Here is a 451,985-nt window from a genome sequence, read left to right on the forward strand (position 1 = left end):
GACCATCGGGAGGGAGAGTCGGCGGCGGCCGGCTCGGCGGGCCGTGGGACCGGCGCCGCTGGTGCCGCCGAGGTCCTTGGCGGCCTTTTCGCTCGTGGGGCTCGGGGCGCTCACGCCGCCACCTCCTGGATCTTGGGCTGGGTGGCCTGGGCGGCGAGTTCGGCGCCGACCCTGCTCTGCTGGCGGCGCAGCCCGTAGCGGCGCACCAGTTCATAGGCGACGACCACGGCCAGGACGATGACGCCCTGGATGACGCCGGCGATCTCCTTGTCGAAGCCCTCGAACTCCAGGTGGCCGGTGACGCGCTCGATGTACGCCCAGAGCAGGGCGCCGATGGCCACACCGATCGGGTGGTTGCGGCCGAGCAGGGCGACCGAGATGCCGGTGAAGCCGATACCGGCCGGGAAGCCCAGGCTGTACTGGTACGAGTCGCTGAGCAGCTGCGGCATGCCGACCAGGCCGGCCACGGCGCCGGAGATCAGCATGGCGGTGACGACCATCCGCTTGACGTTGACGCCGCTGGCCACGGCCGCGCTGTCGGAGCCGCCCGCCGTGCGCAGGTCGAAGCCGAAGCGGGTCCGGGAGAGGCCCCACCAGAAGGCGATGCCGGCGATGACAGCCACGATGACGAAGCCGTAGAGGGCGCCGCCCTTGGTGTCGATGGTGAAGAAGTGGCCGGACTCCGGGATCAGCTTGGTGGAGACATTGCCGGAGGCGTCCAGGTTGGCCAGCCTGCTGGGGTTGAGCAGGTAGGAGATCACATAGGTGGCGATGGCGTTGAGCATGATGGTCGCGATGACCTCGCTCACGCCTCGGGTGGTCTTCAGCAGTCCGGCGATGCCCGCCCACATGGCGCCGACCAGCATGGCGACCAGGATGATCACCAGGATGTGCAGCACCGAGGGCAGCTGGAGCTGGGCGCCGACCACGGCGGCGAAGAAGGCGGCCATACGGTACTGGCCGTCCACGCCGATGTTGAAGAGGTTCATCCGGAAGCCGATGGCGACCGCGAGACCGGCGAGGTAGTAGGTGGTCGCCTTGTTGAGGATGGCGACCTGGCTGTCGGCCTTGGAGCCGTAGTCCAGCATCGAGCTGAACGCGGTGAAGGGGTCCTTGCCGGAGGCGAGCAGCACCAGGGAGGTGATGATCAGGGCTGCCACCACGGCGAGCACGGGGGCCGCCAGGCCGAGGAGCAGCCGCTCCCCGTCGATCTTCTTCAGGAGTTTGTTCATCGGGTCACTCCCCCGCCTGCTCGGCGGCGCGCGGCTCGTCCGAGGTGCTCGCGCTGTCGGTGGTGCTCGCGCTATCGGTGGTACCGCTGCCTGCGTCTGCCGGGCTCGCCAGGCTGCCACTGGCCGCGCCGGTCATGGCGGAGCCAAGCTCCTCCGGGGTGACGGTGGCCGGGTCGACGTCGGCGACCAGCCGGCCCCGGTACATCACCCGCAGGGTGTCGGAGAGGCCGATCAGCTCGTCCAGGTCGGCGGAGATCAGCAGCACCGCCAGGCCCTCGCGGCGGGCCTGCCGGATGTGGTCCCAGATCTGGGCCTGGGCGCCGACGTCCACGCCCCGGGTGGGGTGCGCGGCGATCAGCAGCTTGGGGTGGTGGCTCATCTCGCGGCCGACGATCAGCTTCTGCTGGTTGCCGCCGGAGAGCGAGGAGGCGGTGACGTCGATGCCGGGGGTGCGCACGTCGTACTCGGCGACGATCCGCTCGGTGTCCTTGCGGGCGGCGGCCGGGTTGAGGATGCCGCGCCGGCTGTTGGGCTCCTCGGTGACATGGCCGAGGATGCGGTTCTCCCAGAGCGGGGCCTCCAGCAGCAGCGCGTGGCGGTGCCGGTCCTCGGGGATGTAGCCGATGCCGGCCTCGCGGCGGGCGCGGGTGAGCAGGCCGGTGATGTCGCTGCCGTCCAGGGTGACGACCCCGGCGTCGGGCTTGCGCATCCCCATGATGGCCTCGACCAGTTCGGCCTGGCCGTTGCCCTCCACCCCGGCTATGCCGAGGATCTCGCCCTTGTGGATGGTGAAGCCGATGCCGTCCAGCACCGTGCGCTCGACGCCGTCCGGGTCGGTCTCGCAGAGCCGCAGGCCGTCGACGGTGAGCAGCGGCACCTCGGTGACGGTGGACTCGCGGGTCTCCGGGGAGGGCAGTTCGCTGCCGACCATCAGCTCGGCCAGCCGGCGGGCGTTGACCTCGTGCGGGTCGACGCTGGCGACGGTGGTGCCGCGCCGGATGACGGTGATCGCGTCGGCGACGGAGAGCACCTCGTCCAGCTTGTGCGAGATGAAGATGACGGTGAGGCCCTCGGACTTGAGCTCGCGCAGGTTGCCGAAGAGCGCGTCGACCTCCTGCGGCACCAGGACGGCGGTGGGCTCGTCCAGGATGAGGATGCGGGCGCCTCGGTAGAGGACCTTGAGGATCTCGATGCGCTGGCGGTCGGCGACGCCGAGGTGCTCGACCAGGGCGTCGGGGCGGACGTCCAGGCCGTAAGCGTCGGAGATTTCCTTGATCCGGGCGCGCGCCCGGCCGCCGATGCCGTGCAGCTTCTCGGCGCCGAGGACGACGTTCTCCAGCACGGTGAGGTTGTCGGCCAGCATGAAGTGCTGGTGCACCATGCCGATGCCGCGTGCGATGGCGTCGGCCGGGGTGTGCAGCTCGGCGCGCTCGCCGTCGACGGTGATGGTGCCCTCGTCGGGACGCTGCATCCCGTAGAGGATCTTCATCAGGGTGGACTTGCCGGCGCCGTTCTCACCCACCAGGGCGTGCACGGTGCCACGGCGGACGGTGATGTCGATGTCGTGGTTGGCCACGACGCCGGGGAACCTCTTGGTGATGCCGCGCAGTTCGACGGCGGCCGGCTCGGTCCCTGCGCCGGTCGGTGGTTCGCCCGCGTGGGCGCTCGGAGCAGTGATGGCGCACTCCTGATGGGGCTCTGGCATCCGCCCCGAGCGGGTACGAGGCAGGGCTCGGACGGTGCGGGTGGGGGTCATTGCCTGGACGGAAAAGGGCCCGCCGCGCTGAGCGCGTTCGGCGGGCCCCTCTTCCGTCGGGTCGGATCCTGCCCGCGGGGGGCAGGGGCCGGGGTACTACTTGACGGTCGTCGGCGGCGTGACCTTGCCGTCGATGATCGCCTTCTTGGCCTCCTCGACCTTGGCGACCAGCGCCGCGTCGCCGCTGAACGCCGGGTTGGACGTGGAGTAGCCCACACCGTTGTTCTTGAGGTCGAAGGTCACGGTGCCCGTCTTCAGCGAGCCGTCCTTGAACGACTTGATGTAGTCGAGGACCGAGACGTCCACGTTCTTGAGCGCGGAGGTGAGGATCGCGTCCTTGTTCTTCGCCAGCGCGTCCTGCTTGTACTGGTCGGAGTCGACGCCGATGGCCCACGCCTTCTTGGCGGCGGCCGCCTCGATCGCGCCGTTGCCGGAGCTGCCGGCCGCGGCGTAGATCACGTCGATGCCCTTGTCCAGCATGCCCTGTGCGGCGGCCTTGCCCAGGTCGGGCGAGGTGAAGCCCTTGGAGTCCGGCGGCTGGGACAGGTACTGGGCGGTCACCTTGGCGCTGGGGTCGGTCGCCTTGACGCCCGCGGTGAAGCCCGCCTCGAACTTGTTGATCAGAGGCACATTGACGCCGCCGATGAAGCCGACCTTGTGGGTCTTGGACTTCACCGCCGCAGCCACGCCCGCCAGGTAGGAGCTCTGCTCCTCGGTGAAGACGAGGTTGGTGACGTTCGGAGCGTCCACGGTGGAGTCGACGATCGCGAACTTGGTGTTCGGGTACTGCTTGGCGACCTTGTCCAGCGGACCGGCGTAGATGTAGCCGATGGCGATGATCGGGTTGTAGCCCGCCTCCGCCAGGTCCTTCAGCCGCTGGGTCTTGTCGGCGTCGGTCTCGTTGGCGCCGGCGGACAGCTCCTTGACCTGGGCGCCGAGCTCCTGCTTGGCCTGGTCCAGGCCACGCGCAGCGGAGTCGTTGAACGACTGGTCGCCGCGGCCGCCGATGTCGTAGGCCATGCCGACCTTGAGGCCGCTGCTGCCCGAACCAGCGGAGGCAGAGCTGCTGGCGCCGCTCTTGGTACCGCTGTCCGAGGTGCTGCCGCAGGCGGCGAGCGAGGCAATGCCCAGCGAACCGCTGAGCACGACCGCGGCGAGTTTGGTTACTCGGCGCAAGGGAGTTTCTCCTTCCGACACGCACCTGTCTGGCGTGATCGAACGCCACCGTAACGCGCGTAGAACACGGTTGTGTTACGGCTCCGCCAGTGGGAGCGGTTGTTACCAAACCGTGGCGAGTGCAAGAGGACAAACGGGGGCCGAACGGACTTCAGACCGCCCGTTCGGCCCCATATGTCACGGAACATTCCTACTACAGTACGCGCGCATGCTCCAGTGCCAGGGAGCAGAACAGTTCCACCCCGACGCCGATCGCGCGCTCGTCCACATCGAAGGTGCCCTGGTGGAGGTCGCGTGTCCCGGACTCCTCCGGACCGCGCACCCCCAGCCGGGCCAGCGCGCCGGGGATCTTCTCCAGATACCAGGCGAAGTCCTCGCCGCCGAGGCTCTGCTCGGTGTCCTCGACCACGGTGCGACGCGGATGGCCGAAGCGGGCATGCATCGCCGCGTCCAACTGCGCGATCGACTCCGCCTCGTTGACCACCGGCGGCACCCCTCGGTGGTAGGTCAGCTCCCACTTGGCACGGTGGGTCTCCGCGATCCGCGCGATCAGCTCGTGCAGCAGCTCCGGAGCCTCCCGCCAACCGGCCAGCTCCAGGCAGCGGACGGTGCCCTCCAACTCGGCGTGCTGCGGGATGACATTGGCCGCCGAGCCGGAGGCGATCCGGCCCCAGACCAGGCTCACCCCCCAGCGCGGGTCCACCCGACGGCCGAAAGCACCCGGAAGGTCGGCGGCCATCCGGGCGACCGCGGTGACCAGATCGGTGGTCAGATGCGGGCGGGCGGTGTGCCCGCCGGGCCCGTCAAGCGCGAGTACCAGCCGGTCGCAGGCGGAGGTGATCGCCCCCACCCGCAGGCCGATCCGGCCCACCTCGACCTTGGGGTCGCAGTGCACCGCGAACATCCGGCCGACGTTCTCCAGACCGCCCGCCTTGATCACATCCAGTGCGCCGCCCGGCATGACCTCCTCGGCGGGCTGGAAGACCAGCCGCACCGGCTGCCGCAGCCGCCCGGCGTCCGCAGCCTCGGCCAGCACCAGGCCGGTGCCCAGCGCCACGGCGGTGTGCACATCGTGGCCGCAGGCGTGGGCCCGGCCGGGGATGGTGGAGCGGTACGGGACATCGGTCTTGGCGTCGTCGATCGGCAGTGCGTCGATGTCCGCCCGGAAGGCCAGCAGCGGTTCGCCGGCGGGGGCCCCGGCGGGCACGATGTCGCAGATCAGACCGGTACCGGCGGGAAGGACGCGGGGGGCGAGGCCCGCCCGCTCCAGCCGCTCCTTGAGCAGCGCGGTGGTACGGAACTCCTCGCGGCCGAGCTCGGGGTGCATATGCACATCGCGGCGGAAGGCGACCAGCTCAGCCGTGTGCGCGCGGACCCGGGCCCGGAGGAGGTCGGCGCCGGGAAGATCGGCGCCAGGTACAGGATCCGCGGCGGGGTCGTCCGGGTCCTGATCGAGGGGGGAGGCGACACTCCCGGGCGTTGGGTGGTTCACCTCAACTAGGTTACGACCGATCGGCCTGTTCAGCCGGTGATCGCGAGAAGTTCCAGCCACCGGAGCGGAGAAACTCCCCCTCCCGGCGCATGTTGAGCTGGGATGTGGGTATGCCATGTGGTTTGTGCCACCTCGGGCCGGTCGGTCATGGCACGGCAAAGCTTCCCCCTCATCCCTTGAGACTCGCTTGGCGTTGCATATACACATCAATGCGCACCGCCAGTCGCACTCCTGCCCTTTGTGCGACCGCCAGTCCCATCGACCGAACTGGGGGAACCCTCGTGCCACAAGCTGCCCGCAGGCGGCTCTCCCGCATATCCGTGGCGGTATCCGCCTCGGCCCTGCTCGCGGGATCGCTCGCCCTCGCGGTCCCCGCGAGCGCCACCACCCCGGCCGCCGACCCGACCGGCGCGGCCAGGACACTCACCGGCACCCACCCGGCCTGGGCCACCGCCTCGGCCGACCGGGGCGCCGCTCCCGACAGCGCCACCGCCACCACCCGCGTCTACCTGGCCGGCCAGGACGCCGAGGGGCTGGCCGCATACGCCCGCTCCGTCTCGGACCCGGCGTCGTCGCAGTACGGCCGGTACCTCACGCCCGCCCAGGCGCAGGCCCGCTTCGGCTCCTCCGCCGCCCAGGCGTCGGCGGTGCGGAACTGGCTGGCCGGCAGCGGCCTGAGGGTCGGCCGCACCACCGACCACTACATCGAGGCCACCGGCACCACCGCCGCCCTGGAGCGGGCCTTCGGCACCAGCATCCACACCTACCGCACCAGCCAGGGCACCCACCGCGCCCCGGCCGCCGACGCGGTCGTCCCGGCCTCGGTCGCCGACGCGGTGCTCGGCGTCACCGGCCTCAGCGACGTGGTGCGCAAGGCCAGCTCGCGCGCGGTCCCGGTGGACCGCGGCAGGAGGCCGGCCTCCGCCTTCGCCGCCGCCACCGCGCCGGACAAGGCCCCGCCGACCCTGCCGACCGAGCCCATCTGCTCGGAGAGCTACGGCCAGATCACCGCGTACGGCGCACCCAAGGGGTACGAGAAGGACGAGCCGTTCGCGCCCTGCTCGTACGCGCCCAAGCAGCTGCGCGAGGCGTACGGCGTCACCAGCAGCGGGCTGACCGGCAAGGGCGCCCGGGTCGCGGTGATCGACGCCTATGGGCTGTCGACCATGGAGAGGGACGCCAACCGGTTCGCCGTCGCGCACGGCGACAAGGCGTTCCGCAAGGGCCAGTACACCGAGTATGTGACGCCCGGTCAGTGGCGGTACGAGGACGAGTGCGGCGGCGCCGACGGCTGGGCCGGCGAGGAGGCGCTGGACGTGGAGATGGTCCACGGCCTGGCGCCGGACGCCCAGGTGGTCTACGTCGGCGGCAACTCCTGCTCCGACGACGACCTGTACGACGCCATGGCGAAGGTCGTCGACGAGCACCTGGCCGATGTGGTCAGCAACTCGTGGGGCGAGATCATGCACTCCACCGAGGGCGACATCGACCCGGCCGTGGTCAGGGCCGACGAGCACATCCTGATGCTGGGCGCCGTGGAGGGCATCGGCTTCAACTTCTCCAGCGGTGACTGCGGCAACGACGCGCCGGCCGCGGCCGCCACCGGGGCCAACTGCGACCCGACCACCTCCCGGGCGCAGACCGAGTGGCCGGCCTCCTCGGTCTGGGCCACCGCCGTCGGCGGCACCGCGCTGGGCATCTCCTCCAAGAGCGGCCGGTACGGCTTCGAGACCAACATGGGCGACCTGCGCTCGGTCCTCTCCGACGACCAGAAGAGCTGGAACCCCTACCCGGGCCGGTTCTACTTCGGCGGCGGCGGCGGGACCAGCGAGGACTTCGCCCAGCCGTGGTACCAGCGGGGCGTGGTGCCCACGTCGGTCTCCACGACCCTGATGAACGGGTCCAGGGCCGCCAGGCCGATGCGCACCATCCCGGACATCGCGATGAACGGCGACCTGGTGACCTCGGTGCTGGTCGGCTTCACCGACGGAGGGGAGTACAGCGAGGGCGGCTACGGCGGCACCTCGGTCTCCGCGCCGGAGTACGCGGGCCTGCTGGCCGACGCCATCCAGGCGCGGCACGGCCGGGCCATCGGCTTCGCCAACCCGGGCATCTACGACCGGGCCGGGACCTCGGCGTACAACGACGTCAACGACGCCAAGGTGAACGTCAAGCTCGGCAATGTGCTGGACCTCGGCGTGGTCGACGGCTCGCTGCGGGTGCGGCTCTACAAGATCGGCCAGGACTACGGCCTCAAGGCCACCCGGGGCTATGACACCGCCACCGGTGTCGGCTCCCCGGCGCGGGACTACCTGCGGTCCTACCAGAACGGCCGCTGAAGCCGACGCCGACGCGGTACCGAGGGCCCGGGGTCGCCGCGACCCCGGGCCCTCGGGCTGCCCCGGCCGCCGGGCAGGGTCAGAAGCTGTCGGCGGGGACATAGCTGCCCCAGACCTCGCGCAGTGCGTCGCAGACCTCACCGACGGTGGCGCGGGCGGCCAGCGCCTCCTTCATCGGGTGCAGGACATTGCCGCTGCCCTCGGCAGTGCGGCGCAGCGCGCCGAGGGCGCGGTCCACGGCGGCGGAGTCGCGGTCGGCGCGGAGCTTGGCCAGCCGGTCGGCCTGCCGGGCCTCGATGGCCGGGTCCACCCGCAGCGGCTCATAGGGCTCCTCCTCGTCCAGCTGGAAGCGGTTGACGCCCACGACGGTGCGCGTCCCGGCGTCGGTCTCCTGCTGGATCCGGTAGGCGCTGCGCTCGATCTCGGACTTCTGGAAGCCGCGCTCGATGGCGGCGACCGCGCCGCCCATCTCCTCGACCCGGTCCATCAGCTCCACCGCCGCCGCCTCGACCTGGTCGGTCAGGGACTCCACGGCGTAGGAGCCGGCGAAGGGGTCGACGGTGGCGGTGACATCGGTCTCATAGGCGAGGACCTGCTGGGTGCGCAGCGCCAGACGGGCGGACTTCTCGGTGGGGAGCGCCAGGGCCTCGTCGAAGGAGTTGGTGTGCAGCGACTGGGTGCCGCCGAGGATCGCGGCCAGGGCCTGCACGGAGACCCGGACCAGGTTGACCTCGGGCTGCTGGGCGGTGAGCTGCACCCCGGCGGTCTGGGTGTGGAAGCGCAGCATCAGCGACTTCGGGTTCCTGGCGCCGAACTCCTCGCGCATCACCCGCGCCCAGATCCGGCGGGCGGCGCGGAACTTGGCGACCTCCTCCAGCAGCGTGGTGCGGGAGACGAAGAAGAAGGAGAGCCGGGGGCCGAAGTCGTCCACGTCCATCCCGGCGGCGACGGCAGTGCGGACGTACTCGATGCCGTCGGCGAGGGTGAAGGCGATCTCCTGCGCGGGGGTCGCACCGGCCTCGGCCATGTGGTAGCCGGAGATGGAGATGGTGTTCCACCGGGGGATCTCGGCCTTGCAGTACTGGAAGACATCGGCGATCAGGCGCAGCGACGGCTTGGGCGGGAAGATGTACGTCCCGCGCGCGATGTACTCCTTGAGCACGTCGTTCTGGACGGTGCCGGTGAGCCGGTCCGACGGGACGCCCTGGGCCTGGCCGACCAGCTGGTAGAGGAGCAGCAGCAGCGCGGCGGGGGCGTTGATGGTCATGGAGGTGGAGACCTCGCCCAGCGGGATGGAGTCGAAGAGCACGGCCATGTCCTCGACCGAGTCGACGGCGACGCCGACCTTGCCGACCTCGCCGTGGGCGATCGGCGCGTCGGAGTCGTAGCCCATCTGGGTGGGCAGGTCGAAGGCGACCGAGAGGCCCGTGGTGCCGTGGGCGATCAGCTGCCGGTAGCGGGCGTTGGACTCGGCGGCGGTGCCGAACCCGGCGTACTGCCGCATGGTCCACGGCCGGCCGGTGTACATGGAGGGGTAGACGCCCCGGGTGAAGGGGTACTGGCCGGGGCGGCCCAGCCTGGTCTCGGGGTTCCAGCCCTCCAGCGCCTCCGGGCCGTACAGCGGCTCGATGGGCAGTCCGGACTCCGAGAGTGCCATGGGGTTCCTCCGCTCCGCTTCGCGGCGCCGCGCACTCTGCCATGGTGCCCCGCCCGGGTCGCATTCGCAGCAGGGGCTGTCCGCCGGGCTGCGATGATCGTCGGCGGGGTGCACCAGTCGGGGTGCACAAGTGAAGAGGCACAAGTAAAGAGGAAGAGAAAGGGGAGCGGCAGATGACCGAGCAGAAGGTGGCGGTGGTCACCGGCGCCAGCAGCGGGATCGGCGCGGCCACCGCGCGCGGGCTGGCGGCGGCGGGTTTCCGGGTGGTGCTGGCGGCGCGGCGCGGGGACCGGATCGAGGCGCTGGCCAAGGAGGTCGGCGGTGTCGCCCGGGTGCTGGATGTCACCGACCGGGCGGCGGTGGACGCCTTCGCGGCGTCGCTGGACCGGGTGGATGTGCTGGTGAACAACGCCGGCGGCGCCCTCGGCGCGGAGTCGGTGGAGGAATCCGACCCGGCCGACTGGCTGGCGATGTACCAGGTGAACGTCCTGGGCGTGCTGCATGTCACCCAGGCGCTGCTGCCGGCGCTGCGGGCGAGCGGCGACGGCACCATCCTGGTGCTCTCCTCCACGGCGGGCTTCATCGCGTACGAGGGCGGCGGCGGCTATGTGGCGGCCAAGCACGGGACGCATGCGCTGGCGGCGACGCTGCGGCTGGAACTGTGCGGTGAGCCGATCCGGGTGATCGAGATCGCGCCGGGCATGGTGCGCACCGAGGGGTTCGCGGTCACCCGCTTCCGGGGGGACGAGCAGAAGGCGGCGGCGGTGTACGCGGGGGTGGCCGAACCGCTCACCGCCGAGGATGTGGCGGACACCGTGGTCTGGGCGGTGACCCGGCCGTCGCATGTCAATGTCGACCTGCTGGTGGTGCGGCCCCGGGCGCAGGCCGCCCAGCACAAGGTGCACCGCGAGAGCACCCCGAATGAGTGAATACGTCTCGACTTGATACCCGGATCGGGTGAATTCCCGGATCCATGGCGCGGGCGTCCGAGCCGGGCACTACCTTGGTGCCGGGACCTCCCCGCGCTGATGCGGGGGCCGTTTTCCGTCCTCCGTTTGCCGTGCCCTCACAGCTAGCCTCAGCGCAGCCCTCCCCTGCCGTACCGCTCGGGAGGGGCCCTTCCCCCTCCGAGGAGGACCCGCTGCCCAGCGACATTCCGGCGCAACGGCTGTCGGCCCAGGTCCCGGTGGGTCTCCGCCGGTTCAACGAAGCCGACCACGGCGCCGCCGAGGAGGCACTGCTCGCCTGCTGCGGAAGCCGCCGCTGGGCCCTGCGCCTGGCCGCCCACCGCCCGTACCCCGATGTGGAGTCGCTGCTGGCCGCCGCCAGCGAGGCATCGTACGACCTGCGCCCCGCCGATCTGGCGGAGGCGCTGGCCGACGAGAGCTGGATGCCGCAGCCGCTGCTCGGCATGCGCGCCCCGGGCAGCCAGGCGGCGCACACCGCGCTGCGCGCCGCCCATGCCGCGTACGAGGCGCGCTTCGGCCATGTCTTCGTGGTCTGCCTGGAGTCGTGCCCGCCGGAGGAGATGCTGGACACCGTGCTGACCTCCATCCGGGCCCGGCTCGCCCACGACCCGGACGAGGAGCGGCTGATCGCCTCGGAGGAGCTGCGGCGGATCGCGATCAGCCGCCTGGTCCACCTGGTCGCCACCCACTCCGGCGCGGGGGCGCGCGCCTGACCGCCGAGCACCCGATTAGCCCGGCAGTGGCTGATTGATCACACTGCGGGACCCCGACGGGTTCCAGCCATCGCCGCGTCGCTACGATGGCACCGGCCGGTGGACCGTACCCGGCCGGGCTGACCGACACCGAAGCCGGCCGAGCCCCGATCCCGCTTCCGGAGGGTTTTCCGTGCCGGCTGGAACGCTGTACCGCGGCCGGGAAGGCATGTGGTCGTGGGTGGCTCATCGAGTCACCGGCGTACTCATCTTCTTCTTCCTGTTCGCCCACGTTCTCGATACAGCGCTCGTCCGCGTCTCTCCCGAGGCGTACGACCGCGTCATCTCGACCTACAAGACCTGGCCCGTGAACCTGATGGAGTACGGCCTGGTCGCCGCCATCCTGTTCCACGCCCTGAACGGCCTTCGGGTCATCGCCGTGGACTTCTGGTCCAAGGGCACCCGCTACCAGCGGCAGATGCTGTGGAGCGTCGTCGGTATCTGGGTCGTGCTGATGGCCGGGGCCTTCTACCCGGTGCTCCAGCACACCCTGACCACCTGGTTCGGGAAGTGATGCGCGATGTCGACTGCTGAGACCTCCCCGGTGGAGCTCGTCTCCTCCTCCCAGCCGCACACCGGCTCGGGCCTGGGCGCCGAGAACGGCTATGTCATCGAGCCGCCGCGCACCCGCACCGCCAGGACCCCGCGCGCCACCCGTGGCAACTTCGAGATGTGGGCATGGCTCTTCATGCGCCTCTCGGGTGTCGTGCTGGTCGTGCTGGTCCTCGGCCACCTGGTGATCCAGCTGGTCGTGGACGGCGGCGTGTCCAAGATCGGCTTCGCCTTTGTGGCCGGCCGCTGGGCCTCGCCGTTCTGGCAGGTCTGGGACCTGCTGATGCTCTGGCTGGCCATGCTGCACGGCGCCAACGGCCTGCGTACCGTGGTCAATGACTACGCGGAGCGGGACACCACCCGTTTCTGGCTGAAGACGCTGCTGCTGGTGGCGACCGTCTTCACCGTGCTGCTCGGCACGCTGGTGATCTTCACCTTCGACCCGAACATCTAAAGCGGCAGCAGACGAGGCGAACGAGAACCCCCATGCAGATCCACAAGTACGACACCGTCATCGTCGGCGCGGGCGGCGCCGGCATGCGCGCCGCCATCGAGTCGACGCAGCGCAGCCGCACCGCCGTGCTGACCAAGCTCTACCCCACCCGGTCCCACACCGGCGCGGCCCAGGGCGGCATGTGCGCCGCCCTCGCCAACGTCGAGGAGGACAACTGGGAGTGGCACACCTTCGACACGGTCAAGGGCGGTGACTACCTGGTCGACCAGGACGCCGCCGAGATCATGTGCAAGGAGGCCATCGACGCCGTCCTCGACCTGGAGAAGATGGGCCTGCCCTTCTCCCGCACCCCCGAGGGCCGCATCGACCAGCGCCGCTTCGGCGGCCACACCCGAAACCACGGCGAGGCGGCCGTCCGCCGCTCCTGCTACGCCGCGGACCGCACCGGCCACATGATCCTGCAGACGCTGTTCCAGAACTGCGTCAAGCACGGCGTGGAGTTCTTCAACGAGTTCTACGTGCTGGACCTGCTGCTCAACGAGGGCCGCACCGCCGGTGTGGTCGCCTATGAGCTGGCCACCGGCGAGATCCACGTCTTCCAGGCCAAGAGCGTCGTCTTCGCCTCCGGCGGCAACGGCAAGTTCTTCAAGGTCACCTCCAACGCCCACACCCTGACCGGTGACGGCCAGGCCGCCGTCTACCGGCGCGGGCTGCCGCTGGAGGACATGGAGTTCTTCCAGTTCCACCCGACCGGCATCTGGCGGATGGGCATCCTGCTCACCGAGGGCGCCCGCGGTGAGGGCGGCATCCTGCGCAACAAGGACGGCGAGCGCTTCATGGAGCGCTACGCGCCGACCATCAAGGACCTCGCCCCGCGTGACATGGTCTCCCGCGCGATCTACACCGAGATCCGCGAGGGCCGTGGCTGCGGCCCCGACGGCGACCATGTCTACCTGGACCTCACCCACCTGCCGCCGGAGCAGCTGGACGCCAAGCTGCCGGACATCACCGAGTTCGCGCGGACCTACCTCGGCATCGAGCCCTACACGGACCCGATCCCGATCCAGCCCACCGCGCACTACGAGATGGGCGGCATCCCGACCAACGTCGAGGGCGAGGTGCTGCGCAACAACACCGACATCGTCCCCGGCCTCTACGCGGCCGGCGAGGTCGCCTGCGTCTCGGTGCACGGCGCCAACCGGCTCGGTACCAACTCGCTGCTGGACATCAACGTCTTCGGCCGCCGGGCCGGCATCGCCGCCGCCGAGTACGCCCACGCCAACGACTGGACCGAGCTGCCGGAGAACCCGGCCGCCCTGGTCGAGGAGCTGCTGGAGAACCTGCGTACCAGCGACGGGACCGAGTCGATCGCGCAGATCCGCAAGGAGATGCAGGAGACCATGGACGCCAACGCCATGGTCTACCGCACCGAGACCACCCTGAAGCAGGCGGTCGCCGACCTCGCCGCCCTCAAGGAGCGTTACAAGAACGTCTCCGTGCAGGACAAGGGCAAGCGGTACAACACCGACCTGCTGGAGGCCGTGGAGCTGGGCAACCTGCTCGACCTGGCCGAGGTGCTGGCCATCTCCGCGCTGGCCCGCAACGAGTCGCGCGGCGGTCACTACCGCGAGGACTACCCCACCCGCGACGACGTCAACTTCATGCGCCACACCATGGCGTACCGCGAGGTCGACGCGGACGGGAAGGCATCGATCCGCCTGGACTACAAGCCGGTCGTGCAGACCCGCTACCAGCCGATGGAGCGTAAGTACTGATGAGCACCCCCACCGTTCAGGACGCCGCCCCCCACTCGGCCGCCCTCGACGCCGCCGAGACCGGGGCGTCCGCCCTGATCCAGATCACCCTGCGCATCCGCCGGTTCAACCCGGAGGAGCACCCGGAGCCGGTGTGGGTGGACTACGAGCTGATGGCCGACCCCAAGGAGCGCGTCCTGGACGCCCTCCACAAGGTCAAGTGGGAGCAGGACGGCACGCTCACCTTCCGCCGCTCCTGCGCGCACGGCATCTGCGGCTCCGACGCCATGCGCATCAACGGCCGCAACCGGCTGGCCTGCAAGACGCTCATCAAGGACGTCAACCCGGAGAAGCCCATCACGGTCGAGGCCATCAAGGGCCTCACGGTCCTCAAGGACCTGATCGTGGACATGGACCCCTTCTTCCAGGCGTACAAGGACGTCATGCCGTTCCTCATCACCAAGGGGAACGACCCGACCCGTGAGCGCCTCCAGTCCCAGGCGGACCGGGAGCGGTTCGACGACACCACCAAGTGCATCCTCTGCGCCGCGTGCACGTCGTCCTGCCCGGTCTTCTGGAACGACGGCCAGTACTTCGGCCCGGCGGCGATCGTCAACGCCCACCGCTTCATCTTCGACTCGCGCGACGAGGGCGGCGAGCAGCGGCTGGAGGTCCTCAACGACCGCGAGGGCGTGTGGCGCTGCCGCACCACCTTCAACTGCACCGAGGCGTGCCCCCGTGGCATCGAGGTGACCAAGGCGATCCAGGAGGTCAAGCGGGCGCTGGTGACGCGGCGCTTCTGACCCCCCCGCAGCGGTGAAGGGGCGGACCCGGGCTTCCCGGGTCCGCCCCTTCCGCATCCCTGGGATACCCGGGATACCCGGGATACCCGGGCCCGGGCCGGTGTCAGCGGCGGACCCAGAGCTGCACCCGGAAGCCTCGGACGGCGGTCCGCCCGGCCTCCCGGTAGCGGGTGTGCAGCACCCGCAGCACCTCCTGCTCCGGCGCCTGGACGGCGGTGTGCCTGCCCAGGCCGTCGAGCAGCCAGACCCGGGCGTAGCCGAGCAGCAGCCCCTGGATCCGCCGCACCGGGACCTGGCGGCCGGAGAGGGTGCCGGAGGCTGCGGGGGTCTCGGACCGCAGCACATCCACCGTGCCCCGGAAGGCATCCGGGTAGACGTCCTCGACGGGGCGCCGGGCGGCCGGGACGAAGACCACCCCGTCACCGGGGCGGGCGCCCAGGCGCAGCGCGTCCGCAGCGGCGCGGAAGTCGTCGACGCGGGCGCGCGAGGTCCGCTCGATCCGCTGCCGGTGCGCCTCCAGGGTGAGCACCCCGCCGGCCAGCCCCACCCCGAGCAGCGCGACGGCCGCGGTGGCGGCGGCCGGGCCCGGCACCCGTACGGACCGGGAGAGGCCGACCGCCAGGCGGCCGGCGGCGCGGGCGGCCGTGTCCAGCCCGGCGGCGGCGAGCAGCACCAGCCCGGGGAGGCTGTAGAGGACGTACCGGTCGTAGTAGAGCGGGGTGGCCAGCGACGCGGTCATCAGCAGCGCGGGCGGCACCACCAGCCAGGGCAGGGCGAGGGCGCGCAGCGCCACCGGGCCGCCCGGCCGCCGCACCGGCAGCGCCAGGCCGAGGGCGGCGAGCACCAGGACCACGGCGGTCACGGTCCCGGTGGGTCCGGCGAAGTCGGTCAGCAGGGCCAGGGGGGTCTTCCCGGTGACCGGCGGCAGCCAGTCCACCTGCGCGGACTGGGTGGCGGAGAAGAGGGCCAGCGGCGCGGCGCAGAGTGCGGCCGAGGCCGCCGAGGCGACCCAGCCGCGCCGGACCCGCCGGGCGGCGGGCCCGCGCGCGGTCAGCACGGCCGCGCCATGCGCGGCCAGCACCAGCAGGGCGAAGAGGTGCAGCAGTCCGACCAGCAGCACGGCCGCCGCATAGCCGGCCCAGCGCCGGGGGGTAGGGCGCTCCCAGGCCCGCAGCAGCAGCGCCGTCGCGATCACCACCCCGGCGGTGACCAGCGCATAGGACCGTCCCTCCTGGGCGTACTTGGAGGCGAACGGGGTGACCGCGAGCAGCAGTCCGGCGGTGAGTCCCACGGCGGGGCCGGCCAGTCGGCGGCCGATCACCGCCACTCCCCGGCGGCCACCGCCATGGCCGCCACCGACGGCAGCCGGAGCACGGCGAGGCTTGCCCCGAAGAGCAGGAAGACGCCGTGCATCAGCAGGTAGTAGAGGCCGTGCACGGCGTCGACATGGTGCAGCAGCTGCCCGATCCGGCCCCAGCCGCGCAGGGCCACCTGGTAGGTGGCCACCTCGTCCCGCCAGGGGCCCCGGGCGTCCAGCCGCCAGAGGCCGAGGGCCGTCATCGCGGCGGCGGGTAACAGCGGGACGGCGAGGCCGAGCCGGTGGGCCGCCCACCGGGGGCGGGCCGGGCCGTCCCCGGCGGCCGGAGTGCGGGCGGCCGGCGGGGGGCCGGGGGTGCGGGTGCCAGCTGTGGTCACGGGGTCCTCGGTGCACGGCGAGTGGGCGGCAGGTGGGTCTCCACCTCGGCGACATACCCGGCCCGCCGATCGGCTGCCCCCGGAGGGCCACCGCTGACGGCTACCCCTCCGGTGGCGTCGGCCGCTGACCGGTCAACGCGGCAGGCCCGGCAGCTTCTGCCGGCGGGAGCCCCGCAGGCCGCGCAGTCCTACCAGTCCTACCAACGTGCCGAGCACAAAGGAGGTGACGGCCAGTGCGAGGTGGATCCAGAAGAAGGCGGTGGGCTGCCCGTGGTCGCCGCCGGTGAACGCCTGACCTCCGGAGTCCTTCCAGAGGTTCTTCACAAAGGTCGTCCAGATGATCCAGCTCCAGACGCCGAAGGCGGCCAGGAACCAGGAGGTGCGGCGGCTGAGCTTCATCGGTCACGTCCTCGGCGTGCGGCAGATGGCACTGTCCAGTATGGGCGGTTGTGCCCTGCGCCCGACACGCAGGTCCGCTGCGGCGAACGGGGGACGCTCGGGCTCTGGTTGACGACCTCGGTGCGACGGCGGGTACGGTCACCGGGTGACCAGCGCCGACCACCTCGCGGGCTCTCAGGGCCCCCACGGCATATGCACGGGCCCTGCGCCCGCACCCCGCAGCCGGGCCCTCGCCGCCTGCCTGGCCGCTGCCGCCGCCTCCGCCGCCGTGCTCTCCAGTACGGCCCCGGCCGTCGCGCGGCCCGCAGCTCCCGCCGCTCCCGCCGCCAAGCCGAGCGGCAAGCCCAGCGGCAAGGCGAGCAAGCACCCCGCACCGCCGGACCGGATGTCCACGGTGGGCGGCGAACTGCTCGGCCTGCCCGGCGTCCAGGTACGGTCCGGCGGCGACGCGCCCCGGCTGCCCGAGGAGATCACCGGGCAGTCCTGGATGGTCAGCGACGCCACCACGGGCGAGGTGCTGGCCGCCAGGAACGCGCACTGGGAGCTGCCCCCCGCCTCCACCCTGAAGATGCTCTTCGCCGACACCGTGCTGCCGAAGTTCCCCAAGGGCGCGGTGCACCGGGTCTCCCCGGAGGAGCTGGCCGACATCGGCGACGGCAGCAGCATGGTCGGGATCAAGGAGCACCTCGACTACCGGGTCGAGGACCTGTGGCGCGGTGTCTTCCTGCGGTCCGGCAATGACGCGGTCCATGTGCTCTCCCATATGAACGGCGGCATAGCCGCGACCGTCCGGGAGATGCAGGCCAAGGCGGACGACCTCCAGGCCGACGACACCCATGTGGTGAGCCCGGACGGCTACGACCAGCCGGGGCAGGTCTCCTCGGCGTACGACCTGACGCTCTTCGCGCGGGAGGGGCTGCGCAACGCGGACTTCCGGTCGTACTGCGCCACCAAGACCGCGAAGTTCCCGGGGGATGTGGACGCGAAGACCCGCAAGCGGGACGCCTTCGAGATCCAGAACACCGACCGGCTGCTCACCGGAGCCTGGGGGATGACCCCGTATCCCGGGCTGATCGGCGTGAAGAACGGTTTCACCAGCAATGCGGGCAACACCTTCACCGGCGCCGCCGAGAAGAACGGCCACACCCTGATCGTCACCGTGATGCACCCCGAGCCGGTGCACCCCAACCAGGTCTACCTGGAGACCGGGAGGCTGCTGGACTGGGGCTTCGCCGCACTGGGGAAGGTCACCCCGGTGGGCAGCCTGGTCGCCCCGCGCTCCGGCGAGGGCACGGACGCCTCCCCCACGCCGTCGCAGACCGGGCAGCAGGCCCGGCCGGGGACGGGCAAGGACGACGGTCAGGGCAACGGCACGGACGACGGCACGGAGGCCGTACAGGCAGGCAGCACCGACGGCGTCTCCTCGGGCTGGGTCGCGGCCGGGATCGGCGCGGTGCTGGTGGTCGGCGGCTGGGGTCTGGCCCGGGGCCGGGCCCGTTCCCGGCGGCGCTCGGCCTGGGCTGCTGCGGCGGCGTCCGCGGGCACGGTCGGCACGACCGGTTCGACGGCGCTGGGCGCCTCCCGTACCTCCCGCACCACGGGTGGACCGGGCGTCTCGGGTGCACCGGGCGTCTCGGGCGGCGAGCGGGGCGGCTCCACCGCCGTCGGCGGGCGCCGCAGGCGGCGGCTGCCGATCGGCCGCCGGCGCTGACCGGGCGCCGCCGCTGACCGAGTGTCCGGGTCGGCGTCCGTACGGGCCTCCGGGGCGGTCAGCCCGTACGGCGCCGGGCGGCGCCCCGGACCGCCTGCACCAACCCGGTCACCAGCGCACCGGCGGCAAAGGAGGCGGCCAGCGGGAAGGGGGCGGCCGAAGGCGCCCGGGGGGCGGGCGGCAGCTTGGTGAGCGAGACAGCGGAAGCCGGCGCGGGCGCGTACCCCGGCGCGAACTCCTCGCCGCCCGCCTTGCGATAGGCGCTCAGCGCCCGCTTGCGGGCCCGGTCGCGCGCTGCGTCCTCATCGGCGAGCGCCGTCCAGGAGGCGCAGAACATCAGCAGCCTGCTGACGAAGTTGATCCAGAGCAGCAGCGCCACCGGCACCCCGAACGCCCCGTACATCGACTTGGCCGCCACCCCGCTGAGGTACGAGGAGAGCAGCACCTTCAGCGCCTCGAAGCCGACCGCGCCGATCAGTGCGCCCTGCACCACCGGGCGGCGCCGCTGACCGGCGATCCGGGGGAAGGCGGTCAGCAGATAGGCAAAGAGGATCATGTCGGCGCCGACCGCGATGACAAAGGTGGCCAGGCCCAGCAGCCAGGCCCCCGCACCGCTGCGCTCCAGCCCCAGCGCCTCGGCGATCTGCCCGGTGAGCGCGGTGAAGGCGGCGGAGGCACCCAGCGAGACGGCGGTGACCACGCCGAGGCCGACCAGCACCCCGACGTCCAGCAGCTTGCGCAGGATCACATTGCCCGGCTCCTCCTCCACCTGCCAGATGGTGCGGATGGAGGCCCGCATGGTGTCCACCCACCCCAGGCCGGAGATCAGCAGCACCACACCGCTGACCAGTCCGACCGTGCCCGCGTTGCGCACCAGGACGTTCAGGTCGAGAGCGTTGGCGACCCCGGGCACCTGCCGGGAGATCCAGTGCCGGACGTCCCGGACCCGCTCGTCGGAGAGGGTCGAGGCGGCCACCGAGAGGGCCAGCGTGAGCAGCGGGAAGAGCGCCAGAAAGCCGAAGAAGGTCACCGACCCGGCGAGCCGGTTGCCGCCCACCGCGCTCATATGGTCATAGACGCGGTACGCCCGGGAGCGCATCACCCAGGCGATCAGGGGACCTAGCAGCGGCAGCCGGGTCAGGAAGTCCATGATCGCAACCTACCCGCCCGGCTGCCGGGCACACGCCGCCCGCTCCGGCCCCGGCCCCGGCCTTCGCCCCCGCCGCCCGCCCTTCGCCCCGCCGCCCGCCCTTTGCTGCGCCGCCCGCTCAGCTGGGGCTGAACGCCCGCAGCCGGTCGAGGCCGTCCCGGTCGGCACCCTGCGCCGGTGCGGGCACCGTGCCGCGCTGGGTCAGCGCCGTCACCGGGTCCGGCGCCGGCCTGCGCTCGGCCCAGGGGAGGTGCGGCAGCGGCGCGGTCTCGCCGAGGAAGACCCGCCGCACCACCCGCTCGGCGGCCCGGCCGTCGTCGAACTCGCAGAACCGCTCCCGGAAGGCCGCACGCAGCCCCGCCGCCGACTCGTCCCGCCAGGCGCCGGAGGTCAGCACCGAGATCAGCTCCTGCTCGTCCCGGGCCACCGCCCCCGGGGTCTCGCCGGGACGGCCGGAGAGCACATCCAGGTAGACGCCGCGCGCCTCCCGGTAGACCTCCCAGTCGTCGGCGTAGACGACGATCGGCCGGTCCAGGTTGGCATAGTCGAACATCAGTGAGGAGTAGTCGGTGATCAGCCCGTCCGAGGCCAGACAGAGCCGCTCCACCGAGGGGTGGCCGGAGACGTCGATCACCGCCCCGTCGGGGATCTGCGACGGCGTCTGGTCCTGCCGGTCGTGGAAGTAGTGCATGCGGGTGAGCAGCACATGGCCAGGACCTAGGGCCTGCATCAGCCGGGCGAGGTCCAGCCGGGGCCGGTACGAGGAGCGGTAGTCGCGGTGGGTGGGGGCATAGAGCAGCGCCACCGCGCCCTCCGGGATGCCCAGTTCGGCGCGGGCCTCCAGCACATCCTGGGCGGTGGCCGTGTAGAAGACGTCATTGCGCGGATAGCCGTACTCCAGCGTGGTGTAGCCCGCCGGGTACGCGCCCTCCCAGGCCAGGGTGGAGAAGCGGTTGCTGCTGAGGCTGTAGTCCCAGCGGTCCACCCGCTCCAGCAGCCGTTCGAAGTCCATCCGGGCCGCCGGGTGCTCCTGGAGGTCCAGCCCCATGTACTTCACGGGGGTGCCGTGGTGGGTCTGGAGATGCACCGTACCGGGCCGCTTCACCGTGGAGTCCGGGAAGTTGACGTTGTTGACGAAGTACCGCGCCCTGGCCATCGCCGCCCGGTGGCGGCGCGACCCGGGGTGGACGAAGGGGATGCCCGGCGGCACCTCGTCCCGGCGGCGCCGGTCCACCACCCAGACCGTCTCGATGTGCGGGGCCAGCTCACGCAGCTTGGCGTGGATGGCGGCCGGGTTGCAGGACGGCCCACGGTTCCAGTACGCGGCGAAGACCGCCAGGTCGCGGCGGACCGGCAGCCGCTGTGCGATCCGCTGGTACGCGCCGAGCAGCGGGCGCCCGACGGCGTGCCGCATCCGGCGCACCGCCCCGGGTGCCTCACGGCGCAGCCACTCCAGGGCCCGCAGCACCGCGTAGCTGCGCCGCCTGCCCCGGGCCAGCAGCCTCAGCCGGGCCGACTCGGGCCCGACCGCCGGCCGGTACCCGGCGGGGCGGTGGCGGCGGCAGTGCCGGGCGGCCCGCCGGAAGTACTCCCGCCGGGCGTCGGCGGGCACCCGGTCGGGGCGGCTGACCACGGTGTGCAGATGGTGCAGCATCCGGCCGTACACCACCGGCCGCCAGTGACCCAGGTCGGGCCGGGAGTCCAGGAAGGCGAAGACCCGGTCGTACTGGTCGAAGACGTCGAAGTGCTTGCGGCTGCTGGTGGAGAGGATGTTGCCCTGCCGCCGCTGCCGGTAGTGCACGCAGACCCGGTCGAGCAGCGCGATCCGCTCGGCGGCGAGCATCGACGGGTAGGTCCAGGGGGTGTCCTCGTAGTAGCCGGGCGGGAAGCGCAGGCCCTGCTGCTCCACGAAGTCCCGGCGGTACGCCTTGTTCCACACCACCATCAGCAGGCCGAGCAGCTCCGGGCGCTCGCCCACCGAGAAGACCTCCGGCCCGGGGCGGGAGAACAGCTCGGCGTCCCGGCTGCGCCGCACCTTGTGGTTCCAGTAGGAGCGCGCGTAGTCGTAGACCAGGATCTCCGGCTCGGCGCACTCCTCCAGCCGGTCGGCCACGGCGCGCAGGGCGCCCGGGGTGAGGGTGTCGTCGCTGTCCAGGAAGAGCAGGTAGTCGCCGGTGGCGACCTCCAGCCCGGCGTTGCGGGCGCGGCCCAGCCCCACGTTCTCCGGCAGGTGGAGCACTCTGACCCGGTCGTCGCGCGCGGCGGCCTCGTCGAAGATCTGCCCGCAGCCGTCCGGAGAGCGGTCGTCGACACCGATCAGCTCGAAGTCCTCGTACGACTGCGAGAGGACCGAGTCGATGCACTGGCCCAGGTACGCCTGGACCTTGTACGCGGGGACGATGATGCTGAACCGGGGCATGGGCATCCACATCGGGTCGACGGGCACGGTTACGCAGGTGCCCGAGCCGCGGGAGCCTTCCTCCGCCGGCGGGCAGGCGGACCGGCCGACAGCCGGTCCGTCACCTGCCTCAACGACCGAACGGCGCAACGGATACGCCCATCGGAGGGTGAAACGTGACCTTCTGTGCCCCCGGCGGACACCGTACGGACACCCGGTGTGCCCGTACGGCGCGAACCGCCCGCGCCCCTCCGGCGCTGCCCCGCCTAGCCGCTGAACGCGTAGCCGTGCAGGGGGCGCCAGACCTCGTCGGTGCCGAAGCGGTAGAGGCTGAAGCCGGGCACCTCGAAGGCCGCCCGGAAGCCCTTCATCTCCTCGTACGCCCGGTCCAGCACCGGGTCGGCGAGGTTGTGCGCCACCGTGACATGGGGGTGGAACGGGAAGCCCAGCTCACGCGCGAGCGGTCCGGACCGGACCGACGCCTCCACCTCCCGGCACTCCTGCATGCCCTCCTCGATGCGGACGAAGACCACCGGGGAGACCGGCCGGAAGGTCCCGCTCCCCAGCAGCAGCATCCGGAAGGGCCGGTGGACCGCCGCGGCGCGGCGGAGGTGGTCCTGCACGGCGGGCAGGTCGGCGACCGGGACCTCGGTCGGCGGCAGCAGCGTCACATGGGTGGGTATGGAGCGGGCCAGCGGGTCGCCGTAGCCGTCCCGGGCGTCCTGGATCTCCTTGCCGAAGGGGTCCGGGACGGCTATGGACACGCCGATGACCACGCTCGGCGGTGCCGCGTCGTCACCCTCAGCCGGTTCGGGTCCGGTGTCCATGCGGGGTCAGTGCTTCGCCGGGAGGAAGCCGACACGCTCGTAGACGGCGGCCAGCGTCCGGGACGCGGTCGCGCGGGCCTTCTCGGCGCCCTGGGCCAGCACCCGGTCCAGCTCCGCCGGGTCGTCCAGATAGGCCCGGGTCCGCTCCTGGAAGGGGGTCACCCACTCGGTGAAGGCGTCGGCCAGCTCCGTCTTCAGGGCGCCGTACATCTTGCCCTCGAAGTGCTGCTCCAGCTCGTGCACGGAGCGGCCGGTGATCGCCGAGTAGATGGAGAGCAGATTGGAGACGCCGGGCTTCTTCTCCTGGTCGTACCGGATCACCGTGTCGGTGTCGGTCACCGCGCTCTTCAGCTTCTTGGCGCTGGTCCTGGCGTCGTCCAGGAGGTTGATGATGCCCTTCGGCGAGGACGCCGACTTGGACATCTTGACCGACGGCTCCTGGAGGTCGTAGATCTTCGCCGTCTCCTTGACGATGTACGGCTCCGGCACCGTGAAGGTCTGCCCGAAGCGGGTGTTGAACCGCTCCGCCAGGTCCCGGGTGATCTCCAGGTGCTGCCGCTGGTCCTCGCCCACCGGAACCGCGTCCGCCTGGTACAGCAGGATGTCCGCCACCATCAGCACCGGATAGGTGAAGAGACCCACCGTAGTCCGGTCGGCGCCCTGCTTGGCCGACTTGTCCTTGAACTGGGTCATCCGGGACGCCTCACCGAAGCCGGTGAAGCAGTTCATCACCCAGGCCAGCTGCGCGTGCTCGGGCACGTGCGACTGGACGAACAGGGTGCAGCGGTCCGGGTCCAGACCGGCGCCGAGCAACTGCGCGGCCGACACCCGGGTGTTCTCCCGGAGGGCCACCGGGTCCTGCTCCACGGTGATGGCATGCAGGTCGACCACGGCGTAGAAGGCGTCATGGGTCTCCTGAAGCGCCACCCACTGCCGTACCGCACCCAGATAGTTCCCCAGGTGGAACGAGCCGGAGGTGGGCTGGATGCCGGAGAGCACGCGTGGGCGATCAGTGACCATGCCGCCCATTCTCTCAGCAAAGCGGGGCCGCTCTGCGCCAGGTTCCGACTCGTCGTATTTGCGCAGATGGACGCCTGCCTCCGTCAGCGGGCCCGGCGGGTGGTGTACGCCAGCAGGGCCAGGGCCGAGCCGGACAGCTTCAGCTGCCCGTCCCAGAGGGCCGCGAGTGCGTCCTCCGGGGGCCACCACTCCAGGGTCATGCCCTGGGCGATCTCGGTCAGGGGGGCGGTGGGGGCTCGGTCCGGTACTGCATCCTCAGCATGCCGCCCGTGGGTCAGAGGTTCGGTGGGGTGGGGAAGGGGGCGGGCCGGACCTCGATCTCGGCCATCCGCGCGACGTACTCGCGGTAGCGCCGGAGGGCTTCGCCGTGCCGCCCGGCCGCCGAGAGGGCGGCGACCAGCCCGAGGTGCGCCGACTCGTCATAGCCGTCCTGGCCGGTCAGCCGCAGGTACCAGCCTGCGGCGGCGTCCGGGCGGCCCAGCCGCAGGCAGCGCCTGGCGAGGGTGCGGACGAGGTCACGGTGCAGTTCGGCCAGGGCCGCGCGGGGCTGCTCGCTCCACTCCCCGGTGAGCTCGCCGTCGTCGCAGAAGTCGCCGGTGTACATGGCGGCGGCCACCTCCAGCCGGCCCACCGGATCGGCGTCGGCCGCCGCGTCCCGGCTCCGCTGCGCCGCTGCGTCGGCGGCCAGGGCCGCGCGTGCCGCCGCGTGGAACCGTACGGTGTCGAGCGCGACATGGTCGGTGTCGATCCGTACGGTGGCGGGGTCGGTGACCAGGAAGCGGTCGGCCGGATGCCGCCGGGCCGGGTCGAGTACCGCACGCACCGTCGAGATCAGCACCGACAGGCGGCGATGGGCCACCTCCGACGGCACCTGCGGCCAGAGCAGCGCGGCGAGCGCGGTACGGGTGACAGGTCTGCCCAGTCGGCCCGCCAGTACCTTGACCAGCTCACGCGCCTTCCGGGACTGCCAGTCGGCCGGGGGCAGCGGCGTCCCGGCCAGCCGTACCGCGAAGTGCCCCAGCGTCTCCACCGCGACCTCGGGGACCGGCGGCGGGCCGATCGCGGCCAGCGGACCGGCGATATGCCATACGTCGTCCCGTACCCCGAGCCGGTGCAGCCGCTGCCAGGCGACGTCCTCGGCCAGCCGGTCCCCCGCACAGCGCGCCCGCAGCAGCGCATTGGTGGCCAGCGCCACCTCATTGCCGATGTCGCCCCAGATCGCCGCCGCCTCCACCAGCCCGGGGGCCCGGCGGGCGGCGGGCCCTCTCGCCGCCGCCCCTGTCGGAGGGGCCAGGTGCACGGCGAGCGCCGCCAGCTCCATCGCCTCGGCCAGCCCCGCCGGGTCACGGCGGCGCCCGGCCTCCGACCGGACGCGCGCCGCGTACCGCGCGGCTGCGGCGGCGTCGCCGGAGCAGAGCGCGACCCAGCCGGCCGCCAGCTCCCCGGTGACCGGTCCGGCGGCGCTGGGGAGGGCCAGCGCCCGGTCGGCGCAGTGCACCGCCTCGGCCGGGTCGTCGGCGTGGCAGGCCCGCGCCAGCCCCGCCCATGCCTGGGCCACCACCTGGGCGTTGCCGTCCGGTTCGGCCATCGCCAGCGCCTCGCGATAGGCCGACGCCGCCTGCCAGGGGGAGCCACGGGTGAGGTGCACCCGGGCGATCATCAGCAGCCCGAAGGCGGCCAGCGGAGAGCCCTCCTGCTGCCACAGGGTGAGCGCCCGGTCGGCGTCGCCGCGCGCGGCGTCCAACTCGCTCAGCCCCAGCCATGCCTCGGCGCGGTTGTGCAGGGCCAGCGCCAGCAGCGTCCGCTGCGCGGCCGGCTCGCCGAGGCCGATCGCCTCGGTGAGTTCGTCCACGGCCTCACGGCAGCGCCCCTCCTCGACCAGGCGGGACCCGGTGTTGGAGCGGATGCGCAGTTGCAGCTCGATGTCTCCCGCCCGCTCGGCCGCCGCGAACGCCCGGGCGTAGGCGTAGGCATTGGCGGCCCGGTCGCCCTCGCTGAACGCGGCCAGCGCCTGGGCGAGGTAGGCCGCCGCGAGCGCCGCGTCGTCACGGCTGCGCTCTGCGGCCTGTACGGCCTCGTCGGCGAGTCGCCGTGCCTGCGGCCCGTCGCCCCGCGCCCAGCGCGACGCCGACCAGCCGGCCAGCACCTGGGCCCGGTCACCCCAGCACGGCTCGGCGTCTCCGGTGTCTCCGGTGTCTCCGGCGTCTCCGGTGGGCAGGGCCGCGCGCCTGTAGAGCGACTCGGCGGCGTCGAACTCGCCTCGCTGGTGCAGCAGTCGGCCGAGCCGCCAGGCCGATGCTGCGGGGAGCGGCGCATCCGCTGGCAGTGCCGCAAGGTGCCGCCCCTCGCGCAGAGCCGACTCCACCGACAGTTCGTCATCGTCCCACCGGCAGGTCGGGCACGGTGGCGCGGCGGTACCGGGATCAGGCTCCCGGGCGGCGTCCGCAGACCCTCCAGCGCCGGTGGTCACCGCGCCAGAATACTCGCGGCGGCCAAGGCCGGGCCGGGCACCCTTCACTTTCCGGAGCTACGGGGTCGGCCTGCTGCCCGCCGCGATCAGATCCGGTCGGCCACCTTCCGGGCCAGCTCCTCCATGGGTGCGCGGTTCTCCGCCGGATCGTTGAGGCGCACCAGGTGGATCGCGACCCACCGGTCCGACCTGCGCAGGAAGACCGCGTCCTCCTCGGCGTACGCCTCGTCGGCGACACCGGGCAGTGGTCTGAAGGCGTGTTCGAGTGAGCGGTCGATGTCGAGGTACTTCTTTGCTCCGTCCCCGACATAGATCTCCAGCTGGGCGGTCGGCCCGTCGACGGGAGCGGTGTAGGTGCAGGTGTCCGCGACCCGGGTCGCGGGGTTCAGCGGCGTACCGGCCAGCTTCCGGGCCTCCTGCGGGGAGACCAGCGTGCAGGGGTCCACCTCCGCCGGAGCCGCCGACTCGGGGGCCGTTGTCTCCGGGGCTGCCGTCTCGGGGGTCACCGACTCCGGGGCCGCCGTCTTCGGGGCCACCGACTCCGGGGCCGTCGCAGCGGGCTTGCCCCCGGTGGACGGCACCTGGATGGTGCACCCGGCCAGCGCGGCCAGCACCAGTACGGCCAGCGGCAGCAGCGGCGACGGCGGGCGGATGCGGGTACGGCTCATCGGCACGGTCGTCTCCTGTCAGCCTTGCACCGGGCCCCGCACAGCGGGGTACGAGGTGACGTGAGCATCGCGGAGGACGTCGGTCCCCCTGCCCGACCGCCCTCCGCGACACCGTCATGGACCATCATCGGCACGGGTGTTGGCGCCCTGTTCGGGAATCCTTCAGGTGGCCCGCCGCCAGGACCGCCGCAGGTCCTACGGGGGCTACGGATGCGCTCCGCCGGCCGGTCCCGGGCGGCCCGGGTTCGCCGTGGTGTCGGCGGCGGTGGTGACCCGGACGCGGTCCACCCGGCGGCCGTCGAGAGCGGCCACGGAGAGCCGGAAGCCGTCCTCGGTGACCACCTGGTCGCCCACCACCGGGAGTCGGCCCAGGGCGGCGACCAGGTACCCGGCGACGGTCTCGTACGGGCCGTCCGGAAGCTCCACCCCGGTCTCCTCGGCGAAGTCGGCGAGGTTGAGCAGCCCGTCCACCTCCATGCCGCCGCCCACCAGGCGCAGCGTGACGGTGGCGGCCTGGTCGTACTCGTCGCGGATCTCGCCAACGACCTCCTCCACCAGGTCCTCCAGGGTGACGATGCCCGCCGTGCCGCCGTACTCGTCCACCACCATCGCCAGGTGGTGCCCCTCGCGGCGCATCTCCGACATGGACGGCAGCACCCGCTTGGTCGCGGGCAGCAGCTTCACCGGCCGGGCCAGGTCGCGCACCGTACGGGCCCGCTCCCCGTCCCCGTCGTCCGGCCGGTACAGGTCGCGGACATGGACGAACCCCACCACCGCGTCATACGAGCCCTCCACCACCGGGTAGCGGGAGTGCGGATAGCGGCCCACCTCGGCGCGGACCTCGTCCAGCGGCCGGTCAGCGTCCAGGAACGTCACCTCGGTACGCGGCACCATCACCTCGCGCAGCTGCCGCTCCCCCGCCGCGAACACCTCGGCGATCAGCTCCCGCTCGTCCACGCCCAGCTCCGTGCTGGACGCCACCAGGCCGCGCAGCTCCTCCGAGCTGATGGCGTCCCGGCCCGCCTTGGGGTCGCCGCCGAGCACCCGCACCATCAGGTTGGTGGACCGGGAGAGCAGCCAGATCGCCGGGCGGAGCACCACCGAGATGACGTCCACGGCGGGCGCGGCGAGCAGGGCGATCGGCTCGGCCCGCTGGAGGCCGATCCGCTTGGGGGTGAGTTCGCCGAGGACCAGCGAGACATAGGAGATCACCAGGGTGAGCACCACCAGGGCGACGGTGTTGGCGATCCCCGGCGAGAGTCCCGCGTCCTGGAAGAGCGGGGCCACCTTGTGGGACAGCGTCTCCGCCCCGAACGCCGCCGACAGGAACCCCATGCAGGTCACCCCGACCTGCACGGACGCCAGGAACCGGTTGGGGTCCCCGGCCAGGTGCGCGGCCCTCCCGGCCCGCTTGGTGCCCCGCTCCGCGAGCGCCCGGATCTGGCCCTCCCGCAGCGAGATGAGGGCGATCTCGGCCACGTTGAAGAGGCCGCCGATCAGGATGAAGACCAGGACGAGCGCGGCGTCCCCGAGGGTGTCGTTCACGCCATGAGTCTAGAAACCCCCGGGCCCGGCCCGGACACGCTGCGGCTTGCCCGGCTTGCCCGGCTTGCCCGGCTTGCCCGGCCGGCCCGGCCGGCCGGTCAGTGCAGCACGGTGCCGAACGGGTCGTCCGGCAGGTCGGGGGCGCCGGGGCTCGGGACGGGCGGGGCGGCGGGCTGGTCAGGGGCCGGTTGCGGTCCCTCGGGGAAGCGGATCGAGCGGACGACCTGGACCAGGAGCGGGGCGAAAACGTCCTGCCAGTGGTCGAGGTCCGGGGTGCTCAGCTCCACGATCAGGACGCCCTCGTTCCCGGGCGGCATCGGCAGATAGGCCTTGGCGGAGAGGATCGGGACGGTCTCGTCGGCGGAGAGCCGCCAGCCGGGAAGCTGCCCGACCGTGATCACCACCGGCCCGGCGGGTGCGTCGAAGCGGCGGATCACCCCGGTGGGCCGTCCGTCCTCCGCCGGGGCGGGCGCCAGGACCTCCAGCAGACCGGCCGCCGCGGTCTCCTGCGGGGCAGGTCCGGTCTCCAGCTCGGTGACCGTGAGGGTCGCCATCGAGCGCCGGTCGCCGAGGGTGCCCACCCAGCTGCCCGACCAGACCGCGCCTGCCTCGGTCAGCGCTGCGGACGCCTGGGCGTACAGCTCGACCAGGTCGCGCCGCCGGTCGGCCGGGAGCCCGGCTGCGGCGGCCCCTATCCGCTCCAGGACGGCTTCATGGGCGTGCTCCAGGTCGTCGGCGATCTGGAACGGGACGAAGTTCGGCGGTACCTCGAACTCCACGGTGCCGCTGCTCACGGCGGTTCCTCCCGGTCGGGATGGGCGGGTGCGGTCGCGCGCGTCTCTCTCGCCGGCGCGGGCGGCGTCAGCAGGGCATCAGCAGGGCATCAGCCGGACGTCAGCCGGGCTTCCGGCCCACCCGGCGCGCACGGGCGGAGAGCCACGCGCCGGTCAGGCAGGCGGCGACCAGCAGCAGGACGACCAGGTCGGCCGGGGAGAGGCCGCCGCCGGGAGTCGCGCCCTTGCCCACCCCGAGGTGGGCCAGGACCCGGAAGACCACCAGACCGGCCGCGATCACCAGCAGCCCGCGCGGCGGCACCCGTTCGTACCACCTGGACACCGGGAGCTGCGGCATCTGCTCCACCGGTGGGGGCGTCGGCCCCCAGCCGGGCGGCCACCCCGGCGGCGTCCACAGCAGCGGCCACTGCCCCGGCTGGGCCTGCTGCCACGGCACCGGGGCGGGCACCCCCGGTCGCAGGTCGGGGCGGCGCATCCAGGCAGCCCGCGCCTGCGCCTCCGGGGACGGGTCGAGACGCAGGCGGATCCACGAGCCGGAGCGGGAGAAGATGTCATCCGTCCCATAGCTCTCCAGCCGGTAGCCGTAGAGGTACGCGACCCACAGTTCGTACGGCATGTCCCGGCGGAAGGTCAGGCAGGGGTAGGTGTACTCGGGGCGTCCATCGAGGTGGGCCGCCAGCCGCGAGGCATCCATATCCGGTTCAGTTGCCCTTCCCCGCCGCGGCCTTGTCCTTCTCCGAGCCGTCCTGCCAGGCGTTCTCCAGGCCGACCAGCAGCGGCCCGCCGGGCAGCATGACCTCGCCCCACTGGCGGTTGTCGCGCGGGACGAACTGCTTGACGCCGGAGGCGTCGCCGAGCCAGCCGATGACCGAGTAGCCGGTGCCCCACTTCCCGGCGTCGTCGCCGAACTTGGTGGCCTTGGCGACCTTGGCCGCATCCGTGCCGAGCTTGCCCGCCTTGCCGAGCGCCCCGAGCACCGGCAGCGTGCCCATCACATCCACGGCGAAGCTGGACAACGGGACGTCGGCACCGGCGAGCGCCGCGACGCTGTGCACGCCCAGCGCCGCCCCGGAGAGCCCGATGGAGACCCCGTCCAGCACCGCCGCCGCCGGTTCCAACCCGACGGCCGCGCACCCGAGGGCCACCAACCCGACCAGCGTGCTGGCGTTGCTGAGCAGGTCGCCCACGGCGGCAATCGCATTGGCGTGGGCCTTCGCCCAGGCCATGGCGTCCTTGGCCAGCTGGATATGGGCGGCGGCTATCTTCTTGACGCTGTCCAGCAGATTGGCGAACCAGCCCGGCCCGTCCGGAGCCTGGTCCCCCGCCTTGGCGACCGCCTGGGCGGCCTGCTGGGCCAGTTGGTCATGGTCGGCCCGCAGCGCCTCCGCCCGCGCGATGATCGCCTGGAGGTCGGCATCGGCCACATGCAGATCGGCCTGCGCCTTGCGGAACCGGGCCTCGGCATCGGGCAACTGGTCGTCCGGCAGCCAGACCCCGGCCAGCTTCAGGTCGGGGTTGTCGGCGGCCTGGTCGCGACGCGCCTTCGCCGCCTTGGCCTGGGCCTCCTGGTCCGCCGCCTGCTGCTGCATGGTCGCCAACCGGTCGTGCCAGTCGGCCATGGTCCTGCGCGCGGACTCGAACGAGGCGTGGGCGACGTCGAGTTGCCCGGGCAGCTTGGCGATCCGGGCGGAGAACGCGTCCGCCGCCTCGCCCTGCCACGCCTGCCCGTTGTTCGACGCCCGCCGTACGCTGTCGCAGGCGTCCTGCAACTCCTTGGCGGCCTGCTGGAGGTCGCCCACCAGCGCCTGGATACCGGGCAGACTGCCCGGGGAGGGGTCGAACCCGATCGCGTCGAAGCCCTCCCGGTCCAGCGGCGCGGCCCAGTCACCGAAGCCGATGGACATCACGCCACCTGCCCGGTCATCGTCCGGCGGATCGCCTCGTCGCTCTCCCGGTACGCCTTGACGGTGACGTCCAGGCCCTCGTTGATCGCATGCAGCGTCTCATTGAGCTGCTTCAGCCCGTACTTCCAGTTGTCCGCGAAGCCGGCACAGGCCATGTCCAGCATCCGATGCCCCGTCACCTGCGGCGACGTACTGTCCAGCGCATGCATCGCGCCGCCCATGCTGCCGGTCGCCTCGCGCAACTCCTTGGACACCTGCGCCAACTCGTCGGCCTCGACCCGGAATCCGTCTGCCATCGACTCCCCCATCGGTGAACGGTCCGGCCAGCCTAGCCAGCCCCCGGGCCCGCCGCACAGCCGGGGAGATCAAACCGGTCGGAGGTGGTGAACCCCCACTGGAACGGCTGCGCCGTGGTGTCGCAGCGGTCTGCGAAGAGCATCAGACCGCATCCCGCCGTACCGGGTCCGGCAGATCCCCGACTGTCGGGTGATCAGCCCGGAGGGGCAGGCGTGCCCGCTGTACGAGGGGCACCCGGGCCGTTGCCCGTTCGAGAGCGCCAACCCGCACGCGACCCCCGGCACCACTCATTGACTCCGGTCCGGGTCGCGGCTGCCCTGACACGTCGCCACCCGGACCGGCTACACCCCCGAAGGGAAGGGGAGTCCCTTGGAACCGTCCGACAGAGCCCGACTCAACACCTACTGGTCGCGCATCGCTGCCGACTTCGCCCCCGAGCCGGCTGCCCGCCCGTCCTCGCTGCTCATCACGCACCTGTTGCCCGAGCGGCCCGCATTCGTCCGCGCCGTGGGGGCCGTCTCCGACCTGCGCGCCGTACTGCCCAAGCCGAAGTCGATCAACGACAACGCGCGGCGCGAAGTGGAACAGGCGTTCAACGTAGACGAGTTGACGCGTGAGCTGTTCACAGATCCGGATGTGGCGTTGGCCTACATGGAGAGCCGGGCACCCGGCGAACGGATCGTGCTGCTCGACGTGGGCGGGTACTTCGCGCCCGTGCTGGAGGACCTGTGCGTGCGGTACTCCGGCACGATCCTGGGCGTGGTCGAAGACACGGAGAACGGCCACAAGCGCTACGCCGAGCGGGACAAGCTGCCGTGCCCCGTGGTCTCGGTCGCTCGTTCTCCGCTCAAAGACCCGGAAGACTTCCTGGTCGGTCAGAGCGTGGTGTTCTCCGCCGAGGCGCTGTTGCGTGAGCGCGGGGACATCCTGCACGGCCGTTCCGCGCTCGTGATCGGCTTCGGCAAGCTCGGGTCCAGCATCGCCCGTCTGATGCACGCGAAGGGGGTTCACGTCACGGTGTACGACATCGACCCCGTACGGCGTGCACAGGCGCTCTCGCAGGGCTTCGGGGTCGCCCGGGACCGGGATGCGGCCATACACGCCGCCGGGCTCGTCCTGTGCGCCACGGGGGCTCTGTCCCTGCGGGGTGAGGACTTCCCCACGCTGCGAAACGGCGCGTACGTCGCCACGGTCACCAGCTCGGAAGATGAGTTGGAACTGGCCGGCCTCCCGGAGGGGTACCGGCGTTCCAGCTTCGGCGACCACGTGACCCGGTACGAGACGAGCGGTCACTACTTCTACTTGCTCAACGGCGGGGAAGCGGTCAACTTCCTGCACGGGGCAAGCGTCGGACCGTTCATCTTCCTTGTACAGGGCGAGATCATCGCGGCGACGCGAGCGATAGCCCGGGGCGAACTGTCGCCCGGGATGCACGAAGTCCCCGCCGCCGACCGAAGTGCCATCGCGGCGCAGTGGCTCAACTACTGGAACAGGTAAGGCACATGGCAATGTCACCCGAACACATCCGGACCGTCCTGACGGGCTACGCGGACGAGCACCCCGAGGACAAGGACAGCCTTGCCCCGGTGTTCGCCGCGCTGGACCGGGACGACGACCCGACCAGCCGCAGCACGTCCCCGCTGCACGTCACCGCCGGGGCCGTGCTCGTCAACGACGCCGGGAACGTGCTGCTCATCCACCACAACGCAACCGGCAAGTGGCTTACCCCCGGCGGGCACCTGGAGCTTGAAGACGCCGAACTCATGCGCGCCGCGCTGCGGGAACTCGCCGAAGAAACCGGCGTGGACGGCGGGTTCCTCCCCATCCTGGAGATGCCCGTTCACGTGGACGTGCACGACATCCCCGAGAACCCCGCGAAGGGGGAGCCCGCCCACCAGCACGCGGACTTCCGGTTCGTCTTCCGCACGGTCCGTGAGGTGAACCCCCGGATTCAGGAAGAGGAGGTTTCCGCCGCCGAGTGGCGACCGCTGGACGATCTCCCGAAGACGCTGCACAAGCGCGTTGCCGCGCTGGTGTAGCACCCCGAAGCCCCACGCGTCCGGACGGAACTTGCTCCGTTCCGCCCGGGCGGGTGGTCGCCGGACCCGGTTGTGACAGACGGGGACGGCAACCCGGCTCTCGTCTTCCGGGGTGCGGTCCCCCTCCGCACCTTCGTGACCCGCGAGAGCCCCGCTAGGCGGTCCCTCCCCCGAGGCTGCCGCGCGGGGCTCTCATGCGTCCGGGGCGTCGTCCTGGCGCTCGTCCTCGCCCGCCGGCTCGGCGACGTAGGTACCGCGTTGAGGCACCGTGAAGACCAACCCCGCCGCGACCAGCTCGGCCAACGACGAAGTCCAGGACGCAGGGCAACGAGGAAACGTGCTTGCCGCCGTCGCACCAGCCCGAGGTTTTCCAGGGCCGGGGCGACGGCCACGTCAGCAGGTCGCGGTGATCTCCCCCGCCTTCACGGCGGAGACGAACGACTCCCAGGCGGCGGCCGGGAAGATGAGGGCCGGACCGAGCGGGTCCTTACTGTCCCGGACGGGGACGACGCCGGTGAATCCGGGGGCCACCTCGATGCACTCGCCGCCGTTGGTCCCGCTGTGGCTGCTCTTGCGCCACACTGCCACTCGGAGCTCCTGCTGCGTCATGGTCGTAACCTTCCCTTGCGCTGGTGATGAAAGCGACCGTTTCGCGAGGCGAGAGTGCCCCCGCCCGGAGCAGGTCGTAGGTTCGTGCATAGTCGGCGATGACTTCCGGGTTATCGACGAAATGGCCCCTGTCGAGGCTCTCCGAGTAGACCCAGTCATGCCCGTCGGGGAGGGTGAGCAGTGTCATAGAGGCATCTGGGCGCCTCAGATCGTACCGATCGAACGGCGCGACCTGGAGTACGACATTAGGGCGTTGCGCAAGAGTCAGCAGGTGGTCAAGCTGGCCGCGCATCACCTCCGGATTACCGACGTGGCAGCGGATTGCGCTCTCATCGAGCACGACGATCAGAAGCGGTGCCCCGCCAGTGAGGAAGCGCCGCTGTCGACTCATGCGGGCAGCCACCAGCTCATCGATGCGCGCCTCGTCCCACTCCGAGAGTCCTCCGCAGAACATCGCCCGCGCGTAGTCCTCGGTCTGCAACAGCCCCGATATGCGGGCAAGTTGGAACTGCCGGACCGCAACGGCCTGCGCCTCCATGTCCGCGTACCGCTGGAACCAGTCCGGGTGCTCGATCTCGGCGTACCAGTCCACCTGGGACCAGATCCGCTTGATCCGGCCGCTGGTGTTCAGCGCCCTGTCGCAGCCCTCCACGAAGTGCCTCTGCGGGACGCGTTCGCCCGCCTCGATGCGGCAGACCAGCGAACGGTCCACGTGGAGCAGATTGGCCAGATCTCCCTGCGAGTAGGACATGGCCTCGCGGGCATGGCGCAGTTCCGCTCCGAAGAGTATGGCCGGGCTATTGGTCGATCCGGGCGCGCTCCGCTGTTTGGCCATGGCGTATCCCCCCTGGTGACACTGCGTGGTGGCAATGACTGATTGCTCGTCACTCTACTGAGGATCCCCGATGCTTGGTGGCAGAACGAAGCAACTTCATTGCTCAGCGTAGCCAGGGGGTCCGCTCCATGTCCGAGCCGCAAGTCACAATCACGCCGAAGGGCGAGGCCGAGTGGTGGTTCACCCGGCATCCGGCGTCGGTGCGGTCGGCGCGGCGGATGCTGCGGTACTTCCTGGCGGTCTGGGATGCCCCCGAGTACCTGGACTCGGGGCAGCTGGTGCTGAGCGAACTGGTCACCAATGCGGTGCAGCATGCCCGGGTGTCGCCGGGCCGGGAGATCTGCACGCGGTTCGAGATCCGGCCGGAGTTCCTGCGGATCGAGGTGTCGGACGCCGACCTCCACCACCTGCCCCGGCGGCGCGAGGCCGGGGAGGCGGAGGAGTCGGGCCGGGGGCTGGCGGTGCTGGACGCGCTGGCGGACGAGTGGGGCTGTGAGCCGCGCGACTGCGGAGTCGGCAAGACCGTGTGGGCGGTGCTCGGCCGACCCGGTCCCGCAGGGTGACGTGACGTGCCCCCGCCGGGACGGCGGTCTCCGGCGGGGGCACCTGACGGCGGGGCTCAGCCGAGGGGCAGGCCCGGGGCCGGGTAGGCGTCCATGAGGGCCTTCACCTCGGCGCGGACCTTGGTGACGGTCTCCTCGTCGCCGGTACGGGCAGCGGTGACGACGCGGTCGATCCATTCGGCGACGGCGGCCATCTCCGACTCGGGGATGCCCCGGGAGGTGAGGGACGGGGTGCCGATGCGGATGCCGGAGGGGTCGAAGGGCTTGCGGGGGTCGTAGGGCACGGTGTTGTAGTTGACGACGATGCCCGCCCGGTCCAGGGCCTTGGCGGCGACCTTGCCGGGCACGTCGCGGCCGGTGAGGTCGATCAGCAGCAGGTGGTTGTCGGTACCGCCGGACACCAGGTCGAAGCCTCGGGCGGCCAACTGCTCGCCGAGGGCGCGGGCGTTGGCGACGACCTGGTGGGCGTACCCGCCGAACTCCGGGGTGGCGGCCTCACGGAGGGCGACCGCGATGGCGGCGGTGGTCTGGTTGTGGGGACCGCCCTGGAGGCCGGGGAAGACGGCCCGGTCGATGGCCCGGGCGTGCTCCTCGCGGCACATCAGCATGGCGCCGCGCGGGCCGCGCAGGGTCTTGTGGGTGGTGGTGGAGACCACGTCCGCGTGCGGCACCGGGGAGGGGTGGGCGCCGCCCGCGACCAGGCCGGCGATGTGGGCGATGTCGGCCACCAGAACGGCGCCGACCTCGCGGGCGATCTCGGCGAACCCGGCGAAGTCGATCACCCGGGGCACGGCGGTGCCGCCGCAGAAGATCAGCTTGGGCCGCTCGGCCAGGGCCAGGTCGCGGACCTCGTCCAGGTCGACCCGGCCGGTGTCGCGGCGCACGCCGTACCCCACGCCCCGGAACCAGGTGCCGGTGGCGGAGACGCCCCACCCGTGGGTGAGGTGGCCGCCCATGGGCAGCGACATGCCGAGCACGGTGTCGCCGGGCTTGAGGAACGCCAGGTAGACGGCGAGGTTGGCGGGCGAGCCGGAGTAGGGCTGGACATTGGCGTGGTCCACGCCGAAGAGGGCCCTGGCGCGGTCGGCGGCGATGGCCTCGACCTGGTCGATGTTCTGCTGGCCCTCGTAGTAGCGCTTGCCGGGGTAGCCCTCGGAGTACTTGTTCTGGAGGACGGTTCCGGAGGCCTCAAGCACGGCCTGCGAGACGTAGTTCTCGCTGGGGATCAGGCGCAGGGTGTCGGCCTGGAGCTGCTCCTCGGCGGCGACCAGCGAGGCGATCTCGGGGTCGGCGGCGGCAAGGGCGGGGTGGCGGTCGGTACGGTCGGGTGCGCTCATCGCGGTCCTCCCGGGTCGGTCGTTCAAACGACATGTGACCCGGGTGCCCAGGCGGACGGCACTCCGGCGGTGGTGCGTCCCCGGGCATGCCCGGGGTGGTGCCGCTTCCTCGTGGTCGCTTCCACGCAGCTCGCCAGTCGCGGCACGGCTCACTCTACCGTCCGGGGTGGGGAAGCACCGGTCAATAAGGGGCGGGGGGATGCGGCGCGGCGGGGGGGTGGAGTCGGACAAGAGAGGCCGGGGCGCGGGGCGGGATGCGACGGACGGAACGGGGGCCGAAGGGCTGGGATGCGACCGGGGGGCCGGGGGCGAGGGCTGGGATGCGACCGGTGGGGCGGGCTGGGCCGGGTGGGGACGGGAGAACCGGCCTTCGCCGGGGAAGGACGAGGGCAGGCAGACCGGTCAATGGCGACCCCCCGGAGATGAACCCTCATGAGCCAGCAGCGCCCCCTCACCGACACCCTCATCGCGACCGCCGACTCCCACAGCGCCCACAACTACCACCCCCTGCCGGTGGTGATAGCCGAGGCCGAGGGCGCCTGGATGACGGATGTGGAGGGCCGCCGCTATCTGGACCTGCTGGCGGGCTACTCGGCGCTCAACTTCGGCCATCGGCACCCCCGGCTGGTCGCCGCCGCCAAGGCCCAGCTGGACCGGGTCACCCTGACCTCCCGGGCGTTCCACCACGACCGGTTCGCCGCCTTCTGCACAGAGCTGGCCGAGCTGTGCGGGATGGAGGCGGTGCTGCCGATGAACACCGGCGCGGAGGCGGTGGAGACGGCGGTGAAGACGGCCCGGCTGTGGGGCTACCGGGTGAAGGGGGTGCCGGCGGACGAGGCGCGGATCGTGGTGGCGGCGGGCAACTTCCACGGCCGTACGACGACGATCGTGAGCTTCTCGACCGACCCGGAGGCCAGGGAGGGGTTCGGCCCGTACACGCCGGGGTTCGACATCGTGCCGTACGGGGACCGGGCGGCCCTGGAGGCTGCCGTGGACGACCGTACGGTGGCGGTGCTGCTGGAGCCGATCCAGGGCGAGGCCGGGGTGCTGGTGCCGCCGCCCGGCTATCTGGCCGCCGCCCGGGAGATCACCGCGCGGCGCGGGGCGCTGCTGATCGCGGACGAGGTCCAGTCGGGGTTGGGGCGCACCGGCCGGACCTTCGCCTGCGAGCACGAGGGCGTGGTGCCGGACATGTATGTGCTGGGCAAGGCGCTGGGCGGCGGCATCCTGCCGGTGTCGGCGGTGGTCTCCTCGCGGGCGGTGCTGGAGGTCTTCACGCCGGGCAGCCATGGGTCCACGTTCGGCGGCAACCCGCTGGCCTGCGCGGTCGCGCTGGAGGTGGTGGCGATGCTGCGGACCGGCGAGTACCAGCAGCGGTCCGCCGAGCTGGGCGCGTATCTGCACGGCGAGCTGGCGGAGCTGGCCGCGACCGGCGCCGTACGGGAGGTGCGGGGGCGCGGGCTCTGGGCGGGGGTGGATGTGGACCCGGCATTCGGCTCGGGGCGGCGGCTGTCGGCGCTGCTGATGGAGCGGGGGGTGCTGGTGAAGGACACCCATGGGTCGACGATCCGGATCGCCCCGCCGCTGGTGATCGCCAAGGAGGACCTGGCGTGGGCGCTTCAGCAGCTGCGGGAGGTGCTGGCCGCCGGTTAGCGGATGACGTGGGGCAGGAAGCGGGCGTACTCGTCGGTGATGAGGCCGGCCGACTCGCGGATGCCGAGTCCGGCCGCCTCGTCGCCGACCACCCAGGCGCCGAGGACGACGCGGTTGCCGTCGAAGTCGGGCAGCGGGGCGAGCTGCTGCCAGCAGTAGCGTTCCTGCGGATCGGTCTCCGGGGCCGGGCCGGTGCCGTCGTGGACCACGATGCCGGCCCCCTCGCGGCCCAGCAGCGGCTTGGCGACCCACCGGGTGAGGTCGCGGGGGCCGTCGAGGTGGGCGGGGAGCAGGTTGGGGTGGCCGGGGTGGAGCTCCCAGAGGATCGCCAGCAGCGCCTTGTTGGAGAGCAGCATCTTCCACAGCGGCTCGATCCACAGGGTGGAGCCGCTGCCGCCGCCGAGGTCGGCGGTGCGTACGGCCTGCGGGCCGAAGCCGTCGGCGACCAGCCACTCCCAGGGGTAGAGCTTGAAGACGGTGCGCAGGAAGCCGTACCGGTCGTCCACGAAGCGGCCGGAGAGCGGGTCCCAGCCGATGTCCTCCATGGCGATGGAGCGGGTGGCCAGACCGGCCTGCCGGGCGGTCTCCATGAGGTAGACGACGGTCATCTGGTCCTCGCCCAGCTCGTCGTCGTGGGAGTGGGCGAAGTGGACCGGGTGGCCGGGCGGAAGCAGGTCGGCCTGCCGCTGCCAGGCGGCGACCAGGCGGTCGTGCAGGGAGTTCCACTGGTCGGCGCCGGGGAACCGCTCCTCCATCCAGAACCACTGCGGGGAGGCCGCCTCGACCAGGGAGGTGGGGGTGTCGGCGTTGTACTCCAGCAGCTTGGCCGGGCCGGTGCCGTCGTACCGCAGGTCGAAGCGGGCGTAGAGGCTGGGCTGCTCGGCGCGGCGGCGCCAGGACTCGGCGACGGCGGCGGCCACCACCGGGTCGGTGATGCCCAGCTCGGCGAAGCGGTCCTCGGCCACGATGTGGGCCGCCGCCTTCAGGCAGAGGGCGTGCAGCTCCTCGACGGTCTCCTCCAGCGCCTCGACCTCGGGGAGGGTGAAGGAGTAGTACGCCGACTCGTCCCAGTAGGGGCGCAGCGTGTCGTCGGGGTAGCGGGTCAGCGGGTAGATCAGGCCCTGCTCCTCGACGGTCTGCTGCCAGCCGGGGCGCGGTGCGATGCGGTGGCGCTGCATCAGCGGGTCACCCGCCGCTGCTCTTCCCATGGCCGCCGAAGCCGCCCCGGTGGACGCTGTCGCCGGACCCGCCGGACCCCTTGGAGAGGCGCGGGCCGGTGTAACGGTGGCCGTAGTAGCCGGTGCCGGCGGTGGTGCTGTGGCGGGTCTTGTCGTTCTCGTACCACTGGTAGCGGTCGGTGGTGGCGTAGCCGTTGCCGGGCTGGCTGTCGCAGAGCGAGGCGGAGACCGTCTTGAAGTTCTGGCTGTCGACGCACCGCAGGTCGGGCTTGTCGTTGCTGCTGCACGAGGTGAGGGCGAGGGCGACCGCGCTCACGATGCCGAGCGAGACCGTCTGGGATCGCATCCGTCTGGTGTGCGGTACCGCCATGGCTTGTCCACTCCCCCGTTCCACCGGCCCTTGCCGTGTGGCCGTACACATTATCGGGACGGTGGGGACGGGGGTAGGCCGTGGACTCGGATCAGCTGCGGTCGGATCAGCTGTGGTCGGGGTCCGGAGCAGGGGACAACCGGGCGGTGACGCCGAGGCGGTTCCAGGCGTTGATGGTCACGGTCATGGCGATCAGCCGGGCCAGCTCGTCCTCCGGGAACTGCCGGGCGGCCTCGTCGTACACCTCGTCGGGCACCCCGTGGTCGCCGAGCCGGGTCACGGCCTCGGTGAGGGCCAGGGCGGCCCGCTCGCGCGCGGTGAAGAAGGAGGTCTCGCGCCAGACGGGGATGCCGTACATCTTCCGCTCGGTCAGGCCGAGGGCGCGGGCGTCGTGGGAGTGCTGGTCGACGCAGTAGGCGCAGCCGTTGAGCTGGGAGGCGCGCACCTTCACCAGTTCGGCGATCACCGGGTCCAGGCCCTGGGCCGCCGCCTTGGTCAGCGCGTACATCGCCGTGTAGACGTCGGGCGCCGCCTTCCTGAGCTGGATGCGCTGCGCGGGGGCGGGGACCGGTGCGTCGGTGGTGGCGGGGTCTGCTGTCGTGGTCATGGTTCCACGCTAGGCACCGGGCGGCCCGGCCCTGTGGTCCACTTGGGGCATGGGTTCCTGGGCCACTGCCGGAAGCGACCTGCACCTGGATCTCACCCCGGGGCCGGGGGTGCGGGCGGCGCTGGAGCGGGCGCTGCGGGAGGCGGTGCGCAGCGGGCGGCTGGCGCCGGGCAGCCGGCTGCCGTCGTCGCGGGCGCTCTCCCGCGATCTGGGGCTGGCCCGCAACACGGTCGCGGACGCCTACGGTCAGCTGGTCGCCGAGGGGTGGCTGACGGCCCGGCAGGGTTCGGGGACCCGGGTCGCCGAACGGGCCGACCTCGCGTACGGGACGGCCGCCCGGCGGCGGAGCCCCGATCCGGCCGACCCGTTCGAGACGCTGCCGGGCCACCCCGCCCCGCCGTACGACCTGCGGCCGGGCAGCCCTGACCTGTCGCTCTTCCCGCGCGCCGCCTGGCTGGCCGCCGCCCGCCGGGCGCTCAACCGGGCCTCCAACCATCTGCTGGGCTACACCGATCCGCAGGGGCTGCCCGAGCTGCGGCAGGCGCTGGCCGCCTATCTGGCCCGCACCCGGGGCGTGCGGACCGACCCCGGTCTGCTGGTGGTCTGCACCGGCTATGTCCAGGCCGTGGGGGTGCTCGGCCGGGCGCTGCGGGCGCTGGGCGGGCGCCGGATCGCGGTGGAGGCGCTGGGCTTCCCGGACACCCGCCGGGGGCTGCGGGCGACCGGGCTGGCGGTGGACCGGCTGCCGCTGGACGGTCGCGGGGCGCGCACCGAGTTGCTGGGGCCGGGTACGGACGCGGTGCTGCTGACGCCCGCGCACCAGTTCCCGGCGGGGGTGCCGCTGCACCCGGACCGGCGGACCGCCGCCGTCGCCTGGGCGCGGGCCTGCGGCGGGGTGGTGGTGGAGGACGACTACGACGGCGAATTCCGATACGACCGGCAGCCGGTCGGCGCCCTTCAAGGACTCGACCCGGACCACGCGGTGTACGCGGGCACGGCCAGCAAGAGCCTGGCGCCGGGGCTGCGGCTGGCCTGGCTGGCGGTGCCGCCCCGGCTGCTGGACGCGGTGGTGGCCCAGAAGCGCCTGGCCGACCACCACTCCCCCGTACTGGACCAGCTGACGCTGGCCGAGCTGATCGACTCCGGCGGGTACGACCGGCAGGTGCGCCGGGCCCGGCTGCACTACCGGCGCCGCCGCGACCGGCTCACCGCCGTACTGGCCGAGCGCGCCCCGGACGTGGCCGTGACCGGGATCGCCGCCGGACTGCACGCCGTCCTGGAGCTGCCGCCCCGGCTCGCCGACGAAGCCGCACTCGCCGCGCGGGCCGCACAGTCCGGGCTTGTGCTCAACACCCTCGGGCACTTCCGCGACCCGGCAGACCCCGGCCCCTATCCCCCGGCCCTGGTCGTCGGCTACGGCACCCCGCCGGACCACGCCTTCACCGGCGCCCTGGACCGGCTCTGCGGACTGCTGGCCCCGCCCGGGTGAACGACACCGGCGGCCCGCCGCCCCCGGGGTGGGGGTGGCGGGCCGCCGGTGGTGGTGCGGGGCGCTCGGGTTGCTCAGATGAGGCCGAGCGAGCGGACCGCGTCGCGCTCGTCGATCAGCTCCTGGACGGAGGCGTCGATGCGGGTACGGGAGAAGTCGCTGATCTCCAGGCCCTGGACGATCTCGAACCTGCCGTCCTTGGTGGTGACCGGGAAGGACGAGATGATGCCCTCGGGCACGCCGTAGGAGCCGTCGGAGACGACGCCCATGGAGGTCCAGTCGCCCTCCGGGGTGCCGTTGACCCAGGTGTGCACATGGTCGATGGCGGCGTTGGCGGCGGAGGCCGCGGAGGAGGCGCCACGGGCCTCGATGATGGCCGCACCGCGCTTGGCGACGGTCGGGATGAACTCCTCGGCCAGCCACTTCTCGTCGTTGACGGCCTCGGCGGCGTTCTTGCCGGCCACCTCGGCGTGGAAGATGTCCGGGTACTGGGTCGCCGAGTGGTTGCCCCAGATGGTCAGCTTCTTGATGTCGTCGACGGAGGCGCCGAGCTTCTTGGCGAGCTGGGCGACGGCGCGGTTGTGGTCCAGGCGGGTCATCGCGGTGAAGCGCTCGGCCGGGACGTCGGGGGCGTGCTGCTGGGCGATCAGGGCGTTGGTGTTGGCGGGGTTGCCGACGACCAGGACCTTGATGTCGTCCGCGGCGTGGTCGTTGATGGCCTTGCCCTGCGGGCCGAAGATGCCGCCGTTGGCGGAGAGCAGGTCGCCGCGCTCCATGCCGGCGGTGCGGGGGCGGGCGCCGACCAGCAGGGCCACGTTGGCACCGTCGAATGCCTTGTTCGCGTCGTCGGTGATCTCGATGCCCCGCAGCAGCGGGAAGGCGCAGTCGTCCAGCTCCATGGCGGTGCCCTCGGCGGCCTTGAGGCCCTGCGGGATCTCCAGGAGGTTCAGCTTCACCGGGGTGTCGGCACCGAGCAGCTGCCCGGACGCGATGCGGAACAGCAGCGCGTAGCCGATCTGACCGGCCGCACCGGTGACGGTGACGTTGACGGGAGTGCGGGTCATGGTGTGCCTTCTCCAGCTGATGCCTGAGGGGGGTCAGGTGCACCGGCAGAGGGGGGCACCTCCCGCCCGAAGGGTGGGAGCGGCACACCCGCCATGCCGGACCCTGATCGATCTCTCGACTTCGAGAGATCCATGGCCAGGCTATCCCAGGACCCTTGGGGGCGGAGGGGTGGGCCGGGGGTTGCGCGGGCGGTGAGTCGGCGCTGCGGGCAGCACCCGGGCGGGGGTTGGCGGTGACGGGGCGCGGGGGGCGGGGGTGGGAAGGGCGCGGCCTGCGGGGATGGGGGTGGGCCGGGGGTTGCGCGGGCGGTGAGTCGGCGCTGCGGGCGGCACCGGTGCGGGGGGCGGGGAGGGGTCAGCCGGGGGTGGTGGGCCAGAGGAGGGGGAGGGTGGTGGGGTGGTGGGTCGCCAGGATGGGGATGGCCCAGGTGGTGGGGGGTGGGGGTGGCCAGTGGCGGGACACCGGGTCGGAGGAGTGGCCCGGGTGGGGGGCGCCTGTGCAGGTCTGGGGGATCGGGCCGCAGGGGCGGCCGGGTGTCCCCGGGGTGGCCCGGCCGGTGAGCCGTGAGGGTTCGGCGGTCGGCAGCAGCAGCGGGGCGGCGGTGCCGGGGTCGCCCGTACACGCCTGGACCTGGCCGACGGCGGCGCAGGCGCGGGTGCGGTGGGGCGCGACGGTGGCCAGCATGGGGCTGCGGCGCCGACCGGCCCGCGAGGCCACCAGGACGCCGCCGCGATCGGCGACGGCCAGCGTGGCCGTCTCCCCGGACGGGAGGGGTCGGACGGGGAGGGTGATGTCGGCCCAGGCGGCACGGCAGCGGTCGCTGTACCGCAGCCGGAGTTCGACCCCGGCCAGCGGGGCCGAGCTGACGGTGCGGGCGTGCCGGGTGCAGCCTTCGGTGTCGGGGTCGCGGCCCTGGCAGGCGGCGGCGCGGCAGGCGGTGCGGGCGGCGGTCCGGGCGTGCGCGGTCGGGGGCCGGACGGGGGTGCCGGGGGTACCGGGGACGGCGGTGCGGGCCGGGGAGCCCAGCAGTGAGCGGACGGTGTCCCGCACGATGCGGGCGCCATGGGCTCCCGGCCCCAAGGCGTACAGCAGGGCGGCGAGCAGGGCGGCCAGGGCGAGCGCCGGGGCGGCGGGGATCAGGCGGCCACCGGGCGGACGGCGGCGGCGCAGCAGGCCGCGCAGCGGGGTCTCGACGGGCGGGGCGACGGCGACGGCGACTGCGGCGGGGGTGGCGGCAGCGGGGGCGGGGAGGGCGGCGGCGGGGACGGGCACCGGAGGCGGCGGCTCGGGGGCCGGGCTGTGTTCGCAGGGGGCGGGTGGGCCGCCGGTCACCTCGTAGCGGCGGGCGGCGTCCAGTCTGCTGCGTTCGGCCAGGCCCCAGAGCGCCAGTAGTCGCGGGGCGTCCGCTCCGGCCACCATGCCCAGCGCCTCCACGGCCTGGCGCGGCGGGAACTTGGCGCCGTTGAGATAGCGGTGCCAGGCGGACTTGCTGTACGGCGTGCGCTCGGCCAGGGCGACCAGGCTCAGGCCGCTGCGGTCCTTGAGCCGGCGCAGCTGCTCGATCAGGCGGTGCAGATCCGGATCGAGCGTGCCGGGCAGCGGTCGCCAGCGGGCCATATCCCATCCCCGTCCCAGGTTCTCCGTCAGCGGTGGGCGTCCCCGCAGGCCCACGGTCTGGGATTTCCGGTTCGTCCCAGAATCCCCCTCCTGAATACCCGTTCCGTGTTCGCCGGGCAACTCTGGGTCACGGATGCACCGCCACAGGGGTCGTTTCGGCCCCGCCGAACCGGTCGCGTCCCGGGAGGGTGACCTTCCGCAATCAGGAAAGGAACGGTGTACTTCATGTCCACTCGCTCTGCTGGCAAGCGCATCGCGGTCGCCGCCGCCCTGGCTGCCGCGGGCTGGGGCCTCGTCCTCGGTTCCGCAGGCACGGCGGCGGCAGCCGTGACACCCGCGAAGCCCGCGGTGTCGTCGGCCGTCGTCCACTCCGAGCAAGCGCAGCGCTCGGGGCATGGTGAGCGCCTTCGCCACCACGGTCGTCATCACCACCGCCACTTCCGCCACTTCCGCCACTACCGCCACTTCCGTCACTTCGAGGGCCGTTTCGACCGCCGCGACGAGCGTTTCGGCCGCTTCGGGCGTTTCGGGCGTGACGAGGGTCGCTTCGGCCGCTTCGGCCGCGACGAGGGCCGCTTCGGCCGGGACGGCGGCCGCTTCGACCGCCGCGACGACCGGCGTGGCGACGGCGGCTTCGGGTTCGGCGGCGGCGGCGACGGCGGTTTCGCACGCGGGCGGCGCTGACCCTACGGTCCTGCCCGACGGCACGGCGCCCCGTCCCTCCACCAAGGAGGGGCGGGGCGCCGCAGCCGTGCGTACGGGCGGGCCGACGGGCGACCGGGCCCGGTCGGCCGACCAGCTAGGTGTGCCGTCCCAGCAGACCGGTCATCCGGTCCAGGAACGGAAAGTGCAGCCACGGGTGCGGCTGCGCGATCAGGGCCAGCAGCACGATCGCGCCGCCCAGCACGCAGAGCACCGAGACATCGGTGAACCGGCTGCGCACCGCGAGCATCCCCACCTCCGGGAAGAGCATCCGCAGCAGCGCTGCCAGCAGCAGGGCCGCGCCGACGATGACCGCGCCCGCCCTGAACCGGTCCGCAGCCGTGATCAGCAGACCGCCCGCGACCACGGCCGTCACCAGGGTGATCGGCCACTGCCGCACCGGCAGCGGACGAGCCCGGCCGGCGGGTGCGGCCGAACCCTCCGGGGGCAGCGTGCCCGTGGTCTCCCGCGGCGGTCGCCGCCGCGACCGGTTCCGTACGACACCCATCGGCGTCCCTCAGTTCTGCGTGATACCGGCGGCCCGCTCGGCCGCCTCGACGATGTTGGCGAGCAGCATGGCCCGGGTCATCGGGCCGACGCCGCCGGGGTTGGGCGACAGCCAGCCCGCGACCTCGGCAACGCCCGGGTCGACATCGCCGACCAGACCGTGCTCGGTGCGGCTGACGCCGACGTCCAGCACGGCCGCGCCGGGGCGGACGTCGCCGGGCTTGACCAGGTGCGGAACTCCGGCGGCGGCCACGATGATGTCGGCCCGCTGAAGCTCCGCCGTCAGGTCGCGGGTGCCGGTGTGGGTGAGCGTGACGGTGGCGTTCTCGCTGCGGCGGGTGAGCAGCAGGCCGATGGAGCGGCCGACGGTGACACCACGGCCGACGACCACCACATGCGCGCCCCGGGTCTGCACGCCGTGGCGGCGCAGCAGTTCGAGGATGCCGTTGGGGGTGCACGGCAGCGGCGCGGGGATGCCCAGCACCAGACGGCCCAGGTTGACCGGGTGCAGGCCGTCGGCGTCCTTGGCCGGGTCCATCAGCTCCAGCACCGCGTGCGGGTCCAGGCCCTTGGGGAGCGGCAGCTGCACGATGTAGCCGGTGCAGGCCGGGTCGTCGTTGAGCTCGCGGACCACGGCCTCGACATCGGCCTGGGTGGCGTCGGCCGGCAGGTCGTGCCGGATGCTGGCGATGCCCACCTGGGCGCAGTCGCGGTGCTTGCCGCGTACATAGGATTGGCTGCCCGGGTCGTCGCCGACGAGCACGGTGCCGAGACCGGGGGTGATGCCCCGCTCCTTGAGCACTGCGACGCGGGTGGCGAGTTCGGACTTGATCGCTGCTGCGGTGGCCTTGCCATCGAGAATCTGGGCGGTCATGGTTCCATCCTCGCGGATCGGGGCCGCTGTGCGCGCATCCGGCCGCCGCTCCGGCACGGACAGCCTGCGACACCAAACGGAACGTAGTGGTCCGATTGCGATTGCGCCACGGTTGTGTCCGCACCGTGCGCATCGGCTGGACACGCCTCCACCGCCCCGATAACGATGGGCGCGGACATCGTCCGCCGCTTCCCTGGGCATCGCATACCGCCGGGAGGCGCGGCGAGGGGAATTCGGGGGAGAACCGTGAGCAATCCGTACCAGATGCCGCCGCCTGATGCCTATGGCGGCGGGGCCGGGCAGCCCTATGGCGGCGCCCCGGGGTACGGGCAGCAGCAGCCGATGTACGGTCAGCCGCCGCCTGGGTACGGCTACCCGGCCCCGCAGCAGATGTCCCCGCAGATGTCTCCGCAGCTGTCCCCGCAGATCCCGCAGCAGATGTCGCAGCCGGTCCCGTACGGAATGGCCCCCGGCCCCACCGGCGAGCCCAACAGCCTGGCCACCGCCTCGGCCGCACTCGGCTTCGTCAGCGTGATCGTCTGCTTCTACGGCGCTCTGCTCGCCCCGATCAGCCTCGGCTTCGGCATCGCCGGAGTGAACCGCGCCAGGACCACCGGGACCGGGCGCTCCGCCGCCGTCGGCGGCATCGTCCTCTCGGTCCTGGCGATCCTCATCGCCATCGCCGGGCTGGTCCTGGTGGTGCTCCGGGACAAGAAGACCCCGGTATGACCGCCTCGCTCCCGGGACCCGCCGCCGCACCGGCCCGCTGGTGGTCGCGGGCTGCCTCGTCCAGGTACGGCGGACCGCTCCAGGTGCTGATGCGCGCCGCCGGAGCCGCGGCGGCCGCGCTTGCGGTGGCCGGGCTGCACCAGGCCCACGACCCCGGTCCGCTCTGCCCGCTGCGGCGGTTCACCGGCATCCCGTGCCCCGCGTGCGGCTCCACCACGGTCTTCATCGAGGCCGGGCAGGGCCACTGGGCCGCCGCCCTGACGGCCAATCCGTTCACCGTGGCCGCCGGCCTGTTGCTGCTGCTCGCCCCGCTGGGGCCGGGCCGCCTGTGGCGGTCGGCACCGGCCCGGCGGAGGAACGGGGTCCTCGGCGCCGTCGCGGCCGTCGCGTGGTGCTGGCAGCTGCACCGCTACGGACTGCTGTTGTCATGACCGTCCGATAACTTCCGGACAGTCGGCTGTCCCGCCGTCTGCCCGGTCCCATCTGTCCGCCTGTCCCCATCTTCCTGCCAGGAGACGACCGTGAGCTACCCGCCCGACCCGAACAACCCCTACGGCCAGCAGCCGCAGCCCGACCCCAACAACCCGTACGGCCAGCAGCAGCCGGGCTACGGCTACCCGCAGGGCCAGCAGCCCGCCGGCTACGAGGCGTACCCGCAGCAGGGCTTCCCGCCCCAGGGCGTGTACCCCAACGCGCAGCCGGTCCTCGCCCACTGGGGGCTGCGGGTGGCGTCGTACATCATCGACTCGCTCATCATCCTCATCCCCTACTACGTGCTGGTCTTCCTCGGCCGGGCCTCGGGCGCCGGGGCGCTGCTGACCCTGCTCGGGTTCGTGCTGCTGATCGGCGGTGCCCTGTACATCTGCTACCTGGAGGGCACCACCGGGCAGTCCCCCGGCAAGAAGGTCGTCGGCACCCGGGTGCTGCGGGAGCAGGACGGCCAGGTCATCGGCTTCGGGGCCGCCTTCGGCCGCCGTCTGCTGCACATCGTCGACGGACTGCCGTGCTACATCGGCTACCTGTGGCCGATCTGGGACGACAAGAAGCAGACCTTCGCCGACAAGATCATGAAGACGGTGGTCATCAAGTCGCAGTGACGGTCCTCGACCGCCATGCGCAGTCCTCTTCCGCCTGCCCGGAGGAAATGTGAGCTATCCGCCCGGTCCTGACAACCCCTACGGCCAGCAGCCGCCGCAACAGCCCGGCTACGGCTACCCGCAGCAACCGCCCGGGCAGCCGGGCAAGCCCGGCTACGGTGTCCCTCCGCAGCCGTCCTACGACGGGGCCGCATACGGCTACCCGCAGCAGCAGTACCCGCCGTCCGGCTACGGGTACGGGCAGGCGTACGGCTACGACAACCGGCCGCCCTATGCGGGTTGGGGGGCCCGTGTCGGGTCGTTCCTGATCAACGGTCTGATATCCGGCGTGCCGATGATGATCTGCTACTTCATCGGCGGCGCCATGCTGATCACCGATGTCAGCAGGCACTGCACCACCGACAGCAACGGGTCGGTGGACTGCTCGGCCGCCGGGGACAGCTTCAGCGGGGTCGGCCTCGCCGTCGTGATCCTCGGCGGCGTGGTCTCGCTCGCGATCAGCCTCTGGCTGATCTACCAGGACGGCACCACCGGGCAGTCGGTGGGCCGGAAGGTGTGCAACGTCCGGCTGGTGCGGGAGTCCGACGGGCAGCCGGTCGGCTTCGGCATGGCCTTCGCCCGCTACCTCTGCCACTTCGTGGACGGTGTGCCGTGCTACATCGGCTACCTGTGGCCGATCTGGGACGACAAGAAGCAGACCTTCGCCGACAAGATCACGAACACGGTCGTCGTCCGGACCAGGTGACCACCGCCCGCTGACGGTGAAGCGGCCCGTACCCCCTCGCGTGAGGGGGTACGGGCCGCTTCGCTTTCCCGGATACCGGGGGAATCTCAGTGGAAGAAGTGCCGGGTACCGGTGAAGTACATGGTCACGCCGGCCTCGCGGGCGGCGGCGACGACCTCCTCGTCACGCACCGAGCCGCCCGGCTGGACGACCGCCTTCACACCGCCGTCCGCCAGCACCTGGAAACCGTCCGCGAAGGGGAAGAACGCGTCCGAGGCGGCGAAGGAGCCGGCGGCCCGCTCACCGGCCCGCTGCACCGCGAGACGGGCCGAGTCGACCCGGTTCACCTGGCCCATGCCGACACCGACGGTGGCGCCGTCCCGGGCGAGCAGGATGGCATTGGACTTGACGGCCCGGCAGCAGCGCCAGGCGAAGGCCAGGTCGGCCAGGTCGGCATCGGAGAGCGCCTCGCCGCTGGCCAGCGTCCAGGACGCCGGGTCGTCGCCGGGGGCGTCGATCCGGTCGGTCTGCTGGAGCAGCACACCGCCGGAGACGGGCTTCGCCTCCAGCGCGGCGGTGGGGGCCCCGGGGGCGCGCAGCACGCGGATGTTCTTCTTGCGGGCCAGGACCTCCACCGCGCCCTCCTCGAAGTCGGGGGCGACGACGACCTCGGTGAAGATCTCCGCGACCTGCTCGGCCATGGCGACGGACACCGGGCGGTTGACCGCGATCACGCCGCCGTAGGCGGAGAGCGGGTCGCAGGCGTGCGCCTTGCGGTGGGCCTCGGCGACGTCGGCGCCGGTCGCGATGCCGCACGGGTTGGCGTGCTTGATGATCGCCACGGCCGGCTCGGCGTGGTCGTACGCGGCGCGGCGGGCGGCGTCGGTGTCCACGTAGTTGTTGTAGGACATCTCCTTGCCGTGCAGCTGCTCGGCGCCGGCCAGGCCGCCGCTGCCGTCGGTGTAGAGCGCCGCCGCCTGGTGCGGGTTCTCGCCGTAGCGGAGCACGCTGCGCCGCTCCCAGGTGGCGCCGAGGAAGGCCGGGAACGCCTCTTCGTCGGCGGGCGCATAGCCGTCGGCGAACCAGGAGGCCACCGCCACGTCATAGGCGGCGGTGTGCGCGAACGCCTCACCGGCCAGACGCTTGCGGGTGGCCAGGTCGAAGCCGCCGGCGGCGACCGCGCCGAGCACGTCCCCGTAGCGGGCGGGGTCGACCACCACGGCGACCGACGGGTGGTTCTTGGCGGCGGCGCGGACCATGGAGGGGCCGCCGATGTCGATCTGCTCGACGCACTCGTCCGGGGTGGCGCCGGAGGCCACGGTCTGCCGGAACGGGTAGAGGTTGACGACCACCAGGTCGAAGGGGTCCACGCCGAGTTCGACGAGCTGCTCGCGGTGCGAGGCGAGGCGCAGGTCGGCGAGGATGCCCGCGTGCACCCTCGGGTGCAGGGTCTTGACCCGGCCGTCCAGGCACTCCGGGAAGCCGGTCAGCTCGGCGACCTCGGTCACCGGCACACCGGCGGCGGCGATCCGGGCGGCGGTGGACCCGGTGGAGACCAGCTCCACCCCGGCCGCGTGCAGGCCCCGGGCCAGCTCCTCCAAGCCGGTCTTGTCATAGACGCTGACCAGCGCCCGGCGGATGGGGCGTACGTCTTCGGAGGTGGGCGGCGTGGTGCTACCGGCGGCGGTCATGCAGGGATCCGTACCTTTCGTCCCTCGATGCGGTGGCCTTCGCGGGCCAGCCGGCCCACGACGTCGACGAGCAGGTGGCGCTCGACAGTCTTGATGCGCTCATGCAGCGCTTCCCCGCCGTCGGCGTGGTCGTCCTCGGAGACCTCGACGGCGGCCTGCGCGACGATCGGGCCGGTGTCCACGCCGGTGTCGACCAGGTGGACGGTGCAGCCGGTGACCTTCACGCCGTACGCCAGCGCGTCGTGGACGCCGTGCGCCCCCGGGAACGACGGCAGCAGGGCGGGGTGGGTGTTGACGATGCGGCCCTCGAAGCGGGCCATGAACTCCTTGCCGAGGATCTTCATGAAACCGGCCGTCACCACCAGATCGGGCGCGTACGCCTCGGTGGCGGAGGTGAGGGCGGCGTCCCAGGCGGCGCGGTCGGCGAAGTCGCGGACGCGGAGCACAAAGGTGGGGATGGCGGCGCGCTCGGCCCGCTCCAGTCCGGCGATGGAGTCCCGGTCGGCGCCGACGGCGGCGATCACGGCGCCGTAGGCGGGGTCGGCGCAGGCGTCGATCAGCGCCTGGAGATTGGTGCCCGAACCGGAGACCAGGACGACCAGGCGGGCCGGTCCGGGGGACGGCGGCGGGAAGGTCAGGACGGGGGGCATGTCGGCGGCCACTGCTCGGTTCTCCGGAATCCGTTGCTCGGTGCTCGGCGCTCGGTGCGTCCCGGGCGGTGCCGGGCCACGGCCGGGGGCCTGCGGACGGCGGCCCCGGGCGGTCGGGCCCGGGCGGGTCCCGTCCCGGCGGGTCATGCCCGGGTGAGGGGCGGGCTGGCTGGCAGAACAGGACATATGCGGCATCAGGGGAGGTACGGCGAGGTCACCCCGCCGCGCTGCGGGGCCTCGGGGAACCCGTGGGCCGCCCCAGCCGTCACCACGATAACGGCACGTCGGAGGGGGTCCACACCTGGAGACCGGTGCAACGCGCGTAGAGAGGTACGGATCTCGCTCTCCTGGGCAGGTACCCGGGAACAGCACGGGCCCCTCCGGGGCTTAGCGTGTGGGTACGGGCCTGCGGGCAGGCCCGCCTCCGGACCCGGGGGCGGAAGGGCGCACTCCGGCCCGCCGCTGAAGGATCATGGAGGGGTGCCGACCGGGCGCCGACCGGGTGCCGACCCGACCGGGTCGGCTCCAGGCGGTACCCGGCGACGCACACCGAACACCGAACACCGAACACCGGGGAAAGACGGACGGACGACTGATGAGCAGCGGCAACAGCACAGGCGAGCGCGACCCCTTCGCGCCGCCGCCGGCGGATGCCCCCGACCGGCCCTGGCAGCCGCGTGCGCCCCAGCCGCCCGCCGGCGGGCCCCAGGGCACCCAGTCCCCCGGTGACGGCGGCCGACCGGACGACGGCTCCCCGCAGGGCCGCCCGCCGGTACCCCCGCCGCACCCCTGGAGCCCCGGCTGGCAGGGCCGCCCGCCCGGCAGCCCCTACCCTCCGGGCGGGCCCCAGCAGCGCTACGACCCCACCGACCCCGTCCAGCGCCGCGCGCGCTATGCGCTGCTGGCCGGCATGTGGGGCCTCTTCTTCATGATCTTCAGCCTGCCGTATGTGGGGCTGCTGCTGGGCGCGCTCGCCTTGTACTGGGGCATCAGCGCCCTGCGCGGCACCGCCAAGGACCCGGCGGCCGCCGCCGGCCAGTCCGAGCCGCAGCAACAGCAGCAACAACGGATCGGCCAGACCGCGCCTCCGCCCCCCGCCGGACAGCGGCCGGTACCCCTGCCGCCGCCCGGCTGGGCCCACTCCCGCCCGCCCCGCCCACAGGTCCCGGCGGCCCTGGGCGGGCTGGTCACCGGCGGCGTGGCCCTCGCCATGGTCGCGGCGTCGTGGGCGGTGCAGCTGACGCACAAGGACTACTACGACTGCGTGTCCGATGCGCTCACCCAGAAGGCGGAACACAGCTGTAGCACGCTGATCCCCGACTGGCTCCAGAAGTACAACGGCGTGGGCAGCTGACGTCTCCCCCGGGCGCCGCCGGGGTGGGGCGCACCGGGGACACCGTCACCCCTTCAGCCGACCGGCGACCACGCGGCGGCGCCGCCCCGGAACCGCGCCGGCAGGGCGAGGCGACAGGCGGGCGCGGCACCGGGCCTCCGGGGTGAGGCATGGGGCGGTAGGCGGGCGCCGTCATTCCTCCAAGGGGTCGGCGACCGGGTGACGGCGCCAACGGCCCGCCGAGAGATCCCGGAGCCGCGCGAGCAGGCCGAGGCGCGGGGTGACTGTCGGGGCAGAGCGGGAACGGAGCAGGAACCGGACGACCAATGTGCCGGGTACGCCGGTCGCAGCACTCCAGGCCGCTGCCGCCAGGCCCGACTGCCACGGCCGGGGTCCCAGTGAGGCCAGCCGGTCGGTGCCCAGCGCTCCGCCGGAGGCGGCGGCGCAGGCGGCCAGCGCGAAGCCGGTGGCCAGCGCTGCGGCGACCGCCGCGACGGCGGTGGCCGTCGGGTGCCAGCGGTCGCGGGCCGCCGCCCGGCCCAGGACGGCGGCCAGGGCCGCTCCGGCCAGCGGCGGCAGCGCCAGCGCCACGAGGCCGAGCGGGATGGCGCCGCCGGGGGCGTCGGGGTCGGGCAGAGCCGCGAGCAGGGGAAGGACCGGGGTGTCACCGAGTACCGTGCCGTGCGGCGCGACGGTGGAGCCGGTGCCCAGGGTGAAGCCCGGGCCGAGGGCGTACGCGCTGGCCCACACCACGGCGTCCGGGTAGAGGGCGAGGCAGAGCAGCAGCAGGCCGATCTGGCCGGGGACGTCGGGGGCGAGGGCCAGCACGGTGCGTCCGGCGGCGTTGCCGTGCATCAGCAGGGCGATGCCGAACACCACCGCCCCCACCCCCAGCAGGGCAGCCCAGGCGGCTGCCGCCGCGCGCAGCACCGGGGAGAGCGCGTCCGGGGGGAAGGCCCAGGCGGGCAGCCGCCGGGCGGTCCGCTGCCCGGACGGTTCCCCGTACGGGTTCAGCAGGGCCCGTAGGCGCAGCAGCGGCGACGGGTGCGGCGGCCCAGGGCGGGCAGCCGAGCGGAGCCCGGCGGCGGCGCCGATGACCGCCACGACGGTGGCAGCCCCCAGCGCCGGCAGCGGGCGGGCGCGCAGCACACCGTTGCCGGAGGCCAGGGCCACCGCGACAGCCGCCGCCGTGGTGTAGCCGACGCTCACGGCGAGCAGGGCGGCGGCGAGTCCCCGGACCGGGAGCGGCCCGCCGGAGGGGTCGCCTTGGGCGGTACGGAGCGCCCGGCCGGTGTACTTCCCGGCGCGGTGCAGCAGGACGAGTACGGCGGCGGTGAGCAGCAGGGGGGCGATGCCCACGGGGGCGGTCGCGGCGGCGGGACCGGAACCGGTGACGCGGACGAGGTCGGCCCCATGGGCGAGCAGCCAGAGGCAGGCCGCCAGGTGGAGGGAGCCGACGGCGCCGTTCTGGATGTACGGGGAGACGATCCACAGCAGCAGAAGGGGCACGGCGGTCAGCGCCAGGCCGGCCAGTGCGGCGGCGACTCCGGCGGCGAGGCCGATGGTGACGACCGGGGCGACCGGGGCCTCGGGCGGGTCGGCGGCCTCGGACGCCTGATGGAGGGCCGGTGCCCGGGAGCCGATCAGGTGGGTCATGTCCGACCATGCTGGCAGGATCAGGTGTTTTGCGTGGCGAAGCGTGGAATGGTCGACGTGTCGCAGATCATATGCCTATGCGTACTTCTCCGACCCCTCCGCCGACATGGGAGGAACCGCCCGAAGGCACCCCGCCCGGCGGGTGGTCGATGACCGCGTTGCGCGAGGCGGTGCGGAATCACCGGACCGACGAGGACCGGGACGACTTCGACGAGCTGTACGGCACCGCCGCCGAACCACTGGCCCAGCAGGCGTTTCTGCTCACCGGGGATCCCGATCGCGCGGTGGCGTGCGTGCAGCGTGCGTTCGCGGCGGCCTGGGGCAACTGGCCCGAGGTGGCGGCCGACCCGGAACCGGGACGGTGGGTACGGACGGCGGTGTACGCGGACGCCCTCTCCCCCTGGCGTGGACGCCTGCCGCGCCGCCGCCCGCGCGGCGGTGGTGGTGGACCGGCGGAGAGTGGCCGGGCAGGAGCCGAAGCGGCAGGGGGTGGCCGGGCAGGGGACGGCCCGGCCGAGGGTGAGCTGGTAGAGGGCAGCCAGGAGGAAGGCGAGCGGGCGGAGAACGGCCAGGCAGAGGGCGAACCGGCGGAGAGCGGCCAGGCAGAGGGCGCGGCAGCAGACAGCCAGGCGGGGGTTGGCCTGGCGGAGGGTGAGCTGGCACAGGGTGAGCTGACGGAGGGCGAGCCGACCGGGGGCGGCCAGGCGGGGGGTGAGCCGGCCGGTGAGGTCGGTGGGGTGGAGGTCGGCCGGGTGGAGGCGGGGCGGGCGGTGGTGGCGGCGGTGCGGCGGCTGCCGCGTGCGCAGCGGGCCGCGCTGGTGCTGCATGTGGTGGCCGAGCTGGACGCGGCGGCGATTGCCGTGGAGGCGGAGGCCAGCACCCCGGCCACCCAGGGCCGGATCGCGGCGGCGCGGACCGCGCTGGCCCATGCGCTGGGCGAGGGGGACCCGGACGCGGAGGGGTTCGACATCCGGCTGGGCGCGCTGCTGCGCGGCGCCGCGCTGGACGGCTGCCGGTCGGTGTCGTACGCCCCGGCCGAGGAGGTGCGGCGGCAGGGCGCCGTCCGTACCTGGGCCGTCACCGGCACGGCCGGGCTGCTGGTGGTGATGATCGCGGGTGCGGCGGCGGCGACGGCGCTGGGCATCGGGCCGTCCCGCATCCTGGGGGACCACGGCCGCAGGGCCGACCCGTCGCCGACCTGCACCTCCGTGACCGGGGAACCCTGCGGCCAGGGCGCGGGCACCGACGCGGACGCGGACGCGCCGAGGGCGCCCCACCCGGGACCCTGAGGTCCGGGCGGGGCGCCCTCGGTCGGACGTGCTGCCGCCTGCTCAGCCCTGGATGAGCTGGCGGGCGAGGCGGGCGGTCTCGGACGGGGTCTTGCCGACCTTCACGCCCGCGGCCTCCAGCGCCTCCTTCTTGGCCTGCGCGGTGCCGGAGGAGCCGGAGACGATGGCGCCGGCGTGGCCCATGGTCTTGCCCTCGGGCGCGGTGAAGCCCGCCACGTAGCCGACGACCGGCTTGGTGATGTGCTCCTTGATGTACGCCGCCGCGCGCTCCTCCGCGTCGCCGCCGATCTCGCCGATCATCACGATCAGGTCGGTGTCGGGGTCGTCCTGGAACGCCTGGAGGGCGTCGATGTGGGTGGTGCCGATGATCGGGTCGCCGCCGATGCCCACCGCCGAGGAGAAGCCGATGTCGCTCAGCTCGTACATCATCTGGTAGGTCAGGGTGCCCGACTTGGACACCAGACCGATGCGGCCGGCCGAGGTGATGTCGGCCGGGATGATGCCGGCGTTGGACTGTCCGGGGCTGATCAGGCCGGGGCAGTTGGGGCCGATGACGCGGGTCTTGTTGCCCTTGGCGCCGGCGTGGGCCCAGAAGACGGCGGTGTCGTGCACCGGCACGCCCTCGGTGATCACCACGGCGAGCGGGATCTCGGCGTCGATCGCCTCGATGACCGCGTCCTTGGTGAACTTCGCCGGGACGAAGATGACCGTGACGTCCGCGTCGGTGGCCTCCATGGCCTCCTTGACGGTGCCGAAGACCGGTACGTCGGTGCCGTCCACGTCCACGGTGGTACCGGCCTTGCGCGGGTTCACACCGCCGACGACGTTGGTGCCGGAGGCGAGCATGCGGCGGGTGTGCTTCATGCCCTCGGAGCCGGTCATCCCCTGGACGATGACCTTGCTGTCCTTGGTGAGGAAGATAGCCATGAGTCGACCGTGTCCCTTACTTCGCAGCCGCGAGCTCGGCGGCCTTGTCGGCCGCTCCGTCCATGGTGTCCACCTGCTGCACCAGCGGGTGGTTCGCGTCGGTCAGGATCTGCCGACCGAGCTCCGCGTTGTTGCCGTCCAGGCGGACGACCAGCGGCTTGGTGACGTCCTCACCCTTGGACTTCAGCAGCTCCAGGGCCTGCACGATGCCGTTGGCCACGGCGTCGCAGGCGGTGATGCCACCGAAGACGTTGACGAACACGGAGCGGACGTCCGGGTCGCCGAGGATGATCTCCAGGCCATTGGCCATGACCTCGGCAGAGGCGCCGCCGCCGATGTCGAGGAAGTTGGCGGGCTTGACCCCACCGTGCGCCTCACCGGCGTAGGCGACCACGTCCAGGGTGGACATGACCAGACCGGCGCCGTTGCCGATGATGCCGACCTCGCCGTCGAGCTTGACGTAGTTGAGGCCCTTGGCCTTGGCGGCGGCCTCCAGCGGGTTGGCCGCGGCCTTGTCCTCCAGCGCCTCGTGCTCGGGCTGGCGGAAGTCGGCGTTGGCGTCCAGGGACACCTTGCCGTCCAGGGCGATGATCTTGCCGTCGCCGGACTTGATCAGCGGGTTGACCTCGACCAGCAGGGCGTCCTCGGCGATGAAGACCTTCCACAGCTGCTGGAGGACATCGGCGACCTGGTCGGCGATCTCGGCCGGGAACTTGGCGGCGGCCACGATCTCGGCGGCCTTCTCCGGGGTGCAGCCCTCGGTGGCGTCGACCGGGACCTTGGCGAGCGCGGACGGGTTGTTGACCGCGACCTCCTCGATCTCCACGCCGCCTTCGACCGAGGCCATCGCCAGGAAGGTGCGGTTGCTCCGGTCCAGCAGGAAGGAGACGTAGTACTCGTCGGCGATGTCGGCGGTGGCCGCCAGCATCACCTTGTGGACCGTGTGGCCCTTGATGTCCATACCGAGGATCTGGCCGGCCTTGGCCACCGCGTCCTCGGGGTCGGAGGCCAGCTTCACGCCGCCGGCCTTGCCACGGCCGCCGGTCTTGACCTGCGCCTTGACGACGGCGCGGCCGCCGAAGCGCTCGGCAACGGCGCGCGCGGCCTCCGGGGTGTCGATGACTTCACCGTCCAGCACCGGTACACCGTGCTTGGCGAAGAGGTCCCTCGCCTGGTACTCGAACAGGTCCACGCGCGTCCGTCCTTGTTCGTGATCGCGGTTGTGTGTCTGTGAGCGTGCCGCCGCGAGGTCGTCGCTGTGGTCCTGGTGACGGGAGGGGTACGCAGGGAAAGCCTTGCGTCCACCCCGCCTCTCCTGCGCACACGTCGGCCGAGCACGCGGCATGTCCGTCTTGCAGGCTATCCCCGTGCGACAGGGACGTCTCAACCGGAGGGGCCTCTACCTTGGTGAGAACCATCACAACGGCGCGCACGGCAGGTCATGCGCCCTGGGGCGCACCCGGAAACCCCCACAGGGCCGACAAGTCCTTCATGCAGCTTGCTTTTGGCAGCCTGCTCCGGAACTGTGGATCGGGTAATCAATTCGTTACTCAGCGTAGTGGACGCCCGATGCACAGCGCACGCCACCGCGCCCGGAGCCGGGCTGCGGTCAAGGACCCCGACCCCGACCCCGACCGTGATCCCGACGCCGTGCCCCCGGGCAGGCGGGACCGGGTCGCCGCGCTGCGTGCGGCGCGCTCGGTCTGGCCGATGGACCGCCAGGCGGCGGCCACCCTGCCCGGCGGACCGGAGTCCGTCTCCACCGCCCGGCGCTTCCTCCGGATCACCGCGGCCATGTGGCGGTTGGGCGGCGAACTGGTCGACGACGCCGAGCTGTGCATCTCGGAACTGGTCGGCAACGCCGTCACCCACACCGACAGCCGCCGGGTGCACTGCCGCATCTGGAGCGCCCGGCAGATGCTCTTCCTGGAGGTGGACGACGAGGGCCGGGGGCGGCTGCCCGACGTCGCGCCCGCCAAGGAGGAGGACGAGCACGGCCGGGGGATGATGCTGGTCGAGAGCTTCGCCGAGGCATGGGGCACCGCGCCCCGCCCCGGGCTCTCCGGGAAGACGGTCTGGGCCGCGCTCCCGATGCCTGCGGCGCTGGGCATCTCCTGATCACCCCGGGTCGGGTACGGGCAGCGGCCGTCGCTCCAGGGCCGCCGCCATGATCTCGGGGAAGAGGTCGGGGGTGCAGGCGAACGCGGGCGCACCCAGGGCGGCCAGCGCTGCGGCATGGTCGCGGTCATAGGCGGGGGCACCCTCGTCGGAGAGCGCCAGCAGTGCCACGAACTGCACCCCCGCCGACTTCATGGCGGCGACCCGGCGCAGCATCCCGTCCCGGACGCCGCCCTCGTAGAGGTCGCTGATCAGGACGACCACGGTGTCGGCGGGGCGGGTGATCCGCGACTGGCAGTAGCCGAGCGCCCGGTTGATGTCGGTGCCGCCGCCCAGCCGGGTGGCGAACAGCACGTCCACCGGATCGGTGAGCTGCTCGGTGAGGTCCACCACCGAGGTGTCGAAGACCACCAGCCGGGTGCTGAGCGACGGCATCGAGGACAGGACCGCGCCGAAGACGGCGGAGTGGACCACCGAGGGGGCCATCGAGCCGGACTGGTCGATGCAGAGGATCACGTCCTTTCTCACAGCGCGCCGGGCGCGGGCGTAGCCGATCAGCCGCTCGGGGACGACGGTGCCGCCGCCGGGCCGGTCGTCGGAGGGCGGCAGGTAGTGCTTGAGGTTGGCGCGGACGGTGCGGTCCCAGTCGATGTCGCGGTGGCGCGGGCGGGCGGTACGGACGCTGCGGTCGAGTGCACCGCCGACGGCGGCCCGGGTGCGGTCGGCGAGACGGCGCTCCAGGTCCGCCACGACCTTGCCGACCACGGCCCGAGCGGTCTCCCGGGTGGTCTCGGGGAGGGCATGGCGCAGCGACAGCAGGGTGCCCACCAGGTGCACGTCCGGCTCGACGGCGGCCAGCATCTCGGGCTCCAGCAGCAGCCGGGAGAGGCCGAGCCGCTCGATGGCGTCCTGCTGCATCAGCTGCACCACGGAGGTGGGGAAGTACTCCCGGATGTCGCCCAGCCAGCGGGCCACCTGCGGGGCGGAGCCACCGAGACCGGCGCTGCGGGCGCCCCCCCGATCGGCGGCGGGGGCCTGGCCGTCGCCGCCGCTGCGGTAGAGGGCGGCCAGCGCCCGGTCCATGGCGGCGTCCCGGCCGCCGAGTCGGCAGCCGGTGCCGTCCTGCTCACCGCCGAGGACCAGTCGCCAGCGCCGCAGGCGGTCGTCCTCGGAGGCGGTCGGGGGTGCGGTGGGCGAGGTCATCGGAAAGGTGTCCTCTCGGCAGTAGGGACGGTGGAGGCCGGGATACCGCTGCTCATCGGGCGAGGCGAAGGAAACGGGTGGTGGGTCGGTGGGCGCGGGCGGCGGCGAGACTCGGCCGGGGCGGGCGGGGACGGGCCGAAGGCCGGTGAGGGACGCGGGAGGACGTGGGGGACGGGCCGGACGCCGGTGGAGGCGGGCGGCGGCGAGTCACAGGGTGGGGCAGGCGGGGACGGAGGCGGCCGGTCGCGTCACGGGGGTGGGTCGGTGGGCGCGGGCGGCGAGACTCGGCCGGGGCGGGCGGGGACGGGCCGGAGGCCGGTGGGGGACGTGGGAGGACGTGGGGGACGGGCCGGACGCCGGTGGAGGCGGACGACGGCGAGTCACAGGGTGGGGCAGGCAGGGACGGGGGCGGCCGGTCGCATCACGGGGGTGGGTCGGTGGAGGCGGGCGGCGGCGAGACTCGGCCGGGGCGAGCTGAGGGTGGGGTGGCCAGGTCGCGGTGCCGCTGGTCGAGACACGGGGCCGATGGGCGCGGGCGGCGGCGAGTTCATCGGGTGGGGGGTGGGGCGGGGAGGCCGAGGAGGAGGGTGAGGGTGGGGAGGGTGGCGTCGGCGCGGGTGAGGTCGGGGTGGGTGGCGAAGCCGGGCGTGGTGGGTGCGGCGGAGGGTATCGGGGTGCCGCCGGGGCGGGCCGCTGCACGGACCCGTTCCCCGACCGTGCGGCGCACCCCCGCCTCGAAGCCGGAGAAGGTGCGGCGGAGCAGCGGCAGCACCTCGGTGAAGGCATCGGCGGGTACGGCGGTGAGCCAGCCGTCCAGAAGGTCGAGCAGCCGGTCGTCGTGGACCAGCAGCATCCCGCCGCCGGACAGGAACCCCTCGGCCCAGCCGGCGGCGTCGGCGGGCCCGGCCGTGGTGGAGAGGGCGAGCCGCATCCGCCGGGCGGCCTCCTCGGTGGAGAGCCGGCCGTCGTCCAGCAGCAGCCGCACCGCGCGACCGCGCAGCAGGCCGGGGACGCCAGTGGCGAGGCTGCCGGCGGGCTCCCGCCGGGCCAGTGCGTGCAGGGTGGCCGCCCAGCGGTCGCGGACGGTGTCCGGGCCGGTCTCGGCGGCGCCCCCGAGCAGGGCGACCGCTCCGTGTACGGCATCGAGGTGGACGCGCATGGCGGCGGCCCCCTCGGCGTCCAGCCCGGTGCAGGCCGGTGGCAGCCCGACGCAGACCCGGACCGCCAGCCCCTCGGCGACGCCGCGCAGCGCCCCGGCGTCGGTGCCCCGGACGTCGCCGTAGCGCAGCGACCGCACCAGCGCGGGCAGGGCCTCCGCCAGGTGGGATACGTCGGTGTCCAGGGCGGCCCGGTCGGCGAGCACCCGCATCACGGTGGGCAGGGCGTCCGGCAGGTCGGCGAGCAGGCAGGTCTCGGCGAGCGCGGTGAGGTCGGCGAGGGCGGTCGCATGTACGGCGCCGTCCCGGGCCCGGGCGGTGGCGGCGGCCTCCACGGTGGTGCCCCAGGCGGCGGCCTCGACGATGCGTACGGCCAGTTCGGGGTCCCACCGCAGGCGCCAGGTCTCGCGGAAGGTGCCGGTCCCGGCGGTGGTGGACCGGGCCGGGGCGCCCCAGGGGATGCCGAGCAGCCGCAGCCGGTGCAGCAGGCGGCTGCGGGCCGCGTCGGTCTCCTTCCGCAGGTCCAGGTCGAGGTCGCGCTCGGCGGGGTCGGGTCGGAGGCGGAGGGAGCGCTGCCACCGGGCGAGGTCGCGTTGCAGCGGTACGGCGGGGGCGGTGTCGGGCACCTCGCCGAGGGCGTCGCCGACCACCAGGCGGTCGTGGACCAGCGCCAGGGCCGTCTCCGAGCCGTCGCCAAGCACGGCGCGGACGGCGTCGAGCGTCTCGGTGAGGCCGGCCAGCGGTCGGCCGCGCATCGCGGCCAGCGCCTCGGCGAGCCGCACGGCCTCGATGACATGGGCGGAGGAGACCGGGTGGTCCGCCTCGCGGAGCAGGCCGGCGGCGCGGGTCAGCCAGCGGGCGACGGGCCGGTCGGGGGCGGTGAAGAGGTGGTGGTACCAGCCGGGTGAGTCGACACCGGCGCCGTAGCCGGTCTGCTGGGCGAGGCGGCGGTGCGTCCAGGGCACCCAGGTGATCTCGGTCCTGGGCTTGCGAGGGAGGGTTTTGAGCAGTTCGCGGTCCTGGGCGGCGGACGGCATCCGTTCCAGGGCGGGGACGTGCCAGGCGCCGCAGACGACGGCGATCCGGGTGTGGCCGGACCGGTGGGCCGCCCGGATCTGCTGCCGCATATACGCCTCACGCAGTGCGTCGTCGCGGAGGCCATCGGGGCCGGGGGCGCCGTCCGCCGGGGCCCGGTCGCGTAGGGCGGCCATGGCGTCGGCGACGGCCCGGAAGGGGGCCAGCGGGTCGCCCTCCGCGCCGCGCTCCCGGGGTAGGCGGTGTTCCACGACGTCCTCCCACCACCGCTCGGGGTCGTCGTGCCCGGCCGCATGGGCCAGCGCGGCGATGGGGTCGAGGACCGCGGGGTCGCCCGGGTCCGCGGGGTCGGCGGAGGAACCGGGCGGGGTGCTCCCCTGTGACCCCCCGGCCGGTTCCTCCGCCGCCTCCCGCTCCCCCTGCTCCCGTGCGGCGGCCAGGGCGAAGCCCTGGGCCGCCGGGAGGTCGATGAAGCGGACCGGCGTGGCCCGCTCCACCGCGTACCGGATGGCCACCCACTCCGGGGAGAACGACGCGAACGGCCAGAAGGCGGCCCGCGCCGGGTCGTCCACCACATGGGCCAGCAGCGCGACCGGCGGCACCATCTCCTTCTCCCCGGCCAGCGCCACGATCGCGTCGGCCTCCGGCGGCCCCTCGATCAGCACCGCATCGGGCTCCAGCCAGGCCAGTGTGGCGGCCACGGCGCGGGCCGAGCCCGGCCCGTGGTGCCGTACGCCGAGCACGGTGGCCCGGGGGGTGGTGGCGGGCATTCAGCTCACCTCCCGGCAGGCGCGGTAGAAGTCCTTCCAGCCGTCGCGCTCGCGCACCACGCTCTCCAGGTACTCCTGCCACACCACCCGGTCGCCTGCCGGGTCGCGGACCACCGCGCCGAGGATGCCGGCGGCAACGTCCCCGGAGCGCAGTACGCCGTCGCCGAAGTGGGCGGCGAGTGCGATACCGCTGGTCACCACGGAGATCGCCTCGGCCGTGGAGAGGGTGCCGGTGGGCGACTTGACCTTGGTGCGGCCGTCGGCGGTGACGCCGTCCCGCAGCTCCCGGAAGACGGTGACCACCCGTCGGATCTCCTCGGCGCCGTCCGGCAGGTCGGGCAGGTCGAGGGAGCGGCCGAGCTGGCGGACCCGCCGGGTGACGATGTCCACCTCGTCCTCCATCGAGGCGGGCAACGGCAGTACCACCGTGTTGAACCGGCGGCGAAGTGCGCTGGAGAGCTCGTTGACCCCCCGGTCGCGGTCGTTGGCGGTGGCTATCAGGTTGAAGCCGCGCACCGCCTGGGTCTCCCCGCCCAACTCCGGGACCGGCAGGGTCTTCTCGGAGAGGATGGTGATCAGGCTGTCCTGCACATCCGCCGGGATGCGGGTGAGCTCCTCGACCCGCGCGACCTTGCCGTCCGCCATGGCGCGCATCACCGGGGACGGCACCAGGGCGTCCCGGCTGGGGCCGTGGGCCAGCAGCTGGGCGTAGTTCCACCCGTAGCGGACGGCCTCCTCCGGGGTGCCCGCCGTGCCCTGCACCAGCAGGGTGGAGTCGCCACTGACGGCGGCGGCCAGATGCTCCGACACCCAGGTTTTGGCGGTGCCGGGCACTCCGAGCAGCAGCAGCGCCCGGTCGGTGGCCAGGGTGGTCACCGCGACCTCGACGATGCGGCGCGGGCCGACGTACTTGGGGCTGATCACGGTGCCGTCCGGCAGCGCGCCGCCCAGCAGATAGGTGGCCACGGCCCACGGCGACAGCCGCCAGCGCTCGGGGCGCGGCCGGTCGTCCTGTGCGGCCAGAGCGGCCAACTCGCCGGCGAAGGCGTCCTCGGCATGGGGGCGCAGCACCTCGGCGGTACCGGCGGCGGTCGTCGGCCCGGCGTGCGTGGTCGAGGTCAACGGGGCTCCTTCCAGCGGGCCGCCGGGCACACCTGTGGCAGGGCACCCGCAGCGGCGGTTGAGTCGGGGAGCATCGGCAGAGCAGATGGGAGGCAGAAGGCAGACAGAGGGCAGGCAGAAGGCAGGCAGAGGGCAGTCCACGGTCAGGCCCGGCAGCTCCGGCCTGCGAGATCCACCATGCACCACACCACTGACAACGCCCCCGGACAGGCGTCGGCCGGGGGCGTTGTCAGTGGTGGCCCCTACGGTCGAGGGCATGTCGGTGACTTCGAACGACGTGCGGTGGACGGCGGACCAGGTGCTGGCACTGGCCCCTGACGCCGCATCGCGCAAGGCTGCGGCCAAGCTGGCCTCCCCCGCGCCCTGGAGCGGGGCGGGCACCGGGGACGGCGCGGTGTGGGGGGAGTGCAGGGGCAGCGGGAGCGCCGTGTACCGGACGGCGGTGGAGCTCGCGGCGCCCGCGTACTCCTGCACCTGCCCCAGCCGGAAGTTCCCCTGCAAGCACGCCCTGGGCCTGCTGCTGCGGTGGGCGGCCGGCCCAGAGTCGGTGCCCGCCGCGGCCGAGCCCGCAGGCTGGGCCGCGTCCTGGCTGACCGCCCGCCGGGAGCGCGCCGAGCAGCGCGACGCCACCCGCGCCGCAGCCCCGGCCGCCGACCCCGAGGCGGCGCGGCGCCGCGCCGAGCGGCGGGCGGCCCGGGTCGCCGAGGGGGCGGCGGAGCTGCGCCTGCGGCTCGCCGACCGGCTGCGCGGCGGCCTGGCCGGGGAGGAGCGGGCGGGCTACGGCGCCTGGGACGACGTGGCCGCCCGGATGGTCGACGCGCAGGCGCCCGGGCTGGCCTCGCTGGCCCGGGAGCTCGCCACGGTGCCCGGCTCCGGCCCCGGCTGGCCGGCCCGGCTGCTGGAGCAGTACGCCCTGCTGGACCTGCTCGCCGCCGCCTATGGACGGGTGGACCGGCTGCCGGAGCCGCTCGCGGCGACCGTCCGCGCCCGGGTCGGCTTCACCATGGAGGGCTCGGAGGTGCTGCGCGCCGGTCCGGCGGTCCGCGACCGCTGGCTGGTACTGGGCGTCCGCGACACGGCCGACGACCGGCTGACCACCCGTCGGCTCTGGCTGCGCGGCGCCGGTACGGGCCGCACGGCCCTGCTGCTCTCCTTCGGGCGGCCCGGTCGGGCGCCCGACCTCGCCCTGCCGACCGGCCTGGCGGTGGAGGCCGACCTGGCGTACCACCCCGGCGTACGGCCGCTGCGCGCGGTGCTCGGCCCGGACCGGCTGCCCGCTGCTCCCGCACCGCCCGAGGAGGCCGTGCCGCCGGGCGTCACCGTGGACCGGGCGCTGGCCGAGTACGGTGCCGCGCTGGCCGAGGAACCATGGCTGGACTCCTGGCCCGTGGTGCTCGCCGGGGTGGTGCCGGTCCCCGCCCCGGACGGCTGGCGGCTGGTGGACGGCGACGGCGGCGAGCAGGTGCCGGTGCACCGGCAGGGCTCGGCGGCGGGGGCCGGGCTGTGGCGGCTGGCCGCCGTCTCCGGCGGGCGGCCGGTGACGGTCTTCGGCGAGTGCGGACACCGGGGCTTCAGCCCGGTCACGGTCTGGGACGCCGACGGGACCGCGATCGGGCTCTGCCCATGACCACCGCACCTGCCCACCCGCCCAACCGCCCGCCCGTCGAAGGGAGACCCCGCCGATGACCCCGCCGATGACCCCGCCGATGACCGCACCGCAGACCCAGCAGACTGGGCAGACCCAGCAGGCCGACGCATGGGAGGCGCTGGTGGCCACCGCGCTGCTGGGGACGGACCGGCGGCCGGTGCCCGGCCTCACCGGCACCCCCGCCCTGGCCGGGGCCGCCGCAGCCGTCGACCGCTCCGACCCGGCCGCCGCGCTGCTCGCGGTGGCCGCGCTCAGCACGGTGCACCGCCGGGCGGGACTGCGGCCCGCCACCGCGCCCGCGCCCGCGTCCGCGCCGCCGAATCCGACACCCGAGCCGGCCTCGGACGACCCCCGTCCGCCGCTGCCCGAGCCGGCCCGGCGGCGGCTCGGGATGCTGCTCGCCGACCGCAGCGCCTCGGCGGCTGCGGCGGCCACAGCAGGCACGGCGGCCAACCTCGCCGAGCTGCTGCCGCAGTGGCTCGGCGCGGCCCGCGCCCGGGGCTTCCGAGCGCCCGCGCCACTGCTGCCCGCACTGCTGGACGCCGCCCGGGCCCGCAGCGAGCTGCGGCCGGACGCGGTGGCGCTGGCCGGTCCGCTGGGCCGCTGGCTGGCGGAGCGGAACCCCGACTGGCGGTTTGTGCTCCGGACGGTTCCGGAGGCCACGGCAGCGGACGGCGGGCAGCCGCCGGACGGCGACGCCATCTGGCACGAGGGGCTGTTCGCCGAGCGGGTCACCCATCTCACCCGGCTGCGCCGCCGCGATCCGGCGGCCGCCCTGGATCTGCTGCGCTCCACCTGGTCCACCGAGCGAGCCGAGGACCGGCTGCTCTTCCTGGACGCCCTCCAGGAGCGGCTGACCGCAGCCGACGAGCCGTTTCTGGAGGCGGCACTCGGCGACCGCAGCAAGAACGTCCGGCTGACCGCCGCCGAGCTGCTGTCCACGCTGCCCGGTTCGGCGCTGGCCGCCCGCATGGCCGACCGGGCCAGGGCCGCCGTCCGACTGCGGCGCGGCCCCACCGGGGAGGTCTTCGCGGTCGAGCCGCCCGCCGTCTGCGACGAGGCGATGCAGCGGGACGGCATCGCCCTCACCTCACCCACCGGGCGGGGTGAGCGGGCCTGGTGGCTGGGCGAGATCCTGGCCGCCGCACCGCTCTCCCTCTGGACCCGCGAGACCGGCCGCAGCCCGGAGCTGCTGCTGACGCTGCCGGTCGCCGACGGCTGGGGCGACGACCTGCGGGAGGCATGGGCCCGGGCTGCGGTGCGGCAGCACGACGCGGGCTGGGCGCGGGCGCTGCTGGGGCCGCCGCCCCGGCCGGGCGGCCGGGGCGGGGGTCGTGCCTCGGGTGCTCCGGCGAAGCTGCTGGCGGTGCTGGAGCCGGAGGAGCGGGCCGCCTGGACGGCGGCGTTCGTGGAGGTCCACGGGTTGGGCGAGGCGTTCCAGATGCTGGGTGCCTGCGCGGTGCCATGGTCGCCCCGGCTGGGCGCGGCAGTGGTCGGCGCGCTGGAGCGGGCGGCCGGTTCCGGGGCCTATCCGTGGAGCCACAGCGGGGTGCTGGGCATGGCCGAGCGCGCCCTGGCCCCGGAGGACGCGGACCGGGTGGCGGCGCTGGCCTCGGCGGCGGAGGGCGGCGCGGCATGGACCGAGACCTTCACCCGGCTGGCCGGGACCCTGCGCTTCCGCGCGGCGATGCTCGCCGAACTCGGCTGACCGGCGCCCGCCGGGCACCGGCAGCCGATCCGACAGCTGGTCCGACAGCTGGTCCGGCAGGCGGTCCGTCAGGCGGCGGAGGAGGTACGCAGATTGGCCTCGACCCAGGCGACGACATCCCGGGTGGGGGTGCCGGGGGTGAAGATGTCGGCGACCCCCATGGCCTTCAGCTCGGGGACGTCGCCGTCGGGGATGATGCCGCCGACGAAGACCTTGATGTCGGCGGCGTCCTGCTCCTTGAGCAGCGCCATCACCTTGGCGCAGAGCGTCATATGGGCACCGGAGAGGATCGACAGGCCGATGCCGTCGGCGTCCTCCTGGATGGCGGTGTCCACGATCTGCTCCGGAGTCTGGTGCAGACCGGTGTAGATGACCTCCATACCGGCGTCCCGCAGCGCACGCGCAATGACCTTGGCCCCGCGGTCGTGGCCGTCGAGACCCGGCTTGGCGACGACCACGCGGATCGGTCCGGACACTCCCATTCCTGCCTCCAGATCTGTACGGGACTTGCGTTAACACTCAATAACATCCCTGGAGGGAGGGTAGCGCCACCCGTGCCGGAGCGCCGTTTCGCGGACCGGGGGGAGGGCAAAGTCACAACCGAACGCATGCACTGCGTGTTCACGCCTCCGCAAGCCGATCCGGCCGACCCGGTTCGCCCGGTTGCCCCGCAGCCCTCCCACCCGACTCCCGCCGGACACCCGGTCTGGCTGGAAAGATTGTCGCCGGTCCGTCTTCGGGGATACAGTCGCCGCTGTTCTCCTGCTGTCGAGGCGAAAGTTGAGCCGGTGGCGTACGAAGGCCAGGGTGCCGGGGCTGTCTTTCCGCCTCCTGCCGCACCTGACCAGTCGTACGCCGAGTACACCGACTACGCCGAGCCCACCGAGTACGCCCGGCCCACCGAGTACACCGGGTACACCGGCACCACCTACGACACCACCGGCGCCTGGTACGGCTACGGCGGGGTGACCGCCGAGCAGACCGGCACCTGGACCACCGCCGCCACCACCACGGCCGAGGGCTGGCAGCAGGACCCGTATGCGACCGCCTACGGCTATGGCACCGCCGAGACGTCCTGGTCCGCCGACCCCTCGGCGGACGTCTCCTGGGGCACCGCCACCCTCACCTCCCCGGACGCCACCGGCGCGTACACCACACCGGACCTGTACGGCGCCGTGGGCTACGACGGCTACCCGCAGGACACCGCCGTGCAGGGATACGGGACATACACCGAGTACGGCACCACCCAGGACTCCGCCGCCCAGGACTTCGCAGGGCAGGACTCCGCTGCCCAGGACTTCGCAGGCCAGGACGGGCAGGACGGTTTCGCCTACGACGAGTACCCGTACGAGGACGAGTACGACGAGGCGCCCCACGACGGGACCGCCGCCCCCGAGCCCGCAGCGGCAGCGGCAGCGGTACAGGCCACGCAGACGACACAGACCACACAGGCCATGCAGGCCGCAGCGCCGCCGGTGGGCGGCCGGGCCGCCGCCCGGGCGGCCCGCAGCAAGCCCCGCACCGCCCGGCGCTCGGCCCTGCTGACCATCGCCGTCCCGTCGGTCGCCGTGATGGGCGTGGCCGCAGCCGCCGCCGTCACGGTGAGCATCCCCGACCAGGGCTCCTCGCATGACTCCGCCGCCGGCACCCCGGAGGCCACCCCCTCGCCCAAGGCCGCGGTGGCGCTCTCCTCCAAGCTGGACACCCAGCTGGCCGGGCTGCGCAAGAACGCCGACGACTTCGCCGGCCGGGTGAGCCGCAACCAGGCCCGCATCGACCTGAAGAAGCGGCAGGAGGACGAGAAGAAGCGCAAGGAGGCCCTGCGCCCCAAGTTTGTGCTGCCGGTCGCCGAGCACGGCCTCTCCGCCACCTTCGGCATGGCCGGCACCCACTGGGCGGCGCTGCACACCGGCATCGACTTCCCGGTGAGCTGGGGCACCGACGTCCGCGCCGCCACCGACGGCACCGTGCGCACCCAGTGGAACTCGGCGTACGGCTATATGGCGATCGTCACCGCGTCCGACGGCACCGAGACCTGGTACTGCCACCTCAGCTCGTACCGGATCCGCTCGGGCAAGGTGAAGGCCGGCGACACCATCGCCTACTCCGGCAGCAGCGGCAACAGCACCGGCCCGCATATGCACTTCGAGGTGCACCCCGGTGACGGCGCCCCCGCCGTGGACCCGATCCCCTGGCTGCTCAGCCACGGGCTCAACCCGCGCTGAGCAGCCACCCGCCCTCCGCAGCGGGCCCCCCGGCCCCCGGCCCCCGCTACAGCTTCTCCACCGGTGCGTAGCGCAGCAGCAGCCGCTTCTTCCCGGACCCGCCGAAGTCGATCGTCGCCTGCGCCTTGTCACCGGCCCCGGTGGCCTCGACCACGGTGCCCAGCCCGAAGGTGTCATGGCTGACCCGGTCGCCCACGGCCAGCGCCACCACCTCCCGCTCCTGCACCTTGCGGGCGGACTTGCCCCATCCCGCCCTCGGCGAGGCCGACGCCGAGGAGGAGCCCCTGGCCCCGGTCACCCCGCCCAGCACCCCGGTGGACGGCGGCGCCGCCGCAGCGCCGGACCGCTTCCAGTCGATCAGCGCCTCCGGGATCTCCTCCAGGAACCGCGACGCGGGGTTGTACGAGGGCTGGCCCCAGGCGCTGCGCATCACCGACCGGGTGAGGTACAGCCGCTCCCGGGCCCGGGTCACCCCGACATAGGCGAGGCGCCGCTCCTCCTCCAGCTCCTTGGCCTGGCCGAGGGCGCGCATATGCGGGAAGACGCCGTCCTCCATGCCGGTGAGGAAGACCACCGGGAACTCCAGGCCCTTGGCGGTGTGCAGGGTCATCAGGGTGATGACGCCCTGTGCCTCGCCCTCCTCGTCCTGGTCCGGGATCTGGTCGGAGTCGGCGACCAGGGCGACCTGCTCCAGGAAGTCCGACAGGGTGCCTTCGGTGTTCTCCTGCTCGAACTCCAGGGCGACGGCGGCCAGTTCCTGGAGGTTCTCGATCCGGGTCTCGTCCTGCGGGTCGGTGGACGCCTGGAGTTCCGCGAGGTAGCCGGTCTCCTCCAGCACCGCCTCCAGCACGGTGGCCGGACCGGCGCCGCCCTCGGCGATGGAGCGCAGCTTCTCCATCAGGTCGTTGAACTTCTTCACCGCGTTGGCGGACCGCGCGGCCATGCCGTACGCCTCGTCCACCCGGCGCAGCGCCTGGGCGAAGGAGATCCGCTCGCGCAGCGCCAGCGCGTCGATCATCGCCTCGGCGCGGTCGCCGATGCCGCGCTTGGGCACATTGAGGATGCGGCGCAGCGGGACGGTGTCCTCGGGGTTGGCGAGCAGCCTCAGATAGGCGAGGACGTCCCGGACCTCCCTGCGCTCGTAGAAGCGCACCCCGCCGACCACCTTGTACGGCAGGCCGACCCGGATGAACACCTCCTCGAAGACGCGGGACTGCGCATTGGTGCGGTAGAAGACGGCGACGTCGCCGGGCCGGGCATCGCCGGCGTCGGTCAGCCGGTCGATCTCCTCGGCGGCGAACTGGGCCTCGCTGTGCTCGTCGTCGGCGACATAGCCGACGATCTTCGCCCCGTCCGCCCCGGCCGTCCAGAGGTTCTTGGCACGCCGGTTGGTGTTCCGCTCGATCACCGCGTTGGCGGCGGTGAGGATGGTCTGGGTGGAGCGGTAGTTCTGCTCCAGCAGGATGGTGGTGGCGTCCGGGTAGTCCTCCTCGAACTGGAGGATGTTGCGGATGGTCGCACCCCGGAAGGCGTAGATCGACTGGTCTGCGTCGCCCACCACGCACAGCTCGGCGGGCGGCAGCTCGGCCAGGCCCTCCTCCTCCGGCCGGACCAGATCGCCGTCCACGGTCCGCTTCGGTGCCTGGCCGACGGCACCGCCGGTCAGCTCACGCACCAGCATGTACTGGGCGTGGTTGGTGTCCTGGTACTCGTCGACCAGGATGTGCCGGAACCGCCGCCGGTAGTGCTCCGCCACCTCGGGGAATGCCTGGAGCAGGTGGACGGTGGTCATGATGATGTCGTCGAAGTCCAGGGCGTTGGCCTCGCGGAGCCGTCGCTGGTAGAGGGCGTACGCCTCGGCCAGCTTCCGCTCCATCGGGTTGGCCGCCCGGTCGGCGTAGGTCTCCTCGTCGACCAGCTCGTTCTTGAGGTTGGAGACCTTGGCGGTGAAGGACTTCGGCGGGTACTGCTTGGGGTCCAGGTCCAGGTCGCGGCAGACCAGCGACATCAGCCGCTGCGCGTCGGCGGCGTCGTAGATGGAGAAGCTGGAGGTGAAGCCCAGCCGCTTGCTCTCCCGCCGCAGGATGCGCACACAGGCGCTGTGAAAGGTGGAGACCCACATCGCCTTGGCCCGCGGGCCCACCAGGTGCTCGACGCGCTCCCGCATCTCGCCGGCGGCCTTGTTGGTGAAGGTGATGGCCAGGATCTCGCCGGGCCGGGCCCCGCGCGCCGCCAGCAGATAGGCGATGCGGTGGGTGAGCACCCGGGTCTTGCCGGAGCCCGCTCCGGCCACGATGAGCAGCGGCGAGCCGGAGTGCACCACGGCCTCGCGCTGCGGCGGGTTCATCCCGTCCAGCAGCTGCGCCGGGTCCACCACCGTGCGCGGCGCCCCGTTGGCGTGGTACGCGTCCCGGTCCACCGGGCCGGTGAAGTCGCCCTGGAAGAGGTCGGCGGGGATGGCCTCCTCATAAGGGGCCTCATAGGGGGCCTCGTCCTCGGAGGCCTCCCCGTAGGGGCCCGGCTCATCCGGCCCGGCCCCGTAGGGCGCGAAGCCGTCCTCCTCCGGGTGCGGCGGCGGCTCCTCGGCCGTGAAGGCGGCGGGCCGCGCGGGGACGCCCCCGGGCCCGGTGGCGAGGCCGTCGAGGCCGGGGAGGGGGATGTCGTCAAAGAGGCTACTCATCGCCCCCCGAGTCTATGACCTGCCTCCGACACCGGTCCGCCGCTCCTCCGATCCCAGCCGCGCCCGCACCACCAGCTCATGCAGCTCCCGGTGGCCGCCCTGCCGATCGGGCAGGCCGCTCTCCCGCTCGGCCTCGTCCAGCTCCGCCTGAAGCGCCTCCACGGCGGCCCGCAGCCGCTCCCGGTCGGGCGCCCCCGGCAGCTCGGTGCGGAGCGCGTTCTCGGCGGACGCCTTGGCCGCGACCAGGTCCCGCAGATACGGGGGCGCCGACGGGATCTCGCCGGCCAGGGTCGACAGATGGGCCTGCACCTCGCCGCTGCGCATCAGGTGGATGCCGGTGAGCAGCGCCCGGAAGGTGTACAGCAGCGGCTTCAGCTCGTCGGTGCGCTCGAAGATCCGCCACTGGGTGCGGGCGAAGCCCCGGTAGTGGTGGGCGTGGTGCCGGGTGAGCACGGTGGGGGCGAGCGCGGCCAGCTCCCGGTGGACCGGTGTGGTGCGGACGACCAGCGGGGAGAGCAGCTGCTCCAGCACATAGCCGTTGCGCCGCAGCATCAGCCGGGCGAACTTGGCCAGGTCATGGGTGACCAGGTCCAGTTCGACGCCCTGCCGCAGCCACATCCGGCTCTGGGTGTCCCGGGGCGTCTCCAGCCCCACCAGCTCCTCGACCGGCAGCAGATGGGCGCCGCGCAGATCCACATCGGAGTCGGCGGACGGGAAGCCGTACAGATGGGCGCCGGAGACCGTGGCGAAGACCAGCGGCTGCTCCACCTCCTCCGCCAGCACCTCACCCAGCTCCGGCACCCCCGCCGCCGTGAGTACGTCCTTTGCCACTGTCGTCCCGCTGGTCATCATGGGCTCACCCTCTCGGCGTCCAGTGTCCGGCGCCGCACCGAGACCAGCCACTCCTCGACCCGCGCGGTGTCGGGCTCGGCGGGCAGCGGGCTGTCCGCCAGGGCGGCGTCGGCCCGGCGGGTGAGCCGGTCGCGGCGGACGCCGATCTCGTCCCAGTCGATCTCTCCCCTGCCCACGGCGAGCAGCGCCGCACGCTCCTCGCCGACGTCCAGCCGCAGCCGCCCGGTCTCCAGCAGCCCGGCGCAGCAGGCCAGCAGCCGCAGCAGATGCAGCAGGTGCTTGCCCTTGGGCTGCTCGCCCCTGGCCCGCCGGGCCTCGGCCCTGGCGAACTGGCTGTCGGCGTGGCGGACGAAGGTGCGGTGGATGCGCCGGGAGAGGAAGGCTGGAGCGAGGGCGCGCAGCTCGTCCCCCACCGGGGTGGTGTGCTCGACCAGCGGGGAGTGCAGCACTTCGAGCGCGCTGGGGTTACCGGCCAGCGCCAGTTCGCAGATCCGCTCGACCTCCCAGCTGAACTGCTCGGGGAGCGGTCCGGCCAGGTGGCGCGGGGGCTTCTCCAGCCGCCAGAACGCGCTGGTGGGCGTCACGAAGATGCCGCGCCGGTCGGTGTCGGACGCCTCGGTGGCCAGGCCGAACGCACGCGAGCCGACGATCACCGAGAGGACGGTGTGCTCGGTGACCAGGTGCTCCCAGCTCTCCATGCGCGCCATCCTGGCGTGGGCCGTCCGGCCACCGCGAACGGTTTTCGGGGTGGCCGCCGGCGGGCGGCTCAGGACAGCGGGCGGCTCAGGTCAGCGGGCGGCTCAGGTCCAGAGAGTGGCGATGAAGATATTGAGGGCGGTCAGCCCGCCGATGGCGCCGACCACGCCGCCGGATGCCTTCTCCTCGTCCCGGTTGACCCAGACCAGCAGCAGCACCGCCACCAGCACGGCGAGCTTGACACCGATCTTGATCATATTGGGGTGGTGGTGGTTCGCCTCGTTGAGCCCCACCAGCACCATGCCGGTCACCAGCATGGTCAGCGCGCCGTGCACCATGGCAGGCACCACCCGGCCCTGTCCGGCCTTCAGGCTCTTCAGCTGGGTGAGGAACCCGCCGAGCAGAGCGGCTATGCCGATGATGTGCAGGGCGACAAAGAACTTGATGAGCACGTCCACCCGGCCGATGGTACTCAGCCGCCCCAGACGGCCCGCCCGCGCCCCCAGGGGTCAGGCCGCGCCGCCCGGGGCAGCCCGCTCGGCCTGCTCGGCGCGCTCGGCCCGTTCGAAGGAGTCGGCACGCCGCAGGGCGTGGAAGGAGGAGTCCAGCCAGCGCCGCAGCAGCCGGGCGGCGGGCCGCTCCACCCAGCGGTGGACCAGCCAGGCGAGGGCGAGCAGCGCGGCGGTCAGTCCGGCCAGCAGCAGATACGGGTTGACCAGGCCGTGCAGCTTCATCAGCACGATCCAGCCGATCTCCTGGTGCAGCAGGTAGAGCGGATAGGTGAGCGCCCCGGCGGTCGTCAGCCACGGGTACCGAAGCCGGCGGAAGGCGCCGAGGGCCGTGCCGAGCACCGCCAGGAAGGCCACGGTGACCACCGTCAGCACGACCGGGAAGGAGAGCGGATGCCCGGAGCCGCTGATGTACGGCCTGACCAGGGTGTGCATCTCATGCTGCGCGACCAGCCAGGAGAAGCCGACGATGCCCCAGAGCAGGGGGTTGGGCCCCACCCGGTACATCAGGTACATCGCCACCCCGGCGATGAAGAACGGCGCGTACTGCGGCATCACCACCAGGTCCAGCAGCGGCAGCCCGGAGCGCGGGGTGAGCAGCACGGCGAACATCCAGATGCCGCAGAAGAGCACCACCCGCCGGTAGGTCACCCCCAACGCGGCCACGATCGCAAAGAGCACATAGAAGCGGAGCTCGACCCAGAGCGTCCAGTACACCGGGTCGATGTCATCGACGGCCAGGCCAGCCTGACCCATCGTCAGATTGGAGAGCACCCGGCTGAACGTCAGCTCCCGCTGGTCCACCCACGGCGGCCGGACCAGGAAGAGCACCACCGAGGTGGTCAGCACGGCCACCCAGTAGGCGGGCAGCAGCCGCACCACCCGGGACCGGAAGAGGTCCCTGGCGGGCCGCCCCCAGCAGGACATGCAGATCACAAAGCCGCTGATCAGAAAGAAGAGCTCGACCCCGAGCCAGCCGTACTGGCCGACCGCGTGCGCCGCCGGGACCACGTCCCTGGTCCGGCCGCCCCAGATGGCCAGGGCCTGCTGGATGCCCGTGTAGTGCCAGGAGAGCACCCCCAGGGCGGCCAGCAGCCGCAGCCCGTCCAGCACCTGGAGGCGGGGTCGGCCGGACTGTCCGCGCCGCGCCCCCGCAGGCTGCCGGTCAGGGTCGGCTCCGGGGCCCGGGTCGCGGCGAGAGGGGCGCTCCAGCGTGACAGTGGGTGGCATAGGGCCGGTCCCTCCGGAGTCGGGGGCTTCCGCCTGCCGCCGCTCTCGGCAGCGACCCGACCGACCCTACCCAGCGGAGCACCGGCCGCCGGGTGCGCACCGCCGGTACCGGTCAGACCAGTCGGCGGGCGGTCGCCCACCGGGTCAGCTCATGCCGGTTGGACAGCTGGAGCTTGCGCAGGACCGCCGACACATGGCTCTCCACGGTCTTCACCGAGATGAACAGCTGCTTGGCGATCTCCTTGTACGCGTATCCCCGGGCGATCAGCCGGAGCACCTCGCGCTCCCGCTGGGTGAGCCGGTCCAGGTCCTCGTCGACCGGCGGGGTGTCGGTGGCCGCGAAGGCGTCCAGCACGAACCCGGCCAGCCGGGGCGAGAAGACCGCGTCGCCGTCGGAGACCCGGAAGACCGCCGCCACCAGGTCGGCACCGGTGATGGTCTTGGTCACATAGCCGCGCGCACCGCCCCGGATCACCCCGATGACGTCCTCCGCCGCGTCCGACACCGAGAGCGCCAGAAAGCGCACCGCGCCCGCGCCGTCCGCCCCCTCGGTCATCAGCGGCGCACAGCGGCGCAGCACCTCCACCCCGCCGCCGCCCGGCAGGTGCACATCGAGCAGCACCACGTCCGGCCGGGTGGCGGTGACCACCTGGACCGCCTGCTCCACGTCGTCCGCCTCGCCGACCACGTCGATCCCGGTACGCGCGGTCTCGCCGATCTCGGCGCGCACCCCGGTACGGAACATCCGGTGGTCGTCGACGAGCACCACCCGGGCCGTCCGGCCCTGCCCCGCCCCGACCGCTTCCTCGGTCCCGGTCATGTGTCCGCCCTCTCCATCTCCAACTCGACCTCGGTGCCGCCGGCCGGCGCGGGCCGCACCCGCGCATGGCCGCCGTTGCGGCGCATCCGGCCGATGATCGACTCCCGTACGCCCATCCGGTCCTCGGGCACCGCGTCGAGGTCGAAGCCGGGGCCTCGGTCACGCACGAACACCCACACCGTCCTCCCCTCGACCTCGGTGTAGACCTGGACCGGTCCCCCGCCACCGTACTTGGCCGCGTTCACGGTGGCCTCACGCGCTGCCTGAACCTGCGCCGACAGCCGCTCGTCCATCGGGCAGTCGCCGACGCAGACCACCTCCACCGGCACCCCGTGCAGGTCCTCCACCTCGGCCGCCACCTTGCGCACCCGCTCGGCCAGGGTGTCCGGGGTCTCCGCCGCCGCCTCCGGCCGGTAGAGCCACACCCGCAGCTCGCGCTCCTGCGCGCGGGCGAGCCGGGCGACCTCCTTGGCGTCCTCGGCGTGCCGCTGGATCAGGGTGAGGGTGTGCAGTACCGAGTCATGGACATGCGCCGCGATCTCGGCCCGCTCCTGCGCCCGGATCCGCTCCCGGCGCTCGGCGCCCAGGTCCTGCCACATCCGCAGCGCGTACGGGCCCACCAGCACCAGCACTCCGGCCAGCACCGCCAGCGACGCCTCCAGCACCGCGCCGAGCTGCGTCTCCGAGCCCTGGATCACCAGCAGGCCGATGATGCCTGCGGCGACCAGCACCACCCCGGCCACGATCCGGATCACGGCGGTGCGGCGCTTGCTGCCGTCCAGGCCGAACCAGCGCTGCCAGCGGGAGTCGTCGGCCTGCCGCCACACCAGGGCGACACCCACCCCGATGGTCAGCAGCGGCCAGACATACGGCTTGGCCGCCTGGATGTGCAGCGCGTTGAGCAGCGCCAGGATGCCCACCACCACGGCGAGCAGCGCCACCAGCTGGCCGAGGTTCTCCCGGGTGGCGCGGCGCGGCGGGGCGGCGGCAGCCGCGTCCGGCGGCAGGCCGAAGGACTCGCCCTGGAAGGTGCGCTGCAATGCCTCGCGCAGCCTGCCGATCCGGCCCCGGCCGCCCTTGTGCAGCGGCTCGCCGCGCGCGCCCGGTACAAAGGCGCCGCCCACATACGCCCACTCGCCGGGCCCGGCGCCCCGGGCCGGTTCGCCGATGCCGAGCGGCACCACGAACCAGAAGGCGGCGTAGAGCAGCACCCCTATGCCGTCGGCGAAGAAGAGCAGCACAAAGGCGATCCGCACCCAGGCCACCGGCAGGCCGAGGTGGACCGCGAGGCCGCCCGCCACCCCGCCGACCACCCGCTGCTGCGGGCTGCGGTAGAGCTTGCGATACGGGGGCCGCTCCTCCCCGGCCGCCGGCGCGGACACACCGGAGGGCCCGGTGGCGCCCAGCGGCGCGGCGGGCTCGGCGGCGGCGGAAGGCGCGGAAGGCGCGGCGGGGGCCGAGGGGGCTGAGGGGGCGGTGCTGGCTGAGGGGGGTGCGGAGAAGGGTTCGGCGGAGGGGCCGGTGCTGGCGGAGGGGTCGGTGCCGGGTGCTGCCACGCCACCGATCGTCACACGGGCGCGGGGGCGCGCGCATCAGGGTCACGCCCCTCAACTCTCTCAGGGAGAGATCAGGGTCGGAGCAGGGGTGCAACCGGTTGGTCCCGGCCGCCCGCACCCGCAGGATGGAACCATGACGGACGACCGCACGCCACCCTCGCCGGCCGAAGGGCCCGCCGCCCCCGGCGAAGCCGCAGCGAGTCGCAGTGGACGCGAGCAGCGACAGGCGACCGGGGACCGAGGGGGCGACGGCACCGGGTCGGGCGCGTCCGGCGGCGCCACCGCCGCCGAGGACGGCCCCGACGCACCCCGCCCACCGCTGGTACGCAGCGACCGCCACCGGGTGGTGGCCGGGGTCTGCGGCGGTCTCGGCCGCCATCTCGACATCGACCCGGTGGTCTTCCGGGTGGTGGTCGCGGTGCTCTGCCTCTCCGGCGGCCTCGGGCTGTTCCTGTACGGCCTGGCCTGGCTGATCGTCCCCGCCGAGGGGTCCCGCAAGACCGAGATCCAGCGGGTGCTCACCGGCCAGGTGGACGCCCAGTCGATCGGCGCGGTCCTGCTCACCGTGATCGGCACCGGTGTCTTCTTCTCCTGGATGGACCGTGGCGACCACCTCTTCCCGCTGCTGCTGCTCGGCGTGCTGATCTTCTTCGCGGTGCGGTACGACCCCGAGCGGCGCGGCCACCGCGAGGGCGATCGCCAGTCGCGCCGCTCGCAGGGCCCGTACGACCGGCACCTCGACCGCGAGGAGATGCGCGCCTGGCGGCAGGAGTGGCACGCGCAGTGGCGGCAGCAGCGTCAGCAGTTCCGCGACGAGTGGGCGGTACGGCGGGAGGAGGTGCGGCGGGCCGCCCAGTCGCCGACCGGCTACCGCTGGGACCCGAGGCACCCCGAGCGCAACCCGTACGCCCCCCATGACGCGCCGCCGCCGACCGCCGCCGCGCCCGCCTGGTGGCAGCGCGAGGACCTGCCAGCCGGCGACCCGCTGCGCAAGCCCGGCGCCGGGCCGTCCACCGCACCGCCAGCCGGGCCATCCGCCGGGCCGGAGCCGGATGCGCCCTGCCTGATGCGCCCGTCCCGGCACCACCCCTGGCAGCACCCGCCGTACCAGCGTGAACGGAGCTTCCTCGGCCCGGTCGCCCTGCTGCTGTCGCTGGGGGCGGGCGCGGCGGTGTGGGCCGCCTCGGGCGGGCAGAACGGCGAGGTCCGGCTGACCACGGTGCTGGCTGCGGTCCTGCTGGTGCAGGGCCTTGCGCTGCTGATCGCCACCCGGTGGGGACGGGTGCGGGGGCTGGTGCTGCCCGCCCTGCTCACCACCCTGGCGCTGGCCGCCGCAGGCACCGTCGACCTGCCGATCAGGGCGTCCGTGGGCGAGCGCATCTGGGTACCGGCCGATGTCTCCCAGGTGGAGCGGACCTACAGCCTGGGGGCGGGCAACGCCCGCCTGGACCTCAGCCGGATCGACCCGGCCGGCGCCACCGTCGCCACCAGCGTGCGGCTCGGCGCCGGCGACCTCACCGTCACCGTGCCGAACAACGTCACGCTGCGGGTGGTCGTGCACAGCGCGGCGGGCGAGGTCCAGCTGCCGGGGGGCGACCGCATCGGAGGGGTGGGCACTGAGCACCGGGCCAACCTGCCGCCGCTCGGCGGCGCAGAATCGAAGGGCACCATCACCCTCGACCTCAAGGTCGGGCTGGGAGACGTAAGGGTGGTCCGCCAGTGAAGCGCCACGAGGTCGACATCTTCTCGCTCATCGCCGGTCTCACCTTCACCGCCATCGCGGTGGTGTACCTGATCGCATCGCTCAACGACCGGTCGGTGAACGGGCACATCGTGATCCCGGTCGCCCTGATCGCGCTGGGCACCGCCGGGCTGGCCGGGGCGGTGGCCCGGATGGCGCGGCGGAACCGCCAGGCGGCCGCAGCGGAGGCGGCAGCGGAGGCCGAGTTCGGGGAGGTCCCGCCGCCGCAGTTCATGGCGTCCGGCGACGACGACCGCTGAACGGTCTCACCCGTCCGGCCCAACCGCCGGGCACCGACTGCGGCTGCGGCTGCGGCCGGGCCCGGTCAGCTCTGGCGCTTGCCCAGTTGCAGCCGGTCGCCGCTGCGGGTGATGCCATAGGTCGCCAGTCCGGTGGCGGCCGGGCCCTCCAGCCGCGCCCCGGTGGCCGCGTCGAAGACCGAGTTGTGGCAGGGGCAGACCAGCTTGCCGTCCTTGGGCGCGTTCACCACGCACTGGGCGTGCGGGCAGACCGCCGAGAGCGCCGTGTAGCGGCCCTGCTGCGGCTGGAGCACATAGACGGCGTCACCGGTCGCCGGATCGGTGGTCCGGACCGCACCGCCGACCTTGACCTCGGCCGCCGCCACCGAGGGCGCGGCACCACCGGCGGGCGGCTCGGGCGCGGTGGCGCCGGCGCCCCCGCCCGCATCGGCGCCCCCGCCCGCACCCGAGGCCGTGCCCGCGCCCGCACCCGAGCCGGTACCGGGCGACACCGCGCCGTCGGCCACCGCCGGGCCGCTGCCGCGACCGAGCCGGGCCGCCAGCGACCCCGCGACCAGCCCGGTGCCCGCCACCGCGACGGCGGCCACCCCGCCGTCGATCAGCGCCCGCCGCCGGATCGTGCCCGCCCCGGTACCGGCCGCCCGCTCCCGGGCGGAGCGCCTCGCCAGCAGCGCGTCCACGGACAGATTGGGCGCTCCGGCCAGCACCAGCGGCACCCAGGCCATCAGAAACGGCAGGTCATTGCCCAGGTAGTAGGGGTGCACCTGCCAGCTGACGGTCAGCCAGAGCGAGAGGTTGATCAGTACGCCGCCGACCGCCGCCAGCCGGGTCCAGAAGCCCAGCAGCGCCCCCAGCCCCACCGCCAGCTCTCCGAACGCCATGGCCATCGCAAACGGCGTGGGCGACCGCAGCGCCAGGTCCAGCAGCGGCCCGATCGGACTGGCCCCCTTGACCGCCTCCGTCTGCGCCACAAACGACGCCGTATCGGCCGCCCCACCCAGATAGTGCGGGTCGGCCAGCTTGTCCAGACCGGCGTAGAGAAAGGTCACACCCAGGAAGAGCCGCAGCGGCAGCATCGCGTACCGGGCGCCCCGCCCCCGCCACCCGCCGTCCTCGGGGGACTGCGCCGACCGGCCCCTGCGCCGCCGCGCGCCGTGGGCCGCCACCGTGTCCACGCCCGATATGTCCGCCATACCCGCACCTCTCCCGCCGTCCGCTGCCGATCCTGCCCGGACGCGCACACTTTTGGCCACAGATAGCACGCAGCGGAGTGGTCAGAGGTTCAGTGCAGCGGGTGGCGGATCGAGCGGGCGCCCGGAAAAACGGCCGCGCCGCCACCCGAGGAAGCTCGGGGGCGGCGCGGCCGTCGGCAGGGGGAGGGGATCACTCCCACTCGATGGTGCCCGGGGGCTTGCTGGTGACGTCCAGCACCACCCGGTTGACGTCGGCGACCTCATTGGTGATGCGGGTGGAGATCTTCGCCAGCACGTCGTACGGCACCCGCGACCAGTCGGCCGTCATGGCGTCCTCGGACGAGACCGGGCGGAGCACCACCGGGTGGCCGTAGGTCCGGCCGTCGCCCTGGACGCCGACCGAGCGGACATCGGCGAGCAGCACCACCGGGCACTGCCAGATGTCGCGGTCCAGACCGGCCGCGCTCAGCTCGGCGCGGGCGATGGCGTCGGCCTCGCGGAGCAGCTCCAGCCGCTCCCGGGTGACCTCGCCGACGATCCGGATGCCCAGGCCGGGGCCCGGGAAGGGCTGGCGCCAGACGATCTCCGGCGGCAGGCCCAGCTCCAGGCCGACCATCCGGACCTCGTCCTTGAAGAGCCGGCGCAGCGGCTCCACCAGCTGGAACTGCATGTCCTCGGGGAGGCCGCCGACATTGTGGTGGGACTTGATGTTGGCGGTGCCGGTTCCGCCGCCGGACTCCACCACATCGGGGTAGAGGGTGCCCTGGACCAGGAACTCCACCGGCTCGCCGGTGGCACCCGCCTCCTCGACCACCTCGCGGGACGCCTGCTCGAAGACCCGGATGAACTCCCGGCCGATGATCTTGCGCTTCTGCTCGGGGTCGGCGACCCCGGCCAGCGCGGTCAGGAAGCGCTCCTGCGCGTCCACCACCTTCAGCTGCACGCCGGTGGCGGCCACGAAGTCCTTCTCGACCTGCTCGGCCTCGCCCTTGCGGAGCAGGCCATGGTCGACGAAGACGCAGGTCAGCTGGGAGCCGACGGCCTTCTGGACCAGGGCGGCGGCAACCGCGGAGTCCACGCCGCCGGAGAGGGCGCAGATGACCTTCTTGGAGCCGACCCGGGCGCGGACCGCCTCGACCGACTCCTCCACCACATTGCTGGTGGTCCAGGACGGGGCCAGGCCCGCGCCACGGTAGAGGAAGTGCTCCAGCACCTGCTGGCCGTGCTCGGAGTGCAGCACCTCGGGGTGGTACTGGACGCCGTACAGCCTGCGCTCGTCGCACTCGAAGGCGGCGACCGGGGCGCCGTCGGTGTCGGCGGTGACCGTGAACCCCTCGGGGGCCTCGGAGACCGAGTCGCCGTGCGACATCCAGACCGAGGGGCCGCCGGGGACGCCCTCGAAGAGGGTGGAGCCGGGCTGCGAGACCCGCATCGGGGTGCGGCCGTACTCGCGGAGCCCGGTGTGGGCGACGGTGCCGCCCATGGCCAGGGCCATCGCCTGGAAGCCGTAGCAGATGCCGAAGACCGGCACCCCGGCCTCGAACAGCTCCCGCTCCACCGCGGGGGCGCCGTCCGCGTAGACGGACGAGGGGCCGCCGGAGAGGATGATCGCCTTGGGGTTCTTGGCCAGCATCTCCGCCACCGGCATGCTGTGCGGGACGATCTCGCTGTAGACACGGGCCTCGCGGACCCGCCGAGCGATGAGCTGGGCGTACTGTGCGCCGAAGTCCACGACCAGGACGGTGTCGGTCGGCGGCTCGGTCTGTACGGGGGTCGCTGATGCCACGTGCGGCCTTCCGGCGGGTCTGCGGGGTTGGACCTCCAGTCTACCGGCCGGGCGCCCGCAGCCTGCCGGGGCAGGCTGCGGGTGGCATCCGCCCTGGTCAGACGCGGCCTCGGCAGAGTTCCAGCAGCAGCTTGGCGACCTCGGTGCCGGGTCGGCCCAGCTCCGCGCGGAAGCGTTCCAGGATCTCCATCTCGCGGGCCAGTGCCAGCCGGGGGCCGCCGGTGGCGGTCCGGGCCGCCTGCACCTCGGCGGAGGCGGCCATGCGCTGCTTGACCAGTTCGATGATCCGGGCGTCGAGGTCGTCGATCCGGGCCCGGGCGCTCGCGATGGCGGCGGCTGCCTCGGCGGGGTCCATGGCAGGGGCATGGGCGGGTGCGGGGGCAGGGACGGAAGCGGGGGCGGTGGTGGTGGAGCTCATGGTGTCGTCCTCATTCCTCGGGGCGGGGTGCCCCTCGGCCGACCTCGGCCCCGACGGACGACAGGCGCCCCGGGCCTTGTCGGCCCGGGGCGCCTGTGCGGAGTCTGCGTCAGTCGTTCACGCGGCAGCGCCATGGCATCCGGACCCGCCGGTGCCATAGGTAAACGAGAAGTGCTGCGCTGCGCTGGACATGTGCACCAGTATGGCGCGGCCCCGGCCACCGGGCCACCGCTTCCCGGATGGTGAGACCCGGTCGGCGGCGCCCTCGCGGGCCCTTTCACCCGTTCGGCACGGGCGGTGGGCGTGACCGGCCCCCGCCCGGACTCGTTGACCCCTGCGACCGTACGAGCGCTTCCGCACCAGCCAGGGCGGACCGCCGGCCCCTCGCACGGGGCCGTCCAGTACGGCACGTAGGACCACGCGTGGAACTTCCAGTCCACCGGCGCGTTGAGGCGCGTGGCCCGCTCCCGCAACCGGCTCGCGCCGGTCGGGCCCGGGCCGTGCGCCGTGGGACACCGCGCAGGTGCTGTGACCGGAAAGCAGGGGACAGCGGCCCGGTCACGACTGAAAAGGAAGGGCGGCCGGTCCCGGGGACGCCCGGGCCGGCCGCCCCGCCGACAGTGCCGCTCCGACCGTATGCGGGGCGCACAACCGCTCCCGACCAGCGCACACTTCCATTTTGCGCGCCCCCCTTGTGCGCCCTTTGCGGAGCGTGACAATCGCCAGGCCGCGCCACCCCGTGGGTCCGCGCTCACCCGCAGCGGTGAAACGGCCGCAGCGGAGTCTGCCGAACCGGTTGCACAGACCCCTCCTGGTCCCTCACGATGCTGGTGAGGGGTTCACCGCAACCGCGTCGGCGGGGGCGGTGACCGCCGGGTCCGACGAGGCTGGGCCCGTGCGATGACAACGGTTATCACCTCACGCTCCGTGATCGTCACGCCCAGAACCAACCCCCCAGAACCAACCCCCGGAACCAACCCCCCCCCAGGGCGGCGCTCCTCCCCCGGCGCCGCCCCCCAGCACCGGCGCTGCCCTGACGCCGAGTGCTGAACGACAAAGGGCCCCGCTACCGGCGGGGCCCTTTGCCTGTGTCCTGCCTGCTGTCCCGCCTGTGTCGTCCCTCGAAGTGCAGCGGCTACGTGCAGCGGCTACTTGAGGCGGAGGGCCTTGAGGGCCCTGAGGCTCCGGGTGAAGAAGGCGGCGAACCGCTCGTCGTCCATGCCCAGCGAGGGGGCGATGGGCAGCAGCCGCTGGGTGGCGATGGTCTGGGCCTCGGTGAACCTGAGGATGCCCTCGGCGCCATGGCGGCGGCCGAGACCGGAGTCGCCCATGCCGCCCATGGGGGAGGCGCTGGAGCCATAGGCGGCGGCGTATGCCTCATTGACGTTGACGGTGCCGGTGCGCAGCCGGGCGGCGATGGCGCGGCCACGGCGGGTGTCGCGGGTCCAGACACTGGAGTTGAGGCCGTAGCGGGTGGCGTTGGCGCGCTCGACGGCCTCCTCCTCGGTGTCGCAGCGGTAGACCGAGACGACCGGGCCGAAGGTCTCCTCGGTGCAGACGGCCATGGTGTCGTCCACGCCGTCGAGCACGGTGGGCTCGTAGAAGAGCGGACCGAGGTCGGGCCGGGCGCGTCCGCCGGTGAGCACGGTGGCGCCGTTCCGCACGGCCTCGTCCACATGCCGGGTGACGGTCTCCAGCTGGCGCCGGGAGACCAGCGACCCCATGTCGGCGCCATAGGCGAGGCGGGTGCCCAGGCGCATCGCGCCGACCCGGGCGGTGAAGCGGTCCAGGAAGGCGTCGGCGACGGCGCGGTGCACATAGAGGCGCTCGATGGAGATGCAGAGCTGCCCGGCAGAGGAGAAGCAGGCCCGTACGGCGCCCTCGGCGGCCCGGTCGAGGTCGGCGTCGGCCAGCACCAGCAGGGCGTTCTTGCCGCCGAGTTCCAGGGAGGCGCCGACCAGGCGGGCGGCGGCGCGCTGGGCGACCTCGCGGCCGGTGCGGGTGGAGCCGGTGAAGGAGACATAGTCGGCGCCGTCGACCACGGCGGGCCCGACCACCGGTCCGTCGCCGATCACGATCTGCCACACCTCGGGGGGCAGCCCGGCCTCGACCAGGAGTTCGCGGACCCGGAGGGCGGTGAGCGCGGTCTGCGTGTCGGGCTTGTTGACCACGGCGTTGCCGGCCGCGAAGGCGGGCAGCGCATCACCGGCGCAGAGCTCCAGCGGGTAGTTCCAGGGGGATATCTGGCCTATGACGCCCTTGGGGCGGCGGGCCTCCACGGTGTGGGTGAGGACCGGTACGGCGCCGCCGCGCCGGCGGTCGCGGAGGTAGCCGTCGGCGGCGCGGCCGTAGTGGCGGGCGGCGCCGGCCACCGCCAGTACCTCCTCGAAGGCGTGCACCCGGGCCTTGCCGGTCTCGGCCTGGATGACGTCCAGGACCTCGTCCTGACGACGGAGCAGCAGGTCGTGGAAGCGGAGCAGTACGGCGGCGCGGCGGCGGACCGGCAGGGCGGCCCAGTCGCGCTGGGCGGCGCGGGCCCGTCGGTATGCCTCGGCGACATCGGCGGGGGTGGACTGCGGCAGCTCGGCCAGCACCTCGCCGGTGAAGGGCGCCCGGGTGGCGGCGCGGGCGGCTCCGGGTCCGGCGGTGACGGCGCGGGTGAGGCGTGCGACCAGGTCGGGGGTGACCGCGTCGGCGACCGTCCGGCCGCCGGCGGGCGCGGTGGGGTTGCCGCCCCGGGGTGCCTTCGGCGTCTCGGTTCCGCTCTGGCTGCCCTGTTCGATTCCGGTCATACCGCGAAGCGTAGGCGCTGCCGAGCGGCTTGGATACCCGCCGGTAACCGGCGCGGTCGCCGGATCAGGTCAGCTCGCGCAGTGCGTCGCCGATCGCCCGGTGGAAGGTGGGGTAGGCCCAGATCGTCTGCGCCAGCTCCGCGACCGGCAGCCGGGCCCGCACCGCGACCGAGAGCACCCCCAGCACCTCGCCGCCGTACGGCCCCGCGACCGTGCCGCCCACCAGCACCCCGGCGTCCGCGTCGGCGACCAGCTTGACGAAGCCGTCACCGCCCGGCCCGTGGATGAAGCCACGGGCGGTCGCCGCCAGGTCGGCCCGGCCGATCCGCACCGCGATCCCGCGCTGCCGCGCCTCAGCCTCGGTCAGCCCGACCGCGCCGATCTCCGGGTCGGTGAAGGTGACCCGGGGCACCGCGTGGTACTCGGCCTGCGGGCCGCCCCGGCCGAGGATCGCCCGTACCGCCACATCGGCCTGGTACATCGCCATATGGGTGAACGCCCCATGGCCCGTCACATCGCCGACCGCCCAGACCCCCGGGCCGCCCGGGTCCTGACCGGGCACCCGCATCCGGGCGTCGACCGGCAGCGCGGGCGCGGTGTCGTCCACCTCCAGCACCCCAGCGCCCAACCGCGTCAGGTCCACCCGCCGCCCGGCGGCCACCAGCAGCCGCTCCGCCGTCAGCCGCTCCCCGCGTGCGCACTCCACGGTGAACCGCCCGCCGTCGTAGGACACCGACGCCGGCTCGGCACCGGTGTACACCTCCACGCCGTCGCTGGTCAGGGCGCGCATCAGCACCTCGTCGACCTCCGGCTCCTCATGTCCGAGCAGCCGGGGCGCCACCTCCAGCACCGTCACCGCCGTGCCGAACCGCTGCACGACCTGCCCGAACTCCAGCCCCACCGCGCCGCCGCCCAGCACCAGCAGCGACTCTGGCAGCTCCGCCGCCTCGACCATCTCCCGATTGGTCCAGTACGGGGTGCAGGCCAGCCCCGGCACCGGTGGCACGGAAGGCTCCGAACCGACCGCGAGCACCACGGCCCGGCGTGGCCGCAGCACGGTCTCCCCGCCGTCCATGCCCCCCACGGTGACCTCTCCGGGCGCGGTCAGCCTGCCCCGGCCGCGCAGGAACCGGCCGCCCCGGGAGGTGAAGCGGTCGACGGCAGCCTTGTCGTTCCAGTCGTCGGTGGCCTCCCGCACCCGGCGGGCGACCGGCCGCCAGTCCGGGTGCACCATGGCGGTTCCGGCCGTGCCCGGGATGCGGTGGGCCTCGGCTACCAGCCCGGCCGCCCGCACCATGATCTTGGAGGGGATGCAGCCCCAGTACGGGCACTCGCCGCCCAGCAGCCGCTCATCCACGCCGACCACGTCCAGCCCGGCGTCGGCCAGCCGCCCGGCGACCTCCTCACCGCCCGGCCCCATCCCGACGACCACGGCGTCCACCTGCTGGGGCTGCTGCGGCAGCCGGTCCGTGACGGCCATGACGGCCTCCTCCCGGAGCACGTGGGCGGCGCGGCACCGGAGCGGGCGGGCCGCATCCGGCCTCACTTCCACCGTACGCGCGTGGCGGCGATCGGTCCCGGGGTCCGCCGGACGGGCGGCGACCACCGCGCGGCGGGGGCCGGTCACGCGGTGGCGGGGGCCGGTCGCGCGGTGGCGGGGTCAGTCGCCGGTCGGGGCGAAGCTGTTGCGCACGGTGTAGAAGCGCTGCTCGCCGGTCCGCCAGTCGGGCTCCGGGTAGTCGAGGTAGATGGCGTACTCGGTGCCGTCGGCCCGGTACAGCTGCTCGATCACATGGCGGGGACCGGTGCTGGCGTCATAGGTGAACTCCCAGACGGCGCCCGGGTGGCCCTTGTACTTGTTGGAGACCATCTGCAACCGCGCATAGCTCGGCGACTGCTCGACGGCCTGCTCCATGGCCTGCGCATGCGCCAGCGGGGTGCTGGTCTGGCCGGTGATCACCGAGAAGCGCAGATAGTGCTTCTTGCCGTCCGGGCTGTAGTCGATCTGGCCCTGGTCGGTGGTGCGTACCCAGGTGTCACCACCGCTGGGCAGCAGAAAGCGGAAGCCGCCCGGGTCGTCCGTCCAGCTGTAGCCGTCGGGGGCGGTACCGTCCTGGCCGCCCGGCGAGTCGCCGGGGCTCCGCGACGGCGCGGACGGGGACAGGGACGGCGAGGAGGACCGGTGGCCCTGGCCGCTCGCGCCCTCGGCGGCGTCGGCCTTCCCGTGGTTCAGGGCCACATATGCGGCGCCGCCGCCGAGCAGCGCGGCCACCAGAGCGGCCGCGACCAGCAGCGGGACCCTCGGACGCCCGGCCCGGCGGACCGTAACGGCGGAGTGGGCACCGGCGGAGTGCGTCCCGGCGGAGTGCGTCCCGGCGGTCGGCGGCACTGCTTCGAGGGCGGTGGGCTGGGGCGGCGGGACGGCGCCCGGCGCGGAGACGGCGCTGTCGATGCGGTCCACCACCGGCACCACCTGCGTCGGGGTGCGCTGCGCCGACGGTGGCGCCGCCGTGATGTCCATGGTGTGGCCGGCCGCGACGCCCTCCAGCATCCGCATCGCCTCGTCGGCGCTCGGCCGGGCGTGCGGGTCCTTCTCCAGCAGCGCCCGCAGCACCGGCGTGAGCGCCCCGGCGCAGCGCGGCTCGGGCAGCGGATCGCCCACCACAGCGGCCAGCGTGGAGAGCGGCGAACCCCGGCGGAACGGCGAGTCGCCCTCCACCGCCGTGTACAGGGTGGCGCCGAGCGCCCACAGGTCGGACTCCGGGCCGGGCCGGTGGCCCTGCGCCCGCTCGGGGGCGAGGTAGTCGGGCGAGCCGACCAGGTCGCCGGGGCGGGTGAGCGCCGAGGAGCCCTCGAAGGTGGCGATGCCGAAGTCGGTGAGGACCACCCGGCCGGTGCCGCGCTCCAGCAGCACATTGGCGGGCTTGACGTCGCGGTGCAGCACGCCGACCTGGTGTCCCCGGTGCAGCGCTGCCAGCACCTGGGCGCCGACCCTGGCCGCGTCGCGGGGCAGCAGGGTGCCCTCCTGGGAGATCACATCGGCCAGCGAGCGGCCGTCGATCAGCTCCATGACGATCCAGGGGCGGCCGTCCTGCTCCAGGACGTCATGGATGGTGATCACACCGGAGTGCTTGATCCGGGCGGCGGCGCGGGCCTCCTGCTTCATCCGCGACTGGAGGATCGCCAGATCCTCCTCGGGGAGGTGGCGGACGCTGAGTTCCTTGACCGCGACCTCGCGGTCCAGCATCCGGTCCTCGGCCCGCCACACCGTGCCCATGCCGCCACGGCCCAGCCGCTCGCCGAGCAGATACCGCCCGGCCAGCAGCCGACCGTCGCGCGGGCCCTGGGGCGGCGCCCCGCCGCCGGTGCCCCCTTCGGCGGCTCTCCCGCCACGTCCCTCGCCGGGCCCCTCGCGGTGTCCCTCGTTCTGTCCGCCGGTGCCGCCCGCAGTCGCGGCAGCGCCCGGTACGGAACCGTCCTGCGCGCCCATATCCGTGCTCCCCCTCGTCTGCGTCCCGCCGCACCGGCAGCTGGTGCGGCGCCGCACAACGACCCCCGTCGCCCAACGCCCGGGTCCGGTCCCGGCGCGCGCCACTGCTCACCACTCGAACATGCAGCACTCGACCACGCACTGGTGGAACATGCACTGGTCGAACATGTACTGGAGACAGGTTAGGCGCCCATCCGGGCCCCGCACATCCCGCCCCCGCCCGTGTGACCCGGTCGTGACTCGGCAGGAAAACCCCCGAATTCCCATCCGGACGGAACGTCACCCCGCCAGCAGGACCGTCATCAGCAGCACCAGCAGCACCACCAGCATCAGACCGCCCACCAACAGCGGCCCCAACAGCCCAGGACGCAGCAGCCCAGGACGCAGCAGCCCGGGACGCAGCAGCCCCGGGCGCGCATGCCGGGGCGGCCCATGCGGATGGTCGGGGTGCGGGACCGGAGCGCCACCCCGGCGGCGCCGCTCCACCGCCCCGGCCGGACGGACGGCGGGCAGCAGCGCGGCGACACCCGACGCATCCGGGTCGTACGGCTCCGGCGCGCGGGCCAGCAGCTCCGCCAGCCGCCGCCGCACCAGTGCGGGGTCGGGCCGGGCCGCCGGGTCCGGGTGCAGCAGCTCCTCCACCAGCGGGCGCAGCGGACCGCATGCCTTGGCGGACGCCTGCCGCCTGGCCCGTACGGCGTCGAAGAGGACCCCGACATCCTCCTCCGGAAAGGGCGCCCGGCCGGTGAGCATCCGGAAGAGCAGTACCCCGACCGCCCAGCAGTCGGCAGCCGGGCCGACCGGCTCCCCCGGCAGCGGCTGCCGGGGAAGCGGCACCCGGTCACCGCCCGCCGGGCCGACCTGCTCCGGCGCCCACCGCTCGGCGCACGGCCCGGCCAGCGCGGCCCGGACGTCCCGGGCCCGCAGCCGGGCCAGGGTCCAGCCGGGGCCCGGCGGCCCGCCGTCCGGGCCGTCGCAGAGCGCCTGCTGCGCGGCACCCGTACCCAGCCCGCCCAGCATGGCGGTGCCGTCCTCGCAGATCAGCACGGTCTCGGGGGTGATGTTGCCGTGTACCAGCCCGGCGGAGTGCACCGCGCGCAGCGCGCCCAGCAGATCCCCGGCGATCTCGGCGGCCCGGTAGAGCGGCAGCGGGCCGCGCTCCAGCAGCCGGGCGAGCGGCACCCCGGGCAGCCGCTCCCCGGCCACCCACAGCCGGCCGTCCTGCTCGAACGCCTCGTAGTCCTGGACCAGCCGGGGGTGCGCCGGCGCCGCCTCGGCCGCCCGGGTCGCCCGCCGCACCGCATGGGCGGCGGCTGCGGACTCGGGCTGCTCCGCGCCCTCCTCGGGCGGCAGTCCGTAGACCGTGTCCAGGCCGTCGTCCAGCAGCTCGGCGCCGACCACCTCGGGCAGCGGGGTCGCCTCCAGCAGCACCGGCAGCCCGGTGACCGAGTCGACCGCCTCGCCGCGCCACGACACGCCGGACTCCGCCGGGCGGCCGGTCAGCCGGTAGCGCCCGGCCAACAGCCGTCCCGACACCGGTGGCAATGGCCCTCCTCCGGGGCCCAGCGTACGTCCCGGCCGTGACGTCACCGGCCTCACCCGCCCCGGCGGCGCGGCGCCGGGGCAGCGGGTGACGCCGGGTCAGTCCTGGGCCTGGAAGGTGGCGAAGGCCACGTCACGTGCCTGCTTGGCCTCGGCGCTGTTCCACTGGTCCTCGGGGGTGGTCCACCGGATGGAGTACGCGTGCTTCTTGTCCACCACGAAGGCCCTGCTGAGGCTGTGCTTGAGCGCCGGGTCCCGGTTGTAGGTCCACTCCCAGTCGGCGGCCTGCCAGCCCCGGAAGTCCGCCCTGTGGATGTCGCCGATCCGGTGGTAGAACGGCCAGCCGGAGTGCGCCTGCTGCTCCATCGTCCGCCAGTCGGCGACCACGTCGTCGGAGGCGTCGTCGCGCTGATGCACGATCAGCACCCAGTCCTTGTACTCCAGTTGCACGCCGCCGTCCTTGCCCTGCCCCGTGTACCTCATGCCCTTGGGCACCTGGATGGAGAAGCCCTCGGCGCTGCTGGTGTAGGTGGTGAAGCCGTCGGGGACGCCGCCGGTGCCCGTGCCCTTGCCGCTGCCGTCGGGGACGCCGCCGTGGTCGTCGCCCTGGTCGTCGCCCTGGTCGTCGGAGCCGCCGTGGTGGTCGGGGTCCTCGCCGGTCCCCGACGTGGGCGAGGTGACGGGGCCGGGGCCGACCGGGGCGGCGGGCGGGGCGGATGCCTGGCCGGAGGAGCCGGTCGGTGCCGAGGGGGTCGGAGCCGAGTCGGACGGGGTGGTCGTGGTGGAGGACTCGGACGACTTCGGGGCGAGGTTGCCGGGACGGCCGCCCGAGGCCCGGGTGTCCGACCCGTCGGAGCCCGACATGGCCCGTACGCCGAGCACCACGGCTGCCACCAGCACCACCAGGGCGGCGGCGTAGACCAGCAGGGCGCGCGGGGAGGGGTTGCGCTCGGCGGGCGGCTGGGAGCGCCACTCCTGTAGGCGCCGGCCCGGACCGCCCCCGTACACGGTGCCGCCGCCGGGCCAGGCCGGAGCGGCCCCGGGCGCGCTCGCAGGGGCGGCGGCGGGGGCGGCGGTCTCGGCGGCCGGGAGCACGGCGGTGGCCGGTGCATCGGCGCTCTCGGACGGCGAGGTCGCGGCGGCGGCGGTCTTGGCTGCCTTGGGCGTCTTGGCCGTCTTGGCTGTCTTGGCTGTCTTGGGCGTTGCCGGTTTCGGCGCCGGGGATGGCTTGGTCTCGGGTGCCTCGGCCTTGGACTCCACCGGCTCGGTCCCGGCCGACGTACGGGCCGCAGGCACCGCGCCCTGCGCTCCGTCCGCGTCGGCCTCGGCCGCCTCCGCCGACTCCGCCGACTCCGGCTGCGCCGTACGGCTGCCGACCCGGACCGTGCCCAGCAGGCCGCCCAGCACCCCGGCACCGCGCCGCGCGGAGCCTGCCGAACCCTCCGCCGGGGACTCCGCCTCAGCGTCCGCCGACAGCTCGGCCTTCTCGGCCTTCTCCGGCGTCTCGGCCTTCTCCGGCTTCTGCCGCTTGCCCGGCGCCGCCCCCTGCGGTGGCACGGAGCCAGCCTTGTCCTCGGCAGGCTTGGGGTCGTCGGCCCCGGTCACCGGGAGCACCTTGGTCTCCCCGACCTCGGCGACCTGCCGGGTGGTGGCCTCGGCCCGCTTCCCCGCCTCGGCGACGATCCGGCGCAGCATCGTCCGGGTGGTGGACTCGTCCAGCCGCTCGTCGGGGTCCTTGAGCAGCAGCCCCTCGATCACCGGGGCCAGCGGCCCGGCGTTGTGCGGGGTCTTCAGGTCCTCGGTCATCACGGCGGTCAGGGTGGAGATGGCCGAGCCCCGGTCGTACGGCGGTCGGCCCTCGACCATGGCGTAGAGCGTCGCGCCGAAGGACCACAGGTCGGCGGGCGGGCCGGGCTTCTGGCCGCGCGCCCGCTCGGGCGAGATGTAGGAGGGGGCTCCGACCAGCATGCCGGTGGAGGTGACCGACGGGTCGCCCTCCACGCTGGCGATGCCGAAGTCGGTGAGCACCACCCGGCCGTCGTCGCCGATCAGCACATTGGACGGCTTGACGTCGCGGTGCAGGATGCCGTGGCTGTGCGCGGCGCGCAGCACTCCCAGCAGGTCGAGGCCGATCTCGGCGGCGCGCTCGGGCTTCAGCGGGCCGTCCTGCTTGATGACGTCCGACAGGGAGCGCGACTCGACCAGCTCCATCACGATCCACGGCCGGTCGTCCTCGTCGACCACGTCGAAGACGGTGACGGCGGCTGCGTGGCGGATCCGGGCGGTGGCCTTGGCCTCGCGCAGGGTGCGGGTGATCAGGCGGCGCTTCTCCTCCTCGTCCACGCCGCCGTGGAAGCGCAGCTCCTTGACCGCGACGACGCGTCCGAGCATCTCGTCCTCGGCACGCCACACGGTGCCCATGCCGCCGCGCCCGAGCACCGAGTCCAACCGGTAGCGGCCGGCGAGGAGTCGGCCGGTGGAGCCCTGCGCCTGGGTCATGGATGCGATCCCCTAGTGGTGCCAGTCGACATGATGGTGCGTCGGCCCAGGCCGCACGGACCGCGCGGCTCAGGACCGGAGGCCGGGTGGACCGGTGTCCGCGTGTTCCCCCGCGCCCCCGGCCGCCCGAGCGTCCATCATCCCCTGAACACCCGTCGGTCCCACAGTCGGCCCCTCGCTCCGTTCGGAGGCAGGCGGACAGACGTGCCCCGTGCGCGCACACGTGCAAGGACGTGCGCCTCGGCTCATTGGTTCCCGCCGTCCGACTGCCGTCGGCGGCCCAACCGTTCGGTACCGGGCGATTCCCGGCAGGGAGCGCCACGTCGTTGCCAGTCCGTCACCGAAACACGGTGTCGCACCCGGGTCCGGCGCTGCTAGCGTTCCGGCCCGTTCCCACAGGGCACTCCCGCCTTCCGGCCGGTCCGGAGGCGGCTCCGCCGTGCTCTTCGTTCCACTCTCACCTCGGGGGATCTCCATGGCCACGCCCACGCCCGACGCCGTCGGCGAGCCCGACACCGCGGCAGCCGCACCCGCCGCACCCACCACGCCCACGGCCGACCTCGCCGACGTGCCGGGGCCGCCGCCCGGCACGGTCGGCGCCCCGCTGCCTCCGCCGTCGCCGTACCTCCAGGCGCCCGCACCGACGTCGCCCACCGCGTCCCGGGCCGGTCTGGGCATCCTGGCCGCTCTCGCCGCCGCCCTGGTCGGCGCCGCCGTCTACGGCGGGATCATCCGCTTCACCGAGCGTGAGATCGGCTATGCCGCGCTCGCGGTGGGCGCGCTGGTCGGCGCCGCGCTCGGCAAGGTCGGCGGGCGCAGCCAGACGCTGCCGATCCTCGGGGTGCCGATCGCCCTGCTCGGCGTCTTCCTCGGGCAGCTCTTCGGCCTTGCGCTGCTGGTCGAGCATGAGCTCGGGGTGTCGCTGTCGACCATCGTGCTGGACCACCCGGGTGCGCTGTACGACACCTGGAAGGACGAGCTCAGCTTGATGGACCTCTTGTTCTTCGGCATCGCCGGGCTTGAGGGCTATATCTTCGCCAGGCGGCTCGGCGAGCGCGGCTGACACCGCCGCAGACGGCCGGCGGACAGCCGAAGGGGCCCGGGACCTGCCGCTGCGGCGGGTCCCGGGCCCCTCGGTCGGGCCGTGGGTCAGCGGCGGCCGGTCTGCGGGGAGACGGTGACCTCCACCCGCTGGAACTCCTTGAGCTCCGAGTAGCCGGTGGTGGCCATCGCCCGGCGCAGCGCGCCGAAGAGGTTCATGGTGCCGTCGGGGGTGTGGGAGGGGCCGAGCAGGATCTCCTCGGTGGTGCCCACGGTGCCCAGGTGGACCCGCTTGCCGCGCGGCAGCTCCTCGTGGACGGCCTCCATGCCCCAGTGGTTGCCCCGGCCGGGTGCGTCGGTGGCGCGGGCCAGTGCGGCGCCGATCATCACCGCGTCCGCGCCGCAGGCCACGGCCTTGGCCAGGTCGCCGCTGTAGCCGACGCCGCCATCCGCGATGACGTGGACATAACGGCCACCGGACTCGTCCATGTAGTCGCGGCGGGCCGCGGCGACATCGGCGACGGCGGTGGCCATCGGGACCTGGATGCCCAGCACATTGCGGGTGGTGTGGGCGGCGCCGCCGCCGAAGCCGACCAGCACACCGGCGGCGCCGGTGCGCATCAGGTGCAGGGCGGCGGTGTAGGTGGCGCAGCCGCCGACGATCACCGGTACGTCGAGTTCATAGATGAACTGCTTGAGGTTGAGCGGCTCGGCCGCGCCGGAGACATGCTCGGCGGAGACCGTGGTGCCCCGGATCACAAAGACGTCGACGCCCGCGTCCACGACCGCCTTGGAGAACTCGGCGGTGCGCTGCGGGGAGAGCGCGGCGGCGGTGACCACTCCGGAGTCGCGCACCTCCTTGATCCGCCGGCCGATCAGCTCCGGCTTGATCGGCTCGGTGTAGATCTCCTGGAGGCGCCGGGTGGCGGCCCGCTCGTCGGTCAGCTCGGCGACCTCGGCCAGCAGCGGCTCGGGGTCCTCGTACCGGGTCCAGAGGCCTTCGAGGTTGAGCACCCCCAGGCCGCCGAGGCGGCCGATGGCGATGGCCTGCGCGGGCGAGACCACGCTGTCCATCGGGGCGGCGAGGAAGGGCAGCTCAAAGCGGTAGGCGTCGATCTGCCAGGCGATCGAGACCTCCTTGGGGTCCCGGGTGCGCCGGCTCGGTACGACGGCGATGTCGTCGAAGGCGTACGCCCGCCGCCCCCGCTTGCCCCGCCCGATCTCGATCTCGGTCACGTCCAGCCCTTCCGCCGCCTGGTGATCATCGTGGCCTCGGGCGTACCGCAGCGCGGCAGCGACCTCGGCCTAGTCCAGTATCCCGGAGAACCCGGGACCGGCAGCACCCGGCTGCCGCCGAGGTCAGCACGGCTGCCGCCAGGCGCCCAGTTCAAGGCGTTTGGCCATGGCGCTGATGCCCAGCCGCCGGCTGTCCGCGCAGAAGCGCTCCGGCGGCACGTTGTACTCGGCGTTGAAGACCGCCTTGCCCGCGCTGACGAAGGGGACCAGCCGGTCGCACTCGTCGTACTCGGCGCACTGCTCGTTCACCGCGAAGTCGAAGACGCCGACCAGCTGCGGGATCTGGTCGAGGTCGTTCTTCAGGCCGACGGCCAGGCCCCGCTGGTGGGCCAGCGCGGCAATCGCCCGGTTGTAGGCGAGCTGCTGGGCGGCGGTGAGCGGGAAGCCGCTCTTCTCGTGGTGGTTCTCCACCAGGTCCGGCTCCACGGCGTCGAAGCCCTTCGCCCGGCACATGTCGAAGCGCTTGGCCATGATCGGCAGCAGCACGTCGGTGCGGCGGATGTCCAGGGTCCGCTCGCCCTCCCAGCCGTTGCCGTTGCCCCGGACGGACGCGGGGAAGGCGTCCGCGTCCGGCCGGTAGTCCTCCCAGGCTCCGACGTTGATGTAGCAGATCACCTTGCGGCCCCGGGCGTGCAGCGCCGCGACGGTGGCGGCGTCGTTCTCGAAGCCGTCGATGTCGTAGACCTGCGCGTCCACGTCGAGGTCGATCCGGCCGCCCAGCTGCCACTGCCAGGAGGTGCCCGGACGCGGCTGCCAGCGTCCGGCCGGGCGGGACGGCCCGGCGGCGCCGGCGGCGGTACCGGCGGTGGCAGCGGTGCCGGACGGGACGGGCGCCGGGGCGCGGGTCCGGCCGGGACCGGCCGAGGGGTGCCCCGGCGTGGCCGGGCCATGGCTGGGGCTATCGGCGGTGGGGGCGGCGCTGGTGGCCTCGTCGCTGGGGCCGCCGCTCGGGCGGGCGGCCGCGCCGCCGGTGGGCCCGCCGGACGGGGCCCGCCCCGCGTCCGTGGCCCGTCCCCCGTCGGCGCTGCCGCAGCCCGCCACGGCGACCAGGGCCAGCACGGCGGCGGCGGCCAGCACGCGGCTCACCGGAGTCTCCCCAGGGCCGCGCCGACCGGTTCCCGCAGCGCCTCCGGCAGCTCCTGCCAGGGGTTGGACCCGCTGCCCGGCACGGCGCAGTGGACGCCCGCCCCCCGCAGCCGGGCGGTACGGGCGGCCAGCCCGCCCCGGCCGGTCGGCACCCCGTGCACCAGATGGCAGAAGAGGTCCGCCGGATGGTCGGCGGTCCACCGCTCCACCCCGGTCTCCAGATATGTCTCCCAGCTCCCCTCGAAGGTGACCAGCAGCTCGGCCAGGTCCGGATCGGCATAGCCGGGGTCCGGATGGGTGCCATGCCCGAGCACGGTGGTACCGCACCCCAGCGCCCGGGCCGCCACGGTGAGCCGCCGCTGGTACGGCAGCAGCTCGGGCTCGGCGCCCACCTGGTCGAAGTAGACCCCGGCGGTCCCGTACCAGTCCCGGTACCGGAGCAGATCCTCCACCACGGCGGCATGCGGGCGGAGCCCATAGCCGGTGTCCACATAGCCGAGCAGCCGCACCCCGGCCTCCCGCAGCTCCCCGGCGACCTCGGCGAAGGCCGGGTCGGGGGCCGTGCCGGGGCCGTCCGCGACATTGAGCACCACCCCGTACAGCCGGTCGGCGGACCTGGCCAGCACGCGCCAGCCCTCGCGGTCCACCGCCGGATGGACATACATCGGCACCAGCAGGCCCGCCGTCCGCTCCGTCACGCCGCCGACTCCGCGACGGGACGGCCGGACCAGAGGTCGGCCAGCGAGTCGGCCAGCGGGATGCCCGGCCGCCAGCCCAGCGCCCGTGCGGCGGCGCCGATGTCGGCCTGCTGCCAGGAGACGGCGGCCGAGCGCTCGGAACCGGCCCCGCCCTCGTCGATCCGGCCGCGGAAGCCGGCCACCGCCGCCAGCCCGGTGGCGACCTCCCGGACCGGCCGCGCGGCGCCGCCGGCGATGTTCAGCACCCGGGGCAGCGCGGTGGGGTGCACGGCGGCGAGCGCCACCGCGCGGGCGATGTCGCGGACGTCCACGAAGTCCCGGTGCGCGGAGAGGTCCCCCACCCGGACCACGCCATGGGACCCGACGCGGCGCAGCTCGTCCACCAGCCGCCCGGGCAGCGAGTCGGCGGGGGCACCCGGGCCGACCGGGTTGAAGACCCGCAGCACCACGGCGTCCAGCGGGGAGTCGGCGACGGCCAGGGTGCCGGCCAGCTTGGTGGCGCCGTAGAGGCCGACCGGCCGGACGGCGGCGGACTCGTCCAGCGAGGTGCCGCGCGGGCAGGCGCCGTACTCGGCCGCCGAGCCCAGGTGCACCAGCCGGGCGTGCGGCGCCGCCTCCCGCAGGGCGGCGCAGAGCACGGCGGGGCCACGGGCGTTGAGCCCGGTCAGCCGTACGGCGCCGCCGCCCACCGCCCCGGCGCAGTTGACCACGGTGTCGGGGCGCAGCCGCCGCAGGGCGGCGCCGAGGTCGGCGGGGTCGGCCGTCGCCAGGTCGATCCGCAGCCCGGCCCCGGCCGCGCGACCGCCGGTGACCAGCTGCGCGCCGGGCAGGGCGCGCAGCCGGCGGGCGGTGTGGGCGCCCAGGTAGCCGGTGGCCCCCAGCAGCAGGATGCGCATCCGGTCACGCCCCCCGGAGCAGCAGATCGCGGTTGCCGGAGAACTCGGCGTTGGCCCGGTCGTAGTCGTCCGGGCGGCCGATGTCCAGCCAGTAGCCGTCGAACTCGTAGGCGGAGGGCGGGTTTCCGGCGTCCAGCAGGTCCAGCACCAGGTTGTCGAAGCCCAGCGGCAGGCCGGGGGTGTAGCGGGCGAGGGTCTCCCGGGAGAGGCCGTAGACGCCCATCGAGACCCGGTAGTCCATGCTGGGCTTCTCGGCGAAGCCGGTGACCCGGCCCTCGGTGGTGGTGAGCACGCCGAAGTCGATGGCGACCTTGCGGGCGTAGGTGGCGATGGTCAGCGGGGCGCCGGACTCGCTGTGGTGGCGCAGCACCGCGCCGTAGTCCAGGTCGGTGAGGATGTCGCCGTTCATCACCAGGAAGTGCTCGGGCAGCCGGTCCAGCATGGTGAGCAGCGGTCCCATGGTGCCCAGCGGGCTGTCCTCGACGGAGTAGCCGACCCGCAGCCCCCACTGCGAGCCATTGCCGACGTAGGCGCGGATGATGTGCCCCAGATGGCCGATGGCCAGGGTGCAGGTGGTGAATCCGGCTGCGGCGAGCTGCCGCATCACGATCTCCAGGATCGCGTGCTGGTCGCCGATCGGGACCAGCGGCTTGGGCAGCGCGGTGGTGTACGGGCGCAGCCGCACTCCCTTGCCCCCGGCGAGAATCACTGCGTGCATCTGGAGTCCCCCTCCTGATCGTTCGTCAGACGTTGTACAGGTCGGTCTTGTAGCGGGCCAGGTTCGCCGGGTCGCGGAAGAACGCGATGGTCCGCAGCAGCCCCTCCTCCAGGGAGTGGGCGGGTGCCCAGCCGGTGGCGGCGCGCAGCCGGGAGGCGTCGCAGACCAGGCGCATCACCTCGGAGGCGGCCGGGCGGATGCGGTCGGTGTCCTCGCGGACCTCCACCTCGGTCTCCATCAGCTTGCCGACCAGCGCGACCAGGTCGCCCACCGAGATCTCGCCGCCGGTACCGGCGTTGAAGGTGCGGCCGACGACCTGCTCGGCGGGCGCGGTACCGACGGTGGCGAAGGCTTCGGCGGTGTCCTTGACGAACATGAAGTCGCGGGTGGGCCGCAGGTCCCCGAGGGTGATGGTGCGCTGCCCGGCGGCCAGTTGGCCGATCACGGTGGGGATCACCGCCCGCATCGACTGCCGGGGCCCGAAGGTGTTGAACGGGCGGAGCGTGACCACCGGGGTCCGGAAGCTGGCGTGGTAGCTGTCCGCCAGCCGGTCGCCGCCCGCCTTGGAGGCGGCGTACGGGGACTGGGTGCAGATCGGGTGGTCCTCGGTGATCGGCACGGTTTGCGCGGTCCCGTAGGTCTCACTGGTGGAGGTGTGCACCAGCCGGGGGATCTCCAGGTGCCGCACCGCCTCCAGGACGTTCAGGGTGCCGGTGACATTGGTCTCCACATAGGAGTGCGGCGCCTGGTAGGAGTACGGGATCGCGATCAGCGCGGCGAGGTGGTAGACCGCCTCGGTGCCCTTGACCAGGCCGGTCACCGAGCCCGGGTCGCGGACGTCGCCGAGCACGATCTCGACGCTCTCCAGCACGTCGGCGGGCAGGGTCTCCAGCCAGCCGAAGGAGGAGAAGGAGTTGTACTGGACCATGGCGCGCACCCGGTGCCCGCGGGCGACCAGCGCCTCCACGAGGTGCGAGCCGATGAAACCCTCCGCGCCGGTGACGGCGACGGTCTGCGGGGTTCCGGTGGTGGCGGTCGTCATGAACGGCCTTTCTCGGCAGGTCGGCAAGTCAGCAGGTCGGTGGGTCGGCAAGTCAGCAGGTCGGCAAGTCAGCAGGTCGGCAGGTCGGCGGGTCAGCGGTGTGCGGTGACCCGGCTCAGCTGGGCCTGGGCGGTCGCCACCAGGAGCAGCGCGGCGCCGCCGCAGACGGCGAGTTGCAGCACGGCGGGGTCGGCCAGGTGCCCGACCATGGCCGCCGTCTCGGCGACGGCGGCGGCGGCGCAGACGGCGGCGGGGGGCCAGGCGGCGCCGAACGCCTGGAGCAGCAGGGCGGTCCAGAGCACCGCTCCCAGCAGCAGCAGGGCGGGCAGCCGCAGCCCGTCGAGCAGCGGCGCGTTCGGCCAGAGCAGCGCGGCGGCATAGCCCACCAGGGCCAGCGCGGCCAGGTAGCCGCCCAGGGTGACGATCAGCGTTCGGCCGGTGCGGGCCAGGAACTCCGAGGTGGTGCGGCTGACCCGGAGGCCCGCCAGGGAGCGGCTGCGGAAACGGTACAGCAGCCACTCGGCCGCGCCCATGCTGAGCGTCAGTGCCACCGCCGACGGGCCGTTGACGGCGCCTCCGGCACCGAAGTGCCACACATCGCCCAGCGAGGCGAGCAGCACCAGCACGCCGACGGCCAGCCCGAACAGCCCATGCGGCAGCGAGGCCGACCGGGCGGCCGGTACGGCGGCCGGCGAGCGCCCGGTACGGCGGCTGCGGAGCACCCGGCCGGCGGCCAGCGCCACCGCCACCGCCAGTGAGCAGGCCAGGGTCCAGCCGCGCTGCGCCGGGGAGAGGTCGACCAGCAGCGTCACGCCCGCCCCGGCGGCGGTGGGCGCGATGGCGACCAGCAGATACCGCTGCCGCCCGAGCACCATCAGCACCGTCGCGGCGGACAGGTACGCCGACTGGCCGGCGGCGAAGGCGACCACCGCGCCCGGCGCCCCCCAGGGCGCGGCGGCGGCGGCGCCCAGCAGGGCGCCGAGCAGCGCGCCGACCCCCAGGCAGCCGGCCGCCTCGGCCCGCGCGCCGAGGCCCAGCCAGCTGTAGGCGCGGTGCGACAGGGCCTGGTTCCAGGACCAGCCGACCAGGACCGAGGAGGCCAGCGCCAGGGTGCCGGGGTCGGCGCCGCCCGAGTAGGAGCGGGAGCCCAGCAGCGGCGCGGCGAGCAGATAGGCCAGCCCCGGCAGCGCGAAGACCAGCCCGCGCAGCAGGCAGTGCCAGAGGCTGCCCCGCCAGGGGTCGACGGCCGGCGCCTTGGGCTCGGGGTAGCTGCGCTGCACCCGCTGGAAGAGGTCCTCGGCGAGCGCGAAGGAGTCCGGGCGCCCATAGCGCAGGGCGGCCTGCTCATCGGTCAGCCCGGCGGCCTCCAGCACCGCCGCGATCTCATACGGGTGCACGGCGGCGGCGCACACCTCGGCCAGCCGCTCGGCCAGCTCGTCCAGCGGGTCCTCGGGGGCCCACTGGGGACGGCCGGGCGCCCGGATGACGCGCAGCGCCAGCGTCTCCTCATGGCGCGGGTGCGCACGGACCACACGCAGCGCCAGGGTGTCCTCGTGCCGGGGGTGCTGGTGTCCGGGCCGGCCCGGCCCGCCGGGCTGCTGGTCACCTGGCTGCTGGTCAGCGGGCTGGGCGGGGATCCCCGGCGGCGGCGCCTCGCGGTGCCGGAGCAGGTTCCTCGGTATCCGCAGCGCCAGCGTCTCGTCGGGCGACGGCTCCGGGTCGTCCGGTACCAGCCGCAGTGAGCCGCTCACCGGTCACCGCCCGCCGCCAGCGCCCCCGGGTCGGGCCGCCCCCACCAGCCGGACGCAGCCGCCGCGCCGTCCTCGGCCACCGGCTGCCGGTCCCGGGGGGACAGCAGCTCGTGGTAGATCTCGCGGAAGCCGTCGATGGTCTGACGGAGGGTGAACTGCTCGATGATCCGCAGCCGCGCCCGCTCCCCCAGCCAGGCGCGGCGGGCCGGGTCGCGCAGCAGCTCCAGCGCCGCGCGTCCCATCGCCTCCGGCTCCCGGGGCGGCACCACCAGTCCGGCGTCGCCGACCGCCTCCCGTACCCCGCCGACATCGGTGGAGACGGTGGCCCGGCCGCAGGACATGGCCTCGATCAGGGTGAACGGGAACCCCTCGCTGATGCTGGAGAGCATGACCACGTTCCCGGCGGCGTAGGCGTCCCGGATGTCCTCCACCCGGCCCTCGAAGACCACGCCGTCCGCGACCCCCAGCCGCGCCGCCAGCGCCTCGCAGCTCTCCCGGTACGCCTCGCCGCCGCGCGGCACTCCGCCGAAGATCCGCAGCCTGGCCTCGGGGATCTCGGTGCGGACCACGGCGAAGGCGCGGATCAGCGTCTCCAGGTCCTTGATCGGGTCCACCCGGCCGGCCCAGCTGAGGGTCGGCACCTCGGGCTCCGGCCCGGCGGGCGGGAAGGCCATCGGGTCGACGCCGTTGTAGACGGTGCGGATGCGGTCCGCCGGGGTGCCGCCGCGCTCCTCCCAGCGCCGGTTGTACCGGTTGCCCGGGGTGACCAGCGCGGCCCGCCGGTAGCTCTCCGCCGCCAGCATCCGGTAGAAGCCGAGCAGCAGCGCCTTGACCGGCCAGCGGCTGTCGCCGCCGCCATAGCCCAGATAGCGTTCCCGCAGGTAGATGCCGTGCTCGGTGAGCAGGAAGGGCGTGCCGTGCAGCTGGTTGGCGACCAGTCCGGGCAGCGCCGCCAGGCCGCCGCTGACGGCATGGGTGACCCCTTCCGCCGGGGGTTCGGCCACCAGCGGGCGCAGCGCGTGCTCCAGCAGGTCGGTGGCGGTCAGCGCGTCGTGCAGGGTCGGCCGGGAGGCGGCGGTCGCGGTGCCGGGCCGGATCCAGGTGGCGGTCAGGGTGCGCAGCGCGTCCTCGGAGCGCAGCGCGGGGCCGAGCACGCCCGCGCGGGCGTGGGCCGCCAGTTCGTACAGCTCGGTGCCGAAGTGCGACTCATGGGCCGGGTCGAGCAGGGAGAGCAGGAACCGCTCATAGCTGGAGAGCAGGCGGCGCAGCAGCCTCCCCCGGGGAGCCCGGTCGGCCGGGGGCGGTCCCCAGAGCGGGACGGCGGTCACCCGGGTGACGTTGTCCGGGAGGTCCCAGGCGAGCGCCTCCCGGCCGGTGCCGGTCACCGCGATCACCCGGAAGTCGATCTCGGGCATGCCCTGGACGAGTTGGTCGCACCAGACGCTGACGCCGCCGTGGCTGTGCGGATAGGTGCCCTCGCTGAGCATGGTGACGGGTCCGGTCCCGGCGACGACTGCCGGAGGCGTGGCGCTGCCGAGGCCATGCAGAGGTCTGTTCATGGCGTTCTGTGACTCCCCCGTGGGGTGGTGCGGGCCGTGGGTGCAGCGGGGCCGTGGGGTCGCGCTTGCGGTGCCGTGAGGAGGTGTGTGCACGTGGCAGGGCGGGCCGGGGGCCGGGGCGGACGGGCAGTGCACCCGTCCGTCCCGGCTCCGGCCGCCCCTCGGCCTGCGGAGAGGCCGGGTACGGAGCTGCGGCTGCTACCGCTTGGCCGCGTGGTGCGCGGCGGCGTGCGGCGCGGCGGTGCCGACCCGGGCGGCGCCGCGCTTGGCGAGCCTGGCCTTGCCGGCCCGGTCGTGGTCGCCCGGGCCCGCCGGGACCGGGGTGCGGACGCCGCTGGGCACCGGCTGGCTGCGCGGCGCCGGGGTCGACGTGGTGGCGGCCACGGCGCTGCTCTGCTGCGCCGCCGGGGTGCCTGCCGTGTCGAGCACCAGGGTCACGCTGGTCTGCAGGGAGCCCGGCAGGGTCCAGCCGGACCGCAGCCCGGCGTAGCCGCTGCCGAAGGCGGTGGTACCGACCACCAGCCGCTGCACGGTGCCGGTCGGCACGGTGGCGGGCACATAGACGCCGGAGGGGGCGCTGATGGTGACGGTGTTGCCGACCCGGTACGCGGTGACCCGGCCGGAGGTGACCGCCGAGGACCAGGCGGCACGCCGCTGGAGCTCGACCCCGGCCTCCTTCTGACTGGGGTTCACCACCGGTGCGCCGGTGGTGAACAGGTTGTTGTAGTCACCGAGGACCCGCTCCAGCAGCGGGTAGGCGATCCGGTCCTCGGCCAGGTTGGACTGGTGGATGAAGTGCGGCCGGGGGTCGTTGGCCAGCACATGCCCGAGGTCGATCCGGGCCTCCAGCGGCACGATGTAGTCCTGGTAGCCGGTGGTGGTGTCGAGCGGCGCCGGCAGGCAGGTGGAGACGGCGGAACCCTCGCAGGACCCGCTGCCGCCCTGGGCCTGGCTGGTGTAGATCCAGTTGTACTCGTCCACCTCCTCCTCGACCCGGCCGGCGTTGTAGAAGATGTTGATCGGGTGGCGCGGCACGGTCCGGGTCGAACCCAGGGTGCGCTGCTGCGGCTCGCGGGAGGCGTCGCTGGCCGTCCAGGCGACCCCGGTGGCCGCCAGCGCGGGCGCCAGGTAGGGGTTGTCGGTCGGCTGCTGGGGGTTGCTCACCAGGCCGGAGTGCTCGCCGGTGACCAGCACCGACCTGTCCACGGTCAGCCCGTTGGTGGCCGCCCAGGTCAGGTTGTCGTTGATCTGCGAGGTGATGTCCGCCTGGCTGGTCCAGACGGTCTTGTTGGCGGAGTCCTTGGAGCATCGCCACGGCACCACCGTGACGTCCTGGACGCAGCCCAGGAACTGGTGGGTGTAGGTGTGGTTGAGCCAGCGGAAGGACGCCTGGTCGGTGATGAACTGGTGGGCCAGCGGGTCGCTGCCGCCGTTCTCCGCCTTGAAGTCCTCGCTGCCGCCGCCGTTGTAGGCGAAGTCCAGCGTGAAGCCGTGCTGGCCGGACCACTGCTTGGCGTACTGCTCGTCGGCGGTGGTCATCCGGATCGGGTCGGTCGCCGGGTTGCTGCCGGGCGGGCAGGTGACATCGCCGGGCGTGCACTTGAGCGTGGTGCTCCAGCGGTCGTCCGCCAGGAAGAGGTCGTCGATGTGCACGGCGAAGTAGTTGCGGTCCGCCCCCAGGTGGATGCCCTGGGTCGCCCACTCCACGATGCCCCGCGCCAGCAGCCGGAACTGCTGCTGGTAGCTGTTGTAGACAAAGCTGACGACCAGTTCGCGGCGCCCGTCGTGGGCGTACTCGCCCACCAGCGAGCCACGCGCCGAGGTGCCGGGGATGGGCGCGTCCACATAGGTGGTGAAGGTCGCGCCGGACGGCTGCGGGGCCAGCGGGGTCGCCAGGTAGCCGTAACTCTCGCTCACCGTCGGGTCGTTGTCCTCGAACGGCACGGCGCCCTTGAGGTATCCGAACGGACCGCTCGTCCCGGCGGCGGTGACCTGCGCGGCCACCCCGTCCAGGGAGCCGATGTACCCCGGGTCCTGCGCCCAGTTGAGGCCGACGTCGGGCCGCGAGTAGGTGTAGGCGTCGACCTGCCGGATGCCGAAGGTGCTCTCGAAGGCGGCCAGCGCGGCCATCTCCGCCGAGCCGGCGCCGAACGGGTTGTCATTGGGCAGCACCACGGCCTGGTACTTGGCCCTGGGCTGTCCGCTGACCGTGTCGCTGAGGAAGGCCGCGTTGATCGTCGGCCGGTTCCCGGCGTTCAGGTCCACCCGGGTGTAGGGCGTACCCGCACTGTCCAACTCGTCGGCGATGGCGGCGGTGGCCGGTCCGCCGTCGTCGACCACCAGCAGCCGCAGATCGATTCTCTGCTGTACCGCGCCGGCCTGAGCGACCGCCGCCGGTGCCAGCGCGACCACCAGGCCGACTGCTGCACAGGCTGCGGCAAAACGGGTCGTTCGACCCATGGATGCCCCCCTAGGCATATACGCGTACGCCGGCGCACACCGTGCCTACGCGTCTGGAATGCGGAACGCCCCCATGACAGCGCCCGCGATGAATCCCCCGTACTCCAACTCCCCCGTACGCAGAGCCGCCTCCCCTATCCATGGCGGATCCCTGCGTCGCCGCCGACGGCCGGTCGGCCGTGGCGACTGCGGTCGGATCATACAACAACACCATCAGGCGAACGCATTTCCCCCATATCGTGGTCACCACCCGCACCGGCAGGCGATTCCGGTGGCCTAGGTGAAGATCCATGCGCCCGCAGGCACCTTAGCGCGCCGATCATGCGGACCGATGGCGAATGACGCAAAAGGGCGGGGCACCGACCGGAATCCGGTCGGTGCCCCGCGCCACGTTTCGCCGCGCCCCCGCCGCGCTCAGCGACCCTGGTAGTTGGGCGCCTCGACGGTCATCTGGATGTCGTGCGGGTGGCTCTCCTTGAGGCCCGCCGCAGTGATCCGGACGAACCGGCCCTTCTCCTTGAGCCCCGCGATGTCCGCAGCGCCGGCATAGCCCATGGAGGAGCGCAGCCCGCCGATCAGCTGGTGGACCACGGAGGCCAGCGGGCCGCGGTAGGGGACCTGGCCCTCGATGCCCTCGGGGACCAGCTTGTCCTCGGAGAGCACATTGTCCTGGAAGTAGCGGTCCTTGGAGTAGGACCTGCCCTGGCCGCGCCCCTGCATCGCGCCCAGCGAGCCCATCCCCCGGTACGACTTGAACTGCTTGCCGTTGATGAAGAGCAGCTCGCCGGGCGACTCCTCGCAGCCCGCCAGCAGGCTCCCCAGCATCACCGTGTCGGCACCGGCCGCGATGGCCTTGGCGATGTCCCCGGAGTACTGGAGGCCGCCGTCGCCGATCACCGGGACACCGGCCGCGCCCGCCGCCTGCGCGGCCTCGTAGATCGCGGTGACCTGCGGCACGCCGACACCGGCGACCACCCGGGTGGTGCAGATGGAGCCCGGGCCCACGCCGACCTTGATGCCGTCCGCGCCCGCGTCGATCAGCGCCTGGGCGCCGTCGCGGGTGGCGACGTTGCCGGCCACCACATCGACCCGGATGTTGGCCTTGACCTTGGCGACCATGTCGAGGATGCCCCGGCTGTGGCCGTGCGCGCTGTCGATGACCAGGAAGTCCACCCCGGCGTCGACCAGCGCCAGCGCCCGCTCGTAGGCGGCGTCGCCGACGCCCACCGCGGCACCGACGATCAGACGGCCCTCGGCGTCCTTGGCGGCGTTGGGGTACTGCTCGGCCTTGACGAAGTCCTTGACGGTGATCAGGCCCTTGAGCCGGCCGTCGTCGTCCACCAGCGGCAGCTTCTCGATCTTGTGGCGGCGCAGCAGCCCGATGGCGTCCTCACCGGAGATGCCCACCTTTCCGGTGATCAGCGGCATCGGGGTCATGACCTCGCGGACCTGGCGGCTGCGGTCCGACTCAAAGGCCATGTCACGGTTGGTGACGATGCCCAGCAGCTTCCCCGCCGTGTCGGTCACCGGCACACCGCTGATCCGGAACTTGGCGCAGAGCGCGTCGGCGTCGGCCAGGGTGGCGTCCGGCAGCACGGTGATCGGGTCGGTCACCATGCCCGACTCGGAGCGCTTCACCAGGTCGACCTGGTTGACCTGGTCCTCGACCGAGAGATTGCGGTGCAGCACGCCGACGCCGCCCTGGCGGGCCATGGCGATGGCCATCCGGGACTCGGTGACCTTGTCCATGGCGGCGGAGAGCAGCGGGACGTTGACGTGGACGTTCCGGCTGATCCGGGACGAGGTGTCGACCTGGTTCGGCAGCACCTCGGAGGCGCCCGGGAGCAGCAGGACGTCGTCGTAGGTGAGCCCGAGCATGGCGAACTTCTCGGGTACGCCGGCGGCGTTGGAGGACATGAATACCTTCCCGTGGTGGGCCGGACCGATCCGATGTGCGGAGGTGGACGCGATCTCTTCGGATGTGGCGGAAGGAAGGGAGGTCATCCGGCTCCTGCCCGCCCGCCCGCTCGCACCGGCACCTGCACGGGGCTGCTCGGGGGCGCAAGAGACACCGAACCACTGCGGGACGCCGAGGGCTCCGCCCGGGCACCGATACTCCATGCTACTGGGACGCGGAATGTTTCCCCGCGCCCCCTTGACAGCGGAGCACCCCGACAGGGACAGGACGCAACGCGGAGTGGACACCACGAGGCGGGGCGCAAGGGGGGCCGGACGCGACGGGAGCCGGGGGCCGGCCGGCGGCGGCCGGGGCTCAGGCGGTGAGGCCGGTGGCGCCCTCGGTCTCCTCGGCCAGCGCCCGCAGCCGGTTGAGCGCCCGGTGCTGGGCGACCCGTACGGCGCCCGGGGACATCCCCAGCACCTCGCCGGTCTCCTCGGCGGTCAGTCCGGCGGCCACCCGCAGCAGCACCAGTTCGCGCTGGCGCGGCGGCAGGCAGGCGAGCAGTTCGCGGGCCCAGGCGGCATCGCTGGAGAGCAGCGCCCGCTCCTCCGGGCCGAGCGACTGGTCGGCCGTCTCCGGCAGCACGTCGGCCGGCACGGCGTTGGAGGCGGGGCCGCGCATGGCGGCCCGCTGCAAGTCCGCGATCTTGTGCGCGGCGATGCCGTACACAAACGCCTCGAAGGGGCGGCCCTCGTCCCGGTAGCGCGGCAGCGCACAGAGCACCGCCAGGCAGACGTCCTGCGCCACGTCGTCCACATGGTGGCGGGCCCCGCCGGGCAGCCGGGCCAGCCGGGCCCGGCAGTAGCGCAGCACCAGCGGGTGGACATGGGCCAGCAGCGCATCGGTGGCACGGCCGTCACCCTGGACGGCGCGGCCGACCAGCTCGCCCACCGCCGTCGAGGGCGCCGCCGAAGGCGGTGCCGTCGAGGACGGGACGGGCTGCCGGGCCGGCTCGGGCACTCTCTCCGCCACCCTCCGCACCGCGAAGCCCCCCTGACGACGACCGGCACCACTGGCTGAACGCGACTGGGCGGTACCCGCGCTCTCAAGCACGGCTCCGCCGAAGTCTGCCTCGCCGTGAACGGCCACCTCGTCGTCACGCATCGGTCCATGGTGCCTGGTCGAACCGGAAAACGCGGCACCGGCTCCGGACTTGTGCACCGGAACGTTATGTGCTGCCCCGCCCTCCACGGTCGCGGCCTGCGGTACCGTGTCCGGCTGCTGGTCCCCGAGGTGCTCCATACCTCTATGGTGCGTCCTCGGCCTGCCGCTGACACCATACGGCTGCACACGGCACACCGGCGGGGGCCGATCGGCGACCCCCGCCCTGCGGTTACTCAGCGGACCAGGCCCCAGCGGAAGCCCAGGGCGACCGCATGCGCCCGGTCGGAGGCGCCGAGCTTCTTGAAGAGCCGACGGGCGTGGGTCTTCACGGTGTCCTCGGAGAGGAAGAGCTCCCGGCCGATCTCCGCGTTGCTGCGGCCGTGGCTCATGCCCTCCAGCACCTGGATCTCACGGGCGGTGAGGGTGGGGGCGGCGCCCATGTCCGGGGAGCGCAGCCGGCGCGGGGCGAGCCGCCAGGTGGGGTCGGCCAGCGCCTGGGTGACGGTGGCCCGCAGTTCGGCGCGGGAGGCGTCCTTGTGCAGATAGCCCCGGGCGCCGGCGGCCACCGCGAGGGCCACCCCGTCGAGGTCCTCGGCCACCGTCAGCATGATGATGCGGGCGCCCGGATCGGCGGACAGCAGCCGCCGCACCGTCTCGACCCCGCCGAGTCCGGGCATCCGGACGTCCATCAGGACGAGGTCGGAGCGGTCCGCCACCCAGCGGCGCAGGACCTCCTCGCCATTGGTGGCAGTGGTCACCCGGTCGACACCGGGCACGGTCGCCACCGCGCGGCGGAGCGCCTCCCGGGCAAGCGGGGAATCGTCGCATACGAGAACGGATGTCATGACCGTCCTCCGCAGCTGATCCGCGTCACGTTGAGCCTCCTGGCTGGTACGAATCGTCACCGACACGGCCAATGACGACAGGCTCCGATCCGATCGCCTCGTCTCCGACGTGATCGCTCCGATGCCCGGCGCCCGCTAACCGCCTCCGCACTCCCAACGACCGTCACTCGAATGAGTTACGGGGTAGGCGGCCACCTCCACCACTCTACGTGGTCGACCCGTCACCGATCGCCGCCCGCCGACGGCCCGCGCGCCGCGCCCGGCGGCACCGGAGGGCCCGGCGTAGTCCCAACGAGTGCACCGGGCTCCAGGACACGCCGCCGCCTGCCGCATCACATTGGTCCGTTTTCATGTCATTTGTCAGGGGGAAGTCTGTTGTGCGGCTCTGTGGGCATCTTGTCCTATAGATCTCTCTCGTTCATATTTCCAGGTGTTCGCACTGACGCCCCGGAGCCTCGCCACGACGGCCGACGACGCACCGGCACCGGAGCCCCAAAATCCTTGAGGGGATGAGCCATGGCCGACTTCTCTCGCCTTCCCGGCCCCAACGCCGACCTGTGGGACTGGCAGCTCTCGGCCGCCTGCCGCGGTGTGGACAGCTCTCTGTTCTTCCACCCCGAGGGCGAGCGGGGCGCCGCCCGCTCCTCCCGGGAGCAGGCGGCGAAGGAGGTGTGCATGCGCTGTCCGGTCCGGGCGCAGTGCGCCGCACACGCGCTGACGGTCCGCGAACCGTACGGGGTGTGGGGCGGCCTCACCGAGGACGAACGCGAGGAGCTCCAGGGGCGGGCCCGGCACCGTCTGGTGGAGGTCCCGCTGATCGCTCCGTCGGCGGGCACGCACTGAGCGGCGGCGCGACAGCCGCGACAGCCGGTGCAGGATCGTTTCTGCACCGGTTCGTCCGGGTCGGCCGGATCGGCTGGATCGGCCGGGGTCACCCGGCCGCGTGGGCCGTACGCTCGGCGGCCACCCGGCCCAGTCGGTCCAGCATCAGCTCCACCGCCGGCACCGCCGCCAGGTCCGGCAGGGTCAGCGCCACCACCTGCCGGGCGGCCCTCGGGGCCAGCCGGACCATGGTGACCCCGGAGTGCCGTACCGACTCCAGCGCCAGACCCGGCAGCACCGCCACCCCCAGCCCCGCCGCGACCAGGCCCACCACGGCCGGGTAGTCGTCGGTGGCGAAGTCGATCCGGGGCTCGAACCCGGCCCGGCCGCACAGCTCGACAAGATGGCCCCGGCACTGCGGACACCCGGCGATCCACTGCTCCCGGGCCAGCTCCGGCAGGTCCACCGGGTGGTCGGCGCCGCGCGCCGCCAGCGGATGGCCGGTCGGTACCAGGCCCACCAGCGGGTCGTCCAGCAGCGGTCGCACCACCAGGTCGGACCAGTCCCCGGCGGCGGCCGAGGCGGCGGCCTCCAGCGCGGCCTCGGCCCGCGCCTCACGCCGGGTGCCGTGCGCGGCGACGGCCGGCGGCGGTGGCCCGGCCGGTGCGCCGGCCGATGTGCCGACCGGTGCGGGCGTGCCCGGGTAGCGGAAGGCGAGCGCCACCTCGCACTCGCCGCCGCGCAGCATCGCCAGCGACTCCGGCGGCTCCGCCTCGACCAGCGAGACCCGCACCCCGGGGTGGCCGGCGCGGACCTCCGCGACCGCCCTCGGCACCAGGGTGGAGCTGGCGGTGGGGAAGGAGACCAGCCGCACCCGCCCGGCGCGCAGCCCGGCGATGGCGGCGACCTCCTCCTCGGCGGCGGTGAGCCCGGCGAGGATGCCATTGGCGTGCCTGAGCAGCGCCTGCCCGGCGTCGGTGAGCTGCATCCCCCGGCCGCAGCGCACCACCAGCGGCGTCTCCACGGACTTCTCCAGCGCCCTCATCTGCTGGCTGATCGCGGGCTGGGTGCAGCCCAGCTCACGGGCGGCGGCGGAGAAGGAACCGGTCCGGGAGACGGCCCGCAGGACTCGGAGATGACGCGCCTCGATCACCGTTCCATCATAAGCAGCGCTTTGAGGGCCCTCCCCGGACCGTGCCCAAGGGCGCGGTATGACGGACGGGTATGACGACCGGGTACGGCGGCCCGGCTGTGGTGGACGCGGTGCGTCAGTGGGAGTGGCCGTGGCCGCCGTGCGAGTGGCCCGCGGCGGGCTCCTCCTCCTTCTTCTCCACCACCAGGGTCTCGGTGGTGAGCAGCAGGGAGGCGATGGAGGCGGCGTTCTCCAGGGCGGAGCGGGTGACCTTCACCGGGTCGATGACGCCGGCCTTGACCAGGTCGCCGTACTCGCCGGTGGCGGCGTTGTAGCCCTGCCCGGCGTCGAGCTCGGCCACCTTGGAGGTGATCACATAGCCCTCAAGCCCGGCGTTCTGGGCGATCCAGCGCAGCGGCTCGACCAGGGCGCGGCGGACGACCGCCACACCGGTGGCCTCGTCGCCGGTCAGGCCCAGGTTGCCGTCGAGCACCTTGGCGGAGTGGACCAGGGAGGCGCCGCCGCCGGCGACGATGCCCTCCTCGACCGCCGCGCGGGTCGCCGAGATGGCGTCCTCCAGGCGGTGCTTCTTCTCCTTGAGCTCCACCTCGGTGGCGGCGCCGACCCGGATGACGCAGACGCCGCCGGCCAGCTTGGCCAGCCGCTCCTGGAGCTTCTCGCGGTCCCAGTCGGAGTCGGTGGTGGCGATCTCGGCCTTGATCTGCGCGACCCGGCCGGCGACCTCCTCCGAGGAGCCCGCACCGTCGACCACGGTGGTGTCGTCCTTGGTGACCGTGACGCGGCGGGCGCTGCCCAGCACGTCCAGGCCCGCCTGGTCGAGCTTGAGGCCGACCTCCTCGGCGATCACGGTGGCGCCGGTGAGGGTGGCCAGGTCGCCCAGCATGGCCTTGCGGCGGTCGCCGAAGCCGGGGGCCTTCACCGCGACGGCGTTGAAGGTGCCACGGATCTTGTTGACCACCAGGGTGGAGAGGGCCTCGCCCTCGACATCCTCGGCGATGATCAGCAGCGGCTTGCTGGCGCCACCCTGGAGGATCTTCTCCAGCAGCGGCAGCAGGTCCTGGATGGAGGAGATCTTGCCCTGGTGGATCAGGATGTACGGGTCGTCGAGGACGGCCTCCATACGCTCCTGGTCGGTCACCATGTACGGGGACAGGTAGCCCTTGTCGAACTGCATGCCCTCGGTGAAGTCCAGCTCCAGGCCGAAGGTGTTCGACTCCTCGACGGTGATCACACCGTCCTTGCCGACCTTGTCCATCGCCTCGGCGATCAGCTCGCCGACCTGCGGGTCCTGGGCGGACAGCGCGGCCACGGCGGCGATGTCGTCCTTGCCCTCGATCTCGCGGGCGATGGTGAGCAGGTGCTCGGAGACGGCCGCGACGGCGGCGTCGATGCCCTTCTTCAGACCGGCCGGGCCGGCGCCCGCCACGACGTTCCGCAGGCCCTCGTTGACCAGGGCCTGGGCCAGCACGGTGGCGGTGGTGGTGCCGTCGCCCGCGACGTCGTTGGTCTTGGTGGCGACCTCCTTGACGAGCTGCGCGCCAAGGTTCTCGTACGGGTCGTCCAGCTCCACCTCACGGGCGATGGTCACGCCGTCGTTGGTGATGGTGGGGGCGCCGAACTTCTTGTCGATGACGACATTGCGGCCCTTGGGGCCGATCGTCACCTTCACGGTGTCGGCAAGCTTGTTGACGCCGCGCTCCAGCGAGCGGCGCGCGTCCTCGTCGAACTGCAGGATCTTCGCCATCGTTGCGTCTTTCCCTCTCAACAACCGCGCCCCGGGCCCCGGTCACTGGTGGACAGGGATCCCGGGGCGGGTCACGACTCTGCGGTCAGCGTCGGAATTACTTCTCGATGATCGCGAGGACGTCGCGAGCCGAGAGGACGAGGTACTCCTCGCCGTTGTACTTGACCTCGGTGCCGCCGTACTTGCTGTACAGCACGACATCACCGACGGCGACGTCCAGCGGGAGACGCTGGCCGTCCTCAAAGCGGCCCGGGCCCACAGCCAGGACGACGCCCTCCTGGGGCTTCTCCTTGGCGGTGTCCGGGATGACCAGGCCGGAGGCCGTGGTGGTCTCGGCGTCGAGCGGCTGGACCACAATGCGGTCCTCAAGCGGCTTGATGGCAACCTTGGTGCTGGCGGTCGTCACGTCCGACCTCCCCCTTCGGAGATCTCACGGGGTTGTCTAAAGGTTTGGTGGCGACTGGCGGGCCCGTCGTCGCGGGTGCCGGACCTGCCGTGTCGCGTTAGCACCCTCCTGGGGAGAGTGCCAAGGACGACCTTAGGGCGCGGCTAGCACTCAGTCAACCAGAGTGCTAACCAGTGGCTGCTGTAGGTGGGTGGCTGAGGGGTGTGGCGGAGGTGGGTGGGGGGTGCTCTCGCCTCTCTGGGCGGGGGGTTGAGGACGCGCGGCGGGGCCTCCGGACTTGGTGACGGCCGGCGAAAAGAGTGCTGGGTCCGGGCGTGTCGCGGGGGGCGGGAGAATGGGCGGGTGGAGATCGAATCGTTTCGGGGGCTGCTGACCGACGAGGGGCAGGGGCTGCTGGCCCGGCTGCGGGAGTACAACCCCGGGGAGGAGCTGGCGCTGGCCACCCGGCTGCGCCGGGACCATCCGGCGGAGCTGGTGTCGGCCGCCCTCGGCCAGGCCCGGCTGCGGCAGCGGGCGCGGGCCAAGTTCGGCGGTGAGGCGGACCGGATGTACTTCACCCCGGACGGGGTGGAGCAGGCCACCCGGACGGCGGTCGCCGAGTGGCGGGCCCGCCGCTTCGCGGAGCTGGGCGTGGCCCGGCTGGCCGACCTCTGCTGCGGGGTCGGCGGCGACGCGGTGGCGCTGGCCCGCGCCGGGATCTCGGTGCTGGCGGTGGACCGGTCGCCGCTGGCCTGCGCCGTGGCCGAGGCCAATGCGCGGGCGCTGGGGCTGGCCGAACTGATCGAGGTCCGCTGCGCGGATGTGGCCGAGGTCGACCTGGCGGGCTTCGACGCGGTCTTCACCGACCCGGCACGCCGGGGGGCGCGTGGGCGGATCTTCGACCCGGAGGCGTACTCACCGCCGCTCTCCTGGGCCGTCGCCGCAGGTCGGCGCAGCCGCTACGCCGCGTTGAAGATCGCGCCAGGGGTGCCGCACGAGGCGGTGCCGGAGGACGCCGAGGCCGAGTGGGTCTCCGACGGCGGGGACGTCAAGGAGGCGGTGCTCTGGTTCGGTACGGAGGCCGCTCAGCCGCACCGGGCCACCCTGCTGCCCGGCGGGCACACCCTCACCGGGGGCCGACTGGCCGATCCCCCCGCCGGGCCGGTCCGCCGCCACCTCTATGAGCCGGACGGCGCGGTGATCCGGGCCCATCTGGTGGCCGAGGTCGCCGAACTGGTCGGCGGCACCCTGATCGACCCGACCATCGCCTATCTGACCTCCGACGCCCTGGTCCGCACCCCGTATGCCACCGCCTACGAGATCACGGACACGCTGCCGTTCAACGTCAAGCGGCTGCGGGCGCTGCTGCGCCAGCGCGGGGTCGGGACCGTGGTGGTCAAGAAGCGCGGCTCCGCCGTGGAGCCGGAGGAACTGCGCCGCAAGCTCAAGCCCGAGGGCCCCCACTCCTGCACCGTCTTCCTCACCCGGGTGGCGGGGGCACCGACGATGCTGCTGGGGCACCCGGTCTGAGCACGGCGGCGGCCCGGCACGACGGAACCACCGCCGTGCCGGGCCGCCGCCGTACCGGGCCGCAGTGTCAGCCCACGGTCAGCCGCTGCGCCTTGGAGAGGTCCGGTGCCACCGGGCCCCGGGCCGGGGCGGGGGACGGGGCGGGGGCGCTCCCGGTGCCCGCGGTGGCCGAGCGGGCGACCGCGCCGGTGGTGGCGCTCTTGGGGATGGCGCCGCCGGCGTAGTTCACCGTGCGGAACCAGTTGGCGTCGGCGCTGATGGCGGTGCCGATGGCGGTCACCACGTCCTTGGGCACCTTGCTGTACGGGCTGATCACCGCCACGCTGTTGATCCCTGCGGCATGGTTGATCAGGTAGTTCCGGGTCATGCCGGGCAGCGTCTTGGTACCGCTCCACAGCAGCGGACCGAAGCGGGACATCGCCGAACCGGCGTTCAGCCCGGACTGCCAGTCGTTGCCGGGGGCCAGCCCCACGGTGCTGGTGTACGACCACCAGAAGTTGGCCAGGTTGACGGCGACCGCCTCATGGCTGCTGCCGCCGACGTACCAGTAGTCCCAGCTGTTCGGCCAGCGCGGGAGCTTGCCGTGGTCGTAAGCGCCGAGCAGCGCCTTCCGCGCGTCGGCGCCGACCGGGAGCATCCGGGTGCTCTTGGGGCTCAGCTTGTTGAGGTAGGCCGTCACCGACCCGCTGAGGCTGCGCCCGTCGGTGAGCACCACCACGGCCCGGCTGCCCGAGGAGGAACCGGCCGCAGCGGCGGCGGCCAGCGCGTCGTGGTAGTCCTTGCCGGTGGCCAGGAAGACCCACTGCGGCTTGCTGGTGGACGCCTTGGCCACGGCCACCGAGGCGGCGTAGCGGTCGCCGCCGGACAGCCGGACCGGCTTGTAGCCGAGCTTCTTCACCTGGTCGGACAGCTTGCTGCTCAGCACCTTGGTGTTGCCGACCAGGTAGACCGTCGCGCCCTTGCGGAGCACCCGCTTCAGCTCGCCGGAGGCGGCGCTGCTCAGCGAGCCGGCGCCGGTGGTGAGCACCGGGCCCTGCTTGGTACCGGCCAGCGCGGAGGCGGTCAGGGCGTAGGAGGGCGAGCCGCCGTTGACCAGGACGGCCGACTTGGCGGCGAGCAGGCCGGGGACGTGCTTGCGGCCGTAGCTGTCCCAGGTCCAGCGGGAGGCGGCGACATTGGTGCTGACGCTGCCGGAGCCGTACACCCGGGCGACGTAGTTGTAGCGCAGCGGCTGCCAGGCGACGTCGGTCCACCCGTCGCTGTTCGGGACGGCGGTGGCGGCGCCGGTGGCGACGTCGAGCAGCTCCAGGTGCCGCTGGTCGGTGCCGGTGGCGACATAGGCGATCCGGTCGCCCTTGGGCGACCAGGACGGGCGCTGGTGCTGGGTGGTGTCCGTGGTCAGCTGCTTGAGCCCGGTGCCGTCGACCCGGACCGAGAACAGCTGGCGGACACCGTCGACGGTCCGCACGAAGACGACCCGGGTGGCGTCGGCGGAGAGCGCCGGCTGGGTCGCGTCGGCGGCCAGCTTGCGGAAGGAGCCGTTGGCGTCGTTGTACAGCCAGACCGCCGCCGCTCCGGTGTGGCTGCAGTCCGGGCCGGTGCGGACGAAGACCAGCAGCGGGCCGTCGCTGCCGCTGGGCTGCGAGTCGCAGCCGGCCTTCTTGGCGGCGAAGAGCGGCTGCGGCCAGGTGGAGCCGTCGGAGGCGGCGGTGCGCAGCCGGCCGCCGGTCCGGAAGACGACGCTGTCGCCGCCGTACCAGAAGGTCGGGTCGGAGACCGCGCCGCCGCCGTTCTTCTGGGTGATGCGCTGCTCGAACGCGCCGTCCTGACGGATCGTCACCAGTTCGTTGCTCTGGTACGGGTCGACGAGGGCCGCGCGGCTGCCGTCCGGCGACCATGCCGGGGCGGTGCCCTGGCGCAGGTAGCGGGAGCCGGAGCCGTCGGGTGAGATGCGGTAGAGGTTGCTGCCGTCGGTACCGAGCAGCCGGCCGTCCGAGGCGGCCCATGAGCCGGCCGCTGCCGCCTCACCGGCGGTGAGGGAGAGCGTGCCCGCGGAGACCGCGAGCACGGAGGCGAGCGCCACGGAGGCGCGACGCAGACGGTGATTCACGTAGGAGCCCCCCAGGCGAAAGCGCGTGCGCCGGCACGCGGAAGATGCCACCGGTACGCCCGCATCCCCGCGGGCCCGCTCGGAGTCCGCTCCGGGGCGGTGGCGACAGGAGCCTAGCGGGACACCCTCCCGCAGGGGAACTGACATTCGAGAAGTGTGATCATCCGCAAGAGATGTGACGGCTGATCAGTGCGGAGGCCCCAGATAGTCGTCCAGCCGGCCGACGCTGAAGCCCTGCTGCTGGATGCGGTGGAGCAGACTGCCGAACATCTCGGTCATGGTGTGGTTCTTGAGCTCGGCCGGGCCTCGGAAGTGGGCCAGCACGATGTCGCCGGGGCGCAGCTTCCGGTCGGCGGTCTGGTACTGCATGTCGGTGATCTGCATGGACTCCTTCCAGAGCACCACCGCCCGGATCCCGCACGACTTGGCGGCCTCCAGCGTCGCCGCGTTGTAGTTCCCGTACGGCGGCCGGAAGAGCGTCGGCGCCGTGCCGTACTCCTTGGCGAGCTTCTGCTGCTGACCGCAGATCTCGGCCCGCTGCGCCTCGGCGCCGAGGGTGGGCAGGTCGGGGTGGGTGAGGGTGTGGTTCTGGATGGTGTTGCCGAGCCGCTGGAGCGGGGTGAAGTAGCCGTAGTCGGGGCGGATGGCGGCGTCGGTGAGGAACATGGTGACCGGCACCTTCAGCTCGCGCATCATGCGGACGAACCGGGGGTCCTTCTCGGCGCCGTCGTCGATGGTGAGGAAGACCACCCGGTCCCGGGTGGGTATTCGGCTGACGACCGGGATCGGGCCGGGGCCGCCCAGCTTCACCGGGGGCACGGCGGGCGGCTTCGGGGCGGGCTTCAGCGGGGTGAGGTGCCAGGCCCGCCAGTACGCCGCCTGCCGTTGGGCGTCCGCGTCGGGCCGGGCGGGCGTACCCGCCGTGGTGGGCGAGGCCGAGGGTGCCGGGCCGCCGCCGGTGGGCGCTGCGCGGCCCGGGGCTCCGGTGGCGCAGGCGGTCAGCGCCGCCGCCAGCACTGCGGCGCCCGCCATCCGCCCGGTGGCCGTTCTGCTGCTGCCGTGCATGATCACCGCCCTGGTTCGTCCGATCGCCCCTGTGAGGACGCCACAGGAGGGCGAACGGTTGTCCAGAGATACGGATCAAGGGTAGGTGTCGACCCGTTGGAACCGCCAGCGGTGCGCGTCCCTGCGGAGTAGTCCGGCCGGGGGGTCCGGCAGCTCCGGCAGGGTCCGGCTCTCGGGCTCCTGCGCCGCCCCGGGGGCGACCGACCACCAGGTGATCACCAGCACCCGGTCCTGGTCGGCGGTGAACACCTCGGCCCGCTCCAGACCGGCCGCCGAGGCGGTGAGCTCGGGCAGGGCGTACCGCAGCACCCAGTCCAGCAGCACCCCGCCACGGCCCTCGGCCGCCCGCGCCTCCCACATCAGGGTGGTGGTCATGCCCGGCCCCCCAGGGCGCGGTGGGCGTGGGCGTGGACGGCGCCATGGGCGTCGGGCGACAAGCCGCCCGGGAGCGATGTGTCGGGTACCGAGACATCGGTGACCGGGAGGGAGGAGTCGGCGGAGAGGTCGATGGCCGACGCCGGGCGCCCCCGCCACACCATCTCGGCGCCGAGCGCGGCCACCATGGCCCCGTTGTCGGTGCAGAGCCCCGGCCGGGGCACCCGCAGCCGGATACCGGCCCGCTCGCAGCGCTCCTCCGCCATCGCCCGCAGCCGCGAGTTGGCCGCCACCCCGCCGCCGATCATCAGATGGTCGACGCCATTGGCCCGGCACGCCTTGACTGCCTTGCGGGTCAGCACATCGGTGACGGCCTCCTGGAAGGACGCGGCGACATCCGCCACCGGCACCTGCTCGCCCGCCCGCCGCTTCTGCTCCACCCAGCGGGCCACGGCCGTCTTCAGGCCGGAGAAGGAGAAGTCGTACTCCGCGTCCCGGGGGCCGGTGAGGCCGCGCGGGAAGCGGATCGCCTCCGGATCGCCCTCCCGCGCCATCCGGTCCACCACCGGGCCGCCGGGGAAGCCCAGACCGAGCACCCGGGCCACCTTGTCGAACGCCTCGCCCGCCGCATCGTCGATGGTGGCGCCCAGCGGCCGGACGTCGCTGGTGATGTCCTCGGTGAGCAGCAGCGAGGAGTGCCCGCCGGAGACCAGCAGCGCCATGGTGGGCTCGGGCAGTCTGCCGTGCTCCAGCTGGTCGACGCAGATGTGCGAGGCCAGGTGGTTGACGCCGTACAGCGGCTTGCCGAGCGCATAGGCGTACGCCTTGGCCGCCGACACCCCGACCAGCAGCGCTCCGGCCAGGCCCGGCCCGGCGGTCACCGCGATGCCGTCCAGGTCGCTCGCCTTCAGCCCCGCCTGGTCCAGCGCCCGCTGCACGGTGGGGACCATGGCCTCCAGATGCGCCCGGCTGGCGACCTCGGGGACGACGCCGCCGAACCGGGCGTGCTCGTCGACGCTGGAGGCCACCGCGTCGGCCAGCAGGGTGGTGCCACGGACGATGCCGACGCCGGTCTCGTCGCAGGAGGTCTCGATGCCCAGCACCAGGGGCTCGTCACCCCTGCCGGTGCCGCTCGCCGGGCGCCCTTCTCCGCTGCCGGTACCGCTCACTGCTGCGCTCCCTCGGTCCTCGTTCGCATGTCGTCGGTCGCTTCCGGCAGCGGGGCGCGGGCCGGGTCCGCCAGGCGCATCACCAGGGCGTCCACGCCGGCGGGCTGGTAGTAGTTGCGGCGCACCCCGACCGGCTCGAAGCCGAACCGCTCGTACAGCCGCTGGGCGCGCGGATTGTCGACCCGCACCTCCAGCAGCAGGTCGGCGCAGCCCCGCCTCCCCGCCTCCCGGACCAGCTCGGTGAGCAGCCGGGAGCCGAGCCCCGTACCCCAGTGCTCGCGGGCCACCGCGATGGTCTGCACATCGCCCTCGCCGCCGACCGCCATCAGCCCGGCGTAGCCGGCGATGCGGCCGGTGCCGTCCTCGGCCACCGTGTAGTGGCGGGTGGCGCCCGGGTGGCGGGTCTCGGCGAGTTCGGACCAGAACATGCCCGCCGACCAGGCGTCCTCGGGGAAGAGCACCCGCTCCAGCTCCAGCACCGGCTCGATGTCCCACCAGCGCATGGGCCGCAGTACGGCGCCGTCCGCACCGCTCACGCCGGGAGCACCGCCTTGTAGCCGGCGGGCACCTGGGCGTCCGGGCGGCGCAGGTAGAGCGGGACGGGCGGCAGCAGCTCGGCACCGGCCGCCAGCCGCTCGGCGGCCACGGCCGCCAGATGTCCGGCGGAGACGTGCTCGGGGCCCTGGGCGAGGGGGAAGGCATCCGGGTAGAGCAGCGCCCCGGCGCCCACGGCGGGCAGCCCGGCCACCTGCTCGGCGAGGTCGGCGGGCCGGTCGACGTCCGGGCCGGAGATCCGCGCCCCGTCCCCGTCGTAGCGGGCCCAGTAGACCTCCTTGCGGCGGGCGTCGGTGGCGGCGGTGAACGGCCCGGCCAGGCCGTCCGCGCGGGCGGCGTGCGCCAGCCCGTCCAGGGTGCAGACGCCGTGTACGGGGAGGTCCAGGGCGTGGCCGAGGGCCGCTGCGGTGACCAGGCCGACCCGCAGCCCGGTGTACGGGCCGGGGCCGACGCCCACCACGACGGCGGTCAGGTCGCCCTTGGCCGCACCGGCTTCCCGCAGCACCTGGTCGATCACCGGCAGCAGCAGCTCACCGTGGCGCCGGGCGTCGATCCGGGTGGACTCGGCGACCACGGCCGTCCCGTCGTGCACGGCGGCGGTGACGGCGGGGGTCGCGGTGTCGAAGGCGAGGAGGAGCACGGGAACCTACAACCGTGGTGGGGTCTGCTGTCTCGTGCACCATGCTACGTTCCGCGCGCCCGCCCTAGGGCCCGGCAGCCGCCCCGGCCCGCGCGGCCACCGGGCCGGCCCGGTGGCCACCCGTTCCGCCCACCACCCGGACCGGGGGAAGGCGGAACCAGTGGCTGCTGGCACGATGGGAGGCGACAGAGAGCGGAAGGCAGGAGTGCTCGTGGCGAAGATCGGTTCGGGGATGGTCGTCACCGGCCTCACCCTGGGGGCGCTGGCGGTGGTCGCCGCGCTCGCCGTGCAGGCGAACGGCACCGAGCGCAAGGCCGCCCCGGCCTCACCCCCGCCACCGACGGCGACGACCACCGCGTCGCCCGGGGCCTCGGCGGTGAAGCGGCCGGGGACGCCCGCACTGCCCGCCGACTCGGGCAGCGGGCAGCGGGTGGTCTACTCGCTGGACGCCGACCGGGTGTGGCTGGTGGACCCGGCGCACAAGCCGCAGGTGGTGCGCACCTTCACGGTCCAGCCCAGCACGCTCGACCCGGAGCCGGGCAGCTACCAGGTCTTCGCCCGCGACACCGCGCTCACCGGCTCCGACGGGCGGCCGATCGAGCATGTGGTGCTCTTCGCCCGGGTCTCCGGCACGGTGGTCGGGTTCAGCGCTGCGGTGGACGGGACGACACCCAAGCCGGACCCCAAGCAGCGGACCGGCGGGATCCGGGAGACCCGCGCGGACGCCAAGGCGCTCTGGGACTTCGCCGGGCTCCAGAGCACGGTCGTGGTGGTGCGCTGACCGCCTAGGCGGCCCGGTGCAGGCGCGGCCGGCCGGTCGGCGCGGCGGGCGCGGCCGGTTCCTCGGCTGCGGCCGGTGCTGCGCTCGGTTCGCCGGCCGGGGGCGGGGTGGAGACTGCGGCGGCGGCCGCGCAGGCGGCCAGGACGGCCCGGAAACCGACGGCCGGTGGCTGGGACGGGTCGGCCGGGGACCGGCCCTGCTGAGTGCTGCTCGGCATGGCGCCTCCTGGAGTTAGGTACACCTCACCGCAGACTCCATGTGACCATGCCCGGTCCCGGCAGCGCAACAACATGCCGACAACGTGTCGGCAACGCGTCGGCGGCAACGCGTCGGCAGCAGCCGCTACCGGTCCAGCATCGACAGGTCGGCACCGTCCCAGCGCCGCCCCACGCCGCAGAGCACCACCCGGCGCGGGTCGGAGTCGTCGTCGGCGGCCGGGGCGTCGCCGCCCAGGGTGCGCTCGATGCGGACCTCCAGCCGGTCCTCGGACAGCTCCTCCACCTTGCCCTCGCCCCACTCCACGACCACCACCGACTCGGGCAGCGAGACATCCAGGTCGAGGTCGTCCATCTCCTCCAGGCCGCCGCCCAGCCGGTAGGCGTCCACATGCACCAGCGGCGGGCCGCCGACCTGCGAGGGGTGCACCCGGGCGATCACAAAGGTGGGCGAGGTGACCGCGCCGCGCACCCCCAGCCCCTCCCCCAGCCCCCGGGTGAGCGTGGTCTTCCCGGCGCCCAGCTCCCCGGAGAGCAGCACCAGGTCGCCGGGGCGCAGCAGCGCGGCCAGGTCGCGGCCCAGCCGCCGCATCAGCTCGGGGGTGGGCACGGTGAGGGTGGCGTACGAGCCCATGGGTCTGTCTCGGTCCTTCCGGGGTGGGCGTGGCGGAGTGCGGGTCGTGGCGGAGTGCGGGTGTCCGGCTCTCAGGGTCGCATGCCGAGGTCGCCGGCGGACCCCTCCTCGCCGCAGTCGGGCAGGTCGGAGGGCAGGGCTCCGCAGCGGCGGGCGGCGCGCTCCAGCAGCGCCGCCAGGTGGTCGCCGACCAGTTCCGGGTGCTCCAGCATCACCAGGTGGCCCGCGTCGGGGACGAGTACCAGCTCGGCGCCGGGCAGCGCCTCGGCTATCGCCTCGCTGTGGCCGGGCGGGGTGAGCAGGTCCCGGGTACCGGCCAGCACCAGGGTGGGGATGCCGTCCATGGCGGCCAGCGCGGATGTCTTGTCGTGCAGGCCGAAGGCCGGGTAGAACTCGGCGACCACATCGATGGGGGTGGCCTCCAGCATCTGCTCGGCGAAGCGGGCGACCGCCGGATCGACCTCCCCGCTGCCGAAGGAGAACTTGCGGTACAGCACCGCCGTCAGCTCGCTGCCCGCCCGCCGGGTGGCCTCCACCAGCTCCACCTGGCGGCCCAGCACCCTGAGCACCCCCGGCGCGAACCGGTGCAGCACCTTGGCGCCGTAGGCGGGCAGCCCGAGGGTGACCTCACGCCAGTTGCCGGCGGTGGTGCCGATCAGGGCCACCCCCGCGACCCGGTCGCTGAAGTAGTCCGGGTCCTGGTCGGCCAGCGCCATGATCGTCATACCGCCCATGGAGTGGCCCACCAGCACCAGGGGCCCTTCGGGGGCCACGGCGTCCAGGACGGCCCGTAGGTCGCCGCCGAGCTGGTCGATGGTGGCGGCCTCGCCGGACTGGTACGAGTGGCCGCGCTCGGAGCGGCCGTGGCTGCGCTGGTCCCAGAAGACCAGGCGGGTGTCGTCCCGGAGCCGGGCGCGCTGGAAGTGCCAGCTGTCCTGGTTGAGGCAGTAGCCGTGGCAGAAGACCACGGTGAGCGGTGCGGTCCCGCCCAGGGCGGCGCCGGGCGTGCCGTCGGCGCCGGTGGGGGCGGTGGCCGGACAGGCCGGCATCCGCTGCTGCGGGCGGCGGCGGCCGAACCAGCCGCGCCGTATCAGGGCGTCGTCCGGGTCCTCGCCGGGCGGCTCGGCGAAGGCGGCGGCTGAGGCGGGGTCTGAGGCGGAGGCGACGGGGTTTGAAGCGGGGTCGCAGTCCGGTGCCGGGTCCATCGCTGCGGTATCCCGGCCGGGCCGGGCGAGGCCGTCGAGTTCCACATAGAGCCGGGTGCCGTCCTCGGCGGCGATCTGGCGGGAGACCCCGCGCAGCGAGCCGAACGGCGCGGCGGCGTCCAGTTCGGCGCGGGCGCGCAGCCGCATCGTCCGGCCGACGGTGAGCCGTTCCAGGGCGACCCCGGCGGCGGCGCCCGCCGCGACCACGCCCACCGAGAGGCCGAAGACGCCCGCCCGGCGACCGGCCCTGAGCAGCCGGCCGTCCACGGTCGCCCCGGCGACCTCGCCGACCGCCTGGACCGCCCGGGCCGCGGACTCGGCCGCCCCGGCCGCCGCGCGGCCCGCCTCGCCGCTCATCCCTGGGCCTCGGTTGCCTCGGTAGTCATAGCAGAGGGTGACCTCCTACCCGCGGGCCTCGGCACCGGCCCACCCGTGCAGATGCCTACGCGGAACTCTTACCCCGATCCTGGTGACGATCTCGTAGGAGATCGTCCCGCAGGCCCGCGCCCAGTCCTCGGCGGTGGGCTCACCACGGTCCCCGGGGCCGAAGAGCACTGCCTCGTCACCGACCTCGGCGCGGTCTCCGCCCAGGTCCACCACGAACTGGTCCATCGCGACCCGTCCGGCCACCGTACGCCACTTTCCGGCCACCTGGACCGGGCCGCCGTTGCTCGCATGGCGCGGGATGCCGTCGGCGTAGCCGAGCGGCACCAGGGCCAGGGTGGTCTCGCCGGGGGTGGTGTAGTGGTGCCCGTAGCTGACGCCATGGCCGCCGGGCACCCGCTTGACCGAGGCCAGCCGCGCTTCCAGGGTCATCACCGGGCGGAGCCCGAAGTCGGCCGGGGAGCCCACCTCGGGGACCGGCGACAGCCCGTACATCGCCAGCCCCGGCCGGACCAGGTCGTAGTGCGACTCGGGCAGCAGCAGGGTGGCGGGCGAGTTCGCCAGATGGCGCACCTCGGGGGCGGCGCCCTGGGACTCGGCGTGGGCCAGGGCGTCCCGGAAGGCGGTCAACTGGGCCTGGATCGAGGGGTGGCCGGGCTCGTCGGCGGCGGCGAAGTGGGACCAGATCCCGGCGATCCGCAGCTGCCCGGCGGCCTCGGCGCGGCGGGCGGCGGCGACCAGGTCGGGCCAGTCGTGCGGCTGGCAGCCGTTGCGTCCCAGGCCGGTGTCGGCCTTGAGGTGGACCCGCGCCGGTACGCCGGTCGCGTCGACGGCGGCCAGCAGCTCCTCCAGCGCCCAGCGGGCGCTGAGGGAGATGTCCACGTCGGCGTGGAGCGCCTCGGCCCAGGGGCCGCCGGGCGTCCACAGCCAGCAGAGCACCCGGGCCTGGTCGGGGCCGATCCCGGCGGCCCGCAGCGCCAACGCCTCCTCGGGGGTGGCGGTGCCGAGCCAGGTCGCGCCCGCCAGCAGGGCCTCGCGGGCGCAGGGCACCATGCCGTGGCCGTAGGCGTCCGCCTTGACCACGGCCATCACCGCGGATCGGCCCGTGCGGGCCCGCAGGGATTCGACATTGGCCCGCAGCGCCGCCAGGTCCACGGTCGCTTCGGCACGCATCGCTGTTCTCATCGCCTGCAAGTCTCCCAGAACCCTCGGATACGGCCTGCCCGGAGTGGGTGCGGCAACGCAGAGCGCCCGCCCTGGATCCGGCCCGGGCGGGCGCTGCGCGGCCTCTCCGCGACGGCCTGGTGCGGCCTGCGGCCTGGCGGCGGTCAGGTGCCGGGGCGCTTGCCCCAGACGTAGACGTAGTCGTGCAGCTTGAGGACGCCCCACAGGCGCTTGGCGTCGCTGTTGGTCATATTGACGCAGCCGTGCGAGCCGGGCGGCGTGGAGATCGGGATGGAGACCCCGTGGAAAGCCTGCCCGCCGTCGAAGAACTGGCTGTACGGCATGGCGACGTTGTACAGCGTCGACCAGTGGTCCTTGTTCCGCCAGTAGACCCGCTTGAGGCCGGGGCGGGTCTCATAGCCGTCGCGCCCGGAGCGGATCTTCACCGGGCTGTAGACCACCTTCTTGCCGTTCTGCACCCAGAGCAGTTGGCGCTTGAGGTCCACGCAGGCGATCCGGCCCCTGTTGGTGGGGCATGTGCCGGCCGCGTTGGGGTTCGCACTGGCCTTCAGCTGCTGGATCTTGCTCCAGGTGACCGGGCCCGCGTAGCCGATGTGCGGGGTGATCCCATATCTGACCTGGAACTTCTGGATCGCCCGGCAGTCCTTCGCGGACTGCCTGCCGTCCGCCTTGAGCTTGAGGTAGGACTCCACCTGGCGCTGGTACGGACCGGTCTTGCCGGTACAGGACGAGGCCGCCTGGGCCTCACCCCCGACCACGAAGAGCGACACCGGGGCCACCAGGCCCACGGTGGCGAGCGCCACCCCGGTCCGCCGCCCGAGGGCCGCCGCGCGTGGACGCCACCCTGGTATCCGCTGGTGCTGCATGCTCCGCCTCCCCTGCGCGCCCGTCGACGACGCGACGCGCCTCACCCCCTGAGGGCCTGCGGGTACCCACCCGCACATCAGGTACGACCATCGGATCGGCCGCTGCGGTTGCATGTGTTACGGAGACGTGATCCAGCCGATGGGCCGGAACCAGCCACCACGGGAGACTGCCTGCGGGTCAGCCCGGGGGTCAGCCGGCGGCGCGCACGCTCCGCCAGGCGGCCCGGACCGCCGCCGCGACCTCCAGGGCGGTGACCGGCGCACCCTGCGGCTCCGCACCGGCCACCGGGACGGTGCCGGAGCGGCCGGCGGCGGCCGTACGGGCGGCCAGGCCGTGCAGATAGGCGGCGGCGGAGGCGGCGTCCACCGGGGCCAGCCCGGCGGCGAGCAGCGACCCGGTGATACCCGAGAGCACATCGCCGCTCCCGGCCGTGGCCAGCCAGGGAGTCCCGGTCGGATTCACCCGCACGGGGGTACCGCCGGCCACCGGGAAGGACGGCCACTCCCGGTACCGGGCGGAGTGCACCCGCGCCGACTCGGCCGGGGCGGGCACCACCACCGTGGTCGACCCCTTGAGCAGCACCACCGCCCCGTACGCCTCGGCGAGCCGCACGGCGTGCCGCAGCCGGGCATGCGCCACCTCCTCGGCGGGCTCACCCCGGTGCACGGCGGCCAGCAGCCGCGTCGCCTCGCCCGCGTGCGGGGTCAGCAGCACGGGCGCCCGGCGGCCCTCCAGGGCGACCGGGCCGCGCTGCGCCAGCAGGGTCAGCCCGTCCGCGTCCACCAGCACCGGGACGTCGTCGGCCAGCGCCTCGTCCAGCGCCCGGTGCGCCTCCGGCCCGTCCCCCAGCCCCGGGCCCACCACCCAGGCCTGCACCCGCCCGGTCTGCGCCGGGCCGCCGGAGGTCACCAGCGTCTCCGGGAAGCGCCGCACCACCTCCTCGGCCGCACTGCCCGCGTACCGCACCGCGCCCGCGCCGCCGTGCAGCGCCCCCGCCACCGCCAGCACGGCCGCCCCCGGATAGCGCGCGGAACCCGCCGCCACCCCCAGCACGCCCCGCCGGTACTTGTCGCTCTCCGCCGTGGGCACCGGCAGCAGCGCCGCCAGATCGGCATGCTGCAACGCCTCGACGGCCGCCCGGCCCCCCGGCCGCCCCTCGCCCAGCTCGGGCCCCAGCCCGATGTCCACCAGCCGCACCACGCCCGCGTACTCCGCGCCCGGGTCCACCAGCAGCCCCGGCTTGTGGGTGCCGAAGGTGACCGTCACATCGGCCCGTACGGCGGCCCCGTGCACCTCCCCCGTGTCCGCGTCGACCCCGCTCGGCAGGTCGACGGCCACCACCAGCGCCCCGCCCCGCTCCCGCGCCCGCTGCGCCGCCGCCGCGAACGGCACCGCCTCCGGACGCAGCCCGCCCTGGCCGCCGATGCCGACGATCCCGTCCAGCACCAGATCGGCCCGCTCGATCCGCTGCTCCCCCTCCCCCCTGCCGTGCACCACCGTGCCACCGGCCGCCCGCAGCGCCGCCAGCCCGCCCCGGTGCGCCTTCTCCGGCGTCAGCAGCACCGCCGCCACCCCGGCGCCGCGCCGGGCCAGCCGGGCGCCGGCATACAGCGCGTCACCCCCGTTGTCCCCGCTGCCGGCCAGCACCACCACCCTGCTGCCGTACACACTGCCCCGCAGGTCCGACAACGCCCTCGCACAGGTCGCCGCCAGCCCCGCCGCCGCCCGCTGCATCAGCGCGCCCTGCGGCAGCCGCGCCATCAGCGCCGCCTCCGCCGCCCGCACCCGCTCGACCGTGTGCGCGTACCGCATCCGAGCCTCCCTCAGCGACTCTCCGCCGGACGCCGAGCAGAGTCACCCCTCGGCGATCACCACCGCCGACGCTACGCCCGCGTCATGGCTGAGCGACACATGCCAGGCCGTCACCCCGAGCTCCGCAGCGCGGGCGGCCACCGTGCCCGCCACCTTGAGCACCGGTCGCCCGGACGGCTCGCTGTGCACCTCGGCGTCCAGCCAGTTGAGTCCGGACGGCGCCCCCAGCGCCTTGGCCAGCGCCTCCTTGGCGGCGAACCGCACCGCCAGCGAGGCCGTGGAGCGCCGCTCCCCCGACGGCAGCCAGAGCTCGGCCCCGGTGAAGAGCCGCTCGGCCATCCTCGGGGTGCGCTCCAGCGACTCTCCGAAGCGGTCGATCGCCGCGACGTCGATGCCCACGCCTATGATCATCCGCCCGCTCCTTCCCGCGGCGGCATCCGCCGTCCGCGCCCTTCTGGACCACAGCATTCCGCACCGGGCGACCGTGCGCGCGCACCGAAGGGGTCCGAACCGGAGGCGCGCACGCCGAAAGGCCGGGCCGCCCAGCGGGGCGGCCCGGCCTACGCCGTGCCATCGAACGGGTGAACGAAGCGGGTGGCTACTCCACCGTGACCGACTTGGCGAGGTTGCGCGGCTGGTCCACCTCATGGCCCTTGGCGGTCGCCAGCTCGCAGGCGAAGACCTGGAGCGGCACCGTGGAGACCAGCGGCTGGAGCAGCGTCGGGGCGACCGGGATGCGGATCAGGTGGTCGGCGTACGGGGCCACCGCCTCGTCGCCCTCCTCCGCGATCACGATGGTGCGGGCGCCACGGGCGCGGATCTCCTGGATATTGGAGACGATCTTGTCGTGCAGCACCGAGCGGCCGCGCGGCGAGGGCACCACCACGACCACCGGCAGGCCCGGCTCGATCAGCGCGATCGGGCCGTGCTTCAGCTCGCCGGCCGCGAACCCCTCGGCGTGCATGTACGCCAGCTCCTTGAGCTTGAGTGCGCCCTCCAGCGCCACCGGGTAGCCCACGTGGCGGCCGAGGAAGAGCACCGAGGAGGCGCCCGCCAGCGAGCGGGCCAGCTCCCGCACCGGCTCCATGGTGCCCAGCACCTGCTGCACCTGCCGGGGGGCGTCGGCCAGCTGCCGGATCACCTCGTTGATCTCGTCGCCCCACTTGGTGCCGCGCACCTGGCCCAGGTAGAGGGCGACCAGGTAGCAGGCGACCAGCTGGGTCAGGAACGCCTTGGTGGAGGCCACCGCGACCTCGGGCCCGGCGTGCGTGTAGAGCACCGCGTCGGACTCACGGGGGATGGTCGACCCGTTGGTGTTGCAGATGGCCAGCACCTTGGCGCCCTGCTCGCGGGCGTGCCGCAGCGCCATCAGGGTGTCCATGGTCTCGCCGGACTGCGAGATGGCGATGACCAGGGTCTGCTGGTCCAGGATCGGGTCGCGGTAGCGGAACTCGCTGGCCAGCTCCACCTCGCAGGGCACCCGGGTCCAGTGCTCGATGGCGTACTTGGCGATCATGCCCGCGTGGAAGGCGGTGCCGCAGGCCACGATCACGACCTTGTCGACCGCGCGCAGCACCCGGTCCTCGATGCGCACCTCGTCCAGGGTGAGGCGCCCGTCGGTGCCGATCCGGCCGAGCAGGGTGTCGGCGACCGCCTTGGGCTGCTCGGCGATCTCCTTGAGCATGAAGTAGTCGTAGCCGCCCTTCTCGGCGGCGGAGGCGTCCCAGTCCACGTGGTACTCGCGGATCTCGGCCGGGGCGCCGTCGAAGTCGGTCACGGTGACCGAGTCGGCGCGCAGCTCCACGACCTGGTCCTGGCCGAGCTCGACCGCCTCCCGGGTGTGGGCGATGAAGGCGGCGACATCGGAGGCGAGGAAGTTCTCGCCCTCGCCGCGGCCGACCACCAGCGGGGAGTTGCGGCGGGCGCCGACCACCACGCCGGGCGCGTCCGCGTGCACGGCCACCAGCGTGAAGGCGCCGTCCAGACGGCGGCAGACCCGGCGCATCGCCTCGGCCAGGTCGCCCTCGTACTCCTCGGCGAGCAGGTGCGCCACGACCTCGGTGTCGGTCTCCGAGCGCAACTGGTGGCCGCGCTCGGCGATTTCGGCGCGCAGCGCGGCGAAGTTCTCGATGATGCCGTTGTGGACCACCGCGACCCGGCCCGCATCGTCCAGGTGGGGGTGGGCGTTGGCGTCCGTGGGACCGCCATGGGTGGCCCAGCGGGTGTGGCCGATGCCGGTGGCGCCGCCGGGCAGCGGGCTGTCCGCGAGGGACTTCTCCAGGTTGGCGAGCTTGCCCGCCCGCTTGTCGACGGCCAGTGAGCCGTCGCTCTCGGTCTGCACGGCGACACCCGCCGAGTCGTACCCGCGATACTCCAGTCTCTTCAGACCCGCGATCACTACGTCAAGCGCGGGCTGCCCGCCCACGTAACCAACAATTCCGCACATGAGCGCCAGCATAAGGTGCGCCCGGCATACCGGTACGACTGATCACACCGGACTGTCGGCCACCCGGGCGCCCCCAGAGTGACGGAACCCACACGGACCGCAGGCAACCGCACGGCCCACAATGGACCACGTGCTGATGACCGATGCCCGCGTGCAGAGCGCGCCGGCGCCCTCCCCGACCCCGTACGTGGACCTCGACCGCGCGCAGTGGAGCGCGCTGCGGGACCGCACCCCGCTGCCGCTCACCGCGGCGGAGGTGGAACGGCTGCGCGGCCTCGGCGACGCCATGGACCTCGACGAGGTGGTCGACGTCTACCTGCCGCTCTCCCGGCTGCTCAACCTCTACATCCACGCCACCCGGGAGCTGCGCGGCGCCGTCGGCACCTTCCTGGACACGCCCAAGTTCATGGGCGGGCCGGACACCGAGGCCGCCCGCACCCCGTTTGTGATCGGCGTGGCGGGCTCGGTCGCGGTCGGCAAGTCCACCACGGCGCGGCTGCTCCAGGCGCTGCTGGCGCGCTGGCCCGAGCACCCCAGCGTGGAACTGGTCACCACCGACGGCTTTCTGCTGCCCAACGCGGAGCTGCGGCGGCGCGGTCTGATGGCCCGCAAGGGCTTCCCCGAGTCCTACGACCGCCGGGCGCTCACCCGCTTCGTCGCCGACGTCAAGGCGGGCAAGGACGAGGTGACGGCACCGGTCTACTCGCACCTGGTGTACGACATCGTGCCGGGCGAGCGGCTGACGGTGCGCCGCCCCGACATCCTGATCGTGGAAGGGCTGAATGTGCTCCAGCCCGCCCTGCCCGGCAAGGACGGCCGCACCCGGCTCGCGGTCTCCGACTACTTCGACTTCTCCATCTATGTGGACGCCCGCACCGACGACATCGAGAACTGGTACCTCTCCCGCTTCCGCAAGCTGCGGCAGACGGCATTCCAGGACCCATCGTCCTACTTCCGGCGTTTCACCGATGTGCCGGAGGAGGAGGCCCTGGAGTACGGGCGCACGGTCTGGCGCACCATCAACCGGCCCAACCTGCTGGAGAACGTGCTGCCCACCCGGGGCCGGGCCACCCTGGTCCTCCAGAAGGGCCCGGACCACAAGGTGCGCCGGGCCCGGCTGCGCAAGCTCTGAGCCACCTTCGGCCGCCTATTTCCCCGGATATCCGGGAGTGCAGGCGCCGACAACCGCTCCGGGGTCGGAGGGGCCGTGCGGATGACCTCACTGCGGGTCGCCCCGGCGCTGCCGGCGCCGGCCCTCCGGGCCGCCCGTACCGCACCGCTGCTGGCCGGCGGCTTGGCGCCGCTGCCCGACCGCTGGTCGCCGTTCCCGGCTTCGGGCGCCGCCGACTGGCCGCCGGTCCACCGGTGGTGGGCGAGGGCCGGTCTGGCGGCGGGGGCGGTGTGCCTGGCGGCGCTCGGCGAGTCGACGGGCCGTCTGCGGCGGCCTCGCGCCAGGCTTCGCGGGCGCTGACCCGGCTGAACCGGGCGTACCGCGTGGGAGGGCCGGTCGCGCGGGCCCTCCCACGACGGCGTCCGGTCGGGGTCAGCCCAGGTGGGTGCGGACCGCGTCGGCCAGCCGCTCGGCGACGGCCTGCGCCTGTCCGGCCTCGGCGGCCTCGACCATGACCCGCACCAGCGGCTCGGTGCCCGACGGGCGCAGCAGCACCCGCCCGGTGGAGCCCAGCTCGGCCTCGGCGGCGGCGACGGCGGCGGCCAGCTCCTCGCTGGAGCGCACCCGGCTGCGGTCCACGCCCTTGACGTTGATCAGCACCTGCGGCAGCCGGGTCATCACCGAGGCCAGGTCGGCGAGCGGCTGCTTGGTGGCGGCGACCCGGGCGGCCAGCATCAAGCCGGTGAGGGTGCCGTCGCCGGTGGTGGCGTGGTCCAGCAGGATGACATGGCCGGACTGCTCGCCGCCGAGCGAGTAGCCGTTCTCCTTCATCGACTCCAGCACATAGCGGTCGCCGACGGCGGTCTGCACGAGGTCGATGGACTCGCGCTCCATCGCCAGCTTGAAGCCCAGGTTGGACATCACGGTGCCGACCACGGTGTTCTTCCGCAGCGTGCCGGCCTCGCGCATGCCGATGGCCAGGATGGCGAGGATCTGGTCACCGTCGACCTCATTGCCCCCCGCGTCCACCGCCAGGCAGCGGTCGGCGTCGCCGTCGTGGGCCAGGCCCAGGTCGGCGCGGTGGTCCAGCACGGCGGTGCGCAGCTTCTCGATGTGGGTGGAGCCGACGCCGTCGTTGATGTTGAGGCCGTCGGGCTCGGCGCCCAGGGTGTGGACGACCTCGGCACCGGCCCGCGCGAACGCCTCGGGCGAGATCCTGGCGGCGGCGCCGTGGGCGCCGTCGATGACGACCCTCAGCCCGTCCAGCCGGTTGGGGAGCACGGCCACCAGGTGGGCGATGTACTGGTCGAAGCCCTCGTCGTAGGAGCGGACCCGGCCGACCGCCGCGCCGGTGGGCCGCTGCCAGGAGCCGTCGGCGGCGTGGCTCCGGTACTGCTCCTCGATGGCGTCCTCGATCTCGTCGGCGAGCTTGTGCCCGCCACGGGCGAGGAACTTGATGCCGTTGTCCGGCATCGGGTTGTGGCTGGCGGACAGCATCACGCCGAGGTCCGCACCGAGGGCGCCGGTGAGGTACGCCACCGCAGGGGTCGGCAGCACGCCGACTCGCAGCACGTCCACCCCGGAGCTGGCCAGGCCCGCGATGACGGCCGCCTCCAGGAACTCGCCCGAGGCCCGGGGGTCGCGGCCGACCACCGCGACCGGCCGGTGGCCCTCGAAGGCCCCGGCGTCACCGAGCACATGCGCGGCGGCCACCGACAGTCCCAGGGCCAGTTCGGCCGTGAGGTCCGCATTGGCGACGCCACGTACGCCGTCCGTGCCGAAGAGTCGTCCCACTGATCCATCCTCCGTGGCTTGTCGCCGTGCGGAAGCGCCCTCCGGACCGGCGGCGCACGCTGCTGGTCAGCGTGCCCGCACCCGGGTTCCGCATACCGTACGACTACTCCATTGGGCGTCGTGCCGCGCCCGACGCTGCTGCTCAGGTGCTCAGGATGCACGACGCCCCGGGGGCGGGAGCCCCCGGGGCATCGGCGCCGAAGCGGAAGCCGAAGCTTCTGCTCAGAGCTTTCTGTACTGCTGTTACCGCTTGCTGTACTGGGGCGCCTTGCGGGCCTTCTTCAGACCGGCCTTCTTACGCTCGACGGCGCGGTCGTCGCGGGTCAGGAAGCCGGCCTTCTTCAGCGGGCCGCGGTTGTTGTCCACGTCCGCCTCGTTCAGCGCGCGGGCCACGCCGAGGCGCAGCGCGCCGGCCTGGCCGGAGACGCCGCCGCCGCTGATGCGGGCGACCACGTCGTAGCGGCCGTCGATCTCAAGAACCTTGAAGGGCTCGTTGACGATCTGCTGGTGCACCTTGTTGGGGAAGTACTCCTCAAGGGTGCGACCGTTGATCTTCCACACACCGGTGCCGGGGACGATGCGCACGCGGGCGATCGCCTCCTTGCGGCGGCCGAGGCCGACGCCCGGAAGGGCCTCGCCGAAGCGGGAGGCCAGCGACTCGGTGGTGTAGTTCTCCTCGACGGTCTCGTCGACCTCAAGGGGGGTCTCGATGGCAGTCTCGGCCACGGTGATCCTCAGCTCCTGCTACTCAGTTGGGGGTTGGTGGCCGGAATTACTGCGCGACCTGGGTGATCTCGAACGGCACCGGCTGCTGGGCAGCGTGCGGGTGCTGGTCGCCCGAGTACACCTTGAGCTTGGAGAGCATCTGACGGCCGAGGGAGTTCTTCGGCAGCATGCCCTTGATGGCCTTCTCGACGGCCTTCTCCGGAGTCTTGTCCAGGAGGTCGCCATAGCGCACCGAGCGGAGACCGCCCGGGTAGCCGGAGTGGCGGTAGGCCAGCTTCTGCTCCCGCTTGTTGCCGGAGAGGTGCACCTTGTCGGCGTTGATGATGATGACGAAGTCACCAGTGTCAACGTGCGGCGCGTACACCGGCTTGTGCTTACCCCGGAGGAGAGTTGCAGCCTGGGTTGCCAGGCGGCCCAGCACGACGTCGGTCGCGTCGATGACGTGCCACTGACGCTGGACGTCGCCGGGCTTAGGGCTGTACGTACGCACGGTCGTAGCCTTCGCTTTTCAGTGAGTGTGTCCTGACAGGGCCACCCGGACGATCACGATCAGCCTGGACGCACCACCCTGGACGCAACAGGGTGGGCCCGCTGGTCATCGGCCCGGTGAACCGGCGTACCGACCTCTCACCGTGAGATAGAGCGAGCCAATACGCACAACAAGGACGCAGAATACCGGTCGGGACCCGGACGGGTCAAAACGACCCGTCCGGTGGAGGGTCAGCGTTCCCGGGAGACCCGTTGCTCGTCCCAGACCGGCTCCGGCACCTCCCGTACCCGCCCGTCCTGCCCGAAGACCAGGAACCGGTCGAAGGAGCGGGCGAACCAGCGGTCATGGGTGACGCAGAGCACCGTCCCGTCGAACGCCTCCAGCCCCTCCTGCAACGCCTCCGCGCTCTCCAGGTCCAGGTTGTCGGTGGGCTCGTCCAGCAGCAGCGCGGTCACCCCGGACAGCTCCAGCCGCAGGATCATCAGCCGGGCCTGCTGCCCGCCCGACAGCGACTCGAACCGCTGGTCGGCCTGGCCGTGCAGCTCATAGCGGCGCAGCGCGGACATCGCCCGGCCCCGGTCCCTGGCGTGCTCGGTCTCCAGGATCTCGCACGGGGTGCGGCCCAGCAGCTCCGGATGGGCGTGCGTCTGCCGGAAGTGCCCGGGGACCACCCGGGCGCCCAGCTTCCACTCACCGCCGTGCCGGACCGTGCCGTCACCGGCCAGCAGCCGCAGGAAGTGCGACTTGCCGGAGCCGTTGGAGCCCAGCACCGCGACCCGCTCGCCGTAGAAGACCTCCAGGTCGAAGGGTTTCATCAGCCCGGTCAGCTCCAGCCCCGCGCAGGTGACCGCGCGGACCCCGGTACGGCCGCCCTTCAGCCGCATGGAGATCTGCTGCTCGCGCGGCGGCACCTCCGGCGGACCGGCCTCCTCGAACTTCCGCAGCCGGGTCTGCGCCGCCTGGTAGCGGGAGGCCAGGCCGTCGTTGAAGGCCGCCTTGGTCTTGAGCGTGTTCACCAGCTGCTTGAGCTTGGCGTGCTCCTCGTCCCAGCGGCGCCGCAGCTCCTCCAGCCGGGCGAAGCGCTCCTTGCGGGCCTGGTGGTAGGAGGCGAAGCCCTCGCCGTGCACCCAGACCCGGCTGCCCGCCGGGCCCGGCTCGACGCTGATGATCTTGCTTGCGGTACGGGCCAGCAGCTCCCGGTCGTGCGAGACATAGAGGACCGTCTTGCCGGTGGCCCGCAGCTGCTCCTCCAGCCACCGCTTGCCGGGGACGTCCAGATAGTTGTCCGGCTCGTCCAGCAGCAGCACCTCGTCCGGGCCGCGCAGCAGGGCCTCCAGCACCAGCCGCTTCTGCTCGCCGCCGGAGAGGGTGCCCAGCCCCCGCCACTGGGCCCGCTCGAAGGGGACGCCCAGGGCGGCGGTGGTGCAGACGTCCCAGTCGGTCTCGTACTCATAGCCCCCGGCGTCCGCCCAGTCGGCCAGCGCCTGGGCGTAGCCGAGCTGGGCCGGCTCGTCGTCCTGCGCCATCATCGCCAGCTCGGCCGCGTCCACCGCCCGGGCGGCGGTCCTGATCCTCGGCGGGGCGACGGAGACCAGCAGGTCCCGTACGGAGGCGTCGGCGGGCAGCGCATGCCCGTCGGTGCCCCGGCCGGTGGTGCCCACGAACTGCCGCATCACCCCCAGGCCGCCGCCGACCGTGACGGTGCCGCCGTGCGGCTGCGCATCGCCCGCCAGCAGCCGCAGCAGGGTGGTCTTGCCCGCTCCGTTGGCGCCGACCAGCGCCACCGCGGCACCCTCCCCCACCCGGAAGGAGACATCGTTGAACAGCACCCGCCCATCCGGCAGGTAGTACTCCAGGTGCGAGATCTCGACGTGTCCCATGGCATCGGATTGTCCGCTGCCGACGCCGCTCCGCCCAACCGCTTTTCCGCCGGTCGTCGGCCGTTTGTCGAGGACCTGCCCATGGGAGGGCCAAAGCGCATGCCCTAGGATTCAGGCCCATGAGCGATGGGTGGGGAGCTGCCCCGGGACCGGGCGGGCAGCAGCCGCAGGACGGGCAGCCGGCGGGTCAGCAGGGACAGCCGCAGGGCGGCGGGCGGCGGCGCAAGCCGCAGCAGGGCGGCGGCCCGCAGGCGTCCACCCCTGCCGGGACGACCCCTCAGGGCCTGCCGCAGCGCGCGGTCCCCGGCCAGCAGCCGTACGGTCAGGCCCAGCCGCCGTTCCCACCCCAGTCCGCCGGCCAGCCCGGCGGCTACGGCTATCCGCAGCAGCAGGGCTATCCCCAGCAGCCCAACCCGTACGCCGCGTCCCCGCAGTACAACGCGCCCGGTTCGCTGCCCCGCAACCCCCAGGAGCCCGACTGGGCCGCGCTGGCCGAGCGGAACGACGCCGCCGCCCGCCGGAAGAAGCGGCTGCTGATGGTCGGCGGCGGCGTGCTGGCCGCCGTCGTGGCCGGCGGGGTCACGGCGACCGCGCTGGGCGTCTTCGGCTCCCAGGACAAGGACGGGGTGGCGGCCCCCTCCCCCGTCCCGTCCGCCGTCTCCACCTCCGCCGCGCCGAGCCCCTCCCCCACGCCGCCGCCCCCGCCGCCGGTGGACCCGCTGGAGATCATCGGCAGCAAGGAGAAGGACACCGCCCCGCTCAACGTCAACACCCTCTTCCCCGACGCCAGGCTCTCCATCGACGGCCACACCTACGACCGGGACGGCCGCCCGCACGCCACCGCCAACTGCGCCAAGGCCGGATCGGGCGGCCTGGGCGAGGTACTGGCCCGCAACAAGTGCCGGGCCGTCTACCGCGCCACCTATGTCTCCCAGGGCATCGCGGTGACCGTCGGCATCGTGGAGTTCGACACCCCCGAGCAGTCGCAGGCCACGGTCAAGCAGGCCACCGGCAACATCTACTCGCTGTACCGGACCATCAGGCCGTTCTGCCGAGGCGTCTACTGCCGCTCGACCGCCAACTCGGCCGGCCGCTACGCGTACTTCACCATCGGCGGCTTCACCGACGGCAAGCCGGTGGCCAAGAACGACAAGGCCGTGAAGCAGGCCACCCGGGACATCGACAGGCTGGCCCGCAACACCCTGCTCCAGCGCGGCCGGGTGACAGCCGCCCAGCCTGTGGTCACCGTCCCGGCGGACTGACCGGCACCCCCGGGAGGGTGCGCATCCGGCGGGCGGTGCGGTTCCGCTCCAGCAGCAGCTCATCGGCCGGGTAGCCGACCTCCTCCAGGGTCAGGCCGTGCGGGCGCACCACATTCACCGCGGAGTTGCGCACCCGTCCGGCCAGCACCTCCCCGGGGAAGCCCACCGGCCTCCGCCCGTCGCCCACCAGCAGCATCGCCCCGACCAGGGCGCGCACCATGTTGTGGCAGAAGGCATCGGCCCGCACCGTCGCCACCACCAGCCCGGTGCCGTCCCCATGGGCCATGGCGTCGGCGGTGGTGCGCTCCCACTCCAGCTCCAGCAGGGTGCGTACGGTGGTGGCGCCCTCCCGCTTCTTGCAGTACGCGGCGAAGTCGTGCTCGCCCAGCAGCAGCCTGGCCGCCTCGTTCATGGCGGCGACGTCCAGCGGCCGGTCGTGCCAGAGCACATGCCCGCGCCGCAGCGGGTCCACCCCGCCCGGGTGGTCGCTGACCCGGTAGGCGTACCGGCGCCAGATCGCCGCGAAGCGCGCGTCGAAGCCGTGCGGCGCCTCGCCCAGCGACCAGACCCGGACATCCGCCGGCAGCCGCCCGGCCAGTCGGCGGCCCAGCTTCTCCCGGTGCGCGGCCCACAGCTCGGCGGGCAGGTCCACATGGGCGACCTGACCGCGTGCGTGCACCCCGGCGTCGGTGCGGCCGGCCACCGTCAGCTCCACCGGCAGGCCGGTGCGGAGCACGGTGCGCAGGGCCTCCTCCAGCTCACCCTGCACGGTCCGCCGGCCGGGCTGCCGCGCCCAGCCGGAGAACTCCGCCCCGTCGTACGCCAGGTCCAGCCGGACCCGTACCGACCCCTCGGCGGGACCGTCCAGCACCGGCCTCTCGGCGCACTCGTCAACCACAGCTCGAACCTCCCCTGACACGGCCCTGATACGGCCCTGATACGGCCCTGATACGGCGGAGAGGCCCGCTCCCCCCTGACGGGGAGAACGGGCCTCGGGAACCCTGGAAGCGGGCTCAGGCGTCCTTGGACTCCTCGGCCGGGGCCTCGGCGGCCTCGGTCTCGGCAGCGTCGGCCGCGGGGGCCTCGGTGGCCTTGGCCTCGTCGGCCTCCTTGACGGCCCGCTTGGTGGCGGCCTCGGCCTCGCCGACGGCGTTCTGCGCGACGGTGAGGGCCTCCACCAGCTCGATCACGGCCATCGGGGCGTTGTCGCCGCGACGGGGACCGATCTTGGTGATGCGGGTGTAACCGCCGGGGCGGTTCTCGTAGCGCGGCGCGATCTCGGTGAAGAGGGTGTGCAGCACCGACACGTCGGTGATGGTCTGACGCACCAGGCGACGGTTGTGCAGGTCGCCCTTCTTCGCCTTGGTGATCAGCTTCTCCGCCACCGGGCGCAGGCGGCGGGCCTTGGCCTCGGTGGTGGTGATGCGGCCGTACTGGAACAGCTCGCGGGCCAGACCGGCCAGCAGCAGGCGCTCGTGCGACGGACCGCCGCCGAGGCGGGCTCCCTTGGTGGGACGCGGCATGGGGATTCTCTCCTCATATCTCCTGCTCCGGCCGTGTCAGGTACCGGAGAGGGCCTGCGGGCACGGTGCCCGCAGGACTTGGCTCTACAGGGGTACTACTCAGTACTGCCCGGGACTGCTCAGTACTGCTCGGTCTCCGCGTAGCCGGAGTCGTCCAGGTCGTCGGCGCCGAACGCGTCGGCAGCGGCGGTCGGGTCGAATCCGGGCGGGCTGTCCTTGAGGGCCAGGCCCATGCCGGCCAGCTTCGCCTTGACCTCGTCGATCGACTTCGCACCGAAGTTGCGGATGTCGAGCAGGTCGGCCTCCGAGCGGGCGACGAGCTCACCCACGGTGTGGATGCCCTCGCGCTTGAGGCAGTTGTAGGAGCGGACGGTCAGCTCCAGCTCCTCGATCGGCAGTGCCAGATCGGCGGCCAGGGCGGCGTCCGTGGGGGACGGGCCCATGTCGATGCCCTCGGCGTCGACATTCAGCTCGCGGGCGAGACCGAACAGCTCGACCAGGGTCTTGCCGGCCGAGGCCATGGCGTCACGGGGGCGCATGGCGGGCTTGGTCTCGACGTCGACGATCAGCTTGTCGAAGTCGGTGCGCTGCTCGACACGGGTCGCCTCGACCTTGTAGGTGACCTTGAGCACCGGCGAGTAGATCGAGTCGACCGGGATACGGCCGATCTCCTGGCCGGACTGCTTGTTCTGCACGGCGGAGACATAGCCGCGACCGCGCTCGACGGTCAGCTCCATCTCCAGCTTGCCCTTGCCGTTGAGCGTGGCCAGGACCAGGTCGGGGTTGTGCACCTCGACACCGGCCGGCGGCGCGATGTCGGCGGCGGTGACCACACCCGGGCCCTGCTTGCGCAGGTACATCACGACCGGCTCGTCGTGCTCCGAGGAGACGACCAGCTGCTTGATGTTGAGGATGAGGTCGGTGACGTCCTCCTTGACCCCCGGCACGGTGGTGAACTCGTGCAGGACGCCGTCGATCCGGATGGAGGTGACAGCGGCACCCGGGATCGAGGAGAGGAGCGTGCGGCGGAGCGAGTTGCCGAGGGTGTAGCCGAAGCCCGGCTCCAGCGGCTCGATCACAAACCGGGAGCGGAATTCGTCGACGACCTCTTCGGTCAACGAGGGGCGCTGAGCGATCAGCATGAGAGGTGTTCCTCCAGTTGTCTTCGGCACCCGCTATTTGATGCCGATGGACTCAAGCGTACGGGCTCCCGGGTGAACGGGAGCCCGCACGAGGTCAAGCAGGTCCGCGAGCCCGCCGGACGCGTCGGCGTCGGGCCAGGAGCGCCCGGCGGGCTCGCGGGGGAAAAGCGTCAGACGCGGCGGCGCTTGGGGGGGCGGCAGCCGTTGTGCGGGGTGGGGGTGACGTCCTGGATCGAGCCCACCTCCAGGCCGGTGGCCTGGAGCGAGCGGATCGCGGTCTCACGGCCGGAGCCGGGGCCCTTGACGAAGACGTCGACCTTGCGCATGCCGTGCTCCTGGGCGCGGCGGGCAGCGGCCTCGGCAGCCATCTGGGCGGCGAACGGGGTGGACTTGCGGGACCCCTTGAAGCCGACGTGGCCGGCGGACGCCCACGAGATCACGTTGCCGGTCGGGTCGGTGATCGAGACGATCGTGTTGTTGAACGTGCTCTTGATGTGGGCGTGCCCGTGAGCGACGTTCTTCTTCTCCTTGCGGCGCACCTTCTTGGCGCCCGCAGCCTGACGGCCCTTCGGAGGCATAAGTCTGAATCTCCTGATGAGGTGGTCGGTCCGCTACCCGCGGGCCGGAGGGAAGTCCGGTTCTGGGAGCGGACTACTTCTTGCCCGGCTTCTTCTTGCCGGCGATGGCGCGACGCGGACCCTTGCGGGTACGGGCGTTGGTGTGGGTGCGCTGGCCGTGGACCGGGAGGCCGCGGCGGTGACGCAGACCCTCGTAGCAGCCGATCTCGACCTTGCGGCGGATGTCGGCCTGGACCTCGCGGCGGAGGTCGCCCTCGATCTTGTAGTTGGCCTCGATCCAGTCGCGGAGCTTGACCAGGTCGTCCTCGGCGATGTCGCGGACGCGGACGTCCGGGTTCACACCGGTCTCGGCCAGGGTCTGCTGGGCGCGGGTACGGCCGATGCCGTAGATGTAGGTGAGGGCGATCTCGATCCGCTTCTCGCGGGGGAGGTCGACGCCGACAAGGCGTGCCATGAATTGGCTCCTGTGCTTTTTCGGAGGTTTGGCGCGATGCCGTGTTCCACCGCTCACGCGGGGGACCCCGGCCTCCGCCGGGGGTGGCGCCCCCTTGCGGGGGCGGGCATCACGTGGGAAAAATTCGCGTCGCGCGAAGAGTTACGACTTGTGCCGCAGGGGGATGATCAGCCCTGACGCTGCTTGTGGCGCAGGTTCTCGCAGATCACCATGACCCGGCCGTGGCGGCGGATCACCTTGCACTTGTCGCAGATCTTCTTGACGCTCGGCTTGACCTTCATGGGATTCAGGTTCTCCGGGTCGTGCGCCACGAGAGGGCCGCACTGCTTGCAGTACGGCCATCACAGCGCGAGATCTGTCGGGTGTTACTTGTAGCGGTAGACGATGCGACCGCGGGTGAGGTCGTACGGGCTGAGCTCGACGACAACACGGTCGTCCGGGAGGATACGGATGTAGTGCATCCGCATCTTGCCGCTGATGTGCGCGAGGACCTTGTGCCCGTTCTGGAGCTCCACCTTGAACATCGCGTTCGGCAGAGACTCGATGACGGTGCCCTCGATCTCGATGGCCCCTTGCTTCTTGGGCATAAGGTTCGCTGATCGCCTTCCGGGCTCGACTACCGTAATGCTCGACTACCGTGATACTTCACTACCATGATCGGCTGATCCGGACCCGGGCACGCCGAAGCCAGAATGAGCCGACGCGTCAGTCTACTTCAGCGGGCAATCAAACGCGAAACCGACCCCACCTCCGCCCGGCTCAGCCCAGCGGGTCTGGAGCGGCGGTGATCCCCAGCTCGGCCAGCTTCGCCCGGCCGCCGTCGAAGGCGGTGAGCACCAGCGGGCCCTGCTCGGTCAGCGCCACCGAGTGCTCCCAGTGGGCGGCCCAGGTAGAGTCATTGGTCTTCACCGTCCACTCGTCCTCCAGGACGTGGGTGTGCGGCGTGCCGAGGCTGACCATGGGCTCGATGGCGATGCAGAAGCCGGGCACCAGCTTGGGCCCGCGACCTCGGCCGCGGTCCACGTAGTTCAGCAGGTGCGGGTCCATGTGCATGGCCGTGCCGATGCCATGGCCGCCGTAGTCCTCGATGATCCCGTACTTGCCCTTGGGCGGCAGCGGCTGGCGGCGGATGGTGGACTCGATGGCGCGGCTGACGTCCTGCAACCGGTTGCCCTTCTTCACCGCCGCGATACCGGCCCACATCGACGCCTCGGTGACCCGGCTGAGCTCGTGCAGCTCCGGGCCGTGGCCCTCGCCGACCAGCACGGTGATCGCGGCATCGCCGTGCCAGCCGTCGACGATCGCCCCGCAGTCGATGGAGATCAGGTCGCCCGACTTCAGCTCCAGGTCGCCGGGGATGCCATGCACCACCACATCGTTCACCGAGGCACAGATGGTGCCGGTGAAGCCGTGGTAGCCGAGGAAGTTCGAGGTGGCGCCGTGGTCGGCGATCACCTTGGCGGCGATCGCGTCCAGCTCCCCGGTGGTGGCCCCCGGAACGGCCCCCTCCCGGCACGCCTTGAGCGCCTCGGCGACGACCAGCCCGGCCTCACGCATCTTGGCGATCTGCTCGGGGGTCTTGATCTCTACCATGCGCTCTCGCCTTCCCAGCACCACTGCGCGTTCTCCATATAAGCCGTCCCGCCGTTTCCCCTCCACGGTACGGCCTCGGCGGGCCGGTACACACGGGGGCCGTGGCTGCCCCTTGCGGCGCTGCCACGGCCCGGCGTGTGCGACTGCCTCTGCTATCCGCGGAGCGCCTCGATGGCGCGCTCCGTCACCTCGGACACCTTGCCCAGCGCCGGGATGGTCACCAGCAGGCCCTGGTCGGCGTAGTAGCCGATGATGGGCTCGGTCTTGGTGTGGTACTCCTCCAGGCGGACCCGGACGGCCTCTTCGGTGTCGTCCGTGCGCTGGTACAGCTCGCCGCCGCACTCGTCGCAGACGCCCGGGGTGGCCGGCTGGTTGTAGTCCACGTGGAAGACATGGCTGCCGTTGTTGCGGCAGAGCCGGCGTCCGGCGATCCGCCGGACGACCTCGTCCTCGGAGACCTCCAGGTCGAGCACGCCGTCCAGCGCTATGCCGTTCTCGGCAAGGATCTCGTCCAGCGCCTTGGCCTGGCCGAGGTTGCGCGGGAAGCCGTCCAGCAGGAACCCTTTGGCGGCGTCCGGCTGCATCATCCGGTCCTTGGCCATCCCGATGGTGATCTCGTCCGGTACCAGCTTGCCTGCGTCCATGTACGCCTTGGCCTCAAGCCCCAGCGGGGTGCTCTGGCTGATGTTGGCGCGGAACAGGTCTCCGGTAGAGATGTGCGGGATCGAGAGGGTCTTGGCCAGGAGGTGGGCCTGAGTCCCCTTCCCAGCGCCTGGCGGTCCGACGAGGACGATTCGCATCAGCGGAGGAACCCTTCGTAGTTACGCTGCTGGAGCTGGCTCTCGATCTGCTTGACAGTTTCGAGGCCGACACCGACGACGATGAGGATGCTGGTGCCGCCGAACGGGAAGTTCTGGTTGGCCTTGAACGCCACCAGAGCGATCATCGGGATCAGCGCGATGACGCCCAGATAGAGGGAACCCGGCCAGGTGATCCTGGTGAGGACATAGTTCAGGTACTCCGCCGTGGGGCGGCCGGCCCGGATACCCGGGATGAAACCACCATACTTCTTCATGTTGTCGGCGACTTCCTCGGGGTTGAAGGAGATCGCGACGTAGAAGAAGGCGAAGAAGACGATCAGGATGAAGTAGATCGCCATGTAAATCGGGTGGTCACCGCGGACGAAGTTCTCCCGGACCCAGACCGCCCAGCCGGCGTTGCTTCCGGTCAGCTGGACCACCAGCGACGGGATGTAGAGCAGCGACGAGGCGAAGATGACGGGGATCACACCCGCCTGGTTCACCTTGAGCGGGATGTAGGTGGACGTACCGCCGAAGGCGCGGCGTCCGATCATGCGCTTGGCGTACTGCACCGGAATCCGGCGCTGGGCCTGCTCGACGAAGATGACCAGCGCGACCACGACCAGGCCGATGGCGATGACGCTGAGGAACTCCACCCAGCCGCCGCCGATCTTGCCCTGAAGCTTGATCGCCCAGAGCGAGGTCGGGAAGCCGGCCGCGATCGAGGTGAAGATCAGGATGGACATGCCGTTGCCGATGCCCCGGTCGGTGATGAGCTCGCCCAGCCACATGATCACGGTGGTGCCGGCGGTCATCGTGATGACCATGACCGCGACCCGGAAGACCGAGGTGTCCGGGACGATCAGGTGGCCGACCGAGCAGCCGCTGAAGAGGGCGCCGCTGGAGGCCGTCGCGACGATGCCGGTGCCCTGGAGCACGGCGAGCGCGATGGTCAGGTACCGGGTGTACTGGGTGATCTTCGCGGTACCGGCCTGACCCTCCTTCTTCAGCGCCTCAAGCCGTGGGATCACCACGGTGAGCAGCTGAAGGATGATCGAGGCGGTGATGTACGGCATGATGCCGAGGGCGAAGATGGTCAGCTGGAGCAGCGCGCCACCGCTGAACAGGTTCACCAGGCCGAAGAGGCCCTGGGTGCCCTTGCTCTCGTCGATGCAGGTCTGGACGTTCTGGAAGCTGACTCCGGGGATCGGGACATGTGCCCCGAGCCGGAACAGCACCATGATGCCCAGCGTGAACAGCAGCTTCTTGCGCAGGTCGGGCGTCTTGAACGCCCGCGCGAACGCACTGAGCACGGTGCCTCCTGCGCCTCCCGCGCGTCGTCGGCGGAAGGGTCGGTCCTGATGGGGTTGACGCGGGCCGGTGGGACCCTGTGTGGAGCGCGGCCCCTGCGATGCTGCCCGGGCGAACCTGAGGCAGTGCACAAGGTGACCTCAGGGACTCTAACAGTGCTCGGCCACCTGGCTGAAGCCATTGCAGGCGCCAATGGCTCGTTCGCCTCGGATTGGAGCAAGGAATGCCCCCGGTTGCGCGGCGATCGGCCTGCGCCGAGGGCGTCGACATGCAGCGGGCCCCGTCGTCCCCCAGAGGGGGACGACGGGGCCCGCCGTCGTCGGAGCCGGGCTCAGATGAGCTCGGTGACGGTGCCGCCGGCAGCGGCGATCTTCTCCTTGGCGGCGCCGGAGACGGCGTCCACCGTCACCTGGAGCGCCACCGAGATCTCGCCGGTGCCGAGCACCTTGACGAGCTGGTTCTTGCGAACCGCGCCCTTGGCCACCAGGTCGGCCACGGTGACCTCGCCACCCTGCGGGTAGAGAGCCGCGAGCTTGTCCAGGTTGACCACCTGGAACTCGACCTTGAACGGGTTCTTGAAGCCCTTCAGCTTCGGCAGGCGCATGTGGAGGGGCATCTGGCCACCCTCGAAGCGCTGCGGAACCTGGTAGCGGGCCTTGGTGCCCTTGGTGCCACGACCAGCGGTCTTACCCTTGGACGCCTCACCACGACCCACGCGGGTCTTGGCGGTCTTGGCGCCCGGGGCGGGCCGCAGGTTGTGGATCTTGATCGGGTTGTCGCCCATGTCAGTCCACCTCCTCGACCGTGACGAGGTGACGCACGGTCTGGGCCATCCCGCGGATCTCGGGACGGTCCTCCTTCACGACCACATCGTGCATGCGCTTGAGACCCAGCGAGCGCAGCGTCTCGCGGTGGTTCTGCTTGCTGCCGATGTAGGACTTGGTCTGCGTGATCTTCAGGCGAGCCATCAGGCACTCGCCCCCGCAGCGCGCGCCCGCAGCAGTGCGGCGGGAGCCACGTCCTCAAGCGGCAGCCCACGGCGGGCGGCGATCTCCTCGGGGCGGACGAGCCCCTTCAGAGCCGCCACCGTGGCGTGCACGATGTTGATCGCGTTGTCGGAGCCGAGCGACTTCGACAGGATGTCGTGGACGCCGGCGCACTCCAGAACGGCGCGCACCGGGCCACCGGCGATAACGCCGGTACCGGGGGAAGCCGGCTTCAGCAGCACGACGCCCGCGGCCTTCTCACCCTGGATCGGGTGCGGGATGGTGCCCTGGATACGGGGGACCTTGAAGAAGTGCTTCTTGGCCTCCTCAACACCCTTGGCGATGGCGGCCGGCACCTCCTTGGCCTTGCCGTAGCCGACACCCACGGTGCCGTCACCGTCGCCCACCACGACCAGCGCGGTGAAGCTGAAGCGACGACCACCCTTGACTACCTTGGCGACGCGGTTGATCGCGACGACACGCTCCACGTAGGCGGTCTTCTCGGCGGCCTGGCCACCGTCCCGACCGTCCCGCTTACGGTCACGCCGCTCGCCGCCACCGGCGCCGCCACCGCGGCGCTGGGGTCCAGCCATTGGAATTACCTCTCTCGTTTACGTCCGCTGCTTGCGACGAACGGCTCAGAAGTCGAGCCCGGCCTCACGGGCCGCGTCCGCCAGGGCCGCGATGCGGCCGGCGTAGCGGTTGCCCGCGCGGTCGAAGACGACCTGCTCGATACCGGCGGCCTTGGCACGCTCGGCGACCAGTGCGCCGACCTGCTTGGCCTGGTCGGTCTTGTCGCCCTCGTTGCCGCGGATCGACACGTCGAGGGTGGACGCCGAGGCCAGCGTGTGGCCCTTGGCGTCGTCGATGACCTGCGCGACCATGTGCCGGTTCGAGCGGGTCACGACGAGGCGCGGACGCACCTCGCTGCCGACGACGCGCTTGCGAACGCGGATGGCACGGCGCTTGCGGGCGGCACCCTTGTAGGCGTTGCCCTTGCCGATCTTCACACCGACTGCCATGGCTTACTTACCAGCCTTTCCGACCTTGCGGCGGATGACCTCGCCTGCGTACTTGACGCCCTTGGCCTTGTACGGGTCGGGCTTACGCAGCTTGCGGATCTTCGCGGCGACCTCGCCGACCTTCTGCTTGTCGATGCCGTCCACGTGGAACTTGGTGGGCGACTCGACCTGGAAGGAGATGCCGTCGGGGGCATCGACCAGGATCGGGTGGCTGTAGCCCAGGGAGAACTCCATCGAGGAGCCCTTCGCGGCCACGCGGTAACCGACACCGCTGATTTCGAGCGACTTGCGGTAGCCCGCGGTCACGCCGGTGATCATGTTCGCCACCAGCGTGCGAGTCAGGCCGTGCAGGGCCTTCGACTGACGCTCGTCGTTCGGACGCGAGACGACCAGGCTGCCGTCCTCGCCCTTGCCGATCTCGATCGGCGCAGCGACGGTGTGGGAGAGGGAACCCTTGGGGCCCTTCACCGAGACCGTCCGGCCATCGATGGTGACGTCCACGCCGGCGGGAACCGAGATGGGCAGCCGTCCAATACGCGACATGGCTATACCTCCGTTTCCCGAGTTACCAGACGTAGGCGAGGACTTCCCCGCCCACACCCTTCTTGGCGGCCTGCTGGCCGGTCAGGAGGCCCTGGGACGTCGAGATGATCGCGACACCCAGGCCGCCGAGGACCTTCGGCAGGTTGGTGGACTTTGCGTAGACCCGCAGGCCCGGCTTGCTGATGCGCTTGATACCGGCGATCGAGCGCTCACGGTTGGGGCCGAACTTGAGCTCGATGGTCAGCTTCTTGCCGACCTCGTTCTCCTGCGGCTCCTCGACCTTCCAGCCGGAGATGTAACCCTCCTGCTGGAGGATCTCGGCGATGTGGGCCTTGATCTTGCTCGCCGGCATCGCCACGCTGTCGTGGTAAGCCGAGTTCGCGTTCCGCAGACGCGTCAGCATGTCTGCGATCGGGTCGGTCATGGTCATGATGGCCTTAGGCCTCTCTCACCGCGGTTTCCGACAGCGCGCTACGGCCCCGAAAGGGCACACCAGGCGCGGCAGGGACCTGCGGTGTAGTAAGACAATTCCGGGCAGCAGGGGCCCGGCCCCACCACCTTACGGGACTGTGCAACACAGCCCCAAAACGAGGTGGGACCGGACCCTGGGTGCTACCAGGAACTCTTGGTCACGCCCGGCAGCTCGCCGCGGTGCGCCATCTCACGAAGGCACACACGGCAGAGGCCGAACTTGCGGTACACGGAGTGCGGGCGGCCACAGCGCTGGCAGCGGGTGTAGCCACGGACGCCGAACTTCGGCTTGCGCTCCGACTTCGCGATGAGGGACTTCTTCGCCACGGTCAGTTCTCCTTGAACGGGAAGCCCAGGGCGCGCAGCAGCGCCCGGCCCTCGTCGTCGGTCTGGGCAGTGGTAACCACGGTGATGTCCATGCCCCGCTGGCGGTCGACCTTGTCCTGGTCGATCTCGTGGAACATGACCTGCTCGGTCAGACCGAACGTGTAGTTGCCACGGCCGTCGAACTGCTTCGGCGACAGACCGCGGAAGTCGCGGATGCGCGGGAGCGCCAGCGACACCAGACGGTCCACGAACTCCCACATGCGGTCGCCCCGGAGGGTGACGTGGGTGCCGATCGGCTGTCCCTCGCGCAGCTTGAACTGCGCGATGGACTTGCGGGCCTTGGTCACGGCCGGCTTCTGGCCGGTGATCGCGGTGAGGTCGCGGATCGCGCCCTCGATCAGCTTGCTGTCACGGGCGGCCTCGCCGACACCCATGTTGACCACGACCTTGACCAGGCCGGGGATCAGCATCGGGTTGTCGTAGGAGAACTGCTCCTGCAGCTGACCCTTGATCTCAGCGCGGTACCGCTCCTTGAGGCGCGGCTGCACCTTCTCGACAGTGGTCTCGCTCATCAGATGTCCTCACCGGTCCGCTTGGCAACGCGGATCTTGTTGCCCTCGTCGTCGAAGCGGTAACCGACGCGGGTGACGACCTTCTTGCCGTCCTTCTCCACGACCAGCTGAACGTTGCTGACGTGGATGGGGGCCTCGGTGGTCACGATGCCGCCGGTCTGGGCACCACGGGCGGTCTGGCCGACCTTGGTGTGCTTCTTGACCCGGTTGACACCCTCGACGAGGACGCGCTGCTCGGTCGGGTAGGCCTGGATGACCTTGCCCTGCTTGCCCTTGTCCTTGCCGGTGATGACCTGGACCAGGTCACCCTTCTTGATCTTCATGCCTGCCATCGGTTAGAGCACCTCCGGCGCGAGCGAGATGATCTTCATGAACTTCTTCTCGCGCAGCTCACGGCCCACCGGGCCGAAGATGCGGGTGCCACGGGGGTCACCGTCGTTCTTGAGGATGACGGCAGCGTTCTCGTCGAAGCGGATGTAGGAACCGTCGGGACGACGGCGCTCCTTCACGGTCCGCACGACGACCGCCTTGATGACGTCGCCCTTCTTCACGTTGCCACCGGGGATCGCGTCCTTGACGGTGGCCACGATGACGTCCCCGATGCCCGCGTAGCGCCGGCCGGAGCCACCGAGAACGCGGATGCAGAGAATCTCCTTGGCACCCGTGTTGTCGGCGACTCGCAGTCGCGACTCCTGCTGGATCACGTCTTTCTCCTGATCGTCAACGTCGCGCTGACCGGGCCGGCCTGCTGCTCACACGGACTCTCTCCGTGCACATACAGGCCGCGGCCCAATCAACGGTCGTTACTTGGCCTTCTCGAGGATCTCGACGACGCGCCAGCGCTTCGTCGCGGACAGCGGCCGGGTCTCCATGAGGAGGACACGGTCGCCGACGCCGCAAGCGTTCTGCTCGTCGTGCGCCTTCAGCTTGTTCGTACGGCGGATGACCTTGCCGTAGAGCGCGTGCTTGACGCGGTCCTCGACAGCGACCACGACGGTCTTGTCCATCTTGTCGCTGACGACCAGACCCTCACGGGTCTTGCGGAAGCCGCGCGCCTCAGTTTCGTTCACATTCTCAGTCATCAGGCGTTCTCCACCGTCTCGATGCCCAGCTCGCGCTCGCGCATCAGGGTGTAGATCCGCGCGATGTCCTTCCGGACGGCCTTGAGCCGGCCGTGGTTCTCGAGCTGCCCGGTCGCCGCCTGGAAGCGGAGGTTGAACAGCTCCTCCTTGGCCTCGCGCAGCTTGCCGACGAGCTCGTCGTCGGCCAGACCGCGAAGCTCAGCAGCCTTGGTGCCGGCCGACATCAGCTCTCACCTGCCTCGCGCCGGACAATCCGGCACTTCATCGGAAGCTTGTGGGCGGCGCGGGTCAGCGCCTCCTTGGCAACCTTCTCGTTCGGGTAGGACAGCTCGAACATCACCCGTCCCGGGTGAACGTTCGCAACCCACCACTCCGGCGAACCCTTACCGGAACCCATGCGGGTCTCGGCAGGCTTCTTGGTCAGCGGGCGGTCCGGGTAGATGTTGATCCAGACCTTGCCGCCACGGCGGATGTGACGGGTGATGGCGATACGAGCGGACTCGATCTGCCGGTTCGTCACATAGGCCGGGGTGACGGCCTGGATGCCGTACTCGCCGAACGCGAGCTCAGTGCCGCCCTTGGCAGCGCCACGCCGCTTGGGGTGGTGCTGCTTGCGGTGCTTGACCCTGCGAGGGATCAGCATTGGGTCAGGCCTCCGTTCCAGCGTTGTTGGATGTGGTGGCCTCGGCAGCCGGCGCCTCAGCGGAGACCGGGGCCTGGCCCTCGGCACCCTGCTGCGGACGACGGCCGCGACCGCCACGCTCGCCACCGCGACCGCCGCGCGCCGGGCGGTCGCTGCCGCCACGGGCCGGACGGTTGCCGGCGCGGGCAGCGGCGTTCTCGGCACGGACCTCGGCGATGTTCTTGACGTCGCCCTTGTAGATCCAGACCTTCACGCCGATGCGGCCGAAGGTGGTCTTGGCCTCGAAGAAGCCGTACTCGACGTTCGCGCGAAGGGTGTGCAGCGGCACCCGGCCCTCGCGGTAGAACTCCGAGCGGGACATCTCGGCACCGCCGAGACGGCCGGAGCACTGGATCTTGATGCCCTTGGCACCCGACTTCATGGTGCCCTGCATCGCCTTGCGCATGGCACGGCGGAAGGACACCCGGGAGGAGAGCTGCTCGGCGACGCCCTGGGCGACCAGCTGCGCGTCGATCTCGGGGTTCTTGACCTCGAGGATGTTCAGCTGCACCTGCTTGCCGGTGAGCTTCTCCAGGTCGCCGCGGATGCGGTCGGCCTCCGCGCCGCGACGGCCGATGACGATGCCCGGCCGGGCGGTGTGGATGTCGACGCGGACGCGGTCGCGGGTGCGCTCGATCTCCACCTTGGAGATGCCGGCCCGCTCCATGCCCTGCGTCATCATCCGGCGGATGGCGACGTCTTCCTTGACGTAGTCCTTGTACAGCTTGTCGGCGTACCACCGGGACTTGAAGTCCGTGGTGATGCCGAGCCGGAACCCGTGCGGGTTAACCTTCTGGCCCATTACCGGGTCCCTTCCTTGCTGCTGACGACCACGGTGATGTGGCTGGTCCGCTTGCGGATCCGGTAGGCGCGGCCCTGGGCGCGCGGCCGGAACCGCTTCAGGGTCGGGCCCTCGTCAACGTAGGCCTCGGAGATGAAGAGGTCGTCCACGTTGTTGTGGTTGTAGTTGTGCACGGCGTTGGCAATGGCGCTGTCCAGCACCTTGCCGACCGGCACGGTCGCGGCCTGCGGAGCGAAACGCAGGACCGCCTGGGCCTCCGTGGCACTCATGCCACGGATGAGGTCCACCACGCGGCGGGCCTTCATGGGCGTGACGCGGATGTACCGCGCCTGGGCCCTGGCTTCCATGGTTGTCCCCTTGTTGATGGTGTCAGTCATCGAGTCTTCGCTTGTTCCGCAGATCAGCGACGACGCGACTTGCGGTCGTCCTTCTCATGGCCGCGGAAGGTGCGGGTCGGCGCGAACTCGCCGAGCTTGTGGCCGACCATCGACTCGGTGACGAACACCGGGACGTGCTTGCGGCCGTCGTGCACCGCGATCGTGTGGCCGAGCATGGCCGGCACGATCATCGAGCGACGGGACCAGGTCTTGATGACGTTCTGGGTACCGGCTTCGTTCTGGGCGTCCACCTTCTTGCTCAGGTGGTCGTCGACGAAGGGCCCCTTCTTGAGACTGCGCGGCATCTAACCTGCTCCTAGCGCTTCTTGTTGGTCTTGCGGCGGCGCACGATGAGCTTGTCCGAGGCCTTGTTCGGGCGACGGGTACGGCCCTCGGGCTTGCCCCACGGCGAGACCGGGTGGCGACCACCGGAGGTCTTGCCCTCACCACCACCGTGCGGGTGGTCGATCGGGTTCATGGCCACACCACGCACGGTCGGGCGGACGCCCTTCCAGCGCATACGACCGGCCTTGCCCCAGTTGATGTTCGACTGCTCGGCGTTGCCGACCTCGCCGACGGTGGCGCGGCAGCGCACGTCGACCAGGCGGATCTCGCCGGAGGGCATACGGAGGTGCGCCATGCGCCCCTCCTTGGCCAGCAGCTGGATCGACGCACCGGCGGAGCGGGCCATCTTGGCGCCGCCGCCGGGACGCAGCTCCACTGCGTGGATGACGGTACCCACCGGGATGTTGCGGAGCGGCAGGTTGTTGCCCGGCTTGATGTCGGCGCCGGGGCCGTTCTCGACCCGGTCGCCCTGCTGGAGCTTGGCCGGGGCCAGGATGTAGCGCTTCTCGCCGTCCACGTAGTGGAGCAGCGCGATGCGCGCGGTGCGGTTGGGGTCGTACTCGATGTGCGCGACCTTGGCCGGCACGCCGTCCTTGTCGTGCCGACGGAAGTCGATCACGCGGTAGGCGCGCTTGTGGCCGCCACCCTGGTGGCGAGCGGTGACACGACCGGCGTTGTTACGGCCGCCCTTGCTGTGCAGGGGGCGAACCAGCGACTTCTCCGGCGTGGACCGCGTGATCTCGACAAAGTCGGCGACGCTGGCGCCACGACGGCCCGGGGTCGTCGGCTTGTACTTGCGGATGCCCATGGCTTCTTTCGTCCTCGTCCGTATCGACGATCCGATGCTCCGTTAGGAGACCGGACCACCGAAGATGTCGATGCGGCTGCCCTCGGCCAGGGTCACGACGGCGCGCTTGGTGTCCTTGCGCTTGCCGAAACCGGTGCGGGTGCGCTTCCGCTTGCCCTGCCGGTTGATCGTGTTGACCGCGGTGACCTTGACCGAGAAGACGGACTCGACCGCCTGCTTGATCTGGGTCTTGTTGGAGCCCGGCGCCACGATGAACGTGTACTTGTTCTCGTCGAGAAGGCTGTAGCTCTTCTCCGAGATGACCGGCTTCAGCAGCACGTCACGGGGGTCCGTGAACGTCTTCGACGTAATCTGCTCGCTCATCAGGCGGCGCTCCCTTCGAGCTCGCCCTCGGACGCGACGGCCTTGGCGGACGCGGCCGGACCGGCCACGAAGCGCTCGAAGGCGGCCTGGGTGAAGACCACATCGTCGGAGACGAGCACGTCGTACGTGTTCAGCTGGCCCGCGTCCAGGATGTGCACCGTCGGAAGGTTGCGAGCCGACTTGATCGCCAGCTCGTCGTCGCGCTCGACGACCAGCAGGACGTTCTTGCGCTCGCTGATCTTGCCGAACAGCTCACGGACAGCCTTGGTGGACGGCTGCTCGGTCGCGACCACACCGGTGACCACGTGGATGCGGTTGTGGCGGGCCCGGTCGGTGAGGGCACCGCGGAGCGCGGCGGCCTTCATCTTCTTCGGGGTCCGCTGCGAGTAGTCGCGCGGCACGGGACCGTGCACGACGCCACCACCGGCGAACTGCGGCGCACGGGTCGAGCCCTGACGGGCGCGGCCGGTGCCCTTCTGGCGGTACGGCTTCTTGCCGCCGCCGCGGACCTCGCCACGGGTCTTCACCTTGTGGGTGCCCTGGCGGGCAGCGGCCAGCTGGGCGACGACGACCTGGTGGATCAGCGGGATGCTGACCTTGGCGTCAAAGATCTCGGCAGGCAGCTCGACGGAGCCGGCCTTCTCGCCCGCGGGCGAGAGGATGTCAATGGTGCTCATTGCTTCAGGCCCCCTTGGCCGCGGTGCGGACCAGGACGAGGCCGCCGTTCGGACCAGGGATTGCGCCCTTGATGAGCAGCAGGCCCTTCTCCGCGTCAACGGCGTGAACGGTCAGGTTCTGGGTGGTCACGCGCTCGTTGCCCATGCGGCCCGCCATGCGGAGGCCCTTGAACACGCGGCCCGGGGTGGCGCAGCCACCGATCGAGCCGGGCGAGCGGTGCTTGCGCTGCGTGCCGTGCCCGGCGCCCAGGCCCTTGAAGCCGTGGCGCTTCATGACACCGGCGGTGCCCTTGCCCTTGCTGGTGCCGGTCACGTCGACCTTGACACCGGCCTCGAACACCTCAGCGGTGATCTCCTGGCCCAGGGTGTACTCGGACGCGTCCGCGGTACGCAGCTCGACCAGGTGGCGGCGGGGGGTGACGCCGGCCTTGGTGAAGTGGCCCGCGAGGGGCTTGTTCACCTTGCGCGGGTCGATCTCGCCGAAGCCGATCTGCACCGAGTCGTAGCCGGTGGTGTCAGCGGTGTGGACCTGGGTCACGACATTGGGCCCGGCCTTGACGACGGTCACCGGAACGATCCGGTTGTTCTCGTCCCAGACCTGGGTCATGCCGAGCTTCTCGCCCAGGATGCCCTTAATCTGCTTAGCCATCTTCGGTGCGCCTCTCAGAGCTTGATCTCGATGTCGACACCGGCCGGCAGGTCGAGACGCATCAGCGAGTCAACCGTCTTCGGGGTGGGGTCGAGGATGTCGATCAGGCGCTTGTGCGTACGCATCTCGAAGTGCTCGCGCGAGTCCTTGTACTTGTGCGGCGAGCGGATGACGCAGTACACGTTCTTCTCAGTGGGCAGCGGCACCGGGCCCGCGACCTGCGCACCAGTACGGGTGACGGTCTCGACGATCTTCTTCGCCGAGGAGTCGATCACCTCGTGGTCGTAGGCCTTGAGCCGGATGCGGATCTTCTGTCCCGCCATGGCTACTTCGTAGTCCTTGTCTGTCGTCTTGCCACTACGGCGCTCGATTGGCCTCTCGCCCGACCCACGCGGTCGGGCGTGTCGCACTCCCGCTCGCAGTGAACCCTTGGACAACTCTCCAGGAGGCTCCTGCTCCGGGGCCGCGTACGGCCGTCAAGCGCCGGGCCGAGGCCCCGCCCACGCTTCCCGGAAGATTCCCGTACGTCCGCCCTCGCAGCTACCGCATCAGCGGGCATCGCAGGGGCGACGAGTACTGTGGGACTCGCTTCCGGTCCTCCCGGCGGGAGGCGCGCAGCATCGGCACTCAACCGAGCAACTTGGACAGTGTGCCATACCGGGCACGCTGCAAGCCAATCGGAACGCATGACCCTACCCACTGGGTGCCGCCTGTCAAACCCGGCGCCCGACGTGCGTGGCTAGCCGCCGGTCCTGACGGGCGTCTTGGCGAGGGTCTTCTCGAAGCGGCTGGCGAACGGGAAGCGCCGCTCCAGGAAGGTGTGCGCGGTGCCGCGTATGGCGTCCCGCCGGGCGTCGTCCGTGGAGACGTCGTTGAGGCAGAAGAAGTCCACGTCGGCGGCGTTCGCCAGCCGGGCCAGCCGTTCCCGCAGGTCCGGCTTGCCGAGTTCGACATAGCGGAACGAGTACTCGCCGGGGACCGCGCGGCCCGTCACCATGGCCCAGTGGTGGTGCAGCGTGGCGGCGGGCGCGACATCCCGAATGGACCGGAAACGCGACCGCGTGGTGCTCTCCAGCTCGGGGATACCGAGGTCGTGCAGTTCCTTCATCACCGACAGCAGCTGCGGGTGGGGGGTGTGCAGGAACTTGTTGGTGATGTAACGGCCGTGCGCCCGGAGGATCACCTCCCGGACGTTCTTCCCCGCCGAGTTGGGCGCGGGCTCCTCGGACTGCGGCGCTCCGACCCCCAGCTTGAAAGGGGAGAAGGGCAGCAGCGCGATTCCGTTCCCATGGAAGAACCGGCCTGCTTCCACCGGGCGGTTCACAAAGACGTCGTCGTTGAAGTAGAGGTAGTGCTCGCTGAGCCCGGGTATTCGGTGCAGGCGGCTTTCGATCGCATGGGAATTGAATACCGGGAGGGCTTCCGCCGGAAGTATGTCGCGGTGGTCGACGACCGTGATACCTTCGGCGTCCTCGTTCAGCCAGTGCGGCTTCTGGCCGTCGGTCACGATGTAGATGTGCCGGATGAAGTCCGCGTACATCTCCAGGGACCGCAGCGAGTACTTGAGCTCGTCGTGGCTGGTGTAGCGGGACGACCCCACCTCACGGGCGGCGATCAGGCCGGTGGTGCCGTCGCGGTGCGCCTCGCGCTTCGCCGCCAGCACCGGATCGCTGCCGTCGACCCAGGTGTAGACCACGTCTATGGGGAAGAGCACCTCGTCCACGCCCGGCTCGGCGAACGGTTCGAAGGTGGGGAACCCATGGCCGCCCAGCGTGATCGACGCCGGCTTGCGCGCGTCGGCGGGCAGCACCTCGGTCACCCGGTTGACGCGCGGCGCGACCAGGGCGCCGCTGAACACCTCGCCGAGCTGACGGGTCGGCACGGTCAGCCAGCCGGCGTCCGCCGCGGCGCCGTCCAGCTCGTGCCCCTGCCGCCAGAACTCGACCTCGCATCCGGTGTCGAGGCCACCCAGGATCTGACCGACGGGCCCCAACCTGACCACGCCCAGGCGCAGGGCCCGGGCGCTGCGGATCGAGCGGGGCAGCCTGCCGTCGGCCCACAGCACCACCCGGGACGGCACCCCCGACTGCCCGAGCGCGGCGACATAGCCCGCCGTCCTGCGCAGCTGCTCCCCGGCCAGCCGCAGGAACTCCCGCCGGTACTGCTCCTCGACCCCCACGACCTTGCGCAGCGGGTCGTGTCCGGGCACCAGGAAGTACGGGATGCCCTCCGACTCCAGCAGGTCGGTGACGGTACGCAGGTCGGCCGTGGCCGCCGCCGCGGCCGAGTAGTGGTCCACGGTGCGGCCCCGCAGCGGAAAGCCCTCGGCCGAGAGCCGCCGGACGGCCGGGTCGGCTGCGTCGAGGCGGCGTCGGCCGGCTGCCGCGCGGGCCGACCAGCACTGGCGCAGGAACGGTACGACCCGCGCGCGCTCTCGGATTCTCATGGGGCCGCCGCTCAGTGGGACTTCTCGAAAGAACTCGGGAACGGGAAGTACTGCTCCAGGAAGTCGTGCATACGCCTGCTGACCTCTTCGCGCTGCTCCGGCGGCACATCGACGTCATTGAGGCAGAAGAAGTCGAAGCGGCGGCTCCGCTGGAGATCGGCGAGCCGCTTGTCGGCGTCCTCCCGGCCGATGTTCACATAGCGGAACCGGTACTTGCTCTGCACTCCCTTGCCGGTCGCCAGCGCGTACTGGTAAAGCAACGGTGCGGTCATCGCAATGTCCTGCGGCGAGCGGAACCGGCTGGCGGTGGTCTGCGCGACCTCCTCGGGGAACATCTCGGCGAGTTCCTGGAGGGTCAGCCGCTGCTGCGGCAGCGGCGTGTGCATGAAGTTGTTGGTGGTCATGCGACCGAACTTCTTGAACAGCAGCTCGCGCACATTCTTGTTGGCCGAGTTGGTGGCGGTCTCCTCGGCGTGCGGCTTTCCGACGCCGATCTTCAGCGGGGAGACCGGGACCCGCATCGTCCCGCTGCCCAGGAAGAAATGCTCCGCGGTGACCCGGCGGCCGACGAAGACATCGTCGTTGAAGTAGAGATAGTGGTCCGAGAGACCGGGGATGTGATGCAGGCGGGTCTCGATCGCATGCGAGTTGAAGACCGGGAGCACATCTGCCGGAAAGATGTCGCGGTGGTCGACGACCGTGACGCCCTCGGCGTCGTCCTTCAGCCAGTGCGGCCGCTGGCCGTCGGTCACGATGTAGATGTGCCGGATGAAGTCGGCGTACATCTCCAGGGACCGCAGCGAGTACTTGAGCTCGTCGTGGTTGGTGTACCGCGACTCGTTGATCTCCTTGTCCAGGATCTCGGCGGTGCCCTCGCCCTTGTAGCGGGCCCGCTTCGCCCGCATCGCGGGCTCCTCGCCGTCGACCCAGGTGTAGACGACGTCCACGGGGAACGTCACATCGGCGAGGGTCGGGCGGGAGAACACCTCGAAGGTCGGCACCTCCCGATCGCCGATCTTCACCGTCGCCGGCTGCTGCTCGCTCGCCGCGACGACATCGGCGATCCGGTTCTGCCGGGGCGCGACGATGGCCTCCCGGAAGACCGCCTCCGATGCCTGGGGCTGGATACCGGCGAGCTTCCTGGCGCCTTCGGGGCGGTCCAGGAGCGTGTCGCCGTCCTGCCAGAACTCGATGTCGCAGCCGAGTTCGGGACCCGCGAGCAGCTGGCCCTGGGGGCCGAGGTGGTTCTCGCCGAGGCGGAGGACCGGTGCCGACATCAGGGCGCGCGGGAGCTTCCCGTCCAGGAAGAGCGCGGGCTTCAGCAGCCTGTCGCCGCCCAGCGGCTGCCCGATGTACACGGCCTTGCCGGCGTTCAGCTCGGTCAGCGCGCGTATCAGCCGTGCACGGTCTGCCGCGCGGACGCCGAGGACGTGCCGGGTCCGGGAGATGGCCGGGACCCGGAAGTACTCGACACCTGCCCGCTCACATGCCGCGATGGCGAGGTCGAGGTTGCCCGCAGCCGCCTCGGCAGCCCTGAAGTGGTCCACCACACGGCCGTAGAGCTTCTGGCTCTGCCTGGTGACGACCGGTTGCAGACCGCCGTGGGCCGCAGCGGCCTTCCGACGGCTACGCGCGGCACGCAGGGTCCACAGTTGCTCGGATGCCTTCTGCTTCACGCGTGGACTCAGACGCCGCACAATCGAGGCTACGGTCACTCTCGTACCTTTCCTTACGTGCCGACGGGGTGGCGAAGACGTCCACGAGCCCGGCTGCGCCGCTGCGGCGGCCCGTTTACCCGACATACATCAAGAGCACATAGTCATATCAGATTCTGTTGGTTTACGACCACGTGCGGACCGGTAGCGACCCCCCGCCCCGATCCCTCACATCCCGTTCCACATGCGGTGATACCGGCGCGGGCGGCGATCCGGCGGGCGAGGTGCCGACGCTCCGTCAGCCCGCTCCGCGGCCCCGGGTGTGGTGACCTTGTGATGATCGCGTCGCCACTCGCGCACAGGGCCGGACGCCGGGGACCGGACCCCGGGCCATAGCACACTAGGCCCCGTGCTCCGTCCGCGAGGACGGGAGCACGGGGCCTAGTGTGGGTGGGCAGATCCCCTAGATCGTCACTTGACGATCTTGGTGACCTGGCCGGCGCCGACGGTACGGCCACCCTCACGGATGGCGAACTTCAGGCCCTCCTCCATGGCGACCGGCTGGATCAGCGCGACCGTCATGGCGGTGTTGTCGCCCGGCATGACCATCTCGGTGCCCTCGGGGAGGGTCACCACGCCGGTCACGTCCGTGGTACGGAAGTAGAACTGCGGGCGGTAGTTGTTGAAGAACGGGGTGTGCCGGCCACCCTCGTCCTTCGACAGGATGTAGGCCTGGGCCTCGAAGTCGGTGTGCGGCGTGACCGAACCCGGCTTGATGACGACCTGGCCGCGCTCGACGTCCTCGCGCTTGATGCCGCGGAGCAGCAGACCGACGTTCTCACCGGCCTGGCCCTCGTCGAGCAGCTTGCGGAACATCTCGATGCCGGTGACCGTGGTGGTGGTCTTGGTCTCCTTGATGCCGACGATGTCGACAGTCTCGTTGACCTTGAGCACACCGCGCTCGATACGACCGGTGACGACGGTGCCACGACCGGTGATCGTGAAGACGTCCTCGATCGGCATCAGGAACGGCTTGTCGACGTCACGCTCGGGGGTGGGGATGTTGTCGTCCACGGCCTGCATGAGACCGAGGAGCTTCTCGCCCCACTCCTTGTCGCCCTCAAGGGCCTTGAGCGCCGAGACACGGACGACCGGAACGTCGTCGCCCGGGAACTCGTACTCGGAGAGCAGCTCGCGGACCTCGAGCTCGACGAGCTCCAGGATCTCCTCGTCGTCCACCATGTCGGCCTTGTTCAGGGCGACAACGATGTACGGAACGCCGACCTGGCGGGCCAGGAGCACGTGCTCCTTGGTCTGCGGCATCGGGCCGTCGGTGGCGGCGACCACGAGGATGGCGCCGTCCATCTGGGCAGCACCGGTGATCATGTTCTTGATGTAGTCCGCGTGACCCGGGCAGTCGACGTGGGCGTAGTGACGCGCCTCGGTCTGGTACTCGACGTGCGCGATCGAGATGGTGATACCGCGCTGCCGCTCCTCCGGTGCCTTGTCGATCTGGTCGAACGGCGTGAAGGGGTTCAGGTCCGGGTACGCGTCGTGCAGCACCTTGGTGATCGCCGCGGTAAGAGTGGTCTTACCGTGGTCGATGTGACCGATGGTGCCGATGTTGACGTGCGGCTTAGTCCGCTCGAACTTCGCCTTCGCCACTGGGGTCCTCCTGTGGACTGGTTCTGTACGCCGTACGACGTCAGTTGGTCTTGATCGGGACGGTTCCGGACGCTGGTGTGCGCTCGGTCCCGGCCCGCGGGTGGGGGCCGGAGGCCCCGGCAGCCCGTCAGGGGGATGCCGGGAATGCCTCCTTACAGCCTAAGGCTTCGCAATGGTCCGGAAAATCCGGAGCTTACTCGCCCTTGGCCTTGGCGATGATGTCGTCCGCCACGTTCCGCGGAACCTCGGCGTACGAGTCGAACTGCATCGAGTAGCTCGCGCGACCAGAGGTCTTGCTGCGCAGGTCACCGACGTAGCCGAACATCTCGGAGAGCGGGACGAGGGCCTTGACGACCCGGGCACCGCTGCGCTCCTCCATGGCCTGGATCTGGCCACGGCGGGAGTTGAGGTCGCCGATCACATCGCCCATGTAGTCATCGGGCGTGGTGACCTCGACGGCCATCATGGGCTCCAGCAGAGCCGGGCTGGCCTTCCGCGCACCCTCCTTGAACGCCATGGAACCGGCGATCTTGAAGGCGAGCTCGGAGGAGTCGACCTCGTGGTAGGCACCGTCGAGCAGGGTGACCCGCACGCCCACCATGGGGTAGCCGGCGAGAACGCCGAACTCCATGGCCTCCTGGGCACCGGCGTCGACCGAGGGGATGTACTCCTTCGGCACGCGGCCACCCGTGACCTTGTTCACGAACTCGTAGCCCTCGCCGCCCTCAAGGGGCTCAATGGCGATCTGGACCTTCGCGAACTGGCCGGAGCCACCGGTCTGCTTCTTGTGGGTGTAGTCGATCCGCTCGACCGCCTTGCGGATGGTCTCGCGGTACGCCACCTGCGGCTTGCCGACGTTGGCCTCGACCCGGAACTCACGGCGCATACGGTCGACCAGCACCTCAAGGTGCAGCTCGCCCATACCCGCGATGATGGTCTGGCCGGTCTCCTCGTCCGTGTGGACCTGGAAGGACGGGTCCTCCTCGGCCAGACGCTGGATCGCGACGCCCAGCTTCTCCTGGTCGCCCTTGGACTTCGGCTCGATGGCGACCTGGATCACCGGAGCCGGGAAGTTCATGGACTCGAGGATCACCGGGTTCGCCGGGTCGCTGAGGGTCTCACCGGTGGTGGTGTCCTTCAGGCCCATGACGGCGATGATGTCGCCGGCACCGACGCTGGAGATCTCCTCACGCTTGTTGGCGTGCATCCGGTAGATCTTGCCGATCCGCTCCTTGCGGCCCTTCACCGAGTTCAGCACCTGGGTGCCGGACTCCAGACGGCCGGAGTAGACCCGGACGAAGGTGAGCTTGCCGAGGTGCGGGTCGCTCATGATCTTGAAGGCCAGAGCCGAGAGGGGCTCCTCTTCGGAGGCCTTGCGGAAGATCTCGGTCTCCTCGTCGCCGACCTTGTGGCCGGTGACGCCCTCGACGTCGGCGGGGGACGGCAGGTACTCCACGATCGCGTCGAGCAGGGGCTGCACGCCCTTGTTCTTGAACGCGGTACCGCAGAAGACCGGGGTGAGGTTGCCGGCGATGGTGGCGCGGCGGATGCCGGCCTTCAGCTGCTCCTGGGTGGGCTCGACGCCCTCCAGGTACAGCTCCATCAGCTCCTCGTCGGCCTCGGCGGCCGTCTCCAGCAGCTTGTCCCGCCACTCCTGGGCAGCGTCCAGGTGGGTGTCGGGGATGTCGATGGTCTCGTACATCTCGCCCTTGGGCGCGTCCTCGGACCAGACCAGGGCCTTCTGGCGGACCAGGTCGATGACGCCGCGGAAGTCCGCCTCGGCACCGATCGGGAGCTGCATGACCAGCGGGGTCGCACCGAGGCGGTCGACGATCATGTCGACGCAGCGGTGGAACTCCGCACCCACGCGGTCCAGCTTGTTGACGAAGCAGATACGCGGGACGTTGTAGCGGTCGGCCTGGCGCCACACGGTCTCGGACTGCGGCTCCACACCGGCCACACCGTCGAACACGGTCACGGCACCGTCGAGCACGCGCAGACAGCGCTCCACCTCGACGGTGAAGTCGACGTGGCCCGGGGTGTCGATGATGTTGATGGTGTGGTCGCTGCCGTCCACGGTCCAGTGGCAGGTCGTCGCGGCGGACGTGATGGTGATGCCGCGCTCCTGCTCCTGCTCCATCCAGTCCATGGTGGCGGCGCCATCGTGGACCTCACCGAGCTTGTAGCTCACACCGGTGTAGAACAGGATCCGCTCAGTGGTGGTGGTCTTGCCCGCGTCGATGTGCGCCATGATCCCGATGTTGCGGACCTTGGCCAGGTCAAGGGAGGTAGTAGCCATGGTGGCTCGTCTTCTCTCTCGTTTGCGTCGTAGGCGGGTCGACTACCAGCGGTAGTGCGCGAAGGCCTTGTTGGACTCGGCCATCTTGTGGGTGTCCTCGCGGCGCTTCACGGAGGCGCCGAGGCCGTTGGAGGCGTCGAGGATCTCGTTGAGCAGACGCTCGGTCATGGTCTTCTCGCGACGGGCGCGCGAGTAGCCGACCAGCCAGCGCAGCGCCAGGGTGGTGGAACGGCCCGGGCGGACCTCCACCGGCACCTGGTAGGTGGCGCCACCGACACGGCGGGAGCGGACCTCAAGGGTCGGCTTGACGTTCTCCAGGGCGCGCTTGAGGGTGACGACCGGGTCGTTGCCGCTCTTCTCGCGGATGCCCTCAAGGGCGCCGTACACGATGCGCTCGGCGGTGGAGCGCTTGCCGTGCAGCAGGACCTTGTTGACGAGCGAGGTCACCAGGGGGGAGTTGTAGACCGGGTCGATGATGACCGGGCGCTTCGGGGCGGGGCCCTTGCGAGGCATTCTTACTTCTCCTTCTTGGCGCCGTAGCGGCTGCGGGCCTGCTTGCGGTTCTTGACACCCTGGGTGTCAAGCGAGCCGCGGATGATCTTGTAGCGCACACCCGGCAGGTCCTTCACACGACCGCCGCGAACCAGCACGATGGAGTGCTCCTGCAGGTTGTGGCCCTCGCCCGGGATGTAAGCGGTGACCTCGATCCCGCTGGTGAGGCGCACACGGGCGACCTTGCGGAGAGCCGAGTTCGGCTTCTTCGGGGTGGTCGTGTACACACGCGTGCAGACGCCGCGGCGCTGGGGCGAACCCTTCAGTGCGGGCGTCTTGTTCTTCTCGACCTTGTCCTGCCGGCCCTTTCGGACCAGCTGCTGGATCGTAGGCACCGTTTCTCCGTTTTCTCTGTGCCAAGTCTGGGTGGAACTAACCTGGTGCGATGCCGCCCTCGTCCGACCCACGCGGTCGGGCGTGTCGGGCCTCTTCCCATCCGGTCGCTCACTGCTGCGAACTCACGGACGAGGAATCGCGGAATCCCAAGGTGCGATGTGCTGCCGCCGCGCTCGCTCAAGCGGTCCGCAGGGCGGTCCCGATCGGCGCTGCGACCGGTGTGCACGCACGCACAAGAGACCCGGGGACACCCCAGGCACAAGGTCAGAGGGTACCTACCGCATCGGCGCGGGTCAAAACAAATGCGCAGCCGCAGGTCGCGGGCCGGCTGTCGTCGGACCCCACCCTTAGCACAAGGTCCGGAACCCTGCCCACCGTAACCCGGGGCGGCGCGACGCGAAACCCCCACCCGGACGAGCCCGGCGGGCCCGAGCGGGTGACCGGACCGGTCGCGTCCCGGCCGGTCACGTTCCGGCCGGTCACGTCCCGGCCGCGATGACGAGGATCATCAGCCAGAAGGCGATCCCCAGCCAGCCCAGTACCACACCGGTGGTCGCCATCCCGTCGCCCTGCTCCCCCGAGCTCCGGATCTGCGTCTTGGCGATATGGCCGAGGATCGCGGCCGGCACCGAGGCGATACCGAACGGCATGAAGCCCAGAAGGCTCAGCACCAGCGAGGCCACCGCCATGGAGTTGGTCGGCGGCACCGCTCGGGGCGGCGGGGGCATGAAGGCCACCGGGGGCCCAAAGGTCTGCGGGGGCATGAAGGACGGCGGCACCTGCTGCACCGTCGGCTGCACCATCGGACCGCTGGGCAGATCCCGCACCAGCCCCGCGAGCTCGCCATAGGTCAGCGCCCGGTACGCCGCCTCGACCCGCTGGCCGTACTCGTCCGGCGTCAGCCGGCCCTCCGCGTACGCCGCCTTGAGCACATCCACCGTGCGATCCCGGTCCGTGTGCGCAGCGCGCATCGCCGCCTGCGACGTCTGCGCGGGCTGCCAGGGCTCCCACGGCTGGGGCGCCCCCCGCCACGGCTGTACGGCCATCCGCCACCTCCCGAGCTGTGCACCGCGTCCCTCTCCATAGTGGAGGACGAACCACGGCCGCGAGTAGTTGCCCGGGAGTTCCGTGGACGACCTGTGACACGCGGCGTGCCGATCGGCGAGGATGAGCCGGATGTTCCGCATACCGGTCGGGCACTGTGTCCGGGCCGGACGCGTATTCGGGGAGGACGCACGACGTGACCACGCCACCGCCGGCAGCCGTGGAGATACAGGACCTCTGGAAGCGCTTCGGCCAGCAGATCGCCGTCGCCGGACTCACCCTGAGGCTGCCGTCCGGCAGCTTCATCGGCCTGGTCGGGCCGAACGGCGCCGGCAAGACCACCACGCTCTCCATGGTCACCGGGCTGCTCCGGCCCGACCACGGCCGCATCCTGGTGCACGGCACGGACGTCTGGCAGGACCCGGTCGAGGTGAAGGCCAGGATCGGGGTGCTGCCCGAGGGGCTGCGGATGTTCGAGCGGCTGAGCGGGCGGGAGCTGCTCCAGTACAACGGCCGGCTGCGGGGCATGCCCGGCGCCGAGGTGGACCGGCGGGCCGACGAGCTGCTGCGGGTCCTCGACCTGGCCGGCGCCGGGGCCAAGCTGGTCGCCGACTACTCCACCGGTATGCGCAAGAAGATCGGGCTGGCCGCGGCGCTGCTGCACAACCCCGATGTGCTCTTCCTCGACGAGCCCTTCGAGGGCGTGGACCCGGTCTCCGCGCAGACCATCCGGGGCGTACTGAAGCGGTATGCCGAGACCGGCAGCACCGTGGTCTTCTCCAGCCATGTGATGGAGCTGGTGGAGCAGCTCTGCGACTGGGTGGCGGTGATGAACGCCGGGCAGGTCGTCGCCCAGGGGCCGCTGGACACCGTGCGCGGCGACCGCAGTCTGCACCAGGCGTTCCTGGAGCTGGTCGGGGTGCGGGACGATGCCGCCGCCAGCCTGGACTGGCTCGGCGCCCACCCCGGGGGTGCCCAGTGACCAGCCCGACCGCCACCGCCGACCGGGACGTGGTGCGGGCCCTGGTCTCCCTCAAGCTGCGGCTGCTGCGCAATGGACTGCGGCGCAGCGGCGGGCGGGCCGCGGTCTATGCCATCGGCTCCCTGGTGGGCCTGGCGATGGCCGCCGGGCTGGCGGTGGCCCTGGGGGCGCTGCACGGCCACCGGGGGGCGGCCGACGCGGCGGTGGTGCTCGCCGCCGGGCTGACCGTGGCCTGGGCCGCGCTGCCGCTCTTCCTCTTCTCCTCGGACGAGAGCGCCGACCCGACCCGGCTCACCATGCTGCCGCTGCGGCCCGCGCCGCTGCTGCGCGGCATGCTGCTGGCGGCGCTGGTGGGCCCCGGCCCGCTGGTCAGCCTGGTGCTGCTGTCCGGGGCGGGGGTGGCCGCGACGTCCGGTGCGGGGGCCTCCGGTGCCTCCGGTGCGTCTGGCAGTGCGGCGGCGGCCGTGGTGGCGGTGGTGGCGGTGCCGCTGGCGGCGCTGACCCTGGTGGTGCTCTGCCGGGCGGTTGCGGCGGGCAACGCCCGGCTGCTCTCCAGTCGGCGCGGCCGGGACTTCGCGATCCTCGGCGGGCTGCTCTTCGCCTTTCTGATCCAGGGTGCCAATCTGCTGGTGCAGAGCACCTTCGGCTCCGTCGGGCCCGACGGCGGCATCGACCTGTCGGGGCTGGCCCCGGCGGCGGCCGTGCTCCGCTGGATCCCGCCGGTGAGCGCGGTGGGGGCGGTGCACTCCACGGCCGACGGGGCGTACGCGGTGGCGGCGGTGCAGCTGCTGGCTGCGGCCGGGCTGCTGGCGGTGCTGCTGCGGTGGTGGCTGACGTCCCTGGTCCGGCTGATGGTGACCGCCGACTCCTCCACCCTCGCCGCCGCGCCCAGCGCGGAGCGGCGCTCCGGGAAGGGCCCGGGGCGGCTGGCCCGGCTGCTGCCGGAGGGCCGGGTCGGGGCCGTGGTGCAGCGGCAGCTGCGGTACGTCTGGCGGGAGCCCCGGGCCAAGGTGGCGGTCTTCTCCGGGGTCGGCATGACCCTGGTGGTCTGTGTGCTCTCCGCCGTGCAGGGGTGGGCCAGCGTCTATGTGGTGCTGGTCGGCGGCCTGCTGCTGGGGTGGCAGACGCTCAATCTGTTCGGTATGGACGGCTCGGCGTTCTGGATGGTCGCGACCACCGTCGGTACGCGGTCCGATGCGCGGGCCGAGCTGCGCGGCCGGAGCCTGGCGGTGGCCGGGTACGCGGTGCCGTTCACGGCGCTGCTGGGGCTGGCGGCGGCTGCGGCCGGCGGAGGCTGGGCCGACCTGCCGGAGGCCGTGGGGCTGTCCTGGGGTGTGCTGGGCACCGGGATCGGTGTCGGGCTGGTGCTGAGTGTGCTGGTGCCGTATGCGATGCCGGCGGACGGCAGCCCGATGCAGAATGCGGCGCCCGGCCAGTCGGCGCTGGTGATGGGGAACATGCTGGGGTCGATGGTGGGCGTGCTGGCGCTCTGCGTCCCGCTCGGCGTGCTGGCGCTGGTGCTGCATCTGGCGGACGGGCCGACCTGGGTGATGCTCGCCGTGGGGCCGCTCTACGGCCTCGGCATGGCCGTGCTCGGTATCCGTTTCGCCGCGCGGCGCATGGTGGACCGGCTGCCGGAGATCCTGGTCTCGGTGATCGAGCGCTGAGCGCCCGGCGCGCCACGCAGGTCAGCGCACGCCGTTGAGATGGGCCAGCACGGCCTGGACGCGGCGGTTGGCGTCATCGGTGGGGGCCAGCTCCAGCTTGGCGAAGATATTGGCGATGTGCTTGGCCACGGCGCCGTCGCTGACCGTCAGCCGGGCGGCGATGGCCGAGTTGGAGCACCCCTCCGCCATCAGCTCCAGCACCTCACGCTCACGGGGGGTGAGGCGGCCCAGCGGCTCGGAGCGCACCCCGCGCTGGAGCAGCTTGGCGATGACGTCCGGGTCCATGGCGGTGCCGCCCGCCGCCACCCGGCGGACCGCGTCGATGAACTGCTCGGCGTTGAAGACCCGGTCCTTGAGCAGGTAGCCCACCCCGCCCGAGCCGTCCGCCAGCAGCTCCCGCGCATAGAGCTGCTGGACGTGCTGGGAGAGCACCAGCACCGGCAGCCCGGGGATCTCCCGGCGGGCCGCCAGCGCCGCCTGGAGGCCCTCGTCGGTGAGGGTGGGGGGCAGCCGGACGTCCACCACGGCGACGTCCGGCCGCTGCTCCAGCAGCGCCTTCAGCAGGTCGGGGCCGCTCTCCACGGCGGCGGCGATGGTGAAGCCATGGGCTTCCAGCAGCCGGATCAGACCTTCCCGAAGGAGATAGAGGTCCTCGGCGAGGACGACACGCACGGCAGCTCCATGGTCACGGTGGTCGGTCCGCCCGGAACACTGCTGAGGGCGAGGACACCGTCGAAGGTACCCAGTCGGCGCTCGATGCCGCGCAGCCCGCTGCCGCGCGCGGGGTCGGCGCCGCCGCAGCCGTCGTCGGTGACGGTGATCCGCAGCATTCCGGCCCGGTGCAGGATGTCCACCCAGACCTGCTCGGCGGCGGAGTGCTTGGCGGCGTTGGCCAGCAGTTCGCAGACGGAGAAGTAGGCGGCGGCCTCCACCGGCGCCGGCGGCCGGTCGGGCAGGTCCACGCAGACCTCCACGGGCAGCGGGCTGTCCAGCGCCAGCGCCCGTACGGCGTCGCCGAGACCGCGCTCGGCCAGCACCGGCGGGTGGATGCCGCGCACCAGGTCGCGCAGTTCCTGGAGCGCCTTGTGGGATGACTGCCGGGCCTCGGCCAGCAGGGCGCGGGCGGCGGGCGCGTCGGTCTCCATCAGGTGCTCGATGGTGCCCAGGGTCATCCCGATGGCCACCAGCCGGGCCTGCGCGCCGTCGTGCAGGTCCCGCTCGATCCGGCGCAGCTCGGCCGCCTGGTTGCCGACGGCGTCGGCGCGGGTGGTGGTGAGGTGCTGCACCCGCTCGGCGAGCCGCGCCCTGGAGGCGCCGTTCCCGGGGTCCAGGACCCGCCGCATGCACCGGGTGTGGGAGCGCAGCGCGTACGGGGCCAGCACCAGGCCGGCGGCGGCTGCGCTCAGGCTCAGTACGAGGGCCTGCATGTCCCCGGGGACGCCGAACGGATAGCCGACGACCAGCTTTTGGGCGGAGAGTACGGCGTTTCCCGCCCCGACGACGAAGAGGGCGACGACGGGCCCGACCGTCACGGCGGCGGCAGCCGGGTTGACCAGCAGCCACAGCTGGTCGCGCCAGGTCTCCGGGTCGCGGACGGCCCAGTTGGCATAGCGGGAGACCTCGGCCGTGGAGCGGCGGCGGCGGTAGTCGTAGCCGGTCCACCAGTGGCCCCGGTCGCTCTGCTCCAGGGCGGGGAGCGGGCGGTAGCGCTTGGCGATGCGGACGCCGGACCACTCTGCGGCCTGCCGCCGGGACCAGGCGGCGTTCAGCCGTCCCAGGCCGAAGGCGGCCACCGCCAGGGCGCAGCAGCCCGCCGCCAGGAAGGGCAGCGTGACCGGCTGCTTGACATAGCCCGTGGCCACCAGTCCCAGCACCGCGAAGGAGCCGAAGAGCAGCGCCGCCGGCGCCACCCAGGCCCGTACGCCGAGCAGAGTGCCGCGCCACAGGGCGGTCAGCCGCTCCAGCAGCCAGCCCCGGATCCGTTCCAACTCGGCCCACGACCGTCCCGTGGTCATCGGCTCTCCGACGCTCATGCACCGCTCCTCGACCGCACCATCCCGACCGTGCCAGTCTTTCCCACCCGTGCCGTCCGGGTCACTGGCCCTGAGGCCCGTCTCCGGGGGTGGTGCTAGGTCCACCTTCGGGGGCGCGGGCTTCCCCTAGGCTTCTCCCATGCACAGCTCCACCGCGCTCAGGGACTGGCTCGCCACCCGGACCCCCGACCAGTTGGCGGAGCTGCTCCGGCAGCGCGACCTGCCCGCCGCCGCGTCCGGCGCCCGGGAGGTCGGCTCGCTCGGCGGGCTCGCCGAGCATCTGCTGGGCGACCGGTCCGCCGCCCGGGCGCTGGGCCTGCTCGACCTGGCCGAGTTGCAGGTGGTCACCTCGGTGGCGCAGCTGGCGGACCAGCGGTACGGGCCGCTGCCCGAGCCCGCGCCGGGGGTCGATCCGGCGGACCGCGCGGTCGGCCGTGCGGAGCTGCTGGACGCGCTGGCCGGTCAGGACGCCGACCGTCGGCGGGCCGCGGAGGGCTGCCTGGAACGGCTGGCCGAGCGGGCGCTGATCCTGCCCCCGCACGGGTCGCGGCTGGCGGTGCCGCTGGTGCTGCACCGCCGCTCCGCCCGGCTGCGGGGGCTGGGACGGCCCGTCGACCAGCTGCTCACCGATGCCTTCAACGCCGCCGAGATCCACCGCATCGCGGCCGGGCTTGAGCTGCCGGCCGCCCGTTCCCGGGATGCGGCGCAGCGCGCGGTCGTGGAGCTGCTGGCCGATCCCGCCCGGGTGCGGGCCCTGGTGGCGGACGCGCCGCAGGACGCCCGGGACCTGCTGGCGGCGCTGGTGCCGGGGCCGCCGCTGCTGGCCACGCACTGCTTCACCGCGCAGTACGGCTACTACACGGCGGGGCGCACCAAGTACCTGTTCCGGGCGGCCGGTTCCGGGGACCCGGGGACGGACTGGCTGGCGGAGCGCGGAATGCTGGTGCCGGTCGGCACCGAGGTCGCGGAGCTGCCCCGGGAGGTGGGCACGGCGCTGCGCCCGGAGGGCGACCGGCCGGTGTTCACCCCCGCTCCGCCGCCCCTGGAAGGGTCGGTGGAGCTGCCTCGCGGCGCGGTGGGCGAGGCCGAGGCGGCGGCTGCTGCTGCGGTCTCGCGGGCCGAGCTGCTGCTGCGGGCGGTGGCCGCCCGGCCGCCGGCGCTGCGCAAGGCCGGGGGCGTCGCGGTCCGGGACATCGGGCGGCTGGTCAAGGCCACCGGGCTGCCGGAGGTGCACGTCCGGTTCTGGCTCGACCTGGCGGCCAACGCTGACCTGGTCGCACCGCTGCCCGACGAGGTGCCCGCGCCGCGCGGGCGGAGCCGCCGACCGGCGCCGCAGCCGGCGGCCCGGCTGGTGCCCACCGAGCGGTACGACGGCTGGCTGGCCGGTACGCCCGCCGACCGGCTGCTCCCGCTGCTGGCCACCTGGGCGGTGACGCCGGAGGTGTTCACCTACTGGCCGGACGAGGACGAGACGCCGGTCGCGCTGGTCGCCGCGCAGGACCCGGGCGCGGTCCCCCTGCGGGGAGCGCTGCTGGAGGCCCTGGCCGACCTGCCGCCGGGCCGGGGCATCGGGCCCGGCCCGGTCTCGTCGGCGTCGCTGCTGGAGGCCGCCTCCTGGCACCGTCCGCTGGAGGTCGTCCCCGGCGAGGAGGCCGCCTCGCGGGCGCTGGCCACGCTCGCCGAGGCCGAGCTGCTGGGTGTGGTCGCCCATGGGGCGCTCACTCCGGTCGGGCACGCCCTGCGTGCGCTGCTGCGCTCCGGCGCCTGGCGCTACTTCCCGGCCGTTCCCGGCGCCGGACCCCGGCTGCACTCCCATCCGGCGGTCGCCGCCGCGGTGCGGCAGCTGTCGGACGCCCTCGCCGAGCTGCTGCCGCCGCCCAGGACCACGGCCCGCTTCCAGGCCGACCTGACGGCGGTGGTCACCGGCGCTCCCGCGCCCGAGCTGACCGAACTGCTCTCCTGCTGCGCGGTCCGCGAGTCCGAGGGCCATGCCGTGGTCTGGCGGATCACCGCCTCCTCGGTACGCCGGGCGCTGGACAGCGGCCTGGACGCGGCCGACCTGCTTCAGCGGCTCAGCGAGGCGTCCGCCGACGGGCTGCCGCTGCCGCAGCCGCTGGAGTACCTGGTCAAGGACACGGCCAGGACCCACGGCCGGATGCGGGTGGTCCGCTCGGCCTGCTGCATCCGCTCGGACGACGAGGCCCTGGTCCTGGAACTCTCCAGGGCCCGCGCGCTGGCCAGGCTGGACCTGCGCCGGATCGCCCCGACCGTCCTGGTCAGCACCGCCGACCCGGACACCGCCCTGGCCGCCCTGCGCGCCGCCGGGTACGCGCCGGTCCTGGAAGCCGCCTCCGGCACCACCGTCGTGGAACGCGCCGCCGCCGAGCGCGCCCCGTCCGCCATGCCCCCGCTCAGCCACGCCGAACACCCCGCCGGACCCGGCCCCCGCACGGCCGCCGCCCTGGCCGCCAGGCTGCTGGGCTCCGCCCAGGGGCGGTGACTCAGCGGTCCCAGCGGGCGAACGCCCCGTTCAGGGCGTGGAGCATGCGGGTGGCGACCCGGGCGGTGCACGTGCTGCCGTCCACCAGCGCGTGGTCCGGTCCAGCAGTCCCTTGTCTTCAGCCATGATCGACGGCGCTGCTGAACAGCTCGGTCCGCCGGGTCGGACAGAGGCGGACGGCCTCGGCTGCGATCTCCGGCTTGGAGCGCTTCCCCGGCCTCGCCCGCTCGCTGGGCGGCTTGTCGACGGTACGGCGTGACACCACGCGATACCAGGCGTCTCCCGTGCCCGTCGGGTCAGTCCGACGCGCGTGAAGCCTTTCCCGCCGCGTCCGCGTCGGCGTCCGCCTCCGCGCCCAGGGCCACCTCCTCGTCGCGGGGCAGGAACTGCCCCACCACCCTGACGAACATGTCGCGCCGCTCGGCGGGCACCGCGAGCACCTCCGCCAGCTCCTCCAGCGTCGGGGGCCGGTCCACGTCGACCTCCGGGGCCGGTCCGGCTTCGGGCAGCCCGATCGGAAGCGGAAGCTCCTCGGCGGTGAGCCGGCCCGAGCGGATGAGCATGTCGCGGACCGGCACCCCAAGAACCCGTGCGAGGCGTCGGGTGGTCTCCAGGTCGGGCATGCTCTGCCGCTGCAACAGGCGGGTGACGGCGGCGCGGTGCACACCGGCCTCGTCCGCGATCCGGGACTTGCCTCCCCCGCGCGGGTTGTCGATGTCATATCCGCGCCGACGCATCAGGTCTTCGACCCAGGCCGCGAAGGCGTCCAGTTCATGAGCGGTCATGGCTGCCGGCTCCCTCCATAGGAGGGCAAGGATAGCGCGCTTGCGCGCACAGAATTATGTGCTAACGAGCACGCAACGGGAAGATGGCGCAAAGGTGCGACAAAGAAGCAGGATCTACCTTCACTGGTTGCGCACGCGCACGCACCATGGGAACGTGTGTGCCCGCACGATCTGCACCCGCCGCCCCCGGAGATCCCCATGCCCGCCTCCGCCGCACCCCTGCCGGACGACGCCGGCTTCTTCAGCTGGCAGGCCACCGCCGCCTGCGCAGGGCTCCCGCCGCACGTCGTGTTCGCCAGACGCCCCCAGGACGCCGCCCCCGCGCTGCGCGCCTGCGCCGCCTGCCTCGTCCAGCGCGAGTGCGAAGAGGTCGTCGCTCCGGCCGACACCTGGTTCGACGGCGTCAGCTCCGGTCGGCTGTGGCGCAACGGCCGACCTGTCGCCACCCTCTCCGACCTGCACAGGAGCCCACGTGACTGACCGGCCCACCATGGACGCCGCGCTGTGGATCGACATACTGATCCGCCAGTTCCCGGAGCTCACCGAAGAGCTGGCACCCGGCTCCAGGACGGCCGGCGACGCCCCGGCCGCTGCCCCCGGAGTCAGCCGCCACCAGGGCGAACGCCTCCGGCAGGAGCGCCGCGACGCCCTGCTACTCGAACAGCACCACGGCCTCACCGCCCCCGGCCACAGCGCCGCTCCGCTGCGGCTGCACATCTCCGACACCATCCGCGACATCACCGACGGCGTACTGGAACTGGAGGAAGCGGTGCGCTCCCGGCTCGGCCTGCCCCAGCCGGGCCGCGCCCGGGTCCCGCAGCGGCTGCGGCGCATCGCCGCCCTGCTGGACGACATCGCCGCGCACCCCGTGCTCGCCGCGCACGTCCGCGACGAGACCCGCCGGATGGCCCGCCGCTGCGCACGGGCGCTCGGCGACACCGAGTCGGTGGTACGGATCTCCGGCCGCTGCCCGTGGTGCGACTCGGTGTCGCTGCGGGCCTTCCCCGCCCGCCGCGCGATCCTCTGCGTCAACCCGGCCTGCCGGTGCGCGGACCCGGACTGCGGCTGCCGGGACGACCCCGCGTACCGCCACCTCTGGCCGGAGGACGGGTGGGCGCGGCTGGCCGACGCCACCGGCCACTCGATGGACGAGATCAGCGCCGCCGTACAGAGCGACCTCCCCCCGTCCGCACCGAACGCCACCCGGAGGGCGTCCTCGTGAAGCTGCCGACCCTGATCCCCGGAGCGCTGGCCGCCCGGGAGGTCGACGTGGCACCGGCCACCATCCGCAAGTGGGTCCAGCTGGGCCACCTCTCCCCGGCCGGGAAGGCGGGCCGCGCCCAGCTCTTCCGCCTGGAGGACGTCTTCGCCGCCGAACGCGCCACCCGCCGCAGGCCCTCCCCTGAGCCGCCTCCCCCGCTCCCCCGCCACCGCCCCGTCGCGCCGCCCAGCGCGATGGGGCGGTCCGCGTTTTCCCTGCAAGTTGCGCGCGCGCACGATCTCAATCACACTAGGTGCAGCGGCGGAGCTGTGCCCGGGTGACCGGTCACAGCCCCGCCGTTCGCCGTCGGGCGGCACCGCCGCTGCCTCCGCTCCCTTCCCGGCGCTGCCGCCCGACTTCCCAGCCCCCGCCCGTCAGCCATGAGGTGGAACCGTCATGACCACTCCCCCGAGTGCCTTCCCCGACGTCGAGGCGCTGGTCGTCGACGTCCTCCGAGCCGATCCCGGCCTGGCCACGGCCACCGTCTCCGTCGACCCGCCCAGCGGCTTCGACGGCACTCAGCGGGCCGTCCTCGTCTCCCGCCGAGGCGGCGCCTGGACCGGCGACCGCCATGTCGACCAGCCGCTGATCGAGCTGGAGGTCTACGGGCCGGACAAGGCCACCGCCCACATCCTGGCCAACGCGGCGCGGCGCGCACTGCTCGCCGCGATGGACCACAGCTACGGCGGCACGACCGTCACCGATGTGACGGAGCAGGACGGCCCGCGCTGGATGCCCGACTACCTCTACCGAGCGGCCAACCGCTATGTGTGCGTCCTCGCGGTCTCCCTGAGCGTCTTCTGACCGCACCGCCGACGCACCGCACCCCCACAGACCAGGCCCTGCCACCGGCGGGGCCTTTGCCGTATCCGCACCGAGCGGACCACGGCAGCCGTGTCACCCCAACCCAAGGAGAATCCATGGCAGGCAACAACTCGTCCGAGATCCGCGTCGCCGGCTCCGGCCGCATCCTGGTGGCCGCGGCCGGTGCGGAGGCGCCGACCGACTTCACCACCGACTGGGACCCCGCCGTCTGGACGGACCTCGGCTACACCTCCACCGACGGTGTCACCTTCGGCAAGAAGGACAAGCTCGACCCGATCGAGACCTGGCAGTCCATCAGCCCGGCCCGCTACGTCTACGAGAGCCGGGACCTGACACTGAAGTTCTCGCTGCTCCAGTTCAACGAGGACACGCTGCCGTTCTTCATGGGCGGCAGCACCGTCGCCACGGTGGACGCCGCGAACAGCGTCTACTCCTACGACGTGCTGGACGACCCGCAGGTCGACGAGCGGGCGCTCGGCCTGGAGTTCACCGACAGCGCCAGCGTCAGCTACCGCTTCGTCATCCCGCGCGGCCTGGTCACCGCCTCCGACGACATCAAGCTGGTCCGCAAGTCCGCCGCGATGCTCGGCGTCACCTTCACGGCGGTGTCGTCCGGCGACAGCACCCCGCTGGCCACCTTCGTGATGAAGGACCCGGCCTACGCCTCCTGACCCACCGGCGAACCGCGGGGCGGCGGCCACACCCGCCGCCCCGCACCACCCACCCACCCGTCCCCCTCCCCGGAAGGAACCCCATGCCCCGGTTCGACATCAACGCCGCCCGCGCCCAGCGCCTGGAGGCCCTCGGCCGCACCTGGTCCTTCGACCTGGACGGCGACACCTTCGAGCTCCCCACCGAGCTCTCCCGCACCACGGCCAAGGCGCTGCGCAGGCTGGACGACAACGACATCGACGGCCTGCTCCGGCTGCTCCTCGGCGAGCAGCAGTTCGAGCGCTTCAACCGCCACGAGGTCACCATGCAGGACGTGGCCGCGGTACTGGAGGCGTACGGCAAGGAGACCGGGCTCGGCCTGGGGGAAGGCTGAGCCTCGACGCGTTCGCCGAAGAACACGCCGAGGCTCTCGAAGCCGACCTGATCCGCTTCTACGGCGTGGACCTGCTCGACTGGCACCGTGGCCGGCTCTCCAGCCGCCGGCTCGCGGTGCTGGTCAAGCATCTGCCACGGGAGAGCGCGATCACCCGCGAACTCCAGGGCGAGGGCGCCGACTGGACGGTCGGCGACTACCTGCTGGCCGCTGCGGTGGACCACCTGGCGGCGGCCAACTGGATGTTCGCCTGCGTCAACACCGCCGAGGACTCCGAACCGCCCGAGCCTCCCGCTCCGGTCCCCCGCCCCGGCGACCCGCCGGAGCAGGAAGCGGACGAGGCGAACGAGGGGGAGCAGGCGGGCGACCTCGCGACCGCGTCTGCGGACCGCCCCTCGGCCGCCGAACTGGTCCGCTTCTTCACCTGACGGACCACCACCACCCTCCCGGTGGGGCGCGGCCGTTCAGTCGGCCGCGTCCCCCGGGGTCTCACCGGCGGGCCGGGGCTTGCGGGTGGGCGGGGCCAGTCGGGGGATCGTCGGGGACTTCGACCGGCGGCTCTTCGGTGACAGCGACGGCTTCACCGACGGCGTACGGGGCGGGGCGCCGCGCTGCGGTGCCCGCTGCTCCTCCGCCGCCTCCCCGGCGTCGGCACCGCCGGTGGGGACCCCGTTCGGCTCCTCCAGCCGGCGTCCCGCCGGAAAAGGGATGACATCGCCAGGACCGCCGACCACCCGCAGTGGCCGCCACCGGCCGAGCCACCCCTCCCACCGCGCGGCGGCTATGTGCTGCCGGTGCTCCTCCGCCGCGTCCTGCCACCCGCCGGCGTAGGCCGCAGCCTCCCTGCGGTCGTACTCCTCACGCGACATGACGACCACATCGCCGGGGTCGTACTGCTCCAGCAGCCGGCCGAACCGGGCCATCAGCCGCGGCAGTTCCTCCCCCGGAGGAAGCGGATCGAGGTCGAGGTGCTGCTCACCGTCCGTCTCGTGGTCCGGCGATACCTCCCGCTCGCCTTCCCGCTCCCGGCTTCTGCCCCCGCTCAGCTCAATCACCCTTGCCTGGATCGTCCCGTGGCCACATGCATCCCGTTCATCCAGGACCTCACGCATGCCTGCCCCCGCTGCGGCGGGCCATCCGGCACGGACCCGTCCGCCCCCGGATCACTGTCGGCCTATCGGCCTGACCTGCGATTTTGCGGGTGAGAACAGGACTCTGCAGTTTACCCCACCCAGCTGATCCCTCCTCAGCCGCCCGACCCCACAACCCCTCGCCGATCCAGCACAGCCACACCGAGAGAGCGGTGAACCGCACGATGACCGAGCAGACCCAGCAGACGACCGGCCCGGCACCGGACTCCCTGCTGCGCACCCGCCGCACCGAACTCGACGCCCGCGAGGCCCGCGCCTACGCCAGCGGCTGGCAGGACGCGATGGAGGCCCTCCAGCAGCATCCCCGGAGCGGTCGGCCAAGGGCTTGGAGAGTCGCAGACGGCATGAACCGATCCCGACCCGCCCGGCAAGCAGAAGCAAGGTGATGAACGCAGATGACGGACAAGGAAAAAGACCTCGCCAATGAGATCGATACCCTCAGGAAAGACCTGTCGACATCACGCCTGAAAATCAACGGGCTGATCGCACAGCAGGCGAGCCACAACACCAGTATAAGCAATATCAGCGAAAGAATACCGCTGGAACCCGGAAAGCTGGCGACCCAGGAATTCGTCGAGAAGAAGACCGCACCACCGGGCGAACCGGTGGGCACCTGGAAGCCCTTGGGCGGCTCGACGCTCACCGGAGTCTCCGGCGGGTCACACTTCCTTGCCGGAATCCCCGAATGGGGACTGTTCAAGCTGGGGCTCCCCTCTCTCTTCAATCTTGAGAAACCCATTGAAGGGTTTCTCGAGAAGCGCGGGATAGGACTCAAGTCAAACGGGTTCGTCTGGAAGCTCAACGAGGAGGAGAAAAAGGCGAGGGAGGAGCAGAGCAGTATCCCGAGGCGAGTCGGGGGCCTGGAGAACGACCTCAGGACGATCAGAGAGAAGCTCGGCAGGACCGGAGATGCCCTGGATCGGGCGAGGAGAGATCCCGACAACCGATTCATCGGGAGCCCGGCGCAGGCAAGGAGAGCCTCCGGGGGCGTCGACAGTGTGTCGCCGACAGTCAGGGGAATAGCCCCGGAAATCAAGGCTCTTCGGTCCGCCGTCAATGAGCTCGCCCAGGTCCTGGGCGGTCTGTGACAGGGCGCCGCCGAGCGGCCATCCGAAAGAACAGGAAGTGGCGCATATGTCTCTTGTTGCAGCGCTAGGCAGGTCTTCAACGGCTCTGGAGCGGTTCAAGTCCCAGGCGGAAGCCGCCGGGAAGGCCGCGAAGGGGGTAGGTGACAAGGCCAAGAACGGCGATGGCGACCTCAAGAAGTTCAAGGGCTCGGCGAAGGACTCCGCGAAGGAGCTGAAGGGGCTCCAGACCGCCGCCGATCAGGCGGAGAAGTCGGTCGGGAAGGCCGGGAAGACCGGCCAGGGCAGTGGCGGGCTGCTGGGGAAGTTCAAGTCGGGGGCGGACGGCGCCGGGAAGGGGATGAGCGGCCTGAACAAGTCGATGAAGGGCAACCTCATCGGCGTGCTGCTCGGCCTGCTGGCTCCATTGATCGCCATGGTCGTCGACATGGCGATGCAGTCCAAGACCATGCAGAAGATCATGAAGATCGCGTTCGACGCCATCCAGACCGCGATCAGCACGACCATGAAGGTCGTCGGCCCGATCATGAAGAAGGCCGGCGATCTGATCAAGGGGATCTTCAAGGGCATCATGACCGCCATCTCGCCGGTCATCGACTGGATCAGGACGAAGATTCCCGCCGCCTTCCAGAAGGTCAGGGACAAGCTGTCCAGCGCCTGGGGCGGACTCCAGGCCATCGCCAAGGAGAAGTTCGATGCGCTCATCGGTCCGGTCAAGGGGCCGCTGAACACCATCATCGATGTCATCAACTCAGCCATCGGCAAGCTCAACGGCATCAAGGTGACGATCCCCGGCTGGGTGCCGTTCGTCGGCGGAAAGACGTTCGGGGTCAGCCTGCCGACCATCCCCAGGCTGGCCGAGGGCGGCCTGGTCATGCCCCGGTCGGGCGGCGTGCCCGCGATCCTGGCCGAAGCCGGTGAGGCCGAGGCGGTGCTGCCGCTGAGCAAGCTCGACCAGCTGCTGACGCGTACCGCCGTCCAGGCACGGCTGGCCGGCGCGGGCGCCGCCGGGGTCGGGACCGGTTTCCACATCGAGAACTACTACGCCGCCTCCGACAGCAGTGCCCAGCAGACCGCCGACGCGCTGACGTTCCTGTCGAAGGCGCGCGGATGAGTACCCCGGCGGATCCGCTCGCCGGGGCGTCAGAACCCCTGAGACGCCTCAGCAGCCGGAGCGGGCAGGCCACCCGGACACTGCGGAACGCGCTTTCCGGGATCAGGGACGCGGCAGCCGCCGCCGACCGCATCAAGGACGCCGCCGACCAGAGCGGCATCCCCCTGCGCGACGCCCAGTCGAAGGCGGAGGCCGCCGACCGCTCGCTGACCCGGGCCGGACGCAGCGCTTCGGGTGCCGCCACCGGCATCCGGTCCGCAGCCGGCGGCGCCAAGGGCGCCAAGGGGGCCCTGGGCAAGCTGAAATCCGGGGTCGGCGGCGTCACCTCGATGCTCGGCGCACTCGGCACCGGAACCGGCCCCCTCGCGAAGCTGATGGGCGTCTTCGGCGTGGCGCTGACCGCCGGCTCCCTGGCGATGACCGCGGTGAACGTGGCCATGCGGGCCAACCCGCTGGGCTTCGCCCTCGGGCTGCTGGTGCCGATCCTCGCCTATCTGATCGACCTCGCGCTGAGCTCCGAGACCGGCCAGCGGATCATCCAGCAGGTCTTCGGCCAGACGGCGAAGTACCTCAGTGCCGCCTTCACGGCCATCGGTCCGTTGATCGAGCCCCTGGGAGGGATGGTCTCCAGCGCGTGGAACCGCCTCATGGACGCGGTGGGGCCCGTGAAGAGGTGGATCACCGAAGACATCCCGGGGGCCTTCAAGCGGGTCAAGGACGCCATGACCCGCGCCCTCGGCGGCATGGGGGGCTTCATCACCAGCGGGCTACAGGCATTCCTCGGCGTGCTCAAGGGCCCGCTCAGCGGCCTGATCGGCTTCACCAACTGGGTGATCGACGGTCTCAACTCCCTCAGCTTCTCCGCCCTCGGCAAGAAGTTCGGCGTCCATCTGACGAAGATCCCGATGCTCGCCGAGGGCGGTATCGCCCTGCCCGGCACCGCACGGCAGCCCGGCCGAGTCCTGCCGCTGGACCGCCTCGGCGGACGGCCGGCGGTCCGCCGCGCCCACCGGACGGCCGCCCCCACCCGCATCCGGGACTACCACGAGAGCCCCGCCACGGGCGCCCGGGGCACCGCCGAGGACCTGCTCTTCCTGGCAACCGCTCACATATGAGACGAGGTGACGGCCCCATGGCCGAGAGCATCAGCACCTTCACCCGAGACGACCCACCCGGCTCACTCATCACCCGCGACGGGCAGATGCAGTGGGCCGGACTGCTGATCGGCCCCGGTACCCCGTACCGGATCGACCGGCAGGGCATCACCGGCTGGGAGGACCTCCCCGACATCGACCTGAGCGACGCCGAACGGCCCACCGGCCATGGCGCCTGGCCCGGCGCCGGCTATGCCAAGTCGCGCAAGGTCGGCGGGCAGATCTGGCTGCTGCCCCAGCCCGACCCCGACAACCCCGACACCGCCGAGGCGGCTCTGGCCACCGTACGGATGCTGCGTCAGGCCCTGGCGCAGCAGGACGAGGAGCGCTGGCTCGCCATCCGGCTGCACGGCGAGACCCTGGCCGTACGGGCCCGGGTCAACCAGCGTGTCCTCACCAGTGACCGGCAGTTCGCCACCCAGGGTGTGGCCAAGGCGACCGTGCAGTGGCTGGCCTCCGACCCTCGCCGCTATCTGACCACCCCGCAGTCCACCTCGACCGGCGCCCCGGTGTGGGAGAGCGGCCTGACCTGGCCGCTGACCTGGCCGCTGTACTGGGGCGAGGCGGCGAGCACCGGCGACGTGGCGGTGGACAACCGCGGGTCGGCCCCCACCCATCCGGTGATCACCTTCCGGGGGCCGTGCAGCAATCCCTCGTTGACCGAGCGGACCAGCGGTCAGCGGCTGCGGTACGAGATCGACCTGGGCGCCGACGAGGAGCTGGTCGTCGACACGGCGGCCGGCACCGTCACCCTCAACGGCACCGCCGCACGGCGTCACACCGCGGCGTCGGACAGCAGCCCGGAGGAGCTGTTCACCTTCGCTCCCGGACGGTCGGAGCTGTCCTTCCGACCCGGGCAGGCGGACGCCGGGGCCGAGGTGTCCGTCAGTTGGCGCTCTGCGGAGTGGTGACCGCCGCGCACCGGGCCCGCATCCGCTGATCCCACCCGGACGACCATCCGTATCCCCCGCTCCCCCTCATCCGAAGGAGAACCACCATGACCGTACGCAGCGCATGGCTGACCGCGACCGGCCAGACCCGCGAGGACACCCGCCTCACCCCGCTCGGGGCGGTGACCCCGGTGAACACCGTCCAGGGCCAGTCCGGCATCCTGCCCGGATCGTCGGAGGGCCGCAGCCGGGTCTCCGGCTTCCAGCTGAGCGGTACTTCGGCGCTGAGCGCCACCATGTCCCCGGGTCGGGCCGTGATCCAGGGCCTGGGCACCCAGGGCGCGTACCCGGTGACCCTCGCCGAGAACGAGACGCTCACCTTCAGCGCCGGCCACCCGCAGTTCGCCCGGATCGACCTGGTCTGCCTGCGGGTCTACGACGATCTGTACGACAGCTCCAACTCCGGTCGCACCGAGGCTGTGATCGAGGTCGTCGAGGGCAAGGCGGAGACCGCTCCCACCGCGCCCGCCACCCCGGACCTGGCGCTGCCGCTGTACCGGGTGACCGTCCCGGCCGGGGCTTCGGCCGGCAGCGGCGGCATCCCCTGGACCACCGCACTCACCGACCTGCGCACCGCCACCGTCGCGGTCGGCGGCATCCTGCCGGTCTACAACAACACCGCCAATGGCGCCTATGTGGGCCAGTACCGGGACTCCGCCAACGGGTTGCAGCGCTGGGACGGCTCGGCCTGGACCGCGTACCCGGCGGTGCCCGGCTGGCAGAACTGGACGCCGACCTGGACCACCGTCACCGGCAACGCCAAGCCGTCGTTCGGCAACGCCACCCTGAACTGCCGCTATATCCAGATGGGCCCGACGGTCCATCTCATCTTCAACATCGCCTTCGGCACCACCACCAATTTCGGCGCCGGTGCGACGGGTGCCGACAACTGGGCGTTCGCCCTGCCCGTCGCCGCCACGTCGGCGCTCCAGTGCATCGGCTTCGCCGAACTCACCTACTCCGGGGGCGGACGTGTCGTGGGGCGCCTCCACTGCTCCAGCAAGGACGCCTTCGGGATCGAGGTCAGCACGGGCAGGCCCGACGCGGTCGCCGTGACCAACAACGGCCTCATCGACGCCATCACCCCCTGGACCTGGGCGAACACCCACGCCATCCGTGGCACGGCCACCTATGAGGTCGCCGGATGACGACACCGGCCGGCACCCCCTACCGCGCGATCTTCTGCGATCTGCGCACCGACCAGACCATCGACGTCCTGCCGCTCCAGGACGTCGGCTTCGACGACTACCTCGGCAAGCCCGGCTCGCTGTCCGGCACCATCCCGGTCCCCAACGCCGCACTCGCCGAGCGGGTCCGCCGGATCGAGGAGGGCCGTACCTCCGTCTACCTGGAGCGGGGCGGCGACCTGTGGTGGGGCGGCATCATCTGGACGAGCACCCTGCAGAGCAGCGACCGGGGCGTGCTGACGCTGGGCATCCAGGCAGCCACCTTCGACTCCTACGCGAACCGCCGCCTGATCCGCAGGTACCTCCCGTACAAGCACATCGAACAACTGGAGCTGGTGCGGACGCTGTGGCGGGAGTTGCAGTCCGACAAGGGCGGCGACATCGGCGTCAGCTACGGCGACGAGACCTCCGACGTGTTCCGGGACGCCTCCTGGCTGGACGGCGACGAGACCTCCTACTACGACGCGATCACCCAGCTCGCAGCCATGGAGGACGGCTTTGAGCACTGGATCGCCGTCTACCGCGATCCGGCCACCGGTCGGCGGGTCCGCCGGCTGAGGCTCGGCAGCACGCGGATCCAGAACGGGGCGACCGACCTGGTGCTGGACCGGCCCGGTGCGGTGCTGTCGTACTCCTTCCCGCGCGATGCGACCCGTGGCGGCACCACGGCGCGGGCGCGCGGCGACGCCGTCGACGACGGGCAGAGCGAGTCCCGGCCGGTGTTCTCGGAGGAGAAGGTCGCCACCGACCTGATCGACGGCGGCTACCCCCGGGTCGACCTGTCCGCCGACTACACCGGGGTCACCGATGCCCGCACGCTCGCCTCGCTGGCCGCCGCAACGCTGGCGGCGGCCCGGGGCGCGGTGGTGATCCCCGCCGTCACCATCCGGCTGGACGACATGGTGCCCCCCACGCTGCTGGGTCAGACCGTGCGCATCCGGATCACCGACGAGTGGTTCCAGGGCCTGGACGCCCGCTACCGGATCGTCGGCCTCAAAGTCAGCCCGTCGCAGCGGGGCCGCGCGGACACCGCCGAGCTCTATCTGGAGGATGCCTGATGGCCGCCCTGCCCGAGGACATCATCGACCGGCTGGACGCCATGGAACGCCGGCTCCAGCGGCTGTCCACCGCGGTGGTCACCCGGCCTGCGGGCGGCCGGACCGGTACCACGGTGCAGCGGCTGTACGACGCCAAGGGCCATGAGGTGGTCTCCGGCGACCCCGTCATCGGGGGCCTGGGCCGCCCCTGGCTGGCGATGCTGCCGCCGCAGGACAGCGCCTCGGCCCGCTGGCCGCAGACCACCGCCACGGTCTGGACGACCATCGCGCGCTCCTTCAACCCGGTCTGGCAGCCGGGGCTGCGGCTGTACATGGCGACCTCGGTCAGCTCCGGCTGCACCGGTGCGGTCCGGGTCCTGCTCAACGGCACCCCGTGGGGCGACCCCGTCGCGGCCGGCAGCACCTTCGACCGCACCGGCCCGGTCGCCGCCGACTTCAACGCCGTCTTCGGCACCCTGCTGCGGGTCGAGGTGCAGGCGCAGGTCACCGACGGCACCGGGACGGTCCACGCCCAGCCGCAGCTGATGTACGGCACCCAGATCTGAGCAGAGAGGCACCGTATGGAGATCGACACCGCCCAGCCCTGGGGCATCGCCCTCGACTACGCCGGCCGGGCCACCGTGGTGGAGCGCGGCCACAGCATCGACGTCCGGGTCTATGACACGACCTTCGGAGCGCCGCTGGAGCCGGACCCCGCCACCGGCGACTACCCGGTGGTGTACGTGACCGCCCAGTTCAACGAGGCCGGAGCGCTCGGCTCGGTACCGCGCGGCTTCGGCCAGGTGATCCTCACCCCGGCCGGAGGCCGCCCGGTGGGCCCCGACCGGGAGGCCGTGCGGTCGGCGGTGGCGGCTGCCCTCGTCGACTTCGACGACCGGGTGGCGGCCTACCTGGCGCTCTGCACCTGCTGGACGGCGGGCGGTCCGGCGCCCGGCGACGACCACGCGGAGGAGGGTGGCTGACCCCGCGCCCCCGCCGCACCGCAACCGCTCGCCCCGTGCCCCCAGGGCCGGGGCGTCCGCATGTCAGGAGAGACCGGAGAGACTGGAGCATCCCACCCATGGCGAACCCGCTGTCCGCCGACGCCCTCGTCACCGCGCTCCGGGACGAGGGCGTCACAGTCGTCGAACACGACGGCTGGCGCACCCACAACCGCAACCACAAGGGCCCCTGGGGCCCGGTCAACGGCGTGGTGATCCATCACACCGTCAGCGAGGGCACCGCCCACTCCGTGGCCATGTGCCACGACGGCTACGCCGACCTGCCCGGCCCGCTCTGCCATGGGGTCGTCGCCAAGGACGGCACCGTGCACCTGGTCGGCAACGGTCGGGCCAACCACGCCGGGAGCGGCGACCCGGACGTCCTCCAGGCCGTCATCGCCGAGCGCGACCCGCTGCCCGCACCCGTCCGGAACACCGTGGACGGCAATCCGCACTTCTACGGGTTCGAGTGCGTGAACCTCGGCGACGGCAAGGACCCCTGGCCCGAGGCCCAGCTCGAAGCCATCGCGCGGGTCTCCGCCGCGATCTGCCGCGCGCACGGCTGGCACGCCGCCAGCGTCATCGGACACAAGGAGTGGACCAACACCAAGATCGACCCGCGTGGCTTCGGCATGGCCGAGATGCGCGCTCGGATCGCCGCGCGCCTCGCGGCCCCGGCGGCTCCGGCAGCCCCGGCAGCCGGTGCCCCGGCCGCACCCCGCTACCAGCCGTACCCGGGGGCGGCGTGGTTCGCCGGGCAGCCCCGGTCGGAGATCGTCACCGCCGTGGGCCGCCGGCTGGTGGCCGAGGGCTGCTCCGCATACACCGCGGGGCCGGGCCCGCAGTGGACCGAGGCCGACCGCCGCAGCTATGCCAACTGGCAGCGCAAGCTCGGGTATCGCGGTGCGGACGCCGACGGCGTGCCCGGCCGCGCCTCCTGGGAGGCGCTGAAGGTGCCGTACACCCCGTGACCCGCTCCTCGCCCCCGCCGACGAAAGACCTTCCATGTCACCAGCCACCAAGCATTCCCTGCGCACCGTCATCCAGACCGCCGTCTCGCTCTGCCTGCTGCTGCCGGCGGTCATCGATACGGCGGACCTCCCGGGCTCCCTGCCCTGGGCCACCGGGGCCCTGGCCGTGGCCGGCTGCCTCGCCCGGGTGATGGCGCTGCCCGGCGTCCAGGCCCTGCTGCCGTCCTGGTTGAGCACCGAGGCATCCCCCAACGGCGACGACGCGCTGCGGGCGCTCGCCGACGCCCCGGAAGGAGGCGGTGCATGAGCGAACCGCCCCTCTCCGACCCGGCCGCCGTCGCGCTGGAACTGGAGCGGCTACGCGGCACCGTCGAGGCCGGTTTCGCCCGGATCGACGGCGCCCTGGCCCTGCTGGTCCAGCGCAGTGACCAGACCGACAGACGGCTCGCCGACCATGAGAGCCGACTGGGCACCCTGGAGCGGGCCCGCTGGCCGCTGGCCAGCGTGGGCGCCCTGGCCGCCGTCGCCACGGTCACGGCGGCGGTCTGGGAACTGACCGCCCGGTGAGAACGCCGCAGGGCGGCCGCCCCGTCCGGGGTGGCCGCCCTGCGGCGTCACAGCATCGACGTCAGCCGGTGTACGGGCCGTAGTCGTAGTCCTCCAGCGGGACCGCCTGGCCGGAGCCGGCGCCGAAGGGCGAGATGTCGTAGTCGTCGTAGCCGACGGCCGAGTACATCGCGGCCTTGGCCTCCTCGGTGGGCTCGACCCGGATGTTCCGGTAGCGGGGCAGACCCGTACCGGCCGGGATGAGCTTGCCGATGATGACGTTCTCCTTGAGGCCCAGCAGCGGGTCCGACTTGGCGTGGATCGCCGCGTCGGTGAGCACCCGGGTCGTCTCCTGGAAGGAGGCGGCCGACAGCCAGGACTCGGTGGCCAGCGAGGCCTTGGTGATACCCATCAGCTGCGGACGGCCGGAGGCGGGGTGACCGCCCTCGGAGACCACGCGACGGTTCTCGGTCTCGAAGCGGCCACGCTCGACCAGCTCGCCCGGCAGCAGCTCCGCGTCGCCGGACTCGATGATCGTCACCCGGCGGAGCATCTGCCGGATGATGATCTCAATGTGCTTGTCGTGGATCGACACGCCCTGCGAGTTGTAGACCTTCTGCACTTCCTGCACCAGGTGGACCTGGACGGCCCGCTGGCCCAGGATGCGCAGCACATCGTGCGGGTTGGTGGCGCCCATGGTCAGCTTCTGGCCGACCTCGACCGCGTCGCCCTCGCCGACCAGCAGCTTCACCCGCTTGGAGACCGGGTAGGCGATCTCCTCGGTGCCGTCGTCGGGGGTGACCACGAGCTTGCGGGTCTTCTCGGTGTCCTCCACGCGGACCCGGCCGGCCGCCTCGCTGATCGGGGCCACACCCTTGGGGGTACGGGCCTCGAAGAGCTCGACGACACGCGGCAGACCCTGGGTGATGTCGTCACCGGCCACACCACCGGTGTGGAAGGTACGCATCGTCAGCTGGGTGCCGGGCTCACCGATGGACTGGGCGGCGATGATGCCGACGGCCTCGCCGATGTCCACCAGCTTGCCGGTGGCCAGCGAGCGGCCGTAGCACATGGCGCAGGTGCCCACCGCGGACTCGCAGGTGAGGATCGAGCGGGTCTTGACGGTGGAGACACCGTGCCGGACCAGCTCGTCGATCAGCACGTCACCCAGGTCGGTACCGGCCTGGGCCAGCACCTTGCCGTCGACGGTGATGTCCTCGGCGAGGCAGCGCGCGTACACGCTGGTCTCGACGTCCTCCGCCTTGCGCAGCACGCCGTCGGCGCCCACGGAGGCGATCTCCAGCTTGAGGCCGCGCTCGGTGCCGCAGTCCTCCTCGCGGATGATCACGTCCTGCGAGACGTCGACCAGACGACGGGTGAGGTAGCCCGAGTCGGCGGTACGCAGGGCGGTGTCCGCCAGACCCTTACGGGCACCGTGGGTGGAGATGAAGTACTCCAGCACGGTGAGGCCCTCACGGAACGACGCCTTGATCGGCCGCGGGATGGTCTCGTTCTTGGCGTTGGACACCAGACCGCGCATACCGGCGATCTGCCGCATCTGCATCATGTTTCCACGAGCACCCGAGTCCACCATCATGAAGATGGGGTTGGTCTTCGGGAAGTTCGCGTTCATCGCCTCGGCGACCTCGTTGGTCGCCTTGGTCCAGATCGCGACGAGTTCCTGCTTGCGCTCGTCGTTGGTGATCAGACCGCGCTCGTACTGCTTCTGGATCTTCTCGGCCTGCGCCTCGTAGCCCTCCAGGATCTGGGGCTTGCTCGGCGGCACCACGACGTCGGAGATCGACACGGTGACACCGGAGCGGGTGGCCCAGTGGAAGCCGGCCGCCTTGAGGTTGTCCAGGGTGGCCGCGACGACGACCTTCGGGTAGCGCTCGGCGAGGTCGTTGACGATCGCCGAGAGCTGCTTCTTGCCGACCTCGTAGTCGACGAAGGGGTAGTCCTCGGGCAGCAGCTCGTTGAAGAGCGCGCGGCCCAGGGTGGTGGTGAGCCGGAAGGGCTCGCCGTCGACCCAGCCGGGGGTCCCCTCGGCCGGGCCGCTGAACTCGCCGGACTCGTCGACCGGCGGGATCCAGCTGCGCGGCGGCACGGTGCCGGCGGGCAGTCGGACGTCGATCGGGGCCTGGAGGTCCAGCTCGCGGGCGTCGAAGGCCATCAGGGCCTCGGCGGTCGAGGTGAACGACCGGCCGCCGCCCTTGACGTCGTCACGGTCGGAGGTGAGGAAGAAGAGGCCGAGCACCATGTCCTGGGTGGGCATGGTCACCGGGCGGCCGTCGGCCGGCTTGAGGATGTTGTTCGAGGACAGCATCAGGATGCGGGCCTCGGCCTGGGCCTCCGCCGACAGCGGCAGGTGGACGGCCATCTGGTCGCCGTCGAAGTCCGCGTTGAACGCGGTGCAGACGAGCGGGTGGATCTGGATGGCCTTGCCCTCGACCAGCTGCGGCTCGAAGGCCTGGATGCCCAGGCGGTGCAGGGTGGGCGCACGGTTGAGCAGCACCGGGTGCTCGGCGATGACCTCTTCGAGGACGTCCCACACCACGGGGCGGGCGCGCTCGACCATGCGCTTGGCCGACTTGATGTTCTGCGCGTGGTTGAGGTCCACCAGGCGCTTCATCACAAACGGCTTGAAGAGCTCCAGCGCCATGGCCTTGGGCAGGCCGCACTGGTGCAGCTTGAGCTGCGGGCCGACGACGATGACCGAACGGGCCGAGTAGTCGACGCGCTTGCCGAGCAGGTTCTGCCGGAAGCGGCCCTGCTTGCCCTTGAGCATGTCGGAGAGCGACTTCAGCGGGCGGTTGCCCGGACCGGTCACCGGCCGGCCGCGGCGGCCGTTGTCGAACAGCGCGTCGACGGCCTCCTGAAGCATCCGCTTCTCGTTGTTGACGATGATCTCGGGCGCACCGAGGTCCAGCAGCCGCTTGAGGCGGTTGTTGCGGTTGATCACGCGGCGGTACAGGTCGTTGAGGTCGGAGGTCGCGAAGCGGCCACCGTCCAGCTGCACCATCGGACGCAGGTCCGGCGGGATCACCGGGACGCAGTCCAGCACCATGCCGTTGGGCTTGTTGCGGGTCTGCAGGAAGGCGGAGACGACCTTGAGGCGCTTGAGCGCCCGGGTCTTCTTCTGGCCCTTGCCGGTCTTGATGATCTCGCGGAGGCGCTCGGCCTCCTCCTCCAGGTCGAAGGACTCCAGCCGCTTCTGGAGCGCGGCGGCGCCCATCGCACCGGAGAAGTAGGTGCCGAAGCGGTCGCGCAGCTCGCGGTAGAGCAGCTCGTCGCCCTCCAGGTCCTGGACCTTGAGGTTCTTGAAGCGGCTCCACACCTCGTCGAGGCGGTCCAGCTCGCGCTGGGCGCGGTCGCGCAGCTGCTTCATCTCGCGCTCGGCGCCCTCGCGCACCTTGCGGCGCACATCGGCCTTGGCGCCCTCGGCCTCCAGCTCGCCGAGGTCGGCCTCCAGCTTCTTGGCGCGGGCCTCCAGGTCGGAGTCGCGGCGCTGCTCGACCTGCTGGCGCTCGACGGAGACATGGGCCTCCAGCGACGGCAGGTCGCGGGTGCGGCGCTCGTCGTCCACCCAGGTGATCATGTAGGCGGCGAAGTAGATGACCTTCTCCAGGTCCTTCGGCGCCAGGTCGAGCAGGTAGCCGAGGCGGCTCGGCACACCCTTGAAGTACCAGATGTGGGTGACGGGCGCGGCCAGCTCGATGTGGCCCATCCGCTCACGGCGCACCTTGGCGCGGGTCACCTCGACGCCGCAGCGCTCGCAGATGATGCCCTTGAAGCGGACGCGCTTGTACTTACCGCAGTAGCACTCCCAGTCCCGGGTGGGGCCGAAGATCTTCTCGCAGAAGAGTCCGTCCTTTTCGGGCTTCAGAGTGCGGTAGTTGATGGTCTCGGGCTTCTTGACCTCGCCGTGGGACCACTGGCGAATGTCGTCGGCGGTGGCCAGGCCGATGCGCAGCTCATCGAAGAAGTTGACGTCGAGCACTTTTCGTCAAGCCCTCTTTCAGGGGTCGAGTCTTTCGTCTGGTCTGAGGGGGCCTGGGGGTGGTGGGCCTCACCGGGGGTGAGGCCCACCGACCTCCGTCAGACCTCTTCGACGCTGCTCGGCTCTCGCCGGGACAGGTCGATACCGAGCTCCTCCGCGGCGCGGAACACGTCCTCGTCGGAGTCACGCATCTCGATGGACATACCGTCGGACGACAGCACCTCCACGTTCAGGCAGAGCGACTGCATCTCCTTGATGAGCACCTTGAAGGACTCGGGGATGCCGGGCTCAGGGATGTTCTCGCCCTTGACGATGGCCTCGTAGACCTTCACTCGGCCGAGGACGTCGTCGGACTTGATGGTGAGCAGCTCCTGCAGGGCGTAGGCCGCGCCGTACGCCTCCAGGGCCCACACCTCCATCTCACCGAAGCGCTGACCACCGAACTGCGCCTTACCACCGAGCGGCTGCTGGGTGATCATCGAGTACGGGCCGGTCGACCGGGCGTGCAGCTTGTCGTCGACCAGGTGGTGCAGCTTGAGGATGTACATGTAGCCGATCGAGATCGGGTGCGGGAACGGCTCCCCGGAGCGGCCGTCGAACAGCCGCGCCTTGCCGGAGGCACCGACCATGCGGTTGCCGTCGCGGTTGGGGATGGTGTTCTCCAGCAGGCCGGTGATCTCGTCCTCGCGGGCGCCGTCGAAGACCGGGGTGGCCAGGTTGGTACCCGGCTCGACCTGGTCCGCGTCGATCGCCTGGAGGCGGCGGGCCCACTCGTCGGCGATGCCGGAGACGTTCCAGCCCTGCTTGGCCAGCCAGCCGAGGTGGGTCTCCAGGACCTGTCCCGGGTTCATCCGGGACGGGACACCGAGCGGGTTGAGGACGATGTCCACGGGGGTGCCGTCCTCAAGGAACGGCATGTCCTCGACCGGGAGGATCTTGGAGATGACGCCCTTGTTGCCGTGGCGGCCGGCGAGCTTGTCACCGTCGGTGATCTTCCGCTTCTGGGCCACATAGACGCGGACCAGCTGGTTGACGCCCGGGGGAAGCTCGTCGCCCTCCTCGCGGTCGAAGACGCGGACACCGATGATCTTGCCGGACTCGCCGTGCGGCACCTTCAGGGAGGTGTCGCGGACCTCGCGGGCCTTCTCACCGAAGATCGCGCGGAGCAGGCGCTCCTCCGGGGTCAGCTCGGTCTCGCCCTTGGGGGTGACCTTGCCGACCAGGATGTCGCCGGTGGTGACGTCCGCGCCGATCCGGATGATGCCGCGCTCGTCGAGGTCGGCGAGGACCTCCTCGGAGACATTGGGGATGTCCCGGGTGATCTCCTCCGGGCCCAGCTTGGTGTCGCGGGCGTCGACCTCGTGCTCCTCGATGTGGATCGAGGAGAGGACGTCGTCCTGCACGAGGCGCTGCGACAGGATGATCGCGTCCTCGTAGTTGTGGCCCTCCCACGGCATGAACGCCACGAGCAGGTTCTTGCCGAGGGCCATCTCGCCCTCGTCGGTGCAGGGGCCGTCGGCCAGCACCTGGCCGACCTCGATCCGGGCGCCCTCGTCCACGATCACCTTCTGGTTGAAGGCGGTGCCCTGGTTGGAGCGGGTGAACTTGGCGACCCGGTAGGTGGTGTAGGTGCCGTCGTCGTTGGCGACGGTGATGTAGTCCGCGGAGACCTCCTGGACCACACCCGCCTTCTCGGCGGAGATCACGTCGGCGGCGTCGACCGCGGCGCGGTACTCCATGCCGGTGCCGACCAGCGGCGCCTCGCTCTTCAGCAGCGGGACGGCCTGGCGCATCATGTTGGATCCCATGAGCGCGCGGTTGGCGTCGTCGTGCTCCAGGAAGGGGATCATGGCCGTCGCGACCGACACCATCTGGCGCGGCGAGACGTCCATGTAGTCGACCTCGGTGCCCGGGATGTAGTCGATCTCGCCGCCACGGCGGCGGACCAGCACCCGGGGCTCCGCGAAGGTGAGCTCGTCCGTCAGCGGCGCGTTGGCCTGCGCGATGACGAAGCGGTCCTCCTCGTCGGCGGTGAGGTAGTCCACCTGCTCGGTGACCACACCGTCGACGACCTTGCGGTACGGGGTCTCCACAAAGCCGAAGGCGTTGACCCGGCCATAGGAGGCCAGCGAGCCGATCAGGCCGATGTTCGGGCCTTCAGGGGTCTCGATCGGGCACATCCGGCCGTAGTGGGACGGGTGCACGTCACGGACCTCGAAGCCGGCCCGCTCACGGGAGAGACCACCGGGGCCCAGCGCCGACAGGCGGCGCTTGTGGGTCAGGCCCGACAGCGGGTTGGTCTGGTCCATGAACTGGGACAGCTGGCTGGTGCCGAAGAACTCCTTGATGGAGGCGACGACCGGCCGGATGTTGATCAGGGTCTGCGGCGTGATCGCCTCGACGTCCTGGGTGGTCATCCGCTCGCGGACGACGCGCTCCATCCGGGCCAGACCCGTGCGGACCTGGTTCTGGATGAGCTCGCCGACATTGCGCAGGCGCCGGTTGCCGAAGTGGTCGATGTCGTCGACCTCGACGACGATGTCGCGACCCTCCTCGGCGTCCACCCACTCGGTCTCGCCGGCGTGCAGCTTGACCAGGTACTTGATGGTGGCGATGACGTCCTGCTCGGTGAGCACGCCGGAGTCCAGCGACTCGTCGATGCCGAGCTTGCGGTTGACCTTGTAGCGGCCGACCTTGGCGAGGTCGTAGCGCTTGGGGTTGAAGTAGAGGTTCTCCAGCAGGGTCTGGGCGGCCTCACGCGTCGGCGGCTCGCCCGGACGCAGCTTGCGGTAGATGTCCAGCAGCGCGTCGTCCTGCCCCTGGGTGTGGTCCTTCTCCAGGGTGGCGCGCATGGACTCGTACTCGCCGAACTCCTCAAGGATCATCTCGTTGGTCCAGCCGAGAGCCTTGAGCAGCACGGTGACGGACTGCTTGCGCTTGCGGTCGATGCGGACACCGACCATGTCGCGCTTGTCGATCTCCATCTCCAGCCAGGCACCGCGCGACGGGATGACCTTGGCGGAGAAGACGTCCTTGTCGGAGGTCTTGTCGAGCGTGGAGTCGAAGTAGACGCCCGGCGAGCGGACCAGCTGGGACACCACGACACGCTCGGTGCCGTTGATGACGAAGGTGCCCTTGTTGGTCATGAGCGGGAAGTCGCCCATGAAGACCGTCTGCGACTTGATCTCGCCGGTCTCGTTGTTGGTGAACTCGGCGGTGACGAAGAGCGGCGCGGCAAAGGTGAAGTCGCGCTCCTTGCACTCGTCGATGGAGTTCTTCGGCGGCTCGAAACGGTGGTCGCGGAAGGTCAGCGACATGGAGCCGGAGAAGTCCTCGATCGGCGAGATCTCCTCGAAGATCTCCTCGAGGCCGGACTTGGTGGGGACGTCGTGTCCGTTCGCGAGAGCAGCCTCGACCCGTGCCTTCCACGCGGCGTTGCCGAGCAGCCAGTCGAAGCTCTCGGTCTGCAGGGCGAGGAGGTTCGGTACCTCGAGAGGCTCGCGGATCTTCGCGAAGGAGACACGCAGGGGTGCGGTGGAGGCGGAGTTGTTCGAGGCGTTGCGCGAGGCGGCCAAGAGGGGGTCCTTCCGAGGGCTCGGACTCACTACGCGCGTACCGGGCCCGACCTTCGCAGGACCGGCGCCCCCGCCGTTGCGAGACCTCTTCCGGCAGGAGGTTTCTCCTGGTCGGAACGGGTGCTCGGACGGGGTGCCGCCCCTGTTCAGGGCAGTGCGAACTCCGGGCGACGAGTCACGGAGCAGCTAACAGGCAGCGCAAAGGGACAGTGTAGCCATTCGGCACACTGCTGTCCAGCTCTGATTCGGAGACCGAATCGGAGACTCCCCTCCCTCATGCCGACCGCCCCCGTCGGGGCGGTCCGCAGGGCGGTTCCTGCCTGTCGTACGGCCCCTCACGAAGCCATACATCTCACGCCGTGTTCACTTCCCGTCACGAGCCCGGTTCATGCATCGCGGGCCGTACGGAGTGAACGCGCGACCTGAGAATCGCGCGATGCGTGCGGTTCGTCAAGGGCCGGATGCCGCGGAGACCTCCGCGAACGCCGCCCGACGGCGCTGCTGTGCCGGCAGAGAACCCGTGGTGAGGGCGGTGCGGCGACAACAGCGCTCACCCTACCGGGCCCCGCCGACAGAGCCGAGCATCCGACCCCGTTCGCCGGAACACACTGCGCCATCGAAGCGAAAAGGCCGGGGCGGCCACCCGTTCGGGTGGCCGCCCCGGCCCACCGCCCGCGAGGGGCGGCGCAGCAGACTGCGGTCAGGAGACCAGGGTCACTTGACGGTGACCTTGGCGCCGGCGGCCTCAAGGGCAGCCTTGGCCTTCTCCGCGTCCTCCTTCTTGACCTTCTCCAGGACCGGCTTCGGGGTGCCGTCCACCAAGTCCTTGGCCTCCTTCAGGCCGAGCGAGGTCAGGCTGCGGACCTCCTTGATGACCTGGATCTTCTTGTCACCGGCGGACTCGAGGATGACGTCGAACTCGTCCTGCTCCTCGGCGGCCTCGGCCGGGGCGGCAGCGGCGGCGATGCCGGCCACGGCGACCGGGGCGGCGGCCTCGACGTCGAACTTCTCCTCGAAGGCCTTCACGAACTCGGAGAGCTCGATCAGGGTCATCTCACCGAAGACCTCGAGCAGCTCGTCCTGCGACAGCTTCGCCATGATGGCGTCCTTCCACTAATTCGGCGGGTGCCGGATGTACATAACGGCGGGCGTACGGGCCCGCTGCGAGGCGTGAGCCTGCCGACTACTCGGCGGCCGCGTCCTCGGCGGCGGGAGCCGGCGTACCGGCACCGCCCTGCTCGACCTTGCTGCGAAGCGCGTCCGCGGTGCGGGCGAACTTCGTGAGCGGGGCCTGGAAGGTCGCCGCGGCCTTGGCCATGGACGCCTTCAGGCCACCCGCCAGCTTGGCGAGCAGCACCTCGCGGGACTCGAGGTCCGCGAGCTTCTTGATCTCATCGGCGGACAGCGCCTTGCCGTCAAGGACACCGCCCTTGATGATGAGAGCCGGGTTCTCCTTGGCGAAGTCACGCAGACCCTTGGCCGACTCCACCGGGTCACCGGTGACGAAGGCCACAGCCGTCGGACCCGCGAACAGGTCGTCCAGCTCGGTGATCCCGGCCTCATTGGCAGCGATCTTGGTCAGCGTGTTCTTCACCACGGCGTACTGGGCGTTCTCACCCAGCGAACGGCGCAGCGTCTTGAGCTGCGCCACGGTCAGACCGCGGTACTCGGTCAGCACGGCCGCGTTGGAGCTGCGGAACTTGTCCGTGAGCTCCGCGACAGCGGCAGACTTGTCGGGCCTCGCCATAGGCTTACGCCTCCTTCCGTGATGTCGATGCTCGGCCGACCGTTCGAGAGTCGACCTGGTGCGCCGGTCCCGCAGGAAGGGGGCTGGGAGAACGAGAAGAGCCCCGGCGCGCAGGCGCACGGGGCTCGCGGCGATCTCGACGGCTTCACGGGGAAGCCGGAGATCAAGCTCCAGTCACACCTGCGCAGGCCGTCTGCACTTCGTTCGCAGATCCTTCGGCCGCCATGGCACCCTCGCGGGCACACGGCGACAACCAGCGGTCTTTGGCAAGCCACAGCGTAGGTGACGGGGGCGGCCCCGGGCAAATCGCCCCTCAGGGGCCGCGCGCCGAGCCGGCCGGTCAGCCCTGCGCCTTCAGCTTCTTCATCAGATCGACCAGGTCCGCCGTGTCGGAGGCCGGTGGGACGGTGACCTTGAGCGGCGTCCCGTAGTCGGCGAAGTCGGTCGTCACGGTCATGGTGCCCTGCTCGGTGGGCGTCGTCCGGACCACCCGGACCGGCAGCTGCTCGGCGTCCACCCAGAGGTCGACGGCGGTGTCGCCGATGCCCGCCGCCTGCAACGCCCTGAGCAGGCGCTTCCGCTGCTGCGCGGTGAGTCCGGAGCCGGCGGCGACCAGCTTCGCCACCGGCACCGAGCCGGAGTAGCGGGTGGTCTCGGCGGCGGCGACGGTCTCCTTGCCGACCTCCCTGAGGTCGCCGGAGGCCGTAAGGGCCTTGGCGACGGCCGACGGGTCCTGGTAGAGCTGCGCCTCCGTGGCGCCGCCGCCCTGGGCGCCCGTCCCGGCGGACAGGTCCATCCTCATCCAGTGCTTGCCGCCGAACCGGCTGATCGCCGGGCCGTGCAGCTCGTAGTAGATGGTCGCCCCCTTGGCCACCGCGTGCACCGAGCCGTCCGGGTCCAGCCCCTTCATGGCCTCGTTGCCGCCGTACTGGATGTCCATGCCGATCTGGTCGCCCCACCCCATCACGCCGTCGACGGTGAAGGCCCCGCTGATGCCCGGGATGCGCATCGTCATGGAGACCCGGGCGGTACCGGCCGCGGCGGCGTTCCGGCCGACCAGGTCGAGCACCGCAGCCGGGGCGGGCTCGGCGGTCTTCGGCGAGCCCGCCCCGGCTGCGGGGGAGCAGGCGGCGGCGGCCAGCACCGCGACGGTGCCGGCGGCTCTCAGGCGGCGCTGCTGCACAGGGCTCCCCCTCGGTTTGCGGACCGCGCTCTCCCTTCGGACCGCGCCTTCCGGTAGTGCCGGGCCCCGGCTCAGCCGGTTGCGTTCCCGGGGTCGGCGTCCGCGAGGTCGAAGGTGTCGTCCGGCAGCGGAGCCTGGATGTTCACCTCGGTGCCGATCTCGGAGTAGCGGGTCGAGGTGATCGCCTCCCCCTTGGCGACCTTGCAGGTCTTCCGCTCCTGCACGACCTCGTCCTTGTCGTTGATCCAGATGTCGGCGGTGACACTGGTGGCGCCCTGCCGCAGATAGGCCCCGAGCACCGAGACCCGCTGTGCGGCCGTGAGGTCGCCGGTCGCCCCCACCAGGGCGCGGATCGTCGCGGTGCCCCGGTAGTGGACGGTGTGGACGTCGCCCAGCCTCTCCTCACCCAGCCGCTGGAGCGTGCCCACCTCCGCCAGGGCGGCCAGGTCGGACACCGGGTCGAGCTGCTCGCTCCAGGTCGAGTACCCGGCCGCCTCCGAGTTGCCGCCCGAGGACTTCTCGGGGTCGAACTTCATCCACCGCCGGCCGCCCATCCGCACCGTCTGCGCGGCGTCGGCCCCCAGGTAGACCACTCCGTCCAGGGTCCGCACGGCGACCTCGCCGGACCCCCGGTCCAGTACCAGGTCCAGGGCGGGCTTGCTCCCCCAGGAGAGCACCCCGCTGCCGCTGCTCGGGCCGTCCGCCGGGTCCTGCCGCACCAGGGCGACCTTGGCAGCTCCGGCCGCCGCCATGACCTTCGCCGAGGCTTGGAACGCCTCCTGCGGCGTCCGCTCCCGGCCCCCGTCCCCGCCGCAGGCCGTGGCACCGCCGAGGAGCGCCGCAGCGGCGGCTACGGCGACAGCGGTGCGTATACGGCGCATGGATGTCCTCGGTCGGTCCCGGAGCGGCGTCAGTCCCGGACTCTACCGAGCCCGGAACGACAGCGGGCCCGCACCCCTGATGACCAGGAGTGCGGGCCCGCCGACAGGTTTCCCCGGGGGGTCGGACCGCAGGCGTCAGACCGCCGCGGGGTCCTCCTCCACGAGAAGGTTCCGGGTGCGGTTCGGGTCGACCGGGACGCCGGGGCCCATGGTGGTCGACACGGTGGCCTTCTTGATGTAGCGGCCCTTGGCGGCGGACGGCTTGGCCCGCAGCACCTCCTCAAGGGCGGCGGCGTAGTTCTCGACGAGCTGCTCGTCGGAGAAGGACGACTTGCCGATGATGAAGTGCAGGTTCGAGTGCTTGTCGACGCGGAACTCGATCTTGCCGCCCTTGATCTCGGTCACGGCCTTGGCCACGTCCGGGGTCACGGTGCCGGTCTTCGGGTTCGGCATCAGGCCACGGGGACCGAGCACCCGGCCCAGGCGGCCGACCTTGCCCATGAGGTCCGGGGTGGCGACGACGGCGTCGAAGTCCAGACGGCCCTTCGACACCTCGTCGATCAGCTCGTCGGCGCCCACGATGTCGGCGCCCGCAGCCTCCGCGGCCGCCGCACGCTCACCGGTCGCGAAGACCAGGACCCGAGCGGTCTTGCCGGTGCCGTGCGGCAGGTTCACGGTGCTGCGGACCATCTGGTCGGCCTTGCGCGGGTCGACACCCAGGCGCATGGCGATCTCGACGGTCGAGTCGAACTTGGTGGTGGAGGTCGCCTTGGCGAGGCGGATGGCCTCCAGGGGGGCGTAGAGACGCTCGCGGTCGATCTTGGCGGCCGCGGCAGTCAGAGCCTTGCTGCGCTTCACTGCTGCTCCTGAGTCTTGTACGGAGTCGTGGTGGCTGCGGGCCAGCGCGGGCCCTACCACAGGGAACGAACCTCGGGGGAGGTTCAGCCCTCGACGGTGACGCCCATCGACCGGGCGGTGCCGGCGATGATCTTCTCGGCCTGGTCCAGGTCGTTGGCGTTCAGGTCGGGCATCTTGGTGGTGGCGATCTCACGGACCTGGTCGCGGGTGATCTTGGCGACCTTGGTCTTGTGCGGCTCGCCGGAGCCCTTGTCCACGCCCGCGGCCTTCAGGATCAGCTTGGCGGCCGGCGGAGTCTTGGTGACGAACGTGAAGGTACGGTCCTCGTAGACCGTGATCTCCACCGGCACCACCATGCCGCGCTGCGACTCGGTGGCGGCGTTGTACGCCTTGCAGAACTCCATGATGTTGACGCCGTGCTGGCCCAGCGCGGGGCCGACCGGCGGCGCCGGGTTGGCGGCGCCGGCGTTGATCTGGAGCTTGATGAGCCCCGTGACCTTCTTCTTCTTGGGAGGCATGTCTCTCCGGGTCCTTCTGAGAGGTGTTTCCCGACACGCCGCGCCGGATGCTGCCAGGCGTCAGGAGCGGCCGTCAGGGCCTTGGGTGGCAGTGTGTGCGGGGTACGGGACACTGCCCGGGTCACGCACACACATCGCACCAGACTAACGTGAACCGGCGCCTGGCCCAAAACGCCGGTGGCGGAGCAGGTCGCGGTAGAGGGCGTACAGCGCCCACAGCACCAGCAGGGCACCCACCACCGGCCACAGCAGCGAGGCGCCGTTCCGGTGGTTCGCCATGCCGCTGACCAGGAGCGCAATGGCGAGCAGCAAGGACATCACCGGCCTCGCCCTGTCGAGCGGCCCACCATCCCTGAACGGATTCTGCATGTGCCTGTCCCCTCCCCGACGGAAAGGGAAAGCGTAGCGCTCCCCCCGAAGGCATGAAGGAGCCCCCGGCCGACGGGAAACCGTCGGCCGGGGGCTCCTTCGGGGCCTTGGTACGGCTAGTTCTTCTGGATCTGGTCGAAGGAGAGCTCGACCGGGGTCTCCCGACCGAAGATCTCGACCAGGCCCTTGACCTTCTTGGAGTCGGGGTTGATCTCGTTGATGGTCGCCTGGAGGGTGGCGAAGGGGCCGTCGGTGACGGTGACCGAGTCGCCCACCTCGAAGTCCAGCACCTGGACCTCGACCGGGCGGGACGGGGAGGGCTTGCCGGCCTCCTTGGCCGCAGCGCGCTCCACGTCGGGGGCGAGCATCTTGACGACCTCGTCCAGGGTCAGCGGGTACGGGTCGTAGGCGTTGCCCACGAAGCCGGTGACACCGGGAGTGTTGCGGACCACGCCCCAGGACTCGTTGGTGAGGTCCATCCGCACCAGGACATAGCCGGGGAGCTTGTTCTGGCGGATGGTCTTGCGGTCGCCGTTCTTGATCTGGACGACCTCTTCCTGGGGCACCTCGGCCTGGTAGATGTACTCCTCGACGTTCAGCGAGACGGCGCGCTGCTCCAGGTTGGCCTTCACGCGGTTCTCATAGCCCGCGTAGGTGTGGATGACGTACCACTCGCCGGGAGCGAGCCGCAGCTCCTCGCGGAACTTGGCGACGGGGTCCACGTCCTCGGCTTCTTCAGCCTCCTCGGCGCCGCCCTCGAAGGCCTCCTGGGCCTCGGACTCGGCGTCGTCGGTGACGTGCAGCGCGGCCTCCTCGGCCGGGGCGCCCGCCTCGGCCTCGGCAGCCTCGACCTCGTCCACGTCCGCATCGGCCGCGTCGACGATCTGCTCCGCGGTGTCGCCCTCGGCCTCGGCCGAGGAGGCCGCGTCGCGCTCCACGGCGTCGTCCGCCGCGCGGACGGTCTCGTCGGCGTCGTACAGGGGGGACTCAGACACGGTGGCTGCTTCTTCCTGGAGATGAGAGATGGAACGGTTCCGCGCCGTTTCCTTCTCCTGTCCAGTCCTCGAATCAGATCGATGCGAACAGCGTCCGTGTACGGCTCGGACCTCAACAGTACCGAGTCAACGGTAGCGGGATTGTCCGATCGGTGCCGATGACGCGGTCGCGGCGACTCAGCCGAAGACCAAGAAGCTGAGCTTGGCGAAGCTCCAGTCGAGGCCCGAAACGATCGCCATGATGACCACCACGAAGACGATCACCACGGTGGTGTAGGTCACCAGGTCGTTGCGGGTAGGCCAGACGACCTTGCGCAGCTCCGCGATGATCTGGCGGTAGAAGAGGGCGAGGCGGGCGAAGACGCCCTTCCTGTCCTTCTTCGCGGCGCGCTTGCGGTCGCGGCGAGAGGGCAGCTCGCTCGGCTCTTCCTCGGGACGGCCACGCTCAGGCGTCGCGGTGGAGCCCGTGGTCTCCGTCACTCGTCCTCACCTGAAATCCGGTCGCAGTGCTGTCGGAGCCCTCTCCGCATCAAGCCCGCACGCTCGGGTGGAGCGCGCGGGCTCGGCGCGGATCAAGCAGCAGGGCCAGAGGGACTCGAACCCCCAACCGCTGGTTTTGGAGACCAGTGCTCTACCAATTGAGCTATAGCCCTTCGGAACCTTGCGGCGCCGAGATGACCACCAACCTACCGCATCCGAGCCGCTGCGTGGGGTACGCGAGCCATCTGCGGTGACGGGTTGCCATCGAGCGACGAGTGTACGGGCTCTGGGCCGCCACGTCGAACTTTTTGCCGATCAACCGCCGCCCGGACCAGCGGCGCTGCCCCTCGCGAGCCGCCTTCACCCGCGCGTGCACGCATGCTGAAACCGCCGTGCCGGGGCGGGGGCGATTCTGCGACCATGCAGACATGAGCGCTGCTTCCCCCCACCCTGCTCCCCAGTCCGACCCCGCCGCGCGGCCCGCCGACCGCCGGGTCTCGGCCCGCATCGGTGCCATCGCGGAGTCCGCGACCCTGGCGGTGGACGCCAAGGCCAAGGCCCTCAAGGCGGCCGGCCGCCCGGTGATCGGCTTCGGGGCCGGCGAGCCGGACTTCCCGACCCCGGACTACATCGTCGAGGCCGCGGTGCTGGCCTGCCGCGACCCCAGGTTCCACCGCTACACCCCGGCCGGCGGCCTGCCCGAGCTCAAGAAGGCCATCGCGGAGAAGACCCTCCGCGACTCGGGGTGGCAGGTGGACCCGGCGCAGGTGCTGGTCACCAATGGCGGCAAGCAGGCCATCTACGAGGCGTTCGCCGCGATCCTGGACCCGGGCGACGAGGTCATCGTCCCCGCGCCGTACTGGACCACCTACCCGGAGTCCATCCGGCTGGCCGGCGGCGTCCCGGTGGATGTCGTCGCCGACGAGACCACCGGCTACAAGGTCTCCGTGGAGCAGCTGGAGGCGGCCCGCACCGAGCACACCAAGGTGCTGCTCTTCGTCTCCCCGTCCAACCCCACCGGCGCCGTCTACTCCCGCGCCGAGGCGGAGGCGATCGGCCGCTGGGCCGTGGAGCACGGCCTCTGGGTGCTCACCGACGAGATCTACGAGCACCTGGTCTACGGCGAGGCCGAGTTCCACTCGCTGCCGGTGCTGGTGCCCGAGCTGGCCGACCGGTGCATCGTGGTCAACGGCGTCGCCAAGACGTACGCCATGACCGGCTGGCGGGTGGGGTGGCTGATCGGGCCCAAGGACGTCGTCAAGGCCGCGACCAACCTCCAGTCGCACGCCACCTCCAACGTCAGCAATGTCGCCCAGGCGGCGGCGCTGGCGGCGGTGAGCGGCGACCTGTCGGCGGTGGACGCGATGAAGACCGCCTTCGACCGCCGCCGCCGCACCATCGTGCGGATGCTCAACGAGATCGACGGCGTCACCTGCCCCGAGCCGGAGGGCGCCTTCTACGCCTACCCGTCGGTGAAGGCGCTGCTGGGCAAGGAGATCCGCGGCAAGCGGCCGCAGAGCTCCATCGAGCTGGCCGCGCTGATCCTGGACGAGGCCGAGGTCGCGGTGGTGCCCGGCGAGGCGTTCGGCACGCCCGGCTATCTGCGGCTGTCGTATGCGCTGGGCGACGACGACCTGGTGGAGGGCGTCTCCCGGGTGCAGAAGCTGCTGGGCGAGGCGCGCGACTGACACCGTGCTTCCGTTCGGGGCCCGTCGCCGTGGCGACGGGCCCCGACGCTTTGCCGTACGGGTTGTTGCGCTGGTGTTGTGCGGCTCGTTGCGCGGGATCGGTGTCCGCTGCGGGCGCGCACGCGGCAGAATCTCCCAATGGACCACCTGCACTCCTCCGCCTCCGCACGCGACGTACGGCTGCTCCCCAAGGCCCACCTCCATCTGCACTTCACCGGTTCCATGCGCCCCTCGACGCTGCGGGAACTGGCCGCCAAGCACGGAGTGCACCTCCCCGAAGCGCTGAGTTCCGGCGAGCCGCCGAGGCTGCGGGCGACCGATGAGCGCGGCTGGTTCCGCTTCCAGCGGCTGTACGACATGGCCCGGTCGGTGCTGCGCGACGAGGACGACATCCGGCGGCTGGTCCGGGAGACGGCGGAGGACGAGCGGGCGGAGGGCTCCCGCTGGCTGGAGATCCAGGTGGACCCCACGTCGTACGCTCCCCGGCTGGGCGGTCTGATCCCGGCGCTGGAGCTCATCCTGGACGCGGTGCGGGACGCCTCCGAGGCCACCGGGGTGGGGATCAGGGTGCTGGTCGCGGCCAACCGGATGCGCAGCCCCATGGACGCCCGAACGCTGGCCCGGCTGGCGGTCCGCTACGCCGACCAGGGCGTGATCGGGTTCGGCCTCTCCAACGACGAGCGGCGCGGACTGGCCCGCGACTTCGACCGGGCCTTCGACATCGCCCGGCGGGGCGGGCTGCTGGCCGCGCCGCACGGCGGGGAGCTGTCCGGGCCGGAGAGCGTCCGCGACTGCCTGGACGACCTCGGCGCTGGCCGCATCGGGCACGGGGTGCGGGCGGCGGAAGACGAGCGGCTGATGCGGCGGCTGGCCGACCGGCAGATCACCTGCGAGGTCTGCCCGGCGTCCAATGTGGCGCTCGGCGTCTATGAGAAGCCCGAGGACGTGCCGCTGCGCCGGCTCTTCGACGCGGGGGTGCCGATGGCGCTGGGCGCGGACGACCCGCTGCTCTTCGGGGCCCGGCTGGTCGCCCAGTACGACCTGGCCCGGGACGCCCATGGCTTCACCGACGCCGAGCTGGCCGAACTGGCCCGCCAGTCGGTCCGGTCCTCCCGCGCCCCGGACGACGTACGGGCCCGGCTGCTGGCCGAGATCGACGCCTGGCTGGTCTCCTGAAGGCGGGGGCCGGCGCCGGCAGGCCCCCGCCCTCACGGGCCAGCGCCAGCAGATCCTCGGTAGTGGCCCGGCCTCACAACTCCACGCCCACCATCACCGGCTCACACACCAGCTCCACCCCGAACACCCCCCACACCCCGTCCCGCACCTCACGGGCCAGCGCCAGCAGATCCTCGGTGGTGGCCCGGCCCCGGTTGGTCAGGGCCAGGGTGTGCTTGGTGGAGATGCGGGCCGGGCCGGAGCCCCAGCCCTTGGTGAAGCCGGCCCGGTCGATGAGCCAGGCCGCCGACGTCTTCGTCAGCCCGTCGCCGGCCGGGTAGGCGGGCGGGGCGGTGTCGGGGCCGAGCCGGTCGCGGGCCCGGTCGAGGAAGGCGGCGTACGCGGCCCCGTCCAGGATCGGGTTGGTGAAGAAGGACCCCGCCGACCAGGTGTCATGGTCGTCCGGGTCGAGCACCATGCCCTTCCCGGCCCGCAGCGCCAGCACGGTCTCGCGGGCGGTGCCGAGCGGCACCCGCGCGCCCTGCTCCACGCCGAGCGTGCGGGCGACCTCCGCGTACTTCACCGGCGCGGAGAGCCCACCCGCGTCCTCCAGGCCGAACCGCACCCGGAGCACCACATACCGGCCGGGGTCGGCCTTGAAGCGGCTGTTCCGGTAGGAGAAGCCGCACTCGGCGCCCGGGAGGGTGACGGTCTGCTCGGCCCGCCGGTCATAGGCGACGACCTCGGTGACGGTGGCGGAGACCTCCTGGCCGTATGCGCCGACGTTCTGGACCGGGGTGGCACCGGCTGAGCCGGGGATACCGGCCAGGAACTCGATCCCGGCCAGGCCCAGCTCGACGGTGCGGGCGACGGCGTCGGTCCAGACCTCGCCGGCCGCCAGCTCCAGCACGGTGCCGTCGACGGTGAAGCCGGTGGTGGCGATGCGCAGTGCGGTGCCGTCGAACCCCTTGTCGCCGATGACCAGGTTGGAGCCGCCGCCCAGCAGCAGCAGCGGTTCCCCGGCGCGGTCGGCGGCCCGTACGGTCTCGACGACCTCGGCGTCGGTGGTGGCGGTGACCAGCCGACGGGCCGGGCCGCCGAGGCGGAAGGTGGTCAGCGGGGCGAGCGGGGCGTCCTGGAGTACCTGCACGGGAACAGCGTACGGGCACGCCGCCGCCCCGCTCAGGACGGAGCGGGGCGGCGGCAGGGTGGACGGCAGAGTGGTCGGCAGAGTGGTCGGCGGGGGCTCAGGCGACCGGTTCCAGGACGGGCTCCCGGCCCGCCTCGGCCGGGGCGGCGGGCCGCCTGCGCGGCACCAGCAGCGCGGCGACGGCGGCCAGGGCGATGGCGCCGGCACCGGTCCACAGGGCGGGGACCAGGCCGTCGGTGAAGGACTGGGCGGAGGTGTAGCCGCCACGGGCGGCGAAGACGGAGGAGAGCACGGCCACACCGAGGGCCCCGCCGAGTTCGCGCAGGGCGTTGTTGGCGCCGGAGGCGATGCCCTGCTCCTCGGGGCGGACGCTGGTCATCACCAGGTTGGCGGTGGGGGCGAAGAAGAGCGCCATGCCGACCCCGCAGACGATCAGCGCGGGCACCTGCGCGGCGTAGGAGACGCCGGGCGCGACCACCAGGGCGAACATGGCCAGGCCCAGGGCCTGGAGGGCGAGTCCGGTGGCGACCACGGGCCGACCGCCGATGCGGTCGCTGAGGATGCCGGCGATGGGCGCGACCAGCATCGGCATGGCGGTCCAGGGCAGCATCCGGATTCCGGCCTGCATCGGGGTGTAGCCGCCGACGCCCTGGAGGAACTGGCTGAGCAGGAAGATCGAGCCGAACATGCCGAGGAACATCAGCAGGCTGGCGGCGTTGACGGCGCTGAAGGCGCGGCTGCGGAAGAGCCGCATGGGGAGCATGGGGACAGCGCTGCGCAGTTCCCAGCCGACGAAGGCGGCCAGCAGCGCGCCGCCGGCGATCAGGCCGGAGAGGACGGGGGCGCTGGTCCAGCCGTCGGAGTTGCCCCGGACCAGGGCGTAGACGATGCCGAAGAGACCGGCGCTGGCCAGCAGGGTGCCGGGGATGTCCAGTCGGCCGGCCGGGCCGTGGCTCTCGGCGAGGCGGAGCCGGGCGAGCGGCAGCAGGACGAGGCCGACCGGGACGTTCAGCCAGAAGATCCACTGCCAGGAGATGTGCTCGACCACGGTGCCGCCGATCAGCGGGCCGGTGGCGACGGCCAGACCGTTGACGGCGCCCCAGATGCCGTACGCCAGGCCACGGCGCTCGGCGGGGACGGCGGCGGTGAGCAGGGTGAGGGTGAGCGGCATCAGGAGCGCCGCGCCGACGCCCTGGAGGGCGCGGGCGGCGATGAGTTCGCCCATGCCGGGGGCGAGGGCGGCGGCTGCGGATCCGGCGGTGAAGACGGCCACGCCGATGAGGAGCATACGGCGGCGGCCGAAGCGGTCGCCGAGGGCGGCGCCGGTCATCAGCAGCACCGCGAAGGTCAGGGTGTAGGCGCTGACGGTCCACTCCAGCTCCTCCAGGCCGCCGCCGAGGTCCTTGCGGATGGCGGGGAGGGCGGTGGTGACGACGAGGTTGTCGAGGGCGGCCATGAAGCCGGCGACGCTGGTGATGACCAGCGCCCAGATCGCGGTGCGCGTGGTGCGCATGGGTGGTTTCCCCCTGGATTAGTTATTGATCAATAACTTCTGCGGACAGACGGAGGCCCGCCGGGCCCCTGTCGGCTGGATCGGACGGAACGGATGGAACGGATGGATCAGAGACAGTCGGGATCGAGCCCGGCCCAGACGCGGTGGTCGGCCGGGAACCCCATCGAGACCAGGACGTTGACCAGCATTCCGTGCGCCATGAAGTCGGTGGTCACCCTCGGATCGGCGCCCAGCCGAAGCTGGAGCCAGTCCCACAGCTCCGCCCAACCGGCCCGGACGGCATCGCCGACCTCAGACTCACCCGAGGCGTCGGCGGTGGCGACCGCGACATACATCTGCATCTGCATCAGCAGCACGTCGCGGTCGTCGATGAGCCTGCCGTACGCGGTGCCCATGGCCTCGGCGACCTGGTCGTCCGGGACGCCCTCGACGGCCTCCTCGAACGCGCGGCGGGTCCGCTCCAGGCAGCGGGTGGCCGCCGCCAGGAAGATCGCCTGCTTGTTGGGGAAGAGCCGGAAGAGGTACGGCTGGGAGACGCCGACCCGGCGCGCGATGGCCTCCGTGGAGGTACCGATGTAGCCACCGCGGGCGAACTCGGTCATCGCCGCGCGGATGACGCTCTCGCGCCGCTCCTCGGCCGACATCCGGGCACTGGTCTTCGCCATGGAAATAAGTTATTGAGCAATTACTAACTATGTCAAGCCCCTGCGGGGAGGGACCGCTTCCGGCCCCTCCCCCCGTTCGGCCCCTCCCCCGTCCGGCTGGGCCGTCAGGCCAGCTGGACCACGGCCCGGGACATCCCCAGCACCTTCTGCCCGGCGCTGGTGGCCACCAGGTCCACCCGCACCCGGCGGCCCTCCAGCTTGGCGGCGACCTTGCCGGCCACCTCGACCAGGGCGCCGGTGCCGTCGTCGGGCACCACCACCGGCTTGGTGAAGCGCACGCCGTACTCGACCAGCGCACCCGGGTCGCCCAGCCAGTCGGTGACCACCCGGGCCGCCTCGGCCATGGTGAACATGCCGTGGGCGATCACGTCCGGCAGACCGACCTCGCGGGCGAACCGCTCGTTCCAGTGGATCGGGTTGAAGTCACCGGAGGCGCCCGCGTACTGGACCAGGGTGGCCCGGGTCACCGGGAAGGACTGGGCCGGCAGCGCGGTACCGACCTCGACCTCGTCGTAGTTGATGCTTGTCGCCATCGCTCCCCTCACTCCCCCGCCGTGCCGCGCGCGACCAGCGTCATCAGCGCCGTCACCACATGCTCACCGGATGCCTCGTGGACCTCGCCGCGCACCGTCAGGATGTCGTTGCCGACCATCGACTTGATGGCGTCGATCGTCACGGTGACGGCCAGCCGGTCGCCGGCCCGCACCGGGCGGGTGTAGGTGAACTTCTGGTCGCCGTGCACCACCCGGGTGAAGTCCAGCCCCAGCTCGGGGTCCTCCACCACCTGGCCGGCGGCCCGGTAGGTGATCAGGAACGGGAAGGTCGGCGGCGCGACCACGTCGGGGTGGCCGAGCGCCTTGGCTGCCTCCGGGTCGCGGAAGGCGGGGTTGGCGTCACCGATGGCGTCGGCGAACTCGCGGATCTTCTCCCGGCCGACCTCGTACGGGGCGGTGGGCGGATAGGACCGCCCGATGAAGGAGGGGTCCAGCGGCATGGGCAGCTCCTTTGCGGTACGGGAAGGCGTCAAACAGCTCCAGGCCGTCCCCGCTGGGGGGACGGCCTGGAGCCGAAGAGCCTGACGACGAGCGTCAGCGGGTCTCGCGGTGCGCGGTGTGCGCGTTGCAGCGGGGGCAGTGCTTCTTCATCTCAAGACGGTCCGGGTCATTACGCCGGTTCTTCTTGGTGATGTAGTTCCGCTCCTTGCACTCCACGCAGGCCAGCGTGATCTTCGGGCGGACGTCAGTGGCAGCCACAGGAGTGCCTTCCTCGGACAGACGAATGAACGCAACAAGAGTAGCCGATCGGGAGTGCGTCCCCCCGACCGGCTACGCGGGGTAGCGGTGACCGGACTTGAACCGGTGACACAGCGATTATGAGCCGCTTGCTCTACCGACTGAGCTACACCGCTTGGATGACCAGGACGGGCCTGACCACCAGAGCCCCAATACGGAATCGAACCGTAGACCTTCTCCTTACCATGGAGACGCTCTGCCGACTGAGCTATTGGGGCGGGCCGAAGAAGAGATTACACGGTTCCGGGCCGAAGGTGAAATCCGTATCCCGCGTGGAAGATCGCAGGCCAGAGAGGTGCCGCGCGCCCCCTGCGGCCCGCGCCGGTACGACTAATCCCCGCCTCCCGCCCCTGGCGCCCATGGACGCCTAGGCTCCACCCATCGATCTGGCGGCGGACGGCGGGAAGGAGCCGCAGATGCCATCGGACGGCGCACCGCCCGTCCTGCTGCTGACCGGCGCCCGGCTGCTGGACGGCCGCGTGGTGGACGTCAGCATCAGCGGGGACCGCATCCAGGCGGTGGGCACCGCCGGCAGCCTCCGCTGCCCGCCGCCCGCCGCCGGTGACCAGCCCGGACTCCGTATCGACCTGGGCGGCTATCTGCTGCTGCCCGCCCCGGCCGAGCCGCACGCCCATCTGGACGCCGCCTTCTCCGCCGCGCTGCCCGGCCCGCCGCCGGAGGACGGCCGGGACCTGCTGCGCCGGGTCTCCGAGGCCGCGCTGACCGGCCTCGGCTACGGCGCCACCGCCCAGCGCACCCACGTCCGGATCGGCGATGTGCACGGCCTGGCGCGGCTGGAGACGGTGCTCCAGGCCCGCCGGGCGCTGCGCGGCCTGGTGGACCTCCAGGCGGTGGCGATGCCCCGGCTGCTGACCGGCGCGGCGGGCGCGGCGGCGCGGGAGCTGCTGCGGGAGGCGCTCAAGATGGGCGCGTACGCCGTGGGCGGCTGCCCCGACCTGGACCCCGACCCCGCCGGGTATGCGGAGGAGCTGGTCGGGATCGCCGGCGAGTTCGGCTGCCCGGTGGATCTGCACACCGACGGCGCCGACCCGGCGCGGCTGGCCCGGCTGACCGGCGTGCTGGGCACGGTGCGGCCCCGCGCCGCCATCGGGCCGTGCACCCGGCTCGGCCTGCTGCCGGACGAGACGGCGGCCCGCTGCGCGGACCGGCTGGCCGCCGCCGGGGTGGCGGTGGTCTGCCTGCCGCAGAGCGGCACCTGCACCGGCTCCGCCGAGCCGCCCGGCGCGGGCGGGGCGCAGCCGCCCGCGCTGCGGCCCTCGCCGGCGCGGCTGCTGCGCCGGGCCGGGGTGGCGGTGGCGGCGGGCAGCGGGGCGCTGCGCGACCTCAGCAACCCGGTCGGCCGGGCCGACCCGCTGGAGGCCGCCTTTCTGCTCTCGGCGACGGGCACGCTGGAGGCGGAGGCGGCGTACGAGGCGGTGAGCTCGGGCGCCCGGGCGGTGCTGGGGCTGCCCGAGGTGCGGGTGGAGGCGGGGTTCCCGGCGGAGCTGCTGGCGGTGCGCGGGGACAGCCTGGCGGGCGTCTTGGCGGGCGGCCAGAGCCGCCTGGTGGTGCACGCCGGGCGGGTGGCGAGCCGGACCAGCGCGGTCCGCGAGTTCGCCGACACCACCACCCTTCCGCTGCCCCGGCAGGCCCGCTCGGCGCCCCCGGAGTGACCCACGCGCCGCGCCCCTGAGCGGCCTGCGGCCCGCTCGGCCCGCGTCGGCCGCACCACCCGCATGGCCCGCACCACCCACACCGCCAGCGCCGCCCGGACGCTCTGCGCCGGGCGGGAATGGCCGACCGCCGCTTAGGCTCGGCCCATGCGTATCGTCATCGCCGGTGGACACGGCAAGATCGCCCTGCGGCTGGAACGGCTGCTCTCCGCGCGCGGCGACTCGGCGGCCGGGATCATCCGCAATCCGGCGCAGGCCGACGATCTGCGCGCGGTGGGCGCCGACCCGCTGGTGCTGGACCTGGAGAAGGCATCGGTCGAGGAGGTGGCCGCGCTGCTGGGCGGCGCGGACGCGGTGGTCTTCGCGGCCGGCGCCGGGCCGGGCAGCGGGGCGGCCCGCAAGAAGACGGTGGACCGGGACGCGGCGGTGCTGCTGGCGGACGGAGCCGAGCGGGCCGGGGTGCGGCGGTATCTGACGGTCTCCTCGATGGGCGCGGACGCGGCGGCGGCCGATGGCGCCGACCCGGTCTTCGGCGCCTATCTGCGGGCCAAGGGCGCCGCCGACGACGTGGTCCGGAGCCGGGCGGCGCTGGACTGGACGGTGCTGCGGCCGGGGCGGCTCACCGACGGCCCCGGTACCGGGCGGGTGCGGCTGGCCGGTTCCACCGGGCGCGGGGAGGTGCCGCGTGACGATGTCGCGGCGGTGCTGGCGGCGCTGCTGGACACGCCGGGTACGGCGGGGCTGACGCTGGAGCTGGTGGGCGGCGCGACCCCGGTGGCGGAGGCGGTGGCCTCGGTCGCCGGTCGGTGACCGGGCCGGGGCCGGTGGCGCATCACCCGGACGGGTGATCCTGGACGCTTCGCTGGTAGTGCACGACGAATTCACCCCATTGGTCGATATGGGCACGGCCGGTGCGGCGGAAGCCGGTGGCCCGGTAGAGGCGGTTGGCGCGGGTGTTGTCGGCGTGCGCCCACAGCTGCGCGTGCCGGTAGCCGAGGGCGGGGGCCCGGTCGAGCAGCGCCTCCAGCAGCAGACGTCCCACATGCTGCCCCCAGCGGTCGGGGTGCACCGAGACCAGCGCGATATGCAGCAGTCCGGGCACCGGAGGCCCGGCGCCGTCGTCCTCCCGACCGGGCTCGCCGAGGACGGAGCCGACCACGGGCGGCGGTACGGCGTGCCCAGGCCCAGGCCCAGCGGCGTGGGACCCAGCAGCGTGGGGCCCCCCGGCTTGGGAGCCGCCGGGCTCCGGGCCGTCCGGGGTCCCGAACTCCTCGGCGATCAGCAGGAGTCCGTCCGGCGCGGCCATCCGCTCATGGGCCAGGTCATGCCGCTCCTTGGGTAACGCCCGGCCTCCCCGGCGGGCCAGGTGGGAGGCGTACCAGATCTCGGCGGCGGCCGCGATGTCCTCGGGCCCCGCCTGCCGCACCACAACGGTCTCCCCCACCCCGGACTCCCCTCCGAGCGTGCGCTGCCCTCGCGTGCCGTGCTTTCTACCATGCCGCGCCGTCATCTGCGGCGGGAACGTTCGGCGAAGGGCCGGTCGGCCCTGCCGTACGCGGCGGGGCCCGGCCACCGTACCGGCCGGGGTCCCCGGACGCCCGTCGGCACGACCGCCGTTCAGCCCCGCTGCGGTACGCGGTTGACGCCCCGCCATCGGACCGGTGCGTACCCAGGCGGCCAAGCTCAGCGGTACCCGGCCGAGTGGTGCCGGGACTGGTCCGGCGAGGGCTCGCCGCGCCGCACCGCGCCCGGCGCGCGGGGCACCGGGTGGTCGGCCAGCGCGGAGGAGGTGAGCTGCCACGGCACGCTGGTCACCATCACGCCGGGGGTGAAGAGCAGCCGGCTCTTCAGCCAGAGCGCGGTCTGGTTGTGGAGCAGGTTCTCCCACCAGTGGCCGACCACATACTCGGGGATGAAGACCGCGACCACGTCGCGCGGGCTGCTGCGCCGGAGCGTGCGCACATACTCCACCACCGGCTTGGTGATCTCCCGGAAGGGCGAGTCCAGCACCTTGAGCGGCACCGGGATCTCGAACTGCCGCCACTGCTCCTCCAGCGTGGCGACCTCGTCGCGGTCCACGGCGACGGTGACCGCCTCCAGGCTGTCCGGCCGGAAGGCGCGGGCGTAGGCCAGGGCGCGCAGCGTCGGCTTGTGCAGCTTGGAGACCAGCACCACCGCCTGTACCCGGGAGGGCGGCTGATAGGTGTCGCGCGGTTCGATGACGGCCAGTTCGGCCGCGAAGGTGTCGTAGTGGCGGCGGATGCCGCGCATCGTGGTCCAGAGCACCACGGCGGCGAGCACCGCCAGCCAGGCGCCCTGGAGGAACTTGGTGAGCAGCACGATCACCAGCACCAGTCCGGTGACCACGGCACCGGCCCCGTTGACCACCCGGGCGACCTGGTGGCGGCGGCGCAGCGGGGGGTCGGTGACGGTGGCCAGTTCGCGGTTCCAGTGCCGCACCATGCCGGTTTGGGAGAGGGTGAAGGAGGTGAAGACGCCCAGGATGTAGAGGTGGATCAGGTTGGTGACGTTGGCTCGGAAGACCGCCAGCAGGACGCCCGCCACCACGGCCAGCGCCAGGATGCCGTTGGAGAAGGCCAGCCGGTCGCCGCGGGTGTGCAGTTGGCGGGGCAGATAGCGGTGCTGGGCGAGGATCGACGCCAGCAGCGGAAAGCCGTTGAAGGCGGTGTTCGCGGCGAGGATCAGCACCAGCGCGGTGGCCGTCTGGATGAGGTAGAAGGGGAAGGTGTCCGTGCCGCCGAAGACGGCGGCGGCGATCTGCGCGATCACGGTGCGCTGGGTGAAGTGCGCGCAGTTGCCGGGGAGGCCGGTGAGCTGGCAGGCGTCATTGGTGATGTGCACCTTGGCGACCAGCGCGAGGGTGGTGACGCCCGCGAACATGACCACTGCGATCAGGCCCATCGCCGCCAGGGTGGCCGCCGCGTTCTTCGGCTTGGGCCTGCGGAAGGCGGGCACTCCGTTGGAGATCGCCTCCACGCCGGTCAGCGCGGTACAGCCGCTGGAGAAGGCCCGCAGGCAGAGCATCAGCAGCGCCAGACCGGCCAGCGCCTGGCTGCCGGGTTCCGGTCGGATTCCGTACGCGGCGCTCTCGGCCACCGGGGCGGTACCCAGCAGATAGCGGACCAGCCCGGTGCCGACCATGATCAACATGCAGCCGATGAAGAGGTACGTCGGCGTGGCGAACGCCGCTCCGGCCTCGCGCACGCCCCGCAGGTTGATCGCGGCGAGCACGGCGACGAAGGCCACGGCCATCAGCACCCGGTGCTCGGCCAGCGCGGGGACCGCCGAGATGACGTTGTCCACCCCGGACGCCACCGACACCGCCACGGTCATCACATAGTCGACCAGCAGCGCCGCCGCCACCACCAGCCCGGCGGAGGCCCCCAGGTTGGTGGAGACCACCTCGTATGACCCGCCGCCGCTGGGGTAGGCCCGCACCACCTGGCGGTAGGAGAGCACCACCACCGCCATCAGGCAGACCACCGCCGCCCCGATCCACGGCGTGAAGTGCAGATAGGCGAGCCCGCCGACGGTCAGCACCAGCAGGATCTCCTGGGTGGCGTAGGCCACCGAGGAGAGCGGGTCGGAGGCGAAGATCGGCAGCGCCAGGCGTTTGGGAAGCAGCGTCTCGTGCAGCTCCTCGCTGCGCATGGCCCGGCCGATCACCAGGCGCTTGAGCGCTGCGGTCAGATTGAACACAGCGCGAGCGTATGCCGCCGGGGGCCGCCGCCCGGGGGCTTCACCCAGCCGCGCGCGGTGGGCCCCCGAGTCCCTGCCGATGGGCTGTTTCCGCAGGTGGGGACGGGTGCGGGGGTACGGCGCCATGCCGTGGGCGGCTCGGTTGCGGCAGCCTGGCGGCCTGGCGGCCTCTCCGGTGAATCACCCGGACAGGCCAGTGCGGGCTCACCACCGTCACCTCGGCCGCGTGCCGCCCGCGCTTCCTGCGCCCCGCGCTCCGCCGCTGCGCGGGGGGCTTCCCGCAGCGGGCCCGGCGCCGACCGGGGCGTCCGGTACGGGCGCCCGCTCCCGGGCCTCCTGCTGCGGCGGCGTGGCGGCCGACGGGTCCAGGGCGGGCAGCACCGCCACCACCTCGGCCACCCGGGTCAGCGTCAGCAGCCTCAGCAGCCGGGGTTCGGTGACCATGGCCGTCACCGTGCCGCCCCGCTCACGCGCCCGGCGGGCCGCCCGCACCAGCGGCCCCAGCCCCGCGCAGTCCGCGAAGGTCACCTCCCGCAGGTCGACCAGCAGATCGCACCCGGGATGGCTGTCGGCCGCCTCCGCCAGCAGCCGGTCGGCGCCCGGCGCGGTCAGCAGATCCAGCTCACCCCGCAGGACCACCACCGACCCGAAGCAGAGGGGGCGGGCGGAGGAAGGAGTGTGGTGCATGGTCGACTCCTCTCACGGGAGCGACCCCGGCCGAGTACCACCCGGGGTTCCGATCGTGTGCTCAACGGGACCGCCCCGTCAAGGCACCCGCCGCCCCGGGCCCTCCCGGGCCGCCCGGGGCCGCACCGGCGCCTCCAGGTCGGGCACGAGCGCGGCCACCTCCTCCGGACGCCAGCGGCCGGCCGCCCCCGGACGGCTGCTGAGGTAGCGGGCGACCCTCCCCACCTCCCAGCCGTGCGCCTCCACCAGCCCCGACGCCAGATACCGCAGATACGCGGCGGCCGGCCGCCGCCACTCCACCTCGGAGCTGCGCCACGGCGCCGTGAAGGTCAGCACCGGGTACCCGTCGAGCACCCCGCAGCAGACCAGCGTCTCGTACCGCCCGGGCCCCAGCTCCGCACGGCCGTCCGCCAGCACCCCGGCCAGCTCCAGATCCGCCCCCGGCTCCCGGTACATCTCCTGCGCCGCGATGTCCGAGAACTGCGCGGCGGTCACCAGGTAGGCCCGCGCCGGCATCTCCCCGGGATCGCCCGGGTCGTGGAACGCCATGCCGCCGGTCCACGCCCCGGACTCCATCGCGAAGTACAGCCGCCCCGGCAGCATCACCGGCACCATCCGCCCCGGCCGCCGCGTGTCCCGGCACCCTGGATACCGCCGCGCCCCATCCGGCGGCCTGCCCCCGGCCAGGTAGTACAGCAGCCGGTGGAGATGCATGTTCGATCCGTAGGCGGCGTACCACACATGGTGCGCGGTGGCCGCCCGCGCGCCACGGCGCTCGGGTCTGCGCGGGGTGGTCATGGTCCCCATCCATACCCACCCGAGACCGCCCACCCGGGAAGCCGGACGCAAAAGAGGCCCGCCACCTGCGTTTCCGCAGGTGGCGGGCCTCTTGGCGATGCTGTGGCGGGTGTAGGGTTCGAACCTACGTAGGCATAGCCGGCAGATTTACAGTCTGCTCCCTTTGGCCGCTCGGGCAACCCGCCGGGTCATCTCACCGGGCCGGGGCCCCGCTCGACGTCGTAAACAATACCCGATCCCCGGGGGTGGTCCGCCACCCGGTTGATCACAGTTGGATCATCCGGGAGGCAGGCTTGCGCGGCGACCGCCGCCGGGCCGGGTGGATAGGGTGGGCGGCAGCCAGTGCCGTACCAGCGTCAAGGAGAACCGACAGCATGGCCGACTCCAGTTTCGACATCGTTTCGAAGGTCGAGCGGCAGGAGGTCGACAACGCCCTCAACCAGGCTGCCCGCGAGATCGCCACCCGCTTCGACTTCAAGAACGTGGGCGCGTCCATCGCCTGGTCGGGCGAGAAGATCGAGATGAAGGCCAACTCCGAGGAGCGCGTCAAGGCGATCCTCGACGTCTTCGAGACCAAGCTGGTGAAGCGGAGCATCTCGCTGAAGGCGCTGGACGCCGGCGAGCCGCAGCTCTCCGGCAAGGAGTACCGGATCTCCGCCTCCATCAAGGAGGGCATCTCCCAGGAGGACGCCAAGAAGGTCTCGAAGATCATCCGGGACGAGGGCCCCAAGGGCGTCAAGGCGCAGATCCAGGGCGACGAACTCCGGGTCTCCTCCAAGAGCCGCGACGACCTCCAGGCCGTCCAGGCCCTGCTCAAGGGCAAGGACCTGGACTTCGCCCTCCAGTTTGTGAACTACCGCTAGGGCGATAGTCCGCCGCAGGGCACACGAGGGCACCGCGCCGAGAACCGACTCGATCGCGGCCCTCGTCGTGCCCGTCTCGCCCGCCTCGCCTGTCTCGTCATGGCCTGAGGCGAGTGCAGAGTTCAGGTGATCGTCGCGGCGCGCTGGTCGAGCTGCCGGGCCGCGGGGACGTCGCGCAGCCGGCCGAGGCGGGCCCGCATCTCCGCCACGGCCTCGGTGACCCTGACGGAGCGGACGCCCTCGGCGGTGTCGAGGAAGTCGCTCCAGGTGGCGAGCGCGGCGTCGGTGTCCTCACGGCGGAGGTGGACCTGGCCGAGGTCGGCCAGGACGATGGCGCGGGTGCGGCGGCGGTCCAGGCCGTGGATGTCGAGGGCGTGGCGGAGGTGGTCCCGGGCCGCGTCCAGATCGCCCAGCCGGACCAGGATCATCCCGGACTCATGGGCCCACCGTCCGGCGTCGTAGTGGGCGGCCCAGGACTCCCCCGGGGTCTTCGGGGCGTTCTCGATCGCGCTCTGGGAGGCCGAGAGCGCGATGGCGGCGGCACGGTGGTCGCCGTCCAGCGCGGCGGCGTTGGCACGTGTGGCCTGGTAGTACGCAACCGCCCGGGGGTCCTCGACACCGCGTGCGTAGTGGACGCACTCCTCCGCCAGGCGGACGGCGGCGGCGCGGTGGCCCAGTTCGATGGCCTGCACCGCCATGCCGCGCAGGGCAGTGGCGGCCAGTTCGGGGTCGTCGGCTTCGGCAGCCAGGCGGAAGGAGTGGGCGTAGTACTGCTGAGCCAGTCCCTGGTCGCCCTCGTCGCCCGCCATCCACCCGGCCAGGTGGACCAGCTGCGAGGTCGCCGCGAACAGCTCCCGCCCGGTCTCCTCCGAGTAGGTGCCGTGCAGCCAGGGGGCGACGTCCTGGGTCAGGTAGCGCACGGCCAGGTGACGGGCGTGGCCGCCGCCGATCTCGGAAGCGGCGTCGCCGAGCACCGAGGTCATCTGCCGGATCGCCATCACCTCCCCCCAGCCGACGTCGACCGGCCTTCCCGAGGCGACGGCGCGGGTTCGGCGGGTGACCGCGTCCAGGTCGGGGAGGGACAGGGCGGCGAGCGCATAGGCGCCGGTGGCGGCGGCGAGGAACTGTCGACGTTCCAAGTCCAACCCTCCCAAGCGGATGACTGAGGCGACGCTATCGCCGCACAGGCCCGGTACGGCACCGCAAGCAGGCCATGCCGTCGCCGCGTCATCCGGCCACTCCTGGCTCCGGTGGCGGCGGCGAGGTCGGCCAGTCGTTGCGAACGGCCGGGCCGAGCCACTGCCGCTGGTCGGGGCGTGAAGAGTGGCGAGGCAAGTCGTCGCGGCGGGTGGGCTGGACGTCGTGGAGGGCGATCCGGTAGTCCGCCGCGTGCGGCTGAGGGTAGTGGCTCAGATCGCCAGGAGGCGGTTGGTGAAGCCGTCGCGAACCAGGGCTTGGTAGGCGTCATGGACGTCCCCCGGAACGTCCTGCTCGATGGCGAAGCCGAGCTTCGGGTACTCGATCACCCGCTGGAGGTCGCCGACGAGCATCTCGGCGACCCGGCACTCGTCGCCCATGGCCTTGAGGTAGTCGTCGAAGTCCGTGGGCTGAGAGGCGCAGATGATCCGGGCCTCGGGCCAGACCTTGCGGGCGGTGGCGTAGGAGCGGCGTTCCATGTACGGCATGGCGATCAGCATCACCGTGCTGGGCTCGATCCCGGCCTCGGCCATGACCTGCCGCGACAGGGTGATGTTCTGGCCGGTGTTGGTGGCGTTGGGCTCCACCAGGATCGCCGCCTCAGGCACGCCGAGGGCGGTGGCGTGCTCGCGGAAGTGGACCGCCTCGCCGCGTGGGAACCGCTCGGGAGCGGTGGGATTGGGTCCGCCTGAGAAGACGAGCACGGGGAAGAGGCCGGCGCGGTACAGCTCGGCGCAGTAGGCGGGCACACCGAAGTCGTGGCTGCCCAAGCCGATCGCGGCGTCGGCGGGGCGCAGGTCGTGGTGCATCTGGTGGTAGTCCCAGAGCAGCTTGGCCTGCTGCCGCTGCTCCTCGTCCAGGCCCGGTCTGTTGTCCGCCACGCGCGTCTCCCTGGTCACCGTCGCCCGGAGCAGGGCAGCCCCCGGCTGGAGGTCCGGATGCCCTCGATGGAACGAAGCTGGTGGCACAGGCCGTACCGCGCGGCCGCCTTCGCCGCCTGGTCGAGGACGCGGAGTCCATCATCCACGGTCGCAGGGTCCGACAGCAGGATGTGCCCGTGAGCGGTGTCCAGGCGGACGCGCTGCATGGGCGTGTCGGTGGTGCCGGTCGCGCGCGCGGTGTCGATGAAGTGCAGAGCACGGGTCAGGTCACCAGCACCGCGATAGGCCAGGGCGAGTTTCTGCTGGGCGACCGACCAGTCGTCGGGCTCGGTCAGGTCTTCGAAGTCTCGGCTGGCGGCGAGCATGACGCGGGCCGCGTACTCCTGGTTGCCCTCCTTGCTGAGCGCGGTGCCGACCCACAGCCGGGCGCGGGCACGGTCGCGGTGCGAGAGCCGCTCGTCCATGGCCAGAAGTTCGTAGCGGCGCGCGGCGGCGTCGAGCTTGCCGCTCATCTCGGCGACCACGGCTTGGGACAGTTCGACCTGCGCGATCCGGCGGGGCACGTCGAGCCGGGTGAAGATCTGCTGAGCCCTGGCGTAGGAGTGCTGGGCGGACAGCGGACCCAGCAGTAGGCCTTGGTCACGTTGCAGGTCGGCTTCGAGGAGAGTGGAGCGGCCGAGCAGGTACAGGCCGCGCTCGTCCAGTTCGCCAGGTGTCCACCGGCTGGTCCAGCGGCCGAGCAGGCTGTGGGCGAAGGGAAAGTTCTGGCGGCTGAGTGCGATGACTGTGCGGTCCAGGTCCTCGGTCCAGGTCTCGTACTCCCACAGCCGGGGGCCGGCCGTCGTGACACGTGGGGCAGCGCTCACGCCGGCTTCAGAGAGCGCCACCTCGAAGCGCAGGTGCACGGCCACGTCGCCGCGTGCGAGAGCGGTGTCCAGGATGGCCTGGGTGTCAGGCTGTGGCCGGGTACTGGTGCCGAGCTTCTCCCACTTGGCCACCGTACGGGGCGCGACGCCCAAGTGCTCGGCGAAGGCCCGGATGCTCATGCGCAGGGCAGCGCGCAGGGCCTTGGCCTCAAGGCCGGTCCATTGGTGCACGGTCGCCACGAGTCGCCTCCCTTCGCAGCCATGGAAGCACCCGGCACTGACAGAGGGAGGCGAAAGTGCATCAAAAGTGCAACAGGAGACCATTCCCGCCACATCGGCCCGCCCGGCACGCTCGAAGCAACCGATTCCCCGGACTACCAGCTGTAGCTGACGTCTCATCAGTCAGGCTGGCCAAAGGATGGTCGAGCACCCATGGAACCGCTGACCGAGCACCGCCCGCTCCACAGTCCCGTCGTCTACGGATTCCTCCACCTGGTCAGGGCGCCGGTATCCCGGCACGCCGCCCTGGCCCAGGCGTTGGCCGAGTACTGCCGACGGCACGAGCTGCTGCTCGCCGGGGTCTTCACGGAACGCCATCGTCCCGAGGACGCATCCTCTCCGGCGTTCACCGGACTGCTGGACGTACTGGCCATGTCCGGGACCTACGGGGTCGTGCTGCCCACGGCTTCCCACCTCGGCCCGAGGCCCGTCGTACGCGCCAGAAGCGACCGGATCGCCGCCGCCGGAACCCGGCTCCTGCTGGTGCGCCGCTGCGGGCCCGGCCACCGCATCGGACCGAGCTACACGGACCCGGGGCAGTCCGCACCGCGCGGGAGCTCGATGTGACCGTGCTCAAGCCCTCCGCATCGACCTTGCGGTTGACGCTTCCGGCGGTCTCGGCATCGGTACCGCAGCTTCGGCGGGAGGCAATCGGCGCGCTCGCCGCCCATGGCCTGAGCCGCGAACACCCCATCGTGGACACGGCGTTGATCACGCTGAACGAGCTGGCCACCAACTGCGTTCGGCACGCGGCCGTCGCCTCCCCCACCTTCGATGTCCGGCTCACGGTCGAGCCGGGCCAACTGGTCCTGGCCGTCCACGACCGGCATCCCTACCGGCCCCGCGCGCTGCCGGTGCCGCACGCAGACGACAGCGGCGGCTGGGGCCTCTACCTGGTCTGCCGGCTTGTCGAGGAAGCCGGGGGCGGCGTGGAGGTTCCGTCGGACCGGGACGGCCGGGGCAAGACCGTGATCGTCCGGCTGCCCCTGTGCTGAGGGGCGTGGTGCCCGGCCGGAGCGGTCCGGGTGGCGGTGGTCAGCGGGTGGCGAAGGGTTGGTCGGTGGGGACGATCTCGCGGCCGAGGGGGAGGAGGGAGATGGGGATCAGCTTGAAGTTGGCGATGCCCAGGGGGATGCCGATGATCGTGAGGCAGAGGGCGATGCCGGTGGTGATGTGGGCGAGGGCCAGCCACCAGCCGGCGACGATGATCCAGATGACATTGCCGATCAGGGACCCCGCGCCCGCGTCGCGCCGCTCGACGGTGGTGCGGCCGAACGGCCAGAGGGCGTAGGAGGCGATCCGGAAGGAGGCGATGCCGAAGGGGATGGTGATGATCAGGATGCAGCAGATGAGGCCCGCGATGACATAGCCGATCGCCATCCAGAAGCCGCAGAGCACCAGCCAGATCAGGTTCAGAACGGTTCTCATGATCGGTACCCTGCCATGCGTTCGAGCCGGGCGATACGTTCCGCCATCGGCGGGTGGGTGGAGAAGAGCCTGGCGCCGACCTCTCCAGGGCGGAAGGGGCTGGCGATCATCATGTGGCTGGCGGTCTGGAGCTGCGGCTCGGGCGGCAGCGGGAGCTGCCTGGTACCGGCGTCCAGTTTGCGCAGGGCGCTGGCGAGGGCGAGGGGGTCACCGGTGATGCGGGCGCCGTCGGCGTCGGCCTGGTACTCGCGGGAGCGGCTGACGGCGAGCTGGATCAGGGAGGCCGCCACCGGGCCGAGGATCATGATCAGCAGCAGCCCGGCAATGCCGGGACCGTCGTCGTCCTCGCTGCGGCCGAAGGGGATCAGCCAGGCGAAGTTGACCAGGAACATCACCACGGAGGCGAGTGCGCCGGCCACCGACGAGATCAGGATGTCGCGGTTGTAGACGTGGCTGAGCTCATGGCCGAGTACGCCGCGCAGTTCGCGCTCGTCCAGGATGCCGAGGATGCCCTCGGTGCAGCAGACCGCCGCGTTGCGCGGGTTGCGGCCGGTGGCGAAGGCGTTGGGGGCGGCGGTGGGCGAGATGTAGAGGCTGGGCATCGGCTGGCGGGCGGCGGTGGAGAGCTCGCGGACGATGCGGTAGAGCCCGGGGGCCTCGATCTCGCTGACCGGGCGGGCGCGCATCGCCCGCAGGGCCATCTTGTCGCTGTTCCAGTAGGCGTAGGCGTTGGTGCCCAGGGCCACGACGACGGCGACCAGCAGGCCGGTGCGGCCGAAGAAGCTGCCGATCAGGACGATCAGCGCGGACAGGACGCCGATCAGTACGGCGGTCCTCAGCCCGTTGTGCTGGCGGTGCACGGCCGGCCCTCCAAGACGTGCGACGGGAAGCCTTCTCGTCCGGTCAACGCGGGGACGAACGGCGCTGGTTCCCTTCTCCCCCGCCCGCCGGGTGCGCGCAACCCGTACGCGGTCAGAAGAGGGTGGTGGAGACCACCTGGAGGACCAGTTGCGGGGCCAGCGAGAGGACGACCGCGCCGACGGCGGTGAGGGCGACGGCGGCGCTGAGCGGGGCGGGCATCCGGTGCGCCTGCGGCTGGGGCTCGGGCTGCGCCTGGGCCTGCGCCTGGGGCTGCGGCGTGGCCTGGGGCGTGAACAGCTTGGCCGTCCACACCAGGTAGTAGTACAGCGCGACCACGACATTGGCGGCCATCACCACGGCCAGCCAGCCCAGCCCGGCGTCGACGGCGGCGCGGAAGACCACGACCTTGGCGAAGACGCCGACCACGCCCGGCGGCAGGCCGGCCAGGCAGAGCAGGGCGAAGCCGAGCGCCAGGGCCGAGGCGGGGCGGCGGGAGAAGAGGGCGCGGTAGTCGTCCAGCCGGTTCTCGGCGGCGGTGCGGCCGACGGCGGCGACCACCGCGAAGGCGCCCAGGTTCACCACGGCGTAGATCAGGGCGTAGGCGGCGGTGGCGCCCAGCGGATTGCCGTCGTGCCCGTACCCGGCGGCGGCCAGCGGCACCAGCAGATAGCCGGCCTGGGCGATGGAGGACCAGGCGAGCAGCCGTACCGCGCTGCGCGGGGTGTCGGGGCGCTGGCGCAGCGCCGCGACATTGCCGACCGTCATGGTGGCGGCGGCCAGGATGGCGAGCAGCAGGCCCCAGGTGTGGGCGTAGGGGCGGAAGGCGAGGGTGGTGACCAGGGCGATACCGGCCAGTCCGGCGGCCTTGGAGACCACCGAGAGGTACGCGGCGACGGGGACGGGGGCGCCGGTGTAGGTGTCGGGCAGCCAGAAGTGGAAGGGGACGGCGGCGACCTTGAAGGCGAAGCCGACCAGGGTGAGCGCCGCGCCGGCCTGGGCCAGGTGCCGGAGCTGGGCGGGGGCGTGGTCCAGGCCGTCGGCGAGGGCGGCGAGGTGGAGGGAGCCGCCGGCGGCGTAGACGAAGCTGACGCCGAGCAGCATCACGGCGGTGGCGGTGACCGAGGAGAGGAAGAACTTCAGGGCGGCCTCGCCGCCGAGCCGGTCGCGGCGGAGTCCGACCAGCGCGAAGGCGGGGAGGGAGACCACCTCCAGGGCGATGATCAGCGTGGCCAGGTCGCGGGAGGCGGGCAGCAGGGCGGCGCCGGTGGCGCTGCCGAGCAGCAGGAACCAGTACTCGCCGGCGGGCATCCGCTGCTCGTCCACGGTGTGCACCGAGAGCAGGGCGGTGAGCAGGGCGCCGCCGAGGGCGATCAGCTGGAAGACCAGGGTGAAGTGGTCGGCGACATAGGAGCAGCCCCCGTTGTCAGTGGTGGCCGCTACGGTTTTCAGGCAGAAGGTAGCGCGGTCGCCGTGGCGCAGGGGGATGAGGGCGAGCAGGGCGAGGGCGAGGGCGGCGACGGCGGCCCAGCCGAGCAGTGGCTTGCGACGGGCGGGCAGCAGCAGGTCGGCGACGAGGATGCCGAGGGCGGCGACGGCGGCGATGAGCGGTGGGGCGATGGCGACCCAGTCGACCGACTGGATGAGTGCGCCCGGGTTGGCCACGGCGAGGTCGGCCAGCTGGTGGGGGGTGGTCGTCGCGGTCATGGCGGTCATGGCGGGCTGCCCGGGGGTGGGAGAGGTGAGGAGGCTGGTGAGCGGCATGGGTCAGCCGCCTCCCAGGAGGCTCTTGACCGCAGGGTCGGAGAGGCCGAGGAGGACGGCGGGCCACAGCCCGGCGAGGACGGTGAGGGCGGCGAGCGGGGTCCAGGCGGCCGCCTCGTAGGGCTTGATGTCGGCGATGGCCGGCTGCTGCGTCGTACCGGCGGGCTCTGCGGCGAGGCGGGGGGCGTCGGCGGGGTCGCCCATGCAGACGCGGCGTACGACGGTCAGCAGATAGCCGGCGGTGAGGAGGGTGCCGAGGCCCGCCAGGGCCATGAAGACCAGGTAGGCGGGGCGGGAGAGCCCTGCGGCGGGATGGAAGGAGCCGAACATGGCGAGCAGTTCGCCCCAGAACCCGGCCAGTCCGGGCAGTCCGAGGCTGGCGACGGCGGCGAAGGCGAGGAGTCCGCCGAGGCGGGGGGCGCGTCCGTAGAGGGCTGCGCCGGTGGCGGTGGTGGCTCCGGCCAGGTGGTCGAGGTCGGCGGTGCCGTAGCGGTCCTTGATGGCGCCGACGAGGAAGAACAGCAGGCCGGTGATCAGGCCGTGGCCGATGTTGGCGAAGAGTGCGCCGTTGATGCCGGTGGGGGTGAGGGTGGCGATGCCGAGCAGCACAAAGCCCATGTGGCCGACGGAGGAGTAGGCGATCAGCCGCTTGAGGTCGCCCTTGGCGCCGGGGCGGGCCAGGGCGAGGCAGGCGAGGGAGCCGTAGACGATGCCGACGGCGGCCAGCGCCCCGAGGTAGGGGGCGAGGGTGGCGGCGCCGTCGGGGGTGGCGGGCAGCACGACGCGGACGAAGCCGTAGGTGCCCATCTTGAGCAGCACTCCGGCCAGCAGGACGGAGCCGACGGTGGGCGCGGCGGTGTGGGCGTCGGGCAGCCAGCTGTGCAGCGGCCACATGGGGGCCTTGACCGCCAGGCCGAGGCCGATGGCGAGGACGGCGATGACCTGGGTGGTGTGGGAGAGGCCGGCGCCGTGGCGGGTGGCGAGGGCGGTCATGTCGAAGGTGCCGGCCTTGCTGCCGAGCAGCAGCAGGCCGAGCAGCATCACGGCGGAGCCGAGCAGCGTGTAGAGGATGAAGCGGTTGGCGGCGGGGCCGCGTCCCTCGCCGCCCCAGCGGGCGATGAGGAAGTACATCGGGATCAGCACGACCTCGAAGGCGAGGAAGAAGAGCAGCAGGTCAAGTACGGCGAAGGTGCCGAGCATGCCGACTTCTAGGAGCAGCAGCAGGCCGGTGAAGGCCAGCGGGGAGGGGGTGCCGGGGCCGTCGGGGAGGCGGCGGGTGGAGTAGAGCGCGCAGAGGAAGGTGAGCAGTGCGGTGAGTACCAGCAGCGGGAGGGAGATGCCGTCGACGCCGAGGTGGAGCCGTACGTCCAGGGCGGGGATCCAGCGGACGTCGGTGACGGCCTGCATCCGGCCGGGGTTGCCGTGGTCGAAGCCGGCGGCGAGGGCGACGGCGAGCAGCAGGACCAGGCCGGTGACGGCGGTGGCGAAGCGCAGGGCGCGGCGGTCCCGGACCGCCGGGTCGGCGCCGAAGGCGCGCGGGACCAGGGTGGCGGCGGCGCCGAGCAGCGGCAGCAGGAGGAGGGCGATGAGGACTGCGTTCATCGGGCGGTCTCCGGGAGGGGGGCTGGTGCTGCCGCAGGGGTGCCGGTGGCGAGGGGGGTGACGGGGGTCATGCGCCCACCGCCACGGCGACGGCGATGATCACGGCACCGGCGAGCAGCGCGCTGAGGTAGGTCTGGGCGTTGCCGGTCTGGGCGCGGCGGACGGCGGCGCCCAGCCAGCGGGCGCCGAGGCCGGTCCCGTTGACATAGCCCTCGACGACCTCCCGGTCCAGGAAGTGGACCAGGCGGGCGGCGGCGGTGAAGGGGAGGACGAAGAGCGCGCCGTAGGCCCGGTCGACGCCGAAGCCGCGGGTGGCCGGGGTGAGCAGCGGGCCGAGCAGGGTGCGGGCCGGGTCGGGGGTGAGCGGGACGGCCTCGGCGGCGGCCGCCGCTGCGGCGATGGCCTCATGGGTGGGCGGTACGCCGACGGGGTGCGGGTGCAGGTCGGCGGCGAGGTCGGCCGGGGTCTCCTCGGGCGTGGACTCGGTGCCGGCGGGCCGCACGGCGTGCCCGGCGGCGCGTTCCAGGACGGCGTTGGCGGCGTGCGCCTGGGCCTGGGCGACCCGCTGGGAGGCGGTGCGCCAGGCGGTGTACGCGACCAGGATGCCGACCACGGCCAGGCCGGTGCCGAGGATGGTGGTGGTGAGGGCGGGGCGGAGCGAGCCGCCGTCCAGCAGGGAGGGGAGCCAGTCCTGGCGGAGCCCGGCGACGCCGAAGGCGATGGTGGGCACGGCGAGCACCCAGAGCGGCCAGCGCATGGCGTGCGGCTCGGCGGGGTGGGATGCGGGGTCCTCGCGGGTGACGGCGGCGACGACGGGGCGTGCGGTGGGGGCGTGGAAGGCGAGCAGCCAGAGCCGGGTGGCGTAGGCGGCGGTGAGCAGGGCGGTGACGGCGGCGGCGACCAGCACGATCCAGCCTGCGGAGGCGGGTACCTGGCCGGCCGGGGCGAGGCCGCGGGTGAGGGCGTCGCCGGTGGCGGCGTGCTCGGCGGCGGTGAGCACCGACTCCTTGCTGAAGAACCCGGCGAAGGGCGGCAGGCCGACCAGGGCGACCAGGGCGATGCCCATGGTCCAGTAGGCGTCGGGGACGCGGCGGCGCAGCCCCGGCATGCGGGACATGGCGGTGAGCGAGTTGGTGTGGGCGGCGTGGATGACGACACCGGCGGCGAGGAAGAGCAGCGCCTTGAAGAAGCCGTGGCTGAGGAGGTGGAAGACGGCGGCGTCGCGGTCGCCGGAGGCGAGGGCTCCGGCCATGTAGCCGAGCTGGCCGACCGTGGAGTAGGCGAGGACCCGTTTGATGTCGTCCTGGGCGAGCGCGCAGAGTCCGGAGCCGATCATGGTGACGGCGGCCATCACGGCGAGCACGACCAGGGCGGCGCCGGAGAGCAGGAAGACCGGGAGGAGGCGGGCGACCAGGTAGATGCCGGCCGCGACCATGGTGGCGGCGTGGATCAGCGCGGAGACCGGGGTGGGGCCGGCCATGGCGTCCGGGAGCCAGGTGTGCAGCGGGAACTGGGCGGACTTGCCGGCGACCCCGGCGAGCAGCAGCAGGGCCACCAGCGTGGGGTGGCCCAGGTGTCCGTGGGCGGCGGCGTCCAGCACGCCGCTGATGCGGAAGGTGCCGGCGTCGGCGCCGAGGGCGAAGATGCCGAAGAGGAACGGCACATCGCCGAGCTTGGTGACCAGGAACGCCTTGAGGGAGGCGGAGCGGGCGTCGGCGGTCTCCCAGTGGTGGCCGATCAGGAAGTACGAGCAGATGCCCATGATCTCCCAGCCGACCAGCAGCACGATCAGGTCGCCGGAGTAGACGACCAGCAGCATGGCGGAGGTGAAGAGGGAGACCAGGGCGGCGTAGGAGGGGTAGCGCGGGTCGTCGCGCAGATAGGCGGTGGAGTAGACCTGCACACAGGTGGCGACGATGCCGACCAGGACGGCGATGGCGATGGCGAAGCCGTCCAGGTGGAGGGCGAGGTCGATGGCCGGTCCGCCGGTGGGGGTGAGCCGGGTGGCGGCGTCCAGGGCCTTGCCGGTGCCCAGGTCCAGCGCGACCAGCAGGGCGAGGACGGCGGAGGCGGCGACGGGGAGGACGGCGAGCGGCCGTACGAAGCCGGGGGCGCGGCGGCCGGCGGCGAGCCCGGCGGCGGCGCCGAGCGCGGGCAGCACGGGGACGAGCACGGCGAGGGTGACGGTCATGCGGCGGCCTTGCCCTTCACCGGGTCGGCGTCCTGGGAGGGGGGACTGTCGGGGGCGGAGTCGGGGGTGTTGTCAGTGGGGGGTGCGATGCTGTCGGCAAGGTCGCGGAGCCGGTCGACGTCGGCGGTGCCACGGCTGCGGAAGACCATGAGGACGATGGCGAGACCGAGGCCGATCTCCGCTGCGGCGACGGTGATGGTGAAGAGGGTGAGCGCCTGGCCGGCGTGGAGGGTGTCACGCAGCCAGACGTCGAAGGCCACCAGGTTGAGGTTGACCGCGTTGAGCATCAGCTCGACGGACATCAGCATGAGGACGGCGTTGCGCCGCGCGAGCACACCGTAGAGGCCGATGCAGAAGAGCAGGGCGGCGAGGACGGCGGGATAGGCGAGGTGCATCGGCGGTCAGCGCTCCTGCGGGGGGTTCGCGGGGGCCGCGGCGGGGGTGGGGTGGCCGTGGAGTCGGGGGCTGCGGGGCGGGGGGCGGCTGCTCGGGGTGCCGGGGGTCGGGGTGCCGGGGGTCGAGGTGCCGGGGGTCGAGGTGCCGGGGGTCGGGGTGCCGAGGTCGCCTTGCCGGGGCGGGGCCGGGACGGGCGGAGCGCGCTTCGGGCCGTCTCGCTCCGGGAGAGCACGATGGCGCCGACCAGGGCGGCGAGGAGGAGTACGGAGAGCGCCTCGAAGGGCAGCACCCAGTGGCGGAAGAGGCTCGCGCCGGTGACCTCGGCACTGCCGCCGCCCGCGCCGAGGTCGACCCAGGTGGAGCGGAAGGCGTCGACGACCAGGGTGACCAGGGTGGCCGCAGCGGCCACGGCCACCCCGAGGGCGACCGGGCGGTTGCGCGAGTCGGCGTCGGGCGAGCTGCCGATGGGTGCCTTGGTGAGCATCAGACCGAAGAGGACCAGGACGACGATCGACCCGATGTAGATGAGGACCTGGACCCAGGCGATGAACTCGGCGGTGAGCAGCAGGAACTCGACGGCGAGCCCGCCGAGCGCCACCACCAGCCACAGCGCGGCATGGACCAGCTGCCGGGTGGTGACGGCGAGCACGGCGGAGCCGAGCACGGCAAGGCCGACCAGGACGAAGACGATCTCGACCCCGGTGGGCGAGAGGAAGGAGTGCCCTTGGGAGGAGAGCGGGCCGGCGGCGAGGTGGAGGGCGGCGGTCACGTGTCCTGCTGCTCCTCTGCGTTCTCCGCGGCGGCGGCTGCCGCTGCGGCGGCCGCGAGCTTGTCGGCGGACTTGCGGGCGGCGGCGATCTCCTTGGGCTCCTCGGCGGCGGGGTCGAGGGCGGGCGGTGCGGGCACCGTCCACATCCACTCGCGCAGCCGGTCCCGCTCATGGGTGAGTTCGAGGATGTCGGTCTCGGCGTACTCGAACTCGGGCGACCAGAAGAGCGCGTCGAAGGGGCAGACCTCGATGCAGATCCCGCAGTACATGCAGAGCGAGAAGTCGATGGCGAAGCGGTCCAGCACATTGCGGGTGCGCGCCCGGGCGTTGGGGTCGACGGCGGGCAGCGTCTCCTTGTGGGAGTCGATGTAGATGCACCAGTCCGGGCACTCGCGGGCGCAGAGCATGCAGACCGTGCAGTTCTCCTCCAGCAGGCCGATCACGCCACGGGTGCGCGGCGGCAGCTCGGGCTGTACCTCGGGGTACTGCGCGGTGACGGACCTGCGGGTCATCGTCCGCAGGGTGACGGCGAGGCCCTTGGCCAGGCCACGACCGGGGAGGGGAGCCATCAGGAGATCACCACCTTGACGATGCCGGTGAGGGCCAGCTGGGCGAGGGAGAGCGGGATGAGGACGGTCCAGGCGAAGCGCATCAGCTGGTCCTGGCGGAGCCGGGGGTAGGTCACGCGCAGCCAGATCACCACAAAGGCCAGGACGAAGATCTTGAGCAGCGTCCACAGCCACCCCAGCCCGTCGGAGAACGGGCCGTGCCAGCCGCCCAGGAAGAGGACGGTGGTCAGCGCGCAGAGGACGAGGATGCCCGCGTACTCGGAGAGCAGGAAGAGGGCGAACCGCAGCCCGGTGTACTCGGTGTAGGCGCCGAAGATGATCTCGGAGTCGGCGACCGGCATGTCGAACGGCGGGCGTTGCAGCTCGGCGAGGCCCGCGGTGAAGAAGACGAACCCGCCGATGATCTGCCACGGCACCCACCACCAGTGGAAGGCGTCGACGATCCCGGGGAGGGAGAGGGTACCGGCCGCCATGGCCACCGAGGCGGCGGCGAGCAGCATCGGCAGCTCATACGACATCAGCTGGGCGGCGGTGCGGATGCCGCCGAGGAGGGAGAACTTGTTGGCGGACGCCCAACCGGCCATCAGCGAGCCGAGTACGCCGATGCCCATCACCGCGAGCACAAAGAAGAGTCCGGCGTCGACGACCTGGCCGACCAGGCCGTTCGGGCCGAGCGGGATGGCGATCAGCACGACCAGGTAGGGCAGCAGGGCGACGGCCGGGGCGAGTTGGAAGATGCGGCGGTCAGCGCCGGAGGGGACCACGTCCTCCTTCTGCGCGAACTTCACGCCGTCGGCGACCAGTTGCGCCCAGCCGTGGAAGCCGCCCGCGTACATCGGGCCGAGGCGGCCCTGCATATGGGCCATCACCTTGTGCTCGGTCTGGCCGATGACCAGGGGGATGACGAGGAACGCGGCCAGGGCGGCGACGCAGCGGAGCAGCGCGTCCAGCAGGTTCATGCGCCGTCTCCGTCCGGGCGGGGGTCGGTCTCGGGGGTGCTGCCGGGCTCGGTGTCGCGCTCGGGCCGGGGCTCGGGTGCGGGCTCGGGCTTGGCACCAGGCTCGGGTGCGGCCCCGGGTGCGGGCTCGGGCTTGGTGTCGCGGCCGGGCTCGGGCTTGGTGTCGGGCTCGGGGGCGGCGGGCGCCGGGGTGGTCTGCCAGGGGGCGTCCGGGGTGCGGCGGCGCTCCCGCTGGGGGATGGGCGCCTGCTCGGCGGCAGCCTCCGGGGTGGCGGCAGCCTGGATGGCGGAGCCCTCGCTGACGCTGCGGGTACGGCGGGGCCGGTCGGCCCGCACCGGGCGCTCCCCTGCGGCGGCAGGAGCAGCGGCTCCGGCTCCGGCTGCACGCCCGGCGGCACCGGCCGCGCGGGCGCCGCGCGCGGGGCGTTCGGCGACCGGCGGCAGGGTGCCCTTCAGCGGGCCCCACTCATTGGGGTCGGGCACGCCGGGCGGCAGCATCCGGCGGCGTCCGGCCGCCTGGCCCTCGCCATGGTCGCTCTCGCCGGGCTCCTTGGCGCCCGGCCATGCCTTGGCGACCCGCGCGGCCAGCACGAACTCCTTGCGCAGCGGGTGTCCCTCGAAGCCGTCCGGCAGCAGCAGGGTGGTCAGCCCCGGGTGGCCGGGGAAGTCGATGCCGAACATCTCGTGGGTCTCCCGCTCGTGCCAGCCGGCCCCGGCGTAGACGCCGGTGGCGGTGGGCAGCGAGGCGCGGTCCCGGGGGACGCGGGTGCGCAGCAGCAGGTGCCGGACGGGGGCGGCGTCGCCGACCGCCGCGAGATGGGCGACGACGGAGAAGCCCTCCGCCAGTTCGTCCACCGCGCTCAGCCAGTCGAAGTAGGCCAGCGAGAGGGTGTCCCGGGCGGCGGTGAGGGCCTCGGTCCAGTGCTCGGCGGGTACGTCCACCGTGAGCAGCTGGTGGCTCTCCTCTGCGGTGGCCCACGGGCCGACGGCCGTGGCCACCTCCTCCGGGGTGCGGTCGAAGGTCACTGCGCTGCTCCGTGCTGCTGCTCCGGGGCCGGTCCGGCGACCAGCGGGCGGCGGAGCGCGGCGTCCGGGACGCGGGCGGCGGTGGCCGGGGCGTCGTCGGCGTAGCGCTCGGCCAGCGACTCGTGGGCGATCTTCTCCTGAAGCTTGAGGATGCCCTGGAGCAGTGCCTCGGGGCGCGGCGGGCAGCCGGGCACATAGACGTCGACCGGGATGATCTGGTCGACGCCCTTGGTGACGGAGTACGAGTCCCAGTAGGGGCCGCCGGAGTTGGAGCAGGCGCCGAAGGAGATGACGTACTTGGGCTCGGGCATCTGCTCGTAGAGCCGCTTGACCGCAGGCGCCATCTTGTCCGTCACCGTGCCGGAGACGATCATCAGGTCGGCCTGCCGGGGTCCGGGGGCGAACGGGATGACTCCCATCCGGATGAAGTCGTGCCTGGCCATCGACGCCGCGATGAACTCGATGGCGCAGCAGGCCAGGCCGAAGTTGAAGCACCAGAGGCTGTAGCGGCGGCCCCAGTTGAGGACGACCTTGACCGGGTCCGGGGCGAGCCGGGCCAGCGGGCCGAGGCGGCGCTGCTCGACGGCGGCGCCGGGCCGCGACGGGTCGGGCATGCCGAGCGGCACGGCGCCGCCGACCGGGGAGCCATGGCCGTGATCATGGCCGTGGCTGTGGCCGTGGGGGCTGAGAGCGGGGGTCACGTCCATTCCAGGACGCCCTTCTTCCAGGCGTAGAGCAGGCCGACGGCGAGGAACCCGATGAAGATGAACATCTCCACCAGCGTCCCGGCGCCGTAGCCGGGGGCTGCGAACACGGTGGCCCACGGGAACAGGTAGATGGCGTCCACCGCGAAGATCACATACAGGAAGGCGTACACGTAGTAGCGGATCTGGGTCTGGGCCCAGCCCTCCCCCACCGGGTCGACGCCGCATTCGTAGCTGAGCAGCTTCTCCGGCGTGGGTGCCACCGGCCGCATCAGGCGGTTGGCGGTGAAGGCCACCGCGACAAAGAGCACCCCGACGACGGCGAGCAGCCCGACCGTCGAGTACGCGTCGAAGTAGCCGCCGCCCGTCGCCGGGTCGTCCGCAGCCGCGGCGGCCCACTGGGTGAGCTGTCCCACCGCGTGGGGCGCCTGCGTTGCCTCCATGATCGGTGTCCTTTACGCAGCCATGACGTTTCGTACGCCTGGGAGTCTAGGTCCACCTGCCCCCAGGCTGTGCACCGCGCCCGGCGTGCAAGACGGCGGGACCTCCCCGCAGGGCGCCGGCCGCCCGCCGGAGGTGGGGTTATCCCCCGGGCGCCGAGGGCGACCACCCCCATGGCCTCCCGTCCTTGCGGGAGGGCAGGCTGGGCTCACCACACCGGGACCAGCCGGCCGAGGAGCCCAAGGAACCCCCGAGCGACCCCGAGGAACCCCGAGGAACCCGGGAAACCCGAGAAAGAGGGACGGTACGCGACATGGAGGGCCAGCAGCGCCTTGCGGACAAGCCCGGGTCGCCGGGTGGCGGCGGGACCGCCCAGCACCGCCCCCTCTACGGGGCGCAGACCTGGGGGGCGGTGGCCTATCTGCTGCTGAGCTTCCCGGTGGGTCTGGTCGGTTTTGTGTTCACGGTCGTCGTCCTGTCGGTGGGCCTCGGTCTCGCCGTGACCGTGGTCGGCCTTCCGCTGATGGCCCTGGGCCTGCTGGGCTGCCGCGCCCTGGCCACCATGGAGCGGGCCCGGACCGGAAAGCTGCTGGGTGAGCGCATCCCCGACCCCGAGCCGCTGTCACCGCGCCGCCCCGGCCCCGCCGGCCGGGTCCTGGCCCTGCTGGCCGATGGCCAGGGCTGGCGGGCAGCGCTGTACTTCACCGTACTGCTGCCGTGGGGGGTCTTCACCTTCGCGGTGACCCTGGCCGTGCTGATCGTCGGCTGGCCGGTGCTGCCCTGGGTGGTACACAGCCTGGCGGCCGTGAACCGGATGCTGGCGACCTCGCTGCTGTCGCCGTCGTCGTTGTCGGAGCGGGTACGGGAGCTGGAGGACGACCGGGGCACCGTGGTCGACACCGCCGCCGCCGACCTGCGCCGCATCGAACGCGACCTCCACGACGGCGCCCAAGCCCGCCTCGTCGCCCTCGCCATGGACCTCGGCCTCGCCAAAGAGAAACTCACCGAAGACCCCGAAGCCGCAGCCGCCATGGTCGACGCCGCCCACGGCGAGGTCAAACTCGCCCTCCAAGAACTCCGCGACCTCGCCCGAGGCATCCACCCCGCCATCCTCACCGACCGAGGACTCGACGCCGCCCTCTCCTCCGTCGCCACCCGCTGCACCATCCCCGGCGGCGTCCGCGTCACCGTCAGCCTCCCCACCCGACCCGCCTCCGCCATCGAAGGCATCGCCTACTTCACCGCCACCGAACTCCTCACCAACATCTCCAAGCACTCCCACGCCCACACCGCCACCCTCGACCTCTGGCGCACCGACGACCGCCTCATGCTCCAAGTCCACGACGACGGCAACGGCGGCGCCCAGGAACACCCCGGCAGCGGACTCGCCGGACTCGCCGACCGCATCCGCGCCGTCGACGGCGTCTTCCTCATCCACAGCCCCCACGGCGGCCCCACCACCATCACCGTCGAACTCCCCTGGCACACCCGGTCCGCCGGCCGCAGCTGACCGCCCGCAGCTGCCCGCTTCCGCCGCGCCGGGGTGGGGTGGGGTGGGGAGAACCCCACCCCCAAGACGCCGAGGCTCCCCATACCGGCGGGCCCCTGCGGCCAGCAGGCTTGCCGTGTCAGCAGCACCCCGACTCAGAGGGCTCAGCCCGACCCAGAAGGCTCAGGAGGCCGGACACCGTGATCGAGCACAAGGCAGCCACCGGACGCGCCCGGCCGGGTGCGGACCCCGACCGGAGCATGCGCCCCGGCCCGGGTCTCCTGGGCGCCCCGTTCGCGGCCCGCACCTGGAAGGAGTTCCTGCACCTGCTGCTGGACCTTCCGATCGCGGTCGCCGCCTTCGTCTACGTGGTGGTGATGATCAGCCTCGGCATGGGCCTGGCCGTCACCTTCCTGGGCCTGCCGGTGCTGGCCGCCGGCGTCGCCGGAGCGCGCGGCTGGGCGGCGATGGAGCGGGCCCGCGCCGCCGCCCTGCTGGGGGTCCGGGTCGGCCGCCCCTCCCCGCTGCGCCCGACCCGCCCCGGCCTGATGGGCTGGCTCGGCGCGGTGCTCAAGGACGGCGTGAGCTGGCGCAATGTCCTCTACTGCGTGCTGATGCTGCCCTGGAGCATCTTCTCCTTCACCGTCTCCGTGGTCTTCTGGCTCTACGGCTGGGCGATGCTGACCTACCCCGCCTGGCAGTGGGTCTTCCCGACCTACACCGACCAGCCGGGCCTCCAGCTGTACGGGGACGGCCCCGGCGGACGGCCGGACGTGTACCTGGACAGCGTCCCCGAGGTGGCGGCGGCCTGCGCGCTCGGGGTGCTGCTGGTCTTCACCACGCCCTGGCTGATCCACGGCATGGCCAACGTCAACCGGGCGATGGTGCGCGGGCTGCTGTCGCCGTCGTCGCTGTCGGAGCGGGTACGGGAGCTGGAGGACGACCGGGGCACCGTGGTCGACACCGCCGCCGCCGACCTGCGCCGCATCGAACGCGACCTCCACGACGGCGCCCAAGCCCGCCTCGTCGCCCTCGCCATGGACCTCGGCCTCGCCAAAGAGAAACTCACCGAAGACCCCGAAGCCGCAGCCGCCATGGTCGACGCCGCCCACGGCGAGGTCAAACTCGCCCTCCAAGAACTCCGCGACCTCGCCCGAGGCATCCACCCCGCCATCCTCACCGACCGAGGACTCGACGCCGCCCTCTCCTCCGTCGCCACCCGCTGCACCATCCCCGGCGGCGTCCGCGTCACCGTCAGCCTCCCCACCCGACCCGCCTCCGCCATCGAAGGCATCGCCTACTTCACCGCCACCGAACTCCTCACCAACATCTCCAAGCACTCCCACGCCCACACCGCCACCCTCGACCTCTGGCGCACCGACGACCGCCTCATGCTCCAAGTCCACGACGACGGCAACGGCGGCGCCCAGGAACACCCCGGCAGCGGACTCGCCGGACTCGCCGACCGCATCCGCGCCGTCGACGGCGTCTTCCTCATCCACAGCCCCCACGGCGGCCCCACCACCATCACCGTCGAACTCCCCTGGCGCGACTGACGGCGGCGGCCGGGGCGCGCACAGGCAGCGGGCGCGCCCCGGCCGACGGGTCCTCCGGGCCGAAGCCGGTCCGGGGACCCTGGGCGCGGCGGCGGCGGTGCGGTCCCTTGCGCGGGTGTGCACGGCGGCCGTCGGCCCGGGTCATGGCGGGTCGAGTGGAATGGCGAGGGGCATGGAGGGAGTCGGGAAAGGGGGTCGGGAAAGGGGGCCGGGGAGGAGGGGGCCGGGGAGGAGGGGGCCGGGTGCGGAGTGGTCAGGAACTCCCCAGGGTTCCGAGGGTGACCTCGGCGGTATAGGCCCCGCCGTCGCGGGTGTAGCCGACCTTCACCCGGTCACCGGGCGACTTCGCGGCGAGCACCTGGGTGAGGGTGTCCGCGCTGTCGATGGTGGTGCCGCCGAGGCTGGTGATGATGTCCCCGGCCCGGATGCCCGCCTTGGCCGCAGGCCCGCCGTGGGAGACCGCGACGACGGCCGCACCGACCGGCTGGAAGCCGGAGGGGCCGCCCAGCACGGTCCGTACGGTGACGCCGAGCGCGGCCCGCCCGCTGTTGGTGACCCGGCCGCTCTTGATCAGCTGGTCGGCGATCAGGGTGACGGCGGAGCTGGGGATGGCGAAGCCGATGCCGGGGGCGGCCCCGCCGCCCAGGTCCTGGTCGACGGCGGCCAGGGTGTTGATGCCGATCACCCGGCCGGCCAGGTCCGCCAGGGCGCCGCCGCTGTTGCCGGGGTTGATGGCGGCCGAGGTCTGCACCATGTTGGGGATGGTGGCGCCCGGCCCGCTGCCGCTGCTCGGCTCCGAGACGGTACGGCCGACCGCCGAGACGATGCCCTGGGTGACGCTGCTGGAGAGGCCCAGCGGGTTGCCCATGGCCAGCACGATCTCGCCCACCTGGACCTTGGTGCTGTCGCCGAAGGTGGCCGGACGCAGCCCGGCGGGCGGGGTGCGCAGCCGGATCACGGCCAGGTCGCTCTGCGGGTAGCTGCCGACCAGGGTGGCGGCGAGCGCCTTCTCGCTGTTGGCCAGGGTGACCTTGAAGGTGGTGGCGCTGCCGACGACATGGGCGTTGGTGACGATGTCGCCCTGGTCGTCGTAGACGATGCCGCTGCCGAGCCCGCTCGGGGTCTCGATCTCCACCACGGACGGCAGGACCGCCTTGACCACCCGCTGGTAGTCGTTCTGCAACTGGTCGCCGCCGTCGCTCGGCGGCGCCGACGCGGAGGCGGAGGGCAGGGCGCCCGGTACGCCGGAGGCCGCCCGGGTGCTGGTGGCGGCGGAGGTGCCGGGAGAGCTGCTGGTACACGCCGAGGCCGCCAGGGCGACAACGGCGGCGACGGCGGCGGCCACGGCGGGGGGCAGCAGCCGTGCGGAACGGGTGCGGCGCGGCGAGGTGTCCACGGGTGCGGCCTTCGGCTCGGGGAAGCGATGTCCGTTTTGAGTAGTTTGTCGGAAGCATCGCCCCGGCGGCACCTCGGCACGCCGCCGGGCACCACCGGACACCGCCGTCAGCCGCGCCCGGGTGAGCGCAGCAGCGCCCGTTTCAGCGGCGGCCCCCAGCGCCGCTCCACCAAACGGTGCACCAGCCAGGCAAGCAGCAGCATCCCGGCAGCCGTCGCGGCAAGGGTGGCGTGGGCGGAGAGCCCCAGCCGCCGGTGCAGCACCTCGATGACCACCCAGCCGAGGTGCTCATGCACCAGGTAGAAGGGGTAGGTGAGGGCACCGGCGACGGTGAGCCAGCGCCAGTCCGCCCGGTCCAGCCACCCCAGCGCCACCACGGCCACCGCCAGGTACCCGGCGGTGATCACGGCGGTCACCACCCAGGCGGAGCGGTGGTGGAAGACCTCGGTGCCCGGCGGGCTGACCAGCCCCTGCACCGCCTGGTACTGGCCGAGGCCCCAGCTCATGGCGACGATCGCCCAGAGGGTGGGATTGCCGCCGAACCGGTGCACCAGGTAGAGCGCCAGCCCGCCGATGAAGAACGGCGCGTACTGGGGCATCACCACCAGGTCCACGGCGGGCAGCCGCATCCCGGCCGCCAGCACCGAGGCGACCAGCCAGACGGCGCAGAAGGCCACCGAGCGGCGGTAGGTCACGCCCTTCCACACCACCAGGGCGAAGAGCAGGTAGAAGCGGGCCTCCACCCAGAGCGTCCAGCACACCCCGAGCACCCGGCCGGACCCCATCGGCTGCTGCATCATCGTCAGATTGACCAGCACCTCCGGCAGCGGCAGCGGCTGGGCGACCACCGGCCGCAGTGCGAGCACGGCGGTGATCAGCAGGACGGCGAACCAGTACGCCGGGTAGAGCCGGGAGACCCGGGAGGCGAAGAACTCCTTGACGGTCCGGCCCCAGGAGGACATGCAGATCACAAAGCCGCTGATCACAAAGAAGACCTGCACCCCCAGGCAGCCGTAGGAGAAGGCGCCGTGCAGCGTGGGGAAGAGCGTTGCGGGCGACTGCCCCCATGCCTGCTGGACGGGGCCGCCGCGCCCGCCGTAGTGGTACGCGCAGACCATCAGCGCGGCCACCAGCCGCAGCCCGTCCAGCGCCCGCAGCCGCCCGCCCCGACGGGCGGGGCGGGCCGGGCGGGCCGGGCGGGCCGGGTCGGCCGGGCGGCCGATCGGGGTCGTCTGCGCCGGCAGGTCGCTGACCGTCGGTATCACGAGCGGTGACTCCTGACTGCTGCTGCTCATATGGAGCGCCGGTACGGGTGCGGGTAAGGAGCGGCCGGGCCGCCCTGGTCAGCGGCCCGGGTCCAGCCGGGTACGGGCGCCGCGCACCACCCGGCGCACCAGGGGGGACTTCCGCAGCAGCCGGGCACCGGCCGGCACCCCTCCGGCGAGGCCGCCGGGCAGCCCGCCGGGCAGGCCCAGCGCGGTCAGCCGGCGGCGCTTGAAGTAGCGGGCGGTGTCGGGGCCGTAGTGGCTGTGCAGCCACCCGGCGGCCTCGTCGGCGAGGTGCGGGTAGGCCTTGCCCTGCATGCAGTAGCCGACTGCGGTGACCAGCGGGGCCAGCCGGTCGTCGATGTCGGCCGGGTCCAGGGCGGGCGGTGCCACCGTGAAGCCCGGCGCCTCCAGGTCCGGCAGCAGCGCGTCCACCACGGTCACCGGGATGCGGTTGCTGTTCTCGTACGGGGCCAGGCGCTCCAGCAGCAGTCCGGTGCCGACCCGGGCCGCCGGGATGCCGTACAGGGCGGAGGCGGTGAGCAGCGCGGTGGAGAAGCAGCCGACCACCAGCGCCGGGCGCAGCCGCTCGAAGAGGGTCTCGGCGAGCACCGGGGCGTCCAGCACGCGCAGATCGACCCCGGCGTCGGCGGCGGCCTTCTCCATGGCGGAGGAGAGCGCGCTGGGGGCGCTGGGGTGGGGTTTGAAGACGATGTCGGTGATCCCGGCGGCGACCGCGCCGCGCACCATCCGGGCGTGCAGCTCCTCCTCCTCGGCGGCGCTGATCAGCCCCAGCGCGGAGAGGTACTGGCCGAGCAGCAGGGCGCAGCCGGGCTCCGCCGAGCCGTTGCCGTGGCCGTCGCCGTCGCCGTCGGGGTGCGATACGGCCCCGACGGCGGCCAGCACCCCGAGGAAGGCCCCGGTGTCCACCGGCTGCGGCGGCACGCCGTACTCGGAGAGCAGCAGCGGACGCAGCCCGGGCACCAGGTCCAGGTGGAGCAGCCGCCGGATGCGGCCGTGCAGCAGGTACGGCAGGGCGTTGCGGGTGGGGCCGTAGCTCATCAGGCCGTCGGCGTAGACATGCACCGGGCCCTCGTCGAAGATCGCGGTGATCGCGCGGGCCGGGTTGACCTGGATGGACTCCACGGCGAGTTCGATCCTGGCGTCGCCCAGCCCCCAGCTCTGCCGCAGCAGCCGTTGCAGGATGGGGACGTCCTCGGGCCGGGGCCGCCAGCCGCTGGGGTGGTACGGCTCGATCTCCTCGTTCCAGGAGCGGACCTCGTCGAAGCGGTCGCGCAGCGCGGCGAAGGAGTCGGTGCGGTCCAGCGGTACCGCGTGCTCCGGGACGGCGGCGTTGTTGCAGACCAGCAGGATGCGGCGGTGGTCGGACCGGGGGCCGAAGAGCCCGGTGTCCAGCGCCGCGCAGACGGTGGCCGCGCCGTACAGGGTGGAGGCGGCGAAGATCTGCACGGTGGCGGCGCCGGGACGGCCGGCGGGCTTGCTGCTCACGGCGGGGTGGTTCTCCTTCGGGAGGCCGGTGGCCGGAAAGACGGCGGCGGTCATCGGGCGACCACTGCGGTCAGGCCGCCGCGCAGCCGGCGGATCGTCGCGGCCCGGTCGGAGTCCATGGCGGCGACCGCCTCGTCCAGGTGGTCCTGCGGCAGCCGGCGCAGCGCGTCGGCGCAGAGCGTCCGCATGGTGCGGGCCACTCCCCGCTGGAGCCGGTCGGCGTTGCGCCGGTGGTGGACCATCACCGCCAGATAGGTGCGGACGGCCTTGGGCAGCAGCAGTTCCGCCTCCGGGTCCTCGGCCAGCTCCTTCAGCAGCCGGTCGAACGCCGGGACGAAGTCCAGTTGCCGGACGTCGCCGATCTGGGTGAGCGAGGTGGCCACCGCACGCCGGTAGAAGACGCCGCGCAGTCCGGTGACCGCATAGGTGCCGGCGTGCCGGTGCAGTCGCCATATCCACGGCCGGTCCTCGGCGGTGTGCAGGTCCTCGTCGAAGTGCAGCAGTCCGCCGTCCAGCAGCCGCCGGTGGTAGATCCCGGCCCAGGAGTAGGGGTAGTCGACCATGGTGCTGCGGTCTGCGGGCAGGATGCTCTCCCGGGGGCTCAGCACCTCGTCCCGGCGGGCCTCGGGCGCCCGGTGGATCTCCCGGCTGCTGCCGGTGCAGCGGACGTGGTCGGTGCGGACGAAGTCGCAGCCGAACCCCTCGATCGCGTCAAGCAGCCTCGGCAGATAGCCGGGGGCGAACCAGTCGTCGCCGTCCAGGAAGGTGAGGTAGCGTCCGCCGACCTCGGCCATGCCGGTGTTGCGAGTCGCGGAGATGCCCCGGTTGCGCTCGTGCCGGATCAGCCGCACACGCGGCCGGTCCCGGCCCCAGGACTCCAGCAGCTCAGAGGTGCCGTCCGTCGAGCCGTCGTCGACCAGGATGAACTCGAAATCGGACCGGGCATTGGCGGCCAGGCTGCGCAGTGCGTCGGGCGCATAGGCCCGCACATTGTAGAAGGGGACGACAACCGACAGCTTCACGTGTATTCGCTCCAGCAGGCCCGCGGACGCCTGCGCGTCGCGATCGGGTACGGATGATTCCGGGGATTCCCGAGGCGGTCGCGCGGCTGTGGCGGAATTCCCGCCCGCTCCCCTGCGGACCCGGTCCTTCGCGGACTCTACCTGCCGTCGCACACCAGGCGGAAGCCCCGTCCGGGGCGGGCTCCGACGCCACCTCCCGTTGGTCCGGAGTTCACCGGGGGACAGGTTTCCCCTCCCCTGCGATTCATCTTTTCCAGGTAATCGCACGGGCTTGTTCACCGATCGGTCACCCCGCATTTCATGGATCGTCTCCGCAATGCCCTTCGACTGCCATGGCGGGGTCCCTATGCTCACCGGGTCGAACAGAATCCGGAGCACTCAATGCGTATCGATGTCCTGGCCGATTCGGACACCCGCTGGAAATGGGGCGCCCTGCTGGCCGGACAGCTCTGCCCCGAGGGCGGCGCCGAGGTGCACGCACATCTGCTGCGCGGCCGGGCGACCCCGACCGGGCGTCAGCTGGCCGAGGTGGGCGTGGTGCCCGCCTCGCTGCGGGAGACCACCGTCGCCGACTTCCTCGCCGGGGCCGGGACCGGGACCGGGACCGAAGCCGCAGCGGGGGCCGGGGCCGAGACCGGGCCCGGTGAGGCCGATGTGGTGGTCCTCGCCCTGGTCGGCGGGGGTGTGCAGGCGCTGCTGCACGGACTGGCCCGCGCCTGGCACGGCCGCCCGCGCCGTCCGGTGCTGGTCACCGGGTATGTCGGCGTCGTCTACGAGAAGGTGGCGGACGGCCTGCTGCTGCGGGCCGGTGCCGATGTGGTGCTGGCCAACAGCGCCTTCGACGCGCGGCGGTTCCGCGACCTGTACGGGCCGCTGGGCATCGACACCGGCAGTGTGGTCCGCGCCGCGCTGCCGTTCCTCGCCGGGGACGTGGACCGCTACCGGCCGTCCGAGAACCGGCCGTTCACCGTCTGCTTCGCCGCCCAGCCCTCCGTACCGGAGCCGCGCGACGCCCGGCTGCACCTGCTGGAGCGCTGCGCCCGCCATGCCGAGCTGCACCCCGAGCGCCGGGTGCTGGTGAAGCTGCGCAGCCGCCCGGGTGAGCACACCACCCACCTGGAGGAGCACCCCTACCAGCGGCTGGTGGCCCGGCTGGGGCGTCCGCTGCCGGTCAACTGCGAGCTGGTGTACGGGAACATGGGCGACATCCTGGACCGCACCGACCTGCTGGTCACGGTGAGCTCCACGGCCGCGCTGGAGTCGCTGCGCCGGGGCATCCCCACGGCGGTGCTCCGCGACGCCGGGGTGCGCGAGTCGCTCGGCAACCACTACTTCACCGGCTCCGGCTGCATCGCCTCCTGGGACCAGCTGGACGCAGGCCATCTGCCCGCCGCCGACCCGGAGTGGCTGCGCGACCAGGGCGTGGACGACCCGGCGCCGTACGAGGGCCTGCGCAAGCGGGTCGCCGAGCTGCGCGGGCTGCCCGCACTGCCGCCGCCGACCCCCTACTACACGCCCGGGAACGCCCCCGCCTACCTGCCCGGCATCCTCGCCCGCTACGGCCTGGCATCCGACGGCACCCCGCTGCCCACCGCCGCCAGCACCGCCGGAGGCGCGGCGGGGCCGCGCCGGGCGGTCCGCCGGGTGCTGGCGCAGGGCGCGCGCGGCGCCTACCGGATGGGCGTGCAGCATGTCGCCCCGGCGATCCGCCGCTGGGGGCAGCTGTGACCATCCGCCACGCCGGACCCCCGCACTCCGGACCCCCGCACTCCGAGCCCATCCGCCCCCGACCCGCTGCGGAGCCCCCGACCATGACCCGACCCGTCCCCCGCGTCGTCGCCGTCGTCCCGGCCCGGGGCGGCTCCAAAGGCGTCCCCGGCAAGAACCTCGCCCCGGTGGGCGGCGTCCCGCTGGTCGTCCGCGCCATCCGGGCCTGCCTGGCCGCGCCCGGCGTCGACCTGGTGGCCGTCTCCACCGACGACGACGCCATCGCGGCGGCAGCGGTGGCGGCCGGCGCCGCCGTGGTCCGCCGCCCGGCGGCGCTCTCCGGCGACACCGCGTCCAGCGAGTCCGCGCTGCTGCACGCGCTGGACGAGCTGGCCGAGCGGCACGGCGGCCCGGCCGAGGTGGCGCTGATGGTGCAGTGCACCTCCCCGTTCCTCACCCCCGGCGAGATCGGCGCGCTGGTCGCCGCCGTGGTCGAACAGGGCGCCGACACCGCCTTCACCGCAGCGCCGTTCCACGGCTTCCTGTGGCGGGCCGAGCAGCCGTCCGAGCAGCCGTCCGGGCAGCCGTCCGAGCCGGGGCCCGGCCACCGCCCGTACGGCGCCGTCGGTGTCAACCACGACAGCCGGACCCGCCCGCGCCGCCAGGACCGGCCCGAGGACCTGCTGGAGACCGGAGCCGCGTACGCCATGCGCATCGACGGCTTCCGCGCGGCCGGGCACCGCTTCTTCGGGCGGGTCACCCCGGTCCGCACCGACCCGGCACGGGTGCTGGAGATCGACGAACCCGCCGACCTGGCGCGGGCCCGCGCCCTGGCCCCCGTGGTCGAACGCCCCGCGCCGCCCCCGCCCCCCATCCCGCCGTCCCCCATCCCGCCGTCCCCCATCCCGCCGTCCCCCACCCCGCCGCCCTCGCGGCACCGCACAGCCCCGTCGAAAGGAAACACCTCCCCATGGCCAGCAACCGCACCCGCACCCTCGGCGACCGCCAGGTGGGCCCGGGCCGACCCGTCTATGTGGTGGGCGAGATCGGGATCAACCACAACGGCGAGCTGGAGAACGCGCTGGCGCTGATCGACGCCGCCGCCGAGGCCGGCTGCGACGCCGTCAAGTTCCAGAAGCGCACCCCGGAGATCTGCACCCCCCGCGACCAGTGGGCGGTCGAGCGGGACACCCCCTGGGGCCGGATGACCTACATCGACTACCGGCACCGGGTGGAGTTCGGCGAGGCCGAGTACGCCGCCATCGACACCCACTGCCGCAAGCGCGGCATCGACTGGTTCGCCTCCCCCTGGGACGTGCCCTCCGTGGAGTTCCTGGAGAAGTTCGACCTGCCCGCCCACAAGGTCGCCTCGGCCTGTCTCACCGACGACGACCTGCTGCGGGCACTGCGGGCCACCGGCCGCACCGTGATCATGTCGACCGGGATGTCGACGCCCCGTCAGATACGCCACGCGGTGGAGGTGCTGGGCAGCGAGAACACCCTGCTCTGCCACACCACCAGCACCTACCCGGCGCCCGCCGAGGAGCTCAACCTGCGGATGCTGGACACCCTGGGCCGCGAGTACCCGAACATCCCGATCGGCTACTCCGGCCACGAGATCGGCCTTCAGACCACCCTCGCCGCAGTGGCGCTGGGCGCCGTCTTCGTGGAGCGCCACATCACCCTGGACCGCGCCATGTGGGGCTCGGACCAGGCCGCCTCGGTCGAGCCGCAGGGCCTCCAGCGGCTGGTCCGCGACATCCGGGTGATCGAGCAGGCGCTCGGCGACGGCGTGAAGAAGGTCTACGAGGGCGAGCTGGCCGCCATGAAGAAGCTGCGCCGCGTCCGGGGCGCCGCCGAGGAGGTCGTCCCCGCGTGACCCGCACCCTCGCCCTGGTCGAGAGCCCCGTCCAGCTGCTGAACGCGCTGGAGTGGGCGCACCGGTACGCACAGGGTCCCGGCCGGGGCGAGGGCGGCGGGCCGCCCGCCGCCGGGCTCCACGGGTTCTCGATCGCGGTCCTCCAGCCGCTGGACCCGGTGACCCGGGCCCAGTTGGCCGCCCTGGCGGCGCTGGCCGCCGCCGAGGGCGTCCGGGTGACCGCCTATGACCCGCGCGGCGGCGCGGGCGGCACCAGGACCCGCGCGCTGACAGGGCTGGCGGGGTTGACCGGGCTGGCGGGCCTGGCCGGGCTGGCGACCCGGGTGGCCCGCGCCCCCCGGCTGCTGCTGGGCGACGCCTTCTCCGGGCTGATCCAGGCCCTGCTGCCGCTCTCCCGCGCCGCCGAGCTGGTGGTGGTGGACGACGGCACGGCCACCCTGGAGCTGGCCGCGCTGCTGCGCGAGGGCCGACCACTGGTCCGCTGGCACCGGCAGGGCAGGCCGTCCGCCGCCGCGACCCGGGCCGCCCGGCGGCTGGGCCCCGACCCGCACCGCCGGCTGGAGCTGTTCAGCTCGCTCGCGGCCGACCCGCCGCCCGGCGCCCTGAGCACCGCCAACCAGTACGCGTGGACCCGGGAGCGCTTCGGGCCGCCCGAGGTGCTGCCCGGCGCCGACCTGCTGGGCAGCTCGCTGGTGGAGACCGGGGTCGTCACCCTGGACCGCTATCTGGACACGGTGACCGGGCTGGCCGCCGCCCACCAGGTCGGCCGCTACTTCGCGCACCGTCGCGAGCACCCCGACAAGCTGCGGCGAATAGCGGCCGCCACCGGCGCCGAGATCGTCCGCCCGCAGCTGCCGCTGGAGATCGAGGCCCGCCGGGGCCCGGTCGCCGGGACCCTGCTGAGCTTCCCCTCCACCGTGGTGCACACCCTGCCGCTGGTCCTCGAAGGCACCGGGGTGCGGATGAAGCTCTGCGCGGTGGACGCCGACTGGCTCACCCCGACCGCCTCCGCCCGCTCGCTGAGCTTCCTCACCGATGTCTCCACCTCCGCCCTCAGCCGCCACGGCCTTGAGCTGATCTCCCCGGTGACCGCCTGATGATCCCTGCCCCCACCGCCACCCGGCCCCCGACCACCCGGCAGCCCGGCGACCGGCAGCCCAGCGACCGGCAGCCGACCGCCCGGCAACTGGCCGACCGGTACGGGCTGGTCCGGCCCGGCGCCCGGCCCCCGCTCGGCGCCTATACGCGGCTGCTGTGGGGGCGGCGGCACTTTGTGCTGGCGTACACCCAGGCGCGGCTCTCCACCATGTACGCCGGCGCCCGGCTCGGCCAGCTGTGGAAGCTGCTCACCCCGATCCTCAACATCGCGGTCTACTACCTGGTCTTCGGCATCATGCTGAAGCAGCGGCAGCACACCGGCACCGGCAACTACATCTCGTTCCTCTGCGTCGGCATCTTCGTCTTCACCTACACCCGGGAGTCGGTCACCACCGGCGGGAAGTCGGTGTCCGACCGGCTGGAGCTGATCCGCGCCGTGCAGTTCCCGCGCGCCTGCCTGCCGCTGGCCGCGGTGCTGGTGCAGCTGGAGCAGCTGCTGATGTCGCTGCTGGTGGTCGGGGTGATCGTGCTGGCCACCGGCGAACCGCTCACCGTGCACTGGCTGCTGATCGCCCCCGCGCTGGCGCTCCAGACGCTCTTCAACACCGGGCTGGCGATGATCCTGGCCCGGGTGGTGGCGACCGTACGCGACCTGGGGGAGGTCGTCCCCTTTGTGATGCGCACCTGGATGTACACCTGCGGCGTGATGTACAGCATCGACGCCGTCACCCGGAATGCGCCCACGGCCGTCGCGGCGGCGCTGAAGCTCAACCCGGGCGCGGTCTACATCGAGCTGGTGCGCGGCGCGCTGCTGGCGAGCTACCCTCCGCTGCCCGTCTGGACCTGGGCGGTGGCGGGCGGCTGGGCGGTGGCCTCGGCGCTGGTGGGCTATGTCTGGTTCTGGCGGGCCGAGGACCGGTACGGGCGCGGCTGAAGCAGGGGTGTGACGCTCCGTCAGGAGCCTTCCGGCTTACGCTCGTACAGCCGGACCTCCAGCCCGTGCACGCGCACGGTCCCGGCCGCCCGGAAGAACTCCCGCAGCACCTGCTCCTTGTTGAGCGCGCCCCCCTCGCCGCTGCGGACCCGCAGATCGGTACGGCCGATGACCCAGAGGCGGTCGGCGGCGAGCATGGCGTTCCGGGTGCCCCGCTTGCTGCGCTCGGCACCGCGCAGATTGGCGGCCCGGACCGGCGTGCGCTCCAGGGCGACATCGTCGAGCCCCCGGAACGCCTCGGGGTAGCCGAGGGCGACCGCACGGTACTTCGACGGCAGGAAGAGCACCCCGTCACCGGGCCGGGCACGGTCCCGCACCAGCCTGGCGACGGCGGCCAGGTCGTCGGGGCGGGCCTGGACGGTCCGCAGCTCCCGCTGCTGCGGCAGCTGCGGCAGGACGGCGCCCAGCAGGACGGCCGCGCCCAGAACCCAGGGGCCCAGAACCCAGGGACCCAGAGCCCAGGGACCCAGAGCCCAGGAGGCGGGGCGCAGCCACCGCACCCGGGCCGCCGCCGCCCCGATCGCCGCCCCGATCCGGTCCAGGCCCGCCGCCGCCAGCAGCGGCACGCCCGGCAGCGCAAAGAGCACATAGCGCTCGTGGTACATCGGCTGCTGCTGGGACGCCAGCAGCAGCACCGCGGGCGGCAGCACGGCCAGCGGCGCCGCCACCGCCGCCAGGTGCAGCCGGCCCCGAGCGCGCCAGGGCGCCGCCGCCAGCCCCAGCGCCACCAGCACCCCGAAGATCCCCATCACCACGGCGGAGGGACCGGCGAAGAGCCTGACCAGTTCCCCGACCGTGCCCCAGTCGGGCCGCTCCAGCCAGCCGATCTGCTCCGACTGCCGCTGCGAGACCACCGCCAGCGGCGCCAGCACCACCCCGCAGACCGCCGCGCCGACCAGCCAGCGGCGCCACACCCGCCACTCGACCCGGCTCAGCAGCAGGGTGCCCGCATGCGCGACCAGGGCGAGCACCGCGAACTCATGCAGCAGCGCGGCGAAGGCCACCGACGCCGTGTACCCCCACCACCACCACCGCCCGCCGGTCTCCACCGCCCGCACCAGGCAGTAGCTGGCTAGCAGCACCACCGCGCAGACCAGGGCATAGGAGCGGCCCTCCTGCGCGTAGTACGTCACCAGCGGGACCGCCGCGAACATCAGCCCCGCGAAGAGCCCCACCCTCGGCCGCGCCAGCCGGGCGCCCAGCAGTGCGACCAGCCCCGCCGCCGCGCCCATCCCCAGCACCGAGGGCACCCGCATCCACACCTCGCCGCCGCCGAGGCGCATCCAGCCGTGCATCACCAGGTAGTAGACGGCATGCACGGCGTCCAGATGGCGCACCATGGCCAGGATCTGCGGCACCGTACGCTGCGAGACCTCGAAGGTGGCCTCCTCGTCCCGCCACATCGATCCCCGGTCCAGCCCCCAGAAGCCGACGGCCAGCATCACCACCGCCGGTACCAGTGCCACCCCCCGCCCCCGGCTCCGCGCCCCTGCCGGGCCGGATGCCTCGTGGGCGGTCCTGTCGAGAACAGCGGGTGACGTCATGGGCTTCCTGCGGTCTCAGGGGTCGGGCGGATCGCCCCCGATCCTAGGGAGGACCGAGCGCCGTCGCGGCCGGTCAGGGAGAACGCGTCCAGATCAGGGCCAGGTGGCCGCCGTAGACGGCCGAGAGCACGGCGCCGGTGCCGAGCAGCACGGCGGCGCGGCTCACGCGGGCGCGGGCGATGGCGCGGGCCACGGGCAGCAGCAGCGGGAAGACGGGGATCAGGAACCGGGCCTTCGCATGGAAGAAGCCGGCCCCGCCCAGCGTGATGACCAGCGCCGCGGCCGTGTAGGCGAGCAGCGGCAGCGGGACCCGGTCGAGGATGCAGAGCAGGAAGAGCACCACGGAGGAGATCAGGGTGCCCACGATCACCGCGATCACCAGCGCGGTGTTCGGGGACTTCGAGAAGAACTGGATCACATTGTCGACGGTGTAGACGCCGCCGTCGAAGGTGGACCCCCACTCCGACTGCACCAGGAAGTAGCCGTCCACCCGGTGCAGGCGCAGGCCGACCCAGACCACATAGGCGAGCCAGCCCAAGGGTGCGAGCACGACGGCCACCAGCGGCCGCCAGGGCGCCGGGGCGGGCTCCGCGTCGACCTCGCGACGTGTCCGCCAGTGCTGCCACAGGGCCACCAAGGCCGCCAGGGAGATCGCACCGGCCAGGGCTATGCCGGTCGGCCTGGTCAGTCCGGCGAGCACGCTCAGCAGGGCCGCCGCTATCCAGCGGCGGCGCAGCGCCATGGAGAGCGACCACGCGGCAAAGGCGGTGAAGACCGGCTCGGTGTACGCCATCGACTCGGTCAGCGCATGCGGCAGGACGCCCCACAGCACCGCCAGCACCACGCCGGTGCGCCGGTCGTGCAGCTGCCGGCCCACCTCGAAGATGCCCCACGCCGCCGCGAGCGAGAACGCCCAGGAGATCAGCAGGCCGGCGGTGGAGGCCGCGAGCGGGAGGAGGTGCGACGCCACCCAGACCATGGCCGGGTAGAGCGGGAAGAAGGCCAGGTTGCTCCGGGACACGCCCTGGGCACCGGGTGGCGGGATCGCGGCGTCGTACCCGTGCTGGACGATGCCGAGGTACCAGACCGAGTCCCAGCGGCGGCCCAGCAGCTCGCCCAGGTCCGCACCCCGGTTCTGGGCCCACCAGGCGAGTACCGCGATACCGATGATCCGTACCGACGCATAGCCGAGCAGTGCCGGGGCGGCGGCCCGCAGTGCCGTCTTCAGCCTGGACCCCTTGGCGTGGGGGCTCGGGGCCCGCCGCAGCCGGGAGGCGCCTCCCGGCTCGGCCTGGGGAAGGGCGGCAGCGGGAGGCGGGGAGGTTGCTTTCATTGGCTCACCCAAGGGCCTTGGAGACGGGCAGGACGCTGGGCGGTCCTGTCGAGAACGGCGGGCGACGTCATGGGGTTCCTGCGGTGTCAGGGTCGAGCGGATCGCCCTGATCCTAGGGGCAGCGCCCGGCAGCCCCGCACCCGGATTCATATGATGGCCAGTCAGATGAGATGACCGGTCGTCGGAGACCTTGCCCACCGCAGCCGGGGAACCCCGGGCCCCTCAGTCGAAATCGACGACATTCAGCGAGATGTCGTTGGTCCGCGCGCAGTAGGGGCGGACCCTGGTCCGGCCGGGCGGGCTGTCGTGGGCCGGCTCCGACGCGGTCTCGTCCGTCCACACCAGCTCCGGGTAGACCTGGATGCCCTTGAGGTCCGCCAGGTCGGTGAAGACGCGGGCCAGGCGGGCTTCACCGGCTTCACCGGCCCGGCCGACCCAGAGGTCCCAGTCCTCGTGCGCCCTGACCCGGCCGGCCACCAGGTCGTCCACGGTCAGCAGGAAATGGAAGTCCTCGCCGCCGGAGCTGTCCCCCTCGACCTGGTACTCCAGCAGCGGTGGCTGCCGGCGGCGCAGGGTGAGCAGGGGGCGTACGGTGCCGAACGGCTCCGCCACCAGCCGCCCTGCCACCTGGAACCCGTCGTCGGTGACGCGGATGTCGGCGACCTCGGCATGCCGGTCCCGCACCCAGGAGCGCAGCGCCAGGAAGCCGTCCAGCGTCGCATACGGGACGTGGCTGCGCACGGGGAGCAGCACGGTGCGCTCGCCGATCCCCAGCAGGTCGCGCAGGTCGCGGACGCCCGCGCGGAGGCGGTGGAGCCTGTCGGCGGACTCCACGAAGAGGTCCCAGCGCCCCTCGCCGAGCTTCTCCGAAGCGGTCGGCAGGGTCGCCTGGAAGCCGCCGCTTCCGTCGGCCCGGAGGGCGGCGCGCACCTTGGTCCTGCGATCGGCCCTGGCGCGGCAGACCAGCTTGGCCCTGCCGTCCTCGAAGCCCGGCCAGTCCACGGTGACGGTGATGGCACCCGACCGGTCGGCCCGGCAGCCGCCCACCGGCTCGCCCCGGCCGGGGGTCGCCGGGGCAGTCGGGGACGACGGGGCAGCGGCCTTGAGGCCGACCCTGCTCCCGGCGGCGCGGACCGCCCGGCCCAGCAGTCGCCGTACTCCGCCGGGGGCGACCGGTCCGGCGGGGTTCGCCACCGCGCGGGCGGCGGCCACGACGGCGCCGGTCGGGCGGTGCGCCGCCGTCGTGCGGGGCCTGCCGGGCGCCGGCAGCCCCCGCTCATGGCAGATCTCCGCGATCAGGTCCTCGTACCGGCGGGCGATGACCTCGGGATCGTAGCGGCGGGAGTTGACCAGCGCCGCATGGCCCATACGGCTGCGCTTCTCCTCGTCCCGGATGAGCTCCAGCAGTCCGGCGGCGAAGGCGTCGATGTCGCCCACCGGCACCAGCAGGCCGTCTTCACCGTGGCTGAGGATCTCGGGCGGCCCGTCCGGGCAGGCGGTACTGACCACCGGTATGCCGCAGCGCATGGCTTCGACCAGGGTCATGCCGAAGGGCTCCAGGTCGGAACCGACCGCGGCGATGGACCCCTTGACCCACTCGGCGTCCATCGGGGAGACGCTCCCCATCAGCGTGACGCTGTTGTGGACGCCGAGTTCCCGGATGAGCCGGGTGAGCGGGCCGTGCTCGCTGCCGCTGCCGTAGATGCGCAGCGTCCACCCGGGGGCCTCGGGGAGCACCCTGGCAAAGGCGTGGATCAGCAGGTCGTAGCGCTTCCAGTCGATCAGCCGGCCGGCCGCGACCACGATCCTGCCGGAGCAGTCCGCCGGGGCGACGGCCGGTACCGGCACCCCGTTGGGGATGCAGAGCACCCTCAGGCCGGAGACCGGCGTCGTCGTCCGGAAGGACTCGGCGTCGGCCTCGGTGACCGTGACGGCCGCATCGATCCGCTGGTACAGCCGCGCGATGGCGGCCCGGGTGCCGGCAGGCACCGCCGTGTGCGTCATGTGCTCCTGAGCCAGCCGGACGGCCGCCTCGGGCGCGTACTCGGCGACCAGCAGGGCGAGGCTCGGCCGGGTGCCGATGACCACATCGGCGTCGGTACCGCGCAGGTAGTCCACGATGCGCTGGTCCGAGAGGGCGCTGTACTGGAGGTAGAGCTCCTCCGACGGCGGCACCAGCCGGCTGCGCTGGGCGTACAGCGGATCGTCCGCGTCGGCCCGGTCCGGCTCGGGACGCAGGTCGATCAGCGGCGTCAGCCGCACCGCCGGAGCGATGTCGAACGTCGGCTTGTCGAGCCGCCGGTAGACCGAGGCGATCTCCACCTCATGGCGGGCCGAGAGCGCCTGCGCGAGGTTGATCACGGTACGGACGGTGCCGCCGATGCCGTAGATGTTGTGGACCAGGAAGACGATCTTCACGCGCCACCCACCGGGGCCTTCTCATACGGTCCGGCGACGGGGAAGTACGCCTCCAGGAACGAGGCCAGCAGCTCGTTCTGCCCCTCGGGGTCGTCGTCCTCGACAAAGGTGTCATTGATGCAGAAGGTGTCCCGGTCCCGGCGTTCCAGCAGCCGCGCCAGGCGGCCCGGGAGGTCCTTCGCCGCCAGGGCCACATAGGCGAAGCGGTTGCTGCTCGGGATCGCCCGACCGGTGAGGTACCCGTAGTAGTGCACCAGGTTGGACGGGATGTTGTGGTCGCTGAGGCTGCGGAAGCGGTTGGCGGCGGTCGTCCGGAAGACCTCCGGGTACTCCCGTTCGAGGTCGTCCAGCACACTGCGCCGCATCGCATACGGCGCGTGCTCCATGACCTGGGTGATGGAGCGGCCGAACCGCTCCTGGAACACCCGTCGGTTGTTCTTGGTCGCGACGTCGACCGGTGTGTCCAGCGGGCTGACCTCCCCCTGAGGCACCCGCCCTCGCGCGGGGAAGTAGCGCGCGGTCCCATTGGTCAGGAAGAAGAGCTGCGGCCCGACGGGCCGGCCGATGAACATGTCGTCGTTGAAGTAGAGGAAGTGCTCGGCCAGGCCCTCGATGTGGTGCAGCTGGCTCTCGATGGCATGCGAGTTGAAGGTCGGCAGCACACTGGGGTCGCTGAAGATCTCCTTGTGGCTGACCACCTTCAGCCCCGGCACGGAGGTGTCCAGCCAGTCGGGCACCTGGTCGTCGGTCACCAGGTGGATGGTGCGCACCCATGGCGCGTTCAGGTGCAGCGAGCGCAGCGAGTAGCGGAGCTCGTCCCGGTTGGTGAACCGGGAGTGCGATGCCGACTCCGCGTGGTACACCTCGCCCGAGGCGTCGGCGCGGCGGCGCTGCCACGCCGGATCGTTGCCGTCCACCCAGGTGTAGACGACATCGACGGGGAAGTCGAAGTCGTCGAAGAGCGGCACGGTGAACTCCGGCCGGGTCCGCACCGGGCGAAGGGCGGTGGCGGTCTGCGGCGCGATCCTGGTGAAGAGGTTCCCCGGCGCTTCGACGGTCTCGCTCTCGGCCGGGATCAGACGGGCGACACGGTTGGCCCTGGGGGCCGCCAGCCGCTCGGGGGCCTCTGCCAGGGCCTCCACCAGGGCCTGGTCGGCGCCCCCGTCCCCGTCCCCGTCGGCGTCCGCGTCCGGCCGTTCCTCCGGCCACCAGAACTCGATGTCGCAGCCGTACCGGGGACCGCAGATGAGCGAGCGGGTCGGCTCGGTGCGGTACCAGACGGCTCGGACGACCTGCGCCTCGGCCAGCTTCTCCCACGTCTTGGGGTCGTCTCCACGGGCCGGGCCGCGCGGCGTCCTGGGGGCGGGCACCACACCCTGGATGTACCCGGGCCTCCGTGCGCAGAGGTCCGCCAGCGCGGCGAAGACCCGCTCACGATCGTCCCCATGGACACCGACGGCCGTGGCGAGGTCCTCGAAGCCGCGCACGGCGAACCAGTCGACACCCGCGTCGTCCAGCGCTCCGGTGACGGCCGCGAAGTTCTCCTCCCGCGCTTGCAGCGGCGTGAGGCCGGAATGCACATAACCGGTCACCGGGTGCAGATCAAAGGTCAGCTCGCAGCGCTCCGGTATCACCAGGTCCGGCAGCGCGCCATGGGCGTCAGTCACATTCTCTTCCATGCTTCTCGAAGCGGCTCGGAAGCGGGAAGTACGCTTCCAGAAACGGTCCCACCAGGGCCAGTTGGCCTTCCAGGTCCAGTTCGGTGGAGACGGTGTCATTGATGCAGAAGGCGTGCCGGTCCCGCCCTGCCAGGAGTCGGACCAGGCGCTCCGGGGTGTCCGGCAGCGCGAGGTCCACATAGGTGTAGCGGAGGTTGCCGGGGACGGCGCGGCGGGTGTGGAAGGCGTAGTAGTGGTGCAGCGAGGAGGCGATGGAGAGGTCGTCCAGGCTGCGGAACCGGTTGCGCATGGTGGTGCGGTGCCGGTCGGCGAACTCCTCCTCTATCTCGTAGAGCACGCTGCGCCGCAGCGGGTAGGCGACATGCTTCATCTTCTGGGTGATGACCGTGCCGAAGCGGCTCTCGATCAGCTCCCGGTTGTTCTTGCCGGCGACGGAGACCGGCACATCGTCCTCGGAGGGTTCGCCCTGCGGCACATTGGCCGGGCTGGGGAAGAACTTGGTGAGCCCATTGGCGTGGAAGAAGTCCTGCGGGGTCACCTCCCGGCCGAGGAACATGTCGTCGTTGAAGTAGAGGAAGTGCTCGGCCAGGCCCTCGATGTGGTGCAGCTGGCTCTCGATGGCATGCGAGTTGAAGGTCGGCAGCACACTGGGGTCGCTGAAGATCTCCTTGTGGCTGACCACCTTCAGCCCCGGCACGGAGGTGTCCAGCCACTCGGGCACCTGGTCGTCGGTGACCAGGTAGACGTTCCTGACCCAGGGGGCGTTCATCCGCAGTGAGCGCAGCGAGTACTTGAGCTCGTCGCGGCTGAGGTAGCGGGCGGCATTGGCGGCCTCGGCGTGGTACGCCCTGCCGGCCGCCTGGGCGCGGCGGCGCAGCCACTCGGGGTCGGAGCCGTCGACCCAGGTGTAGACCACGTCGATGGGGAAGTCGATGTCGTCGGGGCGCGAGGCGGTGAACTCCACCCGGGTGCGCACCGGCGGCAGCGGGTCGCGGTCGGCCGGGGCGAGGCGGGTGAAGAGGGTGTCGGACGCCTCGACGGGGTCGCCGTCGGCGGAGATGACGTCGCTGACCCGGTTGCGGCGGGGGCCGGTGAGCAGGCCCGGGGTCTCCTCGGTCCAGAACTCGACATCGCAGCCGTACGCCACGCCGAGCACCAGGCGCCCCTCGGGGTCGGCGTGGTACCAGGTGAACCGGACCACGGGGGCGGTGGCGGCCCGCCGCCAGACGAAGGGTTCGAACCCGGGGTCGCTGAAGCGGGGTTCGCGGGTCTCGCCCTCCGGAATGGGCGTCACATAGCCGGGGGTCTGCCGGCAGAGCCGGAAGAGCGCGCGCAGCGCCCGGGACCGGTCGCGCTCGGCGACGCCCACGGTGGAGGCGCGGTCGAAGGTGCCGCGTACGCAGAAGTAGTCGACGCCCGCCTGCTCCAGCGCGTGCACCACCGCCCCGAGGTTCTCGCGGCGGGCGAGGAGCGGGGTGAGGTCCCGGTGGACGAAGGCGGCACGCGGCTGGTGGTCCACGGTGGCTGCGATGCGGTCCGGGCCGGTGAAGAGGTCGGGGTGGCGGCGGACGGCGCGCTGCACCCGGATCCGGTCGATCTGCCGGGGGACGACCAGGACCTCGGAGATCCGCTTCTTGACCCGGCTGCGGACCTCCGGCGTGATCCGCTGCGCTATGCGGTAGCGGGTGCGCTCGGGAAGCACCTTCCGATAGGTGGCGACGATCCGCGACGCTTCTGGATTGCCGCTCATGCCTGCTCCCCCCGCACGGCTCACCTGTCCTGACGACCTTTCGACAACCGGCGCAGGGAGAACGTCGCCCCAGCGGTTCTCCTCCGCCGACAGGCCCGGACGGCCCGGTAGCATCTCGCCGGTGGAGACCAGCCTAACCGCCCCGGCCCGGCCCGCGACCGCCTCCTCCGACCCCGCACGGGCCGGCCGCGACCCGTACTTCGACAATGCGAAGTTTCTGCTGCTCACCCTGGTCGTGCTCGGCCACACCTGGTCGGCCTCCCGCCTGGGGCAGGACAGCACGGCCGTGAAGGCCGCCTACGCCTGGGTCTACCTCTTCCATATGCCGGCCTTCATCCTGCTCTCCGGCTACTTCTCCCGGGGGTTCACCGCCCGGCCGGACCAGCTGGCCCGGCTGATCAGCGGCGTGCTGGTGCCGTACCTCGCCTTCGAATGCCTCTACAGCCTCTTCCGCAGCCAGGTGCTGGGCCAGCGGCATGTGGACATCAGCCTGCTGGACCCCTGGTACGCGGCCTGGTTCCTGGTGGCGCTCTTCCTCTGGCGGCTGAGCGCGCCGCTCTGGCGGGCCGTCCGGTATCCGTTCGCCGTCGCCGTACTGATCTCCGTCCTCTCCGGGACCACCGACAACGGCAACATCCTCTCCTTCGGCCGGGTGCTCCAGTTCCTGCCGTTCTTCGTGCTCGGCCTCCAACTGCGGCCCGAGCACTTCGAGCGGCTGCGCACCCGCCGGGTACGGATCGGCGCGGCCGTGCTGCTGGCGGCGCTCGTGGCCGGCTCGTACGCCGTGGTGCCGCACGCCCGCACGCTCGACTGGCTCAGTCGGGAGCGCAGCTACCAGGAGTTGCACTCCAGCCTGCCGCACTACCTGCTGCTGGACGCCGCCCTGCTGGTCGGCTCGCTGCTGGCCTGCGCCGCCTTCCTGGCGCTGGTCCCGACCCGCACCACCTGGTTCACCGCACTGGGCACCCGCACCATGTACGCCTATCTGCTCCACCCCATGCTGGTGAAACTCGCCCAGTACCAGGGCTGGTACGACGGCCTGCACAGCCCGGTCGGCGAACTGGCCGTGACCGCTGCGGCGCTGGTCGCGGCCACCCTGCTGATGACCGCGCCGGTGCGGTGGGCGCTGCGGTGGCTGGTGGAGCCGAGGCTGCGGTGGCTGGTGCGCGCCTGACCGCCGGGTAGCCTGCTGGGGACAATCGGACCAGTCCTGACCGATGGGACAGATGGTGCAGAACTCCCCGGCTGCCACCAGCACCGCCCCCACCCGCGTGCGCGCCCTGCGGCTGCCGCTGCCCTACACGGTCTTCGCCGTCCTCGCCCTGCTGGTGATACTGCCGCTCTGCATCAAACTGCCCTGGTCGGGAGACCAGGGGCTGCATGCGGCGGTGATCGAGCGGTTGCGTACCGACCTCTCCGACCCGACCAATCCGCTGATCGCCGAGGAGACCCCCAGCCCGTACTTCTCGCCGTGGATGCTCCTCCTCGGCGCGCTGGCGAGGGCCACCGGCTGGGACACCTTCACCGTCCTCTCGCTGGCCGCAGTCGCCGCCTGCGTGCTGCTGGTCACCGGCGTGTACCGATTCGTCCGCACCCTCACCGACCACCGGTGGGCGCCGGTGCTGGCGCTGCCGCTGCTGGTGCTGCTCTGGGGCTGGCACCTCTTCGCCTGGAGCGGCTGGATCCCCTTCACCTCGCTCACCCTCACCATCTCCTACCCCAGCACCTTCGCGCTCGGCCTCACCCTCAACCTGTGGGCCTGGCTCCAGCAGGAGGCCCGCGCCGGATGGCGGCTGCTGCCCTGCCTGGCCCTGGGCCTGCTGACCGCCACGGTCCTGCTGGTGCACCAGTTCACCGGCGCCATCGCCCTGCTGGGGGCGCTCGCCGTGGTGGCCGCCGCGCCTGCCGGCCGGTCGCTGCGGGCGCTGCGCAACCTGGCCGCCGGCGGCCTGGTGCTGGCGGTGGTGCTCACCCTCTGGCCCTACTACGACTTCTGGGAGCTGGCGTCCGCCGGCGGCGATCTGGCCTCCGTCCACCAGGCCCTCTACCGGGACCTGCTGCCCCGCTACGGCCTCGCCCTGCTCGCGCTGCCCGCACTGGCCGTACGGGCCCGCCGGACCCGGGGCCTGGACCCGCTGGTGCTGCTCTTCCTGGCCTGCGGCGCGGTCTTCACCGCCGGCGGGCTGCTCGGGCACTGGTCCTGGGGGCGCGTCTGGCCCGGGGTGATGCTCGCCGCCCAGCTGGCCCTCGCCGTCGAGCTCGCCGCGCTGGCCCCGGGGCGGCTGCGCCGCGCGGCCGGGGCGGTGGTCGCCGCCGCGCTGGCGGTGGGGGTGTGGACGCAGGTGGGGGTGGTCACCTATGCCCTCCCCCGGTACAAGGCGGTGGCCGACCGATGGGGCGTCCAGCAGATCGCCACCTTCGGGGACTACTCCTGGATCACGCCGTTCGTCCGGTACGGGGATGTGATCCTCACCCACAACTACTACGCGCTGCGGATGGCCCCGGCCTATGGCGCCACCACGGTCGCACCGGCCTACCCGGACTTCTTCCTCCCGGACGAGCGGCAGCGCTGGAAGGACACCGCGACCTTCTTCGACCGCCGTACCACCGCCGCCCAGGGCCGGGCGATCCTGCTCCGGTACCACGTGGCGTGGCTGATCAAGTCCGCCGGTGAGCGGCCCGTCCCCAGAGGCTCCCTCTTCACACCGATGGCCACCGGCCCGCACGGCGAGCGGCTGATCCGGGTCGACCTCGCGGCGCTGAGCGCCCAGGGACGGTAGCCGGGGTGCCACCCCGGGGGCCTGCCCCGGGGGATACCGGCTCAGGGGGATACCGGCTCAGGGGCATACCGGCCCAGGGGATACTGGGGCCACCATGCGCAGAAGATCAGCCCTCCTCGCCGCCGCCGGAGTCGTCGCGACGGCGGCCGTCGCCCTGCCGTCGATCGCCGCCGGCCCCTCGCACGGCGACATCAGGATCACCTCGGTCGTGGTGAACGACGGCCGGAGCCTGGTGCTGGGCGTGAACCAGGCCATGACCTTCCCGATCTCCATCACCGCCAGCGACGACTCCGGGATCAGCTCCGTCGGCCCGGTGGGCGTGTGGGGTCCCAAGTACGGCGTCCTCAGGGTCTCCCCGATGCGCTGCGAGCAGGTCTCCGCCACCACCTCCACCTGCACCGGCAGCGCCTCCGTGGACACCTCCCGGCACCAGGTGTGGAACGACGAGGCCGGTACCTGGTTCGTGGACGCGCAGGCCCACGCCGTGGACGGCGACGACATCAGGGGCGGCAACCTCGGCGGCTTCTCGCTGAAGCGCTCCGGCAAGCTCACCTCGCCGCCCCCGGCCGCCACCGCCGCCAAGGGCCGACCGGTCACCCTCACCGGCTGGTTCGCCCGCGCCTCCTGGAACGACGGCCGCTACTTCGGCTACGGCGACGCGCTGATCCGGTTGCAGTTCCGCCCGGACGGCTCGGACACCTGGACCACCGTGAAGTCCGTGGAGCCCGACATCTCCGGGGTGCTGACCACCACCGTCACCCCGGACCGCTCCGGCACCTACGCCTGGTACTTCCCCGGCGACAAGTGGACCGGCCCGGCCACCTCGCCCCGCCACCACATCACCGTCACCGGCTGAGCGGGCCCGGCACCGCAGCGGTGCCGGGCCGGAGGCTCAGCCGGGCCCGGGGCTCAGCGGTCGATCTCGCGGAAGAGCGCCTCCCAGCGGTCCAGCACCGCCGGCAGCGTCAGCCCCGAGACATGGAGACGCCCGGCGGCCCCGTACTGCCGCCGCAGCTCCTGATCGTCCATCAGCGTGCCCAGCGCGGTGGCGAACGCCGGGACGTCATAGGCGGGCACCAGGGTGCCGGTGCGGCCGTCCTCGACCAACTCCCGTACGCCGCCGGAGACATCGAAGGCGACACAGGGGACGCCGCAGGCCGCCCCCTCGGCGAGGGCCATCGGACGGCCCTCGCGCTCGCTGGTGAGCGCCACCACCGAGAGCTCCCGGTAGGCCGACTCCATGTCGGCGGCGGCACCCCGGAAGACCACCCGGTCTGCGACGCCCAACCGGGCCGCCCCGGCCCGCAGTTCGGCCTCCAGCGGACCCTCGCCGAAGAGGTGCAGCTCCCAACCGGGGCGCCCCGAGGCGGCCGAAGCGAACGCCTCGATCAGCCGGTCCAGCCGCTTCACCGGGTCCAGCCGGCCGACCGCGCCGATCCGCAGGGTGTCCAGCGGAGCCGGCCGGTCGGGGTGGAAGGGCAGCGGGTTGGGCATCACCGAGACATTGGGCAGCCGCTGGTTGCGGAACTCCACCGCGTCGCCCTCGCTCAGCACCAGGGTCTTGTCCAGCCTCGGGTAGTGGCGGCGGATCAGCCCCAGGTTGGCCGAGCCGCTCGCCTGGAGGAACGACTCGTGGTACTGGCCGATCCCCTTGAGGTGCTGCCAGTCCAGGCTGAGGATCCAGTCGGCGGCCCACGGTGACCCTATGACCAGATAGCCGTCGCGCACCCGGCTCAGCCGCTCGGTCAGCCGCTCCCGCGCCACCTCGCGGTCGGACCGCGCCCGGCGGGCCTCGATCTGCCGGGACGGGTTGACCCGCTCACCCAGGGTCCGGGGATGCCAGGCCGGCTGCGGCGGCGCCGAGTAGAGCGTGCAGTGCCGGTACGACGGCTCCGCGTGGTACCGGAAGGGCTCCGGGCTGGGCCGGATGCCGATCAGCTCCACCCGGTGGCCGCGCTCCCCCATACCCTGCGCCAGGGTGTGCAGCACCCGCTGGGAGCCGCCCATGGAGTCCACGTCGATGCCGATGAAGAAGACATTGCGCCGGGGGCCGGGGGCGCCGGCCACCTCCGCCGTGCTGGCGCTACTCATCACTGCCGCCCTCGAAGAACGCGTCGACTACCAGCTTGCTTGCCTGGCCGGTCTCATACGAGCAGAACATGTCCCGGAAGCGGGCGTAGTGCCCGGTGTACCGGTCCGCCGTCCCCGGCAGGTCGCGCATCGCGTCCACCAGCTCCCCGGTGGAGAAGAGCATCGGGCCGGGGGCGATCTCCGCCAGGTCGTAGTAGGTGCCGCGCTCGCTGGTCCGGTACGCCTCGTAGTCGTCCGTGTAGAGCAGGATCGGACGGCCGGTGTTCGCATAGTCGAACATCAGCGAGGAGTAGTCGGTCAGCAGCGCGTCCGACGCCAGCATCAGATCGTTGACATCGGCGAAGCCGGACCCGTCCCGCACCGCGTGGCCGAGCTCCAGCGGCACCGTGAACCGGTCGTAGTAGTGGGCGCGGACCACCACCACCCACTCGTCGCCCAGCCCGGCGACCAGCTCGGGCAGGTCCACCCTGATCGACCGGCCGGAGTTGCGCGCCGCGTCGCGGAAGGTCGGCGCGTAGAGCAGCACCTTGCGCCCCTCCGGGATCTCCAGCCGCTTGCGCACCCGGGCCGCCAGCTCCAACTGCTCCGGCTCCTGCCACCGCACCAGCACGTCATTGCGCGGGTAGCCGGAGCGGACCAGCGCGCCGGTGTAGTCGTTGGCGGGCACAAAGGTCCGCTCGAACTCGGCGCTGGGGCAGACCAGCAGGTCCCAGCGGTTCACCGAGTCGCGGTGCCGCTGCTGCACCTCCGGCGGGGCCATCCGCAGCCCCGGCACGTCGAACCCCATGCTCTTGAGCGTCTGGCCGTGCCAGGTCTGGAGGTAGCGGGTGCCCTCGGGCTTGCGGTAGAGCGAGGGCAGGTTGTGCGAGTCCACCCAGTACCGGGCCCGCGCCAGCGCCCTGACGTACTCCCAGCTGCCGCGCCGCACCAGGGTGACGTCGTCCGGGAAGGAGGAGGTGTCGCCGGTGTGGGACCAGACCACGTCCAGCGGCAGGTCGCGGCGGCGCAGCTCCTCGTGGACATAGCGGGGGTTGTCCGCGTAGCCCCGGCCCTCCATGGCCTCGAAGACCACCAGGTCCCGCCTGCCGGGCAGCTTGGCGAAGGCGTCGTAGACGGTGGCCTTGCCCTCGTGGCCGGTGACGATCCGCTTGACCCGGCCGGCCTTGCGCTTGGCGTTGCGCAGGTACGGGCCCAGCGGCTCGGCGACGCGCAGCGCGCCCGAGCGCTCCCACTCGACCTCAAGGCGCCCGGCGCCGCGCCCCTCGGGGCGCACGGTGACGGTGTGGGTGCCCACCTCGTGGTACGACACCTCGGCGTGCCGCACCGGCAGGTCCTGCGGCGCCAGCAGCAGGTCGCTCCGCTTCTCCCGGCCGCGCGACAGGGTCACCTGGGGGTGGCGCCGACCGGCGAAGCCGACCACCCCTATCGGGACCTGGCGGATGTCCAGCGCCGCCTCGCTGACGTACTCCCGCTCGCCGACGGGCTCCAGCTTCAGCGGCAGATCCAGCGCCGACCCGCCTGCGGCCAGCTTCAGCACCGCCTCCACGCCGCCGCCGATCAGCCCTGCCGGGTCGTAGCTGCGGATGCGCAGCCGCAGCGCGCCGCCGTCCGGCCGGACCGACTCCAGCTCATGGCGCACCCGGCCGGTGGCGAAGACCTGCTGCTCCATCCGCCACTCGGTGATGTCCAGCTCGCGCCGACCCGCCTCGTCCTGCGGGACGTCGCCGCCCCACCAGGTGCGGCCGTCCTCGGAGGCGATCCGGCGGGGGGCGAGCTGCGGGCGGCCCAGCACCCGGGCCGCCGCTGCGGCCTCCTCGGGCCGACCGGCCCGCAGCAGGTGGAGGCAGATCCGCTCCTCGCGGCTGAGCCGGGCGTAGACCGCGTCGTCGATGCGGTCCAGATAGGGGTTGACCACCTCGGCGAACTCGGCCAGCCAGGCCGGGGTGCGGAACGGCAGGTCGCCCAGGTAGAGGCGCATGTCGTGCTTGAGGAACTTGTAGTCCTTCGCCGCCTGGAGCTCGGCGTGGCCGGCGTCGGCGAGGTAGCCGTCGATCATGCGGGCGACGGCGATCCGGTCCACCACGTTCTGGATCTTGTGCCGGCTGGAGGAGATGGAGTCGCTCTCCGCCGCCAGCCGCCAGGTGTAGATCTCCCAGGGCACCACCGCGAAGGACTCGGCGGAGGTGTAGGCGTGCGCGGAGAAGAGCTGGTCCTCGTAGTGGACGCCCTCGGGGAAGCGCAGGCCGTGCCGGGCGATGAAGTCGGCGCGGTAGAGCTTGTTGGTGGAGAGGTGGTCGAAGAAGTACTCCGGGTCCTCCCGCACGCCCCGCAGCACCCGCTGCTCGGTGAAGAGGTCGGGGTACCAGAGGCCGGTGCGGCCGCTCTCCTCGAAGAGCCGGGTGACCTCACCGGTGACGAAGTCGACGCCGGTCTCCTCGGCGACCAGCAGCATGCTCTTGCAGGCGTGCCGGGGCAGCTCGTCGTCGCTGTCCAGGAACATCAGGTACGGCGCGCGGGCGACCTCGATGCCCCGGTTGCGCGGGGCGCTGCACCCGCCGCTGTTGCGCTCCAGCCGCTCGTAGCGCACCCGGGGGTCGGACGCGGCCAGCCGCCGGGCGATCTGCTCGGTGGTGTCGGTGGAGGCGTCGTCCGCGATGATCACTTCGAGGTTGCGGAGCGTCTGGTCGAGGACGGACCGTACGGCCCGCGGCAGCCGCTCCGCGTCGTTGTAGACGATGATCGTGACGCTGACGTCGGGCGTGCGCGCCTCGGTCATGCCACCTTCCTTCCTCGTCGCTCCGGAGCTGGTGCTCCCCATGCATCATCCTCACGTATCGGGGTGCGGCCTCCGACCGCACCAGAGGGCAGGCGGTCGGCGCTCACGCTCAGCGCTGCCGCAGCTTGGCGCGGAGTCTGGAGACCCGGCCGGCGGCCACCTCGCGGACGCCGGCCAGACCGCCGGCGATCCGCAGCGCCAGCCCGCCGGAGCCCGTGGTGTAGGCCTGGACCAGGGCAAACGCGGTGGGGGGGCGGTAGGCGAAGGAGCGGCGGGCGCCGCCGCCGGGGGCGCGGACGGCGGTGGAGACGGTGCGGCCGTTGGCGAAGCGGATGTTGGCCCAGACGGTCCAGGCGGTCATCGGAGCCGCCGCCCGACCGGCCCTGACCAGTTCGAAGACATCCACCCTGAGGGCGGCGGTCCAGGTGTCGCCGGAGTTGACGAGCGGCGCCGGATGGCGCAGCGCGACCGGCGCCGCCCCGGAGCGGGAGCGCAGTTCCAGCGAGACCGACTCGGGGCGGGCGGCCGCCAGTCGGCCGTACAGCTCGTGCAGCCGGAGCCGGATCTCGCAGCGGCGGCCGATCCGGACCGCGCCGTCGACCGCGATCGGCAGCCGGCCCAGCGGCAGCTTGGGCAGGCCCTTCAGCGGGATGGCGGCGAGCCCTCTGCCGAAGACCGGCTTCCCGGACCGGTCGGTGAGGTACGGCGGCACCAGCCGGGCGGGCCCGGCGGCCAGCTCGACCAGGCGGGCCACCTCGACCGGCTCCTCGGAGGCCAGCAGCACCGCGGCGATCCAGCGGGCGGCGGGGTGCGCGGCGGCGACCGCGGCGCGGTCGAAGCCGCCCAGGTGGTCGCGGGCGATGCGCCACCACTCGGCCTGGTAGGCGGCGGGGCGGGTGCCCAGCTCGCGCACGTACATCCGCAGGTCGTAGTCGAGGAACTTGGTGCCGGCGGCGGTGGCGAGGGCCTTCTCCCCGGCCTTCTCCAGCACCCGGACGGTCTCGGCATGGGCGTCGACCCGGTCCCGCCAGTTGCGGATCTCGTCGCGGCGCAGCGAGATGGACTGCCGCCCGGCGGCCCGGCGGACATGCCAGTGGTAGACCCGGTCCGGGATGGCGACCAGCCGGGGCCGGGCCCCGTACACCATGGCGGTGAAGACGAAGTCCTCGTAGTGCACATCGCCCTCGGCGAACCGCACGCCGTGCCGCTCCAGGAAGGAGCGGTTGTAGAGCTTGCCGGCCGACAGGGTGTCCCGCAGGAAGAGCGGGCGGCTGCCGATGCCGTCGGGGTAGAGCACCGGGTCGGCCCCGTCGGGCGGGTAGAGCTCGCGCTGCCAGGCGGCGTCCGGGCCGCCCGGGAGCTCGCGGCGGACGGCCACACCGGCGACCACGTCGGCGCGGTGCGCGACGGCGGCCTTCAGCAGGGTGCGGGCGGCGCCGGGCGGCAGGACGTCATCGCTGTCCAGCAGCATCACATAGGGCTCGCCGGCGGCGGCGATGCCCTCGTTGCGGGGGGTGCCGCAGCCGCCGCTGTTGCCGGTACGGGTGATCACCCGCAGCCGGGGGTGGTCGGCGGCGATCCGGGAAAGGACGGCCGGGGTGGCGTCGGTGGAGGCGTCGTCGACGACCAGCACCTCGCCCACCGCATCGCCCTGGTCGAGTGCGGAGTGCACCGCCTCGGCGACACGGGCCGCGTCATTGAACACGATCACGACGACGCTGACCCGCGGCTCGCCACCCGACATGCGCGCCTGCTCCCTCGTCCACGGCTCGGCAGGGCGGGCGTCCGAGCCGCCGCAGTCCCCCCGCGGCCGCCGTGCGCCCTGCCCGGATCCCGGACCGGCCGGGTCTGACGACCGGGGCCGGGCATGTTCCTTCTGACCGGATTAATCCTCCGGCCACAATACCGGACCGGACCGGTGCGGCCCCGGGGGACCGCGTAGGAACGCCGAACTCCGCCACCTATGATCCACGTATGACCTGGTTGATCACCGGCGGCGCCGGATACATCGGCGGACATGTGGTACGCGCGATGCGCGAGGCGGGCCTGCGGGTGGCCGTGCTGGACGACCTCAGCACCGGCGACGCCGAGCGGCTGCCCGCCGATGTCCCGCTGGTCGAGGGCTCCACGCTGGACCGGGCCGCGGTGGACCGGGCGCTGCGCGAGCACGCGGTGACCGGCGTGCTGCACGTCGCGGCGAAGAAGCAGGTCGGCGAGTCGGTCGAGCAGCCCTTCCGCTACTACCGGGAGAACCTCCAGGGGCTCCAGACCGTGCTGGAGGCCGCCGCCGACGCTGGCGTGCGCCGCTTCCTCTTCTCCTCCTCGGCGGCCGTCTACGGCATGCCCGATGTGGACCTGGTGACCGAGGCCACGCCGTGCGCGCCGATGAGCCCCTATGGCGAGACCAAGCTCGCGGGCGAGTGGCTGGTGAAGGCGGCGGGGGCGGCGTACGGCATCTCCACCGTGGCGCTGCGGTACTTCAATGTGGCCGGAGCGGCCTCCCCGGAGCTCTCCGACGGCGGCGCTTTCAATCTGGTGCCGATGGCCTTCGAGCGGCTGACGGCCGGGGCGGCGCCCCGGGTCTTCGGCGATGACTACCCCACCCCCGACGGCACCTGCATCCGCGACTACATCCATGTCTCGGACGTCGCCTCGGCGCATGTCGCCGCCGCCGAGCGGCTGGCGGCGGACCCGGCCGGCGAGACCTCGCTGGTCCTCAACATCGGCCGGGGCGAAGGGGTGTCGGTCCGCGAGGTGCTGGCTGTGGTGGGCCGGGTGACCGGGTACGACCTCGCCCCCGAGGTCACCGCGCGGCGGCCCGGCGACCCCGCCCGGGTGGTGGCCTCCGCCGACCTGATCCGCAAGGAGCTGGGCTGGACGGCCCGCCATGGGGTGGCGGAGATGGTGGCCTCCGCGTGGGAGGGCTGGTGCCTGCGCCACCCCGAGGCCCGTCGGCGGGGCTGACAGGCCGGTCTGGGCCGGTCTGGGCTGGTCTGGGGCCGGGGCCGGGGCCGGGGCCGGGGCCGGGCTACTGCGGGTCGTCGGGGATGGCGGTGCCGTACACCGAGTCGAGGGCGTAGACGCAGCGGTCCTTGCTGCCGACGAAGACCCGGCCGTCGACCGCCACCGGGGAGCCGGTGAGCTCGCCCTTGGTGCCCAGCTCCCAGCGGAGCCGACCGGTGGCCAGGTCGACCGTGTGCAGCGAGCGGTCGCGGCTGCCGATGTGCACCAGGCCGCCGGCCACCGCCGGGGAGCCGACCACCTCGCCGCGCGCTCCGTACCGCCACAGCTCCCGGCCGTCGGCGGCGTCGAAGGCGAAGACCGTCTCGCCGCTGGCCAGCAGCACCGAGCCGTCCGCCACGACCACCGGTTCGGCGCCCTGCCGGCTGGCGGTGCGGCCGCGCCAGCGCGGGCGGCCGGTGGTGGCGTCCAAGGCGTAGAGGGTGCCCAGGTAGTCGGCGACATAGACGCCGGGGGCGGTCCGGGTGAGGCCGGGGGCATGTCCGGCGGTGTCCGGGTCCAGGGCGGGCGGGGTGAAGAGGACCACCGGCGCCTCGAAGCGCCAGCGCTCCGCGCCGGTCGCGGCGTCCAAGGCCATGACCCGGGTGCCGGCGGTGACATAGAGGGTGCCGTCCCGCTCCACCGGGCGGGCCGGGACGTCCTCGCCGACCGCGACGGTCCAGCGGACCCGGCCGGTGCGCAGGTCGGCGGCGCGCAGCAGGCCGCCGCCGTAGTAGTAGACGGAGTCGCCGACCAGCGCCGGGCCGGACTGCGGGGTCTCGTAGTCCTGCTGGGCCCCGGCGGCCCGCCACAGCTCGGTGCCGTCCGCCGCCGAGCGCACCTGCACCCCGCCGCCCCGGACGCCGACGCAGACCGCGCCGGCGGCTCCGTCCAGGGAGTAGATCCAGCCGTCGAGGGTGCGGCGCCACCGCTCGGTGCCGTCGGCCGCGTCCAGGGTGTAGAGGTGCGGGCCGTCGGCGGCGTGCACCCGGCCGTCGCAGACCGCCGTCGCCCAGGCCACGTCGCGGGTCTTGAAGCGGCGCTGACCGGTGGCGATGTCCAGGGCGTGCACCTCGAAGCTGGAGACGAAGAGGGTGCCGTCGGCGACCACCGGGGTGCCCCACACGTCGTTGGACATCCGGAACCGCCACGGCCGCCACGGTCCGGCGGCCGGGGGGCGGGGGTGGCGGGCCGCGCCGGTTGCGGGGCGGGCGCCGGGGGCGTGGGGGCGGGCACGGGGCGCGCGGGGGCGCGGCGGGCGCCGGGGCCGCCGGGGCGCGTACCCAGTCGGTGGCGGGCGAGGTGGCGAGGGCCGGCAGTGCGCCGACCTCGGCCCGGGGGCCGGGCCCTATCCGCACCGAGGCTCCGGCCAGGCGCACCCCGCCGCCGTCGTCCTCGCGGGCGGGGCCGCCCCGGTGCCTCGGGCCGGGGGTCAGCTCGGGGGCCGACCGCTCACGTGCCGACCGTTCAGGGGCCGACCGTTCAAGGGCCGACCGCTCCGGGGCCAGCCGCTCGGTGACCGGGGTCTCGTCGCTCCGGGGCGGGCGGGGGCCGACGCCGCGCGGGTCGACCGCCCGGGGGCGGGCGGCTGGGGCGCGGGGGAGCCGGGACGGGCCAGGGAGATCGGGGCGGTCTGCGGGAGCCCCTGGGCCACCGGCAGCCGGGCGGGCGGCCGGGGCGAGGGCGGCTGAGGGGCGGGCGGCTGGGGGAAAGGCGACCGGGGGAGGGCGGCGGCGGGGGCGCGGCCACGGCCGTACGCCGCCCGCGCTTGCGCTCGATCAGGTCGAGGGCGGGCGGCGGCAGCCACTCCTCCGCGTCGCCGTCGCCGCCGGAGTCGCCCCGGGCGAAGAGGTGCGGCGCCAGTTCGGCCTGGATCTCCGCCGGGGTGGGCCGCCGCTCCAGGGCCGGGCGCATACAGGACCGCACCAGCGGCGCCAGCTCCTCCGGCAGGCCGGAGAGGTCGGGCTGCTCGCGCAGCAGCATGAAGACGGTCTCCACCGGGTTGGCTCCCCGGTAGGGCGGGTGGCCGGTGGCCGCGTACACCAGCAGCGAGCCCAGCGAGAAGACATCGCTCGCCCCGGTCACACTGCGGCTGTCGCGGGCCTGCTCCGGCGACATGTAGGCGGGGGTGCCGACGGCCACATTGGTCATGGTGAGCCGGGTGTGCGAGACCCCGGCGGCGATGCCGAAGTCGATGACCCGAGGGCCGTCCTCCACCACCAGGACATTGGACGGCTTGAGGTCACGGTGCACCAGACCGGCCGCGTGGATGGACTGCAACGCCTCGGCGATCCCGGCGGCCAGCCAGCGGACGGCCTCCACCGGCAGCGGGCCGCACTCGTCCACCAGGTCCTCCAGCGACGGCGCCGGGACATAGGCGGTGGCCAGCCAGGGCACCGGCGCATCGGCGTCGGCGTCGACCACGGCGGCGGTGTAGAACCCGCTGATCGTCTTGGCGGCGGAGATCTCCCGGCTGAAGCGGACCCGGAAGAGCTCGTCCTCGGCGAGCTCGGCGCGCACGGTCTTGATGGCCACCCGCCGCCCCGACGCCGACCGCGCCAGGTAGACGAGCCCCATCCCACCCGCGCCGAGGCGTCCCAGCACCTCGAAGGGCCCGATCCGTCTCGGATCGTGCGCCGTCAGCTGGTCCACTCCTCCGCCACCTCCCCACTCTGCCGCCCCCGGCAGCGTGCCGCCGCAAGGGGGTCGTCCGATTGTCCAATGCCGACCCGCCGAACGGCCAACCAGCAGTGCGGGGCCGCACCGCCTCCGACATGCCCGGAGACCGTGCGGCCCGCTGCCATCCAAGATGACGTCCGGGGTGCCGCCGTGGTTCGCCGTCCTGCCCGCAGCCTCCGGGGGCAGCGCCGCCCGACGGGCCGACGGGCATCCCGGAACCGGTTCCGACGGCTCGAAAGGCCGATTGCCCCTAACGGAGCAGTCACAACTGCATTACGGCAAGGAGTCCGGATTCGAAGCCCCTGGCGAATGCATACCGGACCGTAGGATCCGGCTGCCGCCGAATTGCCCGTCAGCACCCGGCCTGGGAAGTCCTGACCTGGCCGTAAAGCGGGTGGTAACGGAACTTCCGGCTCCCCGAGCGGGTGGACCGGGTGTTTCTCCGCGCCGCCGTGGTGCTGCCGCACCACCCCCGGTCGGAGTATTCGTCACATTGCCGAATCGCGCCCTGATCTTGCGCAGGTAAACTGACGGCATGACAGGACAAGTTCGCACCGTCGACGGTCGCGTCGCCGGGCGACGCGGACAGGCGACGCGGCAGAAGCTGCTCGACTGCCTCCGCGAGATGCTCAGCACGTCGCCGTACCGGGACGTCAAGGTCATCGACGTCGCCCGGATGGCGGGTACCTCCCCCGCAACGTTCTACCAGTACTTCCCGGATGTCGAGGGCGCTGTCCTTGAGATCGCGGAGGAAATGGCCAAGGACAGCCTCGTGCTCAAGGAGCTCGTGGCCAACAAATCCTGGGCGGGAAAGACCGGCTGGACCACAGCCGAGGAGCTGGTTGACGGCTTCCTCGGGTTCTGGCGTGACAACGACGCCATCCTGCGTGTGGTCACCCTGGGTGCGGCGGAAGGGGACAAGCGGTTCTTCAAGATCCGCATGAAGGTCCTCAACGCCGTGGCCGGCCCGCTCACCGACACCCTCAAGGACATGCAGGCGAAGAACCGGTTCGACAAGTCGGCGAATGCCGGCGCCGTCGCCGGTTCGCTGATCACCCTGCTGGCCGCCGCGGCCGAGCACCAGAAGGCATTCGACTCCTGGGGCGCCAAGGCCAAGGACCTCAAGCCCAACCTGACGTCGCTGGTCTACCTCGGGGTGACCGGCAAGAAACCGCCGAAGTAGGGCTGCACCGCTCCACCGCACCACGGCATCACCCGCACCATCAGCACCATCAGCACCACCCGCACCGCATCCACCGTGCGCGCACCCTCTCGGTCTCCTGTCCGGACCGAGGGCGGACGGAGGACGCCGGACGTGCCTCGGGGGAGGTACACCGGAGGTCCGAAGCGCGCCCGCACCGGGGCGGCCCCAGCACCGCCGGGGCCGCCCCGCAGCGCGTCAGGGGCACGTCAGGGGCACGTCAGGGGCAGCGGACGACCTGTCCCGCGTACGCCAGGCCGCCGCCGAAGCCGAAGAGCAGCACCGGTGCGCCCGAGGCGATCTCGCCCCGCTCCACCAGCTTGCTCAGCGCCAGCGGGATGGAGGCGGCGGAGGTGTTCCCCGAGTCGACGACATCCCGGGCCACCACCGCCTGCTCCACGCCCAGCCGGGCGGCAATCGCATCGATGATCCGCAGATTGGCCTGGTGCGCGACAAAGCCCGCCAGCTCCGACGGCGTCACCCCGGCCCGCTCGCATGCCTGCCGGGCGATCGGGGCCAGCTTGGTGGTCGCCCAGCGGAAGACCGCCTGGCCCTGCTGGCTGATCCGGGGGTTCCAGCCGGTGATCACCACCGCGTCGCCCTTGTCCGGCTCGGACCCCCAGACCACCGGCCCGATGCCGGGCTCCACGCCCTCGGGGGTGGCCTCCAGGACGGCGGCGCCCGCCCCGTCGCCGAAGATCACACAGGTGGAGCGGTCGGTCCAGTCCACGGTGTCCGACATCCGCTCGGCGCCGATCACCAGCGCCCGTTGCGCCGCCCCGGCCCGCAGCGCGTGGTCCGCGGTGGCCAGCGCGTAGGAGAAGCCGGAGCATGCGGTGTTGATGTCATAGGCCGCCGGGGTGGGGATGCCCAGCCGGGCCGCCACGGCGGCGGCGGTGCTGGGGCTGCGCTCCACGGCGGTGCAGGTGGCGACCGCGACCAGGTCGATGTCGGAGGGCAGCAGCCCGCTGGTGGCCAGGGCCTTCTGCGCGGCCTGCTCGGCGAGGTCGACCAGGGTCTCGTCCTCGGCGATGTGCCGGGTGCGGATGCCCACCCGGCTGCGGATCCACTCGTCGTCGGTCTCGACCAGGCGCGCCAGGTCGTCGTTGGTGAGTACCTTGGGCGGCTGGTAGTGGCCGAGCGCCACGATGCGGGATCCCGTCATGCCACCACTCAACCCGATACCGGCCGGTCAGCCTGTCGCGCCCCTGTACAGGATCGGGCCGCCGATGCTGTAGCTCCCGGACAAGAAGCGGCGGGTCAGGCGGCCAGCGACGCCTCGTCGCCCATCACGATCACCGGGTGGGCGGCCGGGTCCAGCGCGCGCACCAGCGCGACCATGTCCTGCTCGGCGAGCGACACACAGGCGTGGGTCGGGCCGCCGTGGTCGACGTGCACCCAGATGCCGCCGCCCTTGGCCGGGCCGAGCGGCTTGGTGCCGTCCAGCGGCGAGGTGCCCGCGACCCGGTTGTAGTCGATGGCCACCACATAGTCGAAGGAGCCTTCGAGGTCCTCGCCCTCGAAGCCCTTGCCGCCGATGGTGAAGTTGGCGTCGCGGTAGTACGGGAGCTTCGTCCCCGGGTTCGGCCGGAGGCCGCCGGCGTCACTCAGCGGGTAGACGCCGACCGGGCTGCGCAGATCGTCCAGGTGGTGGTCGGGGGTCCACCCCTTGAGGGCGTTGTGGGCGGGCCAGGCGGTGCCGGGCTGCCAGCGGCCGTCGGCGGTGCGGGTCCACAGGGTGGCGGTGGAGTGGGCGGAGTTCCTGCCCTCGCCGGAGACCAGCAGCACCTGGTCGGCCGAGGCGGGGATCTTCGCCCGGAAGGCCGGGCCGACGCCGGGCAGTTCGGCGACCGTGCCGTCATTGCGGTCGGAGCGGTTGGCGGCGGGCGAGGAGACATGGCCGACGTCCAGCGAACCGCTCTGCACACGGGCGGCGGTGGTGCCGTCCTCGGCGCGGACCGGGGCGACCGAGGCCGCCGTGGTGAGGAGCGCACCCTGCGGACCGAACGCCAGCCAGCCGCCCGCAGCGGCGACCAGCACCGCCGCCGTACCGACCGTCGCGGCGCCCGCGCGGCTCCGGCTCGGCTTGCGGCGACGCCCCCGGCGGCGACCCTGGCGCGGGTCGGGCTCGGGCTGCGACGGAGGCAGGTCAGCGGTGCGCTCGGTGCGGGACATGGGTGCGATCCTCCCAAAGGACCGGGGCGCTCCCGGTACCGGGGTGCGTGTTGCAGTGTGTGAGCCTACGCACAGCTGGTACGGGTGGTTCAGTTCCCCAGGAGCTCCACGGAGTTGGCACGAACCCCGCCGAACACCGCCTCCCGCTCGCCGTCCCCGTCCGGACCAGCGCCGACGGCGGGCCCCCGGCGGGTCAGCCGGTGGAGGTCGTTCACTCCTTCCGGGGGCGCGGCGGCCGGCTGCCGCGCCGGTCCATAGCCGCCGGACTCCGCCGGCCCGGCCGGTCCCGTCTCGATGGCGGCCGTCAGGCGTGGGCCGGGGCGGCGGTGGCGGGCCGGGGGCGGAGGGCGAGGCAGAGCAGCACGGCCACGGCGCAGAGGGCTCCGGCGGCGTACCAGGCGGCGTCGTAGTCGCCGAAGCGGTCGCGGGCGATGCCGGCGGCGGAGGCGACCAGGGCGGCGCCCAGTTGGTGGCAGGCGAGCACCCAGCCGAAGACGATCGGGGCGTCCTCCCCGAACCACTGGCGGCAGAGGGCGATGGTGGGCGGCACGGTGGCGACCCAGTCGAGGCCGTAGAAGATGACGAAGGCCAGCATCCCGGGGTGCAGGTCGGCCGCGAAGAGGTGCGGGAGGACCAGCAGCGAGGCGCCGCGCAGCCCGTAGTAGGCGATCAGCAGCAGGCGCGAGTCGAAGCGGTCGGTAAACCAGCCGGAGGCGATGGTGCCGACCACGTCGAAGAGGCCGACCAGGGAGAGCAGCCCGGCCGCTGTGGTGGCGGGCATGCCGTGGTCGTGGGCGGCGGGGACGAAGTGGGTGCCGACCAGCCCCGCGGTGGTGGCGCCGCAGATCGCGAAGGAGGCGGCGAGCAGCCAGAACGGCCGGGTGCGGGCGGCGGCGGCCAGCACCGTGAGCGCCCGCGCCATCGCACCGCCGTCGGCGGCCGGCGGCGGGGGCGCGGTCTGCGCGCCGTACGGGAGCAGCCCGAGGTCGGCGGGGCGCTCGCGCATCAGCAGCAGGACCGGGACGGCCACGGCGGTGGCGCAGAGCGAGACGACGAAGGCGGCGGTCCGCCAGCCGTGCTGGTCGACCAGCCAGGCGAGCAGCGGCAGGAAGACCAGGTTGCCGGCGGCGCCGCCGGCCGTGAGCACGCCGGTGACCAACCCGCGCCGGGCGGTGAACCAGCGTCCGCTGATGGTGGTGGCGAAGGCCCCGGCCATGGAGCCGCTGCCCAGGCCGACCAGTACGCCCCAGCAGAGCACCAGTTGCCAGCTGGCGTTCATCACCATGGTGAGCCCGCTGCCGATGGAGATCATCAGCAGGGCGTTGGTGACCACCAGCCGTACGCCGAAGCGGTCCATCAGGGCGGCGGCGAAGGGCGCGGTGAGGCCGTAGAGGGCCAGATTGACGGAGACCGCGCTGGAGATGACGCCGTGCGACCAGCCGAACTCATGGTGCAGGGGCTCCATCATCAGACCGGGCGTGGAGCGGAAGCCGGCCGCGCCGACCAGCACCAGCAGGGCGACCCCGGCGACGATCCAGGCGTAGTGCAGGCGGGGGGCCGGACTGGCGGCGGGTCGAGCGGCGGGGGCGGGGGGCGTCCGGAGCTGCGGCGGCTCGGTCGGCTCGGTCAGATCGGTCACGGTACCGAGTCTCCGGTCCGGGGGCGCGGGCCCGCGAGTGGCCCGATGGTCAGGTTGCGCAAGGATCGGGCCAGCGGGCAGGCTTGGCCGGACGGTACACGGCCGGGGCCAGGGTCAGAGGCCGCTGCGAGGCGCTGGGAGGCAGGCGATGGGTGGACCGCACCGGGTGGCGGTGCTGGCGCTGGGCGGGGTGGTCGCCTTCGAGTTGGCCATCCCGTCGCGCATCCTGGGCTCGGCCAAGGACCCGGTCGACGACGGCCCGCTGTACGAGGTGGCGACCTGCACCCTGGACGGCGGCCCGGTGGCGACCAGCGCCGACTTCCGGATCTCGGTGGACCACGGCCCGGAGCTGCTGGAGTGGGCGGAGACGGTGATCGTCCCGGCCGCGTACGAGGGGCGCCCGTGGTTCACCGAGGGGCGACTGTCGGAGCCGATGGCGGCGGCCTTGGCCCGGATCCGACCGTCCACCCGGATGGTGTCGATCTGCACCGGGTCGTTTGTGCTGGCCGCCGCCGGGCTGCTGGACGGGCGTCCGGCCACCACCCACTGGCGCCATACCGACCGCTTCCGGCGGCTCTTCCCGGCGGTGCTGCTCGACCCCGATGTGCTCTTCACCGACGACGGCGATGTGCTCACCTCCGGCGGGGTGGCCGCCGGGGTGGACCTCTGCCTGCACCTGGTACGCCGCGACCACGGCAGCGCGGTGGCCAACCAGGTGGCGCGGACCTGCATCGTGCCGCCGTGGCGGGACGGCGGCCAGTCGCAGTACGTGGATCTGCCGGTGCCCCGGCAGAACGGCGCCGCCGCCGACACCGGGGGCACGGCGGCGGCCCGGGCGTGGGCGCTGGCCCGGCTGGGCGAGCCGCTGGGGCTGCGGGAGCTGGCCGGGCAGGCGGGGATGAGCGTGCGGACCTTCACCCGGCGGTTCCGGGACGAGGTCGGGACCAGCCCCGGGCAGTGGCTGCTGCTGCAACGCGCCGAGCGGGCACGGCAGTTGCTGGAGACCACCGATATGACGGTCGACCAGGTGGCGCGGGCGGCCGGCTTCGGCACCGCAGCGTCGCTCCGGGCCCGTATGCGCGAGCTGCTGGGGGTGGCGCCCAGCAGCTATCGGCGCACCTTCCGGGCGGGCCGGGTCTGAGCAGGGGGCTACGACCGGGTGGCGGGGCGCCCTGCGACGTACCCCGAGTACGGCACGGTGCTCCGCCACCCGACCGCGACGCCCGGGCCCTGTCCGGCGCCGCGTGATCCGCACTCGCCGAGGTGGCTCCCACCGGTGACCTGCACCGGGAGCCGCCTCGACGTCCCCTCGCAACGGACCGCTGCACCCAAGGGTGATCAGCCATACACGCGCCGTCAATGGCTTGTCGGAAACTCGGAAGGGTTGCGGTGGGTTTCGGTCGTCCTGACCCCCAGCAATGGCCGGAACGCTACGGTCGCAGCGCGCCCGCGTACGCCGCCCAGCGCTCACCCATCAGCCGCTGACCTGCGGCGTCGGGGTGCAGCCCATCGGGCATCAGACCGGCGGCGGCATCCTCGGCGGCGAACAGTTCACGCCCGTCCAGATACGTCAGCCGGGCATCGCCGCGCCGTCTGCGGACCGCCACCGCCTCGGCCAGCACCTCCCGGATCCGAGGGAGCGTCATATCGCCGCTCACCCGCCGGCGCACGCCGTCGGGCCCCTCATACCAGCTGTCCGGCGTGGTCTCGCGCAGCTCCCCGCCGTACACCGGGGAGACCACGGTGACCGGCACCTCCGGCTGCCGGTCCCGGATCGCGGCCAGGAAGCCGTGCAGCGCGGGTGCCAGCGTACGGGCGCGCAGCGCGGCCGAGTTGTGGACATTGATGCCGACCTCCAGGGTGATGCGGTCGGCGGGCCGGGCCGCCACCACCCGGGCGACCAGCGGTTCCAGCAGGCAGCCGCCGCCATAGCCGAGGTTGGTGGGCCGCAGGCCGAGCAGCCGGGCGGCCACCGCCGGCCAGCAGGCGGTGGCGGCGACCCGATGGCCCTGGGTGATGCTGCTGCCGTACACGGTCCAGCGGGGCCGCCGGTCGGGGGCGGGCGGCCGCAGCGGGCGGCCGTCCACGGCCCGCAGGGCGCGGATGCGTACCCCGGGCAGCACCGGCAGCCAGATCTCGACCTGCTTCTCGCCCGCCGGGAGGTCCGGCAGGTCGACCATGGCGTCGGTGAGCGCCACCGTGGGGGCGGCCACCTCGCGGACCGGCTCGCCGTCCAGCACCAGGGCGTAGGGCGGAGGGTCCTCGGCGGGCGGGGAGCCGGGCAGCGCCACCGGCTGGATGTGCAGGGCCAGGTGGCGGGAGCCGGTGGTGCAGCGCAGCCGTACGCCGCTGGGGCCCATGGCGGCGACGGCCAGCAGCGGGTGGTGGAGGTCCAGGTCGGCGTGGGGCAGCCGCCAGGGCTGCACCCAGCCGTCGCCGTACTCCAGGTCGATCGCGCCGTCGACGGCGGTGACGCCGTCGGGCAGCACTCCGTCCGCGCGCGCAGCGCGGCCGGTCAGACCGCCATGGCCTGGACACCCGCGCTGGCCGCCGTCGGCGGCCGCTCCCGGTCGATCTCGCACCAGACACGCTTCCCCGATCCGTCGGGATACCAACCCCATCGGTCGCAGAGGCAGTCCACCAGCTCCAGGCCCCGGCCGCCCACCGCATCGCCCTCCGCGCAGCGGCGCTGCGGCGGGGTGTCGCTGGCGTCGGCGACCTCGACCCGCACGGCGGGGGTCTCCGCTTCGACGTCGAGCGGGAAGACCAGCCGCAGCACGGCGGGGCAGCCGGTGTGCACCACAGCGTTGGTGACCAGTTCGGAGACGACCAGGACCAGGGTCTCGGAGAGCGGTGCGTCCGGGTCGTACCCGCAGCCGCGCAGACGGGTGCGTGCCCAGGCCCGGGCGCGGCCGACCTCCGCCGGATCCGGCTGCACCGCCATCTGCAACTGAAGCACCTGCACCGCTCACACCACCCGTAGTCGCGGGCCGAAACGCTCTCCTCGGCACGGTTCGCCCCAGAATGATCGGCCGGAGGAGCGGACAGCAAGCGCTTCGGGCATATTCCAGCGACCGTGGCACGGGACGGTGCATACTGCCCCGCCACCGTCTCCGGGGCCCGGCCCGCACACACCTGAGGGAGCGTAACGAAACCTCCGACGACCGCCAGGGACAACGGCGCGGCCACGGCGGGAACCACCCTTGCTACATATGTCCAGCGGCGGGTCGAATGCCGCCGGACGGCGGTGCGCGCCCCTCAGGCGGAGAGCGGGACCGGGCCGTCCTCGGCGCCGCCCGGGCCGCCGGTCCCGGCCTCGTCCGCCGGGTCCGCCAAGGCCACCGCCGAGGCCGCGTCCGGGTGGATGTCGAAGAGCCGGCGTACGCCCAGCGCATTGAAGACCCGCTGCACCCGGCTCTCCCGGCCGTCCTCGTACCGGTCGGGGATCACCAGCCGCAGTTCACCGGCGCAGGAGCGCATCAGCCGGCGCGCGGCGATCAGCACGCCCACCCCGCTGGAGTCGCAGAAGTGCACCTCGGAGAGGTCCAGCACCAGCCTGCGGCGGCCGTCGGCCACCGCCTCGTGGATGCGCAGGCGCACGGTGGCCCCGGACACGAGGTCGATCTCGCCCGCCACGCGCAGCACCGTCCAGCCGCTGCGCTGCTCCGAGGTCACTGCCAGCACCACGGGCCCCTGTCCCTTCCGTGCCGAGCAGGCAGTCCGAGCGGTTCCCGGGCAGCGCTCCGGCCGCCGACGACCCTATGCGGTCTTTGCGACGGTTGGACAGGGTGCCGTGGTCACGCAGTCGTAACGTTGCGGATGAATCATCAGCTTTCGCTCCTTCTGTCACCCCTGCGGCCGGACCGGAACCGGACCGGAACCGGACCGGAGCCGGACCGGAGCGGGACCGAGCGGCGCCGGTTGCGGAAGAGGCGCGCGGAAGCACCGACCCCGGCGCGCGTCGTCTCGGGCACGCCTCCCCAGTGGATCTGTCGCCACGTCAACCTGTCGACTCCGATCTCCCTCTGCTCTTGGCGCAATCCCGCGCAACAGACCTCGCCACCCGGATACCTTGAGACGTATCCGAGCGCAGCGCACGCCTTTCCCCCGGGGCGGACGGAGCGTCAGGACGGTACGTCGGACCCCCAGGGGGAGATCGGCCCGGGTCCGGCGGTGCGCAGGAAGGGCGGTGCGCATGGCTACCCCCACCCCCATCCGCTGGGACCGCCAGATCCAGCAGCGCCTCGCCTGCGGCGAGGAGGCCGCCCTGGGCGAGCTGTACGACCAGTTCTCCCCGCTGGTGCACGGCCTCGCCAACCGCATACTGGACAGCCAGGAAGCCGCCGAGCAGATCACCCGCGAGGTCTTCGCCCAGGTCTGGGAGCACCCCGAGGCGTACAACCCCGAGCGGGGCACCATGCGCTCCTGGATCGGCACCCTCACCCACCGCCGCGCCGTGGAGCGGCTGCGCCGCCACACCGGTCTGGCCGACGACGGCGAAGCCTCCGCGCTCCCGGCCCAGTCGGCCGGTCTGGAGGAGGAGGTGCTGGCCGCCGCCACCGCCGCCCGGGTCCAGTACATCGTCACCTCGCTGCCGCACGCGCTGCGCGAGACGCTCACCCTGACCTACTTCGGCGGACGCACCTACCGGCAGGCCGCCCGCGAGCTGGGGATACCGGAGGCCACCGCCAAGCACCGGATGCGGCTCGGACTGCAACTGCTCGCCACCGCCCTCGCCACGGAGCACGGACGGTGACCGCCCCAGCCGCCGCCCCGCTGCCGCCCGACGAACACGAGGCGGTGCGCGGGCTGCTCGGAGCCTGGGCGCTGGACGCCTGCCCACCCGACGAGACCGCCCTGCTGGAGGACCACCTCACCGGGTGCGCCCCCTGTGCGACCGAGGCCGCCCGGCTGCGCGACGCCGCCGGCTGGCTCTCCGCCGACGAACCCCTCGACCCGGTGCCCGAGCTGCGCAGCCAGGTCCTGGAGGGGTGCCTCGGCCGCCGCGTCCCGGATGTCCGGGTGCCCGGCTGGGCCTCGCCGTACGCGGCGGAGACCGCCAAGCTGGACGCGCTGCTGCGCGACCTCGGCCCCTCGGAGTGGCTGGAGCGGGCCGAGGTCCCCTGGCACGGCGGGACGGAGTGGTGGCTCCCCGCCGAGGTGCTCTGCCATCTGGCCGCCGTGGACGGCTTCGTCGGCCGGGCGTACGGGATGGACGACCTGGTCCCCGGCGGAGACGCGGCGCCAGAGCCGGAGCCGGAGCCGGACCGGCCGTGGGCAGCCGTCAGCGACCGCACCGAACGGCTGATCAGCGCCCACGGCCGACGGGCCCCGGAGGCGGTCCGCGCCCTGTGGCGCGAGCAGACCCGGGCCCTGGTCCGGGCCGCCGCACTGGCCGGACCGGACGGCGGCGGGGTGGCGGTGGACTACGGCGACGTCCGCATCCCGGCCCGGGACGCCTTCGTGGACCGCGCCTTCGAGTGCTGGATCCACGCCGACGACGTGGCCCGCGCGGTGGACTACCCGTATGAGCCGCCGTCCGCCCGGCATCTGCGGCAGATGATCGACCTGGCCGCCCGGATGCTGCCCGCCGCCCTCGACGGGCTGCGCGGCGGGCCGCACGGCGGGGCCGAGGCCGGGGCCGAGGCCGCGAACGGGCGGCCCCGGGTGGTCAAGCTGGTGATCGAGGGGCCCGCCGCCGGCGAGTGGCTGATCCCGCTCGGGGCCGCCGAGCCCCCGGCGGACGCCGGACCGCCGCCGGACAGCGAACCGGTGGCCTCGCTGGCCGTCGACGGCCTGGAGTTCTGCTATCTCGCCGCCGCCCACCGCGACCCCGACCGGATGGCCGTCGGCCAGCACGGCGACTCCGCCGCCGTCCGGGAGATGCTGCACGCCGCCCCGCTGCTCTCCCGGCCCTGAGGCGGCGTCAGGCGGCGCCAGCGGACGTCGGAGAACGTCAGGTGAAGACCACCGTACGGGTGCCGTTCAGCAGCACGCGGTGCTCGCTGTGCCACTTCACCGCACGGGCCAGCGCCTGGCACTCCACATCCCGGCCGATGGCGACCAGCTGGTCCGGAGTGACGTCATGGGTGACCCGCTCGACCTCCTGCTCGATGATCGGGCCCTCGTCCAGGTCGGCGGTGACGTAGTGGGCGGTGGCCCCGATCAGCTTGACGCCTCGGACGTGCGCCTGGTGGTACGGCTTGGCGCCCTTGAAGCTCGGCAGGAAGGAGTGGTGGATGTTGATGATCCGGCCGGACAGCGCCTTGCACAGATCGTCGGAGAGCACCTGCATATAGCGGGCCAGCACCACCAGGTCGACCCGCTCCTTCTCCACCAGCTCCAGCAGCCGGGCCTCCCCGTCCGCCTTGGTGTCCCGGGTGACCGGGATGTGGTGGAACGGCACGTTGTAGGAGTCGGCCAGGCCCTCGAAGTCGGTGTGGTTGGAGACCACGGCCGCGATCTCCACCGGCAGGGCGCCGATGCTGGTGCGGAAGAGCAGGTCGTTGAGGCAGTGGCCGAACCTGCTGACCATCAGCAGCACGCGCATCTTCTCGTCGGTCGGGTGGATCCGCCAGTCCATGTGGAAGGAGGCGCCGATGGCGGCGAAGCTGGCCCGCAGCTTCTCCACGGTGACCGGGTCCTCCGCGGAGAAGTGCACCCGCATGAAGAAGAGGTCGGTGTCCTGGTCGCCGAACTGCTGGCTGTCGACGATGTTGCAGCCGGTCATGAAGAGGTAGCTGGACACGGCGTGCACGATGCCCTGCTTGTCGGGGCAGGACAGGGTGAGGACGTACTGGCGCCGACCGCCGGCCGTGCCCGCTGCCGCGTCTTTCTGCTCTGCCACGGTCGTCGCCGCCCTCTCCTCGCCGCTGCCGGGCCCCGGGGCCCCTCGGAGACCAAGCGTGACACAGACCGGGGCGCTGCCCCGGCGCTGCCCGCACTGCGGACGGGCGGGGCGGGGCGGCTCAGGCCGTACGGGTGAGGATCGCCAGGACCTCCAGCGAGCGGGGCGGCGCGTCCGGGTCCTCGCCGTCGTTCTCGGCCAGCCGCTGATGGGCCTCGCGGGCCGCCCGGACCGCCTCCGGCCAGGCGTGGTGCGCCAGGTACGCGGTCGCCGGGGCGTCGGCGCCCACCTGGTGCAGGATGCGCAGCACCCGCAGCACCGCCACATCCACCAGGGCGGCCTCGCCCGAGTCCCGGAAGATGGTGCCCACGTACTTCTCGGCGGACCAGCGGTCCAACCAGGTGTCCTCGACCAGCCGGTAGACGGCGTCGGTCACATCTCCGAACCCCGCGCGCCCGGCCACCCAGCACTCCTGCTGGAAGGCGGGGTCGGAGAGCATGTGCAGCGCGGAGCGGACCCGGGCCCTCCAGCGCCACCACGGCATGTCGTTCAGCGGCATGCCGCCCATGGTGGTGGAGCGGTGCCGTGCGCGGAAAGAGTTCGAGGAGACCGGCATAGGAATCCGATAGTACGTTCTTCGCGAGGGCGACATTCCGGCACCCCCCGCAGGGTCGAGCGCCCCCTGCGCCGGGCGCATGCCACCCCCTCGCCCGCCCCCACCCGGTGTTCACGTCCCGGCACCCGACCGTTCCCCCGGCGTCCCTCCCGCCGTGTGCCGCGCCGACCACGCTGGCCATCCGGTACGACGCGCACCACGGCTCTCAGGGGAGGGGCACGACCTATGAGGCGGCTCGGACAGTCCGGCGCCAGGTTCGGCAGGTTCGGCGGCAGGCGGTCCGGTACCGCCCTCGGCCGTCTGCCGTCGGCCAGAGCGCTCGCCGCCGCCGTACTCACCCTGCCCGCCGCACTCTCCGCCACCGGCTGCGGCGGCCCGGCCGACGCCGCCACCTCCGGCGGCATCACCGTGATGACCTGGGCCCCGATCGGCACCGGCGGCGCCGACCGGCCCGGCATGACCGCCCTCGCCGAGGCCATCGGCCGCCGGGTGAACGCCGAGGGCGGCCTCTCCGGCCACCGGCTGAACGTCATCACCTGCAACGAGCACGACACCGCCGCGGGCGCCGACGCCTGCACCCGGCAGGCCGTGGACGCGGGCGCGGTCGCCGTGGTCGGCTCCTCCAGCCAGTACGGCGACAGCATCTTCCCCGTCCTCCAGAACGAGGGCATCCCCTACATCGGCGGCTACGGCCTCTCCGCCGCCGAGTTCAAGAGCCCCAACTCCTACCCGGTCAACGGCGGCACGCCCGCCCTGCTGGCCGGCAGCGGACGGCAGCTGATCGCCGAGGGCTGCCGCAGCGTCGCCGTGGTCCGGCCGGACACCCGCGCCGGCGATGTGATGATCGGCTACCTGGCCCGGGCACTCGCCCCGGCCGGGATCAGGCCCACCGATATCCGGGCACCCGAGCAGTCCACCGACTACGCTCCCGCCGCCGAGCAGGCCATCGGCACGGACCAGCCCCACCACTGCGTCACCGCCGCCCTGGCCGCCGACCCCACCCAGACCTTCGTCGACGCCTACCGCAGGCGGAAGCCCGCCCACACCCGGCTCTCCTCGGTGATCGGCAGCTTCCAGCAGTCGGTGGTCGACGCCACCGGCGGCAGCAGCGGCCCGCTCGGCGACGCCTACGCGGCCAGCTGGTACCCGGCCGAGTCGTCCAAGGTCTGGGACGGCCTGCGGGACACCGCCCGCCGCTATGCCGTCGGCGACACCGGCATCGACCCCTCGGACCCGGGAGTGCAGACCACCTGGGTCGCCTACCGGGTCTTCCTGGAGACGGCGAAGCGGCTGGGCCCGGAGATCGGCTCCCGCAAGCTGATCGAGGCCCTGGACACCCAGGGGCCCCTGGACACCGGCGGCGCCACCCCGCCGCTCAGCTGGCGGCTGAGCGACCTGCTGGCGAGCGTCGACACCCCGCGCCTGGTCAACACCTCGGTGACCTTCCAGGCCGTGCGCGACGGGCAGTTCACCGACCAGCAGCGCGGGTTCACCGACGTACGGTGGGTGCTCACCGGCGCCATCCCCTGACGCCCTCTCGTGCCCGGCTCAGCTACGGCGGGCGGGCAGCTCCTCCTCCAGGGTCCGCACCAGGGCGCTCAACCGGCCCCGCTCGGGGTACACCGAGGGCACCCCGGCGGCGTCCAGCGGCCGGGCGCAGACCACGCCGATCGCCGCCGCGAGCACCCGGCCGTCCCGCAGCGCCGCCACCAGCTCCTCGTACCGGCCCAACTCCCGGGCCTGCGCGAACAGCCCCTCCACGGCGGGCTGGCTGGTGAACGCCACCGCGTCCACCTCGCCCGCCGCCACCGCCGCCACCAGTCCCCGGGCCGGCCCCGGATCGGCCGGCGGCCCCCAGCGGTACACCGGCACCGGCAGCACCTCGGCCCCGGCGGCGCGCAGCGCGGCGGTGAACTCCGGCATGGGCGCCCCATGCTCCTGTACGGCCACCCGGCGGCCCGCCAGGTCCTGCGCCAGCAGCCAACCGAGCAGGTCGTCATTGGACTCGGTGGGCGCCGAGTACACCTCGCGCAGCCCGCAGCCGCGCACCGCACCGGTCGCCTTGGGGCCCCGGCACACCACGGCCGCCCGGGCCAGCGCGGCGGACAGCTCCCCGCCCCGGCCCCACGCCTCGGCGGCGGCCAGCCAGCCCCGGAAGCCCACACCGGTGGTGACGGCCACATAGTCGGGCGGGGCGGCGACACAGGCGTCGACGGCGGCCCGCAGCTCCTCGTCGTCCTCCAGCGGTTGGGTGGACATGGTCGGCGCCTCCACCACCCGGGCGCCCCGGCGGCGCAGCAGCCCCACCAGGTCCTCACGCCGCCGGTCTGCGGTCACGGCCACGGTCCGCCCGGCCAGCGGCCCCTCGGCGGGCGCCACATGCGGGGCGGGGTCGTCGGTGAAGCGGGTCGGCTCAGCCATGGGCCCAGCATGCCAAAGCCCTACCGGGCTCATCGAACGGGCACCGACCACACCAGCACCACGCCCGCCCCCGCCCAGGCCGAACGGGGCCGGTCCAGACCCGGGCGACACACCCCGCAGGCCCCACACAAACCGACCCGACACAGCCCACCCACCGTGGATCCCACGCGGGCCAAGCACGGACGGCCCGAGGCGAACCAGCCCCCAAAACCCAACGACGGGCCGGACAGGGCAGAGCCAGACCCGGGCGACACACCCCGCAGGCCCCACACAAACCGACCCGACACGGCCCAGACCCCCGGACCCCGCGCGGGCCAAGCGGGACGGACCGAGGCGGACCCCCTGAACCCGACACCCACCCGCCCCCGCACACGAACCGACCCGGCACGGCCCAGACCCCCCGGGACCCCACGCGGGACGGGCGGTGGGGCCGGGCCGACCGGGGTGTCAGAGGTCGCTGTAGGAGCGGGTGGGCAGGCCGGTGCGGCGGGCGATGGGGTTCCACAGGTCGGACGCCTGCTTCTTGGCGGCCGTGGCCACACCGCTGGCGGCGTCGCCGCCCGACAGATGGCCCCCGTTGGCGGGCCGGTGGTGTCGGCGGCACGACTTGCCCGAGTCCCCCGCCCAGGCCGCGTACTCCTCGTCGGCCTTTGCCGACGCCTGCCAGGCGGCCCGCAGCCGGTCGGCGAGCCGGGCGCCGTCGGGCAGCTTGTCGACCTTCAGCCCCTCCAGGTTGGTGACCAGCTGCCGCCGCTGGCCGGCCGCCTCCACCAGCTTCTGCCGGGCATTGCCCAGGTCCTGGCAACCCCGGATCGCGCCGACCGCCGCGACGACCGAGCCCCGGCTGTTGGAGGCCGTGCCCATCAGCCCGGCCAGGGCCTGTGCCTGGGCCTTCATCTCCGGGTCGACCCGGTCCGAGGCGGCGGGGGGTGCGGCCGGGGCGCCGGACTCCGGCTGCTGGGAGCCGGTGGCCCCGGTGGCGGGCGTGGAGGCCGCCGCCGGGGTCTTGTCGCCGTCCCCGCCGCCGCTGAACAGGGCGCCGCCGAGGATGCCGACCAGTGCGCAGGCGCCGACCACCACCCCGGCAATCGCCTTGGCGGACGGTCTGCTGCTGCGGCGCGAGGACCGCTGCTCAGGCTCGTCCCGCAGCTGCCGGCCCCCGTACGGCGGCACGGGCGCGGGCGGCTGGGACGGAGCCGCCCCGAAGCCGGGCGGCTGCTGCTGCATGGCCGCCGGGTCGCCGGGCGGGTACGGCGGCAGGTACTGCGTCGCCGCCGCCTGGTCCGGCCCGCCCGGGGCGGGGGTCGTCGGATACGGCGGGAGGTACTGGGTGGCGGCGGCGTCCTGCCCGCCGGGGGCGGGCGCGGCCTCCGGGTACGGCGGCGGGTAGTGCGCCGCCGACCCGTCCGGCCCGCCGGGCTGCGCGGGCGCTCCCCAGGAGCCGTCCTGCGGACCGCCGCCGGGGCCCGGGTACCCGTAGCCGCCGCCGGACTGCTGGTACGGCGACGGGTCGGGCTCGGGCCGGAACAGGTCCTCGGGATTGAGTTCTCGGGAGTTCGGGCGGCGCTGGTTCAACGCGATTCCTCAACTGTGCGCGGATGCCGGGCTGCAACAGGCGGCCTGGCCCCCACGGTCCACCTCTTCAGAACGTCGCCCCACGCTACCCGTTCACCTCAACGGGTGACTACGCGCCCGTAGGTTCCAGCCGGATGACGGCCGCTCCGTCACGCAGCCGCCGCCTCCATCCCGGCGCGTTCATGGAACTCCCGCACCGCCCGCTGCTCCCGGAACGGCTCCAGCCGCCGCCGGAAGTCCTCCAGGTACTCCTCGCCCCGCTGCGAACGCAGACCGGAGAGCAGTTCCACGGCCTGCGCGCCGGTGTCGCACGCCTGCTCCACCTCCCGCTGCTGGAGGTGCGCGGTGGCCAGCAGCACCAGGTCCACCGCCCGCCGCCGCACCCGGCTCTCCGGGTGGTGCTCCAGCGCCGTCCGGGCCTGCCGCTCGGCCGGCCGGGCCTGCTCCAGGTCGCGGTGACAGTGCGCCAACTCGTCGGCCAGGTACGCCTCGTCGAAGTGCGCGATCCAGTCCGGGTCCTCGTCCGGCCGGCTGTGCTCCATGGCGTCCACCGCCCTGGCCGCGACCAGCCGGCAGGCCCGGTCGTCGCCCAGCAGGGCGTGCCCGCGCGCCTCGGCCGCGTAGAACATGGCCATCGCGGTGGCCGTGGCAGCGCCCCGCGCACCCTCCTGGGCGGCCCTCGCCAGCTGGGCGATCTCCCGGGGGTTGCCGAGCGCCGCGGCGAGGTGGCTCATCGAGGCGGCCAGCACATATCCGCCGTAGCCCCGGTCCCCCGCCGCCTGCGCCAGCCGCAGCGCCTGGATGTAGTACCGCTGCGCCAGGCCCGGGTGGCCGGTGTCCACGGCCATGTACCCGGCCAGCTCGGTGAGCCGCGCCACGGCCGCGAAGAGCCGCCGCCCGGTCTCCTCCCGATACGACCCGGACAGCAGCCCGGAGACCACGCTGTTGAGGTAGTGCACCACCAGCGGGCGCACATGCCCGCTGCCGAAGCGGTGGTCCAGGTCGACCAGCATGGCGGTGGCCGCCCGCACGGCGGCCACGTCCGACGGCCCCACCCGTGGGCCGCCGGCCCGCGCCACGGCGTGGTCGGGCGGGGTGATCAGCCAGTCGCGGCTGGGCTCCACCAGCGCGGAGGCGGCCACCGAGGCGCCGTTGAGGAAGTCGCGGCGGCCCACGTCGCTGCGCCACAGCTCGCACGCCTGCTCCACCGCTGCGGCGAGGGTCGGCGCGAACTGCAACCCGATCCCGCTGGAGAGGTTCTTGCCGTCGGCCATGCCGATCTCGTCGATGCTGACTGCCCGGCCGAGCTTGCGGCCCAGCGCCTCGGCGATCACCGCCGGAGCCTGTCCGCGCGGCTGCTGACCGCGCAGCCAGCGGGCTACCGATGTCTTGTCGTACCTCAGATCGAACCCGTGCTCGGCGCCGCAGAGATTGACCCGGCGGGCCAGGCCCGCGTTGGAGCAGCCCGCCTCCTGGATCAGGGACTGCAGCCGTTCGTTGGGCTGTCGTGCGATGAGCGGTCTGGCGGCCATGGCCTTCGCCTCCCCAACGCCCCCGGCTCTCCCCGGTGGGCGACCTGTGCTGTCCCGGCACCGCCGGACCCTGCCCTGGTCCTGCGCTCCGGCCCGCCTCGCAAGGTGACGGCACAGAGGCCCGAACCCGGGCCTCGTGCCGCCATATTCCGGACAATTGACGCAGGCACCTGACGTCAGCTTAGCGACCTGCGTCACACCCGGTGTACCCACCACAGACCGCCCGACTCCCCACGCGCCCCGGGGGGTGCACCCATGCGCCCCGCCGCGCGCCGCCCTGACCTGCGACTCCCTCCCGCAACCCGCTCCCCCGGCGCCGCCCGGACCCATCACCGTCACGAGTGACCGTCAGCGACCCCGCCCCCGGGCGCACCCGCGCCCGGCTCACCCGAAGCACCCGGCGCATCCGGCGCACCCGCGCCCACCACGCTCCGGGCAAGGCTCGGGCAAGCCGCAGCAAAGCCGTAACCCCCGCGCCCGGGCGTAGTTGAGCAGCACGTGGAAGAGACCCTGGGAGCGGCCGCGCAGGGGCGCGGCGCCGCCTCCGTACGCGACCTGCTCGCGGAAGCCGTCCGATACGCCGAGGACCGCCACTGGGAGGTCTCCCCCGGGACGTGGCTGATCGAGCAGGACGGGCGGGCCCGCTGCTCCTGCGGCGGCCGGACCTGCTCCGCACCGGGTGCGCACCCTGCGGCACCGGACTGGCAGGGGCGGGCCAGCGCCGCTCCCGGCGCGGTGCGGCGCTGGTGGACGGACCACCCGCAGGCGTCGGTGCTGCTCCCCACCGGGCGGACCTTCGATGTGCTCGACGTACCGGAGACGGCCGGGTGCCTGGCGCTGGCCCGGATGGAGCGGACCGGTGTGCAGTTGGGCCCGGTGGTGGCGATGCCGGCCACCGGGGGGCGCGGTCGGCGGCTGCTCTTCCTGGTACTGCCCGGGGTGCTGCCGAAGCTGCCCGAGCTGCTGCGCCGGCTCGGCTGGGCGCCGGGCCGCCTCGATCTGGTGGCGCACGGCGACGGCGACTGGATCGTGGCGCCGCCGTCCCGGGTGGGCACCTATGGCTTCGTGCAGTGGGCCCGGCCGCCGTCCGAGGCCAACCGCTGGCTGCCGGAGGCGTCCGAGCTGATCGACCCGCTGGCGTACGCCTGCGGTCGCGAGGCGCCGCCGTCGGCCGCCTCCCCGGTCGCGGCCTCCTGACCCTCACCCCCAGGGCCCCGTCTCCCGCCGGAGACGGGGCCCTCGGCGGTGTCCGGCGCGCGTCAAGGTGCCGATAAGGATCGGACTTACCCGTTCGGAGGCGGCGAAAGCCCCTCGGACGGGGGACAGGGCTCAAGGATTGGCCGGAACAGCCGAGGGGATGAATCCGGTCGGGAGGGACCAAGAAAGGACGAACCAGAAGAAAACCGAAGTAAAGGGAGAGAAAGGGGTCGGAGAAGGCGGAGACCCGGTCCGGAAGGGGAAGCCGGCGCGGGTCTCGGAAAGGGAGAAAGGGTCGGGGAGGGACGGTGCCTCGGGGAGAGGCAGGGCGGGGAACAAGGGGAGGGAAAACAGGAGGGGAAGCAGGAGGGGAAAGGGTCGGGGAGGGGTCGTCGCCCGGTGCGCTCGGGGTTCCGGGAGACGGCTGGGGAGCGGAGGGCTTCGGCGCACGGGGAGCGCCGGGGCCCTCCGCTGCGGGGCCCGCGTCCGCCCCGGCCGAGGCCGGGACGGAGGCGGGTCAGGCCCTGCCGACGAAGACGTGCGAGGCGATGTCCTTGTCCAGCTCGGCGGCCTCGCCGCCGCTGCCCACCAACACCCCGCCGGGGGACTCGGTGACATGCACCACCGCGCCGGGCTGAACCCCGGCCCGGCGGAGCGTCTGCATCAGCTGGGCGTCGGTCTGGATCGGCTCGCCGATCCGGCGAACCACCACATTCTTCCCGTCGGCGCCGGGAGCCAGCGCATCCAGGGTGATCAGCCCGGCATCGAAGCCCTCGTCCGCCGCCGGGGCATCGCCCAGCTCCGCCAGGCCCGGGATCGGGTTGCCGTACGGCGACTCGGTGGGGTGGCCCAGCATCTCCAGCACCCGCCGCTCCACCGCCTCGCTCATCACATGCTCCCAGCGACAGGCCTCGGCGTGCACCTGCTCCCACTCCAGACCGATGACGTCCACCAGCAGACACTCGGCCAGCCGATGCTTGCGCATCACCCGGACCGCCAGCCTGCGCCCCTCCTCCGTCAGCTCAAGGTGCCGGTCCCCCGCCACTTGCAGCAGGCCGTCGCGCTCCATGCGGGCCACGGTCTGGCTGACCGTGGGGCCGCTCTGCTCCAGGCGCTCGGCGATGCGGGCCCGCATCGGGACGACGCCCTCCTCCTCCAGCTCCAGGATGGTCCGGAGGTACATCTCCGTCGTGTCGATCAGTCCGCTCACGGCCGCCGGCTCCGTTCCTCGAATTCCTCCTCCAATTCTGGCCTATCGGTACGACATAGGGGCGCCACGGTTGACAGCGGGCCCCGAAAGGCTTCACCGTGCTCGCCATGGCGCCTGCGGTCCAGACCAATCCGCGAGGCAGAGACGAGAGAGCGGGCAGCGCATGACCGACCTGGCCGGGCAGTACTTCGACGCCGCCGTCTCCCTGCTCCAGAGGGCCCGCGACGAGGAAGGCGGCAACGTCGAGCGCGCCGCCGAGGCGCTGGCCGAGGTCGTGGCGGACGGCCGCCGGGTCTTCGCCTTCGGCGCCGGGCACTCCTCGCTGCCCGCCCAGGACGTGGTCTACCGGGCCGGCGGCCTGGTGCCGATGAATCTGCTGGCCGTCCCCGGCGTCACCGGGGTGGATGTGATGCCCGCGCCGCTCAGCAGCGCCCTGGAGCGGGTCTCCGGACTGGCCACCGCCACCCTGGACGCCTCCCCGGCCGTCAGCGGCGACCTGCTCTTCGTGATCTCCCTCTCCGGCCGGAACATGATGCCGGTGGAACTCGCGGCGCACGCCCGGGAGCGCGGGCTCACCGTGATCGGGCTGACCTCGCTGGCGTACCCGGAGGCGGTCTCCTCCCGGCACCCCTCGGGGACGTATCTCAAGGACCACTGCGACATCGTGCTGGACACCAAGATCGCGGTCGGCGACGGCGAGCTGGCCGTGGAGGGCGCCCCCACCACCTTCGGCCCGGTCTCCACCCTGGTCGCCTCGGCGCTGATCCAGGCGGTGGTCGCGGTGGCCGTCGGCAAGCTGACCGACCGGGGCGTCACCCCGCCGCTCTTCCGCTCCGGCAACGTCGACGGCGGCACCGAGTGGAACGCCCGCATCCTCGCCGAGCAGGCCGACCGGGTCTTCTACACCTTCTGACACCCTGGCCCGTCCCCGGAGGGCCGCCCGGCAGGGCCAGTCACGGGGCCGCCCAGCGAGAGTGCCCGGCGGGGCCGGTCAGGAGGGCCGGTTAGGGGGCCGGTCACGGGGCCGCCCAGCGAGAGTGCCCGGCGGGGCCGGTCAGGGGAGCCGGTCAAGAGGCCCCATCAGGAGGCCGCCCAGGGGATTAGTCAAGGGGCCAGTCACGGGGTCGCCCAGCGGGCCGCCCGGCGGAGCCCCGGTCAGGGAGACCGGTCAGGGGGCCGCCCGACGGGCCACCCGGCGGGGCCGGTCAGGAGGGCCGGTTAGGGGGCCGGTCAGGAAGGCCGCCCAGCGAGAGTGCCCGGCGGGGCCGGTCAGGGGAGCCGGTCAAGAGGCCCCATCAGGAGGCCGCCCAGGGGATTAGTCAAGGGGCCAGTCACGGGGTCGCCCAGCGGGCCGCCCGGCGGAGCCCCGGTCAGGGAGACCGGTCAGGGGGCCGCCCGACGGGCCACCCGGCGGGGCCGGTCAGGAGGGCCGGTTAGGGGGCCGGTCAGGAAGGCCCCACGGGGTCGCCCAGCGGGCCGCCCGGCGGAGCCGGTCAGGGAGACCGGTCAGGGGGCCGCCCGACGGGCCACCCGGCGGGGCCGGTCAGGAGGGCCGGTCAGCGAGAGGCCCGGCGGGGCTGGTCAGGGGGTGTGGCGGCCGGCCAGGTCTACGGCGGCGGCGACTCGGGAGGCGATGTCCTCCGCGTATGCGAGGTCCGAGCGGTCGAAGCGGCGGCGCCCCGGGCCGCGCAGAAAGGTCAGCACCCCGACCGTCCGGCCGCGGCTGCGCAGCGGTGTGCAGAGCCCGTGCACGGTGGCGGACGGCCAGCGGCGGTCGACCGCCCAGGCGGCGTCCCCGCCGCCGGTGACGCAGACCGTGCCGCCGCGCTCCAGGGCCCGCAGTGCCGGGTGCAGCTCGGCGTAGCGGACGGGGATGCCGGACGGCTCCGGGCCGGGGTCCTGGGCGACCGTACCGAGCGGCGAGGCGGCGGCCCGCACCAGGCCGCCGACCTCGCCGTCCACCGCCAGATCAAGGTAGGCGTGGTCGGCGAATCCGGCGAGTACGAAGTCCAGGTAGCCGACCGCGCCCTCCATCGGGTCCTCGCACTCGGCGGCGGCCAGACCGGCCCGGCGGAGCTGGGTGGCGCGGAAGCGCAGCACCGTGCCCTCCTGCTCGGCCTGCTCGCGCTCGGTGACGTCCTCGAAGAGCCAGGCCACGCCGAGCGGCACCGGTTCGTCGCCGAGTGGCGAGCCCAGCCGGACGAACTGGCTGCGCCAGCAGCGGCGGCGGCGCTCCTCGTCGTCGCGCAGGGTGGCCCAGAGCTTGACCGAGCCGAGTGGCTCCCCGGTGGCCAGGACGTGTTGGAGGGCCGATTCCAGCTCCTCCACGCCGTCGCGCAGCACCTCGCCCAGCGGGTGGCCGAGCAGGGAGCCGCGGTCGACGCCCAGGGCGCGGGACGCGGAGGCGCCGACGGCGGCCGGCCGCAGGTCGGCGTCGACCAGCACCACGGCCAGCGGCGCCTCGTCGAAGAGTGCTTCGGAGAGGCCGAGCGACCGTTCCAGGTCGACCTGGGCGCGGGCCTCGGAGAAGGCGAAGTAGAGGCCACCCTCGCCGCCCTCGCCGTCCTCGCGGCCCTGGCCGTCCTGGCCGTCCGGCGCCGCACCGGCGGCCACCGCGCTGACCTGGGCGCGGACCAGCACCCGGCGGCCGTCCCGGGTGAGCAGCGCAAACTCCTGCACCCGGTGCCTGCCCTCGGCGGCGGCGTCCCGCAGCAGCGCGGCGACCGCGTCGGCGTCGGCCTCGCGGACCGCCCAGCCGGCCAGACCGGGCCGCCCGACCGCCTCCGCCTCGGGCCAGCCGAGCAGCCGCTCCGCCTCGCGGTTCCAGTGGGTGACGGAGCCGTCGGCGGCCATGGCGCAGAGCCCGACCTCCATCGCCTCCATGAGGGCGGTCAGCAGTCCACGGTCCGGCAGCGGCCCGGCCTCGGGCGGCGGCGCGGCGCCGACCTTGCGGAGCCGCGATCCGGGCCCCGTCGGTCCTGCTGCCGTCGGTCGCTGTGCGGTCATGCTGCCCACCTCCCCCACACGCACGCCCATTCAACCTGCGGAAAACCCGCCGTACACCCGATTCCACGAATCCCCGGTCCAAATCGACCCGTACGTGTGCTGTGCGGTCGCCACCCCCGCCTTCATACTGGCCGGGCGGAGGGCCGACGACTGGGGGGTTGGGTTCCATGGCGGCGGAGTCGCGGCGCGCGGTGCAGGAGCAGGAGCTGCTTCCGGAGCTGTTCTGGGCGGCGGACGGCGCCTCCCTCCAGGGGCAGCGCAGGACCGTCACCATGTCGCGCTTCCAGCTGATCCTGCTGACCGCCGCCGCCGTGGCGGGCTCCGCCGACGAGCCCTGGATCGCGGCGCTGTCGGCGGTGCTGTTCTTCCTGGCGATGTGCGCCTCGGGGCTGGCCAATCTGCACAATCCGCAGGGCCTCTGGTACGAGGGCCGGGCCGTCGCCGAGTCGGTGAAGACCCTGGTGTGGAAGTACGCCGTGCGGGCGGACGCGCAGACGCCGCCGCCCACCGTCCCGGGGGACGCCGAGTCGCTGTACCGGCTCCAGCTCACCGGCGTACTGGCCGTCTTCCGGCGCAGCCGGGCGGTGCCGCCGGGGGCCGGGACGGATGTCACCGAGGCGATGCGGCGGCTGCGCGACGCGCCGCTGGCCGTGCGGCGGGACGTCTATCTGCGGGAGCGGGTGCGGAACCAGCACGACTGGTATGTCGCCAGGGCGCGTGCCTGCGACCGGGCGGCGCGGGTCACCGGCTGCCTGTCGGTGGCGCTGCCGCTGCTCGGCGTGGTGCTGGCGGTGCCCCGCATCCAGGGCGACTTCAGCTATGACGTCCTGGGCGCGGTCGCGGCGCTGGCCGCCTCCGCGACGGCCTGGTCGCAGCTGCGCCAGTACCGGCCGCTGGCCGCCGCCTACCGGCTGGCCGCCGATGAGCTGGAGCTGGTCCGGGTCCAGCTGGCCGCCATGGACCTCAGCGCGCCGGACGCGGAGGAGCAGTGGTCGCGGCTGGCCCGGGACGCCGAGGACGCGGTCTCCCGGGAGCACACCACCTGGCAGGCGCGGCGCGAGGTGCGGGGCTGACACCCGGGCTGCCGCAGGTCTGCGGCAGGTCTGCGGTGGGCGGACGGCGGGCTGCGGCGGGCGAAAAGTTCCCGGAAAAACCCCGTTGCCTCCCAGGGAGGGGCGTGCCTATCGTGGCCGCACACCGAAAGGAGGTGATCCAGGGTTGAGTACTCCCAGGACGCGTGAGGTGGCTGCTTCCTAGCCGCCCCGCCCGGTTGCCGAGTAGGGCGGCGGGCAAATCCACAGCAGACACCCGACCCGCGGGCCCACCGGGATCGTCCCCCGGTGCCTGGTGGCAGGCGTGAGCGCCTACCTCCGGGAGCAGCCCGCGGGTTGTCTGCGTTTCCGGCGGCCCCGCTGCCGTCCTGCTAGGGGCAGAGCCGTTCGACCGTCCAGCCGGTGGGGGAGGCAGGGTCGGCGCGGTAGCGGAGGCGGTCATGGAGGCGGTTCTGGCGGCCCTGCCAGAACTCCATCGCCTCCGGGTGCAGCCGGAAGCCGCCCCAGAACGGCGGCACGGGCACGCCCTCGCCCTCCGGGTAGCGGTCGGCCAGTTCCGCGTAGCGCTGCTCCAGGACCTGCCGGGAGGCGATCACCCGGGACTGCTCGCTGGCCCAGGCGCCCAGCTGGGACCCGTGCGGGCGGGTGCGGAAGTACCCGGCGGTCTCGTCACGGCCGACCCGTTCGACGCTGCCGGTGACGATCACCTGGCGGGCGATCGGATGCCAGGGGAAGAGCAGCGCGGCGTGCGGGTTGGCCGCCAGTTCGCCGCCCTTGCGGGAGCCGTAGTTGGTGTAGAAGACGAACCCCCGGCCGTCGAAGCCCTTGAGCAGCACGGTGCGGGCGCTGGGTCGGCCGTCCGCGTCGGCGGTGGAGAGCACCATGGCGTTGGGCTCATGGATGCCGGCCGCCTCGGCCTCGGCGAACCAGCGGCCGAACTGGGCCATCGGGTCGTGGGCGAGTTCATGCTCGGCGAGTCCGGCGGCGCTGTACTGGCGGCGCATCGACGCCGGGTCGGACGCGGGCAGCGCCGCCGCGCCGGGCGCGGGGGGCGAGGCCGGCGGTTCGGCGGGGGGCGTACGGCGGGGCGCGGAGCGGGCGCGTTCCGGGAGATGCACGTCCACATCATCCAGTACCGGCCGCCGCCGGTGGCGCGGGCCCCGGCCTGCGGCTGTGCCGTAGCTCACTCCCGGCGGGGGTGAATCCGGCCGCCACCCGGGGAATCTCGACGTCGAGAGAGATGGTGGCGGGGCGCGGGGGGCCTCGCCACCGACGCGTCGGCGACGGCGCGGCGCCCGCTGCCCCGCCGGGGTGACGACGTCCCCGTCCGGGGGCATCGACCACGGCGGCGCATGGCGCGATGCACCCGGTGCCTGCAAATCTGGCACTGCGTGCCATCCACGCGTACGCTGCGCATCACCCCGCAGAAGCAGAGCACTGCCACCCCAGCCAGACCACAGGCGTACCAAGCCGACAGGTCGATCACATCAAGAGGAGCCGCCTGATGTCCGACTTCGTACCCGGACTCGAAGGTGTCGTCGCGTTCGAGACCGAGATCGCCGAACCCGACAAGGAGGGCGGCTCCCTCCGCTACCGAGGCGTCGACATCGAGGACCTGGTCGGCAACGTCTCCTTCGGGCACGTCTGGGGCCTGCTGGTGGACGGCAAGTTCAACCCCGGCCTGCCGCCGGCCGAGCCGTTCCCGATCCCGGTCCACTCCGGTGACATCCGGGTCGACGTGCAGTCCGCGCTCGCCATGCTCGCCCCGGTCTGGGGCCTCAAACCGCTTCTCGACATCGACGCCGAGCAGGCCCGCGACGACCTCGCCCGCGCCGCGGTGATGGCCCTCTCGTACGTCGCCCAGTCGGCGCGCGGCCAGGGCCTGCCGATGGTCCCGCAGCGCGAGATCGACAAGGCCGAGACCATCGTCGAGCGGTTTATGATCCGCTGGCGCGGCGAGCCCGACCCCAAGCACGTCAAGGCGGTCGACGCCTACTGGACCTCCGCCGCCGAGCACGGCATGAACGCCTCCACCTTCACCGCCCGCGTCATCGCCTCCACCGGCGCCGATGTGGCCGCCGCGCTGTCCGGCGCGGTGGGCGCCATGTCCGGCCCGCTGCACGGCGGCGCCCCCTCCCGGGTGCTGGGCATGATCGAGGAGATCGAGCGCACCGGCGACGCCGTCGGGTACGTCAAGAACGCCCTGGACAAGGGCGAGCGCCTGATGGGCTTCGGCCACCGCGTCTACCGCGCCGAGGACCCGCGCGCCCGGGTGCTCCGCCGCACCGCCAAGGAGCTGGGCGCTCCCCGCTACGAGGTCGCCGAGGCGCTGGAGGCCGCCGCGCTGGAGGAGCTGCACAACCGGCGCCCCGACCGGGTGCTGGCCACCAATGTGGAGTTCTGGGCCGCGATCATGCTGGACTTCGCCGAGGTGCCGGCGCACATGTTCACCTCGATGTTCACCTGTGCGCGCACCGCCGGCTGGTCGGCGCACATCCTGGAGCAGAAGCGCACCGGCCGCCTGGTGCGCCCCTCCGCCCGCTATGTCGGCCCGGGTACCCGCGACCCCCGCGAGGTCGACGGCTACGGCGACATCGTCCGCCACTGAGCCACACCGGCCGAGAGGCCCTGTGCGGCGCGGGCCCGGCCCTCCGATGAGGTGCCGGGCCCGCGCCCGTACGACACCCCCTACGACACGTCTCAGCCGATGGACGGAGACCGCGTATCCGGGCCGCCGCCCGTTAGGCTGCGACCGTGGCTCAGATCCAGATCCCCGCTGACATCAAGCCCTCCGACGGCCGCTTCGGCTCCGGCCCGTCCAAAGTGCGGCCCGAGGCGCTGAGCGCCCTCGCCGCCACCGGGACCTCCCTGCTGGGCACCTCGCACCGCCAGGCCCCGGTCAAGAACCTGGTCCGCCGCGTGCGCGACGGTGTGAGCAGCCTGTTCTCCCTCCCCGAGGGCTACCAGGTGGTCCTGGGCAACGGCGGCTCCACCGCCTTCTGGGACATCGCCGCCTTCGGCCTGGTCCGGGAGAAGTCCCAGCACCTGAACTTCGGCGAGTTCTCCTCCAAGTTCGCCGCCGCCGCCAAGGCCGCGCCGTGGCTCGCCGACCCGAGCGTCGTCAAGTCCGACCCGGGCACCCACCCGCTGCCGGTCGCCGAGGCCGGTGTGGACGCCTATGCGCTCACCCACAACGAGACCTCCACCGGTGTCGCGATGCCGATCCGCCGGGTCGCGGGCGCCGACGAGGGCGCGCTGGTCCTGGTGGACGCCACCTCCGGCGCCGGCGGCCTGCCGGTCGACATCACCGAGGCCGACGTCTACTACTTCGCGCCGCAGAAGTGCTTCGCGGCCGACGGCGGCCTCTGGATCGGCGTCTTCTCCCCGGCCGCCCTGGAGCGCGCCGCCGAGATCGCCGGCTCCGGCCGCTACATCCCGACCTTCTTCGACCTGCCGACCGCGATCGACAACTCGTCGAAGGACCAGACCTACAACACCCCGGCGCTCGCCACCCTCTTCCTGCTCGCCGACCAGCTGGACTGGATCAACGGGCAGGGCGGGCTGGACTGGGCGGTCTCCCGCACGGCGGACTCCTCCTCGCGCCTGTACACCTGGGCCGAGAAGTCCCCGTACGCCAACCCGTTCGTCGCCGAGCCGGCGCAGCGCTCCCAGGTGGTCGGCACCATCGACTTCGCCGACAGCGTGGACGCCGCCGCCGTCGCCAAGGTGCTGCGCGCCAACGGCATCGTGGACACCGAGCCCTACCGCAAGCTGGGCCGCAACCAGCTGCGGGTGGCCATGTTCCCGGCGGTGGACCCGGCCGATGTGGAGGCACTGACCGCCTGCATCGACCATGTGGTCGAGAAGCTCTGACTGTTCCAGGCACACCGGCGAGGCCGTGACCTGCGGGCATTCCCGCAGTGGTCGCGGCCTCGCCGCATCTCCGGCCGGGAGGGCGAGGGCGCGTGACGGCGTGGGCCGTCCGGGTCCCGCGCTGTAGGCCGACCGGTGGCTTTCCGCTCGGCCGGACCATATCCGGGCGTTCCGGGGCGAGGTGTCTCCCCGTCGGCGCGGCTGCCCCGCCCGCCACGGCACCCGAGACGGAGACCCCGCCCATGGCAGTGTTGCGCCTCCTCCCCCGCGCCCTGGCCGCCGCTGCCGCCGCCCTGGCCCTCGCCTCGGCGCTGCCCGCCGCCCCGCCCGCCGCCGCCAGGACGGCCGAACCGGCCGCCCTCCGGGCGGCGGGCAGTTGGATCGTCACCCTCAGAGCGGAGCTCCAGTCCGACGCCTCGGTGGGCAGCCAGGCCGCCGCCCGGGCCAGCCGGGACCTGGTGGACCGGTACGGGGGCACGGTCGGCCATGTCTACGGCGCCGCGCTCAACGGGTTCTCCATACGACTCGGCAGCGCCCAGGCCCAGCGGCTGGCCGCCGACCCGGCGGTGCGCGCCGTGCACCCGGACGGCGTGGTCCGCATCAGCGCCGCCCAGACCGCCCCGCCGTCCTGGGGCCTGGACCGGATCGACCAGCCGAGCCTGCCGCTGGACTCCGTCTACCACTACCCGGACTCGGCCGGCGCGGGCGTCACCGCCTATGTCCTGGACACCGGCGTCCGGATCAGCCACCGCGACTTCGGCGGCCGCGCCTCCTACGGCCATGACTTCGTGGACGGCGACGCCACCGCCGAGGACGGCAACGGCCACGGCACCCATGTCGCCGGGACCCTGGCCGGGACCGCGTACGGCGTCGCCAAGAAGGCCGCGATCGTCGCCGTACGGGTGCTCGACGACACCGGCGCCGGCACCATCTCGGACGCCATCGCGGGCATCGACTGGGTCACCGCCCATGCCCGGCGGCCCGCCGTGGCCAATCTGAGCCTGGGCGGCGAGGCCAGCGCCGAACTCGACGCCGCGCTGCGCAACTCCATCGCCGCCGGGATCACCTACGCGGTCGCGGCGGGCAACGACGGCGCCGACGCCTCCGGCTCCTCACCGGCCCGGGTGCCGGAGGCGCTCACCGTGGGCGCCACGACCCGCAGCGACGCCCGCGCCGACTACTCCGACTACGGCCCGGTGGTGGACCTCTTCGCCCCGGGAAGCGGGATCACCTCGGACTGGCCGACCGATGACACCGCCACCCGCACCCTCTCGGGCACCTCGATGGCCGCACCCCATGTCGCCGGGGCGGCCGCCCTGTACCTGGCCACGCACACCGGGGCCGGTCCCGCCGAGGTGGCGGGCGCCCTGACCCGGGCGGCGGCGGGCGGCAAGCTCTCCGAGGTGGGCAGCGGCAGTCCCAACCTGCTGCTCCAGATCACCGGATGACCCCGCTGAGGCGGGCGGAGCAGGGCCGCCCGCCTCAGCGGTCCCCGCCGCTCGGCGGCTCCGGTCGGTCGGCGGCTCCGGTCGGTCGGCGGCTCCGGTCGTCAGCGGCTCCGGTCGGTCGGCGGCTCCGGTCGTCAGCGGCTCCGGTCGTCAGCGGCGCCCGCGCCGCAGCCGGGCCACGGCCAGCGCCGCCACCCCCACAGCCGCCAGCCCCAGCAGCGACCGGCCCGACAGCCCGCCGGAGGACCCGGCCGCCGCCCCCGGCGCACCTGCGGTGGACGGGCCTGCGGAGGGAGCGGCCGACGACGGCTTGGCCGAGGCGGTCCGCGCGGAGTCCGGCAGCGCCTCACCGGTCAGCGGCTCCCGCCACACCGACGAGTTGCGGCCCTCGCTCCCGTACAGCAGCGCCCGGCCGTCCGGGGTGAAGGTCACCGACTCGCCCTGGTACTGGAGCGGCACATTCACCGGGCCGATCCGGTGCGGTGCGCCGCCCTTCCAGCGGTAGGCGGTCGCCGAGAAGTAGCCGCGCAGCACCAGCCGCCCGCCGTCCGGGGAGAACGCCCCGTCGGTCACCGTGGCCGGGACGTCGGCGATCCGGCGGAAGACATTGACCCCCGACGCCGAGAGCCGCTCCGGCCCCGCGTAGAGGTGGCCGCCGCTGCGCTGCTTGCTGGCGATGTACACCCGGCCCGTCCGGGGGTGCACCATCAGCGCCTCGGCGTCGCGCGGACCGTCCTCGTACCGCACGGTGAACCGGGTCACCGGGACGGTCATGTCGTGCAGCTTCCCGGTCGGCTCGGTGAAGCGGTAGATCCACACCTCGGGCCAGGTGCCGCCCAGGTTGTCGCCGATGTCGCCGAGGAAGACGGTGGGCCTGCCCCGCTCGTCCGGGCCGATCGAGATCGCCTCGGTGTCGCGCGGGTCGATCCCGGCGAGGGTCACCGTCGCCAGGGTGCGCCCGGTCTTCTCGTCCACGGCGAAGACCCGGCCGCTGTCGCCGCTGTCGTTGTGGGTCCAGACGACCCCGGGGTGCAGGGTGCTCGCCGCCAGTCCGCTGGACTCGTCGATCCGGTCGTCCTGGAAGGTGAAGAGGGTCCCCCGGCTCTCCGCCGCCACAGCCGGACCGGCCGCCGCCCCCGCCACCAGCACCGCCGCCGCCGTCACCACCACGGCGACCTGCGTCGCCTTCTGCCGCCCCACCCCGAGCCGCCCCACCCTGCGCCCATCAGCCATGCCCCAAGCCTCGCACGGCGGCAGCCCGCCACCACAGCAGCCCAGCCCAACCCCACCCCGAGCCCAGCAGCCACACCCCAAGCCTCTGCACGGCAGCAGCCCACCGGTCAGCGCAGCAACGCCCCCACCACCACGGCAGCCCACCCCACCCTGTACCGCCCCACCCCACCCCAAGCCCAGCAGCCACACCCCAAGCCCCCGCACGGCAGCAACCCACCGGTCAGCGCAGCAACGCCCCCACCACCACGGCAGCCCACCCCACCCTGTGCCGCCCAACCCCACCCCGAGCCCAGCAGCCACACCCCAAGCCCCCGCACGGCAGCAGCCCACCGGTCAGCGCAGCAACGCCCCCACCACCACGGCCAGCAGAAGCAGGAGCAGGGTGCCGGTGACGATGCGGGTTCGGGTCTTGGGATCCACGGGCCCGAGACTACTCCGGCGCCGGGTCCGGCCCGGCCACCGGGCGGCCCAGCGGCCAGCTGCCCAGCACCGTGTACCGGGCCGGTCCGCCGCCGAGGAGGCTCTGCACCAGCCGCACCTCGGCCACCTCCCACTCCAGCCCCTCGAAGTCGTCCAGCGCCGCCTTCAACCCCCGCAGATCCGGCCCGCCCGCCGATCGCCGCCACGCGGCACCCCGCTCCGGGCCAGGGTGAGATGGGCCCGGTACGGGCGGTCGTCGTCCACCTCCAGGCCGGTACGCCGCGCCGCGGCCTGCACCGACTCGGCCAGCCGACGCAGCGCCAGGGTGTCTCCGTGCACCCCGGCCCAGAGCGCCCGCCCCCCGAACCGCCCGCCGCCGGCGAACCGCAGCCGATGCGCCTCATGCCGCCGCGCGGCCCGCGCCAGCCGCCGCTCCAGCTCGGGCAGCGCGTCCGCGTCCACTTCGCCCAGGAAGGCCAGCGTCAGGTGCCAGGTCTCCGCCGGCGTCCAGCGCAGCGGCTGCGCATCCGGGCGGGCCCGCAGCGGGCGCAGTACGGCGGCCAGCTCGGCGAGTGCGGCCGGCGGGGGCACCACGGCGACGAAGAGCCTCATGGCTGCCCATCCTCCCGCACGGCGGCCGTACTGCCATGGATCGGGCCGGGTCTGGCGTCGCGGTCCCGCAAACGGTAGGAACGGTTCCATGAAGATCCGAACCGGCGGCCCCGACGACGCGGCCGTCATCCTCTCCCTGCTCGACGGCGCCGTGGCCTGGCTGGCCTCCCGGGGCCGCACCGGCCAATGGGGCAGCGACCCGTGGTCCACCCGCCCGGCCGCCGCCGACCGCATCCAGGGCTATGCCCGCGACCACCTGGTCCGTATCGCCGAGGTCGACGGCCGCCCGGCCGGGGTCTGCGTGCTGGCCGAGGAGCCACCGGAGTACGCCCCGCCGGTCGGCGAACGCGAGCTCTACGTCCGGCTGCTGGTGACCGACCGGGCGCTGTCCGGCAGCGGTGTCGGCGCGGCCCTGATCGAGGACGCCCGGGCCGAGACCCGCCGCCGGGGCATCACGCTGCTGCGGGTGGACTGCTACGGCGGCGACGACCGCAAGCTGGTCCGGCAGTACGAGGCGCTGGGCTTCACCGCCACCGACCCGTTCACCGTCGCCATGCCGGACCGCGAGCCCTGGCCGGGCCAGATCCTGGAGCAGCGCCTCTCCCCGGCGTGACGCGGGAACGCCTGCGGGCCCCGGCCGGGGCCCGGGCCCGCAGGCGGGTGGTGGTCAGCAGGCGGTGACCAGTTCCTCACGGGTCGCCGGGCGGCGCGGTACGAAGGAGACCAGCCGCCGTCCCCGCCCGGGTCGGAGGTCCACCCGGATGCGCAGGCCGGAGGAGCGGACCAGCACCAGGGCCACCACGCCGGCTGCCGCCGCCGAGACCAGGCCGCAGGCCAGCAGGCCGACCCGGGGGCCGAAGTGCTCGGTGACCCAGCCCACGATCGGGCTGCCGATCGGCGTCCCGCCCATGAAGACCAGCATGAAGAGGCCCATCACCCGGCCGCGCATGGCCGGGTCGGTGGCGAGCTGCACGCTGGCGTTGGCCGTGGTGTTGAAGGTCAGGCCGACCATGCCGACCAGGGTCAGCATCGCCGCGAAGAGCCAGAAGCCCGGGGCGAAGGCCGTGACCGCCTCCAGCACGCCGAAGCCCAGCGCCGCCATGACCAGCATCCGCAGCCGGCTGGAGCGGCGCCGCGCGGCCAGCAGCGCACCGGCCAGCGAACCGACCGCCATCGCGGTGTTGAGCAGCCCGTACTGCCCTGGGCCGACATGGAAGACGTCGTAGGCGAAGCCGGAGAGCAGCGTCGGGAAGTTGAATCCAAAGGTGCCGATGAAACCGACCAGCACGATCGGCCAGATCAGCTCGGGCCGCTCGCGGACGTACCGCAGGCCCTCCCGCAGCTGGCCCTTCTCCCGGGGCCGCACCGGAGAGGGATGCAGCTCGCTGCCGCGCATGGCGAGCAGGCCGCCGATGACGGCGGCGAAGGAGAGCGCGTTGATCCCGAACGCCCAGCCGCTGCCCACCGCCGCGATCAGCAGTCCGGCCACGGCGGGGCCGACCAGCCGGGCGGTCTGGAAGTTGGCGGCGTTGAGGCTGACCGCGTTGCGCAGCGCGCCGGGGCCCACCATCTCGGTGACAAACGCCTGCCGGGTGGGGTTGTCCACCACCGTGACCAGGCCCAGCAGGAACGCGAACGCGTACACGTGGTAGACGGTGACCACCCCGGCGAGGGTGAGCACCGCCAGTCCGGCGGCCAGCAGCCCCATGACCGCCTGGGTCAGGACCAGCAGGCGGCGCTTGGGGTAGCGGTCGGCGACCACGCCGCCGAAGAGGCCGAGCAACAGCATGGGCAGGAACTGCATCGCGGTGGTGATGCCGACCGCGAAGGGGCTGCCGGTGAGGCTCAGCACCAGCCAGTCCTGGGCGATGCGCTGCATCCAGGTGCCGGTGTTGGAGACGACCTGGCCGGCGAAGAAGTAGCGGTAGTTACGGACGCGCAGCGAGGAGAACATCCCCCCGGCGGGGCCCTCCAAGGCGGGGGCGGCGGCCTGGGCGGCGGGCGCGGGGGCGGCTGCGGCGGTGGGGGCCGCCGCGGTGCGTATCTCGGGGTCGTCGTCACCCGCACCGGCGGTGGCAGTGGGGGCTGCCGGGGCGGCGGGGACGACAGGGGTCTCGGCGGCTTCTGGGGTCTCGGCGATATCGGCCGCGGCGGCCAGGGCCGTGGCGGCGGCCGGCGGTGTCACAGGGCTCTCTCCTCGTGGTGCGGATGCGGTCGGGTACCTCGTGGTCCTGCGCTCCTTCTCGGCGGTGCCGGTCGCGGCGGTCGTCCTCACGTTCTCGTCCCCTCCTCGTCCGGTGCCGGGAGGGTGGCGCACTGCGGCCCTCAGGTCACAGATGCGCCAGCTTCTCCAGCACCGGGGCCGCGTTCCGAATCGCGGCCCATTCCTCCTCGGTCAGCCCGGATGCCAGTTCCGCGAGCCACGCGTTGCGGCGCCGCCGGCTCTCCTGGAGGATCGCCTCGGCCTGCTCGGTGCTGCTCACCACCACCTGGCGGCGGTCCTCCGGGTGCGGCTCCCTCCGCACCAGGCCCTTCACCTCCAACATCGCGATGATCCTGGTCATCGACGGCGGCTGGACGTGCTCCTTGCGGGCCAGCTCGCCGGGGGTCGCCCTGCCGCAGTGGGCCAGGGTGCCCAGGACCGACATCTCGGTCGGGCTGAGCGACTCCTCGACCCGCTGGTGCCGCAGGCGGCGGGAAAGGCGCATGACGGAGGACCGCAGCATCGATACGGCTGCCAGGTCGTCCTCGGACATCTCGGGCATGTTCCTTAGCCTAGGTCATTACCCTCTCTAAGGAAAGTCGGTTGTGATCCATTCCCGTTTCGCTGCCGAACCACTCCCGATCCACTCCTGAACCACTCCCGATCCATACCTGACAGAAGGTGTCAGGTATGGCCACCAAGCTGGACAGCGCACCAGAGACCAGCCCCGAAAGGCCGTGATCGACATGACCGGATTCGCCGACCTCGCCATGGTGACCATCGACTGCGCCGAGCCGCAGGCACTCGCCCGCTTCTGGGGCGGGCTGCTGGGCCGCGAGGTCACCCACAGCGAGGAGCAGTACGCGATGGTCGACGGGGCCGGCGGCGCACCGCTGGGCTTCGGCAAGGTGGAGGGCTACCGGGCGCCACAGTGGCCCAACCCGGACGGCACCAAGCAGTTCCACCTCGACCTCTATGTGGACGACCTCGACAAGGCGGAGGCCCACTGCCTGGAGCTGGGCGCGACCCGCCCCGACTTCCAGCCCGGCGAGACCTGGCGGGTGCTGCTCGACCCGTCCGGGCACCCGTTCTGCGTCTGCCTCCGCCGCTGACGGCGGGACGCGCCCCGCCCGCTCCGCTTACTCCGTGTGAGTTCCCGTACGCCCTGCTTATCCCCTTTGTTGAAGAATGGCGCCCATCGGCCATGCCCCGTGCCTACCGGCACACCACCGGCACACCGCCGGCACAGCGCCGAGGGGAGAACGCCATGACGCTCGAACCCAGGGAAGAGCACCCCCCGCCGCCCGACGGCGAGGAGACCCTCTCCGGCGGCCCCGGCCAGCGGCCGCCACGGAAGCGGCTGACCGTCGCGGCCGTCGCGGTCGCCGTGGTGGCGGCGGGCGGCACCGTCGCCTACGCCGCCTCCACGGGAGGGCCCCCCGGCTCCGAGAACCCGCCCCCGCCACCAACGCCGCCCCCACCACCCTCGGGCAGCCCGACCAACCCGGCGGGCCCGGGAGGCCCGGCGGGCCGCCGGGCAGCGGCAGGTGGTTCGGCCTCGGCGGCGCGGCCCACGGCGAGACCACCGTCCAGGACCCCGACGCCAAGACCTGGACGATCCGGGTCTGGCAACACGGCACCGTCGAGAGCACCAACGGCTCCACACTCACCGTGAAGAGCGCCGACGGCACCTCCTGGACCTGGCACGGCCTCCGCGCCCCCGCCCCGGGCAACCTCAGCACCGGGGAGACCGTACTCGTCATGGGCACCCGCGCGGCCGACGGCACCAACACCGCCGAGCACCTGCTCGCCAGCCGCCCCGGCCAGGGCAGGGACGGCAGGGCCGAACACCGCAGGGACTGCGACCGCCCCCCGGACCGCCACGACTGGGGCCGCCCCGGAGGCGACGCCGACTCCCTGGACTCCCGCTCCTCCTGAGCCACCCGAGGGCCTCCTTCCGCAGCAGCGGAAGGAGGCCCTCGCCACATCGTCCTCCGCCGCCGCCTGAAGAATGGACGTTTCCGCCGACAATGCCGTCAAGTCGGATATCGCAACGCCGGATCAAGCCAGTCCGAAACAAGGCCGTGACTGAAAATTAGATGGTCCACGGAGAATCGGATATTTAAGCTTTCACTGCTCTCGACCGAAGCCCCAGCAAAGGAGTGGATCCCTATCAAGTCCATCTCGAAGCGGTCCGTCTCGGTATTGTTCGCCGCCCTTGTCGCCGCCTGCTCGGTCGGTGTCGGCCAGGCATCGGCAGCAGGGTCCGCCCCCGAATCCTCGCACCTCCTGGGGACCTTCTCCCTGGACTCCGACGGCACGGTCACACCCATGAGCGCCTCCGGCTGCACGGGAAACCGGGGCGCCCCGGACGGGTCCGGATCGGTCTGTTTCTACGTATACGGAACAAAGCTGCACGTCGACAGCGTGAAGGTCGAGAAGCTCTCCCAGTACGACTGGACGGACTATGCGGAGGTGTCGATCGGCGACACCTGGGGCCTTATGGGCGCCACCAGGTCCGGCTCCCGTGGGCAGACCGTCACCGAATCCAGCGCGGTCGGTCTGAGCTTCGCCAACAACACCAAGGCATGCGGCTGGTGGCACAAGTTCCCCGGCCTCAAGGGCTGCATCACCATCCATAGCTGACCCCACCCTCAGCACCGCTCCCTTCGAGGCTCCACCGCCGCCACGGCAGCTCTACAGCGGATCGCCGGGAAGTTCGTCGTACTCCTTGCGAAGCTGCTCGATGACGGGGTGACTGCCAGGCAGGACGAGGTCGTCGACACCACTGATGGCCCGGACGCCAATGCCGATGTTGGTGGCGAACACGGCATCGAAGTCGGCGAGGTCAGCCAGCCGTACGGAGTCCATGGTCGACGGGTGGACCCTGCGCAGCAGCTCCATGGTGGTGCCGACCAAGCAGTCGGCGTCCGGCCAGCTGACCTCGCCGTCCTTGACGAAGCCGACGTTCCAGGTGCCGCCCTCGGAGATGACCGACCGGGTGTCGACGAACAGCGCATCGTCGAAGCCGGCACGCTGGGCGGCACGTCGATGCCTGAGCGAGCCGAACAGGCCGACGCTCTTCACGGCGGGCAGGTCACGGGTGTAGACGACCGACTGCACCCGCAGCGGAGGAAGAGGAAGCGGACCGGCGGGCCGGGTCGTCACCAGCACCTGGGGATGCGCGTCCGATCCGACCTGCCCCACGTCCATGGCGGGGTCGAAGACGGTCACCCGGACCACGCAGGCTCCCACGGCCGGCACCAACCGCCGGGCGAACTCTCGCACCCGGTCCACATCAAGCTCGACGCCGAACACAGCCCGGCAGTCACGCACCAGCCGGGCCAGATGCAGCGAAAGCCCGCGCACACGTCCGTCCTCGACCCGCATCGAGGTGAAGTGCCCGTAATTGGTCAGGGCGAGAACCTGGAGGTCTTCCAGGCCGATCGGGGTGCCGTTCAGTTCCGCCATGCGCCCAGCATGGCACTGAGCCACGCCACCTGACCCCGTCTCCGAGCAGCCCGGCACCAGGCCGCGTCAAGCCGGGCACTCAGTCCCGGAGTTGCCCGATGACCAGGCTGCTCCGCGCGGAAGATCCCGTCAGGTCGAAGCGGCAGAAGACGCTCTTGCCGCCGCCGCCGCGGGGCGCCCACCACACGAGGTCCGCCAGGGTACGGACGATGTGCAGCCCCCGGCCGTGGGTAAGGGGCCCGGCTGCTGCGAACCACGACGCCGACCCGCACCGAGGAGGGGCCCAACTCCCCCACAGCGCAGTCAAATCACTCACGGCAGACGGCTGCCCCGCGCAGGGAACGCATCTATGCTGAGGCCTCTGAATCAGCGTCTGGAAGCTGGCTTTGAAAGCGAGTGGGGGGACCACCGTGGATCAGATTGCGGAACTGGCGCGCGTCGCGGCACCAGCCATCACCAGACTCATGGTCACCGAGTCCTGGGCACTGCTACGCGACGGAATCGCCGCGCTGTGGCAGCAGATCTACCCGGGACAGGGTGAGGTCATCGCTCGCGACCTCGACGCGATCCGAGAGGAAATGAGAAACCCGGTCGGCGAGGACGCGCCGACCGCGGAAGTCGTCCAGCAGGAGTGGCGACGTCGACTGCGCCGTCACCTTGAGGAGAACCCGGAGCTGGTCCCGCAACTCGAGCAACTGCTCGACAGCCTCCAAGTGGCCGCCCCGGCACCCCGGCAGGTCCACCAGACCGCACGCGCCACCGGCGGCAGCACCGTGAACCAGGCGGGCGGGAACATCACGATTGTCACCACCAAGTGACCCACCCCAACAACCCGAACCCCTGGCAGCGCCAGGACGCCAGTGCCTCCAACGGCTCACAGACGAACCAGGCCGGCGGAGACATGTACATCACGACCCTCCCGCCCTCCGGACCCAGGCGGTCCCCGGGGAAGGGCATCGCGTTCCTCGCGGTCGCCGTCGCCGCAGCGTGCATCGGAGCGCTCGTCGCTGTGAAACTCACCGGAGGCCTCGGCCAGGGTTGGAACTCGCAGCAGGGCCCGTCAGCAGGCCAGGACGCATCCTCCGGCGCCACCGTCGATCCGAAAGGCAGGGGACCGGGAGCAGGCGGCCCGGCGGCAGCCCCCTCATCACCCCAGCCCTCGCGGGAAGTTGAGGCCCGGGACAGCGTACGTTTCTCCGGCACGGTTCGACTCGTGGCCCTCAACCTGGACACCAAGCCGCCAACCGTACGCAGCAGCGACGGCATAGACGGCTTTCAGGTGCTCTACCCGAATCTGGACGCCCAAGGCGCAACGGCCTTCGGAACAGCCGGCGACCTCCTTTTCCAGCATCCGGCGCTGGCCCCTTACACCGGGTCGGGCACGCCCTCACGCCAGGCCTGTGCCGAACTGCTGCAGTCGCAGGCGGTCCAGATGCTTCGGGTGGAGGAAGGCGACCGGCTCTGTGTGGAGACCTCGGCCGGCCGCATCGCCTTCATCGTGTTCGGCAAGTTCACCAGCGGGGCGTTCCTCGGCACCGCGACGGTGTGGGAGGCGGTCGGATGACTCCAGCTGCACCACCGGCGCCAACCACCTTCGAGCAGATCGAGCTGAAGCTCTCCGAGGTGCCCGCCCGGTCCGCAGACCTGCCGGTGCCTGGAAGAGCGCGCGGTGCGAGACGTGCCGCCACCACCACTCCTCAGCCGCGCACCACCACTCCGGGCGCCGCAGTCTGGCGCTCACGCGGGGCATCCGGTCAGGTCGAAGCGGCAGAAGACGCTCTTGCCGCCCTCATCGCGAGGCGACCACCACACGAAGTCCGCCAGCGTGCGGACGATGTGCAGCCCCCGGCCGTGCGTGGGCAGCGTCGCCTCCGGCAGTTCGTCCGCCAGGTCCGGGCCGAACATCTCCCCCATCGGCAAGGTGGGCGCGTTCGGATCCGCGTCGGCGACGTCCAGGACGAGCCAGGCGGGCCACTTGCGCCACGTCACCGTGAGCGTCCGCCGCCGGCTGAGCCAGCCGGGGCAGTCGTCCGGGATCGCGTGCAGCACCGCGTTGCCGACCAGCTCCGAGACGCAGAGCTGCACGTCCGGCACGAAGTGGATCAGACCCCAGCGGCCCAGGGTCAGCGCGGTGACCTCTCGCGCCACCTGGGCGGCGTCCGGAGAGTCCACCTGGAGGCAGAGCGACCGGTACCGGTGAGGGACCTCCGCAGGACCACCCGAGGCCCCGGCCGGTCCCGCCTCCGGTAGGGCAGTTCCCGCAGTTCGACCCGCATCCATCGCACGGCTCACCGTCCTTCGCTTCGCCGGGTCGGTCCCCCGGTCTGATGCCAAGTAGGTTCCTGCGGAAGGGAGGTGGATCTCTTCCCCAACGAGGGGGTACCCAGGATGGGTACACTCACGGTCAGGTCCTTGCGACAGACTGTCATCGAAGGCGTACGGGACACGAGATGACCGCCTACGAATCGCCAGCAGCCCTACCACCGCATGTCCTGAATCGCGACGATGTGCGCGCGGCTCTCGCACAGCACGACTTCGGCACGGTCTTCGCTCTTGCCCGCAAGTGGGGCGGAATCAGCTTTTCGAAGATCGCCGAAGCGTGCGACATCAAGCCCGAGCGGGTCGGCCGACTCGCCCGGGGCGAGGGCAGCATCACCACGTTCGAGAAGATCTCGCAGATCGCCGAAGCTCTGCGGATCCCAGGACACCTGCTCGGTCTTGCGCCGCGCCTCTGGGAAGCCGCTGCGCCGTCCCTGCTGTCCGTCCCCGCGCCGCGTGGAGCAAGCCCCGCCGGTCCGCACGGTGGGATTGCCGACGATCCGAACGGAGTCGATCCAGTGCTGCGCAGGGAGTTCTTCTGTACATCGCTTGCCGGGGCCGGGCTTTTCATAGCTCCTCCCGACCTCTCCCAGTTCCCGAACGGTCGCAGGATCGGTGCCGATGTACCCGGCCGGCTCCGGGAGCGCGCTGCGCGCCTGCGGCGCCTGGACGACGTACTCGGCGGCGGTGACACCTATCACGTCTATCTCGGCGAGTACCAGAACACCAAGGCTCTGCTCCGGGAGGGGAGCTACACCGAGGCAACCGGACGCCGCAGGCACCCCGCAGCCCGACTGGGTCGTATGGGTAGACCGCAACGAACTCCAGATCATGACCGGCCGTTGCTGGACCGAACTCCGCCGGCCGCTGCGCGCCGTCCCGGTGCTGGAACAGGTCCTTGCGGGGTTCGACGACGCCCACGCCCGGGACAAGGCTCTCTACCTCTCCTGGCTCGCGGATTCCTATCTGGCCGCAGGCGAGATCGAGCAGGCAGCCGCGATCACCGGCCGTGTCCTTGACCTCTCCGCCGGGGTCGCGTCCGTGCGGCCCCGGCAGCGGGTCACGCCTGTTCTCCAGCAGCTCGCCGCACACCGCGAGCTGCCCCAGGTGGCCGAGGTCCTGGAGAAGGCCCGCGCCTCCTGACGGCTCAGGCCGAGGGCTCAGGCTCCGTTGTCTTGCGGACCCAGTCGAGGTACGCGTCGGCGCCCGCGACGATCGGCGCGGCAACGATCTCCGGGTTCTTCCAAGGGTGGTGCTCCAGCAGGTGCGCCTCAAGCTCCGGGTACCGGTCGGCCCGCGTCTTGAAGAGGAGCTGCCACTCCTCCCCCGTACCGAACTCCCCCAGGTGCCAGAAGACCGACACCACCGGTCCGACGATCTGGGCCCCGGCTGCGAGCCGAGCCTCCACTACCGACCGCGCCAGCTTCTCCGCCGCCTCGCGGTTCTCCGTCGCTGTGGACACCTGCACGAAGTCAGACATGTTCGCGATCGTAACCACGTCGGCGCCTCAGCCAGGGCGTTTTGCAGGACCGATGCCACGGGCGCCGGTCCCAGGGGCCGCGTCGGCCCGTCCGGCTGATCGAGCCGGGCAGCGCCGGCCATACAAGAACGGACCCCTCTCTGCGGAGAGGGGTCCGTACCTGCGTCCTGCTGATCAGGTGAGGTTCAGCGAAGGCATCATGAAGTAGAAAAGGAAGACCGCCGACACCACGTACATCGGGATGGGCACTCGCCGCCGGTTACCGACGGCCGCGTTGAGGATCGTGTACACCACGAAACCCACACCTAGGCCGATAGTGATGGAGTAGGTGAACGGCATGATCACCATGGTCAGGAAGGCCGGGACGGCGATGGTCCAGTCGGTCCAGTCGATGTCGCCGATGCTGTTGGCCAGGATCAGGAAGCCGACCGCGACCAGGGCCGGGGTGGCGGCCTGGGCGGGGACCATGGTGGCCAGCGGGGTGAGGAAGAGGGCGACGACGAAGAGGGCGCCGGTGATGACGCTGGCGAAGCCGGTCCGGGCGCCTTCGCCGACGCCGGCGGTGGACTCCACGAAGCAGGTGTTGGCCGAGCAGGAGGTGGCGCCGCCGGCGGCGGTGGCGATGCCGTCGATCATCAGCACCTTGTTGATGCCGGGCAGCTCGCCCTTGTCGTCCAGCAGCTTGGCCTCGTCGCTGACGCCGAGGATGGTGCCCATCGCGTCGAAGAAGCAGGACAGCAGCACGGTGAAGACGAAGAGGACACCGGTGAGGATGCCGACGTCCTTGAACCCGCCGAAGAGGCTGACCTTGCCGATCAGCCCGAAGTCGGGCACGGCGACCGGGTTGCCGGGCCACTTGGGGACGGTGAGGCCCCAGTTCAGCGGGGAGATGTGGGCGATGGAGTCGATCACCACGGCGAGCACCGTCATGGCCGCGATGCTGATCAGGATGGCGCCGGGGACCTTGCGGACCAGCAGGACCAGGGTGAGCAGCACGCCGAGTATGAAGATCAGCACGGGCCAGCCGTTGAGGTGCCCGGTGGCGCCGAGCTGGAGCGGCACGGTGGTGTGGGCGGCGTCCGGGATGCGGCTGACGAAGCCGGCGTCCACCAGGCCGATCAGGGCGATGAAGAGGCCGATACCGATGGCTATGGCCTTGCGGAGCCCGATCGGCACCGCCGCCATGACCCGTTCCCGCAGCCCGGTGGCGACCAGCAGCATGATGGCGAACCCGGCCAGGACGACCATGCCCATCGCGTCGGGCCAGCTCATCCGGGGTGCCAGCTGGAGGGCGACGACCGTGTTGACGCCGAGGCCGGCGGCGAGCGCGATCGGCACATTGCCGATGACGCCCATCAGCAGCGTGGTGAGCGCGGCGGTCACCACGGTGGCGGTGGCCAGTTGTCCGGCCGACAGGTGATGGCCGTATTTGTCCACACCTGAGGACAGGATGATCGGGTTCAGCACGATGATGTACGCCATCGTGAAGAAGGTGGCGACACCGCCACGGATCTCGCGAGCGAAGGAGGAACCGCGCTCGGTGATCCGGAAGTACCGGTCGAGGCCGTTCTTCGGCAGCGGGGTGGACTCGGGCGACTTGGCCGTAGACGTGGCCAGCGTGGGCATGCGGTGTCCTCGGGGTGGGGGCTACGGACTGCCCGCCCGGGGCGACGCTGGCCGGGCGGCGGTCCGGTCAAGACGACACGCCGATTACAACCGGACAGTTCAGTATGCGGTTACTGATCGGTCAGATGCCATCTTCGCGCGTAGACGAAGCCCACCCACCGCTCGGACCGGAGACCCGCTGCCCGTAGGCTGGACGGCGCGCACACCCCGTGCCCGCACACCCCGCCCGCACACCCCGCCCGCACCTCGCGCCCGCACCATCACGATCAGCACCACACCGGAGAGGCGACCCATGGAGAGGCCCGCACTGCGCCCCGCCCCCGAGCCACTGGAGGCGAACGACGTCGCCATCGTCACCGGCGGCACCGTGCTGTGGTTCGTGGGCTTCCTGGTGCTGATCCCGTTCCAGAGCCGGCTCTCCGACGCCGGCCACGGTCTCTGGTCGTGGACCTGCCTCGCCGGAGCCGGGCTCGGCCTGATCGGCATCTGGTACTGCCGCGCCCGCCGCGCCGCCATCCGCCGCTCGCGGGAGGCCGCCGCAGCCGAGCACGGACAGCCCCCGACCGGCGACTGAGCGGCGGCGCTCCGCCACGACGGCCCGTATGGTCGAAGGCATGACCGAACGGGTGCAGGACATCACCGACGGCACCGCCCCCGAGGGCCAGCCGCACGTGAGGCCGGACGCGAAGCCTGACGCAAGGCCGGATACGAGGCCGGACGGGCTGACGGCGGCCGAGGTCGCGGAGCGGGTGGCGCGCGGAGAGGTCAATGACGTCCCGGTACGGTCCAGCCGGTCCACCGCCGAGATCGTCCGCGCCAATGTCTTCACCCGCTTCAACGCGATCATCGGCCTGCTGTTTGTGATCATCCTGGTGGTCGGACCGATCCAGGACGGACTCTTCGGCTTTGTCATCGTGGCCAACACCGCCATCGGCATCATCCAGGAGCTGCGCGCCAAGCGGACCCTGGACAGCCTGGCCGTCATCGGCGAGTCGCGCCCCCGGGTGCGCCGCGACGGCCGGGTGGCGGAGGTCGCCGTCGCGGCGATCGTGCTGGACGACACCGTGCTGCTGGGCTCCGGCGACAAGGTGGTGGTGGACGGCACCCTCAGCGCGGCGGACGGCCTGGAGGTTGACGAGTCGCTGCTGACCGGCGAGGCCGATCCGGTGCTCAAGCGGCCCGGCGACCCGGTGATGTCCGGCAGCTTCGTGGTCGCCGGGTCCGGCGCCTTCACCGCGACCAAGGTCGGCCGGGAGGCGTACGCGGCGCAGCTCGCCGCCGAGGCCAGCCGCTTCACCCTGGTCCGCTCCGAGTTGCGGACCGGCATCGACACCATCCTGCGCTTTGTCACCTATCTGCTGGTGCCCACCGCGCTCGGGCTGGTGGTCAGCCAGCTGGTGGTGGAGCGCAACGACTGGCGCGAGGCGGTCCGCCGCATGGTGGCCGGAATCGTACCCATGGTGCCGGAGGGGCTGGTGCTGCTGACCTCGGTGGCGTTCGCCGTCGGGGTGGTGCGGCTGGGCCGCCGGCAGTGCCTGGTGCAGGAGCTGCCCGCGATCGAGGGCCTGGCGCGGGTGGACACCGTCTGCCTGGACAAGACCGGCACCCTCACCGAGGGCTCCATGGACATCGCCGAGCTGCGGCTGCTGGACGGCCGCCCGCAGGACGCCGCCCAGCGGGCCCTGGTCGCCCTGGGCGGGGCCGACCCGCGTCCCAACGCCTCCATGCAGGCCGTCCTCGACGCGTACGCGGGCAGCGGCAGCGGCAGCGGCAGCGGCAACAGCAGTGGCAGCGGCGGACCCGCCTGGGAGGTGCGCGCCGCCGCGCCGTTCTCCTCCGCCCGCAAGTGGAGCGGCGCCCGGCTGGCCGAGCCGGACGGCGCGGAGGCCACCTGGCTGCTCGGCGCCCCGGATGTCCTGCTGCCGCCCGGCCACCCGGTACTGGCGGACGTGGACGCCCTGGGCGCCCAGGGCCTGCGGGTACTGCTGCTGGGACGCGGCGAGACCCCGCTGGACGCCCCCGACCCGGCGGTCGGCCTGGCGCCGCAGGCCCTGGTGGTGCTGCGGCAGCGGCTGCGCGACGACGCCGCCGGTACCCTGCGCTACTTCGCCGAGCAGGGCGTCGCGGCCAAGGTGATCTCCGGTGACAACGCCCTGTCGGTGGGCGCGGTCGCCGCCACCCTCGGGCTGCCGGGCGCCGACGACCCGGTGGACGCCCGTACGCTGCCCGCCGACGCGGAGAAGATGGCGGCCGTGGTGGACGGGCATGCCGTCTTCGGCCGGGTCAGCCCGCAGCAGAAGCGGGACATGGTCGGCGCTCTCCAGTCGCGCGGCCACACGGTGGCGATGACCGGCGACGGCGTCAATGACGTCCTGGCGCTCAAGGACGCCGACATCGGGGTGGCCATGGGTTCGGGCAGCGAGGCGACCCGGGCGGTGGCGCAGATCGTGCTGCTGGACAACCGTTTCGCCACCCTGCCGTCGGTGGTGGCCGAGGGCCGCCGGGTGATCGGCAACATCGAGCGGGTGGCCAACCTCTTCCTGGTGAAGACGGTGTACTCGGTGCTGCTGGCCGTGCTGGTGGTCTGCACCCGGGTGCCCTACCCGTTCCTGCCCCGGCACTCGACGGTGCTCTCCTCGCTGACCATCGGCATCCCGGCGTTCTTCCTGGCCCTGGCGCCCAACGGGGAGCGGGCACGGGCCGGGTTCGTCCGGCGGGTGACGCGGCTGGCCGTACCCGGCGGGGTGATCGCGGGTGCGGCGACCTTCACGGCGTACATGCTGGCCCGCGCCGACCACGCCACCGGCCGCGAGGCCGACACCAGCGTGGCGACGCTGACCCTCTTCCTGGTGGCGGTCTGGGTGCTGGCGATCGTGGCGCGGCCGTACACCTGGTGGCGGGTGCTGCTGATCCTGGCCATGGTGGCGGGGTTCGCGCTGGTGCTGACCGTGCCGTGGCTGTCGGACTTCTTCCAGCTCTCCTTGCAGGGCACCCGGGGCCCATGGACGGCGGTCGGCATCGCGGCGGTCGCGGCGGTGCTGCTGGAGGTCGTCTGGCGGGTGGTCGGCAAGCGGCTCGGCTGAGGCTACTTCACCGGTGGGATTCGATAGACGGAGACATGGGAACGCGACTCGGCGGTGAATGCGGCGCCGGCCCAGTCCGCATTCCTGGCCTCCAGTTCGAATCCGGCCAACTGGGCCATAAGGTCGAGTTCGGCCGGCCAGATGTAGCGGTGGGGGCTGCGGAACAGTTCGGCCTGCGTGGTCTCGTCAAAGCGGAAGTGGTGCGATACGACGTGCTGATGCAGGACGTCATAGGTGTCCAAACCGATGTAGCCGGGTTCGGACTGCCAGACGGTGGCCGTCTGGCCCGGCGGGAGCTTGCGCAGCTCAGGCACCCAGAGCTCGACCACGAATCGACCACCGGGCGCGAGGTGGCGGGCAGCGTTGCGGAAGCACTCGACCTGCTCGGCCTGGGTCAGCAGGTTGGAGATCGTGTTGTAGACGAGGTAGACCAGCGTGTACCTGCCGGGTACGACAGTGGTCGCCATGTCCCCCATGATGACGGGGATCGTCGCTTCGTCCACCTTGGTACGCAGTTGCTCCACCATCGGCGGTGACAACTCGACGCCGGTGACCGGGACTCCTCGCTCGGCGAGCGGGACGGCCACCCGGCCGGTCCCGATGGCGAACTCAAGTGCCGCTCCATCCCCGGCGAGCTGGGCGAGGCGGTCCACGGTCGGCCCCACGACCTCGGGTGCGAACATGCCGGATCCGGGCGTGTCGTAGCGGCGGGCAGTATCGGCGTCCCAGATGTTCTGCTGCTCCATTCCGCCAACGCTCGCCGTCGGCCGGAGCGCTGTCCAGCGATTATCCGCCCCGCACCCGGGCCACCACCGCCGCGCCTACGCCGGAGGGCGCAGCCCGTGAGCGGTCGTCACCGGGAAAGGCATGCGGTGACCAGGCCGACCAGTTCGGCTTCGCAGTCGTGCAGGTAGAAGTGGCCGCCGGGGAAGACCCGGAGGTCGCAGCCGGCGGTGGTCAGGTCGGACCAGGTGGAGAGGTCGGCGGGGGTGCAACCGGCGTCCCGGTCGCCGCCGAGCGCGGTGATCGGGGCCCGCAGCGGGGTCGCCGGGCCGTCCGGCCGGTACTCCGTGAGCAGCCGGAAGTCCGCGCGCAGGGACGGCATCAGCAGCGGCCGCAGCTCGGGTTCGCCGTATGCGTCGACGGACGGGCCGCCCTGGCCGCACGCGTAGGCGATCAGCGCGTCGTCGTCCAGGCTCGGGAGGCTGTCCCGTTCGATACCCGGCGCCGGGGCGGCGGACGCGAAGAGCCGCACCACCGGCGAGGCCCCTTGGCCCTGTTCGAGCCGACGGGCGACCTCGTACGCCACCAGGGCGCCCATGCTGTGGCCGAAGATCACGGTCGGCAGGGCGGGCAGCGCGGCCAGCGCCTCGGCTGCCCGGTCCGCCAGCTCCTCCATGGCTTCGACGCAGGGTTCGGCGAACCTGTCCTGCCGGCCGGGGTACTGGACGGACAGTTGCTCCAACTCCGGCGGCAGCAGGCGGCCCCAGCCCTGGTAGAGGGTGGCGGTGCCGCCGGCGTGCGGGAAGCAGACCAGCCGACCGCGCGGCCGCACCCCGCCTCCGTCCCCGCCCCCGACCGCGCCCCCGCCGGGCCGGACGCCCTGCCGCAGCCAGCGGCCCGTACCGCTTGTCATGGTGGTCATGCTCGCTCGCCTCGCTCTTCCACGCCTCGCTCCATGCAGAACTCCCCGGCCCTCGGAACCAGCCGACCCGACCCAGCCGTCTCCGGCAGGCGGCCCCCAGCGGGACGGCCCGCTCGCCCTGCCCGAGGCCGATCTCACGGCTCCTGGCGTTCATGCGCTCTCCCGACGCGGCCGGGCGCGGTGCAGCCTCCCAACCACCCGGAGCCTACCGGGCACCCGGGCCAACGGGAGGCTCACCCGAGCCGACCGGGTCGCGGCGGTAGCCCTCTCCCGGACCGTCGCCGTGCTGGCGGTCAGGGCGCTGGGAGGGGTCTCCGCCGGAGAGGCGGCATGCGTCGGCTGGCTGGTCCTGGCGACACTGGTCGGCTATGCGAACGACTCGGTCCTGCTGTCCGCGCGTGACGTGGCCTCCTGGTGCGCCACCGCAGTGGTGTTCGGGGCGGGGTTGGCGGCGATCTCGGCGGCGCCGAGGGCTCACACGCAGGGTGAGCAGGTGGGCGTCGGGCAGCGCCGGGGTTGGAGACGCAGGCGTGTCGGCGGGTACCAAGCTTGGCGCATGGGGCACCCTTGACGGCCCCGCCCACTCGGGCGACGCTCATGCCACCGAACGCAGCCAGTCAGGCAGGGGGCAAGGTCATGGCTCTACTGTTCTTCGGCAAGGACCCCAACACCAACGGCGACGACTGCCCGACCGTGTGGGTGGACGACGCATCGGCGGATCTCGTCTTCCAGGGTTGGAAGGCCGACGAGGAGACCGAAGCGGAATGCCGCACGGTCGGGCACATCCCCGACACGGAGGCAGTGATCAGAGTTCCGGCCCGCATGGTGCCGCTCATCAGGAAGGCGTGCGATGCAGCCGAGGAACGTGCCGACGTTCGCTGAGCTGATCAAGGACTGCCATCGGTCCGCTGTCCATTTGGAGATGCGGGACATCTATGGCGTCGCGTCCGAAGCTGAGGACTTCGCCGAGTGGCAGCGGCTCGGCACGATCAGTGCGGCATCGGTCCAGCGGCGCCAGCCGTGGCTGGACCTGGTGGGCGAGACCGTCCGTCGTGGCGTCGTCATGCGGCGTGCCCGGATCGTCTCCGTACCGGTCAGCGAGTACATCCGGTATGAGCACGCCGGAACCTATCTGAACGTACAGGCCGGTGAGCGCGTGCGTTGGTTGCCCCGGAGAGATGCCGCGACACTGGCCCTTCCAGGCGCGGACTTCTGGCTGTTCGACGACCAGCTGATCCGATTCGGGCACTTCACCGGGGACGGTGCGTCCGCCGGCCACGAGTTGACCAGCGACCCCGACGTGGTCAAGCTGTGCAACACAGCGTTCGAGGCCGTGTGGGAACGCGGCGTACCGCACGAGGGATTCACGCTCTGACCTGTCTCAGCAGTTGACCAACTCATGCCCAGCTTTCCTTCGCCCAGTGTCGAGACCGCGCGCAAGGCCGTGGCGGCCAGGCTGCGTGAAGTGCGCCTTGACGCCGGGCTGAAGGGCCTGGAGCTGGCTGTCCGCTGCGGCTGGCACAAGTCCAAGGTGTCGCGTGTCGAGAACGCGCGCACACCTCCGTCCGACGCCGACATCCACGCCTGGTGCACCGCCTGTGGGGCGGAGGGCTTGGTGGCGGACATCATCGCAGCATCGCGCACGGCTGACTCGATGTACCTGGAGTGGAAGCGGCTCCAGCGCACCGGCCTGCGGCGACTTCAGGAGTCCCGCGTCCCGCTGTACGAGCGCACCAAGCTGCATCGCGGCTACGCATCGCATGTCGTGCCGGGGCTGCTCCAGACCCCCGCCTACGCCTCCGCGCTGTTGTCGGTCATCGGTCGGTTTCACAGAACTCCGGATGACACGGCCGAGGCTGTGGCCGCCCGCGTGGCACGATCCGACGTGCTGCATCGGGCGGGCCACCGATTCGTCCTGCTGGTCGAGGAGTCGGTGCTGCGGTACCAGATCGGGGACGCTGAGGCGATGGCCGGTCAGTTGCGCCATCTTCTTTCGGTGATGTCCTTGCCCGCCGTGTCTCTGGGGCTGGTCCCCTTCGCCGCGCGGGAGCGGAGGATGTGGCCGCTTGAGGCGTTCAACATCTTCGATGACCAGCGCGTGCATGTGGAGCTTCTGACAGCGCAGGTGACCGTCACAGCGCCGAGTGAAGTAGCCATGTACGTCCGGGCGTTCGGTGAACTCAGGGAGTTGGCCGTATATGGAGCCGCCGCGCGGGCGCTGGTAGCGGCAGCGCTGGACGCGCTCGGTCCCAGTTCGCCTGCAACAACGTAGAACTGACTGGGTATGGGAGGAGCGGGCTTCCTAGCGTTGTCGCCAGACGGACGACGTGAAGGGGTCGGCATGAGCGAACCGAAGACCTACCCGAGTGCCCCGGTCGAACTGCCGCTGAGGCTGGGCTCGGAGCCCGAGCCTGTACCGGGCTGCGCAGGTTGCCGAGAACTGGCGAACGTGCGGGACCGGGCACGGGCCGGGGGCGACCTGACGACCGTCGTGGACTGCAACGTCCTCATGGCCAGACACCCCGAGGGCCACCCGTGAGAACCGCCGTGGCGTCGAGGTCGGCGCCCCGGTGGCCGGGCGCGGTTCGTGTTCCTCTTCGCCGGGCCCGTCATCAGCGACGGCGAATTCCACTCGATCGGGTTGCAGGAGAGTGAACTCGCGGACGCGCGCTGGGCTGTGCGCGCCGAGTTCTCGGCCCTGCTGCACCCGGCCGTCGCTGCGCGCGTGACTGGCACGCTCCACCCGCCCGGCGGACCCACCTACCGTGAGATACGACCTGAAAGGACCGAAACGTGATGACGGACTTCCCCGAGCGGGTGATGCGCATCGGAACCCGTAGCTCCCCAATGGCCCTCGCCCAGACCGAGCAGGTGGCCGCACTGCTGCGGAAGTTCGAACCCGACCTCCGGGTGGAGGTCGTGCCCGTCACCACCGAGGCGGATGTGTGGCAGGGCGACTTGGCCGCCCTGGGCGGCAAGGGCCTGTTCACCAAGCAGATCGACACCATGTTGCAGCGCGGCGACGTCGACATGGCCGTCCACTGCGTCAAGGACGTGCCCGGGGATGTGCCGCTCCCAGCCGGTCTGATCTTCGCGGCCTACCTGCCCCGCGACGACGTGCACGACGTCCTGGTCGTCCCCGAGGGATCGGAGGTACGGAGCCTGGAAAACCTGCGGCCCGGGGCGGCCGTCGCCACGTCCGCGGTGCGCCGCAAGGCACAGATCCTCCGCGTGCGCCCGGATGTGAACGTGATCCGTGTCCGAGGTCTGGTCGGTACCCGGCTGGACAAGCTCGACGGCAGAAAGCCAATGGACGGCAAGCTCGATGCCATGGTCCTGGCGGCGTCCGGCCTGGAACGGCTCGGCTTCGCCGACCGGGCCCGCCAACGCTTCGGGGTGCGGGAGATGCTTCCGGCGGTCGGAGCCGGTGTGCTCGGCCTCCAGTGCCGACGGGACGATCACTCGGTGGCAGCCCTGCTGGAACGGCTCAACCATGAGCGGACCATGCGTGAGGTGACCGCCGAGCGGGTCATGCTGCATGGTCTGCGCGGCCACTGCAACAGCCCGATCGCCGGGTTCTGCGTCACAGAGCCGGACGGGCAACTCAGCCTGCACGGCATGGTGTTCTCGCGCGACGGGTCGAAGTTCGTCCACGCCCACCATTGGGGCGAGAGCCTCAACGACCCGGCGGTACTCGGCTCCCGCGTCTGCGCCGACCTGCTGCGCCAAGGCGCCCGGGACATCATCGAGGGAATCCCGCATTAGCGCACTCGCCGACCGGCTACAGAAAACGGACGGGGGCGGGGGCGGAACAGGTGCTCTGGGATGTGTCCACGGGTTCGCAGGCGCGGACGGCGCGCAAGCCGGACGGGGGCTGGACGGTGATGCAGCGCGGACCGGTGCGGCTGTGGGACCGGGTCGAGAGGGCGGTCCAGCGCTGACAGGCGGCCGGCGGCTCTCGGCCACCGGGCAGCAGGGTGGATCGGTACAGAGGACGGTCCGGGCTGGGACCTGCCGATCTGAGCCGGACGGGCGGCTCGGCCCCGCCCCGCCGCCTCGGGCGAGCTGCGTTCCGGGGCGGCGGGGAATCGTCTGGGGCCGGGGTCAGGCGCCGGGGAACTCGCCTGCGGCGACGGCCGAGACGAAGTCGGCGAACGCCTCGGGGGAGAAGACCAGCGCGGGACCGTGCGGGTCCTTACTGTCGCGGACGGGGACGATGCCCGTGAATCCGGGGGCCACCTCGACGCAGTTGCCGCCGTCGCTGTCGCTGTAGCTGCTCTTGACCCACGTCGCCGCGCTCAGGTCCCGCTGGCTCATGCCGCTCGTACCCCTTCATCACGTCAGCGATCATTTCGGCTGACTGACGAGTATTCAGTGTGTCCGCTCGGAGCACATCATAGATCTGTGCGTGTTTGGAGATAACCGCCGGATCGTCGTTCAGATGCCCGCGTTCCAGAGACTCCGAGTACACCCACTCATGCCCGTCCGGCAGCCTGATCAGCGACATGGGTCTCTTGGGGCGTACGAGGCCGGGCATATCCGCTGGGGCGACCTGGATGCAGACGCTGGGGAGTCTGCCCACGTCGAGCAGGTGGGCGCACTGGTCCCGCATCACCGAGGCGTCGCCGACCATGGTCCGCAGGCAGCTCTCGTCCAGTACGGCGACGAGGAGCGGCGCCTGGGCGGAGCCGTTCAGGAAGCGCTGCTGGCGGCTGAGTCGGGCGCGGACCCGTTCGTCGATGTCGTTCCCGGAGCCCATCTCGAAGATCGCGCGAGCGTATTCCTCCGTCTGTAGCAGGCCGGGGATCACAAGGGTCTGGTACTCGCGCAGCACGGTCGCCTCGGCGTCCATCGCGGCGCGTTGGCGGAACCAGTCGGGGTGCTCGATGCCCCCGGCCGGGTACCAGTCGATCCGCTGCCACAGCTCACGCAAAATCTCGCCCGTGCCCAGGTGCTGGTCGATCGTCTTGGCGAAGGTCCGCTGGGGCACGCGCGTGCCCGCCTCGATCCGGCAGACCAGCGAGCGGTCGCAGTGGAGCCGGGATGCCAGGTCGCCCTGTGACAGCCCGGCTCTTTCACGGCAGAGCCGCAGCAATTCCCCGAAGGCGGCCGCCGATGTGATCACGGCGGCGTTCACATCACCCGTACTGCGTCGACTCACGACCGGACCACCTTTGTGACAAGGGGAATTGGCACACACCGAACCACTGGTCAGGCGGCATGCGCCGCTCGTCGCGAGCATACGGTCCGCAGGGTAATTACGTTGGCGTTATCCGTTGTTGATCACACGGAAGGGAATGTCATCAGGAGCTGCACACGCAAAGGCAGAAAGGGTGTCCGGCCGGGTCGGTGAAGACGCGCCAGCCGGTGCCGTCCGGGCGGAGGCGGTCCTCGATGAAGGTGGCGCCGAGGGAGAGGGCGTGCTGCTGGGCCGCCTCGATGTCGGGCACGCGGAAGTCGAGGTGGAACTGCTGCGGGTGGGCCGGGTCGGGCCACTGGGGCGGGCGGTGGTCGGCGACCTGCTGGAAGGCCAGGGCCAGGCCCGAATCGAGGGTGACCTCGGTCCACTCCGGGTCCTCGGTGTTCGCCTTGGCGCCGAGCAGGGCGGCGTAGAACTCGGCCAGGGCCACCGCGTCCTCGCAGTCGAGGGCGACGGCTTGGAGCGTGACGAGCTCGGTCATGGGGACTCCTCCGGGAGGGGTGGGGTGTTACCGATACAAGCTTGGTGCCGGTAACGGTTACTGCATGATGGCGGAGTACGGGTAACCTCGCAAGCGTGAATCAGCCCGGGGTACGCGCCCCCGCCCCCGCGCCGCTGCTGGCGGCGCAGGCGCTGGCGAACACCGTGGACTTCGAGTCCGACCACGACGAGTTGCGCACCGTGGCCGGGCTGGAGCGGTGGGCCGAGGAGCAGGGGCTCTGCGGGCTGCGCTTCGGCGAGGCCGACCGGGCGGCGTGCGTCGAGTTCCGGGAGGCGCTGCGGGCGGTCTGCGAGGCCCATACCGGGGTGGATCTGCCCGGCGGGGCGGCGGCCGTGCTGGAACGGCTGCTGAGCCGGGCCCCGCTGGTGCTGGCCATCGACGCCGAGGGGGCCGCCCGGGTGCGGCCGGCGGCGGGGCTGGCCGGGGCCGACGCGGTGGTGGCGCACCTGGCGGCGGGCATCGCGGCGGCGGTCGCGGACGGCAGCTGGCCCCGGCTCAAGGCGTGCGCGGCGGAGAGCTGCCGCTGGGTCTACTACGACCGCAGCCCGGCGGGGCGCAGCCGCTGGTGCAGCATGGCCGTCTGCGGCAGCCGGGCCAAGATGCGCGCGTACCGGCAGCGGGGCGCGCGGCAGGGGTGAGCAATGCGCCGCAAGTACCGTGCGGCGGACTTCGGCTCTCGGTACGGTGGTTTCCCGCATTCCAGGCGCGCGACCGGTTCACCAGGTGGAGTCACCAGTCGATGGATGTCACGCTCACTGCCGAAGCCGAGAACAGCGCAGCCGAACTGCGGTCGCTTCTGGCCTGGCTTGTCGATGTGGATGAACTGCGCGGCAGGGCCACCCTGGTGGAGGGTCCTCCCGTGTCAGGCACCTTGGGTCCGACCCTCGACGCCGTACTGGTCGCGCTGGCGCCGGGCGCGGCCACTGCCCTCGCCACCGCCCTGGTCTCCTGGATACGGAACCGGCGCAGCGAGGTGACCCTCAAGGCCACCCGCGCCGACGGGACGTCTGTAGAGCTGTCCGCGAAGCGGACCAGGCTGCTGAACGCCGAGGATGTGAAGAGCTGCATCGAGCAGGCCGCCGAGGCGCTGCACCGGGCCGGGCCCGCAGAGGATGAGGAGCGCGACGGTCGCGGCGGCGGCCGGTGATGAGCACGGGTCTGGCCGACCCGGGGGTGCGCATCCTGCTGCTCGGCACGGCCACGCACCGGGGTCCGACGCTGACCTCGGTTCCGGCCGCGTCGCGGACGGTCAAGGCGCTGGAGGAGCGCCTGATCACCAGGTGCGGTGCCAGGCCGGACCAGGTCCGGACGATCATCGATCCCGCCGATGCCCAGGCGATGGCCACCGCCATCACCGAGGAGGCGCGGCGGGCCGAGACCACGCTGCTGCTCTACTACGTCGGCCATGGGCTGCTGGGGCCGGGCGATGAGCTGTACCTCGCGGCCCGGAGCACCGACCGGCTCACCCCGGGGCTCGCGGCCCATCAGGCGCTGCCGCTGTCCGCGGTGCAGGAGGCGCTGACCGCCTGCCGCGCCTCCTGCGTGGTCGTCATTCTGGACTGCTGCTTCTCCGGCAAGGCCAAGCTGGGCGACCGGGCGCCGCATCCCTCGCTTGCGCTGCCCGCCGCGCACGGGATGTACCTGCTGGGGTCGGCGGAGCAGCTTGCGCTGGCTCCCGAGGACGCGCCGCACACCACGTTCACCGGCGAGCTGATCAACCTGCTGGACAACGGTGATCCACGCGGGCCGCGGATACTGACCCTCGACGCCGTGTACCACCACCTGTTCCGCGTACTGCACGCCAAGGGCGGCCCACTGCCCCGGCGCCAGGCCGGCGACCGCTCCGGTGACCTGGTCATCGCGGCCAACCGGTCGGCGGGCCCCGACCGCGTCGCGCAGACCCGGCAGGGGGAGGAAGGGGCGGAGCTCGGCCGCCCGGTGCCCGACCGCTGCCCGTACCCGGGACTGGAGTCGTTCACGGCCGCGGACGCGGAGCTGTTCCATGGGCGGGACCGGCTGGTCGGCGAGCTGGCGGCGGCAGCCGCCGGGGCGCTGGCCGCGTGCAGCCCGGTGATCCTGGTCGGGCCGTCCGGAGCGGGCAAGACCTCGCTACTGCACGCGGGCCTGCTGGCGAGGCTGCGCCGAGGTGCGCCGGAGCTGCCCGGATCGAGCGGCTGGCCCCCGGTGGTGCTCAGCCCCGGCGAGCACCCGGTGCGGGCCCTGGCCGCCGCGCTGGACCGGGGCGGCATCCCGGATCCGTCCGGGATGCTGCTCGACCCCGGCTCGGCCGCCCGGCTCGCCGGTCCGCTCCTGGACGGACGGCCAGGGCAGCGGCGGCCAGGGGAACGCCTGGTGCTGGTGGTGGACCAGTTGGAGGAGTTGTTCACCGCCTGCCGCAGCCCGGCGGAGCGCACCGCGTTCCTGACCGCGCTGGGCGCCCTCGCCGCGCCGGGCGAAGGGCCGGGCGACGGGCCGGGGGGCGGGCCGGGCGAAGGGCCGGGGGACGGGCCGGGGGGCGGGCCGGACAGGGGAGAGGGCGCGCTGGTCGTGATGGCCTTACGCGCCGACTTCTACGGCGAGGCCCAGGCCCTTCCCGAGCTGACCGCCGTGCTCCGCGACCACCAGGTGCTCACCGCGCCCATGCGGCTCGCCGAGCTGCGAGCGGCGATCGAGCGGCCGGCCGAGGCAGTCGGCCTCCGGCTGGACGACGGTCTGGTCGAACTGCTGCTGCACGAGCTCGGAGCCGTCAACCAGCCGAGCCAGCAGGCCGGGACGCTGCCCCTGCTCTCCCATGCCCTGTGGGCCACCTGGCGGCAGGGCGACGGCAGCCGGCTGACCGTCGCCGGATACCGGGACAGCGGGGGCATCACCGGTGCCATCGCCGCCAGCGCCGACAGGGCCTATGCCGCGCTTGACGAGGCGGGGCGGAACGCCATCCGCCGGATGCTGCCCGGCCTGGTGCGCATCGGCGACGACTTCACCGACACGGCACGGCCCGCCGACCGGGCCGCACTGCTGGACGCGGTGCCCGACTCGGAGGCGGCGGAGCGCGGTCTGCGCCGGTTCGCCGACGCGCGCCTGCTGGTGCTGGATCGGGACTCGGTGCGGATCAGCCATGATGCGCTGCTGCGTGCCTGGCCGCTGCTGCGCCAGTGGATCGAGGCGGACCGCGACTGGCTGCGTACCCGCCAGCAGTTGGCCGCCGACGCAGACACCTGGCGGCAGGCCGACCGCGACCCCTCCCTGCTGTACCGGGGCAGCCGGCTGGCGGCGGCGCGGGCCAGCGCCGGCAACGCCGGTCTCGGCGACGCTGATCTGGAGCCGCGGCTGGCCGCGTTCCTGGACGAGTCCCAGCGCGCGGAGCGGCGCGCTGCCCGGGTCCGTACGGCGGTGCTGGCCACCCTGGTGGTGCTGTGCCTGCTGGCGGCCGGCGGCGGCAGCCTCGCGGTCGCCTATCAGCGGCGGGCGGCGGCCGAACGCAATCAGGCGGTCGGCCGACTGGTCGCCGCCGAGGCCGACCGGCTGCGGGAGAACCAACCCGGGCTGGCCAAGCAGCTGAGCGTTCTCGCCTACCGATTGGACCCGCAGGCCAACACCGCTCCCCTGCTGAGCGGCCTGGAGACCCCCGGCGTGTACGACAGCCGCGACCCCGTCGCCGATATCGCGCAGAGCGCCGACGGCTCCATGCTCGCCCTGACCACCGGATCCGAGGTCGCGCTCTGGGACGCCGACGGCGGACCCAAGGGGCGCCGGATCGCCCTGCCGGGCGCCCACGCGGTCGCGCTCAGCCCGGACGGGCGGCTGCTGGCGGCGACCGCGTCCACCGGCGGCCCGGCCAAGGCGGTGGTCCGGCTGTGGAATGTCTCCGACCCCGACCGGCCGCACGCCATCCCGCTGCCTCCCGGCACACCGACGGGCATCGCCTCGATCGCCTTCAACCCGGACGGGCGGTCGCTCGCCCTCGGCACGGCCACCGGCACCATCCGGGTCTGGGACGTCGGCGATCCCAGCCGAGTCCGCCAGACGCGGGAGCTGACCGGTCGGACCGCCCCCGTCGACTCACTGGCCTTCTCCCCCGACGGCAGGCTGCTGGCCGACACGGCGGACGACGGCACCATCCGGCTGTGGAACCTCACCGACCCGTCCCGGCCCACAGCGGTGGCCATGCCGGACGCTGTGCCGATCAGCCACGACCTGTCCGGCATGTCCCTGCACCGGGTGGCGTTCCGCCCGGACGGAAAGGCCCTCCTCACCCCGGGTGACCGCGAGAGCCAGGGGCTGCGGCTCTGGGACGTGCGTGACCCCGCTCGGCCGGTGCCGCTGGCGACGGCGGCGTCCGGACTGCTGGAGTACTGCCCCGGCGGTCCGGTGTCGGCCGCCTTCAGCCCGGACGGGCGGACCATCGCCACCCCCTGCAACGGCCATACGTATCTGTGGATGGACACCGGCCAGAGGTACCTGGCCCGGGTCAACGACCTGGAAGACACCGCGAAGGTGTCCTGGAGCGGCCCGGCGGTCTTCGCTCCGCACGGCACGCTGCTGCTCCATGCCACCGCGCTCGGCGTCCACCTGTGGAACGTCAGGAACCCGCCCCAGCTCGGCGCGGAGAGCAGCTATGAGGCAGCAGGCGGCTTCGGGGCGGCTGCGCGGTTCAGCGGCGGCCCACGGCGGCTGCTGGCGGTGCAGGGGGCGGACGACGGCGCCCTGTGGGACCTGACCCGGCCGCCCTACCGCAAGCTGGCCCCGCTCCCCGGCAGCGGCAGCCTCGGGAGTGCACCGGTCGAGTTCAGCCCCGATGGCCGGGTCCTGGTCACCAGCGAACAGGAGCACGGCCGCACCGTCCTCCGGCTGCGCAGCACCGACCACCCCGACTCCGCACCGCCGGCCGTCATCGACGACCTCTCCAACGGTGCGTCGGCACTGGCCTACAGCCCGGACGGCCGGGTGCTGGCCGTTGCCGACACCACCACCCCCGCCTTGCAGAAAGCGCCACCGGCGGTACGGCTCTTCGATGTCGGCGATCCCCACCACCCGCACCAGCTTGCCGCGATGCCCGGCAAGGTCACCGGACTCGCCTTCGCCCCGCACGGCCATCTGCTGGTCGGCAACTCCGCCGACACCCTGCTGCTGTGGCAGGTCTCCGATCCTCGCCACCCGGTCGCGGAGCCCGCCCGCCGGCTGACCCCGGGAGCCGGCGGCTCGCACTCCGCGTTCCGCTCCGACGGCAAGCTGCTGGCCGTCACCGACAACGCCGACACCACCCGGCTGTGGCGGGTCGACCACGACCGGCTGACCGGCGAGCCGGTGTCCGTGCTGCGCACCCTCGGTTCGGGTACCGGCATCGCCTTCGCTCCCGACGGCCGCACCCTGGCCTGGGTGAGCAACACCTTCGTCGCGTCGAGGAGCACGACCGGATTCACCGCGGAGCACATCGAACTCTGGGACACCACCGATCCGAGCACCCCCGTCTTCCGGGCGGCCTTCGCCTACTTCGCCACGGGCATCAAGGGCAATGACATCTCCTACAGCCGCCAGGGAGCACCGCTCCTCGTCAGCGCCGGCACCCCCCATGTCTCCGTCTGGAACACCGATCCCGAGGCCGCCGTCAAGCTGCTCTGCACCAGCATCGGCGACACGATCACACCCGAGGAGTGGTCGCGCTACGTCCCGGACAGGCCGTATGCACCACCCTGTCCACGGTGAAGCCCGCCGCTGGTGCGCGGCCGTCGACGCCGAGGGGGCGGCCCGGGTGCGGCCGGCGGCGGGGCGCGCGGCAGGGGCGTGAGCGGGGTCGCGAATGTCGCGCTGGCTGCGGAGTTCCGCACCGACGCGGTCCTCACCCTGGACCGGCGCGACTTCCGGGCGGTCAGGCCGCTGACCGCCCGCAAGGCATTCCGGGTGCTGCCGGACGGCCTGTGAACCGCCGGAGTGGCGAGCCTCAGCCCTCGAAGTCGCGGGCGGCGGAGAGTTCGTAGGCGCGGTCGGGTTCGGTGAGGGCGACCAGGACCTCGAAGCGGCGGTGGAACTGGCCCACCGACCAGGCCAGGCCGGCGGCGAGCCCTTCGGGGGTGGCGGCGTGCAGGGCGCCGGGGACGGGCGGGACGGCGAACTCGTCGTCCTCCTCCGGGGCGTCCGGGTCGTGCGGGGGCTGGGGCGCCTCCGAGCCGGTGTCCCAGCGCCAGTCGACGGCCGCCTCGGCGCCGTCCGGGCCGACGACCAGCAGTTCGTCGTGCTCCTCGTACACGGCCGGGCAGCCCGGCAGCAGTTCGCGGACGAACGCGGGGACGCGGTGTACGGTGCCCTCGCTCAGCACCCGGCCGCCCGCGACCTCGCTGGCCAGCGAGACATGCAGCCGCTCGGCCAGGGCGGGGGCCAGCGCCGGGGCGACGGGCAGCACCGGGAAGTCGTCCAGCAGTTGGACCAGGTCGGGGGCATCGGCGATCACCGCGTCGGTGATGTCCACGATCAGGGTGTGGGCGGGGCGGCGGCCGGTCTCCGGGTCGAGCGGCGGCAGGGCGCGTACCACCTCGGGGGGCTCGACGCGGTCGGCGGCCACCCTGGCCAGCGCCGTGTGCACGCCGTGCAGTTGACGGTGGCTCACCCCGGCGGCGGGGTCGGCGAGGCGGTCCAGCACCTCGTCGGGGCCGCCGGTCTCGGCGAGCAGCGCGGTCAGCGTGGTCCGCACCCCGAGCGCGTGCAGGAACTGCTCGTCCAGGCCGGTGCGGGCCTCCTCGTAGAGGCCGCGCAGCAGCGGGTCGGCGCCGGCCGCGCGCAGCCCGGCGGGGCGGCGGCCGTCCAGCACCGGGTGGTCGCGCAGCCACCAGGCGGCGTAGGAGGGCACATCGGCGGTGGAGCCGTCCGGCAGCAGCACCCGGACCGGGTCGACCACGGCGCTGCGGTACGGCGGCCGGGAGAGCATGGCCAGGGCCTCGCCCCAGGCGTCGTCGTCCACCAGATCGAGGTCGCGGACGGCGGTCAGCTCGGCGGCGACCGGCGGGACGACAGGTTCGCCGGGGCCGCCCGCCGTGTCCCGGTGCAGGGTCTCCAGGACGTCCTCGCACCACTCGGCCAGGCCGTCGGGGGCCTCGTCCAGCAGGCCGGTGGGTTCGCCGCCGGCCGCGCGGTCGGCGGGGGCGGTGGGGTCGAGGCGGTCCAGGTCGTCGGGGTCGAGAACGGCGTCCTCGGCGCGGGCCAGCACAAACCGCCCGGCGACGCCGGCGGCCTCCAGGACGGCCGGGCCCCAGCGCTCCAGCAGTTCGTCGTCGACAAAGGCCGCGTCGTCCTCCCGGACCACGGCGGCCAGCGGGCTGCCGGGCAGCACCAGCTCCCCGGCGGGCACCGGCTCGCCCTCGTCGTCGGCCAGGCAGAGCCGGGCCAGCCACGGGTGGTCGCCAGGTCCGACACCGGCCGCCCTGACCAGGCCGAGGACCGCGTCGGCGATGTCGTCGGCCTCGTCGGGGTCGTCCTCGGCGAGCCGTACGGAACGGGCGACGGCGGCCCGTACCTCGGGCGTCTCCAGGAGGGCGGCGGGGGTGGCGACGGCGGCGCCCAGCTTCTCCAGCAGGGTGTGGGCGGCGTCGGGGTGGACCAGCCGCAGGTCCAGCAGCGCCAGCACGGCTCCCAGGTCGCCGTCGTCGCCCAGCCAGTCGGCGGGGGCGTCGGCCCACTCGGAGTCGGCGCCGGGCAGCAGCACCCGGCGCGGCCCGGTGACGGTGCGGCCGTCGGCGAGGGGCACCGGGAGCGCGCCCAGGGCCTCCGGGTCGGCGCCGGCCAGCGCCCCGTACAGGTTGCGCCACCAGTCGGGTGCGCGGTCCAGTCCGCCGAGCTGGTCGACCACCTCGGCCAGCGGCACCCGGCGCACCTCCAGGACCCGCAGTTCGGGCCGCCGCTCCAGTCCGGCGGGCAGCAGGCCGGGCATGACGGCGGCGACGGCGGCGACCACGGAGCTGTCGGCGCCCTCCAGCAGGGTCGCCTCGCGGGGCCGCAGGGCGCGCGGGCCGCTCGGCCGCTCCGGCCCGCCCTCGTCCAGGTCGTACACCTCCGGCTCCGGCAGGTCGTCCTTCTCGGGCGACGGCACCTCGGGCAGGAAGGGCGTCTCCGGCAGCCGGTCGAGGATCGCCCGCCGCAGGGCGCCGTCGAGCGCGCCCTGGCCGAGCGCCCCCGGGACCAGGTCCAGCGAGGACAGGTCGGGGCCCCGGTCGCGCAGCAGGGACGCATAGGCGTCGGCGGCGCGCTCGGTGAGGAAGTCGGTGAGCGCGCCGGGGGCGACATGGCGGCGGGCCGAGTCCAGCGGGTAGCTGGCGATGAGCAGCGCGGGCACGCCCAGCGGCTCGTCGGTGGGGGTGGGGGCGTGGACCACCGGCGCGGTGCGGGGGCGCTGCGGGCGGCCCTCGGTGTCGACCGGGACGGCCCAGGTGACCGACCAGTACGGCCTGCGGCGCTCCTCCACCGGGCGGTCGGCGAGCAGCGCGTCGTCGATCCGGCCGTCGGCGCCGACCAGTTGCCAGCGGCTCTCCTCGGCGGCGGCGCTGTCGGTGACCGCCACGGTCGCCGGGCCGTGGCCGCCCGTCTCGGGGGCCTCCAGGGTGCGGCGGGTCAGGGTGCGTACGGTCCCCTCGGCCTCGACGGTGATCTCGGCGAGGCCGGTGAGGGTGAGCAGCAGCGCGTCGTCGATCTCGGCCAGCAGGCGGCGGGTGAGGTCCTCGGCGGCGGCGTCGCGCAGCGGCAGCACCACGACCGTGTCGTACCCGGCGGGCGGGGTGCCCTCGGCGGGCAGCGGCAGCCGCAGCAGCGGGACGTGGCCGTCGCGGCGGCGCAGCTCCTCGGCGAGGCCGCCGGCGGCGGCCGCTTCGGCGGCGGTCCCGGCCAGGTCGCGGGCCTCGGCCAGCGACCAGCGCACACCGCCGGGGACGCCCAGCACGGCGGGCTCGTCGCAGACGGCCAGCACGGCGGCGAAGCCCACGCCGAAGCGGCCCACGGAGGCGGCCCGGGCCTGGCCGTCGTCGGCGCGCTTGGAGGAGGCGCGCAGGGTGGAGAGCGACTCCACCCCGGCGGCGTCCAGGGCCACCCCGGTGTTGGCGGCGGCGAGGACGCCGTCGTGCAGGGTCAGCCGCAGCCGCCCGGGGACACCGGCGCGTACGGCGGCGTCGGCGGCGTTCTGCGCCAGCTCGACCACCAGGCGGTCGCGGTAGCCGCCGAGGGCCAGCTCCTCCTCGGCGTTGGCGTCCTCCCGGAAGCGGGCCGGGGACGCCGCCCAGGCGTCGAGCACCCGGCGGCGCAGCCCGGCCGTCCCGAACGGGTCCGCGCCGGAGCCTTCCGCCGTGCTGCCCATGATCCGAGGCTCCACTGGCCGTACCGCCTTCCGTGAGCGCCGCCGAGCGGTTCCCTGCTCTGCTGCGCCTTGCCGCTTCGTCCAGGGGCATTCTTGCGCGTTCCGGGCGATGCTCCGGCATCGGCCGCTTCCAGCCGCACCGCAGGGCCCCAGCGCGACCCCGGCCCGGCGGGGTCAGGGGCTGATGGCGAGGACGAGGTAGGCGGCGAGGACGGTGAGGTGGATGGCGCCTTGGAGGGGGGTGGCGCGGCCGGGGATGACGGTGAGGGTGGAGACGGCGACGGTGAGGGCGAGCAGGACGGTGTGGGTCGCGCCGAGGCCGAGCAGCAGGGGGCCGGACATCCAGGCGGAGGCCACCGAGACGGCGGGGATGGTCAGGCCGATGGAGGCCATGGCGGAGCCGAGGCCGAGGTTGAGGCTGGTCTGCACGCGGTCGCGGAGGGCGGCCCGTACCGCCGCGATCGACTCGGGGGCCAGGACCAGCAGGGCGATCACCACGCCCACGGCCGAGGACGGCAGGCCCACCGAAGCCACGCCCCGCTCGATGGTGGGGGAGATGGTCTTGGCGAGGCCCACCACGCCGACGAGGGAGAGGAGCAGCAGGCCGAGGCTGGTCCAGGCCCGGCGGGCGGTCGGCGGCTCGGCGTGCTCCTCGGTGTCGATCACCTGGCCCTCGGTGGTGATCGGTAGGAAGGAGCGCCGGTGGCGGACGGTCTGGGTGGTCACGAAGAGCCCGTACAGGATGAGCGCGGAGCCGGCCGCGAAGCCCAGCTGGGGCGGGGAGAAGCGGGGGCCGGGGGTGCTGGTGGTGAAGGTGGGCAGGACCAGGCTGAGCGTCGTCACGGTGGCGACCGCCGCGAAGGCGGCCCCGGTGCCCTCGGGGTTGAAGACCGCGACCCGCCGCCGCAGGGCGCCGACCAGCAGGCTCAGTCCGACGATGCCATTGCAGGTGATCATGACGGCGGCGAAGACCGTGTCGCGGGCGAGCCCGGCGCTGGCCGGGCCGCCGTCCGCCATGAGCGTGACGATCAGCGACACCTCGATGACCGTCACCGCGACCGCCAGCACCAGCGATCCAAAGGGCTCACCGACCCGGTGGGCCACCACGTCGGCGTGGTGCACCGCCGCGAGGACCGCGCCCACCAGGGCGCATGCCACCAGGACGACCACGGGCACCGGCAGCGCGCGATGCCAGGTGAGGATGAGCAGTACGGCCGCCAGTGCCGGTACCACCACCGTCCAGTGCGGGCGGGGCAGGCGGGTGCGGACGACCATGCGGGCGAGCCTGGCAGATTCGCCCCGCGACGCTTGGCCACGGCACGCCCCGGTCGCCCGGACGGGTGTCCGTCCGGGCGACCGGGTCAGCGGGATGACGGGCCGTCAGGATCGCCAGACCGTCAGGGCCGTGAGGGCCGTCAAGGCCTCAGGAGTGGCCGAGCTCCTCGGCCGGGCCCTCGGGTTCCACCGAGCCGCCGGTGCGGTCGGGGTGGAGCGGCATGGGCTCGACGGCCAGCTCGTCCAGGATCGGCTCGGCGGGCTTGGGCGGGGTGGGCATGACCGCCGCCTCGGAGTGGCCGCCGCAGCCGAAGGCGAGCGACACCACCCGGCCGTCCGCCGGGCTGAACTCATTGCCGCAGATGCCGAATGCCTGCCCCAGCGAGCCGCCGATGGGGATCAGGAAGCCGCAGGTGGTACAGGAGGCGGGGGCCGCCTGGGCCATGGGGGTGTGGGCGCCGTGGGACTTCTCCCAGCGGTCCGCGCCGAGGTGCAGCCCCAGCCGGGAGAGGACCCGGGGCCGGGTGAGGCCGAGCTCCCGGGCGACGGCGGCGATGGCGCCCCGGTCGGGGGCGGGCTGGATGTCGGCGGAGCGGTCGGAGACCTCCACGTCCTCGCCGGGGACGAAGGTGGCGGCGGAACCGCCCTCCGCCAGCGCGGAGTTCGGCGGCACCTCGTCCTCGCCGCTCCAGCCGGCCTCCAGCCGTACGTCGTCGGCGGCGGTCGGCAGCAGGTCGCCGGGGCCGAGGTCGCCGGGGAGCAGGCGCTCGCTCCAGGGCACCCACTCCGGTGCGAGCACCGCGTCGGGGCCGGGGAGCAGCACGGTCTCGTCCAGGGTCACCAGCTTGCTGCGCGAGGCGCGGGTGACCGTGACGGCCCAGCGCCAGCCCCGGTAGGCGGGCTCGCGGCAGGCGAAGGAGTGCGTGACGACGCGGTCCCCGTCGGCCTCCGCGCCGATGTACTCGCCGACCGCGTCCGCACCGGCCGCGTCGACCGCGGCGGCCCGGGCGATCTCGACGGCCTCGGCACAGAGCCGGTCAGGGGTACGGCTTCGCATCGCAGCACTCACGAGAATCGATTCTCTCCCAATCCGTTCCCTGGTCCGCCGCTGACCCGCGTGCGGGGGCGACGGAGGATGTGACGGCCCGGCCGAGGGCGACGGCCGCCGTGATTCCTATTCTGCGGGACGAACCGGTCACCCGTGCCCCGCCCGCACCCGACAGCGGCGTCGTCCGCCGCGATGGGTGTGCGAGGGGCACGCTACCGGCCGGTCGTGCCCGGGGGACAGCCCGCCCAGGGCGACACCGGTCGATAAGGTGCGGAACCGGCGTGCGGAGCGGGGTTGTCGGGCAGGATGGCGGCGTGGCCGACGAAACATCGTCGCAGCACGCTCTGCACGATCACGATCCGCAGGACCCCGGGTCGCCGCCCTCGGAGCGGGAGGGACCGGACGGGGCCGTCCCCCCTGCCCGCCGCACCTCCCGCCTGCGCCGTGCCCGGAGCGCGGTGCGCTCCGGGATGTCGGCGTTCGGCAGGGGCACCGGCCGGGTGGTGAACGGCACCGGGCGGCGGATCCGCCGGGCGACCTCGGCCGAGGGCGCGGGCGAGTCCGGGCTGGCGAAGCTGATCGAACTGCATGCGGTCAACTCGTTCGGCGACATGCTGATCACGATCGCGCTGGCCTCCACCATCTTCTTCTCGGTGCCGACCGGTGAGGCGCGCGGCCGGGTGGCGCTGTACCTGCTGATCACCATGGCGCCGTTCGCGCTGCTGGCGCCGGTGATCGGCCCGCTTCTTGACCGGCTGCCGCACGGCCGGCGGGCGGCGATGGCGGTGTCGATGCTGGCCCGGGCGGTGCTGGCGTGGACCATGGCCGGGGTGATCAGCGGGGGCGGGATCGCGCTCTACCCGGAGGCGCTGGGGGTGCTGGTCGCCTCCAAGGCGTACGGGGTGGTCCGCAGCGTGGTCGTGCCCCGGCTGCTGCCCCATCAGGTGACGCTGGTGAAGGCCAACTCGCGGGTCACGCTGGCCGGGCTGATCGCCACCGGGGTGGCGGCGGTGGTCGGCGGGCTGCTGCATCTGCTGGGGCCGGGTTGGCCGCTGCGCGGCGCGTTCCTGGTCTTTGTCGCGGGGACGCTGCTGGCCTTCGCACTGCCGCCGACGGTGGACTCGGCGCAGGGCGAGAAGCGGGCGCTGCTGGTCAAGGAGGACGCGGCCGGTCCGCAGGAGGCGATCACCGACCAGGCGGCGCCCGTCGGCGAAGCGGCGTCCGAACGCGAGGAGCGGCTGCGGGAGCGGCCGCTCCGCTCGGTGGGCCCGTCGGTGCTGCTGGCGCTGCGCGCCGTGGCGGGGCTGCGCGGCCTCTCCGGGTTCCTCACCATGTTCCTGGCCTTTCTGCTGCGGGCCGACTCGGTGGGCGGGCTGCACCCGGGCGTGGCACTGGGCCTGGTCGCGGTGGCGGCCGGGATCGGCAATGCGCTGGGCTCGGTGCTGGGCTCCTGGCTGCGCACCCGGGGTCCGGAGGCGACGGTGACCGCGATGGTGGCGCTGGCGGTGGCGGCGACCGCCTGCGGGGCGCTCTGGTACGGGGTGCTGACCGTGACCCTGGTGGCGGCGTCCGCCGGGATCGCCCAGTCGCTGGGCAAGCTGGCGCTGGACGCGCTGATCCAGCGGGATGTGCCGGAGGAGGTGCGGACGTCGGCGTTCGCCCGTTCCGAGACGCTGATGCAGCTCTGCTGGGTGGCGGGCGGCGGCCTGGGCATCGTGCTGCCGCTCAATGGCGTGCTGGGGTTCGGCATCGCGGCCGGGATCATGGCGGTGACCCTGGGGTTCACCGTGTGGAGCCTCTTCGGACGTGATCGCGGCGGCACACCGCACCCCCGCGCGGCGTGACGAGGGATGACCGGTAGCCTCAGTGCCATGAGCCTCAACAGCCGCGCCATTGCCGCCCTCGGCGCCGTCGTCGTGATCGGCGCCGGCACGGTGGGTTTCTCCGTCGCCCACGCGTCCAGCCAGGACAAGCCGCAGAACCGCCTGGTCACCCTGGTCGCGGGGACCGGCTCCGTCCACTCCGAGCCGACCTGCTGGAACGACGGCAAGCCGCTGGACGCCAAGGCCCAGGGCGACTGCCAGGCCAAGGCCGCCAAGCTGGAGAAGGACGGCAAGCTGCCGACCCTGGAGATGAACACCAGCGACCGGGTCGGCGTGGGCGTGGACCCCGTCATCGCGGACAAGGGCTGGTTCGCCTTCACCGACGGCGGCACCCAGGGTCAGGCGACGCTCGCCAGCGCCCGCAAGGGCAGCACCTTCTCCGGCGCCATCCCCGCCGCCAATGTGCTGAAGTCCACCGAGAAGACGCTGGTCACGGTCGTCGAGGCGGACACCAGGAGCGGCGACATCTTCGGCGTCTGGTACTTCACCCTGAAGAACACGGACATCTGAGCGGCCTCCGCTCCACCATGAGCGAGACGCCGCACAGCAGTGGACAGCCGGGCCCGGCAGTGGCCCGGCTGCTCGTCGTCACCGCCGTGGCGGCGGAGGCCGAGGCGGTGCTGCGCGGCGCCGACCCGCGCGGCGGCCACCGGCCGCACCGGACGCCCGCCCTGCACTGGGTGACGGCCCGCCCGGAGTCGCCCGCCGCCGAGGTGGAGGTCGAGGTCGTCGCGGGCGGCGTCGGCCCGGCCGCCGCCGCTGCCGCCACCGCCACCGCCTGCTGCGGAGCCCGCTATGACCTGGTCGTCTCGGCCGGGATCGCGGGCGGCTTCGCCCCGGCCGCGCCGGTCGGCTCGGCGGTGGTGGCCGACGCCGTACTGGCGGCCGACCTGGGCGCCACCACGGCCGAGGGGTTCAGCGACGTCACCGAGCTGGGCTTCGGCACCGTACGGCACACCCCGCCGCCCGCCGCCGTGGCGCTGGCCGCCGGGGCGCTGCGCGCCGCCGGGATCGACACCGCCGTGGGGCCGGTGCTGACCGTCTCCACGGTCACCGGCACCGCCGACCGCACCGCCGAGCTGGCGGGGCGGCACGCGGGCGCGGTGGCCGAGGCGATGGAGGGGTTCGGGGTGGCGGAGGCGGCGGCCCGGCACGGGCTGCCGCTGCTGGAACTGCGCACGGTGTCCAACCCGGTGGGCCCGCGCGACCGCGCCGCCTGGCGGATCGGCGAGGCGCTGGCGGCGCTGGAGCGGGTGTTCGCCGCGCTGCCGTACCGGGAACTGATCGACGCCGCCGCGCAGGAGAGAGGCCGACCATGACCGAGCAGACGCCGTTCCCGGAGGCGGGGCCCGCCGGTCCGGCCGACCGACTCTCGGTCGCCTACTCGCCCTGCCCCAATGACACCTTTGTCTTCCATGCCTGGGCGCACGGCCTGGTACCCGGCGCGACCGCGCCCGAGGTGACCTTCGCCGACATCGACATCACCAATGGGCTGGCCGAGCGCGGCGCGCTGGATGTGCTCAAGATCTCCTACGCCGCCCTGCCCTGGGTGCTCGACCGGTACGCCCTGCTGCCCTGCGGCGGTGCGCTGGGCCGTGGCTGCGGCCCGCTGGTGCTCACCGGTCCGGACGCGCCGGACGACCCGGCGGCGCTGGCCGGCAAGGTGGTCGCGGTGCCGAGCGAGCGGTCCACCGCCTATCTGCTCTTCCGCCTCTGGGCGGCCAAGGCGGTCCCCGGCGGGCTGGGCGAGGTCCGGGTGCTGCCGTTCCACGAGATCATGCCGGCGGTGCGGGACGGCGCGGTCGACGCCGGTCTGGTGATCCATGAGGCCCGCTTCACCTATGGGCAGTACGGCCTGCGCCGCCTCGCCGACATGGGCGAGGCATGGGAGGCCGACACCGGCCTGCCGATCCCGCTGGGCGCGATCGTGGCCCGGCGCTCGCTGGGCCGCGACCGGCTGCTGGCCCTGGCCGACACCGTACGGGCCTCGGTGCGGGCGGCCTGGGACGACCCGGCCGCCTCCCGGGAGTACGTACTGGCGCATGCCCAGGAGATGGACCCGGCCGTCGCCGACCAGCACATCGGGCTCTATGTCAACGAGTTCACCGCCGACCTGGGCGAGGACGGCTACGCCGCCGTACGCGGGCTGCTCACCCGGGCCGCCGCCGAGGGCCTGGTCCCGGCCGTCACCCCGGACGCGCTGGCCTTCCCTGCCTGACGCACCGTCAGTACCCGGCTGACAGTGCGGCGCCGTCTCCCTGGCCGGGGAGGCGGCGCCGGGCCGTCAGACGTCGAACTGGTCCGCCACCGCCCGCAGCAGGGTGGCCAGCTTCTGCCCGGCCGGCTTGTTCGGGTAGCGGCCGTGCTGAAGGCCGGGCAGCACCGCGTCCAGGGTGGAGATCAGATCCTGCACGATCGGCGCCATCTCGTCCGGCTTGCGCCGCTGCGCCGCGGCGACCGACGGCGGGGTGTCCAGCAGGGCCACCGACAGCGCCTGGTCCCCCCGGTGGCCCGCCACCACGCCGAACTCCACGCGCTGCCCCGGCTTGAGCGTGGTCACGCCGTCGGGCAGCGCCTTGGAGTGCACGAAGACGTCACCGCCGTCGTCGCGGGAGAGGAAGCCGAAGCCCTTCTCGCTGTTGAACCACTTGACCTTGCCGGTAGGCACGGAAGACCTCGTCCTGGTGTGTGAGGGATGTCGGGGTGTCCGACGACCGCTGGCGGGTGGATGGGCGCCCGCGCCCGGTCGGGGCGGCGCGGTACAGGCTGGCCTGCGTGAAGCTAGCAGGCAGTCGCAAGGTTAACGGGCCGCGCCTCGGGCGACCGTGCGGTGCGCGCACCGCCTGCTCCGCCCGGACCTCGGCGCCCCGCAGATCTGGCGCTCCGGGCACGCCCGGGCGGCGGTGACACGCTGCTCATGGGACGCACCCCCCGGTCCGGACGCCGGGGTCCGGATCGACCCCGTGCGTGACGTGCATACCCTGGTGGGGTGAGCACCGAAACCCGCCACCCCGGCGACGCACTCGTCCGTGCCGGCACCGTCGTCTTCATCGTCGGCGCCGTGGCCACCATCGCCACCTTCGTCCCGCTCTTCCTGGACCTCACCCGGCTGCCGACCGCCGCGTACTGGGTCAGCATGCTGATGCCGGTGGGCTTTCTGCTGGCCCTGACCGGGCTGCTGCGCTCGGCCCGCGCCCAGCACCGGCACACCGCCGGCTGACCCGCCCCGGGCGGGCGGCTGCCGGAATTCGCCCCTGCGACCGGCCGCTTCTGCTCTACGGTAGGCGGCACGGTGAGGACCGAGGGGACCTGGCCGAGGGGACCTGAGGGGGCCGGATGGACGCCGAGTTGATGGCGCTGTCTTCCACGGCGGCGACGACGGTGGTCGGGCTGCTGGCGACGGACGCCTGGGAGCAGGCGCGGCATGCGATGGGGTCGCTCTGGCGCCGGGTGCACCCGCAGCGGGCCGAGACCGTGGAGGCCGAGCTCACCGAGGCCCGGGCCGAGGTGCTGGCCGCCCGCGCCTCCGGCGACGAGCAGGCGGAGCAGGCACTGGTCGAGGAGTGGCAAAGCCGACTGCGGCGGCTGCTGGCGGCCGATCCGCAGCTGGCCGACGAGATGCGGCGGATCGTGGCGGAGTTCGCCGCCGAGCCGCCGTCGGGCGACGGCACGCCCGGGACGGTACGGCAGGACGCCAAGGCATCCCATGGGTCGCGGGTCTACCAGGCGGGGCGCGACCTGCATGTGACCGGGCAGTGACCCCGACCGCCCACCCGGTGGCCGCCCTCGCCGCCCGGCTGGCGACGCTGACCGGCGAACCGGCGGACCGGGTGGAGGAGGCGCTGCGCAGCGAGCCGCAGCGGGTCGCCGACGCGCTCCGTACCGCCCTGGCGCCACGGTTCGCCGGGGCGGACTCCTGGCGCATCGTGCTCATCGTGGACCAGCTGGAAGAGCTCTTCACGCTCTGCGAGGAGGCCGCCGAACGGCTCCGCTTCCTGGACCTGCTGGAACTGCTCTCCACCCCGGGGCCCGGCGGTGCGGAACCGATCGCGCTGCCGGTCTACGGCCTGCGCGCCGACTTCTACGCCCGCTGCGCCGACCACCCGCTGCTGCGCACCGCCCTCCAGGGGCATCAGGTCTTCGTCGGGCCGATGTCGCGCGACGAGCTGCTGGACGCCATCCGGCTGCCCGCCCGGTCCGTCGGCCTGGAGCTGGAGCCGGGCCTGGAGGAGCTGCTGCTGCGCGACCTCGGCGTTCCGCCGGCCGACGCCGGGACTGCCGGTGCGGCTCGGCTGCCCCTGACCCGGGGGGCGGATCAGCCGACCCGGAGGGCGGATCAGCCGACCGGGGACGGCGCGGATGCGAGGTGGCCGGCCAGCCAGTCGGGGAAGGCGGTGAGGTCGGGCAGCACCGCGTCGGCGCCCGCCTCGCGCAGGGCCCGCACCCCGTACGGGCCGGTGGCCACCGCCACCGCCAGGGCGTCGGCGGCGCGGGCGCCGGTGATGTCGCCGAGGTGGTCGCCGACGTACACCGAGGCGCCCTCGCCGCGCAGTGCGTCGCCCTTCTGCTGCGCCCAGACGGACCCGATCAGGGCGTCCACCGCGATGCCGACGTGGTCCAGATGGAGCCGGGCGTTGGGGCCGTGCTTGCCGGTGACCACGACCACCCGGCCGCCGTGTCCGCGCACCGCCGCCACGGCCTCCCGGGCGCCGGGCAGCGGGACGCAGGCGGGCACCGCGATGTGCACATACAGCTCCCGGTAGCGGTCGGCGACCTCGTCGACCCGCTCCTCGGGGAACCAGTTCACCAGCTCCGCCTCCAGCGGCGGGCCGAGCCGGGTGACGATCAGGGCGCTGTCGATCCAGACCCCGGTCTCCGCCGCGATGGCGTCATAGGTGGCCTTGATGCCGGGCCGGGTGTCGAGCAGGGTCATATCGAGGTCGAAGCCGACCGTCAGCGGAGCGCCGGGCGTCAGAGCTGCCATGGCCCCCACCCTAAGGCCCCGATTCGGCGGTCCCGGTTCCGGCTTCCGGCGGACTTGTGCGGCCTCCGGACTGCGACTTAGCTTTGCCTCAGCTCAGTGAGATGGGACCGATGGCCGAGACGACCGCACACCCCCGCACCCCGCTGCCACCGGACCCCTCGCCTCCCCCCGGACGCCCGCTGGCCGCACGCCGGGCCGCTCTGGTCGCCGCAGCCGTCGCCCTGCTGGCGGTGGGCGCGCTGCTGAGCCTGGCGGTCGGCAGCCGCCCGATCTCCCCCGCGCACGTCTGGGCGGCGCTGCTGCACGGCGGCGACTCCCCCGACGCCGTCGTCGTACGGCAGCTGCGGCTGCCCCGGACCGCCGTCGGCCTCGCCGTCGGGGCGGCGCTCGGCACGGCCGGTGCCGTGATGCAGGGCATCACCCGCAACCCGATCGCCGACCCGGGCATCCTCGGGGTGAGCCAGGGCGCTGCGGCGGGGGTGGTCTTCGCGATCTCCGTGGTGGGGGTGGAGTCCCTCGCCGGGTACACCTGGTTCGGCTTCCTGGGCGCGCTGATCGCCTCCGCCGTCGTGTACGGGCTGGCCGGGCGCGGCCGGGGCGGGGCGACGCCGGTGAAGCTGGCGCTGGCCGGTGCGGCCCTCGCCGCCTTCATCACCTCGCTGATCACCGCCGTGCTCACCACCGACGCCGCCACCCTGGACCAGTTCCGGTTCTGGCAGGTCGGCTCGCTCTCCGGCCGCACCTCCGACGTGGCGTGGCAGCTGCTGCCGTTCCTCGCCGTGGGGCTGCTGCTCTGCTTCTCCGTCGCCCGGGGTCTGGACTCCCTGGCCCTGGGCGAGGACACGGCGCGCGGCCTCGGCTCCCGTACCGGCACCGTACGGGCCGTCGGCGCGCTCGGCGCCACCGTGCTCACCGGGTCGGCGGTGGCCGCCGCCGGGCCGATCGCCTTTGTCGGCCTGGCCGTGCCGCACGCCGCCCGCGCGCTGGTGGGCAGCGGCCACCGCTCGGTGCTCACCCTGTCCGCGCTGCTCGGCCCGGCGCTGCTGCTGTTCGCGGACACCCTGGGCCGCCTGATGCTGCCGCCGTCCGAGGTGCCCGCCGGGGTGATGACCGCGCTGGTCGGCGTGCCGGTGCTGATCGTCCTGGTACGCCGCAAGGCGGTGGTGGCCGCATGACCGCCCCGGTCCGCCCCGCCGTACGGCCGGTCGTCCGGCCCGCCGGGTATGCGCTGCTGCGCCGCCCCGGACTCTCGCTGCTGCTGCATCGGCGGGCCATGCTGGTGGCCGCCGCGCTGACGGTGCTGCTCGCGGCCGCCGTGACCGCCTCGCTCTGCCTGGGCGAGTCCACCGTGGCACCCGCCGAGGTGGTCAGGGTGGTCCTCGGCCGGCCGAGCCCCGACGAGCTGGTGGTCGGCACCCTGCGGCTGCCCCGGGTCACCGTCGGCCTGCTGGTCGGGCTGGCCCTCGGGCTGTCCGGCGCGCTGATCCAGACCGTCGCCCGCAACCCGCTGGCCAGCCCCGATGTCATCGGTGTCACCCATGGCTCGTCGGCGGTGGTGGTCGGGCTGCTGGCGTTCGGCGCGGTCTCCTCCCCCGGCCAGGTGCCGGTCGCCGCCGTCGGCGGCGGGCTGCTGGCCGGGCTGCTGGTCTATCTGCTGGCGTGGCGGCGCGGGATGCACGCCCACCGCTTCGTCCTGATCGGTATCGGCATCAGCACCGCGCTCAGCTCGCTCACCCACCTCTTCCTCACCAAGGGCGACGCCTTGCAGGGCCAGCAGGCCAAGGTGTGGACCACCGGCAGCCTCAACGGCTCCGGCTACGACCAGGCGGGCTGGCTCGCCCTGGTGCTGCTGGCCGCCGTGCCCGGCACCCTGTGGGCGGCCCGCGCCCAGCGGTCCGTCTCCTTCGACGACGCCACCGCCGTCGCCCTCGGCCTGCGGCTGAACCGCGTCCGTACCGGCCTGGCACTGCTCGGCATCGCCCTCGCCTGCTGCGCCACCGGCGCGGCGGGGCCGGTCGACTTCGTCGCGCTGATGGCCCCGCAGCTCGCCGTCCGGCTCACCCGCACCGCGCAGCTGCCGCTGCTCTGCTCGGCGCTCACCGGCGCGGTGGTCACCGTCACCGCCGACCTGATCGCCCGCCGGCTGCTCTCCCCCACCGAACTGCCCGTCGGGGTGGTCACCGCGCTGGTCGGCGCCCCCTATCTGATGTGGCTGCTGGTCCGCTCCCGCACCGGAGGCTCCCGATGACCACCCGTACGGACACCCAGGCGCCCGCCGACACACAGGCCCCGGCTGACCTGCTGGAGGCCCGGGGGCTCACCCTCGGCTATGAGTCCCGCACCGTCGTCACCGACCTGGACCTGGAGATCCCCACCGGCCGGGTCACCGTGATCGTCGGACCCAACGCCTGCGGCAAGTCGACGCTGCTGCGGGCCCTGGGACGGCTGCTCAAGCCCGCCGCCGGGGCGGTGCTGCTGGACGGCGCGGACCTGCACCGCACCCCCACCCGGCAGATCGCCCGGCGGATCGGCCTGCTGCCGCAGTCGCCGACCGCACCGGAGGGGATCACCGTCGCCGACCTGGTCGCACGCGGCCGTCAGCCGCACCAGCGGTGGTGGCAGCAGTGGTCGGAGGAGGACGAGGCCGCCGTCACCGAGGCGATGGCCCGCACCTCCACCGCCGACCTCGCCGAGCGGAATGTGGACGAGCTCTCCGGCGGCCAGCGGCAGCGGGTCTGGATCGCCATGGCGCTGGCCCAGGGCACCGGCATCCTGCTGCTGGACGAACCCACCACCTACCTGGACATCGCCCACCAGGTGGAGGTGCTCGACCTGGTGCGCCGGCTCAACCACGACCGGGGCCGCACCGTCGTCGCCGTGCTGCACGACCTCAACCAGGCCGCCCGCTACGCCGACCACCTGGTGGCCATGCGGGCGGGCCGGATCGTGGCGCAGGGCCCGCCCTCCAAGGTGGTCACCGCCGAGCTGGTACGGGAGGTCTTCCGGCTGGAGTCGGTGGTGGTGCACGACCCGGTGACCGGCACCCCGCTGGTCGTACCCGGCGCTCCCTGGACGCCTATTGACGGATCGTCAGGCCCCGGCCCCTTGTGACCCGCGCCACACCGCTCCACCATGGCAGGATGCCGAGCACTCATGAGCAGTCACTCTCGGACACCTACGAAGCCAACGACGACTTCTTCGACCCCGTGGGGGCCCGGTTGGTCGACCTGACCGACCTGCGCCCCGGGGACCGGGTACTGGACCTCGGCTGCGGACGGGGCGCCGTCCTCTTCGCCGCCGTCGCAGCCGTCGGACCCGACGGGTACACGGTCGGTGTGGACCTCTCCCCCGCCGTGGTCCGCCACACCGCCGCCCAGGCGGCCCGCGTCGGGCTGCGCAATGTCTCGGTCCGGGTGGACGACGCGGAGGACCTGGGCTTCCCCGACCGCTCCTTCGAGGCCGTCCTCGCCTCCTTCACCCTGCACCTCACCCCGGACCCGGCGGCAGCGCTGGCCGGTGCCCACCGGGTGCTGGTGCCGGGCGGCCACTTCGGCCTGACCACCTTCGGTGGGGACACCGGGCCCGCCTGGCAGCAGGCCGTGCAGACCCTCCGGGGGTACGCCGAACCGTCCCTGGGCGGGGCGCGGGGCCGCCGCCCCCACCCCACCCCCGCCGACGAGCTGAGCCGCGACCCGGAGGCGGCACTCATCCGGGCCGGGTTCACGGCGGTACGGACCGTGGAGGAGACCACCGCCACCGCCTACCCCGGCCCGGACGCATGGTGGCAGTCCCTCCGCCCCCTGCTGGAGGCCATCCCGCCGGACCACCGCGAGGAGGCCAGGGAGGCGGCATACGCGCTCATCGCCCCCCTGGCCCACCACGGCCGCCTCATCCGCTACACCACCGCCCGCCGCGACTGACCCACCCCGGCCCGGCCCACCCGGCGCAGCCTGCCCCCACAGGCCGCGCCGGGACCCGGGGCACGGGCGGCCGTGCGGGAGCTGCTTGATCCGCGCGGGGCCCCGGTCAGGCCGGGGGGGCCGGGCGGCCTCGGAGGGCGCACCAGGCCATGAATGCGGCCGAGCCGCCGGCGGCGGTGCGCAGTACCAGCGGCAGGAGCGCCTTGACCGACTCCTGGAACTGGGCGTCGGTCGGCGGTGGGCCACCCCAGCGGCCGCTGGCGCGGCCCCAGAGCCAGACGCCGCCGCCGAGCACCGCCAGGGCGGGGATGCCGAAGACGGCGAACCGGCGGGCCATCAGACTCAGCCGCCGCGAGGCATAGGCGGCCAGCCAGCCCAGCAGCATCGGGACCACCATCCCGGCCAGCGCACCCGCCGCCAGCAGCAGCGCCGCCAGCGACTCCAGCAGCAGCGGCAGTCCCGTCCGCCGCCCGCCCGCACCGAACCGCCGCCGCTTCCTCTCGGCCGGCTGTACCGGCGGCTCCGCGACCGCCTCCGCCTCGTCCGGCTCGTCCGGCGCCGCCTCCGCCGCCGGGTCCGCCTCGGGCTGCCGCTCGACCTCGAAGTGGATCTCCACCCCGTCCCACCCCGGGAAGTCCCCGGCGGACGGCAGGTGCACCGGCAGCATCGGGTCCGACCCGGCCTCGGGCACGGCCGCAGCGGGCGCCCCCGGTACCCGCCACCACTCCGCGTCCCGCGCGGTCGGCACCACCGGAGCAGCCGGGGCCACCGGAGCAGCCGCAGCAGCGGGCACCATCGGAGCAGTCGGAGCCGCCGGAGCAGTCGGCGCCGCCGGAGCAGTCGGCGCCGCCGCCGGAGCGGCAGCCTGCGGCGGCGGGCCGGTGACGCCTCCCCGGGCCGCCCGCTCCACCACCTCGTCCGGCGACCCGAGCCGTTCCAGCACCCGCCGCACCGCCGCCGGGGTGTCCCGGCTCGCGGCGGACCGCCTCCCGTCGATGTCCGCGCGCAGCCCCGCGATCAGCCGGGCCCGTTCGGCGGCCGGCAGCGAGGTCTGCGCCAGGTCGGCGACCCGCCCCAGGTAGTCGTAGACCAGCTTGTCGCTCTCGATCCCCATCCACGCCGCCCCACGCTCGCCCGACCCTCGGGAAGGACGGTACCCATACCCGCCCCGCCCCGCATCGATCTGCGGGCCTCGCCGCCGAGCACTCTCCCGTGCCGCCACTCCCGACTAACCTGGTGCGGATGACCGAGCAGACCGGAGGGCGGCCTTCCGCCACGCCCCGCACTCTCGCCGAGGAGCTTCGAGCCCGAGGCGACGAGGCGCTGGCCGCCCTGCTGCGCGCCCGCCCCGACCTGCTCAACCCGGTGCCCGGCGACCTCACCCAGCTGGCCACCCGGATCGCCACCCGGGCCTCCTCGCTGCGCGCCCTGGAGCGGCTGGACCGGTTCACCCTCCAGGTCGCGGAGGCGCTGGCCGCCGCCCCGGACGGGTGCGACAGCCGGGCCGTCCGCGCCCTGCTCACGGGCACGCCGGGCGTACCGCCGCACCGGCACGCCGACCCGGTGGACGCCAAGGCGGTCGCCGCCGCGCTGCCCGGGGCGCTCGCCCTGCTGCGCGACCGCGCCCTCCTCTGGGGCCCGGACTCCGCGCTGCGCCTGGTCCGCACCGTCCGCGAGATCCTCACCCCCACCGCCGCCCGCCCCGGCCCCACCGGCCTGGGCCCGACGCTGGCCGAGGCCACCACCGGCATGTCCCCCGGCCGCCTCCAGGAACTGCTCGCCGACGCCGGGCTGCCCGCCACCCATGACCCGGTCTCCGCCGTCGCCGCCCTCAGCGGGCTGCTCACCACCCGGGAGCAGGCCGACGCGCTGCTGGCCAAGGCCCCCGAGGCGGCCCTGGGCGTACTGGACCGGCTCACCTGGGGCCCGCCCACCGGCACCGTGCCCGACGCCAACCGGCCGGTCCGCGCCCATGACGCCCGCAGCCCGGTGGAGTGGCTGCTCGCCCGGGGCCTGCTGCTGCCCTCCGGGCCGCGTACGGTCGTGCTCCCCCGCGAGGCCGCGCTGCACCTCCGGGCCGGTCGCAGCCACCGGACCGTGGAGCCCGCCCCGCCGCCCGTCGAGCCCGCCCGCGTGCACGACCCGGAGGCGGTGGACGCCGCCGCCGCAGGCCAGTCCTTCACCGCCGTCCGCACGGTCGAGGACCTGCTGGACCTCTGGTCGCTCACCCCGCCCCCGGTGCTGCGCGCGGGCGGCCTCGGCGTCCGCGACCTGCGCCGTACCGCCGCCGCGCTGGACGTGCCCGAGCCGATCGCCGCCTTCTGGCTGGAGCTGGCGTACGGCGCCGGGCTGCTCGCCGCCGACGGCGAGGTCGAGGAGGCGTTCGCGCCGACGCCCGCGTACGACGGCTGGTTGCAGCGGTCCCCCGCCGAACGCTGGGCGCTGCTGGCCCGCACCTGGCTGGCCGCCACCCGGGTCCCCGGCCTGGTCGGCAGCCGCGACGCCAAGGGGAGGACCCTCGCCGCGCTCGGCCCCGACCTGGACCGCACCCTCGCCCCCGGTACCCGCCGCGCCGTCCTGGACGAACTCGCCGCGCTGCCGCCCGGCTCGTCCGCCCCGGCCGCCGCGCTGCTGCCCGCGCTGCGCTGGCGCCGCCCCTGGCGCGGCGGTCCCGCCACGGGCGAGGGCCGCGACCTGCGGGACGCGCTCACCGACTGGACCCTCACCGAGGCCGAACTGCTGGGCGTCACCGGGCGAGGCGCCCTGGCCACCGCCGCCCGCGCGCTGCTCTCCGACGCCGACGCCGACCCCGCGCCGCTGCTGGCACCGCTGCTCCCGCAGCCGCTGGACCAGGTGATCCTGCAACCCGACCTCACCGCCATCGCCCCCGGCCCGCTGCATACGCCCCTGGCCCAGGCCCTGGCACTCGCCGCCGAGATCGAGTCCAAGGGCGGCGCCACCGTCTACCGCTTCACCCCGGAGTCCGTCCGCCGCGCCCTGGACGCCGGTCGCACCGCCGCCGACCTGCACGAATTCCTGGCCCGGCACTCCCGCACCCCCGTACCGCAGCCGCTCAGCTATCTGATCGACGATGTGGCCCGGCGGCACGGCCGGCTCCGGGTCGGCGCCGCCTCGGCCTATCTGCGCTGCGACGACGACGCCCTGCTCGCCGAGCTGCTGGCCGACCGCCGCTCCGACCGGTTGCGGCTGCGCCGCCTGGCCCCCACCGTGCTCGCCGCGCAGGCCGCCCCGGACGCGGTGCTGACCCAGCTGCGCGCCATGGGGTACGCGCCGGCGGCGGAGTCGGCGGAGGGCGACATCGTGATCGCCCGTCCGGACGCCCGCCGCTCCCCGCCCCGCAGCGCCCCCGCCCCCGTCCCGGACGGTCCGCCCGCTCCCGGCGACCCGCTGCTGGAGGCCGCCGTCCGGGCCATCCGGGCGGGCGACCGCGCCTCCACCGCCGCCCGCCGCGAGACCGTCGCCGGACCCGCCGCCGCCACCGCCGCCACCTCCGGCAGTACCCGGCTCCCCCGCACCGCCGCCGCCGAGACCCTGGCCGCCCTCCAGACCGCCGTGCTGCTCGGCGAGCGGATCTGGATCGGGTACGTCAACGCCGAGGGCTCGGCCTCCCAGCGGATCGTCGCCCCGGTCAAGGTCGAGGGCGGCTTTGTGACCGCCTATGACCACCTCCGCGACGAGCTGCGCACCTTCGCCCTGCACCGGATCACCGGCGTCGCCGACCTGGCCGAGGACGGCTGAGCGGAGGGCCCGGCCCGGTCGGATTCGGCCGGTCGTAGACTCGCCCCAGACCGAGCGTGTACGAATACCCCGGAATACCCCGGAATACCCCACTGGGAGCGGTCCAGGACCGCGCCCAGGTGCATGCGTGAACGGACAGGCTGGTACCGGATGGTCGACGACCTCGATCGGAGCATCGTCCAGGCACTCACCAGAGACGGCCGGACGCCGTACACCACCATGGCCCGCAACCTGGGCGTCAGCGAGGCCACCGTCCGCCAGCGGGTCTCCAAGCTCCAGGAGAGCGGCGCGCTGCACATCGTGGCGCTGGCCAACGCGCTGACCCTCGGCCACCAGTCGGTGCGGCTGCTGATCCGGGTGCGCGACCTCACCCCGCGCGCGGTGGCCAAGAGCCTGGCCGACATGGCGATGATCAACCATGTGGCGCTCTGCGCCGGCAGCCAGGACATCTACCTGGAGGGCACCTGCCGCGACCAGGCGCAGCTGATCCGGCTGATGGACGACATCCGCATGCTGCCCGGGGTCTCCTCGGTGCAGGTGCTGCTGCTCCTGGAGCTGTTCAAGGACTACACCTGGGACGGCCTGTCGTCCTCCGTGGGGCAGGGCTTCACCGAGGAAGAATCCGCTCGGCGGCGGTCGGGGTGACGTCGCGGAAGCCCGCCCAGAGGTAGGTGTCCTTGACCACCTCCAGCACGGTGAGCGCCTCGGCGTACTCGACCCCGTTGATCCGCCGCACCCGCTCGGTCAGCAGCTCTGCGAGGTGCGCCAGGTCGCGGCAGCGCACATCGGTGATCAGGTCGTACGGTCCGACGCAGGACGCCACATAGCGGACCTCGGCCAGCCGGGAGAGCTCGCGGGCGACAAAGGCCAGCGGCACCCGCTGCACCCGGATCGCCAGATGGACCTCCACCTCGCCCAGCAGCCGGGCGTCGGTCATGCCGACGACCTGGAGGACGCCCCGGCGCTGGAGCCTGCCGTACCGGGCCCGGACCGACGCCTCGGACAGGCCGACGGAGCGCCCGATCTCACCGAAGGAGCGCCGCCCGTCGACCCTGAGCTGGTCGATGATGCGGCGGTCCAGGTCGTCGATCTCCATGGGCTCCGCCTCCTCGCATCCGGCTGTCCGCCCCGGCGGCCGGTCGGCCGGGCCGGGGGTGCGACAGCGTTGATCGTCCCGTTACCCGGCGGTGACGGCCGGGAGAACCGCAGGCAACCATTCCCACCTGCGGCTTGATCCCGCTCGGGCGCCGGGGGCGCCGACCGCCGGCCAGCCGGCGGCCCGCCGCACCCGCAGGCCCGGCGCGAATCCCGTCGACGGCGGCATCGGCAACCACGGGATTCGAGCCATCCGCCGCTGGTGGCCGAAATTCGCCACAGCCCATGATGTCTTATCCCCACCCGAGGTACCGACCCTCCCCCGCGGCTTCCGCCAGAAGCGCGCGGCCGGGCCCGCCTCGTCGCGTCGGAAAGGAAACACCGCCATGCCCGACACGCCGCCCGCCCTGCGAGCCCTCCAGTGAGCCTGGCCGCGCCGCAGGCCGCCCGCCGCCGGATGGTCCCGGCGCTGATGCTGGCGCCGGCGGGGCTGACGATCGTGGCCCTCGTCCTCGTACCGCTGGCGATCGTGGTGCGCAACAGCTTCGCCACCGCAGACGCCTACGGCGGCATCCAGGGCGGTTTCACCCTGGACAACTACCGGCAGCTGGTCGACCCCGTCTACCTCAAGGTCATCGGCTACAGCCTCGGCATCGCCGCGGCCAACACGGTGCTCTGCCTGGTCGCCGGGTACGTCGTCGCGTACTACATCGCCGGGCGGCCCGCGGAGCGGCAGCTGGGCCTGCTGCTGCTGATCATCGTGCCGTTCTGGACCGACTTCCTGGTCCGCACCTTCGCCTGGATCAACCTGCTGAGCCCGGACGGGCCGGTGGACTCGCTGGGCCGCTCGCTGGGCCTCGTCCACGGGCACCTGGATCTGATCCCAGGCCAGGGAGCCTCCTTCGTCGGCCTGCTGTACGCGTTCCTGCCGACCGCCGTCTTCCCCATCTACGCCTCGCTGCGCGGGGTGGACCCGTCGCTGCGGGAGGCCGCCCGCGACCTGGGCTGCGGCTGGTGGCGGGTGCACTCCAAGGTGCTGCTGCCGATCGCCCGCTCCGGGCTGCTGGCCTCGGTACTGCTGATCTTCATCCCCACGCTCGGCGTCTTCGTGATCTCGGTGCTGCTCGGCGGCGGCAAGAACCAGCTGGTCGGCAATCTCATCGTGACCCTCTACACCGAGTTCCGTAACCAGCCGATGGGCGCGGCCGTCTCCGTCCTGCTGCTCGGCCTGATGCTGGTCTGCCTCATCGCGGTCGGCCTGACCGCCCGGCGCCTGCGGAGGAAGGCATGACCCTGGTGGACACCCCCGAGCAGACCCCCGAGACCGTCCCCGCAGCGGCGCCCGCCGCCCCGCGCCGCAGCCGGCGCGGCGACCACCCCCACCCGATGGACCGGGTCACCGCCTGGCTGGCACGGGGGCTGATCGGCTTCCTCTACGTCCCGATCGCGGTCGTGGTGGTGCTCTCCTTCAACTCCTCGGACATCACCTACCGCTGGACCGGGTTCAGCACCCGCTGGTACGGGGAGCTGCTGCACGACTCCGAGCTGCTGGCGACGCTCCAGACCAGCGCCGTGGTGGCGGTGGTCTCGGCCACCCTGGCCGTGGCGGCAGGACTGCTGGCCGTGGTCGCCCTGCCGAGCTTCGGGCCCAAGGTCCGGGCGCTGCTCAGCGGCGGGCTCTTCCTGCCGCTGGTGATCCCGGAGATCGTGCTCGGCGTCGCGATGCTCTCGGTCTTCGCCAAGCTGCACATCACCCTCAGCGTGACCACGCTGGTGCTGGGCCACCTGGTGGTGATCCTGCCGTACGCGGCGCTGATCCTGCTGGGCGCCCATGGAGCCCTGGACCCCTCCCTGGAGGAGGCCGCTGCGGACCTCGGCTGCGGTCGCGTGCGGACCTTCTTCAAAGTGACCCTGCCGCTGATGCGCCAGGCGCTGATGGCGGCGTGGCTGCTCTGCTTCACCATCTCCTTCGGCGACATCGTGATGTCCACCTTCACCAACGGCGTCGGCTCCACCACCCTGCCGCTGCGGGTGTACTCGCTGCTCAAGGGCGGCCTCACCCCGGAGATCAACGCCCTCGGCACGCTGCTGATCCTCTTCACCTTCCTGATCATCCTCGGTGTCGGCCTGCGCCAGATGCGCCAGATCCTCGCCGGCGGCGACCGGCCCTCCTCGTGACCGGCCGCGGCCCCCTGCTCGCCGCCGTCCCCCTCGAAAGGACCTCCATGCGCACCAACCTCATCGCCGCCTGTGCGGCGACCGCCGCCCTGCTCGCCACCTCCGCCTGTGCCTCGGGCGGCAGCGGTGACGGCTCCGCCGGGAACGGCGGCGGGAAGTCCCTGCACATCTACGCCTGGGCCGGTGAGATCCCCGACTCGGTGGTCAAGGGCTTCCAGCAGGAGACCGGCATCAAGGTCACCCTGGACACCTTCGACAGCAACGAGACGATGACCGCCAAGCTCAGCGCGGGCGGCGCCGACTACGACCTGGTGGAGCCCAGCCAGTACGCGCTCCAGCAGCTGGTCGGCCAGAAACTGGTCGGCAAGCTGGACCACTCCAGACTGAAGGGGCTGGACAACCTCGCCCCCAAGTTCCGCGACCCGTCCTTCGACCCCGGCAACGCCTACAGCATCCCGTGGATCTGGGGCACCACCGGCCTGGCGTACAACGAGGACTGCACCGGCGGGCCGGTGGACAGCTGGCAGGCCCTGTTCGACGGCAAGTACAAGGGCAAGTCGTACATGCTCGACAACATGCTGGCCGCGTACATCGCCGGACTCCAGGTCAACGGGTACCGCGCCACCAGCACCGACCCGGCCGAGATCCAGAAGGCCACCGACTCGCTGAAGGCGCAGAAGTCCCAGCTGGCGGGCTACAACTCCACCAACTACCCGCAGCTGCTGGCCACCGGCCAGGCGTGCGTGGCCGAGGCGTGGAGCGGGACGGCCATGGCCAAGGTCGTGGAGAGCAACAAGAAGGTCCACTACACGCTGCCGCGCGAGGGCGGTTCGCTCTGGACCGACAACCTCTCCATCACGGCGCGGGCCAAGAACGTGGACGCCGCCTATGAGTTCATCAACTACACGCTGCGCCCCGAGGTCGCGGCGCTGGTCACCGACGACGGCTCCTCGGCCTCCACCAACCAGGCCGCCCGCGCGAAGATCAAGAAGACCGACCTGCTGGAGAACCCGGCCGTCTACGCGCCCGACGCGGCCGTCGCCAAGGCGGACTTCCTGCTCGACCCGGGCCAGGCCATGCAGCTCTTCCAGCAGGGCTGGATGAAGATCAAGGCATCCTGAGGAGCCGGCCGTGACCGTACTCACCCCCGCGACCGCAGCCTCGGCGCAGCCCCCCTCGGACGCACCCGCCGTGCGGCTGACCGGAGTCGGCAAGTCCTTCGGCGGCGCCGCCGCCGTCAGCGACGTCGACCTCACCATCGCCCAGAACGAGTTCTTCTCCATCCTCGGCCCGTCCGGCTGCGGCAAGACCACGCTGATGCGGATGATCACCGGGTTCGAGACGCCGACCACCGGCACCGTCGAACTGGGCGGCCGGGACGCCACCGGCCTGCCCCCGCACCGGCGCGACCTCAATATGCTCTTCCAGAGCTATGCCCTCTTCCCCCACCTCACCGTCGCCGAGAACGTCGGCTTCGAGCTGCGGGTCCGCAAGCTGGTCCCCCGGTCGGAGATCCCCCGGGTGGTCGAGGAGGCGCTCGCCCTGGTCCGGCTGGAGGGGTTCGGCAAGCGCACCATCAGCCAGCTCTCCGGCGGGCAGAAGCAGCGGATCGCCCTGGCCCGCGCCCTGGTCTCCCGGCCGTCGCTGATCCTGCTGGACGAGCCGCTGGGCGCGCTCGACCAGAAGCTGCGGCTGGAGATGCAGCTGGAGCTCAAGCGCCTCCAGCGCGAGGTCGGCGTGACCTTCATCTATGTCACGCACGACCAGGAGGAGGCGCTGACCATGTCCGACCGGATCGCCGTGATGAACGGCGGCCGGGTCCTCCAGGTGGACACCCCCGAGGCGATCTACGACCGCCCGGCGGTCCGCTTTGTGGCCGGATTCATCGGCACCTCCAGCATCCTCAGCGGCACCGTGGCCGCCCGGGGCGCGCACCGGGTGCTGGAGGTCCCCGGGATCGGCACCCTGCCGCTCCCGGCCAACGACCTCCCGGCCGGCTCCACCGCCCACCTCTCGCTGCGGCCGGAGGACCTGCGGGTGGAGCACGTGCGGGCGGAGCAGGCCGGCGCCCCGGCCGGCGACGGCCGGTTCGCCCTGGAAGCCGTACTCCAGCAGGCGGTCTACCTGGGCCACGGCCTGCGCTACCACTGCACCCTGGCGGACGGCACCACCGTGCAGATCGAGCAGACCGGCCGGGACGGCCGGGCCGTCACGCTCTCCCCCGGCGACACCGTCCGCATCGCCTGGCGCCCGGAGGACGGCCGCGTCCTGCCGGACTGACGCCGCCGCCCCCGCCACACCCCCGAACCGCACCACCCCTGCGCGCTGCGTACCCGCCGCGCAGCGGCCTACCGAGGAGCACAGAGAGTGAAAGTCGCCGTCGCCCAGTTCGGGCCGACCGGCACGGTCTCCGAGAACCAGACCGTGATCTCCCGTATGACGGCCGCCGCCGCAGGGGCGGGAGCCGACCTGATCGTCTTCCCCGAGGAGGCGATGCTCTCGGCCGACGACTCCGAGACCCCCCTCCCCGAGGCGGCGGCCACCGCCTGGCCGGGCTTTGTCCGGCACCTCTCCGCCGCCGCCCGAGAGCACGGCATCGCCGTCATCGCCGGCGGCTACGAGGCCGACGGGACCACCCCCGACCTGCCGTACAACAGCCTGGTCGCGGTCGACACCGACGGCACCGTGCTGGCGACCTACCGCAAGATGCACCTCTACGACGCCTTCGCCTACCAGGAGTCGCGCCGCGTGCTGCGCGGCGAGGCCGGGCCCTGCGTGGTGCGGATCGGCGAGTTCAACGTCGGCCTGGTCAACTGCTACGACATCCGGTTCCCCGAGTTCACCCGGACCCTGGTGGAGATGGGCGCCGACCTGCTGTCGGTCTCCGCCGCCTGGGTGCGCGGCCCGCTCAAGGAGGACCACTGGGCCACCCTGCTGCGCAGCCGCGCCATCGAGAACACCTGCTGGGTGGTGGCCTCCTCGCTGGTCAGCGAGGACTGCATCGGGATGTCCATGACCGTGGACCCGCTCGGCGTGGTGCGCGGCGCCCTCGGCGAGGAGAGCGAGGGCCTGCTGCTGGTCGACATCGACAAGGAGCGGCTGGACGAGGCCCGCACCCGACTGCCCGTACTGCGCAACCGGCGCATCTTCATCCAGGGACGCTGACCATGCCGATCACCATCCGCCCGATGCCCGCGCCGCTGGACCCCGCCCTGGTCGAGAAGCTGGCCCGGGTCGACTTCCCCACCCTCGGCCACTACCTGGAGGAGGGCTTCTGCACCCCGGAGCTGCGCCGCCACGCGGGCGAGCAGCGGATCGTGGGCCGCGCGGTGACCGTACGGATCACCGCCCTGGACTCCACCCTGCTGCACCACGCGGCGGGCATCGTGGCCCCCGGTGACGTGGTCGTGGTCGACTGCGGCGGCGACCGGCGGCACGCCCCGCTCGGCGAGGTCGTGGTCAATGCGCTGGCGGCGCGCGGCGCGGCGGGCGCCGTGGTCGACGGGACCTGTACGGACATCGACGCGCTGCGTGCGCTGGGCCTGCCGGTCTTCGCCCTGGGCACCTCGGTGCTCACCACCAAGCTGCACGGCATCGACGACGGCGGGCTCAATGTCCCGGTCAGCTGCGGCGGGGTCACCGTACAGCCGGGCGATGTGGTGCTGGGCGACGCCAACGGCCTGCTGATCGCCGGCCCGGAGCGGCTCGCCGCCGTGATCGACACCGCGCTGGCCGACGACGCGGAGGAGCCCGACCTGATCGCCGACCTGCACCGGGGCGGCCGGCTGGGCGACCTCACCGGTGCCACCGACACCCTGGTCGGCCTGGGCGCCCTCCCCGGCCCCACCCGCTGACCTGCCCGTACGCCCCTGATCCCCGATGGCGTGGCTCGCCGCACGGCGGGCCACGCCTTCCCGAAAGGACCCCACCACCGTGTTCCTCAAGGCCGCCATCAACGGAGGACTGACCAAGCAGGACCACCCGGCGACCGCCGTCACCCCGGAGGAGATCGCCGCCGACACGCTGGCCGCAGCCGAGGCGGGCGCCGACGTCGTCCACCTGCACATCCGCGACGCGGACGGCGGCCAGAGCATCGCCCCGGACGCGGTGGACGCGGTGCTGTCGGCGGTCCGCCGGGTGGCCCCGGACGTCACGGTCGGGATCACCACCGGCCTGTGGACCTGCAACGGCCATGCGGACCGGTACGCCAAGGTCGCCACCTGGAACCTGCTGCCCGACTTCGCCTCGGTCGCCTTCTGCGAGGAGGGCGCGGCGGAGACCGCCGAACTGGTCGTGGCCCGGGGCATGGTGCTGGAGAGCGCGGTGTGGAGCCTGGACGACGTACCGGCGCTGCTGGCCTCACCCACCCTGCACAGCAATGTGCGCATCCTCATCGAGCCGGAGGACGAGGACCCCGACACCGCCGTCGCCCACGCCCGCGCCATGGCCGACCGGATCACCGCCGCCGGAGTCACCTGCCCCCTCCTCTACCACGGCTTCGGCCCCACCGTCTGGCCCGTCCTGCGCGCCTCCCTGGCCGACGGCCACCAGGCCCGCATCGGCCTGGAGGACGGCACCACCCTCCCCGACGGCACCACCACCCCCGACAACCCCACCCTCATCCACGCCGCCCTCACCCTCTGACCCCCCAGCGGCACCGGCCCACCTCCCCCACCCACCCCGGACCGGTGCCGCCCACCATCTCACCGCTGTGCGGGGCGTCATGGACGGCGAGTTCGCCGAGCGGTAGGGCATCCCCGCACGCAGGGCGAAGAGCGCCCAGCCTCTGCCCGGGCCGGGCCGGGCCGGGCGCTCTGCCGTCCGCGCCCGCCATCCGAGGCCCGGCGGCCTCAGAGACGCGGGCGGACCAGTTCCGCAGGGTCGACCCGGACGGGGAGCAGGACGGCCAGACGTCGGTCACCAGTCACCATCTGGTCAGCCGCAGCCTCGAACCACACGACCTTCCCCGCACCCGACGGCGTCCAGCCCCACGAGTGCGCAAGCCCTGCGACCAGGCGCAGCCCGCGCCCTCCCGTCACCACGTCCTGGGCCGCGTCCGGGTCGGGAGGGCGAAGGCTGGTGTCGGCGACCTCCACCCGCAGCCGCTCACCGGTCCACCGCACAGTCACGCGACACCGCGCTCTGGTGTGCTCTATCGCGTTCGCCAGAACCTCGCTCGCGCAAAGCTCCACATCGCGCAGCGCCTCATCCGACAGCGGCACCTTCCAGAAACGCGCAATGTCGGTGATCAACCGCCGCGCGGGACGAACCGCCGCCGCATCCGGCTCGACGGCCCACTCATACGGCACCGGGAAGGAAGCCGTCTCCAAGGGGCTCATCAGTCCGGATCTCCCTCCGGCTCGGCAGGCGAGCCGTGGGCGGGGAGCAGAGTGGAGCCGTCCCGGGGAGCTGTCCACTCCTTTCCTCCGCCGGGCGGGCGCAAGTGGTAGGAGTAGACGCCCTCACCCGGTATGTCCACGACCACACCGACGACGCCGGTCGTCGTGTCCTGCGCGAGGTCTCCCAGGCGGGCAGCCCAGGTCGGTGCGGGTTCATTCGCGTCTGCGGGATTGCCGCGTCGTCCGCTCATGCAACAGAAGGTAGGCGGGCGACTACAGCTGAATATGAATCAGGGGAATACTGCTATCCGTCCAGATGGAAGCGGTCGGACATGCGGCGAAGCTTCTCGCGGGTGGCGGTGCGCTCCGCGTAAACGATCTTGCGCAGGGCGGCGCGTCCGATCGGATGGTTCCGAACGAGCTGCGGCGCGATCCGCTCGGCGGCCTCCAGCTCAGCCAGGGCCTTGTCGCGGTTGCCGTCCCAGAGCCACGCGCGCGCGAGGTCCATGCGGTGATGGCCGCGTCGGGAGTTGGGGAGCATGGCGACCTGCGCGGGTCGGCGCGCTCGTGAAGAAGCAGAGCCTTGGCGTGATCGCCCATCTCCAACTGGACCGAGATGGAGTGGATTTGCACGTTTCCAGCGGAGAAGGTCAGCGAGTGGCGATCGAAGACGGGGGCGCTGGTGGCAGCCATGCGCTCTGCGGCCGTCCGGGCAAACCGAATGCGATCCTCGGTCTCGGTCACGTTGCCGGCCCGTGCCGCCGAGACGGCTGCTCGAAGTTGCAACGTGCCCCATGCTCGGATGGCGAGAGGCTCTCCGGCGTCGTACTCCTCCTGGATCGAGCGGAGGGCTTTGTCGGAGAGCGTCAGCGAATCGGCCCAGTCCGCGGTGGCCCACATGTCCCAGACCCGCATCCAATCGGCTACGGCAGGCAGCACCGCATCCCCGGAACGTTGCGCCGCCCAGGCCGCGCGTTCACACGCCATGGCGATCAGCTCGGGATGGCCGAGAGTGTGCGCGGCCGTGTGGGCGAACTTGCAGCAGACGGCATAGATGGCGAACGCCTCTTCGCGCTCATGGCCTGTTGAGTTCTCCGCCAGGGCTCGAGTCTCTCGGAGCAGGTCGGGAAGGACACGCAGGATTGCGACGTTCGCTGCCGCGTCGCGAAGCCGATGCAACCGTGCGGTCTCCTGCCACAACTGGGCAGATGTACGGGGCTGCCCATCGAACACAGGCGTCAGGTCGTAGCGGCGCAACTCACGAAGGATAGACGAGGCAGCCACCTGCCACTGGTTCTCGGATGCCTTGCCCGCGACGAAGGGCCGCTCGATGAGATCGTTGGGGTGGCAATGAAGTGCCGCCGCGACTTCATTGATGATGCCGGCCCGGTCGAGTTCAATGTGCCCCTTCTCGACCTTCGACACCCATCCCTGGGTTCGCCCGAGCACCGCCCCGAGATCAGCTTGTGGCATGCCCAATCGGAGCCGCTGACGGCGAATGCGCTTCCCGATCGACTCTCGCTCCTCCAGCACCGTCGTCCCTCCCCGGCAGTCTGCCTGCTACCCGCTGCCACACAGTTCGGCCTACGGGGGACAGTACCCGGAGGGGCGGGGTGGGATTGCGAAGACGGCCTACTGCCGAGGTCGCTACCTGGGTGCCAGCGACGCCACCCTCCAACCCCCCAGCGGCACCCGACCCCTTGCCTCGTGGCAAGCGGTCGGCAAGCCCGTTCACCACGCCCAGCGGTAGGGCATCCCCGCACGCAGGGCGAAGAGCGCCCAGCCTCTGCCCGGGCCGGGCCGGGCCGGGCGCTCTGCCGTCCGCGCCCGCCATCCGAGGCCCGGCGGCCTCAGAGACGCGGGCGGACCAGTTCCGCAGGGTCGACCCGGACGGGGAGCAGGACGGCCAGACGTCGGTCACCAGTCACCATCTGGTCAGCCGCAGCCTCGAACCACACGACCTTCCCCGCACCCGACGGCGTCCAGCCCCACGAGTGCGCAAGCCCTGCGACCAGGCGCAGCCCGCGCCCTCCCGTCACCACGTCCTGGGCCGCGTCCGGGTCGGGAGGGCGAAGGCTGGTGTCGGCGACCTCCACCCGCAGCCGCTCACCGGTCCACCGCACAGTCACGCGACACCGCGCTCTGGTGTGCTCTATCGCGTTCGCCAGAACCTCGCTCGCGCAAAGCTCCACATCGCGCAGCGCCTCATCCGACAGCGGCACCTTCCAGAAACGCGCAATGTCGGTGATCAACCGCCGCGCGGGACGAACCGCCGCCGCATCCGGCTCGACGGCCCACTCATACGGCACCGGGAAGGAAGCCGTCTCCAAGGGGCTCATCAGTCCGGATCTCCCTCCGGCTCGGCAGGCGAGCCGTGAGCGGGGAGCAGAGTGGAGCCGTCCCGGGGAGCTGTCCACTCCTTTCCTCCGCCGGGCGGGCGCAAGTGGTAGGAGTAGACGCCCTCACCCGGTATGTCCACGACCACACCGACGACGCCGGTCGTCGTGTCCTGCGCGAGGTCTCCCAGGCGGGCAGCCCAGGTCGGTGCGGGTTCATTCGCGTCTGCGGGATTGCCGCGTCGTCCGCTCATGCAACAGAAGGTAGGCGGGCGACTACAGCTGAATATGAATCAGGGGAATACTGCTATCCGTCCAGATGGAAGCGGTCGGACATGCGGCGAAGCTTCTCGCGGGTGGCGGTGCGCTCCGCGTAAACGATCTTGCGCAGGGCGGCGCGTCCGATCGGATGGTTCCGAACGAGCTGCGGCGCGATCCGCTCGGCGGCCTCCAGCTCAGCCAGGGCCTTGTCGCGGTTGCCGTCCCAGAGCCACGCGCGCGCGAGGTCCATGCGGTGATGGCCGCGTCGGGAGTTGGGGAGCATGGCGACCTGCGCGGGGTCGGCGCGCTCGTGAAGAAGCAGAGCCTTGGCGTGATCGCCCATCTCCAACTGGACCGAGATGGAGTGGATTTGCACGTTTCCAGCGGAGAAGGTCAGCGAGTGGCGATCGAAGACGGGGGCGCTGGTGGCAGCCATGCGCTCTGCGGCCGTCCGGGCAAACCGAATGCGATCCTCGGTCTCGGTCACGTTGCCGGCCCGTGCCGCCGAGACGGCTGCTCGAAGTTGCAACGTGCCCCATGCTCGGATGGCGAGAGGCTCTCCGGCGTCGTACTCCTCCTGGATCGAGCGGAGGGCTTTGTCGGAGAGCGTCAGCGAATCGGCCCAGTCCGCGGTGGCCCACATGTCCCAGACCCGCATCCAATCGGCTACGGCAGGCAGCACCGCATCCCCGGAACGTTGCGCCGCCCAGGCCGCGCGTTCACACGCCATGGCGATCAGCTCGGGATGGCCGAGAGTGTGCGCGGCCGTGTGGGCGAACTTGCAGCAGACGGCATAGATGGCGAACGCCTCTTCGCGCTCATGGCCTGTTGAGTTCTCCGCCAGGGCTCGAGTCTCTCGGAGCAGGTCGGGAAGGACACGCAGGATTGCGACGTTCGCTGCCGCGTCGCGAAGCCGATGCAACCGTGCGGTCTCCTGCCACAACTGGGCAGATGTACGGGGCTGCCCATCGAACACAGGCGTCAGGTCGTAGCGGCGCAACTCGCGAAGGATAGACGAGGCAGCCACCTGCCACTGGTTCTCGGATGCCTTGCCCGCGACGAAGGGCCGCTCGATGAGATCGTTGGGGTGGCAATGAAGTGCCGCCGCGACTTCATTGATGATGCCGGCCCGGTCGAGTTCAATGTGCCCCTTCTCGACCTTCGACACCCATCCCTGGGTTCGCCCGAGCACCGCCCCGAGATCAGCTTGTGGCATGCCCAATCGGAGCCGCTGACGGCGAATGCGCTTCCCGATCGACTCTCGCTCCTCCAGCACCGTCGTCCCTCCCCGGCAGTCTGCCTGCTACCCGCTGCCACACAGTTCGGCCTACGGGGACAGTACCCGGAGGGGCGGGGTGGGATTGCGAAGACGGCCTACTGCCGAGGTCGCTACCTGGGTGCCAGAGACGCCACCCTCCAACCCCCCAGCGGCACCCGACCCCTTGCCTCGTGGCAAGCGGTCGGCAAGCCCGTTCACCACGCCCAGCGGTAGGGCATCCCCGCACGCAGGACGAAGAGCGCCCAGCCTCTGCCCGGGCCGGGCCGGGCCGGGCCGGGCGCTCTGCCGTCCGCGCCCGCCATCCGAGGCCCGGCGGCCTCAGAGACGCGGGCGGACCAGTTCCGCAGGGTCGACCCGGACGGGGAACGGCTTGTCGATCAGCGTGGTGCGGCCCGGCTCCGCCACGACCCGCTCGGTGTAGCGGCCGTCCTCGAACTCGGCGACCACCAGGCTGGGCACCGGCTCCAGCTCCAGCCGCCAGTAAGCGGGGATGGCACCGTCGGCGTACATGATGGGCTTGACCTTGCGGTCGATGCGGCGGCCGGCGGGCGACGGGGAGACGACCTCGACGACGAACCACACCGCTTCGCCGTCGCACGTCACCGGATCGGTGGCAGCCGCCGAGGCGTCGACCACCGCGATGTCCGGGACGAGCAGTCCGCTGGGCAACACGACATTGACCGCCTCCATGACCTCCACCGGGGCGCCGAAGGCGTCGGCGGCCGCCTCCAGCAAGTTGGCGAGGCGCCTCGACGCCCGCTGGTGCTTGAACCCAGCGCTCGGCGACATCACTAGCGCATCCCCCCACAACTCGAACCGGTGCTTCCCGTCGTCGTCCAGTGCCAACACGTCTTCTATCGTCCAGACACCCGAGTGGTCCTGGTATGCGACGCTCATACGGTTCACCGCCCTCGAAGCCGACATTCCCAGTGTGGCAGCCCGCCGCTGCGCGCCGTGTGGTGGACGCCACGCGTTCACTCGGCGGAGTGCGCAACACTGGAGGGTCTGTCCCCCGCTCCCCGGAAAGGACCCGCACGTGAACGACGGTCCCCTCATCGTCCAGAGCGACAAGACGCTGCTGCTGGAGGTCGAGCACCCCAAGGCCGACGGCTGTCGGAGGGCCATTGCGCCCTTTGCCGAGCTGGAGCGGGCGCCGGAGCATGTGCACACCTATCGGGTGACGCCGCTGGGGCTGTGGAATGCGCGGGCCGCCGGGCATGACGCCGAGCAGGTGGTGGACGCGCTGGTCAGCTACTCGCGCTATCCGGTGCCGCACGCCCTGCTGGTGGATGTGGCGGAGACCATGGCGCGCTATGGGCGGTTGCAGCTCCAGAAGGACCCGGTGCACGGGCTGGTGCTGGTGACGACCGACCGGCCGGTGCTGGAGGAGGTGCTGCGGTCGAAGAAGGTCGCGCCGCTGGTGGGGGCCCGGGTGGGGCCGGACATGGTGGTGGTGCACCCGTCCGAGCGGGGCCAGATCAAGCAGGTGCTGCTGAAGCTGGGCTGGCCGGCCGAGGACCTGGCCGGGTATGTGGACGGCGAGGCGCACCCGATCGCGCTGGAGCAGGACGGCTGGCATCTGCGGCCGTACCAGCGGCAGGCGGTGGAGGGGTTCTGGCACGGCGGCTCCGGCGTCGTGGTGCTGCCCTGCGGCGCGGGCAAGACCCTGGTCGGGGCGGCGGCGATGGCCGAGGCCAAGGCGACCACGCTGATCCTGGTCACCAACACCGTCTCGGCGCGGCAGTGGAAGCACGAGCTGGTGAAGCGGACCACCCTCACCGAGGAGGAGATCGGCGAGTACAGCGGTGCGCGCAAGGAGATCCGCCCGGTCACCATCGCCACGTACCAGGTGATGACGACCAGGCGGAAGGGCGTCTATCCGCACCTGGAGCTGTTCGACTCCCGCGACTGGGGTCTGATCGTCTACGACGAGGTGCATCTGCTGCCCGCGCCGATCTTCCGCTTCACCGCCGACCTCCAGGCCCGCCGCCGCCTGGGCCTGACCGCGACCCTGGTCCGGGAGGACGGCCGGGAGGGCGATGTCTTCTCGCTGATCGGCCCCAAGCGGTTCGATGCGCCGTGGAAGGAGATCGAGGCGCAGGGCTACATCGCGCCCGCCGACTGCTGCGAGGTGCGGGTCACCCTCACCGACTCCGAGCGGCTGGCGTATGCGACCGCCGAGCCGGACGAGCGGTACCGGTTCTGCGCCACCACCGCGACCAAGCGCAGGGTGGTGGAGGCGCTGGTGGAGAAGCACCGGGGCGACCAGACCCTGGTCATCGGCCAGTACATCGACCAGCTGGACGAGCTGGGCGAGGCGCTGGACGCCCCGGTGATCAAGGGGGAGACCACCAACCTCCAGCGGGAGAAGCTCTTCGACGCCTTCCGGCAGGGCGAGCTCTCGGTGCTGGTGGTGTCCAAGGTCGCCAACTTCTCCATCGACCTGCCGGAGGCGGCGGTCGCCATCCAGGTGTCGGGCACCTTCGGCTCGCGGCAGGAGGAGGCGCAGCGGCTCGGCCGGGTGCTGCGGCCCAAGGCGGACGGCCGGTCGGCGCACTTCTACTCGGTGGTGGCCCGGGACACCATCGACCAGGACTTCGCGGCGCACCGGCAGCGGTTCCTGGCCGAGCAGGGCTATGCGTACCGGATCGCGGACGCCGACGATGTGCTGTACGGAGCGGGGGACGACCCGGTGCGGTGATGCGCCGCCGGGGGCGGGCCCCCGGTCAGACGCGGTCCACGGGCGCCCGCCCCCGGTGCCACCAGCGGCGGCGCGGCGGGTGGAGGGCGCGGGAGACCCGGCGTCCCAGCAGCAGATAGCCCAGCAGGGAACCGGTCGTGTTGAGGATGACATCGTCGATGTCGAACGACCGCCCCTGCACGATCGCGCCCTGGACCAGTTCGACCAGCAGCATCACCGCTGCCGTGGTGAGCACTACCCGCAGCAGCCCCCGGGCGCGGGGGATCAGCACCGGCAGCAGCACCCCGAAGGGCACGCCCAGCGCGATATTGCCGCCGATCTGCTTCACCGCGTCCCGTACCGACGGCTGGTTGAGGTAGAGCCGCAGCGACTCCCCCGGGTGGAGGTTGGAGTGCGAGAGCGGCACGGAGGCGGGCGAGGGGGTGAGCGTCAGCCGGGCGAGTACGGCTGCGAAGGCCACCATGGCGGCGAACGCGACCAGCATGATCAGGACCCGCAGCAGCGCCACCGCCGGTGAGCGGTCCGGCCCCACCGGGCGTTCCGGCTGCACCGGCTGCACCGGTTGCGCCGGCTGCACCGGGCGCTCCGGCTCCGGCTCCGGCCGCCCACCCCGGCGAAACCGTTCCCTTAAAGCGCCGACCGTCCGCGCGGGCCACCGGCCCGCTCCGCGCCCCGCGCTTTCCTTGGCGATCGACACGGATGGACCCCCTCGCAGCCGGCGTTCACGCGCTTCGCGTGCTCCGTCGCCCTGCGCCTACCCCATGTGCCCGCAGCCACGCAGGAGCTGTCGGCGGGTCAGAGGTCGACGCCGTCCCGGCCGAGGAGGGTCACCCGGGCCACGGTGCCGGCGAGGATGCCGGCCTTGCGCAGCGCGGACTTCAGTGGATTGCCGCCGTGGACCGGCGGGGGTGCCTGCCGAGATGCCTGCCGAGATGCCTGCCGGGGTACCGTGACGGCCCTCGGGTGCGAGGTGAGGTGTGCGGTGCTCATGTCGTCCACGGTAGGTTCCGCCGCTCAGCCGCGGCATCGGCCGGAGGGCCGCTTCGGCGGGCCGGGCGGTCGTCCTCCAGGCGTACGCCGATCCTCCTCCGTGCTGGCCCCGACCCTGAGACCGGCGCCCGCCCACTCAGGGTTCCGGTGTCACCCGCACGGCGAAATCCGTTAGCGCGGCCGACGCAAAGCGTCTACCATGGCCCGCCTGCCGCCTCCCGAACCGTGGTGCCCGCTCGACGGGCAGCCGTGGGAGGAAGCCGCCCGGTCGGTAACCGGTCGGCGTCCTTCACAGTGTTCCGTAACGAGTCCGCTGCGGCACCGGGCCGCTCCCTTCCCGGACCCCCGGGTCCGCCGCAGCCGGGAAGGCTTCGCCGTGCCCTCGCACGCCCACACCACCTCTGCCGCGCCACCGTCCGGCGCACCCTCCGACGACCCACTGGAGCGCGAACGGGCCCATCTACGCTCCTCCCGCGCCGCGCTGCGCGCGATGCGGGAGGACGTCGAGTCGCTGGACCTCACCGATGTCGCCGGTACCTGGGTCTCCGCCGAGGTACTCCGCAAGCAGATCGAGAACCGCGTCACCGCACTCGCCGACCTGGCCCACACCCCGCTCTTCTTCGGCCGCCTCGACTACCGGCACCCGGTCGGCGGCGAGCAGGCCGAGGGCGCGGCGGGCGAGCGCTTCTACATCGGCCGCAGACACGTCCACGACGCCGACGGCGACCCGCTGGTGATCGACTGGCGGGCCCCCGTCTCCCAGGCGTTCTACCGGGCGGGCCGCACCGATCCGATGGGCGTGGAGCGCCGCCGCCGCTTCGGCTACACCGGCGGCGAGCTGACCGCGTACGAGGACGAGCACCTCACCGACCCCGCCGAGGCGGACACCGCCAGCGCGCTGCTGGCCGCCGAGATCGAGAAGCCGCGCGTCGGCCCGATGCGGGACATCGTCGCCACCATCCAGCCGGAGCAGGACGAGATCGTCCGCGCCGGCGTCACCGGCAGCGTCTGTGTGCAGGGCGCCCCCGGCACCGGGAAGACGGCGGTCGGCCTGCACCGGGTGGCCTATCTGCTGTACGCGCACCGCGACCGCCTGGCCCGCACCGGCACCCTGGTCCTCGGGCCCAACCGGTCGTTCCTGCGCTATATCGAGCAGGTGCTGCCCGCCCTCGGCGAGGTGGACGTGGCCCAGGCGACCGTGGAGGACCTGGTCGCCCATGTCCCGGTGCGGGCCGCCGACCCGGCCGAGTCCGCCCGGCTGAAGGGCGATGCGCGGATGGCCGAGGTGCTGCGGCGCGCGGTGCGCTCCGGCGTACGGATGCCCACCGAGCCGTGCGTGGTGGTGCGCGGCTCGCGGCGGTGGCGCATCCCGGCGTACGAGCTCCAGGAGATCGTGGAGGAGCTGCTCTCCCGCGACATCCGGTACGGCGCGGCCCGGGAGGCGCTGCCGCAGCGGATCGCGCACGCGGTGCTGGTGAAGATGGAGAACGGCGGCGAGGCGCCCGACGACCGGGTGCAGGACGCGGTGGCCCGCGCGCAGCCGGTCAAGGCGGCGGTGAAGGAGCTGTGGCCGCCGGTGGACCCGGTGAAGCTGGTGTACCGGCTGCTCGGCGACGCGGAGTTCCTGGCGGAGTGCGCGGACGGCGTGCTCAGCGAGGAGGAGCAGCGGGCGGTGCGCTGGCCCGGTCCGGTCCGCTCGGTGAAGTCCGCACCGTGGACGGCGGCCGACGCGGTCCTGGTCGACGAGGCCGCCGACCTGGTGCAGCGCACCCCGTCGCTGGGGCATGTGGTGCTGGACGAGGCGCAGGACCTCTCCCCCATGCAGTACCGGGCGGTGGGGCGCCGCTGCACCACCGGCTCGGTGACGGTGCTGGGCGACATCGCGCAGGGCACCACGCCGTGGGCGACGGCCTCCTGGGCGGAGGCGCTGCGCCATCTGGGCAAGCCGGAGGCCGTGGTGGACGAGCTGACCCGGTCCTTCCGGGTGCCGGGCGAGGTGATCACCTATGCCTCCAGGCTGCTGCCGTCGATCGCCCCGGGGCTGGCCCCGGCGTCGTCGGTGCGTGAGGCGGCGGGCGCGTTGGAGGTGCGCCGGGTGCCGCTCCCGGAGCTGCCGGAGGACAGCGCCGTACGGGATCTGGCCGCGCTGGACCGGGCCGCCGGGCTGGCCGGTCCGGCCGGCCATCCGGCGCTGGACGCCGCCGTGGTGACGGCCTGCCGGGACGCCCTGGAGCGGGAGGGTTCCATCGGCCTGATCGCGGCCGACGCCCGCATCCCGTCCCTGGCGGCGGCGCTGCGGTCGGCCGGGATGCCGTTTCTGGACCCGGGCGACGAGACCAGCGCCGGGGCCCGGCTGACCCTGGTGCCCGCCTCGCTGGCCAAGGGCCTGGAGTACGACCAGGTGGTGCTGGACGAGCCCGCCGCCGTGGTGGCCGGCGAGCCCGACGAGCGCACCGGGCTGCGGCGGCTCTATGTGCTGCTCACCCGTGCCGTCTCCGGTCTGACGATGGTGCACTCCCAGCCGCTGCCCGCGCAGCTGGGGTGATCCGCCCCGGCCCGGCGGACCGCCGTCCGCCGGGCCGGGCCGGGAGCGCTCCCGCCGTGGTTCAGACGGTGGCGGGGACGGGTGCGTCGATGAGGTCGCGCCAGATCCGGACCCGGTGCGCGTCGACCGGTGACTCCCACCCCGCGACGCGTACGGCGCCGCCGACGTGGAAGGCGTCCAGGCCCACTGCGCGCAGGCCGGGGACGTGTTCGGCGCGCAGGCCGCCGCCCACCAGCAGTTGCTGGCCGCCGGTGGTCCCGGCCTCGGCGGCCAGCACCTCCAGCCCGGACTCCACTCCGGCGGCCGATCCGGCGGTGAGGAAGGTGTCCAGCCCGGGCAGTCCGGCCACGGCCGCGCGGGCGGCGTGCCGGTCGGCGGCGTGGTCCAGCGCCCGGTGGAAGGTCCAGCGGCAGCCGGGCACCGCGTCCAGTACCGCCCGTACCGCGTCCAGGTCGACCTCCCCCGAGGGGGTGAGGAAGCCCAGCACAAACTCCTCGGCGCCCTCGGCGCGGAGCAGCCGGGCCCGCGATCTCAGCCGGTCCAGGTCCCCCGGTGCGAAGCCGTCCTGGAGCCTCAGCATCACCCTCAGCGGCACCTGCACGGCCTCGCGGATGCGGCGGAACACCTCCACCGGCACCGTCAGCCCGTCGGCGTGCATCTCGGTGACCAGCTCAAGGCGGTCAGCGCCGCCGGACACCGCGGCCACGGCGTCCTCGGCGGACGTGGCGATCACCTCGAAGATTGGTCTAGACATGTGGGACAGCCTGCCATACCCACCCCTCCCGCCGCGAGCCCGGTCGCCCCACCATGGGAGCCATGACCACCGACCCGCACCGCGATCCCTCCGCCGACCCGCACACCGACCGGGGCACCGACCTGCTGGACCGCTGGAACGACCTGCTGGCCCGCTGCGGCGCCACCGGGGACCCCGCCCCCTACGGCGAGGAACTGCTGCGCCGCTGGGCCGAGCCGCAGCGGCGGTACCACACCACGGCGCATCTGGCCGCCGTACTGGACGCGGTCGACACCCTGGCCGGGCACGCCGACGACGCGGACACGGTACGGCTGGCGGCCTGGTTCCACGACGCCGTCTACCGGCCGGACCGCTCGGAGAACGAGGAGCGCAGCGCCGCCCTGGCCGAACGGGCGCTCGCCGAGGCCGGGCTGACGCCCGCCCGGATCGCCGGGACCGCCCGTCTGGTACGGCTGACCGCCACCCATGACCCGGCCCCCGGCGACCGCGACGGCGAGGTGCTGTGCGACGCCGACCTGGCTGTCCTGGGCGGCTCCCCGGAGGCGTACGCGGCCTATGCGGCGGCGGTCCGGGAGGAGTACGGCTTTCTGCCGGAGGACGTCTTCCGCTCCGGCCGCGCGGCGGTGCTGCGCCGTCTGCTGGCGCTGCCCGCCCTCTACCGCACCGCCACCGCCCACGCCCGCTACGAGGACCGCGCCCGCCGCAACCTGGCCACCGAGCTGGAACTGCTCCGGAGCTGAGGCGTCAGACCCCGCCCAGCTCGCCGACCGAGGCCACCACCGCGCCCTCCTTGCCGCAGACCCAGTGCGGGTCGGGCCCCAGTTCGGGCTCCACGGAGAGGGCGTGCGGGTCGCCCTCGGCGGCGTGCACGGTGCAGAGCGGCCAGCGGCCGTACGCCTCCAGCAGGGCGTCCTGGACGTCCTGGGCGACCAGGCCCAGCAGATAGGCGATGCCGTCCGGCCACTGCTCGACCCACCAGCGGCGGTGCGCCACCGCGTCCTCCACCAGGGAGACCACGGCGGCGTCGCAGACGTCGCGGGCGGTCAGGTCAGCGAGGATGCGGGCGCGTGCGCTGTGCAGCGCCGCCTCCAGCGCGGAGTCGGCGGGCTGGCTGTGCTCGGAGGACATGCGCCCATTGTCCCCTGCCCGCAGCGCGGCCCCCGCTCCTACGGGCCCCTACGGGCCGGTCAGCCGATCCAGACGGTCTTGGCGTTGCAGAACTCCCGGATGCCCAGCGCGGCCAGCTCCCGCCCGTACCCGGAGCGCTTGACCCCGCCGAACGGCAGCTGCGGAGAGGAGGCGACCAGGCCGTTGACGAAGACCGCCCCGGCCTCCAGCTCCGCCGTGAACAGCTCCTGCTCGGCCGGGTCGCGGGTCCAGGCGGCCGAGCCGAGGCCGAAGGAGGTGGCGTTGGCGACCTCGACGGCCTCCTCGGCGGAGGCGACCCGGTAGAGGGAGGCGACCGGACCGAAGACCTCCTCCTGGGCGATACGCATCTCCGTGGTGAGGTCGGCGAGCACGGTCGGCGGGTAGAACCAGCCCGGCCCGTCCGGACGCCCGCCGCCGCAGAGCACGGTGGCGCCGGACGCCACGGCGTCTGCCACCAGCTCCTCCACCTCGGCGCGGCCCTGCTCGGTGGCGAGCGGGCCGATGTCGGTGGACTCGTCCATCGGGTCGCCGACCTTCAGCGCCCGCATCCGCTCGGTGAAGCGCTCCGCGAAGGCGTCGTAGACGTCCCGGTGCACCAGGAAGCGCTTGGCGGCGATGCAGGACTGGCCGTTGTTCTGGGTGCGGCCGGTGACGGCGGTGGCGACGGCCGCGTCCAGGTCGGCGGAGGGCATCACCAGATAGGGGTCGCTGCCGCCGAGTTCCAGCACGGTCTTCTTGATCTCGTCACCGGCGACGGCGGCCACCGAGCGGCCGGCCGGTTCGCTGCCGGTGAGGGTCGCGGCGGCCACCCGGGGGTCGCGCAGCACCGCCTCCACCTCGGCGGAGCCGATCAGCAGGGTCTGGAAGCACCCCTCGGGGAAGCCGGCCCGACCGAAGAGGTCCTCCAGGTAGAGGGCGGTCTGCGGGACGTTGGAGGAGTGCTTGAGCAGCCCGGTGTTGCCCGCCATCAGCGCCGGTGCGGCAAACCGGACCACCTGCCAGAGCGGGAAGTTCCACGGCATCACGGCCAGCACCACGCCCAGCGGCTGCCAGCGGACCATCGCCTTGGACGCCTTGACCACGGAGGGGTCCGGCAGCAGCTCCGGCGCCAGGAACAGCTCCGCGTGCTCGGCGTAGTAGCGCATGGTGGTGGCGCACTTGGCGGCCTCCGCGCGGGACTGCACCAGCGGCTTGCCCATCTCGGCGGTCATGGTGCGGGCGATCTCGTCCCGCTCGGCGTCCAGCAGGTCGGCAGCCCTGCGCATCCGCTCGGCCCGCTCGGCGAAGGAGGTCCGCCGGTGCGCGAGGAAGGCGTCATGCGCCCGGCCGATCCTGGCCCTGACCTCCGCGTCGCCCATCGGCTCGAAGGTCTTGAGCGTCTCCCCCGTGGCGGGGTTCACCGATGCGATGGCCATGGCGGTCTCTCCTCCTCGGGGATCGGCGTGCGGTCACTCACCGCGTGGGCCTCCTGCCCGGTCCATGCGAGGTGAAGCGTCACCGTTGTACGGTCGCCAGGTGCCCACCGACCCTCCCCCCGACCCTCCCTCCGGCCTTCCCTCCGGCCCGCCCCCCACCCCCGATGGCCTGCGCGCCCGGCTGGAGACCCTGGCCACCGAGGCGGTCCGCCCCGACCTGGCCGACCTCGACCTGCTCCCCACCGCCGAGCTCGCCCGGCTGATGAACGCCGAGGACGCCTCCGTACCGGCCGCCGTGGCCGCCGCCCTCCCACGGATCGCCGCCGCGGTGGACGCCGTGGCCGAGCGGATGGCGCGCGGCGGGCGGCTGGTGTACGCCGGCGCGGGCACGGCGGGGCGGCTGGGGGCGCTGGACGCCGCCGAGTGCCCGCCGACCTTCGGCACCGGCCCCGGCCAGGTGGTGGCGGTGCTGGCGGGCGGCCGTACGGCGGCCACCGCAGCGGTGGAGGGGGCCGAGGACGACACCGAGGCGGCGGTGGCCGACCTGGACGCGCTGCGGATCGGCCCGGATGACACGGTGATCGGCGTCTCCGCCTCCGGCCGCACCCCCTATGCGGTCGCGGCCGTCCGGCACGCCCGCGTGCTGGGGGCGCTCACCGTGGGCCTGGCCTGCAACCCGGGCTCGGAGCTGGCAGCCGCCGCCGCGTACGCCATCGAGGTGGCGACCGGCCCGGAACTGATCGCGGGGTCCACCCGGCTGAAGGCGGGCACGGCGCAGAAGCTGGTGCTCAACATGGTCTCGACGCTCACCATGGTCCGCCTCGGCAAGACCTACGGGAACCTGATGGTGGACCTCCGCCCCACCAACGCCAAACTCCGCGCCCGCGCCCACCGCCTGGTCGCCCAGGCCACCGGCTGCTCCGACGAGGAGGTGTCGGCCGCCCTGGCCGCCACCGGCGGCGAGGTGAAGCCCGCCATCCTCTGCCTGCTCGCCGACCTCGACCCGGAGACCGCCGCCCGCCTCCTCACCGAGTCGCGGGGCCGGCTGCGCGAGGCGCTGGCCCGGAGCAGGCAGGGTCGCCCTCCCCGCCCTTAGCCGGGCACACCGAAGGGCGGCTCCCCCGTGTCGGGGAGCCGCCCTTCGGTCTGTTCCAGGACTGGCCTGATCCGAAGACCGGATCAGAAGTCCATGTCACCGCCCGGCATGCCGCCGCCGGCCGGGGCAGCGGCCTTCTCCGGCTTGTCGGCGATGACGGCCTCGGTGGTGAGGAAGAGCGCGGCGATGGAGGCCGCGTTCTGGAGGGCGGAGCGGGTGACCTTGGCCGGGTCGATGATGCCCGAGGCGACCAGGTCGACGTACTCGCCGGTGGCCGCGTTCAGGCCGTGGCCGGCGGGAAGGTTGCGCACCTTCTCCACCACGACGCCGCCCTCAAGCCCGGCGTTGGCCGCGATCTGCTTGATCGGGGCCTCCAGCGCGACCTTGACGATGTTGGCACCGGTGGCCTCGTCGCCGTCCAGCTCCAGCTTCTCGAACGCCACGCCGGCCTGCAGCAGGGCGACGCCGCCACCGGCGACAATGCCCTCCTCGACGGCGGCCTTGGCGTTGCGCACCGCGTCCTCGATGCGGTGCTTGCGCTCCTTGAGCTCCACCTCGGTGGCCGCGCCGGCCTTGATGACGGCGACGCCGCCGGCCAGCTTGGCGAGGCGCTCCTGGAGCTTCTCGCGGTCGTAGTCCGAGTCGGAGTTCTCGATCTCGGCGCGGATCTGGTTGACGCGGCCCTGGATCTGGTCGGCGTCACCGGCACCGTCGACGATGGTGGTCTCGTCCTTGGTGATGACGACCTTGCGGGCGCGGCCCAGCAGGTCGACGCCGGCGTTCTCCAGCTTGAGGCCGACCTCCTCGGAGATGACCTGGCCGCCGGTGAGGATGGCGATGTCACCCAGCATGGCCTTGCGGCGGTCGCCGAAGCCCGGGGCCTTGACGGCGACGGACTTGAAGGTGCCGCGGATCTTGTTGACCACCAGGGTCGACAGGGCCTCGCCCTCGACGTCCTCGGCGATGATCAGCAGCGGCTTGCCGCTCTGCATGACCTTCTCGAGGATCGGCAGCAGGTCCTTGACGGAGCTGATCTTGGAGTTGGCGATCAGGATGTACGGGTCGTCGAACGACGCCTCCATCCGCTCCAGGTCAGTCGCGAAGTAGGCCGAGATGTAGCCCTTGTCGAAGCGCATGCCCTCGGTGAGCTCAAGCTCCAGACCGAAGGTGTTGCTCTCCTCGACGGTGATGACGCCTTCCTTGCCGACCTTGTCCATCGCCTCGGCGATGAGCTCGCCGATCTGCGGGTCAGCGGCGGAGATGGAGGCGGTGGAGGCGATCTGCTCGCGGGTCTCCACGTCCTTGGCCTGCTCAAGCAGCTGGGCGGAGACGGCCTCGACAGCCGCCTCGATGCCGCGCTTGAGGGCCATCGGGTTGGCGCCGGCGGCGACGTTGCGCAGACCCTCGCGGACGAGAGCCTGGGCGAGCACGGTGGCGGTGGTGGTGCCGTCACCCGCGACGTCGTCGGTCTTCTTGGCGACCTCCTTGACGAGCTCCGCGCCGATCTTCTCGTACGGGTCCTCGAGCTCGATCTCCTTGGCGATGGAGACGCCGTCATTGGTGATCGTGGGGGCGCCCCACTTCTTCTCAAGGACGACGTTGCGGCCCTTGGGGCCCAGCGTGACCTTGACGGCGTCGGCGAGCTGGTTCATCCCGCGCTCGAGGCCGCGGCGCGCTTCCTCGTCGAACGCGATGATCTTGGCCATGTGGGATGGTCCTCCATGGGGGTCCCCCCGGCCAGAGGCTGGGGGAGGGATGGCATGCTCCGGACCGCGTGGCGCCCGCGACGGACGGCCCCTGGCCGCGTGGGTCCTTTCCCCACCGCCCGGGAGCCTCACCGACCCGGTCCGCTGTCACTCTCAACCTCAGAGTGCTAACGCAATAGTTAGCACTCTCCCCCGAGGAGTGCAAGCTCAATGGCCGGGGTTTCGGGGGCGGACACGACGGCGGGCCCGCACCCGAGTGTTCGGGTGCGGGCCCGCGAAGACCGTGTGGAGCACTGGCCGGGTCCGCTTCGGCGCCGAGGCGGTCACAGCCGCCGGGCGCATCGGTCCGGGCGCTTCTCCGGTCGGTGGCCGTGGTCGCAGACGAGACGGCCGGCGGTCAGCCGGCGAGACGGACCATGTCCGCCTGCGGGCCCTTCTGGCCCTGCGAGATCTCGAACTCGACCCGCTGGCCCTCCTCGAGGGTGCGGTAGCCGTCCATCTGGATCGCGCTGTAGTGGACGAACACGTCCGCACCACCGTCGACCGCGATGAAGCCGTACCCCTTCTCCGCGTTGAACCACTTGACGGTGCCCTGAGCCATTCCAAACTCCCCTAGTACTGGCCCTTTCACGGACCCGCACTCCGCGGACCCGGGACGACCGCCCACCTCGGCCCCCCCGAAGCAGAGCCCATGCGGGTGAGCGTGTCGACCGCGGCTGAATGTATCCGCATCGATGCCCTGTGCAACAGAGCAAATGGACGAGAAATCCGGAAGTGCGCTAACGGGTGTTCCGGGGCAAATCCCGCAGCGGAAGGCAATACGGGCCGGACATAGCGGACCTGCGCGACAATTCGCGCCCAGAATTGTGACGCGCCACGGCAGTCAGGGCGTGCGTGACGGGCGCCCGTCTCAAAGAGCGGACGTGCTGCCGTGCGGAGAGGTCGAGAGGTTTGGAATGCACGGTGGCGGTACAGAAACAGGTGGGGCCGTCCATGTCGTATGCCATGGAACAAGCCACCGCCGACCGGAGCCCACTCTATCGCGCTTCCGGTGGATGGACGTGCCCGGGCCACACGATCCTCACAGGTCCTCTCCGCCCATAAGCAGCGCATGGCCACCGCAGACCCGCGAAAAGCGGCCGGGCGCCGGTCCGCGATCGATTGACCGCGGACCGGCGCCCGGCCGGAATTCGACGTTCAGCAGCCGCCGGCGACGGCCGGGATGATGGAGATCCCGATGCCGTCCGGGGTGGCGGTCCCCAGCCCCTCGGCGAACCGCACATCGTCGTCGTTGACATAGACGTTCACAAAGCGGCGCAGCTTGCCCGCGTCGTCCAGCAGCCGCGCCCGGATGCCGGTGTGGTTGGCCTCCAGGTGGTCGATGACCTCGGCGAGGGTGGTGCCCTCGGCGGTCACCTCGGCGGCGCCGCCGGTGTAGGTGCGCAGGATGGTGGGGATGCGGACGTTGACGCTCATGCGAGGCCAGCCTCTCGGAACGAAGCAAGGGTGGGGCGGATGGTCGCGGTCGGGCCGGTGCCGGCGACCGCGTCCAGGGTCTTGAGTCCGTCGCCGGTGTTGAGCACCACGGTCTCGGCGGCGGGGTCGAGGAGGCCCTTCTCCAGCAGCTTGCGCAGCACGCCGACGGTGACGCCGCCGGCGGTCTCGGCGAAGATGCCCTCGGTCCGGGCGAGCAGCTTGATGGCGTCGACCACCTCGGCGTCCGAGACGTCCTCCACGGCGCCGCCGGTGCGGCGGGCGATGTCCAGGACGTACGGGCCGTCGGCGGGGTTGCCGATCGCCAGCGACTTGGCGATGGTGTCCGGCTTCACCGGGCGCACCACGTCATGGCCGGCCTTGTAGGCGGCGGCGACCGGCGAGCAGCCGGTGGCCTGGGCGGCGAAGATCCGGTACGGCTTCTCCTCGACCAGGCCGAGGGCGATCAGCTCCTTCAGCCCCTTGTCGATCTTGGTGAGCTGGGAGCCGGAGGCCACCGGGATCACGATCTGGTCCGGCAGCCGCCAGCCGAGCTGCTCGCAGATCTCGTACGCCAGGGTCTTGGAGCCCTCGGCGTAGTAGGGGCGGAGGTTGACGTTGACAAAGCCCCAGCCCTCGCCGACCGGGTCGCCGATCAGCTCCGAGCAGAAGCGGTTGACGTCGTCGTAGCTGCCCTCGATGGCCACCAGCTCGCCGCCGTAGACGGCGGCCATGACGACCTTGCCGGCCTCCAGGTCGTGCGGGATGAAGACGCAGGAGCGGAAGCCCGCCCGGGCGGCGGCAGCGCCGACCGCACCGGCCAGGTTGCCGGTGGAGGAGCAGGAGAGGGTGGTGAAGCCGAAGGTGCGGGCGGCCTGGACGGCGATGGCCACGACCCGGTCCTTGAAGGAGTGGGTCGGGTTGCCGGAGTCGTCCTTGATGTGCAGGCCGCCGGTGACGCCCAGCTCGGCCGCCAGGTTGTCGGCCCGGACCAGCTTGGTCCAGCCCGGGTTGAGGCCGGGGAGGGAGGCCACATCCGCGGGGACGGGCAGCAGCGGAGCGTACCGCCAGATGTTGGTGGGGCCGGCCTCGATCTGCTTGCGCAGGGCCTCGGGGTCGCCGCTCGGGAGGTCGTACGCGATCTCCAGCGGCCCGAAACACTCCGGACAGGCGAAGCTGGGGCCGAGCGGGGACCGGGCGCCGCATTCGCGACAGGAGAGCGCGACGGCGGGACCGAGATCGACGGTGGGGGTGTCCGCAGCGGGTGCGACGGTCTGCACAGCCATGGGCGAGGGCCTCTCTCCTCATCTTCCCTGCGGCGCATCTCGCCGCAGGACGGAATTGGCACCTTGCCCACCGGGGCCTCGCAGATGACGGGCGAAGCCGGTGGGAGGGTTGCCGGGACTTCGTCGGGCCGTTCCCTCTGTCCCTCTGGATGAGCTCTATGGCGTCCTGAGGACGCATTTGTCAGCAATCGACCCCGGCATGCGATGGTCGTATCGCTTGTCCAAGACTGTAACCGACGGACCCGGCCCTCCAGGGAGCCGTCCGCCACGCGAGATGGATCATAGGACCGCCGTGACAGGAGAGAACCGAGTGCTCGACGAGGTGGAGGGCTGGCTGCGCCGCCGGTCCTGGTCCGCCGCCGACCGGCCGCTGCGCACCCTGTGCGCGGCCAAGGAGGCGGCGGGGGCGGCGGGAACCATCAGCGTGGTCCTGCCCGCGCTGGACGAGGAGTCCACCGTCGGCGGGATCGTCTCGGTGATCCGCCGCGAGCTGATGGAGCGGGTGCCGCTGGTGGACGAGCTGGTGGTGCTGGACTCCGGGTCCGGCGACCGCACGGCCGAGGTGGCGGCGGCTGCCGGGGCGCGGGTGGTGCACCGCGACGCGATACTCCCCCGAGTGCCGTCGGTGCCGGGCAAGGGCGAGGTGCTGTGGCGGTCGCTGCTGGTGACCAGCGGCGAGATCGTCTGCTTTGTGGACGCCGACCTCCGGGAGTTCTCCGCCGACTTCGTCTCCGGGATCGTCGGCCCGCTGCTGACCGACCCGGACCTCCAGCTGGTGAAGGCGATGTACGACCGGCCGCTGGAGACCGAGGGCGCGGTGGTCCCGGCCGGCGGCGGCCGGGTGACCGAACTGGTGGCCAGGCCGCTGCTCAATCTGCACTGGCCGCAGCTGGCCGGGTTCGTCCAGCCGCTGGGCGGCGAGTACGCGGCCCGCCGGTCGCTGCTGGAGCGGCTGCACTTCCCCACCGGCTACGGCGTGGAGCTGGGCCTGCTGGTGGACGCGCTGGGCGAGGCCGGCCTGGACGCGCTGGCCCAGGTGGACGTCGGCGTACGCCACCACCGCCACCAGGACGGGCAGGCCCTCGGCCGGATGGCGGCGACCATCTACCGCACCGCGCTGGAGCGGCTGGTCCGCACCGGCCGGCTGAAGGGCGAGGACGACCTGGTGCGGCCGCTGCTCACCCAGTTCTCCCGCACGGCGGCCGAGCGGCCCGGCCAGGGCGGCGGATTCGCCCCGCACACCCACGCGGTACCGGCCCTGGAGCGGCCGCCGATGACCAGTGTCCCTGAGTACCGGGCCCGCCGCGCGGCGTAGCGGCTGGTTTGCCGGGAGACCCGCCCGGCAAGGTACGGGGCATGGCCGAGACCGAAGCACATCGCGATCGCCCGACCGCCGCCACCGGCAGCGGATCCATACTCGTCGCCTCCAACAGAGGGCCGCTCTCCTTCACGGTCGAGGACGACGGGGCGCTGTCGGTCAAACGGGGCGGCGGGGGGCTGGTCTCCGGGCTCTCCTCCATCGAGGACGCGGACGCCGTCTGGGTCTGCGCGGCGCTCACCGAGGGCGACCGCACGGCGGCCCGGCAGGCCCCCGGCGGGCGGCTGGACCGAGCCGGATTCACGGCGCTTCCCGGGGCGGCGGGTGGCGGCCAGAACGTCCGGATGCTGGACATCGACCCGGGCACCTTCGCCCGCGCCTACAACGGCATCGCCAACTCCACGCTCTGGTTCGTCCACCACCTGCTGTACAACACCCCGACCGCGCCCAACTTCGACGAGCGGTTCCGCAAGGAGTGGGCGTCCTACGAGGCGTACAACACCGCCTTCGCCGACGCGCTGGCCGAGGAGGCCGCGCCGGGCGCGGCGGTGCTGGTGCAGGACTACCACCTGTCGCTGGTGCCCAGCCTGCTCCGGGAGCGCCGCCCGGACCTGCGGATCGGGCACTTCTCGCACACCCCGTGGGCGCCCTCGGAGTACTACCGGATGCTGCCCGACGACGTGGCGCGGGATGTGCTCACCGGCATCCTGGGCGCCGACCGGGCGGCGTTCCTCACCCGCCGCTGGGCGGACGCCTTCGCCGACTGCTGCGCCTCGGTGCTGGGCGCCGAGGTGCGGCGGCCGGCCGACGGCGACCTGGAGGTGGTGTACGGCGGCCGGACCACCCGGCTCGGGGTGCACGGGTTGGGCGCCGACGCCGACTTCCTGCGCGAGCGGGCCCACCGCGCCGATGTGGACTCCCGGCTGGCCGGGCTGCGGGAGGCCGTCGGCGACCGCAGGGTGGTGGTCCGGGTGGACCGCACCGAGCTGTCCAAGAACATCGTCCGGGGGCTGCTCGCCTACCGGCATCTGCTGCGCACCCGCCCGGAGTGGCACGACCGGGTGGTGCATGTGGCCTTCGCCTACCCCTCGCGGCACGACCTGCCGGAGTACCGGGAGTACACGGCGGCCGTGCAGCGGGTCGCCCAGGAGATCAACGACGAGTTCGGCACCGAGAGCTGGCAGCCGCTGATCCTGCACGTCCAGGACGACTTCCCGAGGTCGCTGGCGGCCTACCGGCTGGCCGACGTGGCGCTGGTCAACCCCATCCGGGACGGCATGAACCTGGTCGCCAAGGAGATCCCGGTGGTCTCCGAGGGCGGCTGCGCCCTGGTGCTCTCCCGGGAGGCCGGCGCCTACGCCGAACTCGGCGAGGACGCGGTCACGGTCAACCCCTATGACGTGGTCGCCACCGCGGAGGCGCTGCACACCGCGCTCACCATGCCGATCGCCGAGCGCACCGACCGCTGCAAGCGGCTGGCCGCCGCCGCGACCGCGCTGCCGCCTCAGCAGTGGTTCCTGGACCAGCTGCACGCCCTGGCCTGAGCAGTACCCGCACATGGTGGGGTGCCCCGGCGGCGTACTCAGCCGGGCGCCCCCATCGCGTCGGCGAGCGCGTCCAGCAGGGCGACCAGGCCGGCCGGGCCGGCCACCACCAGGTCGGCGCGGTCGGCCAGCTCCCGGACGGGGGCTTCGCCGTCCTCGGTGGCGCTGCACACCAGCAGGCCGGGCACGCCCTCGCCGCGCAGCTTCTCCACGGCGGCATAGGCGGCCAGGTCGCCCAGGTCGTCGCCGGCGTAGAGCACCGCGTGGGCTCCCCGCTCATGCAGGAAGCCGGAGAGCGCGGCGCCCTTGTCGACGCCGGGCGGGCGCAGCTCCAGCACCATCCGGCCGGGCTCGCCCACCAGGCCGTGCCGGTCGGCGAGGGCCAGCAGCGGGGCGCGCAGCTGCTCCAGGGCGGTGTCGGGGTCCTCGGTGCGGCGGGTGTGGACGGCGACCGAGCGGCCCTTGTCCTCCACCCAGGTGCCCTGCCAGGCGCCGATCCGGTCCAGGAAGCCGGGCAGTTCGGCGCGGACCGCCGCCACGCCGGGGTGGACCCGGGGGGCGCGTACCTCGCCGGTGACGGCGTCCCAGCGCTCGGCGCCGTAGTGGCCGAGGACCACCAGGTGCTCCAGTCCGGCCACGCCGGCGAAGCCGCCGTACCGCACCGCCACCCCGGCCGGGCGGCCGGTGACGATCGCGACCGCGCCCACCAGCGGGGCGAGCCGGGCGAGGGCGGCGACGGCGCCGGGGTGGGCGCGGGCCTGGTCGGGGTCGGGGACGATGGGGGCGAGGGTGCCGTCGAAGTCGAGGGCGACGACGGCGTGCGACGGGTCCGCGATCAGCGCGGCGAGACCCTTCGCACCGGCGGCAGTGGTCGGCTCGGGGATGCCCATGCCGGCGACCCTACCCGGGGGCGGCCCGGCCCACGCCCGATGCGGCGGCGGCGGATCCGGGGTCAGCGGCGGCTGCGGCGGGCCTCGCGGATCCGGCGCAGCCGGTTCACCAGCACCGGGGCGTGGGCGAGGGCCTCGGGGCGGTCCAGCAGGCCGCCCAGCAGTTGGTAGTAGCGGGCCGGGGAGAGGCCGAGCCGCTCCCTGATGGCCTGCTCCTTGGCGCCGGGGGTGCGCCAGTACCGCCCTTCGAGGGCGAGGATGGCGCGGTCGCGGTCGCTGAGGGGTGAAGCGTCCATCCGGGCCTCCTCCCGTTCCGACGATACGACCTGTCATTCTGCCCGCCGCCTGTGACGCACTCTGCCACTGCCGGGCGGCGCGGGGCCGGGCTAGCCTCCGCGCATGAGCATCGCACCACCGCTGAGCTTCGCCGTCCATGTCCCCGAGCTGGAACTGGAGCCGGACCCGCTGCCGCCGGACCAGATCGTCTCCGGCAGTCCTGAGGTGTCGGGGAAGGTGCTGTGGGAGTCGCCGGACGGCCGGCTGGTCCGGGGGATCTGGCAGATCACCCCGGGGGTGGTGACCGACACCGAGGCCGATGAGCTCTTTGTGGTGGTCAGCGGCCGGGCCACCATCGAGGTGGAGGACGGGCCGGTGCTGGAGGTCGGGCCGGGTGACGCGGCGGTGCTGCGGGCCGGCGACCGGACCCGGTGGACGGTCCATGAGACGCTGCGCAAGGTGTACCAGATCACCCTGGAGTGAACGGCCGTGCCGCCCCGGATCGGCCCGGGGCGGCACGGTGGTGACGGAACGTCAGATCACTTGACGGAGCCGGCGGTGAGGCCGGAGACGACATGGCGTTCGATGAAGGCGAAGAGGATGACCACCGGGACGATGGCGACCACGGACCCGGCGAAGAGGTAGTTCCACTGCACGGTGTAGTTGCCGACGAAGCTGTTGATGCCGACGGTGAGCGGCTGGCTGTCGGGGACCGTGGAGAGGGTCAGGCCCATCACGAACTCGTTCCAGGCCGCGATGAAGGTGAAGATCACGGCGGTGACGACGCCGGGCATGGCCAGCGGCAGGGTGACCCGGAAGAGCGCGCCGATCCGGCCGAGGCCGTCGATCATGGCGGCCTCCTCCAGCTCCACCGGGATGGAGCCGATGTAGGCGGTGAGGATCCAGATGGCGAAGGCGAGGTTGAAGGCGCCGTTGCAGAGGATCAGCGTCCAGACCGAGTTGAGCATGTCGAACTGGTAGAACTCGCGGTACAGGCCCACCAGCAGCGAGGTCGGCTGGAACATCTGGGTGACCAGCACCAGCAGCAGGAAGACGGTGCGGCCACGGAACCGGGTGCGCGCCGTGTAGTAGGCGGCGGGCAGCGCCACCAGCAGCACCAGCAGCGTGGAGCCGCCGGCCACCAGCAGGGTGACCCTGAGGTTGGACCCGAGGTTGGACTCGCGCCAGACGTCGATCAGGTTGGACCACTGGAAGTGGCCCGGGAGGTAGGTGGCGTCGCGCAGTTCGCCCGCCGGGCGGACGGCGGTGACCACCATCTCCAGGTACGGCAGCAGGAAGACGGCGGCCAGCAGCCAGGCCAGCCCGGCGATGATCACCGTACGGGGGCGGACGGTCCGCCGGGGCGCGCTGCCGGCGGCGGCCGGGGCGGACCGGCGGGCGGGGGTGGTGACGGTGGCGGCGGGGGTGCTCATCGGTCCTCCTCCTGGTTCCAGCGGCTGACCCTGAGGAAGAGCAGCACCATGACGACGACCAGGGCGAAGTTGACCACCGACATCGCGGCGGACTCGCCCATGTCGGTGGACATCAGCTGGTACATGAAGACCGTGGTGGTGGCGGTGTCGCTGGCGGGGCCGCCCTGGGTCATCCCCCAGATGACGGGGAAGGAGTTGAAGACATTGATCAGGTTGATCACCACGCCGACCAGCAGCGCGGGCCGCAGCAGCGGCAGGGTGATCCGCAGATAGGTCTGCCAGCTGGAGGTGCCGTCGACCTTGGCCGCCTCGTACACCTCGCCGGGGACCGTCTGGAGTCCGGCCAGCAGGGTGTAGGTGGTGAAGGGCAGCGAGACGAAGACGGCCACGAACATCATCCACGGCCAGGCGGTGGCGGGGTCGCCCAGCCAGTCCCTGGGGTTGTCGATCAGGCCGAGGTCGGTCATCAGGGTGTTGAGGACGCCGGCCGTCTGGTTGAGCATCCACTTGAAGCCGATGGAGGTCATCAGCACGGAGGCCGCCCAGGGGGCGATCAGCGCCCAGCGGGTGATGCGGCGTCCGGGGAAGTTCTGGTTGAACAGCTGGGCCAGGGCGAGCGAGACCAGGATGGTCAGCCCGACCACGACCAGCGTCCAGATCACCGTCCAGGTGAGGACATGGCCGAAGTCGGGCTCGTCGAAGAGCTTCCGGTACTTGTCGGTGCCGGCCGAGCCTCGGACGAAGCCGCTGGTGCTGATCTTCAGAAACGAGGTGCGGACCATCTCGTAGACGGGCCAGAGGACCACGATCAGGATCAGCAGTACGGCCGGGCCGATCCACGGCAGCGGGCCGAGCCTGGCGAGGCCGGGGCGGCGCCGGCCCGGCGAGGCGGTCTTGAGTGACACGGTGAATCTCCCGAGGTCCGGGGCTGTGCGGTGTCGGGGCAGAAAGGGGTGCGGGGGCGGGGCGCGGGACCGCCCCGGCGCCGAGTGTGCGGGCGCCGGGGCCGGTCCTGGCCGACTACTTGTCCGCGACCGCGTCCTCGGCCTTCTTCTGGAGGTCGCCCAGGACCTTCGCCGGGTCGTCCTTGATCGCGGTGCCGCCGCTCTTCTTGATCTCGGCGGAGACCGCGTCCCAGGCGGTGTCACCCAGGGGGTAGAAGGAGGCGTTCGGCAGCAGGGCGAAGAAGGGCTCCAGGTCCTTGTGGGTGCCGCTGCCGGTCATCGCCTGGAGGGTGTCCTTGGTGACCGGCATCAGGTTGTACATCTCGTCGAACTTCAGCGTGTTGTCCTTGGTGTACGCGAAGTCCAGGAACTTCTTGATCTCGTCCTGGTGGCCGTTCTTCTTGAAGGCCATCAGCCAGTCGGCGACACCGAGCGTGTTGGAGAGCGGGCCGGTCTTGCCGGGGATCGGCGCCACCCCGTAGTCGATGCCGCCGTCCTTGGCCATCTGGATCAGCGAGGGGTGGCCGTTGAGCATGCCGACCTTGCCCGCCGCGAAGTCCGCGAAGGCGGTCTTGCGGTCGGTGGTGGCCGGGTTGGCGTAGGTGAGGCCCGGGTCCACCAGGTTGGACTTCAGCCAGCTGAAGGTGTCGATGTTGGCCTGGCTGTTGATGGCGTACTTGCCCGCGGAGTCGGTCCAGCCGCCGCCGTTGCCCAGCTCCCACATCATGCCCTCGCCCTGGGCCTCCTCCGGGCCCAGCGGCAGGGCGTAGGGGGTGGCGGCGAGCTTCTTGTCCTTGATGATCCGGGCGTCGGCCTTGACCTCGTCCCAGGTCTTCGGGGGCGCGGCAATCCCGGCCTGGGAGAAGATCTTCTTGTTGTAGAAGAAGGCGCGGGCGGAGGAGACGAACGGGATGCCGTACTGGGTGCCGTCGACCTGGCCGGCCTTGGCGAAGGTCTCCATGAAGTTGGCCTGGGTGTCCGCGGAGAGCACATCGGACGCCTTGTAGAGCAGGTCGTCGGCGACCTTGTCGGCATAGCCGCCGGTCTGGAGGATGTCCGGCATATTGCCGCTCTGGATCATCGTCTTGACCTGCTTGTCGATGTCGTTCCAGTTGATGACCTGGACATCGACAGCGATCTTCGGGTTGGCCGCGTGGAAGCGCTTGGCGACGTCGTCCCAGTAGATCTTGGAAGCGTTGGTGGCCTTGTCGCCGTAGTCGGCGGCGACGAGCTTGAGGGTGACCGATCCGTCGGCCGACTTGCCGCCGCCCTTGTCCCCGCTGCTGCTACAGGACGTCAGCGCGAGCGCGCCGACCGCACAGATCGCCGAGAGGCTGACCACACGCCGGTTCATGCAACTACCGCCTTTTTGCGCCTGCGGGCCCTTGTCCTGGCCAGGCCCGGTGTGTCGGCCAGCGTGCTCCCCGCACCTCGGAGAGGTCTACACCAGTTATCGAATCGCTGAGCTTCATTGCATCCCGCGCAACGACCAATCGGGCATATCATGACAGACCGCCGACGCCTCGGCGAGTAGTCCACACGACACCTGGACCAGACCAATTGCATAACTGGACTAGACCTCTCCTCCCTGGTCGGGACAGACTGTCCCCGTGAACCACGTCATCGCACTCGATGTGGGCGGCACCGGCATGAAAGCCGCGCTGGTCGCCCTGGACGGCACGCCGCTGCACCAGGCACGCCGCCCCACCGGCCGGGAACGCGGTCCGGACGCCGTCGTCGGCGCCATCCTCGGGCTCGCCGCCGAACTCGCCGAGGAGGGGATGGCCCGCTTCGGCACCCCGCCCGCCGCCGCCGGCGTCGCGGTGCCCGGCACCATCGACGGGGCGAACGGCATCGCGGTCTTCTCCGCCAACCTCGGCTGGCGCGACGTCCCGCTGCGCCGGCTGCTCGGCGACCGGCTGGCCGCCCTGACCGGTACCGACTGCCCGGTCGCCCTGGGCCATGACGTCCGCTCCGGCGGCCTCGCCGAGGCCCGGATCGGGGCGGGGCGGGGCGTCGACCGGTTCATCTTCATGGCGCTGGGCACCGGCATCGCCGGAGCCATCGGCATCGGCGGCCGGATCGAGGCGGGGGCGCACGGCTACGGCGGCGAGATCGGCCATGTCGTGGTGCGCCCCGGCGGACCGGAGTGCGGCTGCGGCGCCCGTGGCTGCCTGGAGACCCTGGCGTCGGCCTCCGCCGTCAGCCGGGCCTGGGCAGCGGCCGTCGGCGACCCCGAGGCCGACGCCGCCGACTGCGCCCGCGCCGTCGAGGCGGGCGACGACCGGGCGGCCGCCATCTGGCAGCAGGCGGTCGACGCCCTCGCCGACGGCATCATCATCTGCCAGAGCCTGCTCGACCCGTCGACGGTGATCATCGGCGGCGGACTGGCCGAGGCCGGTGACACGCTCTTCACCCCGCTTCACGCCGCGGTGGCGGAACGGATCACCTTCCAGGTGGCCCCGGCACTCGTACCGGCGATGCTCAAGGACAACGCCGCCTGCCTGGGCGCGGGTCTGCTCGCCTGGGACCTGCTCTCCCTGGAGGTGACCGCTTGACCGCCCCCACCGCTCCTGCCACGGACCGCACCGTGCTCACCGGGGCCCGGCTGGTGCTGCCCACCGGCGTTGTCGAGGGCGGCCTGCTGGCCGTCGAACGCGGCCGCATCGCCGCCGCCGGACCGGCCGGGCCGAGCCCGGTGCCCGGCGCGCTGGACCTCACCGGCCGCACGGTCGTCCCCGGCTTCGTGGACCTCCATGTGCACGGCGGCGGCGGGGCCTCGTACGCCTCCGGAGTCGCCGAGGAGGCGCTGACGGCCGCCCGCACCCACCTGGAGCACGGCACCACCACGACCATGGCGAGCACCGTCACCGGGGAGATCGAGGAGCTCTGCCGGCAGGCCGCGGTCCTCTCCGAGCTGGTGGAGGACGGCGTACTGGCCGGCATCCACTTCGAGGGGCCGTTCATCTCCCACCAGCGGTGCGGCGCCCACCGTCCGGACCTGCTGCGCGACCCGGACCCGGCGGTGGTCCGCAGGCTGGTCCACGCGGCGCGCGGCGCCGCCAGGATGGTCACCCTCGCCCCGGAGCTACCCGGCGGCCTGGAGTCCGTACGGCTCCTCGCCGACCTGGGCGTCATCGCCGCCGTCGGCCACACCGACGCCGACTACGCCACCACGCTGAAGGCGGTCGAGGCCGGCGCCACCGTGGCCACCCACCTCTTCAACGCCATGCCCGCCATCCACCACCGCGACCCCGGCCCGATCGTGGCCCTGCTGGAGGACGAGCGGGTCACCGTGGAGCTGGTCAACGACGGCGTCCATCTGCACTCCGCCGTCCTGCAACTGGCCTTCGGCGCGGCCGGTGCCTCCCGGGTCGCCCTGATCACCGACGCCATGGGAGCCGCCGGGATGGGCGACGGGCTCTACCCGCTGGGTCCGCTGGAGGTCCGGGTGGCGGGCGGGGTGGCCCGGCTGGTCGAGGGCGGCTCCATCGCCGGTTCCACCCTGACCCTGGACACCGCCTTCAAACGGGCCGTCACGGTCGGCGGCCTCTCGCTCACCGACGCGGTCCGGGCGCTCTCCGCCAACCCGGCCGCCCTGCTGGGCCTCTCCGCCGAGGTCGGCTCACTGGAGGCCGGGAAGTACGCCGACCTGGTGGTGCTGGACTCCGCGAGCCACGACCTGGTGGCGGTGATGCGGCGCGGTCGCTGGGTGACCGGCGCCGACCGGCTGACCCCGGCCCAGGTGGCCTGACGCACCGCCGGACGTCGGGCCCCCGGACAGACCGTCCGGGGACCCGATCCGCCGTCAGCCAGGGAACACGCTGACCGACATCGGCGAGATGGCCACCTTGTCGACCAGCAGCCCCGCGCATCCGGGGTTGTCGCAGGTGACGACTATGGTGTTGGCGCCCGCCTTGAGGTTCAGCCAGGAGTAGGAGGAGACCCAGGCCCGCTCCGGGTCGCTGGACTTGGCCCAGTTGGTGAGTTTGATCCCGCCGCCGTGCTGCTCGCCGTTGATGGAGACGGCAGCCTGGGCGTCGGCGCCCGGGTTGTCGTAGTGCACCCAGAACTTGTACTGACCGGCCGACGGCGGCTGCACCTTCCAGGTGAGGGCAGTGCCCTGCTGGAGCGTCACATACTTGCCGTCGCTGGACTTGGCACCCTGGATGCCGCTGCCCTGCGCGCCCCCCTGCACCTGGAGTGACGAGGCGTCGGCGACCGGCTCGCTCGACGCACTGGGCGACGGGGACGCACTCGAATCCCCCGAGTCGCTGGCGGCGGCGCTCGGGGACTGCGAGGCCTGGCCCGCCGCGCCCTTGTCGCCCTTGTCGTCGTCGTTCATGAAGGCGAAGCTGGCGCCGATCACAATGGCGGCGACCACCGCGATGGCGCCGAAGACCAGACCACGGCTGCGCCCTCCGCCGCCCCGGCCCGCACCCCGGCCGCCGCCGTCGTGGCCGTCATAGCCGTCGTACCCGTCGGCGCCGGGCTGGGGGCGGGAGTGCTGGGCGTAGGGGGCGTGCTGATGCGGCACGGTCTGGCCGTAGGCGGGCTGCGCGGGCGGGCGCTGGCCGTACTGGGCCCGGCCCACCTGGGTCGGCTGGGCGTAGGAGGTACGCGGCACACCCGGCTGCTGGACGACCGTCGGGGCAGCCCCGTCCACGCCCTCGTTCCCGGCCCCGCCGCCCGAGGGGCGGTACAGGTAGCCGAACGGGTCGTCGTCCTCGGGTACACCGTTGCTGCCGGCCGTCATGCGGTCGTCAACTCCCTACTGCAAGTACGCCCCACCGCTGATACGACGCACGCCGAGGCCGAACGGTTCACCCGCGGAGAGGCCGGTGCGCGGCGGTCGGAGGACAGTCGGTGCGGCAGGCATGAGCACATGATCAATTTGCCCCGCGGCACCTGGCCGCGAGTCGAGAGGTAGGACACCCGTACCCGTGGCACCCTACCCCGGACGGGTGACAAGCACGAAAGCCCCCGTACGGCCCGAGAATGCCCCGGACGGCGGCCACCGGGCTCCACGGCGCCGACTCCCCCGGCGGAGCGGGGGAGTCGGCGGTTGGCGGTGGGTCAGCCCGCCCGGCGGTGCGAACGCGGGCCGCCGGACTGCGAACCACGGGCGCCGCGTGAGGAGCCGCCACGGGAGCGCTTCTCCACGTACATCAGCTCGTCGGCGGTGTGCAGGACCTCCTCGGGGGACATCCCGCACCCCGCCCAGCCGATGCCCAGGGAGACGCCGACCCGCATCGCCCGCCCGTCGATCCGCATCGGCGGGATGATGGCCATCCGCAGCCGCCCGGCGAGGTCCTTGGCCTCGTCGCGGCCGATGCCGTCGGCCAGCACCACGAACTCGTCACCGCCGAGCCGGGCCACCGTGTCGCCCTCGCGGACGGCGTGCTGGAGCCGCTGGGCGACCTCCACCAGGACCGCGTCGCCCGCGTTGTGGCCGAAGCGGTCGTTGATCGACTTGAAGCCGTCCAGGTCGCAGAAGATCACCGCCAGGCCCTTGGCGGGGCCGCCGGAGTGCGGCCCGTCGGCGACCACGGCGTCCGGCACCACCGCGTGCACATGGTCGTAGCCGTAGTGCGGGTCGTAGGCGTTCAGGTCGTAGCCCTCCGGGGCGCCGTAGCCGTGCACCGCCAGATCCGCGCCGATGACGGCCTCGAACTCCGCGCCCGGGCCCAACCCGAGGGCGGCCCCCACGCTCTCGCCGAGCGAGACGCCCACCCCGCCGAGGGCGGCGCCGTGCGCCGCCGCCCCGCCGGGGCCCTGCGGCAGGCTGCACAGCCGCCGGCTCAGCCGGGTGCGCAGCTCGGCGCCGTTGGGCAGTCCGGTGAGCGCGTCATGGCTGGCCCGGTGGGCGAGTTGCAGTTCGTGGCGCTTGCGCTCCTCGATGTCCTCGACATGGGTGAGCAGGAAGCGCGGGCCCTCAGCGGCGTCCGCGACCACGGAGTTGCGCAGGCAGACCCAGAGGTAGTTGCCGTCTCTCCGGGAGAGTCTCAGCTCGGCCCGGCCGCCCTCGGCGCTGGTGCGCTCCAGCAGCCCCCGGTCCTCGGGGTGCACCAGGTCCGCGAAGCTCTGCCGGCGCAGCACGGAGCGCGGTCGCCCCAGCAGCCGGCAGAGGGCGTCGTTGACCCGGGAGAGCTTGCCCCGCCCGAGGCCGTGCAGTTCGGTGATGGCCATGCCGCTGGGCGCGTACTCAAAGGCCTGCCGGAAACTCTCCTCGCTGGCCCGCAGGGCCTGCTGCTCCTTCTCCAGCCGGGCGAGGGCCCGCTGCATCTCCGCGCGTAGACGTGCATTGCCGATGGCGATGGACGCCTGAAGAGAGAACATCTCCAGCGCCTCACGGGTCCAGGCGCCGGGCCGCTTGCCGTTGCGCGGCCGGTCCACGGAGAGGATGCCCAGCAGCTCCCCGCCGGGGCTGTACATGGGCGCCAGCAGCCCGTCGGCAGGGTGCCAGTCGGACTCGTCGAAGGGCAGCGGCCCGTCGCCGGTCCAGCTGGGGATGTCATGGCCGACGGCCCAGCCCCGGTCGTACGGGACGAAGCGCAGGGTGCCCCAGTGGTCGCCGACGTTGAGCAGCCGCTCCCAGGACTCGCGCGACCCGACCTGGCCGAGCAGCACGGAGGGGCCGCCGCACTCGGTCTCCTCCAACTCCCAGACGGCCGCGACCACCAGGTCGCCGTCCGGACGCACCAGGCTGACGGCGGCGGCGTCGAAACCCATGCCGGTGACAGCGCCTTCGACCACGGCCTGGAGAGTCCCGGCCAGGCTCCGGGCAGCGTTCAGGTCCGCCACGACCCTGTGCAAGGTGCGCAGGGTCGCCAGGCGGACATACGGCTCCGACTCGGCTTCCATGCGGGGTCTCCCCGAGTCCTCGACTGCTAGCGCCTTGGTTGGTTCTTGAATGGTTATCGTCCAATTGCCAGAAGAACTGAATCACAGGGAGCACATCGTTCGGCACGCTCGGTCAGCGAAAGACTGCCACTTGTGACCCAAATCACACAGCGAGTAGGCATGCATAACGAATACATCCGGACAACGTGTCCGCAGAACTGTGCAGTCAGGGCATCCCTCCCTTCGGTCATACCCTCCAAGACCTGAAGCCAACAGCCGCCGAGCAGACCCCTTGCCTTCACCTCCGAGAGTGAGCCCGGAGGCGGGGCCGCCCGTTCCGACCCGTGCGTCACGGATTGCCCCCCGTCCGACCAAGGTCCCTCCCGGTCCTACGACCGGGGCCCGATGCGGTACTCCCCGGTGGCCGACTAGCGTGCGACAGGTGTTCAACGCCCCGCAGAGTGCCCAGGAAGCCCCACCCGCCGCCCCGGAGGATCCACGGACCCGCCATCCTGGAAGGGTGACACAGCAGCCAGGAGACTCCCGCATCCGCATGGACGCCCTGGAGGCGACCCCGGACGAGTTCCGGGCGGCCCTCTCCCGGCTGGCCGCCGGAGTGGTGCTGCTGGCCGCACACGACCCCGAGGACGGCCCCCACGGCTCCGACGTGGGGATGACCGCCACCGCCTTCCTGTCGGTCTCCCTGGAGCCGCCGCTGGTGCTGGTCTCGGTCCGCGAGGACTCCCGGATGGACGAGCTGCTCGGCCGCGTCGACCGCTGGGCGGTCTCGGTGCTGGACGACGGCCACCGCCATGTCGCCTCCCGGTTCGCCATGAAGGGGCGGCTCAGCGACCGCCTGCTCTTCGCCGACACCGCGCACCGGCGGGGCGAGGCCAGCGGCGCCCCGCTGATCGAAGGGGCGCTCGCCACCGTGGAGTGCGCCACCGAGCAGCGGATAGCCGCCGGCGACCATACGCTGCTGATCGGCCGGGTGCTGTCCGCGCGGGTCCCCTCGCCCGACGCCCGGCCGCTGCTCTACTTCCGGGGCGGCTACCGCACCCTCGGCTGAGCCTCGCCCTCGCCCTCGGCGTGAACCGCACGCGCGGGCGGGCCCGGCGGGCTACCCGTCCCAGCCGCCCGCGCCACGGCCCCGGCCGCGCTTCAGCTCGGAGCGCCGCCGCTTGTTCTCCAGCCGCCGCTCCACCATGCCCCGGCTGGGCCGGGTGGCCCGCCGTGCCTTGGGCGGCGGCGCCGTCGCCTGCGCCAGCAGCGCCCCCAGCCTGGCTGCCGCCGCCTCCCGGTTGCGCCACTGCGAGCGGTGCTCGGAGGCCCGTACGACGATGAACCGGCCGTCCAGCAGCCGCCCGGCCAGCCGGGCCAGCGCCCGGTCCTTGAGCACCGGGGGAAGGGCCTCCGAGGCGGCGAGGTCCCAGCGGAGCTCGACCTGGCTGTCGGAGGTGTTGACATGCTGCCCGCCGGGACCGGACGAGCGGGAGAAGCGCCACTGGAGCTCGGCGTCGGGGATGACCACCGAACCCCGGACGCGGATGGGCTCAGGCATGCACCCATGATCCCGCGCCCACCGCCTCCGGTCACCCGGTTATCCCCGGGCCGCCCGGCCACCTCCCCCAGCCGTCCCCGGCCGTCCCCGGCCGCCCCTCCCCCGCCGTCCCGGACAGTCCCCAACTCCCACCGTCCCCGGCCTCCGCCGACCCACCCCCACCGTCCCACGCGCTATCCCTCCCCCACCATCCAAGTCCGCCCCAGACCCCCACCCCCGCCGTCCCGGGCCGCCCCCAACCCACCCGCCGTCCCGGACCGTCCCCAACTCCCACCCCCACCGCCCCAGTCCCCCACCCCATCCCCACCACCCCGGTCCGCCCCCGGGGCCGGTGGCCGGAGGACGGCGGCGGCCCGCGAGAATGGACGGGTGATCGACCTCGGCTATTCGCTGTCGCCCCGCTTCCCCGACCCCCCGCAGACCGACTACCGCAGCGCGGACATCCGCGCCCTGCGGCGCGACCTCTTCTGCGGCGACGTCCATCTGGAGGCGGACGGCCAGGACCTCTCCACCGCCTGGGGATGGGTCCCCGTGCTCGACTTCGCCTGGGCGCTGTGCGACATCGCCGAGCAACTGGACCGCGACCCGGCGGGCAGCCGCGCGTCGACCGTGCAGACCGCCGAACTGGACTTCACCGACTCCGCCGATCTGCTGCACTTCGCCCGCCGATTCGGCTGGGTGGAGATCCGCGCGGACTGGATCGACGGCCCGCCCGCCGCCGTACGCCACGCCGAACTGCGCAGGGAGGCCCGCGACTTCCTCCAGGACGTACTGGCCGACCTCGTCGACATGCACCCGGACCTGGCTGGAAACCCCGCCGTCTGGACGCTTCAGTCCCGCTTTCCCCGGATCTGACCCGCCGTTGCGGAACCACCCCGCCCCTTTACCGCGTTATTGCCATCGGTATCGCGATCGGCGGTAGCGTCGGGCAGCACGAGCCCGGCCCTCGCACGGCTGCGGAACGACGACGAAGGGACACCACCCACCATGCCTGTGAGCCTTTCCAAGGGCGGCAACGTCTCGCTGACCAAGGAAGCCCCGGGACTGACCGCTGTCACCGTGGGCCTGGGCTGGGACCTGCGCACCACGACCGGCACCGACTTCGACCTCGACGCCAGCGCCATCGTGCTCAACGGCTCCGGCAAGGTGGTCTCCGACGGCCACTTCGTCTTCTTCAACAACCGTCAGACGCCGGACGGCACCGTCGTCCACACCGGTGACAACCGCACCGGCGAGGGCGAGGGCGACGACGAGCAGATCAACGTCAACCTGGCCGGGCTGCCCGCCGAGGTCGAGCGGATCACCTTCCCGGTCTCCATCTACGACGCCGAGAACCGGGGCCAGAGCTTCGGCCAGGTCCGCAACGCCTACATCCGGGTGCTGAACGCCGCCGGCGGCGCCGAGATCGCCCGTTACGACCTCTCCGAGGACGCCGCCACCGAGACCGCCATGGTCTTCGGCGAGCTCTACCGCAACGGCGCCGAGTGGAAGTTCCGCGCCATCGGCCAGGGCTACGCCTCCGGCCTCAGCGGCATCGCGCAGGACTTCGGGGTCAACGTCTGACCCGCTCGGCAGTCCCTCCGCAGGGCAGCCGCCCGGAGGCTGCTGCCCTGCGAGGTGGCGAGGCGTCAGGCGGATTCTCCGGCCGTCCGATCCGCCGCTGCCACCACGGCGCCGAGCGGCAGCGGCCGTACCGTGACCGCAGGCGCGTCGCCGTGCAGCAGCGCCACTGCGGCCACGCTGCCGACGGGAGCCGGTACCGGCGCGAGCGTCCAGCCGCCGAGCGACGGCGGCGCGGGGTCGCCGTACTGCGGACCGAGGCCGACCCGCATCGTGGCCGGGTCGATGCCCAGGCCCGTCCCGATCCCCTTGAGGTACGCCTCCTTCCGCACCCAGCAGTGCAGAAACGCCTCGGCCCGCCGTTCCTCCGGCAGCAGCGCCAGCGCGTGGCGCTCCATGGGATGCAGCGCGCCGGCCAGTTCCGCGCCCGACGCCCCGGCGGGGGAGGTCTCCACATCCACACCCACGGGTTCGGCGGCGACGGCGCACAGGGCGACCGTGCCCGAGTGGGAGAGCGAGAAGTGCAGGGCCGGTTCGGCCGCCACCTCGGGTCTGCCGTGCAGGGCGCCGCAGAGCGGGCACGGGGCGCGGCGCAGGTCGACGGCCGCGGGCGGCACGCCCAGGCAGGCCCCCAGGAGCAGGCGCAGCCCCACATGGGCGACCAGGTAGAGGTTGCGGTCGGCGGCCCGGACGAAGGAGGCGGCGCGCTGCTGCTCCTCCGGCGCGAGGATGGCGGCCAGCCGCTCGGCGGCATGGGCTTCGCCGGGTCCGGCCGCGTCGAGCAGCCATACCTCCACCGCCCCGGCAACGGGCCGGTGGCCGACTCGGGGAAGCAGGGCGCCCCCGGCCGTCATGTCCTGCTGCATGTGAAGACGCGCCTCCGTCCAGGGCGGCTGGGGTCGGCCGATCGCTGCGCACCCTAGCCGCAACCCCGCCGGACCCGGTAGCCGCGCCCCGGTGGCGCCTCAGCCCAGGAAGCGGTGCAGCGGCACCGCCTCGGTCAGCAGCATGGTCACCCGGTGTGCCAGGCGCTGCCATGCCTCCTCCTGCTCGGCGGTGAGCCGGATGTCGTCGCCGTCCGACGCGCGCAGGGCACGGGCCAGCTCGGCGGTGTCGGCGTCCGGCACCAGGTCGACGGCGGCCAGCGACCTGGCCAGCGCGCCGACCAGCGCGGCCGGGGTCTCCCCGGTGGCCTCCGCCAGCCGGCCCAGCAGCCGCGTGAGCCCACCCCCGGCGGCGGCCGGGGCGGCGAGGGCCGCCGAGAGCTCCCGTAGCGCCGCATAGAGCAGGTCCACATCGGCGGCCGGCAGTCGCACCAGGCGGAGCCCGGCGTGCTCCCACCGCCCGTTCGGCGCCCACACCCGGGGACCGCGAACCTCCGCCCCGGACACGGCCGCCCGCAGCCGCCGCAGCGCCGCCAGGGCACCGGCCCGGTCCGCCAGCACCCCCGGCAGCACCTCTGGCAGCACCCCCGGCACCGTCCCCGGCAGCACCTCGGCCGACGCCGGCGCCGCCGCACCGGCGTCGGCCGTGCCCAGCCCGGCGAGCGGCGCCAGCAGGCGCGTCTCGACCAGGTCGAGCTGGCCTGTCAGCTCTCCGTCCACCACGACCAGGCGCTCCACGGCGCCCCGCTCCACCTCCGGCATGCCCCCACTGTGCCAGCCGCCTCTGACACTCCCGTGGTGGCCCGGCACGAGGGGCCGGTCGTCACTTCCCCCAGGCACCGTCCAGGGCGATCGCCTTGAGCCGGTCCACCGGGATCGCGGGCGTCTCCCGGGTGGCGGCCACGCCATAGGACGCGGCGTTGAGCTCCATCACGACGACCCGCAGGCCGTCCGGCCGGAAGGTGTCGGCCACCCACTGGACCGCGCCGCTCCCGCCCTTCTCGGAGCCTTCCTGCCGGATCGTGTAGCGGGTGCCGTCCGGCGTGGTGCCACCGCCCGCATACCGCTCCGCGAAGTCAGCGTCGTCCGGCTGCCACCGCTGGACATTGACCTCCACCAGGGTCCTGCCGTGCCCGTCGTCCACGGTCAGCATCGCGTAGCCGGTCTCCTGGCCGCCCTCGCCGGAGACCTTGAGACCGGCCGGGAGCAGCTGCTTCAGCGTGGTCAGGATCTCCTGCTTGGTCGGCTCGGCGGGGCTGCGCGGGGGCGTGGTGGGGGCGCTGTCCGTGCTCGGGAACGCCTTGAACACCCGGTCCCAGACGCCCGAGGTGACCAGCCGGGTCATCTGCGCGGTCGTCAGCGGCGGTGCCGGTCGGGAGGCCGGGACGCCCTTCTCCGCAGGGGCGTTCCACTCCGAGAAGGCGATCTGGCGGCCGTCCTCGGCGGTCAGGGTGGCGGTCCACAGCTTGGTGCCGTCCGGCTGGGCGGCGTACTCGTACCCCTTGTCCACCACCAGCACCAGGCCACCGGGCAGCAGGGTCCGGGTGCACTGGTCGTAGGGGTTGTGCGCCTTGTCGGGGCAGGACACGTCGTCATCGGAGACGGGAGTGGGCTGCCGGTTCAGGAGGACCGCCACCTGGGCCGCGCCCTGTCCGTCGTCGAACACCGCCTGGGCGGACGCCCCCAAGGGCGTCTTCTGGTCGCTGCTCACCCCGCGCCCGGACGTCTCGGACACCTTTCCCTTCGGGAGCAGCCCACGGAGCAGGCGGACCATCTCCTTGTCGGAGACCGAACGGCCGGCCGGGCGAGAGGGCGTCGAAGCCGCCGCCTGCACGGAGGAGGCCACCGCCGTGGGCGCACTCGCGGGGCTGCCGGACGACATCAGGCCCGGGACGACCGCGCCGCCGACGCCCACCAGGGCGAGCGCGGTCACCCCGCCCGCGATCCCCGCTCTGCGCCGCCGCCGGATTCGGCGGCCACGGGCGACGCCCGCCGAGACCAAGGCGTGGCTGTCCGCCTGGAATGCGTCTCCGGTGCGACGCAGGGCCTGACCGAGTTCATCCTCGAAGGAGGAGCCGTCCATGGGCATGATGAACCGCCGTTTCGTCAATCGGGGCCGGGGAGAGAGAACTTCGGGTCAGCGGTGCGCGGGGGGTTGCGTGGGGCGCGCGGAGGTCAGCGGCCGGCGAACTCGGCCAGGCTGCCGCCGAGGAGGGTACGGAGCCTGCCCAGGGCGCGGGTGCTGCGGGTGCGGACCGCGGACGAGCTGGCGCGCAGCGCCTCCGAGGTCTCCTCGATGGAGCGGTCCTCCCAGTAGCGCAGGATCAGCACCGCGCGGTCGCGGGGGGAGAGCCGGGAGAGGGCGTCCAGCAGGGCCAGCCGCAGTGCCGCGTCCCCCTCGGCCGCTGCTGCCTCCGGCAGGGTGCTCACCGGGCGCTCCCCGCTGCTGCGCCGCCGCTGATGGGAGAGGAAGGTCCGCACCAGGACGGTCTGCGCATAGGCGGCCGGGTTGTCGATCCGGGAGATCCTGCGCCAGACCACGTACATCCGGCCGAGGGTCTCCTGGACCAGGTCCTCGGCGAGGTGGGTGTCACCGCCGGTGAGCAGGCACGCCGACCTGAAGAGGTGACCGGTACGGGTCGATGCGAACTCCAGGAAGTCCGCTGCCTTGCCTGCCATCAGGTCTCCCCCCGTCGGTGCGTACACCTCATTGACGCGCTGGGGTACCCGTTGTGTGACAGATGAATTCTGTGGACATCCTCATCCGGTCCGCAGACGGCCCGGGGGAGCCCGCAGGCAGGCCGCAGGCAGGCCGCAGCCCCGCGACACCGGGGGGAACCCGGTGTGTGCGGGGCAGGTCAGCGGTTCCGGCGGGTGACCAGCTCGGCGAGGGTGAGCAGATCGCCGGCGGCGGCCGGATCGGGGACGGCGCGGGCGAGGTGGTCCATGGCGGCGGCCATGCGGTCGCACGCCTCGGTCTGGGCCCAGTCGCGGCCACCGGCCCGGTCGACGGCGGACGCGGCCTGGAGCAGCTCGGCCTCGTCCAGCGGCCGTCCGGCGGCGTAGAGGGCCGCCAGTTCGGCTGCGGCGGGGGTGCCGGACCGCAGCGCCGAGACGACCGGCAGCGACTTCTTGCGGGCGGCCAGGTCGGAGCCGACCGGCTTGCCGGTGGTCTTGGGGTCGCCCCAGATCCCGATCAGATCGTCGATCAGCTGGAAGGCCAGGCCGGTGCGGCGGCCGAAGGCGTCCAGGGCGTCCGCCGCTTCGGGATCCGCTCCCGCGTACAGGGCGCCCAGCGCGCAGGCGCACCCGAGCAGGGCCCCGGTCTTGGACTCCGCCATGGCCAGGCACTCGGCGAGGGTGACATCGGACCGCTTCTCGAAGGCGCAGTCCGCGTGCTGGCCCTCGCACAGCTCGATGACGCAGTCCGCGAGCCGGGCGGCGGCGGCAGCACCGGCGGGGTGCGGGTCGCGGGCCAGGATGCGCAGCGCCAGGGCGTGCAGGGCGTCGCCGGCCAGGATGGCGTCGGCGGAGCCGAAGACCGACCAGGCGGTGGGCCGGTGGCGGCGGGTGGCGTCGCGGTCGATGACATCGTCGTGGAGCAGGGTGAAGTTGTGCACCAGTTCCACGGCGGCGGCCGCGTGCACGGCCTGCTCGGCCGACCCGCCGAGGGCCTGCGCGGCGGCCAGCACCAGGGCCGGGCGGATCGCCTTCCCCGGGTCGCCGTGGGCCGGTGTGCCGTCGGCCTCCTCCCAGCCGAAGTGGTAGGAGGCGATCCGGCGCATCGTGCCGGGCAGCGAGTGCACGGCGGCGCGCAGCACCGGGTCCACCACCCGGCGGGTGCGGGCGAGGACCTCCGAGGCTTCATCGCTCTCGCGGTCCAGCGTGCGGCTTCCCATGGCCGTTCCCTCTCCGATGCGGTGTCGTGGAGTGCGCCGGCGCCGCGGCGGCGGGTGCCGCGGCGCCGGCGGATCATCAGGACACGGTGTCAGTCGCGTTGCGCGATCTGGACGTTCTCCAGGACGCCGAGGGCGTCCGGGACCAGCACCGCCGCCGAGTAGTAGGCGCTGACCAGGTAGGAGATCAGGGCCTGGTCGCTGATCCCCATGAACCGCACCGACAGGCTCGGCTGGTACTCGTCCGGGATGCCGGTCTGGTGCAGGCCGATCACACCCTGGTCGTCCTCGCCGGTACGCAGCACCAGGATGGAGCTGGTGCGGGCCGAGCTGATGGGGATCTTGTTGCAGGGCAGGATCGGCACCCCGCGCCAGGAGGGCACCATATTGCCGTGCAGCTCGACGCTGCCCGGGTAGAGCCCTCGGCGGTTGCACTCCCGACCGAACGCGGCGATGGCGCGCGGGTGGGCCAGGAAGAACCGGGACCCGCGCCGCCGCGACAGCAGCTCGTCCATGTCGTCGGGGGTGGGCGGCCCGGAGTGCGCATGGATCCGCTGCCCGTAGTCGGCGTTGTGCAGCAGGCCGAACTCGCGGTTGTTGACCAGCTCGTACTCCTGGCGCTCGCGCAGCGCCTCGATGGTCAGCCGCAACTGCTGCTCGACCTGGTCGTGCGGGTGGTTGTAGAGGTCCGCGACCCTGGTGTGCACCCGCAGCACGGTCTGCGCGACGCTCAGTTCGTACTCCCGGGGCGACGACTCGTAGTCCACGAAGGTGCCCGGCAGCTGCACCTCGCCGCGGTGACCGGCGGACAGGTCGATCGCCGCCTCGCCGTATTTGTTCCGCGCGGGGCGGTCGGCGGCAGCCTCCGCCAGATGGGCGCGCAGCTGCGGCGAGCGCTCCGCCAGCGCCGTCAGCTCCGCGCGGGGAAGCGTCAGCAGCGTGCACGCCGTGGTCGCCTTCGCGGTGTACTGCCAGCGCTCGTCGGCGCCGTCCAGCACATGCCCGCCGAAGTGGTCGCCGTTGGCGAGCACACCGAGCGCGGTGGCCTCTCCATAGGCACCGTCACCCGTCTTGGCGACCTTGCCGTGGGCGATCAGCACCACCCGGTCCACCAGCCGCCCGGCCTCCGCCAGCACCTCGCCGGCCTCGACCTCCTGCTGCTCGAAGCGCCCGGCCAGCTCCTGGAGCACCCCGGCGTCGGAGAAACCGCGCAGCACCGGCAGCTCGCCCAGTTCGGCGGGGACCACCGTCACCTGCGCTCCGGTCTGGACGAAGGTCACCCGCCCATCGCCCACGGTGTAGCTCAACCGCCGGTTCACCCGGTAGGTGCCGCCCGTCACCTGCGTCCACGGCAGCATCCGCAGCAGCCAGCGCGAGCTGATCTCCTGCATCTGCGGCACGGACTTGGTCGTCGACGCCAGCTTCCTGGCCGCCGCGGTGCTCAGGCTCAGCTGCGACCGCTCTTCGAGCGACGTCGCCTCCGCACCCGTTTCGACCGACATTCGAGACCCCTCCCGGAATGATGATGAAGGTCTTGCGGAATCCATGGTGACGATCGGATCGCAAACAAGCCATCACACGAACGGGTGCAAACGAAAACACATCACCGTATCGGCCTCTCGGGCATAGATAAATACGATCAGAGAATCGAATGATGTCCATCCTTTCGAATTCCGAGCGCGTCGCAGTCCCCGTACGGGTCAGCCCCGGTCGCGGCGGGCCACCGGGGCGGCGAGCCTGGTCGCATCGGCCCCAGAGCGGCTTCGAGGCCACGAGCGACTTCGAGGAGTGACGCGGTGACCAGCAGCGACCGGCGCACCAGCCCCCGACGAGACGCGGCGCGGCCGCAGCGACGGGCCGCTGCGGCGGCGATGCTGCTCTCGGCCGCCGGGGTCGCGGCCGGCGTCTCGGCATGCGGCAGCTCCCCCGGTACGCCCACCGCCGGGCCGTCCGCCGTCACCTCGGCCACCGCCGCCGCCACCGGTACCCCGCCCCCGGGCGCCACCTCCACCGCCGCCTCCCCCAAGGCACCGGCCTCCTCCTTCGCGGCGTCGGTCTCGGCCGAGGCATCCGCCGTACGGTCCTCCGCTTCGGCCGCCCTGAAGTCGGTCCCAGGGCATGGCAACGCCGTCGGCGACGTCCGGCTCACCGGCGTCCCCACGGCCGCCTCCGGCGGGCGCCCCGCCACCACGGTGCGGATCACCAACCACTCCGGCAGCAGGGCCTCGTACGCCGTCCGGATCGACTTCACGGACAGCTCGGGCAAGACCGTGGAGAGCACGGTGGTGGGCGTCCGGGACCTCGAACCCGGCCGGACGGCCACCCTGCTCGCCTTCGGCAGCACTGCCACCCGGACCCCCACCACCCCCAAGGTGGCCCAGGCGCAGCGCACCTGAACCGGGCTCCCGGAGCCCGTCCGCGCAGGTCAGCGAGGTCGCGGCGCATCGTCACCAGCAGCACCGCCGCCCGAGGGGCGGGCCGCCGGAGCAGAGAGCCACGGGCCTGCTCAGCGCGCCTCGCCCGTTCTCATGAGAGGGTGGGGTTTCCGGCACCGCCTCCACTCCCCCGATGAGGTCCCCATGCGCTGTACGATCGCCGGCTACTCCTTCGAACTCAATGTCGGCGATGTGGAGCGCGCCCTCAGTGGAGTCAAGCCTGAGCCGATCACGGGCGAATCCGTCCGGATCGGCAACCACTTCTACCCCGTCAAGCAGGCAGGCGCTGTGATCACCCGGCAGGACCGGCGCGACTTCAGTGCCGCCGAGGTCTCCCGCGCCCTGCGGAAGCTCGGCTTCACCTGCCGCTGAGCCGCTTCGTCGCCACCCGGAGGGCCGACCGTCGCGGCCCCTGCGGCGGACGGCCCCGCGCTCCCGTCCGGCTACCCGCTGCATCGGCAGGCGGCTGGCTAATCTCGCACCATGGCCCGCACCCGGCTGTACCGCAACGGCACCCTGGTCCTGGAGGACTTCCCGGTCCGCGACATCTCCGACCACCTCGGCGACCCGTCCTCGGTGGTGTGGCTGGACCTCTACCGGCCCGGGGCGGCCGAGCTGGCCATGGTCGGCGAGGAGTTCGGCCTCCATGAACTGGCCCTGGAGGACGTCCGGCACCAGCGGCAGCGCCCCAAGCTGGACCGCTACCGGACCCATGAGTTCCTCAGCGCCTACACCGTGGCCGTCGCCCCGGGGAGCACCGAGCTGATCACCAGCGAGGTCGCCGTCTTCATCACCGGCCAGGCGCTGATCACCATCCGGATGGACGACCGCCTCGCCATCGAGGACGTGGCCGCCCGCTGGGACCAGAGCCCGGATCTGGCCGACCACGGCGTCGGATTCCTGCTCCACGGCCTGCTGGACCACCTGGTCGACGGCTACTTCGACGCGGTACAGGAACTCGACGACCGCATCGAGGAGCTGGAGGACCTGCTCTTCGACCAGGGCCGTCAGCAGATCCAGGCCGTGCAGCGCCGTGCCTTCGGCCTCCGCAAGTCGCTGGTCGGGCTGCGCCGCGTCGTGCTGCCGATGCGCGAGGTGGTCAACGGGCTGATGCGGCCCGGCCTGCACCTGGTCAGCGAGCCCCTCATGCCGTACTACCAGGACGTCTACGACCATGTGCTGCGCGTCACCGAGTGGACCGAGTCCCTGCGGGACATGGTGGGCTCGGTCATGGAGACCAATCTGTCCATCCAGGCCAACCGGATGAACCTGATCATGAAGAAGGTGACCAGCTGGGCCGCGATCATCGCCGTGCCCACCGCCATCACCGGCTTCTACGGCCAGAACCTCCCGTACCCCGGCTTCGGCCATCTGGCGGGGTTCATCACCTCCAGCGCCGCCATCGTGCTTCTCTCCGTCGTGCTGTACCTGGTCTTCAAGCGCAGCGACTGGCTCTGACCGGGCCACCCGGCCCGGTTGCCCCGACGGCTCAGCGGCCGGGGCTCTGCCGACTCCGCTGGAACCGCAGCCCCGCCAGGACCAGGTCCACGATGAGCACGACCACTCCGATGATCAGCAGATAGAACAGCCCCTTCACCACCGCACCGATGATGCCCAGGGCCACCGCCACCAGGATCAGCAGCAGGAACAGCGCCATCTCGGCCTCCGATATCTCCGGTCTCCCGCTATCTCCGGTCTCCCGCGCCTCAGCGGCGCGCTAGCCGCCGTTCGCCCCCGCCTCCGGGCTGGTAGGCGAGGGAGTAGTGCGCGAAGACCCCCTCCTCCTCGCCGACCGGCAGTTCTCCGTCCGTTTCGATCGAGGGGGCGTCCTTCACCGTGCGCCGGTCATAGGCGACCTTCAGGTACTTCGGCCCCACCCTGGCCCCGACGAGGGGCACGAAGACCAACCGGTGCCGGGTCGGCAGACCGACCATGACGGTCGCGAACGCGGGCCGGTCGGTGCCGGTGTCCACATAGACGGACTCCAGCGCTCCGATCTTGTGGCCGTCCAGGTCCAGCACATCGTGGCCACGCCAGTCCCGGATGTCCTCGGGCTCGAACATCGCTTCGCTCCTCTCCTCCGCTCCGGTCGCCTACCCCCGTACGCGTCGCTGAGCCCCCTCCGGCCCCCGAAGACCTCGCACCGGTCCTCGTTACCGGTCCTCGTCCCGGACCTCACGCCGTCCGGAGCCCCCGGAGCGGTGCCGGGCCCGTCCCCGCCGGAGTAGTGTGAAACCACCGGAAGCACCTCGTACGTCGGCCTCCACGCCCACGTCGTTCCCGGCGAGCAACAACGCCGAGCCCGCTCTCGCGGCTCGGGGGCAGGCGCTACGCCATGACCGTGAACACCGACCGAGCACCGGCCACCCCCCACGGGCAGCTCCTCCCGATGCCGGCCCGACTCTCCGTGACCCCTGCGGACAGGCACCCCGGCCCCCTGGACGGCGCCTGGTGGCCCCGCTCCCGCGACCTCCCCACCGAACTCCTCGCCCTGACCGCCACCCTGGACCACCTCTGGGGGCGGATCACCCGCGTCACCGTGAACCCCCGGTTCTGGCCCACCGTGCCGCGCAAGGTGCCCGTCGCCGGACACCTGGTGCACGTGGGGTGGTTCGACGAGCAGGACGCCCACGACCTGCTGCTGCTCTCCTACACCGTCGGCCGCTGGGACCTCCTCGTGGTCCCGCCCGAGACGGACCCCGCCGCGGCCGCCCGGCTGATGGCCGCCGCAGCCGACCCCCGCAACACCTCCACCGCGAGCGCCCTGATGGCCGACGAGGCCGCCGGAGACCCGCAGACCGGCAGCCCGACCGCCCTTCCCCGGTCGGCCGCGAGGGCGTGAGCACCATGGGCACACTCATCACCGTGGTGGTCCTCCTCGCACTGATCGCCCTCGCCGTCCTGGTCATCCACCTCCGCAACGCCCACACCGACGGCCGACCCCCCGGCCGCCCAGCACCCTGACCGCTCCTCGACGCGGCCTCCGCAGCTCGAATGTGACTCAGGTCCGGCGCCTTCCCGGGCGCGCAGCCATACTCTCGACTGGGTGAAGAGCGGAATCGCAGCCGTCGCTTCCCTGATCAAAAGGGTCCTCCGGTCACGGAGGCGGACCCGCGCCTACGACCACGCGGAATCCCACCGGGAAGGCTGACCGGCCGCATCCGGCGCTGTTCGGTCTCAACCGAAGTTGAGGTCACCGTTGATCGCGCCGGTCTGGATGACCTGGCTGCGGAAGCCCCCACCGCTGATGGTGTTCTGCACGGTCGTGGTGGGCCTCGTGGCACCGGAGGCCTCGGCGATCAGAGCCCGCACCTCGTCCGCTGCCTCCGGCTCCTCCCTGAGCAACTGGCGGATCCGCAGCCGCCACATCGCCTCGATATCGGCGACGGACGACTCATCTCCGCTGTCCCGAGCGGCAAGCAGTTCGCGCTGCGATTCCTCCAGCTCATCCGCGACGGAGTCACCCCGTCCCGGTCGGCCACGCCCGAGCAGTGCCGTGATGCGGGCCTTTGCCGAGGTCCACGCATCGCCGGCCATCAGCCCCACCAGGGTCGTCGCCCCCGATACCGCCAAAGCCGCCAACTCGGTTTCCATACAGTCCCCCTGACGCTGCCACGACCTACGGCACCACGGTAGGGGTTGCATCCGGACTCCAGAAGACCTCCCCTGACCGGGAGTTCTCGGCGGCGCTGTGACGCGCCGTGTTCCTTCGCCATGTTCGTGGCATAGGCCTTTGGCATGTGCCACCATACGGCCGTACCGATCAGGCCCTGTGTGGGGGCTGCTGACTCCGGAAAGAACTCATAGGGACCGGGGCAACTCCTGCCGCAAAGCGAGCGAATCCTGTCGACGGCGGGTATGGGGCGATCGGGTGACGGGGGGACGCATGCACGGTTCGGATTCGGGTTGCGGCGGAGGACCGATCCACGGCCGACAGATCCGCAATGATCTCGGCGGGACGGTACTTGGACCCAGCCTCCAGGCCGGGGCGGTCTATGGGGGGATCCATTTCGGCGGTAGGGCCGAGCCGCGCGACGACCGAGCGCCGTGGCAGCTTCCGCCCGCAGTCGAGATCGCCGGCCGGGTCGCGGAACTCGCCGCGCTGGAGCATCTGCGGGCCCAGGCCGAGCAGCGGGGCAGCCCCGCGCTGATCGTGGTGAGCGGGCTCGGAGGGGTGGGCAAGACCGTCCTGGCGCTGTCGTGGCTGCACGGCAACCGCTCCCGCTTCCCCGACGGCCAGTTGTACGCGGACCTCGGCGCCCAGAGTCCGGAGAGCCCTGCCGACCCCGACCAGGTTCTGGGCGGCTTTCTGCGTGCGCTGGGCGTACCGCCCGAGCGCATCCCCAGGACACCCCACGAGCGGGTGGGGCTGTACCGGTCACTGACCGCGGATCGCCGGATGGTCGTCCTGCTGGACGACGCCGTCAGCGCCGCCCAGGTCAGGCCGTTACTGCCGAGCGGTCACACCGTGGCGGTGGTGACGAGCCGCTGGCGGCTGCCGGGCCTGTCCGTCGACGGCTTCTCCACACTGCACCTGGAGCCGATGGAGCTGGAGGACGCTGTCGAGTTGCTGGCCTCCACGCTGGACGACGACCGGGTCGGCCGGGAGCCGACCGAGGCACGGGCCCTCGTCGACCTCTGCGCCGGACTACCGCTCGCGGTCCGTGTCGCGGGAGCGCGCCTGGCAGCCCGGCCGCAGCACGCGATCACCACGATGGTGCGGGCACTGACGGAGGAACGGGGTCGGCTGGATGTCCTGGCCATTCGAGGCGATCACGCGGTCCGGGCAACGCTCGATCTCTCCTACCGGGGACTGCCCGACCATGCCGCCCTGCTCTACCGCCGGCTCGGACTGCATCCGGGTACGGACTTCCGGAGCGGCGTGGCCACTGCGGTGCTGGCCGGCTCCGGCCCGGGAGACGGGGATGCGACGGCGTCGCTCGACCTCCTGATCGACGCCAGCCTGCTCTCCGACGAGGGCGGCGACCGATACCGCTTCCACGATCTGGTGCGGCTGCACGCCGCCGCGCAGGCGGAGCAGGACACACCGGACGTACGCGCGGCGGCCCTGCGCCGCATCCTCGACCACTACCTCGCCACCGCCACCCGCGCCGAGGAGATCCTTGAACCTCATCACCGTTCGCTCCCCCGTGACCTCGGCCCTGGGCCGGTGGCCGCCGAGGACTTCGGGGACGACGGTCCCGGCGCGCTGAAGTGGCTGGAGGTCGAGCGCCTCAACCTGATGGCCGCAGTACGGTGCGCCCGGCGGGCCGGCTTCCCGGCCACCGCCTGGCAATTGGTCGACGCCATGTGGCCGTTGTTCATCCGGCGGAAATACCACGAGGACTGGCGGGCCGCCCACGAGGAGGGGCTGGCCGCCGCGCAGGCGTGCGGTGACCCGGCGGCCGAGGCGCGGATGCTCACCTCCGGAGGAATCGGCGAACTGGACACCGGCGGTCATGCCGACGCGTTGGAGAAGTTCTCCCGCGCCGCAGCCATCCTGCGGGATACGGGGGACGGCCTCGGGTTCGCCCGTACCTTCAACTACCGAGGTCTGGCCTACCAGGGGCTCGGCCGACTGGCGGAGGCAGCCCGCTGCTTCGAGCAGGCGGTGGCGGAGTGCTCTCGGTACGGCGATGCACGGGCCTGCGGTCTCGCACGCCTGAACCTGGCCGAGGTCGCCATCGCCACCGACCGCTACCGGGACGCCGATGCCCATGCCTCGGCCGCCCGCGAGATCCTGCTGGAGCAGCAGGACCCCTACAACGCCGCCCGGGCCACCGTGCTCCTCGGTCGGGCGCAGCTGGCCCTCGGCCGGTATGACGCAGCCGAGGGCCACCTTGACCGGGCCTGTGCCGACCTGTCGCAGCTGGCGGCGCGGCATGAGGTGGCCCGGGCGTTGGAGGCGCTGGGGGAGGTGGCAGAGCGTCGCGGGCTGCCGGAGGTCGCCCGCACCCGCTACCAGGAGGCCGTCCGCCTCTACGACGCCCTGCGGGTCCCTGCGGCGGAGTCCACGCGGGCCCGTATCGAACGGCTCGGCGGGCCCCCGGCGGCCGAGGGGACCTGAGGTCTGCCCGGTCCGTCACCGGAGCAGACCTCAGGTCCCCGTCGGGGCGGGGTCGGGCTGCTACGTCCGCCGGAGCAGGATCCGCTCTCCCGGCCACCCCGATGCCGCAGGCCGGAGCGGCTGGACAACCGCGGGGGCCAGGGCATGCGGAGGCAGACCGGCCGCCAGCCAGGCGTGGATCAGCGAGGCCAGCGCCTCCCAGCGCCTCCGCGCACAGGCCGGTGCGGCCGATGCGGCCGGTGCGGCCGGTGCGGCCGATATGGCGTCCAGGGTCAGCGGGGCGGCGGTGCCGAGCCGGAGGGTGCAGTGGCGCGGTCCGTCGACGGCGGCCACCACGAGTGCACCCGGGTGGCGGCGGGCGAGGTCGTCCACCGCCCGGGCGGCGGGCCTCCGGCCGCGCTGGGAGCCGGTGATGTCGACCAGCACGTCGGCCAGCTGCGGCCACGGGTGCGGGCTGCTTGCCCGGGCCCGCAGATGCCGATCGAGCACCGGGCCCGGGCGATCAGCCGGCCATGCGGCCGTGCTGGCCGGTACCGCGTGGCCGACGGTGACACCGGTGGGTCGGAGGACGGCCCAGGCACGGACCGGTCCCCCGCCGTCCGGCAGCAGGGCTGCCGCCAGGCCCCTCGCCGCGTGCACCCGGGAGACCGCGGCCACAGCCGCAGCCGCGCTGGATCCTGGGAGCCGTGTCATGATGCCGCGCTCTCCTCGATCTGTGCCTGCACCAGTACAGGCGGGTCCGCCGGCTCGACCTCGGGGAAGTGTTGCCTTGGCGCCCGAAGCCGGAGCTTGCGGTACATGAGCGTCCGCATATTGCGGGCGAAGCGTCCCGGCTCGGAGGAGATCCGGGCGGCGACACGTGCGAAGTCGTCGTGCCGCTGAGTGCGGGAGTTCCCGGCGAGCTGCCGTGCCAGCGGCCGGTCGAGGTTGAGCCGGGGCGCCAGTGATCCCAGTTCCGCCATCGGGGACCCCGGGTCGACTCCCGTATCGGGGTAGGTGGCCAGCAGGACGGATGCACCGGCCACCGTGCCGTACAGCGTCATCGAACCGTGGTCGCCGATGATGTGGTCGGCGGCCACCAGGACTCCGCACCAGTCGGCATGCTGGGTCACCAGCGCGAGGCCCGCCCGGCGCAGCCTGGCCAGCCAGGCCCGAATCTGCCACTCCCCGTGGGCGTTCCAGGCGTTGGGGTGCAGAAGCAGAGCGACCCGGTACTCGTCCCTGGGCAGCTCGGCAACCAGGCGCTCCAGCAGCTCCGAGTTCCGCGCCAGCAGCGACTTGGGCCCCCAGGTGGAGGTCACCACCACAAGTCGCTGGCTGGTCTTGGCGCCCAGCGCCACGCGGTACACGGCGCGGAGCGGCATGCTGGCCCGGATGCGGTCATAGCGGAAGTCGCCGACCACGGAGGCCACCGACGTCGCCTCCGGGCAGGCATGCCCGAGCCTGACCAACTCCTCGCGGTGCGAGAGCGCGATTGCCGCCGGGACCACCGCACTGTCGCGGATCAGCCACTGGCGGCTGAGGCCGTAGGCACCGCTGTCCTGCGCCGCGCGTGGGCGGTGGCCGTCGACGACGACCTTGTTGTAGCCGGCGCCGTGCGGCAGTACGACCACCGGAGCGTGCAGTTGGTGGATTCCTTCGTACCCGGCGGCCAGCGCGAGGTCGAAGCGGGTCTCCACCGCCTGCTCCCACGGCACCACCACCCCTCTGAGCCCGGCGAGGAACTCCGGTACACCGTTGCTGAAGACGTCCGGAGCCATCGTGAAGACCACCTGCACGCGCAGGTCCCCCTCCAGCAGGCGGATGGTGTCGAGCAGCCGCTGCCCGGTGGTCACCGTGTGGACGACGGTCAGGACCGTCCTGCATCCCGGCCTCGTCGCCCAGCGTTCGGCGTCCAGTCGCACCGGCACCTGCCGCCAGCTGACATCCCACGTAGGACTCAATCCAACCCCCGGTTTTCCGTGCCCGCCCGTGCTGAACCGGTCAGCCGCGCGGCGGGCCATCGTGTCGGCCTCGTGCCCGACGGCCGATGACTCAAAGATGCCCACGCCGCTGGACGCCCCGCTTGCAGAACGCCTGCAGTCGGGCTGCAGGGCCCTCTGCCCCTGATTGACAGAACATGCCAAACTCGACTGATAGCGCGATACACACGAACGAAATCGATCAACAAATGTCAGGAACAACCGGCGCGGAGGAGGGTCCGCTGGTGGAGTTCCGACTGTTGGGACCGCTCGAAGTGTGGGTCGACGGCCGGCAGATCCGACTGGGTTCGGCCAAGGAGCGCGCAGTCCTGGCTGTCCTGATCTGTGCGGCGGAGTCGCCGGTCACCGTGGACGCCCTGCTGGAACGGGTCTGGGACGGCAATCCGCCGCCCAGCGGGCCGGACACCCTGCAGAGTTATGTCTCCCGGCTGCGCAACCGGCTGCGGGCCGCAGCGGGAGACGGCGTACGGCTGGACTTCTCCGCACGCACCTACCGGCTTCGTACCGACCCCGAGGCGGTGGACCTGCAACGGTTTCGGCGGCTGCACCGGCAGGGCCGCGCCACGGCTGCGGCAGGCGATCCCGAGCGGGCCGTGGAACTGCTGCGGGACGCCCAAGCGCTGTGGCGCGGGGATGCGCTCTCCGGGTTCGACAGCGTCTGGGCCACCGGCCTGCGCAGTCGGCTGGGCGAGGAGCATCGCGCGGCCCGCGAGCAGCGCATCCGGCTGGAGCTCGACCTCGGGCGGCACGCCGAACTCATCGGCGAACTCAGCGAGTTGGCAGCTGCCCGGCCGGTTCCCGAGCCGATGGTCATGGACCTGATGCTGGCGCTGTACCGCAGCGGTCGGCACGCCGAGTCGCTCACCGCCTACCGGGACGCCCGAGCGCGGCTGCGGGACGAACTCGGCCTCGATCCCAGGCCCGAGTTGAACCACCTCCACCAGCGGATCCTGCGCCGCGACCCCGCCCTGGCCGTCCCCGAGCCGACCGACCACGCCCCCGGCCGGGCCTCGCGAGCCCCCGACAACCTGCCGCGTGACCTCCCTGACTTCACCGGACGCCGGGCGGAGCTGGAGGTCCTCCTCGCAGAGCCCCCGTCCGACACGACCTCCCTCCCGGTGACCGTGATCCACGGCATGCCGGGAGTAGGCAAGACCACCTTGGCCATCCGCGCGGCCCACCTGCTGCGCGACCGCTACCCGCACGGCCTGATCCACCTGGACCTGCACGCCTACAGCAGGCAGGCTCCCCGCGAGCCCTCCGATGCGCTCGCCCTGCTGCTGACGCTGGTGGGCACCCCGCCCGGGACCCTGCCTGCCGACCTGGACGGACGGGCCTCGCTGTGGCGCGACCGGATGGCGGGCAGCCGCGCCCTGCTGGTACTCGACGACGTACGCGACACCGCACAGATCCGCCCGCTGCTACCCGGCACGCCCCACTGCCGGGTGTTCATCACCAGTCGGCACCGGCTCGCCGACTTGGAGGGCGCCGAGCCGCTGTCGCTCGATGTACCGGCGGCGGCCGAAGCGGTCGAGCTGTTCACCCGCATCGTGGGCGCGTCCCGGATCTCCGACCCGGAGAGCGTGCGCCAGGCGGTCGATCTCTGCGGACGCCATCCGCTGGCTGTCCAGTTGATGGCCAACCGCTTCCGCCACCGGGACGCCTGGGATGTGGACGATCTGGTGGACCGGCTGCGGCAGTCGCCCGGCCAGCCCGGCGAACTGGACACCCTGCCGGGGGTCGCCGGATCCTTCGAGCTCTCCTACAGCGAACTCGGTGCGGCCGAGCAGCGGCTCTTCCGGCTGCTGGCCCTGCATCCCGGTCCCGACCTGACGCTGTACAGCGCCACCGCGCTCGACGGGAGAAGCCCCTCCGACGTCCGACGCAGCCTGGACGAGTTGACGGAGTGTCACTTCATGGAGGAGCTGCTCCGCGACCGCTACTGCTTCCACGGCCTGATCCGGGACTTCGCGCTGCGGGTCAGCAGACGTGACGACGCGGAGGCGGAGCGGCACGCGGCGATGCTGCGGCTGCTGGATTACTACCTGGCCGTCGCCGACGACGCCGACCGGCTGGTCCACCCGCTCCGCCGAAGGCTGGACATCCGGCCGGAGAACCCTCCCGCAGCGCGGCCCGCCTTCACGGACGCGGACGAGGCGGGCGCCTGGATGGACGTCGAGCGCTCCAATCTGCTGGCCGTCTCCCGCACCGCCGCGGCGCACTCGCCGACGCATGCCCGGCTGATCCCCCATGTGCTGGCCAAGGCGTTCTACAGCTGGGGCGCATGGCAGGTCGCGGACGGTCTGCACCAGGCCGCGCTCGGGGCCTGGGGCGAGGATGGCGACCAGGCCGCCCGAGCGCAGATCCTGGTGGAGCGCGCCTCCATGCTCTGGACCTTGGGCGTACACGACGGGGCGCTGCGCTGCGGGCTGGATGCACTGCGGCTCAGCCGTGCCGCCCAGGACCCGCGCGGCCAGGCCGAGGCGCTCTACCAGGTCGGCCGCGCCCGCCTCGTCTCCGGCCGCCCCCGGGAAGTACTGCTCAGCCTGGAGGAGGCCCTGCTGCTACACCGGGAGACCGGCAACCGGCGGGGCGAGGCGGAGGTGCGGAACCTCAAGGGCATCGCGCTGTCGCGGGCCGGCCGGTTCCATGAGGCGCTGGAGCAGTTCCGGTCCATGCTCGTCCTGGAACTGGAGATTGGCGACAAGTACGGTCAGATGTGGGCTCTGAACAACATGGGGGACAGCTACAGCCGACTCGGTCGGCACCAGGTGGCCCGGAGCCACTACGACCAGGCGATGGCGCTGGTGCGTCGCGTCGGCGGCATGCAGGAACTGGGCAACGTCTACGACAGCTACGGGAACTTCTACCGCGAGACCGGGGAGCCCTTCCGGGCCCTCGGATACTCCCGCAAGGCAGTGGACCTCTTCCGGGCCCTCAACGACCCCCGCTCGGAGAGCGACTCCCTGATCAGCATCGGCCTGACCTACCAGAAGCTGGGGCGGAACGCGGACGCCCTGATCCACTTCACCATGGCCGAGCGCATCGCCCTGCGGATCGACAGCCGACTCACCCGACAGAAGGCCCTGCTCGGCATCGCGGCGACCCGGCGGGCATCCGGGCAGTACAAGGAGGCGCTGGCGGCGGACCACGAGGCACTGCGGATCGCCCGGCGGATGGACGCGATCTTCGAGACCGCGGAGGCATGGGGCGGTCTGGCACAGACGGCGGTGGCCCTTCGCCGGACCACCGCCGCACGGCGGTTCTGGTTACGGGCCCTCATGCTCTACCAAGAGCTCGACGTGCCGGACGCCGAGGTGGTCCGCGGCCACCTGACCGAGCTGGGAATTACTGGAACTGGGGAAAATGCTGCCCCACATGAGGCCTAGAACCAGAAGAAACTTGATCACGGCCGACCAGGGCCTGGGAGAGCGCACGGAGTGTACCCCTGCTGTTCGATGATCGCGTGGACGTCCTGGTGACACTTGTGATCGTCACCGTAGCCCCGAGCAGGGCCCCTGGGAATCTCGGCGATCAAGAAGCCCAGGGTGCGCTAGACTCTCTGACCTGCATTGTTCGACGGATCCCAGCCGCCGCGCAGGCTCCCGTGTCCCGCCCGGCGGTGCCCCCGGGCCCCTCCCGCTCGGGGCCTGCTAGGAGACCTCGACGCCGTACTCCTCGATCAGGTCGGCCAGCCCGCCCGGATACCCCTTGCCGCCGATCACAAACTGCCACTCCCCGCTGGCCCGCCTGCGGAAGGAGCCCAGTACCAGGGCCGTCTCCCGGGGGCGGCCATCGGAGACGTCCAACCGGTCGATCTCCGTACCGGAGGCGTCCGACAGCCGGATACGCGCGTCGGTGAACCCGGACAGGTCCGCGTCCGGGTCGGCCTCGGGGTCGGTCGCGGCGACGAGCACCAGCCGGTCGGCGCTGCCGGGGAGCCGGTCGAAGGCCACCCGGATCGCGGCCTTGTCCGGACCGCTGCCCGGCACCATCCGCACACTGCCGTCCGGAGTGGACGGGTTGTTGTAGAAGACGAAGTGCTCCTCGCTGACCACTCGGCTCCCCTCGCAGACCAGGGCGCACACATCCAGCTCCACGCTGCCGGACCACGACATGCCCAGCACATTCGCCTCGTCCGGCTCCCCATCGGCACCGGACCCCGCCTGAGCCTGAGCCTGCGTCTGCGTCTGCGTCTGCGGGGTGGAGCCAAGCCGGCCGCCCAGCCCGTGCCGGTGCAGCAGGTCCACCAGTTCCCCGCCGGACACCAGGGTCAGCGGCTTCCCGTCGGCGAAGCGGTGCGAGCCGGGGCCGAAGGCGGAGGTGGTGATCAGGACGCCCTTGTTGGCGCCGACGTCCTGAACCGTGCCGTACAGGTCCCGTACGGCGGTCGGCGGCACGGTGTCGCGGTACCGCTTGGCCTGCACCACGATCCTGCCGCCCCGGATCGGATCGGGGTCCAGCGCATCCACATCCACCCCGCCGTCGCCGGACCGCTGGGTGGTCACCGCCTGCATCCCCATGGCCCGGAACAGCTCCGCGACCAGTTCCTCGAACTCGATCGGGTCCATCTCGTACAGGTCCGGCTCCTGGTCGGCCCCGTGCGACACCACGCTCCGACCGACCTCGGCGGGCACTCTGCCGGGCCGTACCGCGACGCGCCGGTCCGGGCTCTGCGACAGCCGGCCGCGCAACCCGTCCACCAGGCAGTCGGCGGCGCTCACCTGAGCCAGGTTCAGCTTGTCGAACTCCGTACGCGCCACCATCACGGTGGCCAGGAAGGTCTGCGTCTGCCGACCCGTCGCCGGATCGGTGTCGTCCACGAACCCGTTCAACGCCACCGAGTCCAGCGTGCCGAACCGGTCGGCCGCAAAGAGGTCGCGCAGCGCCAGCAGCATGGACTGGGCCAGCACATCGCGGTACAGCGCCCGGCGCTCGCTCACCGGCCGCCGGGTCTCCTTCTCCCGGTCGGCGCCGGGCATGTACCGCACCGCCGAGACCTCCGGCACGATCCCGTACCCGGGCAGCTCCCAGTTGAGCACCAGCTGCCGGGCCCCGGGGTCGAACGAGGCGGAGACCTGGCGCGGGAACCCCTCGGGCCACCCCTCCGAGGCGTAGAGCGCCGCCGAGAAGTACTCCACCACCGCATCCGGATCACCCCGGCGCAGCGTTGCCACCAGGCCCGCGATGCCCGCGTTGTGCTCGCGGATCGCCGCGAGCTGCTGCTCCGCCCACTGCTGGTACTGCCGCCAGTAGGCGTCGAGTCGGTGCCTTCGCTGCGCCTCGGCAGCCTGCGCGGCCTGCCAGTCGTACTCGAACCGGGCACGCGCCTCCTCCTGCGCCTGCCGCTTGGCCCCGAACCCCCAACCGCCCTGCTGCTGGGGCTGGTAGGCACCCGGGTCCGGCATGGGGATCGGGTCGGCGAGCGCCCCGGGCGCAAACGGTTCGACGTGCTCCGGCCGGGCCAGCGCGGCGGTGCTGAACCCCGGGGCGTCGCACCCCGCCGTCAGCAGGCCCTTGAGCATCTCGACCCGGGCGTCGAGTTCCTCGGTGCGCCGCTGGGCATCGGCCTCACGCCGCTGCCGGTAGGCGGCCTGCTGCTCCCGCTGGCTCCGCGCTGCGGCCCGCTCGGCCGCCCGCTGCTGACGCTCCGACTCGCGCTGCTGCTGGAGCCGGGCCCGATGCTGCGCCTCCTGCTGTCGCTGCTGCTGGCGCTGGATCTCGGCCCAGGTGGCTATCAGCCCGGTGGAGCGGCGGCTCATTCGGCTGTGGGTTCCTCTCGGGGACGCCTCCCGCCCTCCCGGAAACGACGCGCGGAAACGCCACGCGGAAACGGCGCGGGGGCGGGGCAACCAACAGTGTCCACGCGACCATATCGGCTGCCCCGCGCCCGCTTCAGCCCGTTGCCCGACCACGTCGGCAACGTTTCCGACCACCCGCCTTCGCATCGGCGCCGTGCGTCACCGCGCGGCGCGGCACACCCGTCGGCGCGGGCGGGCGGTCAGCTCTGCTGCGTCGTCCGCTCGCGCAGCGCCTGCTGTACGGCGTCCCGTACCCGGCTGTCCTCACGCAGCTTGCGCCGTGCGCGGTTGCGGCGCGCGAGCACCAGCGCCCCGACGACGACCGCGATCAGGACGACGACCAGCAGCAGCAGCGTCCATGGGACGGCCCAGCCGTGCGTCGTCGCCTGGACCGGCTTCAGCAAGGTGGTGGAGCCGGATGCGTCGGTGAGCTGGGGCGTGAGGGTCGCGGTCGCGGCCAGGCTGACGCCGGGCGCCACGCCGTGCACCGGCACCGTCACCTTCCAGCTCTCGCCCGGGAGCAGCTCCGGCGGCGGGGCGATACGGCCCGCCTCGGTCCGCAGCCACCCGAACGGGCCGGAGAGCGACACCGTCTGCTGGGCCGACAGGATGGCGTTGCCGGTGTTGTGGATCGTGTAGGTGACGGTGGCGTCTCCCTTGGCGAACGGGTTGAACGACCCGGCGTAGCGCACGTGGAGGTCCTCGATCGCGAGGTTCGGCTTGAGCGCGCCGCTGACCTGGAGCTTGACCCGGATGCCGAGGCGCCGGTCCACATTGATGCCCTCGGCGTCGTCGGGCTGCGTCAGGGAGGTGAGGATGCCGCCCACGTAGTCGCCGGGTGTGGCGTTGCCCGGAACGGTGATGGTGAAGGGGACCTCGACGGACTTGCCGGGCTGGACCACGACCCGGTCGCGGTCGGCGTGGACCCAGGCGCCGACTCCGACGGACTTCTTGCCCCTGGGGAGCAGGTCGAGTTGGCCCATGTCGGTCGTGAAGCCGTCGGCGGCGTAGACCGCGAGTTCAAGCGGAGCGGTGCCGTGGTTGGCGACGACCATGGCGTCCTTGACCTGTCCACCGGGGTTCACGCCGTGGCTGAAGCTGGACCGGTCGGCGCCGTACCCGTTCGCGGCCGTCCTGACCGTCCAGGTGACGTCGCCGTCGGCGGCGGCCAGCGCGGGGCCGGCCCCCAGGCCGGTGATCGCGAAGGCCATGAGCAGGGCCAGGGCGGCGGTGCGGACAAGGGCGGTGACGGTGGTCTTCCGGCGCGTTGCGGGCGGGTGCATCTCGGGGTTCTCCTGGCGCGAAAGGCGGGGTAGGACACCGGAAGGTGCCTACCCCGCCCGGTGGAACAGGTGAAACGGGTACGGTCAGCTGCTCAGCGCAGTGATCGTGAGGGTGGCGCGGTAGGCGCCCTTCTCGACGCTGTCCGGGATCTTCAGATCCAGGTCGGCGCCGAGCTTGGCCGCGCCCTTGGCGTGGCCCTGGTCGGCCCAACCGAGGCCGCGCGAGACGGAGAGGCCCTTGCCCTGGTCGTCGTAGGCGGAGGCCACGGAACCGCTGGCCTTGGCGCCCGCGCCGTCCTCGACCACCTGCGGCGTCCAGCCGAGGTAGGCGCCGGAGAACGCCTTGTCGGCGTCCTTGAAGTCACTCACGCTGGCGGAGATCGACCAGGGGGCGTGCGAGCGGCGGCTGTCCGTCACGGAGATCGGGTTGATCTTGCCGGTCGCCTCGAAGTACTCGCCGTTGTGGTCCTTGGCGGTGCCGAGGTCCACCAGGCCGTTGTAGCCGTCGATCGTCCAGCCGAACTCACCCGGGGCGGCGTTGGGCACATTGACCTGGAGGTCCTGTCCGCTGCCGTGGTACGGGTGCACGGAGACCTTGTCGACGACCGAGCCGACCGGCTGCCCGGCGGGGGTGTTCTTGCAGGAGACCTGGCCGAGCTCCACGGACGCGTTCGGAGCCGCGCAGGTGCCGCTGCGCAGGTTCTCGACGACGAGCTTGTCGTTGCGCACCTGGACCTTGACGTAGCTGCGGACGTGCTCCTGGTCCTGGACCGAGTTGTACCAGTAGTTGCTCGGCTTCAGCGGGTCGGCACCGTTGCCGGCGCCGCTGGTGCCGCTGTTGTCCGGGGTGGTGATGTCGTAGTACTTCGAGCCCGAGGCGGAGTTCGCCGTCACATAGAGGACGCCGCCGGGGCCGGGGTACACATCGGCTGCACCGGGCTGCTCATCCGCGTTCGCCTTCTGACCGTTCTTGATCAGGTAGCTACGGGAGTAGGCGTGGTCGTGGCCCTGGAGCACCAGGTCGACGCCGAGCTTGGAGAAGGCGGTCGGGAAGTCGACCCGGCGCGCCTTGTTGTCGGAGTCCTTGGCGTGGCTGGCCGGCGAGTAGATCGCGTGGTGGAAGACGAGCACCTTCCACTTGGCCTCGGAGCCGTGCTTGTTGATGACGTCGGTCACGTAGGCGACATGCGCCGCGTCACCGCCGCCACCCTGCGAGGTGGCGTAGCTGTTGCTGTTGATGTCGATGAACAGCACGTCCTTGTGGATGAACCAGTAGTTTCCACCGGACGTGTTGGAACCCGGGTTGCCGTTGGAGTACAGCGGCGCCGAGCGGTCGGTGTTCGGGGTGAAGAGGTGCTGCTCGTACGCCTTGCCGCCGACGTCGTGGTTGCCGATGGTGGCGGCCCACGGGTACTGACGCAGCTTGTCGGGTGCGAGGAAGGCGGACCACTGGGACTCGGTGTTGGCGGTCTCGACCTGGTCGCCGCCCGACACCAGCAGCTCGGAGTCCGGGTTGGCGCCGAGGGCGACATCCAGGGTGTCCTGCCAGCCGGCCTGGTCCTTGGCCAGGTTGCCGGACGAGCCGATCTGCGGGTCGCCGAAGAACAGGAAGTCGTAGTCGCCCTCGAAGTCCTGCGTCTTGAAGGCGTACGTCTGAGACCAGTTGCCCTCGGAGCCGACGCGGTAGGAGTACGCCGCGTGCTCCTTCAGGCCGGTGATCGTCGCATGGCGGTTGAAGCCGCCGCTGGTGGCGATGTTCGCCCCGCCGATGGCGTCGAAGGTGGCGGCGCCGGCCGGGAACTCACCGTTGACCAGCTCTGCGGTCGGGGCGAGCTGGATCTTCTGCGCGGTGTCGGCGGAGGAGTACCACGTCACGGTGCGCTGGGACTCGTCGGCGCCCACGCCGAGGATGATGCCGGTGAGCGCGGCGGGCTCGGCGGCCAGGGCGGGGGTCGCCAGGCCACTGCCGAGGGCCACGGCCAGGCCCAGGAATGCCCCTGCGGCCCCGGTGGCCACGCGGCGCCTCACAGGCCCGGGGGCCTGCGTCGAAGTGCTCGATCTCATTTGGTCTTCGTTCCTTTGTGCACGGGGGTGCATGGAATGGGGATCCTCAAGGTCTCGTCGCTCGGTTAACCGAACGAAAATGCGATCTTGTGGCGAGCTGAACATCCCAAGAGACCTGCGTCGGCCTCAGGACCCGGACACCCGTTGCACAAACCACACCAACCCCATGACGGCCACGCCCGCGGAGAGCGCACCGGTCACCCAGAGACCGGCCGTCGGCGCACGGCGCCGCAACACCATCAGCAGGGGGAAGACGGCGGCGATGAGCGCCAGTTGCACGGCCTCGATGCCGACGTTGAAGACCAGCAGGGACCAGAGCAGGGTCCACGACCACGCCTGATCGATCCCCAGCGCGCCCGCGAAGCCCAGGCCGTGCACCAGGCCGAAGCAGAACACCACCCCGAGGCGGGTCCAGCCCGCGCGGTCCAGGCTGAAGTGGCTGCTTCCCACCGTCTCAAGGTCGGTGGCATGGTCGCCGCGCCGCCAGACCCGCCACAGGTACCAGCCGGCCACCACGGCGATCGACAGCGCGATGACGGGCTCCACCACCCTCGCCGGCACATCGACCAGGCCCAGGGCGGCGAGCATGAACGTCACCGAGTGCGCCAGGGTGAAACTCGTGGCCGCGAGCACGATCTCGCGCAGCCGCCGCGACCCGGCGATAAGCGCCAGCAGGAAGAGGATGTGGTCGATCCCGGTCAGCAGATGCTCGGTACCCAGGCGGAAGAACTCCCAGAACCGCTCGTACCACGACTGCCCGGTCGAGAAGGACGGATGGGCGGCGTCGAGCGCGGCACTGCCCGAGCGGCCGTCGATCTCATAGGTGACGATCGTCTTGGTCCCGGAGACATAGCGCTCGCCGTCCGGAAACAGCGTGCTGCGTACCTGGTGATCGTCGCCCCGCTCAGGACAGGACCAGTCGAGCAGCAGATCGGCGTACGGCACCCCCTCCCGCCGGCCCATCGTGAAGTCGCCGACCCGGGTCGGCGTGCACGCCTGGCCGGCCGAGGTGACCGAGAAGCGCTCGGTGACGTACTTCGCGGCCGACTCCGGATGGGCGTTGAGCGCCGCCGCCTGTGCGGTGGTGTCCTCGGCCTCGAAGGCGGCGTTCCCCGCCTGGAAGAGGGGATCGTCGTGCTCGAAGTCGGCGGCGGAGACGACAAAGAGGTCGTACTCAAGCTCCAGCATCGTCCGTATATGACCTCTGTCGCCTGCGGTGACATGGACATATACGGTCGATGAGAACCCATGGGCGAGTGCCGGCTGCCCGGCGCTCAGGAAAGCGATCACCGCCGCAGTGATCGCGACGATGGTGCAGCGGACCCGGTATGACATGTGGCTCCTTCAGGTTTCCCGTGCACGGTGCAGGCCATGGGTGAACACGACCCGGCACATCGGCGAACCCCGCAGGAACAAATCCGAGAACGGCGGCCATGGAGGGAGTCGGCAGGAATCGGGAGAGCAGGATGGAGGCGCACCATCAGCCACCACTCGGAGGACGATCGCCTTGCGCCCCCCGCTTCGGGCCGTTGCCACGCTGGCCATGGCCGCCGCGCTGGTCACCGGATGCAGCTCCGGCGACGACTGGTCACGGCCGCACCCCAAGCCCACCGCCATCGGCACACTCGGCCCGGGGTTCATCGACCGCTCCTCCCCGCCCGCCCCGGAGGCCACCGCCACACCGCGCCCCGGCTCCTGGACCGGGGTCCACCCGCCGAAGGACTACCGCGTACTCCTGCTCACCGCAGGCGACGACGCCCCGACCAAGGCTCTGGTGGCGGCAGTCCAGAGCTGGGCGGCGGAGGAGCACGTCGACCTCAGAACGGTGGCCGCCGACAACCCGTCCGACCCCCTCCCCGACATCATCCGGGCCCTCAGCATGAGCCCGGACCTCATCGTCAGCGCCGGCAACGACCTCATCGACCCCCTCGCCGTGGTCACCGCCAACCACCTCTCCCAGCAGTTCCTCGTCGTGGGCGCCGAACTGGCCGAGCCCACCCACAACGTCACGGCCGTCGACTGGTCCGGCGCGTCCTTCCGCGGCGAAGGGCTCGGCATGTCCTCGACGTACGACCCCCACTCCTTCACCCCCGCCCGCTGCGACGCCGCCATCAGAGCGGGCACCGCGGCCGTACTCAACGGCCTGACCGGCATCGTGCTCTGGCTCGACCACCTCTGACCGCCCCGGTCGGACGCCGGCCCTGAAGGGCGAGGAGTCACCTGGCCCAGGGAAGCGGAACCTTGTCCTGACTGCCCGGCAGCATCGCCATGCCACCCACAGCCATGGCCACCAGCGCCACCGCCGGGCCGCCCACCGCCGTGAGCTGCCGGACCTTCCCCGCCGGAAGGACGATGGCCTGACCAGCCTTCACCTGCTCGGCATCGCCGTCCACCACGGCCTCGAACATGCCCGAGACCGGCATCCAGACCTGCTCCTTGTCGATGATGTGCACCGGAGCGGAGGCGTCCGCGCCGATCTCCACCCGCCAGGTGCTGATCTCCGCACTGCCCTGGCTGGGGCCCGCGAGGGTCCGGGTCGTGCGCTGCTCACTCTCACTGATCACAATGTAAACCCGCTTTACTCACGCGAGTAAAGCCGCTTTATCAAGGTGCGCAAGATGGCTCCGTGGAGACCGAAGACCCGCTGGCGAGCGCCGAACTGACCTTCCTGCTGGGCATGTCCTTCCAGCTGGTCCTCTCCGAGTTCGTCGGCCGTCTGGACGCGGCCGCGTACGCCGACCTGCGCCCCATGCACGGCCAACCCGCCAACCGAACAACCCAACACGCACCCACACTGCTGCGACCGACGCCCGCCCACCCATGCGCGCAACGTCCGCAACCCGCTCAGACCGGACCCGTTCCCCGAGGCCGCCCGTCACTTTCCGGACTCGGGCCCGTACCACTGCATCGCCTGACCGGTGACCGCCCGCGATGCAGTCGAAGTCGTGGTCGCGATGGAGCAGAGTGATGCCCTGAAGCTCGGCGGTGGCGGCGATGAGAAGGTCGACGGGACCGGCACTGCGGTGCATCCCTTTGTCGGTAAGCAGCCCCTGGACCCGGTCAGACTCCCCCGACAACCGCTCAGACAGCCACTCTTCGTTCTGCTCTTCTTCGAACGGATCAGCCGCGTACAAGGCTGTTCAAATTATCCGAGTACAAGGTGTCACCAAGGCAGGCGTGTCGTCCCCAGGACCACCGAACAGGGCGCACTGGACTGACGCTGGTTCTTCCACTTCGTGATCATGTCACCGGCCTGCAACAGCGACGTCCTGGAACGAAGACTCCGGGATCTCCTCGGCTCACACCTCCTTACAGTGATCAAGCAAGCACCGAGAAGCCGAACCTGATTCGGCCTCGACCAGTGATCACCAGGGGGATTTCATGTCCGGCAACCGTCGTAAGGCCTTTCTCGTCTCCGCAGCCCTCGTCGGCGGCACCATGCTGATGACGGCGTGCCAGGACTCGGACACGGCCAAGGACACCGGCGCCGCGCAGGTTTCTTCGTCCGCCACTCCGGTCGGCAGTGCGGCCACCCCGTCCGGCTCGTCGACCACGGGCAGCAACCAGGGCACCGGCAAGGGCTCCGACGCAACGGGCAAGGGAAGCACCGACGGGGCCGGCTCCGGCGCCGACACCGGCAACGGCGAGCGGAAGCCGGTCGAGCAGAGCTGCGGCGCCAATGACATCTCCTGGAGCACCAGGTCCGAGACCCAGGCCGGCGGATACATCCTGATCATCGCGAAGGCGAAGTCGGGGATCACCTGCTACCTGCCCGCCGCGCTTCCGACCGTGGCGTTCGGATCTGACGGCACCGAGGCGGGTCCGGCAGAGCAGACCGCCGGCCAGCAGATCAAGCTGAGCGGGAGCACCACCGCCTACGCCGGGGTGAACCCGAAGACCACCAACGGAAACGGTGGCAAGGAACTGGACTTCATCATCGTCGGCGTCGGTGACGACGACCCCAATCCGGTTTCCCTGCCGGTCGGCACCATCACTGTCGAGGACCCGATCGTCACCAACTGGCACACCACCCCGACGGACGCCGTTCCCTTCAGCTGAACGGACCCGCAGCTCGTGATCCATGCTGGTGGCGCGTAGCGTGCGAGCCCTTCGTGAGACTGGCGGCTGCCGCTGTCTGCGCCTGTCGATCGCACAGCCATAACCGGGCAATCCGCCAGGCGGGCGGGTCCAGTTGGATCACGGTGTCCCCTACCAGGGTCCGCAGCCACTTCAGAGCCTGCGCGGCCGTCGGTGTCTCTCCTCGGGCCAGCCACCACCCGTGCTCTCCGGCACCGCGGCCGTACGCGATGTGCGCGCGCCTGAAGGAGACGACTGCCGGAGCCGGGGTACGGACTGGCACCTGCCGGGGCAAGGCGTCGCTCAACACGCCTGCTCTTCCTCGTCGGAGGGATGGTGCGGCAGTTGCACTGGCGAGCACCTCGCCCACACGGTCTTCCCCACGCCTTCGTGCTCGTGCACGCCCCAGGCGTCGGCCAGTTCCTCCACCAGGAGTAGCCCGCGGCCGTGCTCGTTCTCAGGCCGTGAGGCGACGGCCCTGGGCAAATCGGTGCTCGGGTCCAGCACCTCCACCAGCAGCGCGCCGTCCTCGGCCGACACCTTGAGGTGCGCGCGATGGCCGGGCTTCGTGCAACCGTGCAGGACGGCGTTGGTCAGCAGTTCGGCCGCAATCTGCTCCACACACCGCACCAGACCACGGTCACAGCCGGCCTCGGCCAGAACCGAGGCCATGTGCCAGCGGGCGAGCCGGACCCCGTGGCTGTCCGGGTACACCCACCGCGCATCAAGCAGGTCTCGTCTGGCATCGGACTGCATGCACGAGGGCACAGCCGTTGCGGCTCGGAGGTCGTTCAGGGCAGTAGTCACCCGGCTCTCCCAAGCTTAAGAGGAAGGGGGAACAGCGTGAGCACGCCATTCCTCTCCGTGATGGAGCCAGGCTGCTCCTGGATGCGGTATCGCCGCCATATCGGATAGGACGTCATCTGTTGCCCCATCAGGCGGCCGAGGGTATCGCGAGGGTGTCTTCTGGCTGTCTCTTCGCAGGAGGCCGTTGCGCATTCCCGGCCAAGCCGGTTACTTCATGTCTGGGGAGCCTCACGTCTATGCGCCCTTGTGGCTGTCCGCCGAGATTGAGGAGCCGGCTGTGACCGATGTCCAGACCCTGCTGAAGGCGCTCGTGATAGAGCGCCTTTGGAGCTACCGGGACTTCGAGAGAGAGTTCCGACGCACGGCCCGGCGGGTCCTGGGGTTCGAGCTGACGGTCTCGGAAGCCCAATTCCGACGGTGGACAAGCGGATCGCTCACGAAGCCGCCACGTGCCGAAGCGTGCCGTGTGCTGGAAGAGATGTTCGGGGTGGTGCCCACAGCGCGGCTGTTTGCACCACCAGAGGCACATCCTGCCGAGGCTCTCCCCGAGTTCGACCTGGAAGCTGAGATCGCAATGACCGCTCGTGACGCCCAGGACCGTGCCGGTGCCTCCGCCGCTCTGTCCGTCTCCGATATCTCGCTGGACCAGCTGCGCGAGGACGTGCTCGTGCTGGCCCGTGGTTACAGCACCTTCTCCCCGCAGGACGTGTTCCACCGCGCCAAGTCGCTGCGGGAGGAGGCCGAGACCCTGCGGGACCGCACCGCGGTCCCGGTCCAGCAGCAGGACCTGGTGGTCCTCGCAGGGCAGACCTGCGCCCTGCTCGCCACCGCTGCATTCGACCTGGGAGCGCTGGACGGCGCCAAGCGCCTGGCGCGTTCAGCCGCGCTGTACGGAGAGGTTGCCCGCTTCGATCCGCTGCGGGCGTTCGCCGGCGGAAGCCTCGCCTTCATCGCCTACTTCAGCGACCGGCCCTCCGAGGCGGTGCGCTTCGCACAGGCCGCCCAGGCGTTCGGAGGGCTCGGTGACGTCGCCCGGCGCCGTCTGGCCACGATCGAGGCTCGCGCATACGGGCATCTCGGCAACGAGAAGGAAGCCAGGCAGGCGCTGCGCGTCTCCGAACAAGAAGGCAATGGCTTCCGCGACGAGTTGCACGACGACGTCGGCGGCGAATTCGGATTCCCCGACGAACGCCTGGCCATGTCGCACGGCTCGACCTACCTCCTGCTGAACGACGGTCCGGGAGCCGAGGTGGCTGCCCGGCGCGCGCTGGAGCTCATCGAGCAGCGGCCGATCACTCAGCAGTCTGGGTCGATCCGTGGCAAGGCAGCCGCAGACCTGGCCGCTGCTCGCCTGCTGAGCGGCGACCTCGACGGCAGTGCGAAGGCCCTGGAGATGGTGTGGGGCATCCCCGCCCAGCAGCGGGTGACCGGACTTCTGGAGCGCACTTCCCGTATCCGCTATGCCCTGACGGCACAACCGTTCAGGGAAACCCCGGCCGCGACCGCGTTGGGTGAGCGGCTGGAGGACTTCCAGCGGGCCTCCGCGCACCACTCTCTGGGCCCAGGTGGTCGGCGCGCGCTGGAGGCGTGAACCCGGTCAGCCCGGCGTGGAGCCGAGCGCAGCAAGAATCCCGGCCTCCTTGGTCGGGTCGATGCCGTGCTCGGCCCAGCGCGGGTGGTCGACCGGTCGGCCGTCCGCTCGGAGCCAAGCCCAGGTGTCCGCGACGGTCTCAGCCAGCGGCCGGCAGTGCAAACCCGCCGCGTGCGCCGCCGAGGAGTCGATCCGCCACACCCCTCGATGAGTACGCCACAGAGGAAGCTCAGTCCACTGCCGGACACCACTGTCGAGCAGCACCTGGTCGGGCGCCCAGACCAGTTCGCCTCTGCTTCCGGTGACCGTCAGGCAAGCGCTCAGGAATCCGCCCATCGTCTCCCGACCCACCGGCGCAGTGACGTTGTACGCGCCCCCGCCCGGGGCCGCCGCCTGGTCGAGCGCGAAAACGGCGACATCCCTGACGTCAACCGGCTGGATCGTGCGCCCCGGGTCACCCGGGGCCAGAATGCGCCCGCCCGCCTCCGCACGCCGCAGCCACCACGGCAACCGCCCCACATACTCACCCGGCCCGAGGATCACCCCGGGCCGCAGCAGTACAGCCTCGCCCTTGAAGACCTGGAGGACAGCGTTCTCCGCGCCGGCCTTCTGGGTGCCGTAGTGAGTGTTCGGCCCGTCGGAGCCGGGAGGCAGCGCCCCGTAGTCGGCCCCGACATCGGCCGGGCACGGCAGCACCGGCGACGTCTCGGCCAGGGCTTCCTCGGGCCAGCCCTGGTACACCGACACGGTGGAGACGTACACGTAGCGCCCGACGGCCTTGGAGAGGGCACGGGCACCATCGAGAACGACCCGCGGCGGCAACTCCGAGGCCGAGGTGTCCACCACAGCGTCCCACGGGCCGAACTCCGCAAGGTAGGCAAGGTCCTGCGGATTGGTGCGGTCGCCATGCACCGCTGTGACCCCTTCAGGATCCGGCCCCGAGCGCCCGCGGTTGAAGGTCGTCACTTCCCAGCCTCGCCTCTTCGCCTCCTCGACGACCTCCCGGCCGAGGAACCAGGTGCCGCCCGTCACCAAGAGCTTCATGCGCGCGATCCTGCCGTCTATCGACATCCGGGCGCCACCCGAACGCAGCGTCAGCACACGTCCGGGCCAAGCCCGGGAGCGGAGGCACGGTCGGTGTATTCATCGCGGCAACCTGAGCCGTAGCGGTAGGCGAGCAGGCCGGACGCGCAGAACTCTTCTTTGGAGCGGCGCCGGGTCCCGGAGATGCTGGAAATGGGCGCCGACGTTGTCGTCCACCGGATTGAGGTAGACCAGCGCCGCGAACCAGGGACGGGGTGACTACGGCTACCGGCGGGTGCAGCGGTGGCACAGGAGCGGTGAGGAGCCGTGCAGATGGCGGTAGTGGATGCGGTCTTCGAGGGCGTGGGCAGTGCCGCATTGCGGGCAGGACAGGGCAGGGCTGGTGGCGTGGTGGTTTTCGATGATCTCCATGAGTCGGGCTTGGGTGACTCCGTAGTCTTGGCGGACATCGGAAATCGAGTGAGCCCAGGTGTCCTGCTCGCGCTGCCAGTAAGCGCGACAGACGACCGTGTCTACAGGAGGATTGTCTCCTGGCAGGACGATGACGTCGCTTGTCGGATCCGCGGTGGCAGGCGTGGTCGGCTGCTGTACGGGGTGCGGGAGGAGGGTCTCGGTGCGCGGGTGAGGCAGTGGGGAGATCCGGCGGATGGTGGTCTCTCCGCGGTACTGCCTGATTTGTGCAGGGAATCCGAGGCGCAGGACGGTCAAGGACACAGGGAACTCTTCGACCTTTTCAAGGTCTGCTTCGGGCATCGGAAAGGTGGCCGGCCATGATTCGCCCGGAATGTAAGGGATGGTGACGAGTGCCCGAGCCTTGTATGTGATGGCGAGTTGACGTAGTTGTCGCACCAGTTGGTCGACGGCCTCGCGCCGGATTCGGTCGGCGGTCTGCGCTGCCTCCTCGTCGTAGTCGGTCCACGTCTCGGTGAGCGCTTCGATGGTTCGCTGCAGGAGGGGGAAGAACAGCTCGTCCAGGACGAGGAGGTCGAAGCGGAGGCGTTCCAGTCGCGGGCGGAGGTCCTGGAGTCGGAGGTCCGGCCGGTGGATGACGTGGTGGCGGGGGTAGGTCCGCAGGGCCGGGTCGTCGGTGCAGACCACGAGGCGCTGTTCTTTCTGGAGGGCGTCGTGGGTGATGTCGGAAAGCACAGTGGCGGCCGCGTCCGTGGGTACGGCGAGGAAGGCGACCTTGTTCGGTTCGAGGCCAAGGACGCTTTGGATGTCGGTCCAGGGCTGTGCGGGCTCCTGTGCGCTGGTGGACATACCGGAACGTTAGCGGCGCTGCGGCGTGGATGATCTGCTTATCAAGCATTTTGATGGCGTGTCATCGGCTTGGTGCCTGGTTGCGGAGTCGCCCCCTCGAAACCAGGTGCGGGGCTCGCGGCATGCGGTGTCAGGGACGCCGCCGCAGGGCCGAGGATGGGGCGGCGGACCGGCGTTGGGCGCCGATGCAGAACAGGCACTCCTGGCCAGGCTCGGCCGTGGGGTCGAGGGGAGCCCCGGGGTGGCGGTCGCATCCTGCCTTTCGACGCGGGCGGGCGAGTTCTCGGCACACGACAAAAGCCGCGTACACCGCGTCGGCGAGAGTGGCGAAGTCTTCCTCGGGCGAGGTGAGATCGAGGGTCCACACAAGGTCGTTGACCGCCCTCAGGTGCTGGCGCAGTCCCTCGTAGGTGTAAGGCGGGAGCGGCACAGGATACGCGGTCGCCTGGGCCTGCGACATCGGCTGCGGGACAGCCCACTGGTTGGTCTTGCGGCGCCGGTCGTTGCACAGCAGGCAGCGGGACCATCCGGCGGGCGCAACCGGATCGACGGCACCTCTGGGGTGCTCCCGGCAGCCGGTGGGCGTCTTGGGCGGCGCGAGGTTGGAGGCGACCCGGAAGACCCCGTAGATGCCGTCAGCGAGCTCGTCGTACTCCACGGGATCCGCATCAGGGGACAGACTGCGCGCAGCGTCATCGACGGGACCAAGTTTGGTCCGCAACTCGCGCAGGAGCAGAGGCCGTCCCTGGGGTACCACGTACGAGCGTCCTTCCATGGCGATGACACTGCCACAGTTCCCCATGCCCGTCACACGGTTCGCCCCCGCTGCCAGGCCCCAGGGCCAGGGTGCCCGCCTATGATCGGGCCCAAGCCGCGCGACGGCAGGCAAGGAGGGAGGAGCAATGTCGGTCGCCCCCTGGGACGAGCCCGACAGGCAGGACCCGCTGTCGGCCTTGGCCCGTCCCCGATACCTACGCATCCACCAGTCCAGCGCCTCGAAGACCCTGCGGTCCAACGACGTGGACACCTGCCGCTACTGCGGGAATCTCATCGAGTGGTTCGACCGGTGGAATGCCGCGCGGATCCCGCTCACACCGATGGAGTTCCCCTCCCGCGCGGTGCCCCCGCGGTATGCGTGGAACGTGAGCAACGGCGTTGCCCACGGTGGCAGCGGCGGGGAGTTCTGCCGCATCCCTCATCCCGCGATCTGCCCGGCCCTGGACCACGACGACCTCGACCCTGTCCTGCAGCCGCTGGTGAAGGCCCTCGCGGTGCGGATGCGCACCGCGATCGCTCACGGCACCTTCACCCCCGCCGTCCCGGAGGAACCCGCACAAGCCGAGCCCCGGGCCGAGTCGGCCGCAGTGCGCCCCGCGAGGCATGTCCTGATGTACATGGGCATCCTCTACCTTGCACCCGGCCCAATCGACGAAGTCCGGTGCGTCGCCTACTACGACACCCTCGGCGACCGGTGCTCGAACCCGGTCCTCGAACCGGAGGCCCGCGAGGGATCGTGGACCCAGACTCCCATCCCCTCCGTTCCCGGACGGCTCGGCCGATCAGCTGCCTTCAACGGCACCATGTGGGTCTTCGAACTGTCCGTCCCCGACTACCACAGCGCCCTTCGATGGCTCCGCCAACGCTGCAGCCTCCACCACCCCTCCGGGCCGGACCACGACGCCGTCGCACCTGAATGGGCCGAATTCCAGCCCGGCACCCACCACGCCCACATCCTGCGCCAACGCCCGGCCGACGCCGACATCCACGCACCTGCGCTCCCCAACCTGCTGCGCCACACGGCGGCGGCACGCCCGAGCACCACATGCGCGGGCCAGGGCTGCGCCAACGCAAGCCTGGCCCCCGTCGGTCCCGGCTGGCTGTGCTACCAGTGCACCGCCAAACTCAAACGCCGCCAGCAAGCCGAACGACGCCGTCAACGCCTCAGTTCACCCAACCGCTCCCCCCTCGACCAGCGCAGCCAACCCGCCCGGGACGGCAACACCCCCTCTGTGTGAGGCCGCGGTGCTCGTGGGGCCGAAGGCGGCCCAACGGCACCTCCGACGCCGGCTCTGCATGGCCCATCGCGGCGTCCACGGACTCGCGGCCCGCAGCACCGGTCCCCACGAAGGCGTCTGCCACCGGCACCGACTCTGCCTTCTCGGGGGCGACCAGCACGATCTGTCCGCGCTCGCCGATATCACCCACGCCGACCGTCGGCGCCAACGGCTCGTCGGTCGCCGTAAGCACCCCTTCATCGCCGTGGACCACCTTCACGCACGCGATATCACAACCGAGTGGTTCCGGGAGGCCGTACCGTCAGTGCTGCACCAGCGCTGGACCCACCGCCTGGACACCCTGCCGGAGGACCCCTACTTCGCGAGAGGCCGCGAACCGCTTGTATGAGCGGGCGGGTTTTCAATGGAAGGAGTCCATTGTCTATCGAGTCACCCTGGACTGAAGCGGGCTCGACCGTCCCGACGCAACGGCTGAGCCGCTGCTGTGATCTAGCCCGGAAGAAGGCCGAGAAGGCCGCCGTGAAGGCCCAGCAGCTGGCGGACCAGCTCGCCGCTCTGGAGGCAGGTGACGTGGGCGCCGCAGCCTGATGTGTGCTGAATGTGTGCTGCACCGTCGGAGGCCCCTCCGCCGTCTCGCCGGAGGGGCCTCTGACCAGGGCTTCTATCGAGCCGCGTGTCGGATTCGAACCGACGACCCTCGCTTTACAAGAGCGACGCTCTGGCCAGCTGAGCTAACGCGGCGCGGTGGCCGTCCGCAGCGGACCACGGCGGCACCGGCAGGCAGTCTACCGGGGTGGAGGGGGCGGCCGGTCGTGTTCGGGGGAGAGATCGGGAGGAGGGGGTGATGGGTGGGGGGATATGGGTGGAATGTCAGGGATGTGATCGGATTGGTGTCCAATTCGATGGCTGGTGGATGCTGACAAGCCCGGGGGCGGCAGGTAGCGTCGGATCAACCGGTTCATGTGTGGACTAGACCACTGTGACCGGGCCCACCTTTACTCGGACCGTCCGGCACGTTCCTGCCGGTGAAGGGGAGTCGACCATGGCTTCTGTGACGTACGACAAGGCGACCCGCATCTACCCGGGCGGCGAGCGCCCGGCCGTCGACCAGCTGGACCTGGACATCGCGGACGGGGAGTTCCTCGTCCTGGTCGGTCCGTCCGGCTGTGGCAAGTCGACCTCGCTGCGGATGCTGGCCGGCCTGGAGGACGTCAACGGCGGCGCCATCCGGATCGGCGACCGCGATGTCACCCACCTGCCGCCCAAGGACCGGGACATCGCCATGGTGTTCCAGAACTACGCGCTCTACCCGCACATGACCGTCGCGGACAACATGGGCTTCGCCCTGAAGATCGCGGGCGTCAACAAGGCGGAGATCCGCAAGAAGGTCGAGGAGGCCGCGAAGATCCTCGACCTCACGGACTACCTGGACCGCAAGCCGAAGGCCCTCTCCGGTGGCCAGCGGCAGCGTGTCGCGATGGGCCGTGCGATCGTCCGGGAGCCGCAGGTCTTCCTGATGGACGAGCCGCTGTCCAACCTGGACGCCAAGCTCCGCGTGTCCACCCGTACCCAGATCGCCTCGCTGCAGCGCCGGCTGGGCATCACCACCGTGTACGTCACCCACGACCAGGTCGAGGCCCTCACCATGGGCGACCGGGTCGCGGTGCTGAAGGACGGCCTGCTCCAGCAGGTGGACACCCCGCGCAACATGTACGACAAGCCGGCCAACGTCTTCGTCGCGGGCTTCATCGGCTCCCCGGCGATGAACCTGGTCGAGGTGCCGATCGTGGACGGCGGCGTGCGGTTCGGCGACTCGGTCATCAGCGTCCCCCGGGAGGCCGTCGCCGAGGCCGCCAACGCCGGTGACCGTACGGTCACGGTGGGCGTCCGGCCGGAGCACCTGGAGGTCGTCTCCTCCGAGGGCCTGTCCAAGGAGGGCAAGGGCGTGGCGGTCACGGTCAACGTGGTCGAGGAGCTCGGCGCCGACGGCTACATCTACGGTTCCGCGCAGATCGGCGACGAGCAGAAGGACCTGGTCGTCCGGGTGCACGGCCGCCAGATCCCGATGAAGGGCGAGACGGTCCACGTGGTGCCCGTCGCCGGCGAGACCCACGTCTTCTCCACCAGCAGCGGCAAGCGCCTCAGCGTCTGACGCTGACGCGGACGCGGATTCGGTGAGGGCCCCGTCGGAGCACGCTCCGGCGGGGCCCTCACGTCAATGCAGGGCGGCGAAACCTCGGTCGGTGTCACTCGTCCGTGTTACGGATTGTCGCCGCTTCCTCACCGGTCGCTACGATCCTCGGCGTGAAGCAGCTCGCACGCCGCATCGGCAAGACCATCGCATTCGTGCTGCCGGTCGTCCTGGTGACGACCGGCACCCTGGCCGTCACCCGCGTCCCGTGGGCACCGCCGTCCTCGGGCGACCAGCAGGTCCTCGCTGCCGCGTCGGCCGACGGCACCATCGGCATCACCCCCCGGGCGCACCGGCCGGTGAAGCAGACCAGCCCTCAGGAGGCGCTGCTCCAGCGTCTGCTACGGGAACTCAAGGTGCATGACCCGGGGTCGGCGCTCTCCATGCTGGACCGGTCCATGCGGCGCCAGCCCTCGCTCACCCCGCACTGCACCGAGCTCTCCCAGGCGCTCGGCCGCGCCGCCGTGCACAAGTACCACGGCGATGTGAAGAAGGCCCGGTCGTTCGCCCGTCCCGTCTGCGACGGCTCATTCGCCGCCGGAGTGGTCGACGGCGGCTGAACCGCCGCCGTCCCCGGTGGGCCCTGCCGCAGCCGGCGGGGCCCACCGCCATGCCCGCGCCGCAGCCGCGCCACAGCCGCAGCCGCAGCCGCAGCCGCAGCCGCAGCCACACCGCAACCAGGCAGCAACCAAGCAGCCAGCCGGGCGGCCGGTCCGGGCTGGAGCCCGTCCGGCTCCGGGGGCCCCTTAGGGTTGCCCCATGACCGCTGACCTCACTCAGCCCCCTGCGGCGAACCCTGCCGCGCCGACCGTCACCCAGGCCGTGATCCTGGCCGGCGGCCAGGGGTCCCGGCTGCGCCCGTACACCGACGACCGGCCCAAGCCGCTGGTCGAGATCCCGGGCACCGGCATCCCGATCATCGGCCACCAGATCGCCTGGCTCGCCGAGGAGGGCGTCACCGATGTCGCCGTCTCCTGCGGGCACCTCGCCGAGGTGCTCCAGGAGTGGCTGGAGCAGACCGAACTGCCCGTCAAGGTCACCACCGTGGTCGAGACGGAGCCGCTCGGCCGGGGCGGCGGTCTGAAGTACGCGTCCAAGGCGCTGCCGCGCCCGGACGAGCCCTGGTACGCGACCAACGGCGACATCTGGACCCGGTTCTCGCTGCGCGACATGGCCGCCTTCCACCATGAGCGGGCCGCCGTCGCCACGCTGGCGCTGGCCCGCCCGCGCATCCCCTGGGGCGCCGTGGAGACGGACCGCTTCGGCAATGTGCTGGACTTCGTCGAGGCCCCGCCGTCGCCGTTCCTGATCAACGCGGGTCTGTATGTCTTCTCCGCCGGTTTCGCGGCGCTGCTGCCCGATGTCGGCGACCATGAGCGGACCACCTTCCCGCAGCTCGCCCGGGACCGGAAGCTGGCCGGGTACCAGCTGCCCCAGGGCTGCTACTGGCGGGCCATCGACACCGCCAAGGACCTCTCCGAGGCCGCCAAGGAGCTGGCCTCCCTCCGGGCCGTAACGCTGGACGACTGAGAGGCCCGTACGGCACGGCAAGACGGCGGCGGCCGCACCCTCCCGGGACTGGGGGGTGCGGCCGCCGCCGTCTGCTGTGCCGTGCCGTGCGTCGGATGGGCGGTCAGGCGACCCCCGGCCGGGCCGGAGCGCCCCGGCCGGGCATCCCGAGCACCGGAACGCCGCCGATGGTGTCGCTGCCCAGCAGCCCGCCGATCACCGCTCCCCCGCTGTGCGACGGATGGGGCGCGGTCGGGCTCTGGCCGCCCGGCGCCGAGCTGGTGCCGCCGGCCGGTGCCTGGGTGTGGTGCGTCGAACCGCCGCTGTGGTGCCCGGTGCCGCTGCCGGGCGCCGGGTGCGCGGACTGCTGCCGCCCGGGCACCGCCGTACGGCTCGGGACGGTCGGCGCGGTCGGCGTGGAGGTCCGGCCAGGCGGCCGGGTCGCCGGGTGGGAAGTCGGCGGCGGGCCGGACGGTGGGCGCGTGGTGGCCGCGCCGTCCGGCGACCGGGTGGGCCAGGTGGGCCTGCCGTAGTCGGTGGGCGGGGCCGGCTGCTGGGGCACCACCGTGGTGGGCACCGCGCCGGTCCGTACCGCCGCGCCCAGGATCGAACCCAGCACCAGGCTCAGCCCGATGACCACCGTGGAGAGCACCGCGCCACGGCGCAGCACCCGCCGCCGCAGCCGCTGCACGGAGGCGGTGGGACCGAGCCTCCGCCAGGCGTCCAGGGCCAGCCTGCCGTCGACGGAGCCGAACGGCGCCCCGGCGATCAGCAGCGGGCTCCAGGCCGCCAGATAGATGATGTCGGGCGCGTCATAGGCGGGCACCGCCTGCCAGCTGACGGTGAACAGCAGCGCCACCGAGAGCAGCATCGCGGCAGCCGCCGCAGCCCGCTGCCACAGGCCGAGCACCGACAGCACACCGACCACGATCTGGGTGAACGCCACGGCGAGCCCGGCGCCGACCGGGTGGGCCATCGCGAAGTCCAGCAGCGGCTGGGTGAAGCTCCACGGGTGCAGCGAGGCGAGCCAGCGCATCATGGAGCCCCGGTCGCCGCCGTCGAAGTAGACGGGGTCGCAGAGCTTGCTGAAGCCCGCGTAGACCGAGATGCAGCCGAGGAAGACCCGCAGCGGCAGCAGCACCAGGCCCAGGTCGACCTTGCGGCCCGGGTACCAGGCGTGGTGCGCCAGGTCTCCGGACGCCTGCGCCCAGACCTCGTCCTCCTGCGGCCGGTACTCCTCGCCGCCCGGCGTCCAGCCGGACATCGGCGGCTCCGACCGCGCCGGGCGCCCGGCGGACTGCCGCAGCCCGTACCCGCCCTGCTGGGGGACGCTGCGGCCGTAGGGGCCGCCCTCCCCGAACGGGATGCGGGGCACCGCGCGGGTGGCGGCCTCCTCCGCGTCCTCGGCGCCGATGGGCTGGGGGACCAGCCGTACGGCGTCGAGCAGCTGAGTGGCCGCCAGGTCCCCGGGCCGCGCCTGGCCGGACCAGGTGACGGCGGTGACCCGCCCCTTGCGGCGCGGGCCCGTGGCGGCGCCCACGCCCACCAGGGCCATCGCCGAGGGCACGGCGGACGAGGGCACGGCGGACGGGGGCACGGCGAAGGACGGGGGCGAGTAGGACCCGCCGTACGAGCGGGCGTACGCGGGTGCGCCGATGAGCGGGGCGACCGGCGCCGCGAGCCGGACCCGGAAGCTGGCGTGCGAGCCCCCGATCCGCACCGGGTCGCTCGGCACCTTGATCGTGCTCAGCTCGGGCGGTTCGCCTATTCCGGCGGAGCGTCCCCCCTGGGAACGGGGAGGTGTTCTGGTGTCCACACACCACTAACCGAATGACACGGGGTTAGGACACCCCTCGGAGCGCATCCGGCGCGGATCGAATCCGGATGTGGACGCGGATCGGGCCCCGGGCCGCCGCGCCGGGTGCGCGTACGCCCCCTCGGGCGGGCCGGAGGGGGCGTACGCGAGGCGTGCGGCCGGTGTCAGCGGGCGGCGCGCAGCCGGGCCGCCTCGTAGAGCACGATGCCGGCGGCGACGCCCGCGTTGAGCGACTCGGTCTGGCCCGGCATGGGGATGCGCACGGTGAGGTCGCAGGTCTCGGAGACCAGCCGGGACAGGCCCTTGCCCTCCGAGCCGACCACGATCACCACCGGCCCGCTCAGCGCGTCCAGGTCGGCGACCTCGGCCTCGCCCTCGGCGGCCAGGCCGACCACCATCAGACCGGCCTTCTGGTAGGTCTCCAGCGCACGGGTCAGGTTGGTGGCCCGGGAGACCTGGAGCCGGGCGGCGGCGCCCGCCGAGGTCTTCCAGGCGCCGGCGGTCATCCCGGCCGCGCGGCGCTCGGGGACGACCACGCCGTGTCCGCCGAAGGCGGCGGCGGAGCGGACCACGGCGCCGAGGTTGCGCGGGTCGGTGACCCCGTCCAGGGCGACGATCAGCGGGTCCTCGCCGGCGTCGGCGGCGGTCTCCAGCAGGTCCTCGGGGTGGGCGTACTCATACGGCGGGACCTGGAGCACCAGGCCCTGGTGGTTGAGGCCGCCGGTCATCTGGTCCAGCTGCGGGCGCGGCGCCTCCATCAGCGGGATGCCCCGGTCGTTGGCCTCCTGGAATGCCTCCCGTACGCGGTCGTCGCTGTCGATGAACTGCATCACATAGAGCGCGGTCGCGGGGACGCCGCCGCGCAGCGCCTCGACCACCGAGTTGCGGCCGACGACCAGTTCGGCGGCGCCGGCGCCGCCGCGCCCGCCGCGCCCGGTGCCACCGGCCCGGCGCATGCCGGCCCGGGCCTTGGCGTCGCGCTCGCGCTTGACGGCGGCGTTGGCGGCCCGCTGCTTGGGGTGGCCCTTGCGGGCCTCGGCGGGCGGGGTCGGGCCCTTGCCCTGGAGCGCCTTCCGGCTGTGGCCGCCGGTACCGACACTGGCGCCCTTCTTGGACCCCGGGTTGCGGCGGTTCCTGCGCTGGCTGTTGCCGGCCATGGGTGTACGTCCTGTCCTGTTCGTCATGGGGGTGGGCCGCACCGGCTCCGGTGCGGCCCACCCGTGGTCCGTGCCCGCCTCCGGGCGCTGTGCGGCCAGTGCCCCGCGCGGCGAGCCGGTGGGCCCGCCCCGGGGGCGCCCCCTCGGGTTACTGGCTGCTGATCGTCCAGCGCGGGCCGGACGGGGTGTCCTCGATGGCCAGGCCGGCCTGGCCCAGCTGCTCGCGGATGGCGTCCGCGGTGGCGTAGTCCTTGCGGGCCCGCGCCGCCTGCCGCTGCTCCAGCACCAGGCGTACCAGGCTGTCGACCACGCCGTGCAGGTCCTCACCGCGCTCGGCGCCGGCCCACATCGGGTCAAGCGGGTCGAGGGCCAGTACTCCGAGCATCGCACGGACCTCGGCGAGGCGTGCCACCGCGTTGTCCTTGTCATCGGCGTTGAGTGCGGCATTGCCCTGCCGCACCGTGGTGTGCACGATGGCGAGCGCCTGCGGGACGCCCAGGTCGTCGTCCATCGCCTCGGCGAAGGCCGGCGGTACCTCGGCGGCCGGTTCGACGGTGCCGCAGCGCTCGACCACCCGCTGGACGAAGCCCTCGATCCGGCCGAAGGCCGACTCGGCCTCGCGCAGCGCCTCCTCGCTGTACTCGATGGTGGAGCGGTAGTGCGGGGCGGCCAGGTAGTAGCGGAGCACGATCGGCCGCCAGCGCTGCACCATCTCGGAGACCAGCACCGAGTTGCCGAGCGACTTGGACATCTTCTCGCCGCTCATGGTGACCCAGGCGTTGTGCACCCAGAAGTTGGCGAAGTCGTCGCCGTAGGCGCGGGACTGGGCGATCTCGTTCTCATGGTGCGGGAAGATCAGGTCGATCCCGCCGCCGTGGATGTCGAAGGCGCTGCCCAGGTACTTGTGGGCCATCGCGGAGCACTCCAGGTGCCAGCCGGGCCGACCGCGCCCCCACGGGGTCTCCCAGCTGGGCTCGCCGGGCTTGGCCGCCTTCCACATGGCGAAGTCGCGCGGGTCGCGCTTGCCGGTCTCGCCCTCGCCCTCGGGCTGGCGCAGATTGTCCAGCTCCTGGTTGGAGAGGGAGAGGTAGCCGGGGAAGGAGCGGACGTCGAAGTAGACGTTGCCGTCGGCGGCGTAGGCGTGGCCGCGCTCGATGAGGGTCTGCATCATCTCGACCATCTCGGGCACATGGCCGGTGGCGCGGGGCTCGACGGTCGGCGGGAGGCACCCGAGGACGCTGTAGCCGTCGTTGAAGGCGCGCTCGTTGGCGTACGAGATCTGCCACCAGGGCCGACCGAGCTCGTGCTCCTTGGCGATCACCTTGTCGTCGATGTCGGTGACATTGCGGCAGAAGGTGACGTCATAGCCCCGGTAGCCGAACCAGCGGCGCAGCACGTCGAAGTTGAGGCCGGAACGGATGTGCCCGATGTGCGGGGCGGCCTGCACGGTCGCGCCGCACAGGTAGATCGAGACACACCCCGGTACGAGCGGGACGAAGTCGCGTACCTGGCGGGTGCTGGTGTCGTACAGGCGAATGCTCACAGCGTCAAGCGTAGTGGGAAACCGGCAGTGCCCCGCGACGTATGCGTCGCGGGGCGGTCACGAGCCGATACCGGTGGGAGAGGCGGGGCGCCGCCAGGCGCCGTCTAGAGGTGGTCGACCACCTTGGCGGGGCGGATGCGCACCACCACGCGTACGTCGTCGGGGCCGTCGTAGCCGTAGTCCTGACCCATGTACTTGTGGGACAGGTCGTTGATCAGCTCCCGGCCGCCCTCGGTGGTCAGGATCGCCTCGCCGCGCACCTCGGCGTAGGTGTAGGGGGCGTCCGGCGGGTTGACGATCACGGAGACCCGGGAGTCCTTCACCATGTTGAGGTGCTTGCGGCGGCCCTCCACGGTGGAGATCAGCACATCGTCGCCGTCGCGCTTCACCCAGACGACGGACAGCTGGGGGCTGCCGTCGGGCTGCACGGTGGCGAGGGTGGCGAAGCTCTTGGCGTCCAGCAGTTCCTTGGCCTTGGCGGAGAGTTGCACGGACACGCGGGGCCCCTTCTCGTCGGCGTTCTGACCGGGTCTGCCGCTGACAGGCTGTGCTCAGCTGCTCACGGCCATCCAAGCACCGCTCAACCGTACGCGCGACCCATCCATTCCCACCGCTCCATTCCCACCGCCCCGCCGGTCCACCGCTCTTCGGCGCTAGGCCGCCGGGCCGACCCGGTACACCAGGGCGGTGGCGATGGCCGCCAGCCCCTCGGCCCGGCCGGTGAGGCCAAGGCCGTCGGTGGTGGTGCCGGAGACGGACACCGGGGCGCCGACGGCGGCGGAGAGGGCCGCCTGGGCCTCCGCCCGCCGCTTGCCGACCTTCGGCCGCACCCCGACCACCTGGATCGCGACATTGCCGACCTCGAAGCCGGCCGCGCGCACGATCCGGGCGGCCTCGGTGAGCAGCCGCACCCCGGAGGCGCCGGACCACTCGGGCCGGTCGGTACCGAAGTGGGCGCCCAGGTCGCCCAGCCCGGCGGCGGAGAAGAGCGCGTCGCAGGCGGCGTGCGCGGCCACGTCGCCGTCGGAGTGCCCGGCCAGCCCGGCCTCGGCGCCCGGCCACTCCAGCCCGGCGACCCAGAGCGGGCGGCCGGCCTCGAAGGCGTGCACATCGGTGCCGATGCCGATGCGCGGCACCAGCGGCGGTTCAGAACCCATCGGTGGCCCTCCGTCGGGCGAGTACGGCCTCGGCGAGGACGAGGTCCAGGGGGCGGGTGACCTTGAAGGCCTCCTCGTGGCCGGGGACGACCACGACGTGCCCGCCGAACCGCTCGACCAGCCCGGCGTCGTCGGTGACCGGCGGCAGCGCGCCCGCCGACTCCTCGGTGACGGCCCGCTGGTGCACCGCCGCCAGCACCTCGCGGCGGAACCCCTGCGGGGTCTGCACGGCGCGCAGCGAGGAGCGCTCGGGGGTGTCCAGCACGGGCTCGGGGGTGCCGTCGGAGTGCGGCTCGACCCGTTTGACTGTGTCGGCGAGCGGCACCGCCGGGACGACCGCCTCGGCGCCGGCGCGTACGGCGGCCACCACGGCGTCCACGACCTCCACCGGGACCAGCGGGCGGGCGGCGTCGTGCACCAGGACCACCGGGACGTCCTCGGGGACGGCCGCGAGGCCGAGGCGCACCGAGTCCTGCCGGGTGGGGCCGCCGGCGACGACCCGGACGTCCTTGCCGGGCAGGCCGTGGTCGGCCAGCAGCGCCGCCACCTCGGCGACGCCGTCCGGGGGCGCGGCCACCACGACCAGGCCGACGGCGCGGGAGCGGGCCAGCGCCCGTACCGCGTGGACCAGGATGGGGACCCCGCCGAGTTCGCGCAGGGCCTTGGGGGCACCGGGGCCCAGTCGTTCGCCCCGCCCGGCGGCGGGAACCACTGCTGCGGCGTTCAGGTTTCGTTCCTTCGGCGATGTGGGTATGGCCAAGGCGTGCCGGACCGGGCCTGCTCGCCTTCAGTGTGAGTATCCCTTCCGCGTCGGCCCGGGCGGCACGGGGGAGTCAACAGGCAGGGCGCAACGGCGCGCGGGGCGGCGCGGCGGGGCGTGTCAGCGGCCGGGTCGGAGAGGCGGCCGAGCATACGCCGCCCTGTACCTCATCGGCTCGGCTACACGGCACCGCGGCTGTACAGCACCGCAGCAGCTTCACCGGACACGCTTCACCGGACACGCTTCAGCGCGCACCCTTCACCGGGCACCAGGGCAGGGGCCTTCGGGCATGCCTCAGCGCCCGGTGCGCCGCGCGCCCGCGTGCTGCTGTGCACGGGCACGCCGCACCGGGCGCTGAGGCGCGAGGTGATCGCCCCGGGTCAGGAGGCGAGAACCTCGTCGAGCAGAGTCTCGGCCTTGTCCTCGTTGGTGTTCTCGGCGAGCGCCAGCTCGCTGACCAGAATCTGGCGTGCCTTCGCCAGCATCCGCTTCTCACCGGCGGAGAGCCCGCGCTCGCGCTCACGACGCCAAAGGTCGCGCACAACCTCCGCGACCTTGATAACGTCGCCCGAGGCAAGCTTCTCCAGATTGGCCTTGTAGCGTCGGGACCAGTTGGTGGGCTCCTCGGTGTACGGTGCACGCAGCACCTCGAAGACCCGGTCCAGACCCTCCTGGCCGACCACGTCGCGCACGCCTACGAACTCTGCGTTCTCCGCGGGCACGCGCAGCGTCAGGTCACCCTGCTGCACCTTGAGCACCAGATAGGTCTTGTCCACACCTTTGATCTGGCGAGTTTCGATGGCCTCGATCAGCGCGGCCCCGTGATGGGGGTAGACCACGGTGTCGCCAACCTTGAACGTCATGTGACAGGTACCCCTTCCGTGGCTTTCCAGAATAACACGTGTTCCGCCGTATCCGAAGGGCGTTTTCGCAGGTCAGGGCGGGTCTCAGGGCTTGACAACCGCCCCTGTCCCGTGCTGCGACCCCTGTTCGAGGCGGGTTTACCGCAGGTGGGAAGCGGTTCGGCGGCTCGGTGAAACATCGCGGAAACCCTCATTCGATCTTGCCTTTCCGTCGCGTCCCGATCGCGATCCGATCTTCGGCCGACCAGGGGTCCGGCGGTTCGTGAACGGCATATGCACAGGTCGGGACGGACAGGCGCACTCCGGGCAGACGCGCCGTCAAGGGACTCCGCGCGCCGTGTGCCGCGCCTCACAACCCCTTCGGCCCGACGCGGGTGGCACCGTGACGCGACACGGGGCCACCCCGTGTCTGGCGGAAGATGGGGATCGGTAACCTAAGGCCCGTCCTGCCCTGCTTGCACACGTCCAAGGAGAAGCCGCCGCCGTGAGCCGCAGCCTTCGACGCGGCGCCATCGCCGCCCTCGTCCTCGCGATCGTTCCGCTGTCCGCCTGCGCCGCAGGCACCGACGCGGCGTCGCTCCAGGTCAAGCCGGACCACGCGGCGACCTCCCTCGGGAACAACCTCCAGCTCAACAACATTCTGCTGGTCACCGAGCCCGGTGACGGCTCGACCGAGAGCGAGACCCGGCCGGCGGCCGTCAGCGTCAACATCAGCAACACCGGCCCGACCGCGCAGATCCTCAGGTCGGTGACCGTGGGCGGCGCCGCCACCGCCGAATTCACCGGTGCCGACGGGAGCCGGGTGGGGGAGATCAGCGTCCCGGCCGGTGGCTCGGTGCTGCTCGGCGGCCCGGGGCAGCCCACCGTGCACGTCGCGGACGCCAAGGTCCAGCAGGGCGGCTACTCGCCGGTGACATTCGACTTCGACACGGCGGGCACGGTCAGCGCCGAGGCCGCCGTGGTCTCCGGCACGGGGGAGTACGCGTCCTTCGCCCCGACCGCGTCGGCGAGCCCCACCGCCCCGGCTGCCTCCGCCAGCCCGTCCGGCAGCTGACGGCCGAGGCAGCGAACGCGCGGCGCCCCCGGAAGCATCCGCTGCTTCCGGGGGCGCCGGTACGAACAGGCGGGGCGTCCCACCGGCCCGGTCACGGCTCGAACTTGTAGCCCAGCCCGCGCACCGTCACCAGGTAGCGCGGGGCACCCGGGTCCGGCTCGATCTTGGCCCGCAGCCGCTTGACATGGACGTCCAGCGTCTTGGTGTCGCCCACGTAGTCGGCGCCCCAGACCCGGTCGATCAGCTGCATCCGGGTGAGCACCCGGCCGGCGTTGCGCAGCAGCATCTCCAGCAGGTCGAACTCCTTGAGCGGCAGGTCGACCTTGGAGCCGTCCACGGTCACCACATGCCGGTCCACGTCCATCCGGACCGGCCCGGCCTCCAGCGCCCCGGGACCGCCGGGGGCAGCCGAGCCGCCCTCCTCGCCGCGCCGGCGCAGCACCGCGCGGATGCGGGCGACCAGTTCGCGGGTGGAGTACGGCTTGGTGACATAGTCGTCCGCCCCTATCTCCAGGCCGACCACCTTGTCTATCTCGCTGTCCTTGGCCGTCACCATGATCACGGGGACGCTGGAGCGGGTGCGCAGCTGCCGGCAGACCTCGGTGCCGGGCAGGCCGGGCAGCATCAGGTCCAGCAGGACGAGATCCGCGCCATTGCGCTCGAACTGCTCCAGGGCGTCGGGGCCGGTGGCCGCCACGGCGACCTCGAACCCCTCCTTGCGGAGCATGTAGGACAGTGCGTCGCTGAACGATTCCTCGTCCTCGACGACGAGCACTCTGGTCACGGAAGGACCTCCGGGGCAGGTAGGGATGCGGCTGTGGGCTCCTGCACGGGGAGGGAGCCCGGGGGACGGGACGGTTCGGGGGCTGGGCGGGTGTCGGGGGCCTGCGGGGCCGGGTGGGCCTGCGGGGCCTGGTGGGCCTGGTGCGCCTGGTGGGCTTCGAGGGCCTGGGGGGCGCCGGCGGGCGGGTCTCCGACGGGCAGCCGCAGGGTGAAGGTGGACCCCTGGCCCTCCACGCTCCAGACCGAGACGGTGCCGCCGTGCGAGGCGGCCACATGCTTGACGATGGAGAGCCCCAGCCCGGTGCCCCCGGTCGCCCGGGAGCGGGCGGGGTCGACCCGGTAGAACCGCTCGAAGACGCGCTCGCGGTCCTTCTCGGAGATGCCGATCCCCTGGTCGCTGACCGAGATCTCGACCAGCACCGAGCCGTCGGCGTAGCCCTTGTCGTCCACCCCGGCGACGGTCCGGGCGGCAATCGCCACCCGGGTGCGGGGGGTGCTGTAGTTGACGGCGTTCTCCACCAGGTTGCCCAGCGCGGCGGCCAGCTGGCCGCGGTTGCCGTCCAGGTAGAGGCCGGTGGTGCCGCCCGCCGCCATGGTGATCTGCTTGGCCGCGGCCTGGTGCCGGGAGCGGTCCATCGCCTCGGCGACCAGCTCGTCCACCGAGACCGGCTCGGGGTCGGGCAGCTGCCGGTCGTCCTGGACCCGGGAGAGGTCGATGATCTCCTGGACCAGGCTGGTCAGCCGGGTGGACTCGATCTGCATCCGGCCCGCGAAGCGGCGTACCGCCTCGGGGTCGTCGCTGGCGTCCAGCACCGCCTCGGAGAGCAGCGAGAGGGCACCGACCGGGGTCTTGAGCTCATGGCTGACATTGGCGACGAAGTCGCGGCGGACCGCCTCGATCCGGCGGGCCTCGGTGAGGTCGTCGACCAGGACCAGGACCAGCCGGGAGCCGAGCGGGGCGACCCGTACGGAGACCGCGAAGGGATCGCCGCCGACCCGGGTGAGCCCGGGTTTGGGCAGGTCCAGGTCGACCTGGCGGATCTCGCCGTCCCGGCGGGTGGAGCGGGCCAGCTGAAGCATCTCGTCGACCACCACCCGGCCGCCGCGCACCAGGCCCATGGCGTACGCGGAGGAGGATGCCTTGACCACCTCGTCCCCGTCGCCGAGCACGATCGCGCAGGAGCGCAGCACCGAGAGCACGGTGTCCACGCCGGGCGGCAGCGGCGACTCATGGGGGGTTGCCCCGGCCCGGCTGCGGGCCTGCTCACGCTCGCTCCACCGGAAGGCGAGCGCAGCCGTGAGGCCGACGCCGAGCCCGGCCATCGCGCAGGCGGCGGCAGCCACGTTCAGGTCCATGCCGCCCAGCGTAAGCGCACCGCGTTGACCTGCCCCAAGGCGAAGACGCCCCGATCGGTGACTGGTTGCCGAGAATTCACCTTCAGCTTGCCGCCGGTTCACTCCGTGACCGGTGCGGGGTCGCCCGGGCGGCGCACGCTGGGTGGCACCGACACTGCGACACCACCGACACTGCGACACCACTGCTTCGTCCGCCCCCGTATCCGGGGCGGCAGCCGGGAGGACGACAATGCGCGACGCGTACCACGAGGAGCTCGACGCGATCGGCGACGGCCTGGTCGAGATGGCCCGCCTGGTCGGCTCCGCCATGGGCCGGGCCACCACGGCGCTGCTCGACGCCGACCTGGCGCTGGCCGAGAGCGTGATCGCCGCCGACGAGAAGGTGGACGCCCTCCACCACGAACTGGAGAACCGGGCCATCGACCTGCTCGCCCGGCAGCAGCCCGTCGCCACCGATCTGCGGATCGTGGTCACCTCGCTGCGGATGAGCGCCGACCTGGAGCGCTCCGGCGATCTGGCCCGCCATGTCGCCAAGCTGGCCCGGCTGCGCTACCCGGACTCCGCCGTCCCCCGCGACCTGCACAGCACCATCCTGGAGATGGGGCAGCTGGCGCAGCGGCTGGTGGCCAAGGCCGGGCTGGTGATCGCCACCAAGGACGTGGACGCGGCGCTGGAGCTGGAGCGCGACGACGACGAGATGGACCAGCTGCACCGGGAGCTCTTCTCCCATCTGTTGGACGACCGCTGGCACCACGGCATCGAGACGGCGGTGGATGTCACGCTCTGCGGGCGCTACTACGAGCGGTTCGCCGACCATGCGGTCTCGGTGGCCAAGCGCGTGGTCTTCCTGGTGACGGGCGAGCACGCGGACGAGTTCGTCCCGGAGACGCGCTAAACCCCGCGCGTGGGGGCGGTGGATGCATGACCTGCGGGCGTCCCGCCCCCACGCGCCCGTTGACGCTCTGTATGGGTACCGGTTTCACTGGGTGATCAGGCATGGCCTCACGCATGGCCTCACTAGGAGGATCCGCACCATGAAGGAAGCCCCCACCTCCCCCACGTCCACGGGAAGCACGCCGGTCGAGCCGCCCGCGTCCCACCGCTCCGGCATCCCGCTGCCGATCGTCGCCGCGTGCGGCTGCGGGGCGGGTTGCAGCTGCGGCTGCAAGTCGGGCGGCGCCTGCCGCTGCGGCGGCGGCTGCGGCTGACATGTGTGCGGCCCGACCTCCCCTCGCGGGTCGGCCGGGCCGCAGGTGTGCTGCCGGGCGTTACTTCTTGCCCTGGTTCTTCACGGCCTCGATGGCGGCCTTGGCCGCGTCCGGGTCGAGGTAGCGGCCACCGGGGGTGAGCGGCTTGAAGTCGGCGTCGAGCTCATAGAGGAGCGGGATGCCGGTGGGGATGTTCAGGCCGGCGATGGCCTCGTCGGAGATGCCGTCGAGGTGCTTCACCAGCGCGCGCAGGCTGTTGCCGTGCGCGGTGACCAGCACGGTGCGGCCGTCGGCCAGGTCCGGCACGATCGCGTCGTACCAGTAGGGCAGCATGCGCACCACGACGTCCTTGAGGCACTCCGTGCGCGGGCGCACCTCGCTGGGGATCTCCGCGTAGCGCGGGTCCGCGGCCTGGGAGAACTCGGCTCCGTCGTCGAGCACCGGCGGCGGGGTGTCGTACGAGCGGCGCCAGAGCTGGAACTGCTCCTCGCCGAACTCGGCCAGGGTCTGCGCCTTGTCCTTGCCCTGGAGGGCGCCGTAGTGACGCTCGTTCAGGCGCCAGCTGCGGCGGACCGGGATCCAGTGGCGGTCGGCCTTGTCCAGGGCGATCTGGGCGGTACGGATGGCACGGCGCAGCAGGGAGGTGTGCAGCACGTCGGGCAGCAGGCCCTCGGCGGTGAGCAGCTCGCCGCCGCGCGCGGCCTCCCTCTCGCCCTTCTCGTTGAGGTCGACGTCGACCCAACCGGTGAAGAGGTTCTTCTGGTTCCACTCGCTCTCGCCGTGGCGGAGCAGCACGAGTCGGTACGGGGAGTCAGCCATGGTCACAGCCTAATCGAGGGATATCGGGTGGCCGTAGGCAAGGGCCGGTATGTAAGCTGCGCATGCTGGATGTGCCGCTTACTTCTCCGGTGGACGGTGCACCCTGTCGCGCTGAGCGCGTCCCCCTCCGTCCCGCCCGCTGCTCCGGAGCCGCCCCATGCCCGCCGCACCCGCCCCCTCCGGACTGCGCAGGGCGGTGGCCGAGACGGCCGGCGGCCTGCCCGCCAGCTTCTGGTGGCTGTGGACCAGCACGCTGGTCAACCGGCTGGGCGGCTTTGTCGTCACCTTCCTCGCCCTCTATCTGACCGTCGGCCGGGGCTACTCGGCCACCTACGCCGGGCTGGTCGCCTCCCTCTACGGGCTGGGCTGCGCGGTGGCGGCGGTGGTCGGCGGGGTGCTCGCGGACCGGATCGGCCGCCGGCCGACGCTGCTGGCGGCCCAACTGGGCACCGCCGTCTGCACCCTGCTGCTGGGCTTCGCCGAGGGCCAGGTGGCGATTGCGGCGGCGGCCCTGCTGCTCGGCCTCACCAGCAACGCCTCCAGGCCCGCCACCTCGGCGATCATGGCCGATGTGGTGAAGCCGCAGGACCGGGTGCGGGCCTTCTCGCTCAACTACTGGGCGATCAACATCGGCTTCGGGGTCTCGGCGGCGGTGGCCGGGCTGGTGGCCGCCCATGGCTATCTGGTGCTCTTCATCGCCGATGCCGCAGCCACCCTGCTCTGCGCGCTGGTGGTCTATGCCAAGGTGCCCGAGACCCGGCCCGAGGCTGCCCCTGAGCCCGCCGTCGCAGCGGACGAGGCGGAGAAGGCGGCGGGCGGCGCGCGGCCGCAGCGGGTCGGCCTGGGCCGGGTGCTGGCCGACGGCCCGTTCATGGCCCTGGTGGGGCTCACCTTCCTGGTCGCCCTGATCGCCCAGCAGGGCAGCACCACGCTGGCCGTGGACATGGGTGCGGCAGGGCTGTCGTCCACCCAGTACGGCCTGGTCATCGGCCTCAACGGGCTGCTGATCGTGCTGCTCCAGATCCCGGTGACCCGGCTGATGACCGGGCGCAGCCGGGCGGCGCTGCTCTTCGCGGCCGCGCTGCTGACCGGCTGGGGGTTCGGGCTGACCGCCTTTGCGCACTCGGCGGCGTTCTATGCGGTGACGGTGGCGGTGTGGACGGTCGGCGAGATCATCCAGGCGCCGACCACCATGGCGCTGGTGGTGGAGCTGTCGCCGACCGAGGCGCGCGGCCGGTATCAAGGGGTCTACTCGCTCTCCTGGTCGGCGGCGTCCTTTGTGGCCCCGGCGGCGGGCGGGTTCCTGCTGGACCAGGCGGGCGGCGGCGCGGTGTGGGGGGCGTGCGCGGTGCTGGGCACGGTCGCGGCGGTGGGTTACGCGCTGCTGGTACGCAGCCGCCCGGTCCCGGCGGCGGTCCCGGTCCCAGCACCGACCCCCGCCCCGACCCCCGCCCCCGCCCCGGCCCTGACGGAGGAGCCCGCGAGGGCGGCGGCTGCCGAGGCGCCCGCGCCGTGAGGTCTCAGCCCTGGTCCGGAGCGGGCGCGGCCAGGGGGGCGGCCAGGTGGGTGAAGGCTTCCAGGTTGCGGGTGGACTCGCCGCGCTTGGTACGCCACTCCCACTCGCGCCGGATGGCGGAGGCGAACCCCAGCTCCAGCAGGGTGTTGAACGGCTCGTCGGCGTTCTCCAGCACCGTGCCGAGCAGCCGGTCGACCTCCTGCGGGGTGACTGCGGCGAGCGGCAGCCGGCCCACCAGGTAGACGTCGCCGAGCCGGTCGACGGCGTAGGCGACCCCGTAGAGGCGGGTGTTGCGCTCCAGCAGCCAGCGGTACACCGCCTCGTGGTTCTCGTCGGGGCGGCGCAGCACAAAGGCGTTCACCGAGAGGGTGTGGTCGCCGACCCGCAGGGCGCAGGTGGTGGACAGCTTGCGGGTGCCCGGCAGCGTGGCGACCAGCGTGCGCGGGTCGCCGGGGCTGGGCTCCCACTCCACCCCGGCCTCGTCGAGGGCGGCGCGGAGGATCGCCAGGGCGGTGTCGCTGCTGGTGGCCATGGGTCGACGCTACCGTGCGGAGGCCCTGCGGAGCCGGGAGGGGACGCGGGCCGCGTCGCTGCCGGGGCGGCCCATGGCGTCGGCGTACACCTCGGCGGTGGCGGCGGCTGAGGCGCCCCAGCCGAACCGGGCCGCGTGCCGGGCGGCGGCCGGGCCGAGCCGGTCCCCGAGCCCCGGATCGTCCAGGAAGCGCTGGAGGGTACGGGCCCAGTCGTGCGGGTCGTGGCCGTCCACCAGGAAGCCGGTGACGCCGTGGCGCACCGCGACCGGCAGCCCGCCGACGGCGGCGGCGACCACCGGTGTGCCGCAGGCCTGGGCCTCCAGGGCGACCAGGCCGAAGGACTCGCTGTGGGAGGGCATCACCAGGGCGGTGGCGGCCCGGTACCACTGGACCAGCTCGGCCTGGCCGACCGGCGGGTGGAAGCGGACGATGTCGCCGATGCCCAGCTGGGCGGCGAGCTTGTGCAGGCTCTCGGGGCGGGCCAGTCCGGTGCCGCTGGGACCGCCGACCACGGGGACCACCAGCCGCTCGCGGAGCGTGGGGTCCCGCTCCAGCAGCACCGCCACGGCGCGGAGCAGTACATCGGGGGCCTTGAGCGGCTGTATTCGACCGGCGAAGAGCAGCACGGTGGCCCCGGCGGGCAGTCCCAGGCGGTCGCGGGCGGCGTCGCGGGCGGCCCGGACGGCGGCCTCGTCGGCCGGGCTGCCACGGCCCTGGTCGCGCGGTCCGGCGGGGCGGAAGACCTCCAGGTTGACGCCGGGGTGGACGACGGCCAGCTGGTCGGGTCCGGCGCCGTAGTGCTGGGCCAGTTCCTGGGCCTCGTCCGCGGTGTTGGCGATCAGCCGGTCGGCCGCATCGACCACCTGGGTCTCGCCGATCACCCGGGCCGCGGGCTCGGGCGTGTCGCCCTCGGCGAGTGCGGCGTTCTTCACCTTGGCCATGGTGTGCATGGTGTGCACCAGGGGCACGCCCCACCGGTCGGCGGCCAGCCAGCCGACCTGGCCGGAGAGCCAGTAGTGGGAGTGCACCAGGTCGTAGTGGCCGGGCCGGTGGCCGGCCTCGGTGCGCAGCACGCCGTGGGTGAAGGCGCAGAGCTGGGCGGACAGGTCCTCCTTGACCAGTCCTTCGTACGGGCCTGCGGTGACATGCCGCACCAGCACGCCGGGGGCGAGTTCCACGGTGGGCGGCAGGTCGGAGGAGGTGGTGCGGGTGAAGACCTCGACCTCGACGCCGAGTTCGGCGAGGCGCTTGGAGAGCTCCACGATGTAGACGTTCATCCCGCCGGCGTCGCCGGTGCCCGGTTGGTGCAGCGGGGAGGTGTGGACGCTGAGCATCGCCACCCGGCGCGGGCGGCGGGGGCGCCGCCCGGACGCGAGGTTCTGGAAGGGGTTGAGTCGGGCGCGCTGCTGACCGCGCCGTACCGGCCGCGCAGGCTGCTGGCTCACCGGATGTCCTCCTGTTGTCTCCCCGACCGCTGCTGCCCTGCCACCGCCGCCGGCGCCGCCCGGGGGTGACGGCGGCGCGTCCAACCGTGCAACAACCACGGAGGCGGGGTTCCGGATTCCCCGTGACCGAAATGTGATCGGGTCGGTGGCGGGGCCGGCGTCCGAGTCGGTGGCCGGGTCGGCGGCGGGGCCGGTGTCCGGGCCGGGCCTCGCGGAGCCCGCGTACGCTGCGTGACATGGCTCCCTTCTCCCCCGACGGCAGGCCGCCCGCCGCCCCGCGCGCGCACGCCCGCAGCCGGGCGGTGCGCCCGGTCGGCACGGTCACCCGTGGCACCACCAACCCCAACCGGCTGCGCAGGATGGACCGCTGGATCGCCGCCACGCTCGGTCCGGCGCTGCGCCGCGCCCCCGGTGCTCCGACGGCGGTGGACCTCGGCTACGGGGCGGCGCCGTGGACGGCGGTGGAGCTGCACGCCCGGCTGTCGGCGGTGCGGCCCGACGTCAGGGTGGTGGGGATCGAGATCGAGCCGGACCGGGTGGCGGCGGCCCTGCCGTACGCCCGGCCGCCCGGGCTCTCCTTCCGGCGCGGCGGCTTCGAGCTGCCGCTGGAGGGCGGCGCCCGGCCGCTGCTGGTACGGGCGGCCAATGTGCTGCGGCAGTACGGGGAGGCGGAGGTCGCGGCGGTGTGGGAGCGGCTGTGCGGGCGGCTGGCCCCGGGCGGGCTGCTGGTGGAGGGCACCTGCGACGAGGTGGGGCGGCGGCATGTGTGGGTGGCGCTGGGTCCGGAGGGGCCTCGGACGGTGACCTTCGCGGCGCGGTTGGCGGGGCTGGAGCGGCCGGGGGAGCTGGCCGAGCGGCTGCCCAAGGCGCTGATCCACCGCAATGTGCCGGGGGAGCCGGTGCATGCCTTCCTGGCGGACTTCGACCGGGCGTGGGCTGCGGCGGCGCCGTATGCGGCGTTCGGGGCGCGGCAGCGCTGGGCGGCGGCCTGCGCGGCGCTGGCGGGGAGTTGGCCGCTGACCGGGCCGCGCAGCCGGTGGCGGCTGGGCGAGGTCACGGTGGAGTGGGCGGCGGTGGCGCCATGACGGCGGCGGGGGCTGTCGTGGCGCTCGACGATTCACTCGAACGAGTTATCGATTAGTGCTGGCGTGTCGGCGCCTCGGCACGCCACGATGGGAACATGCGCACGGCCCCCAGGGATCCCGCGCCACTCCCTGACACCCGCTCAACTCTCAGGCCCACCGAAACCTTCCCCACCCTCAAGCCCGTCCAGCACGCCTTGGAACGCCTCGAACGCAGTCCCGTCGAAGAGCACAAAGCGCGCCTCGGCGACGGCGGCGCCCGCACCCGCCACCGTGGCCAGCGCGATCCGCGCCGCGTCCTCCAGCGGCCAGCCGTAGATACCGGTGGAGACCGCCGGGAAGGCGACGGTCCGCGCCCCCAGGTCGTCCGCCACCCGCAGCGACTCCCGGTAGCAGGAGGCCAGCAGCGCCGAGTTGTCCACCTCGGCCCGATGGACCGGCCCGACGGTGTGGATGACCCAGCGGGCCGGCAGCCTGCCGGCCGTGGTGGCCACCGCCTGCCCGGTGGGCAGTCCCCTGCCGTACCGGGACGCCCTGAGCCGGCGGCAGTCGTCCAGGACCTCAGGCCCACCACGGCGGTGTATCGCCCCGTCCACTCCCCCGCCGCCCAGCATGGCGGAGTTGGCCGCGTTCACCACCGCGTCCACTCGCTGCTCGGTGATGTCACCCTGCACCAGCGTGATCCGTGTCACCAGTCGGCCTCTCCGCAGAACGGCGCATCGCCCCCCGTCCAGGTTATCCGCGCCGGTCATCGCGGGGTCGGCCGCTCGGAGCGCCGCACCGGCCCGGAGCAGGCCGGACTGGAGATCACGTTAGGGTCACGGGAAGATTCCCGGTGGACGGTGCCCGGCGGGCACTGCACACCCCTCCCGGCCGTTGCACGGCCAGGGACAGAGAGGACCGACTGATGCCCGCAACCGGAGACGAGCGCGACCACAGCGCCCCGCCCCCGGACGGCGCCCGCACCGCCGAGGCCCCCGCCGCCCCGGTGGCGATCCGCCCTTGCCCGGCCCAGCCCCGCAGCGGAGCCCGGGAGCCCGGCTCGGAGGCACCCGTCTCGGCACCCATACCTCGGCCTCGACACGGGTCCGCCTCGGACGCCGCCCTGCCCGCCCCCATCCCGCTGCTGGTCGTGGAGAACGACGCGAGTGACGCCCGGCTCATCGAGAGGCAGCTCACCGGCACCGGCCAGCCCTTCGCGCTGCGCTGGGCCCGAGGGCTGGAGCAGGCCGCCCGGCAGCTCACCGAGCCGGGCAACGCCATCGCCTGCGTGCTGCTCGACCTCGCCGTGCCCGACGCCCGCGGGCTCGCCGGGCTGCACGCCCTGCTGCGCAGCGCCCCGCACACCGCCGTCCTGGTCCTCACCGGGGCCGCCGACGCCCACCTGGGCGCCGCCGCCGTGGCCGCAGGCGCGCAGGACTTCCTGATCAAGCACGAGACCGACGGACCGCTGCTGGCCCGCGCCATCCGCTACGCCGTGGAGCGCAAACGGGCCGACGAGTCCCAGCGGCGGCTGGTCGAAGCCGAACTGCGCGGCCAGGAGAACGCCCGCCTGCAACGCCATCTGCTGCCCACCCCGCTGCTGGACGGCTCCGGGCTGGCCTTCCACCGCCGCTACCGGCCCGGCCGCCGCCGGGCACTGCTCGGCGGCGACTTCTACGACGCCGTCCGCACCGACGACGGCACCGTCCATGTGGTGATCGGCGACGTCTGCGGGCACGGCCCCGACGAGGCGGCGCTCGGCGTCGCGCTGCGGATAGCGTGGCGCACCCTGGTCTTCGCCGGCCTCACCGGGGAGGCCCTGCTCTCCACCCTCCAGCGGGTGCTGGAGCACGAGCGGCGCAGCGACGAGATCTTCGCCACCTTGTGCATGATGGCCATCGCCCCCGACGGCGGCGACGGCGAGCTGTACCTCGCGGGTCACCCCGCCCCGCTGCTGCTGCGGCCGGACGCCGAGCCCGAACTGCTGCCCGCCGACGAGCCCGGCCCCGCGCTGGGCCTGGTCCCGGCCGGCGGCGGGCTGGACAGCTGGCCCCCGGTGAAGGTGCGGCTGGGCGATGAGTGGGGCCTGCTGCTCTACACCGACGGCCTGATCGAGGGCCGGGTCGGCGCCGGGTCGCGCCGCCTGGGGCAGGACGGTCTGCTGGGTCTGATCGCCGACCACCAGGCTGGCGGAGTGGCACACCAGCAGTTGATCGACTCCGCCATCGCCGAGGTGGAGGACCTCAACGGCGGGGCACTCACCGACGATGTCGCCGTACTGCTGCTGGAGCGCATCCCCCGGCCGGGCTGACCGCGCATGCGGACGGCCCCGGCCCCTCGTGGTGAGGGTGCCGGGGCCGCCGCTGCGCTCCGGGGGGCGGTGTCAGGCCGTGTCAGGCCGTCTCAGGCCACTTCAGGCCGCATCACCAGGGCCCATACGGGCCCATGTTGTTGCGGTTGCCGCCACGACCGCCGGCGATCTCCCTCACCGCAGGCCGTACGTCCACCATGTAGACGATGGCGGCGACCAGCCCGGCCAGCACGAAGATGCCGAAGATGCTGGTGGTGAAGAGCAGATCCAGCACCACCGCGAGACCCAGTACCAGCAGCCAGAAGGGCTTGGTCTTCTTGTCGGCCGCCCGGTAGGCGTCCTCCCGGCGGGTCGCCGCGTCGATGAGCGCCGCGATCTTGAAGACGATGATCGCGGTGACCAGCCACCACATCGGGTTGAGCCACTCCAGGGACATGACGGCACTGGCTCCCACCGTGGCCTCCTCCTCTGCATCCGACTGCTGTGTCCGACTTGCTGTATCCGACTTGCTGTATCCGACTGCGGGCCTTCATCGTGGCACGGGACCGGCCCGCTGCGTGAGGAACGGCCCGGCCCCGCCCGAAGTGCCCGGAATCAGCTCGCCGACTCCTTGGACGTCGCCGACTTGCGGGCC

At 72.6% G+C, this 451,985-nt stretch carries 422 protein-coding genes, 5 tRNA genes, 8 pseudogenes and 2 riboswitches (2 of these 437 cut by a window edge); of the genes and pseudogenes, 155 read left to right on the forward strand and 280 right to left on the reverse strand.

From position 1 onward, the window contains the following. From C7M71_RS11155 to C7M71_RS11175, 5 genes are all read right to left on the reverse strand, one after another. On the reverse strand, positions 1-114 hold the start of the coding sequence (locus tag C7M71_RS11155) for an ABC transporter permease (protein WP_229758660.1). The gene continues 1,185 nt to the left of window position 1, outside the view; the window shows 114 of its 1,299 coding nt (coding positions 1-114); it begins with the start codon at positions 112-114; its stop codon lies beyond the left edge, outside the window. Beyond that, positions 111-1,232, reverse strand: coding sequence for an ABC transporter permease (locus tag C7M71_RS11160; protein WP_111491477.1), 1,122 nt, complete (start codon positions 1,230-1,232; stop codon positions 111-113). The genes C7M71_RS11155 and C7M71_RS11160 overlap by 4 nt, the downstream gene beginning before the upstream one ends. 4 nt (positions 1,233-1,236) lie before the next feature. Then, entirely contained in the window at positions 1,237-2,937 is a 1,701-nt protein-coding gene (locus tag C7M71_RS11165; RefSeq protein WP_111491475.1) for an ABC transporter ATP-binding protein, read from the reverse strand. Positions 2,938-3,084: 147 nt separating this feature from the next. Further along, on the reverse strand, positions 3,085-4,164 hold the full coding sequence (locus C7M71_RS11170) for a BMP family lipoprotein (protein WP_111491474.1): 1,080 nt from the start codon (positions 4,162-4,164) through the stop codon (positions 3,085-3,087). A gap of 193 nt (positions 4,165-4,357) precedes the next feature. Next, on the reverse strand, positions 4,358-5,656 hold the full coding sequence (locus C7M71_RS11175; RefSeq protein WP_407675887.1) for an amidohydrolase: 1,299 nt from the start codon (positions 5,654-5,656) through the stop codon (positions 4,358-4,360). 320 nt (positions 5,657-5,976) lie between these two features. Between C7M71_RS11175 and C7M71_RS11180 the strand changes: the two genes are divergently transcribed. Beyond that, positions 5,977-7,995, forward strand: coding sequence for a S53 family peptidase (locus C7M71_RS11180; RefSeq protein WP_229758661.1), 2,019 nt, complete (start codon positions 5,977-5,979; stop codon positions 7,993-7,995). A 79-nt stretch (positions 7,996-8,074) separates the two neighbouring features. On the opposite strand, the gene C7M71_RS11185 is transcribed toward C7M71_RS11180, so the two are convergent. Next, a complete protein-coding gene (locus tag C7M71_RS11185; RefSeq protein WP_111491468.1) occupies positions 8,075-9,652 on the reverse strand; it encodes an acyl-CoA mutase large subunit family protein in 1,578 nt (525 codons plus the stop codon). 173 nt (positions 9,653-9,825) lie between these two features. On the opposite strand from C7M71_RS11185, the gene C7M71_RS11190 reads away from it, so the two are divergent. The 6 genes from C7M71_RS11190 (at position 9,826) to C7M71_RS11215 (ending at position 14,935) form a co-directional block, all read left to right on the forward strand. Next, on the forward strand, positions 9,826-10,581 hold the full coding sequence (locus tag C7M71_RS11190; RefSeq protein ID WP_111491466.1) for an SDR family NAD(P)-dependent oxidoreductase: 756 nt from the start codon (positions 9,826-9,828) through the stop codon (positions 10,579-10,581). A gap of 257 nt (positions 10,582-10,838) precedes the next feature. Beyond that, complete coding sequence (locus C7M71_RS11195) at positions 10,839-11,333, forward strand: 2-oxo-4-hydroxy-4-carboxy-5-ureidoimidazoline decarboxylase (protein ID WP_229758662.1); 495 nt, start codon at positions 10,839-10,841, stop codon at positions 11,331-11,333. Positions 11,334-11,505: 172 nt separating this feature from the next. After that, positions 11,506-11,886 carry a succinate dehydrogenase, cytochrome b556 subunit gene (gene sdhC, locus C7M71_RS11200; protein WP_111491464.1) on the forward strand — a complete coding sequence of 127 codons (381 nt, stop codon included), beginning with the start codon at positions 11,506-11,508 and terminating at the stop codon, positions 11,884-11,886. A 6-nt stretch (positions 11,887-11,892) separates the two neighbouring features. Then, positions 11,893-12,378 carry a succinate dehydrogenase hydrophobic membrane anchor subunit gene (locus tag C7M71_RS11205; RefSeq protein ID WP_111491463.1) on the forward strand — a complete coding sequence of 162 codons (486 nt, stop codon included), beginning with the start codon at positions 11,893-11,895 and terminating at the stop codon, positions 12,376-12,378. Positions 12,379-12,410: 32 nt separating this feature from the next. Continuing rightward, positions 12,411-14,153: a succinate dehydrogenase flavoprotein subunit gene (gene sdhA / locus C7M71_RS11210; protein ID WP_111491461.1), complete on the forward strand. Its 1,743-nt coding sequence runs from the start codon at positions 12,411-12,413 to the stop codon at positions 14,151-14,153. Next, positions 14,153-14,935 (forward strand): succinate dehydrogenase iron-sulfur subunit, encoded by a 783-nt coding sequence (locus tag C7M71_RS11215; protein WP_111491460.1) that lies wholly within the window; start codon positions 14,153-14,155, stop codon positions 14,933-14,935. The genes sdhA and C7M71_RS11215 overlap by 1 nt, the downstream gene beginning before the upstream one ends. Before the next feature lie 103 nt (positions 14,936-15,038). Here C7M71_RS11215 and C7M71_RS11220 read toward each other — a convergent pair whose 3' ends face one another. The 3 genes from C7M71_RS11220 to C7M71_RS11225 form a co-directional block, all read right to left on the reverse strand. Further along, on the reverse strand, positions 15,039-16,256 hold the full coding sequence (locus tag C7M71_RS11220) for a glycosyltransferase family 39 protein (protein ID WP_162824213.1): 1,218 nt from the start codon (positions 16,254-16,256) through the stop codon (positions 15,039-15,041). Further along, on the reverse strand, positions 16,253-16,630 hold the full coding sequence (locus tag C7M71_RS30590) for a hypothetical protein (RefSeq protein ID WP_162824214.1): 378 nt from the start codon (positions 16,628-16,630) through the stop codon (positions 16,253-16,255). Before C7M71_RS30590 ends, C7M71_RS11220 begins: the two co-directional genes overlap by 4 nt. 132 nt (positions 16,631-16,762) lie before the next feature. Next, the gene (locus C7M71_RS11225) at positions 16,763-17,029 is read right to left on the reverse strand and encodes an SCO4848 family membrane protein (RefSeq protein WP_162824068.1); all 267 of its coding nucleotides are present in this window, start codon (positions 17,027-17,029) and stop codon (positions 16,763-16,765) included. Between the two features lie 145 nt (positions 17,030-17,174). Here C7M71_RS11225 and C7M71_RS11235 point away from each other — a divergent pair, with 145 nt between their 5' ends. Further along, positions 17,175-18,740, forward strand: coding sequence for a D-alanyl-D-alanine carboxypeptidase family protein (locus C7M71_RS11235; RefSeq protein WP_407675888.1), 1,566 nt, complete (start codon positions 17,175-17,177; stop codon positions 18,738-18,740). Between the two features lie 58 nt (positions 18,741-18,798). On the opposite strand, the gene C7M71_RS11240 is transcribed toward C7M71_RS11235, so the two are convergent. From C7M71_RS11240 to C7M71_RS11290, 11 genes are all read right to left on the reverse strand, one after another. Then, positions 18,799-19,890, reverse strand: coding sequence for a YihY/virulence factor BrkB family protein (locus C7M71_RS11240; RefSeq protein WP_229758663.1), 1,092 nt, complete (start codon positions 19,888-19,890; stop codon positions 18,799-18,801). A gap of 118 nt (positions 19,891-20,008) precedes the next feature. Then, entirely contained in the window at positions 20,009-22,309 is a 2,301-nt protein-coding gene (locus tag C7M71_RS11245; protein WP_111494129.1) for a bifunctional glycosyltransferase/CDP-glycerol:glycerophosphate glycerophosphotransferase, read from the reverse strand. 245 nt (positions 22,310-22,554) lie between these two features. Next, on the reverse strand, positions 22,555-23,115 hold the full coding sequence (locus tag C7M71_RS11250) for a 2'-5' RNA ligase family protein (protein ID WP_111494127.1): 561 nt from the start codon (positions 23,113-23,115) through the stop codon (positions 22,555-22,557). 6 nt (positions 23,116-23,121) lie between these two features. Next, on the reverse strand, positions 23,122-24,114 hold the full coding sequence (trpS, locus tag C7M71_RS11255; protein ID WP_111494125.1) for a tryptophan--tRNA ligase: 993 nt from the start codon (positions 24,112-24,114) through the stop codon (positions 23,122-23,124). 295 nt (positions 24,115-24,409) lie between these two features. Further along, positions 24,410-26,500 (reverse strand): BTAD domain-containing putative transcriptional regulator, encoded by a 2,091-nt coding sequence (locus C7M71_RS11260; RefSeq protein ID WP_114914321.1) that lies wholly within the window; start codon positions 26,498-26,500, stop codon positions 24,410-24,412. 191 nt (positions 26,501-26,691) lie between these two features. Continuing rightward, positions 26,692-27,273 (reverse strand): DUF3558 family protein, encoded by a 582-nt coding sequence (locus C7M71_RS11265; RefSeq protein ID WP_111492622.1) that lies wholly within the window; start codon positions 27,271-27,273, stop codon positions 26,692-26,694. 204 nt (positions 27,274-27,477) lie between these two features. Continuing rightward, complete coding sequence (locus tag C7M71_RS11270; RefSeq protein WP_111492621.1) at positions 27,478-28,818, reverse strand: hemolysin family protein; 1,341 nt, start codon at positions 28,816-28,818, stop codon at positions 27,478-27,480. 98 nt (positions 28,819-28,916) lie between these two features. Beyond that, positions 28,917-29,612 carry a hypothetical protein gene (locus C7M71_RS11275; RefSeq protein WP_111492620.1) on the reverse strand — a complete coding sequence of 232 codons (696 nt, stop codon included), beginning with the start codon at positions 29,610-29,612 and terminating at the stop codon, positions 28,917-28,919. Positions 29,613-29,712: 100 nt separating this feature from the next. Then, positions 29,713-30,306: a hypothetical protein gene (locus tag C7M71_RS11280; protein ID WP_162824215.1), complete on the reverse strand. Its 594-nt coding sequence runs from the start codon at positions 30,304-30,306 to the stop codon at positions 29,713-29,715. A gap of 7 nt (positions 30,307-30,313) precedes the next feature. Continuing rightward, positions 30,314-31,516 (reverse strand): WXG100 family type VII secretion target, encoded by a 1,203-nt coding sequence (locus C7M71_RS11285; RefSeq protein WP_111492618.1) that lies wholly within the window; start codon positions 31,514-31,516, stop codon positions 30,314-30,316. Further along, a complete protein-coding gene (locus C7M71_RS11290) occupies positions 31,516-31,812 on the reverse strand; it encodes a WXG100 family type VII secretion target (RefSeq protein WP_162824216.1) in 297 nt (98 codons plus the stop codon). Before C7M71_RS11290 ends, C7M71_RS11285 begins: the two co-directional genes overlap by 1 nt. 370 nt (positions 31,813-32,182) lie before the next feature. Here C7M71_RS11290 and C7M71_RS11295 point away from each other — a divergent pair, with 370 nt between their 5' ends. Together C7M71_RS11295 and C7M71_RS11300 are read left to right on the forward strand one after the other, a co-directional pair. Further along, on the forward strand, positions 32,183-33,310 hold the full coding sequence (locus C7M71_RS11295; protein ID WP_111492616.1) for an adenosylhomocysteinase: 1,128 nt from the start codon (positions 32,183-32,185) through the stop codon (positions 33,308-33,310). Further along, positions 33,286-33,852 (forward strand): NUDIX hydrolase, encoded by a 567-nt coding sequence (locus C7M71_RS11300; RefSeq protein ID WP_322975162.1) that lies wholly within the window; start codon positions 33,286-33,288, stop codon positions 33,850-33,852. Before C7M71_RS11295 ends, C7M71_RS11300 begins: the two co-directional genes overlap by 25 nt. Positions 33,853-34,245: 393 nt before the next feature. On the opposite strand, the gene C7M71_RS31645 is transcribed toward C7M71_RS11300, so the two are convergent. Beyond that, positions 34,246-34,383: a DUF397 domain-containing protein gene (locus tag C7M71_RS31645; RefSeq protein WP_229758664.1), complete on the reverse strand. Its 138-nt coding sequence runs from the start codon at positions 34,381-34,383 to the stop codon at positions 34,246-34,248. After that, positions 34,340-35,296, reverse strand: a complete 957-nt coding sequence (locus C7M71_RS31650) for a helix-turn-helix domain-containing protein (protein WP_111492613.1) — start codon at positions 35,294-35,296, stop codon at positions 34,340-34,342. The genes C7M71_RS31645 and C7M71_RS31650 overlap by 44 nt, the downstream gene beginning before the upstream one ends. A gap of 128 nt (positions 35,297-35,424) precedes the next feature. On the opposite strand from C7M71_RS31650, the gene C7M71_RS11320 reads away from it, so the two are divergent. Next, on the forward strand, positions 35,425-35,859 hold the full coding sequence (locus C7M71_RS11320) for an ATP-binding protein (protein WP_111492612.1): 435 nt from the start codon (positions 35,425-35,427) through the stop codon (positions 35,857-35,859). A gap of 56 nt (positions 35,860-35,915) precedes the next feature. Here C7M71_RS11320 and C7M71_RS11325 read toward each other — a convergent pair whose 3' ends face one another. Beyond that, the gene (locus C7M71_RS11325) at positions 35,916-37,196 is read right to left on the reverse strand and encodes a serine hydroxymethyltransferase (protein ID WP_111492611.1); all 1,281 of its coding nucleotides are present in this window, start codon (positions 37,194-37,196) and stop codon (positions 35,916-35,918) included. 38 nt (positions 37,197-37,234) lie between these two features. After that, positions 37,235-37,347, reverse strand: a riboswitch (ZMP/ZTP riboswitch). 281 nt (positions 37,348-37,628) lie between these two features. Here C7M71_RS11325 and rocD point away from each other — a divergent pair. Further along, positions 37,629-38,849: an ornithine--oxo-acid transaminase gene (gene rocD / locus C7M71_RS11330; protein ID WP_111494197.1), complete on the forward strand. Its 1,221-nt coding sequence runs from the start codon at positions 37,629-37,631 to the stop codon at positions 38,847-38,849. Here rocD and C7M71_RS11335 read toward each other — a convergent pair. The 3 genes from C7M71_RS11335 to C7M71_RS11345 form a co-directional block, all read right to left on the reverse strand. Further along, the gene (locus C7M71_RS11335) at positions 38,846-40,027 is read right to left on the reverse strand and encodes a glutathionylspermidine synthase family protein (protein WP_111494199.1); all 1,182 of its coding nucleotides are present in this window, start codon (positions 40,025-40,027) and stop codon (positions 38,846-38,848) included. The genes rocD and C7M71_RS11335 overlap by 4 nt on opposite strands. Positions 40,028-40,034: 7 nt before the next feature. Beyond that, on the reverse strand, positions 40,035-40,373 hold the full coding sequence (locus C7M71_RS11340; protein WP_229758665.1) for a hypothetical protein: 339 nt from the start codon (positions 40,371-40,373) through the stop codon (positions 40,035-40,037). A gap of 130 nt (positions 40,374-40,503) precedes the next feature. After that, on the reverse strand, positions 40,504-41,004 hold the full coding sequence (locus C7M71_RS11345; protein ID WP_111494203.1) for a carboxymuconolactone decarboxylase family protein: 501 nt from the start codon (positions 41,002-41,004) through the stop codon (positions 40,504-40,506). Positions 41,005-41,053: 49 nt separating this feature from the next. Between C7M71_RS11345 and pdxR the strand changes: the two genes are divergently transcribed. After that, positions 41,054-42,493, forward strand: coding sequence for a MocR-like pyridoxine biosynthesis transcription factor PdxR (gene pdxR / locus C7M71_RS11350; protein WP_111494205.1), 1,440 nt, complete (start codon positions 41,054-41,056; stop codon positions 42,491-42,493). 74 nt (positions 42,494-42,567) lie between these two features. Here pdxR and C7M71_RS11355 read toward each other — a convergent pair whose 3' ends face one another. Together C7M71_RS11355 and C7M71_RS30595 are read right to left on the reverse strand one after the other, a co-directional pair. After that, positions 42,568-43,557, reverse strand: coding sequence for a malate dehydrogenase (locus C7M71_RS11355; protein WP_111494207.1), 990 nt, complete (start codon positions 43,555-43,557; stop codon positions 42,568-42,570). A 355-nt stretch (positions 43,558-43,912) separates the two neighbouring features. Further along, positions 43,913-45,175, reverse strand: coding sequence for a helix-turn-helix domain-containing protein (locus C7M71_RS30595; RefSeq protein ID WP_162824217.1), 1,263 nt, complete (start codon positions 45,173-45,175; stop codon positions 43,913-43,915). A gap of 216 nt (positions 45,176-45,391) precedes the next feature. Here C7M71_RS30595 and C7M71_RS30600 point away from each other — a divergent pair, with 216 nt between their 5' ends. After that, complete coding sequence (locus tag C7M71_RS30600) at positions 45,392-45,859, forward strand: hypothetical protein (protein ID WP_111493269.1); 468 nt, start codon at positions 45,392-45,394, stop codon at positions 45,857-45,859. Positions 45,860-45,974: 115 nt separating this feature from the next. Here C7M71_RS30600 and C7M71_RS11365 read toward each other — a convergent pair whose 3' ends face one another. Next, positions 45,975-46,277: a DUF3017 domain-containing protein gene (locus tag C7M71_RS11365; RefSeq protein ID WP_229758666.1), complete on the reverse strand. Its 303-nt coding sequence runs from the start codon at positions 46,275-46,277 to the stop codon at positions 45,975-45,977. A gap of 117 nt (positions 46,278-46,394) precedes the next feature. After that, positions 46,395-47,258, reverse strand: coding sequence for a bifunctional methylenetetrahydrofolate dehydrogenase/methenyltetrahydrofolate cyclohydrolase (locus C7M71_RS11370; RefSeq protein WP_111493273.1), 864 nt, complete (start codon positions 47,256-47,258; stop codon positions 46,395-46,397). A 246-nt stretch (positions 47,259-47,504) separates the two neighbouring features. On the opposite strand from C7M71_RS11370, the gene C7M71_RS11375 reads away from it, so the two are divergent. From C7M71_RS11375 to C7M71_RS11390, 4 genes are all read left to right on the forward strand, one after another. After that, positions 47,505-47,987, forward strand: coding sequence for a hypothetical protein (locus C7M71_RS11375; RefSeq protein WP_111493275.1), 483 nt, complete (start codon positions 47,505-47,507; stop codon positions 47,985-47,987). Next, positions 47,984-48,418, forward strand: coding sequence for a DUF2752 domain-containing protein (locus tag C7M71_RS11380; protein ID WP_229758667.1), 435 nt, complete (start codon positions 47,984-47,986; stop codon positions 48,416-48,418). Before C7M71_RS11375 ends, C7M71_RS11380 begins: the two co-directional genes overlap by 4 nt. 90 nt (positions 48,419-48,508) lie before the next feature. Further along, on the forward strand, positions 48,509-49,084 hold the full coding sequence (locus C7M71_RS11385) for an RDD family protein (RefSeq protein ID WP_111493277.1): 576 nt from the start codon (positions 48,509-48,511) through the stop codon (positions 49,082-49,084). 49 nt (positions 49,085-49,133) lie between these two features. Then, entirely contained in the window at positions 49,134-49,829 is a 696-nt protein-coding gene (locus C7M71_RS11390; protein ID WP_111493279.1) for an RDD family protein, read from the forward strand. An 86-nt stretch (positions 49,830-49,915) separates the two neighbouring features. Here the strand turns inward: C7M71_RS11390 and purH are convergent, their stop codons facing one another. Both purH and purN read right to left on the reverse strand, forming a co-directional pair. Then, entirely contained in the window at positions 49,916-51,499 is a 1,584-nt protein-coding gene (gene purH, locus C7M71_RS11395; RefSeq protein WP_111493281.1) for a bifunctional phosphoribosylaminoimidazolecarboxamide formyltransferase/IMP cyclohydrolase, read from the reverse strand. Further along, entirely contained in the window at positions 51,496-52,149 is a 654-nt protein-coding gene (gene purN, locus C7M71_RS11400; RefSeq protein ID WP_111493287.1) for a phosphoribosylglycinamide formyltransferase, read from the reverse strand. Before purN ends, purH begins: the two co-directional genes overlap by 4 nt. 595 nt (positions 52,150-52,744) lie before the next feature. Here purN and C7M71_RS11405 point away from each other — a divergent pair. Then, positions 52,745-53,503, forward strand: coding sequence for a hypothetical protein (locus C7M71_RS11405; RefSeq protein ID WP_111493283.1), 759 nt, complete (start codon positions 52,745-52,747; stop codon positions 53,501-53,503). Between the two features lie 171 nt (positions 53,504-53,674). On the opposite strand, the gene C7M71_RS11410 is transcribed toward C7M71_RS11405, so the two are convergent. After that, positions 53,675-55,138 (reverse strand): cell division protein PerM, encoded by a 1,464-nt coding sequence (locus tag C7M71_RS11410; protein WP_114914323.1) that lies wholly within the window; start codon positions 55,136-55,138, stop codon positions 53,675-53,677. Between the two features lie 149 nt (positions 55,139-55,287). Here C7M71_RS11410 and C7M71_RS30605 point away from each other — a divergent pair, with 149 nt between their 5' ends. Beyond that, the gene (locus C7M71_RS30605; RefSeq protein WP_111492872.1) at positions 55,288-56,427 is read left to right on the forward strand and encodes a SigE family RNA polymerase sigma factor; all 1,140 of its coding nucleotides are present in this window, start codon (positions 55,288-55,290) and stop codon (positions 56,425-56,427) included. A gap of 42 nt (positions 56,428-56,469) precedes the next feature. Here C7M71_RS30605 and sucD read toward each other — a convergent pair whose 3' ends face one another. After that, positions 56,470-57,354, reverse strand: coding sequence for a succinate--CoA ligase subunit alpha (gene sucD, locus C7M71_RS11415; RefSeq protein ID WP_111492871.1), 885 nt, complete (start codon positions 57,352-57,354; stop codon positions 56,470-56,472). A 16-nt stretch (positions 57,355-57,370) separates the two neighbouring features. Then, a complete protein-coding gene (gene sucC, locus C7M71_RS11420; RefSeq protein WP_111492870.1) occupies positions 57,371-58,546 on the reverse strand; it encodes an ADP-forming succinate--CoA ligase subunit beta in 1,176 nt (391 codons plus the stop codon). Positions 58,547-58,923: 377 nt separating this feature from the next. Here sucC and C7M71_RS11425 point away from each other — a divergent pair, with 377 nt between their 5' ends. Continuing rightward, positions 58,924-59,472 carry an ATP-binding protein gene (locus C7M71_RS11425; RefSeq protein ID WP_162824218.1) on the forward strand — a complete coding sequence of 183 codons (549 nt, stop codon included), beginning with the start codon at positions 58,924-58,926 and terminating at the stop codon, positions 59,470-59,472. Here C7M71_RS11425 and C7M71_RS11430 read toward each other — a convergent pair whose 3' ends face one another. The 3 genes from C7M71_RS11430 to C7M71_RS11440 all read right to left on the reverse strand — a co-directional run bounded on the left by C7M71_RS11430 (position 59,473) and on the right by C7M71_RS11440 (position 64,759). Beyond that, on the reverse strand, positions 59,473-60,675 hold the full coding sequence (locus tag C7M71_RS11430; protein ID WP_111492868.1) for a VWA domain-containing protein: 1,203 nt from the start codon (positions 60,673-60,675) through the stop codon (positions 59,473-59,475). It lies immediately after the preceding gene. A 547-nt stretch (positions 60,676-61,222) separates the two neighbouring features. After that, the gene (locus C7M71_RS11435) at positions 61,223-63,637 is read right to left on the reverse strand and encodes a DUF5682 family protein (protein WP_111492867.1); all 2,415 of its coding nucleotides are present in this window, start codon (positions 63,635-63,637) and stop codon (positions 61,223-61,225) included. Further along, positions 63,638-64,759 (reverse strand): ATP-binding protein, encoded by a 1,122-nt coding sequence (locus tag C7M71_RS11440; protein WP_111492866.1) that lies wholly within the window; start codon positions 64,757-64,759, stop codon positions 63,638-63,640. A 256-nt stretch (positions 64,760-65,015) separates the two neighbouring features. On the opposite strand from C7M71_RS11440, the gene C7M71_RS11445 reads away from it, so the two are divergent. Then, positions 65,016-66,386, forward strand: a complete 1,371-nt coding sequence (locus C7M71_RS11445; RefSeq protein WP_114914324.1) for an SWIM zinc finger family protein — start codon at positions 65,016-65,018, stop codon at positions 66,384-66,386. A 55-nt stretch (positions 66,387-66,441) separates the two neighbouring features. After that, a complete protein-coding gene (locus C7M71_RS11450; protein ID WP_407675889.1) occupies positions 66,442-68,115 on the forward strand; it encodes a DUF5691 domain-containing protein in 1,674 nt (557 codons plus the stop codon). A 68-nt stretch (positions 68,116-68,183) separates the two neighbouring features. Here the strand turns inward: C7M71_RS11450 and C7M71_RS11455 are convergent, their stop codons facing one another. Next, positions 68,184-68,597 (reverse strand): cobalamin B12-binding domain-containing protein, encoded by a 414-nt coding sequence (locus tag C7M71_RS11455; protein ID WP_111492884.1) that lies wholly within the window; start codon positions 68,595-68,597, stop codon positions 68,184-68,186. Positions 68,598-68,903: 306 nt separating this feature from the next. Between C7M71_RS11455 and C7M71_RS11460 the strand changes: the two genes are divergently transcribed. Then, complete coding sequence (locus C7M71_RS11460) at positions 68,904-70,340, forward strand: M23 family metallopeptidase (protein WP_229758668.1); 1,437 nt, start codon at positions 68,904-68,906, stop codon at positions 70,338-70,340. 46 nt (positions 70,341-70,386) lie between these two features. Here C7M71_RS11460 and pcrA read toward each other — a convergent pair whose 3' ends face one another. The 7 genes from pcrA to C7M71_RS11495 form a co-directional block, all read right to left on the reverse strand. Next, on the reverse strand, positions 70,387-73,020 hold the full coding sequence (gene pcrA, locus C7M71_RS11465) for a DNA helicase PcrA (RefSeq protein WP_229758669.1): 2,634 nt from the start codon (positions 73,018-73,020) through the stop codon (positions 70,387-70,389). A 12-nt stretch (positions 73,021-73,032) separates the two neighbouring features. Beyond that, complete coding sequence (locus tag C7M71_RS11470) at positions 73,033-73,872, reverse strand: nucleotidyltransferase domain-containing protein (protein WP_229758670.1); 840 nt, start codon at positions 73,870-73,872, stop codon at positions 73,033-73,035. Beyond that, entirely contained in the window at positions 73,869-74,579 is a 711-nt protein-coding gene (locus C7M71_RS11475; RefSeq protein WP_265737653.1) for a nucleotidyltransferase domain-containing protein, read from the reverse strand. Before C7M71_RS11475 ends, C7M71_RS11470 begins: the two co-directional genes overlap by 4 nt. Before the next feature lie 93 nt (positions 74,580-74,672). Then, complete coding sequence (locus C7M71_RS11480) at positions 74,673-75,026, reverse strand: hypothetical protein (protein WP_111492888.1); 354 nt, start codon at positions 75,024-75,026, stop codon at positions 74,673-74,675. Between the two features lie 51 nt (positions 75,027-75,077). After that, positions 75,078-76,307, reverse strand: a complete 1,230-nt coding sequence (locus C7M71_RS11485) for an acyltransferase family protein (protein WP_111492889.1) — start codon at positions 76,305-76,307, stop codon at positions 75,078-75,080. Between the two features lie 112 nt (positions 76,308-76,419). Beyond that, on the reverse strand, positions 76,420-77,127 hold the full coding sequence (locus C7M71_RS11490; RefSeq protein WP_111492890.1) for a LuxR C-terminal-related transcriptional regulator: 708 nt from the start codon (positions 77,125-77,127) through the stop codon (positions 76,420-76,422). Next, positions 77,124-78,509, reverse strand: a complete 1,386-nt coding sequence (locus C7M71_RS11495; RefSeq protein WP_111492892.1) for an ATP-binding protein — start codon at positions 78,507-78,509, stop codon at positions 77,124-77,126. The genes C7M71_RS11490 and C7M71_RS11495 overlap by 4 nt, the downstream gene beginning before the upstream one ends. A gap of 307 nt (positions 78,510-78,816) precedes the next feature. Here C7M71_RS11495 and C7M71_RS11500 point away from each other — a divergent pair, with 307 nt between their 5' ends. Together C7M71_RS11500 and C7M71_RS11505 are read left to right on the forward strand one after the other, a co-directional pair. Then, a complete protein-coding gene (locus C7M71_RS11500; protein ID WP_111495374.1) occupies positions 78,817-80,406 on the forward strand; it encodes a PspC domain-containing protein in 1,590 nt (529 codons plus the stop codon). After that, positions 80,403-80,684, forward strand: a complete 282-nt coding sequence (locus C7M71_RS11505; RefSeq protein WP_111495372.1) for a hypothetical protein — start codon at positions 80,403-80,405, stop codon at positions 80,682-80,684. Before C7M71_RS11500 ends, C7M71_RS11505 begins: the two co-directional genes overlap by 4 nt. A 65-nt stretch (positions 80,685-80,749) precedes the next feature. Here the strand turns inward: C7M71_RS11505 and C7M71_RS33190 are convergent, their stop codons facing one another. From C7M71_RS33190 to C7M71_RS11545, 9 genes and pseudogenes are all read right to left on the reverse strand, one after another. Then, entirely contained in the window at positions 80,750-81,271 is a 522-nt protein-coding gene (locus C7M71_RS33190) for a Rieske (2Fe-2S) protein (RefSeq protein WP_407675980.1), read from the reverse strand. Between the two features lie 51 nt (positions 81,272-81,322). Beyond that, positions 81,323-81,877 (reverse strand): annotated as a pseudogene (locus C7M71_RS33195) (DoxX family protein); the annotation flags it as partial. Positions 81,878-82,067: 190 nt separating this feature from the next. Then, a complete protein-coding gene (gene guaA, locus C7M71_RS11515) occupies positions 82,068-83,663 on the reverse strand; it encodes a glutamine-hydrolyzing GMP synthase (RefSeq protein ID WP_111493021.1) in 1,596 nt (531 codons plus the stop codon). A 97-nt stretch (positions 83,664-83,760) separates the two neighbouring features. Next, positions 83,761-84,081, reverse strand: a complete 321-nt coding sequence (locus C7M71_RS11520) for a chorismate mutase (RefSeq protein WP_111493022.1) — start codon at positions 84,079-84,081, stop codon at positions 83,761-83,763. Between the two features lie 1,148 nt (positions 84,082-85,229). After that, complete coding sequence (locus tag C7M71_RS11525) at positions 85,230-86,873, reverse strand: succinic semialdehyde dehydrogenase (protein WP_111493023.1); 1,644 nt, start codon at positions 86,871-86,873, stop codon at positions 85,230-85,232. A gap of 64 nt (positions 86,874-86,937) precedes the next feature. Further along, positions 86,938-88,353: a dihydrolipoyl dehydrogenase family protein gene (locus C7M71_RS11530; RefSeq protein WP_111493024.1), complete on the reverse strand. Its 1,416-nt coding sequence runs from the start codon at positions 88,351-88,353 to the stop codon at positions 86,938-86,940. 180 nt (positions 88,354-88,533) lie between these two features. Beyond that, on the reverse strand, positions 88,534-90,363 hold the full coding sequence (locus C7M71_RS11535; protein WP_111493025.1) for a serine/threonine-protein kinase: 1,830 nt from the start codon (positions 90,361-90,363) through the stop codon (positions 88,534-88,536). 279 nt (positions 90,364-90,642) lie between these two features. Then, positions 90,643-91,899: a protein kinase family protein gene (locus C7M71_RS11540; RefSeq protein ID WP_162824219.1), complete on the reverse strand. Its 1,257-nt coding sequence runs from the start codon at positions 91,897-91,899 to the stop codon at positions 90,643-90,645. A 105-nt stretch (positions 91,900-92,004) separates the two neighbouring features. Continuing rightward, a complete protein-coding gene (locus C7M71_RS11545; RefSeq protein WP_111494322.1) occupies positions 92,005-94,404 on the reverse strand; it encodes a serine/threonine-protein kinase in 2,400 nt (799 codons plus the stop codon). A 475-nt stretch (positions 94,405-94,879) separates the two neighbouring features. Here C7M71_RS11545 and C7M71_RS11550 point away from each other — a divergent pair, with 475 nt between their 5' ends. Next, positions 94,880-95,467 (forward strand): hypothetical protein, encoded by a 588-nt coding sequence (locus C7M71_RS11550; RefSeq protein WP_111494320.1) that lies wholly within the window; start codon positions 94,880-94,882, stop codon positions 95,465-95,467. 86 nt (positions 95,468-95,553) lie between these two features. On the opposite strand, the gene C7M71_RS11555 is transcribed toward C7M71_RS11550, so the two are convergent. The 12 genes from C7M71_RS11555 to C7M71_RS11610 form a co-directional block, all read right to left on the reverse strand. Next, complete coding sequence (locus C7M71_RS11555; protein WP_111494318.1) at positions 95,554-96,681, reverse strand: GuaB3 family IMP dehydrogenase-related protein; 1,128 nt, start codon at positions 96,679-96,681, stop codon at positions 95,554-95,556. Positions 96,682-96,804: 123 nt separating this feature from the next. Beyond that, entirely contained in the window at positions 96,805-97,827 is a 1,023-nt protein-coding gene (locus C7M71_RS11560; RefSeq protein ID WP_229758671.1) for an endo alpha-1,4 polygalactosaminidase, read from the reverse strand. Continuing rightward, on the reverse strand, positions 97,824-98,492 hold the full coding sequence (locus tag C7M71_RS11565; protein ID WP_111495587.1) for a spherulation-specific family 4 protein: 669 nt from the start codon (positions 98,490-98,492) through the stop codon (positions 97,824-97,826). Before C7M71_RS11565 ends, C7M71_RS11560 begins: the two co-directional genes overlap by 4 nt. Positions 98,493-98,521: 29 nt before the next feature. After that, positions 98,522-99,421 carry an NAD-dependent epimerase/dehydratase family protein gene (locus C7M71_RS11570; RefSeq protein WP_114914327.1) on the reverse strand — a complete coding sequence of 300 codons (900 nt, stop codon included), beginning with the start codon at positions 99,419-99,421 and terminating at the stop codon, positions 98,522-98,524. A 4-nt stretch (positions 99,422-99,425) separates the two neighbouring features. Further along, on the reverse strand, positions 99,426-100,139 hold the full coding sequence (locus tag C7M71_RS11575; RefSeq protein WP_111495314.1) for a nucleotidyltransferase family protein: 714 nt from the start codon (positions 100,137-100,139) through the stop codon (positions 99,426-99,428). A gap of 25 nt (positions 100,140-100,164) precedes the next feature. Beyond that, positions 100,165-101,181, reverse strand: a complete 1,017-nt coding sequence (locus C7M71_RS11580; protein WP_111495312.1) for an SDR family NAD(P)-dependent oxidoreductase — start codon at positions 101,179-101,181, stop codon at positions 100,165-100,167. A gap of 92 nt (positions 101,182-101,273) precedes the next feature. Continuing rightward, on the reverse strand, positions 101,274-102,932 hold the full coding sequence (locus tag C7M71_RS11585) for a hypothetical protein (protein ID WP_229758672.1): 1,659 nt from the start codon (positions 102,930-102,932) through the stop codon (positions 101,274-101,276). Continuing rightward, positions 102,929-104,491: a GT4 family glycosyltransferase PelF gene (gene pelF, locus C7M71_RS11590; RefSeq protein ID WP_111491627.1), complete on the reverse strand. Its 1,563-nt coding sequence runs from the start codon at positions 104,489-104,491 to the stop codon at positions 102,929-102,931. Before pelF ends, C7M71_RS11585 begins: the two co-directional genes overlap by 4 nt. Positions 104,492-104,689: 198 nt before the next feature. After that, positions 104,690-106,951, reverse strand: coding sequence for a hypothetical protein (locus C7M71_RS11595; protein WP_229758673.1), 2,262 nt, complete (start codon positions 106,949-106,951; stop codon positions 104,690-104,692). Positions 106,952-107,365: 414 nt separating this feature from the next. Then, positions 107,366-108,868: an IMP dehydrogenase gene (gene guaB, locus C7M71_RS11600; protein ID WP_111491631.1), complete on the reverse strand. Its 1,503-nt coding sequence runs from the start codon at positions 108,866-108,868 to the stop codon at positions 107,366-107,368. Positions 108,869-109,223: 355 nt separating this feature from the next. Next, the gene (locus C7M71_RS11605) at positions 109,224-109,802 is read right to left on the reverse strand and encodes a sigma-70 family RNA polymerase sigma factor (protein ID WP_229759108.1); all 579 of its coding nucleotides are present in this window, start codon (positions 109,800-109,802) and stop codon (positions 109,224-109,226) included. Positions 109,803-110,248: 446 nt separating this feature from the next. Continuing rightward, positions 110,249-110,860 (reverse strand): response regulator transcription factor, encoded by a 612-nt coding sequence (locus C7M71_RS11610; protein ID WP_014136228.1) that lies wholly within the window; start codon positions 110,858-110,860, stop codon positions 110,249-110,251. Between the two features lie 516 nt (positions 110,861-111,376). Between C7M71_RS11610 and C7M71_RS11615 the strand changes: the two genes are divergently transcribed. Beyond that, entirely contained in the window at positions 111,377-111,703 is a 327-nt protein-coding gene (locus tag C7M71_RS11615) for a WhiB family transcriptional regulator (protein ID WP_111491626.1), read from the forward strand. An 88-nt stretch (positions 111,704-111,791) separates the two neighbouring features. Here C7M71_RS11615 and C7M71_RS11620 read toward each other — a convergent pair whose 3' ends face one another. The 3 genes from C7M71_RS11620 to groES all read right to left on the reverse strand — a co-directional run bounded on the left by C7M71_RS11620 (position 111,792) and on the right by groES (position 114,985). Then, positions 111,792-112,835, reverse strand: a complete 1,044-nt coding sequence (locus C7M71_RS11620) for a LysR family transcriptional regulator (RefSeq protein ID WP_114914328.1) — start codon at positions 112,833-112,835, stop codon at positions 111,792-111,794. A 115-nt stretch (positions 112,836-112,950) separates the two neighbouring features. Beyond that, positions 112,951-114,579 carry a chaperonin GroEL gene (gene groL / locus C7M71_RS11625; RefSeq protein ID WP_111494944.1) on the reverse strand — a complete coding sequence of 543 codons (1,629 nt, stop codon included), beginning with the start codon at positions 114,577-114,579 and terminating at the stop codon, positions 112,951-112,953. A 97-nt stretch (positions 114,580-114,676) separates the two neighbouring features. Further along, on the reverse strand, positions 114,677-114,985 hold the full coding sequence (gene groES / locus C7M71_RS11630) for a co-chaperone GroES (protein ID WP_055586200.1): 309 nt from the start codon (positions 114,983-114,985) through the stop codon (positions 114,677-114,679). Positions 114,986-115,327: 342 nt separating this feature from the next. Between groES and C7M71_RS11635 the strand changes: the two genes are divergently transcribed. Further along, positions 115,328-116,494 (forward strand): THUMP-like domain-containing protein, encoded by a 1,167-nt coding sequence (locus tag C7M71_RS11635; protein ID WP_111494942.1) that lies wholly within the window; start codon positions 115,328-115,330, stop codon positions 116,492-116,494. 67 nt (positions 116,495-116,561) lie between these two features. Here the strand turns inward: C7M71_RS11635 and C7M71_RS11640 are convergent, their stop codons facing one another. From C7M71_RS11640 to tsaB, 6 genes are all read right to left on the reverse strand, one after another. After that, positions 116,562-118,604: a cell wall-binding repeat-containing protein gene (locus tag C7M71_RS11640; RefSeq protein ID WP_162824220.1), complete on the reverse strand. Its 2,043-nt coding sequence runs from the start codon at positions 118,602-118,604 to the stop codon at positions 116,562-116,564. Positions 118,605-118,790: 186 nt separating this feature from the next. Next, positions 118,791-119,669: a polysaccharide deacetylase family protein gene (locus C7M71_RS11645; RefSeq protein ID WP_114914692.1), complete on the reverse strand. Its 879-nt coding sequence runs from the start codon at positions 119,667-119,669 to the stop codon at positions 118,791-118,793. 75 nt (positions 119,670-119,744) lie between these two features. After that, positions 119,745-120,044 (reverse strand): hypothetical protein, encoded by a 300-nt coding sequence (locus C7M71_RS11650; protein WP_111494384.1) that lies wholly within the window; start codon positions 120,042-120,044, stop codon positions 119,745-119,747. Continuing rightward, positions 120,041-121,213 (reverse strand): tRNA (adenosine(37)-N6)-threonylcarbamoyltransferase complex transferase subunit TsaD, encoded by a 1,173-nt coding sequence (gene tsaD, locus C7M71_RS11655; protein ID WP_111494386.1) that lies wholly within the window; start codon positions 121,211-121,213, stop codon positions 120,041-120,043. Before tsaD ends, C7M71_RS11650 begins: the two co-directional genes overlap by 4 nt. After that, positions 121,210-121,716, reverse strand: a complete 507-nt coding sequence (rimI, locus tag C7M71_RS11660; RefSeq protein WP_111494396.1) for a ribosomal protein S18-alanine N-acetyltransferase — start codon at positions 121,714-121,716, stop codon at positions 121,210-121,212. The genes tsaD and rimI overlap by 4 nt, the downstream gene beginning before the upstream one ends. Before the next feature lie 29 nt (positions 121,717-121,745). Next, positions 121,746-122,408 carry a tRNA (adenosine(37)-N6)-threonylcarbamoyltransferase complex dimerization subunit type 1 TsaB gene (tsaB, locus tag C7M71_RS11665; RefSeq protein WP_111494388.1) on the reverse strand — a complete coding sequence of 221 codons (663 nt, stop codon included), beginning with the start codon at positions 122,406-122,408 and terminating at the stop codon, positions 121,746-121,748. A 211-nt stretch (positions 122,409-122,619) separates the two neighbouring features. On the opposite strand from tsaB, the gene C7M71_RS11670 reads away from it, so the two are divergent. Continuing rightward, positions 122,620-123,189 (forward strand): hypothetical protein, encoded by a 570-nt coding sequence (locus tag C7M71_RS11670; protein ID WP_111494390.1) that lies wholly within the window; start codon positions 122,620-122,622, stop codon positions 123,187-123,189. Between the two features lie 4 nt (positions 123,190-123,193). Here the strand turns inward: C7M71_RS11670 and C7M71_RS11675 are convergent, their stop codons facing one another. The 8 genes from C7M71_RS11675 to glmS form a co-directional block, all read right to left on the reverse strand. Next, positions 123,194-123,406 carry a hypothetical protein gene (locus C7M71_RS11675; protein WP_111494392.1) on the reverse strand — a complete coding sequence of 71 codons (213 nt, stop codon included), beginning with the start codon at positions 123,404-123,406 and terminating at the stop codon, positions 123,194-123,196. Positions 123,407-123,531: 125 nt separating this feature from the next. Beyond that, complete coding sequence (gene tsaE, locus C7M71_RS11680) at positions 123,532-124,038, reverse strand: tRNA (adenosine(37)-N6)-threonylcarbamoyltransferase complex ATPase subunit type 1 TsaE (RefSeq protein ID WP_111494394.1); 507 nt, start codon at positions 124,036-124,038, stop codon at positions 123,532-123,534. A 71-nt stretch (positions 124,039-124,109) separates the two neighbouring features. Further along, the gene (locus tag C7M71_RS11685; RefSeq protein WP_114914329.1) at positions 124,110-125,600 is read right to left on the reverse strand and encodes an alpha/beta fold hydrolase; all 1,491 of its coding nucleotides are present in this window, start codon (positions 125,598-125,600) and stop codon (positions 124,110-124,112) included. 45 nt (positions 125,601-125,645) lie between these two features. Further along, positions 125,646-126,800 (reverse strand): alanine racemase, encoded by a 1,155-nt coding sequence (alr, locus tag C7M71_RS11690; protein ID WP_111495190.1) that lies wholly within the window; start codon positions 126,798-126,800, stop codon positions 125,646-125,648. 155 nt (positions 126,801-126,955) lie between these two features. After that, a complete protein-coding gene (locus C7M71_RS11695) occupies positions 126,956-127,678 on the reverse strand; it encodes a L,D-transpeptidase family protein (RefSeq protein WP_111495195.1) in 723 nt (240 codons plus the stop codon). Between the two features lie 190 nt (positions 127,679-127,868). Further along, positions 127,869-129,491: an NAD(P)H-hydrate epimerase gene (locus tag C7M71_RS11700; protein WP_114914330.1), complete on the reverse strand. Its 1,623-nt coding sequence runs from the start codon at positions 129,489-129,491 to the stop codon at positions 127,869-127,871. Between the two features lie 42 nt (positions 129,492-129,533). Continuing rightward, on the reverse strand, positions 129,534-129,902 hold the full coding sequence (locus C7M71_RS11705) for a holo-ACP synthase (RefSeq protein ID WP_111489805.1): 369 nt from the start codon (positions 129,900-129,902) through the stop codon (positions 129,534-129,536). 187 nt (positions 129,903-130,089) lie between these two features. Continuing rightward, a complete protein-coding gene (glmS, locus tag C7M71_RS11710) occupies positions 130,090-131,937 on the reverse strand; it encodes a glutamine--fructose-6-phosphate transaminase (isomerizing) (RefSeq protein WP_111489812.1) in 1,848 nt (615 codons plus the stop codon). Positions 131,938-132,073: 136 nt separating this feature from the next. Here glmS and coaA point away from each other — a divergent pair, with 136 nt between their 5' ends. Both coaA and C7M71_RS11720 read left to right on the forward strand, forming a co-directional pair. After that, complete coding sequence (gene coaA, locus C7M71_RS11715) at positions 132,074-133,069, forward strand: type I pantothenate kinase (protein ID WP_111489811.1); 996 nt, start codon at positions 132,074-132,076, stop codon at positions 133,067-133,069. 81 nt (positions 133,070-133,150) lie between these two features. Continuing rightward, positions 133,151-133,408 (forward strand): hypothetical protein, encoded by a 258-nt coding sequence (locus C7M71_RS11720; RefSeq protein WP_111489804.1) that lies wholly within the window; start codon positions 133,151-133,153, stop codon positions 133,406-133,408. 72 nt (positions 133,409-133,480) lie between these two features. On the opposite strand, the gene glmM is transcribed toward C7M71_RS11720, so the two are convergent. The 4 genes from glmM to C7M71_RS11740 form a co-directional block, all read right to left on the reverse strand. Beyond that, positions 133,481-134,842, reverse strand: coding sequence for a phosphoglucosamine mutase (gene glmM / locus C7M71_RS11725; protein WP_111489803.1), 1,362 nt, complete (start codon positions 134,840-134,842; stop codon positions 133,481-133,483). A gap of 243 nt (positions 134,843-135,085) precedes the next feature. Continuing rightward, a complete protein-coding gene (gene rpsI, locus C7M71_RS11730) occupies positions 135,086-135,568 on the reverse strand; it encodes a 30S ribosomal protein S9 (protein ID WP_111489802.1) in 483 nt (160 codons plus the stop codon). Positions 135,569-135,614: 46 nt separating this feature from the next. Continuing rightward, a complete protein-coding gene (gene rplM, locus C7M71_RS11735; RefSeq protein WP_111489801.1) occupies positions 135,615-136,058 on the reverse strand; it encodes a 50S ribosomal protein L13 in 444 nt (147 codons plus the stop codon). A gap of 230 nt (positions 136,059-136,288) precedes the next feature. Continuing rightward, positions 136,289-137,938 (reverse strand): ABC-F family ATP-binding cassette domain-containing protein, encoded by a 1,650-nt coding sequence (locus C7M71_RS11740; RefSeq protein ID WP_111489800.1) that lies wholly within the window; start codon positions 137,936-137,938, stop codon positions 136,289-136,291. A gap of 119 nt (positions 137,939-138,057) precedes the next feature. Between C7M71_RS11740 and C7M71_RS11745 the strand changes: the two genes are divergently transcribed. Then, a complete protein-coding gene (locus tag C7M71_RS11745; RefSeq protein ID WP_111489799.1) occupies positions 138,058-139,200 on the forward strand; it encodes a hypothetical protein in 1,143 nt (380 codons plus the stop codon). Here the strand turns inward: C7M71_RS11745 and truA are convergent. The 38 genes from truA to C7M71_RS11935 all read right to left on the reverse strand — a co-directional run bounded on the left by truA (position 139,181) and on the right by C7M71_RS11935 (position 166,306). Beyond that, the gene (gene truA, locus C7M71_RS11750; protein WP_175607668.1) at positions 139,181-140,098 is read right to left on the reverse strand and encodes a tRNA pseudouridine(38-40) synthase TruA; all 918 of its coding nucleotides are present in this window, start codon (positions 140,096-140,098) and stop codon (positions 139,181-139,183) included. The genes C7M71_RS11745 and truA overlap by 20 nt on opposite strands. 115 nt (positions 140,099-140,213) lie before the next feature. Further along, positions 140,214-140,723: a 50S ribosomal protein L17 gene (gene rplQ, locus C7M71_RS11755; protein ID WP_111489798.1), complete on the reverse strand. Its 510-nt coding sequence runs from the start codon at positions 140,721-140,723 to the stop codon at positions 140,214-140,216. 119 nt (positions 140,724-140,842) lie between these two features. Then, positions 140,843-141,865 (reverse strand): DNA-directed RNA polymerase subunit alpha, encoded by a 1,023-nt coding sequence (locus tag C7M71_RS11760; RefSeq protein ID WP_111489797.1) that lies wholly within the window; start codon positions 141,863-141,865, stop codon positions 140,843-140,845. 170 nt (positions 141,866-142,035) lie between these two features. Beyond that, complete coding sequence (gene rpsK, locus C7M71_RS11765) at positions 142,036-142,443, reverse strand: 30S ribosomal protein S11 (RefSeq protein WP_037575384.1); 408 nt, start codon at positions 142,441-142,443, stop codon at positions 142,036-142,038. Between the two features lie 73 nt (positions 142,444-142,516). Continuing rightward, positions 142,517-142,897: a 30S ribosomal protein S13 gene (gene rpsM / locus C7M71_RS11770; protein ID WP_111489796.1), complete on the reverse strand. Its 381-nt coding sequence runs from the start codon at positions 142,895-142,897 to the stop codon at positions 142,517-142,519. A 167-nt stretch (positions 142,898-143,064) separates the two neighbouring features. Continuing rightward, entirely contained in the window at positions 143,065-143,178 is a 114-nt protein-coding gene (gene rpmJ / locus C7M71_RS11775; RefSeq protein ID WP_009740505.1) for a 50S ribosomal protein L36, read from the reverse strand. Positions 143,179-143,262: 84 nt separating this feature from the next. Continuing rightward, complete coding sequence (gene infA / locus C7M71_RS11780; protein ID WP_014144336.1) at positions 143,263-143,484, reverse strand: translation initiation factor IF-1; 222 nt, start codon at positions 143,482-143,484, stop codon at positions 143,263-143,265. 172 nt (positions 143,485-143,656) lie between these two features. Further along, a complete protein-coding gene (gene map / locus C7M71_RS11785) occupies positions 143,657-144,490 on the reverse strand; it encodes a type I methionyl aminopeptidase (RefSeq protein ID WP_111489795.1) in 834 nt (277 codons plus the stop codon). Between the two features lie 152 nt (positions 144,491-144,642). Beyond that, positions 144,643-145,290 carry an adenylate kinase gene (locus C7M71_RS11790; protein ID WP_111489794.1) on the reverse strand — a complete coding sequence of 216 codons (648 nt, stop codon included), beginning with the start codon at positions 145,288-145,290 and terminating at the stop codon, positions 144,643-144,645. Then, a complete protein-coding gene (secY, locus tag C7M71_RS11795) occupies positions 145,290-146,603 on the reverse strand; it encodes a preprotein translocase subunit SecY (RefSeq protein ID WP_111489793.1) in 1,314 nt (437 codons plus the stop codon). The genes C7M71_RS11790 and secY overlap by 1 nt, the downstream gene beginning before the upstream one ends. Positions 146,604-146,932: 329 nt before the next feature. After that, positions 146,933-147,385 (reverse strand): 50S ribosomal protein L15, encoded by a 453-nt coding sequence (gene rplO, locus C7M71_RS11800; protein WP_111489792.1) that lies wholly within the window; start codon positions 147,383-147,385, stop codon positions 146,933-146,935. Between the two features lies 1 nt (position 147,386). Next, positions 147,387-147,569 carry a 50S ribosomal protein L30 gene (rpmD, locus tag C7M71_RS11805; RefSeq protein WP_030300409.1) on the reverse strand — a complete coding sequence of 61 codons (183 nt, stop codon included), beginning with the start codon at positions 147,567-147,569 and terminating at the stop codon, positions 147,387-147,389. After that, positions 147,569-148,180, reverse strand: a complete 612-nt coding sequence (rpsE, locus tag C7M71_RS11810; RefSeq protein ID WP_111489791.1) for a 30S ribosomal protein S5 — start codon at positions 148,178-148,180, stop codon at positions 147,569-147,571. Before rpsE ends, rpmD begins: the two co-directional genes overlap by 1 nt. Before the next feature lie 45 nt (positions 148,181-148,225). Beyond that, positions 148,226-148,609: a 50S ribosomal protein L18 gene (gene rplR, locus C7M71_RS11815; protein WP_111489790.1), complete on the reverse strand. Its 384-nt coding sequence runs from the start codon at positions 148,607-148,609 to the stop codon at positions 148,226-148,228. 3 nt (positions 148,610-148,612) lie between these two features. Next, positions 148,613-149,152, reverse strand: coding sequence for a 50S ribosomal protein L6 (gene rplF / locus C7M71_RS11820; protein WP_111489789.1), 540 nt, complete (start codon positions 149,150-149,152; stop codon positions 148,613-148,615). Between the two features lie 22 nt (positions 149,153-149,174). Then, a complete protein-coding gene (rpsH, locus tag C7M71_RS11825; RefSeq protein ID WP_111489788.1) occupies positions 149,175-149,582 on the reverse strand; it encodes a 30S ribosomal protein S8 in 408 nt (135 codons plus the stop codon). Positions 149,583-149,764: 182 nt separating this feature from the next. Continuing rightward, a complete protein-coding gene (locus C7M71_RS11830) occupies positions 149,765-149,950 on the reverse strand; it encodes a type Z 30S ribosomal protein S14 (RefSeq protein WP_055585129.1) in 186 nt (61 codons plus the stop codon). 2 nt (positions 149,951-149,952) lie between these two features. Then, entirely contained in the window at positions 149,953-150,522 is a 570-nt protein-coding gene (gene rplE, locus C7M71_RS11835; protein WP_111489787.1) for a 50S ribosomal protein L5, read from the reverse strand. After that, positions 150,522-150,845 carry a 50S ribosomal protein L24 gene (rplX, locus tag C7M71_RS11840; RefSeq protein WP_111489809.1) on the reverse strand — a complete coding sequence of 108 codons (324 nt, stop codon included), beginning with the start codon at positions 150,843-150,845 and terminating at the stop codon, positions 150,522-150,524. The genes rplE and rplX overlap by 1 nt, the downstream gene beginning before the upstream one ends. Positions 150,846-150,857: 12 nt before the next feature. Then, positions 150,858-151,226, reverse strand: coding sequence for a 50S ribosomal protein L14 (gene rplN / locus C7M71_RS11845; RefSeq protein WP_055585131.1), 369 nt, complete (start codon positions 151,224-151,226; stop codon positions 150,858-150,860). 99 nt (positions 151,227-151,325) lie between these two features. Beyond that, positions 151,326-151,604 (reverse strand): 30S ribosomal protein S17, encoded by a 279-nt coding sequence (rpsQ, locus tag C7M71_RS11850; RefSeq protein WP_111489786.1) that lies wholly within the window; start codon positions 151,602-151,604, stop codon positions 151,326-151,328. Further along, complete coding sequence (gene rpmC, locus C7M71_RS11855) at positions 151,604-151,828, reverse strand: 50S ribosomal protein L29 (protein ID WP_111489785.1); 225 nt, start codon at positions 151,826-151,828, stop codon at positions 151,604-151,606. Before rpmC ends, rpsQ begins: the two co-directional genes overlap by 1 nt. Continuing rightward, entirely contained in the window at positions 151,828-152,247 is a 420-nt protein-coding gene (gene rplP / locus C7M71_RS11860; RefSeq protein WP_111489784.1) for a 50S ribosomal protein L16, read from the reverse strand. The genes rpmC and rplP overlap by 1 nt, the downstream gene beginning before the upstream one ends. Positions 152,248-152,251: 4 nt before the next feature. Beyond that, complete coding sequence (gene rpsC / locus C7M71_RS11865; RefSeq protein ID WP_111489783.1) at positions 152,252-153,088, reverse strand: 30S ribosomal protein S3; 837 nt, start codon at positions 153,086-153,088, stop codon at positions 152,252-152,254. Beyond that, positions 153,088-153,435 (reverse strand): 50S ribosomal protein L22, encoded by a 348-nt coding sequence (rplV, locus tag C7M71_RS11870; protein ID WP_111489808.1) that lies wholly within the window; start codon positions 153,433-153,435, stop codon positions 153,088-153,090. The genes rpsC and rplV overlap by 1 nt, the downstream gene beginning before the upstream one ends. Positions 153,436-153,488: 53 nt before the next feature. Next, positions 153,489-153,770, reverse strand: coding sequence for a 30S ribosomal protein S19 (gene rpsS / locus C7M71_RS11875; protein WP_111489782.1), 282 nt, complete (start codon positions 153,768-153,770; stop codon positions 153,489-153,491). An 11-nt stretch (positions 153,771-153,781) separates the two neighbouring features. Next, entirely contained in the window at positions 153,782-154,618 is an 837-nt protein-coding gene (gene rplB, locus C7M71_RS11880) for a 50S ribosomal protein L2 (protein WP_111489781.1), read from the reverse strand. Positions 154,619-154,660: 42 nt separating this feature from the next. Beyond that, on the reverse strand, positions 154,661-154,981 hold the full coding sequence (gene rplW / locus C7M71_RS11885; protein WP_111489780.1) for a 50S ribosomal protein L23: 321 nt from the start codon (positions 154,979-154,981) through the stop codon (positions 154,661-154,663). Next, on the reverse strand, positions 154,981-155,658 hold the full coding sequence (rplD, locus tag C7M71_RS11890; RefSeq protein ID WP_111489779.1) for a 50S ribosomal protein L4: 678 nt from the start codon (positions 155,656-155,658) through the stop codon (positions 154,981-154,983). The genes rplW and rplD overlap by 1 nt, the downstream gene beginning before the upstream one ends. 4 nt (positions 155,659-155,662) lie before the next feature. Further along, positions 155,663-156,307, reverse strand: a complete 645-nt coding sequence (gene rplC / locus C7M71_RS11895) for a 50S ribosomal protein L3 (RefSeq protein ID WP_111489778.1) — start codon at positions 156,305-156,307, stop codon at positions 155,663-155,665. 14 nt (positions 156,308-156,321) lie between these two features. Further along, a complete protein-coding gene (rpsJ, locus tag C7M71_RS11900; protein WP_020549238.1) occupies positions 156,322-156,630 on the reverse strand; it encodes a 30S ribosomal protein S10 in 309 nt (102 codons plus the stop codon). Between the two features lie 416 nt (positions 156,631-157,046). Next, positions 157,047-158,753: a stealth family protein gene (locus tag C7M71_RS11905; RefSeq protein WP_114914331.1), complete on the reverse strand. Its 1,707-nt coding sequence runs from the start codon at positions 158,751-158,753 to the stop codon at positions 157,047-157,049. Between the two features lie 11 nt (positions 158,754-158,764). Next, a complete protein-coding gene (locus tag C7M71_RS11910; protein ID WP_229758674.1) occupies positions 158,765-160,429 on the reverse strand; it encodes a stealth family protein in 1,665 nt (554 codons plus the stop codon). Between the two features lie 450 nt (positions 160,430-160,879). Next, entirely contained in the window at positions 160,880-162,073 is a 1,194-nt protein-coding gene (gene tuf / locus C7M71_RS11915; protein ID WP_111489775.1) for an elongation factor Tu, read from the reverse strand. 193 nt (positions 162,074-162,266) lie between these two features. Continuing rightward, the gene (fusA, locus tag C7M71_RS11920) at positions 162,267-164,372 is read right to left on the reverse strand and encodes an elongation factor G (RefSeq protein WP_111489774.1); all 2,106 of its coding nucleotides are present in this window, start codon (positions 164,370-164,372) and stop codon (positions 162,267-162,269) included. Positions 164,373-164,414: 42 nt separating this feature from the next. Further along, complete coding sequence (gene rpsG, locus C7M71_RS11925; RefSeq protein ID WP_055588949.1) at positions 164,415-164,885, reverse strand: 30S ribosomal protein S7; 471 nt, start codon at positions 164,883-164,885, stop codon at positions 164,415-164,417. 2 nt (positions 164,886-164,887) lie between these two features. Beyond that, the gene (gene rpsL, locus C7M71_RS11930) at positions 164,888-165,259 is read right to left on the reverse strand and encodes a 30S ribosomal protein S12 (RefSeq protein WP_014144289.1); all 372 of its coding nucleotides are present in this window, start codon (positions 165,257-165,259) and stop codon (positions 164,888-164,890) included. A 480-nt stretch (positions 165,260-165,739) separates the two neighbouring features. Then, positions 165,740-166,306 carry a DUF1707 and DUF4190 domain-containing protein gene (locus C7M71_RS11935; RefSeq protein ID WP_229758675.1) on the reverse strand — a complete coding sequence of 189 codons (567 nt, stop codon included), beginning with the start codon at positions 166,304-166,306 and terminating at the stop codon, positions 165,740-165,742. Positions 166,307-166,500: 194 nt separating this feature from the next. On the opposite strand from C7M71_RS11935, the gene C7M71_RS11940 reads away from it, so the two are divergent. Together C7M71_RS11940 and C7M71_RS11945 are read left to right on the forward strand one after the other, a co-directional pair. Further along, positions 166,501-167,286: an ABC transporter ATP-binding protein gene (locus C7M71_RS11940; RefSeq protein WP_111489772.1), complete on the forward strand. Its 786-nt coding sequence runs from the start codon at positions 166,501-166,503 to the stop codon at positions 167,284-167,286. Next, positions 167,283-168,953: a transporter gene (locus tag C7M71_RS11945; protein ID WP_229758676.1), complete on the forward strand. Its 1,671-nt coding sequence runs from the start codon at positions 167,283-167,285 to the stop codon at positions 168,951-168,953. The genes C7M71_RS11940 and C7M71_RS11945 overlap by 4 nt, the downstream gene beginning before the upstream one ends. 21 nt (positions 168,954-168,974) lie before the next feature. Here the strand turns inward: C7M71_RS11945 and C7M71_RS11950 are convergent, their stop codons facing one another. Both C7M71_RS11950 and C7M71_RS11955 read right to left on the reverse strand, forming a co-directional pair. Next, positions 168,975-169,625 carry a response regulator transcription factor gene (locus C7M71_RS11950; RefSeq protein WP_111489771.1) on the reverse strand — a complete coding sequence of 217 codons (651 nt, stop codon included), beginning with the start codon at positions 169,623-169,625 and terminating at the stop codon, positions 168,975-168,977. Further along, positions 169,577-170,986 (reverse strand): sensor histidine kinase, encoded by a 1,410-nt coding sequence (locus C7M71_RS11955; protein ID WP_229758677.1) that lies wholly within the window; start codon positions 170,984-170,986, stop codon positions 169,577-169,579. Before C7M71_RS11955 ends, C7M71_RS11950 begins: the two co-directional genes overlap by 49 nt. A 139-nt stretch (positions 170,987-171,125) precedes the next feature. Between C7M71_RS11955 and C7M71_RS11960 the strand changes: the two genes are divergently transcribed. Further along, on the forward strand, positions 171,126-173,486 hold the full coding sequence (locus C7M71_RS11960) for a helicase-associated domain-containing protein (protein WP_114914332.1): 2,361 nt from the start codon (positions 171,126-171,128) through the stop codon (positions 173,484-173,486). A gap of 296 nt (positions 173,487-173,782) precedes the next feature. Here the strand turns inward: C7M71_RS11960 and C7M71_RS11965 are convergent, their stop codons facing one another. Then, positions 173,783-174,271 (reverse strand): helix-turn-helix domain-containing protein, encoded by a 489-nt coding sequence (locus C7M71_RS11965; protein ID WP_111490015.1) that lies wholly within the window; start codon positions 174,269-174,271, stop codon positions 173,783-173,785. Positions 174,272-174,469: 198 nt separating this feature from the next. Between C7M71_RS11965 and C7M71_RS11970 the strand changes: the two genes are divergently transcribed. From C7M71_RS11970 to C7M71_RS12000, 7 genes and pseudogenes are all read left to right on the forward strand, one after another. Next, positions 174,470-174,751, forward strand: a complete 282-nt coding sequence (locus C7M71_RS11970) for a WhiB family transcriptional regulator (RefSeq protein ID WP_111490014.1) — start codon at positions 174,470-174,472, stop codon at positions 174,749-174,751. 10 nt (positions 174,752-174,761) lie between these two features. Then, positions 174,762-175,493 (forward strand): hypothetical protein, encoded by a 732-nt coding sequence (locus tag C7M71_RS11975; RefSeq protein ID WP_111490013.1) that lies wholly within the window; start codon positions 174,762-174,764, stop codon positions 175,491-175,493. Next, positions 175,490-175,669: pseudogene (locus C7M71_RS33200) on the forward strand (hypothetical protein); the annotation flags it as partial. The gene C7M71_RS11975 and the pseudogene C7M71_RS33200, both read left to right, overlap by 4 nt. Before the next feature lie 259 nt (positions 175,670-175,928). Continuing rightward, positions 175,929-176,336 carry a hypothetical protein gene (locus tag C7M71_RS11985; protein WP_111490012.1) on the forward strand — a complete coding sequence of 136 codons (408 nt, stop codon included), beginning with the start codon at positions 175,929-175,931 and terminating at the stop codon, positions 176,334-176,336. 116 nt (positions 176,337-176,452) lie between these two features. Then, positions 176,453-177,028 carry a phage tail tube protein gene (locus C7M71_RS11990; protein ID WP_111490011.1) on the forward strand — a complete coding sequence of 192 codons (576 nt, stop codon included), beginning with the start codon at positions 176,453-176,455 and terminating at the stop codon, positions 177,026-177,028. 83 nt (positions 177,029-177,111) lie between these two features. Beyond that, the gene (locus tag C7M71_RS11995; protein ID WP_111490010.1) at positions 177,112-177,402 is read left to right on the forward strand and encodes a hypothetical protein; all 291 of its coding nucleotides are present in this window, start codon (positions 177,112-177,114) and stop codon (positions 177,400-177,402) included. 65 nt (positions 177,403-177,467) lie between these two features. Further along, complete coding sequence (locus tag C7M71_RS12000; protein ID WP_111490009.1) at positions 177,468-177,830, forward strand: hypothetical protein; 363 nt, start codon at positions 177,468-177,470, stop codon at positions 177,828-177,830. A gap of 36 nt (positions 177,831-177,866) precedes the next feature. On the opposite strand, the gene C7M71_RS12005 is transcribed toward C7M71_RS12000, so the two are convergent. Beyond that, on the reverse strand, positions 177,867-178,457 hold the full coding sequence (locus C7M71_RS12005) for a hypothetical protein (RefSeq protein WP_162824221.1): 591 nt from the start codon (positions 178,455-178,457) through the stop codon (positions 177,867-177,869). Positions 178,458-178,717: 260 nt separating this feature from the next. On the opposite strand from C7M71_RS12005, the gene C7M71_RS30610 reads away from it, so the two are divergent. The 12 genes from C7M71_RS30610 (at position 178,718) to C7M71_RS12060 (ending at position 187,619) form a co-directional block, all read left to right on the forward strand. Then, on the forward strand, positions 178,718-178,939 hold the full coding sequence (locus C7M71_RS30610; RefSeq protein ID WP_162824222.1) for a hypothetical protein: 222 nt from the start codon (positions 178,718-178,720) through the stop codon (positions 178,937-178,939). A 9-nt stretch (positions 178,940-178,948) separates the two neighbouring features. Beyond that, entirely contained in the window at positions 178,949-179,641 is a 693-nt protein-coding gene (locus C7M71_RS12010; protein ID WP_111490007.1) for a hypothetical protein, read from the forward strand. Between the two features lie 46 nt (positions 179,642-179,687). Then, complete coding sequence (locus C7M71_RS12015; RefSeq protein ID WP_111490006.1) at positions 179,688-180,752, forward strand: phage tail protein; 1,065 nt, start codon at positions 179,688-179,690, stop codon at positions 180,750-180,752. Beyond that, positions 180,749-181,867, forward strand: coding sequence for a tape-measure protein (locus tag C7M71_RS12020; RefSeq protein ID WP_111490005.1), 1,119 nt, complete (start codon positions 180,749-180,751; stop codon positions 181,865-181,867). The genes C7M71_RS12015 and C7M71_RS12020 overlap by 4 nt, the downstream gene beginning before the upstream one ends. Positions 181,868-181,884: 17 nt before the next feature. Then, complete coding sequence (locus C7M71_RS12025; protein ID WP_111490004.1) at positions 181,885-182,817, forward strand: phage distal tail protein; 933 nt, start codon at positions 181,885-181,887, stop codon at positions 182,815-182,817. A gap of 86 nt (positions 182,818-182,903) precedes the next feature. Next, positions 182,904-184,004: a hypothetical protein gene (locus C7M71_RS12030; protein WP_111490003.1), complete on the forward strand. Its 1,101-nt coding sequence runs from the start codon at positions 182,904-182,906 to the stop codon at positions 184,002-184,004. Continuing rightward, positions 184,001-185,101, forward strand: coding sequence for a hypothetical protein (locus C7M71_RS12035; RefSeq protein ID WP_111490002.1), 1,101 nt, complete (start codon positions 184,001-184,003; stop codon positions 185,099-185,101). Before C7M71_RS12030 ends, C7M71_RS12035 begins: the two co-directional genes overlap by 4 nt. Further along, the gene (locus C7M71_RS12040; RefSeq protein WP_111490001.1) at positions 185,101-185,646 is read left to right on the forward strand and encodes a hypothetical protein; all 546 of its coding nucleotides are present in this window, start codon (positions 185,101-185,103) and stop codon (positions 185,644-185,646) included. Before C7M71_RS12035 ends, C7M71_RS12040 begins: the two co-directional genes overlap by 1 nt. Before the next feature lie 15 nt (positions 185,647-185,661). Then, complete coding sequence (locus C7M71_RS12045; RefSeq protein WP_111490000.1) at positions 185,662-186,063, forward strand: ATP-binding protein; 402 nt, start codon at positions 185,662-185,664, stop codon at positions 186,061-186,063. Between the two features lie 98 nt (positions 186,064-186,161). Beyond that, positions 186,162-187,052: a peptidoglycan-binding protein gene (locus tag C7M71_RS12050; RefSeq protein WP_111489999.1), complete on the forward strand. Its 891-nt coding sequence runs from the start codon at positions 186,162-186,164 to the stop codon at positions 187,050-187,052. 34 nt (positions 187,053-187,086) lie between these two features. Continuing rightward, complete coding sequence (locus tag C7M71_RS12055; RefSeq protein WP_111489998.1) at positions 187,087-187,359, forward strand: hypothetical protein; 273 nt, start codon at positions 187,087-187,089, stop codon at positions 187,357-187,359. Continuing rightward, positions 187,356-187,619, forward strand: coding sequence for a hypothetical protein (locus C7M71_RS12060; protein ID WP_111489997.1), 264 nt, complete (start codon positions 187,356-187,358; stop codon positions 187,617-187,619). Before C7M71_RS12055 ends, C7M71_RS12060 begins: the two co-directional genes overlap by 4 nt. A gap of 61 nt (positions 187,620-187,680) precedes the next feature. Here C7M71_RS12060 and C7M71_RS12065 read toward each other — a convergent pair whose 3' ends face one another. From C7M71_RS12065 to C7M71_RS12125, 12 genes are all read right to left on the reverse strand, one after another. Further along, positions 187,681-191,598, reverse strand: a complete 3,918-nt coding sequence (locus tag C7M71_RS12065) for a DNA-directed RNA polymerase subunit beta' (protein WP_111489996.1) — start codon at positions 191,596-191,598, stop codon at positions 187,681-187,683. 98 nt (positions 191,599-191,696) lie between these two features. Then, the gene (gene rpoB, locus C7M71_RS12070) at positions 191,697-195,173 is read right to left on the reverse strand and encodes a DNA-directed RNA polymerase subunit beta (RefSeq protein WP_111489995.1); all 3,477 of its coding nucleotides are present in this window, start codon (positions 195,171-195,173) and stop codon (positions 191,697-191,699) included. A 714-nt stretch (positions 195,174-195,887) separates the two neighbouring features. Beyond that, complete coding sequence (gene rplL / locus C7M71_RS12080; protein ID WP_111489994.1) at positions 195,888-196,271, reverse strand: 50S ribosomal protein L7/L12; 384 nt, start codon at positions 196,269-196,271, stop codon at positions 195,888-195,890. A gap of 85 nt (positions 196,272-196,356) precedes the next feature. Then, the gene (gene rplJ, locus C7M71_RS12085) at positions 196,357-196,920 is read right to left on the reverse strand and encodes a 50S ribosomal protein L10 (protein WP_111489993.1); all 564 of its coding nucleotides are present in this window, start codon (positions 196,918-196,920) and stop codon (positions 196,357-196,359) included. A 340-nt stretch (positions 196,921-197,260) separates the two neighbouring features. Then, positions 197,261-198,103 (reverse strand): LolA-like protein, encoded by an 843-nt coding sequence (locus C7M71_RS12090; protein ID WP_111489992.1) that lies wholly within the window; start codon positions 198,101-198,103, stop codon positions 197,261-197,263. A gap of 71 nt (positions 198,104-198,174) precedes the next feature. Then, entirely contained in the window at positions 198,175-198,984 is an 810-nt protein-coding gene (locus tag C7M71_RS12095; RefSeq protein WP_114914334.1) for a hypothetical protein, read from the reverse strand. Positions 198,985-199,119: 135 nt separating this feature from the next. After that, complete coding sequence (gene rplA, locus C7M71_RS12100; protein ID WP_111489990.1) at positions 199,120-199,842, reverse strand: 50S ribosomal protein L1; 723 nt, start codon at positions 199,840-199,842, stop codon at positions 199,120-199,122. 83 nt (positions 199,843-199,925) lie between these two features. Next, the gene (gene rplK, locus C7M71_RS12105) at positions 199,926-200,360 is read right to left on the reverse strand and encodes a 50S ribosomal protein L11 (RefSeq protein ID WP_111489989.1); all 435 of its coding nucleotides are present in this window, start codon (positions 200,358-200,360) and stop codon (positions 199,926-199,928) included. A gap of 144 nt (positions 200,361-200,504) precedes the next feature. After that, complete coding sequence (locus C7M71_RS12110) at positions 200,505-200,729, reverse strand: hypothetical protein (protein ID WP_111489988.1); 225 nt, start codon at positions 200,727-200,729, stop codon at positions 200,505-200,507. A gap of 116 nt (positions 200,730-200,845) precedes the next feature. Further along, positions 200,846-201,724 (reverse strand): transcription termination/antitermination protein NusG, encoded by an 879-nt coding sequence (nusG, locus tag C7M71_RS12115; protein WP_111489987.1) that lies wholly within the window; start codon positions 201,722-201,724, stop codon positions 200,846-200,848. 177 nt (positions 201,725-201,901) lie between these two features. Then, complete coding sequence (gene secE, locus C7M71_RS12120; protein ID WP_111489986.1) at positions 201,902-202,204, reverse strand: preprotein translocase subunit SecE; 303 nt, start codon at positions 202,202-202,204, stop codon at positions 201,902-201,904. A 100-nt stretch (positions 202,205-202,304) separates the two neighbouring features. After that, positions 202,305-202,377, reverse strand: a tRNA-Trp gene (locus C7M71_RS12125). Between the two features lie 255 nt (positions 202,378-202,632). Here C7M71_RS12125 and C7M71_RS12130 point away from each other — a divergent pair. After that, positions 202,633-203,892: a pyridoxal phosphate-dependent aminotransferase gene (locus C7M71_RS12130; RefSeq protein WP_111489985.1), complete on the forward strand. Its 1,260-nt coding sequence runs from the start codon at positions 202,633-202,635 to the stop codon at positions 203,890-203,892. 138 nt (positions 203,893-204,030) lie between these two features. Further along, on the forward strand, positions 204,031-205,068 hold the full coding sequence (locus C7M71_RS12135) for an adenosine deaminase (protein ID WP_111489984.1): 1,038 nt from the start codon (positions 204,031-204,033) through the stop codon (positions 205,066-205,068). A 73-nt stretch (positions 205,069-205,141) separates the two neighbouring features. Here C7M71_RS12135 and C7M71_RS12140 read toward each other — a convergent pair whose 3' ends face one another. From C7M71_RS12140 to C7M71_RS12175, 8 genes are all read right to left on the reverse strand, one after another. Next, positions 205,142-206,197: a UDP-N-acetylmuramate dehydrogenase gene (locus tag C7M71_RS12140; protein WP_111489983.1), complete on the reverse strand. Its 1,056-nt coding sequence runs from the start codon at positions 206,195-206,197 to the stop codon at positions 205,142-205,144. Between the two features lie 97 nt (positions 206,198-206,294). After that, positions 206,295-207,710 (reverse strand): DHA2 family efflux MFS transporter permease subunit, encoded by a 1,416-nt coding sequence (locus C7M71_RS12145; RefSeq protein WP_111489982.1) that lies wholly within the window; start codon positions 207,708-207,710, stop codon positions 206,295-206,297. Positions 207,711-207,817: 107 nt separating this feature from the next. Then, positions 207,818-208,375 carry a TetR/AcrR family transcriptional regulator gene (locus C7M71_RS12150; protein ID WP_229758678.1) on the reverse strand — a complete coding sequence of 186 codons (558 nt, stop codon included), beginning with the start codon at positions 208,373-208,375 and terminating at the stop codon, positions 207,818-207,820. A gap of 104 nt (positions 208,376-208,479) precedes the next feature. Continuing rightward, positions 208,480-208,908, reverse strand: coding sequence for a MaoC family dehydratase (locus C7M71_RS12155; RefSeq protein WP_111489980.1), 429 nt, complete (start codon positions 208,906-208,908; stop codon positions 208,480-208,482). A gap of 8 nt (positions 208,909-208,916) precedes the next feature. Next, positions 208,917-209,369: a MaoC family dehydratase N-terminal domain-containing protein gene (locus C7M71_RS12160; RefSeq protein WP_111489979.1), complete on the reverse strand. Its 453-nt coding sequence runs from the start codon at positions 209,367-209,369 to the stop codon at positions 208,917-208,919. Positions 209,370-209,463: 94 nt separating this feature from the next. Next, positions 209,464-209,628 carry a 50S ribosomal protein L33 gene (gene rpmG / locus C7M71_RS12165; protein WP_004571794.1) on the reverse strand — a complete coding sequence of 55 codons (165 nt, stop codon included), beginning with the start codon at positions 209,626-209,628 and terminating at the stop codon, positions 209,464-209,466. Positions 209,629-209,710: 82 nt separating this feature from the next. Next, positions 209,711-209,783, reverse strand: a tRNA-Met gene (locus C7M71_RS12170). A 29-nt stretch (positions 209,784-209,812) separates the two neighbouring features. Next, a tRNA-Thr gene (locus tag C7M71_RS12175) sits at positions 209,813-209,885 on the reverse strand. Positions 209,886-210,083: 198 nt separating this feature from the next. Between C7M71_RS12175 and C7M71_RS12180 the strand changes: the two genes are divergently transcribed. Together C7M71_RS12180 and C7M71_RS12185 are read left to right on the forward strand one after the other, a co-directional pair. Beyond that, complete coding sequence (locus C7M71_RS12180) at positions 210,084-211,340, forward strand: amidohydrolase family protein (protein WP_114914335.1); 1,257 nt, start codon at positions 210,084-210,086, stop codon at positions 211,338-211,340. A 147-nt stretch (positions 211,341-211,487) separates the two neighbouring features. After that, positions 211,488-212,150 carry an SDR family oxidoreductase gene (locus C7M71_RS12185; protein WP_111491633.1) on the forward strand — a complete coding sequence of 221 codons (663 nt, stop codon included), beginning with the start codon at positions 211,488-211,490 and terminating at the stop codon, positions 212,148-212,150. Between the two features lie 22 nt (positions 212,151-212,172). Here the strand turns inward: C7M71_RS12185 and C7M71_RS12190 are convergent, their stop codons facing one another. From C7M71_RS12190 to C7M71_RS12210, 5 genes are all read right to left on the reverse strand, one after another. Then, positions 212,173-212,784 carry a GNAT family N-acetyltransferase gene (locus tag C7M71_RS12190; protein WP_162824223.1) on the reverse strand — a complete coding sequence of 204 codons (612 nt, stop codon included), beginning with the start codon at positions 212,782-212,784 and terminating at the stop codon, positions 212,173-212,175. A 239-nt stretch (positions 212,785-213,023) separates the two neighbouring features. Then, positions 213,024-215,012 carry an APC family permease gene (locus C7M71_RS12195; protein WP_194104088.1) on the reverse strand — a complete coding sequence of 663 codons (1,989 nt, stop codon included), beginning with the start codon at positions 215,010-215,012 and terminating at the stop codon, positions 213,024-213,026. Positions 215,013-215,273: 261 nt separating this feature from the next. Beyond that, positions 215,274-215,747 carry an STAS domain-containing protein gene (locus tag C7M71_RS32585; protein ID WP_111491639.1) on the reverse strand — a complete coding sequence of 158 codons (474 nt, stop codon included), beginning with the start codon at positions 215,745-215,747 and terminating at the stop codon, positions 215,274-215,276. Positions 215,748-215,825: 78 nt separating this feature from the next. Then, positions 215,826-216,545 (reverse strand): histone deacetylase, encoded by a 720-nt coding sequence (locus tag C7M71_RS12205; RefSeq protein ID WP_111491641.1) that lies wholly within the window; start codon positions 216,543-216,545, stop codon positions 215,826-215,828. A 103-nt stretch (positions 216,546-216,648) separates the two neighbouring features. Next, positions 216,649-216,730: transfer RNA gene (locus C7M71_RS12210), tRNA-Tyr, on the reverse strand. A 189-nt stretch (positions 216,731-216,919) separates the two neighbouring features. On the opposite strand from C7M71_RS12210, the gene C7M71_RS12215 reads away from it, so the two are divergent. Continuing rightward, on the forward strand, positions 216,920-217,408 hold the full coding sequence (locus C7M71_RS12215) for a YajQ family cyclic di-GMP-binding protein (RefSeq protein ID WP_111491643.1): 489 nt from the start codon (positions 216,920-216,922) through the stop codon (positions 217,406-217,408). Positions 217,409-217,530: 122 nt separating this feature from the next. Here C7M71_RS12215 and C7M71_RS12220 read toward each other — a convergent pair whose 3' ends face one another. The 3 genes from C7M71_RS12220 to C7M71_RS12230 all read right to left on the reverse strand — a co-directional run bounded on the left by C7M71_RS12220 (position 217,531) and on the right by C7M71_RS12230 (position 220,592). Beyond that, the gene (locus C7M71_RS12220; RefSeq protein ID WP_111491645.1) at positions 217,531-218,547 is read right to left on the reverse strand and encodes a tetratricopeptide repeat protein; all 1,017 of its coding nucleotides are present in this window, start codon (positions 218,545-218,547) and stop codon (positions 217,531-217,533) included. A gap of 270 nt (positions 218,548-218,817) precedes the next feature. Continuing rightward, positions 218,818-219,486, reverse strand: a complete 669-nt coding sequence (locus C7M71_RS12225; protein ID WP_111491647.1) for a YdcF family protein — start codon at positions 219,484-219,486, stop codon at positions 218,818-218,820. A 14-nt stretch (positions 219,487-219,500) separates the two neighbouring features. Beyond that, complete coding sequence (locus C7M71_RS12230; protein ID WP_111491649.1) at positions 219,501-220,592, reverse strand: helix-turn-helix domain-containing protein; 1,092 nt, start codon at positions 220,590-220,592, stop codon at positions 219,501-219,503. A gap of 192 nt (positions 220,593-220,784) precedes the next feature. Here C7M71_RS12230 and C7M71_RS30615 point away from each other — a divergent pair, with 192 nt between their 5' ends. Further along, the gene (locus tag C7M71_RS30615; protein WP_162824224.1) at positions 220,785-221,198 is read left to right on the forward strand and encodes a hypothetical protein; all 414 of its coding nucleotides are present in this window, start codon (positions 220,785-220,787) and stop codon (positions 221,196-221,198) included. Beyond that, the gene (locus C7M71_RS30620; protein ID WP_162824225.1) at positions 221,195-221,626 is read left to right on the forward strand and encodes an ATP-binding protein; all 432 of its coding nucleotides are present in this window, start codon (positions 221,195-221,197) and stop codon (positions 221,624-221,626) included. The genes C7M71_RS30615 and C7M71_RS30620 overlap by 4 nt, the downstream gene beginning before the upstream one ends. A 40-nt stretch (positions 221,627-221,666) precedes the next feature. On the opposite strand, the gene C7M71_RS12240 is transcribed toward C7M71_RS30620, so the two are convergent. From C7M71_RS12240 to C7M71_RS12295, 12 genes are all read right to left on the reverse strand, one after another. After that, positions 221,667-222,059, reverse strand: coding sequence for a YccF domain-containing protein (locus tag C7M71_RS12240; protein WP_111491651.1), 393 nt, complete (start codon positions 222,057-222,059; stop codon positions 221,667-221,669). Further along, the gene (gene htpX, locus C7M71_RS12245) at positions 222,056-222,919 is read right to left on the reverse strand and encodes a zinc metalloprotease HtpX (RefSeq protein ID WP_111491652.1); all 864 of its coding nucleotides are present in this window, start codon (positions 222,917-222,919) and stop codon (positions 222,056-222,058) included. The genes C7M71_RS12240 and htpX overlap by 4 nt, the downstream gene beginning before the upstream one ends. A gap of 112 nt (positions 222,920-223,031) precedes the next feature. Next, positions 223,032-224,633 (reverse strand): NADH-quinone oxidoreductase subunit N, encoded by a 1,602-nt coding sequence (locus C7M71_RS12250; RefSeq protein WP_175607795.1) that lies wholly within the window; start codon positions 224,631-224,633, stop codon positions 223,032-223,034. Positions 224,634-224,684: 51 nt separating this feature from the next. Then, positions 224,685-226,283 carry a complex I subunit 4 family protein gene (locus tag C7M71_RS12255; protein WP_111491653.1) on the reverse strand — a complete coding sequence of 533 codons (1,599 nt, stop codon included), beginning with the start codon at positions 226,281-226,283 and terminating at the stop codon, positions 224,685-224,687. A 67-nt stretch (positions 226,284-226,350) separates the two neighbouring features. Continuing rightward, on the reverse strand, positions 226,351-228,474 hold the full coding sequence (locus C7M71_RS12260) for an NADH-quinone oxidoreductase subunit 5 family protein (RefSeq protein WP_111491654.1): 2,124 nt from the start codon (positions 228,472-228,474) through the stop codon (positions 226,351-226,353). Further along, a complete protein-coding gene (gene nuoK, locus C7M71_RS12265; protein WP_111491655.1) occupies positions 228,471-228,869 on the reverse strand; it encodes an NADH-quinone oxidoreductase subunit NuoK in 399 nt (132 codons plus the stop codon). The genes C7M71_RS12260 and nuoK overlap by 4 nt, the downstream gene beginning before the upstream one ends. Next, positions 228,776-229,639 carry an NADH-quinone oxidoreductase subunit J family protein gene (locus C7M71_RS31670; protein WP_229758679.1) on the reverse strand — a complete coding sequence of 288 codons (864 nt, stop codon included), beginning with the start codon at positions 229,637-229,639 and terminating at the stop codon, positions 228,776-228,778. The genes nuoK and C7M71_RS31670 overlap by 94 nt, the downstream gene beginning before the upstream one ends. Continuing rightward, positions 229,636-230,208 (reverse strand): NuoI/complex I 23 kDa subunit family protein, encoded by a 573-nt coding sequence (locus C7M71_RS12275; protein WP_111495354.1) that lies wholly within the window; start codon positions 230,206-230,208, stop codon positions 229,636-229,638. The genes C7M71_RS31670 and C7M71_RS12275 overlap by 4 nt, the downstream gene beginning before the upstream one ends. After that, positions 230,208-231,167, reverse strand: a complete 960-nt coding sequence (nuoH, locus tag C7M71_RS12280; RefSeq protein WP_111495352.1) for an NADH-quinone oxidoreductase subunit NuoH — start codon at positions 231,165-231,167, stop codon at positions 230,208-230,210. The genes C7M71_RS12275 and nuoH overlap by 1 nt, the downstream gene beginning before the upstream one ends. Next, positions 231,164-232,192 (reverse strand): NADH-quinone oxidoreductase subunit C, encoded by a 1,029-nt coding sequence (locus C7M71_RS12285; RefSeq protein ID WP_114914336.1) that lies wholly within the window; start codon positions 232,190-232,192, stop codon positions 231,164-231,166. The genes nuoH and C7M71_RS12285 overlap by 4 nt, the downstream gene beginning before the upstream one ends. After that, positions 232,189-232,899, reverse strand: a complete 711-nt coding sequence (locus C7M71_RS12290; RefSeq protein ID WP_407675890.1) for an NADH-quinone oxidoreductase subunit B — start codon at positions 232,897-232,899, stop codon at positions 232,189-232,191. The genes C7M71_RS12285 and C7M71_RS12290 overlap by 4 nt, the downstream gene beginning before the upstream one ends. Then, the gene (locus C7M71_RS12295) at positions 232,890-233,339 is read right to left on the reverse strand and encodes an NADH-quinone oxidoreductase subunit A (RefSeq protein ID WP_111494874.1); all 450 of its coding nucleotides are present in this window, start codon (positions 233,337-233,339) and stop codon (positions 232,890-232,892) included. Before C7M71_RS12295 ends, C7M71_RS12290 begins: the two co-directional genes overlap by 10 nt. A 311-nt stretch (positions 233,340-233,650) precedes the next feature. On the opposite strand from C7M71_RS12295, the gene C7M71_RS12300 reads away from it, so the two are divergent. Further along, complete coding sequence (locus C7M71_RS12300) at positions 233,651-234,847, forward strand: sensor histidine kinase (protein WP_111494872.1); 1,197 nt, start codon at positions 233,651-233,653, stop codon at positions 234,845-234,847. Between the two features lie 239 nt (positions 234,848-235,086). Beyond that, on the forward strand, positions 235,087-236,382 hold the full coding sequence (locus C7M71_RS12305) for a sensor histidine kinase (RefSeq protein ID WP_114914693.1): 1,296 nt from the start codon (positions 235,087-235,089) through the stop codon (positions 236,380-236,382). Between the two features lie 253 nt (positions 236,383-236,635). Here the strand turns inward: C7M71_RS12305 and C7M71_RS12310 are convergent, their stop codons facing one another. The 4 genes from C7M71_RS12310 to C7M71_RS12325 all read right to left on the reverse strand — a co-directional run bounded on the left by C7M71_RS12310 (position 236,636) and on the right by C7M71_RS12325 (position 241,574). Further along, on the reverse strand, positions 236,636-237,778 hold the full coding sequence (locus C7M71_RS12310) for a S1C family serine protease (protein ID WP_111495461.1): 1,143 nt from the start codon (positions 237,776-237,778) through the stop codon (positions 236,636-236,638). A gap of 107 nt (positions 237,779-237,885) precedes the next feature. Continuing rightward, positions 237,886-239,073: an acyltransferase family protein gene (locus C7M71_RS12315; protein WP_175607670.1), complete on the reverse strand. Its 1,188-nt coding sequence runs from the start codon at positions 239,071-239,073 to the stop codon at positions 237,886-237,888. Between the two features lie 48 nt (positions 239,074-239,121). Next, positions 239,122-240,552 (reverse strand): polysialyltransferase family glycosyltransferase, encoded by a 1,431-nt coding sequence (locus C7M71_RS12320; protein WP_407675891.1) that lies wholly within the window; start codon positions 240,550-240,552, stop codon positions 239,122-239,124. Positions 240,553-240,602: 50 nt separating this feature from the next. Beyond that, complete coding sequence (locus tag C7M71_RS12325; RefSeq protein WP_229758681.1) at positions 240,603-241,574, reverse strand: glycosyltransferase family 2 protein; 972 nt, start codon at positions 241,572-241,574, stop codon at positions 240,603-240,605. A gap of 381 nt (positions 241,575-241,955) precedes the next feature. Between C7M71_RS12325 and C7M71_RS12330 the strand changes: the two genes are divergently transcribed. The 5 genes and pseudogenes from C7M71_RS12330 (at position 241,956) to C7M71_RS12350 (ending at position 247,192) form a co-directional block, all read left to right on the forward strand. Next, complete coding sequence (locus tag C7M71_RS12330) at positions 241,956-243,302, forward strand: DUF6716 putative glycosyltransferase (protein ID WP_114914337.1); 1,347 nt, start codon at positions 241,956-241,958, stop codon at positions 243,300-243,302. A gap of 83 nt (positions 243,303-243,385) precedes the next feature. Continuing rightward, positions 243,386-244,144: pseudogene (locus C7M71_RS12335) on the forward strand (acylneuraminate cytidylyltransferase family protein); the annotation flags it as partial. Positions 244,145-244,251: 107 nt separating this feature from the next. After that, entirely contained in the window at positions 244,252-245,160 is a 909-nt protein-coding gene (locus C7M71_RS31150) for an N-acetylneuraminate synthase family protein (RefSeq protein ID WP_111494001.1), read from the forward strand. Further along, positions 245,157-246,257 (forward strand): hypothetical protein, encoded by a 1,101-nt coding sequence (locus tag C7M71_RS12345; RefSeq protein WP_111494003.1) that lies wholly within the window; start codon positions 245,157-245,159, stop codon positions 246,255-246,257. The genes C7M71_RS31150 and C7M71_RS12345 overlap by 4 nt, the downstream gene beginning before the upstream one ends. After that, positions 246,257-247,192 (forward strand): ABC transporter permease, encoded by a 936-nt coding sequence (locus C7M71_RS12350; protein WP_111494005.1) that lies wholly within the window; start codon positions 246,257-246,259, stop codon positions 247,190-247,192. The genes C7M71_RS12345 and C7M71_RS12350 overlap by 1 nt, the downstream gene beginning before the upstream one ends. A gap of 20 nt (positions 247,193-247,212) precedes the next feature. Here C7M71_RS12350 and C7M71_RS12355 read toward each other — a convergent pair whose 3' ends face one another. From C7M71_RS12355 to C7M71_RS12375, 5 genes are all read right to left on the reverse strand, one after another. Further along, positions 247,213-248,718, reverse strand: a complete 1,506-nt coding sequence (locus tag C7M71_RS12355) for a glycosyltransferase family 39 protein (protein WP_114914338.1) — start codon at positions 248,716-248,718, stop codon at positions 247,213-247,215. 151 nt (positions 248,719-248,869) lie between these two features. Next, positions 248,870-250,129: a glycosyltransferase family protein gene (locus tag C7M71_RS12360; protein ID WP_111494009.1), complete on the reverse strand. Its 1,260-nt coding sequence runs from the start codon at positions 250,127-250,129 to the stop codon at positions 248,870-248,872. A 222-nt stretch (positions 250,130-250,351) separates the two neighbouring features. Continuing rightward, a complete protein-coding gene (locus tag C7M71_RS12365; RefSeq protein WP_114914339.1) occupies positions 250,352-252,547 on the reverse strand; it encodes a glycosyltransferase family 4 protein in 2,196 nt (731 codons plus the stop codon). Further along, the gene (locus C7M71_RS12370; RefSeq protein ID WP_229758682.1) at positions 252,544-254,214 is read right to left on the reverse strand and encodes a stealth family protein; all 1,671 of its coding nucleotides are present in this window, start codon (positions 254,212-254,214) and stop codon (positions 252,544-252,546) included. The genes C7M71_RS12365 and C7M71_RS12370 overlap by 4 nt, the downstream gene beginning before the upstream one ends. Beyond that, a complete protein-coding gene (locus C7M71_RS12375) occupies positions 254,207-255,976 on the reverse strand; it encodes a stealth family protein (protein ID WP_111494079.1) in 1,770 nt (589 codons plus the stop codon). Before C7M71_RS12375 ends, C7M71_RS12370 begins: the two co-directional genes overlap by 8 nt. A gap of 121 nt (positions 255,977-256,097) precedes the next feature. On the opposite strand from C7M71_RS12375, the gene C7M71_RS12380 reads away from it, so the two are divergent. The 3 genes from C7M71_RS12380 (at position 256,098) to C7M71_RS12390 (ending at position 259,612) form a co-directional block, all read left to right on the forward strand. Continuing rightward, on the forward strand, positions 256,098-257,150 hold the full coding sequence (locus tag C7M71_RS12380) for an acyltransferase family protein (protein ID WP_162824226.1): 1,053 nt from the start codon (positions 256,098-256,100) through the stop codon (positions 257,148-257,150). A gap of 43 nt (positions 257,151-257,193) precedes the next feature. Next, entirely contained in the window at positions 257,194-258,756 is a 1,563-nt protein-coding gene (locus C7M71_RS12385) for a hypothetical protein (protein WP_114914340.1), read from the forward strand. A 94-nt stretch (positions 258,757-258,850) separates the two neighbouring features. Next, entirely contained in the window at positions 258,851-259,612 is a 762-nt protein-coding gene (locus tag C7M71_RS12390; protein WP_111493174.1) for a calcium-binding protein, read from the forward strand. Positions 259,613-259,665: 53 nt separating this feature from the next. Here the strand turns inward: C7M71_RS12390 and C7M71_RS12395 are convergent, their stop codons facing one another. The 3 genes from C7M71_RS12395 to C7M71_RS12405 all read right to left on the reverse strand — a co-directional run bounded on the left by C7M71_RS12395 (position 259,666) and on the right by C7M71_RS12405 (position 265,367). Continuing rightward, positions 259,666-260,847, reverse strand: a complete 1,182-nt coding sequence (locus tag C7M71_RS12395; RefSeq protein ID WP_111493175.1) for a glycosyltransferase — start codon at positions 260,845-260,847, stop codon at positions 259,666-259,668. Continuing rightward, on the reverse strand, positions 260,840-263,623 hold the full coding sequence (locus C7M71_RS12400) for a bifunctional glycosyltransferase/CDP-glycerol:glycerophosphate glycerophosphotransferase (RefSeq protein WP_111493176.1): 2,784 nt from the start codon (positions 263,621-263,623) through the stop codon (positions 260,840-260,842). The genes C7M71_RS12395 and C7M71_RS12400 overlap by 8 nt, the downstream gene beginning before the upstream one ends. Before the next feature lie 109 nt (positions 263,624-263,732). Next, complete coding sequence (locus C7M71_RS12405; RefSeq protein WP_111493177.1) at positions 263,733-265,367, reverse strand: glycosyltransferase family 2 protein; 1,635 nt, start codon at positions 265,365-265,367, stop codon at positions 263,733-263,735. Positions 265,368-265,597: 230 nt separating this feature from the next. Between C7M71_RS12405 and galE the strand changes: the two genes are divergently transcribed. Next, the gene (gene galE / locus C7M71_RS12410) at positions 265,598-266,587 is read left to right on the forward strand and encodes a UDP-glucose 4-epimerase GalE (protein WP_111493178.1); all 990 of its coding nucleotides are present in this window, start codon (positions 265,598-265,600) and stop codon (positions 266,585-266,587) included. Positions 266,588-266,651: 64 nt separating this feature from the next. On the opposite strand, the gene C7M71_RS31675 is transcribed toward galE, so the two are convergent. Together C7M71_RS31675 and C7M71_RS31680 are read right to left on the reverse strand one after the other, a co-directional pair. Further along, positions 266,652-267,761, reverse strand: coding sequence for an outer membrane protein assembly factor BamB family protein (locus tag C7M71_RS31675; RefSeq protein WP_229758683.1), 1,110 nt, complete (start codon positions 267,759-267,761; stop codon positions 266,652-266,654). Between the two features lie 344 nt (positions 267,762-268,105). After that, entirely contained in the window at positions 268,106-269,275 is a 1,170-nt protein-coding gene (locus C7M71_RS31680; RefSeq protein WP_229758684.1) for a serine/threonine-protein kinase, read from the reverse strand. Positions 269,276-269,837: 562 nt separating this feature from the next. Here C7M71_RS31680 and C7M71_RS12420 point away from each other — a divergent pair. After that, the gene (locus tag C7M71_RS12420) at positions 269,838-270,485 is read left to right on the forward strand and encodes a TetR family transcriptional regulator (protein ID WP_111491798.1); all 648 of its coding nucleotides are present in this window, start codon (positions 269,838-269,840) and stop codon (positions 270,483-270,485) included. A 238-nt stretch (positions 270,486-270,723) separates the two neighbouring features. Here the strand turns inward: C7M71_RS12420 and C7M71_RS12425 are convergent, their stop codons facing one another. The 3 genes from C7M71_RS12425 to C7M71_RS12435 form a co-directional block, all read right to left on the reverse strand. After that, a complete protein-coding gene (locus C7M71_RS12425; RefSeq protein WP_111491797.1) occupies positions 270,724-271,668 on the reverse strand; it encodes a beta-ketoacyl-ACP synthase III in 945 nt (314 codons plus the stop codon). 95 nt (positions 271,669-271,763) lie between these two features. Continuing rightward, positions 271,764-272,678 (reverse strand): hypothetical protein, encoded by a 915-nt coding sequence (locus C7M71_RS12430; RefSeq protein WP_111491796.1) that lies wholly within the window; start codon positions 272,676-272,678, stop codon positions 271,764-271,766. A 304-nt stretch (positions 272,679-272,982) separates the two neighbouring features. Then, on the reverse strand, positions 272,983-274,317 hold the full coding sequence (locus C7M71_RS12435) for an MFS transporter (protein WP_407675892.1): 1,335 nt from the start codon (positions 274,315-274,317) through the stop codon (positions 272,983-272,985). Positions 274,318-274,465: 148 nt separating this feature from the next. On the opposite strand from C7M71_RS12435, the gene C7M71_RS12440 reads away from it, so the two are divergent. Next, positions 274,466-275,458 carry a GlxA family transcriptional regulator gene (locus C7M71_RS12440; protein WP_111491795.1) on the forward strand — a complete coding sequence of 331 codons (993 nt, stop codon included), beginning with the start codon at positions 274,466-274,468 and terminating at the stop codon, positions 275,456-275,458. Positions 275,459-275,747: 289 nt separating this feature from the next. Here the strand turns inward: C7M71_RS12440 and C7M71_RS12445 are convergent, their stop codons facing one another. The 3 genes from C7M71_RS12445 to C7M71_RS12455 form a co-directional block, all read right to left on the reverse strand. Further along, positions 275,748-276,899, reverse strand: a complete 1,152-nt coding sequence (locus C7M71_RS12445) for a GDSL-type esterase/lipase family protein (RefSeq protein WP_162824227.1) — start codon at positions 276,897-276,899, stop codon at positions 275,748-275,750. After that, positions 276,833-277,282 carry an ATP-binding protein gene (locus C7M71_RS12450; RefSeq protein WP_111491793.1) on the reverse strand — a complete coding sequence of 150 codons (450 nt, stop codon included), beginning with the start codon at positions 277,280-277,282 and terminating at the stop codon, positions 276,833-276,835. The genes C7M71_RS12445 and C7M71_RS12450 overlap by 67 nt, the downstream gene beginning before the upstream one ends. Before the next feature lie 293 nt (positions 277,283-277,575). Beyond that, positions 277,576-278,004 (reverse strand): STAS domain-containing protein, encoded by a 429-nt coding sequence (locus C7M71_RS12455; RefSeq protein ID WP_111491792.1) that lies wholly within the window; start codon positions 278,002-278,004, stop codon positions 277,576-277,578. A gap of 508 nt (positions 278,005-278,512) precedes the next feature. Between C7M71_RS12455 and C7M71_RS12460 the strand changes: the two genes are divergently transcribed. Then, positions 278,513-279,073 (forward strand): sigma-70 family RNA polymerase sigma factor, encoded by a 561-nt coding sequence (locus C7M71_RS12460; RefSeq protein ID WP_111491791.1) that lies wholly within the window; start codon positions 278,513-278,515, stop codon positions 279,071-279,073. Next, positions 279,070-280,236 (forward strand): maleylpyruvate isomerase N-terminal domain-containing protein, encoded by a 1,167-nt coding sequence (locus tag C7M71_RS12465; protein WP_111491790.1) that lies wholly within the window; start codon positions 279,070-279,072, stop codon positions 280,234-280,236. The genes C7M71_RS12460 and C7M71_RS12465 overlap by 4 nt, the downstream gene beginning before the upstream one ends. A 37-nt stretch (positions 280,237-280,273) precedes the next feature. Here C7M71_RS12465 and purU read toward each other — a convergent pair whose 3' ends face one another. Together purU and C7M71_RS12475 are read right to left on the reverse strand one after the other, a co-directional pair. Next, on the reverse strand, positions 280,274-281,164 hold the full coding sequence (gene purU / locus C7M71_RS12470) for a formyltetrahydrofolate deformylase (RefSeq protein WP_111491789.1): 891 nt from the start codon (positions 281,162-281,164) through the stop codon (positions 280,274-280,276). 121 nt (positions 281,165-281,285) lie between these two features. Next, entirely contained in the window at positions 281,286-281,732 is a 447-nt protein-coding gene (locus C7M71_RS12475) for an SCO4402 family protein (RefSeq protein ID WP_111491799.1), read from the reverse strand. Between the two features lie 273 nt (positions 281,733-282,005). Between C7M71_RS12475 and C7M71_RS12480 the strand changes: the two genes are divergently transcribed. Then, on the forward strand, positions 282,006-283,310 hold the full coding sequence (locus C7M71_RS12480; protein ID WP_111491788.1) for an ABC transporter substrate-binding protein: 1,305 nt from the start codon (positions 282,006-282,008) through the stop codon (positions 283,308-283,310). Between the two features lie 18 nt (positions 283,311-283,328). Here C7M71_RS12480 and C7M71_RS12485 read toward each other — a convergent pair whose 3' ends face one another. From C7M71_RS12485 to C7M71_RS12495, 3 genes are all read right to left on the reverse strand, one after another. Beyond that, positions 283,329-284,201, reverse strand: a complete 873-nt coding sequence (locus tag C7M71_RS12485) for a uroporphyrinogen-III synthase (protein ID WP_111491787.1) — start codon at positions 284,199-284,201, stop codon at positions 283,329-283,331. Positions 284,202-284,648: 447 nt separating this feature from the next. Beyond that, on the reverse strand, positions 284,649-285,776 hold the full coding sequence (locus tag C7M71_RS12490; RefSeq protein ID WP_114914341.1) for a hypothetical protein: 1,128 nt from the start codon (positions 285,774-285,776) through the stop codon (positions 284,649-284,651). 149 nt (positions 285,777-285,925) lie between these two features. Next, a complete protein-coding gene (locus C7M71_RS12495; protein WP_111492402.1) occupies positions 285,926-287,308 on the reverse strand; it encodes a transcriptional regulator in 1,383 nt (460 codons plus the stop codon). A gap of 498 nt (positions 287,309-287,806) precedes the next feature. On the opposite strand from C7M71_RS12495, the gene C7M71_RS12500 reads away from it, so the two are divergent. Next, positions 287,807-288,505, forward strand: coding sequence for a bifunctional DNA primase/polymerase (locus tag C7M71_RS12500; RefSeq protein WP_111492403.1), 699 nt, complete (start codon positions 287,807-287,809; stop codon positions 288,503-288,505). Between the two features lie 517 nt (positions 288,506-289,022). Here the strand turns inward: C7M71_RS12500 and C7M71_RS12505 are convergent. Then, positions 289,023-289,715 (reverse strand): metal-dependent transcriptional regulator, encoded by a 693-nt coding sequence (locus C7M71_RS12505; RefSeq protein WP_111492404.1) that lies wholly within the window; start codon positions 289,713-289,715, stop codon positions 289,023-289,025. A 163-nt stretch (positions 289,716-289,878) separates the two neighbouring features. Between C7M71_RS12505 and C7M71_RS12510 the strand changes: the two genes are divergently transcribed. Further along, a complete protein-coding gene (locus C7M71_RS12510; RefSeq protein WP_111492405.1) occupies positions 289,879-290,628 on the forward strand; it encodes a sugar isomerase domain-containing protein in 750 nt (249 codons plus the stop codon). A 668-nt stretch (positions 290,629-291,296) separates the two neighbouring features. Here the strand turns inward: C7M71_RS12510 and C7M71_RS12515 are convergent. Further along, complete coding sequence (locus C7M71_RS12515; RefSeq protein ID WP_111492406.1) at positions 291,297-292,721, reverse strand: PAS domain-containing protein; 1,425 nt, start codon at positions 292,719-292,721, stop codon at positions 291,297-291,299. A 167-nt stretch (positions 292,722-292,888) separates the two neighbouring features. Here C7M71_RS12515 and C7M71_RS12520 point away from each other — a divergent pair, with 167 nt between their 5' ends. Beyond that, positions 292,889-293,794 carry a DUF4231 domain-containing protein gene (locus C7M71_RS12520; protein WP_111492407.1) on the forward strand — a complete coding sequence of 302 codons (906 nt, stop codon included), beginning with the start codon at positions 292,889-292,891 and terminating at the stop codon, positions 293,792-293,794. A gap of 350 nt (positions 293,795-294,144) precedes the next feature. Here the strand turns inward: C7M71_RS12520 and pdxH are convergent, their stop codons facing one another. Continuing rightward, a complete protein-coding gene (gene pdxH, locus C7M71_RS12525) occupies positions 294,145-294,777 on the reverse strand; it encodes a pyridoxamine 5'-phosphate oxidase (protein ID WP_111492411.1) in 633 nt (210 codons plus the stop codon). 500 nt (positions 294,778-295,277) lie between these two features. Between pdxH and C7M71_RS12530 the strand changes: the two genes are divergently transcribed. The 3 genes from C7M71_RS12530 (at position 295,278) to C7M71_RS12540 (ending at position 299,094) form a co-directional block, all read left to right on the forward strand. After that, positions 295,278-296,381, forward strand: a complete 1,104-nt coding sequence (locus tag C7M71_RS12530) for a citrate synthase 2 (RefSeq protein ID WP_111492408.1) — start codon at positions 295,278-295,280, stop codon at positions 296,379-296,381. Positions 296,382-296,527: 146 nt separating this feature from the next. After that, positions 296,528-297,646: a phosphoserine transaminase gene (gene serC, locus C7M71_RS12535; RefSeq protein ID WP_111492409.1), complete on the forward strand. Its 1,119-nt coding sequence runs from the start codon at positions 296,528-296,530 to the stop codon at positions 297,644-297,646. A 242-nt stretch (positions 297,647-297,888) separates the two neighbouring features. Then, positions 297,889-299,094 (forward strand): S8 family peptidase, encoded by a 1,206-nt coding sequence (locus tag C7M71_RS12540; protein WP_111492410.1) that lies wholly within the window; start codon positions 297,889-297,891, stop codon positions 299,092-299,094. Between the two features lie 150 nt (positions 299,095-299,244). Here C7M71_RS12540 and C7M71_RS12545 read toward each other — a convergent pair whose 3' ends face one another. From C7M71_RS12545 to thpR, 3 genes are all read right to left on the reverse strand, one after another. Further along, a complete protein-coding gene (locus C7M71_RS12545; protein ID WP_162824228.1) occupies positions 299,245-300,327 on the reverse strand; it encodes a TolB-like translocation protein in 1,083 nt (360 codons plus the stop codon). Positions 300,328-300,757: 430 nt separating this feature from the next. Further along, positions 300,758-300,916, reverse strand: coding sequence for a 2'-5' RNA ligase family protein (locus tag C7M71_RS31040; protein WP_175607672.1), 159 nt, complete (start codon positions 300,914-300,916; stop codon positions 300,758-300,760). Then, entirely contained in the window at positions 300,913-301,359 is a 447-nt protein-coding gene (gene thpR, locus C7M71_RS12550) for an RNA 2',3'-cyclic phosphodiesterase (protein ID WP_175607673.1), read from the reverse strand. The genes C7M71_RS31040 and thpR overlap by 4 nt, the downstream gene beginning before the upstream one ends. Positions 301,360-301,447: 88 nt before the next feature. Here thpR and C7M71_RS12555 point away from each other — a divergent pair, with 88 nt between their 5' ends. Continuing rightward, complete coding sequence (locus tag C7M71_RS12555; RefSeq protein WP_175607674.1) at positions 301,448-301,972, forward strand: GNAT family N-acetyltransferase; 525 nt, start codon at positions 301,448-301,450, stop codon at positions 301,970-301,972. 54 nt (positions 301,973-302,026) lie between these two features. Here C7M71_RS12555 and C7M71_RS12560 read toward each other — a convergent pair whose 3' ends face one another. Next, the gene (locus C7M71_RS12560; RefSeq protein WP_407675981.1) at positions 302,027-303,403 is read right to left on the reverse strand and encodes an MFS transporter; all 1,377 of its coding nucleotides are present in this window, start codon (positions 303,401-303,403) and stop codon (positions 302,027-302,029) included. A 286-nt stretch (positions 303,404-303,689) separates the two neighbouring features. Continuing rightward, positions 303,690-304,124 carry a MarR family winged helix-turn-helix transcriptional regulator gene (locus tag C7M71_RS12565; protein ID WP_111490892.1) on the reverse strand — a complete coding sequence of 145 codons (435 nt, stop codon included), beginning with the start codon at positions 304,122-304,124 and terminating at the stop codon, positions 303,690-303,692. 184 nt (positions 304,125-304,308) lie between these two features. On the opposite strand from C7M71_RS12565, the gene C7M71_RS12570 reads away from it, so the two are divergent. From C7M71_RS12570 to C7M71_RS30625, 3 genes are all read left to right on the forward strand, one after another. Then, positions 304,309-304,674, forward strand: coding sequence for a VOC family protein (locus tag C7M71_RS12570; RefSeq protein ID WP_175607797.1), 366 nt, complete (start codon positions 304,309-304,311; stop codon positions 304,672-304,674). Positions 304,675-305,233: 559 nt separating this feature from the next. Continuing rightward, entirely contained in the window at positions 305,234-305,500 is a 267-nt protein-coding gene (locus C7M71_RS12575; RefSeq protein ID WP_114914343.1) for a hypothetical protein, read from the forward strand. A 489-nt stretch (positions 305,501-305,989) separates the two neighbouring features. Continuing rightward, entirely contained in the window at positions 305,990-306,208 is a 219-nt protein-coding gene (locus C7M71_RS30625; RefSeq protein ID WP_111490889.1) for a hypothetical protein, read from the forward strand. Positions 306,209-306,259: 51 nt separating this feature from the next. Here C7M71_RS30625 and C7M71_RS12585 read toward each other — a convergent pair whose 3' ends face one another. Next, positions 306,260-307,033, reverse strand: a complete 774-nt coding sequence (locus C7M71_RS12585; RefSeq protein ID WP_111490888.1) for an aminotransferase class IV family protein — start codon at positions 307,031-307,033, stop codon at positions 306,260-306,262. 410 nt (positions 307,034-307,443) lie between these two features. On the opposite strand from C7M71_RS12585, the gene C7M71_RS12590 reads away from it, so the two are divergent. Then, positions 307,444-307,851 (forward strand): hypothetical protein, encoded by a 408-nt coding sequence (locus C7M71_RS12590; protein ID WP_111490887.1) that lies wholly within the window; start codon positions 307,444-307,446, stop codon positions 307,849-307,851. 395 nt (positions 307,852-308,246) lie between these two features. Beyond that, positions 308,247-308,597 carry a hypothetical protein gene (locus C7M71_RS12600; RefSeq protein WP_111490885.1) on the forward strand — a complete coding sequence of 117 codons (351 nt, stop codon included), beginning with the start codon at positions 308,247-308,249 and terminating at the stop codon, positions 308,595-308,597. Positions 308,598-308,770: 173 nt separating this feature from the next. Here the strand turns inward: C7M71_RS12600 and C7M71_RS12605 are convergent, their stop codons facing one another. Together C7M71_RS12605 and C7M71_RS31685 are read right to left on the reverse strand one after the other, a co-directional pair. Further along, positions 308,771-309,205 (reverse strand): ATP-binding protein, encoded by a 435-nt coding sequence (locus C7M71_RS12605; RefSeq protein WP_162824229.1) that lies wholly within the window; start codon positions 309,203-309,205, stop codon positions 308,771-308,773. A 305-nt stretch (positions 309,206-309,510) separates the two neighbouring features. Then, positions 309,511-310,053, reverse strand: a complete 543-nt coding sequence (locus tag C7M71_RS31685; RefSeq protein WP_229758686.1) for a hypothetical protein — start codon at positions 310,051-310,053, stop codon at positions 309,511-309,513. A gap of 130 nt (positions 310,054-310,183) precedes the next feature. Between C7M71_RS31685 and C7M71_RS31690 the strand changes: the two genes are divergently transcribed. Continuing rightward, the gene (locus tag C7M71_RS31690; RefSeq protein WP_229758687.1) at positions 310,184-310,495 is read left to right on the forward strand and encodes a hypothetical protein; all 312 of its coding nucleotides are present in this window, start codon (positions 310,184-310,186) and stop codon (positions 310,493-310,495) included. 4 nt (positions 310,496-310,499) lie between these two features. On the opposite strand, the gene cutA is transcribed toward C7M71_RS31690, so the two are convergent. Together cutA and C7M71_RS12620 are read right to left on the reverse strand one after the other, a co-directional pair. Continuing rightward, complete coding sequence (gene cutA / locus C7M71_RS12615) at positions 310,500-310,832, reverse strand: divalent-cation tolerance protein CutA (protein WP_175607675.1); 333 nt, start codon at positions 310,830-310,832, stop codon at positions 310,500-310,502. Positions 310,833-311,006: 174 nt separating this feature from the next. After that, positions 311,007-312,458, reverse strand: coding sequence for an NCS2 family permease (locus C7M71_RS12620; protein WP_111490883.1), 1,452 nt, complete (start codon positions 312,456-312,458; stop codon positions 311,007-311,009). A 292-nt stretch (positions 312,459-312,750) separates the two neighbouring features. On the opposite strand from C7M71_RS12620, the gene C7M71_RS12625 reads away from it, so the two are divergent. Further along, on the forward strand, positions 312,751-313,032 hold the full coding sequence (locus C7M71_RS12625) for a DUF2530 domain-containing protein (protein WP_111490882.1): 282 nt from the start codon (positions 312,751-312,753) through the stop codon (positions 313,030-313,032). A gap of 40 nt (positions 313,033-313,072) precedes the next feature. Further along, positions 313,073-315,541 carry an HAD-IC family P-type ATPase gene (locus tag C7M71_RS12630; protein ID WP_111490896.1) on the forward strand — a complete coding sequence of 823 codons (2,469 nt, stop codon included), beginning with the start codon at positions 313,073-313,075 and terminating at the stop codon, positions 315,539-315,541. Between the two features lie 2 nt (positions 315,542-315,543). Here C7M71_RS12630 and C7M71_RS12635 read toward each other — a convergent pair whose 3' ends face one another. Both C7M71_RS12635 and C7M71_RS12640 read right to left on the reverse strand, forming a co-directional pair. Continuing rightward, positions 315,544-316,287, reverse strand: coding sequence for a class I SAM-dependent DNA methyltransferase (locus C7M71_RS12635; RefSeq protein ID WP_111490881.1), 744 nt, complete (start codon positions 316,285-316,287; stop codon positions 315,544-315,546). A 107-nt stretch (positions 316,288-316,394) separates the two neighbouring features. Then, positions 316,395-317,186, reverse strand: coding sequence for a thioesterase II family protein (locus C7M71_RS12640; RefSeq protein WP_111490880.1), 792 nt, complete (start codon positions 317,184-317,186; stop codon positions 316,395-316,397). A gap of 636 nt (positions 317,187-317,822) precedes the next feature. Here C7M71_RS12640 and C7M71_RS12650 point away from each other — a divergent pair. The 6 genes from C7M71_RS12650 to hemC all read left to right on the forward strand — a co-directional run bounded on the left by C7M71_RS12650 (position 317,823) and on the right by hemC (position 320,951). Beyond that, complete coding sequence (locus C7M71_RS12650; protein WP_111490878.1) at positions 317,823-318,068, forward strand: hypothetical protein; 246 nt, start codon at positions 317,823-317,825, stop codon at positions 318,066-318,068. Continuing rightward, positions 318,037-318,561, forward strand: coding sequence for a DUF6879 family protein (locus C7M71_RS12655; protein WP_111490877.1), 525 nt, complete (start codon positions 318,037-318,039; stop codon positions 318,559-318,561). Before C7M71_RS12650 ends, C7M71_RS12655 begins: the two co-directional genes overlap by 32 nt. Before the next feature lie 24 nt (positions 318,562-318,585). Then, entirely contained in the window at positions 318,586-319,458 is an 873-nt protein-coding gene (locus tag C7M71_RS12660; RefSeq protein ID WP_111490876.1) for a helix-turn-helix domain-containing protein, read from the forward strand. Between the two features lie 69 nt (positions 319,459-319,527). Beyond that, complete coding sequence (locus C7M71_RS31695; RefSeq protein ID WP_111490875.1) at positions 319,528-319,725, forward strand: hypothetical protein; 198 nt, start codon at positions 319,528-319,530, stop codon at positions 319,723-319,725. A gap of 48 nt (positions 319,726-319,773) precedes the next feature. Then, on the forward strand, positions 319,774-319,983 hold the full coding sequence (locus tag C7M71_RS12670) for an NUDIX hydrolase (protein WP_111490874.1): 210 nt from the start codon (positions 319,774-319,776) through the stop codon (positions 319,981-319,983). Continuing rightward, entirely contained in the window at positions 319,983-320,951 is a 969-nt protein-coding gene (gene hemC / locus C7M71_RS12675) for a hydroxymethylbilane synthase (RefSeq protein WP_229758688.1), read from the forward strand. The genes C7M71_RS12670 and hemC overlap by 1 nt, the downstream gene beginning before the upstream one ends. 339 nt (positions 320,952-321,290) lie before the next feature. Here the strand turns inward: hemC and C7M71_RS31700 are convergent, their stop codons facing one another. The 3 genes from C7M71_RS31700 to C7M71_RS12695 form a co-directional block, all read right to left on the reverse strand. Then, positions 321,291-321,425: a DUF397 domain-containing protein gene (locus C7M71_RS31700; RefSeq protein WP_229758689.1), complete on the reverse strand. Its 135-nt coding sequence runs from the start codon at positions 321,423-321,425 to the stop codon at positions 321,291-321,293. Then, on the reverse strand, positions 321,382-322,347 hold the full coding sequence (locus tag C7M71_RS12690) for a helix-turn-helix domain-containing protein (RefSeq protein WP_407675982.1): 966 nt from the start codon (positions 322,345-322,347) through the stop codon (positions 321,382-321,384). The genes C7M71_RS31700 and C7M71_RS12690 overlap by 44 nt, the downstream gene beginning before the upstream one ends. A 142-nt stretch (positions 322,348-322,489) precedes the next feature. Further along, positions 322,490-322,867 carry a VOC family protein gene (locus C7M71_RS12695; protein ID WP_111490871.1) on the reverse strand — a complete coding sequence of 126 codons (378 nt, stop codon included), beginning with the start codon at positions 322,865-322,867 and terminating at the stop codon, positions 322,490-322,492. Between the two features lie 95 nt (positions 322,868-322,962). On the opposite strand from C7M71_RS12695, the gene C7M71_RS12700 reads away from it, so the two are divergent. From C7M71_RS12700 to C7M71_RS12715, 4 genes and pseudogenes are all read left to right on the forward strand, one after another. Next, entirely contained in the window at positions 322,963-323,526 is a 564-nt protein-coding gene (locus C7M71_RS12700; RefSeq protein ID WP_229758690.1) for a CGNR zinc finger domain-containing protein, read from the forward strand. 101 nt (positions 323,527-323,627) lie between these two features. After that, the gene (locus C7M71_RS12705; protein ID WP_111493535.1) at positions 323,628-324,035 is read left to right on the forward strand and encodes an effector-associated constant component EACC1; all 408 of its coding nucleotides are present in this window, start codon (positions 323,628-323,630) and stop codon (positions 324,033-324,035) included. Then, positions 324,035-328,591 carry a caspase, EACC1-associated type gene (locus C7M71_RS32590; protein WP_114914345.1) on the forward strand — a complete coding sequence of 1,519 codons (4,557 nt, stop codon included), beginning with the start codon at positions 324,035-324,037 and terminating at the stop codon, positions 328,589-328,591. Before C7M71_RS12705 ends, C7M71_RS32590 begins: the two co-directional genes overlap by 1 nt. 90 nt (positions 328,592-328,681) lie before the next feature. Continuing rightward, positions 328,682-328,807, forward strand: a pseudogene (locus tag C7M71_RS12715) (VapC toxin family PIN domain ribonuclease); the annotation flags it as partial. Positions 328,808-328,826: 19 nt separating this feature from the next. Here the strand turns inward: C7M71_RS12715 and C7M71_RS12720 are convergent. The 3 genes from C7M71_RS12720 to C7M71_RS12730 all read right to left on the reverse strand — a co-directional run bounded on the left by C7M71_RS12720 (position 328,827) and on the right by C7M71_RS12730 (position 334,551). Continuing rightward, positions 328,827-332,219: a sacsin N-terminal ATP-binding-like domain-containing protein gene (locus C7M71_RS12720; RefSeq protein WP_114914346.1), complete on the reverse strand. Its 3,393-nt coding sequence runs from the start codon at positions 332,217-332,219 to the stop codon at positions 328,827-328,829. A 174-nt stretch (positions 332,220-332,393) separates the two neighbouring features. Next, positions 332,394-333,494 carry a calcium:proton antiporter gene (locus tag C7M71_RS12725; protein ID WP_111494637.1) on the reverse strand — a complete coding sequence of 367 codons (1,101 nt, stop codon included), beginning with the start codon at positions 333,492-333,494 and terminating at the stop codon, positions 332,394-332,396. A 148-nt stretch (positions 333,495-333,642) separates the two neighbouring features. After that, entirely contained in the window at positions 333,643-334,551 is a 909-nt protein-coding gene (locus tag C7M71_RS12730; protein ID WP_111494635.1) for a DUF3027 domain-containing protein, read from the reverse strand. Between the two features lie 461 nt (positions 334,552-335,012). Between C7M71_RS12730 and C7M71_RS12735 the strand changes: the two genes are divergently transcribed. Genes C7M71_RS12735 through C7M71_RS12750 form a run of 4 tightly spaced genes read left to right on the forward strand, consistent with a single transcriptional unit; the run spans position 335,013 to position 338,643 of the window. Continuing rightward, entirely contained in the window at positions 335,013-336,386 is a 1,374-nt protein-coding gene (locus C7M71_RS12735) for an MFS transporter (RefSeq protein WP_111494633.1), read from the forward strand. A 27-nt stretch (positions 336,387-336,413) separates the two neighbouring features. Further along, positions 336,414-336,935: a hypothetical protein gene (locus C7M71_RS12740; RefSeq protein WP_111494631.1), complete on the forward strand. Its 522-nt coding sequence runs from the start codon at positions 336,414-336,416 to the stop codon at positions 336,933-336,935. Positions 336,936-336,952: 17 nt separating this feature from the next. Then, a complete protein-coding gene (locus tag C7M71_RS12745; protein WP_114914347.1) occupies positions 336,953-337,744 on the forward strand; it encodes a futalosine hydrolase in 792 nt (263 codons plus the stop codon). Further along, positions 337,741-338,643: a menaquinone biosynthesis family protein gene (locus C7M71_RS12750; protein ID WP_111494617.1), complete on the forward strand. Its 903-nt coding sequence runs from the start codon at positions 337,741-337,743 to the stop codon at positions 338,641-338,643. Before C7M71_RS12745 ends, C7M71_RS12750 begins: the two co-directional genes overlap by 4 nt. 66 nt (positions 338,644-338,709) lie before the next feature. On the opposite strand, the gene C7M71_RS32890 is transcribed toward C7M71_RS12750, so the two are convergent. Further along, positions 338,710-339,093, reverse strand: coding sequence for a cold-shock protein (locus C7M71_RS32890; protein ID WP_111494619.1), 384 nt, complete (start codon positions 339,091-339,093; stop codon positions 338,710-338,712). A gap of 321 nt (positions 339,094-339,414) precedes the next feature. Between C7M71_RS32890 and C7M71_RS12760 the strand changes: the two genes are divergently transcribed. From C7M71_RS12760 to C7M71_RS33205, 3 genes and pseudogenes are all read left to right on the forward strand, one after another. Continuing rightward, entirely contained in the window at positions 339,415-339,645 is a 231-nt protein-coding gene (locus C7M71_RS12760; RefSeq protein ID WP_111494621.1) for a hypothetical protein, read from the forward strand. 116 nt (positions 339,646-339,761) lie between these two features. Further along, entirely contained in the window at positions 339,762-340,184 is a 423-nt protein-coding gene (locus C7M71_RS12765) for a hypothetical protein (RefSeq protein ID WP_111494623.1), read from the forward strand. A 17-nt stretch (positions 340,185-340,201) separates the two neighbouring features. Continuing rightward, a pseudogene (locus C7M71_RS33205) lies at positions 340,202-340,666 on the forward strand (nSTAND1 domain-containing NTPase); the annotation flags it as partial. A gap of 95 nt (positions 340,667-340,761) precedes the next feature. Here C7M71_RS33205 and C7M71_RS12775 read toward each other — a convergent pair. Beyond that, complete coding sequence (locus C7M71_RS12775; RefSeq protein WP_111494627.1) at positions 340,762-341,409, reverse strand: HAD family hydrolase; 648 nt, start codon at positions 341,407-341,409, stop codon at positions 340,762-340,764. 110 nt (positions 341,410-341,519) lie between these two features. On the opposite strand from C7M71_RS12775, the gene C7M71_RS12780 reads away from it, so the two are divergent. From C7M71_RS12780 to C7M71_RS12795, 4 genes are read left to right on the forward strand one after another with little or no spacing between them, the layout of a single operon-like run. Next, positions 341,520-342,584 (forward strand): FecCD family ABC transporter permease, encoded by a 1,065-nt coding sequence (locus tag C7M71_RS12780; protein WP_111494629.1) that lies wholly within the window; start codon positions 341,520-341,522, stop codon positions 342,582-342,584. Continuing rightward, entirely contained in the window at positions 342,581-343,657 is a 1,077-nt protein-coding gene (locus tag C7M71_RS12785) for a FecCD family ABC transporter permease (protein WP_114914348.1), read from the forward strand. Before C7M71_RS12780 ends, C7M71_RS12785 begins: the two co-directional genes overlap by 4 nt. Further along, a complete protein-coding gene (locus C7M71_RS12790; RefSeq protein WP_111495118.1) occupies positions 343,654-344,520 on the forward strand; it encodes an ABC transporter ATP-binding protein in 867 nt (288 codons plus the stop codon). The genes C7M71_RS12785 and C7M71_RS12790 overlap by 4 nt, the downstream gene beginning before the upstream one ends. A 29-nt stretch (positions 344,521-344,549) precedes the next feature. After that, a complete protein-coding gene (locus C7M71_RS12795; protein WP_162824230.1) occupies positions 344,550-345,329 on the forward strand; it encodes a class I SAM-dependent methyltransferase in 780 nt (259 codons plus the stop codon). Between the two features lie 106 nt (positions 345,330-345,435). Here C7M71_RS12795 and C7M71_RS12800 read toward each other — a convergent pair whose 3' ends face one another. Further along, positions 345,436-346,443, reverse strand: a complete 1,008-nt coding sequence (locus tag C7M71_RS12800; RefSeq protein WP_114914349.1) for an HAAS signaling domain-containing protein — start codon at positions 346,441-346,443, stop codon at positions 345,436-345,438. Positions 346,444-346,571: 128 nt separating this feature from the next. Between C7M71_RS12800 and C7M71_RS12805 the strand changes: the two genes are divergently transcribed. Then, positions 346,572-349,088, forward strand: a complete 2,517-nt coding sequence (locus tag C7M71_RS12805; RefSeq protein WP_114914350.1) for a helicase C-terminal domain-containing protein — start codon at positions 346,572-346,574, stop codon at positions 349,086-349,088. Positions 349,089-349,211: 123 nt separating this feature from the next. Next, positions 349,212-349,733, forward strand: a complete 522-nt coding sequence (locus C7M71_RS12810; protein WP_229758691.1) for an Lrp/AsnC family transcriptional regulator — start codon at positions 349,212-349,214, stop codon at positions 349,731-349,733. Here the strand turns inward: C7M71_RS12810 and C7M71_RS12815 are convergent. Then, positions 349,696-350,184, reverse strand: a complete 489-nt coding sequence (locus tag C7M71_RS12815) for an Lrp/AsnC family transcriptional regulator (protein ID WP_111491048.1) — start codon at positions 350,182-350,184, stop codon at positions 349,696-349,698. The genes C7M71_RS12810 and C7M71_RS12815 overlap by 38 nt on opposite strands. A gap of 420 nt (positions 350,185-350,604) precedes the next feature. Between C7M71_RS12815 and C7M71_RS12820 the strand changes: the two genes are divergently transcribed. The 7 genes from C7M71_RS12820 (at position 350,605) to C7M71_RS12850 (ending at position 357,005) form a co-directional block, all read left to right on the forward strand. Next, positions 350,605-351,474: an ABC transporter permease gene (locus C7M71_RS12820; RefSeq protein ID WP_229758692.1), complete on the forward strand. Its 870-nt coding sequence runs from the start codon at positions 350,605-350,607 to the stop codon at positions 351,472-351,474. Then, the gene (locus C7M71_RS12825) at positions 351,471-352,361 is read left to right on the forward strand and encodes an ABC transporter permease (RefSeq protein WP_229758693.1); all 891 of its coding nucleotides are present in this window, start codon (positions 351,471-351,473) and stop codon (positions 352,359-352,361) included. The genes C7M71_RS12820 and C7M71_RS12825 overlap by 4 nt, the downstream gene beginning before the upstream one ends. Positions 352,362-352,408: 47 nt before the next feature. Continuing rightward, positions 352,409-353,482, forward strand: coding sequence for an ABC transporter substrate-binding protein (locus C7M71_RS12830; RefSeq protein WP_111491049.1), 1,074 nt, complete (start codon positions 352,409-352,411; stop codon positions 353,480-353,482). A gap of 10 nt (positions 353,483-353,492) precedes the next feature. Continuing rightward, positions 353,493-354,641 carry an ABC transporter ATP-binding protein gene (locus C7M71_RS12835; protein ID WP_111491050.1) on the forward strand — a complete coding sequence of 383 codons (1,149 nt, stop codon included), beginning with the start codon at positions 353,493-353,495 and terminating at the stop codon, positions 354,639-354,641. Positions 354,642-354,728: 87 nt separating this feature from the next. After that, positions 354,729-355,526, forward strand: a complete 798-nt coding sequence (locus C7M71_RS12840; protein WP_111491051.1) for a carbon-nitrogen hydrolase family protein — start codon at positions 354,729-354,731, stop codon at positions 355,524-355,526. Between the two features lie 2 nt (positions 355,527-355,528). Next, positions 355,529-356,215, forward strand: coding sequence for an RraA family protein (locus C7M71_RS12845; protein ID WP_111491052.1), 687 nt, complete (start codon positions 355,529-355,531; stop codon positions 356,213-356,215). Between the two features lie 79 nt (positions 356,216-356,294). Continuing rightward, complete coding sequence (locus C7M71_RS12850) at positions 356,295-357,005, forward strand: 3-keto-5-aminohexanoate cleavage protein (protein WP_111491053.1); 711 nt, start codon at positions 356,295-356,297, stop codon at positions 357,003-357,005. 206 nt (positions 357,006-357,211) lie between these two features. Here the strand turns inward: C7M71_RS12850 and C7M71_RS12855 are convergent, their stop codons facing one another. From C7M71_RS12855 to C7M71_RS12875, 6 genes and pseudogenes are all read right to left on the reverse strand, one after another. Beyond that, positions 357,212-357,700 carry an ATP-binding protein gene (locus C7M71_RS12855; protein WP_111491054.1) on the reverse strand — a complete coding sequence of 163 codons (489 nt, stop codon included), beginning with the start codon at positions 357,698-357,700 and terminating at the stop codon, positions 357,212-357,214. Next, positions 357,700-357,951 carry a hypothetical protein gene (locus C7M71_RS30630; protein WP_162824231.1) on the reverse strand — a complete coding sequence of 84 codons (252 nt, stop codon included), beginning with the start codon at positions 357,949-357,951 and terminating at the stop codon, positions 357,700-357,702. The genes C7M71_RS12855 and C7M71_RS30630 overlap by 1 nt, the downstream gene beginning before the upstream one ends. 53 nt (positions 357,952-358,004) lie before the next feature. After that, a pseudogene (locus C7M71_RS12860) lies at positions 358,005-359,233 on the reverse strand (helix-turn-helix domain-containing protein). A gap of 317 nt (positions 359,234-359,550) precedes the next feature. Then, positions 359,551-360,039 (reverse strand): ATP-binding protein, encoded by a 489-nt coding sequence (locus C7M71_RS12865; protein ID WP_111491054.1) that lies wholly within the window; start codon positions 360,037-360,039, stop codon positions 359,551-359,553. Positions 360,040-360,343: 304 nt separating this feature from the next. Further along, positions 360,344-361,573, reverse strand: coding sequence for a helix-turn-helix domain-containing protein (locus tag C7M71_RS12870; protein ID WP_111491055.1), 1,230 nt, complete (start codon positions 361,571-361,573; stop codon positions 360,344-360,346). A gap of 321 nt (positions 361,574-361,894) precedes the next feature. Further along, on the reverse strand, positions 361,895-362,473 hold the full coding sequence (locus C7M71_RS12875) for a Uma2 family endonuclease (RefSeq protein ID WP_111491056.1): 579 nt from the start codon (positions 362,471-362,473) through the stop codon (positions 361,895-361,897). A gap of 139 nt (positions 362,474-362,612) precedes the next feature. Here C7M71_RS12875 and C7M71_RS12880 point away from each other — a divergent pair, with 139 nt between their 5' ends. Beyond that, positions 362,613-364,277 (forward strand): DNA repair helicase XPB, encoded by a 1,665-nt coding sequence (locus tag C7M71_RS12880; RefSeq protein WP_111491057.1) that lies wholly within the window; start codon positions 362,613-362,615, stop codon positions 364,275-364,277. A 25-nt stretch (positions 364,278-364,302) separates the two neighbouring features. Here the strand turns inward: C7M71_RS12880 and C7M71_RS12885 are convergent, their stop codons facing one another. Next, positions 364,303-364,827 carry a VanZ family protein gene (locus C7M71_RS12885; RefSeq protein WP_229759113.1) on the reverse strand — a complete coding sequence of 175 codons (525 nt, stop codon included), beginning with the start codon at positions 364,825-364,827 and terminating at the stop codon, positions 364,303-364,305. Between the two features lie 245 nt (positions 364,828-365,072). After that, positions 365,073-365,267: a hypothetical protein gene (locus C7M71_RS12890; protein ID WP_162824232.1), complete on the reverse strand. Its 195-nt coding sequence runs from the start codon at positions 365,265-365,267 to the stop codon at positions 365,073-365,075. 376 nt (positions 365,268-365,643) lie between these two features. Between C7M71_RS12890 and C7M71_RS12895 the strand changes: the two genes are divergently transcribed. After that, the gene (locus tag C7M71_RS12895; RefSeq protein WP_229758694.1) at positions 365,644-367,812 is read left to right on the forward strand and encodes a HelD family protein; all 2,169 of its coding nucleotides are present in this window, start codon (positions 365,644-365,646) and stop codon (positions 367,810-367,812) included. A gap of 61 nt (positions 367,813-367,873) precedes the next feature. Here C7M71_RS12895 and C7M71_RS12900 read toward each other — a convergent pair whose 3' ends face one another. Continuing rightward, the gene (locus C7M71_RS12900) at positions 367,874-368,566 is read right to left on the reverse strand and encodes a copper homeostasis protein CutC (protein ID WP_111491060.1); all 693 of its coding nucleotides are present in this window, start codon (positions 368,564-368,566) and stop codon (positions 367,874-367,876) included. Between the two features lie 62 nt (positions 368,567-368,628). Here C7M71_RS12900 and C7M71_RS12905 point away from each other — a divergent pair, with 62 nt between their 5' ends. Then, a complete protein-coding gene (locus C7M71_RS12905) occupies positions 368,629-369,306 on the forward strand; it encodes an HD domain-containing protein (protein ID WP_229758695.1) in 678 nt (225 codons plus the stop codon). Positions 369,307-369,310: 4 nt separating this feature from the next. On the opposite strand, the gene C7M71_RS12910 is transcribed toward C7M71_RS12905, so the two are convergent. Together C7M71_RS12910 and C7M71_RS12915 are read right to left on the reverse strand one after the other, a co-directional pair. Next, entirely contained in the window at positions 369,311-369,694 is a 384-nt protein-coding gene (locus tag C7M71_RS12910) for a hypothetical protein (protein ID WP_111491061.1), read from the reverse strand. A gap of 59 nt (positions 369,695-369,753) precedes the next feature. After that, positions 369,754-371,130 (reverse strand): NADP-dependent succinic semialdehyde dehydrogenase, encoded by a 1,377-nt coding sequence (locus C7M71_RS12915; protein ID WP_111491062.1) that lies wholly within the window; start codon positions 371,128-371,130, stop codon positions 369,754-369,756. 100 nt (positions 371,131-371,230) lie between these two features. On the opposite strand from C7M71_RS12915, the gene murQ reads away from it, so the two are divergent. After that, positions 371,231-372,226: an N-acetylmuramic acid 6-phosphate etherase gene (gene murQ / locus C7M71_RS12920; RefSeq protein WP_407675893.1), complete on the forward strand. Its 996-nt coding sequence runs from the start codon at positions 371,231-371,233 to the stop codon at positions 372,224-372,226. 83 nt (positions 372,227-372,309) lie between these two features. Here the strand turns inward: murQ and groL (C7M71_RS12925) are convergent, their stop codons facing one another. From groL (C7M71_RS12925) to thrC, 4 genes are all read right to left on the reverse strand, one after another. Then, positions 372,310-373,932, reverse strand: a complete 1,623-nt coding sequence (gene groL, locus C7M71_RS12925; protein ID WP_111493433.1) for a chaperonin GroEL — start codon at positions 373,930-373,932, stop codon at positions 372,310-372,312. Positions 373,933-374,329: 397 nt separating this feature from the next. Continuing rightward, positions 374,330-374,533: a cold-shock protein gene (locus C7M71_RS12930; RefSeq protein ID WP_009339379.1), complete on the reverse strand. Its 204-nt coding sequence runs from the start codon at positions 374,531-374,533 to the stop codon at positions 374,330-374,332. A 596-nt stretch (positions 374,534-375,129) separates the two neighbouring features. Then, positions 375,130-375,408, reverse strand: a complete 279-nt coding sequence (locus C7M71_RS12935) for a MoaD/ThiS family protein (protein ID WP_111493431.1) — start codon at positions 375,406-375,408, stop codon at positions 375,130-375,132. Next, positions 375,405-376,691: a threonine synthase gene (gene thrC / locus C7M71_RS12940; RefSeq protein ID WP_111493429.1), complete on the reverse strand. Its 1,287-nt coding sequence runs from the start codon at positions 376,689-376,691 to the stop codon at positions 375,405-375,407. Before thrC ends, C7M71_RS12935 begins: the two co-directional genes overlap by 4 nt. Before the next feature lie 15 nt (positions 376,692-376,706). After that, positions 376,707-376,847: riboswitch (SAM riboswitch) on the reverse strand. Positions 376,848-377,001: 154 nt separating this feature from the next. Here thrC and C7M71_RS12945 point away from each other — a divergent pair. After that, complete coding sequence (locus tag C7M71_RS12945; RefSeq protein WP_111493427.1) at positions 377,002-378,006, forward strand: glucosyl-3-phosphoglycerate synthase; 1,005 nt, start codon at positions 377,002-377,004, stop codon at positions 378,004-378,006. Positions 378,007-378,047: 41 nt separating this feature from the next. After that, positions 378,048-379,553: an alpha,alpha-trehalose-phosphate synthase (UDP-forming) gene (locus C7M71_RS12950; RefSeq protein WP_111493425.1), complete on the forward strand. Its 1,506-nt coding sequence runs from the start codon at positions 378,048-378,050 to the stop codon at positions 379,551-379,553. A gap of 38 nt (positions 379,554-379,591) precedes the next feature. On the opposite strand, the gene otsB is transcribed toward C7M71_RS12950, so the two are convergent. Continuing rightward, positions 379,592-380,443 (reverse strand): trehalose-phosphatase, encoded by an 852-nt coding sequence (gene otsB / locus C7M71_RS12955; RefSeq protein ID WP_114914352.1) that lies wholly within the window; start codon positions 380,441-380,443, stop codon positions 379,592-379,594. 62 nt (positions 380,444-380,505) lie between these two features. Next, positions 380,506-380,739 (reverse strand): DUF3263 domain-containing protein, encoded by a 234-nt coding sequence (locus C7M71_RS12960; RefSeq protein ID WP_111492755.1) that lies wholly within the window; start codon positions 380,737-380,739, stop codon positions 380,506-380,508. A 103-nt stretch (positions 380,740-380,842) separates the two neighbouring features. On the opposite strand from C7M71_RS12960, the gene C7M71_RS12965 reads away from it, so the two are divergent. Next, positions 380,843-381,202 carry a cupin domain-containing protein gene (locus C7M71_RS12965; RefSeq protein ID WP_111492756.1) on the forward strand — a complete coding sequence of 120 codons (360 nt, stop codon included), beginning with the start codon at positions 380,843-380,845 and terminating at the stop codon, positions 381,200-381,202. Between the two features lie 56 nt (positions 381,203-381,258). Here the strand turns inward: C7M71_RS12965 and C7M71_RS12970 are convergent, their stop codons facing one another. The 3 genes from C7M71_RS12970 to C7M71_RS12980 form a co-directional block, all read right to left on the reverse strand. Beyond that, entirely contained in the window at positions 381,259-382,152 is an 894-nt protein-coding gene (locus C7M71_RS12970) for a carbohydrate ABC transporter permease (RefSeq protein WP_111492757.1), read from the reverse strand. Continuing rightward, complete coding sequence (locus C7M71_RS12975; RefSeq protein ID WP_111492758.1) at positions 382,149-383,057, reverse strand: carbohydrate ABC transporter permease; 909 nt, start codon at positions 383,055-383,057, stop codon at positions 382,149-382,151. Before C7M71_RS12975 ends, C7M71_RS12970 begins: the two co-directional genes overlap by 4 nt. Before the next feature lie 115 nt (positions 383,058-383,172). Continuing rightward, the gene (locus C7M71_RS12980; RefSeq protein ID WP_111492759.1) at positions 383,173-384,450 is read right to left on the reverse strand and encodes an extracellular solute-binding protein; all 1,278 of its coding nucleotides are present in this window, start codon (positions 384,448-384,450) and stop codon (positions 383,173-383,175) included. Positions 384,451-384,706: 256 nt separating this feature from the next. Here C7M71_RS12980 and C7M71_RS12985 point away from each other — a divergent pair, with 256 nt between their 5' ends. Together C7M71_RS12985 and nagA are read left to right on the forward strand one after the other, a co-directional pair. Then, complete coding sequence (locus C7M71_RS12985) at positions 384,707-385,654, forward strand: ROK family protein (protein WP_111492760.1); 948 nt, start codon at positions 384,707-384,709, stop codon at positions 385,652-385,654. Then, positions 385,651-386,850, forward strand: coding sequence for an N-acetylglucosamine-6-phosphate deacetylase (gene nagA, locus C7M71_RS12990; RefSeq protein ID WP_229758696.1), 1,200 nt, complete (start codon positions 385,651-385,653; stop codon positions 386,848-386,850). The genes C7M71_RS12985 and nagA overlap by 4 nt, the downstream gene beginning before the upstream one ends. A gap of 54 nt (positions 386,851-386,904) precedes the next feature. Here the strand turns inward: nagA and C7M71_RS30635 are convergent, their stop codons facing one another. Both C7M71_RS30635 and C7M71_RS13000 read right to left on the reverse strand, forming a co-directional pair. Next, complete coding sequence (locus C7M71_RS30635; RefSeq protein WP_162824233.1) at positions 386,905-387,852, reverse strand: carbohydrate-binding protein; 948 nt, start codon at positions 387,850-387,852, stop codon at positions 386,905-386,907. Positions 387,853-388,172: 320 nt separating this feature from the next. Next, positions 388,173-389,960 (reverse strand): sensor domain-containing diguanylate cyclase, encoded by a 1,788-nt coding sequence (locus tag C7M71_RS13000; RefSeq protein WP_111492762.1) that lies wholly within the window; start codon positions 389,958-389,960, stop codon positions 388,173-388,175. 532 nt (positions 389,961-390,492) lie between these two features. Here C7M71_RS13000 and C7M71_RS13005 point away from each other — a divergent pair. After that, positions 390,493-391,008, forward strand: a complete 516-nt coding sequence (locus C7M71_RS13005) for a flavin reductase family protein (RefSeq protein WP_111492763.1) — start codon at positions 390,493-390,495, stop codon at positions 391,006-391,008. Between the two features lie 51 nt (positions 391,009-391,059). On the opposite strand, the gene arfB is transcribed toward C7M71_RS13005, so the two are convergent. Beyond that, positions 391,060-391,500, reverse strand: coding sequence for an alternative ribosome rescue aminoacyl-tRNA hydrolase ArfB (gene arfB, locus C7M71_RS13010; RefSeq protein WP_111492764.1), 441 nt, complete (start codon positions 391,498-391,500; stop codon positions 391,060-391,062). 369 nt (positions 391,501-391,869) lie between these two features. Between arfB and C7M71_RS13015 the strand changes: the two genes are divergently transcribed. Continuing rightward, the gene (locus C7M71_RS13015; RefSeq protein WP_111495405.1) at positions 391,870-392,355 is read left to right on the forward strand and encodes a hypothetical protein; all 486 of its coding nucleotides are present in this window, start codon (positions 391,870-391,872) and stop codon (positions 392,353-392,355) included. A 132-nt stretch (positions 392,356-392,487) separates the two neighbouring features. Then, positions 392,488-393,063 carry a TerD family protein gene (locus C7M71_RS13020; protein WP_111495403.1) on the forward strand — a complete coding sequence of 192 codons (576 nt, stop codon included), beginning with the start codon at positions 392,488-392,490 and terminating at the stop codon, positions 393,061-393,063. Between the two features lie 65 nt (positions 393,064-393,128). Here the strand turns inward: C7M71_RS13020 and C7M71_RS13025 are convergent, their stop codons facing one another. From C7M71_RS13025 to C7M71_RS13050, 6 genes are all read right to left on the reverse strand, one after another. Further along, the gene (locus C7M71_RS13025; protein ID WP_111495401.1) at positions 393,129-393,926 is read right to left on the reverse strand and encodes a 4'-phosphopantetheinyl transferase family protein; all 798 of its coding nucleotides are present in this window, start codon (positions 393,924-393,926) and stop codon (positions 393,129-393,131) included. 99 nt (positions 393,927-394,025) lie between these two features. Continuing rightward, on the reverse strand, positions 394,026-394,706 hold the full coding sequence (locus tag C7M71_RS13030) for a hypothetical protein (protein WP_114914353.1): 681 nt from the start codon (positions 394,704-394,706) through the stop codon (positions 394,026-394,028). Positions 394,707-394,767: 61 nt separating this feature from the next. Continuing rightward, a complete protein-coding gene (locus tag C7M71_RS13035; RefSeq protein WP_111489914.1) occupies positions 394,768-396,027 on the reverse strand; it encodes a hypothetical protein in 1,260 nt (419 codons plus the stop codon). Between the two features lie 92 nt (positions 396,028-396,119). Next, positions 396,120-396,623 carry a SigE family RNA polymerase sigma factor gene (locus tag C7M71_RS13040; protein WP_111489915.1) on the reverse strand — a complete coding sequence of 168 codons (504 nt, stop codon included), beginning with the start codon at positions 396,621-396,623 and terminating at the stop codon, positions 396,120-396,122. 179 nt (positions 396,624-396,802) lie between these two features. Further along, positions 396,803-397,843: a family 2 encapsulin nanocompartment cargo protein polyprenyl transferase gene (locus C7M71_RS13045; RefSeq protein ID WP_175607676.1), complete on the reverse strand. Its 1,041-nt coding sequence runs from the start codon at positions 397,841-397,843 to the stop codon at positions 396,803-396,805. An 89-nt stretch (positions 397,844-397,932) separates the two neighbouring features. Further along, positions 397,933-399,342, reverse strand: coding sequence for a family 2B encapsulin nanocompartment shell protein (locus C7M71_RS13050; protein WP_111489916.1), 1,410 nt, complete (start codon positions 399,340-399,342; stop codon positions 397,933-397,935). A gap of 294 nt (positions 399,343-399,636) precedes the next feature. On the opposite strand from C7M71_RS13050, the gene C7M71_RS30640 reads away from it, so the two are divergent. From C7M71_RS30640 to C7M71_RS13070, 3 genes and pseudogenes are all read left to right on the forward strand, one after another. After that, on the forward strand, positions 399,637-400,236 hold the full coding sequence (locus C7M71_RS30640) for a hypothetical protein (protein WP_162824069.1): 600 nt from the start codon (positions 399,637-399,639) through the stop codon (positions 400,234-400,236). 183 nt (positions 400,237-400,419) lie between these two features. Further along, positions 400,420-400,644 (forward strand): annotated as a pseudogene (locus C7M71_RS13065) (SCO5918 family protein); the annotation flags it as partial. Between the two features lie 114 nt (positions 400,645-400,758). Then, positions 400,759-401,733: a magnesium transporter CorA family protein gene (locus tag C7M71_RS13070; protein ID WP_111489920.1), complete on the forward strand. Its 975-nt coding sequence runs from the start codon at positions 400,759-400,761 to the stop codon at positions 401,731-401,733. Between the two features lie 31 nt (positions 401,734-401,764). Here the strand turns inward: C7M71_RS13070 and C7M71_RS31050 are convergent, their stop codons facing one another. Both C7M71_RS31050 and C7M71_RS13075 read right to left on the reverse strand, forming a co-directional pair. Then, on the reverse strand, positions 401,765-401,932 hold the full coding sequence (locus tag C7M71_RS31050; RefSeq protein WP_175607677.1) for a hypothetical protein: 168 nt from the start codon (positions 401,930-401,932) through the stop codon (positions 401,765-401,767). A gap of 49 nt (positions 401,933-401,981) precedes the next feature. After that, positions 401,982-402,338 carry a PRC-barrel domain-containing protein gene (locus C7M71_RS13075; protein ID WP_111489921.1) on the reverse strand — a complete coding sequence of 119 codons (357 nt, stop codon included), beginning with the start codon at positions 402,336-402,338 and terminating at the stop codon, positions 401,982-401,984. A 272-nt stretch (positions 402,339-402,610) separates the two neighbouring features. Between C7M71_RS13075 and C7M71_RS13080 the strand changes: the two genes are divergently transcribed. Continuing rightward, positions 402,611-403,117 carry a DUF5994 family protein gene (locus C7M71_RS13080; protein ID WP_407675894.1) on the forward strand — a complete coding sequence of 169 codons (507 nt, stop codon included), beginning with the start codon at positions 402,611-402,613 and terminating at the stop codon, positions 403,115-403,117. A gap of 335 nt (positions 403,118-403,452) precedes the next feature. On the opposite strand, the gene C7M71_RS13085 is transcribed toward C7M71_RS13080, so the two are convergent. Next, a complete protein-coding gene (locus C7M71_RS13085; protein ID WP_111489922.1) occupies positions 403,453-403,869 on the reverse strand; it encodes a hypothetical protein in 417 nt (138 codons plus the stop codon). A 292-nt stretch (positions 403,870-404,161) separates the two neighbouring features. On the opposite strand from C7M71_RS13085, the gene C7M71_RS32595 reads away from it, so the two are divergent. Next, positions 404,162-406,342: an ATP-binding protein gene (locus tag C7M71_RS32595; RefSeq protein WP_111489923.1), complete on the forward strand. Its 2,181-nt coding sequence runs from the start codon at positions 404,162-404,164 to the stop codon at positions 406,340-406,342. Between the two features lie 60 nt (positions 406,343-406,402). Here the strand turns inward: C7M71_RS32595 and C7M71_RS13095 are convergent, their stop codons facing one another. Together C7M71_RS13095 and C7M71_RS13100 are read right to left on the reverse strand one after the other, a co-directional pair. Next, positions 406,403-407,035 carry a hypothetical protein gene (locus C7M71_RS13095; protein WP_162824234.1) on the reverse strand — a complete coding sequence of 211 codons (633 nt, stop codon included), beginning with the start codon at positions 407,033-407,035 and terminating at the stop codon, positions 406,403-406,405. Further along, positions 407,032-408,252 carry a hypothetical protein gene (locus C7M71_RS13100; RefSeq protein WP_162824235.1) on the reverse strand — a complete coding sequence of 407 codons (1,221 nt, stop codon included), beginning with the start codon at positions 408,250-408,252 and terminating at the stop codon, positions 407,032-407,034. Before C7M71_RS13100 ends, C7M71_RS13095 begins: the two co-directional genes overlap by 4 nt. A 296-nt stretch (positions 408,253-408,548) precedes the next feature. On the opposite strand from C7M71_RS13100, the gene C7M71_RS13105 reads away from it, so the two are divergent. Then, positions 408,549-411,713: an AfsR/SARP family transcriptional regulator gene (locus C7M71_RS13105; protein ID WP_162824236.1), complete on the forward strand. Its 3,165-nt coding sequence runs from the start codon at positions 408,549-408,551 to the stop codon at positions 411,711-411,713. Between the two features lie 264 nt (positions 411,714-411,977). Here C7M71_RS13105 and C7M71_RS13110 read toward each other — a convergent pair whose 3' ends face one another. The 4 genes from C7M71_RS13110 to C7M71_RS13125 form a co-directional block, all read right to left on the reverse strand. Continuing rightward, a complete protein-coding gene (locus C7M71_RS13110; RefSeq protein WP_175607678.1) occupies positions 411,978-414,086 on the reverse strand; it encodes a restriction endonuclease in 2,109 nt (702 codons plus the stop codon). A gap of 239 nt (positions 414,087-414,325) precedes the next feature. Further along, on the reverse strand, positions 414,326-415,408 hold the full coding sequence (locus C7M71_RS13115; RefSeq protein WP_111489927.1) for a WxL protein peptidoglycan domain-containing protein: 1,083 nt from the start codon (positions 415,406-415,408) through the stop codon (positions 414,326-414,328). Between the two features lie 84 nt (positions 415,409-415,492). After that, positions 415,493-417,472 (reverse strand): fibronectin type III domain-containing protein, encoded by a 1,980-nt coding sequence (locus C7M71_RS13120; RefSeq protein WP_111489928.1) that lies wholly within the window; start codon positions 417,470-417,472, stop codon positions 415,493-415,495. Between the two features lie 126 nt (positions 417,473-417,598). Then, positions 417,599-418,660 (reverse strand): HupE/UreJ family protein, encoded by a 1,062-nt coding sequence (locus C7M71_RS13125; protein ID WP_229758697.1) that lies wholly within the window; start codon positions 418,658-418,660, stop codon positions 417,599-417,601. Positions 418,661-418,979: 319 nt separating this feature from the next. Between C7M71_RS13125 and C7M71_RS13130 the strand changes: the two genes are divergently transcribed. Further along, on the forward strand, positions 418,980-419,651 hold the full coding sequence (locus C7M71_RS13130) for a type 1 periplasmic-binding domain-containing protein (protein WP_111489930.1): 672 nt from the start codon (positions 418,980-418,982) through the stop codon (positions 419,649-419,651). A gap of 37 nt (positions 419,652-419,688) precedes the next feature. On the opposite strand, the gene C7M71_RS13135 is transcribed toward C7M71_RS13130, so the two are convergent. Both C7M71_RS13135 and C7M71_RS31730 read right to left on the reverse strand, forming a co-directional pair. Continuing rightward, a complete protein-coding gene (locus C7M71_RS13135; RefSeq protein WP_229758698.1) occupies positions 419,689-420,036 on the reverse strand; it encodes a cupin domain-containing protein in 348 nt (115 codons plus the stop codon). A 311-nt stretch (positions 420,037-420,347) separates the two neighbouring features. Further along, positions 420,348-420,534, reverse strand: a pseudogene (locus C7M71_RS31730) (PIN domain-containing protein); the annotation flags it as partial. A 319-nt stretch (positions 420,535-420,853) separates the two neighbouring features. Here C7M71_RS31730 and C7M71_RS13150 point away from each other — a divergent pair. Next, complete coding sequence (locus C7M71_RS13150; RefSeq protein WP_111489932.1) at positions 420,854-421,531, forward strand: DUF4232 domain-containing protein; 678 nt, start codon at positions 420,854-420,856, stop codon at positions 421,529-421,531. Between the two features lie 321 nt (positions 421,532-421,852). On the opposite strand, the gene C7M71_RS13155 is transcribed toward C7M71_RS13150, so the two are convergent. Next, positions 421,853-422,305: an ATP-binding protein gene (locus tag C7M71_RS13155; protein WP_111489944.1), complete on the reverse strand. Its 453-nt coding sequence runs from the start codon at positions 422,303-422,305 to the stop codon at positions 421,853-421,855. 328 nt (positions 422,306-422,633) lie between these two features. On the opposite strand from C7M71_RS13155, the gene C7M71_RS13160 reads away from it, so the two are divergent. Continuing rightward, positions 422,634-423,947, forward strand: coding sequence for a DNA-binding protein (locus C7M71_RS13160; RefSeq protein ID WP_111489945.1), 1,314 nt, complete (start codon positions 422,634-422,636; stop codon positions 423,945-423,947). A 6-nt stretch (positions 423,948-423,953) separates the two neighbouring features. Here the strand turns inward: C7M71_RS13160 and C7M71_RS13165 are convergent, their stop codons facing one another. The 3 genes from C7M71_RS13165 to C7M71_RS13175 all read right to left on the reverse strand — a co-directional run bounded on the left by C7M71_RS13165 (position 423,954) and on the right by C7M71_RS13175 (position 426,909). Next, the gene (locus C7M71_RS13165; RefSeq protein ID WP_175607679.1) at positions 423,954-424,991 is read right to left on the reverse strand and encodes an NAD-dependent epimerase/dehydratase family protein; all 1,038 of its coding nucleotides are present in this window, start codon (positions 424,989-424,991) and stop codon (positions 423,954-423,956) included. A gap of 264 nt (positions 424,992-425,255) precedes the next feature. Beyond that, positions 425,256-426,251 (reverse strand): hypothetical protein, encoded by a 996-nt coding sequence (locus C7M71_RS13170; protein WP_111489933.1) that lies wholly within the window; start codon positions 426,249-426,251, stop codon positions 425,256-425,258. 130 nt (positions 426,252-426,381) lie between these two features. Beyond that, complete coding sequence (locus C7M71_RS13175) at positions 426,382-426,909, reverse strand: hypothetical protein (RefSeq protein WP_111489934.1); 528 nt, start codon at positions 426,907-426,909, stop codon at positions 426,382-426,384. Positions 426,910-427,153: 244 nt separating this feature from the next. On the opposite strand from C7M71_RS13175, the gene C7M71_RS13180 reads away from it, so the two are divergent. Further along, positions 427,154-428,266 carry a DUF6083 domain-containing protein gene (locus tag C7M71_RS13180; protein WP_111489935.1) on the forward strand — a complete coding sequence of 371 codons (1,113 nt, stop codon included), beginning with the start codon at positions 427,154-427,156 and terminating at the stop codon, positions 428,264-428,266. A gap of 417 nt (positions 428,267-428,683) precedes the next feature. Further along, complete coding sequence (locus tag C7M71_RS30645) at positions 428,684-428,854, forward strand: hypothetical protein (protein ID WP_162824237.1); 171 nt, start codon at positions 428,684-428,686, stop codon at positions 428,852-428,854. 79 nt (positions 428,855-428,933) lie between these two features. Here the strand turns inward: C7M71_RS30645 and C7M71_RS13190 are convergent. Further along, positions 428,934-429,007, reverse strand: a tRNA-Thr gene (locus C7M71_RS13190). A gap of 301 nt (positions 429,008-429,308) precedes the next feature. Between C7M71_RS13190 and C7M71_RS13195 the strand changes: the two genes are divergently transcribed. From C7M71_RS13195 to C7M71_RS13205, 3 genes are all read left to right on the forward strand, one after another. Beyond that, positions 429,309-430,418, forward strand: coding sequence for an ABC transporter ATP-binding protein (locus C7M71_RS13195; RefSeq protein ID WP_111489937.1), 1,110 nt, complete (start codon positions 429,309-429,311; stop codon positions 430,416-430,418). Positions 430,419-430,570: 152 nt separating this feature from the next. Continuing rightward, a complete protein-coding gene (locus C7M71_RS13200; protein ID WP_111489938.1) occupies positions 430,571-431,017 on the forward strand; it encodes a hypothetical protein in 447 nt (148 codons plus the stop codon). A 199-nt stretch (positions 431,018-431,216) separates the two neighbouring features. Beyond that, a complete protein-coding gene (locus tag C7M71_RS13205) occupies positions 431,217-431,987 on the forward strand; it encodes a nucleotidyltransferase family protein (protein ID WP_111489939.1) in 771 nt (256 codons plus the stop codon). Positions 431,988-432,090: 103 nt separating this feature from the next. On the opposite strand, the gene C7M71_RS13210 is transcribed toward C7M71_RS13205, so the two are convergent. The 7 genes from C7M71_RS13210 to C7M71_RS13240 form a co-directional block, all read right to left on the reverse strand. Continuing rightward, a complete protein-coding gene (locus C7M71_RS13210) occupies positions 432,091-433,701 on the reverse strand; it encodes a DoxX family protein (protein WP_229758699.1) in 1,611 nt (536 codons plus the stop codon). A 245-nt stretch (positions 433,702-433,946) separates the two neighbouring features. Next, the gene (rlmB, locus tag C7M71_RS13215) at positions 433,947-434,939 is read right to left on the reverse strand and encodes a 23S rRNA (guanosine(2251)-2'-O)-methyltransferase RlmB (protein WP_114914356.1); all 993 of its coding nucleotides are present in this window, start codon (positions 434,937-434,939) and stop codon (positions 433,947-433,949) included. Between the two features lie 148 nt (positions 434,940-435,087). Beyond that, a complete protein-coding gene (gene cysS / locus C7M71_RS13220; RefSeq protein ID WP_111489210.1) occupies positions 435,088-436,482 on the reverse strand; it encodes a cysteine--tRNA ligase in 1,395 nt (464 codons plus the stop codon). A 104-nt stretch (positions 436,483-436,586) separates the two neighbouring features. Beyond that, complete coding sequence (locus C7M71_RS13225; protein ID WP_111489211.1) at positions 436,587-436,979, reverse strand: PPOX class F420-dependent oxidoreductase; 393 nt, start codon at positions 436,977-436,979, stop codon at positions 436,587-436,589. A gap of 156 nt (positions 436,980-437,135) precedes the next feature. Continuing rightward, entirely contained in the window at positions 437,136-437,639 is a 504-nt protein-coding gene (gene ispF, locus C7M71_RS13230) for a 2-C-methyl-D-erythritol 2,4-cyclodiphosphate synthase (protein ID WP_111489212.1), read from the reverse strand. Beyond that, on the reverse strand, positions 437,629-438,399 hold the full coding sequence (gene ispD, locus C7M71_RS13235; protein ID WP_111489213.1) for a 2-C-methyl-D-erythritol 4-phosphate cytidylyltransferase: 771 nt from the start codon (positions 438,397-438,399) through the stop codon (positions 437,629-437,631). The genes ispF and ispD overlap by 11 nt, the downstream gene beginning before the upstream one ends. 380 nt (positions 438,400-438,779) lie before the next feature. Next, on the reverse strand, positions 438,780-439,262 hold the full coding sequence (locus tag C7M71_RS13240) for a CarD family transcriptional regulator (protein WP_014136563.1): 483 nt from the start codon (positions 439,260-439,262) through the stop codon (positions 438,780-438,782). 484 nt (positions 439,263-439,746) lie between these two features. Between C7M71_RS13240 and C7M71_RS13250 the strand changes: the two genes are divergently transcribed. Continuing rightward, positions 439,747-440,316: a copper chaperone PCu(A)C gene (locus C7M71_RS13250; RefSeq protein ID WP_111489215.1), complete on the forward strand. Its 570-nt coding sequence runs from the start codon at positions 439,747-439,749 to the stop codon at positions 440,314-440,316. Between the two features lie 91 nt (positions 440,317-440,407). Here C7M71_RS13250 and C7M71_RS13255 read toward each other — a convergent pair whose 3' ends face one another. Next, a complete protein-coding gene (locus C7M71_RS13255; protein WP_111489216.1) occupies positions 440,408-441,100 on the reverse strand; it encodes a response regulator transcription factor in 693 nt (230 codons plus the stop codon). Then, the gene (locus C7M71_RS13260; RefSeq protein WP_111489217.1) at positions 441,097-442,455 is read right to left on the reverse strand and encodes a sensor histidine kinase; all 1,359 of its coding nucleotides are present in this window, start codon (positions 442,453-442,455) and stop codon (positions 441,097-441,099) included. The genes C7M71_RS13255 and C7M71_RS13260 overlap by 4 nt, the downstream gene beginning before the upstream one ends. 229 nt (positions 442,456-442,684) lie before the next feature. Here C7M71_RS13260 and phoU point away from each other — a divergent pair, with 229 nt between their 5' ends. Further along, complete coding sequence (gene phoU / locus C7M71_RS13265; protein WP_111489218.1) at positions 442,685-443,350, forward strand: phosphate signaling complex protein PhoU; 666 nt, start codon at positions 442,685-442,687, stop codon at positions 443,348-443,350. Between the two features lie 139 nt (positions 443,351-443,489). Next, positions 443,490-443,663, forward strand: coding sequence for a hypothetical protein (locus C7M71_RS31055; protein ID WP_175607680.1), 174 nt, complete (start codon positions 443,490-443,492; stop codon positions 443,661-443,663). Positions 443,664-443,723: 60 nt separating this feature from the next. Here the strand turns inward: C7M71_RS31055 and C7M71_RS13270 are convergent, their stop codons facing one another. Continuing rightward, positions 443,724-444,482, reverse strand: a complete 759-nt coding sequence (locus C7M71_RS13270) for a phosphoglyceromutase (RefSeq protein WP_111489259.1) — start codon at positions 444,480-444,482, stop codon at positions 443,724-443,726. Between the two features lie 157 nt (positions 444,483-444,639). Here C7M71_RS13270 and C7M71_RS13275 point away from each other — a divergent pair, with 157 nt between their 5' ends. Further along, positions 444,640-445,998 (forward strand): MDR family MFS transporter, encoded by a 1,359-nt coding sequence (locus C7M71_RS13275; protein WP_111489219.1) that lies wholly within the window; start codon positions 444,640-444,642, stop codon positions 445,996-445,998. 4 nt (positions 445,999-446,002) lie between these two features. Here C7M71_RS13275 and C7M71_RS13280 read toward each other — a convergent pair whose 3' ends face one another. Both C7M71_RS13280 and mshA read right to left on the reverse strand, forming a co-directional pair. Then, positions 446,003-446,530, reverse strand: coding sequence for a type III secretion system chaperone family protein (locus C7M71_RS13280; RefSeq protein WP_175607681.1), 528 nt, complete (start codon positions 446,528-446,530; stop codon positions 446,003-446,005). A gap of 9 nt (positions 446,531-446,539) precedes the next feature. Beyond that, a complete protein-coding gene (mshA, locus tag C7M71_RS13285) occupies positions 446,540-447,976 on the reverse strand; it encodes a D-inositol-3-phosphate glycosyltransferase (RefSeq protein WP_229758700.1) in 1,437 nt (478 codons plus the stop codon). Between the two features lie 359 nt (positions 447,977-448,335). Here mshA and C7M71_RS13290 point away from each other — a divergent pair, with 359 nt between their 5' ends. Further along, positions 448,336-449,061: a class I SAM-dependent methyltransferase gene (locus C7M71_RS13290; RefSeq protein WP_229759116.1), complete on the forward strand. Its 726-nt coding sequence runs from the start codon at positions 448,336-448,338 to the stop codon at positions 449,059-449,061. Between the two features lie 140 nt (positions 449,062-449,201). Here the strand turns inward: C7M71_RS13290 and C7M71_RS13295 are convergent, their stop codons facing one another. Then, the gene (locus tag C7M71_RS13295; protein ID WP_229758701.1) at positions 449,202-449,750 is read right to left on the reverse strand and encodes an O-acetyl-ADP-ribose deacetylase; all 549 of its coding nucleotides are present in this window, start codon (positions 449,748-449,750) and stop codon (positions 449,202-449,204) included. 215 nt (positions 449,751-449,965) lie between these two features. On the opposite strand from C7M71_RS13295, the gene C7M71_RS13300 reads away from it, so the two are divergent. Then, positions 449,966-451,351, forward strand: coding sequence for a PP2C family protein-serine/threonine phosphatase (locus tag C7M71_RS13300; protein WP_111489221.1), 1,386 nt, complete (start codon positions 449,966-449,968; stop codon positions 451,349-451,351). Positions 451,352-451,463: 112 nt separating this feature from the next. Here the strand turns inward: C7M71_RS13300 and C7M71_RS13305 are convergent, their stop codons facing one another. Beyond that, positions 451,464-451,787: a DUF2516 family protein gene (locus tag C7M71_RS13305; RefSeq protein ID WP_111489222.1), complete on the reverse strand. Its 324-nt coding sequence runs from the start codon at positions 451,785-451,787 to the stop codon at positions 451,464-451,466. A 158-nt stretch (positions 451,788-451,945) separates the two neighbouring features. Further along, positions 451,946-451,985: the 3' end of a hypothetical protein gene (locus C7M71_RS13310; RefSeq protein ID WP_111489223.1), read on the reverse strand. 551 nt of this gene lie beyond the right edge of the window; only the last 40 of its 591 coding nucleotides appear in the window; its start codon lies beyond the right edge, outside the window — the gene reads right to left on this strand; the stop codon is at positions 451,946-451,948.

The sequence above is a fragment of the Peterkaempfera bronchialis genome, assembly GCF_003258605.2.
GTDB classification, from domain to species: Bacteria; Actinomycetota; Actinomycetes; order Streptomycetales; family Streptomycetaceae; genus Peterkaempfera; species Peterkaempfera bronchialis.

Coding starts and splice junctions, on each gene's coding strand:
- C7M71_RS11970 (WP_111490014.1), top strand. CDS start 174,470: ATGCCCGCCTCCGCCGCACCCCTGCCGGACGACGCCGGCTTCTTCAGC.
- guaB (WP_111491631.1), bottom strand. CDS start 108,868: ATGTCCTCCAACGCCGCCGGCGTACCCGAGAAGTTCGCCATGCTCGGG.
- C7M71_RS12890 (WP_162824232.1), bottom strand. CDS start 365,267: ATGAGCACCGCACACCTCACCTCGCACCCGAGGGCCGTCACGGTACCC.
- sucD (WP_111492871.1), bottom strand. CDS start 57,354: ATGGCTATCTTCCTCACCAAGGACAGCAAGGTCATCGTCCAGGGGATG.
- C7M71_RS11280 (WP_162824215.1), bottom strand. CDS start 30,306: ATGGATGCCTCGCGGCTGGCGGCCCACCTCGATGGACGCCCCGAGTAC.
- C7M71_RS11525 (WP_111493023.1), bottom strand. CDS start 86,873: ATGACCGGAATCGAACAGGGCAGCCAGAGCGGAACCGAGACGCCGAAG.
- C7M71_RS12400 (WP_111493176.1), bottom strand. CDS start 263,623: ATGACCGAGGCGCGCACGCCCGACGTCAGCGTCACGATCATCGTCTAC.
- C7M71_RS13155 (WP_111489944.1), bottom strand. CDS start 422,305: ATGCAGTCCGATGCCAGACGAGACCTGCTTGATGCGCGGTGGGTGTAC.
- C7M71_RS13095 (WP_162824234.1), bottom strand. CDS start 407,035: ATGACACGGCTCCCAGGATCCAGCGCGGCTGCGGCTGTGGCCGCGGTC.
- C7M71_RS11290 (WP_162824216.1), bottom strand. CDS start 31,812: ATGGCAGACGGATTCCGGGTCGAGGCCGACGAGTTGGCGCAGGTGTCC.
- C7M71_RS12765 (WP_111494623.1), top strand. CDS start 339,762: ATGGACGCCGAGTTGATGGCGCTGTCTTCCACGGCGGCGACGACGGTG.
- C7M71_RS12695 (WP_111490871.1), bottom strand. CDS start 322,867: ATGACCGAGCTCGTCACGCTCCAAGCCGTCGCCCTCGACTGCGAGGAC.
- C7M71_RS12305 (WP_114914693.1), top strand. CDS start 235,087: ATGCGCCCCGGCCCGGGTCTCCTGGGCGCCCCGTTCGCGGCCCGCACC.
- rplD (WP_111489779.1), bottom strand. CDS start 155,658: ATGAGCACCATTGACATCCTCTCGCCCGCGGGCGAGAAGGCCGGCTCC.
- C7M71_RS11435 (WP_111492867.1), bottom strand. CDS start 63,637: ATGCCCGCCACCACCCCCCGGGCCACCGTGCTCGGCGTACGGCACCAC.
- C7M71_RS12625 (WP_111490882.1), top strand. CDS start 312,751: ATGGAGAGGCCCGCACTGCGCCCCGCCCCCGAGCCACTGGAGGCGAAC.
- C7M71_RS13035 (WP_111489914.1), bottom strand. CDS start 396,027: ATGGACGGCTCCTCCTTCGAGGATGAACTCGGTCAGGCCCTGCGTCGC.
- C7M71_RS12620 (WP_111490883.1), bottom strand. CDS start 312,458: ATGCCCACGCTGGCCACGTCTACGGCCAAGTCGCCCGAGTCCACCCCG.
- C7M71_RS11960 (WP_114914332.1), top strand. CDS start 171,126: ATGCACAGCTCCACCGCGCTCAGGGACTGGCTCGCCACCCGGACCCCC.
- C7M71_RS12900 (WP_111491060.1), bottom strand. CDS start 368,566: ATGTCTAGACCAATCTTCGAGGTGATCGCCACGTCCGCCGAGGACGCC.
- C7M71_RS32595 (WP_111489923.1), top strand. CDS start 404,162: ATGCACGGTTCGGATTCGGGTTGCGGCGGAGGACCGATCCACGGCCGA.
- rpsJ (WP_020549238.1), bottom strand. CDS start 156,630: ATGGCGGGACAGAAGATCCGCATCCGGCTCAAGGCCTACGACCACGAG.
- C7M71_RS12660 (WP_111490876.1), top strand. CDS start 318,586: ATGCCCAGCTTTCCTTCGCCCAGTGTCGAGACCGCGCGCAAGGCCGTG.
- C7M71_RS11340 (WP_229758665.1), bottom strand. CDS start 40,373: ATGCGATCCCAGACGGTCTCGCTCGGCATCGTGAGCGCGGTCGCCCTC.
- rplX (WP_111489809.1), bottom strand. CDS start 150,845: ATGAAGATCAAGAAGGGTGACCTGGTCCAGGTCATCACCGGCAAGGAC.
- C7M71_RS30595 (WP_162824217.1), bottom strand. CDS start 45,175: ATGGCCCGCTGGCGACCGCTGCCCGGCACGCTCGATCCGGATCTGCAC.
- rpsM (WP_111489796.1), bottom strand. CDS start 142,897: ATGGCACGCCTTGTCGGCGTCGACCTCCCCCGCGAGAAGCGGATCGAG.
- infA (WP_014144336.1), bottom strand. CDS start 143,484: ATGCCCAAGAAGCAAGGGGCCATCGAGATCGAGGGCACCGTCATCGAG.
- C7M71_RS12425 (WP_111491797.1), bottom strand. CDS start 271,668: ATGACGGGATCCCGCATCGTGGCGCTCGGCCACTACCAGCCGCCCAAG.
- C7M71_RS12375 (WP_111494079.1), bottom strand. CDS start 255,976: ATGAGCGGCAATCCAGAAGCGTCGCGGATCGTCGCCACCTATCGGAAG.
- C7M71_RS12440 (WP_111491795.1), top strand. CDS start 274,466: ATGGGTGGACCGCACCGGGTGGCGGTGCTGGCGCTGGGCGGGGTGGTC.
- C7M71_RS11955 (WP_229758677.1), bottom strand. CDS start 170,986: ATGAGCGTCGGAGAGCCGATGACCACGGGACGGTCGTGGGCCGAGTTG.
- tsaE (WP_111494394.1), bottom strand. CDS start 124,038: ATGGGCTCGTACGCCACCCTCACCGTGCCCACCCCCGAGCTGATGCGG.
- C7M71_RS11265 (WP_111492622.1), bottom strand. CDS start 27,273: ATGAGCCGTACCCGCATCCGCCCGCCGTCGCCGCTGCTGCCGCTGGCC.
- C7M71_RS11500 (WP_111495374.1), top strand. CDS start 78,817: ATGACGGACGACCGCACGCCACCCTCGCCGGCCGAAGGGCCCGCCGCC.
- C7M71_RS12630 (WP_111490896.1), top strand. CDS start 313,073: ATGACCGAACGGGTGCAGGACATCACCGACGGCACCGCCCCCGAGGGC.
- C7M71_RS12705 (WP_111493535.1), top strand. CDS start 323,628: ATGGATGTCACGCTCACTGCCGAAGCCGAGAACAGCGCAGCCGAACTG.
- C7M71_RS12910 (WP_111491061.1), bottom strand. CDS start 369,694: ATGTCCTCCGAGCACAGCCAGCCCGCCGACTCCGCGCTGGAGGCGGCG.
- rpsH (WP_111489788.1), bottom strand. CDS start 149,582: ATGACCATGACCGACCCGATCGCAGACATGCTGACGCGTCTGCGGAAC.
- C7M71_RS12780 (WP_111494629.1), top strand. CDS start 341,520: ATGGCCGAGACGACCGCACACCCCCGCACCCCGCTGCCACCGGACCCC.
- C7M71_RS11490 (WP_111492890.1), bottom strand. CDS start 77,127: ATGACCGGGACCGAGGAAGCGGTCGGGGCGGGGCAGGGCCGGACGGCC.
- C7M71_RS12255 (WP_111491653.1), bottom strand. CDS start 226,283: ATGAACGCAGTCCTCATCGCCCTCCTCCTGCTGCCGCTGCTCGGCGCC.
- hemC (WP_229758688.1), top strand. CDS start 319,983: ATGACGGACTTCCCCGAGCGGGTGATGCGCATCGGAACCCGTAGCTCC.
- C7M71_RS12650 (WP_111490878.1), top strand. CDS start 317,823: ATGGCTCTACTGTTCTTCGGCAAGGACCCCAACACCAACGGCGACGAC.
- rplJ (WP_111489993.1), bottom strand. CDS start 196,920: ATGGCGAGGCCCGACAAGTCTGCCGCTGTCGCGGAGCTCACGGACAAG.
- C7M71_RS12980 (WP_111492759.1), bottom strand. CDS start 384,450: ATGAACCGGCGTGTGGTCAGCCTCTCGGCGATCTGTGCGGTCGGCGCG.
- C7M71_RS12385 (WP_114914340.1), top strand. CDS start 257,194: ATGGGACAGATGGTGCAGAACTCCCCGGCTGCCACCAGCACCGCCCCC.
- C7M71_RS13085 (WP_111489922.1), bottom strand. CDS start 403,869: ATGGAAACCGAGTTGGCGGCTTTGGCGGTATCGGGGGCGACGACCCTG.
- coaA (WP_111489811.1), top strand. CDS start 132,074: ATGACCGATGCCCGCGTGCAGAGCGCGCCGGCGCCCTCCCCGACCCCG.
- C7M71_RS11430 (WP_111492868.1), bottom strand. CDS start 60,675: ATGACCTCGCCCACCGCACCCCCGACCGCCTCCGAGGACGACCGCCTG.
- sdhA (WP_111491461.1), top strand. CDS start 12,411: ATGCAGATCCACAAGTACGACACCGTCATCGTCGGCGCGGGCGGCGCC.
- C7M71_RS11745 (WP_111489799.1), top strand. CDS start 138,058: ATGAGCGATGGGTGGGGAGCTGCCCCGGGACCGGGCGGGCAGCAGCCG.
- C7M71_RS13080 (WP_407675894.1), top strand. CDS start 402,611: ATGACCGTGAACACCGACCGAGCACCGGCCACCCCCCACGGGCAGCTC.
- C7M71_RS11740 (WP_111489800.1), bottom strand. CDS start 137,938: ATGGGACACGTCGAGATCTCGCACCTGGAGTACTACCTGCCGGATGGG.
- rpsK (WP_037575384.1), bottom strand. CDS start 142,443: ATGCCTCCGAAGGGCCGTCAGGCTGCGGGCGCCAAGAAGGTGCGCCGC.
- C7M71_RS11760 (WP_111489797.1), bottom strand. CDS start 141,865: ATGCTGATCGCTCAGCGCCCCTCGTTGACCGAAGAGGTCGTCGACGAA.
- C7M71_RS13030 (WP_114914353.1), bottom strand. CDS start 394,706: ATGCCGGAGGTGGAGCGGGGCGCCGTGGAGCGCCTGGTCGTGGTGGAC.
- C7M71_RS11425 (WP_162824218.1), top strand. CDS start 58,924: ATGCACAGCGCACGCCACCGCGCCCGGAGCCGGGCTGCGGTCAAGGAC.
- C7M71_RS12060 (WP_111489997.1), top strand. CDS start 187,356: ATGAGCGAACCGCCCCTCTCCGACCCGGCCGCCGTCGCGCTGGAACTG.
- C7M71_RS11595 (WP_229758673.1), bottom strand. CDS start 106,951: ATGGGTCGAACGACCCGTTTTGCCGCAGCCTGTGCAGCAGTCGGCCTG.
- C7M71_RS13025 (WP_111495401.1), bottom strand. CDS start 393,926: ATGCAGCAGGACATGACGGCCGGGGGCGCCCTGCTTCCCCGAGTCGGC.
- C7M71_RS12855 (WP_111491054.1), bottom strand. CDS start 357,700: ATGAGCCCCTTGGAGACGGCTTCCTTCCCGGTGCCGTATGAGTGGGCC.
- C7M71_RS31055 (WP_175607680.1), top strand. CDS start 443,490: ATGAAGGAAGCCCCCACCTCCCCCACGTCCACGGGAAGCACGCCGGTC.
- nuoH (WP_111495352.1), bottom strand. CDS start 231,167: ATGAACCTGCTGGACGCGCTGCTCCGCTGCGTCGCCGCCCTGGCCGCG.
- cutA (WP_175607675.1), bottom strand. CDS start 310,832: ATGTCTGACTTCGTGCAGGTGTCCACAGCGACGGAGAACCGCGAGGCG.
- C7M71_RS12735 (WP_111494633.1), top strand. CDS start 335,013: ATGTCGGCGTTCGGCAGGGGCACCGGCCGGGTGGTGAACGGCACCGGG.
- C7M71_RS11470 (WP_229758670.1), bottom strand. CDS start 73,872: ATGATGACCAGCGGGACGACAGTGGCAAAGGACGTACTCACGGCGGCG.
- C7M71_RS11285 (WP_111492618.1), bottom strand. CDS start 31,516: ATGTCCATCGGCTTCGGTGACTGGGCCGCGCCGCTGGACCGGGAGGGC.
- C7M71_RS12150 (WP_229758678.1), bottom strand. CDS start 208,375: ATGGCGAAGACCAGTGCCCGGATGTCGGCCGAGGAGCGGCGCGAGAGC.
- C7M71_RS13150 (WP_111489932.1), top strand. CDS start 420,854: ATGTCCGGCAACCGTCGTAAGGCCTTTCTCGTCTCCGCAGCCCTCGTC.
- C7M71_RS12275 (WP_111495354.1), bottom strand. CDS start 230,208: ATGGCTCCCCTCCCCGGTCGTGGCCTGGCCAAGGGCCTCGCCGTCACC.
- arfB (WP_111492764.1), bottom strand. CDS start 391,500: ATGCCTGAGCCCATCCGCGTCCGGGGTTCGGTGGTCATCCCCGACGCC.
- C7M71_RS12775 (WP_111494627.1), bottom strand. CDS start 341,409: ATGGCAGCTCTGACGCCCGGCGCTCCGCTGACGGTCGGCTTCGACCTC.
- pdxH (WP_111492411.1), bottom strand. CDS start 294,777: ATGCGCCGCCAGTACAGCGCCGCCGGACTCGCCGAGCATGAACTCGCC.
- rplF (WP_111489789.1), bottom strand. CDS start 149,152: ATGTCGCGTATTGGACGGCTGCCCATCTCGGTTCCCGCCGGCGTGGAC.
- C7M71_RS12430 (WP_111491796.1), bottom strand. CDS start 272,678: ATGTCCCGCACCGAGCGCACCGCTGACCTGCCTCCGTCGCAGCCCGAG.
- C7M71_RS11245 (WP_111494129.1), bottom strand. CDS start 22,309: ATGCCCCGGTTCAGCATCATCGTCCCCGCGTACAAGGTCCAGGCGTAC.
- C7M71_RS11905 (WP_114914331.1), bottom strand. CDS start 158,753: ATGAGAATCCGAGAGCGCGCGCGGGTCGTACCGTTCCTGCGCCAGTGC.
- C7M71_RS12720 (WP_114914346.1), bottom strand. CDS start 332,219: ATGGGCAGCACGGCGGAAGGCTCCGGCGCGGACCCGTTCGGGACGGCC.
- C7M71_RS11240 (WP_229758663.1), bottom strand. CDS start 19,890: ATGGACTTCCTGACCCGGCTGCCGCTGCTAGGTCCCCTGATCGCCTGG.
- C7M71_RS12795 (WP_162824230.1), top strand. CDS start 344,550: ATGCCGAGCACTCATGAGCAGTCACTCTCGGACACCTACGAAGCCAAC.
- C7M71_RS12745 (WP_114914347.1), top strand. CDS start 336,953: ATGAGCGAGACGCCGCACAGCAGTGGACAGCCGGGCCCGGCAGTGGCC.
- C7M71_RS11410 (WP_114914323.1), bottom strand. CDS start 55,138: ATGACCCACCTGATCGGCTCCCGGGCACCGGCCCTCCATCAGGCGTCC.
- C7M71_RS11790 (WP_111489794.1), bottom strand. CDS start 145,290: ATGCGAATCGTCCTCGTCGGACCGCCAGGCGCTGGGAAGGGGACTCAG.
- C7M71_RS13300 (WP_111489221.1), top strand. CDS start 449,966: ATGCCCGCAACCGGAGACGAGCGCGACCACAGCGCCCCGCCCCCGGAC.
- C7M71_RS12405 (WP_111493177.1), bottom strand. CDS start 265,367: ATGTCGGGTGGCGAGCCGCGGGTCAGCGTCGTCGTGATCGTGTTCAAT.
- rplR (WP_111489790.1), bottom strand. CDS start 148,609: ATGGCAGTCGGTGTGAAGATCGGCAAGGGCAACGCCTACAAGGGTGCC.
- C7M71_RS13075 (WP_111489921.1), bottom strand. CDS start 402,338: ATGTTCGAGCCCGAGGACATCCGGGACTGGCGTGGCCACGATGTGCTG.
- C7M71_RS12825 (WP_229758693.1), top strand. CDS start 351,471: ATGACCCTGGTGGACACCCCCGAGCAGACCCCCGAGACCGTCCCCGCA.
- C7M71_RS11575 (WP_111495314.1), bottom strand. CDS start 100,139: ATGCACGCAGTGATTCTCGCCGGGGGCAAGGGAGTGCGGCTGCGCCCG.
- C7M71_RS12350 (WP_111494005.1), top strand. CDS start 246,257: ATGATCCCTGCCCCCACCGCCACCCGGCCCCCGACCACCCGGCAGCCC.
- phoU (WP_111489218.1), top strand. CDS start 442,685: ATGCGCGACGCGTACCACGAGGAGCTCGACGCGATCGGCGACGGCCTG.
- groL (WP_111493433.1), bottom strand. CDS start 373,932: ATGGCCAAGATCATCGCGTTCGACGAGGAAGCGCGCCGCGGCCTCGAG.
- C7M71_RS11700 (WP_114914330.1), bottom strand. CDS start 129,491: ATGCGGTACGCGCACACGGTCGAGCGGGTGCGGGCGGCGGAGGCGGCG.
- C7M71_RS12020 (WP_111490005.1), top strand. CDS start 180,749: ATGAGTACCCCGGCGGATCCGCTCGCCGGGGCGTCAGAACCCCTGAGA.
- C7M71_RS13125 (WP_229758697.1), bottom strand. CDS start 418,660: ATGCTGGAGCTTGAGTACGACCTCTTTGTCGTCTCCGCCGCCGACTTC.
- rpsS (WP_111489782.1), bottom strand. CDS start 153,770: ATGCCGCGCAGTCTCAAGAAGGGGCCCTTCGTCGACGACCACCTGAGC.
- C7M71_RS11215 (WP_111491460.1), top strand. CDS start 14,153: ATGAGCACCCCCACCGTTCAGGACGCCGCCCCCCACTCGGCCGCCCTC.
- C7M71_RS12915 (WP_111491062.1), bottom strand. CDS start 371,130: ATGGCCATCGCATCGGTGAACCCCGCCACGGGGGAGACGCTCAAGACC.
- C7M71_RS11720 (WP_111489804.1), top strand. CDS start 133,151: ATGACCTCACTGCGGGTCGCCCCGGCGCTGCCGGCGCCGGCCCTCCGG.
- rpmJ (WP_009740505.1), bottom strand. CDS start 143,178: ATGAAGGTCAAGCCGAGCGTCAAGAAGATCTGCGACAAGTGCAAGGTG.
- C7M71_RS11320 (WP_111492612.1), top strand. CDS start 35,425: ATGTCCGAGCCGCAAGTCACAATCACGCCGAAGGGCGAGGCCGAGTGG.
- C7M71_RS12205 (WP_111491641.1), bottom strand. CDS start 216,545: ATGACCACCCCGCGCAGACCCGAGCGCCGTGGCGCGCGGGCGGCCACC.
- C7M71_RS13260 (WP_111489217.1), bottom strand. CDS start 442,455: ATGGACCTGAACGTGGCTGCCGCCGCCTGCGCGATGGCCGGGCTCGGC.
- C7M71_RS12970 (WP_111492757.1), bottom strand. CDS start 382,152: ATGAGCACCCCCGCCGCCACCGTCACCACCCCCGCCCGCCGGTCCGCC.
- C7M71_RS12290 (WP_407675890.1), bottom strand. CDS start 232,899: ATGGACGTGACCCCCGCTCTCAGCCCCCACGGCCACAGCCACGGCCAT.
- C7M71_RS12555 (WP_175607674.1), top strand. CDS start 301,448: ATGAAGATCCGAACCGGCGGCCCCGACGACGCGGCCGTCATCCTCTCC.
- C7M71_RS12475 (WP_111491799.1), bottom strand. CDS start 281,732: ATGGGCGGCATGCCGCTGAACGACATGCCGTGGTGGCGCTGGAGGGCC.
- C7M71_RS12810 (WP_229758691.1), top strand. CDS start 349,212: ATGCGTGAACGGACAGGCTGGTACCGGATGGTCGACGACCTCGATCGG.
- C7M71_RS12160 (WP_111489979.1), bottom strand. CDS start 209,369: ATGCCGCTGGACCCCTCCTTCATCGGGCGGTCCTATCCGCCCACCGCC.
- rplB (WP_111489781.1), bottom strand. CDS start 154,618: ATGGGCATCCGCAAGTACAAGCCGACGACCCCGGGCCGTCGTGGCGCC.
- C7M71_RS12515 (WP_111492406.1), bottom strand. CDS start 292,721: ATGACCGCACAGCGACCGACGGCAGCAGGACCGACGGGGCCCGGATCG.
- C7M71_RS13205 (WP_111489939.1), top strand. CDS start 431,217: ATGACCGCTGACCTCACTCAGCCCCCTGCGGCGAACCCTGCCGCGCCG.
- C7M71_RS31050 (WP_175607677.1), bottom strand. CDS start 401,932: ATGGCGCTGTTCCTGCTGCTGATCCTGGTGGCGGTGGCCCTGGGCATC.
- C7M71_RS12055 (WP_111489998.1), top strand. CDS start 187,087: ATGTCACCAGCCACCAAGCATTCCCTGCGCACCGTCATCCAGACCGCC.
- C7M71_RS11445 (WP_114914324.1), top strand. CDS start 65,016: ATGTCGGTGACTTCGAACGACGTGCGGTGGACGGCGGACCAGGTGCTG.
- pelF (WP_111491627.1), bottom strand. CDS start 104,491: ATGAACAGACCTCTGCATGGCCTCGGCAGCGCCACGCCTCCGGCAGTC.
- C7M71_RS30630 (WP_162824231.1), bottom strand. CDS start 357,951: ATGAGCGGACGACGCGGCAATCCCGCAGACGCGAATGAACCCGCACCG.
- C7M71_RS12015 (WP_111490006.1), top strand. CDS start 179,688: ATGTCTCTTGTTGCAGCGCTAGGCAGGTCTTCAACGGCTCTGGAGCGG.
- C7M71_RS32585 (WP_111491639.1), bottom strand. CDS start 215,747: ATGCACCACACTCCTTCCTCCGCCCGCCCCCTCTGCTTCGGGTCGGTG.
- C7M71_RS13045 (WP_175607676.1), bottom strand. CDS start 397,843: ATGGGAAGCCGCACGCTGGACCGCGAGAGCGATGAAGCCTCGGAGGTC.
- C7M71_RS13195 (WP_111489937.1), top strand. CDS start 429,309: ATGGCTTCTGTGACGTACGACAAGGCGACCCGCATCTACCCGGGCGGC.
- C7M71_RS11650 (WP_111494384.1), bottom strand. CDS start 120,044: ATGACCACCACCCTGATGTGGGAGGCGCGGGCGGCCGAGGGCCGTGGC.
- alr (WP_111495190.1), bottom strand. CDS start 126,800: ATGCGTGCCGAAGCGACCGTGGACCTGGCGGCGCTGCGGGCCAATGTC.
- rpmD (WP_030300409.1), bottom strand. CDS start 147,569: ATGGCTCGCCTGAAGATCACGCAGACCAAGTCCTACATCGGCAGCAAG.
- C7M71_RS13170 (WP_111489933.1), bottom strand. CDS start 426,251: ATGTCCACCAGCGCACAGGAGCCCGCACAGCCCTGGACCGACATCCAA.
- C7M71_RS12725 (WP_111494637.1), bottom strand. CDS start 333,494: ATGGTCGTCCGCACCCGCCTGCCCCGCCCGCACTGGACGGTGGTGGTA.
- ispF (WP_111489212.1), bottom strand. CDS start 437,639: ATGGGTTCTGAACCGCCGCTGGTGCCGCGCATCGGCATCGGCACCGAT.
- C7M71_RS12495 (WP_111492402.1), bottom strand. CDS start 287,308: ATGGCCGCCAGACCGCTCATCGCACGACAGCCCAACGAACGGCTGCAG.
- C7M71_RS12805 (WP_114914350.1), top strand. CDS start 346,572: ATGACCGAGCAGACCGGAGGGCGGCCTTCCGCCACGCCCCGCACTCTC.
- C7M71_RS12460 (WP_111491791.1), top strand. CDS start 278,513: ATGGCTACCCCCACCCCCATCCGCTGGGACCGCCAGATCCAGCAGCGC.
- rpmC (WP_111489785.1), bottom strand. CDS start 151,828: ATGTCGGCCGGCACCAAGGCTGCTGAGCTTCGCGGTCTGGCCGACGAC.
- C7M71_RS12215 (WP_111491643.1), top strand. CDS start 216,920: ATGGCCGACTCCAGTTTCGACATCGTTTCGAAGGTCGAGCGGCAGGAG.
- C7M71_RS11695 (WP_111495195.1), bottom strand. CDS start 127,678: ATGCAGCACCAGCGGATACCAGGGTGGCGTCCACGCGCGGCGGCCCTC.
- C7M71_RS13270 (WP_111489259.1), bottom strand. CDS start 444,482: ATGGCTGACTCCCCGTACCGACTCGTGCTGCTCCGCCACGGCGAGAGC.
- C7M71_RS12315 (WP_175607670.1), bottom strand. CDS start 239,073: ATGAGCAGCAGCAGTCAGGAGTCACCGCTCGTGATACCGACGGTCAGC.
- C7M71_RS11580 (WP_111495312.1), bottom strand. CDS start 101,181: ATGACGACCGCCACCACCGGAACCCCGCAGACCGTCGCCGTCACCGGC.
- pdxR (WP_111494205.1), top strand. CDS start 41,054: ATGGGTTCCTGGGCCACTGCCGGAAGCGACCTGCACCTGGATCTCACC.
- C7M71_RS12395 (WP_111493175.1), bottom strand. CDS start 260,847: ATGAGTAGCGCCAGCACGGCGGAGGTGGCCGGCGCCCCCGGCCCCCGG.
- C7M71_RS31690 (WP_229758687.1), top strand. CDS start 310,184: ATGACCGGCCGTTGCTGGACCGAACTCCGCCGGCCGCTGCGCGCCGTC.
- C7M71_RS12965 (WP_111492756.1), top strand. CDS start 380,843: ATGAGCATCGCACCACCGCTGAGCTTCGCCGTCCATGTCCCCGAGCTG.
- C7M71_RS30605 (WP_111492872.1), top strand. CDS start 55,288: ATGACCGCGTTGCGCGAGGCGGTGCGGAATCACCGGACCGACGAGGAC.
- C7M71_RS13005 (WP_111492763.1), top strand. CDS start 390,493: ATGGACGCCCTGGAGGCGACCCCGGACGAGTTCCGGGCGGCCCTCTCC.
- C7M71_RS11205 (WP_111491463.1), top strand. CDS start 11,893: ATGTCGACTGCTGAGACCTCCCCGGTGGAGCTCGTCTCCTCCTCCCAG.
- C7M71_RS12195 (WP_194104088.1), bottom strand. CDS start 215,012: ATGCGCAGCGAGGAGCTGCACGAGACGCTGCTTCCCAAACGCCTGGCG.
- C7M71_RS12570 (WP_175607797.1), top strand. CDS start 304,309: ATGACCGGATTCGCCGACCTCGCCATGGTGACCATCGACTGCGCCGAG.
- rpsQ (WP_111489786.1), bottom strand. CDS start 151,604: ATGACTGAGAATGTGAACGAAACTGAGGCGCGCGGCTTCCGCAAGACC.
- C7M71_RS11250 (WP_111494127.1), bottom strand. CDS start 23,115: ATGGACACCGGACCCGAACCGGCTGAGGGTGACGACGCGGCACCGCCG.
- C7M71_RS11455 (WP_111492884.1), bottom strand. CDS start 68,597: ATGGGAGTGTCCGGACCGATCCGCGTGGTCGTCGCCAAGCCGGGTCTC.
- C7M71_RS11685 (WP_114914329.1), bottom strand. CDS start 125,600: ATGAGCGGCGAGGCGGGCCGCGCGGCGGCCGGGGCGGCCGAGTCCGCG.
- C7M71_RS11985 (WP_111490012.1), top strand. CDS start 175,929: ATGACCACTCCCCCGAGTGCCTTCCCCGACGTCGAGGCGCTGGTCGTC.
- C7M71_RS11965 (WP_111490015.1), bottom strand. CDS start 174,271: ATGACCGCTCATGAACTGGACGCCTTCGCGGCCTGGGTCGAAGACCTG.
- C7M71_RS12130 (WP_111489985.1), top strand. CDS start 202,633: ATGAGCGCTGCTTCCCCCCACCCTGCTCCCCAGTCCGACCCCGCCGCG.
- C7M71_RS11530 (WP_111493024.1), bottom strand. CDS start 88,353: ATGGCCGTCACGGACCGGCTGCCGCAGCAGCCCCAGCAGGTGGACGCC.
- C7M71_RS13000 (WP_111492762.1), bottom strand. CDS start 389,960: ATGGAAGCCGAGTCGGAGCCGTATGTCCGCCTGGCGACCCTGCGCACC.
- C7M71_RS11610 (WP_014136228.1), bottom strand. CDS start 110,860: ATGACATCCGTTCTCGTATGCGACGATTCCCCGCTTGCCCGGGAGGCG.
- C7M71_RS12930 (WP_009339379.1), bottom strand. CDS start 374,533: ATGGCTCAGGGCACCGTCAAGTGGTTCAACGCGGAGAAGGGGTACGGC.
- C7M71_RS30610 (WP_162824222.1), top strand. CDS start 178,718: ATGACCGAGCAGACCCAGCAGACGACCGGCCCGGCACCGGACTCCCTG.
- C7M71_RS12785 (WP_114914348.1), top strand. CDS start 342,581: ATGACCGCCCCGGTCCGCCCCGCCGTACGGCCGGTCGTCCGGCCCGCC.
- C7M71_RS12510 (WP_111492405.1), top strand. CDS start 289,879: ATGACCGACCTGGCCGGGCAGTACTTCGACGCCGCCGTCTCCCTGCTC.
- C7M71_RS12730 (WP_111494635.1), bottom strand. CDS start 334,551: ATGCGAAGCCGTACCCCTGACCGGCTCTGTGCCGAGGCCGTCGAGATC.
- C7M71_RS31695 (WP_111490875.1), top strand. CDS start 319,528: ATGAGCGAACCGAAGACCTACCCGAGTGCCCCGGTCGAACTGCCGCTG.
- glmS (WP_111489812.1), bottom strand. CDS start 131,937: ATGTGCGGAATTGTTGGTTACGTGGGCGGGCAGCCCGCGCTTGACGTA.
- C7M71_RS32590 (WP_114914345.1), top strand. CDS start 324,035: ATGAGCACGGGTCTGGCCGACCCGGGGGTGCGCATCCTGCTGCTCGGC.
- C7M71_RS11165 (WP_111491475.1), bottom strand. CDS start 2,937: ATGCCAGAGCCCCATCAGGAGTGCGCCATCACTGCTCCGAGCGCCCAC.
- C7M71_RS11570 (WP_114914327.1), bottom strand. CDS start 99,421: ATGCGCATCCTGCTGCTGGGGGCCACCGGCTACCTGGGCGCCCACACC.
- C7M71_RS11485 (WP_111492889.1), bottom strand. CDS start 76,307: ATGCCACCCACTGTCACGCTGGAGCGCCCCTCTCGCCGCGACCCGGGC.
- C7M71_RS13115 (WP_111489927.1), bottom strand. CDS start 415,408: ATGCACCCGCCCGCAACGCGCCGGAAGACCACCGTCACCGCCCTTGTC.
- C7M71_RS13305 (WP_111489222.1), bottom strand. CDS start 451,787: ATGTCCCTGGAGTGGCTCAACCCGATGTGGTGGCTGGTCACCGCGATC.
- C7M71_RS31150 (WP_111494001.1), top strand. CDS start 244,252: ATGGCCAGCAACCGCACCCGCACCCTCGGCGACCGCCAGGTGGGCCCG.
- C7M71_RS12110 (WP_111489988.1), bottom strand. CDS start 200,729: ATGCAGAATCCGTTCAGGGATGGTGGGCCGCTCGACAGGGCGAGGCCG.
- C7M71_RS12240 (WP_111491651.1), bottom strand. CDS start 222,059: ATGAGAACCGTTCTGAACCTGATCTGGCTGGTGCTCTGCGGCTTCTGG.
- rlmB (WP_114914356.1), bottom strand. CDS start 434,939: ATGGCCGGCAACAGCCAGCGCAGGAACCGCCGCAACCCGGGGTCCAAG.
- C7M71_RS11345 (WP_111494203.1), bottom strand. CDS start 41,004: ATGACCACGACAGCAGACCCCGCCACCACCGACGCACCGGTCCCCGCC.
- C7M71_RS12540 (WP_111492410.1), top strand. CDS start 297,889: ATGGCAGTGTTGCGCCTCCTCCCCCGCGCCCTGGCCGCCGCTGCCGCC.
- C7M71_RS12330 (WP_114914337.1), top strand. CDS start 241,956: ATGCGTATCGATGTCCTGGCCGATTCGGACACCCGCTGGAAATGGGGC.
- C7M71_RS12545 (WP_162824228.1), bottom strand. CDS start 300,327: ATGGCTGATGGGCGCAGGGTGGGGCGGCTCGGGGTGGGGCGGCAGAAG.
- C7M71_RS12655 (WP_111490877.1), top strand. CDS start 318,037: ATGCAGCCGAGGAACGTGCCGACGTTCGCTGAGCTGATCAAGGACTGC.
- C7M71_RS12025 (WP_111490004.1), top strand. CDS start 181,885: ATGGCCGAGAGCATCAGCACCTTCACCCGAGACGACCCACCCGGCTCA.
- C7M71_RS12520 (WP_111492407.1), top strand. CDS start 292,889: ATGGCGGCGGAGTCGCGGCGCGCGGTGCAGGAGCAGGAGCTGCTTCCG.
- rpsE (WP_111489791.1), bottom strand. CDS start 148,180: ATGGCTGGACCCCAGCGCCGCGGTGGCGGCGCCGGTGGCGGCGAGCGG.
- C7M71_RS12815 (WP_111491048.1), bottom strand. CDS start 350,184: ATGGAGATCGACGACCTGGACCGCCGCATCATCGACCAGCTCAGGGTC.
- C7M71_RS12145 (WP_111489982.1), bottom strand. CDS start 207,710: ATGCGCACCACGCGCACCGCGATCTGGGCGCTGGTCATCACCAGCGTC.
- C7M71_RS11225 (WP_162824068.1), bottom strand. CDS start 17,029: ATGAAGCTCAGCCGCCGCACCTCCTGGTTCCTGGCCGCCTTCGGCGTC.
- map (WP_111489795.1), bottom strand. CDS start 144,490: ATGGTAGAGATCAAGACCCCCGAGCAGATCGCCAAGATGCGTGAGGCC.
- C7M71_RS13180 (WP_111489935.1), top strand. CDS start 427,154: ATGTCGGTCGCCCCCTGGGACGAGCCCGACAGGCAGGACCCGCTGTCG.
- C7M71_RS13275 (WP_111489219.1), top strand. CDS start 444,640: ATGCCCGCCGCACCCGCCCCCTCCGGACTGCGCAGGGCGGTGGCCGAG.
- C7M71_RS12635 (WP_111490881.1), bottom strand. CDS start 316,287: ATGGAGCAGCAGAACATCTGGGACGCCGATACTGCCCGCCGCTACGAC.
- C7M71_RS12295 (WP_111494874.1), bottom strand. CDS start 233,339: ATGGAGGCAACGCAGGCGCCCCACGCGGTGGGACAGCTCACCCAGTGG.
- C7M71_RS11190 (WP_111491466.1), top strand. CDS start 9,826: ATGACCGAGCAGAAGGTGGCGGTGGTCACCGGCGCCAGCAGCGGGATC.
- C7M71_RS12035 (WP_111490002.1), top strand. CDS start 184,001: ATGACGACACCGGCCGGCACCCCCTACCGCGCGATCTTCTGCGATCTG.
- C7M71_RS31650 (WP_111492613.1), bottom strand. CDS start 35,296: ATGGCCAAACAGCGGAGCGCGCCCGGATCGACCAATAGCCCGGCCATA.
- C7M71_RS13240 (WP_014136563.1), bottom strand. CDS start 439,262: ATGACGTTCAAGGTTGGCGACACCGTGGTCTACCCCCATCACGGGGCC.
- C7M71_RS11405 (WP_111493283.1), top strand. CDS start 52,745: ATGAGCAGCGGCAACAGCACAGGCGAGCGCGACCCCTTCGCGCCGCCG.
- C7M71_RS13280 (WP_175607681.1), bottom strand. CDS start 446,530: ATGGCCACCAGCAGCGACACCGCCCTGGCGATCCTCCGCGCCGCCCTC.
- C7M71_RS12830 (WP_111491049.1), top strand. CDS start 352,409: ATGCGCACCAACCTCATCGCCGCCTGTGCGGCGACCGCCGCCCTGCTC.
- C7M71_RS11520 (WP_111493022.1), bottom strand. CDS start 84,081: ATGAGCTCCACCACCACCGCCCCCGCTTCCGTCCCTGCCCCCGCACCC.
- C7M71_RS12095 (WP_114914334.1), bottom strand. CDS start 198,984: ATGCGCCGTATACGCACCGCTGTCGCCGTAGCCGCCGCTGCGGCGCTC.
- purN (WP_111493287.1), bottom strand. CDS start 52,149: ATGCCCCCCGTCCTGACCTTCCCGCCGCCGTCCCCCGGACCGGCCCGC.
- C7M71_RS13050 (WP_111489916.1), bottom strand. CDS start 399,342: ATGTCGGTCGAAACGGGTGCGGAGGCGACGTCGCTCGAAGAGCGGTCG.
- rplC (WP_111489778.1), bottom strand. CDS start 156,307: ATGGCTAAGCAGATTAAGGGCATCCTGGGCGAGAAGCTCGGCATGACC.
- nuoK (WP_111491655.1), bottom strand. CDS start 228,869: ATGCACCTCGCCTATCCCGCCGTCCTCGCCGCCCTGCTCTTCTGCATC.
- C7M71_RS11185 (WP_111491468.1), bottom strand. CDS start 9,652: ATGGCACTCTCGGAGTCCGGACTGCCCATCGAGCCGCTGTACGGCCCG.
- fusA (WP_111489774.1), bottom strand. CDS start 164,372: ATGGCTACTACCTCCCTTGACCTGGCCAAGGTCCGCAACATCGGGATC.
- C7M71_RS12950 (WP_111493425.1), top strand. CDS start 378,048: ATGGCCGAGACCGAAGCACATCGCGATCGCCCGACCGCCGCCACCGGC.
- groL (WP_111494944.1), bottom strand. CDS start 114,579: ATGGCGAAGATCCTGCAGTTCGACGAGGACGCGCGCCGCTCGCTGGAG.
- C7M71_RS31675 (WP_229758683.1), bottom strand. CDS start 267,761: ATGTCCAACGACGTGTGGGGCACCCCGGTGGTCGCCGACGGCACCCTC.
- C7M71_RS12640 (WP_111490880.1), bottom strand. CDS start 317,186: ATGACCACCATGACAAGCGGTACGGGCCGCTGGCTGCGGCAGGGCGTC.
- C7M71_RS12040 (WP_111490001.1), top strand. CDS start 185,101: ATGGCCGCCCTGCCCGAGGACATCATCGACCGGCTGGACGCCATGGAA.
- otsB (WP_114914352.1), bottom strand. CDS start 380,443: ATGGGCATCCCCGAGCCGACCACTGCCGCCGGTGCGAAGGGTCTCGCC.
- C7M71_RS11535 (WP_111493025.1), bottom strand. CDS start 90,363: ATGGGCGCGCAGGACGGTTCCGTACCGGGCGCTGCCGCGACTGCGGGC.
- C7M71_RS11325 (WP_111492611.1), bottom strand. CDS start 37,196: ATGAGCGCACCCGACCGTACCGACCGCCACCCCGCCCTTGCCGCCGCC.
- rpsG (WP_055588949.1), bottom strand. CDS start 164,885: ATGCCTCGCAAGGGCCCCGCCCCGAAGCGCCCGGTCATCATCGACCCG.
- C7M71_RS11565 (WP_111495587.1), bottom strand. CDS start 98,492: ATGTATGTCCATCCGGCGGTGGACCGCGAGGGCTGGCGCGTGCTGGCC.
- C7M71_RS13120 (WP_111489928.1), bottom strand. CDS start 417,472: ATGAGATCGAGCACTTCGACGCAGGCCCCCGGGCCTGTGAGGCGCCGC.
- C7M71_RS12935 (WP_111493431.1), bottom strand. CDS start 375,408: ATGAGCGTCAACGTCCGCATCCCCACCATCCTGCGCACCTACACCGGC.
- C7M71_RS12155 (WP_111489980.1), bottom strand. CDS start 208,908: ATGGCGACAAGCATCAACTACGACGAGGTCGAGGTCGGTACCGCGCTG.
- rplV (WP_111489808.1), bottom strand. CDS start 153,435: ATGGAAGCCAGGGCCCAGGCGCGGTACATCCGCGTCACGCCCATGAAG.
- C7M71_RS11475 (WP_265737653.1), bottom strand. CDS start 74,579: ATGGCGCGCATGGAGAGCTGGGAGCACCTGGTCACCGAGCACACCGTC.
- rplK (WP_111489989.1), bottom strand. CDS start 200,360: ATGCCTCCCAAGAAGAAGAAGGTCACGGGGCTCATCAAGCTCCAGATC.
- rplO (WP_111489792.1), bottom strand. CDS start 147,385: ATGGGCGACAACCCGATCAAGATCCACAACCTGCGGCCCGCCCCGGGC.
- C7M71_RS30635 (WP_162824233.1), bottom strand. CDS start 387,852: ATGACGGCCGGCAGCAACGGTGTACCCGAGGACGACGACCCGTTCGGC.
- C7M71_RS12565 (WP_111490892.1), bottom strand. CDS start 304,124: ATGCCCGAGATGTCCGAGGACGACCTGGCAGCCGTATCGATGCTGCGG.
- C7M71_RS11990 (WP_111490011.1), top strand. CDS start 176,453: ATGGCAGGCAACAACTCGTCCGAGATCCGCGTCGCCGGCTCCGGCCGC.
- C7M71_RS11370 (WP_111493273.1), bottom strand. CDS start 47,258: ATGACCGCCCAGATTCTCGATGGCAAGGCCACCGCAGCAGCGATCAAG.
- rplE (WP_111489787.1), bottom strand. CDS start 150,522: ATGAGCGAGACCACTGTCGAGAAGGTGCAGCCGCGCCTCAAGGAGCGG.
- C7M71_RS12360 (WP_111494009.1), bottom strand. CDS start 250,129: ATGAAAGCAACCTCCCCGCCTCCCGCTGCCGCCCTTCCCCAGGCCGAG.
- C7M71_RS11550 (WP_111494320.1), top strand. CDS start 94,880: ATGGCCACGCCCACGCCCGACGCCGTCGGCGAGCCCGACACCGCGGCA.
- rpsC (WP_111489783.1), bottom strand. CDS start 153,088: ATGGGCCAGAAGGTTAACCCGCACGGGTTCCGGCTCGGCATCACCACG.
- C7M71_RS12865 (WP_111491054.1), bottom strand. CDS start 360,039: ATGAGCCCCTTGGAGACGGCTTCCTTCCCGGTGCCGTATGAGTGGGCC.
- C7M71_RS11645 (WP_114914692.1), bottom strand. CDS start 119,669: ATGCACGGCAGCAGCAGAACGGCCACCGGGCGGATGGCGGGCGCCGCA.
- C7M71_RS11335 (WP_111494199.1), bottom strand. CDS start 40,027: ATGCAGCGCCACCGCATCGCACCGCGCCCCGGCTGGCAGCAGACCGTC.
- C7M71_RS12585 (WP_111490888.1), bottom strand. CDS start 307,033: ATGGCGGAACTGAACGGCACCCCGATCGGCCTGGAAGACCTCCAGGTT.
- galE (WP_111493178.1), top strand. CDS start 265,598: ATGACCTGGTTGATCACCGGCGGCGCCGGATACATCGGCGGACATGTG.
- rplL (WP_111489994.1), bottom strand. CDS start 196,271: ATGGCGAAGCTGTCGCAGGACGAGCTGCTCGAGGTCTTCGGTGAGATG.
- C7M71_RS11705 (WP_111489805.1), bottom strand. CDS start 129,902: ATGATCATAGGCGTGGGCATCGACGTCGCGGCGATCGACCGCTTCGGA.
- rplW (WP_111489780.1), bottom strand. CDS start 154,981: ATGAGCGAGCAGATTACGTCGAAGACGTTCACGGACCCCCGTGACGTG.
- C7M71_RS12485 (WP_111491787.1), bottom strand. CDS start 284,201: ATGGCTGAGCCGACCCGCTTCACCGACGACCCCGCCCCGCATGTGGCG.
- rocD (WP_111494197.1), top strand. CDS start 37,629: ATGAGCCAGCAGCGCCCCCTCACCGACACCCTCATCGCGACCGCCGAC.
- thpR (WP_175607673.1), bottom strand. CDS start 301,359: ATGAGGCTCTTCGTCGCCGTGGTGCCCCCGCCGGCCGCACTCGCCGAG.
- C7M71_RS12185 (WP_111491633.1), top strand. CDS start 211,488: ATGCGTATCGTCATCGCCGGTGGACACGGCAAGATCGCCCTGCGGCTG.
- C7M71_RS12790 (WP_111495118.1), top strand. CDS start 343,654: ATGACCACCCGTACGGACACCCAGGCGCCCGCCGACACACAGGCCCCG.
- C7M71_RS12800 (WP_114914349.1), bottom strand. CDS start 346,443: ATGGGGATCGAGAGCGACAAGCTGGTCTACGACTACCTGGGGCGGGTC.
- C7M71_RS13110 (WP_175607678.1), bottom strand. CDS start 414,086: ATGAGCCGCCGCTCCACCGGGCTGATAGCCACCTGGGCCGAGATCCAG.
- C7M71_RS12010 (WP_111490007.1), top strand. CDS start 178,949: ATGACGGACAAGGAAAAAGACCTCGCCAATGAGATCGATACCCTCAGG.
- rplQ (WP_111489798.1), bottom strand. CDS start 140,723: ATGCCGCGTCCCACCAAGGGAGCCCGCCTCGGCGGCGGTCCGTCGCAC.
- C7M71_RS11450 (WP_407675889.1), top strand. CDS start 66,442: ATGACCCCGCCGATGACCCCGCCGATGACCGCACCGCAGACCCAGCAG.
- rimI (WP_111494396.1), bottom strand. CDS start 121,716: ATGCGCTGGTGGGACATCGAGCCGGTGCTGGAGCTGGAGCGGGTGCTC.
- thrC (WP_111493429.1), bottom strand. CDS start 376,691: ATGGCTGTGCAGACCGTCGCACCCGCTGCGGACACCCCCACCGTCGAT.
- C7M71_RS12750 (WP_111494617.1), top strand. CDS start 337,741: ATGACCGAGCAGACGCCGTTCCCGGAGGCGGGGCCCGCCGGTCCGGCC.
- C7M71_RS11545 (WP_111494322.1), bottom strand. CDS start 94,404: ATGACCCAGGCGCAGGGCTCCACCGGCCGACTCCTCGCCGGCCGCTAC.
- C7M71_RS12740 (WP_111494631.1), top strand. CDS start 336,414: ATGAGCCTCAACAGCCGCGCCATTGCCGCCCTCGGCGCCGTCGTCGTG.
- pcrA (WP_229758669.1), bottom strand. CDS start 73,020: ATGAGTAGCCTCTTTGACGACATCCCCCTCCCCGGCCTCGACGGCCTC.
- purH (WP_111493281.1), bottom strand. CDS start 51,499: ATGACCGCCGCCGGTAGCACCACGCCGCCCACCTCCGAAGACGTACGC.
- C7M71_RS11355 (WP_111494207.1), bottom strand. CDS start 43,557: ATGACCCGCACTCCCGTCAACGTCACCGTCACCGGTGCGGCCGGTCAG.
- C7M71_RS11615 (WP_111491626.1), top strand. CDS start 111,377: ATGGCCGACTTCTCTCGCCTTCCCGGCCCCAACGCCGACCTGTGGGAC.
- C7M71_RS11975 (WP_111490013.1), top strand. CDS start 174,762: ATGGACGCCGCGCTGTGGATCGACATACTGATCCGCCAGTTCCCGGAG.
- C7M71_RS11995 (WP_111490010.1), top strand. CDS start 177,112: ATGCCCCGGTTCGACATCAACGCCGCCCGCGCCCAGCGCCTGGAGGCC.
- C7M71_RS12420 (WP_111491798.1), top strand. CDS start 269,838: ATGACAGGACAAGTTCGCACCGTCGACGGTCGCGTCGCCGGGCGACGC.
- C7M71_RS11380 (WP_229758667.1), top strand. CDS start 47,984: ATGACCGCCTCGCTCCCGGGACCCGCCGCCGCACCGGCCCGCTGGTGG.
- C7M71_RS12480 (WP_111491788.1), top strand. CDS start 282,006: ATGAGGCGGCTCGGACAGTCCGGCGCCAGGTTCGGCAGGTTCGGCGGC.
- C7M71_RS12260 (WP_111491654.1), bottom strand. CDS start 228,474: ATGACCGTCACCCTCGCCGTGCTCGTCCCCGTGCTGCCCGCGCTCGGC.
- C7M71_RS12905 (WP_229758695.1), top strand. CDS start 368,629: ATGACCACCGACCCGCACCGCGATCCCTCCGCCGACCCGCACACCGAC.
- C7M71_RS12050 (WP_111489999.1), top strand. CDS start 186,162: ATGGCGAACCCGCTGTCCGCCGACGCCCTCGTCACCGCGCTCCGGGAC.
- C7M71_RS13165 (WP_175607679.1), bottom strand. CDS start 424,991: ATGAAGCTCTTGGTGACGGGCGGCACCTGGTTCCTCGGCCGGGAGGTC.
- C7M71_RS12300 (WP_111494872.1), top strand. CDS start 233,651: ATGGAGGGCCAGCAGCGCCTTGCGGACAAGCCCGGGTCGCCGGGTGGC.
- C7M71_RS12845 (WP_111491052.1), top strand. CDS start 355,529: ATGCCGATCACCATCCGCCCGATGCCCGCGCCGCTGGACCCCGCCCTG.
- C7M71_RS11675 (WP_111494392.1), bottom strand. CDS start 123,406: ATGCCGAGCAGCACTCAGCAGGGCCGGTCCCCGGCCGACCCGTCCCAG.
- rplP (WP_111489784.1), bottom strand. CDS start 152,247: ATGCTGATCCCTCGCAGGGTCAAGCACCGCAAGCAGCACCACCCCAAG.
- C7M71_RS13070 (WP_111489920.1), top strand. CDS start 400,759: ATGGCCCGCACCCGGCTGTACCGCAACGGCACCCTGGTCCTGGAGGAC.
- C7M71_RS12960 (WP_111492755.1), bottom strand. CDS start 380,739: ATGGACGCTTCACCCCTCAGCGACCGCGACCGCGCCATCCTCGCCCTC.
- C7M71_RS12030 (WP_111490003.1), top strand. CDS start 182,904: ATGACCGTACGCAGCGCATGGCTGACCGCGACCGGCCAGACCCGCGAG.
- C7M71_RS12135 (WP_111489984.1), top strand. CDS start 204,031: ATGGACCACCTGCACTCCTCCGCCTCCGCACGCGACGTACGGCTGCTC.
- C7M71_RS13020 (WP_111495403.1), top strand. CDS start 392,488: ATGCCTGTGAGCCTTTCCAAGGGCGGCAACGTCTCGCTGACCAAGGAA.
- C7M71_RS30615 (WP_162824224.1), top strand. CDS start 220,785: ATGGAACCGCTGACCGAGCACCGCCCGCTCCACAGTCCCGTCGTCTAC.
- C7M71_RS11935 (WP_229758675.1), bottom strand. CDS start 166,306: ATGGCCGTACAGCCGTGGCGGGGGGCGCCCCAGCCGTGGGAGCCCTGG.
- C7M71_RS12045 (WP_111490000.1), top strand. CDS start 185,662: ATGGAGATCGACACCGCCCAGCCCTGGGGCATCGCCCTCGACTACGCC.
- C7M71_RS11160 (WP_111491477.1), bottom strand. CDS start 1,232: ATGAACAAACTCCTGAAGAAGATCGACGGGGAGCGGCTGCTCCTCGGC.
- C7M71_RS12250 (WP_175607795.1), bottom strand. CDS start 224,633: ATGACCGCCATGACCGCGACGACCACCCCCCACCAGCTGGCCGACCTC.
- C7M71_RS13040 (WP_111489915.1), bottom strand. CDS start 396,623: ATGGCAGGCAAGGCAGCGGACTTCCTGGAGTTCGCATCGACCCGTACC.
- C7M71_RS13290 (WP_229759116.1), top strand. CDS start 448,336: ATGGACCGCTGGATCGCCGCCACGCTCGGTCCGGCGCTGCGCCGCGCC.
- C7M71_RS12875 (WP_111491056.1), bottom strand. CDS start 362,473: ATGAGCGTCGCATACCAGGACCACTCGGGTGTCTGGACGATAGAAGAC.
- C7M71_RS12390 (WP_111493174.1), top strand. CDS start 258,851: ATGCGCAGAAGATCAGCCCTCCTCGCCGCCGCCGGAGTCGTCGCGACG.
- C7M71_RS12180 (WP_114914335.1), top strand. CDS start 210,084: ATGCCATCGGACGGCGCACCGCCCGTCCTGCTGCTGACCGGCGCCCGG.
- C7M71_RS12530 (WP_111492408.1), top strand. CDS start 295,278: ATGTCCGACTTCGTACCCGGACTCGAAGGTGTCGTCGCGTTCGAGACC.